Origin of the sequence: Enterobacter cloacae complex sp. 370H10, assembly GCF_050031535.1 — a bacterium.
Lineage (GTDB): Bacteria > Pseudomonadota > Gammaproteobacteria > Enterobacterales > Enterobacteriaceae > Enterobacter > Enterobacter intestinihominis.
In genome coordinates, this window is sequence record NZ_JBLGWG010000001.1 from 2,724,837 (window position 1) to 3,177,882 (window position 453,046).

The window sequence follows — 453,046 nt, forward strand, 5'->3', positions numbered from 1 at the left end:
CCTAGCGTGGATTTTTTTATTGGGGGGTCAAAACACATTGTCTAAAAGTTCTGCCTTCATACTGGGTTCGAAGGGAATGATTTCGGCAGTCGCAAGCTTCAACGCCTGAAAGGGATCCTCGCGCAAGCGCTCTTCGAGAGAGACCAGACTCTCGCTTTTAGCGAGTATGACTCCACCGGTTCTTGGGATCCGTCTACCCGATGCCAGAAATATCCCCTCTGCATACCCCTTTTTTAGCCACTCCACATGAGCAGGTATCGCTGCGTCAACCTCTTCAAGGGGTTTGATATAGGTCAATATGACAATGTAAACCGTACTCATCCTTTGCCTCTTAGCTCTGTTTTAAACCGCTTGTTGGAACTGCTTATTCGGCCCTCTTTGGCTACCGGTTATTGTTATCGTTTTTTGGCGCTTTTGATGTTAATACGCTGGGCCCAATTGAGACAAAGCATTACGCTTCATATCCCAGGAATAAAACCACTCATGCCAGCCGTTTTGCTTTTCCGCATAGCTACAGACCACAACCACTTCCTTTGACAGGTTGAAAGTTAAGTAATAGAAAAATGCGCCTTCAGGAGGTGCAGACCAAAATAGTTTTTCGCCCTGCGCATTGAAGATGGTCAAAACGGTTGGTAATGGCTTTGGCTCGCTTAACGTAAAGACTAACTGGCGAGTTGAGTCGACCATTGCATAGTCTAAAAACGGCATACTAACCAGTATGTTACTTGCACCACATACCCATTGAACCAAGTAATTTTCTTTAATAAAAATGAGATTTTCAATCATTGGTAAACCTCAACGTTTAAAGTTTGATCTGTTTCAAATCACCTTCAAAAAGCCCCACAAGATATACCCGGTATCGGGCTGGCTGCACTTCTTTATACGTTAATACAGTAGAAAATTCTTTTAAACAATTTGAACATGCTTTTTTCGAAATGTGTAATTGGCTTTCATCATAGCTAAATTCATTATGATCGCTAACAAGCTTCACTCCTCTCATTTTCTTAACCAAAAAGTATTTTACCTCTTCAGAGAGCGAGTCAAACTCATATGAGTTTACGATGGAATAGACTATTACACCCTCGCATTCAGGGCATGCTATTTTTGCGCCATAATCTATAAAGTCATTATCAATGCCATCAAGGACTAATATCTTCTTTTTCAGTCGATTAGTTATTTTCATTTTTTTAGATTTTAACTTTATTAATAAAAAAGTAAGGCGAGAAGAAAATGAGGGGTTTTATTAATTAATAACATTGTTTAATCAAACATTCCATTCGATATAAATACCACAATCGAAGCTTTTTTCATTAGACTGTACAACAATACTTCCCCATTCATGCTCCCATTGAATTCCATATGGGGGGGTTGTAATTTTAAGTTTAGGCTTTGAGGTTATTTCACTCTCAACCCAGGCTGTCAAGCGTTGCTGCTCATCCGATAAATTACTCAGACTAGCCCTTTTATCCCAATCCTCTAGCGTTTTATAAAAATTTCCATCCTTACTAGTAAGGAATAATGATGGAGTAAAAGAAAATGCTGAGGGCCTCAGTTCCAAAATGAAAATTTGATCTTTCCATTTAATATTATCGATAGCGAAATAAAAAGGACCTATTTTAGCCAATGGCGAGAAGAACTTGTAAAATGCGGAATTTTTAAAAGTATCAACATCTTTTAATTCGATTGGGTAGTTGTTAATTGCTACAAATCCAGTATGAACATCAAGTTTCATTTCTAACATATCTAAACAACCTTGTCTGGAAGTGACTACGTTATATTCCAAACTATATATATCCCATGATTAAACGACTTTGTCTCATATGAGACTGAAACCCGCCCCCACGCAAAGTTCCACCTAATGATGTCTGTTTCCATGGTATCAGGCGTGTCCAGGTTTAGTGATTCTTTCAGCCAATCAGACAAACTTTTTACTGATTCATTTAGTATGTGAATATTAGTTCGAGCATTCCAATCATTTAATGCTTTATAGTATTGACTGTTTTTATCAACAAGATGAAGCATAAAAGGAAAACCATAGCACACTGGGCGTATAGTAACTTGAAATTCTTTATCGGAAAACACTGCTGAGTCAACAAGGTAGTGATTCGGCATGGTTTTCTTAACGGCTTTGTGCTTTACTAATTCGCGGTATAAATCACACTTACAAAAGCCTTCTTCAGTATCAATTTCCAAAGGCAGATCATCAAGATTTAGTTCACCTGTAATCGGTTTAAAATTTAATTCAATCATTTTGTCCTGATTTACTTTTTATTGTCTGACAAGATCTTAATAATATAATCGACTCAACATGAGAACATCCATATGAGGAGCATTTTCCGCGTACAAATTATATTTATTATAACCATTTACAATGACACCCGCATAACAATAAAGTCTTATTACCAGTGGTGCAATAAGTCAATCCACATTTCTTTTTCCTCAGCGTTAATTTTTATGCCATCTCTACTTTGTTTTACATACTGCATGTACGTTTCATAAATTGCTCTTATTATCACCGTTTTTTCAGTGCGAGATCCTTCAATCAAAGTCATTAGTTTTTCTAAATAAATTGATGAATCCACTCTTTCGTTGAAAAAAAACCTGAGATAATCGAGTACTTCATTATATGAATCGTAATTCATGATAGGCATCCCTAATTTCATACACTGGTTTGTTTGGCACATCCAATTCTGGAGATACTCGGATATCTGCGTCTCGCTTTCCAGCAGTAGCTTACGCAGGCTCCGTTCGCCCCTTCCCAGCGCTTCTGCCCTTCGATATCCATTATCCGCTCTGGCGTGCCGTTGGGCTGGCAGTGGAACCAGAAGATCTCTGGGGCATTAACGTCGTCAGCATGTGCCAACGGGTCATCACTGTCTGGTCGCAGTATACTTAGGTCATCGGCACGTCCCCGTGCACCTCCTGCAGCAGGTGGTTATGGGTAATTTTCTCAATCGCCCTTCGAACGGATTATCATCAGCGGCGAACAGGTTTTGAATAAAGTTAAAAGAAGGAAATCAGCATAATGCGTGATATATAAAATAAAATCTGTAATTAATATATTTCTAATGTCCCTCATAGGGGAGGGTAAGGATTGGGACGAGTCAAGAGTCATTTACCCTTCCCCATGCATCAACCTACTCACCTCCCATAAAAAAACAAACATAATAAACAACCTGAAAAAATCAATTCCCCGTATAACTATTAGTTAGCAAAAATAAAAGTAAATATCACGTATCAAATCTCCATCCGCTTCATCAACGGTTCTTGTTTTGACTTTATTAAAGTCAGCTAAAATACCTTTCACTGGCACATCAGGCTTTGATATGTCATCATAAAATGCTTCCTGTTGACTTTCCCGAACATATTTTTTTATTAAAAAAAAAGATTCTTTCGTAACTTTTCCACTGTCATTCATTTTACTCCTGAATTTTAATAACACATTCGAAAAAAACAGATTACCTCCTGACACCGATGGTAATAGCATAACCTTAGCAAAATAATACGGGATATTAAGTAAAAACCCATCCAGCCATTTTTATTTAATATTTTACTGCCATATATTGAACAACTGTTTCCATATCTCCTGTTCCTCATGAGTAGGGACTCTATAATCTTGAGTCTTTCGCCTATATTCCATAAAACATGAGTCTATAGCTCGAATAGCCACCATTTTTTCTTTTCGACAATCATCTAAAATAGATTGCATATCCTGCAAACAATTAGAATCAAGAATATATTTTTGAAAAAACAGCTCCAGGAAATCTAACACTTCATTATAAGATTGTAAATTTATCATGGTTCCTCTGGCAGAATATCAATCTTGTCGAAATTAATAACTCTATTTTCAGCATGCAGCTGTTGAACATTACCTTGGCCGTATTCAGGGTATGCCTTAGTAAACGGTTCAAGTGGCGCTCCTGGTCTATCGCCGAACATTCTCGGGGTTCGCACTTGCGGAACACCATTTTCATATAATTGAAGCGTATCAAACTCAGCTCTAAGACGTCCATCACTCCATGATTTATCCAAAGGGTCAAGTGGATTCAATTTATCTGCTCCTTTGATCTGGAATGCATCTCTTACTGTGCGGCCGGAGTCTAATTTATCAAAACCAAAATAAGTGACTGGTGCGGATTTGGATTCAAATGTTTTAGGCACCCATGCATTAATAGTACCGTCATCCTCAAGATACCTCATATAGCGATAGGCTGTAGAAGGCATTGTAGCGCTTGGCCCCGCTGGACCGACGTAGAAATCAGGTTTCGTTTTACCGCTACACTCACGGCTTAACCCCCACGGATCCACCCACCCCAGCGCATTCGGCGCATACTGGTAAAGGTTTATCCCCCCCGCCAGCCCTATTGGGTCCTGCTGCGTAAACCGTCCGCAGTCCGGGTCATAATACCGGAACAGATTGTAGTGCAGCCCTGTCTCACGGTCCAGGTATTGGCCCTGCATGCGCAGGTTCTGGGAATATCCTGATACCTTCGTCTCGCTTTCCCGCAGCAGTTTGCCCCAGGCGCTGTTAACGCCTTCCCAGCGCACCTGCCCTTCGCTATCCGTCATCCGCTCCGGCGTACCGTTGGGCTGACAGTGGAACCAGAAGATTTCCGGGGCATCAACGCCGTCAATACGCGCCAGCGGGTCGTAGCTGTCCTGATCGCTGTAGACGTAGGTCAGCGGCACTTCTCCGTGCACTTCCTGCAACAGGCGGAACCCTTCCCAGACAAACCGCGTGGTGACAGGCTTACCGGTTGGCTGGCCGCCCAGCATCTGGCGACGCGTTTTGCTGATGCGTCGTCCGAGTGGGTCATAGCGGAAGCTGACCTGCGTCTGCGGTCTGTTGCGGTCCCGCGGCTGGCTGATGACCTCCGTCAGGCGGTGCTCGCCGTCGTAGCGGTAGTGCCAGCGGGTCTGGCCGTTATCTTTCTCCACGGTGCGTCCGAGGACGTCATAGCGCCAGCGAATGCCGTTGAGCTGCGTCAGACGGTTGTGCGTGACTTTCTCAGCAGCCCCCTCAAGCGGGTTACCGGCCGCATCCCAGCGCCACTGCTCCTGGCCGGGCAGCGTGCCGTCCTGAACGAGTAGGCGCCCTGCGCTGTCGTACTGCCAGCGGTACCAGCTGAACGGGTTATCGTCCCGCTCTTCGCGGACAAGATTATTGCGATAGTCGTAATCCCAGCGGCGGGACCAGCGGCGCGGCGACGGGCGCTGGGCATTGCCGGTAAAGACGTCCCGGCGATGCAGTCGGCCAAGGCGGTCATATTCGCTGCGGGTGGTCAGCAGCCCCTGCGTACGGCTGGTTTCACGATGGAGTTCGTCGCGGGTAAAGTCGGAGACCGACAGCTTATCAAGGGCAATGCTGAGCAGATGTCCGCTGCCGTAGTAGAACTGCTTCAGCTCGCGGCCATCCGGCAGCGTAACGGAGGTGCGGTTGCCAAGGGCGTCATACTGCCACGCCAGCTCTCCGTGTTCGCCCGTTTCGCGCGTGACGCGTCCAAGCGCGTCATACTCAAACACAAGCTCCTGCTCGGCTTCGGCGCTCCAGGCATCGGCTGAAAGCGCGGGATGCAGCCCAATCCGGCTCAGAAGGCCGGACGGGGTGTAGTGGTAGCGGGTCTGCCCTTCCGGCGTGGTGCGGGCGACCAGCTGGCCGCTCGCGCTCCAGGCAAAAGCATGGGTAATGGCCTCCGGATGTCCGGCGGCAAAGGTGCGCGCTATCGTACGCCCGCAGGCGTCGTAGCGATACTGCGAGGCCACGCCATCCAGTCCCACCTCTTCCAGCAGCAGCGAGTCCGCACCCCAGCGGAACTGATACGCTTCGCCGTTTTCGTTTTCCAGGGCAATCAGACGCCCGCGGCTGTCCCAGCGGCGACGCACCTCTTCACCCTGCGTATTACGGGTGGCGGTTAAGCGCCCTGCCTCGTCGTATCTGAACTCGCTCTCTTTCCCGTCGGCGCCCGCATGCTTCACCGGCAGGCCACGTTCGTTCCATTTGAGAGATTCCGTCCAGCCTTCCGGGCGATCGAGTTGTACCGGACGCCCTGCGGCGTCGTAGCGGTAACGCGTCTCTTCGCCGTCGGCGCTTATCTCAGCCACCAGCCAGCCCAGCGGATGATAACGGTATTGTGTCACACGGCCCGAACAGTCCGTAACACGCACCATCTGCCCGGCCTCGTTGTACTCCTTGTAGCGGCTGTTGCCGGCGGCATCAACTTCTTCCACGACCTGACCAAACTCGTCCCGACGAAGCAGCGTGGTCTGCCCCATCGGATCCACCACGCACTTCAGCCCGTGATGTTCGTCATACAGGAAACGGGTGGCGCTACCGTCGGCTTCGATGATGGAGGCCGGAAGCGCACGGTGCTCCAGCCAGGTGGTGGTGCGGGTATTGCCGTCGGCGTCGATCTCCTGCACCCGGTTACCCATGTCGTCATAGACGAAGGTAACGGCATTACCGAGCGGATCGATGCGGCGCGTGAGGAGTTCGTTGTCATCCCACTCGTAGCGCCAGTTCTCACCGCGCTCGTCAACGTAGCGAACAATCAGGTTTTGCGCGTTCCAGTAATGCTTTCGCGTCTTACCGTCGTAGTGATCGACGGTCGTCAGCCCGGCGGCTAGATCATAGCTAAAGCGACAGCCGTCGCCGGTGCTGGTGCGGTTTTCCACCACGCGCCAGTGGTCGAATTTTTGCCAGCGGTATTCACTCTCCAGACCGCCCGGCAGACGGTGCCAGACCATCAGGCCATCATCGTTATAACGGTATTCACGGGTTACCACGCCGGAGGCATCCGTTGCGCTGGCCAGCTGGCCGCGCACGTCGTACCCCCACTGCATCATCGGCCATGTCTGGTTGCCGTCAAAATGGCTCGCCGAGGTAACGCGCTGCGGGAAACGTTCATTTTCATAACGCAGAGTGACGTCGATCGCCCGCGGCTCATCGTGCAGACCGACCAGCCGCCCGTGTTCATCCCACGCCGTCAGCAACGCGTTGCCGTACTCGTCGCTGAGGGAGGCCAGGCGCAGGATGGCTGGGTTAGCGCGGGTCGGTTTATACAGACGCCACACCGCGCCGTCATCGTCGGCAATCGCAACGTCGCCGCTCTCATTGCGGCGGATGATAATGCCTTCGCTGATGCTGTAAAACGCGCGGTCGACCGGCGGCAGTTCAAAGCTCAGCTCGCGCCCGGTTTCATCGAACCAGGTGGCGTTGTTTTCTTCCAGCGTCAGATAGCTGTCAAAGGTGGTAGCCCAGCCCAGACCAAACAGCCCTTCGCGGGTGGTCAGGCTGTTGTAGCTGCGTTGCCAGCGTAGCGGAAAGCGCCCCGGCAGCGAGAAATCGAGTTCGTCGTCGTCATTCAGCACCTTCACGCCGGTAGCGGCGTGAACCGGGTGCGAGGAGCCGAACACGGCGTTGACGGCCATATCAGCCAGCATCCCGCCACCGGCAGCAGCCAGCGCGCAGGGCATGTTTTTCAGGATCTTGCCCGGACGCCCGCGCAGCAGGGAGAGCGCAATCATCCCCAGCGCCAGGCCCGGCGTTTTGCCGCTTTTAATATCGCGAACCGTGAGGGTGTCGCCGCCGATGATCACGTTCGGGGAGACGTCGTCGGAAACGGTGCCTTCGCAGGTGGTGCGATCTTTTGCACGCACCGCGGGCTGCCCGTTGATAAAGACGCTTTTCGAGCCTTCCGCCAGATACTGCGGCCCGGAGTGTTTCTCGCACGCCACCTTGTCTTCTTCCAGCGGCGAGGTCCCGGCAGCGGCAGAGGCCACGCTCGGCTGCCACATTTCGCTGCCGAACTGTCCGGCAGCGGCAAGCAGCATGCCCGCGTAGTCGGCAAAGCTGCCCGGAGACTGCGGCTCAGGGGAAGGAGTATCGGCAGGCGTCAAGGTCCCGGCTGCGCGTGCAGCGGGGATCGCATTGGTAAGAACGTTGCTGGAACCGGTAGTGATCTTACCCGCAGGCGACGGCGGGAAAAGCGCGTTGCCCAGCCCTTCAGCGGCGTTGCTGATATCGTCGGTGATCCCCGCAACGTTCGCCAGGACACCCCCAATAATGCCGCTCAGCAGACAGCTGGATCCGATCGCCGCCACGCCTGCGGCTGCCGCCCCGGCTCCCAGCAGTGGCGCCGCCACGGTAGCTGCTGCCCCCACCGCCGCGCCAATCACCGCATAGGCGGCACCTTCCGCCACAATGCTGGTTATATCAGCAAAAATGCTGGAGTGAATAATCTCGTCGCCCTTACGGGCCGCGTTGTTATCGCTCATGCCTTACACATTCCGGTTGTCGTTTAGCGTCAGACTTTGCTTCAGTGCGCTCCAGCGCGCCTCGTCCTCTTCCGTAAAGGCTTTTAAGGCCGAGAGGGTAAAAATCATCAGTACCGGTTTGTCCGGCGTCTGCACGGCAAGCTGTTTTTGCCACAGGCGCTGGCCGTTACGGTCAAAGGTGGTCTCAACTTCCAGTCCGCTAATGTTTCCGTCTGGCCCGGCTTTTACGTGCTGAAATTCGCTCTGGGCGATCTCCCCCATCTGAGGGCGCAGAACTTCCCACTGACGGTGGAACTCTTGTTCGTAATCGCTACCATCCGGGATGACGCCGCGGCTGACCACTACAGATAACCCGCTTTCATCATCGCGAATAATGTTCATGCTGTTATCCTGCCAGGCAGCAGGGAAAAGGGAAAACGAACCTTCCTGGAGGGTGTATTTCATAAGTGAACTCGGGATGATTAATATTGTGAGAAACAAAAGAGGCCAATCCGTGCTGGCCTTTTGGCTGGCTGTATAGTTATTTAAGCCACTGGCCTGACTGTTCGACTAAAACATGACTGCCTTTGCTGACAACCAATTTCACAGGTGCATACGTTACGGTGTAAACGGTCTCGCCATTCTTGTACGTTGAGCCGATTATTTTACCTGCGGAGTCGTGCAACGTTTTTCCCCTTAAGGAGATCGTACTGTTATCGCTTTTGCGCACGCCGAGATAGACCATCTGGTCACATTCGCTATCAAAATGACCGCACTTATTTATAAGAGAAATAGCGAACCTTTCGGTGTCCAGTTTTCTGGTTTCAGCGTTTTGAACCGAAGCGGCTTTACGTAACGTATAACGCTGCGGAGCATAATAATTTCCTTTTTGAGGAGGAGTAACTAAACGCCATTCCATCTCACTCCCCTTTATTTCCAGAACAGCCCGACCGCCTACGCCGCCAAATGATGAGTTGAACTCAACGTTGACACGATTGCCAGCGATCGTACCGCTAAGATTTTGCTCATCATCTTCAGGGCAATCTATGCGGTTTCCTCTCTGGGAGATATAGCAATAAGAGCCGGTGATCCGGTTGCCTGATTCAGCTAACCGCAGTGTTAACGTCGAGTCGTTCTCGAATTCGCCAGCCCAGTCCCCGTCAAACGCGAGACCTGCCTGGATGTTCGTTGCAAAATGCAAAGCATTGAATCTGGCAGCCCATTGCTGAATATCGGCATGAATAACCGGGCTATTATCAGAAGACTGGTAATGAATGACGTCCGACTCCGGAACCACCCAGGCCGCAAAGATTTTGCCGTCAGGATCGATGACCAGCGCTGACGCATTCTCCTGGTAGAGATCCTTTAGCCAGCCTTCGACAAACAATCCTCCACCTGTGGTGGTATGCGGTTCACCGAAGACATCAAAGTTATCAATAAAGGTCTGGTAATGATTTCCCAGCGTCTTCCTGAGATTGTCTGTCACTTCACTGTCGTTAACGATGTGACTAACCGTATTGAGGTTATTGTATTGCGATAATTCAAGCGCAGATGACGTTTCAACTACGCCTGCCCATAAAGCAGTGAACAATACGACTGCCAGAAATTTCTTAGTCATAAATCACTCTAATGAATCATTATCGTAATTCATTGTTATTTTTACAACCTTACTGTCTTTAACCTCAAAAGAGAGTAATTTCTTACCCAATTCATAGGAAACCCACTGCTCCCCGGAATCATTTTCGACCTGGCCACCACCATATGCTTTATTAAGTTCATTTAATGTTGAACCAATATGGATCCCGCGAGCTGTTTTGCCATCCGTAGCAGTTAGCGTAATCTGCGCCACAATATAATCGTCAACACTTCGCTCGGTTTTATCCCACCAGAGATTGGAACTGAATATTTTTAACCCAGTCTTCTGATGCTGGTAGAATTTATAGCTCGTTCCGTCAAAAGGAACCTCACCGACAAAACTACCTTCCACAGAAACTGCAATTTTACGCGCAACCTCAGGAGTCCACCTATCGCCCAGTGCCACAATCTGGTCTTTTATCTGTAGAGAAAAATCCTTTTTAGCCAGACTGGGCGGCATAGTGTGAGCTACTACTTCATAACTGCTCAGAAAGGTAGACATGAGGATAAAAAAAAGAGAGACAGAAAGGCGTTTTTTCACGTTAATCGTCATTTGCTGGATAAATATTATGCTACTCACCACTCTAAAAAGCGGTGAGTAATGAAATAAGCATTTTTAGTCAGCGCTAATAGCGACCCCACCCAAGCAGTCAGTTTTTTTTACTGTGAAACTGAAGCTTACTTTTTGTCCATTCATATCCTTTGGCGCTGTATAACTGGTCACTTCGTTCTCCGAACGGCCTCGTGGATAATCAGTTAACGTCAGTTGCGGATAATGTTTTTTAACCGTGTCGAGAGTGATGCACTGGCCGGACGGTGAAAAATTCAGTAACGGTGCCATACCTTCACTTTCTTTGCTTAAACGTAAATCAATTGCAGTAATGTTCGTTCCATCCGCCAGTTGGATATCGTCGGCATTGTAGAAATTGATATATTCATTCTGTTTCGTTAGCTTGAATGACAACGGAGCGTTATCCAGACTGTTAACGGACAACGTTTTGAGTGATGCGCTCATTTCTGCAATGAACTGCCAAAGATCCTGTTTTTGCATGTTACCTCCTGCCATTCCCGTCGTTAATAAAGCCGCAAGCACCGCACCCGTTTTTATACTATGGATAATTTTTATCATACCAACCGCCATAATAATCTTCGTAATATTGCCCTGTGGTAGACGTTTGTTCGCCTTTGCCAAAGATACGGCCTATCTGCGTACGCGCTTCACTTTCCTTTATAGCCCCGCGTTCGAGAGAATCGTAGATTCGATTATATTGTGACTGATTTGCCGGATTGCCTGCAATACCTATATCCCCTCCCTTATTGGCCAGGATTTCACGCTGCACCCGGATATTATTCAGTGTTGCAGCGCCTTCATCACTAAGTGCACTGTTCAGGTAGGCATCGCGCGATGAAACATCAATGTTAGGTTCATATAACGCGTGGCCACTTTCATGCGACAGAGACTGAACAACAGCCTTCGGATTACCAAGCTCATTTTTATCAACGGTAATAACTCGCGTTTGACGATTAGCAAACGTTCCCTTGCCTGCTTCACCCTCTTCGAATGTCCAGCCTCGTTTCTTTAAAGTCGCAAAGTCATTTTTCATGGTTGGTGATTTGTCTACAAGACCATCCACATCCTTACCATATCCGCTTGAAGGCACACCTGATGATGGGGGTGTTGCAGTTTTAGAGGTTTCGGCAGGCGCGCTTGCAGCCGCACCTGCCTTACTCTCCTTTCCCGGCGCAAACTTCTCCTGCACCGCCGCATCAATATCCCCTTTATGCCCCGATCCCGGTGCCGTTGTGCCCGGCTTGGTTCCCGAGGTATTCAGATGCAGCTTACCACCCGTGGTGATATAACCATCCCCTTCCACGAAAAAGTTAAACTCTTTGCCAATCAGGTTAATTTTGCCGTTAGCGTTAAGCTCAATAGCACTCTCACCCGAGACCAGCCGCAGCTTGGTCCCGGAAGCAATGACATACTGCTCTACCGCTGCATCCAGCTTGCCTTTTCCCGTCAGGATCTCGGTTCCGCCTTTCACGGCCTGGATCTGGTTCGCTTCAACACGATGCAGCTCATTTTTCTTCACGTAATGGCTGCGTGCGCCCCCGACGCTGTGCGTTTCATCATTTTTAACGCTGGTGTCCATATTACGCTCAGCCTGGATCCACACCTGCTCTGCGCCCGCCTTGTCCTCAAAGCGCAGGGCGTTGGCGTTGTCCACTGAACCGTCTTTCGTGCGGCTCATAAAGCCCATCTGCGTTGCCGCAGCCGGCAGCGCCCACGGCGGCATGCTGGCTTCGTTATACACGCGGCCGGTGATAATCGGTCGGTCCGGGTCACCGTTGATAAAGTCCACCACCACCTCATCGCCCACGCGCGGGATTTGCACCCCGCCGTAGCCCTGGCCCGCCCAGGCGCTGGAGACACGCACCCAGCAGGAACTGGTGTCGTCACCCTTCGCCAGACGGTCCCAGTGGAACTTCACCTTCACGCGGCCATATTTGTCCGTCCAGATACTCTCCCCCTGCGGCCCCACGACTTTCGCCGTCTGCGGGCCGTAGGTCCGCGGCCACGCCGTGCTCTGCGCCGGACGGTACGACACCGACGCCGGGATAACGGTGAAATCGGTGCGGTGAATGGTTTCACCTTCGCCGCTGGCGTAGCGGTTCTCCTCGAAGTGATACCCCGCCGCCGTCACCAGATACTCGCCGTTATCGCTGAAGAATGGCGCGTTGGTCAGGGTAAAGATGTGGCCCGGCGCAATGCCCGCCGCCGTGGCCGTCGCCTGAATCTGCTGATGCTCCACCTGCCAGCGCTCCTGACGGATACGGGCGTAGAACTCCGCATGGCCTGTCTCCACAAAGCGGCCCGGCCAGTCATACACGTTGATGCTGCCCGGTTTCGGTGACGCCGGGTTCTGCTGGGCCTGGAACAGCCACGCGTTCGGCTTGCGGAAGTCGTAGTCGTCGAGGCTGTAAATCCCCGGCGTCACGCTGTCCTCCAGCGCCCACTGGCTGATGCCCTCTTCATCCGTACTGCCGCCGGACGGCGTCTGATGGTAAGGAATGACCTCATAGCCGCTGAACGGCTGATGCTGCGTCGCGGCGTCGGTCAGTACCAGGGTGTGCTTGTCCGCCTCGTGGCTGAAGTGATACGCAATCCCCTCCAGCTCCATCAGGCGGCTGATGAAGTCCAGGCTCGACTCCTGATACTGCACGCAGTAGTCCCACACCCGGTAGCTGCCGGTGAGTTTGTCTTCGAGGTTAACCTGATGCTCACCCAGCAGGGTTTTCACAATCTGCGGTACCGTCTGGCCCTGGAAAATCCGCAGGTTACGGTCGCGCTTCATCGGCCACAGGTCCGGCTCTACAGTCAGCTGGTAGACCGCATAGCGGGTGCCCGTCAGCTCCACGGCGCTCACCGCCACGCGCGTCACCTTGCCGTTGATATAGCGGGGGGTAAGCAGGTTCTGGGTGGGGATGGTCACCGTGACCGGCTGACCGAGCAGCCTGCTGCGGTCAATGCGCGCATCCGTGCCGAGCAGGGTCAGCGTCAGCGCGAACGACTCCGACATCGCCTCACGGCCGGAGAGTTTCCAGAAAAGCAGCCCCTCAACCGGGAGCTGAACGGTAATTCGGTTGAGCATAATCTTTATTCCGTAATGGTTTATGCTGAGAGTATTTTTAACGAAATGCTTTTTTAAACGTGAATGTTCTGGTTGTTGGCCGTCTTACTCTTTAACTGGGGGCCTTTCCCCTTCATATTTATAAATGCACAGGGAATAGATTTTCAGAAACTCTGACAAAAAGAACAAAAAGCCATTTAGCCAGACATTCATCACGCCCGTGAAACTTAACACCAGGGGAAAAAGGGAAACTGAGTAGCGAAATCCAACCAGACGCAGTATTTCCTGGCAGAGTGCCAGTCTGCTCGCGTATAAATTCCGGGCGAAGAAGCACCATGCTGAGGCAATAAAAGAGAGCAACAACAAGAAATCGAGAATAAAGAAAAGAATAACCAGAGCGCTATACCCACCAGCAGACAGCGTGTTCACAACCGTACTGAAGGCGTGTATATCGGAAATAAAAGGGATCCTGTCATGTCGCACGGACTGGGCACAATAGAGCACAATGGCCAGGGCATCCATGCATCCCCAGAAAATGAAAACCTTATCTCTGACTTTCATGGCCGTTAAGCAATTACTTAACGGGCTGAGGTGGCCATTCGCCCCCCTTCTGGATGAGCTTCTCTTTAATTTCGTTTAATTTCTCGTATTGCTCACTGCCTCGGTCAAGTCCATTCAGCGCGTCCGCGAGCGCATTGCTCATCGACCAGCCATTTTTGGCCTTAATTGACGGATCCGCTCCCCGATCGAGCAGCAACAAGACATGATCGTAAGCCTGGTTATCCAGCGCATCAAACACCAGCGTTTTACCCAGTGAGTTGGTTGAGTTGACGTCAGCACCGCGATCGAGCATGGCTTCCAGCGTCTCTGTATTTTTCGCTTTAAGCGACTGGAAGACGATCGGTTCGTGGAAAACCTTATCTTTCACGTTGGGTGAGAGGCCACCGTCCAACATCGCGTCGATCCAGTCCGCACTGTCTCCCTTTAGGGCAAATTCAGCAGGACTGCTTTTTCCCTGCGGTCGAGGCTGGAGCGGATCTGCGCCATCCTTAACTAGCAACGTAATCACCTTTAAATGGCTCGACGTTTTTTTATCATTAATTGCGTTGCCAAGGGCCCAGAAAAGGAGGGTCATATCCTGCTTTCCTGGTTGATTAAGGTCGCTGTCTGGCGCAAGCGTCTTCACCGCATCGACGTCGCCTTCCTCAATCGCTTTCGCCAGTTCAAGCTGCTGGCCGCTGAAGTAGTCCTGTGGATTAAGGTCCATATCCTGCTTACACCCCTGAATCATGAATAAAAAACATAACGCGACAAAAGCCATCAACCCTTTTTTCACAATCGACTCCCGATTATCGAAATATCCTCATCCTTCTGTTGCTCTATGCAATCAATCGCTTGATTAATTCCGTGGCGGTCCAGCGCGCTTCCGGTTCCACCGGGAAGATCATGGGGTATTCCGGCAGCATTAGGGCTCAGCGCAGAGATTTCCTCTTTGAGGATCCACGAAGGGACATGCCCTTTCATCGTTTTCAGATCTTCCCAGGGGTTAACTTCCTGAATCTTCGTCAGCAGTTCACCTTCAACCCGATACGCCTGGATATTATCCGTACTGCCTAATATCTTACCGCCGTATTTTTCTACGGTTCCGGCATTGAGGCCGGCGGCGTTAAACGTCCACCCCGCTTTCCCGCTGCCCATAGAGGTTGCAGAGGCGAGACCACCGCCAAGGGAATGACCGGCAATATCAATATTCTGCCCTGACCTTGCCAGCTCCTTACCGATACTCACGGCCTTTTTATAATAATCTGAAGCCATACCCATGCCCTGTGAGAAGTTATTCGACCAGTCAGCCCCGTTTACCACCGGCGCCAGTTCCCCTTTGGTCAGTAGAGAGGAGACATTCTCAGACAGAGAGGCGAAACCAGGCTCGCGCGATCCCCTGAATACCAGCGTGGGGTTCATATCTGCACCAAACACTTCCGGCTTCGGTTGATAGACGCGCGCCAGAAAATTGGGGGACGTATCATCGTCAAAGAGCATGGATTTGTTCAGCCCGAACTTTCCTAACAGCGCATCGTCATTACTGATATCTGTCCATCCCTCCGGCACGCCCGGTGTGGTTTCCAGCGGGTTCACGGTCTTATAAATATTTTCCGCAAGCTTCGCTTTTTCCACCGCGATATTATTCGCTGCCAGACGTTTCGCGGCGATCTGGGCATCCGGATAAAGGCTATTGCTCCCCTTCGCAATCAGATCCTTACGCGCCTGCCAGCGTTCTGCTTTGGTCATCTTCTGAAGCTGCCCGGCATAGGTTTTACCGTCCTTGCCGGGAGTAGGTTCATCCGGCACCTGTGCCGTTTTAGATTTCACTACCTGTTTTGGCAGTACCGTTGGCGCAGGGCGAGATCCGTACGTTCTCACCATGGTTTCGTAGCGGTCAACAATCGTACTCACCGGATACCAGCCCAGGCCGACCAGCGAGGCAGCCTGGAGTTGCCCTTTGGCGTTGATATAAAAAATTTCCGTTACTGATGACCAGTCACGAAAACTTTCGTCAATGGCAACCACTCTGCCCATCTCTAAATCCTGCGCGATCAGCGTGCGGGTATTGCGCCCGGACTGATAAGGATTCGCACCGGTGATCGTGCGCAGCAGATCGTAGCGCGTGAAGAGCGAGCGCAGCGAATGGTCGGGAACCGACATAATCCACTGTCCGGCAACGGACGGGCGGATTATTTTCGCAAACAGCGCTGGCGAGACGTTCTCGTGGAACAGATAGACAAACTTGATGTTATACATTCGCTCCGTCCTGTTACCCGCAGGCTTACGGATTCACCAGCCAGGTGCCTGGCTTCGCAATATCCAGCGTCTGGGTACGCGTTCTTCCATTGCCTTCCAGTTCAATGCGGGTCTCGCCCGCAGGCAGTTTCAGCGATGCGTAACCGTTATTCCCCGGACGCAGCGCTTTCGGCTCGCCGTTCACCTTCAGCGTCTCGCCATCAAGCATGCGGATATAGACCAGCGCGACCGGGCTGGCGTCGACAGGCGACGCACTCTGCTGCGCCGTAGCAGGTGGCGCTACCGGCTCGCTCACGTCGGCCGTTGCTGGTCTGGTTTCCGCTGCGGCGGAGGTTTCAGCCGGAGGGCTCACGGCAGGGGTTTGCGCCGTCTGCGCTGGCGTTTCGTGGCTGCCGCCGCCGAACAGCATCGCACCGGCAACCACCCCAACCAGCACGCCCGCGGCCACCAGCCCCGGAAGCTTGTAACGTCGCCAGTCCAGCGCGGAAGCAGATGTCTCCTCTTCCACCGGCACCAGCATTGTGCCGGTCTTCTTCGCGGTCAGCACCTCGTCGATACCGGCGACGGGCATCTCGATCAGCGCCGCAAACTCTTCGATGGATTGCGGACGGTCTTCCATATGCAGCGCCAGCGCCTTGTCGATGGCCTGAAGCAGCGGAATGGAATACCCCTGCGGCACCAGTTCCACCAGTGGTTTGCAGGTGTCCTGAATCGAACGCACCACGCTGACCGGCGGCGGAGAGCCGACGATGAGGGTGCGCAATACGGCGCCGAGCGCGTAGATATCCGTCCACGGCCCCTGCTCGCTTTCATTGTCGTCGGTATACTGCTCGATAGGCGCAAAACCCGGACGCAGCATGGTTTCCGTCTCATCCGAGAGATTACCGATGGTGCGGCGCGCCGATCCGAAATCGAGCAGCACCGGCAGGCCGTTATCCTGAATCTGAATGTTATCCAGCGAGATGTCGCGGTGCAGGTAGCCCTCATCGTGGATCGTTTTGATGGCGCCGAAGAGCATTGGCAGCATGCGGCGGATCCACGCCTCGTTAATCAGCTCCGGTTTCTCTTCGCGCAGACGCGATAGCGTGGTGCCGCTGTAAAACAGCGTCCCCATATAGGCCGTGTCGTTTTGCACCCAGAAGCGCAGCACGTGCAGCAGGTTCGGGTGGTTAAAGCGCGCCAGCAGGCGGGCTTCCTGGATGAAGCTGTTCAGACCGGCAGAAAACGCTTTGCCGAAGCGCTCGCTGCGCAGCACCAGCGTCATATCCTCGCCGCGCACGGCGAGGGAGGAAGGCATAAACTCTTTGATAGCGATAGTGCGTTCGAGCTGGTGATCCCAGGCGCGATAGACGATGCCGAATCCGCCGCCGCCAATCACCTCTTTTATCTCAAACTCATTGAAACGGTACCCGACCGGGAGCGCGTTTGGGACAGTCCGATTGTTATCATTATCCGTCATCTTTTACAGTTCTCTTGATGATTATTACGCGGCAAACTGACAGTGGAACTCGCCCTGCTCGCAGGTGACATGCAGACGTCGGTATTGCTCGTCGCTGCGGCTGGCGGTAAGTAAAATCTGGCTCATCTGAGGCAGCAACGTATTGGTCAGAATCGCATCCACCATACGCCCGCCCGACTCAACCTCGGTACAGCGCTGAACAATCTGTTCGACCACGCTGTCGTCAAATTCAGAAATAATATTGTGATTCTCTTCCAGACGACGCTGAATGCGCCTGAGCTGAAGACGCACAATCTGCCCCAGCATCTCGTCGCTCAGAGGGTAATACGGCACCACCAGCAGGCGGCCCAGCAGCGCAGGTGGGAACACCTCCAGCAGCGGCTGGCGCAGGGCGCCGCTTAACGCGACAGGATCCGGCATCAGTTCCGGGTCGGCACACATGGCTGCGATCAGCTCGGTACCGACATTAGAGGTCAGAATAATAATGGTGTTACGGAAATCAATGTGACGCCCTTCGCCGTCCTCCATCCAGCCCTTGTCGAAGACCTGGAAGAAGATCTCGTGCACGTCCGGGTGCGCTTTTTCAATTTCGTCCAGCAGCACCACGCTGTAGGGACGGCGGCGCACGGCCTCGGTTAAGACGCCGCCTTCACCATAGCCCACATAGCCCGGAGGCGCACCTTTTAACGTCGAAACGGTGTGCGCTTCCTGGAATTCACTCATGTTGATGGTAATGACGTTCTGCTCGCCGCCGTAAAGCGACTCCGCCAGCGCCAGCGCGGTTTCGGTTTTGCCCACGCCGGACGGCCCGCAGAGCATAAATACGCCGACCGGTTTGTTCGGATCGTCAAGCTTCGCCCGCGAGGTTTTTACCCGACGGGCAATCAGATCCAGACCGTGACGCTGACCAATAACCCGCTGGTTCAGCGTATCAGCCAGGTTCAGCACCGCGTCGATCTCATTTTTCACCATCCGGCCCAGCGGGATCCCGGTCCAGTCCGAAACCACCGCAGCCACCACGTTTTCATCGACCGCGGCAAACAGCAGCGGTTCGTCACCCTGTAAGGTCTTCAGCGCCTGCTGCTGTTCTGTCAGCTGGCCGCGCAGTTCAGCCGTATCCTCATCACTCGCCGCAAACAGTGCGGCACGCAGACGGATAATTTCCTGCACCCGCGTGCGCTCTTCTTCCCAGCGACGAGCCAGGGCCTCGCGTTGGGTTTCGAATGCGTCACGTTCGGCGCTTAATGTCGCCACGCGCGCCGGATCGCCCGCCCCCACGCGCGCTTCACGTTCGGCAATCTCCAGCTCCACGTCCAGGGCCGCCAGATGACGCAGGCAGTCTTCCAGCTGGGCAGGCGGCGCGCTCTGGCTGACGGCCACGCGCGCGCAGGCGGTATCCAGCAGCGCCACCGCTTTATCCGGCAGCTGACGCGCAGGAATATAGCGATGCGACAGTTTCACCGCCGCGCTGACCGCTTCGTCGAGGAGTAAAACCTGATGATGAGTTTCCAGCGGCGACACGGTGCTGCGCAGCATCAATACAGCTTTCGCTTCATCCGGCTCGTGAACCTGTACGGTCTGGAAACGGCGGGTCAGCGCCGGATCTTTCTCAATGTATTTTTTGTATTCCGCCCAGGTGGTCGCGCCGATGGTGCGCAGTTGCCCACGCGCCAGGGCAGGCTTGAGCAGGTTAGCGGCATCACCGGTACCCTGCTGGCCGCCAGCGCCAATCAGGGTGTGGATCTCATCGATAAACAGAATAATCGGCGTGGCGCTGGACTGCACCTCGTTAATCAGCGCCTGGAGGCGCGCCTCAAATTCCCCTTTCATGCCCGCTCCGGCCTGAAGCATGCCGATATCCAGCAGCCACAGCTGAACGTTTTGCAGCGGCTCAGGCACGTCGCCGTCAGCGATACGCAGCGCCAGCCCTTCCACCACCGCCGTTTTCCCGACGCCAGCTTCCCCGGTCAGCAGGGGGTTGTTCTGGCGACGACGCATCAGAATATCGACCATCTGGCGGATCTCTTCATCGCGCCCCACCACCGGGTCAATTTTCCCATCCCGGGCGCGCGCCGTCAGATCCTGACCATACTGCGCCAGCGTGCCCTGCGCAGCCGGTACTGCCCCGGCAGCTGCGTCCGCAGCGGCGGCGGCCTGCTGGCTCTCTTTGCTGCTGGCGCAAATAGCGTCGAACTGCTCGATCAGCACCTCGACGTTAAGACGGGTGAACTGCGCCGAAATACTTTTCAGCACGTTAGCCAGATTCCACGTTTTCAGTATGCCGATCAACAAATGGCCGCCGCGGATGCGGCTGACGCCAAACTTCAGCGAGCCGTAGACCCAGGCGCGCTCGACGGCGCTGTCGATATGCTCGGAAAGATCAGAGACGGAACTCGCGCCACGCGGCAGGGCATCCAGAGCCGCCACGATATCGCGCGTCAGCTGCTGTTCATCAAGGGCGAAGTGACGGATGACCTGTTGCAGATCGCCATCCTGCTGCTGCATCAGCTGATGCAGCCAGTGCACCAGCTCAACGTACGGGTTGCCGCGCAGCTTACAGAAGGCAGTCGCGCTTTCCAGAGAGGTAAATAACAGCGTATCCAGTTTGCCGAAAAGCACGGCACGGCTAATTTCTGACATGTTAGTTTCCATTAACAATGATTCGGTATACGGAAGGATTATCGCTCTGCGCGATACACCAGATCGCCACGCGGAACAGGCTGAGGCTGAAGGCCCAGCCAGGTGTTGTACCCTAATCGCCCGGCGCTGCCGAGCGTGGTGCCCTGCACCGCATCGGCGCGCAGGATCACCCGTGTTTCCCATTCAAATTCCACTCCGGCGTACTGTCGCACCCAGTCGCGCAGCTCGGTGACCCACCCTTCGCCCGGCAGAAAACGGTTGTATTCGTCAGCGCTCAACGGGCCAATCTCAAGACGAAATTTATGCTGCACGTCGCGTACCGCAATGCCAAGAAAAGCGGACTCCCCCATGCGCGGCAGGCGACGCCCCTCACCCAGCTGTGCCTGCTCCCGCGTTGAGAGCGGCATCCACTGCGGTACATTGGCCACCAACCTGACCGGAATGTTGAAATAGTTGCGCAGGATCTTCTCCAGCCCTTCCGGGTCCCGCCCGTGGCGGGTCAGGTGCCCGGCGTGAGTAAAGCGGGCATGCGGGCTCAGGCTGCCTTTCGACATCTGGCCGGGCTGACCCATGCCAATCAGCGATGCAAGATACCCTTCGAAGCGCCTGTTGTCGTCGCGATCCAGTGAAACGGCAGGCTGCGCGTCCGCCCAGGCGCGGTAAAACAGCAGCGTCAGGCGGTGGTGAAAGAGGTCGGCAAACGCGCTGAGGCTGTGATCCTGATGATGATGAATACGCTCGCGGGCATACTCGGTCATGTGTACCGGCAGCGGGCCGTTAGGACCAAACAGGCCGAAGCTCAGAATGGAAACCTCATGCAGTCCGTTCTCTTCCCGCTGCCGGACCTCGGCAACCGTTGACGGCGCAAACCCCATTGAAGGCTGCTGACCAATACGCAGCGGCTCAAATTTAGGCAGCGGCGCGCGCCCCAGCGGGTAACGTTCACCGCCCTGGGCATCAATACGTCTTAACAGCTGAAACAGATCGTAGCGCCACGGCGTCTCGAACACTCCGCGCCAGAACGCATCGGGCAGCGGCGTCAGGCGATGCACGCGCAGCGTTGCAGGGGCAACTTCACTCATACCAGCGCCCTTTTACCCATGCGCGGCGCCCAGTAGCCGATTTCGCCGCGCTGCTGGCTCTTGAGCGTGAACTCCGTAAAGCTGTTGATGGAGACCAGGCGGGCAAAAAGGCGTTCCAGCACGCTGCCGAAAAGCCACGGGCTGGCACCGGAAAAGGCGCGTTCGTCCACCGTCAGGGTGATGCCGATCCCGCGGGCGAACACCACCGGGCCGGGTTCCGGCACGCGGCGGTGCACCGGCTCCAGCACGCAGTGACGAACGCCATCCACCTGACGGGCAACCGGCGTCTCGGCGAGGTTAGCGTACAGCCCTAACAGCTGACGCAGCGCGGCAGCGCCCTCTTCGTTTTCGCTGTCCATCAGGCTGAGGTAGTTCATTTGCAGCTGGCTGATGAGCCGCCAGGTACTGAACCCTTCCGCCAGCGCCGGACGCGGCGGCGTCGGGCCTTTACGCAGGGTTAACGCCTTCACCGGCATGGAGTCGGCCATAATAAACTGCCCAAGCTCCTGCTGGAGCATCAGCGGCACGTCGCGGCTGGTACACAGCACCTCGGCGGAAATGTAGCGCAAATTCTCCTGCCACGGCGCGTGCTGCGCATCCACCAGCGAGACGAAGACCTCCGAGCCGATATAGCCCGTACGGGTGCCGTAGCGCAGCGCGTGTTCAGAGAGGACGCGCTGTTCACGGCGCAGGGAAAAATAGGCGCCGTAGTTGCCCGCGTCTCCGCTCCAGGTACTCCAGAACGGACGAAACGTCTGGTCGTCCCGCTGACCATCCGCACTGGCATAGATTTTTTTCACAGCATAAATTTCATAATCCAGCGGGCGGATGTTATCCACCACCAGATGGTATTCATGCTGGCTTTCGCTCAGCTTCTGCCGGGCCGCCACTTTCGGGAACAGGTTGATCACCGGGGTACAGTGCAGCGCCATGTGGCTGGCATCCACCACGCGCTCCAGCTGAGCGTCGCTCTTGTCGAGCAGAATGAAGATATCAAACGCTTTTTCGTCTTCGCAGCGCTGGATCAGCTTGCCCAGCCCGCTCAGGCTGATGAAGCGAAAACGCGCCGGGAACGCAAAGTACTCCTGCAACAGGCGATAGCCGTCGAAGTTACGCAGATCGTCCGGGAGCAGCGCTTGATCCGCATCAAAGCCTTCCTGACGCAGGGCGTCAGACGACAGCAGCTGGCGCTGGGGCTGCTTGCTGACCGTCTGGCAGACAATACCCGCGTGGTGCTCCATCACCAGCTCCAGCAGCTTCAGCGCCTCGATGTCCGGGCCGCTTAAGAAGAACTCCAGGCGGTCAAAATCCAGGTGCCCAAGATGCTGCGGGCCATCGCAGGCAATGCGGATCCGTAAGGCGCTGCTGATCCCCCGCTGGCTCAGGCCGAGCTGGGCCAGCGGCAGATCGGCGGGAACGCCGCCCAGCTCGATCCGCTCAATTTTTAACGGCAGCAGGTTGACCTCGTGCGCCGTGGTATAGCTGCACGTAACGCCGGTTTTTTTCAGCGCCAGGCTGTCCATCATGGTGCCGCGCGGCACAATAAAGCCTTTGCTCAGGTCGCCCCGGCTGCTGTCGGGCTGAATTTCAGCGATCGCCATCGACGGCGTAGGCGCCAGATAATTTGGCGCAATCATCTCCAGCATACGCTGTGAAAAGCGTGGAAATTCGGCGTCCATTTTCATCTGCACGCGGGAGGTCAGGAAGGCGAAACCTTCCATCAGGCGCTCAATGTACGGATCCGCCACTTCGATGCCGCGCATGCCGAGCCGCCCCGCCACTTTTGGGTAGCGTTCGGCGAACTCCGCGCCCATCTCGCGCAGATAGGCCAGTTCACGGTTGTAATATTCGAGCAGTTTGCTTTCCATAATTACCCCGCATCCTTCAGTTCAAAATGGCCGTTCTCAAGATCGACGTCGGTGCGAAAGAGAAACTCCAGCGGATACGGTACGCACCACAGGCGGCCTTTGATTTCGATAGACAGCACGTTGTGCAGATCTAATGAGGAGGTATCGGACACGCAGCGAACCTGAAGCCCCTGCGGCAGGATCCGCGGTTCAAAGTTAATAATCGCTTCGGTGAGCTTGCGCTGAATGTCGTGCCATTCGATATCGGACATTCTTTTCCCCGCCAGCGGCGCCACGCCAAAGTTAACGACGGAACGGCTCACCTGCGTCAGACCACTCAGATCGCTGGAGGCATCGTGGTTAATGGTGTTAAACAACCACTGTAAATCCCGCAGGACGTTACGACGCAGCGCGGCGTGGGTAATCAGATTACTGTTGGCGGACTCGCGTTTTTTTTCCGGATCGTTATCCGTCAGGCGATCCAGCAGTGACGACTGCATTTTGTCGCGCGCCCCCACTTTCTCCTGCCTGCTGCGGGCCTGCCAGCCGCTGCGCAGCAGATCGCCTTCGCCAGCGGGATTACTCATCCGCGCCATCCGCGGCGAACGTCACCAGGCTCAGGGTGAGCAGCGGGCTTTCGCTTTGCTCGCTCAGCCAGGCTTTCTGCCCCATGCCTTCATACAGGGTGCCGTCATCGTCGAGTGGAAGCCACTCGGTGGTGCGCCCCAGCTTAACGCTGTCTGGCGCTCCGTCATCAAACGGATAACGCGCCGGGATCTGACACACCTGCTCGGTGCCGTCCGTGAGGCGGACCAGCGCATGACTCCACACCAGATCGGTCACGCTGGCCGGAGCCTGAAAACGGATCGTGTCGATGGCGCAGAACGGCACCCAGAAATAGCGGCCGTTGACCAGGGTTTCACACACCGGCCCCAGACGGGCATCGCCGTCCATCAGCCATTCAAAGGTGTGGCTCTCTTCATTCTCCAGCGTGACCTGCCCGCGGCTTGCCGGGGCCTGTTCGAGTGCCGCCAGGCGCAGCGTTTGCGCATGCCCTGCGCTTTCGCTCAGCGCCTGGGCTAACGTCGTCAGCCACGGCCACTGCGCCTCGGGCATTGCCGGTCGTACCTCTCCCGCGAACGCGCGCGCCCGCTGCTGTTCACCCTGAATGGCCTGCTCCAGCAGCGTTACGGTTGGTTTTGCCTGCGGCTTCAGCGCCAGCCAGCTTTTCAGCTGGGTCAGGGCGCGCGCCCAGTTGCCGCTGAGGATCAGAAACTGCACAAACGCGGCGCGCAGATCGGCATCCGCCGGACGAGCTTTGATTTCGGCTTCCAGGCGAAGCAGCGCGTCGCTAATCGACTCACCCGCCAGACGTTGATAAAGCGTATTCATAGCCCCTCCTTAATTCGCCGCGCGCCAGGCGCCCACAGCCGGATCGCGTAGCTGCGGACGCAGCGTGTCAATCAGAACAACATTCAGCTCCGCGCCCGGTGCAACCCATGCGCTCCAGATCTTCTTCACCTCTGCGATACGCGCCTGGAGTCTGGCGTCGTCGCTGGCGATCTCACGGGTGATTTCCACCGCCACCGTGCCGTTGCTCTTCCAGCCGTTCAGGGTGCTGTCGTACGGCAGGATCATCCAGCTCTGATCGCTGTTCGGGGTGCTGAAGACCATGCGCTCTTTGTTGACGGAGGTAATCAGCGCCTTTTCAGGATCGACCGCGTTGTTCAGTCCCATCACCGGGAAGCCGTGAATGTAGGTGACCGGAATCGCTTTCTGCGTCCCGTTACGATTCTGCGTCACCACGGTGTGGCCGCTGAGCCAGCTGCCGTTGCCGCAGCGAGTGGTGTCGGAATCGGGAATAAACAGCGCTGGCGCGGAGGAACCGCCCTCCCAGAAGGTGCGCAGGTGGCAACCGTCCTGAAGGGTGAACTCCTGCCATGGCGTACGATCTGCCGCCACGGTGTGCGTCTCCGGATTCTGGTCAGGCGGTAGCAGCGCGCCTGAGGTGGTGGTCGTTGCCGCCGCCGTTTCCTGCTGTTTCACCACCAGCGCCCAGTCCTGCGCTTTAGCCGCTGTGCCCCGGGCAAGCGTCGTGCCTTCCGGATCGTTAAGCGTCCAGTTCAGGGTATTCAGTTTGCTACACTGGTGCTCCAGCAGCGAGCCAAGGCGCGGCACGAAGTTTTCCAGCACCGAAACCTCTTTCTTGCCGTTCGCCACGATACGCAGCGCCACGTCCGCCTTACACCAACTTTGCGGGGTATTGTCTTTAATGTTGTCGATCCAGATATCCAGCTTCTGCGCAGGAGACTGCACGATGCGGAAGTTTTCAGCCTGTGCGGTGGTCGCCACCGTCAGAAGAGCCAAACCCGATAGCCAAAGTTTCATATCAATCCTTGTGTGTCTAATCAGTTCCGCAGGGAAGAAATTGTGCTGCGTCAGAGAGCGTATGCAGCAAAGTGGTGTCCTGAGGGTTGCCCATCCACACCGCCACGGCGGTATAGTTATCCTGAGCTTTGCCCTCCTGTTCAGCATTCTTTTGAATGATTTGGTTCATCAAGGTCAGCCACTCCTGTGGCGTATTGACCATGTGCAGCGACTGTTTCATCTGCTCTTCGCTGACGCCGTGCCAGAAACCGTCGGTGCAGAGTAAAAACGCATCACCGTCTTCAACCTGCACGACATCGCTGTAGCTCGCTTCCGGTCCGCCATTCTCAATACCCAGCGCCAGATACAGCAGGTTGCTGTTGAGATCGTCGGTCTGATGCCCGGCATCTTTCATCTGCTGCACCAGGCTGTGGTCGGTGGTGACGTGCCACAGCCAGCCGCGGCGAAACAGGTACAGGCGGCTGTCTCCAGCGTGCGCCCAGTAAGCCAGACGGTAATCCCTGTCGATAAACAGGCTGACCAGCGTGGTACCCATCCGGCGATAGTCCTGCACGGCCTGTTGTTCGCTGAGGATGGTGCGGTTCGCCGTTTGGACGTAGTCACGAATATGCTGCGCATTCAGGTGCTTGTCGCCATCAAAGCGGGAAATAATGCTATTGCGGGCCAGCTCAGCGGCCACTTCGCCGCCCGGCAGGCCCGCAATGCCGTCACAGACGACAAAGCAGGCTGAACGTTCCCCGATGGTTTCTCCCGTCTGATCCTGGTTGCTGGCGCGCGTCCCCTGGCGGGAGAGAGAAGCCGTTGCGATATTCATTTTTCTTCCGATCCGCTTTGTGAGTCTTTGTACTGATTGACCTCCATGTCATAGGCATGGAGGAAGGCTTCGCCAAACAGGGTATGGAAGTCGTCCTCGATCTCGCCCGCCGTCTCGCCATAGCTGCGAACAAAATAATCCCACAGCGCGGCTTTACGGCTGCCCGGCAGCGCCAGGCGTGACGTCATTCCGTTCTGTTTCGCCTGCTCTTCCAGCTGTTCCGGGTTAAAGGATTGCAGCATGGCGGCGATAATGGCGCGGATACCGGAGATCATCCCCAACTGGTGCGCCTGCAGATCGATCAGCGCATCACGCACCGATTTGGTCGGCGGCATAAAGCCCGGCATCGGCGTGCCGAACATCTGGATCAGGACCGTTTTACCGGTTGGCAGCAGCTTGAACGGGTTGTTGGCATCGTCAAGCACCATGGTCATATCGGCCTTCACCCCGCGCTTGAGAATGGAGCGCGAGGAGAGCAGCGCCACGGTTCCCTGCGAGAACATGCCCAGGATCTGCCCCAACTGACGCATATTTTCCCGGTCAAACTGCGGCACCGGCTGCATTTCGCTCAGGCCCATGCCCTCCAGCAGCGCCTCCAGCAGTTCGCCCTGAAGCACCTCGCCCCGCTCGCCGGTCTGCGCTGAGGCAGCAGGCGATGCAGCGTTTTTAACCGGGTCGATACGCAGGCGGCCTTTCGGTGCCTGCGCGTTGCTGCGCGCCACGGCCTGCGGCGTTGGCATGGTGAAGCCAGCGTAATCGGGACGCGCGGGCTCTTCTTCCGCGCGCGGCGCGTCCTGTGGTTCAGTCGGTTCCGGATCGAACAGCGGTGAACTGGCCAGCGCATCCTCTTCCTGTGCGGCTTGCGCTTCAGGCTTTGGCTCCGGCTTATCAGCCACGATTTCATCCGGATGGGTTAACGGCGCGCCGCCCATCAGGCCAAGGGGGTCATCGTGACGCGCGGCAGGCGCGCTCGCCGACCCGCCAAACAGGGCTAACGGATCGAGTTCATCCGACGCCTCTTCCTTTGGCTGGGCAGGTTTGCTTTCGTCCGGCTGTACCAGCGTTGAAGGGGTGACATCGTCAAAGATGCTCTCTTTTTTAAACAACGCTTCATCGCTGAACAGCGTGTCCGGGTCCACGTTTTTACGTTCAAGCGACGGATCGGCATCGTTGAACATCGCCAGCGGGTCTTCGGCATTCCGCTCCGGGGCCGCAGGCTGGGAGAACGGGTCGTGGGAGGCCGCGGGCTGTGGCTTTGCCCGATTGCTGGAGATGCTGTCGGAGATGGAGAACTCCTGCATCAGGCTGTCCCAGATTTCCGACGGCACGGCCGTAGGTTCAGCTTTTCCGCGAGGCGCGGCGCTGGCCGGTTTCGGTTGTGCCGCCGGAGCAGGTGTCGCCGCTGGGCGCGCCTGCTGCATGCTGGCCGCCATGCGGCTTACGGGCTGGGTGTCATGAATGAGTTCGCTGACTTCAATGCGATAATCATCAATACCGAGAATATCCCCATCCTGAAGCTCAACCTGACGCCCACGCTCCAGCGGAATATCATTCAATACCACGCGGGTGACGCTGCCGCGGTTCGTGACGCGACATTCGCCGCTGGCGTCGACGTGAACGATGGCCTGCAAACGCGAGATAGTGCGGTCATTGTCCGGCAGCACCAGATTGTTATCCGTACCGCGCCCAATGGTGCCGCCCGGGGCATAAAAATCACAGCTGCTTTGCGGCGGCTGATGACCGGGTTTCGTAGAAATAATCGTGAATCGCATGGCGTATTCCTGCTGGTATGATTAGCGCTCAAACGCTGCCGCTCTCGGGGGTGAAAACGGCGGGGTTTGGGGGTTAATTCAGAAAGGCATCATTTAAATTTCAGAATAGGATTACATATTATTAACGATGGAAAGAATTAACAGCACTAAAAATATAATAGTGGCAATAATGATTTTTCTTCTGTACGACTTAACCCATGATAACTCAAAGGCAGACAAAATTTCATTGCACGACTGTGGCTCAAGCCAACGACACTCAGTGAGTCTCACACGCTTACCCTGTAAGATCCGTGATAAAATTGTGGTGAGAAAACCAAACCCCCAGAATCCAAGATTTTGCCAGGTTTGATAATCTTCTTTTTTGAGCAACTGTTGATTTGTGAATATCGAATATATTTGGTTAACCTGGCGATGTTTTTTCCGATAGTCTATATAAAATGAAATAACCAGGATTATAAAGGCAGCAAAAAGACATATAATAACAGCAGAGTAAATATTATTAAAAATCACTTTATTCTCCGCTAAAAATTAAGTTATTGAGCTGTTCTCCTGCAAACCCACCGATTTGTGTTCCACCCGCAGCCCCGACTGCACCAACCACTAAACCACAGATGAGTGTTCCTGTCCCCGCTGTGGGTACACCTAATGCAAGACAAATGGGAGCCGCCAGGGATGAGCCTAATGCAGCACCAGCGACACCACCTCCAAATTTGCTATATTCAGTCACTGCAATCCTGCTGCACTCATTTTCTCTTCCAGTGGTGCAGGCATGATAAACTTCGTTAGACGTGTTCACAAAAGAAAAACCTAAAGCAACCCATCCGCCTGCTTTCAGATAAGAGGTGATTTTGGCAGTTCTGTCAATATATGTTGAGTAACCTGGGATTGCGCCAATCCCAACAGTACTCCATTCATGGACAATTGATTTCGTGGAAAGCCCTAATGCTCTCTTAAGATCCGCATAATCTTTAAACTTAAGCTGTTTTTTAGTTATTTTATTTAACAAGGGTTTCAATTGTGCGAAAAGCGCATTGCGCTCAGCATAAAACTGTTGGCCGAAAAGCGCACCTTGTGTTCTGTACTGATTTTGATAGGTAGCTTCAATTTTAATTAAAATATTTTCTATTTGCTTAAAATATGACTCACCAGCACCACTCACACCACCGACGATTGTATCGCCCCAGCCTGTTATGGCTTTTATATTATCATAATTATTTTTCAAAAATTCAGCAGTGTCCACGTCCAAAGTCGCAAGCGCGTTGGTTACCTTCTTTTTCGCAATGGCTAAACTATTAATCTGCTGTGTTTGATTATCGCTACGTGGATCAGCGACAATTAATATTTGTCCAGGCTTGAGCCACGCAGTGTCTTTATTCAATTGCATAAAATACTCGGATTTTTCATTGCGCACATTGCCAAATAGCTGTCTTGCCTGAAAATCCAGAGTGCCGGGTTGCTGAACAACACAGTAACCTGGAGCAACGTTTGACGGACTTGCCATGGAAACTCCTTGTATTCTTTTTAATTTTTAGCTTTTGCAGAAGATTTATTTTTGCACACTGAGTTGGCGAATCGCATCGCTATGGGAAATTAGGCTGCACTTTAAAACCTCATAGTTTACCGGTGCTGTACCACCTAGCTTCTGTTTCAGTAAGGTGTTAATAACCTCGTCGGCCTTTTCGAAATTCTCGGCAGGCAGGTTACTGGCTTCCAGCCATGCTGCGGCGCTTGCCTTTGCATCATTTTTCAGTGTCGTACTATCCGCAATCTTTCCGATACAGCGATTTTGCACCCAGTTTTCAAAAATCTGTTGCTGAGAAAAGGTATTAACGTCCGGCAGAGTTTGGGCGAAGGTATATGAGGTATTCAACGCCAGCACGAAAGCGAGTAAATGTTTCATTTCAGGCTCCAGAGCGTAGCGCTGCCGGGAATAAACGAACCATTACCGGGAGAACCCAGAAAATGGCAATCATCGGAGCAAATATTCCCATTCCAGAGCGTGACATGTCCAGTGGCATCGCTCCAGCCATGACCGGTAAAGATGATAATGCCTTGCTTACCTGCAAATTGGCCTGGTGTTGGAGACGTCACCGTCAGATCTGCATTACCCAGTACAGTTGGCAGAAAAGCAATCATATCCTTTACGCGATACATGTAACGTTTTTTATCACTCCCCGTAACCGTCGCATATCTACTGTTGGCGGGAATTGGAACTCCACAATAATTTAAAACGTAGCTCATACGAATGGGGCATGCATTTTGAAAAATTCCGGCTTCGATATTGTGCTGGACTTTTCCACCCAATAATTTACCCACCGTCTCGACATTGACATTAACTTCTCTGAATCTGTTCCAGGCGGCACCAAAAGCAGGACGCATAAGTATTTTCCCTTTTAAAAAGCACAGGATAAAGTGAGCCCTTTCGGGCCCACTCCTGTTATGCTTCTTTGTTTTCTTTGATGTTCCAGCCAGCGCTGCTTTCAGCACCTTTACCACCGGCAGTGGTCTGCTCCCAGTACTGCTGTTTCACTTTCGCAGCCTGGAATGCATAGGTCACGCCAACGGTATCGCCGTTGTCGGCACCGGTGTACTGAACGGAAGTCACGAGAACGTCTTCCAGGGTGATGCGGGTATATTCAACCTGCTGACCACCCGCTTTGCAGACGGACAGTTCAACTTTGGTCAGGTGCTTACCGCTTGCGCAGTGTTTCAGGATTGCTGTAGTGGATTTGTCGATCAGAGCGTTAACGTGCAGATCGTTAAAGTTAACCTTACCGGCACCGCCGCCGCCACCAACGCTCATATTACCCGGCTGGGACGCGCCCCAGGAGAAGGAGGTAATATCAGTCCAGCCGGTGTGGTTAGAATCTTTAGATTCGCCCGTAACACCCTCGACCTTCAGAAACATATCAATAGCCATAATATCTACTCTTCGTGGATGAACAATATTGCTTTCGAAAAAGCCCTTATATGGCAAACAGGAAAGCATGGGGCTGAATAAAACCGTCCATATTTTACCTCTGCCTCATATCAAACGACCCGTGTCATTTGACAGTCTTACATTCCCCCTGAATGAACGGAAAGAATGTGAAGTCTTTTACTACGGCGGATTATCCTGAATCCAGGTACGATCAGGATCGCCAATGATGAGCTGCGGAACCAGTTTATTCAGTTCGTCGCTATGATAAAGACGTAGACAATTTAAGGTTACGCCTTTTACATCAGGTTTGCGCTCCGAGTGGAAACCATTAATTTGGTTTTTATACTTCCCAATAATGGCGTTAACTTTGTCAGTACCGTTTTCAGCATCAAACGGCATCCACTCAATAAATGCACTCGCACTGCGGGCCGCATCAGCAGAAAATTGACTGCCTTTATCTGCAACCTGCGCAAGGCAGCGCGCCAGGACCAAATCTTTTACCACCTGCCGGTATGTTTGCTGCTGATAAAAATCAACGTAAGGGTTGTCACCGCGAGCAGAAAAAGATAAGCAAGTGAGCAAAAGAAATGCGGTCTTTAGAAACCGGAATATAATTATTTTAATTCCCAAAACCAGATTTCCTGACAGTACGGAAAGCAATCGGAGTTACATATAAACGAATTATTACTCAGAGGCTCGATAAGGTCGATATGACCACCCCCATACCCATCAATTTTATTGAAGAAAACAACACCTTTTCGGCCCAACATTGAGCGTGCACCAGCCTCGCGGTCTTTAAAGATTTCTGCCTTGCCAAACACATGGGATTTATAAAGCTGATCGGCAAGTAATTTTGCGCCAGGCTCGATTGTTTTTCCCTTATAGGGACCGGTCTTTATGGGTAAACGCCCTGTAAATTCAACATTGCATTTTAACAATGCCAGGCTCATTCTTACCGCACAGGTATTTTCGTATGCCGGTTGTTGCTTGATAATCGTCGAATAATCGTAGCCAATTTCTGAAAAAACCTGTTCACCCGAGGCAAAACCCGCGCGTGTGTGATTTGAAGAGTGATGCTGACGTTTAAGTTGTTCGTATAATGGTCTCATCTGTCACTCTCCTTTTTTGCACGGGCGTAATTCTTTCATGCCGTCAATGATGATTTTTGAAGCGCGTTCCTCGCCTTGCTGTTTCGATAAGTCCGCAAAACGAGAATAGAGAAACTCATGTATTGTATTTGGCAAAAAAGGCCTGCCCTTGCACCATGCAGTGCCCTCAGAAGCGTCGACTACGCCGAGAAGATACATATTTGCCTTAATGCGTTCACGTTCATTCGTTTTCGACAGCCAGGCTTTAGCAAAACGCTCTGCACTCAGATTTAAATCGTACCCTGTCAACAGCGTCGGATCGCGTTGGAAGTTTGATGTGTCATCCTGAGGCAATGCTTCCGCTTGAGGGTATTTGTAATTTCCTGCGTCCGCGCTTGCGAGAGTAGAAACTGCCAGCAAACTGGTCGCGATCAAAAGTATATTTTTCACCGTCTATCCTTATTCACTGACAGAAACAAACTAAGCTCTTCCGCTCAAATTGCCGGCCCCTTCGGGCCGGCAATCATCATTACGCGTCCTTCGTCTTCAGCGACGGCAGTTTAGATACCAGACGCAGGGAAACGGTCAGGCCTTCCAGCTGGTAGTGTGGACGCAGGAAGAACTTCGCGGCGTAGTAGCCCGGGTTGTCTTCAATTTCCTGCACCTGCACTTCCGCAGCCGCCAGCGGTTTGCGAGACTTGGTTTCCTGGGAGGAGTTAGCCGGGTCGCCGTCCACGTAGTTCATCACCCAGTCGTTCAGCCAGCGTTCCATCTCTTCGCGCTCGCGGAAGGAGCCGATTTTGTCGCGCACGATGCACTTCAGGTAGTGAGCAAAACGACAGCAGGCAAACAGGTAAGGCAGACGGGAGGCCAGGCGCGCGTTAGCGGTGGCATCCGGGTCGTGATACTCGGCCGGTTTTTGCAGGGACTGCGCGCCGATGAAGGCGGCGAAGTCGGAGTTTTTACGGTGAACCAGCGGCATAAAGCCGTTTTTCGCCAGCTCGGCTTCACGACGATCGCTGATGGCGATCTCGGTCGGGCATTTCATGTCCACGCCGCCGTCATCGCTCGGGAAGGTGTGGCACGGCAGGTTTTCCACCGCCCCGCCGGACTCCACGCCGCGAATCGAGGTGCACCAGCCGTACTCTTTGAAGGAACGGTTGATGTTGGCGGCCATCGCGTAAGCCGCGTTCGCCCAGGAGTAGCTGTTGTGGTTTGCGCCGTCGGTCTGCTCTTCAAAGTCAAAGCTGTCGACCGGATTGGTGCGAATGCCGTACGGCAGACGCGACAGGAAGCGCGGCATGACCAGGCCCAGATAACGGGCATCTTCCGATTCACGCAGTGAACGCCAGGCGGCGTATTCGGTGTTCTGAAAGATTTTTGTCAGGTCGCGCGGGTTAGCCAGCTCCTGCCAGGACTCCATCTGCATCACGCCCGGCGCGGTGCCGGTAATGAACGGACAGTGGGCCGCAGAGCCGATGCGCGCCATCTCGCCCAGCAGCTCAACGTCCTGCGGGCTGTGGTCGAAGTAGTAGTCGCCTACGATGCAGCCAAACGGCTCGCCACCGAACTGGCCGTACTCCTGCTCGTAGATTTTTTTGAAGATCGGGCTCTGGTCCCAGCCCACGCCCTTGTAGCGCTTCAGGGTGCGGCCCAGCTCCTGCTTGGAGATGCTCATAAAGCGGATCTTCAGCATCTCGTCGGTTTCGGTGTTGTTCACCAGATAGCTCAGCCCGCGCCAGGCGCTCTCCAGCTTCTGGAACTCCTCGTGGTGAATGATCTGGTTCACCTGCTGTGAAAGCTGCTCGTCAATACCGGCAATCAGGTTCTGAATGGTGCGGTAGGTATCGTTTGAAAAGGTCACAGTGTTTTCCAGCGCCTGCTGCGCCAGGGTTTTTACCGCGCTTTCTACGGCAGAGCGCGCCTGATCGGTTTTCGGGCGGAACTCTTTATTCAGCAGCGCGCTGAACTCGTCCTGGCTGAAGGCCTGGCCCGCCTGCTGATCGTGTTGTTGAGTCTGGTTGCTCATCGATTATTCCTCGCTACCTTTCGCACTTTCGTCATTTTTTGGCATCTGGCTCAGGGATTTGAGCAGCGTCGGATCCTGAAGGATTTTTGCAATCAGCTCTTCCGCGCCGTTTTTGCCGTCCATGTAGGTCAGCAGGTTAGAGAGCTGGGTGCGCGCTTCCAGCAGCTTGTTCAGCGGCTCAACCTTGCGGGCCACCGCGTCCGGCAGGAAGTCGTCCATGCTGTCAAAGGTCAGATCGACGTTGAGCTTACCTTCGCCGGTCAGGGTGTTATCCACCTGGAACGCCACGCGCGGCTTCAGCGCCTTCATGCGTTCGTCGAAGTTGTCGATGTCGATTTCAAGGAACTTACGCTCGTCGACGGCTGGCAGGTTTTCCACCGGCTTGCCAACCAGATCGGCCATAACGCCCATCACAAACGGCAGCTGAATTTTGCGTTCTGCGCCGTAGATCTCTACGTCGTACTCGATCTGCACGCGGGGAGCACGGTTGCGTGCGATGAATTTCTGTCCACTGTTACTCATTGCCATGATGTTCTCCATCAAAGATGCGCGGTGAAGGTGAAACGGCAGACTCCATGCCTGTCGTCATAATGCCAGGACGCGTCATTCGCGGCGTCCAAAGATGTTTTCCAGTTGGTTAACGCCGTCTGGCGCCAGGTCGCGAATAATGTCCATAAAGTTGAGTTCAGACAGCCGCTGCACCCGTTCAATCATCAGCGGTGCGGGGTGGCTGGGTTCGTACTGCGCAAAATACTGTTTCGCTTTTTCCAACATCAGCTGCGCGTCGGCGCGGCTGGTCACCTGCACGCTGCGCCAGTCCGTCACCTGCTGAACGGGCGACGCGGTCACCGGCTGCGGCTCGGCGTGCTGCTCAGCCTGCGCGTCACGGTTCGGCAGCAACTTGCTGATATCGGTCACCTGACAGGCGCTCGAAACCAGCCCGACGGTTTTCAGCAGCTGTTCCATCTCCGGTACGCCACTTTCCCCGAGATAGTCGGTAAGCAGTTCGCGGATGGCGAGCAGGCGTTCGTTGATCACGATTACCGCTTCGGTGCCTGGCTGATCGCCCCGGGCCAGCTCATCGATCAGTCGTGGACGACCGCCCGGATAATCCGGACACTCTGTTTTAATGCCGTCAAGCAGCGCCTGGGCGTCACGGAGCGAAATCTCATCGCCGTTAGAGCGGAGCAGTGAGGCGTTACGCACCGCGACCGTCAGGTCAGATTTATCGCTCAGCCCGGCGAGGGCGTTAATGCGGTAGAACGGATCGGTTTCGCCATACTCTTCCAGCAGCGGGTAAAGTTGCTCCCAGTAACGGGACAGGGCTTCCTGCACCAGCAGTAGCCCGTCGGCGTAACCTGCCAGCCCGCGACGACGCGTCCAGGCATGGGTTAACGCCAGCATGACGCGAAGATCTTTGGTGCGGCCCAGCAGGCTGGTGGCGAGTTTTTCCACCGTGTTCCAGTCGGCAGGCTCTGCCGGAATGATGGTGTCGCCAAACTGCTGTTCGGCTTTGCCCTGACTGGCCTGCCCCATGGCCTGGAAATCAGCGTCGTACTCCAGGTTTTCACCGCAGGGGTTATCGGGGCTTATCGGCGCGAGAAATTCATCGATATTCATAAGATCCCTGCTTATTCAAACATAGGCGGGTAAAGACCGTGGCGGCCCGGACGGGCGCCGCCTGCCGGATCGAACAACAGCGTAAAGAGCTGCCCGGTGAAGTTTCCGCTGTGGACGTGGGTGTAAAGCGGATAGCCGTCGCAGCGGTTTGTCCACCAGTAGCTGGTCTGGCGCAGCGGATCAAAACACTCCGCCGCCTGCGGCCAGCCCAGCGTGCTCTGACCCTCGTCGTCATAGCCAATCACGTCGAGAATGTCGGAACGCTTTTGCGGCTCAACCGGCTGGGGCGCCGGGATGGTCATCAGCATTTCATCCAGCTGGGAGGCAGAATAGCTGTTACGCACCGCGTGCAGCCCCAGACGGCCAAGCTGCTGGTACCAGCTTTCAGCCTGCCCGAGCAGACGGGATGACCACTCGGCCGGGGTGAAGCTCAGTTGCAGGCATACCGGATAGTGACGGCCTACGCTGTCACGGCCCGGTAGCAGGCAGCCCATCTGAATCATCTGGCTACCAAGCATCGGCGGGACGACAAAGTTCCACACCGGGGCTTTAGAAAACGGGCGCTCACCGCTGCGCTGCTCTTCCTGTTGCCAGGCCAGCAGGCCGACCTGAAACCAGTGCGACCACTGGCGTTGCAGGGTATCCGGAAAGCGACGCTGCAAAAAATCTCCGGCGCTGGGTAATTTGCCATACCAGCTATAACGGTTCATCGCAGGGGTATTCGTCATACGGCTGTCCTTGCGGTTATGGGCATGAGAAACGGGGAAGCTGGAACGGGTTACGGATGCTGTTCGGGGCAAACTCCAGCGTGACCTGATGTCCGTCGACGTTGAAGGTGGCCTGACGGCTCAGGCTACCCGCGCCAGGGCTGGTGCGCGCCTTGTCGAAAAAGCGGTTCAGCGCCCAGGAACCGTTAGTCACCAGCGTTGCGGTGCTGCCATTGGCCAGACCGAGCTGCATACGCACCTGGTTCGTCCCGCCCGGCCCCGGCCAGGTCATGATCTGCATCGCCTGCGGACCGTGGCTGTAGCGCAGCAGTTGGCCGTCCACGTCCAGCGTCAGGTTCAGAATGGTATTGTCCATACGCACGGTGCGCACCGTCACCTTGAAGGATGGCGTGGTCGCGCCGTTTGCGAAGAAGGCATCGCGGACAGACTGCGCCTGCTGGAACGGACGCAGCAGCCCTTCACTGCCCGGCAGCGTTTTACCGTCGATGCCCGGCATAAAGCGCCAGTTCGCCTGGGTGGTGTCCACCTTGTTGGTCAGGTTGTCGCGGAAAAAGGTGTCCATCAGTCCGGTGCCCGGCGCGAACATGCGGGCGAGATCGTCCGGCGTCACCTCGGTGCTGGCGCTGCGCACCAGCGGATAACGCCCGGCAATCGCCTGACGGCAGAACCCACCCACTTCCACGTTAATGCGCTTACGCACGTTCTCCAGATCGCGACGCTGAGTGTCGCTGCTGGCGCCGACGGCCATATTGCTGAACATGGTTTGCAGCCCGCCCGGCAGACGTCCCGCGCTGGCTTGCAGGCGGCTGATTGCATCGCCGCCCGGCGCGGGCATACCGCTGTTGGCTGCATCCTGAACGGCGGTCAGGTAGCGATAAAGCTCGTCAACCTGCTTAAGAAAATCATCAAAGACGATGGTCTTGCCGCCCTTCTCCAGCGGCTGCGCCAGCTCAATCATCGGCGCATAGTGGTCGGTCACCAGTTGCTCAGGCGCCTGCGTCACAACCGCGCCCTGCGTCGGGGCATTGTCACCGTTGCTGAACAGCGCTTCCAGCGTGCGGGTGGCGCGGTTGCTTTGGTCTTCCGCTTTCTGCGCATCTTCCGGCGCAGGCGCAGTGCGCGACAGGGTCAGCACCTTGCTCAGGTTAAGTACCAGACGGCGCAGCGGCGAATTGGTGCCTGAAAGCAGGCGCGCGGTGTTGATACGCTGGGAAAGATCGGCGCTGTTGTTGAGCTGAATATCAGCGAGAAAGCGATCCCAGTTAACGATAAAGTCGCGCATGTAGAGCTGACGCACGGCGTTGTCGATCTGCTGTTTATCTTCCTGGGCAGTGGTCGCTCCCAGTACCCAGGCATCGTCCTCGTGCAGGGCAGTGGTCACGCTGTCGATCTGGTCGTTGAAGCTTTTCCAGTAGCCGTCCGGCGTGTAGAGGCCCGGTACGCCCTCACTCACCGGCTTGCCGCTTTTGCGCGAAAACACCAGCTCGCTCTGCGGGCCGCCGAGATCAGAAAGCGAAACCGGCTTCAGGTTCTCATCATGCTCCAGCAGACGTTTCAGGCGCCCATATACGCGTGTTGAGAGCGGCTGCTGGTTGATCAGCGCCCTCTCGCGGGCCACCAGATCCTCATCCTGCGCATACGGTGAAGCCTGAATTTTTGGCTCCAGCAGTTGCGTCAGGTGCCATTCCAGCTCCTGAAGCTGCGCCTGCGTCACGTTCTGCGGCAGGTTGCGTTGCAGGTTGAGCATCACCCACGAGTGCAGGAATTTACCGTCATAATGCTTAGGCTGGTAGAGCATCTGATAGGCTTTCAGCGCCTCATAGCTGTACTCCACGTCGCTGCCGTTGTCGTTGCGCAGCCAGGTGGTAATGTGCATCGCCACGGCAGGCAGCAGCATCTGATCCAGCGCCTTCTGATACAGAGACTGCGAGGCATCGCTGACGTCATCCCCGCGATAAAGCCCCATGCGGCGGGAAACCGGCGGGTTGTTAACGTCGAAGGCATCGCTTTTCGGCAGATCCACCAGGCTGTTAAGCAGCGGCAGAAGCGCAAACAGATCTCGCTGGGGCTGGTTTTGCAGCGCCTTGCTCTGCTGCTCCAGCATCGGCACTTTTGCATCTACCTCTTCCAGATAAGCTTTATTTTTGGCGTAGCTGGTCAGCCACAGACCACCCAGGATCACCAGCAGGGCCAGCAGCGCCGCGTAGCCGGACCACATCACGGCGCGGTTGCGCAGCTCCCACCAGCGGTTTTCCCCGGCGATGCCCGCTTCCTGGAAAATCACGTTTTGCAGCAGATTTTTAATGAAGAAGCTTTGGCCCTTCGCGCCCGGGATCGGCGCCTCTTTGCTTACCGAATCCCAGCGCGTGCTTTCCTCCCCTTCAGGTAAGGAGAGCGCGCGGTTCAGCTCGCCCATCACGCGGTCAAACGGCATCCCTTCCTGGGTGCCGCTGGCAAAGTAGATGCCGCGCGGCGAAAATTCGGTTTCGAAGTTTGAGCGGGCAAAGACCGTGCTCAGGTAGTCTGCCAGCAGCGGACGCAGCGCGGCGAACTCCTGCGGGAAGAGATAGGCTTCCGCACGGGTTTTGGCGTCATGCTCTTTAAGCATGGTTTCCGGCAGGCCAGCATCCAGACGCTGTTGCAGCAGTGAAAATTCCTGCTGGAAGTTGCCCATCAGGTCGTAATCGGCGTGTTTGGTCTGCTCCCACGGCAGCGTAAAGCCCCAGATCTGATCGCGCTGGGCTTTGTCGTAATCCGCAAACCAGGCGCGGAAGCCTTTAAGCAGATCCGCTTTGGTCACCATCACATACACCGGGAAGCGAATACCCAGCTGTTCATGCAGCTCGGAGAGACGCTGGCGCAGGTTGACCGCCTGCTGGCGGGAGGCCTCAGCGGACTGCGAAAGCAGGTCGGAAATGCTGATGGTGATAATCACGCCGTTGATGGGCTGGCGACGGCGGTATTTACGCAGCAGGTTGATAAATTCCAGCCACTCCCCGGCGTCCTGAACCTGCTCGCTCTCCTGAGTGGTGTAGCGCCCCGCGGTATCCAGCAGAACCGCCTCGTTGGTAAACCACCAGTCACAGTTGCGCGTGCCGCCAATGCCGCGCAGCGCGGTTTTACCGAAGCGGTCCGCCAGCGGGAATTGCAGCCCGGAGTTGGCCAGCGCGGTGGTTTTACCTGAACCCGGCGCGCCAATAATGACGTACCACGGCAGCTGATAGAGGTACTGCGTACTGAAGCGCTGCGTCCACTGCGCGCCATGTCCCGCTTTGCTGAAGTGGGCTTTTTTCAGCATCTGGGCGGCTTCATCGAAACGCCCGGCAAGGATCTGCTCCTCGCTGTTCAGACGTTTCTGCGGATCGGCCGCCTCCGGGCTGGTGGTATTTTCGTTAAGCTTGTCCATCAGCTTACGGTTCAGCCAGGCGTTATACAGCCGCGGCAGAATGTGGCTCTGGGCCCAAATCAGGTAGACCACCGCAATGCTGATGACGCGGTTCTGCTCTGATTCAAGGGGCCGGGTGTCCACGATGGACAACAGCGGGCCAATCATCCAGATGACCGCCGCGAGTGCCGTTACGCCCAGGAAGCTCCACAGAATGCGATTGGTCAGTATAGAAAGTAGAGTAGTCAGCATCCTTAGTTTCCTTGCGGCAATCCGTTCAGCTCGGCCTGGGTATTGTCAGGCGATACCAGCAGCGTAATCTCCACGCGGCGGTTACGGGCGCGATTTTCAGGCGTCGTGTTAGGCGCTACCGGGTTGATCTCGCCCCGCCCTTCGGCTTTGACGCGCTCAGGCTGCGAGAGGCTACCCTGGAGCTGTTTTTGCACCGAACGGGCGCGCTCAAGCGAGAGTTCATAGTTAGAGGCGAAGCGTGCGCTGCGGATCGGCACGTTGTCGCTGTACCCCACCACCAGAATTTTGCCGCTGACGTTATTCATCGCCTGGGCGATGCGGTCGATGACCGGCTCATAGCGATCGCGCACCACCGTTGAGGCCGAGGCAAAGAGTCCGTCCCCTTTCAGGATCACCACGCTGCGATCCGCCTCATCCTTAACGGCCACCAGACCGGCATCAATTTCCGGTTTCAGGAAGCCGCGCAGGTTCAGTACCGCCGGCAGCTGGCGCGCAGGTTGCTGGATCGTGGTTTCCGGCAGTTGGGACTGGTAAATTTTCGCCAGCACCGGGCTGGTGTTATCACCGAGACGCCAGTTCAGCACGATATAGAATAGGCAGGCGATAAAGCCGACCAGCGCCACGCACGCCCAGAGTGGAATCATCGGCCGCCAGAGCTTGCGCAGAACGGGGCGATCTTCCGGGTGCGGCGAGAGCGGCGGCGGGTAACTGCCGCGAACGCCACGGATCATCTGCCACAGGCGCTGTTTGATGGTTTCAAGCTGGGTCCGGCCATTGTCCAGCACGCGGTAGCGGCCTTCAAAGCCGAGCAGCAAACAGTAGTTGATCATCTCCAGCAGCAGAATGTGTTCGCGCGGATTCTGCGAAAGACGTGCCAGCAGCTGGAAAAACTTCTCGCCACCCCAGGTTTCGTTATGAAACGTCACCAGCAGACCATTGCTTGACCAGACGCCGCTGCTTCCCCAGGGGGTCAGAGCGGCGGCTTCGTCCAGCGCCGTGCAGAGGCAGTAGCGCGCGCCGACAATCACTTCATATGGTAAGCCCGCCTGCTGGCATCGCACCTCGAAACGGCGAATTTCGTCAATCAGGCGCTGGCGCAGCCCGACCTGATCGTCGTGGGAAACCGAATGACGGATTTGCGGAATCGCATTGAGCAGCGGATTGGCGGCCGCCACCAGCTGATTGTTCCCACTGGCTCCGGTAAACAGGGCATCACTGCCGGTATCCTGTCGTTCCTGCATATTAAGCGCTCGCTTTATTATTCTGTCGGGCTACGGATGGCCCAGAACTCCATATCGAGACCCGGGAATTCCCCTGCGAGATGCAGCGCGAATGCCCCAGACTTGTCCATCTCGTGCCACAGTTCGCTGCCCCTCTCGAGCTCGAAATAGCTGTAGCCTGCATGCCACGGGATCTGCGGCGGCGCGACGGGCATTGCCCGAAGCATGATGCCCGGCAGTTGGAGCTGAACCAGATCGCGAATTTTCGAGACTGGCGCAACCTTCATCTGGGCAGGGAAATGGGTTTGCAGGTGTTCGCCGGGGACATTGGCTTTTACCGCCAGCACGAAGCCAAATTCGCGGACCATGCTGGTCTCCGGTACGGTGGCGATGTTCAGTCCGTGAGAGCGTTCGTGCAGCGGCAGCTGGATGGCATGATCTTCCATGACCAGCGACAGCCCCTGACGCAGCATCAGCATCAGTTTGCCGAAGCAAAGGGCGAGATCGTCATGGTCGTATACCGGCAGTATGCTCTCTGCGGTACGCTGCGGCGTCCAGGTGGCGAGTTCCGTGGCAAACGGCAGCCAGCTTCGCCAGAGCGCTTCAGGGTGAAGCAGCGGCAGCGTTTTTAAATGTGAGATGTCGCCAAGGTGGCGGTTGATCAGCGAAAGAAGCGTGAACTCAACCATCTCGGACGTATTGAAACGCCCCGGCTGGCGCAGGCGGCCGCCGATCTGCTGGCTACGCTGCACCAGCAAGCCGTGCAGGTCATTGATCATGCCGTACAGCTGCGGGCTGTTATTGGCGTTCAGCATTGGCGGGATGTAGCTGTTATCCAGCCGCACGTGGTTGTCGTTGCGCTTTTCAGCGACGCACGCCACGCCGATGGCGGTCCATTCTGCCGTCAGATCTTTCTCCAGCATCAGGGTCAGACGCAGGCGGCCAAACTGAACCGTCGCTTCCCCGACCGACATGGCGTTGTCGTCTTCTACCTCTTGTTCAAACGTAATAAAACGCGCCAGAGAAGAGTGCTCCTCGCTGAAAATCACCTCTTCACGTCCACCGCGACGAACCGGCAGCGCAAGCACCACCTTTTCATTGGTAAGATTATCGGGGATTTTTAGCGGGGCCGGACCGTTGCGGTCGCTGCGCACCTGGAAAAAGGTGCCGTCAGGGAGCAAACCGCTACAGTAGCTCAGGGCAATACAGCCCTGGCGAAGCATCGCTTCATCCAGCTCAAGGTCGAGAAAGCCCCAGAGATACGAACGCTGCAAGGCCCCCCACTCACGAACGTGGTTGAGGAGGTAACTTTCTGTCCGCTGAAAATGGTGGGGACGCAGGAACATGCCCTCGGTCCAGACGACCTTTTCTGCTTTCGTCATGATGATCTCTTTCCTGTTATGAAGGGCGTTACTGGCTGATGACCCGGATACCATTTACGTCAAGGAAGACGCTGGCCTGGAGTTCATCTGCGGACCATTTCCAGAACTGGTAAATCGCGTTTTCGCCGGGAAGAGGCAAAGGAAGTGAGACGCGCCATTTTTTGCCGTCCAGTGCCTGGTATTCCGCCATTACGCCGATATAGCGCGCTTCCGGTGAGCTTTGACCGCTCAGGGTTTTCGAAAGCTGGCCCGGCATCAGGAAGAACACATCGCTGTTCAGCAGATTCGCGCCAAGCGTGGCTGACGCGTTGTTCTGTAAGGAGTAGAAGTCGCTGGACATGAAATCCGCATCGGATTTCAGCAGCAATACTCTGACCTTAAGCGGTGCAGAATCATTGATTTGAGGATGAGCCTGAAACTGAAGATTATAGCGGGAGGGGTCGCTGTGTGAAGACGACGTACAACCACCGATCAGCGCGAGAATCAACGCAAAAAAAGGGAACCACATCCGATGGAAATTTTTATTATTCATAAAAATATGCTCGTGAAACCCGTTTAGTTCAGGATCCAGGTACCGTTCGCGCTGTCTTTGCAGGCTTTGCTGTTGCCATCGACATCAACACAGGTGGTTTTCTTGCGCGCTTTAGGGCGCAGTGCCTGTTTACGCACGGTGGCTTCGTACTGGTCGGCCTTGATCACGGCACGCATCGGCACGTAACCAATCAGCTGTTCACTCCCATCATCGGCCAGCGCCATCCAGAAATGTTCAACCTGCCCAAGCACGACGTAAGTTTTTCCGGTCTCAAGCGTACGGATCACTTTTCCACCGTAGTCAGGACGGCTCATCAGGGATGCCGGGTACATAGCACGATACGGTTCATTCACCTGAGTGAACTCCGCCGGAGGGGTAACAGCGTGACGGTGCGTCAGCGTGATGCCATTAACCTGGCTGGTCACAATCGTATCATCGGTGATCGCTGGTTTTTGCGGCGCCTTACAGCCCGCCACCGCCATAACAAACAGAAGTGATAACAATACACGCAGTTTCATATGCTTTTCCGTAGCGATATTTAGAGGATGAAGAGAGGGGATAAAATTTGACTTAGGTGCTATTGTTAAAAATAGTCAGGTTTTTCCGGGGCGTTACTATTATTTGGGCATAGCTACCGCACGAGCCTTCGAGAATAAGGCCCAGCGTAATCCTGACATATTTTGACAAACGGTAAACAAGTTTACATGAGCTTATCACCTTTTCAATATTTCCTTTTTCGCTACTGCTGATTCATGAGGCATTCGCCTCACTCTGAGATTAATCTGAAAAATAGATAAATCACGCAATTAACTGATTTAAAGACAAAAAAATCCAAAAGAGAACCATTATCACTAACGTAATACCACTATTCCTGCCACTACCATAATTAGTAGAACGGAGAATTTTTCAGTTGCATATGAATATATCTCACACGAATTATTTGTTGTATCGATAGCAAATCGTCAATACTCAGGACGATGTCCCATCAAATTAAGAAAACACAGTAAGGATGAAAAAATTAATTTCACGCCGCAAATTAACTTTATGCTCTCCCCCTTCTTAAGATAATTTTCTTTCGTCTGGGCCGTATGAATAATTAAGCCTGACTACAATCTTGCTCGCCAAAGCATTGCTCAAAATATAACCCACCCTTTCCAGGTAATGAATAAAGACGCTGCTTTCGACAGGCGAACTTCATTTGGCATTTTACCGTCACTACACTATTGCTTGCTTTCCACCACTCCGACGATTTATTACAAACATGATGAAAATTTGTTATGAGTTCTTTGCTTTCCCGCACCATAGCTTACAGGCCGAGCGGTAAAAACAGGTTAAGTGGGTATCAAAATATGTGCCGTTGCCGGCATCGGGGTTGACCATAACCGTGCTCGGTAACTGTCAACGTCCTCCACTTGACTTATATTGTAAGAAAGGTACTTTTCAGGACATGAAGAAGATCCTGATAATTGTTCCTGATGGTGGCATGTTGTTTGAAGCCGCCGGTATAGCCGACATTCTGATGCAGGCCAACCGTCTGCACCCGGACGGTCTGGCGCAGCCCCGCTACCGCATCATTATTGCCACTACCCAGCCTCACCTGGTGATCCATGGCCAATCCGGCTTAAATCTGCTGGCGGACTATCGCCTGCCGGAGCTGGATCCGCGCGAGCCGCTGGACACGATTATCATCACCGGCCGTGGCATGAATGAGCAGGAAAGCACTGCGGTGGTGGACTGGCTGCACCTGGCCGCGCCGCATGCGCGACGCGTCGCCTCTGTCTGCGGCGGGGCCCTGCTGCTGGCACAGGCCGGACTTCTCGATGGGCGCCGGGCAACGACCCACTGGCGGCTTCTGGAAACGTTGAAAACCCGCTATCCTGCGGTCAACGTTGAGGGCGGCCCGCTCTATGTTCAGGATGGTCCCGTCTGGACATCCGGCGGCGTCAGTTCCGGGTTTGATCTGACGCTGGCGCTGGTGGAGGATGATTACGGCTTCACCCTCGCCCGCAACGTGGCGCAGGATATGGTGATGTACCTGCGCCGGCCTGGCGGCCAACTACAGTTCAGCCGCTATAATCTGGAGCAGTCCGGCGCGACCGGACCGGTTAGCGAACTGCAAAGCTGGATCCTGCAAAACCTCACCGCAGATTTGTGCGTCGAAAGGCTGGCCGAACGGGTCGCCATGAGTCCGCGCAATTTCACCCGCGTGTTCACGCGTGACGTCGGTGTACCTCCGGCCCGTTATGTCACCGAAGCCCGCCTGGCCGCCGCACGACAGCTTCTGGAGCAGACCCCGTATCCGCTTGAGGTCATTGCCGAAAAAAGCGGGTTTGGGACCAGCATCAACCTGCGCCGCGTTTTTGAAAAGCAGCTTCATCTCACGCCGGGCGAATATCGCCAGCGTTTCCACTGCCGCAGAATGGCGTGATCTGATCCTTTTTTGTCATTTACGCCAACCGACCTGACACCTACAGTAACTCCAGACAACACAGATAAGGAGTGCATCATGGTTAAGGTCGGTATTAACGGTTTCGGCCGTATCGGACGTAATGTCCTGCGCGCGGCGCTGGGCAATCCGGATCTCCAGATTGTGGCCATTAACGATCTGACGGACAGTAAAACCCTCGCCCATCTGCTGAAATATGACTCTCTGCTCGGCACGCTACCGGTACCTGTGGAAGCGGCGGACGGCGCGCTACAGGTTGACGGGCAACGCATCACCGTATTCAGTGAACGCGACCCGGCAAACATTCCGTGGAAAGACGCTGACGTTGAGGTGGTAATCGAAGCCACCGGTTTCTTCACCGAACGTGATAAAGCGGCGGTGCATATCACGAGCGGCGGCGCAAAACGCGTTATTATTTCCGCCCCGGCTAAAAATGATGATCTTACGGTGGTAATGGGCGTGAACCACACGCTGTACGATCCGGCCCAGCATTTTGTGGTCAGTAACGGGAGTTGCACCACTAACGGTCTGGCGCCAGCGGCGCAGGTGCTGCACCAGCAGTTTGGCATTGAACACGGGCTGATGAACACCACGCATGCCTACACCAACAGCCAGGCGCTGCATGACCAGCCAGAAAAAGATCTGCGCGGCGCGCGTGCGGCAGCATTATCGATTGTGCCTTATTCCAGCGGCGCGGCAAAAGCGCTCGGGAAAGTAATCCCCGAACTGGACGGTAAACTCACCGGGTATTCCCTGCGCGTGCCGGTGCCAGTGGTGTCGATTGTCGATCTGACGGTGACGCTGAGCCGCAACGTGACCGCCGAAGAGGTGAATGACGCGTTCCGTCAGGCTGCCGGTAGCGGGCCGCTGAAAGGCATCCTGGGCTACAGCGATGAACCGCTTGTCTCCAGTGATTATCAGGGCGACCCGCGCTCATCCATTATCGACGGGCTTTCAACGCTGGTGATTGGCGGGAATATGGTGAAGATCCTGTCGTGGTATGACAACGAGTGGGGCTTCTCAAACCGTCTGGTGGATTTGGCGGTGCTGATGGATAAAAAAGGGTTGTAGGGCTTAAGCCGGGTGGCATGAAGCTTACCCGGCCTTTCCGTGGTGTGGTTAAAAATTAAGTAATCCAACCCTGGTGTAGTGAAAGCGCACCCGAATTATCTGGTTATGCGAAAAATGGGACATTCAACACGCGAAGTTATCGATATTCGTCTAAGGTTTTCAGGTAATTGACAACAGCGGTCACGCTGCTCAGTGAAGACAGGAGACGAACCGATGATAAGACCTCGCGCACGACGCCCCGCTTTTTTACCCCTTGCGTTGGCAGGCGCACTACTCGGTGTTACCGCATTTGGTTATGCTGAAGACCAGCCAACGAGCCAGCAAAGCTCACCTGATATTCTTCTTGGCCCCCTCTTTAATGACGTTCAGAGCGCCAAACTGTTCCCGGATCAGAAAACCTTCGCGGATGCCGTTCCCAAAAGCGACCCGCTGATGATCCTGGCGGATTACCGGATGCAGCATACCCAGTCCGGTTTTGACCTGCGTCACTTCGTGGAGATGAACTTTATCCTGCCGAAGGAGGGTGAGAAATATGTTCCCCCTGAGGGCCAGAGCCTGCGCGAACACATAGACGATCTGTGGCCTGTGCTGACCCGCACCACCGACAAAGCGAACAAATGGGACTCCCTCCTGCCTCTGCCAAAACCCTATGTCGTGCCGGGAGGACGCTTCCGCGAAGTCTATTACTGGGACAGCTATTTCACCATGCTGGGGCTGGCCGAGAGCGGCCACTGGGATAAGATCGGCGACATGGTGGACAACTTCGCATACGAGCTTGATACCTGGGGCCATATCCCTAACGGTAACCGCAGTTACTACCTGAGCCGCTCTCAGCCGCCTTTCTTTTCTTTGATGGTGGAACTGTTGGCCACGCATGACAGCGACGCGTTGAAGAAATACCGTCCGCAGATGGAGAAGGAGTATGCCTACTGGATGGAGGGGGCTGATGGGCTCCAGCCTGGTCAGGCAAACAAACGCGTAGTGAAGCTGGATGACGGCTCCCTCCTCAACCGCTACTGGGACGATCTGGACACGCCACGCCCTGAGTCGTGGCTGGATGACGTGACCACCGCCAAAAATAACCCTAACCGTCCGGCCACCGAGATTTACCGTGATCTGCGCTCTGCCGCGGCCTCGGGCTGGGATTTCAGCTCCCGCTGGATGGACGATCCCCAGAAGCTGGGTACCATCCGCACCACCAGCATCGTGCCGGTGGATCTGAATGCGCTGATGTTTAAGATGGAAAAACTGCTGGCCCGTGCCAGCCAGGAAGACGGGGATACCGCAAGCGCAAGTAAATATGACGCGCTGGCCTCCGCACGTCAGAAAGCCATGGAGAGCCACCTGTGGAACGATAAAGAGGGCTGGTATGCGGATTACGATCTGAAAACCAGGAAGGTGCGTAATCAGCTGACTGCCGCGGCCCTCTTCCCGCTGTATGTGAAGGCCGCATCACAGGATCGCGCCGATAAAGTGGCCGCAGCCGCATCGTCGCGCCTGCTGAAACCGGGCGGTATTTCTACCACCACCCTCAACAGCGGGCAGCAGTGGGATGCGCCGAACGGCTGGGCGCCGTTGCAGTGGGTAGCGGTGGAAGGGTTGCAGAACTATGGTCAGCAGAAAGTGGCGATGGACGTGACCTGGCGTTTCCTGAAAAACGTTCAGCATACCTACGATCGCGAGAAGAAACTGGTTGAGAAGTACGATGTCTCTTCGACAGGTACCGGCGGTGGCGGCGGTGAGTATCCGTTGCAGGACGGTTTCGGCTGGAGTAACGGTGTGACGCTCAGGATGCTGGACATGGTCTGCCCGAAAGAGAAGCCGTGCGACAGCGTACCGGAGAATCAGTCTGCGGCAAACGATGATGTTGCACCTGCTAAACAGGCGGCGCAGTAGCGCCCCTCACCCTAACCCTCTCCCCAAAGGGGCGAGGGGACTGTTCAGTGCGGTAACGCCACCGGGCTTTTTTCAGAAGCTGTAGCTCGCCCCGACCTGGAAGGTGCGGTCGCGGCCTATCCAGCAGTTGGTCGCGTCATAGCAGGTGAGCGTCTCTTTGTTGGTGACGTTCTGCGCGCTCGCTTTCAGCGTCAGCCCCTCCAGCGATGGCGCCAGTTCGCCCATGCGGTAAGATGCCGCCAGATCGTACTGCGTCGTACCGCCCAGCTTGCCTGCATCATTGGCTGGCGAGATCTCCATCGGCCCGGTGTAGCGTGCACCAGCCCCCAGCGTTAACCCTCTCAGCGGCGTGCTGTCAAAGGTGTAATCTCCCCACAGATTAAAGGCGTTCTCAGGGACCTGCGTCGGTCGTTTGCCCTGGTACTTGTCATCTTCGGTATTGATGGCGTGGGTGTAGGCATAATTGGCAATCAGCGTCAGGTTATCCGTTGGACGACTAATAGCGGAAAGCTCCGCGCCTTTCGATTCCACTTCCCCGGTCTGTCGGTAGTTGAGGAAACCCGGATCGCTGGTCACCACATTTTTCTGACGAATGTTAAACACCGAGGCGGTGAAGGTAGTTGCATATTCCGCCAGCAGATATTTCACCCCACCCTCCACCTGCTTACTGGTGGTGGGCTTAACGTCTTTCGCGGTCAGCGTACCCTGCGGCGATACCGGTGCGAAGCCTTCCGAATAGCTGATAAACGGCGAGAGACCATTGTCGAAGGCATAAAGCGCCCCCAGTCGTTTGGTGAGGCGATCCTGCGATACCCAGGCTTTGTCACCGTTTTGCAGATAGTTGGTGGTGACGGAACGGTAGTCGTCAAAGCGCAGGCTGGCCAGCACGTTAAGCCCGCCAAACGCAATCTGATCCTGAAGGTAATAGCCATTCTGCTGATAGCCGAGACGGTTTTTCTGCGCTGTTTCAAGCCCCAGCGCATCGTTATCGATCTGCGAGTGATCCGGATTGCGCATATCGATACCCGGTGTGGACGAGGCGTAACGATAATGGAAGTGAGAGTTCAGCTTCTGGTAGTCAAAGCCCGCCAGCAGATGATGTTGCCAGTCCCCCAGCGCGACGGTTCGGGTAACCTGGTTATCAATGTTGAAGCTCTGCAAATCTTCATCCGTGGTATAGGCGAAGCGGTTAAGCTGGTAGACCTCGCTGCCCGTCCCGGTGGAATAGGCGCTGCGCTGGTGGGTATCCACGTCAAAGTAGCGCGCTTTCTGGTTAAAGCCCCAGCCACTGTCAAACTCATGCTCAAAGCTGTAGCCCAGCATCCACTGGCGCTGTTTGAAGCCGCTCCACTCATCCCCGGCATAGTCACGACGATCGGCGTATTTAGACCGCAGATAGCTTAGCGGCATCGGATCAGACGGCGTCAGGCTCGGCGTATTTTGCGCCAGCGCGTCAATGGTCAGGCGCGTTTTGTCATCCGGCTGCCAGGTCACGGAGGGGGCCACCAGATAGTTTTCATACCGCGTGGTGTGCGCCTGTTCGTCACTTTCCGTCGCTTTGCCCAGCAGACGATAGTTCCAGTCGCTGTTCGCAATCTGCCCCGTGGAATCCAGGTACCCCTCTTTCAGATTGCGGTTTCCGGTATTAAAGCCCAGTTCCGTTTTCGCCTCTTTCTGCGGCTTTTTACTCTGAATATTGACCAGCCCGCCCGGGGAGCCGCCGCCATACAGCACGGATGACGGCCCCTTCAGGATATCGACGCTCTCAATCAGCAGCGGATCGATTCGCGCTTTGGTGTTCCCGGTGACGTTATAGGGAAGTTGCAGGCCGTTGTAGAACTCCTGATCAACGTTGAACCCGCGGATTTTGTACTCGCTCATGTAAGAGGTGCTCCCGCGCACCTCCGTGGAAACGCCCGGCGCATAGCGCAGGATCTCGTTTACCGAACTGGCGTGCCGCTGCTCAATCTCTTTAGAGGCGATGGTGTTGATCACCTGCGGCGTTTTACTTTCCGCGACGGCTGATTTCGTGGCGCTATTGGTCCAGGCAGGGAGCGCGCTGCCCTGCTCTGTACCGGTTACCACGATGGTGGGTTCTTCTGCGAAAGCCTGTGTCTGCAATGCCAGCGTAACGGCGCCTGCCAACGCGCATAACGCAAAACGTGAGGTGCTCATAGTGTCGTCTTATTATTAGATAATATTGGGAACGACAATTATTATCATTTTTATTACCGAATCAATATCAGCGGAGAAAAACAGATCGTTTGTATTAAGTTTCATGCCAGCGTGCCGATAACCCAGAGACAGTCTGTCATCTATCGAGGAGCCATCTGGCGTGAGTAGCTACAGTGAGCAGTTCCTGAAACAAAATCCGCTGGCTGTATTAGGGGTGTTACGCGACCTGAAAAAGGGCGAGGTGCCGCTGCGCATCAACTGGTCAACCAGCCAGTTTATCAGCAAGATCCTGGACGTGACGGCAGAACACCTGATCGTGGATCTGGGTAGCCAGAGCGATGAAAACCGTGCCGCGCTACAGGCAGAAAACCTCTCGGTGATGGCCGAAACGCAGGGGGCTAAAGTTGAGTTTATACTGCCTCACCTGACCACGATCGTGTACCAGGGTTTGCCTGCGTTTATCACCCCCCTGCCCGCTAATCTCTGGTTCGTGCAGCGCCGCGAGTATTTTCGCATCAGCGCCCCGCTTCACCCGGCCTACTTCTGTAAGGCAAAAATGCCGGACAAAAAAGAGATCCGCTTTCGTCTCTTCGACCTGTCGCTGGGCGGCATGGGAGCGTTGATGGATATGCCGAAGCCGGAAGGGCTGGTGGAAGGTATGCGTTTTAGTCAGATCGAGCTGGATATGGGCGGATGGGGACGCTTCTGGTTTGACGCCCAGCTGATTGCCATCAGCGAGCGCAAGGTGGTGGACGGCAAAAACGAAACCATTACCACGCCGCGACTGAGTTTTCGCTTTCTGAATGTCGGGCCAGGCGCCGAGCGCGAATTACAGCGCATCATTTTTTCACTGGAGCGTGAAGCGCGGGAACGCGCGAATAAAGTGCGCTGAAAGGCGTCGGGCAGCGTGCTGCCGCCCGACAAAGACGTTACATGGCGTCCATTGCTTTCTGTACTTTCCAGATATAACGTGGAGCCTGTGCTGACGGATGATTCTTCACAACGTGTTCGAAGAATTCATCTTTATCCATATCGTTAATCTCTTCTATCGCCTCTTTGCGATCGGATGAGAAGGTTCGGAGCAGCGCGCCAGCTCCGTTAACGTACGACACCACCAGCGCATATTGCATCACTTCCGGATCGTCAATCCCCTTCAGAATGCCATGCTCCAGAATGCTCAGGTAAGCGGTTCCCATAGAGATATTACGTTCCGGGTTTTTCAGCTCGCTGGTGGATGGCTGTCCCTTCCAGCCCATGTAGCGATAGACCTCTCTTCCCGCCGTAGAGGCTTTTAACTGCATCAGCCCCACCGCATTCGATTTACTCACCAGCGTCGGGTTCCCGCCGGACTCCACGGCGATGATCGCGGTGATCAGGCGCGGGCTCACGCCCCAGGCCTTCCCGGCTTGTTCGCTGATCGGCATCCACTGCATGGCCCGCTTTACCGGGACTTCAGGATTCCAGGGGGGATTTTTATAATCATGTTTTGAACTACAGCCAGCGAGCAACACAATCAAAAAAGCAAACCATCTCAATTTCACGTCATCTATCCTTATAGCCGGTCATCGCGGTACGTCGCCCCTTGAAGCAGGCGGCGTATAAGCGGCATGATATAGACAATTAGATTCTCATTCAGCAAGGAATTGCCATGCCTCAGTTTCATCTCATTGCACCGTCGGGCTACTGCATCAACCAGGAGGCGGCACAGCGGGGCGTTCAGCGCCTGCTGGAAATGGGCCATCAGGTAAAAAATCAGACAATTATCCCCCGCCGCATGCAGCGTTTTGCCGGTACGGAGGCGCAGAGACTGAGCGATATCAACAGCCTGGCAACGCTGGAAGGTGAAAACACCATTGTGCTGGCCGTGCGCGGCGGCTATGGCGCAAGCCGGCTGCTGGAGAGCATCGACTGGGCCGGGCTGGCCGCACGCCAGCAGCAGGATCCGCTGTTAATCTGCGGACACAGCGATTTCACGGCGATCCAGCTCGGGCTGCTGGCGTTGCATAACGTCATTACCTTTAGCGGCCCGATGCTGGCCGGCAACTTTGGTGCGCCGGAGCTGGATGCGTTTACGCAGGACCATTTCTGGCGCGCCCTGCAAAACCCGACGTTTACCGTCGAGTGGCAAGGCAACGGACCGCACTGGGAATGTGAAGGGCAGCTGTGGGGCGGAAACCTCGCGATGCTGGTATCGCTGATTGGGACACCGTGGCTGCCGCAGATCGAGGACGGCATTCTGGTGCTGGAAGATATCAACGAACACCCGTTCCGCGTCGAACGCATGCTGTTACAGCTTTATCACGCCGGGATCCTGGATCGGCAGTCGGCCATTGTGCTGGGCAGTTTCAGCGGGTCAGCCCCCAACGATTACGACGCGGGCTACACGCTGGAGACGATGGTCGATTTCATTCGTTCCCGGCTGGATATTCCGGTGATCGCCGGTCTGAATTTCGGCCATGAGCAGCAAACCGTTACCTTGCCACTGGGTGCCCGGGCGCACCTTGCACACGGTAATTCAGGCAGTCGGTTAACAATCAGCGGTCATCCGGTCTTAAAGGCATAAAAAAGCCGTTATTCCCCCTCAATAAAACGCAGATACAGTTGTTAATATGTTAGGGTTTTAATAACAGCGTTCACATTGAGGTGGGAGTAAGACGACATTGAGTGCCACAGCGATAATCAGTCTTTTCATTCTGGGTTCCATCCTGGTAACCTTCAGCATTTTATTAAGTTCATTTTCATCGCGCCTTGGCATACCTATTCTTGTCATTTTCCTGGCTATCGGCATGCTGGCGGGGGTTGACGGAATCGGCGGTATCCCCTTCGATAATTACCCTTTCGCCTATATGGTAAGTAACCTCGCGCTGGCGGTGATCTTGCTGGACGGCGGCATGCGCACCCAGGCAAGTTCGTTTCGCGTTGCCTTAGGCCCGGCGCTGTCTCTGGCTACCGTCGGCGTGCTAATCACCTCCGGCCTGACCGGTATGATGGCAGCCTGGCTGTTTAACCTCGATATGATGGAAGGCCTGCTTATTGGCGCGATTGTCGGCTCTACCGATGCGGCGGCGGTGTTCTCGCTGCTCGGCGGCAAGGGGCTGAACGAGCGCGTTGGCTCCACGCTTGAGATTGAATCCGGCAGCAACGATCCGATGGCGGTGTTCCTGACCATCACCCTGATTGAGATGATCCAGCAGCACGAAACTGGCCTGAGCTGGTTGTTCGCCTGGCACATCCTCCAGCAGTTTGGCCTCGGGATTATCATTGGTCTCGGCGGCGGTTACCTGTTACAGCAGACAATCAACCGTATTACGCTGCCTTCCGGCCTTTACCCGCTGCTGGCCCTGAGCGGCGGGATCCTGATCTTTGCCGTCACCACCGCGCTGGACGGCAGCGGTATTCTGGCGGTTTACCTCTGTGGATTCCTGCTGGGCAACCGACCGATTCGTAACCGTTATGCGATACTGCAAAACTTTGACGGGCTGGCCTGGCTGGCACAGATCGCTATGTTCCTGGTGCTGGGCCTGCTGGTGACGCCTTCCGACCTGCTGCCTATCGTCGTGCCAGCGCTGCTTTTGTCGGCCTGGATGATCTTCATCGCCCGTCCGCTGTCGGTGTTTGCCGGGCTGCTGCCGTTCCGCGGGTTTAACCTGCGTGAGCGGATATTTATCAGTTGGGTGGGGCTGCGCGGCGCGGTGCCGATTATCCTGGCGGTTTTCCCGATGATGGCCGGGCTGGACAACGCTCGTCTGTTCTTCAACGTCGCCTTCTTCGTGGTGCTGGTATCGCTGCTGTTCCAGGGGACGTCGCTGGGCTGGGCGGCGAAAAAAGCCAAAGTGGTGGTACCGCCCGTTGGCTGGCCGGTCTCCCGCGTGGGGCTGGATATTCACCCAGACAACCCGTGGGAACAGTTTGTCTATCAGCTAAGCGCGGATAAGTGGTGCGTGGGTGCTTCGCTACGCGATCTGCATATGCCCGCTGAAACGCGCATTGCCGCCCTGTTCCGGGATAACGCCCTGCTTCACCCGACCGGCAGCACGCGGCTGCGAGAGAACGATATCCTCTGCGTGATTGGCCGCGAGCGCGACCTGCCTGCCCTTGGCAAGCTGTTCAGCCAGTCGCCCCCGGTGGCGCTGGATCAGCGTTTCTTCGGCGATTTTATCCTCGAAGCCAGTGCCCGCTTTGCGGATGTGGCGCTGATTTATGGGCTGGAGGGAGGACTGGAGAATCGCGATAACCAGCAAACACTGGGCGAGATTATTCAGCAATTATTAGGGGCTGCACCGGTCGTCGGTGACCAGGTGGAGTTTGCCGGGATGGTCTGGACGGTGGCCGAGAAAGAGGATAACGCGGTGCGCAAAGTCGGCGTAAGGCCGATGGAGGAGGAGGCGGCGGAGTAGCTGCTTTTTTGCCGGGTGGCGCTAACGCTTACCCGGCCTACGTTCGGGCTTTTGTAGGCCGGGTAAGGCGAAGCCGCCACCCGGCACACACATGTTACACCGTCACAACAGGCACTCTTGACGCCAGCGCGCACATCAGTTCATACCCGACAGTGCCCGCCGCAGCGGCCACATCATCAATTTTAACCTCGTTGCCCCACAGCTCAACCGGTGAGCCGATCCCCGCCTGAGGACATGGCGTCAAATCAATAGCCAACATGTCCATTGAGACGGTGCCTACCGTGCCCGTACGCACGCCATCGACCCACACCGGCGTGCCGCTCGGGGCGATGCGCGGATAACCATCTGCATAGCCCCCCGCCACGATACCGATACGCTGTTCGCCCGCTGCCCGATAGCGGCTGCCATAGCCCACCGTATCGCCCGCTTTCAGGGTTTGCACGCCGATAATTTCGCTTCGTAACGTCATCACCGGCTTCAGGCCGCTGTTGGCGATATCCTGCCACTGACCTGAGGGTGACGCGCCGTACAGAACGATCCCCGGGCGCACCCAGTTGTAATGCGCCTCGGGATGCCAGAGCGTTGCCGCTGAGTTCGACAGCGAGCGCGGACAGTCCAGCCCTTCTGCCGCCTGCTCAATGCGGACCATACCATCGGCAATGCCGTCCGGCTTTTCCGCATCGGCAAAATGCGCCATCAGCGTCATCTCACCGACGTTTTTCAGCGCACGAAGCTGCTGCCAGACCGTGTGCACACGTTCAGGCTGGAAGCCCAGACGATTCATACCGCTGTTCACTTTGAGATAGATATCCAGCGGGGCATGCAGCTTCGCGTCCTGAATGGCCTTGATCTGCCAGTTACTGTGAACGCTGGTCGTCAGGCGGTACTTATCCAGCAGAGGCAGATCTTGCAGATGGAAGAATCCTTCCAGCAGCAGGATCGGTCCTTTCCAGCCGCGCTCACGCAGCAGGATGGCCTCTTCCAGATTCAGCAAGGCAAAACCGTCGGTGGAGCCGAGCGCACTCCAGATACGGTCGATACCATGACCGTAGGCGTTGGCTTTCACCACCGACCAGACACGAGAACCCGGCGCAGCACGACGAACAATTTGCAGGTTATCCTTCAGCGCCTGCAAATCCAGCTGGGCCAGAATGGGACGGGACATGACGACTCCTTAATTATGCGCGCCGTGCAGGTGTTGTGGACGCGAGGGGGTAAACCCTGATTGATAGCGTGCGGCGCTTAAATCGTCAAACGGAATTGCCGGCGTCCGCCCGGAAATCAGGTCGCTAAGCAGCTGGCCCGAACCGCAGGCCATGGTCCAGCCAAGCGTACCGTGGCCGGTATTTGTCCACAGATTTTTGTAAGGCGTACGGCCCACAATCGGCGTGCCGTCCGGGGTCATTGGACGCAGGCCGGTCCAGAACGTCGCCTGCTCAATGAAACCGCCGCGCGGGAAGAGATCGCCGACGACCATCTCCAGCGTTTCACGACGTGGTTTGAGCAGTTCGGTATTGAAGCCCACGATTTCCGCCATGCCCCCGACGCGGATCCGGTTATCGAAGCGGGTGATGGCGATTTTGTAGGTTTCATCAAGAATGGTTGATACTGGCGCGCCGCTGTCCTCTTTCACGGGAATGGTCAGGGAGTAGCCTTTCAGCGGATAGACCGGGATATCCAGGATCCCTTTCAGCATCGCGGTAGAATAGGATCCGAACGCCATCACGTAAGCATCGGCTTTGATGACCTCTTCTCCACACTTCACGCCGTAAATCTTCTCCCCTTCCGACAGCAGCTTGTCGACAGAGGTGTTGAAGCGGAATTTCACCCCGGCCTGCTCACACATGCGCGCCAGACGCTGGGTGAAAAGCTGGCAGTCGCCAGTTTCATCGTTCGGTAAACGCAGGCCGCCCGTCAGCTTGTGCGCGACCTCGGCAAGTGCTGGCTCCACCTGGGCAAGTTGGCTGGCTTCCAGCAGCTGATAGGGTACGCCCGCATCTTCAAGCACGGCGATATCGCGGGTCGCGTTTTCATACTGTTGCGCGGTACGGAACAGCTGAAGTGTGCCGCCCTGGCGCCCTTCATATTCGATCCCCGTTGAGGAACGCAGCGCTTTCAGGCAATCGCGGCTGTATTCTGCGAGGCGCACCATGCGCCCTTTGTTTTCCATGTAGTGGCGGGTGTCGCAGTTGCGCAGCATCTGCCACATCCACTTAAGCTGGAACTGTGTGCCGTCAAGGCTTATCGCCAGCGGCGCATGTCGCTGAAACATCCATTTGATCGCCTTCAGCGGAACGCCCGGGGCCGCCCACGGCGCAGCGTAGCCCGGGGAGATCTGCCCCGCATTCGCCGCACTGGTTTCCAGCGCCGGACCGGATTCGCGATCGATAACGGTAACCTCATGTCCCGCCTGACTTAAATACCAGGCGCTGGTTACGCCAACGACACCACTTCCCAGTATGACAACACGCATAGCCACTCCATTATGAGCAAAAGAACAATCATCTAATTACAGATTGATAACCTAGCTGAAAATATTATTCAACATATGACTTTTTTATGGTGACTCAACTCACATATCCCGCTGTATCAGGGGATAGCGCTTATTTGGGATCTCCTGCTGCGCGTTATTTTTAACCAGTAGAAAATTCTGCGAGCACCGCTTTTTTTGCCGTATCGAAAACGGGAAATCGCAAAGAAAAAATTTCTGCGCCCCGCGTATTTGAATGGGGTGATCTATGCTTGAAAGGAGGCTCTCCAGTCAGAGAGAGCGACCAACAACGAGGGCGCGCTAATGGCTACACTAGATTCCATGTCAAGGGACAGCACCCGTCTGAGCGATGGACCCGACTGGACCTTCGAATTGCTGGATGTCTACCTGGCGGAGATCGACCGGGTGGCCAAACTCTATCGTCTGGATACCTACCCCCATCAGATTGAAGTCATCACCTCGGAACAGATGATGGACGCTTACTCCAGCGTCGGGATGCCGATTAACTATCCGCACTGGTCGTTTGGTAAAAAATTCATTGAGACAGAGCGGCTGTATAAGCACGGGCAGCAGGGATTGGCGTATGAAATCGTTATTAACTCTAACCCGTGTATTGCCTATCTGATGGAGGAGAACACCATTACCATGCAGGCGCTGGTGATGGCGCACGCCTGCTATGGACATAACTCGTTCTTCAAAAATAACTATCTGTTCCGCAGCTGGACGGACGCCAGCTCCATCGTCGATTACCTGATCTTCGCCCGCAAATACATTACCGACTGCGAAGAGCGCTACGGCGTGGACGAGGTAGAGAAGCTACTGGACTCCTGCCACGCGCTGATGAATTACGGCGTTGACCGCTATAAGCGTCCGCAGAAGATCTCATTGCAGGAAGAGAAAGCCCGGCAGAAGAGCCGCGAGGAGTATCTGCAAAGCCAGGTGAATATGCTGTGGCGCACCCTGCCGAAACGTGAGGAGGAGAAAACCGTCGCCGAGGCGCGTCGTTACCCTTCCGAGCCGCAGGAAAACCTGCTCTACTTTATGGAGAAGAACGCCCCACTGCTGGAGCCGTGGCAGCGTGAGATCTTGCGCATCGTGCGCAAGGTGAGCCAGTATTTCTATCCTCAGAAGCAGACCCAGGTGATGAACGAAGGCTGGGCGACCTTCTGGCACTACACCATTCTTAACCACCTGTATGACGAAGGAAAAGTCACCGAGCGGTTTATGATGGAGTTTTTGCACAGCCACACCAACGTGGTATTCCAGCCAGCGTATAACAGCCCGTGGTACAGCGGCATTAACCCTTACGCACTCGGCTTTGCCATGTTCCAGGATATCAAGCGTATCTGCCAGTCGCCCACCGAAGAGGACAAATACTGGTTCCCGGATATTGCCGGTTCTGACTGGCTGGAAACGCTGCACTTCGCGATGCGTGATTTTAAGGATGAGAGCTTTATCAGCCAGTTCATGTCGCCGAAGATCATGCGTGATTTCCGCTTCTTCACCGTACTGGATGATGACCGCAACAACTACCTGGAGATCTCTGCGATCCACAACGAAGAGGGCTATCGTGAGATCCGTTCGCGCCTGTCGTCTCAGTACAACCTGAGCAATCTTGAACCGAACATTCAGGTCTGGAATGTGGATCTGCGCGGTGACCGCTCTTTGACGCTGCGCTATATCCCTCACAACCGCGCACCGCTGGATAAGGGGCGTAAGGAAGTGCTGAAGCATGTGCATCGCCTGTGGGGATTTGACGTGTCGCTGGAGCAGCAGAATGAAGATGGCAGCGTGGAGCTGCTGGAGCGGTGCCCGGCGCGGTTGAATACGTTGTAGTTTTTTTACCCGGTAAGCGAAGCGCCTCCGGGCGAAAAAAACCTCTCAATCGAGAGGTTTTTTATTTCAGCGACTCTGAATCGCTAAATCACCCGGCAGGGTTTTCTGCATTCGGTGCCAGATTTCACCGGAGTCGTGGCCATAACGACGCACCGTTTCATAGACCTGATCGTGCAGCCCTTCGGTGCAGAGCTTGCTCAGTTTATGGTAGAAGCCGAGCGCCAGGCTGCGGGCTTCAGGGTTGGCAAAGTAGTGACGACCAATGCGTGTATATAACCCTTTCATTCCATTCAGGATCAGACCGTAAACCGGATTGCCGGAAGCAAACGCCAGACCGCGGAACACGTTGTAGTCGAGGGTCGCAAAGGCGTCCGCGTGGTCTTCCACCTCATTGGCGGTGGCAAGCACCTTCAGCGCATCTTCAGGATGCTGACGAAACGCGGTGCGGATGAAAATGGTAGCGATGTTGGTGCGCACCGAAAGCAGATTGTCAATCAGCTGCGGTACGCTTTCGTGATCGAGACGCGCCAGCGTTTCCAGAATATTCAGCCCGGACGTTTCCCAGAAGTTATTCACCTTAGTGGGTTTGCCATGCTGTATCGTCAACCAGCCATCGCGCGCCAGACGCTGGAGCACTTCTCGCAGCGTGGTACGGGTGACGCCAATCAGTTCAGAGAGTTCGCGTTCAGCAGGTAGAATTGATCCCGCAGGGAAACGATTATTCCAGATGCTTTCAATGATGTACTCTTCCGCGAAACCCGCCGGGCTCTGCGCCTTAATGACCATAGTGAGATTTCCATTACACAGCTTTAGCAAATTGCACTCATCATACCAGAGGCGCGCAGAGGCAGATAGCGCAGCAGAGACAGAAAAGAGGGATCGCCGTTTCATTTTTATGAAATTTACAAAATGGCTTTATCCCCCTCTCCGCCGCCGTTTTTGCGTATACTGATGTCTTGTCTTATTTGACGGGGAAAGGACGTCTGTCGTGGAAATTTCATTTGGGCGCGCGCTGTGGCGCAACTTTTTAGGTCAGTCACCTGACTGGTACAAACTCACTCTACTGGTATTCCTGGTCGTTAATCCCGTTATATTTTTGCTGGATCCCTTCGTTGCCGGGTGGATGTTGGTCGCCGAGTTTATCTTTACCCTGGCGATGGCATTGAAGTGCTATCCGCTGTTGCCCGGCGGGCTGCTGGCGCTGGAAGCCGTGGTCATTGGAATGACCAGCGCGGAGCATGTTAAAAACGAGATTGCGTCGAATCTTGAAGTCCTGCTACTGCTGATCTTCATGGTGGCGGGGATCTACTTTATGAAGCAGCTTCTGCTGTTTATCTTCACCCGTCTGCTGCTGAGCATTCCGTCGAAAACGCTGCTCTCGCTGGCGTTTTGCCTCGCCGCGGCTTTCCTCTCTGCCTTCCTGGATGCGCTGACGGTTGTGGCGGTGGTGATCAGCGTCGCCGTCGGCTTTTACGGTATTTACCACCGGGTCGCTTCGTCTCGTCCTGGCGATAACTTGCAGGACGACAGCCACGTTGAGGCGCACAACCGCGATGTGCTCGAGCAGTTCCGCGCGTTTCTGCGCAGCCTGATGATGCATGCGGGCGTGGGGACGGCGCTGGGCGGCGTGATGACAATGGTTGGAGAGCCGCAAAACCTGATTATCGCCAAAGCGGCTGAGTGGCATTTTGGCGAATTTTTCCTGCGCATGGCGCCGGTCAGCGTGCCCGTTTTGATCTGCGGCTTAGCGACCTGCGTGCTGGTCGAAAAATTCAACCTTTTTGGGTATGGCGCGAAGTTGCCCGATCAGGTCCGTCAGGAGCTGCATAAGTTTGACGAGCAGAGCCGCAAACAACGCACGCGCCAGGAGACGCTGCGCCTGATTGCACAGGGCATCATCGGCGTGTGGCTTATCGCTGCGCTGGCCTTCCACCTTGCCGAGGTGGGGCTGATTGGTCTGTCGGTAATTATTCTGGCAACCAGCCTGAGCGGCGTCACGGACGAACATGCTATCGGAAAAGCCTTTACCGAAGCGCTGCCGTTTACCGCCCTGCTGGCGGTGTTTTTCGCCGTCGTGGCGGTGATTATTGACCAACATCTGTTCGCGCCAATCATCGCGTTTGTGCTTCAGGCCACGCCAGATTCGCAGCTAACGCTGTTCTATTTGTTTAACGGTCTGTTGTCTTCTATATCCGATAACGTCTTTGTCGGGACGGTATACATCAATGAGGCCAAAGCCGCGATGGAGCAAGGGATTGTCAGCAGTGAACAGTTCGAGCTGCTGGCGGTGGCGATCAACACTGGAACCAACCTCCCCTCCGTGGCAACCCCGAACGGTCAGGCGGCCTTCCTCTTCCTGCTGACCTCGGCGCTGGCGCCACTCATACGACTTTCTTATGGAAGAATGGTCTGGATGGCGCTGCCGTACACGCTGGTGCTTACCCTTGTTGGTTTGCTGTGCATCAAAATTACTCTCGTCCCCTGTACGCAATGGTTGTTGCAAGCAGGTATACTTGCGGCGCATTAAAATTCGTTTACACTGCGCTGTCTAAGCATGTTCCAGGGAAATGATTATGTTGCGATTTTTGAACCAGTGCTCACGCGGTCGCGGAGCGTGGTTGTTGATGGCCCTGACCGCCTTTGCGCTGGAAATGGTCGCGCTGTGGTTTCAGCATGTGATGGGGCTGAAACCTTGCGTCCTGTGTATTTATGAGCGTTGTGCGCTGTTCGGCATTATGGGCGCAGGTCTGGTAGGTGCGATTGCACCTAAAACACCGTTACGCTATGCCGCAATTGCCATCTGGCTGTACAGCGCCGGGAAAGGGATTGCGCTTGCCTGGGAGCACACCCAGATGCAGCTTCACCCGTCGCCGTTTATGACCTGCGACTTTGCCGCCCGCTTCCCGAGCTGGCTGCCGCTGGATAAATGGCTGCCGCAGGTGTTTGTGGCCTCCGGTGACTGCTCTGTACGCCAGTGGGAGTTTCTGACGCTGGAGATGCCGCAGTGGCTGGTGGGCATTTTTGTCGCCTACTTCGTGGTAGCGCTGCTGGTGCTGATTGCCCAGCCGTTCAAGCCAAAGAAACGCGATCTTTTTGGAAGGTAAAAGCAAAACGGCAACGTCAGTTTTGTAGGTCGGGTAAGCGCAGCGCCACCCGACAAAATTGCGCACAATAAAAAACCCGCCTCGGCGGGTTTTTTATTATCACCGATTAGGGTGATTCATAATGTGGTCTTCCCAGTCCTGCACCTCGGACTCTTTCACCGCAATGTGGCGCACGGAAATACGCTCGCCGTGCATCGCCGCTTTCGACCCCGTCAACAGCGGATGCCATGTGGGCAGATCTTTACCTTCCGCCAGCAGGCGATACGCGCAGGTATGCGGCAGCCACTCAAAGGTCGGCAGATTTTCACGGGTTAACTTGATGCAGTCCGGCTCATAGTCGAAACGGCGCTCGTAGTTGCGGCACTGGCAGGTTTTGATGTTTAACTGCTTGCAGGCTACGTTGGTGAAATAGATCTCATCCGAATCTTCATCCATCAGCTTATGCAGGCAGCACTGCCCACAGCCGTCACACAACGATTCCCACTCCGCGTCGGTCATGTCGTCGAGAGTTTTGCTTTGCCAGAAAGGAATGTCGTTCATCGGGATGTCCACACGTCAAAATAGAGCGCACCTTATAACGAGTCTGGCACGTTGATGCAAGTTTTGCCGCCCTTTTCAGGCGGCAAGGTGCTTTTACAGCACGCGGGTTTTCAGCGACAGGCCGTTAAAACTGACGTCCAGCTCGTCGCCACTGTGCAGCGGCCCCACACCTTCCGGAGTGCCGGTAAGGATCACGTCGCCGGGTTTCAGGGTGAAGAAGCGGCTCATGTAGGCAATCAGCGGAACGATCTTATGGATCATGTCAGCGGTCGTCCCCTGCTGGCGAATCTCGCCGTTGACCTTCAGGCTGAGGGGCGTATTCTGCGGGTCGTCGGTAAATTCACTCACCGGAACGAAACCGGAAATCGGGCATGAATTGTCAAAGCCCTTGGCTTTTTCCCACGGCTGCCCCGCTTTCTTCATTTTGCTCTGGACGTCGCGCAGGGTCAGGTCGAGCGCGACACCGTAACCCGCAATCGCTTTCTCTACATGCTCTTCGGTCGCCTGGCGCAGCGTCGCGCCGATCAGCACCGCTAGCTCCACTTCATGATGCACCGAGCCCAGCCCCTGCGGCAGAACCAGCGGCTGGCGAATATCGCACAGTGCGGTTTCTGGCTTAATAAACAGAACCGGCTCATCCGGCACGGCACTGCCCATCTCCTGAATATGTTTTGCATAGTTGCTGCCCACGCAGATCACTTTGCTGACGGGATAATCCAGTAATGCACCTTGCCAGTTATGATGTTGATACATGGTCGACCCCTAATCGGTTGATGAGTTGTTCCCGGAGTAACCCGGGCTTATTTCTTTCCGCTCACCTCAAGATGCTGTTTTAATAAATTCTCCGGTGGCGGCGGAAGCTGTAAATAATAGCCCTGCTCGGTTAACGCCTTTTTGACTTTCTCCAGATCGGCGTTCACCAGCTTCTTACGGCCGTCCAGCGGCAGCAGCATCGCCAGTTGCGGTCGGCCAAAGCTTTTCATTAATTCCTCAGGCACGCGGGAAAAATCGTCTTTCTTTTCGACATAAAGGTAGGTCTGGTCGCGGCTGGTACTTCTGTAGATCACACAAAACATGTTTTTACTCTGAATTAATGGGTGGTTGCTTGCCTCAATATACTCCTGACTATAACATGCCTGATACTCTTCGGAATATCGCGGCGATGTGTTGCGGTTAATAGCAAATTGAGTAAGGCCAGGATGTCAAATACGCCCATCGAGCTTAAAGGCAGTAGCTTCACCTTATCAGTGGTTCATTTGCATGATGCAAAACCCGAGGTTATTCGTCAGGCGTTAGAAGACAAAATCGCGCAGGCTCCCGCTTTTCTTAAGCATGCTCCTGTTGTCGTTAATGTAAGCGACCTTGAGGGGCCGGTTAACTGGAAGCGACTCCAGCAGGCCGTCGTCTCCACGGGGTTGCGCATCGTGGGTATAAGCGGCTGTAAAGACGCAGAGTTAAAAGCCGAAATTGAACGCGCGGGTTTGCCCTTGTTAAACGAGGGTAGAGAAAAATCCCCGCGTGCAACGCCTGCAACCGTTCCCGCTCCCCCGCCTCCGGCGCAAAATGTAGCCCCAGTCACAAAAACGCGATTGATTGATCTGCCGGTTCGTTCCGGTCAGCGCATTTATGCGCCAAACTGTGATCTGATTGTTACAAGCCACGTCAGTGCGGGCGCAGAACTGATTGCAGACGGCAATATTCACGTTTACGGTATGATGCGTGGGCGTGCGCTTGCGGGTGCCAGCGGCGATCGAGAAGCACAAATTTTTTGTACTCACCTGACGGCAGAACTGGTGTCTATCGCAGGTGAATATTGGCTGAGCGATAAAATCCCAGCCGAATTTTATGGCAAAGCGGCTCGTCTGCAGCTGGCAGATAACGCTTTGACCGTTCAACCGTTAAATTGATCCCTTTTAACAAGGAATTTCTATGGCACGCATTATTGTTGTGACTTCGGGTAAAGGAGGCGTTGGCAAGACCACCTCCAGCGCGGCCATCGCTACTGGTTTGGCCCAGAAGGGAAAGAAAACCGTCGTAATCGACTTCGATATCGGTCTGCGTAACCTGGACCTGATCATGGGTTGCGAGCGTCGCGTGGTGTATGACTTCGTGAACGTCATTCAGGGCGATGCCACGCTTAACCAGGCGCTAATTAAAGATAAGCGTACCGAGAACCTCTACATTCTCCCGGCGTCCCAGACCCGTGATAAAGACGCGCTGACCCGTGAAGGCGTGGAAAAGGTCCTCGACGATCTGAAAAAGATGGAGTTCGACTTCGTGGTCTGCGACTCCCCGGCCGGTATCGAAACCGGCGCGCTGATGGCGCTCTACTTCGCGGATGAAGCCATCATCACTACTAACCCGGAAGTCTCGTCAGTACGTGACTCCGACCGTATTCTCGGCATTCTGGCCTCGAAATCTCGTCGCGCGGAAAATGGCCAGGAGCCGATCAAAGAGCACCTTCTGCTGACCCGCTACAACCCGGGTCGGGTGAACAAAGGTGACATGCTGAGCATGGAAGACGTGCTGGAGATCCTGCGCATCAAACTGGTTGGCGTGATCCCGGAAGATCAGTCCGTATTGCGCGCCTCTAACCAGGGTGAGCCCGTGATCCTGGATACACAGGCAGACGCGGGTAAAGCGTATGCGGATACCGTTGACCGTCTGCTGGGAGAAGAACGTCCTTTCCGCTTCATTGAAGAAGAGAAGAAAGGTTTCCTCAAACGCCTGTTCGGAGGATAAGTTATGGCATTACTGGACTTTTTTCTCTCGCGGAAAAAAAGCACCGCCAACATCGCAAAAGAACGTCTGCAAATCATTGTGGCGGAACGTCGTCGTAGCGACGCCGAACCGCACTACCTGCCGCAGCTGCGCAAAGACATTCTGGAAGTGATCTGCAAATACGTGCAGATTGACCCGGAAATGGTCACCGTTCAGCTGGAGCAAAAAGACGGGGATATTTCGATTCTGGAGCTGAACGTGACGCTTCCGGAAGCGGAAGAGTCGCGTTAATCCGTTTGTGGTTTTGTAGGCCGGGCAAGCATCGTACCGCCCGGCAATTTCCCCGGTGGCGCGGCGCTTACCGGGGCTACAATTCTTTAGCGCGGATACCCTTCCAGCAGGGTATTCAGGCGTTCAGCCATCAGTTCCCCCCGCCATCCGGCGACCAGTTCAGGTAAACCATTTTGCGGTTTCAACTTCCAGTGCCAGTTCAGCAGCTGGTTAATCTGACGACGTGAAGCCAGCAGTTCGGCGCTCAGTTTGCTTTCCCCCGCCACCGTCTGCACCAGCGCTTTGATATCTTTGAACGCCTTGCGGTAGCCCGGCATATCCATCAGGTTAAGCAGTGGTTCTGGCAGTGCGTCCTCCGGCAGCTGCTGAGCTTTCTCTACCAGCGCGAGCAGCGTTTTACCGTGGAAACGGATCTCACTCCCGGAAAGGCCAATGCTGTCCAGTTCGCCAAGGCTACCCGGCATATAGCGCGCTACCGCCCACAGGTGTTCTTCACGCACCACGAAGTTTACCGCCAGATCGCGCTCACGCGCTTTACGCAGCCGCCAGTCAGCCAGCAGTTGCAGACAGGCCAGTTGACGGGTGCGCAGCTGCCAGGCGTTAGTGATGTCACGCCAGGCCTCTTTCGGATCAACCACTTCCTGACGACGCTGCTGCGTCATGCGGCACTCGTCCAGGGCGGCAGACAGCCAACCGGACGCCTCAGCCTCTTTCATAAGCTGGCCAGCAATCGGCAGCAGGTAGAATACATCTGCCGCGGCGTATTCAAGCTGACGCGCCGTCAGCGGGCGCGCGAGCCAGTCGGTACGCGATTCGCTCTTATCCAGCGTCAGACCGGTGTACTCTTCCACCATCGCCGCGAAGCCCCAGGAGAGCGGACGACCGCTGAACGCCGCGAGGATCTGGGTATCAATCAGCGGCTGCGGCATGATGCCAAAGGTGTTGAGAAAGACTTCCAGATCTTCACTGCCGGCGTGCAGATATTTGGTCACGGCGGTATCAAGCAACAGCTCGCGCATTGGCGCCCAGTCGGTAATGCCGAGGGGGTCAATCAACGACACGTGTTTGCCGTCATACATTTGGATCAGGCCCAGCTGCGGGTAGTACGTGCGGGTACGGACAAATTCCGTATCCAGGGCGATAGCGGGGAAATCACGCGTCACCTCGCACAGCGAAGCCAGCTCGTCGTTGGTAGTGATCATCTGGTAATTCAAATCGGACTCTCTTTTGTTTGCGCCCATAAAAAACGCCGGCTTAACCGGCGTCTGGGCGATTAACGTGAAGCTCAGGCCTTATTGTCCACTTTGGCACGGGCTTCGTCACGTAATTCTCGTCGTAATATCTTCCCGACGTTGGATTTCGGCAGCTCATCGCGGAATTCCACCAGCTTCGGCACTTTATAGCCCGTCAGCTGCCGGCGACAAAACGTTATCAGCGCTTCCTCGGTAAGAGAAGGATCTTTCTTGACCACAAATATCTTCACCGCTTCACCACTGCTGCCGGATGGAACCCCCACCGCTGCCACTTCCAGCACGCCGCTGTGCTGCATCACCACGTCTTCGATTTCGTTCGGATAGACGTTGAAACCGGAAACGAGGATCATGTCTTTCTTGCGATCGACGATACGCAGAAAACCTTCGTCATCCATCACCGCGATGTCGCCGGTGTACAGCCAGCCGTCTTTGATGATCTCATCCGTGGCATCTGGGCGCTGCCAGTAGCCCAGCATCACCTGCGGCCCTCTGACGCACAGCTCGCCCGGTTCGCCGTGAGGCACTTCGTTACCCTCATCGTCCACCAGTTTAGCTTCCGTCGACGGGACCGGCAGACCGATACTGCCGCTGTGGTAGTCGATGTCATGCGGGTTGACGCTGACCAGCGGGGCGCACTCCGTCAGACCATAGCCTTCCAGCAGATACTGTCCGGTGAGTTTTACCCAGCGCTCGGCAACCGCCTGCTGAACCGGCATCCCGCCGCCCGCAGAAAGATGCAGCGTGGAGAAATCGAGCTGCTGGAACTCTTTATTGTTAAGCAGCGCGTTAAACAGGGTGTTCACGCCGGTCATGGCGGTGAACGGGTATTTCGCCAGCTCTTTAACCAGCCCCGGAATGTCGCGCGGGTTGGTGATCAATACGTTTTGACCGCCAAGCTCGATAAACAGCAGGCAGTTCATGGTCAGCGCAAAAATGTGATACAGCGGAAGCGCGGTGATCACCAGCTCCTTGCCCGGGTGCAGTAGCGGCCCGTAGGTGGCGTTCACCTGTTCAAGGTTCGCCAGCATATTACGATGGGTCAGCATCGCCCCTTTAGCCACGCCGGTGGTACCGCCGGTGTATTGCAGGAACGCCAGATCTTCTGACACGATCTCCGGCTTAACGTACTGCATCCGATAGCCCGCATGCAGCGCACGGCGGAAAGAGATGGCATCCGGCAGGTGGTATTTCGGCACCAGCCGCTTAACGTATTTCACGACAAAGTTGACCAGCGTACCTTTCGCGGTAGAGAGCTGGTCGCCCATGCGCGTCAGAATGACGTGCTTAACCTGAGTTCTTTCAACGACTTTTTCCAGCGTGTGGGCAAAGTTGGAGACAATCACAATCGCCGCCGCACCGCTGTCATTCAACTGATGTTCCAGCTCGCGCGGGGTATAGAGCGGGTTAACGTTAACCACGATCATCCCCGCCCTGAGGATCCCGAACAGCGCCACCGGGTATTGCAGCAGGTTTGGCATCATCAGCGCGACGCGATCCCCTTTCTGCAAGCCCAACCCTTCCTGTAAATAGGCCGCAAACGCCCGGCTGCGCTCTTCCAGCTTACGGAAAGTCATCACTTCGCCCATATTCACAAATGCGGGCTGGTCAGCGTAGCGCCGTACCGAGTGTTCAAATAATTCAATCAGGGATTGATAACGGTCAGGATTGATCTCCGCAGGGACATCCGCGGGATAACGGTTAAGCCAAACCTTTTTCAATGCATCACCTCTGAAATGAGTGTTCGTCGTCATCACAGCCCCGATAATAAACAGTTTGTTAACATTATATTAACTCAGCGTACCAGTTTATTAATTGCTCAGATTGCAGGTTGCGAAGCGCGTCACTCTTTTTTTTCGTTTTGTCCGTAAAAAAACAGAGACAGCGGCTGAGCCGCTGTCTCTTTCCTAACAATAACAGTAAGTTACTCAGTTACGATTGTTTGAACCTGTGCAGGGCCTGGATTGTACCAACCCCAGCCACCGTAGCCGTAACGATACGGATGTGGACCCCACATCCACGGATCGATTGGCTGTGGCGGCATCACCACCTGCTGGGCGATACGCCAGCGTTTGTAGCCGTTCACCTGCATGGTCATAAATTTGTATGGCGTATTGCCGATTTTCCCCGCCACCGAACCGGTAATCGGCCCGACGACGGTCACCAGCTGCCCGCGGAAATCTACCGGATCGAGGAAGCCGCTGACGTCAGCGTAGATCCGCCCGCGCGAGGCTTCACCCAGAACAGGCCGTGCGCCGCTGTCCAGTGGAACGGTGGCAATCTCCAGCCGGGTTTTCCCCTGCTGGTTTAGCACTTCAACCACCTTGCCGCCAAAGCGCGCTTCCTGCCCGACATACAGCTCCGGAGCATTCATCACGCGTACCAGATCCTGCTGTGGCGTCGGGCTGGTGCCCTTGATCGCATCAGGAACGGTGACGCACCCGCTCAGTGCTATGGCAACCGCGCCTGCCATAAAAAAGCGTACAACTTTAGTCTGAACCGCCATGATGCGACTCCTTTTTCTCAGTTCCTGTTACTGAGATTCACTCGCGGCCAGGAAGTTTCTTCCATGCGACGGTGTTTCGTAAATAAACCGGCTCGGCGTGTTCAACGGCCACGGTTTTTCCTGCGGCAAGCTGCTGACAGGCAACAGGCAACATATCTTCGGCGGCAGGCAGGAGCATGTTACCGTCCACCAGCGTAAGGCCGGTGTCCTTCGCCATCTCAGGCCATGCCGGCCAGCCGGTTCCGACCGTCGCCCACTCACCGGTGAGCTGTTTCAGGCGCTCGGTGACGGCTTCAGGTTTAAGCACGGCTTCCGACTCTTCGCCGTGCCAGACGCCGTTTTCGTCACGGGTGTACTCCGCCCAGTAGACTTCACCCATGCGGGCATCAATCGCGGCCAGCACGCGGCTGGCACCGGTCATGCGCCAGGCACCCTGAGCCATAGTCGCAAGCGTTGAAACGCCGATCATCGGCAGGTCAGCGCCCAGCGCCAGCCCCTGCGCAATGCCAATCCCGATACGTACGCCCGTAAAGCTGCCCGGGCCACGGCCATAGGCCAGCGCGTCGAGGTCAGTCAGGGCGGTGTTGCCCTCGGTTAAAATGGTTTTTACCAGGGGCAGAATACGTTGGGTGTGTTCCCGTGGGCACTCTTCGAAATGAGCAAAAGTCGTACCGTCGTTCCACAGGGCAACGGAACAGGCCTCTGTCGCGGTATCAATAGCCAGAATTCGCATCAGTCGTCGCGCTCTCGCAATGGTCAGTCACAAAATGGCGCGCATCTTAACACACTCCGGGAAGAATTACTCCGCCGTCGGGTTCGCCAGGAAGCGGACCGCGCGTTTAATATCCCGTGTGCGCGGCGCAGGCGGCAGGCTGGCGAGGAAGGTGGCGCCGTAGGGACGCATCACCAGGCGATTGTCGCAGATCACCAGCACTCCGCGGTCGGTGACGTCGCGTATCAGTCGCCCTACCCCCTGTTTAAGCGTGATAACCGCGTCCGGCAACTGGACGTCGTCGAACGGATCGCCCCCGCGCAGACGGCAGTCCTCCATGCGTGCTTTCAGGAGCGGATCGTCCGGCGATGTGAACGGCAGCTTATCGATAATCACCAGCGAGAGCGTATCGCCGCGCACGTCCACCCCTTCCCAGAAGCTGCTGGTCGCCACCAGCAGGGCATTACCGGCGCTGACAAACTGCTGGAGCAGCTGGCCTTTGCTGGTTTCCCCCTGCAACAGCACCGGCAACGTCATGGTCGCGCGGAACTGCTCGGCCAGATCGCGCATCATGGCGTGAGAGGTGCAGAGCATAAAGCAGCGTCCGTTGTTGGCCTCAATCATCGGCTTTAGCATGGCCGCCAGATGGCGCGCCGCCCCTGGCTGGTTAGGCAGCGGCAGATTGCGTGGCACGCACAGCAGCGCCTGTTTCTCATAGTCGAACGGGCTTGGGAGGAGTAAGGATTCAGCCTGCTCAATGCCGAGACGCTCGGTAAAGTGGTGCAGATCGTCGTTGACCGACAGCGTGGCCGAGGTAAAGACCCAGGTGCCGGGCTTTTGCGCCATCACCTCTTTGAATTTATCGGCAACGGTCAGCGGCGTGAGCGCCAGGGTGAAGTGGCGCGAGGTACATTCATACCAGTAGCTGTAGCCCGGCTGGTTGATCTCTTTCAGCCGCTTCAGCCGCCCACGGTAGAGCGTGGCCCGCTCGAAGGCGGCGTCCAGCAGCGCTGAACGTCCGAGGGATAGCTTCGCCACGTCGTAACAGAGTTCAAGGGCATCATCGAGCAGCAGCAGCGCGCGCTGGATATTTTTGTCCGCGAGCAGCTCGCGCAGGTTGCCGCGATAGCCCGGCTCGCCAAGCTGTAAGCGGAAATCCTGTGCGCATTGCGCCAGGCGGTCCGCGCACTTCTGCAACTGCTGGGTATCTTTGAGCTCGGTGCGATAGGCAATGGTAATATCTTTCGCCAGATCCTGAAGCTGACGGCTGGAGAGCGACTGGCCAAAATACTGGCTGGCGATGTCCGGTAGCTGATGGGCTTCATCGAAGATCATCACCTCCGCCTCCGGGATTAGCTCGCCGAAACCACTGTCCTTGACCACCATATCCGCAAGAAACAGGTGATGGTTCACCACCACCACGTCGGCGTCCATCGCCGTTTTACGCGCTTTCACCACAAAGCAGTCTTTATACAGCGGGCAGTCGCTGCCGAGGCAGTTGTCGTTGGTGCTGGTCACCAGCGGCCAGGCCGGGGAGTCTTCCGGCACGCTCGCGCAGGTGCTGATGTCCCCCTCCTCCGTCTGGTTGGCCCAGGCGCGCAGGACGATCACATCGCTGAGTGTTTGTACCGGCAGGTCACCGCCCGCCAGTGCCTGCTGTTCGAGACGCTCCAGACACAGATAGTTAGAACGCCCTTTCAGCAAGGCCAGACGCCCTTTGTATTTCAGCGCTTTCGCCACCGTGGGTAAATCGCGGCTGTAGAGCTGATCCTGGAGCGCTTTTGATCCCGTAGAGATGATCACCTTTTTTTTCGCCCGCAGCGCAGGAGCGAGGTAAGCGTAGGTTTTCCCCGTACCGGTGCCGGCCTCCACAACCAGCGGCTGCGCCTTGTCGATGGCGTGCGCGACGGCATGCGCCATCTGACGTTGAGGTTCGCGCGGTTTAAAACCGGGAATTGCCTGTGCTAACTGACCTTCAGGGGAAAAATCGTCTGCCACGGTGTTCTCTCACTGTATTTTTGCACAGGGATTATGTCAGCCCCTTCTCTCCGGTGCCACCCCAAATAGTGACGACGGCGGAACAATATGGCAGTCTTGCCGCCTGACGATGAAAGATAACGAGGATACGTTTATGACAATTACGCGCATTGATGCCGAAGCCCGCTGGTCTGATGTGGTGATCCACAACCAGACGCTGTACTACACCGGTGTCCCTGCCAATCTGGACGCCGACGCCTTCGAGCAAACCGCTAACACCCTGGCGCAGATCGACGCCGTACTGGAAAAACAGGGCAGCGATAAATCCCGCATTCTGGACGCGACGATTTTCCTGGCGAATAAAGACGACTTCGCGGAGATGAATAAAGCCTGGGATGCGTGGGTAGTGGCGGGTCACGCGCCTGTACGCTGCACCGTACAGGCCACGCTGATGAAACCGGAGTATAAGGTGGAGATTAAGATTATCGCGGCAGTTTAAGCCCGGTTATTCATCTTCATCTTCAAATCGCGCCACAATCCGTTCGCCGGTATGACTGGCGCGAATTTCCTGAGCGACGACGGTGATCGCTTCTCCGCTGCTCATACCCTGGCCCATCAGTTCCTGAATCCGCTCTACCGCTTTCTGCTGTTGGTCATGACTGAGAGAAGGTAAACCTGCAAACATCGTTAACTCCTGCTAAATTATTCGCGCTAATTATTTCACGCTACCCGGTAGTATGCCATACATGAACATGCGCTTCCCCACTGTTATGACCTTACCCTGGCGTGCAGACGCCGCCGAGTTCTGGTTTGCCCGTCTGAGCCACCTTCCTTTTGCCATGCTGCTGCACTCCGGGCATGCGGATCACCCCTACAGCCGCTTTGATATTCTGGTGGCCGACCCGGTTAAAACGCTGACGACCGATGCGCTGTCACCCACGGACGATCCGCTGATGCGGCTTCAGAACGAGATCCATGCTCTGGGCTTATCTGCCACACCGGATCCGGATCTGCCTTTCCAGGGGGGCGCGCTGGGCCTGTTTGGTTACGATCTGGGTCGCCGTTTCGAAAAGCTGCCCGAGCATGCGCAGGCGGATATTTCCCTGCCGGATATGGCGGTCGGGCTGTATGACTGGGCGCTAATCGTGGATCACCGTAAGCAGACGGTTTCCCTGCTTAGCCACCGAGACGTGCAGGCGCGTCTGGCCTGGCTTGAGGCGCAACGGCCCGCCACAGCGGAACACTTTATGCTGACCTCTGGCTGGCACTCGAACATGAGCGCGGCGGAATATGCGGAAAAATTCTCTCGCGTGCAGGCGTATCTTCACAGCGGCGACTGTTATCAGGTCAACCTTGCCCAGCGTTTCCAGGCGGCGTACCGGGGAGACGAATGGCAGGCATTTACCCGCCTCAATGCCAGCAATAAGGCCCCGTTTAGCGCATTTTTACGCCTTGAACACGGCGCCATCCTCAGCCTTTCGCCTGAGCGTTTTATTCATCTGGCTGACGGTATTATTCAGACCCGCCCGATCAAGGGCACCCTGCCGCGCCTTGCCGATGCTAACGCCGACCGCCAGCAGGCGAAGACGCTGGCGGCCTCGCCGAAAGATCGCGCTGAAAACCTGATGATTGTCGATCTGATGCGCAATGATATTGGCCGCGTCGCCGAGCCGGGCAGCGTGCGCGTGCCGGAGCTGTTCGTTGTGGAGCCTTTCCCGGCGGTACATCATCTGGTCAGTACTATCACTGCACGCCTGCCGGCCTCGCGGACCGCCTGCGATCTGCTCCGCGCCGCGTTTCCGGGCGGCTCCATCACCGGCGCGCCGAAGGTCCGCGCGATGGAGATTATCGACGAACTGGAACCGCATCGCCGCAACGCCTGGTGCGGCAGCATCGGCTATGTGAGCCTGTGCGGAACCATGGATACCAGCATCACTATTCGCACCCTGACGGCCTGCGACGGTAACCTTTACTGTTCCGCAGGCGGCGGCATTGTAGCCGACAGCCAGGCCGGGGCGGAATATCAGGAAACCTTTGATAAAGTGAATCGTATCCTGAAACAACTGGAGAACTCACGGTGAAGAAAGACAACCTGACGCTGGATGATTTTCTGTCGCGCTTTCAGCTTCTGCGGCCCCAGGTTAACCGCGCCGCGCTGAATCAACGTCAGGCGGCGGTACTGATCCCGGTCGTGCGTCGTGAACAGCCGGGTCTGTTGCTTACCCAGCGCTCACCGCATATGCGAAAACACGCCGGTCAGGTTGCGTTTCCGGGCGGCGCGGTGGACAGCACCGATGCTTCCCTGATTGCCGCCGCGCTGCGCGAAGCGCATGAGGAGGTGGCGATCCCCCCGGAGGCGGTCGAGGTAATTGGCGTGCTGCCGCCAGTGGACAGCGTAACCGGTTTTCAGGTCACGCCGGTCGTCGGCATTATTCCGCCCGATCTTCAGTATCACGCCAGCGTCGATGAAGTTTCAGCGGTGTTCGAAATGCCGCTTGAAGAGGCCCTTCGTCTGGGCCGCTATCATCCTCTGGATATTCACCGCCGCGGGCACGATCATCGGGTCTGGCTGTCGTGGTATCAGCATTATTTTGTCTGGGGCATGACGGCAGGCATCATTCGTGAGCTTGCGCTACAAATCGGCCTGAAGCCTTGACTATACTTTACATTCCACCCTTTTCTGGCAGGTTTGCGATCGGCGTCGCGCTATTAGCTAAACCATCGTTAACCATTAGTTTAATTCATGTGAATAGTTAAGCCGAGGTTAGTGTTCCCTCTTACACTATGCGCAGTTATAACATCGTTACTGGAACCCCAGTAACCCTGTCAGGAGTGTGAAAGTGATTAGTATATTCGACATGTTCAAAGTGGGGATTGGTCCATCTTCTTCCCACACTGTAGGGCCGATGAAGGCCGGTAAACAGTTCGTCGATGATCTGGTCGAAAAAGGATTACTGGAAAGCGTTACCCGTGTCGCCGTAGACGTTTACGGTTCACTGTCATTAACGGGTAAAGGCCACCACACCGATATCGCCATTATTATGGGTCTGGCGGGCAATATGCCGGACACAGTTGATATTGATGCCATTCCGGCATTTATCCGCGACGTGGAAACGCGCGGTCGTCTGCTGCTGGCTAACGGTCAGCACGAAGTGGACTTCCCGCAGGATGACGGGATGCGTTTTCGTAGCGACAACCTGCCGCTGCATGAAAACGGTATGACCATCCACGCCTGGAGCGGCGAAAAAGAGATCTACAGTAAAACCTACTACTCCATCGGCGGCGGCTTTATCGTTGACGAAGAACACTTTGGCAAAGAGAGCGCGGGCGATGTGAATGTGCCCTATCCGTTTAAATCTGCCACCGAGATGTTGGCCTATTGCAAAGAGACCGGTCTCTCCCTCTCCGGCATGGTGATGCAGAACGAACTGGCGCTGCACAGCAAGAAAGAGATCGAAGACTATTTTGCTAACGTGTGGCAAACCATGCGCGCCTGTATTGACCGCGGGATGAACACCGAGGGGGTTCTGCCTGGGCCACTGCGTGTGCCACGTCGTGCCTCTGCGCTTCGCCGTATGCTGGTCACCACCGACAAATTCTCCAATGATCCAATGAATGTGGTTGACTGGGTGAACATGTTTGCGCTGGCGGTTAACGAAGAGAACGCAGCGGGTGGTCGCGTGGTGACGGCGCCAACCAACGGCGCGTGCGGTATCGTTCCGGCGGTGCTGGCCTACTACGATCACTTTATTGAGCCCGTGACACCGGAGATCTATATCCGTTATTTCCTCGCGGCAGGCGCTATCGGCGCGCTGTACAAGATGAATGCCTCCATCTCCGGTGCCGAAGTAGGCTGTCAGGGTGAAGTGGGCGTGGCCTGCTCTATGGCGGCGGCCGGTCTGGCGGAACTGCTGGGCGCAAGCCCTGAGCAGGTGTGCGTGGCGGCGGAAATCGGCATGGAGCACAACCTCGGTCTGACCTGTGACCCGGTTGCCGGCCAGGTGCAAGTACCGTGCATTGAGCGTAACGCCATCGCCTCCGTCAAAGCGATCAACGCCTCGCGTATGGCGATGCGCCGTACCAGCGAGCCACGCGTGTCACTGGATAAGGTTATTGAAACCATGTACGAAACCGGCAAGGACATGAACGCGAAGTACCGTGAGACTTCGCGCGGCGGTCTGGCCATTAAGGTGCAGTGCGACTAAACCTTCCTTTTCGCCCATCTGCAACAGATGGGCGAATTTTCCCACCGCCTCTCGTCGCTTCACGTATTCCCCACTACACTGTCACTGTTGCGTCTGGCTTTTCCGGCCGGTGCTTATCAGGCGACCGTTCATGCAAACTGCACAAACGATCATTAAAGACTATCGCCGAAAACGCGTTATCGTCTGTGTTACGGTTGCGCTCGTTACGCTCGTCCTGACGCTGGGCATTCGCTTTATTTCACAGCGCAACATTAATCAGGATCGGATCCACGACTTTACTCACCACACCGTGCGTGCGCTTGATAAGGTGCTTCTTGCGTTAGAAACCCAGCGTGAAACTCTACGTTTTCTGGTTGATATGCCCTGCGCTGAAGCGAATCCGATTCTGCGAAAACAGGCGGCGATCCTCCAGACCGTGCGCTCCATCGCCCTCGTCAAAGACGGAATACTGTATTGCTCGAGCGTATTTGGCAGCCGAAATATGCCCGTCAGTGACATTGAGCCGATGCTTCCGTCCAGTGAACCCAGGCTGATCTTGTTGACCGATCGGTGGCTGTTAAAGGGCAGTCCGGTACTGATTCAGTGGTCACCCCTTGCGGGCGACGGCAGTGACGGGTTGATGGAGGTAGTGAATATCGATCTCATCACCAAAATGATTCTGGAGCCACAGCGGCCACAAATCACCGACGTGGTCCTGAGAGTAGGCGATAATTTTCTCCGCGACGGGCAGCAGGTGACGAATACGCCGACCTTCGATGAACACGCCTCCCTGCTGGAACAGTCTTCACAGCACTACCCTTTCAGCGTCACGGTCAGCGGCCCGGGGGCAGGCCAAATGGCATTGAAAAATCTGCCTACCCAGCTACCGCTGGCGTTGATGCTCAGTTTACTGATGGGCTATATCGCCTGGCTTGCCACGGCGCGACGCATAAGTTTCACCTGGGAAATTAATATGGGGATTGCTGCCCGGGAGTTTGAACTCTTCTGCCAGCCGCTGGTAAACGCCCGCACCCGGGAATGCGTTGGCGTCGAGATCCTCCTGCGCTGGAACAACCCGCGTCAGGGCTGGATTTCTCCCGATGTCTTTATCCCCCTGGCTGAAGAACATAGCCTGATTGTTCCGCTTACCCGCTACGTCATCAGCGAAACGGTGCGGCAGATAGGCTTTTTCCCGGCCTCACGGGATTTCCATATTGGCATCAACGTGGCCGCCAGCCATTTTCGCCGCGCTGCGCTGATCCGGGATCTCAACCGCATCTGGTTTAAGGCGAACCCTGTTCAAAAGTTGATTGTAGAGTTAACCGAGCGCGATGCGTTGCTCGATGTGGATTACCGCATCGTGCGAGAGCTGCACCGCAAAGGGGTGAAGCTTGCGATTGATGATTTTGGTACGGGCAATAGTTCTCTTTCGTGGCTTGAAAAACTTCACCCGGACGTGCTGAAAATTGATAAATCCTTCACCACCGCGATCGGCACCGACGCCGTGAACTCAACGGTAACGGATATTATTATTGCGCTGGGCCAGAGGTTGAATATTGAACTGGTTGCAGAAGGGGTTGAAACCGAGGAGCAGTCACGCTATTTGCGCCGCCACAGCGTACATATTTTGCAGGGGTACTTGTATGCGCGGCCGATGCCGCTGCGGGAGTTTCCGAAATGGCTGGCGGAAAGTAACCCTCCGCCAGCCCGTCACAACGGACACATCGTGCCTTTATTGCCGTTACGCTAGATAGCGTTACTCTTCTTCGTCGTGTACAGAGTGCTCTTTAACAATACGAACCATATCAACGCGATAGTCGTTGGCTTCAACGATGGTAATTTGCAGCGGCGGCAGCTCAAGCACATCACCGATACGCGGGATCTGCCCGTTAACGGCAATCACCAGCCCCGCTACCGTGGCGATGTCTTCATCGTCATTGACCACGTTTTCGACGCCCAGCGTGTGCGAGAGCGCGTGCAGGTCGGTGGTGCCTTTCACCAGCCAGCCGTCACCGTCGGCAACGATTTCTGGCGTTTCATCCGCATCAGGGAATTCACCGGCAATGGCTTCCAGCACGTCCAGCGGCGTTACCAGACCTTGTACCACACCAAATTCGTTGGTGACGATAACAAAGCTCCCGCGAGCACGACGCAACACGCCCAGCAGGTTAATCGGATCCAGCGTCTCCGGCACCACGATGGCAGGCGACGCGGCCGCTACGGCCTCGACGTTGACGCCCTCTTCCAGCGCCACGAGCATCTCTTTCGCGCGCACCACACCGATGATCTCATCCAGCTCGCCCCGACAGACCGGGAACAGGCTGTGCGGCGAGGAGAGCAGCTGCTGGCGAATTTCGTCGACGCTCAGGTTGGCGTCCACCCAGCTGATTTCACCGCGCGGCGTCATAATGCCGCGCAGGGAGCGGGAGGCCAGCGAAAGCACGCCGTTGATCATGTAGCGTTCTTCTTCCACAAACGCGCCTTCCGGCACCGGAACCGGGTTACGGTTCTCGTTATCCGCCTGCACGTTCACCTGACGACGCCCGCCCATCAGGCGCAGGATCGCATCGGCGGTACGCGCGCGCAGCGGCTGATTCGACTGCTGCTTAATGAAGTTACGGCGCGCAATCTGGTTAAACAGCTCGATCAGAATCGAGAAGCCAATCGCGGCGTACAGGTAGCCTTTCGGTATATGGAAACCAAAACCTTCTGCCACCAGGCTCAGACCAATCATCAACAGGAAACTCAGACACAGCACGACGACCGTCGGATGTTGGTTGACGAAACGCGTCAGCGGTTTCGACGCCAGCAGCATTACCGCCATCGCAATCACAACAGCCGCCATCATCACCGGCAGATGGTTCACCATGCCAACCGCTGTAATCACCGCATCCAGTGAGAAGACCGCATCAAGCACCACAATCTGCAGGACCACCACCCAGAAGCTGGCATACCCCTTACCGTGGCCATCATCATGCTGCCGGTTCTCCAGCCGTTCATGCAGCTCTGTTGTAGCTTTGAACAGCAGGAAAAGCCCCCCCACCAGCATGATTAAATCACGGCCGGAGAAGGTGAAATCCATGACGGTGAACAGAGGCTTAGTCAGCGTAACCATCCACGAGATCACGGACAGCAGGCCCAGTCGCATGATCAGTGCCAGCGAGAGGCCGATCAGACGGGCTTTATCACGCTGTTTCGGCGGCAGCTTATCCGCAAGGATGGCAATAAACACCAGGTTATCAATACCGAGAACGATCTCCAGCACGACCAGCGTAAGCAAGCCTACCCAGATTGACGGGTCCATTAAGAATTCCATGACACGCTCCTGCTAAAGGAATGACAAAACGGTGCCCCGCTAATTTCGGGCATTTCAAAGGGAATGGGGGTCGATGCGTGGCGAAGGTCGCCGGTGAATAAGGCGCGGAATGGCCTGGAAGATGACTGACGTCGGTGACGGTCCATATAGTGGGCTGTAGCCCTATACTCCTGAATAATTAAACGGACGCTAAACATATCAGAGACAATGGGTTTTTAGCAAAGATTTACGTTCCTTTGCAAACTTCTGTAACACACGTGGTTTATCTTACAGAAAAATCTGTAAGGCGTAGCTAAATTACGGATCTTCATCACATAAATTATTTTTTCACTATCTAAAATAATTCGCGGAAGTCTTGGTTTTTTAGAACTCTAACCCTTATCTGAATCGATTCGGTTCGCCAATACGATTCTCAGTACGCCTGCCTGGCAGACGTATAAATGATAATAATAGGAGGTAGCAAGTGACCATTGCTATTGTCATAGGCACACATGGTTGGGCTGCGGAGCAGTTACTCAAAACGGCAGAAATGCTGTTGGGCGAGCAGGAAAACGTTGGCTGGATCGATTTCGTTCCCGGTGAAAACGCCGAGACGCTGATTGAAAAGTACACTGCTCAGCTTGAGAAGCTGGATACCAGCAAAGGCGTGCTGTTTCTCGTGGATACATGGGGCGGCAGCCCGTTCAACGCTGCCAGCCGCATTGTCGTCGATAAAGAGCATTATGAAGTCGTCGCCGGGGTAAATATCCCAATGTTGGTGGAAACCTTCATGGCGCGTGACGACAACCCAGGCTTTGACGAGCTGGTGGCGCTGGCGGTGGAAACCGGTCGCGAAGGCGTGAAGGCGCTGAAAGCACAGCCGGTTGAAAAACCTGCCCCTGCCCCTGCTGCACCAAAAGCCGCGGCACCGGCGAAGCCAATGGGTCCGAACGATTACATGGTTATCGGCCTTGCGCGTATTGATGACCGTCTGATCCACGGCCAGGTGGCGACGCGCTGGACCAAAGAGACCAACGTACAACGCATCATCGTGGTCAGTGACGAAGTGGCCGCCGACACTGTCCGTAAAACACTTCTTACCCAGGTTGCACCGCCGGGCGTCACCGCGCACGTCGTGGATGTCGCCAAAATGATCCGCGTTTACAACAACCCGAAATATGCGGGCGAACGCGTGATGCTTCTGTTCACCAACCCGACAGACGTTGAACGCATTGTTGAAGGCGGCGTGAAAATCACCTCCGTTAACATTGGCGGTATGGCTTTCCGTCAGGGCAAAACGCAGGTCAACAACGCGATTTCAGTGGATGCGAAAGATATCGAGGCCTTCAACAAGCTGAATGCACGCGGTATCGAGCTGGAAGCCCGTAAGGTTTCCACGGATCAGAAACTGAAAATGATGGATTTGATCGGCAAAGTGGGGAAATAAGCCCGGGCCGGTTTTTCATATAGAGCTTATGTAATAGGAGAAGTGCAATGGAGATTACTACTCTTCAGATTGTGCTGGTGTTCATCGTCGCGTGTATTGCGGGTATGGAGTCCGTACTTGATGAATTTCAGTTCCACCGCCCTCTGGTGGCCTGTACGTTGATTGGCGCCGTTCTCGGTGACATGAAAACCGGTATCATCATCGGTGGTACCCTGGAAATGATCGCCCTCGGCTGGATGAACATCGGTGCGGCAGTTGCGCCAGATGCCGCGCTGGCGTCCATTATTTCGACCGTTCTGGTCATCGCCGGTCATCAGAGTATCGGTGCCGGTATCGCGCTGGCCATTCCACTGGCCGCGGCAGGCCAGGTGCTGACCATCATTGTTCGTACCATCACCGTTGCCTTCCAGCACGCGGCGGATAAGGCGGCCGATAACGGCAACCTGACAGCGCTCTCCTGGATCCACGTCTCGTCCCTGTTCCTGCAGGCGATGCGTATCGCTATTCCGGCCGTTATCGTGGCGATTTCCGTTGGGACCAGTGAAGTTCAAAGTATGCTGAACGCCATACCAGAAGTGGTCACCGGCGGTCTGAATATCGCGGGCGGTATGATTGTGGTCGTAGGTTACGCGATGGTCATCAACATGATGCGCGCAGGCTATCTGATGCCGTTCTTCTACCTTGGCTTCGTTACCGCTGCATTCACCAACTTCAACCTGGTTGCGCTGGGTGTGATTGGTGCGGTGATGGCGATTCTTTATATCCAGCTCAGCCCGAAATACAACCGTGTCGCGGGTGCCCCTGCGCAGGCTGCTGGTAACAACGATCTCGATAACGAACTGGACTAACAGGTGAGCGAAATGGTTGATATGACAAAAACTACCACTGAGAAAAAACTCACTCCGGGTGATATTCGTGGCGTGTTCATCCGTTCTAACCTGTTTCAGGGTTCATGGAACTTCGAACGTATGCAGGCGCTCGGCTTCTGCTTCTCCATGGTGCCGGCAATCAAACGCCTGTATCCGGAAAACAACGAAGCACGCCGTCAGGCAATTAAGCGTCACCTGGAATTCTTCAACACTCACCCTTACGTAGCGGCGCCTGTTCTGGGCGTAACGCTGGCGATGGAAGAGCAGCGTGCAAACGGGGCTGAGATCGACGATGGTGCTATCAACGGTATTAAAGTCGGTCTGATGGGGCCGCTGGCAGGCGTGGGCGACCCGATCTTCTGGGGTACCGTGCGTCCGGTCTTTGCGGCACTGGGCGCCGGGATCGCCATGAGCGGCAGTCTGCTTGGTCCCCTGCTGTTCTTTATCCTGTTCAACGCGGTGCGTCTGCTGACCCGCTACTACGGCGTGGCGTATGGTTACCGTAAAGGGGTGGATATCGTTAAGGATATGGGCGGCGGCTTCCTGCAAAAACTGACTGAGGGGGCGTCAATCCTCGGCCTGTTTGTAATGGGGGCTTTGGTTAACAAGTGGACGCACGTGAACATCCCGCTGGTGGTATCGACGATCACCGGTCAGGATGGTCAGACGCGCGTCACCACCGTGCAGACTATTCTGGACCAGCTGATGCCTGGCCTGGTACCGCTGCTGTTAACCTTCGCCTGTATGTGGCTGCTGCGTAAGAAAGTGAACCCGCTTTGGATCATCGTTGGCTTCTTCGTCATCGGTATCGCGGGCTACGCCGTCGGCCTGCTGGGTCTGTAATAAAATGCGTTACCGACCGGGGGCTTGCCCCCGGTCTTTTTATCTGGAGGATGAATGACTGTCACGGACACCGTACTGGTTTTATTTATTGTTGCCCTTCTGGCTTACGCGATCTATGACGAGTTCATTATGCCTCGCCGCCACGGCGAGACGCTGCTGACCCTTCCCCTCTTACGCCGTGGGCGCATTGATGCGTTTATCTTCGCCGGTCTGGTAGTCATCCTGATTTACAATAATGTGACCAGCCACGGCGCAATATTAACCACATGGTTATTATGTGCGCTGGCATTAATGGCGATTTACCTGTTCTGGATCCGCTCGCCAAAACTCATTTTTAAAAAACACGGATTCTTCTTCGCCAATGTCTGGATAGAATATAACCGCATTAAAGAGATGAATTTATCCGAAGACGGAGTTCTGGTGATGCAATTAGAGCAACGCCGCCTGCTCATTCGGGTCAAAAATATTGACGACCTGGAAAAAATCTACAAATTACTCCTTAAAACTCAATGAATTAATTTTATAGCATCGGCTATGTATTGTATTATACTCATACCAGAAATATAGCCGATGCTATATCTCCCCTGCGAATTAACTTATATTTATTAACGATACTTTTACGCATAAACCTAAATGAAAATCGTTATCAACATAGTGGCTTTATAAAGCCATCTTCGTTGTTGTTTTATATTCTCAAAATATGTTAAGGTTGCGCCCGTCGTTGGGGAGTAGCCGATTTCCTGCCTGCGGGAAATGTACGTGTCAACATACTCGTTGCAAAACGTGGCGCGTACGGATCGTATTCAGCACACTTACTGTGCCAAAAGCGATCAGGCGAGACCATAGATACATCAACTGCTGTTTACTGGGGGCAGTGATGTGTCATATGGATATCCCCGGTCTGGACGCACTTATGAATATCTCCGCTACGATCCTTCTGGCTTTTGGCATGTCCATGGACGCATTTGCCGCCTCTATCGGTAAAGGTGCCACCCTCCATAAACCTAAATTTTCCGAAGCCCTGCGCACCGGTCTCATCTTTGGCGCAATCGAAACGCTGACGCCGCTTATTGGCTGGGGTCTGGGGATGCTCGCCAGCCAGTTTGTGCTGGAGTGGAACCACTGGATCGCCTTCGTGCTGCTGGTGTTCCTCGGCGGACGCATGGTAATTGAAGGTTTTCGTGGCAACAGCGATGAAGATGATGCGCCGCTGCAACGCCACGGCTTCTGGCTTCTGGTGACAACCGCTATCGCAACCAGCCTGGACGCAATGGCCGTCGGTGTCGGTCTGGCGTTTTTGCAGGTCAATATTATCGCCACCGCGCTGGCGATTGGCTGCGCCACGCTGATTATGTCAACGCTGGGGATGATGGTGGGGCGGTTCATTGGCCCGCTGTTAGGCAAACGCGCCGAAATTCTGGGCGGTATCGTGTTGATCGGGATTGGTGCCCAAATACTCTGGGCACACTTCGCGGGTTAATCTTCGCGCTGCCAGCAATGGATGCTGAAATCCGTCTGGCAGCGAAATTCTGTCTGTGCTGCCAGCGTTTCCCACACCTCTGGTTTTGCCCGCCACGCAAACGGCGTCATTTGCAGTAACGCCACCGCTTCACTTCCCTGCAACGTCATCTCATACGCCACTGACTGCGCCTGCTTTAACGCGAAGCCCGCCAGCTGTTCAGAGTGCGGCGCATGCAGGTGAACTTCATCATAGATCAGCCCTTTTAGCTCCAGCAGATGACGCGGTCCCGGCGTAACGGTGATAACCCACCCGCCGGGCTTAACGACGCGCGCCAGCTCCTCTGCCTTGCACGGGGCATAGATACGCACCACGGCGTCCATACTCGCTTCCTCAAACGGCAGGCGGTGGCTGGAGGCCACGCAGAACGTTACCGCTGAGTAGCGTTTTGCAGCTGCACGGATAGCCACTTTCGACACGTCCAGCCCGTAAGTTTCGGCGCCCTTCCCAGCCGCGACGTCAGCAAACGTGGCGGTGTAGTAGCCCTCGCCGCAGCCGATATCCAGCATGGCGGATGCGCCTTCTGTCAGATATTGACGGAGTAAGTCGACAACGGTATCCCTGAGCGGTTGATAGTGCCCGGCGTCAAGAAACGCCCGGCGCGCCTGCATCATCTCCGCGCTGTCACCCGGATCCCGGGAGCGCTTGTGCTGTACCGGCAGAAGATTGACATAGCCCTCTTTAGCCCGGTCAAACTGATGTCCCAGTGGACAGATGAACGTTTTCTCCGCGCGCGTCAGCGGCGCGTGGCAAAGGGGACAACTGAAAGACATGACAGCTCCAGGGCGAAAACCAAAAGGCGAAGTGTACCGCTATTCGCCAGGGTTATAAACGGCTGGGTGATGCATCACGATCAGATGGTCAGAATCTGCCGGCAGTCCGTCTGGCTTCACGTTTTCCAGGCGCAAGACGTTACCCATAATTTCGCTGAACACGGGCGCGGAAACGGCCCCGCCGTAGTAGGCTCCGTTTTTCGGATCGTTGATCACCACCACCAGTGCAAAACGGGGATCGCTGGCGGGCGCAACGCCTGCTGTGTAGGCGACGTATTTATCCACATACTTACCGTGTTCATCGATTTTTTTGGCCGTCCCGGTTTTAATCGCCACACGATAGTTACGCACCGCCGCTTTGATCCCGCCACCGCCGGGTAACGCGACGCTCTCCATCATGTGTTCCACCTCGTGAACAATCTCCCCGGGCATCACCCGTTTGCCAATCACGGGGGGATCGATACGGGTGATGGACAGAGGCCGTTCAATGCCATAGCTACCGATGGTGGCATACACATGCGCCAGTTGAAGGGGGGTAACCATCAGGCCATACCCAAAGGCAAAGGTCGCCCTGTCTAACTGACTCCAGAATTTTCGCTGCGGCAGTAAACCTGAGCTTTCTCCCGTTAAGCCAAGCCCGGTACTCTCGCCAAAACCAAAGTTTTTATAGGTATCAAGTAACCGTTGCACGGGCATCGCGAGAGAAAGACGGGATACGCCCGTGTCGCTGGATTTTTGCAGGATCCCGGTCATGGTCAGCTCGGGGTAGTAGCCCACATCGCGAATACGATGGCCATCAATGGTGTAGGGATGCGTGTCTATCACGCTGTCAGGCTGCACCAGCCCCTGCTGTAGCGCCGTCATCAGCACCAGAGGTTTAACGGTCGAACCCGGTTCAAAGGTGTCGCTGATCGCGCGATTACGAAAGTCATCCAGTGTTGCCCCTTCCCGATTGTTGGGGTTGAAGTCAGGGAAGCTCGCCATCGCCAGAATTTCGCCCGTCTGGATATTAATCAGCACCGACGCGCCTGACTCGGCTTTATTCCACGCCACGGCATTATCCAGCGCGTCTTCGGTGATAGTTTGCAGGCGTTCATCGATACTAAGCTGGATATTATGTGCCGGTACGGGCGCCACCTCCGTGAGGTTCTCAACCACATGCCCGTATCGATCTTTCCTGACCAGCCGCACGCCTGCCTTCCCGGTGAGCTGCGTGTTAAAGCTTTTCTCGACGCCCTCAATACCCTGACCATCAATATTAGTGAAGCCAATCAGGTTTGCCGCCACGTGTCCGGCAGGATAAAAGCGACGGGACTCATCGCGTAGGTTGATACCGGGAAGACGCAGCTTATCAATCCACTTTGCCTGGGAGGGATCAACCTGACGAGCTAGATAAATGAATCGCCCGTGCGGATTGCTGTTTATTCGCGATGCGAGCGTGCTCAGAGAAAGGTGTAAAGCATTTGCCAGGGCCTGCCAGCGCGAATCAAAGCCGATCCCCCCTTTATCAAGCACAGTTTTGGGATCGGCCCAGACGGCCTGGACAGGTACGCTTACCGCAAGGGGACGCCCTTCACGGTCAACAATCATCCCACGCGGGGCGTCTATCGCCACTTCGCGCAGGGAACGCATATCCTCCTGCTTCACCAGATTATCCGGTTTGATAATTTGTAGCCATGCCACGCGGCCTAACAGAAAAGCAAGGCTACAAAAGATGGCGAGACACAGAAGTGCAAAACGTGCCGGTGTAAAGTTTCCGTTGGCCGTTATTGTCTTTTTTTTCACTTTAACCCCAGGGCTGTTAATCAACGCCCTGATTTAACGGGAAAAAGGGATAATAAGGCGTGAAAACAATGCTAATAATTTCGCGGGTTTGCAACAAGATAATAACAGAGGAGGAATACGTAACATTTTGAAAAATAAGTGAATAAAAAAGCCCCGCATCGGCGAGGCTTATGTCTGAGATCGAAGCGCTAAGCGCTTCAGTCAGCAGTGATTCGATCAGATAGCAGTTACGTTAACCGCAGCTGGGCCTTTCTGGCCGTCCTGAATTTCGAACTCAACGTTCTGGCCTTCAGCCAGAGTTTTGAAGCCGTTACCCTGGATTGCAGAGAAGTGTACGAACACGTCTTTGCTGCCGTCAGCAGGAGTAATGAAACCAAAACCTTTAGACTCGTTGAACCACTTAACTTGACCTTTAATCTTTGCCATTTGCAAAATTCCTTAGAGTGTTTTCTTAGCCCGCAGGCTTTAACATAGATAAAACTGAGACATTACTGCTTGAGGCACTAATATAAGGTTCGGCAGAGAAGCGGTATTCAACGACAACGTGTTTACTCAGGACTTCTTTACTGAAAATGCCACACATAAACAGAACTGTACCTCGTTTGACCCAAAACGTGTTATCACACACAACGTTTAATATGGCAAGCCATTTTTAAACGTGTCTCGATCCGCCGCACAAATTCAGGCGTTACTCCATAACAATCTGCACAGTTATGCGAATTGTCAAATGAAGCGCCACCTGACCTCACCGCCCACAGGGTGCGCTGGCGCGCCCTGTAATCAAAGACTTTTTAAACATAGCTCAATCATTTCAAAGCGTCCATCCCAATCCCTGATTTTCTTTAAAGGAATGACTGAGTTAGAACATTTTGTGAAAAGTTATGCTGAAAACATCGCAATGCACCAGAGTGTGACAGTGAATAAACGATGTTAAATACATTTTGCTAACTGTATTAAAATCCACCATTTAATAAGCGTTATTCTGCACCAAAATAATGAAATTTTTATGACTCTGCCTCAAAACAAGGCAAGCAAAACGTTTCGATAAAAATAAAACACTTCAGGAAAGTTAAAGCTCACAATTTATTCAACGAAACGGTACGACTTGTATAAGGATAAATATTCGCCAGTTTTCAGTATACTGAAACAGTAGTTAACTGCTGCTTAATTATATGTTGGGATGTTATGGGTTACATTTGATAAGGGAGGAGATTTACGCCGTACGTCAGGCCACCTCCCCGTTCCGGGCAGACTATCGTTCGGCCACCAGGCGAATGAACTCTTCCTCGTCTTGTTTTTGAGCATCAGCTTCCTTCGGCACCGCTTTCTCCTCCGGCTCGTTGGCTTCGCACAGACGACGCAGCAACGCAGTCTGCCGTTTCTGCTGATCGAGCAATGCTTCCAGCAGCTCAATCTGCTCGTTTGTGCGGGAGCTGGCGCGATTAACGAAGAACCACAGCACCAGTCCAACGACCAGCACCACTAAAGACATTACCAGGGATGCAATGCTCAGCAGCCCCGAATTCATTAACTCACCCATTTCACCACCTCAGTAAAAACAGTCATTTTACCACTGCAGCCACGTAAGGAAATCGCTCAGTGCAAAAATAGCCACTACCAGGGGATAAACTTATTGATTGAACAAATGCCGCTAAAGAACTGTACATCCTGATCGCACATCACATTTATAGTCTGCGTCCACAGCACCACGCATGCTATCAGCACTATAATCAGAATTACCCAGCGTATTTTTTTCACTCCACACTCCGTCTTATGACCTGATGTAGCCAGGTTATCACGGCTATCTTAAACAGGGGCTAACTGTACCTTCAACAGACGCTTTTCGGAATCGTGCACTTGTTTCACTGCGTAAACCCGTTACGCTTACTCCATGACAACAAAGAAAAAAGAGGCATCGATGCGTTTACTCGTTCGTACGATAATTGTACTGGCACTTGTGTGGATCGGCCTGCTGTTAAGTGGGTATGGCGTATTAATGGGAAGCAAAGAGAATGCCGCGGGTTTGGGTATTCAGTGTAAATATCTCACCGCCCAGGGGGTAAGCACGGCTCAGTACATCCATTCCGACAGCGGGATCATCGGGTTAACCAACTGTCCTGTGCTGCGTAAATCATCTGTTGTGGTTGATAACGGCTAATCAGAGCTAAATTTCGCTTACAAAAACGCCGCAAGAGTGCGGCGTTTTTATTGGAGGCATTGATCAGAACGGGTATTCGTTATAGCCCATCTGCTCTGAAATTTTGCGCGCTGCGGTATGCAGAATTGCCACATACTCATGAAGACGCTCTTCGGAGAAACGCAGCGTTGGGAAAGAGATGCTCAGTCCCGCAATGACAACGCCGAAGCGGTCAAACACCGGCACACCGATGCAGCGCAACCCTTCTTCCTGCTCTTCGTTATCTTCCCCATAACCCTGCTCACGCACTTTATCCAGCACGCTCAGTAGTTCATCCGTACTGGTAATCGTGCGATCGGTGCTGCGTTTGTATTCCACACCGTCAAGGATTTGCTTAACCTCTTCACGATCGCGCCAGGCCAGCAGGACTTTACCAATTGCGGTACTGTACAGCGGGTTACGACGACCGATGCGTGAATACATGCGCAGGTTGTACATGGAGTCAATTTTGTGGATGTAAACGATGCTGTCTTCATCCAGTGCGCCGAGGTGAATTGTCTCTTTCGTCAACCGCGAAAGTTCACGCATCTGAATGTCAGCGCTGCGGATCAGATCCACGTTCTGCAAGGCGCGGGCGCCCAATTCAAACAGTTTCAGGGTCAGAGAATATTTTTCTGATTCTCCTTCCTGCGCGACATAACCCAATGATTTCATCGTCTGCAAAAAGCGATAAACGGTGCTTTTCGACATCATCACACGCTGCGACAACTCTGTAATACCAATTTCACGCTCTTCTCCGAGCGCCTGCAAGATGCCAAACACCTTCAGCACGGAAGAAACAGAATCTGGCTGCTTATCCAAATCTGCGATTGCCATTTATCACCTCATGGAGAGTGTTTTATAAAAATCAGAACCGGTTTTTATTATAAATTCGTGTGATGCGCGCTGCAATCTATCTGGGTTTACTTCGTTACAAATCTGCGACATAAAACCGAAATAACGATGCTAAAATAGTTACTCTGAAAATAATTTCACACTGAGTCATTCTTTTCCCATGCAAAAAAACGTTTCTGATGGCCTGCCCTTACCACAGCGGTACGGGGCAATTGCCACTATTGTCATCGGCATTTCGATGGCTGTCCTTGACGGTGCGATTGCCAATGTGGCTCTTCCTACCATTGCCAAAGACCTTAATGCTTCTCCGGCAAGCTCCATCTGGATTGTGAACGCGTACCAGATAGCGATTGTGATTTCCCTTTTGTCACTCTCTTTCCTGGGCGATATGTTTGGTTATCGCCGGGTTTATCAGTGCGGGCTGGTGGTCTTTACTCTCACCTCGCTCTTCTGTGCCCTTTCCGATTCACTGCACACCCTTACGCTTGCGCGTATCGCACAGGGTTTTGGCGGTGCCGCGCTAATGAGCGTGAACACGGCCCTGATACGGCTTATCTATCCTCATCGCCATCTGGGGCGCGGCATGGGCATTAACTCCTTTATTGTGGCCGTGTCGTCCGCCGCCGGGCCGACGATTGCCGCCGCCATTCTGTCCGTTGCCTCGTGGCAGTGGCTGTTTGCCATTAACGTGCCGCTGGGCATTGTGGCGATATTCTTCGCCCTGCGCTATCTTCCGGAAAATGGTCCGAAAAACACCATGCCACGTTTTGACCTGCCCAGCGCTGTGATGAACGCGCTGACCTTTGGCCTGCTGATTACTGCGCTGAGCGGATTTGCGCAGGGACAGTCTTTGTCGCTCATTGCCGCAGAAATCGTTGCCCTGCTTATCATCGGCTTTTTCTTTGTACGACGCCAGCTGGCGCTGCCCGTGCCGTTACTGCCGGTCGATTTGCTGCGTATTCCGCTGTTTTCGCTATCAATTTGTACCTCCATTTGCTCGTTCTGCGCCCAGATGCTGGCGCTGGTTGCGCTGCCATTCTTTTTGCAGAGCGTGCTTGGCCGTTCGGAAGTGGAAACAGGCTTGTTGCTCACACCCTGGCCTTTGGCAACCATGGTGATGGCCCCGCTGGCCGGGTACCTTATTGAGCGCGTTCATGCCGGACTGCTGGGGGCTATCGGGCTGATCGTCATGGCAGCAGGACTGTTTGCGCTGTCGCTCCTGCCCTCCTCGCCGGGGGATCTGGATATTATCTGGCGCATGATCCTGTGCGGGGCAGGTTTTGGTCTGTTCCAGTCACCTAACAACCACACAATTATCACCTCTGCCCCACGTCATCGCAGCGGTGGTGCCAGCGGGATGCTGGGTACGGCAAGACTGTTAGGGCAAAGCACCGGGGCCGCAATGGTGGCGTTGATGTTTAACCTTGCCGGGCAAAATGCGACACACGTTGCGCTGATTACCGCAGGGACACTGGCGACCCTCGCGGCTATCATTAGCGGCCTTCGTGTGACCCAGCCAAAGGCGCAGGCATAAAAAAACCGGGCGGAGATTGTCTCCTGCCCGGTTTTTTTCATCCGGCGGGTATTACTTCAGGTACTCGCCGCTTCGCAGCGCTTCAATACGTTTATCCAGCGGCGGGTGTGACATAAACAGCTCGCTCAGCGACTTTGATTTACCATTGATGCAGAAGGCCATCATGCTGTTTGCTTCCTGCGGCTCGTAGCTGGTTTTCAGACGTTGCAGCGCAGCAATCATCTTCTCACGACCCACCAGTTTCGCAGAACCGGCATCCGCGTGGAACTCACGATGACGGGAGAACCACATGGTAATGATGCTTGCCAGGATACCGAACACCAGCTCCAGCACCATTGAAACAGCAAAATAGATCAGCGGGTTACCGTTGCTCTCTTCACCCTCATCACGGTTGCCACCCATAAATCCGGCAGCAATCTGCGCCAGAATACGGGAAATAAAGATAACGAAGGTGTTCACCACGCCCTGGATCAAGGTCATGGTGACCATATCGCCGTTAGCGATGTGGCTGATCTCGTGAGCAATAACCGCTTCCGCTTCGTCACGGCTCATGTTTTGCAGCAGACCGGTACTGACGGCCACCAGGGACGCGTCACGACGCGCACCGGTAGCAAACGCGTTGATATCCGGCGCGTGGTAGATCGCCACCTGCGGCATGGCTATGCCCGCCTGCTTTGACTGCTGAGCAACCGTGCTCATCAACCACTGTTCCATATCGTTACGCGGCTGCTCAATAACTTCACCGCCCACGGATTTCAGTGCCATCCACTTCGACATCAGCAGTGAAATGAAAGAGCCGCCGAAACCAAACAGCAGCGCCATAATCAACAGACCCTGAACGCTGCTCGACTGAATTCCCGTCAGGCTTAGCACCAGCCCGAATACCACCATCACCGCCAGGTTGGTGAGCAGGAAGAGCGCGATTCGCATCATAATATTCTTTTAACCTCAGTTTAACAAAACGCACTATGCGATTACCCACATCGTATGGGTATTGCGGCTATTTTCAAGCATCCAGACGGCGTAAGTCACCAGAAAGACACAACTTTACACAATTGGAAATCTGCCTGACGGAAGGATGAGGAACCAAAAGAAACAGGCACAATTTCTTGTGCCTGTTGGGGGATTATTTTGTCGGAGCAGGTTGTACGGCAGGTTTCTCTTTTTCCAGCTTCGCGAGATCAAGCGCGATATGCACCGTCTCGTCCAGATACGGATCGGGCTCCTGGTAATCCTTAGGCAGATCGTCCAGTTTTTTGAGCAGAGGCTTGCCTTCACGTTTGAAGCGATCGTTGATACGCGCCAGACGTGTCGCGTCATCTTCATTGTTCTCTTTCTCACGCTGGGCGTAGTTCAGAGAGACAATGTTCCGTTTCGCTTTCAGAGCGTTGAAACGCGCGATGTCCTTCATGATGTACTGGAATTCCGGATCCTTCCCGATGCGGTCGTTGTGATTTTTCAGCAGTTCCGGACCGAACTGATTCATATCACCCGATTTCACGAATGTCGCGGCATCAATGCTATCCCACGGCAGCGCGTTATCTTCAAACTTCTCGCCCGTTTCCGTCTCTTCGGTACCTGTCGGCATCATGATGTCCGGCGTCACGCCTTTGCGCTGCGTACTGCCGCCGTTAACACGGTAAAACTTCTGAATGGTGTACTGTACTGAGCCCAGCGCCGGCCATTCAGGACGCAGCATCTGGTCGTAAATACGGTTCAGAGAGCGGTACTGCTGAACGGTGCCCTTGCCAAACGTCGGTTCGCCGACGATTAACGCCCGGCCGTAATCCTGCATGGCAGCAGCGAAGATTTCCGATGCAGAGGCGCTGAAGCGATCGACCAGCACCACCAGCGGACCCTTATAGTAGACCACGCCATCGGTATCGGCATCTTCACGCACTTTACCGTTGTTATCGCGCACCTGAACCACCGGGCCAGACGGGATAAACAGCCCGGAGAGCGAGACGGCCTCGGTCAATGCCCCGCCGCCGTTGCTGCGCAGGTCGATGATCACACTGCTGACATTCTGCTTTTCAAGCTTCTGGAGCTGCACTTTTACATCATCGGTCAGGCCAACGTAGAAGCCAGGGATATCCAGAACGCCAACCTTCTCTTTACCCACGGTTTTCACCGACATTTTCACCGCGCGATCTTCCAGACGGATACGCTCACGGGTCAGAGTAACGATACGGGTTTTGGTCCCCTTTCCGGCAGGCAGGATATCCAGGCGAACTTTGCTGCCCTTCGGCCCTTTGATCAGCGCAACTACGTCATCAAGTCGCCAGCCAATCACGTCCACCATGCTCTTTCCGGTTTGACCTACACCGACAATACGGTCGCCTACGCTGATCGCTTTGCTTTTCGACGCAGGGCCACCGGCCACCATGGAGTTGATAACGGTGTAGTCATCATCCATCTGAAGCACAGCACCGATACCTTCCAGAGACAGGCTCATTTCGGTATTGAACTGTTCGGTGTTACGTGGAGAGAGATAATTAGTGTGCGGATCAATTTCGTGCGCAAACGCGGTCATCGCCAGCGAGAAAACATCTTCACTGTTGGTCTGCGCCAGACGACGAATTGCGAATTTGTAGCGACGGTTTAACGTCTCACGGATCTCTTTCTCGTCTTTGCCTGTGAGCTTGAGGCTCAGTTCGTCATATTTGACTTTTCCGTCCCACAGCGCATTCAGTTCAGCCTCATCTTTCGGCCATGGCGCTTTGCTGCGGTCCAGATTAAAGGTGTCGTTGCCGGTGAAGTCCATCGGACGTTCCAGCACTTTCAGCGCGTATTGATAACGCTCAAAACGGCGCTTTTGCGATAAGTTGTACAGATCGTAGAAAAGATCCAGCTTTCCGGAGCGCAGCTCATCACCCACTTCGGATTTGCGTTTAGCGAACTGTTCGACATCGCTGGCCAGCAGTACGTTATGGCTGTAATCCAGCAAGTTCAGATAACGGTCAAAGATTTTGGCCGAAAAGGCCTGATCGAGATCGAACTGACGATAGTGCGAACGAGTAAAGCGCGACGTCACGCGCTCACTCACCGTCGCGTGCTGAGTTTCTTCCTTAAGAACCGGAATTTGATCAACACGCGTAATATCGTCCACAGCGAAAGCGTGGCCTGTTATAGCAAACAGGCCAGCCAGCGCGGTGAGCTTAAAAAAAGTGTTCATGCCAGGCTCGGCCTCCGTTTCAGAACAACAAGTGTTCTGCGCGTACAATCATTGACATACCAGAAGTCAGCTGTACACGAACGCCATCTTTGGTGATTTCCAGTACGGTGGCATCCATCGCATTGTTACCCGCTTTAACCTTCAGAGACTGACCTACGCTCAGGGCGTTGATGTCCGAAACTGGGGTGTGGCGCGGCTCTTCGCGCGGCGCACGTGGGGCTTTAGCTGCTGGTTTGTCAGCACGCGGTTTGCGATCGTTATTTTCAGTACGACGCGGTGCCGGACGCGGTTTACGCTCGCGACGAGGGGCGTCTTCCTGACCGTTTGCCGCTGCGGCTTCGCGTTTTTTGGCCTGCTGTTCAGCACGCTGTGCCTGAACGCGAGCTTTGGCTTCTTCAAGCTGCTTACGCGCATGTTCTACGTGCTGCTCGTCCATCTCACCACACGGGTTGCCGTCAAGGTCGACACGGGTCGCACCCGGCTTGATACCGTACAGGTAACGCCAGCTCGAGGTATAAAGGCGCAAGGCAGAACGAAGCTGCGTTTTGCTGAGGTTCATCTCCCCCTCAACGCGCGCGACCAGATCCTGAAAGATACCGACTTTCAGAGGACGCGCTTCACCTTCAGCGCTGAAGCACTGCGGGAAACGCTCGGCCAGAAATGCGATAACTTCTTTACTGCTATTCAACTTAGGTTGATTTTCCATGAAATTTCCTGATTACAACGGACGTTGCCAACAAGCGCAGGCATGAACAGGCGACATTATAATGACGCTATCAGTAAATGCTACGTTATCCGTTGATTATCCTGCGACGCTCGCAAAGAATTTATGATAATCGGTCTCTGCCAGAACATTTTCCAGGTTTGCGGCCAACGCGCGCAGCCCCTGCTCATCCTCGGCAGTAAAGCGGCTGAAGACCGTGCTGTCGATATCCAGAACGCCAATAATCTGATTTTTAACCACCAGCGGCAGTACGATTTCAGAATTGCTGCTGGCATCGCAGGCAATGTGGCCGTCAAACGCATGTACATCTTCGACACGCTGAACCTGACGGGTCGCCACTGCGGTACCGCACACGCCGCGCCCTACCGGAATGCGCACGCAGGCGAGTTTCCCCTGGAAAGGCCCCAGCACCAGCGTGTCGCCTTCCAGCAGATAAAAGCCCGCCCAGTTCACGTCAGAAAGGCGTTCGAACAGTAACGCACTGGTATTTGCCAGAGTGGCTAAGAAACTGGTTTCCCCTGCCATTAATGCCTTAAAATCGCGATTCAGATCCGCGTAGAATTCTGTTTTGTTCATTATTCAATCACTTAGTTATCTTACATAATTACCGCATAGCCTATTAAAATAAGCATTAAATGCGCTCATGCTCAAGATGAATCCGTTCATGAGTTATTATAACTTTCAACAATACTTATCTGTGTGCGACTGATGGCCCTAAAAACACCCCAAATTACGCCGACAAGAAAGATCGTTGTCCGTACGGTAAGCCAGGCTCTGCCTCGTGCACATTATCAGCGTTGTCCCCAGTGCGATACGCTTTTTATGTTGCCGAAGATGAAATCGCACCAAAGTGCTTTTTGCCCTTGCTGCGATGCCAAAATTCGCGATGGCCGGGACTGGTCATTGACGCGTCTGGCGGCAATGGCGGTTACCATGCTGCTGCTGATGCCGTTCGCCTGGACCGAGCCGCTGTTAAAGCTCTACCTGCTTGGCGTGCGTATTGACGCTAACGTATTGCAGGGGATCTGGCAGATGACGCGCGAGGGCGATCCGCTCACCGGCGCTATGGTGCTGTTCTGCGTCGTCGGCGCGCCGCTGGTGCTGGTCGCGGCAATTGCCTACCTGTGGTTTGGCAACATTCTGGGGATGAACCTGCGCCCTGTCCTGCTCATGCTAGAAAAGCTCAAGGAGTGGGTGATGCTGGACATCTATCTGGTGGGCGTCGGCGTGGCCTCCATTAAGGTGCAGGATTATGCGTTTTTACAACCCGGCATTGGCCTTTTTGCGTTTATTTCACTGGTCCTGCTGAGTATTTTGACCCTGATTCATCTGAATGTTGAACAGCTTTGGGAGCGATTTTACCCTCAGCGTCCCGCGACCCGGCCTGATGAAAACCTGCGCGTCTGCCTGGGGTGCCATTACACCGGTTTTCCGGATAAACGCGGGAGGTGTCCTCGCTGCCACATTCCGTTAAGATTGCGGCGCAACAACAGCCTGCAAAAATGCTGGGCGGCGCTTATCGCCTCACTGATATTTTTATTCCCGGCCAATATGCTGCCGATCTCCGTAATTTATGTGAACGGCGCCCGACAGGAAGATACTATCCTTTCGGGGATTATCTCTCTGGCGCACAGTAACGTGGGGGTTGCCGCCATTGTGTTCATCGCCAGTATTCTGGTGCCCTTTACCAAAGTGGTGGTGATGTTTACGCTGCTTATCAGCATTCACTTTAAATGCGAACAAGGACTACGCACCCGTATCCTGCTTCTGCGATTCGTGACCTGGATTGGTCGCTGGTCGATGTTGGATCTGTTCGTGATTTCGCTGATGATGTCGCTCATCAATCGCGATCAGTTACTTGCTTTTACCATGGGACCCGCAGCTTTTTATTTCGGCTCTGCGGTGATATTGACTATTCTTGCAGTGGAATGGCTGGACAGCCGCTTACTTTGGGACGCACATGAGTCAGGAAACGCCCGCTTCGCCGACTGAAGCGAGAATTAAAACAAAACGCCGCATTTCGCCATTCTGGTTGCTGCCTGTCATCGCGCTGATGATCGCAGGCTGGCTTATCTGGACGAGCTATGAAGATCGCGGAAGTACCATCACGATTGATTTCCAGTCTGCGGACGGCATTGTCGCCGGACGTACCCCCGTTCGCTTCCAGGGGGTGGAAGTGGGTACCGTGCAGGATATTTCCCTCGGCAAAGGGCTGAACAAAATCCAGGTCCGGGCAAGCATTAAGTCTGACATGCAGGATGCCCTGCGCGCCGAAACGCAGTTCTGGCTGGTCACGCCTAAAGCCTCCCTGGCTGGCGTTTCCGGGCTGGATGCGCTTGTGGGCGGTAACTATATCGGCATGATGCCTGGCAAAGGTGAGCCACAGGATCACTTTGTTGCGCTGGATACCCAGCCGAAATATCGGCTGAATAACGGCGATCTGATGATCCACCTCCGCGCGCCGGATTTGGGCTCGCTGAACAGTGGTTCTCTGGTCTATTTCCGCAAAATTCCGGTTGGCCGCGTTTACGACTACGCCATTAACCCGAACAAAGATGGCGTGACCATTGATGTACTGATCGATCGCCGTTTTACCAACCTGGTAAAAAAAGGCAGCCGCTTCTGGAACGTCTCCGGCGTCGATGCTGACCTGAGCTTAAGCGGTGCGAAAGTGAAGCTTGAGAGCCTGGCGGCGCTGGTGAATGGCGCTATCGCCTTCGACTCACCTGCTGACTCCAGCCCTGCCGCCGCAGAGGATACCTTTGGTCTGTACGCCGACCTGGCGCACAGCCAGCGCGGTGTCATCGTCAAGTTGACCCTGCCGGATGCCAAAGGCCTGAAAGCCGGTTCGACCCCGCTGATGTACCAGGGTTTAGAGGTCGGGCAACTGACAAAATTAACCCTCAACGCGGGCGGCTCCGTTACCGGCGAAATGACGGTGGATCCGAGCGTTGTGGACCTCCTGCGGGAAAAAACACGCATCGAGCTGCGTAATCCGAAGCTCTCCCTCAGCGACGCTAGCATCAGTTCCCTGCTGACGGGAAGCACCTTTGAGCTGATCCCCGGTGAAGGTGCGCCGAATAAAAACTTTGTCATCGCGCCGGCGGATAAAGCTCTGCTGCAAAAACCGGGCGTGTTGACGGTTAAGCTGAATGCGCCGGAAAGCTATGGTATCGAAGCCGGTCAACCGCTAATCCTGCACGGTGTGCAGGTGGGTCAGGTTCTGGAACGAAAGCTGACGGAAAAAGGGGTCTCCTTCTCCGCCGCCATCGATCCGCAGTACGGCAACCTTGTGCACGGCGACAGTAAATTTGTGGTGAACAGCCGGGTCGACGTGAAGGTGGGTCTGGACGGCGTTGAGTTCCTCGGCGCCAGCGCCAGCGAGTGGGTTAACGGCGGGATCCGCATTCTGCCGGGCAGCAAAGGCGCGCTGCGTGAGAGCTATCCACTGTTCGCCAATCTGGACAAAGCCATTGAAAACAGCCTCGGCGACCTGCCGACCACCACGCTGACCTTAAGCGCTGAAACGCTGCCGGATGTCCAGGCAGGCTCCGTCGTGCTTTATCGTAAGTTTGAGGTCGGAGAAGTGATCACCGTTCGTCCTCGTGCGGACGCGTTTGATATCGAACTGCATATCAAGCCGGAGTATCGCAAGCTGCTCACGCCAAACAGCGTGTTCTGGGCTGAAGGCGGCGCGAAAGTGCAGCTCAATGGCAACGGGCTGACCGTACAGGCGTCTCCCCTCTCCCGTGCCCTGCGCGGTGCGATCAGCTTCGATAACCTGAGCGGCGCGGGCGGCAACATGCGTAAAGGTGACAAGCGGATCCTCTTCCCGTCTGAAACCGCGGCGCGCGCCGTCGGGGGACAGATTACCCTGCACACCTTTGATGCCGGTAAACTGGCAGAAGGCATGCCTATCCGCTATCTCGGAATTGATATCGGGCAGGTTCAGAAGCTGACGCTGATCACCGCGCGCAATGAAGTTCAGGCTACCGCCGTGCTTTATCCGGAATATGTACAGACGTTCGCCCGGGCAGGCTCGCGCTTCTCGGTGGTTACGCCGCAAATTTCTGCCGCAGGGGTTGAGCATCTCGACACCATACTTCAGCCGTACATTAACGTTGAACCGGGTCGGGGCAACGCGCGTCGTGAGTTTGAGTTGCAGGAGGCGACCATCACCGATTCCCGTTATCTGGACGGTCTGAGCATTGTGGTTGAAGTACCGGAAGCCGGTTCGCTGGGCATCGGTACGCCGGTCCTGTTCCGCGGTATTGAAGTGGGGACAGTAACAAGCCTGACGCTGGGTAATCTGTCCGATCGCGTGATGGTTGGCCTGCGCATCAGCCAGCGTTATCAGCATCTGGTTCGCAACAACTCAGTGTTCTGGCTCGCTTCAGGCTACTCGCTGGACTTCGGCCTGACCGGTGGCGTGGTCAAAACGGGGACCTTTAACCAGTTCATTCGCGGCGGCATTGCCTTCGCGACGCCGCCTGGCACGCCTCTGGCGCCTAAGGCGCAGGCAGGAAAACACTTCCTGCTGCTGGAAAGTGAACCGAAAGAGTGGCGCGAATGGGGAACGGCGCTGCCGCGTTAATCTCGCAGGCTCCGGTGTCAACGCGCCGGAGCCTTTATGTTACACTGCGCGCCTGAATGTTTCCCTGTGGTGTGCCCGTGGCTCAAAACTCCGTATTTCTTCCTGAACAATTCCTCGCACAGATGCGCGAGGCGCTTCCTGCTCATCTCTCTTTCGACGATTTCGTCGCCGCCTGCCAGCGCCCTTTGCGTCGAAGTATTCGCGTCAATACGCTGAAAATCAGCGTCGGAGCGTTTCTGGATCTCGTCTCCTCCTACGGCTGGCAGCTGACGCCGGTGCCGTGGTGTGAGGAAGGGTTCTGGATCGAGCGGGATGACGAGGAGAGCCTGCCGCTCGGCAGCACCGCCGAGCACCTGAGCGGGCTGTTTTATATTCAGGAGGCCAGCTCCATGCTGCCGGTTGCCGCGCTGTTTGCCGACGGAAACCAGCCTGAGCGGGTGATGGATGTCGCGGCGGCACCGGGCTCTAAAACCACGCAAATTGCCGCCCGGATGAACAACCGCGGCGCGATCCTCGCCAACGAATTTTCCGCCAGCCGCGTCAAAGTCCTGCACGCCAATATCAGCCGCTGCGGGATCCACAACGTCGCGTTAACACACTTCGACGGTCGCGTGTTTGGCGCTGCCTTGCCGGAAGCTTTTGATGCCATCCTGCTCGACGCGCCCTGCTCCGGCGAAGGCGTAGTGCGTAAAGATCCTGATGCGTTAAAAAACTGGTCCGTTGAAAGCAACCTGGAGATCGCCGCCACGCAGCGTGAACTGATCGACAGTGCGTTTCATGCCCTGCGCCCCGGTGGAACGCTGGTTTACTCCACCTGCACGCTGAACCGCGATGAAAACGAGGACGTCTGCCTGTGGCTCAGGCAACGCTATGCGGATGCCGTCGAGTTTCTGCCGCTAGACACCCTCTTCGATTCGGCCAGTCACGCGGCCACCCCTGAAGGCTTCCTGCACGTCTTCCCGCAGATTTACGATTGCGAGGGGTTCTTTGTCGCACGACTGCGTAAAACCCGCGCCGTCGATCCGCTGCCTGTCCCTAAGTTTAAGGTCGGCAACTTCCCGTTCACGCCGGTCAAAGGCCGTGAGGCGGCACAGGCGCAAGCGGCTGCCAGCAAAGTGGGACTGCACTGGGATGAGAGCCTGCGCCTCTGGATGCGTGACAAAGAGCTGTGGCTGTTCCCGGTCAACATCGAACCGCTGATTGGTAAGGTGCGTTTCTCCCGCCTCGGTATTCGCCTGGCGGAGATCCACAACAAAGGCTATCGCTGGCAGCACGAAGCGGTCATTGCGCTGGCAGGCAATGAGAACACCTTCGCCCTGACGCATCATGAAGCGGAAGAGTGGTATCGCGGTCGTGACGTTTACCCGGAAGACGGCCCGTCACAGGATGAAGTCATCGTGACGTATCAGGGCTATCCGCTCGGGCTGGCGAAAAAAGTCGGCTCGCGGCTGAAAAACAGCTATCCGCGTGAACTGGTACGCGATGGTCGCCTGTTTACCGGTAACAGCCGCACTGACTGAAAAAACGCATTTTTTTACTGGCGATTTCTCTCTCCTTGTCTAGGATCAAAAATGGATGACTGCACTGGTCATACCAGATTTTGGGCAACAAACCGGAGAGCATTATGACGAAAACCAGCGTACGCATTGGCGCTTTTGAAATCGACGACGCTGAATTGCGCGGCGAAGCACAAGGCGAACGAACGTTAAGTATTCCCTGCAAATCCGATCCGGATTTGTGCATGCAACTGGACGCCTGGGATGCAGATACCAGCGTCCCGGCGATCCTTGATGGGGAACATTCCGTTCTGTACCGTGAACATTACGACAGTAAAACCGATGCCTGGGTCTTGCGTCTTGCATAACCCAAAGAGAACCCGCCCGAAGGCGGGTTATTTATTACTGAAGCTGCGCCAGCGTCAGAAAGCCCCCGAACACCGCTCCCGTATCAATGTAGTGCAGATTGTTGAAATCGTAGCGCTTGTCCACAGGCGTATGTCCGAACCAGAAGTGATCCGCGCCGCTAATGCCCTGCCCTCTACCCACCATAAAGCCCATTAACCGGTCGCGATCCCACAGCACCCGCTGGGCATCTACCGGCTTATGCCAGGCATATTCGGCGGCGGGATAATCCGCATGAGCAATCACGTTCAGCCCGTTTTTGCAGGTTATTTCAATAATGTGTGGTAAGTCCCGACACGCGTCGAGTAAATCCTTCGCCTGCTTTTGTTGAGCGACCGTAAGCCCGGTAAACCAGTTACCGCCATTTATCTTCCAGAGACTAAAATCATTATTTTCAAGCGCATCTAACGCCATTTGCTCGTGATTACCGCGTACCGCATAAAACCACTTTTCCTGCATCAACTGTAAACATTTCACGCTGTCGGGACCGCGGTCGATAATATCCCCCACCGAGATAAGCAGATCCGCAGCAGGATTAAAATGCCGTCGTTTAAGCTCATCCATAAGCCACTGATAGCAACCATGAATATCGCTGACAACCCAGACATGACGCCAGTGTTCTCCCTCTATTTTCTGATACATAACGCCTCCTGTAAGAAGTATAGCTGCCACAGAAAATGTCATGCGCTGGCGTTGGATATCGCGAATCCAAACAAACCATAAACCAGCCGGAAATAAAGATCGCTGCGCTATTAATCCCTTATTCCCTGGCCTTTAAAATAATGCGGAATAAAAAGAGGGATTTTCACGTGTCAAACATACACCTGCAAAACGATGTTTTTTATCCGCATCGCACAAATATTATTTCTGAACTGGTGAGAGGGAAACGCGTTCCCGGCCCAATCTGGCACAAACGTGATTACCGGTTAAAGTTCCTTCTGCGCTCGCTTTTATTCTGGTCCTCCACCCATCGCATGCTGGAGGCGCTATCCGGGCGCGATGATTTCGACAGGCTGCTCACCTCTCAAATTACCTTGCCGAGCAAAACTCACCGCCAGTATCTGATGCGTGGCCTGAACTCAAACGACCGGGCCGATGCTATCGTCAGCCACTATCAGTGGATTGATAGTCTGACAAATACCGCCCTCGCCCACGCGCTGACCAATCCGCAAGAGGTGCCGGTTGTCCGGTTCGAGGCAAAAAACGGCCAAATCTATACCGTCCACGCCTCGTCCGCAGGTAAGGCTGAACGTGAAGGCGAAAGCACGCTTTGGCTGCATGACAATGAGAACACGCTGCTTGCCAGCCTGACGTTCTGTGTCGCACGCAGTAACGGCCGTATGGTGCTGGTGATCGGCGGCCTCCAGGGTCCACGTCGTCATGTTTCACGGGAGGTGATTAAGCAGGCTACCCGTGCCTGCCATGGGCTTTTCCCGAAACGCGTGCTGATGGAGGTGATCTTCCAGCTTGCCTCACGCTCGAACATCAGCGCGATTTTTGCCGTCAGCGATGAAGGCCATGTTTTCCGCGCGCTGCGCTACCGTCTGAGCAAAGGGCGTCATTTTCACGCCAGCTACGACGAGTTCTGGGAAGGCCTGAACGGAAAGAAACTCTCCCCCTTCTGCTGGCAGTTGCCGCTCCAGATGGAGCGTAAAGCACTGGAGGAGATTGCCAGCAAAAAACGCGCCGAATACCGTCGCCGCTTTGCGTTACTTGATGATATTGCGGCTTCCGTACATGCGCGCATTGATCCCGCAGTCGTCTCAGGCAAAATACAAACAAAAATTTAACAAAACAGCCAAAAAGGACTGGACTTACGCCTGCCGGGTTGTGGTATGTTTGAAGCAGGCGCACAGGAAGTGAACCTTCTGCTGAGACGAAAACCGGATTTTATCGTTTATTTTCATGCAGATAAAAAGAGACCGAATACGATTCCTGTTTCCGCTACAACCAGCCCTTTTTTATATAATTCATGAAGTTACATGTCAGAAACCCGTTAAATACGGGTTTCAATGCTTACCAATAGATCCATTCAAGATCAAACCGTTGCCATCTTATTCGAGTGAGCGACGAGTGAACTTCGGGATCGCTCTGATCCGAAAACTTCCCCTCTTTTGCGTAGCTCCTTCCAGTTTCGCAACACGTCGCTTTACGCATTTCATCCCCATCAGCATAATCGCCCCGAATCCGTTTGTAAGACTTAACCAGCGCGCGCTACTTTTTCTCCCTGCCCTATACTTTCAGTCTGACTGACTGGAGGTTTCTATGTGTGGACGTTTTGCACAAGCCCAAACCCGTGAAGAATATCTTGCCTATTTGGCCGATGAAGCCGATCGCGATATTGCCTATGATCCTGAACCTATTAGCCGGTACAACGTCGCACCCGGCACCAAAGTTCTGCTGCTGAGCGAACGCGATGAGCTGTTGCACCTCGACCCGGTGTTCTGGGGTTACGCACCAGGGTGGTGGGATAAAGCACCTCTGATAAACGCACGCGTCGAAACCGCGGCAACGAGCCGCATGTTCAAACCTCTCTGGCAGCATGGCCGGGCAATCTGCTTCGCCGACGGTTGGTTCGAATGGAAAAAGGAAGGCGACAAGAAACAACCCTACTTCATCCACCGGGCCGATGGTCAGCCAATATTCATGGCGGCGATTGGCAGCACGCCGTTCGAACGCGGTGACGAAGCGGAAGGCTTCCTGATTGTCACGTCTGCAGCAGATAAAGGCCTGGTCGACATTCACGACCGCCGGCCTTTGGTTCTGTCGCCAGAAGCGGCCCGGGAATGGATGCGTCAGGACATAGGCGGGAAAGAAGCTGAAGAGATAGCTGCAGACGGCGCCGTGCCAGCCGACAAGTTTATCTGGCACGCCGTGACGCCCGCCGTGGGGAATGTGAAAAATCAACAAAAGGACTTATTAGAGAAATTTTATTAAATGCTTTAAATAAAGGCAGGTACAATATTTAGATATTTTAAGCCATTTCACTGCCGTGGCTTTATTATTGCTTGGAGCAACAAAACAATAGAGTGCTTTTATTTCCTTAATCTAAATCCATTAACATTATCAACTATATCATAAACTGAATCATAAAAACCTTTTCTAATAACTTTATATTTATTTTTCTTGGATATCTCAAGCCACTCTTTCATTTCTTTGCTAGGATAAGGGTCAACAATAAAAACCGAACAATTGCTCTTCTCCATACACTCCCAAATATGTTTGTCATGAGGAACATAATTAGCACCCACCACAACTACCAAATTAGACTTCCGTATCGCACTTTGATAATCTCTTTGAATTACATCAACTATACTTCTAGATATAACCACTCTCTTCTTAGCTTCATACATTGCAATTGCCGGAGCTAAACTAAAGTTATTACCATCATTAAACCAATTTTCTATTTTTTCTTGTGTGATCAGAGCATGTGTTTGTAAACCTTCTATAAAAACATCAAAATTGTATGCACTCCCGCCAATTGTCACACCCCTTGGAAATTGTGGCAAAAAGTTACAAGAGCCATGTACTTTTAAAACTTTCACTCCTTCAACACCATCACTCCATGTTGGATTTATACCGCATAGGACAAGAGATCTTTCTATTAGCAAGTCATAATTCAAAGTGGCAATTGTTATATCTTTTAATTTCTTTTTTAGGTCTCTAAAAAGCAAATAGTATGCATTATTAGTAGTAGAGTGGAAGCGACTTAAATACAAAGCCATCTCTCTAAGCAATGGAATAATGATTTTGCTATCATTGGGTATCAATGCCATTCCGGCTTCGAATCCATCTCTCCGGAAAATGTCCTTAACACTATCTTCAATTGAGTGAAAACTACCCTTGATTTTTTCCAACTCATCGAAGAGTTGTTTGCCTTGAGGAGGGCAATTTGGGGTGCATTCTCCAGACCCAAAACTTGCACCAGCACCAAATAAAAAAGTAATCATTCAAATCACCATGTATCTTTTTTCATTTTATATAATGATATTATATTTCCATACTATAAAAAACAAACCATCCATTTGAAAAAACTACTTAACTATGAGCAGATCAGAGTATCTCGTCGTGTACCGCGGTGACAACATTTCTCGCTTCATCTGCCATTGCTGCTGAATGCCCTGCCCGGCAAAATAGAGTGTGCCTTTTCCATCTTTAGCGTTCAGGTGATCGAGAACTTCCATCAACCTTTCGCTGCTGGCCCGCGGCGCGTTCTCATCGAAAAGATTCAACTGAGCCACACCTTGACTGAAGAAGTCCCCGAGCATAATGCCGGCTTTCTGGTACCGGTGACCATCCTTCCAGATTTTGTCCAGGCACTTTACCGCAGCGTTGATGATGTCGCGGGAATCCTGAGTGGGGGTGAGAAGCTTCATGGACGCACTGTTACCGTAATACGGCTCATTAAGCGCAAAGGGAGAGGTTTTCACGAATGCAGAGATAAAGCGGCAGTACTGATGCTCGCCGCGAAGCTTTTCGGCCCCACGCGCTGCATAGCTGCAGATAGCCTGCCGCATCTGTTCGTACTCAGTAACGCGTTCGCCAAATGACCGGCTGCACACGATTTCTTGCTTTGCTGGCGCGAACTCCTCCAGATCAAGACAAGGCTCGCCGCGCAGCTCACGCACTGTTCTTTCCAGCACGACGTTGAAGTGTTTGCGGATAATCCAAGTGCTTTGTTCTGAGAGATCCAGAGCTGTTTTAATGCCCATGGCGTTAAGCTTCTTACTGATGCGCCTGCCTACGCCCCATACATCCTCTACTGGCACCAGGGCAAGGAGTCGGCGCTGGCGATCGATATTGGACAGGTCCACTACCCCGCCCGTCTGCCGCTGCCATTTCTTGGCGGCATGATTTGCCAGCTTAGCGAGTGTTTTTGTCTGCGCAATGCCAACCCCGACCGTCAGATGCGTCCGCTTCAGAACCGTAGCGCGGATCTCTTTTCCAAAGTCAGTCAGGTCCCGGCAGTTGCGAACGCCAGTCAGGTCGCAAAAAGCTTCGTCGATGCTGTAAATTTCAACGCGAGGGCTCATTTCCTCCAGCGTCGTCATTACCCGGTTCGACATGTCGGCATACAACTCATAGTTGCTGCTGAAGCAGACAACGCCAGCGCGCCGGAATAGCTCTTTCTGTTTGAAGAATGGCTCGCCCATCGTTATGCCTACCGCTTTGGCTTCCGCGCTGCGCGCGATTACGCACCCATCATTGTTTGACAGAACGACCACCGGCCGCCCTCTCAGGTCGGGTCTGAACACGGTCTCGCATGATGCGTAGAACGAATTCACATCACAGAGCGCAAACATATTCAGCTCGCCGATTTGACGATGAAAGTCACGACACCGAAAACGTCGAGAGTGTCCTCGCTACCGACAATAATCGGTGAGTAAGCGCTGTTCATGGGATTGAGTTGCACAGTAGGGCGCAGCTGCAGGCGTTTAACAGTGAACTCCCCTTCCACCGCGGCGATGACGATATCTCCATGCTCAGCAGTCCGGGAGCTATCAACCACCAGCAGATCGCCGTCGCTGATCCCGGCCTCAATCATCGAGTCGCCGGCAGCTTTTACGAAATACGTAGAGCTGGGATGGGACACCAGCAACTCATTGAGATCAATACGCTGCTCAACGTAATCAGCAGCCGGGCTGGGGAACCCGCATTGCACCAAATCGCTGAAAAGCGGGATAGCAATAATTTCGCGTAACTCTGCCGGTCTGAAGAACTCCATGATGCATACCTCAAATACTGTTTTTATATACAGTAGTTTTAACTGAGGTACTGATCAAGATGCCCGTTCGTTTCTGTGCGGCTACTTCCTAGCCGCTTCGTTTCTAAGCCTGTAACGCTATTAGCTTTTTGATATTTGTAAATTTCAGCAGGAAGAGTGTCGATTGCTCACTTTGGGTACTACATGAAGGGGTTTTCGTCTGAGGAAACCGGGTAAATGGTATGCGTAACTACACCAACCAGGCGAACATCATCAAGCGCATCGCCTTCGATGGCCTCACCGTCATCAGTGATGAGCGCGTCACCAGCCCAATATGCATGCTGCTGGCGACCACAAAACCAGATGAGCAATGTGTCTTCACGCTTAAACAGGATTCTACTTTCAATGACATCATAGCCTTCAGACGTTTCGACAATACGTGCAGAAGGATGAGCGAATGGCTCTGCGGCCGCAAAAAAGTCGGCGTGCATGTCTACTGTGCTTGGCATGATCACCTCACATATCAACTGTACATAAACACAGTATTATTAATGTTGGTAGGTAGGTCAATGTTCAAACCAAAGAGAATGATCGGATTACTCTTAGCTGTTAAAATCACTCGCCTTTTAACAGACAAGAAAGTTGATGATGATTGCCAACATTCAGTATTTGCGGTTTCTGGCCGCCTTCCTCGTGATTTATGCTCACGCAAATCTTGCCGTTTATGGCATTACCCCACAGATAACAAACCTTGGTGGTGTTGGTGTTGACATATTTTTCATCATCAGCGGTTTTATCATGCCGTACATCATTTACGGCGGGCTGTATAAGGATGGCATGACGCCAAAATTAACGCCGCTGGGCTTCATAAAGCGCCGCATAACTCGCATATGGCCTTTGTACCTTGTGGCAACACTAGTCGTTGTGTTCATATCATGGCTGGTTGATTCTGGTGCTATATCCAAACCTACTGCAGATTTTGCATATATCTTCAACGGCTCGCGGCTAGACCTCATGTGGATCATCAAAACGATGACGTTCATGAACTTCGACAAGCCACCAATTCTTGGAATCGGCTGGACTTTGCAGTTTGAATTCCTGTTCTATTTCTTGCTTGCGGGTCTTCTTGCGATTGGCATTAAAAAAGCCAACTCACTCGAGTTTTATTCAGTCTGCGCCCTGGTAATTTTCGGCGCAGGTAACGCCCTGGCTCACGGTGAAAGCAAAGTTCTGGTAACTCTGTCCAGCCAGATGTTTATCGAATTCATCCTCGGTATGTATCTTTACCGCATGTACTCAGCAGGATGCGTCCTGCCGAAGTGGCTGGCGTGGGTAGGAATTGCTTCTTTCTTCCCGCTTTTTGCTTTCGCTAACTCGGGTGTTTTTGCTTATAACGATTATTCCCGACTGCTGACATGGGGCATCCCGGCGTTCGTGATTGTCTGGTCGGCTCTGAGCCTTGAAGGGGTTATTCCTCACAACCGCACTTTCTTGCTGCTTGGCGACTCATCTTACAGCCTGTATCTGTCTCACGGTATCTCAGCGCCGGTATTTCTGTTTATCTGGACGCAACTTGGCCTCGATAAGACAGTGAGCATAGTTCCTTATGTTATCGTCTATTACATCTACTGCCAGGTTATCGCCCTTGCCTGCTATAAGTTTATTGAAAAGCCTGTTAATGGCTGGATAAAGAAAAAAGCATACGGAAAAGCTAAATGAAAAAATTAATTATTGCTTCACTATTGTCTGTGTCATTTTGTGCCGCAGCTGAAATACCAGCTGCACCTGATGACTACACGACGTGCACGGATGTAAAGTGCAGCAACTACATTGTGAATAAGTTTAATATTCACCCTTCTTTCTTTGGTGGGAAATTCGTTTATTCGGATACTATTTACGCATCTGAGGATTTTAAACGCGAAAGACTACTGTTCAGGCCTACCGGCCCGGTCATGATGTTCAATCAGACTACCGGTGAGCTCTATCATAACGGTACCGATTTCAGGGTATCAGGCGACAAAATAGCAATCCCTGATGGCTCTGCTATCCCGGTAGCTAAATCAGGATTTAAAAAGCCGCTGAAAGAAGATGAAAACTTTAACATCAACGTTACGACTGAATACCAGAAATATCAGATTTCGGCGTCTTACAAGAAGGCAGATCGCCTTTACCTGAAAATGAGTGGCGGGGTTACAGACTTACGTAATTACGTTAAAAGCCTGCAGGAAATGAAGGTGACGTATTACGGGGATAGCATTACTTTCGGAGCGAATGCCAGCGACATATACTCAGAACCACATCAGCCACCATATGTCGGACTGGTGTCTGCTTACATGTCTATGATGAAGGGCGGCAAATATCATTACTACAACCCATCGGTGCCGGGATGGACCTCTAATAACGCCTACTACAGCACTGACGGAAGACTCACGAAGCTTGATTCTGATGTTTATATCATTTCTTTCGGTATGAACGATTCGAATGATCTACCGCCAAAAGAATACTATTTCAGCATCGATGCCCTGATAAAAAATATCAAAAGCAAAAATAAGCATGCGCGAATCGTACTGCTTTCTTCTACCCTTCCGAATCCTGAGTGGGTGCTGCCGAAGAAAGAGTATTTCCCGCTATACAGCGAAGAGTTGAAAAAGTTATCTCTGAAATATAATCATGTGACATTTGTCGATATAACAAACGTCTGGGTTCAGATGCTTCAGCGCAAAAACATCTACGCTATTACAGGTAATGGCGCTAACCACCCTGCCGATTTTGGTCACAGGGTGATCGCAGAAGCGCTGCTCACAGCCTTCCTTGGCGATGACTTCTCTTAAACAACAATTTTCAGGAAGTTTGAAGCATCTTTATAGATGGTGCCCGCAGGGGCACCGGATATTTCATCAAGTGTTTTAACATTTTTCAAAGCCACCATTCCATCAGCTGATAGTTCAATGCTCTGCGCTCCGTTGTTCATGTTGATCTTCAAGGTTCCTACCGCGCTCCCTCCATTAGTGCTGGTCCATTCAAGAGAGGCTATGTCGAGCCCTGTATCAGTGTTAGATGTTCCCTGAAGCTTTATTTTTGCACCGCCACTTCCAGTGATTCTGAAAGCGGCGTTAGTGCCGTTGGGCATCGCAACATCCAATGGCTCTTTTGGGTCTAACGTATGAACGCCAACAAACGGCATATCAGTAACACCACCACCTGCCGCCTTTGCCGTTATCGCAGGCACGACAGAATTGGCAAAGATTGCCACGGATTTAGTGCTTGAGTTTACAGCTTGGTTGCCGGAGTTAATGCCAGATCCGATGACAATAGCACCGCCGTATGCCTGAGCATAACGACCAACGGCAAACGCACCATCACCCGCTGCTCTCGTTGAGTGACCCAGCGCTGTTGCGCCAATTCCATCGCTTGCCACCCCTCCCGGGTCAGTAGTGAATCCCGCCCTGGCCTGAGTAAAGTACCCTGCTGCAAATGCAGCGCGCGAGTTGGCTTCCGTTTCTTCGCAGAGCGCTGCAGACTTTGCGCCAAGGGCAATGACATTTTTCCCGAATGCAAAAGAACAGTACCCTTCAGCATTTGGTGAGGTGATGTCATCCGGGTTACCTGTCGCGCTGCCAGCACCGCCAGCCAAGGAAGCCACCCCATAGGTCACACAGTCATGACCAAATGTTGCGGTATAAACTGCAAAAGATGCCCCATTTCGGCCAAATGAAACAGAATAGTCACCTATGTTTGCAGGATCACCCCATGAGTTTTTAGAGGGCAGTCCGCGCCAAAAGTCTTTTTCGTCGTCAAGTGGTTCGAGATCAGATCCGCCTACGCGTAACCAGCCCTTAATCTTATCAAACGCCCAGATCAGCCCCCGCGTTAAACTCGAACCGGAAGGAATTCCATAGTTAACCTTTTGACCGGTGAGCTTCAAACCATCGCTTTCTGCAAGGTCTGAGCGCAGAGTAGCATCTCCTACACTGAGCCACTTTCCTACCCCTACGCCACCAGCAGAATCTGGCGTTGAACCAGCAGGAACGTCTTTTGGAAATGCACCATCCCAGCGGTAGTATTCGCCTGTCGCCTCAAGGCGAAGAACCTGGTTAGGGAGGGTGAGCGTATTTCCATCTTCAAAGCTATCCAGAGTGATGTAGCCAAATGCGGCAATAGCCTGCTGCGCAAGCCAGCGCATGCCTTCAATGGTGTAATGCTGCACACCGAATCGGTCGGTGTATGTCCACCCCATCGATGTAACGAATTCGTCAATTTTCCCCGCGTTGAATTTCAGGTCGCGAGGTGATTCACTTGGTACAGCATCTTGCGTCGGTTGCGTAGCCATATTGATTCCATAAAAAAACCCGGCGCAGTGGCCGGGTTGAGGTGATCGGGATAGGTCTTATTGGTAAATCAGATCGCTGTACTCAGCGAGGGTTAACGCAGTGCTGCCCTTTCCGTCTGGCTGTTTTGCAGTAATCGTCCATCTGCCTGCATCGAGTTCTTCTGATGTCGCGATGGCGTACCTGGATGGTGATTGAACATCTACCCCATCAAACAGGTTGAGCTCGATATTCGGGATAGCTGCCGTAAAGCCGAACGCAGTATCAGCACGCGGAGAAGCCGGGTATCGCGCAGTAGTGGCGCCGGATGAATCCGTGACCTGCACAAACATGGTTCCGGAGAAGTTGATTCGTTCACTCGTCTCGAAGTCATTCCCGACCCGCGACACGATATAACCGGCCTGCTGGTTGGTGTCGTATGTGTCCGGCACCTGCACCATATCGCCGATGTTCACCCATTCTCCGTCTGCCATAGCTGTGATCTGCATGGTCATACGAGAGTAGATGAGTCTCTTACATTCCCGAAGCGCTCGTTCATCGGCCTGGAAGCGATTCCTGACGTACAGCATTTCGAACTTCTTCGCTTTGGCCGGCGATCCTTCAATGATTGAATTGCCGGATATCCGGTACCTGACAAAGTCCTGCTTATTGGTGTCCGGGTTACGATACTGCACCTCCACTCCATCATAGCCGCCAGGCAGTGTCATGTCGTAGGAGAGCGAGTAGCCATCAGGCCTGGTGTTCGAGCGGTTGAATATGGTGGCCGCAGACGTCTTTTTGCTATCTCGGGTGAATGACAGCACGCCGTTGTCGTCGTAAACCGAGACGCTGGCAGCGTCACAGATGGTCTCCATGCGCGAACCGAGCGACACATCCTCATCGTCAAACGTATAGTCGAAATACCCGAGTCGCGGGTCGATAGCATCAATTTCAGCCTGGATCTGGTACAGACCGTAAATATCAATGCTCAACTCCGGCTGCTGCCCGACGACCAGCCAGTTAAACAGCGCAATATCTGCAAACTTGCGCGATGGCCTGAGCGTGTAGTCGACCTGCTGCGTCGTCATGTTGTAGCTGATGACGTGGCGGGTGATTAGCGCGTTGTACTTCCTGTCTCGCCCGCTTGTGGCGTTCTCTGTGGCCCGGACCTTGACCATCACCAGTGAATCTTCAGCGTGAACGACGTTCGTCCTGACGTTTACCGCATGAATCTCTTCGACCTGCAACTTGCTCGCGTCGCTGCTGTTATCGGTCCTCTGGAAGGTAATAGCATAGCGCCCAAACCCGCCAGCCGGGGTAAGTTTGTCGGTCCGGTTAAACGTCTCCGACATGTAGTCGTGCGGCGTTGTCTGCCGGTAGGTGAACGTCTGTTCAGTTCCGGGGATCAGGTTGTTGTCATTGTCCACTTTCCAGATGTTGACCACCCAGTTCGTTTCGCTGTTCCCGCCGAGCCCGGACTGCGTATGCAGCCACAGCTGACTTGAGGGTATCGGCGAGAAAAACGGACCGACGATCAGCGCGGCGTTATCGTTCAGGATGAACTTGGTTGTGTTGATTGTTGCGTCCTGGATTGGGATTGACGGGCCATTCAGGTTGTCGAAAGTGAATGTGTAATAGTAAACAGGGCTGACTACTGACCCATCGTTAGTCTCCGCGAAGCTGATGAGCCTGCCGGAAAGCGTTACGTCTTCCGTGCGCGTCCCGCCGGTGATTGGGTACGTCACGTTGATAGTGAACGTGACCGGGTGCGGGAAAGTCAGGTCAGCGAAGTAGTCAAAGTCTGCCTGTTTAACGATTTTCATCGCTATCTGGCCGCCAGCATACACGCCACTGATGACTGTGTTTGCTGTTGCAGTCTCGATCGGGAAATCGTCGCTCTCGTTTAGTCCTGGCACCTCCTGCCCGTCGACATCGTCGAACTGGTAGCCCTCATTCACAATCGGAATGACATCTCCCGGCTGGTAAATTGTGTAGCTGGCGCCGGCCATAGAACCAAGATTCGATTCTGAGAAACGCACAGACGTTACATCGTATTTCCCCAGACCGAATACCATCAGCTCAGTGATGTATTTCAGGTTGCTGATATATTCGAATAGCGACTCCTGAGCCAGATCCGGAAAGGAACGAACCTGGCCGAAATTGTCCGGCTTCGCCTCGCCATTGCGCGCTATGTTCGTCTGCCCTTTCAGGCTGTTGTTCGGAGAGGTTTTGCTGTTCCCGCTGGCTGCGTTGGTGTTTGGCTTCGGCATCAGCGAAGACAGCACCTTCTGGGTGAACTTTATCGGGTTGAAATGCTCAAGCGGGTTTAGCAGCGTGCCGACAAGACCGCCACTTTTCGGCTGGTCGAAAATGATTACCCGGTCGTCGTCCTGAAGTGCAAACTCCATCTCATCATCAGGCTGCAGTTCTTTGCCGTTAACGTTGATGCGGATATCGCAGTGAAAACTTTCCTGCTCCAGCCACTCCGAAAATACGGTGCCGGATTTAACTACCGCCCGGTCCTTCGGCATCCCCGGAACGCGCTGAATCTCGATTACCGGCATAGGTGTAAAACTCCACTCTGGTGAATAACTTCTGAATGGTCCTGATTGCGTCGAACCGGACGTGTCCATTTTCCCCGCGGCTGTGCAGCGCGCGACCGTCGACAATCAGACCAACATGCACCGGCTTACTGCCAACCCAGGCAACGAAGATCCCGCCTTCGATGAACGTGGCTGCAGGCTGCCAGAAAACGACATCAGCGTCATAGCACGTCATGAAGTCGCGCCCGGATTCGTAATCTGGTGACTGATGAACCTCGATCCCCAGAACGTGGCGGTAATAGAGGACCACCAGACCCCAGCAGTCAGCAGCGTCAAAGCTGCAGGCTCGGTTACTCCATGGGATGCCCTCAACCCGCGAGATGAAGTCGTCTTTAAGCATTCTGGAGCCCCGGATATTCTTCGACGGTGTACAGCCGCCCGACGTTACGATTGAGCGGGTTGACGCGCGTCAGGTTGCAGGTAACGTCCTTGTCGTCCATCGAGCAGTCACTGACGTAGAGCGTCCACGACTTGATGGCCGTGGACATATCTGCTGCGTCAAATTGCTGGTATGTCGCCGAGATAGGCGTGATGCGCGAATAGGCTTTCCACTGTTTGAGCTGTTGCTTGAAGTCCTGCGCCAGGCGGCCAAATTTGACGGTGCTGTCGAGGATGGGCGTGTTGCTCTGCTGGCTTTCTGTTAACTCCATTCTGCATGGTGTGTAGACCTGACCGCCGAGCGTTTTGGGGAAAATCTGGTTATTAACGAGCCTGATATAGCCAAAGACCGGGCTGTAAAACGTGATGGTTTCGTACAGGATTCGGTTTGGCCTTCGGCTCTGGAATTCTCTGAGCGTCGGCATTATGGCACCTTCGGTAAACTCTCCTGGTCGCGCCCGTCAGGATAGCCCGTGACAATGATATCCAGCCATGAGGCCCATGGTGGCGGCAGCTCAATGATGATGTCGTCAAACTCGTCATCAGAGTTAACCAGCTCGCGCGCAACGACATCACCGCTCCACGTGAAAATGGAACCGGACTGCGACCATGACGGCCAGGAGAGAAAGTGTAATTCCTGCACCTCTACGCCTGTGTCTCCGGTCCCGGTGCCAAGCGGCATCGTGAACCACTGATTGCAGTTGTCGAGGTAGTTTGGGCTGCGCAACCACTGCATGAATGCCCGGTGCTGGTCCTGTGTGAAGATCCACGTCAACGAGAAGGAGGTCTTCAGGTCGTCGGTTAATTTCTGGAATACCGGCGCGCCGACCGTCGGCTGGTCGACGCGAAATCCGGTATCGGTGGTTGGCGATTTCCCTTTCTGTGCCAGTGGCAACCAGTCAGGGTACGGAATTGGCATGTTATCCCCTTGCTTTGCGTGGTGCCTGATGGTTTTGCTGGATGGCCTGACTCACTCGACCGCCGTTATTGATATCAGCCACAATCATATCGATGGTCACCCCATTGCCGTCCTGCGTGGCCTGGGCATCAACAGTCGCGCCGGTATAGTTCTGAATGTTGATAGTGACAGGAACAGAACTACCGCCAGCACCAGCATTCATTTGCTTGTTGCTGATGACATTGCCGTTGTCGCCAGGGATCATGTACTGGCTGCCATTGCTGGCCCGGTAGATTTCAGGCATACCGCCCTCACCCACCTGGTACATAGAGCCAGCCGATACCGGTCCGCCGTTCTTGCGCTTGCCTGCAATACCGCCAGCCATCGCCATAGCAGCAATCAGGGCAGCAATACCGATCGCCGCCGCACCGCCAAAAGAACCGATTGATGCGACAGCTGCAGCTGGCGTCCATACTGCCATTGTCGTCGTGGCCGCCGCGGTGCTTGCCGCAGTGGTTGTAGCTAAACCAGCAGTTTGCGCCGCAGTGGTTGTGGCAATCGCAGAGGTTTGCGCAGCAGCACCCATGACGGCAGATTTCACCCAGTCGACGCCCATCTGGACGAAGCCGTTAATCAGGCTATTCAGTGCATTGCTGGCGAGAGATTGCATTGCCTCCTGAGCCGACATGCTGCCAGTCAGGATCCCGGTAAAGGCATTTGATGCATTGCCTGCGAGAGAGTCAAAGCTCGCTGCCAGCAACTCATTACCCATACTCTGGTTGCGGAAAATCTCCCACTGTGCGGCGATGCGCGCCTGCTCATACTGTGTGTCAGTTGCAGCACGCAATGCCATGGCGTTCTGGTGAGTAATAAGCCCCTGTTGCTCGTATGCCTGAATAAGCGCGAGTTTCTTGGCGTTCTCGTTAGCCAGCTGCTGAACAGGGTCAACTCCGCCGACCGCTTCCTGCTGTGGCGTCACAGCCTGTTGAGACTGGATTTTCGCGAGGTTAGCCTGGTGCGTTGCCGCCAGTCGTTCTGAGGTCTGGTTGTGCTGTTCCTGGCTGATTTTCTTCGCAGCCAGCGCCGTATTCAGATCCTCAACATCCTGTTTGTAACTGGCGTTCTCAGCCGCTTCAGGGAGAAGCTTCTGTGCTGCAGCTTCAGCTTTGATGGCGTTGGCTGTATCCCATTTTTTTGCCGCATACTGACCTGCCAGCGCTATCTGCTCTTTAGTAGCTCCTTTCCCGAGCGACTGCTGCGCAGTCAGGATGGCCTGCTCGCGACTCAGCTTGTTCGTTGAGTCGGCGGCAAGTTCTGACTGCTGTTTCAGGTTCGCTAGCTTCTGAGCAATAGACTCGGCCTGTGATGCGCCTTTTTTCTGCTCGGACTGAAGCGTCTTCTGCGCCTGCGTATTTTTGTACGTAGCGGCAGCATCATCTTCCATCTGCTTGGCGTGCGGATCATCCTTCGCAAACCCGGCATCTTCGGCGGCGTATTGCGCCTGCAGCCGCGCGCGGGCCTCGCCCTGTAGTTTCGACAGAGCAAGGTTTCGCTCAGACTGCTTGATGAGGTTTTTCTGGCCGGAGGTCAGGTTGTCGACCTCTTTTTTCATTCCAGAAAGATTGATCTGTGCTTCACCAGCAACGCGTACGAGTTCGGTTAGTGGCCCAAGGAAAGTCCTGATTGCATCGGCACCGGATTTAGTCGAGCTTTCGGTGCTCTGGAGTTCAAGGACCAGTCTCTGAAGTGCTTCGGGCGTTGGGTTGTTCGCAACCTCGGAGAGTTGCTTGCTCAACTCGAATGCGCGCTGCTCAGATACGCCAAATTTATCTGCGAGCGTTGTTACTGTGTTCTGAATGGCGTTTGCATTGACGGTGAATTTCGCCCCTGCATTCCTTGCCTGCTCCATAGCTTTCGAATAGGTGTCTGCAGTTACGCCGACGGTCGAAAGGTTTTTATTGAATTCGTCAATCGACGCGATACCGCCTACGAATGAAGTTTTCAGCTTATCGGTGAAGCCAACAATAGAGTTTGACGCATCGTTGATTGATTTAGGGATTTTCGCAATGGCAGCGTTGTATTCAATCATTGCCTGATTTCTCAGGATGGTTGCTGCCTCTGCGTTAGTTCTTGCCAGGTTCGCGTACTTATCAGACAGAGCGGCTACGCCATTTTGGGAAATGGTGATCACCTTATCCATCGCTTCGGCTGCATCTTTCAGCGCGTCCATGGCGTTCTTTCCACCATTAAGCGATGTAATCAGCACGCCAGCGATGACAGAGCTCAGCGCGATCACTGCGCCAACTACCGCGCCGCCTGGACCAAACGCACCAGCGAGTTGCGAGCCCTGCTGGGCGAATGCTACCAATGCAGACTGCCCACCCTGCACCTGCACGATGAAGTCCTGAACCTGGTACCCGGCCTGCTGCATGCTGGACTTCCAGCCCTTGTTGCTGCCCATCGATGTGTCAGCAGCGCCTTTCATGTCGAACAGTCGCCCGGTCAATTCGCCGATCTTCTGCTTTTCTTCGTCTGTCGCTTTCGACCCGGCGCGCAACTGCGCAGCCAGAACTGCGGCACTTCGCGCGCCATTTTCCTGCGCCTCGTCAAGCACAGCCAGCTGGTTACCCAGCGCCTCGATGATGGATTCGGCACGGCTGAATTCACTGCTCGCGCCGCCTGTGCCGCTGCGGGCCTCTTCCATAGCGCGGGCAATGCCACTCACGTTGGTGTTAAGCTTGCGCAGCTGGTTGTCCATGGAGTTGGCATATCCAGCCAGTTCTGTAAACGCGGCCCCGGTTTGTGAGGTGCTCTCGTCGAGGTTATCCATGCCCTTTCCGGACTGCTGGGCCGCAGCATCCAGTTTATCCAGAGCATCAATGGCCTGTTTCCCGCCCTGCAGCAGCGGCTCAACGTCGGCGCTGATTTCATAAACGATGCTACCGGCGTTCTTCTCACCTGCCATGTCATTCTCCGGTTATTGCTTTGCTTTTGCCCTGCGTGCGGCCTGTTTAGCCAGGTACTCGTCGGCGATGCTGTCGTACTCTTCGCGAGTAAAGCCCTTCTGGTCAGGGTATTTCGCAGCCAGCAGCATCTGGAATTCGGTCATTGTTAACTGAGAGGCTTCGGCGCGGTTCATCTCAAAGTGGCTACGCGCCGCGCTGATGTAATCGAAGGCTTTAAATTCGTTCGTTCGCGCGCCCGTTTCGTGGCGCTGTAACTGCCGGACCTTGGCTTTTCCCACGACACCGTGCTGCATGAGGTGCTGCGCCAGCACGATGATGTCATTCTTCGGCATCTGGCCCTGGCGGTAGACGACGCAGTGTCGCCACCCTTTCCACTCGCCGATCATTGGAGTCAGGTCTTCCTCGCAGCACGCCTGCAGCACCAGCATGCATGTTGATAGCAGCTTCTCAGCGGCGCGATTGAATGATGGAGATAACCAGGCGGGGAAGTACCCCAGCGCGCCTGCGCACACCTCCATGAGCTGAGCGACATCATTGCCGTGGATGGTGGCGTACGCCTGCACAATCTCTTCGGGAGTGCCGATCCTGGTCATGGCCTCGAATGAAGGCCGTAGCAGGTAATCCTTCCCGCCTTCGCGGCTGTCGCTGATAGATAGTTCGCCAATATCGGTTAAAGCGGTCATAGGCCTTCCAGTAAACGGTCATTATCAAGGGCAGCACGCCGCCCTTTGGAATGTCCGTTAGGTAACGGTAACCGTATGCACGGCCACAAAGTTGCCGTCTTCGGTGTTGATGATGATTTGCGCGCTGCCAGTGGCGACACGCGTCACGGTAACGGTATTGCCTGAGGCGGTAGCCGTTGCCTTGGTCGCATCGGTAGTCGCTACAGTGAAGTCTTTGTTGGTAGCGCCGGTTGGTGCGATATTCACCGTGAAGGTGCTGGTACCACCTGCCGTGCCGGTGCTGGTTGCCGGGGTTACCGTCACGCCAGTCACCGCTACCGCAGTGATTTCGTTCACTTCGATAGTGCTCGCGTCACCGACTTTGAACTCAGTAGAGAACGTGACGATGTCGTTGGTGCCACCGTCAGAGCTCAGCGCCGTGATGTTCATGTAGCCGATGAATTCTACCGGGCCGTAGTCCATGCGCACCCACATACCCGGCTGGCGTTTGGCCTTCAGTTCGTCAGCGAAATACTTAATGAACTTGCCAACCCCGTACTGATCCAGTTTGTCCTTCTTGCGCACTTCGCCTTCAAAGCTCAGGGTGAAGTCACTGTTGGTGATGATGGTCTCGACATAGCCGCCGCCGTCATCCGCATCAGAGGTAACCGAGTTCGGGTTGAAGTCGAAGCCCTTCGACGTACCAGCGGCCAGCGCCTTCCACTCTGATTCGAGTGGTTTGACATCCGGGCATCCATCGGCGACTTCCAGCACGACCGCACCGCCGAACAGGCGCTCGTTCGAGTTCTGGCAATTAGCCATGTGAAACTCCTCTTTGACGTATAAAAGAAAACCCGCCGGAGCGGGTTATTTGGTTGGGATGGCTATTCGCCGTAAGTGCAGGCGAACTGGAGTCGGAAGACTATTCGCCCTTCTTCTGTGAGCACCGGCGCGGGAATTGCGCCCATGTTCTGGATGTAGCCGACGCACTCATCAGCCATGGGGTTGGCCTGGACGTAGTCGACGATGCGCTGCACGGCATTGAGCGCGTCTTTGCGCTTATCTTTCGCGCCGACAACGTCGACCAGGACGTGATACTCAGAGCCTAGGTCAGTTCGAATATTCGACCCGCCGTTTGGCCTGAAGACCATGATCGCCTTCGACAGGTCGCCAGGGTCGTCGTACATCAACTGCTGCACCGTGAATCCGGTCGTTAGCCCGGCGTCGCCGAACATGTTGCGCACCCGCTCGTGCATCATGGGTGTCATAGCGAAAGCTCCTTGCGCATCACCGCGTCAACGTTATCGCGCTCATCATTCGCGCCTTTGGTCAGGAATTGCGGCTCGCCATGCGGATCCCAGTAGTTGCCCGTTCCGGTCCCGCCTCCGAACTGCTGCCCGGAACGGGTCGTACCAAAGTGCGCGCGCGGCTGGCCTTTCAGCTTGCCTGACGCCTCATGGACGTACGCAGCATAGTTGGCTGAGTAACCTATGCGCCCGGTAATGAATACGCCGCCAGCGTCGATTTCCCGGAACTGGCTGTTAATCAGCGTAGAGGTGTCGATCGGAGTGTAATAGGCTGCCCGCGCACCGATGAGAATCATCGCCGACTGCAGCGCGCGAATAACCTTTCGCCCCTTAACGTCGTTGATGACATCATTCAGGTGCTTCTTCGCCTGGCTGATGCCCTTCACTTTGATGCCCATGGCTACACTCCGGTCAGGATGGCGTAATCATCCGCCAGTCGTTCAAACGTGTCGGCATAGCGAATAACTTGCCTCACCTCGTCGGCACCGGCCACAACCGGGTCCGCTTCGGTAGAAATGCCAATCAGCAGGTAATCACCGGCGGACGCCAGCGCGAACTCTGTCCAGACGGTGTTCTTAACGACGATTTCAGCGCCCATGCTGGCTAACTTCTTGCTGAGCCCGCCTTCGTAATCACAGAGGATTTGCTCAGGTTCGGCATAACCCAGCGGGTCGCCGTATTCGTCATTGCCTTCCAGCTTGCGCCATATGGTTGCAGTGGCGGTATAACTCCAGTTCGCTACCGATGACATCAGCCCTCCTTCCAGCGCAGCACCTTCGCTCCAGTAGCCCGGATGCGCTCACAGTTGATATGCCACTCGCCATCCGATTTCACGTAGCCGGTAGTCTCCCGCCCGGTGTCGGTCTCGACCCATACGCGGGTGAGCGGATTAGGCTTACTTTCCGACACTGATTTGTATTTCATCGGCAGCCCCCGACCACCATAAACAGGCCCACACTGTTGCCGGCACTGATCGGTAGTTCACTGGTGCAGCCGCTGGTATCCAGTTTCGCCAGCGAGTCGCGCAGCCAGGTGATACCGTCATCTCCATAATCGAACGAGCGCGACGCTCCTGATGGCGCCCCCTGCGATTTGATTCGCCGGGCACCGGAAGACGTCGCCATGAGCGCAGCGGCATACATCAGGATGAGTTTTGCGCTGCAGTCGTCATACCCCGCGCCGTCAAGGCACGGGATAATCTTGTTCACCATGCATAGAATCGGGTCCAGCAGCGCGCCGGGAATGGCATAACCCAATTCACCGAGGAACGCCTGCACGTCTGCCGCTGTGATTGGGTCAGCCATGGTTATTTACCCTTCTTCGATTTAGCGGTGGTCTCCGGCTGCTCCGGCTGCTCCGGCTGCTCCGGCTGCTCCGGCTGCTCTTCAGCATCAGAGCCAGGAGAGGCGACTTCAAGTACGCGATCTTCATCAACGATGATTTCAACCAACCCTGCACTCTTCCACCGATGCGCAGTGCTTCGGTCAACCTCTACTTCTGAACCAACCTCCAACTTGCGGAGATTGGCACCAGAGAACAGGTTATTGCCTGTTACTTTTACCAGTGCCATTCACTTTCTCCTTAGCTGCTCGCAAAGAGCACGCCGTGTTTCAGGTTGATGTCCTGCTTAACCATCAGACCCATTGCGCCCCAGGTACGCCAGATGAAGTCGCTGTTATAGAACTGACGCGGGTCCGCGACCGTACCAACGGCCTGTCCGGTGACTGGAGCGATCACCCCTGCAGCCAGAGGAACAACCAAAATCTGGTTTCCAGTCAATTCAGCGTCTTCTTTCACAGCGGCGATGCCGGAAAGTCTCAGGATTTCATCCAGGACTGTACGGGTCTTGTTCTGGGTATCGAAGTACTGCTCCCAGTTCGACATGATTTCACTGGATACATACCAGGTCTGCTGGCCATACTGATGGTTCTGCAGTTTCAGCACATCGCGAAGAGCGATCGCCCCCTTTCGCATGGCGTCAGGATCTGTGCTGGTTGCAAAGTTGATGTTCAGGCCTGCTGCGCCGAGATCGACCAGACCAACACGCTCATCAGCCTTTAAACCTTTCCAGGTCTTGCCATCGAAGGTTACGAAGTTGCCTTCTGAATCACGGAAACCGTTAAACATGTAATCCACGATTTTACGACGCACGTCATCAACAGAACCGCGCTGCGCATCAGACAGGGAAGCCAGGGCAGAACCTTTATTGAAGATCGGGTCACGCCAGTGGAACTTGAAACCAGAATCGTGCACCGGCACCATCGTGCCGTCGAAGCTGTACGCGCGTGCGTCAAGTGCCGCACCAATCTGTCCTGACATTGATGTGTGCGCCCAGCCACGACCGCCAGTACGAGCGTATTCATACACGGACTCTTCCAGGCGGACCGAGCGAGACAGCGGCATTAAGTCATTAAACAAGGTGAACTCGGTATTTGGCTCGAATTGAGCAAGAACGGTCTGGTCGTACGCACGGTACATGCGGCGAATATCGTCTACCGCATTCACCGCATCCAGATGGCCTTGCTCACCAAAGCGAGCGCGGGCGATGAAGTCAGCCACGGCCTGGGCGCTCATGTTGCGCGCCATCTCCAGCTCACGGAACTGTGCCTGGTTGACTTCTAGGTTACCGGTGCGTTCACCGATAGAGCGTGAAAATACAAGCATTCAGTTGCTCCTTACTTGATAACGACGCGCAGCAGATCGCCTGCAGCAACGGTGTACGCCGTGTCTTCTTCGACAAATGCGCGAATTGATTCATCGGTGCCTGCGGTTTTAACCTGGCCATTTGCGATGGAAAGCGGCTGTCCTTTTTTGTACGTGCCTGCAGCGGCGCGTACGTTGAGGAACATGCCCTGCATTGGATGAATGCCAACCACCAACTCATTCACCGGAATGGAGTCATCAACCGTCTGGCAGCGTAGATAATCAAAGTCAGCGATATAGAGGATCGCCTCTTCGTTACCATCAACAGACGCTGTGAACTTCCCAGCAGAGAAGAAGCCAACGGTACCTGGTTTAGTGGCGGCCGCCGCGGCACCTTCACGGTTAAGCAGCGGATTAGGGAATACGCCACCGGCGTGAATTACGTGTTTTCCGTCTTTAGCCATTTTTTACTCCGGCATTTCGCTGACTGATTGGGTGTTGGTAGCCTGATTGCGGAATGCACCGTTCAGGCCGAAAGATGTCTGGCACTTTGCATACATGGCGTCGAGCGCCTTACCGTCCAGATCTGCGACTTCTTCATCGCTCATGTTCATCGCCAGCTTCACAGCCGCGCGCTTTTCGCCCTTCTCTTTGTCGGCGTTCGCGTTCAGGCTGTTGAAAACGACGTCCACGCGATCGGCGAGCGTTTTCGCCCACGCTGGCATCTCTTCGTTATTGGCGGCCTGCTCTTTTTTCTTGGGCTTGCCGGTTTCCTGGTCGATTTCTTCATCGCCTTTTTTCTTGGCGGTGGCTTCTTCGACCTTCATCTGGTTGTATGCGTCCATCAGCTCGGCGTCGGACTTGCCTTCAGTCGGCTTACCAGCGGCTTGCAGCGCATTGATAATCAGTTCTTTCATCGGATCGTTCTCTCCGTTGGTTTTAATCTCGTACTCAGTGGGTTTGCGCACGACTTCTACAGGTTCGCCGACGAACACGGCCTTGCCGTCGTCATCGATGAGGTACTTCTGCTTCAGGTATTTGGTGTCATTGCGGTAGATGAAGCTGTCCGGCCACACCGTTTCAGGCCAAAGCCACTTATCTTCGGTGTCAACCTCGCGCAGCTTGTCGCTGATAGCGCGGGAGATGTCGTCGAAAGAGAAGTTGGAGGCATTGGTGAAGAAAAATTTGGTCTTGTTGAGCAACCCGTCGCGGGTGCAGTCGATTCCATCAGCCAGGCGGGCAACTTCGATCTGCTGCTCATCACCTTCTGAGTTAACGAAGATGCCGACCCCCTCCTCCGGCGTTCCGGCGCCAGGCTCATCAAGCAGCACAGCCACATGGTCAAACATCATGTTGGTGGCGATCTCGTTGTACTTTTTGCCCTTCGACTCACCATTGGCAGCGATACCGGAATACAGCAGGCCGGTGGAGATGTGGATCGGGTCTGAGTTGGTACCGGCCAGCATCTCATCCAGGCGGTTAATCAGGCGCTTGCCCTTCTCGCTGGATTCGGCGTACTGCCGGTTAACGTACATGTCGCCAGTCACCTTGCCGTCTTTGTGGCTCACGTTCTGCAGCCAGGCCCCAACGTGATACTCGTTCACCGCCCGGACATCACGCGCCGACACATGCTTGCCGTCCACTTTCGGATGGCCCAGCGGCATCGGGTTACGCTCAAGTGTGTTGTAGGCCTTTTCGATTTCTGCTGCCGGGTACAACTTCCGGTTCATCACAATATCGTCCACGACAGGCGTGATGCCGCGAACCACGATATGTGGCTTGCCGTCGATGGTTTCAGTTGTGATGTTTGAAGCGGAGTTGACGACGGTCAGCACGTTAACGCGGTTGCGTTTCATGCTGGGTCCTCACTGGTGGATTTCAGGCAATAAAAAAGGCCGCCGTGGCGACCTGTTGTGGGATTCAATAGCTATTTAAATTTCAGTTCGAACTCAGCATCTAAAACTATTGCATCAATGAGTTTTTGTGTGGTTTTAGCCATTTCATGATACGCAATGAAGTCTGGATAACCTTCCTCATGAACGCTGTGTTGTGCCGCTGCGTCATCTTGAAAGAATTTATTCAAAAACTCCCTCGTTAAGGGGCTTAGAGAAATTGGAGCAAGTACATAAAATCGATGAAGTTGAGCGTTTAACTCACGAAACCTTACCCAGTCAACTTTCCCGTCGGGCAGTGGCTGTAGGCGACGCCCCCTTTCTGCGACTGCCTCATAATAATCTGAGGCATAGTCATACATCGCTTTAATTTCGAAAAGGATGTCAATTAGCTGGTTGTAGGCCGCATGCTTTTTCTCCCACCATTTCTCATGGTAGAAACGACTTAAAGCAAATTTGGCAGTAAACCAAGCAGCGGCGACCCCTGTCGTTATTGGCACAACAAGTGTTAGAAAAAACGAACCAACTTCCTGAGGTGTAATGCTCATCGATATAATGTCATGAATATTATGATGAACCTATTTAGCACTAATCAGCATCAGGTTTCCACTGCTTACGCTCTTTCTTCAACTTATCTGCCAGCCCCTCATTGAAGATACTGCCATCGTCATTAAGCAGCACCGGAATCTGGCTGCAGTAGCAGTTGTACCTGTTGCCGTTCTCGGCGTAGAAGTCCCGCACCTCTTCGGTGGTGTAGACCTTGCCGTGACGGCTGGCGTGCCAGGTTCGCGTCGTCGGCTTGAGCGCCGACAGCCACAGAAGGCCGGTATTTAGCCCCAGCCGGTCAGCAGCCCAGTCGGTTTCGTTCCATTGCGCCTGCCGCAGCGCGCCTACCTGCTCAGTCTGAGCGATGGTCTTTGCCTTCGACATCGACACATCGAGGCGCTTGCTGATGACGCTGGCCGTTTCGCGAGGATTCACGCCGCGCGCAACCGCGTCAGTGATGATGTTGGTTAAATCGCCACGGGCGGTGTCGCTGATGACCTTCCAGTCACTGAACGTTGTCAGCCTGGCAGCCGCTATCTGGTTCAGATAACCCGGACTGCTTAAAATCTGCTGTAGCGTCGTCTGACTGGCGTACACCTGCGACTGCTGCGAGAGGTTGTTGAACGCCTCCAGCGTGCCGCGCTGTGCTTCTGCGACGACGTAATCCATCGCCCACAGGTTTTGCTCGCCACCATCCAGCAGGTAATCGTCGAGAATGGCCTGCACCGCTTCCAGCAGGTCTGCCAGTTCCTGCGCCGACATGTCGTAGATAAACTTGCCGGCGTTGACCTGGTAGAGCCGCACATCCTCGCCTTGGTCGTGGCAAAGGAAATGCCAGTTATGGCTGTTCACCTCACGCTCTCGCCCGGTCAGGCGCTGGTCAAACAGAGCTTTCAGCGCGCGCTTGATGCCGAGATACCGCTCCTCGATATCCCGGAACATCGCGGTTACCTGCTTTGCCGATCGGGTCGGGTCAACCTTGCTGCGCGGAACTATCGGCAGGCCCACCTTTGCCGTCTGTTCGAGTGTCGTCGGCCAGTGGATCATCTGTTGTCACCTTATCGTCCGGGTTAGGAGGTTCTTTTGGCTCCGGCAGCGGGTCAAGCCCAACAACTTCGCGCAGCTCATTGGCTGTAATAGGCGGCTCACCGCCATAGAAACCAGTGGTTTTCTGCACGATGTCAGACAACTTAGATGCGTTCTCGATCTTCTCTTTCTCGCCTGGCGCCAGCAGGTCGCTCCACGAAATGGTGACCTCGCCTTTGGTCGGTGGGTCAATAATGCCCAGCGTCCAGAAGCGTTCAAGCAGCGCGGTAATCCGATCTGTCAGGAAACCATTGCGCCGCGTGTTGCGACGGATAGCCCAGTCAGTTTTGTCCTCGTCGCTCGCCAGTCGCCCGGTCTGCTGACCGAACAGGATGGTGAACGGGATCTGTACGGAGGCGGCCAGTTCGTTCGCGGTGACTTCCCAGGTCGGCCCCGGGTCGCCGGGCGTAACGCTTAGAACGTGCATCTGCCCGGCCTGCATCACGGCTGCCGCATCGGTACCTCGGTTTAGCTTGTTGACCTTGTCGCCCATCGCTTCGCCGAGATCGGCATAGCCAGCCTTCTTAGCCTGGTCTGCCAGCGTGTTCATGTCGGTTTCTTTGCTGAATTCGACGGCAATCTGACGGCTGGCGTTCTTCAGGAAGCCCTCGGCGCCCCCACCAGATACTTTCTCAAGGTCGAGGCCCTTGTTGTATCCAGCTTCCAGCAGCGGGATGCCGGAAAGGACGTTGTCGTCTTCAGAACCTTCGCAGAACAGGATAACGCGGCTCGGGTGTACCGGCTCTCCGCGCATCGGACCGACAAAAGGTTCATCACCTACCGGCTGCTCGTTGAAGTTGAACATCTTCGGCTGGCCGAACGATTCTGACTGACGGTCGTTATCCCATTCGGCGACAGTTAACTGCGGCTCCCATACCGGGATGAGTTTTACCAGCGCTGACTCGCCGAGTCGTTTTACTAAAGCCTTGTCGACTTCCTGATCCCAGTTCCGATTGTCTTTCACCTGTAGCAGGAGCGCTGAGTAACGCCCAACCATATTGCGGCGGTCGGCATCCTTCACCTTCGGCCACAGCTTCTTCATGAGCTTGGTGACTTTCTTTTCCCAGGCGTTTGTATTCTTCGCCTCCTGAGCTTCATCACCGTCAACAATGACCGGATAGTCTTGCCAGCAACCATCCAGCAGGCGATGCACCACAGCGAAGCCAGCAGCGTTGCGGCGGTACATGTTGTAGAAGTCGTTGAAGGTGATTGTGCGCGGGTAGCCAAATTCCTGGTAAAGCGTCGGTCGCTTCGTGTTGCCGCCACCGATGCCGATGGCATTCAGGTAATTCGCTCGCCTCATTTCAGTGGCGAGGTTATTCACAGCCAGTTGAAGGCCGTTATCTTGTTCGCTCACTGGCGATGCTCCTTAGAAGAATACTGTGCCAACCTGCTTGCGGTTGTTCTTCGTCACAGCGAAGTAACGGAAGCTATCGGCACCGTGCGAAGTGGCGTCATGGAGAGGTTTGTCTTTCCAGCAGCCGCGCTTGTCGTCCCACTCCTTCCGGTAGCCCTCAAGGTGAGAGATACCTTCCGAGCATTTCTCCTCATCGAATACGCATTTCGGGAGGATTTCACGCGCCGACTCAATGCCGGTATCGATGCCAGCTTTCGGCACCACTTTGAAATTCAGTGAGTACATCTGACCGTCGATTTCGTACCCTTCGCGCGCCAGCTCTTTGCGTGACTTCGCATCAGCTGCGAACTCTCGGTTCTCGATATCGTGCGGCCCCCAGTGCTCGCCATACTCATAGCCGCGGTCTTTCAGCACCTTCATGTAGTGCCTCAGCCCCTCGCCGGAGTTTTCGTAGTAATCGATGATGTGGAACTCTTCGCCAACCTCGCGAACGAACCAGATCGCCGTGGAGTCGCCCACGCCGATATCCCAGAACGTGTGTACCGGGAGGTGGGAGTTATCCGGTAATTGGCCGATTCGCTTGTTGGTATAGAGCCAGCGGAACTGTTTGGCGTAATACGCGCCCTCGACCGACTGCTGGAATGCCTCGGCCGGAATGGTCGGGTATTCGCGCTTCATGTCGTCGCCGAGTGTTTTCTCTTTGGCGTAGTACCAGGCTTTCTGGCTCTCGTTGACTGCTACTCCGTGCTTCGACTCCATCTCAGCGAAGTATTCCAGCAGGCGCACCGGCAGAGACTCTACCGGGTCGATTGCGTACTGCGGGTTCTTCCACCAGGAGAAGAAGAAAAACTTCCAGTCCAGCGCGGAAAGTGGCTTACCCTGCAGCAGCGCCTTTTCTGCTGTCTGGCAGTAATCGAAGAAGTAACCCGCCCGCCCCTCGGCTGTACTCTCGATAGTAGCGAAGCATCCAGTCGATACCGCCTCAAACGCACCAGTGACGATTTCACGGGCTTTGTCTGGATACTTGGCGCATATCTTCCCGAACTCGGAAACGTGCAGGTAGCGCAGCGTACCACCACGAAACGACGTGCTGACGTATAGCGAGCCGCCCTTCTTAAAGACGAGCTCGCCAGACGAATCATTGCTCGCCGGGTTGGCAGCCTTTATCTCTGCCGGCAGCTTGTCGTATGCGTACTTCACCTTTTCACGGAACAGGCGCTTTGCGTCATTCAGCGTGTGGGCTATCAGCGCGCACTTCGCCGACTCGAACAGGGCCGCGTCGAGCTGGATGATGCACACCTCGGTAGTGAATCCGAGCTGGCGTGCTTTCAGGATTATGTTGCGGGTGTGGATCCCCTCGAAGTATTCCCGCTGCTCAGGCGTCATCCTGAAGCGCGTGGGCTTACCCTCTTTGTCGGTGATCCAGTAAAGATTGTTCAGCCGCCAGTCTTTATCCGACAGCAGCTTGATGTGCTCAGGTTTCATTACGCCCCCTGAGACAGTGAATCCATCAGGTTAGACAGGTCATCAACCGTCTTATTGCCTTCCTCGGTGTCGAGGTTGTACGCCTTGCGCTCAGCGTTTATCACTTTGATTTGAGCATCAACACCGGCAGTGATCGAGCGAGACATTGAGGCGTGGTTTTCTTCCGTGATATCTGCATCTTCGAGGAAGTCGCGCAACTTATTAGTGATGCCGCGCCATGCCGCCAGACTTTCTCGATGAGCCATGACTACAGCGGCAGCCTCATCGGAGGCCTGGTCAATAATCTGCTCATCAGTAACCACTGGTGACTGGTTACCGTCTTTGGTTACCGACTTGGTTACCTTGGCCTTGGTTGCCGCCCTGACCTTTTCTGTCAGGTCGCGCTGCCATCCTTCTTTGTTTGCTCTCTTCAGGATGGTGGCATGGTTAACGCCATGCTTTTCGCCGATGGCCCTTACTGACAATGAACCAGCCCGGTAAGCCGATTCAATGGCCTCCCAATCTGGTTTGCTCATTCGTTACTCCGTTGTTTGTTCGACCTGGCTCTTGGCCTTCAGGTAATCAAAGGTCATATCGAGCAATAGAGTGCGCAGCGCGTCATCCTCTGAAATTCGAGGGCTAAGCTCACTCACCCGACGTTGCAATTCTTCAAGCACTTCGCGTGAACGCGCAACATGCCATCTCATATCAAGAGTTACGGTAATGGGTCCTATTTTCGCTGTCATGATGCACTTTCCTCGGTTTCGCCCTCTGCCGGAACTGGCGTGAACTCCACACGCTTCACATCGGCAGGAGCGAAGTAAAGCCACTGGCCTGTTTCGGTTGCCAGCGGCACAAAGCCGTTTACCAACTCAGGCTGACGTCGTGACATCTTGCCCGTGAAGGTTTCGCCTGTTTGGGTGGTTAGCGTGATTTGGTAGATGTCGGACATGATTACCTCTTTGCCTTGTCGCAGCTGTTGCCCTGCTTCTCAGAAGTGCTTAGCCACTTACGGCTTACCCGTCAGCAAGATGATGATCACCGCCTTATTGGGGTTGAGCATTCTTTCCTTGTCGGGAGGATTCGATTTTGCGGATTGCCGCCTTATCCAGATTGCACTGCCCCAGCGCCGTATAGAGCTGAGCGTTTAACTCCAGACTTGCCTGCCACGTGAACGGAACCACCATTCCGGGGATCGGTGTGTCTGCGGTCAGGTCAGCGCTTATCGGCACCACCGGGGCCGGAACGTAAACTGTCTGCGTATTCCCGCAGGCTGTCAGCAGCGGCAGAAGGAACAAGCTGGTTAGCACACGGATCGCCTTCAAGTGCCTGCCTGATGTAGACAATGCGCGTCTCGCCTTTATGGGCCAGTTCGTTCTTTGCATTCTGGGTAGCCTGTGAGATGTCACGGATAAGGTTCATCGTGGTGATCACGTTGTTGGTGATCGCTTCCGATGTGTCTGCCCTGACCGTCGCCTTGTCGCGCTGGTATTTGTAGGTGATGGCATTGTCGCGGTAGTGATTCACCTTCCACGACAGCACGGCAAATACAAACAGGATGACAACTGGAAGCCAAAGTTTTTTCAACAACGAGATGATGGCCGTGTTCATGATGCAGGCTCGTTAACTTTGCCTCCGGCAGCCTTGAACTTTGCAATCAGAGCATCAACTTTATGTTCGAACTGACCGTAACCAGCGCCGGGAAGTGATGCCCAGATATTGCTGCAACGATCGATAGCCTGGCGAATGTCGCCACGGTCGATCAGAGGTAGCGCCCCGCGCTCTTTAATCTGCTGGAGAGCAACAGCGTCCTGGTTAGCTGGAGAGAAATCATTCAGCCCAAGCTGCTTGCGATATGCATCCCAGTAACGCGCCAGTAGTTGATAGCGCCCCGCAGCAGTAGATTTAAGTCTCGGATTCAGCGTAATCAGTTTGCGCGGGTGATCGGAGTAATCAGTAAACAGCGATCCGCCAACAATTACGTCGTAACCGTGGTTTTGGGTCGGCTGCCGTCCGTTGTCAGTGCCTTCTGACCATGCCAGCATGTCGAGAAACGCTTTGCGCTGAGGGTTAATTGTTTGCATTCTTCATCCCCGTCAGGCGTTCCCAGAAGTACGTCAGCGCCACGGAGCCCATCGCCCCGCTAATGCCCGACGTAACCAGAATCATGTAAAGGCTCAGCCCACTTTCAACGCTGATCAGGCCACCAATAAGACCGGTAAAGCCGGACACTGCAATTTGCGCCAGCGCGTTGATCCAGCTCCAGGTGGCTTTGTTCTGCTTAACGTCAATAAGGTATCGGACCAGGCCGCCCCAGCATGACAGAGCAAGGACTATCAACCATGACACTCCGGCAATGCTTTCTTTATCTTGCATACGTTTAGCCATATCACCTCCGAAAGAACGGGGTGCTGTTTGTGTAGTGGGGAAAGGCCGTCAGACACGATTGCTACGTGGCATCTGGAATTGATTGTCTGCGGCCTGAATAAAAAACCCGGCGACAGGCCGGGAAGATGAGGGTAAGGCAATGTCGGCTCTCTGGCCGTAAATACCCTGGCTGGGTTTGGCTCGCCTGGCTGGATTCGATCCAGCGACCAACCGCTTAGAAGGCGGCTGCTCTTTCCTCTGAGCTACAGGCAAATTTGGTGGGCCGTGAAGGATTCGAACCTGTCTACCCTTCCCTTATGAGGGGACTGCTCATACCAAATGAGCTTCCGGCCCTGAAACGAAAAAGCCCCGCACGATGGCGGGGCTTGGAATTTATTCATGTTACACACAACAATGGCAAAATATACGAATTAGTTTGCTCATTTGTTCATTAAATTGCAAGCACGTTGTGTGATTTATTTGCAACTTTCCTCACATTTTCGCGATCGTTAAACGCATTTTGAAGCGGTTGGTATAAACAGAACAATGAAGCATTGATGATTTGCTTCACCTCTCTACGGATTGTCGAGATGCTTGGGTGTTTGTACTGATTTCCGCCACGCGTCTTCATAAGGCGAGGCTTACTTACTGCATGCTGCCATGATGCAATTCGGATCTCGCTGGAGTTGCAGACATAGTAGGCGAAGATAACCCGCCAGGCATTTTCATCCACATTCTTCAGGTAGTGGCGAATGACAGCATCAATGAGCATTCCGTCATCATCACTACATACCGGCCGTGATGCTTGCTGGGGCTCGACGGTAGCCATGAATCTGGCAATCATGTTGATCATCGCTTTATCAATCTTGCCGGTCTGGCACCATGCGCCCCACAACTGGAGCCACTGGTCTACCCATTGATGCTGGTCGTTGGTTAATTCCAGTTTCATTATGCGGCTTCCTTATGTGGCTGATTGGTTTTGGTCTGGCTGTGCTTTGCTACTGGCGGCATGCTGGCGCGCTTAACGCTTTCTGCCTGGTAACGAAGGAAGTCGGTATGGTTCATGCGGCCTCCCGCTGTTTCAGTTCTTTGAGTTTGGCGCGGTATTCATCCCGGATCCGGATGAAGTCTTCCCGGCGGTAGTTGGTCATTGCGTGGGGGCCATTGAGCCAGTCGACGTAATCCTGCCCGTAACGAGCAACCAGGCCAGCTTCGTATTGCTGCGCGACTGTCGCCTCCTTGGCGGTGTACTTTCCGGCTCCGGCATTACAGGATTTGCACTGCTTATGGGCGTTGCGCTCTTCAAAGCGCAATTCAGGGTTAGCGCCGACCGTTTTGAAGTGGCCGCAGTCCCACTGACCGCCATGCAGATCAGGCGGATTGGTCTCTCCGCAGCTGATGCATGGCAAACCAGCATCACGCGCGCGGATGTAGGCGTTGAATGCTTGCTGAGCCTGCGCCTTGTAGTAACCGGCAGGCCGTAGCTCTGCCAGGCGTTCCTTGCGGCGTTTGCGCCCGGCCTTCTCTGCCTCTTTCTGCTCCTTGATGCGCTTGGCCGCGGCTTTCACCTTCTCCTTTTCACGTTCTTCCATCGCGAGGATTGCGCCGTGCTCCGGACAGCACCAGCGGATCCGGATGTCATGGAATTTCGGCACGAAGTATTCACCGCATACTTTGCACTTACGGCGGGATGGTTTACGCATGATTCCTCCGTGCCGCGAGACGCAGCCATTTCTGATCCACCAGGCGGGCGGTGTAGTCTTTCAGTGTCGGGATGTCGGAAGGCTTAACCTCGGCCTTACGCTTGCGCCGCGCAGGAACGCGGAAGATTTCGTTTGAGATGACGCGTGCGATAGGGCTGTTCATGCAACCCTCCCGAAATAGTCCAGCGAATAGCGCACTTCGCGGAGCTGAACGCCATTGCCTGCGGCAAAGGCCTGCGTGTACTCAATCAGGCTGTTCATGCGCTTAATGCCCATCTTCGAGGTGCTTTCTCGGATGGCGCAGAACTCTCCCTCAATACCCGGCACAACTTCACCGGGTTTGCCAGTTGCGACCGCATGCCCGGAGACAAACAGAACCTTCCATTCCGAGAGGTTCCGGCGCTTCCCTGCCCATTGCAGTTGCTTTGACACGTCGCCACATAACGCGTGGAAGAGTGAGTTTTGTGGCAATGTCCGGTCAGGGTCTGAGAAAGAAACGACGAGAGGAAACTCAGCATTCAGCGGCTGTTGATTGATGTAATCGATGAGGTTTTGGCGGATGCGCTGGTCGCGCAGCAGGAATTTTACAGCCACGCTTCACCTCCGAAGAGGTCAAACGCAGAATACAGGAAATCGCAGGTGCATTTCTGCATCTGTGACAAGGTGAGGAGTTCAGATTGTGGTCGCATTTAAGTCCCCTTAAATGCGCAGAAGTCACCGGAGTTGTTCAGGCTCCGATGACATGATTATGGCTGCTTGATTCCAGAAAATCAAAGGTTACTAAACCGTGGATGATTTCTTTGGGTGATATTTGCGAATTGCAGCATCAACACGATCGCGAGATGGTAAAACATCACATGCTATGTTGTAGTATTCACCATCATACGCTTGCTGCCTGACAACATTAAATTCTTTGAACTGGGTCATTTGGTAAGCTACCGGCTCACTGGAATTTGTTGAACGCATTACCGCTTTTGTTACCACGTTTATTTTATCAAGTCCCGCTTCATCGTTCTGGATATCACCTTCATGACCTAAACCAAAAACCAGATAATCTTCCATTTCAAGCTCCTATTGAACCTCATGAAATTCGCATTGGCTTTTTAACTATTTACTAACATTCTTAGGTAAAAAGATTTTTTCACACTTCGCCATTGATGGCTCTCTACCTGATATTTCATAGTACTGGGCATGATCTAGCATGATTTTCTTCATGCTTTCTTCGCAGTCTTTCCTGCTGTAAAAAACATTCACCGGTTCTTTTTCAATGTTCAAGTTCACCACTTCCAAAGAACAACCTGACATATTGCTGAGGCTTGCACAGGTACTCAAAACCAGCACAAATAGTTCGTGCATAAATGACTCCCTAATTACTATGCTGGTTATATTGCCCAAACTTTAGCAGAAATTACGACTATTTTTTAACGGCGGCGAGCATCGCCTTATAGCGATCCGGAAATCGCGGGCTCTCCCATTGCAGACCCATCGCCTCGCACATCTGATAAGTCGGCTCAATCGGCACCAGCACCCAACCATCCGGAATCACCGGAGAGTTGAGAGCATCGCGCTCAGCCAGAATCTTCTCACCGTCAATTGCTATGCCGGAGTTGCGAATGGCATCCACCGCATCGCGCAACTTGCAAGCCGTCGTTACAGATTCAACCATATTGTTGGAGTCACCGGAATGGTCAACCATAGCGAGCTTATCCTCGGTATGGTTGGTTATCGCTTCCTGAAAGCGTTCAAGCTCCACGTACTCCTGGCATGACCAACCGCCATCAATGAAATCACGAGCTTCAACAGCGTCGAAAGTGAATGATGTTTCGCTGCCAGTTGGTGAGGTTAAGCCGTACAGGTCTGCTACCGGCTTAAACTGTGTGGCTGGAATATTTTCAGGAATATTTTGTTGTCGATTTTGTTGTTCGGCACCCTGAAGCATGGCTGCTCGATAGGCGTTCCAGCCGACAGCTTTTCCGTGTTCAAACGCGCTGTCAAAGTCATCATCCATTTCCATCGCAGCGGGCACAGATACCGGCGCTGGCGGGGCGGCGCGATACAGAAGCACATCACCCATCTCTGTTCTGGATGCTGGCCATACGTCTGCATCGGAGCCAGATTTGAGATAATCAAGATTGGACTGGTCTATGACGCACACAGGCTCCGCTTCGAGCGATGCCAGCGCCAGCTTCATCGCCTCAAGCGCCATCACCGCATCTTCGTTTACTGCGCCGGGCACAGCATCTCGCTCTTCTTCAAGCGCAGCGATTGTCTTCAGGAGCCAGTCTTTGGTTAATGTCATGGGTTAGTAGCTCCTAAAACCGTTGCAACAGCGAAGAAATTCGACGATATAACTCTTCATTTTTTCTTGCTCGCTGCCAGACCAACCATCCGGTGGTGTCCATTCCTCGACAATCTTTGCCATCTTTTTCGCTTTGGCTGGCGTCACATCAAGCGGGTCATTGGTATGCTGATTGTTGATAAGCTTTCCCATGCCTGGAATATCCAGAACTGCAAACCACGTCCCATTAGCGAGTCCGAGGCCGGGAATACGTTGCCCACTACGGCGTTTATCTTCGAGTTCAACTGACATGCTCACTCTCCTTTACCGGCTGCGGCGACGTTGACTCCAGCATCGTGCAGTGCCTCAAGCACCTGATGCTGCTTGTAAACCATTTCCGTGTGATACGGCTCATCGAAATCGACGCGATGCAACATGCTATAGCGCTGTGGAAGTACAACCTCCCGCGCCTCCAGCTCAGCAATCCTCTTTTCTTTGGCTTCCAGCTCATCCAGCAGTGCCAGAATTTTCTTTGCATGCATTTCGATAACGTTTACCGGACACAAGCCAGTTAACGCCTGATATTCGAGAGGACACCCACGAAGAGAATGAGCCTGCTGCTCAACTTTCGCATAGAACTCTTTCTGTGGGCGTTTGTCGATGTTGCTCATTGGGCGGCTCCTTCAAATTGGTAAGAAATTTTAATTCCCAGCCTTTTAGCCATGGCATGCTCAGCGACGGCACCTTCCGACTCTTGCCACCCATGCAGCATGTGAATGGCGTCGGCGCAGCGAAGCATCGCCAGGCAGATGTCCATATACTCACGCTGAGATAAACCATCCGGGAGCGTGGCCGGATTTAATGCCATATGACCACCTGATAACATCTGCTGTGCTACTGCGTTAAACATCGGACGGTTGTAGTTTTCGTAACCCGTCATTGGTCCTGCGATGTAAATTTTCATACCCATGCCCTCCCGTACTTGTCTGATAACTCGCCAATTTGCCTGTGGATTTCCGCAAGGTCACACCCTGCGCACCCCAGAGCTTCGGCTATGAGTTCTTCCTGTTCTTTGGATGGCCCGGTTTGGAGAATCTGATTAAGTTTCCTGTTCGATACGCCGCAGTGCCTGGCGATGCTGATGAGCGTTACACCGTTACCCTTCGCCATGGTCCTAACCATCCAGCGATAATCACTCCATTCGCTCATACCCCTACCCTCCCCCAAACCATCAATACTCGCTTCATCGCCGGGCTTTTCCGGCACTCCTGAAATATTCCGTTTGTGCAGCTGCGCGCGGTACCATCCTGCTCTTCCGGCGTCGCCAGGCGATAAGTCACCGTTCGCCAGACCTTGCTCACCCGGACAATCTTGCGGGCCCGCTCCAGATCGATAGCGTTCTTCGTGATGCAGTTGATGGTCATGCCGCACTCTGTGGCCACATCCTTCGCGGTGAAGGTCCGGTGCGTTTCGAGATAACGCAGAATTGCCTGTTTGCCTTTCATCGTCTTAGCACTCATAGTCAGCCTCCTGTTGCATCTGGCTGCTGTAGGTGAAATCTACCGGGTCCAGGCCTGAGTAGCGGCTGCTGAAGTGGTAGGTCTTTTCTGCCCCCGGCGCATGGCGGGACTTCACACAGATGATTTCGGTGATGCCTTTCAGTTCGGTGTTTTCGTTGTACTTCTCATCCCGATACACCATGAAGATCACATCTGCTTCCTGCTCAATGACGCCAGACTCTCGCAGGTCTGCGGCAACGGGACGCTTATTAGCGCGCTGTTCAAGGTTTCGGTTCAGTTGGGCCAGAGCGATGACCGGGCAACGCAATTCTTTCGCCAGGTTCTTCAGGCCAGTGGCGATCTCCCCTACGCTACGGTTCATGTTCTCCGGGTCTGACATCCGCATCTTCTGGAGATAATCGACGATTACCACGCCCAGTCCGCCCAACTTCTTACTCATACGCCGCGCTTCCGCACGCACCTGGTGAACGCTTAGGGATGGCTTGTCATTGATGTAGATCGGAGAGTCGATGAACTCCTTCATGCAGTGACTAACCTTCCCCCATGCCTCGTCCATTTTCCCGCTAACTTTGCTCAGCAGATCTTCTTTGCTTACCCGCGACCGGTGGAAAGCGACTCGCTCAGAGATTTGTTCCACTGGCATTTCGAGACTGAAGAACAGCACCGGCTTTTTGTTTTTCAGGCCTACGGTTTCTGTCACTGTGGTGCTAAACATGGTTTTCCCCATGCCAGGGCGCCCGCCAACGACGATAAAATCCGTATTGTTGAATCCTCCGAAAGCGCTATCGATGGTCGACATGCCGAGCTCTGTTTTGTATTTCCAGATGTCGCCATTAATGATCGCCTGGATGGTTTCCAGCGACATATCGATGCCAGTGGTGATGTGTTCAGTTCCGTAGTCAGCGCTGTGCTCAATTCCAGAGATGTCGGCCTGAATGTTGCCGATGATGTCTGCGATACCCTCGGTAGTTGGTTCGGACAGCTTCTGGATCCCAACCTGTAACGCCAGGGTCATACGGCGACCAAGGTACATTTCACGAAGCTTTTCGCAGTAGGCTGCAAGGTTTGCGAAAGACGGAGTGTTTTTGCTGCATTCAGCCAGGTAAGCGAACCCACCCGCACTCTCAAGAACCCCGAGTTGTTCAAGATCGCTGGTCAGCGTAAGCAGGTCTATCTTCGAACCGGATTCGTTGAGTCGCTTATAGGACCGCAGAGCCACTTTATGGGGCGTTGCTGTGAAGTGGTCCTCAGTCAGGCCCTCAATCGCATCGGTAGCCATGTCGGCGCCATCTGCGCGACCTGCTGCAAGCATTATTCCGCCAATGACGGCCTGCTCAACGTATAAATCAATAAAACGGCTCATGCTTTGACTCCCTTGCGCTCACGGTGCTCGTTGATGGCCTGCTCGTAGACAGATCCCCAGTTCTTCGGATTCAGGATCCAGTCGAGTGTCAGCCATGGCTGATCGCCTCTGGTGCCGAACAGGGAAGACTTGCTAATCAGCTCGAAGGCCATTCCCATGTGCTTCAGTTCTCGCCAGTTGCCCTGGGTGGTTTTGCCGTTCCACACAGCTTCCAGGTCTCGATAGGCCGGACGGCGGCGGTTCCACTCATGCAGTGAAACGGCCTTCGAAGGGAATTTTTCATTCCAGAGCTTGATGATCTCTTCGTGCGGACAGGCTGCCGGATTGCTTCCCTGGCCATCAGCCCATATCAGGGCGTCTGACAGGTATCCATCAAAGCGGGTCATACGGCACAGGTTCTCTGGCTTGAAGCTGTGACCCCAGTTCACATGGGCCCAGCGGATAACCAGCTTCAGCTCTTCAGCGGTGTAGCACTGGTCTTTGCTCTTCACCGTGGAGAGAGCTTTCTCAAAAGGTGCCAGCGCAGCACAACGACTACCCGTTAGCTCGTTGAAGTAATCCATCACTTCCTGAGCGAGTGAGTTTTCCCCCTGGGGGGATTTAGGGGGATCTTTTCTTTCTTTCTTTTGAATAGTTTCTTTTGTGTTTAGCTGAGTTGGCTTATGGGTATTAGCTGACTTGGCTAATGTTTCATTAGCTGTTTCGGCTAATGATTTGCTATTTTGGCTAATGCTAAAATTCCAGTCAGAAATCACCTTATTCACCCCGATCGCCAGGCCGTTGGTAACGATGATGTTCATTGCAATCATCTCGTTCTTGGCCTTGCAGACATGCGTATGGTGAATGCCGGTCATTGCTGCAATCTGGGTATTTGTAATGCGGTCAAACTTTTTCCCGAACCCGTAAGTTTTGCGGATCACCGCCAGAACGACCTTCAGCTGGCGAGCCGTTAAATCAGCAGCCATAACCGCTTCCAGCAGCTCGTTAGCGATGCGGGTATACCCATCATCGATATCTGCCACCTGACGCTCCACGACCGTTACAGACGGTCTGAAAGGTATTACTTTTGCGAGGCTACCCACGGCCACTCTCCTTACGTTTCAGCTCTTCCAGGATGGCGCGCATCTTCTCTGCCACAATCGGATTAACCGAGCGGATGAAGCGGTCGCGGGTTATGTTTTTATGTACAGCGGTATGGTAATAGCGTGGATTTTTTGCCATTATTCCTCCTGCAACTACTGTCGTTTTTGCACCAGAAAGTCGGTTCTGTTCGCGCAGACCGGCTTTCGCCATTTCTGTAGTTCTCACATGACCCCCAGCATCGATGTAACCATCGTCATCAGCGGCCCTACCTGCTCAGGCATGAGGCGGAACAGCGACGCTATACCTTCGCTTACCTCTTTCAGCTTCTGATGCTCTGGGGCGTCCAGCAGCACGGCTTGCTTAGCCTCGGCACACTCTTTCATCGCAGAGGCGATCAGCGACATCGTGTCGTTCTGCGGCGCCAGGCGGTTGCGGTACTCCAGCGGCAGGACGGCCATGATTGCCGGCGTCAGCTGGCGTATGTTGTTGGCGGCGTATTCGGTGTCGCCATCAATCCAGCGAAACACTTTCTGCATCTGGCGGTGCGAGTCAGTCGGGATATCCAGACCGGTGCCGCCAGTGGCTCGCCACTCCTCAACAATCAGCGCTGCGACAAATTCACGGCTGCGGCAATCAGCTGCCCAGGCGCGGACAGCTGCGCGGATCCCATCGATGTTTAACGCCGTGGAATCAGGTTCCCGGCGATTCTGGTAAATCATCGCCGCTGGCGAAAATTTGTTACCTTGTTGATACGCAAGTGAATGCATTGCTTTCCCTTTCGTGGTTAGGGCCGCCGTTAAGCGGCTTTTGGTTTACTGATTTCAAGAATCTGGCTCTCGGTAAACTGTCCACCAGATACAGCTGCGATTTTGGATGCATAGCCTGTTTCACCGGTGTAATCGGTACGCGGCAGGCAACCGCTGTTAATCCATTTGTAGATAGCGCGGGGAGTGCGCCCGCAAGCCTTCGCCACCACCGGTACACGGATTTGCTTGATGATGTCGCCAAGGTTTTTAGGTTGCATTTGGTAACCCTCAAATTGAACTGTAAGTACATATTATGTCGGAACTGATAGTTCACGCAAGTGATATTATGATTGAACCCATGGTTCAAGAAGAAAGAGCGCGTAAAGAGTTCTCCCAACGGCTAGCGCTGGCCTGCGATAAAGCTGGTTTACCTGCACATGGTCGTCAGACTGAGTTGGCAAAACTCATGAAGCTGACACCTAAAGCGGTAAGCAAGTGGTTCAATGGGGAGGCTATTCCAAGACGTGGGAAGTTGCAGGAATTGGCGGCTATACTTGGCACATCCTCCTCTTTCCTGTTGGGCGATAGCGCTGCCGATGGCATATCTGAAGGGCATATGGCGATGAGGGATGATTCTTTCCGTGTAGACGTTTTTGACATTCAGGCTAGTGCTGGGCAGGGAGTTCTCGTGCGAGATGAATTCATTGAAACCATCAGATCCATTGAGTATTCAACTGAAGAGGCTCGCGCCGTCTTTGGAGGCCGCCCGGCTGATCACATAAAAATGATTGCCGTTAATGGCGATTCGATGTCTGGCACGTTCGAGCCGCGAGACCAGATCTTCGTCGACGTCAGCATCGACTGCTTTGACGGTGACGGCATATACATTTTCGTTCTGGACAATGATCTCTACATCAAACGGCTTCAAAAGCAGCACAAAAAATTAGCTGTGATTTCAGACAATAAAAAATATGAAACCTGGTACATCGAAGATGGTGATTTTTCTTCTCTCCGCATATGCGCGAAAGTGCTGGTAAGCCAGTCAAGGGCATACAGATTTCATAGCTGAGGAAGTTAAGCGTGGAAGCAAATAAGGTTACTGATCTGAGTGATGGAAGCGTCTTGTACGAGCTTGGCGATCACCTCATCACCTGCAAATTAAGCCAGGATAGGCAGTGGCAGCTAGGGGCTTTTAAACGTGACGAAAGTAACCTGAGAGATGACACGCTTGCGGTTTTGAAGAATGAAAAATTCATGTTTATGGTTAAGCTCGGAGGACAGCTCTCTCCCAAGCCTCAATGCATAGCTGTTAACGGGCGATTTTTATTTTCTGTCCATACCGGCAAAGACAACAACATGGCTGCAACCATAGTCATGGATAAAACCGGGAAAGAGTTATTCAAGGTAGAAACTTCCACTCACCTCATCAGTTCGGCCATATCTGAATTTGGCCGCTACATCGCCCTATCGTTTGCCGGCAGCAAAAATAAGGATGATTTTTACGCGAACCGGCTTGAGGTCATAAACATTGATACCGGAGAAGTGTTGATGTCCGTTATCAAAACAGACTTCCTTCGATACGCTGAACTTTCAGTTGTTGAGCCAGACGGCGGACTTTTCGCAACTTTCAATGGTCGCACAAGGCTTGTCGATGTGACGAACCTCTAATAAATCAAACCAGCCCCAACCCTTCTCGCCTCAATCAATAAAAAACAAAAAAATATTTCTCCTTAAAGTTCATAAAGATAATCGGATATGAACTTTCCATTCATATAAAATGTACTTTTGGTACTTTACATGAATGAACTATTGGTACATTATCAATCCATCGAAACGAAACATCGACAGCTGAGCGAAGTTAGCCAGCGGCGGACAGCAAGTCGCCTGCTCATTAAGAATTCAGTCAAGCAGCAAATCACCCGGAGCGCTCCTGGCAAATTGAAATGGCGCCCAATGGGATTGAGGCAGGTGTGTAACGCGTGGCGGGTATAGCACACGAAGAGGACTCCGCACCGGAATGGTTTGCTGCTCAGTTCCCGAACATCGGGGAAGCTTTACCAGCAGCTCTTTGCGAGGGGCTGACGGTAAGTCAAATGTCGCCATCAAGTTGATGGCTTAAACCAAGAGGGTAGTCAAATGTTCGGACTGTTTAAGAAAAAAGCACGCAAAGCAATCGTCGAAGTGAAGAAGATGGAAAACCGCGATGCAGTTGAAGCAACGGTGTGGGGCTGTTACTCGATCGCTTATGCAGACGGGACTTGTGATGCGTCAGAAATTGCAACGCTGGAGAAAACCATTCAGGCAAAACCTGCTTTCTCTGCCTTCGCAGGTGAGATCGCCAGTATGAGCAGCAACATTCGCGCACAGTACGAAGCATCTCCTCGCTCTGCTAATGCCCAGGCAATGCGTGAACTGGCTGATGTGGCCGGTACGCCAGACGCAGTTGATGTGCTCTGCCTGTGCCTTGACGTAGCTGATAACGACGGCATCGGCGAAGACGAAGAAAAACAGCTGAAGAAAATCGCTCAGGCGCTTCAGTTATCACTCGACGCTTATATCTGATGGATAAATTGCGCTGGTTGATTATCGGCGTCCTCCTCTTCCTGGTGATTGCTGTCGATTTCACCGGGAAGTTGATGTCGATGCTGGCTGACGGGGTGTTAGTGGCAGGTGTAGTTGCCCTGGCATATCCAATGATAAAGCGAAACACATAGCCCTCTCCGGAGGGCTTTTTAATACCCCAGCAACTTCACAGAGGTTGCTTAGCTATGAAACGTGCGGCCATCCACCGTAACTGAAAAGTATGCGCATGCGCAGAAGTCTTGTATTAACCGTTCCGTTCGCCGCGATAAGGCCAAGAGGATTTATGAGCAACCCAATCACAGTAGGTTTTTCAGGCCTGACGAAGCGAATTTTCGCGGGTCGTTCAAAGCCGAGCAAATTGGCGCCCGGCGTTCGCGAGTTCACCGGTGAGAAATTTGATGTCACAGACGAGGCGCTATTTGCAGTGGCCCATCTTCTCGCGGTTCGTGATGACATCCTGATATTCCCGACAGCTGATGGGAAAGAGATTCACCTCCGCGCCGATATCAAAGAAAAGCGGGAGGCATCATGACAGTCACCCATAACGGCAAGCAGTACACAGCCAAAAAGCTCAACGATAACGAGTGGCAGCTGACGTCGGTATCTGCACCGCGCGACAAGCTGACGCTTAACCGCTGGCAGATGCATATCGCTGGCCTCCTGAAACAGGTTGAGGTGAAGGTATGAGCATCCCCTCTCACTATCGACAAAAAAACGTGAATAAAAACCGCCGATCAAAGCTTAAAGAAAGATTGAAGAATCTGATAGATAAATCAGATGCAAGCAACGGCAATAAGGTTTTCCTGAAACAAAACATAGCTTCATTAATGCAAGAGTATGCAGAGCTATGGGAATGCAGAAACGGCAATGGAGAGAGCTCATGAACGGAATGCATTACGGCACCACCCCGCTCATTCGCCAGTGCGTCACGCCCGGCATGATGGCATTGCATGAAGGCCGCACCTATCGCGTCTCAGCAGTCATTCAGGAGCGCAAATGGGTATACCTGCACACTGATGCAGAAATCATACGCCTCAGTGACTGCGTGATTGACGTCCTTCTGGACGGTCACGGCAACCCTATCCAGCACTAACCACCCTATTCAACCGATCGGCCTGGCAATACGCGGGCGGGATCTGCACATCCAAATTTCAGGAGTTCAGCCATGAACGCATACCTCACTTACGACCGAATCGAAGATCGGCGCTGGGCTGAACAGCAGCTCACCGACGAGAAAGAGAAGTGGATCGACGACCGGGCGCAGCAAATCATCGACATGATGCCAAGTGAGCCGTCCGGCCTCTTCCACTTCACGATCCCAATTGACTCCAGCCCATACGAAGGACTTCGCAGCGATAAAGCTGGCGAGGCCTACAACGATTTCATTTCGGCAGTTGCTTACGCCCAGGCGGAATACGACTGGGAACACCGTACCGGCTGCCCGTTTTAATTTTTGAGGGGATTAACGATGGCAAACGAATTAACAATCACAGCGGCGTCGCTTCAGGAGATAGGCGTCGACGTCTCCACCTGGAGCGCGCTGAAGAACAGCATCTACCCTGGCGCCAAAGACGAATCGGTAATGATGGCGCTTGATTACTGCCGAGCCCGCCAGCTGGATCCGTTGCTCAAACCTGTTCACCTTGTTCCGATGTACGTCAAAGACTCGAAAACAGGTAAAGGTGATTGGCGCGACGTGGTCATGCCGGGCATCGGGCTTTACCGCATTCAGGCAGACCGATCCGGAGATTATGCCGGGGCCCGTGAGCCTGAGTTCGGTCCCGACGTAACTCAGACGCTTACTGGTGTCGAGGTGACCTTCCCTCAGTGGTGCAAATACACCGTTTTCAAGCGCATGCCCAGCGGCGAGATCGTCGAGTTCAGCGCCAAAGAATACTGGATAGAAAACTACGCCACCGGAGGCCGCGACACCACTGCGCCGAACGCGATGTGGAAAAAGCGCCCATATGGCCAGCTGGCGAAATGCGCAGAAGCCCAGGCTTTGCGTAAGGCATGGCCTGAGATTGGACAGCAGCCTACCGCCGAAGAAATGGAAGGAAAATCACTGGACGTTGATATCCGTGACGTCACGCCGCGCAGCACCACAGAAGCGCTTCCACCAGCCGCAAGCGAAGAAACCATCCAGTCCATTACCAATCTTTTGAAAGAGCTTGGTAAGGACATGGAGCAAGACTTTCTTCCTCTTTGCAGCGACATCTTCAAGCGGCAAATCCTTGAGGCGTCAGAACTCACTGAAGAAGAGGCGCAGAAAGGGTATGGCTTCCTTCAGAAAAGAGCTAAGGCGGCAGCATGACACCAGAAATTATCCTGGCCCGGACCGGTATTGACGTAACAACCATCCAACAGGGCGATGAGGCGTGGCACCGGCTGCGCCTCGGCGTCATCACCGCCTCCGAAGTGCATAACGTCATTGCAAAGCCAAGATCTGGGAAGAAGTGGACAGACATGAAAATGTCCTACTTCCACACGCTGCTCGCCGAGGTATGCACCGGCGTCGCGCCAGAGGTTAACGCAAAGGCGCTGGCCTGGGGTAAGCAGTACGAGGAAGACGCCCGCACCCTCTTCGAGTTCACTACTGACGTGAAAGTCACGGAGTCTCCGATCTTGTTCCGTGACGAGAGCATGCGCACTGCGTGCTCCCCTGACGGCCTGTGCAGTAACGGGTTCGGCCTTGAGCTTAAATGCCCTTTCACCTCCCGCGACTTCATGAAATTCCGCCTTGGGGGTTTCGAAGCCATCAAGTCTGCGTACATGGCCCAGGTGCAGTACAGCATGTGGGTGACCGGAAAAGACGCCTGGTTCTTTGCCAACTACGACCCGCGCATGAAGCGCGAAGGTATTCACCACGTCGTAGTTGAGCGGGATCCGCAGTACATGACCGATTTCAACGAAATGGTGCCTGAGTTCATCGAGAAGATGGACGAGGCGCTGGCGGAGATCGGATTCACGTTCGGGGAACAGTGGAAATGAAACGTACACCCTTCTACCGCAGGCCCGGGCGAACAGGGCAATTCTCCGGCCTCCGTGAGCGCGTTATCTGGATGATTCAGACGCGCGGTCGCCCGGTCACCGGTAGTGAAATCGCTGAGAAGTTTGGCGTAACGCTCATCGAGTTTAACCGGGTTGCCAACGGCATTACCCGCAGCTCCGGACAGATTGCGCAGATCGTTGAGTCGGAAAAATGGCTCAACGAAGACGGCATCTGCGACCGGACATTCGACCTGGTCACGAAGCCAAAGGTCGTAACACCACAGGGCAAATCACGGCTGTTCACCCGGCGCGCAATAGAGCAGTCGCAGGAAGGTAGACGGCAGGAATGCATTGAACGTGCAGCACGCCGTCGCCGCCTGATTGCTCAGGGCCTCTACATCGACGAAATGGAGTCCATCCTATGACTCACGCTCACACGACATCAGGGTTGGCACTGTGTGCCTTCCCTTCATTGGTAACGGCTGGCTAATGCCATGGGGTGAAGTGGTCAGCAATCCATTAAAGGCGCAGCGGATCGCTGAGGAATATCGGGAAAGGCAGGAGGCGGCATGATTCATTTTCACGGCGGCCCTATTACTCCGGACACATGCGCCCTGAAGGCATGGAAAGGCAGGCACGCTTTCATCTCCTTCGCCAACCCCGGCCAATTAGCCCTGGCCAGCGAAGTCACCCAGTCTTTCGCGCTGGATAACGGCGCATTCAGCTTCTGGACGAAAAAGCGCGTTGTTAACTGGAATGACTACTACGCGTTTGTAGGTCGCTGGATGAATCACCCTCGCTTTGCTTTTGCTGTTATCCCTGACGTGATCGGCGGGACAAGTGAAGAGAATGACGCGTTAATCACGGAATGGCCGCACGGCAAAGTAGTAGGCGCGCCTGTTTATCATTTCAACGAACCAGAATCTCGCTTCATTCGTTTGTGTCATGAATTCCCGCGAGTATGCATCGGATCAATGGGCGAATATGACGCTAAAAGACCAAAAGACTGCGCCGCAAAATTGCGCGACATGATTCGCCATGTCGTTGATGAAAATGGATATCCAATAACGAAATTGCATGGACTGCGCATGCTGAATAAGGACCTCTTTATGGAGGTGCCTCTGTCGTCAGCTGATAGCACCAACGTTGCAAGGAATATAGGGATTAACAAAGCGTGGGATAAATCAGCCTATGCGCCGGCAAGCAAAGAAACCCGCGCAGCTGTACTAGTAGAGCGCATAGAAGCATACAACTCTGCATGTTCGCTCAACTATGACGAAGCCCGCGACATATTCATGCCACAACTGGCTTTTGAGGTGTAATTCCATGACCGGAAAATATGTCAGCGAGCTTGAGTTGGGGAAATGCGGAGAATATTACGCAATTTTTAAGCTGGCCAAGCAGGGTTTTGTTTGTTTTCCATCAGACCAGGGGTTGCCATACGACATTGTGGTTGAAGCCAACGGTAGGCTCCTTAAGGGGCAGGTTCGCTCGACGCTGAAAATGCGCGATTACGGTAAATCAAAAAGTGTCTACCGGTTCGGAACGAGGGTTGGAAAAGGCTACAAACGCGTTGCATCGCGGAAGACATGTGACTTCTACGCCTTCGTTGTCATCGATGAAGAGAAGATAGCCTTCATGTCTACGGATGAACTGGCCAGCGCAAAAAACCCAGGAACGCTTATCCAGACGATGGAGTTTAGATCTTCGAGCGGCATTTATCCGGGGAGAATTTATTCCAACGGCACGCAAAGGATGCTTGATTATTCACGGAATATTGAGAGCTACGAAGATTTCAACCGCGTCGTTTCTCTGATGGGAGGAAGAAGATGCAGAATCAAAAATACAGCTTAATAATGGCTGACCCACCCTGGTCTTACGGCAACACCATCAGCAACGGCGCTGCCGCCGATCACTACTCAACCATGAAGCTAATCGACATTAAGCGCCTGCCGGTGTGGGAGCTTGCCGCCGAAAACGCGGTGCTGGCGATGTGGTACACCGGAACGCATAACCAAGAGGTTATCGAACTGGCAGAGGCCTGGGGCTTTACCGTTCGCACGATGAAGGGCTTTACCTGGGTGAAGCTGAATCAGAATGCCGAGCTGCGCATCAATAAGGCGCTGGCCGAGGGTGAAGTAACCGACTTTTACGACTTCCTCAACCTGCTAAACGCCGAGACGCGCATGAACGGCGGCAATCACACCCGAGCCAATACCGAAGACCTGTTGATTGCTACCCGCGGCGCCGGGCTGGAGCGAAAGCACGCCGGGATTAAGCAGGTGGTCTACAGCCCGCTTGGCGCGCACAGCGAAAAGCCGTGGGAAGTGCGCAACCGGCTGGAGCTGCTTTACGGCGATGTGCCGCGCATCGAGCTGTTTAGCCGCAGCGCGGCGCCGGGCTGGGATCACTGGGGCAATCAGTGCGACACCGCCGCGGTAGAACTGCTGCCCGGCTGCGCCATCGACGTTGTGAAAACGGAGGCCGCATGACGCCAGCAAATGAAAGCGCCGTACGCGCCGCTTGCCGACGCTGCACCGAAGAAATCCAGCAGGCCATGCGCAAGAAGCCAAAGCCTAACTGGAACGAAACGGTGCCTCCCATCATCAATAAGCATCACAAGAAAATTGAAGCTCTGGGAGTTAGCCTCCTGGAATTCGTCGTATACACAGGGCGGCTTAATCGCCGTTTCGGAGTGGAATCGTGAAGGTTGAAAAAAGCGATGTTCTGGCGTTTACCATTTCAGATGTTGAACGCCTCGACCCTGTCAGGGTGATGATTGAAAACTATGAGCCAGGCAAGGGTCGCATCACCATCACCTGCTTCGGTAAGGCGTGGACCGGGGCTTGGTTAGCTATGGGCGGTGACACTGTGCAGGATTTCATTAAACGCGTCAGCAATGACTACCTGATCGGATGTTTAGCCCCCCGTCTTGAAAGCACCATTGATGACGACAATGAGGCAAACCTCAACTTCGTTAAGCAACAAATAATCAAACTCCGTCAGGAGCGTGAAATTGAAGCATATGAAGCCCGCGAAATGTGGATCGAGGCCGAAAATGCAGATGATGTTAAAGCTAATTGCTGTGACTTCCTGGCCGGTGACAAGCTTTTAAATCTTTTTGGCGATGATCCATGGTACGCAAAATGGCCTTCAGTGCCGAACCATCATTATCAGTACCTTGAACGCATCATCGACGCGGTGCGCGGCGGGCTCGCAGAACTGGAGCGTGCAACATGAACAGAGCCTCACCAGTTGATTTAAGGAAAAGCCTCGAAATCGCCAACCACCTGGCGCATATCGGGATTCGCTTTGTGCCGATTCCGGTGGCGACCGAGGAAGAATTCCAGACGCTGGCCGCCGAGTTATCGCGACGACTTGAGCAGATGGCAGTCGAAGCTGAGAAGAATGATGGCGGTGCAGCATGAAGGCGCTATTCACTAGGTCGCTATCACGGCCTTTTTTATTGCTGGCATTCACCTTCAACCGAATTAACCGACAGTTCCGGGAGCATTGACTATGGCCGATATCATCGACACCGCAGCAGAGATTGAAGAGCTTCAGCGTAACGCTGCCCTTTCCGCTCATCGCCTCAACCGCAACTCCGTATCAGCTGAGCGTTGTGAAGAATGCGACGAACCAATTCCCGAGCCGCGGCGAGCAGCCGTTCCCGGCTGCCAGACCTGCGCCAGTTGCCAGGAAGAGATCGAGCTTAAGAATAAGCAAAGGGGGAGCCAGTGAAAGAAATGATGACGAATCGCGAGCTAGTCGATGCCGCTATTGAGTTGGCTGGCGAGTTTTATGCGATGCAGGGTTATTCACATCGCCCAGGGTTTGAGTACTGGAAATCACCCCACCCACATGAACGACTGTGCTTTGAAATGGCGTGCCGCGCTTTTGACCTGATTCGCGGTTCAGACGTTATGGATGCTTTATCCGATCTGGAGGACGATGAATGAAGGACTACACTGCGCTAACCGACGACGAAATCAATGAGTTGGTAATAAAGCAACTTATCCTCACTGGCTTTTACACCGACGATCCGCAGGAAGTTAGCCACCGCCAATACGTAAGCGATGGGTGGTGCTGGGGCCGAGGTACTGAAACCGGACTGCGCAACAAAGACGGCTCTGTTTTCGTTACTCACCAGAACGGACATCGCCTTGATTTTTGCAATGATGCCGATGTGGCCTGGCAGCTGATCGCCAAGCACAGAATCTCCATCGAGTTTGACGGTGACCACAGCACAGAGCCACAAACTACCTGGTGCCATACGCGAAACCTGGACCGGACGTGCGGTACTGATTACCAGAAGAACCCCCTGCGCGCCGCGATGATTACCTTCCTCTTAATGCAGGAGCTTCCAAATGTTCCAGCTAATTCAGCGGGGTCAGATTTACGCTGACCAGCACGGTTGGCCCGTCATCATCCACAGTTGCACATCTCAGATAGTCCGCTACTGGCGACAGGGCCGGATCTGCACCGCTTCAATCGACCGTTTTAACAATGATTTTGAGCACCTCGATCACCGTGAGGCGGCACAGATACGCGCCGAACTGGAGACGAGTGAGCACATTAAATCGCTGCGCGCCCAGCGTGCGGCATGAGGAGTAATTATGGCAACAATGAAACAACTCATTGAGTCAGAAATAAGTGACTTCTTTGCTATTTTTGGCAGCCCCGGCGAGCCGGTGACTATTGAGGAGGCGCAGAAAACGCTTATCTCACGAATTTCCCCTTTGCTCAGCACCGATATGGCATGGATCAAATGCGCCGAACGTCTTCCAGAAACACATGAACAGGTTTTGGTTAACGATCTCAATGGTGAGGGCGTGCTTATTGCCTGGCGGGCTGAATGGCAGAGCGTTTCCGGCCCCACAGGAAAGTGGCAGTGGATTTTCCAGATCGAAGGCATTGAGCATGAAGACGTTCGAATCGAAGAGTGGCTCCCATACCCAACCCCTGCTGCCTGACGCAACTGATAGCCAGTTATGAGCTGGCTATTGGGTGCGAAAGCACTGCTCCGTTATTCCTTTTGCCCGGCCCCGCGCCGGGCTTCTTTTTGCCTGATTTCGATTAATCAACACGTCAACACAGCCTCGCCTATAATGCCAGGCGGCTAAGGAGTTCTCATGGCTAAGCTTCTCAACTTGCAGGAATGGGCTGCTGAGGTCTACACGACTCCCCCTCCCTTTCTACTCTGCGTCGATGGACGCGGGAGGGGCGAATTTATCCCGCGCCAGAGCTGCACGGAAAGGAATATAAGGTTCAGCCTGACGCTATCTACGTTGATCCGCGCAAGAAGAATCTGCGCGCCAAACCGAAACACACTAAACTGCCGTCCGGCGGCACCTTACTGGAGAGACTGACTCATGGCGAAAAGGCCAGTACGTTACGACGCTAACCTGCCCCGTAACCTGACCTATCGTAAAAGAGACAGACTTTACAGTTGGCGCAATCCGGTGACCGGGCAGGAGATTTCTCTTGGCCGGGTTGATCGCAAGGACGCTGTTGCCCAGGCCATTGAGGCCAACAACTACATCGACCAGAATTACCTACCCTCTTCTCTACTGGATCGCATAAAAGACGTGCCCACTTTCACAGTGGCTGCATGGCTGGAGCGTTACGAGGTAATTCTCGAGCGGCGCGAGCTGAAACCAAACACGATGAAGGTCAGGCGAAACCAGATCGCCACCATAAAGGAAGAGTTCGGCAAAATACCCCTCGCCTCTGTCACGACCAAGGACATCGCCTCATTTCTTGAAACGTACATTCTCTGCGATAAAAAGAGCATGGCTTCCGGGCTGCGGTCTGTTCTGATGGACATATTCAGGGAGGCGATCGTAGAAGGACATGTCGACAGGAACCCGGCCGAGCCGACGCGAACGCCGACACCGAAAGTTAAGCGAGAGCGCCTGTTGCTCGAACAATTCACCGTCATCCGCCAGGCCGCGTTAACTCATTCTGACTGGGCGCCTAACGCATGCGATCTGGCACTGGTCACCGGCCAGCGTCGTGAGGATATTTCACTGTTCAGGTTTAGTGACATTAAAGACGGGAGGCTTTTCGTTACGCAGGAGAAAACAGGTCACAAACTGGCGCTTCCCCTTGATTTGAGGCTGGACGTCGCTGGGCTTGTGTTGCAGGATGTCATTGATCGATGCCGGGTTAACAACCCTTCCGACTTCATGCTTTACTCTCCGGTCCGCCGCGGGGGAAGAAAGCCGGGGCCGCTGACTCCTGACGGACTCACCCAGGCCTTTGCAGAGATAAGGGATTCGACCGGGTTAAAATTCGGACCTAACCCACCTCCTTTCCATGAGATCAGAAGCCTGGCGAGCAGGCTCTACGAAAAGGAGCGCGGAGAAGAATTTGCTCAGCGTTTACTCGGCCACAAAAATTTAACAATGACCAAGAAATACCTGGACGCACGCGGTGCAGAGTATGTTATGGTTTAGACAGGATATGGAATATTCGAGTAATTTTCGGGGGATTTCGTGTTAAGACCGAAAAAACCTTTGAAAAACAAATAGATAAAAAGAGACCGAATACGATTCCTGTATTCGGTCCAGGGAAATGGCTCTTGGGAGAGAGCCGTGCGCTAAAAGTTGGCATTAATGCAGGCTCAATCGCCTTGCCCTTTAAGAATAGATGACGACGTCAGGTTTTCCAGTCCACAGTAAAAGTGGTCTGAAAAAAAGCGTCAGAACATCACTAAATGTGAAAAACCGCAGAGCTTTTACAAGCACCTGCGGTTTTTTTTTACTGGAAACCTGACGGCTAGCAGAGCTTTTTAGCGCGCTCAATAAACGGTGCCAGACTCTTCTTCTGCCCGGGGTTTGCCGGGTCATCCACCTGGATCACGCTGACAGGCTGTCCGTTACTTTTCCCGCTGGCAACCTGCTGCTCCGCTACGTCATTTAACGGATACTGCACGAGCGTACTGGGATTGATGACATACAGCGCGTTACCGGGACGGCAGGTGAGCATGACCTCTTCACGATTAAATGCCCAGTTGTCCTTACCCACTTCAAACCGGCTGACGGTGATGACCTGCGGCGCGGCCAGCGCACTGCTGGCACAGGTGAGAAGTAAAAGAGAAAGCAGTGTCTTTTTCATAAGTTATTAAACCTTGTCAGAAGGGTTCCCAGGTCGCGAACAGGCTGACGGCCGCCAGTACCAGCGCGCCCAGCACCACTTCTGCCTGTGTCATCCTGATAAAAATCTGTTGTTCCCGCCCGGCATCAGGGCGAAAGCGTGGCACAAGAAAATACCGATTCGCCAGCGCAATTGCCACCATCATGATGACCAGCGCACATTTGAACAACAACAGCCGTACATAAGGCGCTTCCCACGGCACGTCTATGCCCACAATAAAGAGCGTATTGATTATCCCGGTCAGCAGCACGCCCGCCACGGCGTAATGCCCCACACGGGAGAAGCGCATCATGGTAAAGATAGCGGCTAGCTGCCAGCGGCCTTTCGCCAGCCGCATACAGAACAGCAGCGGCAGTAGACCGCCCACCCAGGTGGCGGCGCAGAGCAGGTGAAGCGCATGGTTCAGACGATGCAACGCACCCGGCGCGCCACCGTTCATCGCGGCATGTCCCACGCCCGCCAGCAGCACCAGTTGCCCCATCGCGAGCAGTAACAGCCGTGAGCCCTTTTGCGGGGTAAGCCATGCAGCGCCCGCGGTCACAGCGGCCAGCACCATTTGCCACAGCCAGACGCCACCAAACTGCGTGCCCAGCACGCTGCGCCAGACCGCCGGGCGAATGACATCACCCCAGCCGTTACCCATTAACCCACTTTGCAGGCCGAACATCAGCAGAGCAGCCATCAGGCTGATTAAGGCCGCGATATTCTGCTGGCGCTGGAAACGCTGCGTCATGAGGCGCTGCAACGAAGACGGTGCAAACCAGACACTGTATAGCGCGTTGCCGAAAAGTAGTATCAGCGCAACAAAATGGATAAAGCGAAACGCTACGTAGCTCAGGGCCAGCATACTATTTCACGCTAAAGTGATAGCTGCCCTTGGTTTTGTGGCCGTCCACGGAGACCACATGCCAGTCCACCGTATAGGTGCCGGTCGTCAACGGTTTCTCAAGAGGAACAATCAGCTTTGCGTTATCCTTCTCGTCACGCTTCACCGCGCCGGTCTGGATTTTGTGCTGCTGCGCGTCCGTCACCACGACGCCGCTGAAGGCAGGTTCAATGCCTTCCGAGAAATTCAGGGTAATGACGTCGGGTGCCGTCGCGACGGTATTTTCCTGCGGGGATTGTTGCTTAAGGTGCGCATGGGCCAGAGCTGATGGCGCGATTGCCGAAGAGAGCAGAAACACCAGCGCACACGCGACGCGGGAAGGGGTAAATTGCATCACAATCATTCCTTTTCGTTATGCCTGAATGCTAAAGAATAACTCTGTATAATTAACGAGTCGAGGAACATCCTTTGCTCCCTTGTCATCGTTGAACAATCGCGGTAACGTTGCCGCCGCAGAAAAAGGAGAAGGAAATGAACGTTAACCTGGCCGCCCTTCCTCAGGACGAGATGGACAAAGTGAATGTCGATCTCGCCGCCGCGGGGGTCGCATTCAAAGAGCGTTACAACATGCCCGTCGTGGCTGAAGTGGTAGAGCGTGAACAACCCGCGCATCTGCGCGACTGGTTCCGCGAACGTCTTATTGCGCATCGCCTCGCCTCCGTTAATCTCTCGCGCCTGCCGTACGAACCTAAAGTTAAATAAGCTTAACGTCCCGTTACACTTCCTTACGCGTTATGTGGCAGGATAAGAAAACCCTGATAAATTTAGGTGTAATCTTAAAATCCCAGCGACTTAGTGTATAAGGAAGTCACGATGTCACGATGGACTATTGCCGCGGCTCAGTATGCTCCGCGGCACAACTGTGTTGATGAGCACGTAAAACATCACCTGCACTTTATTGCCGAGGCTGCCTCGCATGGGTGCGATTTAGTCGTCTTTCCGGAGCTTTCGCTTACCGGCCCTGGCGGAACAACCTTACCTCCACCCCCTGACGATTTGCAGCTTGCCCCCCTCCTTCACGCGGCGCAGTCACGTTTCATCACGGTGATTGCCGGTATTACTCTCCAGCAACAGAGAGGACTCGCGCTTTTCACCCCTAACCTGTCGACCATCCGGCGCTATCCGCAGGGTAACGGTGCGGGTGTTATTCCTGGCAATAAACGGTTAACCATCGTTGATAATCAGGCTGACGCCCCGGAACTGGACCCAGAGGCAACGCTGTTCACCAGCAGCCTGGCGGTGGGTGAGCAACGCTGGCGGCAATCCATCAGTTCGTTACAACGCTTCGCGCATAAGTACGCCATCGCGGTATTAATGGCGAACGCGCGCAGCGGTAGCGCGTTATGGGATGAAAAAGGTCAGCTGGTCGTGCGTGCCGATAAGGGAGAGTTGCTGTTAACCGGTTCTTTGGGCCGACAGGGTTGGCAAGGGGATATCATTCCATTAGGCTAGGCATTTTAGGATCAGGAGCGATCAATGCTGCGCGTTATCGATACCGAAACCTGCGATTTGCAGGGTGGAATTGTGGAAGTCGCCTCTGTCGACGTGGTTGACGGAAAGATAGTCAATCCAATGAGCCACCTGGTGCGCCCGGACCGTCCTATCAGTGCGCAGGCGATGGCAATTCATCGCATTACGGAATCGATGGTGGCGGATAAGCCGTGGATTGAAGAGATCATCCCTCTTTACCACGGTAGCCAGTGGTATGTCGCCCATAACGCCAGCTTTGACCGCCGCGTGCTGCCGGAGATGCCCGGTGAATGGATTTGCACCATGAAGCTGGCGCGCCGTCTGTGGCCGGGGATCAAATACAGCAATATGGCGCTGTATAAGTCGCGCAAACTAAGCGTGCGAACGCCGGAAGGGCTGCATCATCACCGCGCCCTCTATGACTGCTACATCACCGCAGCGCTCCTGATTGATATCATGAATACTTCCGGCTGGACGCCGGACGATATGGCGACCATTACCGGCCGCCCCGCCCTACTGACCACCTTCACGTTCGGTAAATATCGTGGAAAACCGGTATCGGAAGTGGCGTACAACGATCCGGGCTATCTGCGCTGGCTGTACAACAACCTCGACAGAATGAGCCCGGAACTGCGCCTGACGCTGAAGCATTATTTAGGCGAAGCCTGAGTTCCCGCGCGGCCTGGCAGCGTATCCTGCGCCAGGCCAATCAAAAAGGCGTACTCCAGCGCCACCCCTTCATAGGATTTAAATCGCCCTGATTTCCCTCCGTGCCCCGAGTCCATATCGGTACACAGCAGCAGCAGATTATCGTCAGTTTTTAGCTCACGCAGCTTCGCCACCCATTTCACGGGCTCCCAGTACTGCACCTGGGAATCGTGCAGGCCGGTGGTCACCAGCATATGCGGATAGGCTTTCGCCTCGACGTTATCGTACGGGCTGTACTCTTTCATGTAGCGGTAATAGGTTTCATCCTGCGGGTTCCCCCACTCCTCAAACTCCCCGGTGGTCAGCGGAATGGTTTCGTCCAGCATGGTCGTCACCACGTCCACAAACGGCACCTGAGCGATAACGCCTTTAAACAGTTCAGGCCGCTGGTTTACCACGGCTCCCATTAACATGCCTCCGGCGCTGCCCCCCATGCCAAAGCAGAGTTGCGGATCGCCATAACCCTGCGCGATCAGCGCATCGCAGACATCAAGGTAGTCATTGAAGGTATTTTTCTTTTTGAGAAATTTTCCGTCTTCATACCAGTGCTGACCCAGCTCGCCGCCGCCGCGAATATGGGCAATCGCATAAACAAAACCGCGGTCGAGCAGGCTCAGCCTGCTGCTGCTGAAATCGGCGTCCATGCTGGATCCGTAGGAGCCGTAACCGTAGACGAGGATGGGGTTTTTACCTTTGTTGAAGTGATCCTTGTGGTAGACGAGAGACACGGGGACTTCAACGCCGTCGCGCGCGGTCACCCACAGGTGTTCACTGCGATAATTTTCCGACTCAAATCCCCGGACCTCAGCCTGTTTAATCACCTGACGCTGCCCGGTGTCCATATCCAGCTCAAACAACGTGTCCGGGGTAGTCATTGACGAATAGCCGTACCGCAGGCGGGACGATTCCGGTTCCGGGTTAAAGCCGATCCACGTCACGTAAGCCGGGTCATCGAACGCAATGCCCACCACTTCGCGGGTTTTGCGGTTGATTTGGCGGATACTGGTCAGTCCGCGCTGACGCTCTTCCACCACCAGCCAGTCGGTAAACAAGGTGAACCCCTCCAGCATCACCTGATCGCGCGCAGGAATTAACACTTCCCACTTCCGTTCATCGCGCACTTTGGTTTTATAAAGGCCAAAGTTTTTGCCCTCGCGGTTCGAACGCAGGTAAAAGCTGTGCTGGAAGTGATCCAGACTGTACTCATGATCTTTACGGCGCGGCAGGAAGCATAACGGCTGGGCATCCGGCAGTTCGGCATCCAGCAGCAGCACCTCAGAGGTGGTGGCGCTGGCAAGGAAGATAATCACGTAGTGGCGAGACGAGGTTTTATGCAGGCTGACGTAGAACGTCTCGTCTTTTTCTTCATACACAAGCTCATCGTCGGCGGAATCGGTCCCCACCGTATGACGCCAGACCTGATAAGGCAGCAGCGTTGAGGCATGCTTTTTAACGTAGTAGACCGTTTCTGAATCGTTACCCCAGACGAAATCGGGGGAGACATTATCCAGCATTTCGGGATACCAGTTTCCCGTTTCAAGATTGCGGAAGCGCAAACCGTACTGGCGGCGGGAGAGGTAATCCTCAGCCAGCGCCATAATGGCGTTATCGGGGGAAATGGACATGCCGCCCAGCGTATAAAACTCACTGTGGGCAGCACGTTTGTTAGCATCCAGCAGGATCTCCCATTCGTCCCACTCGGCGCTCAGCACAGACTGGCGCTGGTAGATGGGATATTCGTTTCCCGGCTCATAAATATGGCGATAGCGATAACCGTTTTTGCACCACGGGGCAGAGACATCACGCTGGGGGATACGCTGCACCATTTCGTTCAGGAGCTGATCCTGAAGCGCCTGCTGGCTGGCCATGACCTGGCGGCCATAGTCGTTTTCCTCGTGCAGATAGTCGAGCACCTCTGGCCGGGAACGAGAATCGTCCCGCAGCCAGTAGTAGTTATCGATACGCGTATCGCCATGCGTGGTGATCGCATAAGGAGTACGTCGGGCTTTTGGAGGCATGGCATTCTTACTTTTTCGTTTTACATCCTATAAGGTTGGCAAAACACGCGTATGATGCAAGCGAAACATGGCCTTCTAGCCCGCGAGGGTCTGCTTCTGCTGCTGAATATCCTGCTCAATTCCCTCACGAACGTCCTGTGGGATCTTCAGCGCATCACCCAGGGCGTTCAGGTAGCTGCGCTCCATAAAGTGATCGATATCGATGGCAGCACAGCTCAGAAAATAGAGTTCCAGTGCCTCTTCTTCGTTTTTCACGCTTTGCGCCAGACGCTGCGGATCGAGCGGCTGTTCGATGGCCTGCGCCACCAGCGCCCTGCCCTGCTCCTCAACGCCCGCTTCCCGCATCTGCTGTTCAATTGCGGCACGTTCACTGGCATCAATATGCCCGTCGCTCTTGGCTGCAAAGACCAGGGCGAGGATCAGACGCTCGGTGCGTAAATCTAACGGCGATACCTGCTTCCCGTACTGCGGTTCATCCTGATGCGCGTTGCGCACCTTGTCTTTGTATTTGTTCCATAAGACGGAGCCTGCAATAGCCCCTCCGCCCGCCAGCAGCGCGCCGGTACCGTATTTGGTAAGCAGTTTCCGCGATGATTTATTGGCAACCAGCAAACCGGCCAGCCCGCCGAGCGCACCCGGCACAAGCAGCTTGCTCAGACCCTGCTCGCCGGACGACGAGCCTTTTTGTCCCAACAGGGATTGCAGTTGATTCATCCAGCCTGACATATTTTTCCTCACGTAACAGTGCGTAACCTTCACAGCCTAAGCGAGCGGGTGTCAGGAAATGTCTGTCAGTGCTAAAGAAGCGCAAATTTCTCCCCTGTCCGGGTTATCCCTATACAAGACAGACGCAAACGTTTTCGTTTATACTGCCTGCATCTTTTTCAGGGGGATTTTTATGACTCGTTTAGGAACTGCGCTGCGTCCTGCCGCGACGCGCGTCATGCTGTTGGGATCGGGTGAACTGGGTAAAGAAGTGGCCATTGAATGCCAGCGTTTGGGTGTGGAAGTGATTGCGGTGGACCGTTATGCGAATGCGCCCGCCATGCACGTCGCGCATCGCTCGCACGTCATCGATATGCTTGACGGTAATGCCCTGCGGGCGTTAATTGCCGACGAAAAACCGGATTTCGTGGTACCTGAAATTGAGGCCATTGCCACTGAGATGTTGGTTGCCCTTGAACAGGAAGGCCAGCGCGTGGTGCCCTGTGCCACAGCGGCAAAACTGACCATGAACCGGGAAGGCATTCGTCGCCTGGCGGCAGAAGAATTACAGCTCCCGACCTCCAGCTACCGTTTTGCCGGGGATAAAGCTGCGTTTCTCCAGGCCGTAGAGGAGATTGGCTACCCGTGCATCATTAAGCCGGTAATGAGCTCCTCTGGCAAAGGGCAGAGCTTTATCCGCGACAGCAGCACGCTGGACAAAGCCTGGGACTATGCCCAGCAGGGCGGCCGTGCCGGTGCCGGGCGCGTCATCGTAGAAGGCGTGGTGAAATTTGATTTTGAAATTACCCTGCTCACCGTCAGCGCCGTGGATGGCGTTTATTTCTGCGACCCGATTGGTCATCGCCAGGAAGACGGCGATTATCGCGAATCCTGGCAGCCGCAGCAGATGAGCGCGCTGGCGCTGGCACGCGCGCAGGAGATCGCCCGCAAAACGGTGCTGGCGCTGGGCGGCTACGGCCTGTTCGGCGTGGAATTGTTTGTTTGCGGCGACGAGGTGATCTTCAGCGAAGTCTCCCCTCGCCCGCACGATACCGGGATGGTCACACTGATTTCGCAGGATCTCTCTGAGTTCGCGCTGCACGTACGTGCTTTCCTCGGCCTGCCGGTTGGCGGCATCCGTCAGTACGGCCCGGCAGCCTCGGCGGTGATCCTGCCGCAACTGACCAGCCAGAATGTCACCTTTGATAACGTCGAAGGTGCGGTTGGTGCAGGCTTACAGGTCAGACTGTTCGGCAAACCGGAGATCGACGGAAGCCGTCGTCTGGGCGTGGCATTAGCAACCGGGGAAAACGTGGACGAAGCCGTCGCGAGAGCGAAAATAGCGGCCACTGCGGTAAAAGTGACAGGGTAAATAACTAAAGGCTGGTCAACTAAGCGACCAGCCACATAGCATGATTAACGTTGTTTCGTTTCTATCGCTTCCATTCGTATTCCATGTCCTCGTAGGCTTCATTCGTTTTCGAGATGAAAACAAAACTACCGAGGCCTATAAAAATAACGAAGGGAATGATGGTAATGACTCCAACTTACTGATAGTGTTTTATGTTCAGATAATGCCCGATGACCTTGTCATGCAGCTCCACCGATTTTGAGAACGACAGTGACTTCCGTCCCAGCCTTGCCAGATGTTGTCTCAGATTCAGGTTATGTCGCTCAATGCGCTGAGTGTAACGCTTGCTGATAACGTGCAGCTTTCCCTTCAGGCGGGGTTCATACAGCGGCCAGCCATCCGTCATCCATACCACGACCTCAAAGGCCGACAGCAGGCTCAGAAGACGCTCCAGTGTGGCCAGAGTGCGTTCACCGAAGACGTGCGCCACAACCGTCCTCCGTATCCTGTCATACGCGTAAAACAGCCAGCGCTGACGTGATTTAGCACCGACGTAGCCCCACTGTTCGTCCATTTCAGCGCAGACAATCACATCACTGCCCGGTTGTATGCGCGAGGTTACCGACTGCGGCCTGAGTTTTTTAAGTGACGTAAAACCGTGTTGAGGCCAACGCCCATAATGCGTGCACTGGCGCGACATCCGACGCCATTCATGGCCATATCAATGATTTTCTGGTGCGTACCGGGCTGAGAGGCGGTGTAAGTGAACTGTAGTTGCCATGTTTTACGGCAATGAGAGCAGAGATAGCGCTGATGTCCGGCAGTGCTTTTGCCGTTACGCACCACGCCTTCAGTAGTGGAGCAGGAAGGACATCTGATGGAAATGGAAGCCACGCAAGCACCTTAAAATCACCATCATACACTAAATCAGTAAGTTGGCAGCATTACCAGGGATTATTCAATAATGAAGAATGATACGCCTGGGGGTTAGGGATATTAAAAATGTTTGTGGGGAGAAGAAGAAGAACTCATACATGCTGGTCACATAAAGTGACCAGCATCAGGCCAGAGGGCCTGCTTTATGCATTGAGCATTTGTTACTGTTTCGCGCCTTCTACCGCTTCGCGAGCCAGTTTAGTAATGCGATCCCAGTCGCCTGCTTCCAGCGCATCCGCCGGAACCAGCCAGGAGCCACCGATGCACAGCACGCTTTTCAGCGCCAGGTAGTCGCGGTAGTTGGCCGGAGAGATGCCACCCGTTGGGCAGAAACGCACCTGGGAGAATGGGCCTGCAATCGCCTGCAACGCTTTGGTGCCGCCGTTCGCTTCAGCCGGGAAGAATTTAAACTCTTTCAGGCCGTAGTCCATGCCCAGCATCAGTTCAGAAACGGTGCTGATACCCGGGATCAGCGGAATAGTACCTTCGGTTGCGGCTTTCAGCAGCGGCTCGGTCAGGCCCGGGCTGATGGCAAACTGTGCGCCCGCTTCGGTCACTTCCGCCAGCTGCTGCGCATTCAGAACCGTACCAGCACCGATGATCGCTTCCGGCACTTCTTTGGCGATAGCGCGAATCGCATCCATCGCACAGGCAGTACGCAGGGTCACTTCCAGAACACGAACGCCACCCGCAACCAGCGCCTTCGCCATTGGGACAGCGTGCTCCAGTTTGTTTACCACAATAACCGGCACGACAGGGCCAGTAGTCAGGATTGCTTCTGCACTTGTTTTCCAGTTTTTCATCAGAGTTTTCTCTCGCCAGATCGTTAAAATCAAGTCGTCTTAAAACGTAATACAGGTTGCGCCCTGCTCCGCACCGGAGAGTTTCTCACGCAACGCACCAAACATTTCGCGTCCGGTACCCACGCGGGATGCGCTCAGGTCAGGAATATGTGGCTGACGCGCCGCCAGCTCTGCTTCGTCCACCAGCAGGGTTAACTCGCCTGTCTGACCGTTAACGCGGATCATGTCTCCATCATGGACTTTCGCCAGCAGGCCGCCGTCGTAGGCTTCCGGGGTGACATGAATCGCTGAAGGCACTTTACCGGATGCCCCCGAGAGGCGTCCATCGGTCACCAGCGCAATTTTGAAACGGCGGTCCAATAATACACCAAGCGGCGGCATAAGTTTATGTAATTCTGGCATCCCGTTCGCTTTTGGTCCCTGATGACGCACCACGACTACGCAGTCTTTATCAAGCAGACCCGCGTCGAAGGCAGGTAAAACGTCGTGCTGGCTTTCAAACACCACCGCCGGGGCTTCGATAACCTGATTCTCTTCCGGCACGGCAGAAGTTTTCATTACGGCACGCCCAAGGTTACCGCTCAGCACTTTGGTGCCGCCGTGAGGAGAGAACGGCTGTTCGAAGGTCGCGATAACCTGAGGATCGAGCGAGTTGCTCGCCCCCTCGCGCCAGTCCAGCTCACCGTTGTTCAGCCACGGCTCAAGGGTATAGCGATGCAGGCCAAAGCCCGCCACCGTGTTGACATCCTCATGCAGCAGGCCGCCTTTCAGCAGCTCGCGCATCAGCACCGGCACGCCGCCCGCGGCCTGGAAGTGGTTAATGTCCGCCGGACCGTTCGGGTACAGACGCGCCATCAGCGGTACCACGGAGGAGATCTCGGAGAAGTCATCCCAGTTGATCAGAATGCCCGCCGCGCGCGCCATCGCGACAAGGTGCATGGTATGGTTGGTTGAACCGCCGGTCGCCAGCAGGGCGACAATCCCGTTGACGATGACTTTTTCATCGACCATTTTGCCCATTGGCATCCACTCGTTGCCGTTACCGGTCAGACGCGTCACCTGACGGGCTGCGGCTTCGGTCAGCGCTTTACGCAGTGGCGCATCCGGCTGGATGAACGACGAGCCCGGCAGTTGCATCCCCATAAACTCCACCACCATCTGGTTGGTGTTGGCCGTACCGTAGAACGTACAGGTGCCCGGCGCGTGATAGGACGCGGCTTCCGCTTCCAGCAGCGCCTGACGGTCCGCTTTTCCTTCGGCATACAGCTGGCGGATACGGACTTTTTCCTTGTTTGGCAGACCGCTTGCCATCGGGCCTGACGGCACAAAAATCGCTGGCAGATGGCCAAACGACAGCGCGGCCATCACCAGCCCCGGGACGATTTTGTCGCATACGCCCAGGTAGAGCGCGCCATCAAACATATTGTGAGAGAGGCCCACTGCCGCCGACATGGCGATCACTTCGCGGCTCAACAGAGACAGCTCCATACCGTCCTGTCCCTGAGTCACGCCATCACACATGGCCGGCACGCCGCCTGCAACCTGGCCCACCGCGTTCACGCTGTGCAGCGCATTGCGGATGATAGACGGGTAAACCTCATACGGCTGGTGGGCTGAAAGCATGTCGTTATAGGAGGTAATGATGGCGATATTGTTACGCAGCATGCTTTTCAGCGCGTCCTTATCACCAGGCTGGCAGGCGGCAAAGCCGTGGGCCAGATTCCCGCAGGCCAGCTGAGAGCGATGGACCGTTTCACTCTTCGCCTGTTCGATGCGGGCAAGGTAGGCAGCACGGGTCTCTTTCGAGCGTTCAACGATGCGTTGTGTTACGCGTAACAATGTCGGATTCATAAAAGCTCCTCTAATTTATCTGTCCAGGCTCGGGAGTTTACACAGTTTCTGACGGTTGTTAACAACGCTGAAACGCCTGATATCCGGAGCACAGGGGCAAAATGTCTGAAGGGAGTGTAATAAAAAAAGCTCCGCGGGTGAATCCACGCGGAGCTTAAAAGATTAAAAATTATGCCACTTGCTGTGTTAGATCATGTTACCGGTAAAATAACACCTTTGGGCTAGAGATGGGGGTTATTCAAACTCGTTCCAGGAGCGGCCATCACGGGTGATCATCGCAACGGAGGCGACAGGTCCCCATGTTCCCGCCTGATACGGTTTTGGCGCGTCCTGGTCGGCTGCCCACGCTTCGGTGATTGAGTCCACCCACTTCCACGCCTCTTCCACTTCATCGCGGCGGACGAACAGCGCCTGGATACCACGCATGGTTTCCAGCAGCAGACGCTCGTAAGCATCGGCCAGATGCGTCTGGTTGAAAGTTTCAGAGTAGCTCAGGTCGAGCTTGGTGGTTTGCAGGTTGTGTTTGTGATCAAGACCCGGCACTTTGTTCAGGATCTGAATATCCACACCCTCATCCGGTTGCAGACGAATAGTCAGTTTGTTCTGCGGCAGTTCCTGCCAGGATTCTTTGAACAGGTTCAGTTCCGGATTTTTGAAGTAGACCACCACTTCGGAGCATTTTGCCGGCAGACGTTTCCCCGTACGCAGGTAGAACGGCACGCCGGCCCAGCGCCAGTCGTCGATATCCACGCGGATCGCCACAAACGTTTCGGTGTTGCTGGACTTGTTCGCGCCCTCTTCTTCCAGATAGCCAGGGACTTTTTTCCCCTGGGCAAAACCTGCGGTGTACTGGCCGCGCACGGTTTTCTCACGCACGTTGGAGCGGTCAATACGGCGCAGTGATTTCAGCACTTTCACTTTGGCGTCACGAATGCTGTCGGCCGTCAGATCTGACGGTGGAGACATGGCAATCATGCACAGAATTTGCAGCAGGTGGTTCTGGATCATGTCACGCATCTGGCCGGCCTGGTCGAAGTAGCCCCAGCGGCCTTCGATGCCCACTTCTTCCGCCACGGTAATTTCCACGTGGTCGATAGTGCGGTTGTCCCAGTTGTTCACAAACAAGGAGTTGGCAAAACGCAGCGCCAGCAGGTTCAGAACCGTCTCTTTACCCAGATAGTGGTCAATACGGTAAACCTGACACTCCTCAAAGAACTCGCCCACCTGGTCGTTGATTTCACGCGAGGTTGCCAGCGACGTACCCAGCGGCTTCTCCATCACCACGCGCGCCGGTTTGGCGTTCAGCTTCGCTTCGCCCAGACCTTTGCAGATGGCGCCGAAGGTGCTTGGCGGCATGGCGAAATAGTTAATGGTGACGCGATTTTCCTGGTCCAGCATTTCACCCAGACGGGTAAAGGCGCTTACATCGTTGACGTCCAGATTGCAGAAATCGAGACGCCCGCTCAGCTTATCCCAAAGGCTTTCATCGATTTTCTCTTTCATGAAGGTTTCGAGCGCCTCGCGCACGACTTTGGTATAAGCCTCCTTATCCCAGTCGGCGCGCCCTACCCCAAGGATTCGGGTATCGGGATGGATCTGGCCCGCTTTTTCGAGCTGATACAGGGAAGGCAGCAATTTTCGGCGTGCAAGATCGCCTTTCGCGCCGAAAATGACCAGGTCACATGCCTGGGCTGTTTGCGTTACCGCCATGTCATTCTCCTCAGTTAGATCTCCTGGTACTCTGCCAGGTATCGTTGTAATTTTATTACAATGCACTGTACTGCTTTTACGCGTTTCCTGAAACCATTAGCGCTTAACGACGCGTGCGATACGGTGATTTTTCGTCGCGCGGGCCATTACGCCCGTCTGGTGACGCAACAAACGTCGATTCTTTGCGCAACAGGGGCAGAGCAAAACCCGACGTCGATCAAGTAATGAAAAAAAACAACAACATTTCTTGTCGACGATTACCCTTTCGGGTGTCCCGGGGGTAATATCGGCTAAATCGAATCTAGGTTTCATCTCTATGAAATCGTTATGCCCTCATGAGCGTCTTGTTAACAATGAACATGCTGGAAAAAATCCAGTTTCAACTGGAACACCTTAGCAAATCCGAGCGCAAAGTGGCCGAAGTTATTCTCGCCGCGCCCGCTCAGGCGATTCATTCAAGCATCGCCGCTCTGGCACAGGAATCGGGCGTCAGCGAACCGACGGTCAATCGATTCTGTCGTAGTCTGGACACCCGCGGCTTTCCTGATTTTAAACTGCATCTGGCACAAAGTCTGGCAAACGGTACCCCGTATGTTAATCGCAATGTAGATGAAGACGACAGCGTTGATGCTTACACCGCAAAAATATTTGAATCGGCAATGGCCACGCTCGACCATGTTCGCCAGTCTCTGGACATGAGTTCAGTGAATCGCGCGGTCGATCTTCTCACGCAGGCCAAACGGATCGCCTTCTTTGGCCTTGGCTCGTCCGCCGCCGTGGCGCATGACGCCATGAATAAGTTCTTTCGCTTTAACGTGCCGGTGATTTACTCCGATGACATTGTGCTGCAACGCATGAGCTGTATGAATTGTAGCGAAGATGATGTCGTGGTACTCATCTCCCATACGGGCCGCACCAAGAGCCAGGTGGAGCTGGCGCAACTCGCGCGTGACAACGATGCGATGGTCATCGCCCTGACGACGGCAGGTACGCCGCTGGCCCGGGAAGCAACGCTCGCCATTACCCTGGACGTACCGGAAGACACCGACATGTACATGCCGATGGTCTCCCGCCTGGCGCAGCTGACGGTCATCGACGTGCTGGCGACCGGTTTTACTTTACGCCGGGGCGCAAAATTCCGGGATAACTTGAAGCGGGTCAAGGAAGCCCTGAAAGAATCGCGTTTTGATAAAGAATTGCTTATAAAGAGCGATGTTCCCTAATAACGACGATGTACGATTTACGGCATTCGGTCCCCTCGCTACTGCCTTGCGATAGATGAAGGCCGATTCTATGTTCACGCAACACCAAAGTTGTTTCAGTCAACGGAGTATTACATGTCCAGAAGGCTTCGCAGAACCAAGATCGTCACCACCCTAGGCCCGGCCACCGACCGCGATAATAACCTCGAAAAGATTATCGCCGCGGGTGCCAACGTGGTGCGCATGAACTTCTCTCACGGTACGCCAGAAGACCATAAATTACGTGCCGACAAAGTGCGTGAAATCGCAGCTAAACTGGGCCGCCATGTTGCTATCCTCGGTGACCTGCAAGGTCCAAAAATCCGCGTATCGACCTTTAAAGAAGGCAAAGTCTTCCTCAACATCGGCGATAAATTCCTGCTGGATGCCAACCTGAGCAAAGGCGAAGGCGATAAGGAAAAAGTGGGTATCGACTACAAAGGTCTGCCTGCTGACGTTGTGCCTGGCGACATCCTGCTGCTGGACGACGGACGCGTACAGCTGAAAGTGCTGGAAGTTCAGGGTATGAAGGTGTTCACCGAAGTGACCGTCGGCGGCCCGCTCTCCAACAACAAAGGCATCAACAAACTCGGCGGTGGCCTGTCTGCCGAAGCGCTGACCGATAAAGACAAAGCGGATATCGTGACCGCAGCGCAGATCGGCGTGGATTATCTGGCCGTCTCCTTCCCCCGCTGCGGCGAAGATCTGAACTATGCTCGCCGCCTGGCGCGTGATGCAGGCTGCGATGCGAAAATCGTTGCGAAAGTGGAACGCGCTGAAGCGGTCTGCGATCAGGACGCGATGGACGACGTGATCCTGGCGTCTGACGTGGTGATGGTTGCCCGTGGTGATCTGGGCGTGGAAATTGGCGACCCTGAACTGGTCGGTATCCAGAAAGCGCTGATCCGTCGCGCGCGTCAGCTGAACCGCGCGGTGATCACCGCCACCCAGATGATGGAATCCATGATCACCAACCCAATGCCAACCCGTGCGGAAGTCATGGACGTGGCGAACGCCGTGCTGGATGGTACTGACGCGGTGATGCTGTCAGCCGAAACCGCTGCGGGTCAGTATCCGGCGGAAACCGTGGCCGCCATGGCGCGCGTCTGCCTGGGTGCGGAGAAGATCCCAAGCATTAACGTCTCCAAGCACCGCCTGGATATCCAGTTCGACAATGTGGAAGAAGCGATTGCGATGTCCGCGATGTACGCAGCCAACCACCTGAAAGGGGTCACGGCGATCATCACCATGACCGAATCTGGCCGTACCGCGCTAATGACGTCTCGCATCAGCTCCGGTCTGCCGATCTTCGCCATGTCCCGTCACGAGCGTACGCTGAACCTGACGGCGCTGTATCGCGGCGTGACGCCAGTCTACTTCGACAGCACCAATGACGGTGTGGCCGCCGCGCACGATGCCGTGAATCTGCTGCGCGACAAAGGTTATCTGGTATCCGGTGATATCGTTATCGTGACGCAGGGTGACGTGATGAGCACCATCGGCTCAACCAATACCACCCGCGTACTGACCGTAGAGTAAGCTCCGATCCTCTCTCCCCTAAGGGGAGAGGGGTGAAGGTTTCCTATTTCTTCGGGAAAAGCTCTTTACGCTTGTACGGCTCTGTTTCGCCAGGTTTACGCGTTTTGAGCAACTTCAGGATCCACGTATATTGCTCCTTATGTGGCCCCACCAGCACTTCCACCTCTTCATTCATGCGGCGTGCAATGGTGCGATCGTCCGCGGTCAGCAGATCGTCCATCGGCGGACGTACCTCAATGCTCAGGCGATGCGTTTTACCGTCATAAACCGGGAACAGCGGGATCACGCGGGCGCGGCAGACTTTCATCAGGCGACCAATCGCGGGTAGCGTAGCTTTATAGGTCGCGAAGAAATCGACAAACTCGCTGTGCTCAGGACCGTGATCCTGATCGGGCAGATAGTAGCCCCAGTAACCCTGACGTACGGACTGAATGAAAGGCTTAATGCCATCGTTACGGGCGTGCAGGCGTCCGCCAAAGCGACGGCGCACGGTATTCCAGACGAAATCGTAGATTTTGTTTCCCTGATTATGGAACATCGCCGCCATTTTCTGGCCCTGCGATGCCATTAACATTGCCGGAATGTCGACCCCCCAACCGTGCGGCACCAGGAAAATCACTTTTTCATCATTGCGACGCATCTCGTCGATGATTTCCAGCCCTTTCCAGTCAACGCGGTCGACGATCTTTTCCGGCCCTTTCAGCGCCAGTTCCGCCATCATCGCCATGGCCTGTGGCGCGGTGGTATACATGTCATCAATGATTGCTTCGCGTTCGACGTCGGTTTTATCCGGGAAGCAGTACAGAAGGTTTATTTGCGCCCGGCGGCGTGCGCTTTTACCTAAGCGCCCTGCCAGGCACCCCACTTTTTCGAGAACCGGATCGCGGAGGGAAGCAGGTAGTAACGCCATGCCAGCAAACGCGTATACGCCAAGCCAGGCGCCCCAGTTACGCGGGTGGCGAAAGGATTTTTCAAACTCGGGAATGTACTCAATATTGTTTTTTTTGGTTTCCATGCGGGTTCCAGGGTCTGGTGACGCAAAAATATATTCAGATAGTGTAGCGAGGCAGCCGTCCGCGTACAAAAGAAAAAGCCGGCGCACACTGACGCCGGCTTATTTTTGAGGGTGTTAGCTTAGTCGAAGCGCAGCTGTGGCATCACCTCTTTCACCTGCGCCAGGTAATCTTTGCGATCTTTCCCGGTCAGCCCTTCGGTGCGCGGCAGTTTCGCCGTCAGCGGGTTAACCGCCTGCTGGTTGATCCACACTTCGTAGTGCAGGTGCGGGCCCGTCGACCGGCCGGTGTTACCAGACAGCGCGATGCGATCGCCACGTTTCACCTTCTGGCCCGGTTTGACCAGCAGTTTACGCAGGTGCATGTAGCGGGTGGTGTACGTGCGACCGTGACGAATAGCAACGTAATAGCCAGCAGCACCGCTGCGTTTCGCCATGACCACTTCACCATCCCCTACCGCCAGCACTGGCGTGCCCTGCGGCATGGCGAAGTCAACGCCACGGTGCGGCGCTACGCGACCCGTTACCGGGTTCAGACGACGCGGGTTAAAGTTGGAGGAGACACGGAACTGTTTCGCCGTTGGGAAACGCAGGAAGCCTTTTGCCAGGCCCGTACCGCTGCGGTCATAGAACTTACCGTCTTCCGCGCGAATGGCGTAGTAGTCTTTGCCGTCTGAACGCAAGCGAACACCCACCAGCTGGCTCTGCTCGCGCTTACCGTCCAGCATTTCGCGGGACATCAGGACAGAGAACTGATCGCCTTTTTTCAGTTTGCGGAAATCCATCTGCCACTGCATGGCTTTGATCACCGAGCTGATTTCAGCGCTGGTCAGGCCAGCATCGCGGGCACTGGAAACAAAGCTGCCGCCGACGGTCCCTTTCATCACGCTGTTAACCCAGTCGCCCTGCTGCATTTCACTGGTCATTTTGAAACCGTTTGCGGTGCGATCGTAGGTGCGGGTTTCGCGACGGGACATCTCCCAGGTCAAACGTTGCAGATCGCCGTCGGGCGTTAAGGTCCAGGAAAGCTGCTGACCAATTTTCAGGTTACGCAGCTCTTTATCGGATGCGGCAAGCTGGCTAATGTTGCCCATGTCGATACCGTACTGGTTCAGGACGCTGCTCAGCGTATCGCCAGTAGAAACAACATATTCATGAATGCCGGTTTCATTCTGGATCTTGTCATCCAGCTCATCCTGGGGAATAGCTTCATCTTCCTGTGCGGCCTGATCGATAGGCTCGCTGGCCTCAGGCAGCAGAGAGCGGATCTCGCTCTTCTCCAGTTCGATGGTTTTAATAATAGGGGCAGAACTCGGGTGGTAAACATAGGGCCGCCAGACGGCGACCGCTAACGTGAGAACTGTAAGCGACCCCAGCATAACGCGGTGGGGTCGAGGCAGATTGTTAAATGCCAGGGCGACAGAGCGGGCTATCTGTTGCACGTATTCACTTCCTCGTTAATCTCCTTTCAGGCAGCTCGCATACTGATTCGCCAGTTGACTGAGGAACTGCGAATAGCTCGCTTTGCTCAACTGGATGTTCGTACCTAGCGGGTCAAGGGTTCCCATGCGCACGGATGTTCCCCTGGCCACGGCTTCTACGACCGCTGGCCTGAACTGTGGCTCAGCAAAAACGCATGTCGCTTTTTGCTCAACCAACTGTGTTCTGATTTCATGTAAACGCTGCGCACCAGGCTGAATTTCAGGGTTGACGGTAAAATGCCCCAATGGGGTCAGACCGTAATGTTTCTCGTAATACCCGTAGGCATCATGAAAAACGAAGTACCCTTTTCCTTTAAGCGGTGCGAGCTCGTTACCTACCTGTTTGTCGGTTGCGGCTAATTGAGCCTCAAAATCCTTCAGGTTGGCGTCGAGTTTGATTCGACTTTGCGGCATAAGTTCCACTAATTTGTCGTGGATTGCAACCGCTGTAAGCCGCGCTATCTCTGGGGAGAGCCAGAGATGCATGTTGTATTCACCGTGATGGTGATGGTCGTCACCTTTTTCGCCATGAGCATGGTCGTGGTCGTGTTCGTCGCCCTCGTCCTCAGCCCCTTTCATCAGCAACGGTTTCACAGCGGACATCTCACCAATCGTCACCTGTTTCTCCGCAGGGACCTGTTTAGCGGATTTCTGCATGAACGCTTCCATCTCAGGACCAATCCAGACGACTAAGTCCGCGTTCTGTAAGCGTTTTACATCAGACGGACGCAGAGAATAATCATGCTCGGAGGCCCCGTCAGGCAGAAGTACCTCTGTGTCCGTCACACCGTCGGCGATGGCAGCGGCGATAAAGCCAAGTGGTTTAAGCGAAGCGACAACGGCAGCGTTAACATCTTGTGCTGTTGTCCCCCAAAGAGCAGCGGATAAAGCTGCGAAAAGAAGCGTATTTTTCTGTAACATAATGCGACTAATCATCGTAATGAATGCGTGGAATGTGATATTATAACATTCGATGACTTCTGCAAGCTTAAATTGACATGACGACTTTAGTTTCTCTTGAAAATGTTTCGGTCTCATTCGGCCAGCGCCGCGTCCTTTCTGACGTGTCGCTGAATCTGAAGCCCGGCAAAATACTCACGCTGCTCGGCCCTAACGGTGCAGGCAAATCGACGCTGGTGCGCGTCGTATTAGGCCTGGTAGCCCCTGACGCAGGTGTTATCGTCCGCGAGGACAAATTGCGTATCGGCTATGTGCCGCAAAAATTACATCTTGATGCCACCCTGCCCCTGACGGTGAGCCGCTTCCTGCGTCTCCGTCCCGGTACGCGTAAAGCGGATATCCTACCGGCGCTAAAACGCGTTCAGGCGGGACATCTTGTTGAGGCGCCTTTGCAAAAGCTGTCGGGCGGTGAAACCCAGCGCGTATTGCTTGCCCGCGCCCTGCTCAGCAGCCCTCAGCTGCTGGTCCTGGACGAGCCGACGCAGGGTGTCGACGTCAACGGTCAGGTTGCGCTGTACGATCTTATCGACCAGCTCCGTCGGGAGCTTAACTGCGCGGTGCTGATGGTCTCCCACGATCTGCATCTGGTAATGGCCAAAACCGACGAAGTGCTGTGCCTGAACCATCACATCTGTTGTTCCGGCACGCCGGAAGTGGTGTCAATGCATCCCGAATTTATCTCCATGTTTGGCCATCGTGGCGCCGAACAGCTGGGCATCTATCGCCATAATCACAATCACCGCCATGATTTACAGGGACGAATTGTCCTGCGTCGGGGAAATGGACACTCATGATTGAACTGTTACTGCCCGGCTGGCTGGCCGGGATTATGCTTGCCTGCGCCGCGGGTCCACTCGGCTCGTTTGTCGTCTGGCGCAGAATGTCCTATTTCGGCGATACGCTGGCCCATGCGTCATTGCTGGGTGTCGCGTTTGGTTTGTTGCTGGACGTGAACCCTTTTTATGCGGTGATTGTCGTCACGCTGCTGCTGGCCGCCGGTCTGGTCTGGCTGGAAAAACGCCCTCACCTGGCCATTGATACCCTGCTCGGCATTATGGCGCACAGCGCCCTGTCGCTGGGCCTGGTGGTGGTGAGCCTGATGTCAAACATCCGCGTGGACCTGATGGCTTATCTGTTCGGCGATCTGCTGGCCGTCACGCCCGAAGATCTGATTTCCATTGCCATTGGCGTGGTGGTGGTGCTCGGGATCCTGCTGTGGCAGTGGCGGAATTTACTGGCAATGACCGTCAGCCCCGATCTGGCCTTTGTCGACGGCGTGAAGCTTCAGCGCGTGAAGCTGCTCTTGATGCTGGTGACGGCGTTAACCATCGGGGTGGCGATGAAATTTGTTGGCGCGCTGATCATCACGTCGCTGTTGATAATCCCTGCCGCCACGGCGCGTCGTTTTGCGCGTACGCCGGAGCAAATGGCCGGTATCGCGGTGATAATCGGGATGATCGCAGTGACGGGCGGATTAACCTTCTCGGCGTTTTATGACACGCCAGCAGGGCCGTCGGTGGTATTGTGCGCGGCGGTGTTGTTTATTTTCAGTATGATGAAAAAAACCGCGCAGTAGTCAGCATGTCCCCGGTGGCGCTTCGCTTACCGGGGCTACCATTAATCGCTACTTACGGCATCGCGGGCGGCGTAATGCCGAAATGATTCCACGCCCGCACCGTCGCCATACGACCACGCGGGGTACGCTGCAAGAAGCCCTGCTGGATTAGATACGGCTCCAGCACGTCCTCGATAGTCTCACGCTCTTCGCCAATTGCCGCCGCCAGGTTATCCAACCCCACCGGCCCGCCAAAGAACTTATCCAGCACCGCCAGCAGCAGCTTACGGTCCATATAGTCAAAGCCTTCGGCATCAACGTTCAGCATATCCAGCGCCTGCGCAGCAATGTCAGCCGAAATGGTGCCATCGTGCTTCACCTCGGCAAAATCACGCACGCGACGCAGCAGGCGGTTGGCGATACGCGGCGTACCGCGGGAACGTTTTGCCACTTCAAACGCTCCCTCTTCGCTCATATCCAGTCCCATGTAGCGCGCGCTGCGCCCCACAATATGCTGAAGGTCGGGCACCTGATAAAACTCCAGACGCTGCACGATACCAAAACGGTCGCGTAGCGGTGAGGTCAGCGAGCCGGCGCGGGTCGTGGCACCAATCAGGGTAAACGGTGGCAGATCGATTTTGATCGAGCGCGCGGCCGGGCCTTCGCCGATCATGATATCCAGCTGGTAATCCTCCATCGCCGGATAGAGCACTTCCTCCACCACCGGGGACAGGCGGTGGATTTCATCGATAAACAGCACGTCATGCGGTTCGAGGTTGGTCAGCATCGCCGCCAGGTCCCCTGCTTTCTCCAGCACCGGGCCGGAGGTGGTACGCAGGTTAACGCCCATTTCGTTGGCGACGATATTCGCCAGAGTGGTTTTACCTAACCCCGGCGGACCAAAAATCAACAGGTGATCGAGCGCATCGCCGCGCAGCTTTGCCGCCTGGATGAAAATCTCCATCTGAGAACGAACCTGCGGCTGGCCGATGTACTCATCCAGCAGTTTGGGACGGATCGCGCGATCCACCACGTCATCTGGCTGAATGGTGCCTGCCGATACCAGGCGGTCTGCTTCAATCATCCTTTACCTCACAATGCAGCGCGCAGCGCTTCACGAATCAGAGTTTCACTGCTGGCATCCGGTTTGGCAACTTTACTCACCATACGGCTGGCCTCCTGAGGTTTATAGCCCAGCGCCACCAGCGCGGCAACCGCTTCCTGCTCGGCATCATCATCCGTCGCTGGCCCGCCCGGTGAAGTCAGCACCAGATCGGCTGCCGGAGTGAACAGATCGCCATGCAGACCTTTAAAGCGGTCCTTCATCTCGACAATCAGGCGCTCGGCGGTTTTCTTGCCGATGCCCGGAAGTTTAATTAACGCAGCCGGATCTTCGCGCTCAACGGCATTCACAAACTGTGGCGCTGACATACCGGACAGAATCGCCAGCGCCAGCTTGGGCCCGACGCCGTTGGTTTTAATTAATTCGCGGAACAGGGTGCGTTCCTGTTTGTTATTGAATCCGTACAGCAGCTGAGCGTCCTCACGCACCACAAACTGGGTAAAGACAACCGCCTCTTTGCCCGCCTCCGGCAACTCGTAGAAGCAGGTCATCGGCATATGGACTTCATAGCCCACGCCACCCACTTCCAGCAGCACTAACGGGGGTTGTTTTTCAATGATGATGCCTCTGAGTCTGCCTATCACGTGACGCTCCTGCGTTCTGGATGAAATTAACTGCCGACATAATAAAAAAAGGCTGGATAAACATCCAGCCTGATTTGTCATTATCGTAATCTGCCTCGCGCCAGATTGAGCCTCGACTCGCTCATTTGCATCGCGTTCTGGCTGACGTGGCAGTGGGTAATCGCAATGGCCAGCGCATCGGCGGCGTCGGCCTGCGGGTTCGCCGGGAGCTTCAGCAGGGTACGCACCATGTGCTGCACCTGGCTTTTCTCCGCGCTACCTATGCCCACCACCGTCTGCTTAACCTGACGGGCCGCGTATTCAAACACTGGCAGGTCCTGGTTCACGGCGGCAACTATCGCCACGCCGCGCGCCTGCCCGAGCTTTAACGCCGAGTCAGCGTTCTTCGCCATAAAGACCTGCTCGATGGCGAAAAAGTCCGGCTGAAACTGGGTGATGATCTCCGACACGCCCGCATAAATGAGCTTCAGGCGCGACGGCAGATCGTCCACTTTGGTACGAATACAGCCGCTGCCGAGGTAGGTTAGCTGGCGTCCCACCTGACGGATAACGCCATAACCGGTGACGCGTGAGCCGGGGTCAATCCCGAGGATAATCGACATCACGCGTCTCCCGTAAACGGTTTACAGGCTCTCATCAGAGAGTCGCTGCAACCTCATCAGAGATTTCACCGTTGTGATACACTTCCTGCACGTCGTCGCAGTCTTCGAGCATGTCGATCAGACGCAGCAGTTTCGGTGCGGTTTCTGCATCCATGTCCGCTTTTGTGGAAGGGATCATGGACACTTCAGCGTTATCCGCTTTCAGACCTGCCGCTTCCAGCGCATCGCGCACGGCACCCATCTCTTCCCATGCGGTGTAGACATCGATAGCGCCGTCGTCGTAGGTCACTACGTCTTCCGCACCGGCTTCCAGCGCCGCTTCCATGATCGCATCTTCGTCGCCTTTCTCGAAGGAGATGACGCCTTTTTTGCTGAACAGGTAAGCAACGGAACCGTCAGTGCCCAGGTTACCACCGGTTTTGGTGAACGCGTGGCGCACTTCCGCAACGGTACGGTTACGGTTGTCGGACAAGCACTCTACCATCACCGCCGTACCGCCAGGACCGTAACCTTCATAAATGATGGTTTCCATGTTCGCGTCTTCATCACCGCCCACGCCACGTGCGATTGCACGGTTCAGGGTGTCTCGCGTCATGTTGTTGGACAGGGCTTTATCCACCGCCGCGCGCAGACGTGGGTTAGAGGCCGGATCGCCGCCACCCAGACGCGCCGCTGTTACCAGCTCACGAATGATTTTGGTAAAGATTTTACCGCGTTTGGCATCCTGTGCCGCTTTACGGTGTTTGGTGTTGGCCCACTTACTATGACCTGCCATAAAAAGTTCTCCAAAAATCGCGCCTTCTCAGGCAGCGTTAATTACAAATTCTTCTATCGCCTGCCGGTTGCTCCATGACTTGGTCAGTGCGGCGGCATCCGCCGCATCCACCCAGCGGTAGGTCAGGTGTTCCGTGAACACGATCTCCCGCTCATGGGGAAGCGCAAGGCAGAACCACGATTCCGTATTGCGCTCAATTCCCGGTGCATAGCGATGACGTAAATGGCTAAAAATTTCAAACTCCACCGTGCGCTGACAGTCCTTCAGGGTCAGTTGCTCGCGAGCAACGTCAATGGCGACCTCTTCCTTTACTTCACGCGCGGCGGCCTGCGGCGCGGACTCCCCCTCTTCCAGACTGCCGGTAACCGACTGCCAGAAATCAGGATCGTCGCGCCGCTGCAACATCAGCACCCGCTTCGAGTCTTCTGCATAAATGACCACCAGAACCGAAACGGGACGCTTATATGCCATATCAGTTTTTCTCTTCCTTCTTCACCACCTCAATGCCCAGCTCAGCCAGCGCGGCCGGGTTGGCAAAGCTTGGCGCTTCAGTCATCAGACACGCCGCTGCGGTGGTTTTCGGGAAGGCGATAACATCACGGATGTTGTCGGTGCCGGTCAGCAGCATGGTCAGACGGTCAAGACCAAAGGCCAGACCCGCGTGCGGAGGCGTACCGTATTTCAGGGCGTCCAGCAGGAAGCCAAACTTCTCGCGCTGCTCCTGCTCGTTAATGCCCAGAATGCCGAACACGGTCTGCTGCATTTCACCGCTGTGAATACGCACGGAGCCTCCGCCCACTTCGTAGCCGTTGATAACCATATCGTAGGCATTCGCTACCGCATCTTCCGGTGCAGCCTTCAGTTCCGCCGCCGTCATGTCTTTTGGCGAGGTGAACGGGTGGTGCATCGCGGTCAGGCCGCCTTCACCGTCGTCTTCAAACATCGGGAAGTCGATCACCCACAGCGGCGCCCATTTGCTTTCATCGGTCAGGTTCAGGTCTTTGCCGAGCTTCAGACGCAGCGCGCCCATCGCATCCGCAACGACTTTCTTGTTGTCTGCGCCGAAGAAGATCATGTCGCCGTCCTGCGCGCCGGTGCGCTCCAGAATAGCTTCCACGATGTCCGCATTCAGGAATTTCGCAACAGGGCTGGTAATGCCTTCCAGACCTTTAGCACGCTCGGTTACTTTAATATAGGCCAGACCTTTCGCACCGTAGATCTTGATGAAGTTGCCGTAGTCGTCAATCTGCTTACGGCTCAGGGCAGCACCGCCCGGTACGCGCAGGGCAGCCACGCGGCCTTTCGGATCGTTAGCCGGACCAGCAAAGACCGCAAACTCAACGGCTTTCACCAGGTCTGCCACGTCCACCAGCTCCATCGGGTTACGCAGGTCTGGTTTGTCGGAGCCGTAGCGACGCTCGGCTTCCGCGAAGGTCATGATTGGGAAATCGCCCAGCTCAACGCCTTTCACGTCGTTCCACAGGCTACGCACCAGGGCTTCCATCACCTCACGCACCTGCTCGGCGGTCATGAAGGAGGTTTCCACATCGATCTGGGTAAATTCTGGCTGACGATCTGCACGCAGATCTTCATCGCGGAAGCATTTCACGATCTGATAGTAGCGGTCGAAGCCTGACATCATCAGCAGCTGTTTGAACAGCTGTGGTGACTGCGGCAGCGCATAGAATTTGCCTTTATGGACGCGGGATGGCACCAGGTAATCGCGCGCGCCTTCCGGCGTGGCTTTGGTCAGCATCGGGGTTTCGATATCGAGGAAACCGTGGTCATCCATAAAGCGACGCACCAGGCTGGTGATTTTCGCACGGGTTTTCAGGCGCTGAGCCATCTCCGGGCGACGCAGATCCAGGTAGCGGTATTTAAGACGCGCTTCTTCTGTGTTGACGTGGTTGGAGTCCAGCGGCAACGCTTCTGCGCGATTGATAATCACCAGATCGGACGCCAGCACTTCGATAGCACCGGTCGCCATATCGGCGTTGATGTTTTTCTCGTCACGCGCACGCACGGTGCCCGTCACCTGAATGCAGAACTCATTACGCAGCTCAGAGGCCAGCTTCAACGCATCAGCGCGATCCGGATCGAAGAACACCTGAACGATACCTTCGCGGTCACGCATATCAATAAAGATAAGGCTACCAAGATCGCGACGACGATTGACCCAACCACACAGGGTGACCTGCTGCCCGACGTGGGACTGACGCAGCTGCCCGCAATATTCTGTACGCATGAGATATCCCTTAATTAGCCGCAGGCTGATTGTCGCCTGTCTTACAGGCTACGATGTCGCAGCTTTCTGTATGTCACAACTGGATGAAAAAAGGCGGCTATTATACTGGAAATTCTGCCGCACGATAAGAGCGAAGCACGGCCTGACGCGTGTTTGCTGTGCTCTTATTGTCTATTCTCACAAAAATTAACAAAATTATCCGACCGATAACAGGCCATCCCGTCGTAAGGTGTAAAAAAGCAATTAATTTTACTGGAGTGACAATGTTAACGCTTGATGCCACCAAAACCGCCCTTGTGGTCATTGATTTACAGGAAGGGATCCTGCCTTTTGCCGGTGGTCCACACACCGCTGACGATGTTGTAAGCCGTGCTGCGCGTCTGGCGGAAAAATGCCGGGCCAGCGGTGCGCCTGTCGTCATGGTGCGCGTCGGCTGGTCCACTGATTTCGCCGAAGCGCTAAAGCAGCCAGTTGATGCTCAGGCCCCGGCGCATGCGCTGCCGGACAACTGGTGGACATACCCGGTCTCGCTCGGTAAACGCGACAGCGATGTAGAAGTCACCAAACGCCAGTGGGGCGCATTCTATGGCACTGACCTGGAGCTCCAGCTGCGCCGTCGCGGGATAGACACTATTATTCTGTGCGGGATCTCCACCAACATCGGTGTGGAATCCACCGCCCGTAACGCCTGGGAGCTGGGCTTTAATCTGGTGATAGCGGAAGATGCGTGCAGCGCAGCCTCTGCGGATCAGCATCAGGGCAGCATGACCCATATCTTCCCGCGTATTGGTCGCGTGCGCAGCACGGATGAGATCCTCAGCGCGCTATGATGTACGTGGGTTTGCCCCAGTGGTCGCACCCGAAATGGGTGCGCCTGGGTATTACTGGCCTTGAAGAGTATGCCCGACACTTTAACTGCGTGGAGGGCAATACCACGCTGTACGCTCTGCCACGCAAGGAGATCGTCGAGCGCTGGCGCGAGCAAACCACCGACGATTTCCGCTTTTGCTTCAAATTTCCGGCAACCATCTCCCACAACGCCGCACTACGAAACTGCGATGATTTAACCCACGAGTTTTTCACCCGGATGTCGCCCCTGGCAAACCGTGTTGGCCAGTACTGGCTCCAGCTTCCCGCCACGTTCGGCCCGCGCGATCTACAAGCCCTCTGGCAGTTTCTCGACGCCCTGCCCCACGATTTCACGTACGGTGTGGAGGTGAGGCATCCAGATTTCTTTGCCAAAGGCGACGCGGAGAAAGCGCTGAATCGCGGCCTGCATGAACGATCGGTCAACCGCGTGATCCTCGACAGCCGCCCCGTGCACAGCGCAATCCCGCACAGCGAAGCCGTTGTTGATGCCCAGCGCAAAAAACCGAAAGTACCGGTTCACGCCATTGTTACCGCGCAGAACCCGATGGTCCGGTTTATCGGCAGCGATAACATGCAACAGAATGAGGAGATGTTCGCCGTCTGGCTGCAAACGCTCGCGAAATGGGAGCAAACCACCACTCCGTACCTGTTTTTACATACGCCGGATATTGCCCAGGCACCTGAACTGGTCGATGCTCTCTGGCAGGCCTTGCAGCAGGCGGTTCCGTCGGTTGGCCCCGCGCCGTCCATCCCACAACAATCTTCTCTTTTCTGAAATCACCCCCTATCATAGAGACGTGCCATCTGCCAAAAACAGGGAGTTAGTATGGTCAGCGCGCTGTATGCGGTGTTAGGTGCATTACTGCTGATTAAATTTTCATTTGATGTTGTGCGCCTGAGAATGCAGTACCGCGTCTCCTACGGTGACGGGGGCTTTTCTGAGCTGCAAAGCGCAATCCGGATCCACGGCAACGCGGTCGAGTACATTCCCGTCGCGTTAATTTTACTGCTGTTAATGGAGATGGATGGCGCTGAAACCTGGATGGTGCACGTCTGTGGGCTGCTGCTGATTGCAGGTCGTTTGATGCATTATTATGGTTTTCACCACCGCCTGATCCGCTGGCGTCGTTCCGGCATGAGCGCGACCTGGTGCTCGCTTTTGCTGATGGTGCTGGCTAACCTTTGGTATATGCCGTGGGAGTTGGTTTTCTCCTTCCATTAGCGCACAATATGCCCCTTTATTTTTCCCGGATTTTTACGTTATGTCAGATCGCGACACGCTTTTTTCCGCGCCTATCGCCAGCCTGGGCGACTGGACCTTTGATGAACGGGTAGCCGAAGTCTTCCCGGATATGATCCAGCGCTCTGTTCCCGGTTATTCCAATATCATCTCCATGATCGGCATGCTGGCGGAGCGTTTCGTTCAACCCGGCACGCAGGTCTATGACCTGGGCTGTTCGCTGGGAGCGGCAACGCTGTCCATTCGTCGTAACGTTCATCACGAAGGCTGCAAGATTGTGGCTGTCGATAACTCACCGGCCATGGTTGAACGCTGCCGTCGCCACATTGACGCGTATAAAGCCCCTACGCCTGTGGAGGTGGTGGAAGGCGATATCCGCGATATCGACATCCAGAACGCCTCGATGGTGGTCCTGAACTTTACCCTTCAGTTCCTGGTGCCGGACGATCGTCAGCGGTTGCTGGATAAAATTTATCAGGGCCTCAACCCGGGCGGCGCGCTGGTGTTGTCTGAGAAATTCAGCTTTGAAGACGCCAGCGTGGGCGAACTGCTGTTCAATATGCACCATGATTTCAAGCGTGCAAACGGCTACAGCGAGCTGGAGATCAGCCAGAAGCGCAGCATGCTTGAAAACGTCATGCTGACGGATTCCGTTGAAACACACAAAGCGCGCCTGCGCAAAGCTGGATTCGAACACAGCGAACTGTGGTTCCAGTGCTTTAATTTTGGTTCTCTGGTGGCGCTGAAAGCCGGAGACACAGCATGATCGAGTTCGGTAATTTCTATCAGCTGATTGCCAAAAACCACCTTTCCCACTGGCTGGAAACCCTGCCTGCGCAAATTGCCACCTGGCAGCGCGATCAGCAGCATGGTCTGTTGAAGCAGTGGTCCAACGCCGTGGAGTTTCTGCCTGAACTGACGCCTCATCGTCTGGATTTACTGCACAGCGTGACGGCGGAGAGCGAAGAGCCGCTCCCGGCCGGGCAGATCAACCGCATCGAAACGCTGATGCGGAACCTGATGCCGTGGCGCAAAGGGCCGTTCTCGCTGTACGGCGTGAACATCAATACCGAATGGCGCTCAGACTGGAAGTGGGATCGCGTTCTGCCGCATTTATCCGACCTGACCGGGCGCACCATTCTGGACGTGGGCTGCGGTAGCGGCTATCACATGTGGCGCATGATCGGCGCAGGCGCGCATCTGGCCGTCGGTATCGATCCGATGCAGCTGTTCCTGTGCCAGTTTGAAGCGGTGCGAAAGCTGCTGGGTAACGACCAGCGCGCGCACCTGCTGCCGCTGGGTATCGAGCAACTCCCTGCCCTGAAAGCGTTTGATACCGTGTTCTCGATGGGCGTGCTGTACCACCGTCGTTCCCCGCTGGAGCATCTCTGGCAACTGAAAGATCAGCTGGTCAGCGGCGGTGAGCTGGTGCTGGAAACGCTGGTCATCGAAGGGGATGAACATGCCGTTCTGGTGCCAGGCGATCGCTATGCGCAGATGCGCAACGTTTACTTCATCCCTTCCGCGCTGGCGCTGAAGAACTGGCTGGAGAAATGTGGGTTTGTCGATGTACGCATCGCCGATGTGTGCGTGACGTCGGTTGAGGAACAGCGCCGCACCGACTGGATGATCACCGAATCGCTGGAGCAGTTCCTCGACCCGGACGATCACAGTAAAACCATCGAAGGCTATCCGGCCCCGATGCGTGCGGTATTGATTGCGACCAAGCCGTAGTATTTATCCCCTCACCCCGGCCCTCTCCCCAAAGGGGCGAGGGTGAAAAGACCGCACCGTGCAGTTCCCTCTCCCCTGTGGGGAGAGGGTTAGGGTGAGGGGCAAGAATAAAAAAAGGCCCCTGTTGAAATTGCAGGGGCCTGGTACAAGCAAGCATCATATTGGGCGACATGATGCGCGGTAAAAATCGGTACGTTGCTACACGTGATGACGTTCAATCAGCGATTTCATTTCCGCAACCGACTCTCCATCCACACCGTAGCGCGAGTACTCATCCGCTTCAGCATCCGTCGACATTGACAACCCTGTATTGCGATAACGCATGGGTGAAGGTATCCATTTACCCGCCGAGCTGTGTAGCTCTTCCACCCCTGCGTTTAAAAACAGTTCCAGATTGCTGGCGCGTACTCCTGCGCCCGCCATGATTATTGGAACACCGGAATGTGCTTTTAGTTCCGTAATTAATTTCAGTCCTTTTTCAGCCGAGGGCTGCTGACCCGACGTCAGAACGCGCGCCACGCCCAGTTCTGCCAGCGTATCAAAGGCTTGTATCGGATCCTGACACATATCGAACGCACGATGAAAAGTGACCGCCATTCCCTGGGCTGCGCGCATGACCTGGCGCATACGCGAAAGATCGATGTTTCCGTCTTCGTCCAGCACACCGATCACCAGCCCCGGAAAACCGGAATCACGGACGAGGGCGATATCCTCAAGCATGGCACTGAACTCACCCGCCGTATAACAAAAATCACCGCCGCGCGGGCGAATAATCGGGTGCACCGGAATGGTGATGGCCTGACGGGCTGATTTCAACACGCCAAAGGACGGGGTCAATCCCCCTTCTTTCGGTGCCGCGCAAAGCTCGATGCGATCGGCCCCCTGCCGTTGCGCAGTGACGGCACACTCCACGCTGTAACAACAAATTTCCAGCAGCGCCATGTCATCCTCCTCAAATTTTACTCAACGTACCATCGTGGCACGTTGCCCGATTCGTGTCTGGATCGACGCTCACAGTGCTTACGCTTCGCTGGCGACGATCTGCTCAATAGTCCAGGGATGGAATTTCACCGTCACGCTGCCGTCCGTTACGGCAAGCGTAGGGTTCGGTAAGCGTTCGCGCTCACCTTTTGGCGAGCTGGTTTTGACGAAAATACCCGGCTGGCTTAACCCCTCGTCGGAAAGCAGCGCCAGCGCACGGGCGTTCAGCGTCTCGGGCTCCCCAGGCAGAACAATTTCGATATGCTCCCAGCCTTCGTGCGGATAACGCTTCTCTCCTGGCCAGGGCAGTTCCACAACGGTGAATTGCCAGTGCGCCACCGTAACCGGCGCGTGAAGTTTGAACAGGCAAATCGGGCGACCGTTAATGATATTCTCTGACAGCAGTTCACCGCACTGTTCAAAGCCACGCCGCCAGCGTTCTGCGGTGGCATTCTGATGGCAGCGCAAAGAGATGTGATCTGCCTCAAGCGGCGCGATATCCAGCCCGAGACGGGTGGCAAGTTCTGTGAACGCCTGGGTGAAGCGCGGTAAATCTGCGGAAATATCATGCAGTTCGTCAATGGTGTGCCAGTTCGCCATAGGTCAGTCTCGTTTCGTGTCGCAAAGCCGCTAATTTACTCTGTTGCCCTCTGTCGACCAACCGCATAATCACGGTTTTTTCGACTGCATGATTATGCATACCGTCTTCGCCTGGATTCTGAGCGATCTTCGCCCCCCGCAGGGCTGACGCCCGAGGCCATTTGCAGTATACTCCCGCCCTAAATTCTTAAACTGGCGTGGGTGTTTTTTACCCGCATCAAAAACGTAAGGTATCCAGGTGAATATTCAGGCTCTTCTCTCAGAAAAAGTCAGTCAGGCACTGATTGCCGCAGGTGCGCCTGCGGATTGCGAACCACAGGTTCGTCAGTCAGCGAAAGTACAGTTTGGCGACTATCAGGCTAATGGCGTGATGGCAGTGGCTAAAAAACTGGGCATGCCGCCGCGACAGCTCGCTGAGCAGGTACTGACGCATCTGGATCTCAACGGCATCGCCAGCAAAACCGAAATCGCCGGTCCGGGCTTTATCAACATTTTCCTTGAGCCTGCGTTCCTGGCAAGCCACGTTGACGCGGCGCTGAAATCTGACCGTCTTGGCGTGGCTCAGCCAGAAGCGCAGACTGTGGTGGTTGACTACTCCGCGCCAAACGTGGCGAAGGAGATGCACGTCGGTCACCTGCGCTCCACCATTATCGGTGATGCGGCCGTGCGTACCCTGGAGTTCCTCGGTCACAAGGTGATCCGCGCTAACCACGTAGGCGACTGGGGCACGCAGTTCGGTATGCTGATCGCATATCTGGAAAAACAGCAGCAGGAAAACGCAGGCGAAATGGCGCTGGCAGACCTGGAAGGTTTCTACCGTGAAGCCAAAAAACACTACGACGAAGACGAAGCCTTTGCCGAGCGCGCGCGCAGCTACGTGGTGAAACTTCAAGGCGGCGATCCGTACTTCCTCGAGATGTGGCGCAAGCTGGTGGACATCACCATGTCCCAGAACCAGCTTACCTATAACCGTCTGAACGTGACCCTGACCCGCGACGACGTAATGGGTGAAAGCCTGTATAACCCGATGCTGCCGGGCATTGTGGCGGACCTGAAAGCCAAAAACCTGGCGGTGGAAAGCGAAGGCGCAACGGTAGTATTCCTTGATGAGTATAAAAACAAGGAAGGCGAACCGATGGGCGTGATCGTCCAGAAAAAGGATGGCGGCTATCTCTACACCACCACCGATATCGCCTGTGCGAAATACCGTTACGAAACCCTGCATGCGGACCGCGTGCTGTATTACATCGACTCCCGTCAGCACCAGCACCTGATGCAGGCGTGGACTATCGTGCGTAAAGCGGGTTATGTACCTGAATCCGTGCCGCTGGAACACCACATGTTCGGCATGATGCTGGGTAAAGACGGTAAGCCGTTCAAAACCCGTGCGGGCGGCACCGTGAAGCTCTCCGATCTGCTGGATGAAGCGCTGGAGCGCGCCCGTCGCCTGGTGGCCGAGAAGAACCCGGATATGCCTGCTGACGAGCTGGAGAAACTGGCTAACGCGGTTGGGATCGGTGCGGTAAAATACGCGGATCTCTCCAAGAACCGTACCACCGACTATATCTTCGACTGGGACAACATGCTGGCGTTTGAAGGCAACACGGCGCCGTACATGCAGTACGCTTACACCCGCGTACTCTCCGTCTTCCGTAAAGCCAGTATTGACGAAAGCGTGCTGGCGAACGCCACGGTGACCCTTACCGAAGACCGTGAAGCACAGCTGGCTGCCCGCCTGCTTCAGTTCGAAGAGACGCTCTCTGTGGTCGCGCGCGACGGTACGCCGCACGTTATGTGTGCATACCTTTACGATCTGGCCGGTCTGTTCTCTGGCTTCTACGAACACTGCCCTATCCTGACCGCCGAGAGCGAAGCGGTGCGTAACAGCCGCCTGAAGCTGGCGCAGCTGACGGCGAAGACCCTGAAACTGGGTCTGGATACCCTGGGTATCGAAACCATAGAACGTATGTAAAAAAGAAACCCGGCGGTTGCCGGGTTTTTTTATAAATGAACGCCATCAGTCGTGAACGAGTACCTGGAAGGTATCTAATTCATACTCTCTGCCGTTATAGCCGATGCAGCAACCTCTGCTGAGGTGACTTCCAGCTTTACCCACAAAGAGACCGTTATCGAATTTTGCACGGGCAACGTAGAGCTTAGTGCCATTGGCTTCATGTCCCGCCTCAACCATATTCGGTGGGAAATGTTTATCCTTAACGTCTACCCATTTTAAAGCGCCCACGTAAACTTCAAATTCATTACAAAAGTGCTCTCTTCCTCCCCATGGGACCCATGCCGTATTGCCGAACACCCATTTCCCCGGATGAATCCCACCATTCACTTTTGCGCGAATAATAAACAATGGAGATGGTCCTTTGATACCAGGAACACCTATTTCATAACCTGCTACAGGCGCGTCCAATGGGATAAACTCATCTCTTTTCGCTGATTTCCACATAATGATGTCCTTTTCAGTCTAAATAATTATCCGTAGTTAAAATCATTAAAACTCAGAAATTGAATGAATGGCAAAGTCATTATTCAGGCTTTGAAAAATAATCACCTTAACCAGTGATTTTTCCGGGCCTTCCGCATGGATAAAACGGCGAAGCGCAATAAAGGTATGGAACTGGCCAGCCACAAGCTGGCTTCCGACATACAGTAGTGGGAAATAACCCGCACCATCAATATCCTTGAAAACCGTGTCGAACATATTGATATGTTCTTCAGACATTTTATCAGCATGCATATTTACAGCAGGGTTAACGATAATACCGCCCATTGTATTTTCCATTGCATCACTCCTTGTATGAATATTAGAAGAATCTTAACGCAGATAAAAAATAGGATAAATACGGATTGTGTTTTGTGAAGAAAATCACGATTTAATACTAAGCGCAACGTATTTCCAGCCTAGTATTCACCCCATCAATATAACCCGCCTGATATTGATAGCGTAAGGTATTTTCCCGGTACCATTATTAAAAAAGCCTCTTCTAAAAGAGGCTTTGCAGTAATGAGATTATTATTCAGGTATTAAAAATATTTCCGTAAATATTCCGTCAGGCACAAAATCGCCATTGCCTGTCCATACGGCATCGAGGTCAGCGGTATCTGGCGGTAAAACGCCAGATCGCTGCCCATCCCCGTCCCGAAGGACGTTTGCAGCAGTTCCCCTTCCGGCGAGATGTTTTGCACGATACCGCGGATCGCTTTCTCCGCCACCTCTGCATACTCTGCGCCGACATACCGCTTGCGCACGGCTTTCAGAATGCCGTAGGCAAACCCTGCCGTGGCCGACGCCTCCAGATAAGAATCAGGATCGTCCAGCAGCGTATGCCACAATCCACTCTCATCCTGACATTTTGCCAGTGCGGCGATCTGCGCATTTAGCACCTGCACCAGATAGCGACGAACGGCGTTGTTTTCTGGCAGATCCACCAGTTCGAGGAAATCCGGGATCACGATGGTCAGCCAGCTGTTGCCGCGCGCCCAGCGGGCCCGGGCAAAGTTGTGATTGCCGTCGTAATTCCAGCCGTGGAACCACAGCCCCGTCTCACGATCCATCAGGTTCTGTACGTGGAGCAGGAATTGATAGATCGCCTCCTCGACGTACTCCGGCTTGTTAAGCAGTTTGCCGATTTTCGCCAGCGGCAGCACCGTCATCATCAGCGTGTCATCCCACATCTGCTGATGGTTCTCTTCCGCCAGTGTGATGTGCTGCATGCCGCCATGTTCGGTGCGCGGCATCTCATTCATCGCCCATTCCGCCCAGCTTTCCAGCCACGGCAGCCAGGCCGGGTTTTTGGTCTCTTCGTAGCGATACGCCAGCGTCAGGAACGGCGACATGGTATTCACGTTTTTGGTGGTTGCGCCTTCTGCGAAACGGTCATTAAACCAGCTGTCGATAATCTCGCGCATGCCTGCGTCACCGGTCTGGCAGTAATACTGCCAGATACCGTACAAACCAACGCCGTGCGTCCATTCCCATCCGGCCCAGCCTTTGGTGTCGATCACGCGCCCGTCGTCCAGCCGCAGCAAAAACTCACCCGTTTTGTCGTGGATATTGACCAGATTATGCGTCACCTTTTGAATCAGCGATTTCAGTTCATCCCTGGCGATAAAGCGCTCAGGCTGACGCAGTAACGGGCTATGTTTGACAGGCCAAACTTTCATCATCTTAACCTCTGTTGTATGTCGAATTCAGTACCGCACGATCCTTCAGCGAAGGGGCCGCCGGCTTGTTGCGATTCAGGTAACCGATATTGTTGTTGCCCCACAGGGATTCATACGGCATACCGGCCAGCATCTCCACGGTGGCGCGGGCCTGCGGGGTCGCCGCCTCCGGCATCGCATGGCCGGACTCGCGCATTTTCGCGGTCTCTTCACGCAGGGTGCTGTGGGTCTGCAAATTGAGTTTGAAGCGCAGGGAGACCAGGAAGCCGCAGAACAGTACCAGAATGGTGCCGACGCTCAGGATCATCAGGATAGTGTGGCTCACTTCCGCAGGCTGCACTTTTTGACCGCTGACAAAGCCAGACATCTGCATCACGATCCCCACCAGCATTACCGCACCGGCCTGGGACGCTTTACGGGTCAGCGTCATGATGCCCGCGAAGATCCCTTCGCGACGCTGACCGGTGATCACTTCGTCCACGTCAGCAATATAGGTGTAGGTATTCCACGGTACGTAGTTGATACCCCCGCGGCCAAGACCGGCAACCGCAGAGATCAGCAGCAGCAGAGCGTAAACGTCGCTCAGGCCCGCGTAATAAAGCACCGCGTAAGAGAGCGAGGCCAGGCCAAACAGCACGACCACCATGCGGTAAGACGGCGCAGGTCCGAAGCGAATGCACAGCGGGATCATGCCAATCACGGCGAGGAACTGGAAGATGGCCATCGTGCCCAGCAGGTTGGACGCCATGGATGCTTCCTGCATCAGCACAAACACCACGTAATAGGTGAATACGGCGTTGAACACATCCTGGGCAATATAGCCGCCGAGATACATGCCCAGATGCTGGCGGAAAATCTTGATACGCAGCGTCGAACTTAATTCGACAAAAAGACGGTTCAGGCTCTGTCCCAGGGTCAGCTTTTTCTTCTCTTCTTCAGCGCGCAGGGCTGCTTCAGACCACTCTTCCCGCGGACGCTCCCAGGTGAAGAACCAGACGAAAGTAAGCATCAGCGCGCAGAGTACAGAGAAGACCAGGCTTGCATAGAAGAAGGAGATCGCGTTGTCTTTGCCGAAATGCGTGAGCAGGATCCCCGGCAGGAAGGAGGCCAGAATGGCGGACATCTGGGCCATGGAGATACGCGCCCCGGAGAATTTGGTTTTTTGTTTGAAATCGTCAGTCATTTCCGGCACCAGCGTTTCATACGGCACCAGAATCATGGTGTAAACAATATCAAAGATCAGATACGTCAGGAGGTAATACCAGAAACTCATGTCCCCTACCCACATCAGCGAGTAGCTGAAAACGCAGGGAATACCGAGCAGGATGAAGAACTTACGCCGGCCAAAACGCTTACCCAGCCAGGTGGTACCAAAATTATCGGTTAAAAAGCCCATTAACGGACTGACAACCGCATCCAGCACCCTTGCGGCTGCGAAGATAAAGGTTGCTTCAATCGGTGTGAGTCCACAGAAGGTCGTATAAAAATACAAAAGCCAGGCGGCCGTCAGGGCGGTAGTCCCCGCGCCGAGGAAGTCCCCTGAACCGTAAGCAAGATAATTTGCGAGTCCAATTTTACGTGTTTTCATTGCCGTCAACCCTAATCAGTTTTGGGAGACTCCCTGTAAGCAAACCTCGTCCGGGAGCTTTTACACGGCTACAGTAAAAGTATCGACCTGGTGAAACCTTTCTGTTTCTGCCATCACAGGGTGGTGAATGGCAAAAATGCAAAGAGTGTCAATACGCGTGTCACTGATTTATAAAACAGCGTTTCTTTTGTATCAAAAGGGAAGGTCAATTTTGCGAGCCAGCCTTCAGAAATGCCTGAAGACTGGCGAAAAGGCGGGCAGTTAGCGGTAGTTGACGAGCACCTCGTTGCGCTGAACCTTCAGCGCCGGGATCAGGCGTCCGCCGCCTGGCACTTCCCAGATAAAGCGTAAAGGTTCCTGAGCAGACACCCCGTTGAAGGCCTGGGTGATGCCACTTTGGCCCTCGATTTCCGCGCAGCGGGTCAGCGAGCACAGCCGCACCCGCAACCCGGCCGGTGTGGGTCCCGTCAGGGTGTAATTCCAGGCCACCAGCGTCATCTGCCCGGAGACGGTCTCAGAGGCTGACAGCGGACGGGAGGAGATCGACTCCCCCCGATGGTTGAGCGTTAAGCCGATACTGCTGGCCTGCCATGCCCCCTCGCCTGCGGCCTGCACCGCCAGCGGGAAAAATAAGATCCACAGCCACTTACGCATTATTTCCCTCCTATGGTCGCCGTCATGCGAATATTGCGGTTATCGGATAGCTCCATATTCGACAGCACCACCAGCTGGTTCAGGCTCCGGCGCAGGAAGCGCGACAGCAGCGGACGCAGCGCATGATTCACCAGCAGCACCGGCGGCGCGCCCAGCATCTCCTGACGCGCCAGCGCCTCCTGGGTTTGCGCCAGCAATCTGTCCGCCAGACCCGGCTCCAGCCCGCCACCGCCCTGTAGGGCCTGAAGCAGCAGACGTTCCAGCGGCGTGTCCAGGCCAATCACCTGCACTTCGCCTGTTCCCGGGAACCATTGCTGGGTTATGGCGCGCCCGAGCGCCACGCGCACCACCGCCGTCAGCTCATGTGGATCGCTCTGGAGCGGCGCATGCTCGGCCAGTGTTTCCAGAATGGTGCGCATATCGCGGATCGGCACCTTCTCATCAAGCAGATTTTGCAGCACTTTGTGCAGGGTGGTTAAGGTAAGCACGCCCGGCACCAAATCTTCGGTTAGCTTTGGCATCTCCTGCGTTACGCGGTCAAGCAGCTGCTGCGCCTCCTGACGTCCAAACAGTTCCGCGGAGAACTGGCCAATCAGATGGTTGAGGTGCGTCGCGACCACGGTACTGGCCTCAACAACCGTGTAACCCTGGATCTGCGCCTGCTCTTTCAGGGCGCTCTCAATCCAGATGGCCGCCAGACCAAAGGCCGGGTCGGTCGTCTGCTCACCCGGCAACGTGCCAGCGGCCGTGCCAGGGTTAATCGCCAGCCAGCGGCCGGGGTACGCATCACCGCTGCCGATTTCCACCCCTTTCATCAGGATGCGGTAGCGTGCGGGCGGGAGATCCATATTGTCCCGGATATGCACCACCGGCGGCAGGAAGCCCATGTCCTGGGCGAATTTTTTACGAATGCTGCGGATACGGCCAAGCAGTTCGCCATCCTGCTGGAAGTCCACCATCGGGATAAGGCGGTACCCCACTTCCATCCCCAGCGAATCTTCGAGCTGAACGTCGTTCCAGGTGGCTTCCACCGCCTGGGTGTTCTCAGGCATTTTGACCGGCGCTGGCTCTGCCTTAGGCTGAGTTTCGCGGCCACGCATCCACCAGGCAAGGCCCAGCAGCGCGGCAGTGAACAGCAGGAATACCAGGTTTGGCATGCCCGGCACCATACCGAGCAGGCCCAGTACCGCCGCGGAGAGCAGCATAACGCGCGGGTTGCTGAACAACTGCCCCACCATCTGCTCGCCTACATCCTGATCGGTGCTGACGCGGGTCACAATTACGCCCGCCGCGGTGGAGATCACCAGTGCCGGGATCTGCGCCACCAGACCATCACCAATGGTCAGCAGCGTATAGCTTTCCGCTGCGTGGCCCATGTCCATGCCGTGTTGCAGCACGCCGACGAGCAGGCCGCCGACGACGTTAATCACCATGATCAGAATGCCCGCGATGGCGTCACCGCGCACAAACTTACTCGCACCGTCCATGGAGCCGTAGAAATCTGCCTCCTGGGTCACTTCGGCACGGCGTTTTTTTGCTTCATCTTCCGCAATCAGCCCGGCATTCAGGTCGGCGTCGATTGCCATCTGCTTGCCCGGCATCCCGTCGAGCACGAAGCGCGCGCCCACTTCTGCGATACGCCCCGCCCCTTTAGTGATAACCATGAAGTTGATAATCACCAGAATGACGAACACCACGATACCGATGGCGAAGTTGCCGCCCACCAGGAAGTGACCGAAGGCTTCGACCACCTTGCCCGCCGCCGCCGCGCCGGTGTGCCCTTCCATCAGGATGATACGCGTGGAGGCAACGTTCAGCGCGAGGCGCAGCAGCGTGGTGAACAGCAGGATCGTCGGAAACGCGGCGAACTCCAGCGTGCGCTGGGTGAACATCGCCACCAGCAGCACCATGATGGACAACGCAATGTTGAAGGTGAAAAGCAGGTCGAGGATAAATGCCGGTAACGGCAGCACCATCATCGACAGAATTAGCAGGATCAGAATCGGTCCGGCAAGGATCTGCCATTGCGTCGATTTCAGGTTGCCGGGCAGGCGCAACATTGCCACCAGATTAGCCATCAGTGTCCTTCTCGTTCAAAAAATCCAGTGCTTCAGGCACCGGAAGGTTCTCAGGTTTTACAGGTCGTTGACCGCCCGCTAAACGCCAGCGTTTCAGTTGCCACACCCAGGCCAGCACCTCTGCGACAGCGGCGTAGAGCTGGCCCGGGATCTGTTGTCCAATTTCCGCGTGGCGATACAGCGCACGGGCTAATGGCGGTGCTTCAAGGATCGGTACGCGGTTTTCCGTCGCGATTTCACGAATGCGCAGCGCAATCAGCCCGGCCCCTTTCGCCACCACTTTCGGTGCGCTCATTTTGTTTTCGTCGTACTGAAGCGCCACGGAGTAGTGGGTCGGGTTAGTGACAATCACATCGGCTTTCGGCACATCTTCCATCATGCGACGACGCGCGGCAGCACGTTGCATCTGGCGGATACGGCCCTTGACGTGCGGGTCGCCTTCCATCTGTTTATATTCATCGCGAATATCCTGACGCGACATTCGCAGCTTCTTGATATGGGAAAAGATCTGGAAGATAACGTCGAACGCCACCATCGGAATAATGCTGAGAACCACCAGCAGCGAGCCTAATCCGACCAGGTTCAGGGCATTCTTCATCGCCGTCATGGGGGATTCACTGATCAGACGCATCATCTCCGGCCAGTGGTGCCACAGAAAAACCCCGGCAGCACTGCCCATAAGAAGCGATTTCAGGATCGCTTTAAGAAGCTCAGCCCCGGTTTGAGCTGAAAACATTTTCGCAATACCGGGTAGCGGGTTGAGCTTGGAGAATTTCGGTTGCAGCGATTTACCGCTGAACACCAGGCCACCGAGCATGACCGGCGAAACAAGAGCCACGATGACCACCCCGGCAATCAACGGCAGCAGAGCGATCATGGCGCTTTTAACCAGGTTGATGATCTGAATGAGGATCAGATTGGGGTCATTGACCATGCTGTGATCAAAACGTAAGCCAGCAGAGAGCATTCCCGCCAGTCTGCGGGCAAGCATCTCCCCGCCCCACCAGATTATGCAGACGCCCACCACCAGGATCAGCAGGGAGGTCAGCTCTCGGGATCGGGGGATCTGCCCATCCTCACGGGCTTTTTCAAGTCGGTGGGGTGTGGGGGCTTCTGTTTTGTCGTCGTTCTCTTCTGCCACTGTGCCTGCTCGCAGCCCATTAATTCACGGGTATCATGCCAGCGCAGAGAAAATCCAATGGCGGGAAAAGCCCGTTTATTCGGGCTCTTTTCGCTGTTTTTGTTCTGAACAACCTCAGGCCGCGTTCACAGCCTGAGGCAGAAGGGCAATCAGAAACCAAGACTGTCCAGCAGATCGTCCACCTGATCCTGGCTTGCCACCACGCCCGCTTTACTGGTGTCAAGCTGTGGACCATTGAGCAGGCTTTCGTTCTCGCGTTTCGGACGGGCAGCCGGTTCCGGAATATTTTCCAGCAGCACCATCAACAGCTGACGTTCAATCTCCTGAATCACATCCATCATGCGCTTGATCACCTGGCCGGTGAGGTCCTGGAAATCCTGCGCCATCATGATGTCCAGCAGTTGCGCATTGGTGAAGCTGGTGTGCCCTGGCACATCGCCCAGGAACTGACGGGTGTCCGTTACCAGTTCGCGGGCATCCGCCAGCTCAATGGGGTTCTCAAACCACTCATCCCAGCGTTGGGTCAGCGCTTTCGCCCCCTTCTCCATCGCATCCTGGTGCGGCTGTGACGCCTCAACGCTGTTCAGCGCTCGCTCGGCCGCCTGCGCGGTCATCTGCACCACGTAGTCCAGACGGTCGCGCGCGTCGGGGATGGCTTCCGCCGCTTCGGCGATAGCCTGGTCCAGCCCCAGCTCACGGAGGCTGTCGCGCAGCATGCGGGTCAGGCTACCAATACGGGCAATAATGTCGCTCGGCGAATGTTCTTCAACGGGTTTCATAGCAGGTTGCAACATTTCCATCACCTCACATGCCGAGTTTCTCGAAGATCTTCCCGAGCTTCTCTTCCAGAGTCGCCGCGGTGAATGGCTTCACCACGTAGCCGCTTGCGCCCGCCTGTGCAGCGGCAATAATGTTCTCTTTCTTCGCTTCTGCGGTCACCATCAGCACCGGCAGAGAGGCCATGCCTGCATCCGCGCGGATGGTTTTCAGCAGTTCGAGACCGTCCATGTTCGGCATGTTCCAGTCGGAAATCACAAAACCAAACCCGCCAGCCTGGAGTTTGTTCAGCGCATCCACCCCGTCTTCTGCTTCTTCAACGTTGTTGAAGCCTAGCTCTTTTAGCAGGTTGCGCACAATGCGACGCATGGTGGAAAAGTCATCCACAACCAAAAACTTAAGCTCTTTATCCGCCATAAAATAATACTCCTGAGTCAAATACGTATTGCCTGTCCGGCACTGATTTTCGCCAGCATCTGCTGGCTTACCTGGCTAAGATCGACCACTTCGCTTACGCCACCCATATTGATGGCCTCGCGCGGCATGCCGAACACCACACAACTTGCTTCATTCTGCGCAATCGTCCAGGCGCCAGCCTGGTGCATCGCGAGCATTCCGGCGGCGCCGTCGTTGCCCATCCCCGTCAGGATCACCCCCACGGCGTTGCGCCCCGCATGTTTCGCCACCGAATGAAACAGCACATCCACCGACGGACGGTGCCGGTTAACCGGCGGCCCGTCATGAATTTTGATTTGATAGTTCGCCCCGCTGCGCGCCAGCTCCATATGTTTGTCACCCGGGGCGATATACGCGTGACCTGGCAGCACGCGCTCGCCGTCTTCCGCCTCTTTCACGCTGATCTGGCACAGCTTATTCAGGCGCTCCGCGAATGAGCGGGTAAACCCCGGCGGCATATGTTGCGTAATCAGGATACCCGGGCTTGAGAGCGGCAATGGCTGGAGTACATGGCGAATTGCCTCTGTTCCTCCGGTTGACGCCCCAATGACCAGCAGTTTTTCCGAGCTGAGTAACGGTCCGGCCTTCAGGGTTGCCGGCGCGGCCATCGGCTTGTGGGCCGCCAGTTTTGCGCGCGACGCGGTACGGATTTTCTCGGCGATCATCTCGCTGTACGCCAGCATCCCCTCGCGAATGCCGAGCTGCGGCTTGGTGACAAAATCCACCGCCCCCAGCTCCAGCGCGCGCAGGGTGATTTCTGAACCTTTACCGGTCAGAGATGACACCATCACCACCGGCATCGGGCGCAGGCGCATTAATTTTTCCAGGAAATCGATGCCATCCATGCGTGGCATTTCGACATCCAGCGTCAGCACGTCGGGGTTATATTTTTTGATTAAATCCCGCGCGACCAGCGGATCGGGCGCTGTTGCCACCATCTCCATATCGCTGTGGCTATTGATGATTTCGGTCATGATCTGACGCATCAGCGCAGAATCATCGACAGACAATACCCTGATTTTACTCATGCTTTTTCCTTACTCAGCGCATAAACCGTTTGCCCACGCAGGCTAAACTCACGCACGAGGTTGCTGAAGTTTTCCGAGTGCCCGGCAAACAGTAAACCGTCAGGCTTGAGCAACGGAACAAAGCGACGCAGAATGTCCTGTTGCGTCGTTTTATCAAAATAGATCATCACGTTACGGCAAAAAATGGCGTCGAATGGCCCCGGCACGTTGTACTGCTTATCCAGTAAATTAACGGGAGCAAATTCCACGCAGTTCGCCAGCTCCTGGCGTACGCGCACCAGTCCTTCATGCGGGCCGGTACCGCGCATGAAGTAACGCTGTAGCTGCTGAGGAGACAGCGTTTTTAGTTCATCCTGGCGATAAACGCCGTTACGGGCTTTTTCCAGCACTTCGGTGTCGATGTCGCTTGCGTACACTTTCCAGCGGCCCGGCGCCATTCCCAGGGTGTCTGCAAGGGTGATGGCCAGCGAGTACGGCTCTTCCCCGGTAGAGGCTGCCGCGCTCCAGACGCGATACTCTCCGCTACGGCGACGGGCGTGTTCCGCCAGCACCGGGAAGTGATGCGCCTCGCGGAAAAACGCGGTCAGGTTGGTGGTTAATGAGTTGATAAATGCCTGCCATTCGGCGCTGTTCTGGTTCGCTTCGAGCATGCTCAGATAGCGGCCAAAATCATCCAGCCCCAGCGTGCGCAAGCGCCGCACCAGCCGGTTGTAGACCATGTCTCGCTTATGGTCCGCAAGCACGATCCCCGCACGCTGGTAGATTAACTGACATATCCGACGAAAATGCGCGTCGGACAGCGCGAGGCGCTGTGTCATCTGCAACAATAATGACGTTTGCCCTGAGGGCATGGGTGATGTCATAGCGCCTTCTCAATCACATTCAGGATACAACGGGTACGGCCTGTGACCGTCCGACTTCTGTTACTGCTTCAACGTGCTCTTTCACATTAAATACGGCGACCAACCCGGTAAGGTGATCCGCCTGGTTTGCCAGCTGATCGGTAGCCGCCGCCGCCTCTTCCACCAGTGAGGCGTTCTGCTGCGTAACCTGATCCATCTGTGTAACGGCCTGCGCCACCTGCTCAATACCACGGCGTTGTTCATCAGACGCCGAGGCAATCTCGCCCATAATGTCGTTAACCCGCGTCACGGAGGTGACAATCTCGTGCATGGTCTGCGCGGCGGTATCCACCAGCGCGGAGCCCTGCTGAACGCGGGAGACCGACTCTTCTATCAGCCCTTTGATCTCTTTCGCCGCGTTGGCGCTGCGACTGGCGAGGTTTCGGACTTCACCGGCAACCACCGCGAACCCGCGCCCCTGCTCTCCGGCACGCGCCGCTTCAACGGCCGCGTTCAGCGCCAGAATATTGGTCTGGAACGCGATACCGTCGATGACGCTGATAATGTCGCCAATTTTCTGCGAGCTGGCGGCAATCTGCTGCATCGTGCTGGCGACGTGAGAAGCCTGGTCGCCCCCACGTTTCGCCGTCATCGCCGCCTGTTTTGACAAGTCGGACGCCTGACGCGCGTTATCGGCGTTCTGGCTTACCGTCGCGGTCAGTTGCTCCATGCTGGCCGCAGTCTGCGCCAGCGATGCCGCCTGCTGTTCGGTGCGGGATGAGAGATCGTTATTGCCTGCCGCAATCTCTGAGATCCCGGTATGCATGGCGTAACTGCCCTGACGAACGTTGCTTACCGTTTCCCGCAGCGAACTCTGCATCGCCTTCAGGCTGGCGAAAATCGCTGATATTTCATTCCTGCCATACACGGCCACCGGACGCGCCAGGTCGCCCTTCGCCATACTGTCGAAGTGGCTGCTGACGATCGCCAGCGGCTGGACGATCATTTTGCGCGACCACCACAGCGAGCCGCCGGTCAGCAGGGCGGCCAGGATCACCATGGTCAGGAAAATCACCCCTGACATGCGGTAGCTGGTACGGCTGTCCGCACCGGCACGCGCCACAAACTGGTTAATATCCTGCTGCCATGCGTTAAAGCTGTCGTCAAATGCCGCCTGAGACGCCTGCACCGGCGCGGTCAGGAAGTCAGAGAGCTGGTTGTTCTCCAGCCACGTCGCCTGATGGTCGAGATCGCCGTACCACACATCAAAGGTCTTTTTCATGGCGACTTTCAGCGTTTTCTCTTTCTCACTCACCGCCTCCTGCGCCGTAAACGTCTTAAACTGCGCGTCGGCCTGCTTCAGGCTGCTGCGGGCCACGACCATCAGCGCCTTAATATCATCCGGCGGATAGCTCAGCGCGGTTAACGTCCCTGCTTTGTTCAGCGCAGTGCTTGCCTGCAACAGCACGGCACGCGTTTGTGCCAGTGCGGAGCGCTGCTGATTACTCGTCTCAACTTCCTGCAAATTCTGATAGCCATCGCGAAACGCCCAGAAAGACAACCCGTTACTGCCAACCTGCAAAACCCCACACAGGATCAGAATCAAAAACAGTGTGGTCGAGATACGAATACGATTTAACATCCACGCTCCCATCAAGCGGCAAGCAGCCGCGGTTTAATTGTCAGTCAAAATGTTTCCCAGTTTTCATCTTGTCCGGTCACCGCTGCGCGCGTAGGTGTTGTCACGGGCGCCGGGGTTGCTTCGCTGTACGCTGACCGCGAGCTGACCGTATTTGTTGTTTTTGAAGTAAGACGGAACGCCGAGACGGCCATTTTCAGGCGGCTCGCCTGATCCTCAAGCGCAGCGGCCGCGGCAGCGGACTCCTGCACCAGGGCGGCGTTTTGCTGCGTCACACGATCCATTTCCGATACCGCCAGAGCGACCTGGTCAATACCATGACTCTGCTCATCCGATGCAGAGGCGATTTCACCCATGATGTCCGTCACGCGCGTCACGGCATTCACGATGTCATTCATGGTTTCACCCGCACTTTCCACCAGCACCGAGCCGGTATCCACGCGTGAAACAGAGTCTTCAATCAGGGCTTTGATCTCTTTCGCCGCATTGGCGCTGCGGCTGGCGAGGTTACGTACTTCGCCAGCGACCACGGCAAACCCACGTCCCTGCTCGCCCGCACGCGCCGCTTCAACGGCCGCGTTCAGCGCGAGAATGTTGGTCTGGAAGGCGATGCCGTCGATAACGCTGATGATATCGGCGATTTTCTTCGAGCTGTCGGCAATGTCATGCATGGTTTTCACCACGCCGTCGACCACCCGACCGCCGCGCTGGGCGGTGTCGGACGCGCTTTCTGCAAGCTGCGACGCCTGACGGGCGTTGTCGGCATTCTGCTTCACGGTCGCGGTGAGCTGCTCCATGCTGGCCGCCGTCTCTTCCAGAGCGGACGCCTGCTGTTCGGTACGGGACGAGAGATCGTTGTTGCCCATCGCGATTTCACTCGTGCCGGTATAGATGGCATCCGCCCCCTCGCGCACGTTGGCGACGGTATCAATCAGCGAACGCTGCATATGGTCGACGCTGGTCGCCAGCTCGGTGATCTCGTTGCGACCAGAAACGGTCAGCGTTTTTGTGAGATCGCCCCGGCCAATATCGCGGATATGGGCAATGACGCGGCCAAGCGGATTAAGAAGGATATGACGAATGCCGTACCACACGGCCACCAGCACGATGACCAGCGCGAGGGCGAGCACCGCCATCTGCCATTTCGCGAAACGGTAGTCGTTCTGGCTTTGCGTAAAGGCGGAGTGATAAAGCTCGCCGCTGGCTTTGGCGTACTCGCCGAGCGCCGCGCCGAGTGCGTTCTGCATGCCCTGGGTCGGCTGCGCGAAATAGGCGTCCATATTGCCCTTCTCCAGGAACTGCACCAGCTCCGTGAGGCCGGCGAAGTAGGCCTGATATTTTTCATCTATGTTCGCGCTCGCCTGCGCCATTGCGGGTTGAGGGGCGATTTTTTTGAAAGCCTCGTAATGTTTCGCCGCGTCTGCCAGGGTGGCGCGCGCATTCTTCAGCAGTTCCGTTTTTGCGCTGCTCTGCTGGTTGTTCGGATCCATCATCATGCGGGCAGACGAGCGGCTCAGATTGATACGCGTCTGCAACATCAGATCCCAGGTTGTGGTCAGTTCGCTTTGCTGCATCCGCAAATCGTTCGAGGCCGCGAAGCTGTCCTGGTTCTGTTTTAACGAGGAGAAAAAGAGGCCGCCAGAAATAAGCTGAAGAAGTGCGAAAATGACCAGCACCATCATAAGCATTGTGACAACGCGGATACGGTTCAACATACAACACCTTCTCATCGATTGATTAACGGTGTTATCGGCAGGGGCCACGGGAACTTTACATTTGCGAAAGGGAAAAGCGCGGGGAGTCAGAACGCGACGTCAACGATCAGCGTGTCGGTGTAGGTTCCGGCAGGCGGCGTGGCCTGGCTGGTCAGGACCTTAGCGCTGTAGTTATAGGTGCGTAAAAGCCCGTCGGTACTGACCTGGGATGAGCTGGCGCTGGCCCAGCGCTCGCTGCCACTGCCGCCCCAGCGGTTGCTGGTCGCCTCTTTATAGATGTCGTAACTCATAAAATTGCTGCCGCTAACCATACGACGAACGTTGTTCAGGGCGTTTGCTCCATTATTAATGCCTATGGTGTAGGTGCTGCCCTTGGTGCAGGTGACGGCGATCGACTGCGAAACGGTGGGAAAATTTTGCACCAGCGGCGCGCTGTTAAAATTCACGTCCGGCGTGGTCATCGTGCTGCAATCGTTGGTGACGGTCATGTTGAGGAGAATGGAGGTAGTTGCCGTGCCGGTTTGCGGGGTCAGGCATAGCCCGCCCGCGCCAACGGCGCACACGTTGTAGTTGATGCTGAACGTTAACAACACCTGGTACGGCCCGGCCGTGACGTTCTGCCCCGGCACAGTACGGAAATAAAGCGGAATGTTGTAGCGCCTTGACCCCAGCAGCCCGAGCAGGGTGTTGCCATTCCAGGTATAGGTTTTGCTGATTTGTACTTCACTGTTTCCGCCGCAGCCAGTGGCACCGCACAGGCGCGTGGGGATAACGTCCGCGATGGCCGCATTATCGGTACGTTTCATGGTGGCGCGGCTGTTGGCGGCTATCGACGCCGAGGTGTAGGTCAGCGTCACCGAGTCGTTGGTTAGCAGGTTGAGAACAGTATCGCAGGACACCACCAGCGTGCCGGTGGTTTGCACCTCCCCCGTACTGCTCAGGGCGAATGAGGTGACGCTGCCAAACGAGGCGTTCACCGTACTGACGGTGCAGGCCGCCCAGCCGCTGCCCGAGAACAGCAACAGTATGGCTATCAACAGGCGTTTCACGGCGCCTCCCGGCAGGTCAGCGGACCGTAGGTTTGCAGCTTATGCTCGGGATTTGCGCCCACGTTCAACGTTGCGATACAGCGTTTACCGTCCGGGGTGATGACCTCCAGAGGATTCACATCGTTGAGGTTTTCCAGCCAGGCGAGGCCGTCGTAGCCAACAACCGCGCTACTGCGGGACGCGCGTTTGACCTGGCTTCCCACCGGGATCGCATTGCCCTGCGCGTCATGCAGGATCACGCTGGCAACCCGCTCCTGCTCCATAGGGAAATCCACCAGATAACCGTTATGCCGACGAATCGCCACCCGACGCTCGGTCTCTTTCAGCCGGGTATCCGCAGGTAAGTTCAGGGTATCAATGCGGTAGCTTGCCGGGTAATAGGCGGAAACGCCGCTGACCAGCAGATAACCTTTATTATTGGTTTTACCAACCGGCTGGTTCTCGTAGCTGACGGGTACGTCCGGATGTCCGTCGGTGCTGATCACCACAAACGCATCGTTGATTTTGTTCGCCGCAAACAGCTCACCGTCCATCAGGACGACTGAGCCCATCGCCTCGCCCCACCAGGTCATCATCCCCTTCTCACCGTAGCCGCCGCCCTGAAGCTCAACATTGTTATTCCGCCAGCCGAGCGTGGCCTGTTGATAGTTACTCGACCGCGACTGGTTGGCCCAGGCCATGTTCCAGCTAAAGCCGCCGTCAGACGGCATCGAGTGGTTGTAGTTAATGCGTTGAGTGCTGCCTGCGTCAGGCGTGTTTTCAAAGGTAACGGCGGCGCTGTCACGTTCGCCCAGAGGGACCTGCAACGACAGCGCAACCGTCCAGTCATCCCGCTGCTGGTCACGGCTGGCCGCCAGGTAAATACTGCTTGAGCGCCACAGATTTCGGCTCCAGGAGAGGTTGAGCAGCTCGGTTTTCCGGCTGTCAAAACTCTCCACGCCGATCCACGCCGCACCGATATTGCCGTAATCACCGAGGTTAAAGGTTAAGGAGTACTGGTCGGTATTGCGGCTCAGGCTGGCAACGGGGTTATCATATTCATCATAAACGGTGGGCTGATCGTACAGGGCGAGGTTGCCGAAGCCGCGGTCGCGTCGGGTATGCTGGGTCGCTACGCTAAACTCGCTGGTGCTGTACTGATAGCCCCAGTTCATCTGGCCCCCTTCGTCGCCGCGCATCCGGCTTTGGGTATAAGACGTATTCACCACGCCAAAACGCCCGAGCTTCAGCACCGTGCCCGCGCCGCCGAGCGCCAGCGACTCCGCCCCTTCCGCATGCCCCTCCAGCGTCAGCCAGTCGGTCACCCCGTAGCGATACGATCCGCTGCCCGCCGCCGGGCCATAGTCAAAATTCTCTATACCGTAGTTGCGCCGCAGGCTGCCCAGCGTCACGGCGCCGTCGCTTAACCCCTGCTTCAGCAGATCGCTGCTGACATAAAACGGCAGCGTGGTGCTCACCTGACGTCCCAGCGCGTCGGTGGTGACCAGTACCGCATCCCCTGCGCCGTTGATGTACGGCAGATTAGTGAGGGTAAACGGCCCCGGCTGAAGGCGGGTGGAGCCGGAACGGTAGCCATTAATAAAGAGATCGACCGAGGTCGGGACGGCCGCCTCACCGGAAAACGCCGGCAGCGGCCAGGTCACCAGATCCGGACGCAGGGAGAAGTCGCGCCCATAGCTGATCCCGCCCATCCGCACGCTGGTGCTCCAGCTCAGCGCATCGCTGATGACGTCCCCAACGGTCCAGGTGGTGGCATCCTCCTCGTTGGTGATCAGCAGGGTTGAGTCATAGCGCACGTATCCTTCCTGCTGCCCGCTGCTTCCGGCGAAATTCTGTCGGGCGTACCCTGTCGAAGAAAACGAATAGTCTTCGTTGAAATAGCGGAACTCATGCCACACCGACGCCTGGCCGCCCGTGTGTTCGGTATGGTTGGTATAAACGTCGTAGTTGAGCAGCGCGCCCCGGCCATAATGCGGCTTGCTTTGCGCGCTCTGACCGCTAAACGACGTGATCCGCGCCGCAACCCAGTCCCGGGGGACCGTCAGCATGAGCCGCTGGGCGCTGCTGTCATACTCTACGCGTACCGATGAGAGCGTTGAAAGGTTCACCTCTCCGGCAGGCACATGCTCCTGCGGCAGTCCGGCGCGAAGCAAATCCGCTCCTGAAATAAACCAGGCGCCCTCGCGCTGCGTCACCGGCACCACCAGACCCGTGTCATAGTGGTTCAGCACCAGGGCGAGCTGGAATACAGCTTCGCCGTTCATCGTCCGCGCGTCCGGCGGCGGCGGTAAACTGTCGTCGCCGGTTTCGGCAAATGCGCTGGTACTGACGCAAAGCAGGATCATCATCGCCGGTTTCAGTTGACGGGCGTCGATTGCCATTGCGTATCCCTGGCATTAATTTGCGCGCTCATCCGATTCGGCTGATAAATCCCTGCCGGAAGCGGCCAGCTTCGGGTGCTGCCTGGCAGCACATAACCCAGCAGCCCCTCGGCAACCGTGCGTTTTTGCCCGCCCTGCTCAACCGCAACCTGGCTGAGCCTGACGTGAACGTTCCCCTGATTGCGGACCTCAAGCGCGGGTTTCCCCTCCTCCTGAATGACCCGCCAGTTGAGCTGCTGAGTGTTCGCCAGCGCGTGATGCTCTCCTTCGTTGAGGGTGGGGATCCCCTGTCCATAAACAAATAAGGGAATGGAATAGCGCATTTGCAGTTTGAGGCCCATAGACGGTTCCGCTTTGGCATCCGGCTGGGGAATCTCATCCACAATGATGCGGTAGGCTTGCTCGACGCCGGACGGGATCGTCCCCTGCTTAATCAGGCGAATAAGCTGTTTACTGCCCTTAGCGATAGTCACGATCGGCGGGCTGGCGACCACATCCTGCTGGGCGGTGTAACGCTCATATCCGCCCTCCTGTTTCCAGCGCACAATGCGTATCTGCATTGTCGTGGCGCTGTTGCCCTGATTTTGGATCCACAATTCAGTTGCTCTGGCGTCTGCCGAAAGCCACGGATCGATAGGCCAAAGAAGAATGGTTGCGGCTGCTTGCGCCTTAACCGCTGTAAGGGCCGTTATCCCCAACAGACTCAACAGGCCTGACCGCCTGAAAAATGGCTTCATCAATGCTCTCCCTTTCCTACCATGACAAGGTCACGGTGAGTTGATCTGAATACGTTCCTGACGGGCTAAACCCGGTCAAAAGCGCGACGCCAAAAAGAGGCAGCGCGATGTTATTGCTGTTGGTATAGGTAATCGGTATTGCCTGGTTAACCCCAATTTCACTGTTTGCGGCCAGAGAGCTGCTGCTGTAGAGCCGGTAACCGACCACTTCAGTCCCGCCTGAACGCGTCATCCGCCGCACAGAGCTATAATTCTGACCGCCGTTAATGCTCATACTTAGCGCCACACCCGGTGTGCAGGCGATGGACAACGCGCCGTCGGCAACAAAGCTGGTGCTGACCGGTGCGCTCTCCACGCCGCTGCGGGTCCCGAAATTCAGCGTACCGAAACGCCCGCCGGTGCCGGTGCTCACCGAGCATCCAGGCACAACCGTCGCGCTCACCCTGAATGACTGAGACGTCACCGCCCCGGCGTCTGGGATCAACATCAGCCCGACGAACAGGGTCAAAAAAGGGTGCACGACGCCCTCTGCGCTGTCGCGCAGACATAACAATGCCTTCATGGCTGAATCAGTAGGTGACGCTGACGTTAATCGTGTCGGTATAGGTTCCCGGTACGACCGTCACGCTATTGCCGCCGCCCGTAATGCGTGCGTAGAGGGTGTAGCTATCCACCCCACCCGCAGTAGAGGCGACCGGCAACGCGGCATTGTTCGCAACCACGTTGTTGTAACCGCTATCGCTGAACAGGCTGTAGGCAACGCCCTGCGCCGCATTGGCAGTGTTGACCAGATAGCGGCCCGGCGTACCTGGGGTGCCGACAACGGTTCCGGGTGCGGTAGCGTTAGTGTTGCCGGTGATCGCCACCGTGTAACTGGCAGTGGTACATTGAATGGTAAAGGTGTTTCCTCCGCTGGCACCGGTTAACTGGGTTGTCAGGGTGGAGAATGTTGCAGGATGAGTGCCGAAATCGAGCGTCCCGAAGTTAATGCCGTTTTGCGTTGGCGAGCCGTTGATCAAGCAGCCGTTGGTCAGCGTCAACGTCGCGCCGATAGTGCCGCTACTGGTGACCGCGAGAGCCTGACCGACCGTTGCCGCCGTCAGCAGCGTGCCCGCGCAGATAAAAAGAAGTTTTCTTTTCATTTACCACCCTCCAGAAGAAATATAGGTTCGCTTGCCATATTTTATTCATACTGTTCAGTATGTTAGCCCCGCTTAAACATTCCCCGGCGCGGTTACTGAGAATTTAGTTTATGGTTAGCACTTCAACCACTTTCATCAAAAAGAGGGCAACCCCGCTCGAATTAACAGGTTATTAACAAACATTACAAAGGGTTAGCAAAAAAAAATGGGCATTATTCTTGCTTAACTTGAGGATATATCGCCTGTAGTGTGATCTGAGTCACAATATATCGTCATGATAAAAACAACGAATTTCATAAAAATTAAAAACAAGTTGTAACTCACGCAGCTTTACTTCAATTTATGCCCCGAATATTTTCCTGCGCTTAAATAAAAATTTTGTATGCATTGACGCAGGAAACTCTTTTAGCGCATAGAGGATCTTTTTGTGGCAAGTGCAAACAAACTCACGCTCTTCATCGTGATTTTCATGCTGGCGGGCATTCTTTCCGGTGCGGCGATCCATGAGTATGCTTCGCCCGACGCGATACAGGCCTGGTCGGAGAACATCACCCTGCTGACCGATATTTTCCTGCGGCTGATCAAGATGGTGATAGCCCCGCTGGTGTTCAGCACCCTGACGGTGGGCATTATGAGGCTGGGTGAAACGTCTACGATTGGGCGCGTCGGGGGTAAAGCGATGGTGTGGTTTATCAGCTCATCCGTACTTTCCATTCTGGTGGGGCTGTTTATTGTTACCCTTGAACAACCCGGCAGCGGTCTGAACCTGAGCATTCCGACAGAGACGGTTGATACCGGCCTGGCCGTGAGCGGGATGTCGCTGAAAGCCTTCCTGTCACACACCATTCCAACCAGCATTGCCGGCGCGATGGCGAACAATGAGATCCTGCAAATTGTGGTCTTCTCGATGTTCTTCGGCATTGGCGGCGCGTCACTGGGCCAAAAATTCAACGCCCCGCTGGTCGCGGCGCTGGATGTGGTATCCCACATTATGCTGAAGGTGACGGGCTACGTGATGTACGTTGCGCCGCTGGCCATTTTCGCGGCGATTTCGTCCGTCATTGCCACCCAGGGGCTGGGCATTTTGCTGAACTATGCCTCGTTTATTGGCGGTTATTATGTGGCGATCCTCCTGACCTGTCTGGTATTGCTGGCCGTGGGTTACATGGTACTGAAGAAAGAGATTTTCCGTCTGGTGGCGATGCTGAAAGATCCGGTGCTGGTGGCGTTTACCACCAGCAGCTCTGAAGCGGCATACCCAAAAACGCTGGAGCAGTTAGCGCGCTTTGGCTGTTCACGTAATATCGCCTCTTTCGTCCTGCCGATCGGCTACTCGTTTAACCTGGTCGGCTCCATGGTGTACTGCTCGTTCGCCTCAATGTTTATTGCCCAGGCGTACAACATTCACCTGAGTTTTACCGAGGTGACGGTGCTGATGTTAACGCTGATGCTGGCCTCGAAGGGCATTGCGGGCGTACCGCGCTCGTCGCTGGTGGTGCTGGCGGCAACCATTCCAGGCTTTAACATTCCGGTAGCCGGGATCCTGCTGCTGATGGGGATTGACCATTTCCTGGATATGGGGAGATCGGCCATTAACGTGCTGGGGAACGGGATTGCGACGGCGATGCTGTCGCAGAATGAAGGGGCGCGGGAAGCGGAGGCAGAGCTGGTGGAGCAGGAGGCGTAAAGATACAAAAGAGCCGGGTGGCGCTGACGCGTACCCGGCCTACGTGTTCGAGCCATTTGTAGGCCGGGTAAGGCGAAGCCGCCACCCGGCATTATTTTATGCCACGTGATTCGCCGCAATATCCAGCAGCGCCATCTCTTCGCTGTTCAGCAGCTTCTCAATATTCACCAGAATCAGCATACGCTCGCCGAGCGCACCCAGCCCTGTCAGGTATTCCGTCGACAGCGTGACCGCAAACTCCGGCGCAGGACGGATTTGATCGGCGGTCAGCGACAGCACATCTGACACGCCGTCCACCACAATCCCCACCACACGCTGCCCCAGATTCAGAACAATCACCACCGTGTTATCGTTGTACTCCACATCGCCCTGGCTGAACTTCACGCGCAGATCCACGATAGGCACAATCACACCGCGCAGGTTGGTCACACCCTTGATAAACGCTGGCGTGTTCGCGATGCGCGTTACCTGATCGTACCCGCGAATTTCCTGCACTTTCAGGATGTCGATACCGTACTCTTCATCACCTAAAGTGAAAACCAGGAATTCCTGCCCAGATGGCTCGCCCGCCAGTTTCGTTACGTTACTCATACCGGTCATGTTATTACCTTTTACTTAATCAGGCGGCTGTGTTCGCCACACGTTGTTCACGATTTAATCCCTGAAGTGCCGATACATCGACGATCAGCGCGACGCTACCATCACCCAGGATGGTGGCAGCAGAGATCCCCGGCACTTTGCGGTAGTTACTTTCCAGGTTCTTAACCACCACCTGATGCTGACCAATCAGCTGATCGACCAGCAGCGCGTAGCGGCGTCCGGCGCTTTGCAGGATCACAACGATACCCTGCGTGGCCTCGGTTTTTGCCCCGTCCACTTCGAACACTTTCCACAGTTCCACCAGCGGCAGGTACTCGCCGCGCACTTCGAGCACGCGCTCGCCGCCCGCCAGCGGATGCAGATCTTCTTCGCGCGGCTGGAGGGATTCCATCACCGCGTTCAGCGGCAGAATAAAGACTTCATCCGCCACTTTAACGGACATGCCGTCAAGAATGGCCAGCGTCAGCGGCAACAGGATACGGATCGTGGTGCCCGCGCCCTGCTTAGACTGGATCTCAACGTGACCGCCCATCTCCTGAATGTTACGTTTCACCACGTCCATGCCCACGCCGCGGCCGGAAACGTCGGTGACCTGCTCTGCGGTTGAGAAGCCTGGGGCAAAAATCAGCATGCCCACTTCTTCATCAGTCATGTTTTCGTTGACCGCCATGCCCTGCGAAATCGCCTTCGCCAGAATACGCTCGCGGTTCAGGCCCGCGCCGTCATCGGTCACTTCGATGCAGATGTTGCCGCCCTGATGTTCTGCTGACAGGATCAGGTTGCCCACTGGCGATTTTCCGGCTGCCACGCGGTTTTCCGGCAGCTCAATGCCGTGGTCGAGGCTGTTACGCACCAGGTGCGTTAACGGGTCGATAATGCGTTCAATCAGGCTCTTATCCAGCTCGGTGGAGCTGCCCATCAGCGTGAGTTCGATCTGTTTGTTGAGCTTGCTGGCCAGGTCGCGCACCAGGCGCGGGAAGCGGCTGAAGACATATTCCATCGGCATCATGCGGATGGACATCACCGATTCCTGCAAATCGCGGGCGTTACGTTGTAACTGGCCCATGCTGGTGATGAGATCGCCGTGGGTCACCGGGTCCAGCTCGTTGGAGCGCTGGGCCAGCATCGACTGGGTGATCACCAGTTCACCCACCAGGTTGATCAGCTGATCCACTTTCTCCACCGCCACGCGAATGCTCGTTGACTCGCTGGAGCGCGCCGCCGGTTTTTCACCGCGGGCCGGGGCGGCCGTCTCTTTGGGCACGGCTTTCAGTGCAGGGGCAGCGGCAACTACCGCAGGGGCAATTTCTGCCGGCGCGGGCACTTCAACGGCCGCCGCCTCGGTTTCAAACGCAATTTGATCCGCTTCAATCACGAAGCACAGCACCGCCACAATGTCATCCTGACCGATCCCGCCGTCGAGCGTCGCGGCCAGGCTGTCTTTACCCTTCACCACGTTGCTGAGCGTCGCCAGGTTACCCAGCTCCTCTTCCAGCAGGTTGACCTCGTTCTCTTTCAGCCGTGACAGCACTACGCGCAATTTTCCTGCGGGCGCATCAGGCGCACTGTCTGGTTTGGCCGCGGCGTCAACAACGCTCAGTTTTGCCGCAGGGACAACGGGCGCAGACGCCTCACCTTTGGCTTCCAGCGCTAACTGACGCAGCGCGTTGCAGATGTATTCAAAGCTGGCGGCATCAGGCTCTGCCGAACTTTTATAGGCGTCGAGCTGTTCCTGCATAATATCTTTCGTTTCCAAAAACAGGTTGATAATGTCGGTATTGAGCTGCATCTCACCGCGTCGTGCTTCATCCAGCAGGTTTTCCATTAAATGGGTCGTTTCCTGCAAAATGGTAAATCCAAACGTTCCGGCTCCGCCTTTAATGGAATGCGCCGCACGGAAGATGGCGTTGAGCTGTTCTGAGTCCGGTGCCTCGGGCACCAGATCCAGCAAATGTTGCTCCATATCGGCCAACAATTCGTCGGCTTCATCAAAAAATGTCTGGTAAAAATCGGTAATATCCATGCTCACGCTATCACCTCGGATTGGCTGGTGGCGATGTTGGAACGGCAGCCGAAGGGACGGCCCCAGGCTGTTTTAAATCGTCCAGTGACTCATTCTGACTTTCGGCGTTTTCATGCAGGATGGCCTGCTCCGCCTGCTGGTTCAGCACTAAAAGACTGATACGACGGTTGATGGCGTCATCCGGTCCGCGGTCGGTCAGGCGCATGGTTGCAGCCATGCCGACCACGCGCAGGACCTTGCCATCATCAAGCCCACCCGCCACCAGCTCGCGACGCGAGGCGTTGGCGCGATCGGCAGAAAGCTCCCAGTTGCTGTATCCCTTCTCTCCCGTGGCGTACGGGAAATCATCCGTGTGACCGGAGAGGCTAACGCGGTTCGGAATGCCGTTCAGCACCGGTGCAATCGCACGCAGAATATCGCGCATGTAGGGCTCCACGTCGGCACTGCCGGTTTTGAACATCGGTCGGTTCTGGCTGTCGATGATCTGAATACGCAGCCCTTCCTGCACCAGGTCAATTTTCAGATGCGGACGCAGCGCGCGCAGTTTAGGGTCCGCCTCAATCAGCTGATCCAGGTCACCGCGCAGTTTTTTCAGGCGCGCCTGCTCCATCCGTTTTTTCAGCTCGTCGATGTTAGGCTGTTTTTTCACTTCGCCCTGCTGCTGGGTGTAATCGTCACCGCCGCCGGGGATCGGGCTGTCGCTGTTCGAAATGCGCGGCCCGCCGGTGACCGCCGTCGCCAGCGGCGTTCTGAAATATTCCGCAATCTGAATAAGCTCTTTTGGGCTGGAGATGGAGATCAGCCACATCACCAGAAAGAAGGCCATCATGGCGGTCATAAAATCGGCGTACGCGATCTTCCATGAGCCGTGAGAACCGTGCCCGTGCCCCTTATGCTTGCGTTTTTTTACGATGACGATCGGATGGGACTGGTTTTTCATGCGTCCTCAGTTGTCGTCTGTTGGTTGGGGTTTTTCACCGCGCGCACATGCTCTTCCAGTTCGATAAACGACGGACGTTCGCTGGAGTAGAGCGTCTTACGGCCAAATTCGACGGCGATCGGTGGCGCATAACCGTTGAGGTTTGAGAGCAGCGTAATTTTCACGCACTGCATCATTTTGGTGGTTTCAGCGCTCTTCTGGCGCAGCACGCTCGCCAGCGGGGAGATAAAGCCGTATGCCAGTAAAATACCGAGGAACGTCCCCACCATTGCGTGGGCAATCAGGGCGCCCAGTTCAGCCGCCGGGCGATCCGCCGAGGCCAGGGCATGAACGACGCCCATGACCGCCGCCACGATACCGAACGCCGGAAGCGAGTCGCCCACCAGCGCCAGGCTGTTGGCCGGCACTTCGGATTCGCTCTCGTGGGTTTCGATCTCTTCGTCCATCAGGGCTTCAATTTCGAAGGTGTTCATGTTGCCGCTGATGATCAGTCGCAGGTAATCGACGATAAAATCGAGCATCATCGCGTCAGCCAAAATACGCGGGTAGCTGGCGAAAATTTCGCTCTCTTTCGGGTTTTCAATGTCCCGCTCCAGCGAGAACATTCCTTGCTGACGTGACTTCGCCATCAGGCGATAGAGCAGCGCCAGAAGATCCATATACATGCTTTTGGTGTATTTCGAGCGACGAAACAGCAGCGGAATCGCCTTCAGCGTGCCCTTGATCGATTTACCGTTGTTACCAACGATAAAAGCCCCTACCCCTGCACCGCCGATGATGACAAGTTCAGCCGGTTGATAGAGTGCTCCAAGGTGCCCGCCGGTCATCATGTAACCGCCGAAAACTGTACCGAGAACTACCAGGTAACCTAATAAGATAAGCACGACATCATCCTTCCGCTAGTGACTATGGCAGGACGTTCATTTCGAGCGCGTGACCTGAACGCAGGGTAAAAAAAAGCAGCGGTAATCGCTTACCGCTGCTGGAATCTTGCCCACAGGTTCGGGTTAAACAGCGTGTTCGATCTGTTCATCCAGCAGTTGTGGAATAATATCGGCAGCATCCCGGGAAAGTTTACGTCTTTTTACGGCTCGGGATGGAGGCTGGCATAAACTACAGGCGAAGCTGCCCGCAGGCTGGTGCGCGTGGGTAATAAAATTGCCGTCACAGCAGTTGCAGCGCGACAATTCAAGCATTCCGCTTTCAACAAAACGCACCAGCGTCCAGGCGCGGGTCAGCGCCAGCAGGGGTCCTTGTTCCTGCTGCGGGCATTGCTCAAGGTAAAGTTTGTAGGCTTTAATCACGGCATCCACGCCGCTGCATAAGCCCGTTTTAAGCAGGTACTGCCAGGCGTTACAGAACATGGAAGCATGGATGTTCTGCTCCCAGGTCATGAACCAGTCAGTCGAAAACGGCAGCATGCCTTTTGGCGGTGGGCTACCACGCAATTCTTTATACAGCTTGATCAAACGACCACGGCTCAGTTGCGTCTCGCTTTCCAGCATTTGTAAACGCGCACCCAGCGTGATGAGTTCCATTGCCAGCTGGATATCACGGGCTTCCTGAACAATGCTTTTTTCGCTCATTGTTAAGCCCTTTTCTTCCGGGCTACGTCGTCAGGCTGGCTGATTTCGTTGAGCAGGCGGGTGGAGAGAAGAATACCGGTGTGGATCTGTTGCAGATCGTCCACGCGGGATTCCTGAGTCAGACGCGTAATGGTCTGCGGGTTATCGAAACGGAACTGGCAGACAAGCTGATTGGTTTCAGCCAGCTTGACCATCTGCGGAAGTGTTAATCCCCCCAGCATGGTTGCCATCTCTTCGTTAACACCCAGACGAAACATCGCTGACGGTTTGTCCTGACTAATCAAACGCTGCGCGAGCAATAAATACGACAAATTGATGTCGTAAATATGTTTTAGCAACTCGGATGTATGCATTTTTCCCATCCCGAATAACCAACTATTATTTTTATGCGGAAAGACCGCACCCCGTGATGTCGCCGGGAAATCACCCGGTATAAAAAGAAAAGGCCAAATGCATAGTTGAATTTAGGTTTGTACGTCGTAAAGCGCGTGACCGGTTAACATGGCCAAAATGTCGGTTACACATTTTATCTTTTCTTACAAATAACTAAGATTTTTCCTAATTCGACGCAAACTCTACTCGTCAGTTTTGACACATACAATGCAGCCCCCCCTGGAATTTAAAAAAAATGTGATCTGCGTCACATAATTTACGCGAATGTAACCTATAAATCCATCAGCGTGACTTGTAATTTGGGTGTTTTTTATCCAACCCAAGCTTGTTTATATTCTTCAGGAACGAATACTCATGCATCCGGACGGGGGAATTGGGTCTGGGAAATGTAAAGACAGGGCAAATCCGCATTGATCTGCTACGGGGAAAACTTCACGTTGAAACTACCATTAATTAATAAAGTAAAAACAGGAGGTTAACGCTGGCAACACAAAAATCAGTTTCGTTGCGTAACGATCTACGCCGGGTTGATGATGAGTTAAGGCGAGTTAACCACCCGGAAGGGAAAATGTGTAATTTACGTTAAGCTGTTAATTTTTTTCATTTAGGCCATCTTTTCAGTTATTCTTCTTATAAGAATAATTAATGAATAATTATGATAAGCTTCACACTAATGACGCATTCACCTCTTGCAGTAATGGCAGTTTCGCGGTAAAGCTGGGGAAACTTGTCATTCTGACATCAAAGGAGTGCGTGATGAGTTACTCCCATCTGCTTGTTTCAGTTGCTGTTTCTCCCGAAAGCCACCAGCTTGTCGCCCGAGCCGTATCCATCGCCCGCCCCGCCAATGCCCGCATCAGCCTGATCACGCTGGCTGCAGAACCCGAAATGTATAATCAGCTGGCTGCGCCGATGCTGGAAGATATACGTGAGGTATTGCAGGAGGAAACGCACCAATTCCTGCAAGAGTTGGTGGAGAGGGCAGACTATCCGATTCATCAGACCGTTATCGCGACCGGTGAATTAAGCGCGCATATACTCGACATCTGTCAGAAAGAGAATATTGACCTGGTTATTTGCGGAAATCATAACCAGAGTTTTTTTTCTCGTGCGGCATGCTCGGCAAAATCTATCGTTTCGTCAAGCCAGGTTGATGTCCTGCTGGTGCCTCTTGGGGGCAATTAATGCCCCCGGAGAAAATCAGGCGAGTTTAGGGAAGGTCGCGATCTTTTTTTGCAGATCACCTTCCTGACTTTGCGGCTGGATCGCGCGCAAATCGTCAATAAAACGCGCCTGCCAGCGGTTAATATCATTCTTCATGATGGTCTCCATCATTTCCGAATGGCGTGAAATACGTTCCGCAAGCGGCATAGTTAACGCACGGTTCAGGGCATTTGCCACGTCATCGCGATCGTAAGGGTTTACAATCAGCGCTGAGGTTAACTCGTTTGCCGCACCGGCAAATTGAGACAGCACCAGCACACCCGGGTCAGCAGGATCTTGTGCTGCAACATACTCTTTTGCCACCAGATTCATCCCGTCGCGCAGGGGCGTGACTAGCCCGACGTCCGCATAGCGGAACACTTTCATCAGAATTTTGCGCTCAAAGTGCTGATTCAAATAGAAAAGTGGTGTCCAGCCAAGCTGCCCGTAGCGCCCGTTGATGCGCCCTGCTTCGGTCTCAAGCTGGTGACGGATATCCTGATAGGCCTGAACCTCACCGCGTGAGGTCGGCGCTATCTGGGTATAACGAATCTTGCCGTGATGCTGCGGGAATTTTTCCAGCAGGGTTTCGTACGCGAGGAATCGCTCCGGCAACCCTTTGGAATAATCAAGTCGTTCAACCGAAAAGATATTCTTAACGTGCTTGAGTTCATCCTTAAGCTGGGCAAGCTTCGGAGGCAATGGACCGGAGGCCTGCTCGGCAATTTCGTCTGGCTCAATACCAATCGGGTAGACCTCGGTATGGAAATGACGTCCCCACGCGGTGTGAGATTTGCCGCCGTGAGTGACCAGTCGGGTTTTACCGGACACGCTGTCGAGGAAGGCCAGCCTGTCGTTTTCCGTCTGGAAACCGAGCAGGTCGTAATCGGACAGCGCCTCAAGGATCTCTTCATGCTGCGGCAGTGCCGTGAAAATCTCCGGCGTCGGGAAAGGAATGTGCAGGAAAAAACCGATTCGGTTATTCACACCACGTTTTCGCAGCTCTCTGGCGAAAGGCAGCAGATGGTAGTCGTGGATCCATAAAATATCGTCTTCTTCGATCAGCGGCAGCAGTTTATCTGCCAGCAGCGCATTAACGCGCATATAGCCTTCATAGGATTCACGCTGGAATTTCACCAGGTCCAGACGATAGTGAAACGCTGGCCACAGCACGGCGTTTGAGAACTCGGAATAATATTCATCATAGTCCTTCTCACTGAGTGCGAAGGAAGCCCACGTGATATTGCCCCGTGACACCTTTTTAAGCGGTTTCTCATCATTACTGATTTCCCCGCTCCAGCCAAACCAGAGACCACCCGCGGCTTTGAGGGCACCTAATACCCCGACCGCCAGGCCACCGGCACTGGCTTTTTTATCATCCGGCGGTGCGATGCGATTAGAGACGACGACTAAGCGACCCATAATGATTTCTCCCGTTGTTTTGCGCTATTTGTTGTTGTTGCTGGTTAGCGACATCAGATATCCACTGCCAGACGCTGGCGACGTTTTCCAGCCGCCATCCGGCAACGGTTTCACCCGGCCCTACCTTGACAGACATGCCACTGGCCTGGTTTACCACGCTGAACCCGGCCTCATCGGTCAGGTCATCCCCAAAAAATACTGGCGTACGCCCTTTAAACGGCGCTTCCGCCATAAACGCTGCAATGGCAGCGCCTTTATTAATTCCTGCTGGTTTAATCTCGACCACACATTTACCGGGCTGTAACGCCAGCTCCGGATGGGCTTCCGCCACGCTTCTTGCTACCGAAAAGATCGCCGCCTCATGGTGAGGCGCCTGACGGTAGTGCAGCGCAAAGGCCATGCCTTTGGCTTCCAGTTCCGTACCGGGAAGCAGTTCCAGAGCAGAAGAGAGTTGCGCATGCAGCGCCTGAACCAGCGTATCGGGGAGTGAAACTATATGCAGTTGATCATGGATATCGCGGCGCTCCGCTCCGTGCACACCGGCCAGCGGAAAGTGATAAGGACTGGCGAGCACATCCAGCTCGGCCATTGAGCGCCCTGAAATCAATGCCAGTGCCCCCTCGTTCTGTCGGGAGAGCTGCTGCAAATTCTCTAACACCAGATCCGGTACAACGACGTCGTCAGGATGCGGTTCAATCCCGGCGAGCGTCCCGTCGAGGTCAAAAAAGAAAGCAAATTTTCCGGGCAGTACAGGCGGTGCGGTTAACAAGTCAGCCACCCTAATCCTCCTTACAGTGAACAAAACAGCCATGTAAGTATAGACAGTGTGACGGCGCTCGCCATTTAGCAACCGGCCCGTCAGCATAACTGGCGGGCCGGTCAGGGAGTCAACTATGGTTAATAGTTGAGCAGATAAGTGGCTAAAAATAAATCAGACGGTACGCTTAGCTTTTTGCTTGTAACGGTCGAAGATCACTGCTGCCAGCAGGATCAGGCCGCGTACGACGTACTGAGAGAACGGAGAAATATTAAGCAGGTTCATGGCGTTCTCCACGGTCCCCAGAATCAGGATCCCCGCCACCACATATGAGATTTTTCCGATGCCGCCCTTGAGGGATACGCCCCCCAATACGCAGGCTGAAATGACAATTAGCTCATAACCGATAGAGGTCATTGGCTGGCCGCTGGTCATACGCGACGCCAGAATAATCCCCGCCGCTGCCGACACCAGCCCGGAAAGCACAAAGATAATGATCTTGGTCCGTACGACCGGGACACCCGCCAGACGCGCCGCTTCCTCGTTCCCGCCAATCGCCAGGGTGTTACGTCCAAAGGTGGTGCGGTTAAGCAGGAAACCAAACAGGATCAGACAGGCTACCGTCAGCCAGATAGGCGCAGGCAAGCCCAGCCAGTTGGCATAGCCCAGCGTAAAGAAGCGCTCGTCTTCAATCCCCACCGCCTTACCGTCGGAGATGATATAGGCCAGACCGCGCACGATTTGCATGGTCGCAAGCGTCGTGATCAGGGCGTTAATCTTCAGGCGCGCAATCACAAAGCCGTTCACCAGCCCGCTCAGCACGCCGAGCATCAGCCCCGCCAGCACGCCGATCCACAGGCTTTCGGTCATATTGATCACCACGGCAGTGGTGACCCCGGCACAGGCAATCACCGAGGCGACCGACAGGTCAAAATCGCCGGAGGCCAGGCAGAATAGCATTCCGCAGGCCACCATGCCGGACATGGAGATGGCCAGCCCCAGCCCCTTCATGTTGATGAAGGTCGCGAAGTTTGGCACAAAAATCGCGCACGCAACGAACAGGGCGGCAAAAACCACCAACATGCCGTACTGGTCCCAGATGCGGCCAAAACTGAAAGCCGACTTCGGCGCTCCGGATGTAGTAACAGAGGACATCATTGACTCCTTACTCAGGCGACAGCCTGGCTAACTTTAGGCATGGCGAGACTCAACGCCTGTTGTTCATTCGCCTGTTCATGCAGCAATTCACCGGCAATTTCGCCTTCACGCATCACTACAATGCGGTCGGCGACGCCCAGCACCTCGGGCAGATCGCTGGAGGCGAACAGCACCGCCACGCCGCGTTTTGCCAGCTCATAGATGACGTTATAGATTTCGTGTTTCGCCCCCACGTCGATACCGCGCGTTGGTTCATCCAGCAAAATGACCTTCATGTCTTCCGACAGCCAGCGCCCCAGAATGGCTTTTTGCTGATTGCCGCCGGACAGGTTCATGATCAGCTGTTCAGCCCCGGGGGTTTTGATGTTCAGCGAACGGATATGGTGATCCGCGTTGCTCGCCTCCCAGCCGTCGTTAATCAGACATCCCGCGCGGATAAACTTGCGCCGGGCAGAGATGTTGATGTTGTCGCGCACCGAGTGCACTGGAATAATGCCTTCGGCCTTTCGATCCTCCGGACAGAGCATGATGCCCGCGTTAATCGCCTGCGCAGGCTTCTGTATATCGACCTTTTTCCCGTCGACGAAGACCTGGCCCTGGGTAATGCGCGTCCCGCCAAACAGCCCTTTCATCAGCTCGCTGCGCCCTGCCCCCACAAGGCCAAACAGCCCGACGATTTCGCCGCTGCGCACCGAGAGTGAAATAGGTGTGCGCACGCCTGGGGCTTTAACGCTATCCAGACGCAGACGCTCCGGGCCATACTCGCGCGGTTTCCAGTGGTAAATATCCCCCAGATCGCGCCCGACCATCGCCTGCACCAGCTGGTCATGATTGACCTGCTGCATATCGGTGAAGGTGCGCACGTAGCGGCCATCCTTAAACACGGTGATGGCATCGCTTAAGGCAAAAATCTCTTCCATACGGTGGGAGACGTACAGAATGATGCGGCCCTCTTTGCGCAGCTCGCGGATCACGCGAAAGAGGTTTTCAATTTCACGCGCCGAGAGCGAGCTGGTTGGCTCGTCAAAAGCGATGATCTTGGCGTTACGCGCCAGCGCTTTGGCAATTTCCACCATCTGCCACTGGCCGATGGAGAGATACTTAAGGGGCGTTTGCGGATCGACATCCAGCCCAAGGTGCCTGAGCTGCAAGCCCGCTTCATAGTTGAGCAGCGAGCGGTTGACCACGCCGCTTTTATGCGGAAGCTGGCCCAGGTAGATGTTCTCCGCCACGGTCATTTCAGGAATGAGATGCAGCTCCTGATAGATGATGGCGACGCCCGCGTTTAACGCTGCCGTGGTATCGGCAAAGGCCACCTCTTCGCCGCGAATGGCCAGCGTGCCGGTGGTGGGCGTGTAGTTGCCGCTGAGAATTTTTAGCAGCGTGGATTTTCCCGCGCCGTTCTCCCCCATCAGGGCATGAACCTGACCGGCATAGCAGTCGAAGCTGATATCGGTCAGCGCGTTTACGCCGGGGAATGTTTTACCGATGCCGCGGAAAGAGAGATACGGATCAGACTGTTGCATAACGACTCCGTGATTCCTGTAGTGTGTACCTCAGGCCCCTCACGGGGTGTGAGGGGCGCAATCACAGCGTATTACTTACCGCCCAGTCCTTTTTTCGCCAGCTCCTCTTTGAAATTATCGCGGGTGATCAGCACCACATCGGTCACTTCGGTGAATTTCGGCGGCTCAACCCCTTTGGTCACCCAGTTGTAAAGCATTTCGCTGGATTTATAGCCGTGGACATCCGGGCTTGGCAGCAGAGAGCCGTAGAAGCCGGTCGCCTGCGCTTTAGACAGTTCGCTCACGGCGTCCACGCCGTTGATGCCGATCCCGATAATGTCCGGTGCTTTAAAGCCCTGGCCTTCCGTTGCACGCACGCCGCCCAGCACGGTGTTATCGTTCATCCCCACCACCAGCCAGTGTTTCACCTCCGGATGCTGAACGAGCATAGAGTTCGCCGCATCAAAGGCGCCCGGGATATCGTTGGATTTGGTCGGGACTTTGTAGATTTGTTTTTCCGGGAAGCCAGCCGCTTTTAGGGCGTCCATGGAGCCCGTGGTACGACGACGGGCGGTATCCAGCTCGTCAGCGGTAATCGCCATCACGGCGGTCTCTTTTACATCCCAGCCGCGTTTTTGCATCTCTTTATAGAGCTCCTGGCCCTGACGCTCGCCGATTTTGGTGGCCGCCATCATCACCAGCGGAACGGTATCCATCGGTTTGCCTTTGGCATTCACGAACTGATCGTCCACCGCAATCACTTTCATGTCATAACCGCGCGCTTTCGCGGCAATCGCTGAACCCAGCTTTGGATCCGGCGTACAGATAACGAAACCTTTCGCGCCGCTCGCCGCCAGGCTATCAATGGCGTTAAGCGTTTTCTCGCCGTCAGGTACGGCGATTTTAATTACCTCAAATCCCAAATCTTTTCCGGCTTTATCAGCAAATTTCCATTCGGTCTGGAACCACGGTTCTTCCGGCTGTTTAACCAGAAAACCGAGCTTTAAATTTTCAGCGATAGCGGATTGTGACATAACGGCAGCCAGGCCGATGGCCGCCAGCGCTTTAGTAAATTTGTGCATGGTAAACTCCAGCTTTAGCATTCTTATCTGTAGGGAATAATGGCGAACAATTTATTTAATCGGACTTAAAACAAGGCATTAGCGCTTACCTCGTCATAAGCGTTATTGCTGGTGATAGTTTTAGCGGGAAATTAATCATCCATAAGAGAGCGACATCACACCGCAGAATTACAGTAATTGCGTACATAAATTCAGCGAAAAATGACATAAAAAAGGACGTAATTGTCCTACAAATGGAAAGGAGTTAAGCAGGATTATCCATAAGGTCAGCTAAGAAATCCCTGTAACCCGGACGCCTTAGCGTCCGGCAGAAAATTTACCAGCGGTAATAGATGTGTTCAGCATGATCGCGCACGGGGGCATCGTCGCCCAACAGACGCGCAGAGAGCGTCAGCGCAAAGTCAAAAGCGTGCCCCAGCCCCTTGCCGCTGATGAGGTTGTTATCCTCCACCACCGGCGCATCCACATATACTCCATCATCAACGGTCTGCCAAAGATCGCCGGAACAGACGTAGCGCCGCCCCTTCAGTAGCCCGTTTGCGCCCAGCACCCGCGCAGCCGCAGAGCAGATCGGGCAGATGAGTTTGCCGTGCTCGTCATGCGCGGAAACAAAGCGGATCACCTCCTGGTTAGCCGCAAGATTGATACTCCCCTGCGGCCCACCGGGTAACACGACCGCGTCATACAGCGTATTAATACGTTCCGTTAATGTACTGTCAGCCACCATGGGGATATTGTGGTAACTCACTACCGCACGGGACTCCGCGCAGGCCAGCATTTCCACCTCGATCTGCAAGCGACGCAGGATATCCACTGTGATAATCGCTTCTGCTTCTTCAAAACCAGGTGCCAGCAGCACCGCAACTTTTGTCATCATAAACCTCTACGGGTGAAAAGATATAAAACATCGTTTCATTTTCCAGATTTGTTAGATAACAATCTTACGACGCGATCACAGAACCGTATATTGCGGGAAAATTGATTTAGCTCAAATTTGCTACAGCAGGATATATTTGCAGTTATTATTTCTGATTTAACACTTTCACAGAATTTCCCGCCACAGAAGGTTTCCTGAAACGATAAAAATGGGAAGAAATGATTTTAATATCATTAAAATCATATAGATAAAAAATATTATATCTCGTCACCTGTTTTCTGTTCTGCGCTATATTTAAATTTGTAATGTATGGTAAACACAGCCCAACTAAGAGTTTTCTTAATTCCAAGAGAAGCGTATGCTTATTTAAATCGAACACAGGACGTGAATTTTCGAGTTTGTTTACCTTGCAGAAATCTTTTTCTGTTATTCAATCGTCAGTACCTGCCGGGTCAGGTTTAGTAGCGGACATCAAGTCCCACAGTCAATAAGGATATGAGTATGACTACCCAAACGATGATGCAAAAACTGAATGCCCAGATGAACCTGGAGTTTTATGCTTCAAATCTGCATCTGCATTTGAGCGCCTGGTGTTCCAGAAAAAGCCTCAACGGCACTGCCACCTTCTTTCGTACTCAGGCGCAAAGTAACGTCACGCACATGATGCGTGTCTTTAACTTTTTGAAAGCCATCGGCGCCAATCCCACAGTCAAAGAGCTTGAAACGATTGAAGATAATTACTCTTCTCTGGAGGAACTGTTCCAGAAAACGCTTGAAGAGTATGAGCAACGCTGTACAAAGCTGAACAAGCTGGCCGATGAAGCCAAAGCGCAACAGGACATCATTACCCTCAAGTTTTTACGTGATATGGACAGAGAGCAGCAGCAGGATGGCATGCTGCTGAAAACGCTCGCAGACGAAATCCGCAACGCGAAACGCGCGGGGATCTGTCTGGAGCAGACGGACCGCCATCTTCTCGACATAGCTACCGTGCAACACCACTAAGTCCTTCACCCGCTCCCGTCAGAGCTGAGAGTTCCCCACAAAATAATGCCTGCACAGACGGCCCCCTCTCCCTTGAGGGAGAGGGCTGGGGTGAGGGGGAACATACGGCTCTGGTGGTCATTCCGTTCACTTTATGTTCCTTGCTACTCTGTCACGGCATAACCGGTGAACGTGCCAGGGTGGCTCAGTCGCCACCACCCTGGCGACCCGGGCTTCCGGCGGAAAATCGCCGCTTCGCTGTACCTTCGGCTTATTCCTTCCGGCTTATCGGGGACGGGCGGAGGTAACATCCCTGTAAAGCCCGCCCTCTCGGCGCATCCCTGCGCCTCGCCCCGGCCTACAGGAAACGCCTCAGCGATTTACAGCCGGACCGAGGCATCGCTGAAAGCCTTCAGTTATTCTGAAGGCAACGTTATCGCTTTTGCTTTCAAATTACTGGGGATCCCTCAGCCCGTCAGGGAGTGGGTGCCAACTCCCTGCTTTTGCTGACATTTAACAAATCAGATCTTGCTCCCAATGAATAACCACACATCGTGTAATGATTTGTTTAATTACATTCATTAACGAGGGAGCATCATGATCACCATTGAGTTTATTGTCATTATCCTCTGCCTGCTGGTAGGTACCCGCTTCGGCGGGATGGGCCTGGGGCTGATAAGCGGCATCGGCCTGTTTATTTTGAGTTTTGTCTTTGGTCTGCAACCCGGTAAACCGCCGGTTGACGTGATGCTCACGATCCTCGCCGTCATCGGCTGCGCGGCAACACTACAGACCGCCGGTGGCCTGAACGTGATGATGCAATTCGCAGAGCGCCTGCTGCGAAAACATCCCCAGCACATCACCCTTCTCGCGCCGTTTACCACCTGGATGTTGACCTTTCTCTGCGGGACCGGCCACGTCGTCTACACTATGTTTCCCATTATCGCGGATATCGCCCTGAAAAAAGGCATTCGCCCGGAACGACCGATGGCGGTTGCCTCGGTGGCCTCTCAGATGGCGATCACCGCCTCCCCCGTTTCCGTGGCCGTCGTTTCGCTGGTCTCAATTCTGGGTGCGCAGCACGGTATCGGCCACGCGTGGGGGATCCTCGAAATACTCGCCGTTTCCGTACCGGCCTCACTGTCAGGCGTCGCCATTGCGGCACTGTGGAGCCTGCGCCGGGGGAAAAACCTCGCAGACGATCCTGAATTTCAGGAAAAGCTGAAAGATCCGAAACAGCGGGAGTTTATCTATGGGGGAACGGAGACGTTGATGGATCAGCGTTTCCCTAAACAGGCCTACTGGTCAACGTGGATCTTCTTCGCCGGGATTGCCGTTGTGGTCCTGCTGGGTGCGTTGCCCGAGTTGCGTCCGGCGTTTGAGATCAAAGGCAAAATGACGGCCCTGTCGATGAACCTTGTCATTCAAATGATGATGCTTATTGCCGGGGCCATCATGCTGATGACCTGTAAGGTTAATGCGTCGGCCATTTCAAACGGAGCGGTATTTAAGGCGGGGATGGTCGCCATCTTCTCGGTGTTTGGCGTGGCATGGATGAGCGATACCTTTTTCCAGGCGCATCTCGACGAACTGAAAATGGCACTGGAGGGGGTAGTGAAGAGTCATCCCTGGACGTATGCCATCGTGTTGTTTCTGGTGTCGAAACTGGTCAACAGCCAGGCCGCGGCCTTGACCGCGGTCGCCCCGATGGGGTTGATGTTAGGCATCGATCCGAAAATGCTGGTGGCCTTCTTCCCGGCCTCCTACGGCTACTTTGTGCTGCCCACCTATCCGAGCGATCTGGCCTGTATTGGATTCGATCGCTCCGGCACCACCCGCATCGGTAAATTCATCATCAACCACAGCTTTATTCTGCCGGGTCTGATTGGCGTCAGCTGTGCCTGCGTGGTGAGCTATCTGCTGGTGCAGACGTTCTTTTGAGCCTTCTGTGGGCGACAGACTCTGTCGCCCTTCGACGTAAAATCAGAAAACGGTTTCTAATTTTAAAACATCGGTTTATTTTAATGTGACTCACCCTGCGGCGTGAAGCGCAGTTCAATCAGCGCGATCGCTTTCTGGATCGCGCGGAGCGTAACCGGGTCCGCCGCAGCAGGATGATTGGTGAAATCGATGTTTTTTAGCTGGGTCGACATCTTTTCGCGTACCTCAACCGGCGCGATAACGTCAATCACATCAATGATTTGTTTGATAACCAGCTGGCAGGCGACGACGTCAGATACCAGTTCCTGATCGGCGCTCAGGTTTTGTGACATGGGGTTCTCCTTATTCAAAGGCAGCCATAGTAGCAAAACAGACGCCCTTCCATCTCCCTCTCGTCGTCCGCAGACATAAAAAAACCTGCCGAAGCAGGTTTTTTTATCAGAACATCGCACCCGGTGGGACGTCTTTAAACGTTGTGCAGTAGTTAGCCCACATGCTTTTCAGGATTTTGCGCAGTTTCATTATGTTGCTCCAGTAACGTGTTATGCAGGTGTTATTATCAATACGCTTATAATATGACCGTCATCACAAAAATCAACCATTTTGTGACCTGCATCACGGTTAACAAACCCTCAGTGCTGCCGGTTTGTTAAAAAAAGGCACGATAAATCCGCACGTTACAGACTTATAAATTCCAGTAAATTTTTATAAAATTTTTTGAGCGGGCAGGAAGAGAATGAGTGAAAACGTATCCGGCAAAGAGAGCCGTGGATTATCGCCTGCGGCACTGCTGGTGGCCGGTGCTTTCTTTATGGAGTTTCTGGACGGGACGGTGATCGCCACCGCATTGCCGGATATGTCAAAAAGCTTCGGCGTACAGGCCGTGGATCTGAATATCGGCATTAGCGCCTACCTGATCACCCTTGCCGTGCTGATCCCCGCCAGCGGCTGGATCGCCGACCGCTTCGGCGCGCGAAAAGTATTTGCCCTCGCGCTGGCGATCTTCACGCTGGCCTCGGTATTTTGCGGCCTGTCCACCACGCTCGAGGAGTTTGTCGCAATGCGCGTCTTCCAGGGCATGGGTGGCGCGCTGATGGTGCCCGTGGGTCGCCTGGCCGTGTTACGTACAACGCCAAAGCATCAGCTCATCACGGCAATCGCCACCCTGACGTGGCCTGCGCTGGTCGCGCCGATCATCGGCCCGCCGCTGGGCGGGTTCATTACAAGCTATGCCGACTGGCGCTGGATCTTCTTTATTAATGTGCCGCTGGGGATAATCGCCATTTTGCTGGCACTGCGAATCATTCCGGACCTGCATGAAGATACGCGCCGACCGTTTGACTTGCCGGGTTTTGTGGTCACCACCCTTGCCATGGTGAGCCTGGTTTATGCGATGGAGTTGATGGGCGCAGAGCCTCTGCGGACAGAATTAACCGCCACGCTGTTTATCGTCGGTGTCGTCGCGTTGAGCCTGGCGCTTCGCCACTTTAAGCGGGCAACCTGGCCGATGATCAGGCTCGATGCGATGCAAGTGCCGACGTTTCGCGTCACCCTGTACGGCGGATCGCTGTTTCGCGCCTCCATCAGCGCGGTTCCGTTCCTGTTACCGCTGATGTTCCAGGTCGGCTTTGGCATGGACGCGTTCCATTCTGGCCTGCTGGTGCTGGCCGTTTTCGTAGGCAATCTCACCATTAAACCGGCAACGACGCCCCTGATCCGCAGCCTGGGGTTTAAGCGGCTGTTGCTGATTAACGGTTCACTGAATGTCCTGGCGCTGCTGGCCTGCGCCTTTCTTACGCCGCAGACTCCTGTGTGGCTCGTCATGCTGATCCTCTATCTGGGTGGCGTTTTTCGTTCGATCCAGTTTACAGCCATCAGTACGCTGGCCTTTGCGGATGTACCCTCGGCGCAGATGAGCTATGCCAATACGCTGTTTTCAACCGCAACGCAGCTTGCCGTGGGACTTGGGATCACGCTCGGGGCAATTGGTATTCGTATCGGGGAAAAAGTCAGTGAGACGATGGGGATTGCCGGCATGCCGGGAATGAGCTTCCGGCTGGCATTTGTGGCGATCGCGCTGATCTGCCTGGTGGGAATGGTTGACACGCTGCGTCTGACCAAAAATGCAGGCAGCGCGGTATCATCGAAAAAGTAAGGCTCTGTGCCGGGCGGCAACGCACCGCCCGGCAAAGGAAATCAGCCAACAATACCGCGCACGAAGGCTTCGATCTCTTTGTCCTGGCAGTTCTCGAAGAAGCACTGCTGGAAGCGCTGGCCTGAGACGGCGGTTTTAACCAGCTCAGGATCGATTGCACGCAGGGTATCCAGATAGTTTTCTTTTACCACCGCCGCTTTCACCTGGTTCAGAATACCGGCGTTACGCACCTGCGGCTCCTTACGCTCTGGTGGATAGCCTTCGCCATTGCGTCCGGTAAACGCTTTCTCAAAGATAAAGCGTACGTTCAGTTCTGCCCCCCAGCCGAAGCCCTTCGCAAACGGCAGAGAAAGCGCGTTACCGTTGTTGATTTGCGCGAACAGGAAAGCATCCGCAGGATCGATGCAGTAACCGCAAATCACACCCGGATGGATGTTCAGGGACATTAACGCGCCCTGCCCGGTACCGCAGCCGGTGACAACAAAATCAACGGCTTTTGCGTTAAGCAGAATGCTCGCCATGATGCCCAGGTGAATATAAGTGAGATGATGATCGTTCTCATCACTCATACCGACGTTATAGACCGGGAAACCTTTCTCATCAGCAACGGCTTTCAGCTCATTAAGGATGATGGGATTCTTAGCGGCCTGGCTGTTTTCCATCATCAGTGCAATTTTCATCTTGTCTCTCCTGAATGCATGGCGGGCGATCCCGCTGTGGATACCTTTTCAACTTAACCTTACTATCAAACAAACGCACTTTCAAATTAAGTGAAAACTTGTTTTAAAAAACAAAGATGCGCTCACAATTTCGCGCGGTGGCCCAGCTCGTTGTACAGTGAAAGGGCAGATCCTCCGGCTATTCCGGCCATTGCGTCCCGTCGCGTTGGTTACAATGGCGTATTTCCCGTCACGCAGAGTGAAACATGAAACGTGTAATCATAGCCGGAACGATCCTGTTGCTCGCCGGGTGCAGCATCAACCGTCAGGCAGAAGTCAGTAGTACGGATGCCCCAAACGGAATTGTGCGCCTCGACTATGGCCAGACCATGCTGCAAAACGCCTGGTCTGATGACTATGTTAATAACGGTACGGCAACAAAGGCCTGCCAACGCATGGGCTACGCCTCCGCGTCAGCCTACGGGCAGCCGATTAAAACCTGCACCCTGATCAGCGGTTCACTCTGTCTGAACGAAAGTGTGACCATTCAGTATAAATGTCAGGGATATGCCGTTACCTCTTCCAGCCAGAATCCGTGGTATTAACCGCGACTGCCAGTCACGCTGGCAGTTTATTTAATAAGAACAAAAACAATTCTCATTAATAAATACAAATGGCGGCAATGCGTTTTATTCCCATTCGTATTTTTAATAAATAAATATTTATTTTACTTTTTGCAAATAATTAAATAACAAATTATAGTGTCGCTCATCGTGAACCAGAATTAATAAACCGGAGCTGCACCATGTTAAAAACTGAAATGATCGACAAGCTCAATGCGCAAATGAATCTTGAGCTATTTTCTTCCCTGCTTTATCAGCAGATGAGCGCCTGGTGCAGCTATCACAGCTTTGAAGGGGCTGCCGCCTTCCTGCGTCGTCATGCCCAGGAAGAGATGACGCACATGCAGCGTCTGTTTGATTACCTGACGGACACCGGCAGCCTGCCGCGCATTGATAACGTGGTATCGCCTTTCGCCGAGTACGGCTCTCTTGATGAACTGTTCCGTGCCACCTATGAGCACGAACAGCTGATCACCCAGAAAATTAATGAACTGGCTCATGCCGCCATGACCAGTCAGGATTATCCAACCTTTAATTTTCTTCAGTGGTATGTGGCTGAACAGCACGAAGAAGAGAAGCTGTTTAAATCCGTGCTGGATAAATTATCTCTGGCAGGTAAATCCGGGGAAGGCCTGTACTTCATTGATAAAGAGCTGTCGACGCTCGACACGCAGAATTAATAGAAAAGCGGTGCTGAGTTTTCAGCACCGCTTTATTCAATGACGGCAAATTTTACTTTCGTGCGTGGAAAATCCGTCTGCTGCCGGAATGAATTTTCCGCGCGTCGCCAGAAACGCCACCAGCTCCGCGGCTGTCATTTCCGAAGCTGAACAGGTATGGAAACGCGCCGCTTCGCCAAAGCGGGCATGTATCGCCTCAACCAGACTCTCCTTCGTATAACGCTCACCTGACTCAATCATCATATTCAGCACGTCGTGTCCGTGAATTGACATCATTACCTCTCGCAAATAAAAAGCAGACTAAATGCTCCCTCCACGACACGCTTTGCGCTGGCGCAGGTTCCCCATTTCTTTTTGTAAATTAATCATTACACCCTATGTAACGGTGATTTGACGAGATGGTGCTTTTCCCTTACTCTGCGCCGCAGAATGAGTCGCGGTATGGAAGCGTTGTAGAGGAAAGCGTGAAGAACAGAACTCTGGGAAGTATTTTTATCGTCGCCGGAACGACAATTGGCGCAGGAATGTTGGCCATGCCGTTGGCTGCCGCCGGCGTCGGGTTTGGGGTTACCGTAGTGCTGCTGGGCGGTCTTTGGGCCCTGATGTGTTACACCGCGCTATTATTGCTGGAGGTTTATCAACATGTCCCTGCCGATACGGGCTTAGGCTCCCTGGCTGCACGCTATCTTGGACGCTACGGGCAGTGGATCACCGGTTTCAGCATGATGTTCCTGATGTACGCGCTGACCGCCGCCTACATCAGCGGCGCCGGGGAGCTGATTGCGTCAAGTATCAATGACGGCTTCGGTGCGTCGCTTTCACCGGAAACAGGCGCCATTGTCTTTACGCTGATCGGTGGCGGCGTAGTTTGCGCGGGCACATCGCTGGTCGATCTGTTTAACCGTTTTTTGTTCAGCGCCAAAATTCTCTTCCTTGTTGTGATGCTGGTGCTGCTGGCACCGCATGTGCACAAGGTTAACCTGCTCTCCCTCCCGCTGGAGAAAGGTCTGGCGCTTTCGGCCATCCCGGTTATCTTTACCTCCTTCGGTTTTCATGGCAGCGTGCCGAGCATCGTGAGCTATATGAACGGGGATATTCGCAAGCTGCGCCGCGTCTTTGTGATCGGCAGCGCCATTCCGTTGATTGCTTACCTGTTCTGGCAGATGGTGACGCTGGGCAGTATTGGTTCCACCACCTTTATCGGCCTGATGGCAGAGCATTCTGGTCTGAATGGATTCCTGGTTGCCCTGCGTAACGTGGTGGCCTCTTCACACGTGGAGCTGGCGGTACATCTGTTTGCAGACCTGGCGCTGGCAACCTCCTTCCTTGGCGTGGCGCTTGGCCTGTTTGACTATATGGCGGATCTGTTCCAGCGTCGCAATACCGTTGCCGGACGCTTACAGACGGGGGCGATGACCTTCCTGCCGCCGCTGGCCTTTGCGCTCTTTTATCCGCGCGGGTTTGTGATGGCGCTAGGGTATGCTGGCGTGGCGTTATCGGTACTGGCCCTGCTGCTGCCTTCCCTGCTGGCGTGGAAGAGCCGCCAGCAACAGCCGCAGCAAGGATACCGCGTGGCGGGTGGTAAGCCGCTGCTGTGCGTGGTGTTTGGTTGTGGGGTGGTGATTATTCTGGTGCAGGTGCTGATTGCAGCGGGAATGCTGCCAGAAGTGGGATAAAAAAAGGGGCTATGAATAGCCCCTTTTTTCAGTGCAGACAGCAACTCTTAAACTTCTTACCGCTCCCGCACGGACACGGATCGTTACGTCCCACCTTCGACCCGTTCACGATCGGCTTTTTCGCTTCCGACTGCTGCGGATTAGCCACCCAGTAGTTGTACAAACGCAGCGCCGCAGGCTGAATGCTCTCGATGCTGGCCATATACTCCTCTTCGGTCAGCGCATCCAGCTTCTCGCTGTTCTCTTCCGTTCCGTGCAGGGCAATCACCGCCAGATCCGCTTCCAGCGCTTCCGGCAAGGATGTCCAGTCCGTCAGCGCCACGCCGCGCATGTAGCCATAGCACCACTCTTCCACTACGGTATAGCTCTGACCGTCAACGTCGTTATAGCCAAACAGCGGTTCAAACTGATCCGGGTATTCGCTCAGGCGCTCGGCAATATCGTTCATGTGCTTAAAGCAGAGATCGATAAAACGGTTCATCTCACGATCGTTTTTCCAGCGTGGAATATACTTCTCACCACCCCATACCGCCACCAGCCAGGTGTCGGGCTCCACCACAACGGGACCGGAAAGTACTGCGGTAAGCATGCCGTCCAGTTCGGACACGTCAATCACGGATGCATCGTCGTGTCCGTAAGAGATTAATGTCTCTTCCAGCCACGCCATCTCGCTTTCATTTAATGGGCCTTCAGCCATTGCTGATACTCCTGATAAAAAAAACGATCCTGACATATATCGCCGCGCATGCCTATCTGAAGTTTAGGTCTTTATTGCTGCAAAAACGTGCAAATCGTGACCGTTGCACAACTTATGGGCTTTGTTGTTAAGGAGATGTGATCTCCGCTGTAAATTCATCTCATCCCGCAAAGGCGCATAAAACGGCGCTCTATACTCAACGTGTTGTGACCCGGTCAAGGGATTAACCATTCTGGCAACCTTTTTGCTTAATGTTCTGCGCGCTTCGCGGTGCGTGGGATCCTCGCCGTATTAAGCACGAGATTGCTTCTAAAGTGCATTTTGTTCTCGCTCTTGTTTTTGGATTTACGATGCCATCAGGCGTTCGGGTTTATACCTGGTGCAAAAACCTCTTTGCTAAGGAACATAATAATGTCGCTGAAATTTACCAAAACTCCCCTCTCCCTGTTGCTGGCCGGTTGTCTGGTGACGGCCTTTTCTGCACAGGCCGATATCGTGATCGGCGTGGCCGGGCCGTTCACAGGCCCGAACGCAACCTATGGCGATCAATACTGGCATGGCGCTACGCAGGCGGCGGAAGACATTAACGCCGCTGGCGGGATCAACGGTGAGAAAATCAAACTGGTTCAGGGCGATGACGCCTGCGAACCCAAACAGGCCGTTGCCGTCGCCAACCGCTTAGTCGATCAGGATAAAGTGAAAGCGGTCGTCGGCCACTTCTGCTCCTCGTCGACCATGCCCGCCTCCGAGGTCTATAGCGATGCCGGGATCCTCTCCATCACCCCCGGCTCAACGAACCCGCTTATTACCGAGCGGGGCATGAGCGATATGTTCCGCATGTGCGGACGTGACGACCAGCAGGGCCAGGTCGCCAGCGATTTTATTCTTGATAAGCTTAAAGCCAAACGGGTCGTCATCATCCACGATAAAGACACCTACGGTCAGGGGCTGGCGGACGCCACTAAAGCGGCGCTGGCGAAACGCGGCGTTAAGGAAGTGATGTACGAAGGGTTGTCCCGCGGGGAGAAAGACTTTAACGCGCTGGTGACCAAAATTGGCGCACAAAAACCAGACGTGGTGTTCTTCGGGGGCTGTCACCCGGAAGCGGGCCCGCTGGTTCGCCAGATGCGTGAACAGGGCGTGCAGGCGAAGTTCTTCTCGGGAGACTGTATCGTCAATGAAGAGATGGTCACCGCCGCCGGTGGGGCGCAGTACACCAACGGTATTTACATGACCTTCGGTAAAGACCCGCGCCTGATCCCGGACGGAAAAGCCGTCATCGAGAAATTCCGCGCCGGTAAATTTGAACCAGAAGGATACACCCTCTACGCCTATGCGTCTGTGCAGGCTATCGCAGCGGCATTCAAGGCCACGAAAGGGACGGATTCCGCAAAAGCCAGCGAGTGGCTGAAGGCCAACCCTGTCGACACGGTGATGGGTAAAAAAGCCTGGGACAGCAAAGGTGACCTCAAAGTGTCTGACTACGTGGTCTACCAGTGGGACGACAAAGGCAAATATAAAGAAGTGCCATAACGGGACGGAATCTGCTCAACGCCGGCAGGTCTGACTGTCGGCGTAACCCTTTATTCAGGTGCGCGACCATGAGTACATTCTTCCTGCAACAATTAATTAATGGCTTAACGCTGGGTTCGGTCTATGGTCTTATCGCCATCGGCTACACCATGGTGTACGGCATCATCGGTATGATCAATTTCGCCCACGGCGAAGTGTATATGATCTCCGCCTATCTCTCGGCCATTGGCCTGGCCCTGCTGGCGTTTTTTGGACTCCACTCCTTTCCGCTGCTGATCCTGGGAACCCTGGTTTTCACCATCGTGGTCACCGGCGTTTATGGCTGGACGATTGAGCGCATCGCCTATAAGCCGCTACGCAATTCGACGCGTCTGGCGCCGCTGATTTCGGCCATCGGGATGTCGTTGATACTGCAAAACTACGTCCAGCTCAGTCAGGGCCCGCGGCAGCAGGGCGTACCGACCATGCTGGATGGCGTGCTGCGTTTTCACCTCGGCGAAGGGTTTGTCCAGATAACCTATACCAAAGTCTTTATTCTCATCGCCTCGTTCACGGGCATGCTGGTGCTGACCTGGATTATCAACCGTACCCGCTTAGGGCGCATGTGCCGTGCGGTGCAGCAGGATCGTAAGATGGCCTCCATTTTGGGTATCAACACCGACAGAATTATTTCGCTGGTGTTTGTTATCGGCGCAGCCATGGCCGGGCTGGCGGGCGTGCTGATCACCATGAATTACGGCACCTTTGATTTTTACGTCGGGTTCGTTATCGGCATCAAGGCCTTTACGGCAGCGGTGCTGGGCGGCATCGGCTCTCTGCCCGGTGCGATGCTTGGCGGGCTGATTCTGGGCGTCGCAGAAGCGCAATTCTCCGGGATGGTGAACTCGGATTATAAAGACGTGTTCTCGTTTGGATTGCTGGTATTAATCCTGATCTTCCGTCCTCAGGGGCTGCTGGGCCGCCCTGTCGTGGCTAAAGTGTAAGGAACAACGCGATGACCTCTGACGGCTTTTCCCTGAAGCGCTGCATTCTGGACGCGATTTTTTCCGGAATGATCGCCCTGATTATTTTCGGCCCGATTGCGGGCGTCATACTGGATGGTTACAGCTTTACCTTTGACGGCCAGCGGCTGGCGTGGATTGTAGGCACGGTGATGCTGGGACGCTTTTTGCTGAGCGCCTTTTCAGCTACGGCGGCCGGAAGACGTTTACAGGCGCGGTTTGAATCCGACAATGCGGGGGTGTATGTCCGGCCACCGGCGTATAAAAGCCGCATGCGCTGGATCATTCCGCTGATTGTCACGCTGGCGATCTGCTTCCCGTTTGTGGCCACAAAATACGTTCTGACGGTCGCTATACTCGGACTGATCTACGTCCTGCTCGGTCTTGGGCTGAACATTGTCGTTGGCCTGGCAGGGCTGCTGGATCTGGGTTATGTCGCCTTCTATGCCATCGGCGCTTACGGGCTGGCGCTCGGGTATCAGTATCTGGGGCTTGGGTTCTGGAGCATGCTGCCGCTGGCGGCGCTAATGGCTGCGGGCGCGGGCGCCCTGCTCGGCTTTCCGGTGTTACGCATGCACGGGGATTATCTCGCCATCGTCACGCTCGGGTTTGGCGAGATCATCCGTCTGGTGCTGAACAACTGGCTTACCTTCACCGGCGGGCCTAACGGCGTTTCAGCCCCTGCCCCGACCTTTTTTGGCCTGGAGTTTGGCCGACGCGCCAAAGAAGGCGGCGTCCCTTTCCACGAGTTCTTCGGCCTGAACTATAACCCCAACATGAAGTTTATCTTCATCTATGCGGTGCTTTTCCTGGTAGTCATGCTGGTGCTGTACATTAAACACCGGCTGACCCGAATGCCCATTGGACGGGCGTGGGAAGCGCTCCGTGAGGATGAGATTGCCTGCCGTTCCATGGGGCTCAACCACGTTCTGGTCAAACTCTCGGCCTTCACCCTGGGCGCATCGACGGCAGGTATCGCCGGGGTGTTTTTTGCCACCTGGCAGGGGTTTGTTAACCCCACCTCTTTCACCTTTTTTGAATCGGCTCTCATCCTCGCGATTGTGGTCCTGGGCGGGATGGGCTCCACCGTCGGCGTCGTACTGGCCGCCTTTGTGCTGACCGTCACGCCGGAACTGCTGCGCAGCTTTGCGGAATACCGCGTGCTGCTGTTTGGCATGCTGATGGTGGTGATGATGATCTGGCGTCCTCGCGGTCTGATCCGCATCAACCGCAGCGGATTTGCCGTGCGTAAAGGAGTGGCGCCATGAACGCAACGATTTTGCGTGTAGAACATCTGATGATGCACTTCGGCGGGATCAAGGCCTTAAACGACGTCAATCTTGAGGTGCAGCGCGGCTCTATTACTGCACTCATTGGGCCTAACGGCGCGGGAAAAACAACCGTCTTTAACTGCCTGACCGGTTTCTACCGGGCCTCCGGCGGCAACATTCTGTTCAATGCACGAAATAAAACCACCAATGTCATTCAGGTGCTCGGCCAGAAACTCCAGCCGGGCGACTGGCTCAGCCCGGCGCAGCTTGGTCAACGCCTGTTCTATAAGATGTTTGGCGGCACGCATCTGGTGAACCGCGCGGGTCTTGCGCGCACGTTTCAGAACATCCGCCTGTTCCGCGAGATGTCCGTTGTGGAAAACCTGCTGGTGGCACAGCACATGCGCGTCAACCGCAATCTGCTGGCGGGGGTGCTGAACACCCCTGCGTATCGTCGGGCAGAGAACGAGGCGCTGGACCGGGCGTTTTACTGGCTGGAGGTGGTGGATCTGGTAGATTGCGCGAACCGTCTGGCCGGGGAAATGTCCTATGGCCAGCAACGACGCCTCGAAATCGCCCGCGCCATGTGCACCGGCCCGGAGATGATTTGTCTCGATGAACCTGCTGCCGGCCTGAACCCGGTGGAGACGCACAAGCTGAGCGAGATCATCCGGTTCCTGCGCGACCACCACGACATCACGGTTTTGCTGATCGAGCATGATATGGGGATGGTGATGGGCATTTCAGATGACATCATTGTGCTCGATCACGGCGATGTGATTGCCAGAGGTAAACCGGCTGAGATCCAGCACAATGAAAAAGTGATTGCCGCGTATCTGGGCACCGACGAAAGCGAGGTAAATCTGTGAGCGCACCGATGCTTCAATTTCATAATGTGGACGTTTTTTACGGGGTGATCCAGGCGTTGAAGCAGGTTTCACTTGAGGTAAACAAAGGGGAAACCGTGGCCCTGATTGGCGCTAACGGCGCGGGGAAGTCAACATTACTGATGTCTGTCTTTGGTCAGCCCCGGATCCGCAACGGGCAGATCCTCTTCTGCGGCGAGGATATCAGCCACAAATCCACCCACTATGTTGCCACCGGCGGCATAGCGCAGGCACCTGAGGGACGACGCATTTTCCCGGATATGTCTGTAGAAGAGAACCTGCTGATGGGGACAATCCCCGTCGGCAATCAGCATGCAGCTGAAGATATGCAAAGTATGTTCGACCTCTTCCCTCGCCTCAAGGAGCGGCGTAACCAGCGGGCGATGACGCTTTCCGGCGGTGAACAGCAGATGCTGGCTATTGCCCGGGCACTGATGAGCCGTCCTAAACTTCTGCTGCTGGATGAACCCAGCCTCGGCCTCGCACCAATCGTGGTTAAACAGATCTTCCAGACGCTGCGCGAACTGGCCCGTAACGGAATGACGATTTTTCTGGTCGAGCAGAATGCCCACCACGCGCTGAAGTTGTCCGACCGCGGCTATGTGATGGTTAACGGGCAGATTCGGTTAAGCGGCAGCGGCGAGGCGTTGCTAAAGGATCCGGAGGTGAGGAAGGCGTACCTGGGCGGCGTGTGAAGCCTGGAGGTTATAGTGAGAAAAACTCACAATGATTGCCATTATTAATCGTTTTTCTGATGCGACCGCATTCAAATATCATCTTTACGACCCGCCTTTGCGCGGGTCGATAAAACGTTCAGCCGCAAACTGAATAATAATGATAAGAGGATCCGGGGCAAATATGACACTTGATGCGTTATATCAGTTAATGAAAACTGTATTACCACCTGACACCGATTCAGCCGATGATTTACAGGATTTTATGGCCATGCTTATGGCTAAGAAACATCACTCAGAGGTTCTGTCACCGTTTTCGCAGCGCGTATACATGCTGTCCGTTGCCCATCGCGACCCTAAGCAAGCGGCTGCGCTGATTTCAGCCTGTCATCCTGAAGCAGGAAAGCCCCTTCCGCTGCTCGACTTCTCCGGCTGGCCGCACGTGCGCTACGCCACGTCGGGTGAATTACAGACGCCTGAGACTGAAGAATATTTTCACAGGATTTCGTCTGCCGCCACGATATTACGCGGTGCAATTATTGACGCTGAGCAGCAGAAAAACACGCCAGCATTTTATATTCTGGATAAGGTACTCAGCCTGAACAGCGCTTTGCCAGAACGCTATAAAAAGATGGCAAACATCTCTTACTCATAACGGTATTAATAAACCCGGCTTTCATCGTATTCCAGGTAATCGATATCCATAGCCGGAACGACCGGGGTATGGTTTTGCAGCCAGCCCAGAAGGTGCTGGATGCTCTCTCTTTTGAGCGAATTTTTTGGCCAGACGAGGTAGTAACCATCTCCCGTCGCGATAGCTTCCCTGAACGGCAGGCCCAGCAGGCCGCTTTTCAGGGCATCAAGCGTGAGATGCAGGTCGGCGATAGCGATGCCGTGCCCGTTCATCGCGGCGATACTTCCCTGTTCAAGGGTATCAAACACCATGCCGCTGCTCATATCGAGCCCCGGAAACAATCCTGTTCTTCGCAGCCAGCGCCGCCAGTCACGTCTGTCCGGTGAAGGATGGATCAAATCGCATTGCGAAAGCTGCTGCCGGGCCGGTTCGCTAAGCGATGGGGTGCAAACCGGGATAAGCCATTCATGAAAAAGCAGCTGGCTTTCCGTTGTCTCACCAAAACTGCCATTACCGAGAAGGATGGCGCAGTCGTATGGCTCAAGATTGAAATCAACGGTGTCAATGTCCATCCAGACGCTGGCAATCTCCACCTGCGGTTTTGGATGGTTGTTGCGAAAAGATCGCAGCACGTCGAGAAGCCATCTCATGGTCAGGGTGCTGGGTGTTTTTAACCGCAGCAGATGGTTTTCACTGCGAAATGCCCGGCAGGCCCATTCAATGCTCGTGAAGCTTTCGTTCAGCTGTCCGGCAAGCACTCGCCCGGCTTCAGTGACCTCCACGCGAGGACCTTGCCTTTTGAAAAGCTCGCAGTCGAACCACAGTTCAAGGGTACGGACATGTCTGCTGACCGCGCCCGGCGTAATATTGAGCGTTTCAGCGGCTTTACTGAAGGAGTTCAACCGCGCAGCAACTTCAAACGCACGCAGTGCATACAATGGCGGTAAAGACATAGCGTCCCTTAAATGAAAATTTCATTATGCTAAAACTTGTTCCGGAGCAACGCCAGCAAGTAAATTATGGAGAAAAACAATGATCCCCAATATACCGAGTCATAGCGATAGCGGTCAAAATCTATATGCAAAAAGCTGCTGACAAACTCGTAGCCATTGGCAAAGATGTTTATCTGAACGGCTGCAATAGCGATTACAAACACCCTATACGCGATAAATAGCGGGTATTTATGCAGCCTGTTAACTTTTAGTTTGCCGAGATAAAGCAAGAGAAAAATTGCAATAGATACAATGAAATAGGCCACGGCAGGCCAAACAGGTGGATGAAGCGAAAATTCTAACTCTTGAGACATAATCAATTCTCTTTTGCTATCTGGTACATCTGCCACCCCGTAATGCTCCCACTGGTCAAATCCAGCGCCATTGCGGTTTTAAAAGCCTCTTGCCAACCTCTGATATAATCGTGGAATAAACTCCAGGACCTCTCTCTGGGACCCAAAACTTATGCCCGCACCATATGCCGATAAAGAGAGATCAACGACGCCATAGACTAAGTCAGCCTGGTTATTACCATAACCTAACTTCGTAGCAGCAAATCTAAAGGGATATCGGATCTGGAAGGAACGCTTAACGAAAAACAGGGAATCGCTGGTCATAAAAACGCGTCACAGACAGCACGTTATGATAGAAAAATTCCTATAGTTCCGGTAGTCGGAGGGCAGTAATGCCCTCTTTTTATGGTGAAGCCGAATGGCGAAAGAATGGCGAATGGCGAATGGCGAAAATTAGGCAATAAAAAACCACCTTTCGGTGGTTTACACGACACTGCTTATCATTGATTTTATTCAACTTTTCCCATGGTAGCCGGAGTGGGACTTGAACCCACACAGCGCGAACGCCGAGGGATTTTAAATCCCTTGTGTCTACCGATTCCACCATCCGGCCAGGGAAGAAAGTGGAGGCGCGTTCCGGAGTCGAACCGGACTAGACGGATTTGCAATCCGCTACATAACCGCTTTGCTAACGCGCCTTAAATCTTTTGTCTTTCGACCTGCACCCGCAAACTGCCGATGCATTAATCTGGAGCGGGAAACGAGACTCGAACTCGCGACCCCGACCTTGGCAAGGTCGTGCTCTACCAACTGAGCTATTCCCGCATGTTATCAAGTAACTATTTAACGCCTTGCTAAGCACTTGATTTCATTATCGTCCGGCTTACTGTGCCGCCGTTCGATGCGTTGCATTCTACTGATATGACGTTATGAGTCAACGTTATTTTTTGCATCTCAGGATCGTTTGCTGAAAATTAAGCCGAAACGATCACTGTTCAAGCAAATCACCGCGCGCAGCGTTCAAATATTGCAGCATTGACCACAATGTCAGCACCGCCGCAACCCACAGCAGACCAATGCCGGCCCACTCTACCCAGACATTCGGACGCCACAGCATCCACACCAGCGCCGCCATCTGCGCAGTGGTTTTAACTTTACCGATCCAGGACACCGCCACGCTGCTGCGTTTACCCAGCTCCGCCATCCACTCGCGCAGGGCAGAGATAATAATCTCACGGCCAATCATGGTCGCGGCAGGCAGCGTCACCCACCAGGTATGATAATGTTCCGCCACCAGCACCATCGCGATTGCCACCATCACCTTATCCGCAACCGGATCGAGGAACGCGCCAAAGCGGGTACTCTGGTTCCAGCGACGCGCCAGATAACCGTCAAACCAGTCCGTCACGGCGGCAATCAGGAAAATAAGCGCACAGGCAAAAGGCGCCCAGACGACCGGCAGGTAAAATGCCAGGACGAAGAACGGAATGAGCACAACGCGAAAGAGAGTAAGCAACGTAGGGATATTAAATCGCATGATGACGGTAACTGTCTGTTGTCAGTAAAATTTAGCTCTATGTTGCTACAGAGCCCTCAATGTTTCAACGAGTAGTAGATCTTTTCTGCCAGCCCTTGCGAAATACCCGGCACTTTTGCAATTTCTTCCATACTGGCGTTGAGTAATCCTTGCAATCCGCCCATATACTTCAACAGCATCTGGCGACGTTTTGGCCCGACGCCTTCAATCGTCTCAAGGGTACTGGTATTTTTCACTTTCGCCCGTTTTTTGCGGTGTCCGCTAATGGCATGATCGTGCGACTCATCTCGGATGTGCTGGATCACGTGCAGTGCAGGGGAATCTGGCGGCAGGCTAAAGCCCTCGCCTTCCGGCTCAAAGAACAGCGTTTCCAGGCCAGCCTTACGATCTGCCCCTTTCGCTACCCCTAGCAGCAACGGATGGTTCTTATCCCACTCCACGTCGAGCGATTCGAATACCGCCTTCGCCTGCCCCAACTGCCCTTTCCCGCCGTCGATAAGGATAACGTCCGGGATTTTACTCTCTTCAATCGCTTTACCATAGCGACGGCGCAGCACCTGGTTCATGGCGGCATAATCGTCACCGGGCGTTATACCGGTGATGTTATAGCGACGATACTCTGCCCGCAGTGGGCCATTGGCATCAAAGACCACACACGACGCCACGGTCTGCTCACCCATCGTATGGCTGATGTCGAAGCATTCCATGCGTTTCACTTCCGGCAGCTTGAGCAGCGCAGCAAGCGCGGTTAAACGTTGGCTGACGGTCGATTGCTGGGAAAGTTTGGTGGTCAGCGCCGTGGCGGCATTGGTTCGCGCCAGCTTCAGATAACGCGCACGATCGCCGCGCGGTTTCGTCTGGACATTCACCCGGCGACCTGCCAGCTCTGAAAGTGAGTCCGCCAGCAGGGTTTTATCGTCCAGCGTGAAGTCGAGCAGGATCTCCGAGGGCAGCGTACGCATCTGGCTGCCCTGCAAATAAAACTGGCCGACAAATGTCTCCACCACTTCACCCATCTCAGTCCCGCCCGGCACTTTCGGGAAGTAACTGCGGCTGCCGAGCACTTTGCCCTGACGAATAAACAGCACGTGAACGCAGGCCAGGCCGGCGTCAAAGGCAACGCCGATGACATCGAGGTCGTCGCCCGTATTGGAAACAAACTGCTTCTCGGTCACCCTGCGCACCGCCTGGATCTGGTCGCGGATGCGTGCGGCCTCCTCAAATTCCAGCGCCGCGCTGGCTTTTTCCATGCGGGTAATCAGTTGCGTCAGCACCTGATCGTCTTTCCCGGCTAAAAACAGGCGGACATATTCCACCTGCTGCGCGTACTCTTCTTCGCTCACCAGCCCTGCAACGCATGGTCCCAGGCAGCGGCCAATCTGATATTGCAGGCATGGCCGGGAGCGGTTGCGATAGACGCTGTTTTCGCACTGGCGAACAGGGAAGATTTTTTGCAAAAGCGCCAGCGTTTCCCGCACGGCATAACCATTCGGGAAGGGGCCGAAATATTCACCTTTCGCATGCTTTGCGCCACGATGCATCGCCAGCCGCGGGTGCGTGTCGCCGCTCAGGAAGATAAACGGATAGGACTTGTCATCACGCAGCAGAACGTTGTAGCGCGGCTGATACAACTTAATGTAGTTGTGCTCAAGGAGCAGCGCTTCCGTTTCCGTGTGCGTTACGGTGACATCAATGTTGTGTATAAGTGCGACCAGCGCTTCGGTTTTACGGGAGGCAAGGTTGCTGCGGAAATAACTTGAAAGGCGTTTCTTCAGATCTTTCGCCTTACCGACATAGATAACCGTACCGCCAGCATCGTACATCCGGTAGACGCCTGGCTGGCTGGTGACGGTTTTCAGAAATGCTTTTGAATCGAACGCTTCACTCACTGACTTATTAACGACTCCGCATTGCACAAACCATGGCGAATGGCCAGGTGAGTCAGTTCGACATCACCGTGAATGTTCAGTTTACTGAACATCCGATAGCGATAGCTGTTGACCGTTTTCGGGCTGAGATTCAACTGCTCAGAAATCTCATTCACCTTCTGACCTTTAGTGATCATCAGCATAATCTGCAATTCGCGCTCAGACAAACTGGCAAACGGAGATTCCGTTTTTTCCGGTTCAATCTGACTCAACGCCATCTGCTGAGCAATATCAGTAGCGATATAGCGCTGCCCTGCGTGAACGGTGCGGATCGCATTGACGACTTCCTGCGGTGCAGCACCTTTACTGAGATACCCCGCAGCCCCCGCCTGCATGACCCTGGCGGGCAGCGGATTTTCGGTATGGACGGTCAGCATGATGACTTTGGTATCAACGAACATGCGCGCGATTTTGCGCGTGGCTTCAAGCCCGCCAATACCGGGCATGTTCATATCCATCAGCACCACGTCTGCGGAGTTCGCGCGACACCATTTGACGGCATCTTCGCCACAGCACGCCTCGCCGGCAACTTTAATACCCTTTATATCTTCAAGAATGCGTCGTATCCCTGCGCGCACCAGTTCGTGGTCATCAACAAGAAGGACGTTGATCAAAGGAAATGTCTCCAGAATAGGGATAACGCTACTGACTGCTAATTGGGTTTATATTAACGGTTTTCCATGCAAGATTAAAACGCTAAAAAATCGGCTATACGATTCGGGTCTCGTTTTTGGAAATTAGGCTGTACAGTAAGTGGAAAGAAAACCCATGTGTACTGGGCTTTACCGCTATTTTTTAGCACCAGCATTCAAAAAGCCACCAAAACATTTGTTAACGTAAACTAAAAAATGCTCTCATTTTTTTGTAACAACAATTAACGGATGGCGTACCGGCGATAAACATTTAATTGTCGCTAACATATTGGGCAGATTACCTTCATAATCCGCACCGGCCAATAATCAATACGCGTAAAAGTATAAAAAACAACCACTGCATTTTTTGCCGCAGCTTGTGGTATACTCCGCCGCCTTAACTTTCATCGTCGCGCTCATGCGCTGTTTTATAATGAGGAAAATAAATGAGCACACCTGAATTTGCCACTGCCGAGAATAACCAGGAACTGGCACAGGAAGTAAACTGCCTGAAGTCGCTGCTGACGCTTATGCTACAGGCGATGGGCCAGGCTGATGCTGGACGTGTGATCATTAAAATGGAAAAACAGATCGCGCAGATGGAAGATCAGGCGGAATCCGCTGTTTTTGCCAATACAGTTAAGCAAATTAAACAAGCCTACCGCCAGTAACAAAAAAGGCTGGATGCAGTGCATTCAGCCTTTTCCTCGTCTGACACGCAGAACGTGATATCAGTCAAATAAGCCCAGTCGCCGCGGCATAACACGCTATCTGGATCTTATTCGGCGCGTTGAATTTCTTCTGCATATTCTTCTGATGGAAGTTGACGGTATTTTCCGAGATGGAAAGAATGATGGCAATTTCTGCCGACGTCTTCCCTTCTGCGGTCCACTTCAGAATTTCCCGTTCACGCTTGCTGAATTTCATTTCCGGCGGCATCACCGTCTCATGTTCAAAGCGCAACAGTGTAGTGAGCGCCATCTGAACCAGCATTTGTAAACGCAGCTCAATTTCTTCACTGGATATCGAGTGTGCCTGTAAGCTAGTACATGACACGGAGAGGAAGCCGAGCGCATGATTTGGCAGCATCAGACACTGGGTTATTCCCTTACGTAAACCGTGGTCCCGCGCGCCGTCCCATAATTGCTGGGCATCCGTGAATAATTCATCCGTCCAGGGCAAATGACCCTGAATGAAATTCTCCGGCTTCAGTACCGGGTCAATGGCGAAATAATTCTCGGATTGATATTGCGCCATCCATTGTTGCGGATAACTGGAATGGACGGATGTTCGCGGGCGGGTAAATGGCACAGGGTGTCGAACACAAAGCGCATAATAATCGAATTCAAGCGCCTGCGTTTGTCGCTGAAGTTCCTGATATACCTCGTCAGCACAGGTCATTTCCTGAAACCGGAGGACGCATTCCCGTCGCCAGGTGAAAAAGTCTATATCCCTCATACTTGCCGAATGAAGCCTCTGATAAAGATAATCATTATTATGGTGAATATAACCTAACACATAAAGCAGGATTATTTATATAAAATATCGACCACAGACGGATTATCTTTAATTTAGCGATGGCTTATCCACATCGGGTGGAATAAAAAATCACCAAAACTGAATTTATGGGAGGATAATTTGCTCCAGAAGCGACATCTGGAGCAAATTGAGCGTGAAAATGCTACTGCATTAAGAATTTTTCAAGGAACTGGCGGGTTCGAGGCTGCTGAGGATTGGCAAACAGCGCCTTAGCTGGCCCCTGCTCTACTATTCGCCCCTGATCCATGAAAATTGCCCGATCGGCAACGTCGCGAGCGAAGCTCATTTCATGCGTCACAATCACCATCGTGCGTTTTTCCTGCGCCAGCTGTCGGATAGTGTTAAGCACTTCCCCGACCAGCTCAGGATCGAGTGCGGATGTGGGTTCGTCGAACAGGATCACATCCGGGCGCATCGCCAGCGCGCGCGCAATGGCGACACGCTGCTGCTGCCCGCCAGATAACCGACGCGGATAGCTCGTCTCCTTCCCGGCCAGGCCAACCTTCGCCAGCAGCTCGCGGGCGCGGGCCGTCGCGTCTTCCTTTGGTTCACCCTTTACGATGACCGGACCTTCGATAATATTTTCCAGCACCGTACGGTGCGGAAAGAGATTAAAGCTCTGGAATACGAAGCCAACATGCTGACGCAGGCGGCGAATCAGCCCTTTTTGCTGGCTGATGGGTTTCCCGGTATCAATGGTGATATCGCCCACGCGGATCGTCCCGCCTTCAGGCTGCTCAAGCAAATTAATGCTGCGCAACAGCGTGGTTTTCCCTGACCCACTCGGGCCGATAATTGCCACCACTTCGCCCTGCTCAACCTCAAGGTCGATGCCGTGCAGCACCGTTTGCCCGTGGAATTTTTTCACCAGGTTTTTGACGTCAATTGCACTCATTTTGGATCTCGCTCCTGGCGGTTAAGCTGGTTTTCAAAATAGTTTTGCAGGGCGGACAGCACCGTCGCCATCACCCAGTAAATCAGCGAGGCCGCCAGATACATGGTAAACACTTCCAGCGTGCGCGAGGTGATCAGCTGCGCCTGACGGAACAGCTCCGGCACCTGAATGGTCGCCGCAAGCGAGGTGTCTTTCACCAGGCTGATAAAGCTGTTGCTCAGCGGAGGTAGCGCCACGCGCGCCGCCTGGGGCAGGATCGCCCGGCGCAGCGTCTGCCACGGGGTCATCCCGATACTGGCCGCCGCTTCCCACTGTCCTTTATCGATGGACGAGATCGCCGCACGCAGCGTTTCAGAGGTGTACGCCGCCGTATTCAGCGACAGGCCAATCATCGCCGCCGGGATCGGATCCAGCTCGATACCGAACTGGGGCAGCCCGTAGTAAATCATAAACAGCTGGGCGATAAGCGGCGTTCCGCGAAACACGGAGATGTAAAACCGCGCCAGCCACCGCACCGGCCAGACGTTCGACATGCGCATCAGTGCCAGCACAAACCCGAGCACCAGCCCGAAGAACATCCCGCCGATACTGAGCTGTAAAGTAAACACCGCGCCCTTAAGCAAGAACGGCAGCGAATCAATAACCAGTTGAATACTTTCTTGCATTATTATTTTTCTACCTGATTTTTAGACATGGGGATGATAGGCAAACAGCGCAGGCGCCCCGCCAGTATGAACAAACAAAATGGGTCCTTCATCCTTAAAGCGCTTGCGGGCGATACCGTCGATAAGGCCCGCCATCGCCTTACCGGTATAGACAGGGTCAAGCAGAATACCTTCGAGGCGGGCCAGCAGCTTAACGGCCTCCATCCCTTCATCATTGGGGGTGCCATAACCCGGCGCGAAGTAGTCATCCCACAGCAATATTTCCGCCTTCGCCTGAAGCGCAAGCTGTTCTGCCACCGCCTGTTGCAGGGTGACGACTTTCGGCTTTTGATCCGCAACGCTTCTGGAGACCGTCACGCCAATCAACTCTACGTCCGGCATCAGTTGCTCAAGCCCGACCGCTAAACCGGCATGGGTCCCCGCGCTGCCGGACGCCACTACCACCGAGGACAAACTCACCGCGCCTTCGCACTGCTGGGCGATTTCCAGCGCGCTCTCAACATAGCCGAGAGCACCCAGCGCATTCGAGCCGCCAACCGGGATGACGTACGGACGAAAGCCCTGCGCTTCCAGGCGCGTCGCCAGTTCATCAAGCTGTGCAGCCGGGTCGGTCAACGCGTCAACCATTTCAACCTGCACGTTGAACAGATCCAGCATCAGGCGGTTACCGTTAGTCAGGTAATTCTCTGCCTGCGTGCCAATCGGGTTCTCCAGCAGGGCTACGCAGTGAAGGCCCAGCTTCGCCGCCACTGCCGCCGTCTGGCGAACGTGGTTAGACTGAATTGCCCCGGCGGTGATCAGCGTATCCGCGCCCTCGCGCAGGGCATCGGCGGCGAGAAATTCCAGCTTGCGCAGCTTATTCCCGCCCATCGCCATGGGCGTCACATCGTCACGCTTAATGAAAATATCGCGCCCCAGATAGTCAGAAAATCGCGGCAGATACTCCAGCGGCGTGGGTGCGCCGATAAATTCCAGACGGGGAAAGCGCGTTAAATTCTGTAGTGACATGGTTCCTCCGGTCACGCAAACAATTGTTATTTCATTATGCACGCAGACGCGCGAGAAATAAAAAAGGCGCTTTTAAAAGCGCCTTTTTTTGTCGGTCAGAGACTTATTTCGTCACGTCTGCGCCGAACCACTTCTCAGAAAGCGCCTTCAGGCTGCCGTCTTTCTGCATTTCAGCAATGGCAACATCAATGGCTTTCAGCAGATCTTCGTTACCTTTACGCACCGCTACGCCGGACTCCTGACGGGAGAACGCATCGCCCGCGACGGCCAGGGTATTGTTGGTTTTCTTCACCAGATCCAGCGCTGCCAGGCGGTCAACCAGAATGGCGTCGATACGGCCTACGCGCAGATCCTGGTATTTCGTCGGGTCATCATCATAGGTGCGGATGTCCACGCCCTGCACGTTCTGGCGCAGCCACTCTTCGTAGTTGGTGCCCAGACCGACGCCGACTTTCTTACCTTTCAGATCCGCGGCGGATTTGATGCTGCCTTCGTTACCTTTCTTCACCAGCGCCTGGATACCGGACACGGTGTACGGCGTGGAGAAGTCATACTTCTTCTTACGCTCGTCAGAAATGGTCACCTGGTTAATCACCACGTCGATACGTTTGGAATCCAGTGACGCCAGCATACCATCCCATTTGGTCGGTTTCAGGGAGGCTTTGACGCCGAGATGCTTGGCCAGCTCCTGCGCAAACTCCACTTCAAAACCGGTCAGCTTACCGTCGTCGCCCTGGAAGCTGAACGGAGGATAGGTTCCTTCCAGCCCAACCAGCAGCGTGCCGCGCTCTTTGACTTTGTTGAGCAGATTATCTGCCGCGAACGTTTTCACGCTCATCCCCGCGACCAGCGCAACGGCCATCATCCCCATCAGCGCCTGACGACCCAGAAGTGCTAATTTCATAAGTACCCCGATACAGTGGAATTTTTGAGTAGTGTAGAGAAATCGCCTGCAACGTCAAAGGCGGCTGCGCTACATCTTATTCTTTTTTAATATATATCAGAAGTTGTTCCGGCGTGGACTTTCTGCTTTATGACGCCCGGCATCTGGACTTTATATTGCGCGTACTTTCGCAGCGCGATGCGGTAATTGTTGGTACTGGTGGCGGGCAGCCAAGGCTCCAGATTTTCATCCAGGTATCCGGTCGTCAGCAGATCGCGGGAGATATTTTGCATGGTCAAATGCTGACCCAGGCGGCGCAGGCGAACCACGTATTCACGCACAGTGCCGTGACTCATCTCCGTTTGTTCAAACAGGAATTGCTTGAAGCCGATAATATCGAAGAAGTCGCTTTGCTCTTTGCAATGGAGATCGCCACAGAAACGGCAAAGCGCTACCCACTCTTTTTGCTCTTCAAGCCAGGCGGCTTCATCCATCAGCGTGTCGAGGCGGGAAATCGCAATCTTATTCACGATTTCACCGCGACGAACCAACGTGATGCGGTCGAGTAATTTTTTACAGTGGGCGCAATGCGTCTGGCTGTGTTTAAAGTCTTTCAGGTAGCGGCTTAAAGGCCGTCTTTTAGATTGCTGCACCGTCATGATAACTCCTGGTTGTCAATACGTTGTGCGGCATTTCCAAGGCGAATAACTCACCTATAACTTACCCAGTTTTGTGCGCAGGCGTTTAATGGCCTGGCTGTGCAGCTGGCTCACCCGTGACTCGCCCACCTCCAGCACGGCGCCAATCTCTTTGAGATTGAGCTCTTCCTGGTAATAGAGGGTTAACACCAGTTGCTCACGTTCCGGTAAAGCTTCAATCGCTTCCATCACGCGCTGGCGTAAATTCCCTTCCAGTAAATGGTGTAACGGGTTTTCTTGCTGGTGTTCATCGGTCACCAGCTCGATGCTATCGCCATGCTCTTCGCGCCACTCATCATAAGAGAAGAGTTGGCTGTTATTGGTATCGAGCAACATCTGGCGATACTCTTCAACAGGAATGCCCAGACGCTCCGCTACTTCGGTTTCCGTCGCGTTGCGCCCCAGCTCCTGTTCCAGCTGCCCCATCGCATGCGCCACTTCGCGCGCGTTGCGGCGAACGCTGCGCGGCACCCAGTCGCGGCTGCGCAGCTCGTCCAGCATCGCACCACGAATACGCTGCACTGCGTAAGTCGTAAATGCCGTTCCTTGCAGAGCGTCGTACCGGTCAACTGCATTCAATAACCCGATACCGCCCGCCTGTAGCAGATCGTCCAGTTCCACGCTCGCCGGCAAACGCACCTGGAGGCGCAATGCTTCGTGACGCACCAGCGGAACATAACGCTGCCACAGCGAGTGTTTATCCATTACACCTTCAGCGGTATAGAGTGAATTCACGATAAACAGCCCTGCGTTAGTTGAGTTATCGGCATGATTATCCGATTCTGGAGGGGTTTTAATCGGGTGAATAGTGGGTGAAATGAGGGGTTATTTGGGGGGTTACGCGTAAATGCGGACAGAAAAAACCCCGCCGAAGCGGGGTTTGAGCGTAATCAGGCGATTAGCCTTGCAGCAGAGACAGAACCTGCTGAGGAACCTGGTTAGCTTTGGACAGCACGGAGTTACCGGCCTGCTGAACGATCTGCGCTTTAGACATGTTGGACACTTCGGTCGCATAGTCGGCGTCCTGAATACGGGACTGCGCTTCAGACAGGTTGGTGGTGGTGTTGTTCAGGTTGGTTACGGCAGAGCTCAGACGGTTCTGAACCGCACCCAGTGAAGAACGGAATTTGTCTACGGACGCGATAGCTTTGTCCAGCAGAGCCAGTGGATCGTTCGTAGCAGTGCCAGCAAATTCAGCTGTAGCAGAAGTGGCTGGGAACTGTGGGTTTGCAGCTGTACCAGTGCCAATCACTGCAGCTTTATCACTGAGTTGAAGCGTTACTTTATTAGTAGTCGCAGCGGTACCTTGTGCTGCTGTAGTTGCATCCCCTGTATCAACAAGTGAAGCTGCTTTTGCCGCGTAATTCTTACCTTGGAAAGTAACAAAGGCCGTTGCGTTTCCATCTTTATCAGCTGAAACTTTAACAAACTGACCTGCTTGTGTAGCAGCAGTAGTAAGACCATTTGCAGGATCTGTATACTCAACATCGGCCTTGTTAAGCGCAACTTTACCAGTTGCACGGTCTACAGACGCTGCGAAGTAATCGTTTCCTGACTTCACAACATAGTTTTTGGTTGCGTTACCGTCTTTGTCTAAAACGTTACTCAACGTTAAGGACGACGCATCAACGCCTAAATCTGTAGCTACAGCGCTGAGGTCAACCTTCAGAGGTGCGGTATTTGCGGCGTTATTAATTTGAGTAACAGGCTCGCTAACATTCAACGAGTTTTTAGATACCGACAAACCATTAAGACCTAAGGTTGAGGAATCAATCTTCTGTAGATCAATGGCAATTGTCTGACCATCATTAGCACCTACTTGAATTTTCATGGTGCCGTTTTTAGCCAGCACGTTCACGCCGTTGAACTGAGTCTGACCGGATACGCGGTCGATTTCGTCCAGACGGGATTTGATTTCGTCCTGGATTGAAGACAGGTCAGAATCAGAGTTAGTACCGGTCGTTGCCTGAACGGTCAGTTCACGAACACGCTGAAGGTTGTTGTTGATTTCAGACAGTGCGCCTTCAGTGGTCTGCGCCAGAGAGATACCGTCGTTAGCGTTACGTGCAGCCTGAGTCAGGCCTTTGATGTTAGAGGTGAAGCGGTTAGCGATAGCCTGGCCCGCAGCGTCATCTTTCGCGCTGTTGATACGCAGACCAGAAGACAGACGCTCGATAGAAGAAGACAGAGCGGACTGGTTCTTGTTGATGTTGTTCTGAGTGATCAGCGAGAGGCTGTTGGTATTAATGACTTGTGCCATGATTTCGATTCCTGTTGTTCATCAAATCTGTTTGGTTAGATTTGGGTTTCCACCCTTCGGCTTCATCGCCGTCAAAGGTGTTATCGTCTGGTCCAAAACAACCTTTAGATTTTTTTTCAGGATCGCGTTAATTTTTTTAGCCACGGAAAAGCTCTTCTCTATTAGCGTTATTCCCGCCATTAAAAAAAAGAAATTAACCGTAAACTTTCCCCCATTGAGGCCGATAACCCCACTATTCGTTCTACGTGTCGATAGATTAAGGAATAAATATGGCAAGTATTTCATCATTGGGGATTGGTTCGGGTCTTAAGTTAGCAGACATTCTGGATAGTCTGACCACGGCCGAAAAAGCACAGCTGACGCCAATTTCCAAACAACAGACATCGTATACCGCCAAGCTGAGCGCTTACGGCACGTTGAAAAGTTCACTGGAAGCGTTTCAGACCGCCAACACCGCGCTGAATAAAGCCGACCTGTTTACAGCGACCAGCACGTCGAGCAGTACCACGGCATTCAGCGCCACCACTACCGGCAGCGCGATTGCCGGTAAATACACCATCAGCGTGTCGCAGCTGGCGCAGGCGCAAACCCTGACGACCAAAAACGCGCAGCCGGATACCAAAACGGCCATTGCCACGGCTGACAGCAAGATCACCTTTACCGCCGGTAACGGTAAAGATCCGGTGACCGTCGATATCAGCGCGGCAAACTCCTCGCTGACCGGCATTCGCGATGCGATTAACAAAGCTGACGCCGGCGTGACCGCCAGTATTATTAACGTCGGTAATGGTCAGTATCGTCTGTCCATCACCTCCACCGAAACCGGGGCGGACAACGCGGTCAGCATCAGCGTGAGCGGCGATAGCGCCCTGCAATCCTTTATGGGTTACAACGGCACCAGCACCGACGCCAGCAACGGCATGACGGAAAGCGTCACCGCGCAGAACGCCAAGCTGAAGGTGAATAACGTCGATATCGAAAACAGCAGCAACACCATCAGCGATGCGCTGGAAGATATCACCCTGAACCTGAACGACGTCACCACCGGTAACCAGACGCTGACGATCGCTAAAGATACGTCGAAAGCGGAAACGGCGATGAAAGCCTGGGTGGATGCCTACAACACCCTTCAGGACAGTTTTGCATCATTAACCAAATATACGGCGGTTGATGCGGGTACAGATGCGCAGGACTCCAGCAACGGCGCCCTGCTCGGGGACAGCACGCTGCGTACTATTCAGACGCAGCTGAAAACCATGCTGAGCAACACCGTCGGCGGAACCGCCTATAAAACGCTGTCTCAGGTCGGCATTACCTCCGATCCAAGCACGGGCAAGCTGGAGCTGGACAGCGACAAGCTGAAAAAAGCGCTGACGGATAACCCGTCTGCCGTGAAAGATTTGGTTGTGGGTGACGGTAAAACCACCGGGATCACTACCACCATGGCCACCCATCTGACTGACTGGCTTTCCAGTAAAGGCATTATCCAGGCGGCCAAAGATGGCGTCAGCAAAACGCTGAACAAGCTGACGGATCAATATAACGCCGTGAGCGAACGTATTGACGCGAGAGTGGCGCAGTACAAAGCCCAGTTTACCCAGCTGGACGTACTGATGACCTCGCTGAACAACACCAGCAGCTACCTGACGCAGCAGTTCGAAAATACGTCCAGCAACAAGTAGTAAACGCTAATCAGACCCGAGGGGGATAACATGTACGGCGCAAAAGGCACGCAGGCCTACGCAAAGATAGAAGTTGAAAGCGCGGTGATGAGCGCCAGCCAGCAGCAGCTGGTAATCATGCTATTTGATGGAGCCCTCAGCGCGCTGGTACGCGCGCGTCTGTTCCTGGCAGACGGTAATATTCCTGCTAAAGGGCTGGCGCTCTCAAAAGCCATCAACATTATCGAAAACGGGCTGAAGGTTGGCCTGGTGGAAAATAACGGTGATGAGCTTACGCAAAACCTGATTGCCCTTTATGCCTATATGGTACGTCGCCTCCTGCACGCCAACGTGAATAACGACGCCAGCGCCATCGAAGAGGTGGAAAACCTGCTGCGCAATATCGCTGACGGGTGGAAGGAGGTTGCCGGTACGCCACAACTGATGCAGGACGCCGTCTAATGAGTAACGCACCGCAACTTTATGCCCTTTATCAGCAACTCCTTGAGCAGAGCCAGTTGATGTTGCGACTGGCGCGGCAGGGACTATGGGATGATCTGATCATCTGTGAAACCGACTATGTTAATGCGGTGCACTCACTGGCTCGTCTCACTCAGGAAAGTGAACCTTCGATGCAGATTCAGGAGCAGCTTCGCCCGACGCTGCGGGTGATCCTGGACAACGAAGGCCAGGTAAAAACATTGCTGCAAGCCAGAATGGATGAGCTAGCGAAGCTGGTTGGGCAATCCTCCATCCAGAAAACCGTTCTCTCCACCTACGGTAACCAGGGCGGTCATGTCCTTGTTCCGCAAAGTAATAGCGATATTAATTAGCCATTTAACTGGCGGGCAAGCGTTAACCGTTTCGTTCGCCAGGCATTTCTGCCAAACCTGCTCCATACTTGAGTTTCGCGACCTCATGGAGATGGTGCATGCGCAACCCAACACTTTTACAATGTTTTCACTGGTACTACCCCACCGGCGGTGAATTGTGGCAAGAAGTCACGGCATTAGCCCCCAACCTGAACGAAATCGGCATCAATATGGTCTGGTTACCCCCGGCCTACAAAGGCGCATCCGGCGGCTATTCCGTCGGGTATGACTCTTATGACCTTTTCGACCTCGGTGAGTTTGACCAGAAAGGCAGCGTCGCCACCAAATACGGCGATAAAGCCCAGCTGCTGGAGGCCATCAACGCCTTAAAAAGCAACCAGATTGCGGTGCTTCTGGACGTGGTGGTCAACCATAAAATGGGGGCCGATGAAAAGGAACCCGTCCGCGTGCAACGCGTGGATGCTCAGGATCGCACCCAAATCAGCGATGAGATCATCGAATGTGAAGCCTGGACGCGCTACACCTTCCCCGTTCGGGCCGGGCAGTATTCGCAGTTCATCTGGGATTACAAATGCTTTAGCGGTATCGACCACATTGAAAATCCCAGTGAGGACGGTATCTTCAAAATCGTTAACGACTACACCGGCGAAGGCTGGAACGATCAGGTCGACGACGAGATGGGCAATTTCGATTACCTGATGGGTGAAAATATTGATTTTCGCAACCACGCGGTGACGGAGGAGATCAAATACTGGGCGCGCTGGGTGATGGAGCAAACCCACTGCGACGGCTTCCGCCTGGACGCGGTAAAACACATTCCGGCCTGGTTCTATAAAGAGTGGATTGAACATGTCCAGGAGGTGGCCCCGCAGCCGCTATTTATTGTGGCGGAATACTGGTCTCACGAAGTGGATAAATTGCAGCAATACATCAATCAGGTGGACGGCAAAACCATGTTGTTTGACGCGCCGCTGCAAATGAAATTTCACGAAGCGTCACGCCAGGGACGCGACTACGATATGAGCCAGATTTTCACCGGTACGCTGGTGGAAGCCGATCCGTTCCATGCCGTAACGCTGGTGGCCAACCATGACACCCAGCCCTTGCAGGCGCTGGAAGCCCCGGTTGAAGCCTGGTTCAAACCGCTGGCCTACGCGCTCATCCTGCTGCGTGAAAACGGCGTGCCGAGCGTGTTCTACCCGGATCTTTTTGGCGCCAGCTATGACGACACTGGCGGGGATGGTGAGACGTATCACATTGATATGCCGGTGATTGAACAGCTCCACGAGCTGATCCTCGCCCGGCAGCGTTTTGCCCACGGCGTGCAAACCCTTTTTTTCGATCATCCAAACTGCATTGCGTTTAGCCGCAGCGGGACAGAGGAGCACCCGGGCTGTGTGGTGGTGCTGTCGAATGGTGATGACGGTGAGAAGACGATCTGCCTCGGCGAGAATTACGGCAATAAGACCTGGCGTGATTTTTTAGGCAACCGCGAGGAAACCGTGACCACGGCGGCGGATGGCGAAGGGACGTTCTTCTGTAACGGGGGAAGCGTCAGCGTTTGGGTGATTGAAGACGCGCTGTAGTACGGGAAAGGTGCGGCCTGATGCCCTCACCCCGACCCTCTCCCACAGGGAGAGATATCCCCAGTAATTTGAAAGCAGAAGCAATAACGTTGCCTTCATAATAACTGAGGACTTTCAGCAATGCCCTGGTCCGGCTGTAAATCGCCGAAGCGTTTCCGTAAGGCCGGGGCGAGGCGCAGGGAAGCGCCGAGAGGGCGTGGCCTGCATGGATGCAGGCTCATGCCCGACCCGATAGCCTGAAGGAAAAAGCTGAGGGTACCGCGAAGCGGCGATTTTCCGCCGGGAGCCCGGGTCGCCAGGGTGGTGGCGACTGAGCCACCCTGGCACGTTCACCGCTCATGTCGCTACAGAGTAGCAAGGAACATAAAGTGAACGGAATGACCACCAGAGCCGTATGTTCCCCCTCACCCCAGCCCTCTCCCTCCAGGGAGAGGGGGCCGACGGTGAAGGCATTATTTTGTGGAGATCCCTCAGACCACGGGTAGAGGGCGCAAACTCCAAAACGGTTACGGAAGCTTACTCTCCAGCGGATTCTTGCTCAGGTAATCTGCGCATTCCACCGTTGGGCGGTCAACCTTGTACAGTTCCATGCCGTCATACTCCAGCGCCGCCCCATCACGATCGAGCGGATAGACGTCTCGTTTTTCGGTCACGTTATAATAATCATCTGAACGCAGCATGATCTTACCCGGCACCGCGATAACGCGCTGCCACTGACGGCAGTCCAGGGTATCACCCTCTGGCGTCACCACCAGCGTGGCAATCGCCTCCGGACTCACCATCGCGCTCTGCGGCCCTTTCGACTGCCAGTAACCTGCCAGATGCGAAGGTGCCGGATGCTTAACCACTTCCTGATAGTTTTCGACCTGAACGCATCCCGCTAACGTCAGCATTGCAGCCACAATTGCTACTTTTTTCATCATCTTTCCTGCATGCGAAGAAAAAAATATTGTGGCATTAAAGCCATCAGGCTGCCAGCGTAAGATAGGTATTGATTAAACCTGCATCCCCATGACTTCCTGATACGCCGACACCAGCTTGTTACGCACCTGCAACCCCATCTGCAATGACACCGACGCTTTTTGCAGATCGGCCATCACATCGTTGAGCGCCACGCCGGGTTCACCGAGGGTAAATCTCTCAGCCTGGGTACGGGCCGCGTTTTGCTTATCGCTGATCCGGTCCAGCGCCGCATGCAGTTGACCGGCGAAGCTAATGCCCTGCGGCTGGTCAGTTACGCTCTGATTACGGGCGGTCATCGCCGTCGCCTGTAACTGACTGAGTACCCCTTCAATGCCCTGTATAGCCATGACTCTCCCCTGGATGGTTTTTTACGAGGTCAAGACTAACAGCTTGTCAATCAGATAATGGCGGTAAATAGCGTTAAAAAACCAGGTTATTTGACGCATAGAAAATCCCGATTCATCAAATAATGGCAGGGCCATCAGTATGGAACTTTTGTCGTGTTTGCCGACCCGGGAGTCAGTTTTGTTTCTCTACACGAATAACGTAAACCACCAGGATTTAAGAGGTGCGCAATGAGTGCGACAGCAGCATCGACAGCGCCGCAGAATAAATCACTCGAGTGGATGAACCGCCTTCGCGCCAACCCTAAGATCCCGTTGATTGTGGCAGGCGCTGCCGCCATTGCGATCGTTGTCGCGATGGTCTTATGGGCAAAAAGCCCGGATTACCGCACGCTCTACAGCAACCTTTCCGACCAGGATGGCGGTGCCATCGTCACCCAGTTGACCCAGATGAACATCCCGTATCGCTTTGCCGATAACGGCGGTGCGCTTGAAGTGCCGGCAGATAAAGTGCACGAGCTTCGCCTGCGTCTCGCCCAGCAGGGGCTGCCGAAAGGCGGCGCGGTTGGGTTTGAACTGCTGGATCAGGAAAAATTCGGCATCAGCCAGTTCAGCGAGCAGGTTAACTACCAGCGCGCGCTGGAAGGTGAGCTGGCCCGTACGATTGAAACCTTAGGCCCGGTGAAAAGTGCCCGCGTGCACCTGGCGATGCCTAAGCCGTCCCTGTTTGTCCGCGAACAAAAGTCCCCTTCTGCCTCTGTGACGGTTAACCTCGAACCCGGTCGTGCGCTGGATGAAGGGCAGATCAGCGCCGTCACGCACCTGGTCTCCAGTGCAGTAGCCGGTCTGCCGCCGGGTAACGTTACGCTGGTGGATCAGAGCGGTCACCTGCTGACGCAGTCCAACACCGCCGGGCGCGATCTCAACGACGCCCAGCTGAAATACGCCGCCGACGTGGAAGGCCGTCTCCAGCGTCGCATCGAAGCGATTCTGGGCCCGGTGGTGGGCAACAGCAACGTGCATGCGCAGGTCACCGCGCAGATTGATTTCTCGAATAAAGAACAGACCGAAGAGCAGTACGCCCCGAACGGGGATGCTTCTCGCGCCGTGTTACGCTCGCGTCAGATCAATGAGACGGAACAGGTCGGTGGCCAGTATCCTGGCGGTGTGCCGGGTGCGCTCTCTAACCAGCCTGCGCCTGCCAACGCCGCGCCAATCTCCACGCCGCCGGCCAACCCGCAGAACGGTCAGCAAACGAATCAGCAGACGACCTCGACCGCGAACAGTGCCGGCCCGCGTAACAGCAGCCGTAACGAAACGACCAACTACGAAGTCGACCGGACTATCCGCCATACCAAACTGAACACGGGCGATATTCAGCGTCTCTCTGTTGCCGTGGTGGTGAACTACAAAACGCTGCCGGACGGTAAACCGCTGCCGCTCACGGCAGAGCAGATGAAGCAGATCGAAGATTTGACCCGCGAAGCGATGGGCTTCTCTGAAAAACGTGGCGATACCCTCAACGTTGTGAACTCACCGTTCAACCCGGTGGATGAGACGGGTGGCGAACTGCCGTTCTGGCAACAGCAGGCGTTCTTCGATCAGCTGATGTCCGCAGGCCGCTGGCTGCTGGTGCTGATTGTCGCGTGGCTGCTGTGGCGTAAGGGTGTCCGTCCTCAGCTTCAGCGTCGCGCTGAAGCCGAAAAAGCTGCGCTGGAACAGAAGAACGCGCGTCCGGACGAGGAAGAAGCGGTTGAAGTTCGTCTCAGCAAAGATGAACAGATGCAGCAGCGTCGTGCTAACCAGCGTATGGGCGCAGAGGTGATGAGCCAGCGCATTCGCGAAATGTCAGATAACGATCCGCGCGTCGTCGCGCTGGTCATCCGCGGTTGGATGGGTAACGAACATGAGTAATACGCTTACAGGCACCGATAAGAGCGTCATCCTGCTGATGACCATTGGCGAAGATCGCGCGGCGGAGGTGTTTAAACACCTCTCTCAGCGAGAAGTGCAGATCCTCAGCGCGGCGATGGCCAACGTGCGCCAGATCTCCAACAAGCAACTGACCGAAGTGCTGGCGGAGTTTGAGCAGGAAGCCGAGCAGTTTGCTGCGCTCAACGTCAACGCCAACGAATACCTGCGCTCCGTGCTGGTTAAGGCGCTGGGCGAAGAGCGCGCCGCCAGCCTGCTGGAAGATATTCTCGAAACGCGCGACACCGCCAGCGGGATCGAAACGCTCAACTTTATGGAACCGCAAAGCGCCGCCGATCTTATTCGCGACGAGCACCCGCAGATTATCGCCACCATTCTGGTCCACCTCAAACGGGGCCAGGCGGCCGATATTCTGGCGCTGTTCGACGAGCGCCTGCGCCACGACGTGATGCTGCGTATCGCCACCTTCGGCGGCGTCCAGCCAGCCGCGCTGGCGGAGCTGACCGAAGTGCTGAACAACCTGCTCGACGGCCAGAACCTCAAGCGCAGCAAAATGGGCGGCGTGAGAACGGCAGCGGAAATCATCAACCTGATGAAAACGCAGCAGGAAGAGGCGGTTATTACGGCGGTGCGCGAGTTCGACGGCGAACTGGCGCAGAAAATTATCGACGAGATGTTCCTGTTCGAAAACCTGGTCGAAGTGGACGATCGCAGCATCCAGCGCCTGCTTCAGGAAGTGGATTCGGAGTCCCTGCTTATCGCCCTCAAAGGCGCCGAGCAGCCGCTGCGCGAGAAGTTCCTGCGCAACATGTCCCAGCGTGCGGCCGATATCCTGCGCGACGACCTGGCCAACCGTGGCCCGGTGCGTTTGTCTCAGGTGGAGAACGAACAGAAAGCGATCCTGCTTATTGTTCGTCGTCTGGCAGAAACCGGCGAGATGGTGATTGGCAGCGGAGACGACACCTATGTCTGATGAACTGTCGTGGAAGCGCTGGACGCCTGACGACCTCTCCCCTCCCACCGCAGAGTTCACCCCTGCCATAGTGTCGTCCGATGAGGGCGACGCCGGGGCGGGCGTGCCCGAGCTGAGTGAAGAGGAACAGCGCGCCCAGATGCTGGCCCAGATGCAAATGCAGGCGCACGAGCAGGGCTTCAACGCCGGGATGAACGAAGGCCGTCAGACCGGGCACGCACAGGGTTATCAGGAAGGGCTGGCGAAAGGTTTAGAGCAGGGCATTGAGCAGGCGCGCCAGCAGCAGGCGCCGCTACATGCCCGCATGCAGCAGCTGGTGAGCGAGTTTCAGCACACGCTGGATGCGCTGGACAGCGTGATTGCCTCGCGCCTGATGCAGATGGCGCTGGAGGCGGCCCGTCAGGTGATCGGCCAGACGCCGGTCGTGGATAACGCCGCGCTGATTAAGCAAATCCAGGGGCTGCTCCAGCAGGAGCCGCTGTTCAGCGGCAAACCGCAGCTGCGCGTGCATCCTGATGATTTGCAGCGCGTGGAAGAGAGCCTCGGCGCGACGCTGAGCCTGCACGGCTGGCGGCTGCGCGGCGATCCGTCGCTCCATCACGGAGGCTGTAAGGTCTCGGCGGATGAGGGCGATCTGGATGCCAGCGTCGCGACCCGCTGGCAGGAACTGTGCCGCCTGGCGGCACCGGGAGTCGTCTGATGACCGCTCGCCTTACGCGCTGGCTTAACACGCTCGATAATTTTGAAACGAAGATGGCGCAGCTGCCATCCGTTCGTCGTTATGGACGCCTGACGCGTGCCACCGGTCTGGTCCTGGAAGCCACAGGTCTGCAACTTCCGCTCGGCGCCACCTGCGTGATTGAGCGTCAGGACGGGAGTGAGACGCGTGAAGTGGAAAGTGAAGTGGTCGGGTTTAACGGCCAGCGACTGTTTCTGATGCCCCTTGAGGAAGTGGAAGGGATTTTGCCCGGCGCCCGCGTCTACGCGAAAAACATCAGCGGTGACGGCCTGCAAAGCGGCAAACAGCTCCCGCTCGGTCCGGCGCTGCTGGGCCGCGTGCTGGACGGGAGCGGCAAACCGCTCGATGGCCTGCCCTCCCCTGATACCACCGAAACCGGCGCGCTGATCACCCAACCCTTTAACCCGCTGCAACGCACGCCAATCGAGCACGTACTGGATACCGGCGTGCGGCCGATTAACGCCCTGCTCACCGTGGGACGCGGCCAGCGTATGGGGCTGTTTGCCGGCTCCGGCGTGGGTAAATCGGTCCTGCTCGGCATGATGGCGCGTTATACCCAGGCGGACGTTATCGTCGTCGGCCTGATTGGTGAGCGTGGTCGCGAAGTCAAAGATTTCATCGAAAACATTCTTGGTGCGGAGGGTCGCGCCCGCTCGGTGGTGATCGCCGCCCCGGCGGACGTGTCACCGCTGCTGCGTATGCAGGGTGCCGCCTACGCCACGCGTATCGCGGAAGATTTCCGCGACCGGGGCCAGCACGTGCTGCTGATTATGGACTCCCTGACCCGCTACGCGATGGCGCAGCGTGAGATTGCGCTGGCCATCGGCGAGCCGCCCGCCACCAAAGGTTACCCGCCGTCGGTCTTCGCCAAACTCCCGGCGTTGGTTGAGCGTGCGGGGAACGGCATCAGCGGCGGAGGCTCCATCACCGCGTTCTATACGGTACTGACCGAAGGCGATGACCAGCAGGACCCGATTGCCGACTCCGCGCGCGCGATCCTCGACGGCCATATCGTGCTGTCGCGCCGTCTGGCCGAAGCCGGACACTACCCGGCGATTGATATTGAAGCCTCGATCAGCCGTGCGATGACGGCCCTGATCACCGAGCAACACTACGCCCGCGTGCGTAACTTCAAACAACTGCTCTCCAGCTTCCAGCGCAACCGCGATCTGGTAAGCGTCGGGGCGTACGCTAAAGGCAGCGACCCGATGCTCGATAAAGCGATTGCCCTCTGGCCGCAGCTGGAGGCATTTCTGCAACAGGGTATTTTTGAACGCGCCGACTGGGAAGATTCCCTCCAGGCACTGGAGCTGATTTTCCCGCAGGTGTAACACAGGTGGAGGGCGAAGGTCATGGCGCAGAACAGCGCGTTATCAACGCTGAAAGATCTGGCTGAAAAAGAAGTTGATGATGCCGCATTGCAACTTGGCGCAATGCGACGCGGGTGCCAACAGGCTGAAGAACAGTTGAAGATGTTAATCGACTATCAGCATGAATATCGCACCAACCTTAACACCGACATGACGCAGGGCATTGGTAGCCAGCGCTGGATTAACTATCAGCAGTTTATCCAGACGCTGGAAAAGGCGATTGAGCAGCATCGCCAGCAGCTTAACCAGTGGACGCAAAAAGTCGATACCGCGCTGAATTTCTGGCGCGAGAAAAAACAGCGGTTGCAGGCCTGGCAAACCTTACAGGACCGGCAGATTGCAGCCTCGACCCTGGCGGAAAACCGTCTGGATCAGAAAAAAATGGATGAGTTTGCCCAGCGCGCATCAATGAGGAAACCAGAATGATCACACTGCAACAACTGCTGATGACCGACAGCGACCCGTCCGGCGGCACGCTGACCGGAAAAGGCGCTGAGGGCGCGCAAGATTTTCTCTCTCTGCTGGCGGGCGCGCTGACCGAGACCACCGGCAAAGGCAAAGATGCTCCGCTGACGCTGGCCGATCTGAAAGCGGCGGGCAGCAAGCTGTCGACAGCGGCACAGGAAAAAAACGGTGATACCACGCTCCAGGCCAAAATCGCCGAGCTGCTCTCCCGCCAGGAGACCCTGACTGATGAAGATACCGCCGTCTCCCTGCAAAGCCTCGTCTCCGGCCTGAAACCCGCAGCGAATACGGATGCGCTGAAGGCGCTGACCCGGACGGACGCGAAAGCAAACAGCGAGACCACGACTGAAGAAGAGGAGCTGGCCGGGTTAAGCGCGCTGATGGCGATGTTACCGCACCAGCAGACTACCACCCCAATGGCGACGCAGCCAGCAAGCACCGGGGAGGTCGCCCCCCGTGCCGCCCTCCCCTCTGCGCTAGCCCAGACGGACAACGGCCAGCATCAGCCGCTTAGCCATGCGTTAACGGGTCAGGAAAAAACGTCGGTTCAGGACAGCGACACGTCGCTGCCCGCCACGGCAGCCGTTACGCCAGCTGTTGCCGCCGTCGCGGAGAAGCAGGACGTAGTGAGCACGGCGTCGTCTGCCGCCAGCCCAACCGCGACGCTGGCACCGATCATCAGTCACCTGGCAACCCCCCAGTCTGCCGCTACCGTTGCGACCGCGCCGGTGTTAAGCCAGCCGCTGGGCACGCACGAATGGCAGCAGAATCTAAGCCAGCACATCACCCTGTTCACCAGACAGGGCCAACAGACCGCAGAGCTACGCCTGCACCCGGAAGATCTGGGTCAGGTGCAAATTTCGCTTAAGCTGGATGACAACCAGGCGCAGTTGCAGATGGTTTCGCCCCACAGCCACGTTCGTGCGGCGCTGGAAGCGGCCCTGCCGATCCTGCGCACGCAGCTTGCGGAAAACGGCATTCAGCTTTCCCAAAGCAGCGTCAGCAGCGAAGGCTTTGCCGGGCAGCAGCAATCTTCATCCGGGCAACAACAGCATGCTTCGCGTTCAGGCCAGCATGGCGGGTTTAACGAGGAGAGCGAAGAGTTATTGCCAACCCCTGCCGCCCTGCAATCCGCCGCGCGCGGCAGCCGTGCCGTAGACATCTTTGCCTAAACGCCAGAGGTAACGTGATTATCCCCGTCTTTTCCACGCTTTGACCTAAGCCGGACACGGGATAATCACCGTATTAAGCTGTACCGAAACAGGAAGCTCGTATCAGATGACAGACTCCGCTATCACCAAAAAAAGCAAGCGTTCCATCTGGATCCCGCTGCTGGTGTTGATTACCCTCGCGGCCTGCGCCACCGCAGGCTACAGTTACTGGCGTATGCAGCAGGAACCCTCAAGCGCAGCCGCCAAAGCTGAAGCGCCGCCTCCACCGGCGCCGGTCTTCTACCCGCTGGATACGTTCACCGTGAACCTCGGCGATGCGGATCGCGTGCTTTACGTGGGCATTACGCTGCGTCTGAAAGATGAAGCGACCCGTGCACGTCTGAACGACTACCTGCCAGAAGTGCGTAGCCGTCTGCTGTTGCTGTTTTCTCGTCAGGATGCCTCCGCGCTCGCCACCGATGTGGGCAAGCAAAAGCTGGTCGATGCGATCAAACAGACGCTGGCGACCCCGCTGGTCAACGGCCAACCTAAGCAGGAAGTCACTGACGTTCTGTATACAGCCTTCATTCTGCGGTAACGACATGGGCGACAGTATTCTTTCTCAGGCAGAAATCGATGCGCTGCTCAATGGCGACAGCGATAAGAGTGACGATCCGAAGCCGGGTCTGACCGGCGACGATAATATTCGTCCCTACGATCCCAATACCCAGCGTCGCGTGGTGCGCGAGCGTTTACAGGCGCTGGAGATCATCAACGAACGTTTCGCACGTCAGTTCCGAATGGGGCTGTTTAACCTGCTGCGTCGTAGCCCGGATATCACCGTCGGTGCGATCCGCATTCAGCCGTATCATGAGTTTGCCCGCAACCTGCCGGTGCCAACCAACCTTAACCTGATCCATCTGAAACCACTGCGCGGTACCGGCCTGGTGGTGTTCTCGCCAAGCCTGGTGTTCATCGCGGTGGATAACCTGTTCGGTGGCGATGGCCGTTTCCCGACCAAAGTGGAAGGCCGCGAGTTTACCCATACCGAACAGCGCGTTATCAACCGCATGCTGAAGCTGGCGCTGGAATCCTACAGCGACGCGTGGAAAGCGATTAACCCGCTGGAAGTGGAGTACGTGCGTTCCGAGATGCAGGTGAAGTTTACCAACATCACCACCTCACCGAATGACATCGTGGTGAACACCCCGTTCCACGTCGAGATCGGCAACCTGACGGGCGAGTTCAACATCTGCCTGCCGTTCAGCATGATTGAACCGCTGCGCGAACTGCTGGTGAACCCGCCGCTGGAGAACTCACGCCATGAAGATCAGAACTGGCGTGAGAACCTGGTGCGCCAGGTTCAGCACTCGCAGCTGGAGCTGGTGGCTAACTTTGCCGACATCTCCATGCGGTTATCGCAGATCCTGAAATTACAACCCGGCGACGTTTTGCCGATAGATAAACCCGACCGCATTATTGCCCATGTGGATGGCGTACCCGTGCTGACAAGCCAGTACGGCACGATTAACGGCCAGTATGCGTTACGCGTTGAGCACTTGATCAACCCGATTTTGAATTCGCTGAATGAGGAACAGCCCAAATGAGTGACATGAACAATCCGTCCGATGAAAACAGCGGAGCACTGGACGATCTGTGGGCTGACGCGTTAAACGAGCAAAAAACGACGCCGACGAAAAGCGCGGCAGACGCGGTCTTCCAGCAGTTAGGCGGCGGCGACGTCAGCGGGACGTTACAGGACATCGACCTGATTATGGACATTCCGGTCAAGCTGACCGTTGAGCTGGGCCGCACCCGCATGACTATTAAAGAGCTGCTGCGCCTGACGCAGGGTTCCGTGGTGGCGCTTGACGGTTTAGCGGGTGAGCCGCTGGATATTCTGATCAACGGCTACCTGATTGCACAGGGCGAAGTAGTGGTGGTGGCCGATAAATACGGCGTACGTATCACCGACATCATTACCCCTTCCGAACGTATGCGTCGCCTGAGCCGTTAAGTATGAAAACCCAGGCAACACTGTCCGCGCCCTCCGCCGTACCCGGCTCCCCGCTGCTTCAGGTGAGCGGCGCGCTGTTCGGTATTATTGCCTTTATCCTTATCGCCGCCTGGCTGGCAAAGCGTTTCGGGCTGGCGGGGAAAACGGCCGGCACGCGCGGATTGAAGGTCAGCGCCAGCACCACACTCGGCCCACGCGAGCGCGTGGTCATTGTGGAAGTGGAAGATGCGCGACTGGTGCTGGGCGTGACCGCCTCCAGCATTAACGTTCTTCACACGCTGCCCCCTGCGCCTGTCACGGTGGAGGCTAACGCCCAGGCCCCTGCGGATTTTCAGTCCGTTATGAAGAGTTTGCTCAAGCGTTCCGGGAGATCCTGATGCGCCGTTTGTTATTGCTTACGCTGGCAGGTCTGGGCCTGTTCGCGCCTTCTGTGTATGCGCAGCTGCCGGGGCTGGTTTCCACGCCGCTGGCGAACGGGGGACAAAGCTGGTCCCTCTCCGTGCAGACGCTGGTGTTCATCACCTCACTGACCTTTATCCCGGCGATCCTGCTGATGATGACCAGTTTCACCCGCATCATCATTGTGTTTGGTCTGCTGCGAAATGCGCTCGGCACGCCGTCCGCGCCGCCCAATCAGGTGCTGCTGGGTTTAGCCCTGTTCCTGACCTTTTTCATTATGTCGCCGGTGATCGACAAGATTTACACCGAGGCGTACCAGCCGTTCAGCGAAGATAAAATTTCCATGCAGGTTGCCCTGGAAAAGGGGGCTCAGCCATTACGTGAATTTATGCTTCGCCAGACGCGCGAAGCGGATTTGGCCCTGTTTGCCCGTCTCGCTAACACGGGCGAGTTACAGGGACCGGAAGCGGTGCCGATGCGCATTCTGCTGCCAGCGTATGTGACCAGTGAGCTGAAAACGGCGTTCCAGATTGGCTTCACCATTTTCATTCCGTTCCTGATTATTGACCTGGTGATCGCCAGCGTCCTGATGGCGCTCGGGATGATGATGGTCCCGCCCGCAACCATTGCCCTGCCCTTTAAGATCATGCTGTTCGTGCTGGTCGACGGCTGGCAGCTGCTGGTCAGCTCGCTGGCGCAGAGTTTCTACAGTTGAGGAGCGCGCAATGACGCCTGAGTCGGTAATGATGATGGGCACGGAAGCGATGAAAGTCGCGATTGCCGTCGCCGCGCCCCTGCTTCTGGTTGCGCTGGTAACCGGTCTGATTATCAGTATTCTTCAGGCCGCCACGCAGATTAACGAAATGACCCTGTCGTTCATCCCGAAGATCATCGCCGTCTTCGTGGCGATTATCGTTGCCGGGCCCTGGATGCTCAATTTGCTGCTGGACTACATGCGCAACCTGTTCACCAATCTGCCTTACATCATCGGCTGACGGACGATGCTGCAATTCACCAGCGATCAGTTTGTTCAGTGGCTCGGGATCTATTTCTGGCCGATGCTGCGCATCATGGCGCTGATCTCCACCGCCCCCATACTCAGTGAAAAGTCGGTGCCTAAACGCATCAAAATTGGGTTGGGCATGGTTATCACCATTATCGTTGCCCCTTCCCTGCCGGCGGTGGATATCCCGATTTTTTCCCCGAATGCGATATGGATTGCCCTGCAACAGGTGATGATTGGCGTGGCGGTCGGGTTTACGATGCAGCTCGCCTTCGCCGCGGTACGAACGGCGGGCGAACTGATCGGTTTGCAGATGGGTCTGTCTTTCGCGACGTTCGTTGACCCGGGCAGCCATCTGAATATGCCCGTGCTGGCGCGTATTATCGACCTGTTGGCGATGTTGTTGTTTCTCTCGTTCAACGGCCACCTGTGGCTCATCTCTATGCTGGTGGACACCTTCCACACGCTGCCGATTGGCGACAACCCGGTGAACAGTAACGCTTTTCTGGCGCTGGTGCGGGCTGCCGGGCTGATCTTCCTCAACGGGCTGATGCTGGCGCTGCCTGTCATAACCCTGTTGCTCACCGTTAACCTCGCATTGGGTTTACTCAACCGAATGGCCCCGCAGCTGTCGGTATTCGTCATCGGCTTTCCGGTGACGTTGACGGTTGGCCTTTTATTAATGTCATTATTGATGCCACTTATCGCCCCCTTCTGCGAGCATTTATTCAGCGAGATATTCAATCTCTTAGCGGATATTGTCAGCGAACTTCCACGCAAATAATAACCCGCAGTGTTTGCAATGTCTTTCTGAGGATATTCCTAAAAATAATCTTGAAAAACATCTACCAGGATATATCTGACGCGGTTTAAATGTTTCTAACCACCTCACAATACTTAATATTTACTTTACTTTAAGATGATTCCTGGCAAATTATACGTAACTTTACGGGATAGTGAGTTCGCCTGAAAGTCTTTGTCATGCTCACAGGTTTTATTAGATTTTTTCCATCCCGTATGGCTGTTTATGAGCTCTCAGGCAGGTGGTGAATTATCGTTACGCATTGAGTGAGGGTATGCCATGTCAACGATCATTATGGATTTATGCAGCTACACCCGGCTAGGGTTAACCGGGTACTTAGCAAGCAGAGGGGTAAGAAAGAGAGACATCAACGATGCACACACCGTTGAAGAACTCGCAGCCGCTTGTGAGACTCACAAGCCCGGCGTGGTGTTTATTAATGAGGACTGTTTCATTCACGACCCCGCTAACAGTCAGCACATTAAGCAGATCATTAATCAGCATCCCAGAACCCTGTTTATTGTTTTTATGGCGATCGCTAATATTCATTTCGATGAGTATTTGTTGGTGCGTAAAAACTTATTAATCAGTTCGAAATCGATTAAACCAGAGTCGCTTGATGACATTCTGGGCGATTATTTGAATAAAGAAGTTAAGAATGTAGGGGCGGTTAACTTACCCACCCTATCATTAAGCAGAACTGAATCAAGTATGCTAAGAATGTGGATGGCTGGACAAGGGACAATTCAGATCTCAGACCAGATGAATATCAAGGCAAAAACAGTATCGTCACACAAAGGAAATATTAAAAGGAAAATTAAAACGCATAATAAGCAAGTGATATACCATGTCGTACGCCTGACAGATAATGTGACGAATGGGATTTTCGTTAATATGCGCTAATTTGCACGGCCATGTTGTACCCTACCTTGATCTCTGGCCTGGCCAGAGATTTTGCTTTTCAGCAGCCGGGCCGGGGAGAAGACGCCCCCGACGCCGACCTATTCCGCCGTTTCCACAAAGATCCCATCCGGGTGCCCCAGTTCGTTGAAGAACCAGATGCCGAGCGGGTAATCTTCCAGCGACACCAGATACATTGTGCCTTCATTAAACTCTTCTATTGCCAGCACCACGCCCGGGCGGCGCGGCCCACCGTCCGTTTTGACGGTTACCCGATCGTTGACCTTCATACATTCCTCCTGTGGTTTTGAGCCAGTGTAGAACAAATTACCCTGGCTGGCATCGCCGCCTGACGCGAATGGCGTTTTTGTGTGCGGTCTATACTTAGCTGTTGAGACGGTTAAATGAGGAGCCCGCCATGAAGACTGACAAAGAGTACAGCGACACCATTAAGCGTGAGGTGGAAGTGGATGTCGATGCCCTGCTTGCCGCCATTAATGAAATCAGTGAGTGCGAAGTTCATCGCGCGGAGGATAATTCAGACCGTGTCGTGGTCAATGGTCGTGATTACCATACCTACCGTGAACTGGCTGAAGCATTCGAGCTGGATATCCATGACTTTAGCGTCTCGGAAACGAACCGCTAAGGCGAAAAAAATCCCGGTCATGGGGATGACCGGGATCAAACTTGCTTATGCAAGAAGCACTTGTAAATTCGTTACACCAGGAAATCTGATGCAGGTAAGACATTATCCCCAACAGATTTGTCTTACAAGCATATATTCTCTTAGCGAATATTATATTTTATACATGTGAATTTTGGTTATGAGTATAAACATGCGCTGCGTGTGGGTTTATCGGGATCGTTTCCACTTCAACGGGACATCAATGCTGGATTTTTTTAAGACTTTTCTTAGATGAACATCATTATTCAGGAGACGTTATGCCTTCGCTAAAGGAGACTCTGCTCGTCTTTACCGATCTCGACGGTACGCTGCTGGATTTTCACACTCTCGACTGGCAGCCTGCCGCTTCCTGGCTGAAGAGATTACAGGATGAACAGGTACCAGTCATTCTGTGCAGCAGCAAAACCGCGTCCGAAATGCGTGACATCCAGCAGGAACTTGGCCTTGGCGGGCTGCCCTACATTGCGGAAAACGGCGCGGTGATCCAGCCTGACGTACGGTGGGAAAACGCCGCACGGTTCATCTCAGAAAAGAAGCATGACGATATCTGGCAGTTTATTGCCCGGGTACGCCACGAGATGCATCTGAAATTCACCACCTTCGACGATGTGGATGAGCGCGTGGTCGCCGAATGGACCGGGCTAAGCCGTCCCCGTGCGGCGCTTGCACGTAAACACGAGGCTTCCGTGACGCTGATCTGGCGTGACAGTGATGAACAAATGAAACGCTTCGCAGCCGAACTGGCCCGGCAGGGGCTGAAGATCGTCCCGGGTGCTCGCTTCTGGCATATTCTGGACACGAGCTGTGGCAAAGACGTGGCGGTGCACTGGCTTGTGGAACAGTATCGCCTGCACGACGGATTTGACCCGACAACGCTGGGCCTGGGCGACGGCCCCAATGATGCCCCTCTGCTGGACAGCGTAGCCTTCGCCGTGGTGGTGAAAGGCTTCAACCGGGAGGGGGTCAGCCTTAAGAACAACGATCCCACACGGGTTTATCGCACTCAGCACACCGGACCGGCCGGCTGGCGCGAGGGGCTTGATTACTTTTTAACGTGATCCTGCCAGATGACCCGGTTACGCCCGCGCTGTTTCGCCTCATACAGACGCGCATCGGCGGTGGATTGCAGATTTTCGAAGTGATAATTGCCCTTCTCCTGCGCGCCAGAGACGCCAAACGACGCGCTCACGCGCAGGGTAGTACTTTTCTTAATCAGGATCTCTTTGCTGTCGATACGCTCACGGATCTGCTCTGCAACTTCCGCCGCCTCTTCAAGCGTCATGCCGGGCAGTACCACACAGAACTCTTCGCCGCCGACGCGCCCGGCAATATCTTTAGTGCGCAGGGTACTGGCAATCAGCCCCGCAGCATGGGACAACACCTTATCACCCGCCTGGTGCCCGAACCGGTCATTAATGCTCTTAAAGCAGTCAAGATCGATCTGGATGACAGAGAAAGGCAGCGCCTGCTGTTCACACTGCTTCGCCAGTATTTTCGCCCGCTCAAACAGCGACCCACGATTATTCAACCGGGTCAGAGGGTCGTGCCAGGCCTGCCATTGCAGCGAATTCTGCAACGAATACATATTACTGACCATGCGCCGGATCACCAGCCATGAGATGAGCAGCATCGCGGTGAACAGCGCCCAAAGCAATGCCAGCACAATACTGATGCTGCCGAAATCGCCGCGCACCCCTTCTTCCAGGGTGTGCACGCGCAGGACGATGCCATCAAAGTGGTCGAGACGCTCCCAGCTGACAAAACGACTCCCCAGGCGAATGCCGCCTTCGGAATCCGATTCTAATGCGTGCGCTATCTGCGCTAGTTCGGGCGCGTCAAAATGATTAACGTCCGCAGCAGATGATCCAGACGTCGCAAGCAGGGTGAGACGACTGTCATACAGCTGGTATTCCCCTTCCGGGTTATCGCCTACGGCCTCCACCAGCAGACGACGCAGGGTGGCAAAGGTGAAATCCATCGCCACCACGCCATACCAGACGTGATTGTAATAAACAGGCACACTGGCGGTGATCAGCGGTTTTTTGCCCACAAAGGAGGAAGGAGGCGAGATAAACCAGCGCACGGCACGCGCACGGTTCTCACGCTCGGACTGTTGGGTAAACCAGGGCTGAGTGACCAGATAGTAGTAACGCTGCACGATATCGCTGGCATTTTCCGGCGTATCCGTTTCCAGAAAGAATCCGGCGCGAGAGACATAAATCACGCGCTCTTCGTTGCCGGAAGAACTGGATGCCAGACGCAATAAATACCCCACTTCAAGCGCGGCGGACAGTTCATTATCAAGAAACTCATCATCGCGATTCAGAAGGGTGGTCTTTTCAACGAAGGCATCAGACACACCGTTGATCGGCAATGTGCGCTGTTTATCAACCTCAATTTGCCAGGTGGGGGATGCGCGCAAACGGGCAAAACGCTTTACCGCATCATGTAGCACGCCAAACGCCAGCGGCGTTTCCAGCGCATCACGCATGCTGTGGCGAAAAAACAGCATTTTATCGACGCTGAACTGGAGTTGTCTGTCCAGCGCACTGGCAACCGTTTCCAGATGGTTACGCTGACTGGAGATATAGGCATCTTCCAGTACCACAACTTCGCGCCAGGTCAGGAGGGTGGAAAAGATCAGGACAACGATAAAACAGAGGTTAACAACCAAACGGGGATTGCTACGCTTATGCAGCCACTGCAAAAAAGATTGTTTTACAACAAAGGTATTGTGCTGCACACGCACTCCCTGAGTGTCGCTCACCATCCGATATGATAAGTCTTCTGCCAGTAAAAACGCCCGGCAAGGCCGGGCGTTGTGTGATTAAGCCTTATCGCGTTTTTGCCTTTTATCACCAGGCTGAAGCTCATCTTCACGAAAAGCCTCCCGCTTAATGCCGTATCCGTCATGCCACCGACACTCCACCATTCCACTGGAATAACCGGTGACAATCATGCATGGACCACCATTCTTTGGCTTAACTTCATCACTGACCAAAAAGACCATACCTGCCTCCTGTATCAGGGTGAAACGTTTTCAATTTAGACGAGGAATGGTCTTTTTGCATCCGGGGTCAGCAAAAATTAATGCGATTTTCCGCGTACTTTTTCTACCAGCTTGACCACTGCCACCACAATGACACCTACGATAAAGCCCAACACAAGGTTAAGCAGCGTCGGCAGAATGGCGGCGATCACCGAACCATGTCCCGACGCCAGATGTTCAATTGCATGATGCAGCGAAGCAACGCCGTGCACGATAATACCGCCGCCGACCAGGAACATCGCCAGAGTTCCCACTATCGACAAACTTTTCATCAGCCACGGCGCCAGCACCAGCAGGCTTTTGCCGATAACGCGGGCAATGGCGCTGGATTTTTTTTCCAGCCAGAAGCCGATATCATCCAGCTTGACGATCAGACCGACCAGCCCATACACCCCAACCGTTACAAGAATGGCAATCAACGAAAGCACCATGACCTGATTCATCAGCGGTGCTTCGGATACGATCCCAAGCGTAATCGCCACAATCTCGGCCGAAAGGATGAAGTCAGTACGGATCGCACCTTTGACCTTATCGCGCTCGAACGTTTTTGGATCCTGCGCGGCCAGCGCTTCCAGACGCTGCTGGCGCATTTCCGGGGTGTCTTTCTCTTTGCGTGCGGCAAACATATGCAACACTTTTTCGGCACCCTCGAAGCACAGGAACGCCCCGCCAATCATCAGCAATGGCGTAATGGCCCAGGGTATAAAGGCGCTAATGAGAAGCGCCAGCGGAACAAGGATCACCTTGTTAATAAAGGACCCTTTCGCTACGCCCCACACCACCGGCAGCTCACGGTTCGCCCGCACGCCGCTGACCTGCTGCGCGTTAAGTGACAAGTCATCCCCCAGTACCCCGGCGGTTTTTTTCGCTGCCAGTTTCCCCATGACTGAAATGTCATCCAGCAAGGTGGCGATATCGTCCAGTAATGTTAATAAGCTACTTCCTGCCAAAATCTCTATCCTTCTTTTTTTGCTAATTAAGTGAATAGTATGGAACAAAACTCACCGCCCGGAAACAGGCACCTCACGTCAACAAAAATTTCACATTAACAACACAATTAAAGCACTCGCCAGCCCGATAGTTTTGGCGTTAACTATGAGCGAACTTTTTATTTCGTCGTGAGGGACTATGCGTTTTCGGCCTTTATTACCGCTCATTGGAGCACTTTTTTCCCTGTATATCATCTGGGGATCCACCTACTTTGTCATTCGTATTGGCGTGGAAAGCTGGCCCCCGCTGATGATGGCCGGTATTCGTTTCCTTATGGCTGGCGTGCTGCTGATGGCGTTTTTATTGCTGCGCGGTCACAGGCTACCGCCGCTGCGTCCCTTGCTTAACGCCGCCCTGATTGGCCTGCTGCTGCTGGCGGTGGGCAATGGCGCAGTAACCGTCGCCGAACACCAGAACGTGCCGTCGGGCATCGCCGCCGTGGTCGTCGCGACCGTGCCGCTGTTTACGCTCTGCTTTAGTCGTCTGTTCGGGATCCGCACCCGTAAGCTCGAATGGCTGGGCATCGCGATTGGGCTTGTGGGTATTATCATGCTGAACAGCGGCGGTAACCTGAGCGGAAACCCCTGGGCTGCCGTTATGATCATGATCGGCTCGATGAGCTGGGCGTTCGGCTCGGTCTACGGCTCCCGCATTGAGCTGCCCTCCGGGATGATGGCGGGTGCCATTGAAATGCTCGCGGCAGGCATCGTGCTGCTGATTGCCTCGGCGTTGACGGGTGAAAAACTGACGGCAATGCCAGATCTCTCAGGTTTCCTGGCCGTCGGGTATCTGGCGCTGTTTGGCTCGATTATTGCCATCAACGCCTATATGTACCTGATCCGCAACGTCTCACCGGCGGTTGCCACCAGCTACGCCTACGTTAATCCGGTGGTTGCCGTGCTGCTGGGTACCGGTTTTGCGGGTGAAGTGCTGTCGACGATTGAATGGCTGGCGCTGGGCGTGATTGTCTTTGCCGTGGTGCTGGTCACGCTGGGTAAATATTTGCTGCCAGCAAAACCGATTGTCACGAGGTGTGAGGTGGAGAAACCGTGATCGGGTGAATGCCCTGGGTATCGATCTGCGCGGCCTGACCACCGCCGCAGATCCACTCTTCCAGCCGCTCCGTCAGTTCCACGTCATTCAGCTTCATTCTTCCGCGCAGTGCGCACTCCCAGACAATCAGCACCCGCCAGCCCTGGGCGTAAAGCTGCGAAACATCGCGTTTATCACGCTCGACGTTCCTGCCAATCTTCTCCAGCCAGAAGTCGGTGCGTGTCGCCGGGACTTTAAACAGATAGCAGTCGTGATGATGCCAGAAACAGCCGTGGGTAAAGATGATGCATTGATACGCATCGATCACGAAATCAGGACGCCCGGCAAGCGTGGCATCCTGAACCCTGAATTCAAACCCGATGGAGGTAAGGAGGCCAGCGATCCGTTTTTCGATCGCGGTATCACGCGTGCCGATGGCACGCATGTTTTTACTCCGCGTGGCCTTATTGTGAACGTCCGCCATTGACGGCCTCACTCTGACGCAGCTGAACGGCCTTGCTGATGCGTGAGGCCAGCAGTTTTGCGACGGCGGCAAAGGCTGGCACCACCACCGAGTTGCCAAACTGACGATAGGCCTGGGTATCCGACACCGGAATGCGAAAACTGTAGCCCTGCGGCGCCTCAAAGCCCATTAAGCGGGCGCACTCGCGCGGCGTTAAGCGCCGCGGTCGGTGCTGTTGATTCTGAGGGTCGTCGAAATCTTTTTCGCCCAGCGCCTTATCCCAGCCCCGATCGATAAGAATTTCCGCGCCATCTTTGTAATAGCGCGCCGACAGCGTACGCGTCACGCTGTCAGGATTAAGCGGATTGACCATGCCAAACCCAAAGCCATTGCCTTTGGCCTGATGCTTTTTGGCATAGCGATAGAGGTATTTCCACAGCACTGGCGTCAGAATGAATTTCGCATCGACGGCGGGCTCCAGCAGATCGGCCACTGTCGGACGGCGCACCGGATACAGCGAGGGCAAATCGCGCAGCGTAAAATCGCCTTTCAGATTGAGATCGCGGCGGAATCCCACCAGCACGATGCGTTCGCGGTGCTGTGGCAGGAAGTGTTTGCCGTCGATAATTTTCGGATCGTCAGGCCCCATGTCCTCTGCATCCGCCACGTCGTAACCCAGTTCATCCAGCGTTTGCATGATAATGCGGAAGGTTTTGCCGCCGTCATGGCTCTTTAAATTCTTGACGTTCTCCAGCACAAAAATTGCCGGGCGGCGGGCATCAATAATCCGGGCAACATCAAAGAACAGTGTGCCCTGCGTATCACAGGCAAAGCCGTGTGCGCGTCCCAGCGCGTTCTTTTTCGACACGCCAGCCAGTGAGAACGGCTGACACGGAAAGCCTGCCAGCAGCACATCGTGCGCCGGAATGGTGTTGCGAATGTGCTCAGCGGCTTCTTCGTCGCTGACGCCGGTTATGTGGCTCAGGGTGACGTCGCGGATGTCGGCATTAAACTGGTGCTCGTCGGGGTCGCAGTACCAGTTCGCCTTATAGGTGCGGACGGCATGTTTGTTCCATTCACTGGTGAACACGCACTGCCCGCCAATAGCTTCAAAGCCATGGCGAATGCCGCCAATACCGGCAAAGAGATCGATAAAGCGAAAGGCATAATTCGGATGCGCAGCAGGCGGGTGCGGCAGCAGGTTACGCAGATAACAGAACTCGCCGTCGCTCAGGCGGTGCCCTGCCCTGTCGCTTATCAGCAGCCGCTTGAGTATTGCCGGGCTCCAGTGGCTCTCGCCATGTGCCACCAGCTGGTTTGCCAGCGTTTTAGCATCATACATTTCCAGCAGCTGACGCAGGAGTGCCTGCACGGCTGCCGTTGATTTCTCAACCCGCTCAGGCGCGGGCACAGTCACTGATCGATTTTCCTGCATTCTCTTAACCGGACAATAAAGACAGAAAACAGAGTACCACAGTTCAGGATCGCACACTGCGACGGAAATGGGTCAATATCTGGCTGTCGGTTCCGAGGTAATCGCCCTGTAATTCGGCACTCAGCTTCGCCATAAACTGGATCAGGAAATCGGCATTGTGACGCGCAAGTTCGCGTCCCCGTGCGGTTTGCATGGTGTCCGGCAGGCGCAGGAGTTTGGTCTGAAAGTGATCGAGCGCGAAAGCTTTATCATCCAGCGCACGCGCCCCGGCAAACGGGTCGTCGGCATCAAACAACGCGGTGCCCAGCGCACCGGACACGGCAAAGACGCGCGCAAGGCCGATGGCGCCTAACGCCTCCAGCCGGTCGGCATCCTGGACCGTTTTGGCCTCCGGGCTTTGCGGCGCGATACCGGCACTGAAGCTGTGTGCTTCAATGGCATGCTCAACGGCCGCATACCGATCGGGCGGAAAATCAGGAAAATCGCGGCTCAGGATCTGGCGCGTTTCTCGCGCTGCCAGCCGCGAGGAGTGACTACGCTGCGGGTGATTTTTCGGCAGGCTGACAATGTCATGGAAGTAGCATGCGGTCAGCACAACCAGCGGATCGCAATCCCCGTCAGCCATAATGGCCTGCGCCGTCATCCAGACGCGGCGAAAATGGGCGATATCGTGCGCCGCATCATCAGTAAAATGATTTTCGTCGAGCCAGCGCTCAAAACGGTGCTGCCACTGCGCAAGTTCCATCATCCCATCCCGTTGCTCAAAAGAGAGTGAATTATAATACACCCGAATCAAAATCCTTAATAAATAGAATTTCGAAATACTTAATAATAATTACCCACTATATTTTCAATGAATTAATTCATGCGAAAAATAAAGAGATAAAAAGAAATATTTTGTAATGTTTTTACCACTTTAATTACATTTATTTTTGAACCTAAATAATAATCCATAGAATAGTATCAGCCATGTAGTTACGGAGGGTAATTACATATATTCAGAAAATTTATATTTAAAGGGAATATATAATGAAAAGAAAAGTTCTGGCAATTCTCGTACCCGCGTTATTAATGGCTGGCGCAGCAAATGCGGCGGAAATGTATAACAAAGACGGCAACAAAGTTGACCTGTACGGTAAAGTTGATGCACGTCATACCTTCTCCGACAACCCAGGCGACGACGGCGATGAAACCTATGTCCAGATTGGTTTCAAAGGCGAAACACAAATTAATAACGATCTTATTGGTTACGGCCAGTGGGAATATAAAACCTACGCTAACGATACCGAGGGCGCAGGCGACACCTCTTTTAACCGTCTGGCCTTTGCTGGCCTGAAATACGGCGAATATGGCTCATTCGATTATGGCCGTAATTACGGCGTCGTGTATGACGTTGAAGCCTGGACCGATATGCTGCCAGTATTTGGTGGTGACTCCTATACCTGGACCGACAACTATATGGTTGGCCGTACTAACGGTGTGGCGACCTACCGTAATAATGACTTCTTCGGTCTGGTTAACGGCCTGAACTTTGCACTGCAATATCAGGGTGCTAATGAAGGTGCTAACGCAAACGAAAATCAGGAAGGCACCAAAAACGGCCATGATGATGTTCGTTTCCAGAACGGCGACGGCTTCGGTATGTCAACTACCTATGACTTCGATTTCGGTCTGTCGCTGGGTGCCGCTTATTCATCGTCTGACCGTACCAACGACCAGGTTGCTTACGGCGCAGGTACCTATAATCGCTTCAGCAAATATGCCGGCGGTGAACGTGCGGAAGCGTGGACAATCGGTGCAAAATACGATGCGAATGATGTCTACCTGGCAATGATGTATGCGGAAACCCGCAACATGACTCCGTACGGCAACGATGGCATCGCCAACAAAACTCAGAACTTTGAAGCCGTAGCGCAGTACCAGTTTGACTTCGGTCTGCGTCCATCCCTGGCGTGGGTCTATTCAAAAGGCATCGATTTGGGTGGTAACGATTATCATCCAGGCAATGGTTATGACTATGTAGACCAGGATCTGGTTAACTACATCGACGTGGGCATGACCTACAGCTTCAACAAGAACTTCTCCACCTACGTTGATTATAAAATCAACCTGCTGGACGAAGATGATGCCTTCTACAGTGACAACGGTATTGCAACCGATGACATCGTTGGCATCGGTATGATCTACCAGTTCTGATCCCCATAAATAGCAAAGCCCGCAACGCGGGCTTTTTTTATTTGACGCTGAAATATTACGGCGCTTCCTGCAAGGCCAGGCGAACAAACCCGTTATTCTGTGCCAGTAATTCATGCGCTTTCCAGGCATCCATACCCGTCAGCACCATTAGCACCGCCGTTTTACACTGATGGTTACAGCTTTCCAGCGCCGCCTTCGCCTGCGCCCGGGAGCATCCCCCCGCTTCCATTACAATGGCAATTTGTCGCTCGGCCCATCTGGTATTGCTTGCCTCCAGATCAACACGCAGGTTGCTGTACACCCGTCCTGTCCGTATCGCCAGACCGGTGGTGACCATATGCATTATCATGCTTTGCGCAATGCCCGCTTTGGCGTTGGTATACCCGGCAACCACATCCGCGCCCAGATCGGGGGCAATAACCATGCTCGCCAGCTGCGCCGCTTCACTTTGCGCATCCTCCGTAATGAGCGCGACCGTTGAGCCCAGAGACCACGCATGACGCATCGCGCCCCAAACCCATGGCGTTTTGCCGCTGACGGACAGCGCCAGCATCATGTCGTGCTCGCCGAATTTTATCGTCTGAAGGTCGGCAACGCCGCGCGCGTAGCTTCCGGCGTTATCGCCTGCTGTCATCGCAATGACCGGATGTTTTCCCGGCGCGAACGCTTCTGCCGCCTGCTTCGCCACGCCTCCGGACGCGCCTGCGCCGATCAGCACCAGACGTCCGCCGTGACTAAGCGTCGCCGCCGCGTTATCCACCACGCGAGCCAGCATACTTAAGTGAGGGGTAAGTGCAGAAGAGATTTGTGCGTCATCCTGGTGTATGACATTAAGCATATCCAGCGTAGATAATCTGTCGATGTTCATCGTGCTGGCGTGCCGTCTTTCCCTGGCCGTACCGGTAAGCATAATGCTCATAAACTGCCTCCTTATTATGAGTACCCCCACACTATAAAGTGTTTTATACAGGTCACATGAGAGAAGGCTCACGAAACGCCTCTCTTTACATGGCTTTATGAAATGCCCGTCATCAGCGATAATTAGCCCTTTCTTTTTCATCGCGGAGTGTTAATGAGCGATTTGCAGCCCTTCCCCCCGACGCGCAAGCGCCCTATGAAGCTGAATACGCTGGTTACGCTGATGGTGTGCGCCATTATCGGTTCTGTGCTGCTGGTGGTCTTCGCGCTGTACTCTGTGCAGATCACCCGTGCCACGCGCGATGACGTGAAAGATACCGCGCTGGGTATCGCCCGAACGCTGGCCGACAGCCCGGAGATCAAGCGTGGCCTGATGGAATCGCCGCAGGCCGGCATCATCCAGCCGATTGCCCAGGCGGTGACGAAGCGCAACGACCTGCTGTTTACCGTGGTTACCGACCTGCGTGGGATCCGCTATTCCCATCCAAACGAAGCGCTGTTAGGTTTGCATTTTATTGGCGACGATCTGACGCCCGCCCTCGAAGGGAAAGAGAATGTCTCCGTGAACCGCGGCGCACTCGCGGAAGCACTGCGCGTCTTTACGCCCGTTTATGACGATCGGCACGACCAGATCGGCGTGGTCGTGGTGGGTATTTCGCTGAATAAAGTTGAAGATCAGATTGCCCGCGGTCGGCTCAATGCCGTGTGGACCATCTTATTCAGCGTTCTGATGAGCTCAGTGGCGATATGGGGTCTGGTCCGGGTTCTGAAACGTATTCTCTTCGGGCTTGAGCCTTACGAGATCTCCGCCCTCTTTGAGCAGCGCCAGGCCATGTTGCAGTCCCTGCGCGAAGGCGTGATGGCTGTAGATATGCACGGGCGCGTGACGATGATTAACCACACCGCCAGAGAAATTTTGCTCCTGAGCTCGGGTGAGCACTCCGAGAGCAGCGGCGAACCACTGCTGGTCAGCCTGCGGGAAGTGGCGAAAACCGGCATTGCTCGTCAGGATCAAGAGATCGGCTGTAACGGACGGCTACTGCTGTGCAACATGGTCCCCGTGAAAAGCCAGAATCAGGTCATCGGGGCAATCAGCACCTTCCGCGATAAGACCGAAATCAGCCAGTTAATGCAGCGTATCGATGGTATGGTCAACTATGTTGATGCCCTGCGCTCACATACGCATGAGTTTATGAACAAGCTACACGTGATCCTCGGCCTGCTGCACATGAAGCGCTACGATAAGCTGGAAGAGTACATCATCCAGACCGCACAGAATTATCAGACGGATATCGGCGCGATACAGCGCAAGGTTAAATCGCCGGTCATTGCGGGTTTCCTGCTGGGTAAAATCAACCGCGCCAAAGAGGCGGGAGTGACCCTGACGCTGGCGGAGGAGAGTCAGCTTCCTGACACAAGCAATGAAGAGCAGGTTGCGGTTCTGATCACCGTGCTGGGCAATTTAATCGAAAATGCCCTGGATGCGATGGAAGGTCAGCCGGAAGGCGAGATCGGCCTGCTGCTGCATTATCAGAACGGCTGGCTGAGCAGTGAGGTCAGCGATGACGGTCCCGGCATTGATCCCGAGCGGCTGGAGGCTATTTTTACAAAGGGCTACTCAACAAAAGGTGAAAACCGTGGCGTTGGGCTGTTCCTTGCACGTCAGCAGATCCAGAACCTGGGCGGAGATATTACCGTCGAGTCGGAGCCTGGCGTATTTACCCAATTTTTTGTTCAGATCCCCTGGGATAGCGAGAGGAATATCGCGTGATAAATGTATTAATTGTCGATGATGACGCCATGGTAGCCGACCTCAACCGTCTGTATGTTAACCGCGTTGAGGGTTTTAACTGCTGCGGCGTCGCTTCCACGCTCAACCAGGCCGAAGCATTGATCGCAAACCCAGGCCAGCCGATCGATCTGGTGCTGCTGGATGTCTATATGCAGCAGGATAACGGGCTGGATCTATTGCCCATCATCCGGGCATCGGGCCGCCCGATTGACGTTATCATGATTTCGTCAGCATCCGACGCCGCAACGATCCAGACGTCGATACACTATGGCGTGGTGGATTACCTGATTAAACCGTTCCAGTTCCCGCGTTTTGAAGAGGCGCTGAACGGCTGGAAGGCAAAGCGCAGTCTGATGGGCTCGCATCAGTATTATGAACAGGCCGACGTCGACAGGCTGATCCACGGCGGCGCGCCGGAGCTGGCCGACAGCAAAAAATTACCGAAAGGCTTAACGCCGCAGACGCTGCGCACCATTTGCCAGTGGATCGACAGCCATCCGGAGATAGAATTTTCCACCGACGATCTGGCGAATGCAGTCAACATTTCCCGCGTCTCCTGCCGCAAATACCTGATCTGGCTGGCGCAAATCAATATCCTGTTCACCAGCATTCACTACGGCGCCACCGGTCGACCGGTATATCGCTACCGTTTGCAGCCGGAACAGGTCGGCCTGCTCAAACAGTACTGCCAGTAATTCGGTAGCTGTCGTCAAGAAGGGTAAAACGGAAGTGGTGCATCGAGGAGATCACCACTTCTTTTGTTTTGGTGACAAAAATGGCTTCAATATCGGGGCGCGAACGCAGCGCGGCGCAGCCCTGCTCCACGCCCATGCCGTAGATCAGCGTGGTCCAGATATCGCCGTCGAGGGAGTCTTGCGAAATAATCGTCACGCTGTCCAGTTCGTTATCCAGCGGGTAGCCGGTACGCGGGTCAAGTATGTGATGATAACGTTTGCCGTTCTGCTCGAAGTAGCGCTCATAGGTGCCTGACGTCACAACCGACCGGTTTTCTACCGTTATGGCGCCAATCAGCGCATCACCGGCGAACGGTTTTTTCAGGCCGACGTGCCAGCCGTCCTCCGGCGAGCCTAACGTCTGGACGTTGCCGCCAAGGTTGATCAACCCGAGTTCGGCGCCCTCTTTATGCAAGTAATCCCGCACCCTGTCGGCGATATAACCTTTGGCGATAGCCCCCAGATCGATCTCCATTCCCTGGCGTGTAAGAAACACGCTGCTGTTGGCGTCATCCAGTACCACGTTCGCAGGATCCGTGATACTCAGCAAGGCGGCGATCTCGTCCGCGGGCGGTACAGCGTCCCCCTTAAAGCCAATTTTCCAGCGTTTGACCAGCGGACCTATCGCCAGGTTGAACGCACTGTCTGTAGGCAGGCTGGCCGCTTTCGCGCAGCGGATCAGGTCAAACACCGGGCGACTGACGACAACCGGATGCTGACCGGCAGCATGGTTGACATCCATCACCTGCGAATCCGCACGGTTGACGGTGAGGAGATCTTCGTACTGTTTGATCAGGCGAAACACGCGGGACGCGAGGGCTTCGTCATGGGAGAAGAGTTTCAGGAGGATGGGCGAGCCCATCAGAACGGCGTTGTAACTGTAAACGCGATGGCTATCAGGCATTGCATAAGTCCTCAGATGTAGCCCCGGCAAGCACCGCGCCGCCGGGGAAACAGGAGCCTTACCGTGTTTTCGAACGCATAGCCGCCTGATGTCCGGCAAGCGTACCAAAAATAATGATATCTGCCACCGCATTACCACCGATGCGGTTACCGCCGTGGATACCCCCGACAACCTCACCCGCAGCAAACGCTCCCGGTAATACGTTGTGGTTGCTGTCCAGCACGCAGGTTTCTGTATTGATGGTCACACCGCCCATGGTGTGGTGCACGCCCGGCGCAATCTGAATGGCATAGAACGGCCCTTCGTTGATAGGCGCACGCAGCGCGGTGGTGCGGCCAAAATCATCGTCATGCTGTTTTTCCACAAAGCCGTTGTAGCGTTCCAGCGTTGCCAGGAACTGGTGGTGATCCATCCCCAGCGCTTCCGCCAGGGCTTTTGGCGAGCTGGCGCTGGTGACAAACCCTTTCGCGATGTACTCATCCGCGGCTTTGTTTTTGGCGCGAACATGCTCGTCAAAGACGATGTAAGCGTATTTCTCCGGCAGCGCGATGATTTGTGCCGAGACTTTGTCGCGGGTCGACATTTCGTTATAGAAGCGGTTGCCCTGCTGGTTTACCAGAATCGCCCCGCCGCCGCGGATGGATTCGGAAATCAGGTACGACGTTTTCTGCTCAACGGTTGGGTGGATCTGGATTTCGCCCATATCGACGGTGCCTGCGCCAATACGCTCCAGCAGCGCGATACCGCCGCCGGTTGCGCCTTTGTGGTTAGTCGTCACGAACCCTTCCAGGTCCGGACGGTATTTCACCACCATCTGGCTGTTGGCGCTGAAGCCGCCCGTCGCGACAATTACGCTTTTGGTTGCCACGGTGAGGGTTTCGTTCTCTTCGGTGGTCAGACGCACGCCGGTCACTTCGCCGTTTTCGAAGATGATGTCGCTCACGGAGGTATCCAGCATCACCTCGATGTTGCGTTTGTTGACATTGCGCACCAGGCCGCTAATCAGATATCCGCCCACCGCGGAACCATCTTTCGGACGGTGCGTACGGTCGATGCTCATCCCGCCGGTGGTGGTGATGTCGTTGAGCATAATGCCGCGCGTTGCCAGCCATTCTATGGCCTCCGGCGCGTTCTCGACAAAGCGACGCAGCAGTTCAGGGTTGTTCTTATTGCCACCGCCTTTCAGGCTTTCCTGGTAGAACAGCTCTTTGCTGTCCTGAATGCCCTTCACGCGCTGGAAGCGGGTCTCAGCCGCGTTCATACCGGCAGAGGCTTTAATGGTGTTCCCGCCAATAGTCGGCATTTTCTCAACGATCAGCACGCTCGCGCCTTCGTCATGCGCCTGAATCGCCGCCGCCAGACCGGCACCGCCGCTGCCGACCACCACCACGTCCACGCTTTTAGTCTCATTCGGGTCAGCGCCCTCTTCTGCCGCCAGCGCTTTGCTGGATTTCAGCATCGCCTTCGAGACCGCTTTTTTCACCGCCTCGCTCTGGCTGGTTGCGCCGGTGATAGCATCCACGTGCGGGGTATTGGCATCCAGAATTCGGGTACGGATCTCTTCGAAGCTGGTGACAAACTCGACGTCTTCACTCGGGCCGGAGGCCAGTTCGATATCGGCAATACGATCGGTTTCGAGGCTGACGTTAATCACCAGTTCGTTAGCATCGTCCTGCACTTTTTCAATAAAGGTGCCCGGTTTGAATTTAGATTCGCCCATGCTCATGTCGCGGATCATCGCTTCCACCAGCGAGAAGCGCCACAGCGGTTCCGGGATGCTCAGTTCTTCGCGTCGGGTACTGTCCATAAACAGCTCCAGGCTTTCGGCCGCCGCGATGCGATCGGTCCAGTCCGGATAGGCGATGGTAGCGCGACCAACGGCTATCAGGTCGTAACCGTGATCCAGCGCTTCATTCACATCCGTGGCATTCACCACGCCGCCAACGCCCATCACCGGTACCTGCGCCAGCGTGTCAGAGCGCATGGCGCAGTATTTTTCGATAAGTGGCGTCGGGTCCTGAGTATCGACGATAGAAGGACGCAGGGTGGCGCCAAGGGAGAAGTGCAGATAATCCACCCCACGAGCGGCCAGTTTTTCCAGCAGATACAGGGTGTCTTCGAAGCGAATGCCGGGGACTTCCAGCTCTTCCGGTGAGAAGCGGTAGCCAATGATAAACGCGTCGTCCGCATACTGGCGCACCATCTTGTGGGTAATGTCCAGCACCGCCAGCGGGAATTTCGCGCGGTTATCGCGGCTGCCACCCCACTCGTCGTCGCGCTGATTAGAGTTCGGGGAGTAGAACTGCTGGATCAGATAGGTATTCGCCCCGTGGATTTCGACGCCATCGAAGCCGGCCTGAATTGCGCGGCGTACGGCTTCGCCGAACTTGCCGATCATGCCTTCCACTTCTTCTGAAGTCAGAGCAACCGGCGTCGCGGCACCGTCACGCGGCGCGGCAACCGCGCTTGGGCCAACCGGCGTGCGGCCGCCGATCAGTTTTGGGTCGACCATACGGCCGCCGTGGTAAATTTGCAGAAGGGCTTTGGAACCTTTGGACTTAATGGCGTCAGCGATTTTTGCCAGTCCGGCGATTTTTTCGTCGTTATCAATACCAATTGCGCCCGGGAACGCAAGGCCGAGATCGTCAACAAAACAGCATTCAACGATAATGGTGCCGATGCTGCCAGCGCGGGCACGGTAGTACTCCACCAGCTCGCTGGTCACGGTGCCATCGTAATACCCCGTACAGGTTGTCATCGGGGCCATTAACAAACGGTTTTTCAGTTCAGTACCATTCGGTAATGTGAAGGGGCTTAAAATACGTTCGTTAGTGCTCATAATAGAAACTCCAAACTTTAAAAATTAAGAATTCGTTATCGGTATGGATTTTTTATTTCGTGTTTTTGCCGATGTCATGACATTAATATAAAGCTTTTTTTAGTTTCTAAAGCCATTACGTTAGTTAATAAACTATTTAATCCCTGCGATAACATTAATAACACATTGGTGTTAGCGTGAATGTTTTATATGTTCACATTAATTTAAAAAAAGTTAAATAAACAATGGTAAAGCCAATACACCAAGCACATAAAAAACCCTTTAAAATCAAAACTTAAAACACATCCCAAATTAATAATGTTATAAAATTGATAAATAAAATGCTTAAAAATAGCGAATAACCACACTACTCAGAGTGGTTATTATAGAAAGTATAAAATTACGTCCTCAATTCTGTTTTTTTGATCGCGATCAATAGTAATGGCATCCAAAGGCGCAATATAAAAACATCATCATTTTTTATTTAGCGCAAACAATAATGCGTTAAATCGCTATTACTGAAAACACAAAAACGCACCTTAAATAACTAAAAAAAGCAAAACGAATAAAGCAATCGAATTTGTGTTTTCGCTGTACGACGAATTTTTGACAACTTAAGACGTGAAACTATGAAAACAAAAACTGCTGTAACGCCTCCTGCGGCGAATCTGGCATCAAATGGAACAGCAAAACGCCTGCTGATGATGGCCCTGCCCGTCATTGTCGCCGTCCTGCTGTTGTTTGTCCCCGTTCCGGAAGGTCTACCGCCTTATGCGTGGCACTACTTCGCCATCTTTGTTGGCGTCATCGTCGGGTTGATTTTCGAACCTCTGCCGGGCGCCGTAATCGGCCTCACCGGCGTGGTGGCGATTGCGCTGTGCAGCCAGTGGGTGCTCTTTAGCCCCGAACAGCTGGCTGACCCGAAATTCAAGCTGGCGGGCGCCTCCTTTAAATGGGCGGTGAGCGGGTTTGGTAACTCCACCGTCTGGCTGATTTTCGGTGCCTTTATGTTCGCCGCAGGCTACGACAAAACCCGCTTCGGCCGCCGTCTGGCACTGATTCTGGTGAAGTACCTGGGCCGTCGCAGCCTGACGCTCGGTTACGCCATTACGTTTGCGGACCTGCTGCTGGCCCCGTTCACCCCGTCCAACACCGCGCGCAGCGGCGGGACCATCTACCCGATTATCGCTAACCTGCCGCCGTTGTACGGTTCAAAACCCAACGACCCAAGCGCGCGCAAAATCGGTTCCTATCTGATGTGGGTGGCAATCACCGCGGCTTGTATCACCAGCTCGATGTTCCTTTCCGCTCTGGCACCTAACCTGCTGGCACTGGCGCTGGTGAAAAGCACCGTTGGAATTGATATCTCCTGGGGGACCTGGTTCCTCGCCTTCCTGCCGCTGGGTATCCTGCTGATCCTGACCATGCCGCTGCTGGCCTACTGGTTCTACCCGCCAGAAGTGAAGGTAAACAATGAAGTACCACTGTGGGCGACCCGCGAACTGGAAAAACTGGGCAAACTGTCGCGCAATGAGATCCTGCTGCTGGTGTTCGTGTGCTGCGCGCTTCTGATGTGGATCTTCGCCGCGGCGTGGATTGAACCGGCCATGGCTGCCCTGCTGATCGTTGGCCTGATGCTGTGGACCGGCGTGCTGGAGTGGAACGACATCACCGGCAACAGAGCCGCGTGGAATACCTTCGTCTGGTTCGCCACCCTGGTGGCACTGGCGGATGGTCTCTCCTCCACCGGCTTTATCAGCTGGCTGGGTAAAGAAGGCGGCATGCTGATGAGCGGTATCTCTCCGGGTGTCGCCACCATCGTCCTGCTGCTGGCGTTCTACCTGCTGCACTACCTGTTTGCCAGCACCACCGCGCACACTACCGCGCTACTGCCAGCGATGCTGACGATTGCCTCCACCATTCCGGGCATGAATATGGAAGTGTTCGTCCTGCTGATGGTGACCTCGCTGGGCGTGATGGGGATCATCACCCCGTACGGTACTGGCCCAAGCCCGATTTACTACGGTAGCGGCTACCTGCCAACCAAAGACTACTGGCGCCTCGGCACCATCTTCGGTGCCATTTTCCTGGCAGCTCTGCTGCTGATTGGTTACCCGTGGATGTCCATGATGTTCTGATTTCTGACCGCCGGACATTTCCTCCGGCGGTTAAATTTTTGTGGAGCAAGCTATGTCAAACAAACCCTTTATCTACCAGAACCCCTTCCCACTCGCGCATGACGACACCGAATATTATCTGCTGACCAAAGAGCACGTTTCCGTTGCCGAGTTCGACGGTCAGGAATTGCTGAAAGTCGAACCAGAGGCGTTGACCCTGCTGGCCCAGCAGGCCTTCCACGACGCGGCGTTTATGCTGCGCACCTCTCACCAGAAGCAGGTTGCGGCTATTCTGAGCGACCCGGAAGCCAGCGAGAACGATAAGTACGTCGCCCTGCAATTCCTGCGCAATTCCGAGATTGCGGCGAAAGGCGTGCTGCCGACCTGCCAGGATACCGGCACCGCGATTATTATGGGTAAGAAAGGCCAGCGCGTCTGGACCGGCGGCGGTGACGAAGCAGCGCTGAGCCAGGGCGTGTATAACACCTATATTGAAGACAACCTGCGCTACTCGCAGAATGCGGCGCTGGATATGTATAAAGAGGTGAATACTGGCACCAACCTGCCCGCGCAGATCGACCTCTACAGCGTGGATGGTGACGAGTACAAATTCCTCTGCATGGCGAAAGGCGGCGGTTCCGCCAACAAAACTTATCTGTATCAGGAAACCAAAGCGCTGATCACCCCGGCGAAGCTGAAAAATTATCTGGTTGAGAAGATGCGGACCCTCGGCACCGCGGCCTGCCCGCCTTACCATATCGCCTTCGTTATCGGCGGCACCTCAGCGGAAGCCACGCTGAAAACCGTCAAGCTCGCCTCTGCGCGCTACTACGATAGCCTGCCAACCGAAGGCAACGCGCACGGCCAGGCGTTCCGCGACGTCCAGCTCGAGCAGGAACTGCTTCAGGAAGCGCAAAACCTCGGCCTTGGCGCGCAGTTTGGCGGGAAATACTTCGCCCACGATATTCGCGTGATCCGTCTGCCGCGCCACGGTGCCTCCTGCCCGATCGGCATGGGTGTTTCGTGCTCCGCCGACCGCAACATCAAGGCGAAGATTAACCGCGAGGGGATCTGGATTGAGAAGCTGGAGCACAATCCGGGCCAGTATATTCCTGAATCCCTGCGCCAGCAGGGAGAAGGCGACGTGGTAAGCATTGATCTGAACAAGCCGATGCCCGATATTCTGGCGCAGCTTTCCGCGCACCCGGTCTCCACCCGCCTGTCGCTGAATGGCACCATTATTGTGGCGCGCGACATCGCCCATGCGAAGCTGAAAGAACTGCTCGATAACGGCGAAGCCCTGCCGCAGTACGTCAAAGATCACCCGATTTACTATGCAGGCCCGGCCAAAACGCCAGAAGGCTACGCGTCTGGCTCCTTAGGTCCAACCACCGCCGGGCGTATGGACTCCTACGTGGACTTATTGCAATCCCACGGTGCGAGCATGATCATGCTGGCGAAAGGTAACCGCAGCCAGCAGGTGACGGACGCCTGCCATAAACACGGCGGCTTCTACCTCGGCAGCATTGGCGGCCCGGCGGCGGTGCTGGCGCAAAACAGCATCAAGAGTCTGGAGTGCGTGGCGTATCCGGAGCTGGGTATGGAAGCGATCTGGAAAATTGAAGTGGAGAACTTCCCGGCGTTTATCCTGGTGGATGACAAAGGCAACGATTTCTTCCAGCAGATCCAGAATAAACAGTGCAAAGGGTGTTCACAGCGCTGAGCGTTTCCATAACGCCGGAAGCTGCGAGAGCGTATCGTTGATTAGCCCGCGCTTGTCGCTGCCCGGCTTCCAGATGGTGACTATCGTCTGGCTTATCCCCTGGCTGCCCACTTCGGTGGGCAGCCTTTTTACATTTTTCCACTGCGTTGCGTGAAGATGGGTCGGCAAAAACCCCCAGCCGCACCCTTTCTCCAGCAGGCCGCGCAGCATCTCCAGTTCGTTAGTGAAAAGCGTGTGCCCTGAAATTTGCAGGCGACGGGCAACCGGCTCGTCTGACGCGGCATGCATAATCACCTGCGGAACCAGAGAGAGATCGAGCAGCGACACCGGCGACGCAACCTCCGCAAAAAGCGTCGTTGCGGCGTAAAAATCCATTTCGATCGCCCCCAGCGCCCGCCACTCCATCTCATTGCCCACGCTGCGGTTGCGCGCCTGGCAGATCCCCAGATCGGCCTGACCGTTCGCCAGCATGGCTTCCGCCTCATCGCGCGATGCGCTGGTCAGGCTCAGGCGGATCTTTTTCGCCGCCAGTGTGGCAATCAGCGCCTGTAAAAAAGCTCTGGGGGTGAACGGATCGTAAACGAGTGCAATGTCCTGCGTGGCGCTGTCCGGCACCGATCGGGCAAACGCCTCAAATGCTTTGACCTGCCGCATCAGCAGGTGCGCCTGCCGCTGAAGCTGCTCCCCCTCCGGCGTCAGGCGCAGGCTGCGCCCCTCCCGCAGGAACAGAGCGTAGCCCAGCCCATCCTCAAGAAAATCGATCAGATCCCGCAAGGTTGTACGATCTTTGCCGAGTTTACTGGCCGCCTTCATCAGGCTGCCGTGCTCAGCGACGGCGGTGAACGCCTCAAGTTGGGCAAAGGAATAGATCAGGGATGCCACGTCATTCTCCACGCGATTTTTCCGGGGGATTTTCCCCCATAACGCGTTTTTTATTATAGGCCGCAGGTTCTTAAACTGAAGTCCTTCCTGAGCCAAACGAGATAAATATGAAAATCAAAACAAACCGCACGCTGCTCGCGGCGCTGGTTGTCAGCAGCCTGCTCTCGCCCGCCGTCATGGCGGCCTGCAACGGTACCGACCTCACGACCTGTCCGACGCCTTTCGATGCCAGACTCCCGGACGCACATACCATGCTCACCTGGAGCCAGGCCGATCGCGTGGTGGGCTTTCGCAATGACTACCGCAACTACGCAGGCGATGTGTTCCGCCACGGCAACGCAACGCCGCTGCTGCCCGCAGAAAAACCGCTCACCGATGCCCGCTATCAGGTGAAGGGTAAGATTTACAATCTTCAGGATTACCTGAAACGCCAGAACGTCAGCGGCATGCTGGTGCTGAAAAATGGCAAAGTGGCCTATAAATACCTGGGAGAAGGCAATACCAACTCAACGCTCTGGACGTCGCGTTCCGTGGGCAAATCGGTGGTTTCCGCGCTGGTGGGCGTTGCGATAAAAGAGGGTAAAATCCACTCACTGGACGACCTCATCACCCAGTACGAACCGGATTTAAAAGGCACCGCCTGGGAGGGCGTAACGCTGAAACAGCTCATCACCCACACCTCGGGCGTGGCGTGGAACGAAGATTACACTAACCCGCAGTCAGACTTCGCCCGGCTTACCGAATGCGAAGCGAAACCGGGCACCTACGACTGCGTGCGCACCCTGGTGAAAGGATTACACCGTGAACACCCGGCGGGTGAAAACTGGTCCTATTCCTCGGGTGGCGCCTGGCTGTTAGGCGATGTGCTTGAGCGCGCCACCGGCATGACGCTCGCGGCGTATCTGGAGAAAAGCATCTGGCAGCCGTACGGCATGGCGAGCGACGGCGTGTGGCATGCCTACAGCAAAGGCCAGCACGACGTGGGTGCGCATGGATTTAACGCCACGCTGGAAGACTGGGGGCGTTTCGGGGAGTTTATACTGCATAACGGTACACTGCCGGACGGAAAGCAGATCCTCCCCGAGGGCTGGGTGAAGCAGTCCTCAGCCTGGACACAGGCCAAAGGATCGGTGTCCGAGGCGCATCCGAAGGGGTTGTACGGCTACCAGTGGTGGAACAACGAAGTGCCGGCCACCGCCACTAACGTGGAGCCGAAAGTCGAAAATTCGCTGAAGGATTCCCTGTGGGCGCTGGGTATTTTTGGTCAGATGATCGTGGTTAATCAGAAAGAAAAACTGGTTATCGTCCAGTGGTCCACCTGGCCGCAGGCAGAACCGTCATTCAGCGCCCAGCCGCTGGAAGCGTCGCTGATGTTTAGCGCGATTGCGAACGCGCTGCGCTGATAATCCCAAGCCAGGCCCCGCCTGGCTTCTCACCTGCGCGGTGTCACAAAACTGATATATCAGCAACTTAGCGAAATGTGGTAAATAAAAGATCACCGAAATGTTAAGTTATTGTTGAATATGTAAATACTGGTCAACGCTTTGTCATTAATGCACCACACGCATCAGTCCATGCGCGATTTGCGCTTATCAATTTCCACTTCCTGATCCAGTTTTCAGAAACAGACGAGCATAACGTCACTATAAAACTGGAGATAATCATGGTTTCCTCAACCTCACCTGCAACGGTTCGTTCGAAAGCGGGCGCGATTTTCCGCGTCACGTCGGGCAACTTTCTTGAGCAATTCGACTTCTTTCTGTTCGGCTTTTATGCCACCTACATCGCCCACACGTTCTTCCCGGCAAGCAGTGAATTTGCGTCGCTGATGATGACCTTCGCCGTCTTTGGCGCGGGCTTTCTGATGCGTCCGATCGGGGCCATTGTGCTGGGGGCTTACATTGATAAAGTGGGTCGCCGTAAAGGGCTGATCGTCACCCTGTCGATTATGGCCGCCGGAACCTTTCTGATTGTGCTGATCCCTTCTTATCAGAGCATTGGCCTTTGGGCGCCGCTACTGGTGCTGACTGGCCGCCTGTTGCAGGGCTTTTCGGCAGGCGCCGAGCTGGGCGGGGTTTCGGTTTATCTGGCGGAGATCGCCACGCCGGGCCGCAAGGGTTTCTACACCAGCTGGCAGTCGGGTAGCCAGCAGGTCGCCATTATGATCGCGGCGGCGATGGGCTTTGCGCTGAATATGGTGCTGGAAGAGAGTGCCATTCGCGAATGGGGGTGGCGTATTCCGTTCCTGTTTGGCTGTCTGATTGTGCCGTTCATCTTTTTCCTGCGCCGCAAGCTCGAAGAGACCGAGGAATTCAGCGCCCGTCGTCGCCATCTGGCGATGCGTCAGGTCTTCACAACGCTGCTCGCCAACTGGCCAGTAGTCATCGCGGGCATGCTGATGGTAGCGATGACCACCACCGCGTTTTACCTGATCACCGTTTACGCGCCGACCTTCGGTAAAAAAGTCCTGATGCTCAGCGCCTCGGACAGTCTTTTGGTCACGCTGCTGGTAGCCATTTCTAACTTCATCTGGCTACCGATAGGCGGTGCGTTGTCGGACCGCTTCGGACGCAAACCGGTGCTGATCGCCATGACGCTGCTGGCGCTGGCGACCAGTTATCCGGCACTGACGATGCTGGCGGCAGCCCCGAGTTTCTCAATGATGCTGACCGTGCTGCTGTGGCTCTCTTTCCTCTACGGCCTGTATAACGGCGCGATGATCCCGGCCCTGACGGAGATCATGCCAGCAGAGGTGCGTGTGGCGGGCTTCTCGCTGGCTTATAGCCTCGCAACGGCGGTCTTTGGCGGTTTCACGCCGGTGATTTCTACCGCCTTAATTGAGTACACCGGCGATAAAGCCTCACCGGGGTACTGGATGAGCTTTGCCGCCGTTTGCGCCCTGCTGGCAACGCTTTATCTCTATCGTCGTCGCACGTTAATTCTGCAAACCACCGTTAAGGAGTGATCCCTCATGCTTACATTCAGAACGGTGATTGCCGCCCTGACCTTCGCCACCCTCAGCGCGGGCGCGCTTGCGCAGGATGTAACGGTGATGATTTCTGGCGGCTTCAAAGCGGCGCTGGAGAAGCTGACGCCGCAGTACGAAGCGCAAAGCGGCGACAGGCTCATTGTGGTCTCCGGCCCGTCGATGGGCAAAACACCGCAGGCCATTCCGGCCCGGCTCGCCCGGGGCGAAAAAGCGGACGTGGTGATTATGGTGGGCGATGCGCTGGCGAAACTGGAACAGGATCGCAGGACGGCGGCGGGCTCCCGCGTGGAGCTGGCGGATTCGCCCGTCGGGATGGTCGTCAAAGCGGGCGCGCCGGTGCCGGATATCAGTACGGTACCCGCCCTGCGGCAAACGCTGCTGAAGGCGCATTCCATGGCTTATTCCGACAGCGCCAGCGGCCGGTATGTTGAGAGCCAGTTGTTCCGTAAGCTGGGCATCGACGGCCAGGTCCAAAATAAAGCGCACCGGGTTGAGCGCATCCCGGTGGCGTCTGAAGTGGCAAAAGGGAAATACGATCTCGGCTTTCAGCAGGTGAGCGAGCTTCTGCCGGTCCCGGGCGTGACGTTTGTGGGTAAGTTGCCTGACGACATACAGTACATTACCCGTTTCGCCGGAGCCGTAACGCAGAAGGCCGACCATCCTGAGCAGGGAAAAGCGCTGCTGGCCTTTCTCTCCTCGCCACAGGCGGCCAGCGTCATTACGGCAACGGGCTTAACGCCCGTCAGTGCACCTCGCGATACTGCTCGGTGATCAGCGTTTCGAGTTCGGCAGCAATGTAGGACTGGATCCGCCCGCGGCGGCGAATCAGCCCCACGGTTCGCCTGACCTCTGGCTCGGTTAAAGGCACCGACGTCAGCAGCGAATGCTCTGCACGGGGCATTGACATGGCGGGAACGGCCGCAATGCCGATCCCGGCTTCAACCATCCCGAGCATAGTCGTCACGTGCCGCGTTTCGCAGATGCTGGGGCGCTCAGGCCGAATATGTCCGACCCGCTGGTCGAGAAGATTGCGGTTGCCGGAGGTCTTATCCAGACCGATATAATCCTGCTGATAAAAAGCCTGCCACGTCAGGCTTTTTCTTTTTGCAAGCGGGCTGTCTCGTCGGCAGGCGGCCACGTAGACGTCCTCCACCAGCGGGACAAACTCGATATCGGGCTGTAAACTCCGGGCAAAGCAGATACCAAAATCCGCCTGTCCGCGGGTGACGGCCTCGATAACATTTCCGGCGCTGCTGTCGATAAGTTTAATGCGCACGCGGGGGTAACGGGACTGAAAGCGGCGGATCACATCCGGCATAAAGTAACAGGCGGCTGACGGCACCGTCGCCACGGTGATCAATCCCGTGCGCTCCTCGCTGGCCTTATCGATATCCGAAAGCATGGACTCCACGTCGACAAGCAGTTGCCCGCACCGGTCGGCAAAGGTCTGTCCATACAGGGTCAGCGTGACGCGCCGGGTAGTTCTGTCGAACAGTTTTGTCCCCAGTGCCGCCTCCAGCTTTTCAATTCTGCGACTCAACGCCGACTGGGAAAGGCAGATAGACTCCGCCGCAAGACGGAAATTGCCGTATTCCAGTAAAGCGCGAAAGGCGTAGAGATCGTTGAGGTCAAAATTGACGGGCATACTGACGGGATCCTTAAGCACGGTAGGGTAAGAAGAGATTTATCATAGCCGCGTACGACATACTTCACAAAATGAAGGGGATACCCCTAAAGCGCTATCAACCTTACGGCACATAGTGATAGTTTATGCGGGCTGGATTCCTCTTAAACAGGCTGCCAGTCTGCATGCCGCCGAAGAGGAGTGTCATACTGCTTAACAGAGTATGTTGGCATGCTAACAGCCCCTGACCTTTCCATTTTGTTCACGTGCGAGTAACGAGCAAAGCGATGATTAAGTGGCCCTGGAAAACGAACGAAGCTGGTCGAAATATGGCGCTGCCCTGGGATGAGGCTCTGGCGATCCCCGTGCTGGCGAATCTCTTGCCTGAAGAGCAATCAAAGCTGATTCAGCTGGCCGAGCGTTTTTTACAGCAAAAACGGCTGGTGCCGCTACAGGGCTTCGAACTGGATCCGCTTAAAAATTCGCGCATCGCCCTGCTCTTCTGCTTACCGGTACTGGAGCTGGGTATCGAATGGCTGGATGGCTTCCACGAAGTGCTGATCTACCCGGCGCCGTTTATCGTCGATGATGAGTGGGAGGATGACATCGGGCTGGTGCACAACCAGCGTATGGTGCAGTCCGGGCAGAGCTGGCAGCAAGGGCCGATCATCCTCAACTGGCTGGATATTCAGGACTCGTTCGATGCCTCGGGCTTCAACCTGATCATTCACGAAGTAGCGCATAAGCTGGATACCCGCAACGGCGATCGCGCCAGCGGCGTGCCGCTGATCCCGCTGCGTGAAGTCGCGGGATGGGAGCACGACCTGCACGCGGCGATGGAAAACATTCAGGATGAGATAGACCTGGTGGGTGAAAGCGCGGCCAGCATTGATGCCTATGCCGCGACCGATCCCGCCGAGTGCTTCGCGGTGCTGTCCGAGTATTTCTTTAGCGCACCTGAGCTTTTCGCCCCACGCTTCCCGGCGCTGTGGCAGCGTTTCTGCCAGTTTTACCAGCAGGATCCGCTCCAGCGTCTGCGGCAAAGTGAGGACGCAGCCAGCACCTCCTCTCATCCGTTCCACTAATGTTCAGCAGGGGTACGATCGGTCGATCGTACCCACACGCTCACCGCGAGAAACAGCAGCGCCATTCCCCATGCGGCAGTAATCAAAAACTGCTCACCGTAAAAGCGCGTCACCACGGGTACCAGCAGCGCACTGGCCCCGTACCCCAGCGTATGGCTGGTGGCGATCACCCCTGCCCCTTTGCCCGTCGTCAGCCGATCGTTGAGCAAAAGCTGGTATCCCGGCGTGGCCATGGCGGCACCCAGCGAGGTGATGACAATGCCCACGTAGAACAGGGCTAAACTGGCGAGACACATCAGCCCAAGCCCCGCCACCATCAAGACCGCGGCAATTAAGAGTAAAACCCTCGGGCTAAAATGCTGCGGGCGTACCACCAGAAACTGCGCCGCCAGGGTCGCCAGCGCGGCCAGGCTCAGCAGCAGGGCGACATGATGGCTGATTTGCACGGCATCGCCATTAAATAACGGATGAAGATGCGGCGATAAACCAAGCTGCATCAGGCTGACCAGCGCCGCCAGCAGCAGCGCCAGCAGCAGGAAAGGCATCATAGAGGCCTGTAACCGCGTCGACTGGTGCGCCACCGGCGGCAGCGGGGGATCGGCGGCTTCGCGCAGCACCAGAAGCAGCGCGATAAACGGCGCCAGCGCCATCAGCCAGAGCGGTGCGACCGGGCTGACGCTGAGCATCAGCGCGGCCAGAGGCGGTCCCAGCAGACGCCCGCAGCTAAGGCCAGAGCTTATCGTTGCCAGCGCCGCCATCCTTTTATCCAGCCCCGCGCGTTGAATGGCCCACGTCTGGGCCGCAGGCACCAGCCCCGATACCGTCAGGCCGTACAGCATGCGCGACAGAACCAGGCCCGCCATTCCCCAGAGGGCATTCAGCGCGCCGTTGGCCATCGCCCAGACCACCAGCGCCATCAGGACGAAGCTCGCCAGATAGCCGCCTAACGAGGCCAGCATCACGACCTTACAGCCGTGCCGCTCGCTCTGGCGTCCCCACCAGGGCGATGCGGGTAAAAAGAGCATCGAGCCGAACATCAGCAGCCCGGCCCAGACGGAGAGCGACAGTCCGGTCAGGGAGACCAGCTGCGGCAGCATGACCAGCAAACCGTTTTGTCCGATACCCAATAAACCGGCGCCCAGTGCAAGGGGCCAGTTTGCCTTCGGGGCCATATTGTCTGTGATGTTCTCAGTACAGGTGCGCATAGAATTGTGAAGATAATGTCAATAAATGTGTGGAAATTATGAAGTTTATGAAAACAAATATTGCAAAAATAGTTGCGGCTGTAAACAGAATGAATATCATAACGAGAATTATTATCAGTCATGGAATGAGGTACATCTATGCGTGCTCTGCCCCGCTCCGCCGGTACAGATGTTGCGGCCCAGTGTTTTTTGAACGCGCTGCTGCGCGAAACGAAGGACTGGCACTATCTTCCCGCAACCCGTGCGGATGAGTTATCGCAGATACATATCCCGCTCTCACCAACCCAGGCCATCCGGGTTCCGGTACGCTATTTCTCCCCCACGCAGCATCACCAGTATTGTTTCCCGGCCACGCTGATTCAGGCCGACAGCGACGGCGGTGACACGGTCACATTCCATCAACTGATTGATTTCATACTTGAAAAAGAGACAGTAAAAGGCGCTCTGGACGCCGATACGCTGGCGCGCTTTAAGCAGCGCGTCCTGGAGAGCCATACGCACACCTGGCAAGCCATTGATTTACGCCACAACTGGGCAAACCTGCGCGATAAGCCGCTGACCTTTGCCGAAGCGGAACAGGCGCTGCTGGTCGGCCATGCTTTTCATCCTGCCCCAAAATCGCACGAGCCGTTTAACGAGGCCGAGGCGCGCCGCTATCTGCCGGATTTCGCCTCGCGCTTCCCGCTGCGCTGGTTTGCGGTTGAGCATGAACTGATTGCCGGGGACAGTCTGAACGTCTCCCTGCGTGAACGTCTGCTGCGCTTCGCGGCCCAGAGTGCGCCGGATCTTCTCGGCCACTTCACCGACACCCGCTGGCTGCTGCCGATGCATCCGTGGCAGGCTGCCTATTTGCTGGAGCAGCCGTGGTGCCAGCGTCTGGTTGAAAAAGGCGCCCTGCGGGATCTTGGCGAGGCGGGCGCACAGTGGCTGCCTACCAGCTCTTCCCGCTCGCTGTACAGCGAAACCAATAGCGACATGATTAAGTTTTCCCTCAGCGTGCGGCTGACCAACTCCGTGCGCACGCTGTCGGTCAAAGAAGTTAAGCGCGGCATGCGCCTGGCGCGGCTGGCGAAAACGGCACGCTGGCAGGAACTCCAGGCGCGCTACCCGACCATGCGCGTGATGCAGGAAGACGGCTGGGCCGGGCTGCGCGATGAAAGCGGCGTCATTCAGGAAGAGAGCCTGATGGCCCTGCGCGTCAACCTGCTGTTTGATACGCCAGATACCCAAACCAACGTGCTGGTGAGCCTGACCCAGGCGGCACCGGACGGCGGCGACAGCCTGCTGGCGGCGGCGGTGCGCCGTCTGAGCCAGCGTCTGGATCTCCCGCTCGCCCAGGCCGCGCGCTGCTGGCTGGACGCCTACTGCGACCGCGTATTGCTTCCGCTGTTCAGCGCCGAGGCGGACTACGGTCTGGTCCTGCTGGCGCACCAGCAAAACATCCTCGTTGAGATGCAGCAGGATTTCCCCGTTGGGCTGATCTACCGCGATTGTCAGGGCAGCGCCTGGACCGAAGGGGCCGACGCGTGGCTGAAAGAGGCAGGCGAAACCGAGGTGGAAAACCGCTTCGGTGAGAGCCAGCTGCTGCGCTACTTCCCTTATTACCTGCTGCTGAACTCTACCCTTGCCGTCACCGCCGCGCTCGCCGCTGCCGGCTTCGACAGCGAAGAGAACCTGATGCCCCGCGTGCGTGACGCGCTGGCCAAACTGCGCACGACGGCGAAGCAGACCCGCTGCCTTGATTATGTGCTCGACAGCCCGACCTGGAACTGCAAAGGCAACTTCTTCTGCTACCTGCACGATCGCAACGAAAACACCATCGTCGATCCGGCGGTGATCTATTTCGACTTTAGCAACCCGTTTTATAAGGAGAAGGCGTGATGGCAAACGCGAACATCGTCCATTCCGGCTACGGCTTTCGCTGTACGGCCACGGAACAAAACCTGCCGCTGACGCTGGGTCTTGACGGCAGCGCGGTCCTTGCGCGTCTGGCCGGGCTCCCGGACGGCTGGCTGGTGGACGCCCTCGACCAGCTGTTTGTAGCCTCCCCCGCCCTGACCGGCATTACCCTGCCGTGGGCCGCCTGGCAGGATGAACCTCAGGCGCAGGCGCTGTTTAGCCTCGCAAACGGGGATTATCTGGCGCGCGAAATATTCTGGCAGCTGCCGCTGTGGCTGAAAGGCGAACGTCCGCAGGTGAGCGGCGGAATGCAGTTTGATGAAAGCCGTCAGCTGTACTTCCCGCTGCGCCCTCATCGTCCGCAGGGCGAAGTGTATCGCCGTTACGATCCGCAGATTAAGCGCACCCTGAGCTTCCGCGTGGCGGACGTGGCGCTGGACGGCGAGCGTTTTACCCGCTGGATGAACACCCCACGCGTGAACGCCTTCTGGGAGATGGCGGGCCCGCAGGCCGAGCAGGAAAACTACCTGCGCCGTCAGCTCGACTCGACCTATTGCTACCCGGTGATCGGCTGCTTTGACGACCAGCCGTTCGGCTATTTTGAACTTTACTGGGCGGCGGAAGACCGCATTGGCCGCCACTATCGCTGGCAGCCCTATGATCGCGGACTGCACATGCTGGTGGGCGAAGAGAACTGGCGCGGGGCGCAGTATATCCGCAGCTGGCTGCGTGGCCTCAGCCACTATCTGTATCTCGATGAACCGCGTACGGCGCGCATTGTGGCGGAACCGCGCTTCGACAACCAGCGTCTGTTCCGCCATCTGGCGTCTGCCGGTTTTGACACGGTGAAAGAGTTCGACTTCCCGCACAAACGCTCCCGTCTCATCATGAGCGAGCGTCACCGCTTCTTCCATGAGGTGGAACTGTGAACGCGCTCTGGCAGAAAGTGAACCGCGAGATGGTGGCGAAGATCCTCGCTGAACTGGAATATGAACGCACCCTGCGCGCCGAGCCGGTTTCGGCGGACTACTGGCGCATCAGTATGGGCAACGCGACCTGGCAGTTTAGCGCCACGCGTGGGATCTGGGGCTGGCTGCATATTGACCCTGATACCCTGACCACCGCCAGCGGCGCGGCGGTCGAAGCGGAAAACGCGCTGCTGCAACTGGCCACCGTGCTGGAGATGAGCGACGCGCAAACGGCGGAGCACATGGAAGATCTCTACGCCACGCTGCGGGGCGACATGCAGCTGTTGCAGGCGCGTGACACGCTGGATGCCGATGCGCTGATCCACCTCGACCCGGACGAACTACAGTGCCTGATGCGCGGTCACCCGAAGTTTATTTTCAACAAGGGACGCCGCGGCTGGGGGCTGGATGCCCTGCGCCTTTACGCGCCGGAATATCGCGGGCGTTTTCGTCTGTACTGGGTCGCCGTGCAACGCGATCGTCTGGTCTGGAGCAGTGACGCCGATTGCGATATCAACACCCTGCTCGCCAGCGCCATGGACGATGCCGAGCGCAACCGATTCGACGCCCGCTGGCAGGAACTGGATCTGGACGACAGCTGGCTGCCGGTGCCGCTGCATCCGTGGCAGTGGCAGCAAAAAATTGCCATTCATTTCCTGGCACAGCTCGCGCGCGGTGAGATGGTGGAGCTGGGAGAGTTCGGCGATGAGTATCTGGCGCAGCAGTCCCTGCGCACGCTGACCAACGCCAGACGTCGCGCGCCCTATGACATCAAGCTGCCGCTGACCATCTACAACACTTCCTGCTACCGCGGTATTCCGGGCAAGTATATTGCCGCCGGTCCGCTGGCCTCGCGCTGGCTACAGCAGCAGTTCGCCAGCGATGCCACGCTGATTCACTCCGGGGCGCAGGTGCTTGGCGAACCCGCAGCCGGATATCTGTCGCATCCGGGTTATGCCGCATTGCCTGAGGCGCCGTACCGCTATCAGGAGATGCTGGGGGTGATCTGGCGCGAGAACCCATCCTGCTATTTACAGGATGGCGAACAGGCGGTGCTGATGGCCGCGCTGATGGAAACCGATAACGACGGGCGCCCGCTGATTGACGCATGGATCAAACGCTCGGGGTTAACCGCAGACGCATGGCTGGAAAAGCTGTTTGAGGCGACGGTGATCCCCTTCTATCACCTGCTCTGCCGCTACGGGGTGGCGCTCATCGCCCACGGCCAGAACGTCACGCTGGTGATGAAAGATTACGTCCCACAGCGCATTCTGCTGAAGGATTTCCAGGGCGACATGCGCCTGGTGGACGAGGATTTCCCGCAGGCGCAGAGCCTGCCGGAGCAGGTAAAAGCCGTCACCGCACGCCTCAGTGCGGATTACATCATCCACGACCTGCAAACCGGCAACTTTGTCACGGTGCTGCGCTTTATTTCCCGTCTCACTCTGCAATGCGGCGTGAGCGAAACCCGCTTCTATCAGATCCTGGCGCAGGTGTTACGTCGCTATATGGCCGCCCATCCGGATCTTGCGGCGCGCTTCGCGAAGTTCGACCTGTTTAAGCCGCAGATTATTCGCGTGATCCTCAACCCGGTCAAACTGACCTTCTCTGAACACGACGGCGGCAGCCGCATGCTGCCGAACTACGTCTGCGATCTTGATAACCCTCTTTTTCTGGTCTCCCAGGAGTCAGCGCAATGAAAACCTATGATTTCATCGGCATTGGTATCGGTCCGTTCAACCTCAGTATTGCCGCGCTAGCAGAGGGGCTGGACGGTTTTAGCTCGCTGTTTCTTGAACGCAAGCCGCACTTCTCCTGGCACCCGGGAATGATGGTACCGGACTGCCACATGCAGACCAGCTTCCTTAAGGATCTGGTCAGCGCCGTGGAGCCAACCAACCGCCACAGCTTCCTGAACTACCTGGTACAGCGCAAAAAGTTCTACCGTTTCCTCACTACCGAGCAGCGCACCGTCTCGCGCGAGGAGTTTGCCGACTACCTGTGCTGGGCGGCGGATAACCTGACTAATCTGGCCTTCAGCCAGCAGGTGCAGCAGGTCAGCTTTGATGAGCAAAACGGTCTGTTTGAGGTCGTGACCCAGCGGGATCGCTTCCTGGCGCGCCACGTCTGCGTGGGGATTGGGAAGCAGATCAATCTGCCAGACTGCGTCACCGCGCAGGACGACACCTGCTTCCACGCCAGCGAAATGATGCTGCGCACGCCGGATTTAGCAGGCAAGCGCGTCACCGTCGTCGGCGGCGGCCAGAGCGGTGCGGATCTGTTTCTGAATATCTTCCGTGGGGAATGGGGCCAGCCGCTGAGCCTCAACTGGATCTCGCGTCGCAACAACTACAACGCGCTGGATGAAGCCGCGTTTGCTAACGAGTATTTCACGCCGGAGTATGTGGACAGCTTCTCCACCCTCGGTGACGACGCCCGTCGCCAGATGTTGCAGGAGCAGAAGATGACCTCCGACGGGATCACCACGGAGTCGCTGCTGGCCATCTATCGTGCTATGTATCACCGCTTCGAAGTGCTGCGGGAAAAACCCTGGGCGCACCTGATGCCGTCCCGCTCGGTGACGGCGCTGACGCGCCAGGAGAACGGGCAGCGCCTGAGCATCCAGCATCACCTGGATGGCGGGCGCGAACAGCTGGAGAGCGACGTGGTGATTTTCGCCACCGGCTACCGCGCCGTACAGCCCGCGTTTCTCGCCCCGCTCTCATCCCGACTGCGTCTGGATGAGGATGAAGCCTTCTGCATCAACAACGATTTCACCCTTGAATGGGACGGCCCGCAGAGCAACCGCCTGTTTGCCGTCAATGCCGGGATGCACCGTCTCGGTATTGCCGAACCCCAGCTCAGCCTGATGGCCTGGCGCGCGGCGCGAATTCTGAATCGCGCTCACGATGACGAGCCGTTTGAACTGGCAACCACCCCCGGCGTGATCCACTGGCGGAGCACCACCAGCCCGGAGAGCAGCCAGGTTTTTAAATCATTAATGAAGACCACCGAGTACTGACACACACATTCAGGATCAACATAACAATGAAACGTTCTCATCTTTGGGTTTTAAATCCGTGCTTACTTGCCATGCTTTCTACCTCTGCGTGGGCGGAAGAACAAAAGGAAGAAGATATTGTGGTCTCTGCCAGCCGGGCTCATCGCAGCGTGGCAGAGATGGCGCAAACCACCTGGGTTATAGAGCGGGCGGAAATTGAGCAGCAGGTTCAGGGCGGGAAAGAGATTAAAGAGGTGCTGGCCCAGCTGATCCCCGGCATGGACGTCAGCAGCCAGGGACGTACCAACTACGGCATGAACCTGCGCGGTCGCTCCATGATGGTGATGGTGGACGGCGTACGTCTGAACTCGTCCCGCAGCGACAGCCGCCAGCTCGACTCTATCGATCCGTTCAACATTGACCGTATCGAAGTCATTTCCGGCGCCACCTCGCTGTACGGCGGCGGCAGTACCGGCGGTCTGGTGAACATCGTCACCAAAAAAGGCCAGCCGGAGACCGAAGTGGAGTTCCAGACCGGGGCAAAAAGCGGATTTAACAGCCATAACGACCATGATGAGAACGTCTCAGCAGCCGTGAGCGGCGGCAACGACAATGCCTCTGGACGTCTGTCGGTCTCCTATCAGCGCTACGGCGGCTGGTATGACGGCAACGGCGACGAGGTGATTATCGATAACACCCAGACCGGCTTACAGTATTCCGACCGTATCGACGTGATGGGAACGGGCACCATTAACATCGACGATCATCAGCAGCTCCAGTTAACCACCCAGTACTACAAGAGCGAATCCGACGGCAAGCACGGCCTGTTCCTCGGAGAGAATTTCGCTGCGGTCACGGGCGATGCCAAAGCCTATAACAAAGATAACCTGGACTCTGACCGTATCCCGGGCACAGAGCGTCACCTGATCAACCTGCAGTACTCGAACACCGACTTCTGGGGGCAAGATCTGGTTGCGCAGATTTACTACCGTGATGAGAGCCTGACCTACTACCCGTTCCCGACGCTGAGCAAAGGCGCGGTGACCAGCATTGGCGCGTCCCAGCAGAAAACCGATTTTTACGGCGGCAAGCTGACGCTGAACAGCAAGCCGATGGATGACCTGACCCTCACCTGGGGTGTGGATGCCGATCACGAAACGTTCGACGCCAACCAGCAGTTCTTCGACTTAAGCAAAGCAGCGGCGAGCGGCGGCATGGAGCTGGACAACGCCTACAACGTGGGCCGTTACCCGGGATACAGCATTACCAACCTCGCGCCGTTCCTGCAAGCCAGCTATGACATTGACGCTATCACCCTGAGCGGCGGCGTGCGCTACCAGTACACCGAAAACAAGGTGGACGATTTTGTCGGTTACGCCCAGCAGCAGGCAATCGCCACGGGCAAAGCCACCTCCGCTGACGCGGTGCCGGGCGGGAAAACCGACTACAACAACTTCCTGTTTAACGCCGGGATCCTTGGACGTCTGACCGAACAGCAACAGCTGTGGTTTAACTTCTCCCAGGGCTTCGAAATTCCGGACCTGGCGAAGTACTACGGCTCCGGCACCTATCAGCTGGTCGATGGTCACTATCGCCTGCAAAACAGCGTGAACGTGAACGACTCAACGCTGGACGGTATTAAGGTCAATGCTTACGAGCTGGGCTGGCGCTTCACCGGCGATAACCTGCGTACCCAGGTGGCGGCCTACTACTCGCTCTCGGATAAAACCATCACCATCAACAAGAGCGACATGACCATCAACCTGGAAGACGACAAACGTCGTATCTACGGGATTGAAGGCCAGGTGGATTATTTCTTCACCGACAGCGACTGGAGCACCGGGGCGAACTTTAACGCCATCAAGTCCGAAACGCGTGAAAACGGGAAATGGGAGAAGCTGACGGTCGACAGCGCCAGCCCGTCGAAAGCCAGCGCATGGGTGAACTGGGCGCCGGGCGACTGGGCCCTGCGCGTGCAGAGCACACAAACCTTCGACGTGTCTGACGCCGACGGTAAGAAGATCGATGGCTATAACACCGTTGATTTCCTGGGCAGCTACGCCCTGCCGGTGGGCAAAGTCAGCTTCAGCGTGGAGAACCTGCTGGACAAAGACTACACCACCGCCTGGGGCCAGCGCGCACCGGGGCTGTATAGTCCAACCTACGGTGCACCGGGTCTTTATACTTATAAAGGCCGTGGCCGTACGTTTGGTCTGAACTACTCCGTTCTGTTCTGATCCTGCGCGCCGCCTGTCTGCGGGCGGCGCGATTTGCTGTGCAATTTGAAAGCAAATTTGCTATTAAATCATCGGTTTGCTGAAATTGTCGGCAAACGAACAAAAACGGTGTTTTCCCCTTTGACAAGGCGCACGCAGGTCGATAATATGCGCCTCGTTCACACGATTCCTCTGTAGTTCAGTCGGTAGAACGGCGGACTGTTAATCCGTATGTCACTGGTTCGAGTCCAGTCAGAGGAGCCAAATTTGAAAAGCCTGCTTTTAAAGCAGGCTTTTTGCTTTTGTGGGTTACAACACAAACTCGTAATGAGAACCATCGGGCAGTTCTACATCCAGCCGTAGCTTCCCTCCGGCGGCCTCAACGTAGCGTTTCAAAGAAGAAAGCTTAATATCGCGTCCTGCCTTTTCCATGACGGCGACAGTAGGTTGTTTAATACCCAACGCCCTGGCCATATCTACCTGCGTTTTTTGCACTTTTTCACGTAACTCGGCCAGATGGATATTGAGCAAAATATCCGTTGCCATTGCCTGTGCGCTGGCAACAACCTCAGGTTTTTCATCTGCAATAAGCTGCTCCAGGGTTCTGCCCATCGCGTTAATTCCTCTCTTTTAATGTGTTCAGCCAGCGAGTGTATTCCCGATCCGCAACGAGGAGCATCTCATCTTAAAATCGCCTTTCATTACCGACCTTATTGCCCGCACACAGTACAATACCCGTACGGTTCGGATCGAAAGCGAAAAATGCACTCAGCGGATCACCCTTACTCTGGATACGCAACTCTTTCATGTTGCTGTGGCGGTAGCCCTTCAGCGTATCGGCATACGGTCTGGACAGACCCGGTCCCTTCTCCCGCAAGACAAGTAGCGCAGCCAGTACACTGGCTCTCTCGCTATCGTTTAATGAGGTGAACCAGTCGTCACACCTGTCCGTAGTTTTAATCGCCCACACGGGACCTCCTTGTGCAACATAGATCAAAAACTATATAGATGCAAAACTATAGTGCCGATTATGCAGACAGATTGGCTGGTATGCAGGTTAAGGATGCAAAATATGGAAGCCGTCTTCAGAAATAAAGGAGAAACAGGGTGAAGGGGGAATACAAGCCCGGAAAACGCAACCGGGCAGACGCGTAGTTAAATCTGATAATCAATCGCCACCTCTTCCGGCTCCATCACCTGGCGTTTGATCTCATCCACGGACAGCCCTGCATTGCACAACTCGATAAATCGCCACACGTAGTTGCGCTGAAGCTGCCCGCGCTTTAGCCCCAGCCAGACGGTATTCGCGTCGAAAAGATGACGCGTATCCAGGCGCACCAGATTTCCGGCTTCATATTCTCCGCCAGACTGCTCGGCCACCAGGCCAATCCCCAGCCCTAACTCGACGTAGGTTTTGATCACGTCGGAATCCTGCGCGCTCAGCACCACGTCCGGTGTGAGCCCTTTACGCTTGAACGCTTCATCAATGCGCGAGCGTCCGGTAATGCCCTGCCGGTAGGTAATCAGCGGCCATTTGACGATCTCTTCCAGCGTCAACGGCGAAACCTGATTCAGGGGGTGATCGGCGGGTAACAGCAGGCTGTGATGCCAGCGGAACCACGGGAACGCCACCAGCAGCGGGTCGTTGCTCAGCCGTTCACTGGCGATACCAATATCTGCCCCACCGTTATGCAGCAGCACTTCGATTTCCTGCGGCGTGCCCTGGATCAGTTCCAGACGTACATCCGGGAAAATCTCACGAAATGCTTTGATAACGGTCGGAAGACTGTAGCGCGCCTGCGTATGGGTGGTGGCGATTGTCAGCACACCTGACGCGTCGTTGGTAAAGAGATCTGCCAGCCGACGAACGTTGCTGGCCTCGTTGAGAATGCGCTCAGCGATGGTCAGCAATGCCTTGCCTGGCTCCGTCATGCCCAGCAGGCGCTTGCCGCGACGGATAAAAATCTCAATGCCTAACTCCTCCTCAAGCTCGCGGATATGTCGGCTGACGCCTGACTGGGAGGTGTAAAGCATGTTGGCGACCTCGGTCAGGTTGTAATCCCGCCTGGCCGCCTCACGAATAATTTTAAGTTGCTGGAAATTCACGATTCACTCCGGCGCATCTGACATAAGGCTATTGTTAGAGTCAGCCGGGCTGAAGAACAAATAATAAAAACCAGCATCTTATGCTTATTTGGAATATCAGCTGACCAGTTGCAGCTCGCGATTTTCCAGCGACGGCTTACTGACCAGAGACATTAGGATCTCTTTCACCGCCTGCGCCTGCGGTGACAGGGAGCCGCGCGCGGACATATTCAACGACAGCGGTAAGCTCATGGATGGCGTGGTGATGCGGGCCATCCAGCCATTCGCCGCGCTGCACAGTGAACGTGCGGCAGACTCGGGCAGTACCGTTACCCCCATGCCGCTGGCAATGGCGGCAGTCAGCGTGGAGATGGAATCAATCTCACCGATAATCTTCGCCGTCAGACGGCGCAGCGAGAACGCTTCGTCAACGCGAACGCGCACGGCGCTGTAGTCGCGCGGCAGGAACAGGTTCATCTCTGCCACGGCGGTTAAATCAATGCTCTGGCCGGGGCAATCACGGGTCCCGACCAGATAAAGATCTTCCTTAAGCAGCGGCTGGCTGGTGATCCCGGCAACCGGTGAGCGATCGTACAGCACCGCCATATCCAGCTGACCGTTGAGCAGTTTGTCATTGAGCACGGAACCACTGTTCTCATGCAGATAAACCAGCACTTCTGGTAGCTCCGCGCGCACCGCCTGAAGCAGCGGCATGGTTACCGACGATGCGGCCGTTCCTGGCGCCAGGCCGATGGAGACATTCCCGCTGAGGGTCTGACCCACGTTGTGCACGGCCAGCTGCGCCTGTTCGCACTGACGCAGGATCGTACGGGCATGGGTATATAAAATTTTTCCCGCTTCGGTAGGCGTTACGCCGCGCTTGGTGCGGATCAACAGTTGCTGGTCCATTTCGCCTTCCAGAGTCGCGACCTGCTGGCTCAGCGCAGGCTGCGCGATATGCAGCACTTCAGCCGCCTGGGTCAGGCTGCCGATATCGACGATTTTTACGAAGTATTTCAGTCGTCTTAAGTTCATGTTGCCCCCTGTTCGAAAATAGCGTGCCGGTAACGGCTGTGTTGTTAAACAGGTTTTGCAATATGGATGCCAGGTTTTGGCAGCGAATAAATATCTTTGCTAAGCGGCTGAAAATAAGGAAAGCCAATCGCTGGTGCCTGTTTTCAGACAGTGACAACGGATTCCGATCTGCCCCATTCGGGGTATATCTGCACAATAATGGTGCATTCCGTTGGCAAAAACGTCAGTTTGCTGTTTTTGTCAGCAAACAGTCTAAAGTCGGCGATCCATCCTTTGACAAGGCGTACGCAGGTCGATAATATGCGCCCCGTTCACACGATTCCTCTGTAGTTCAGTCGGTAGAACGGCGGACTGTTAATCCGTATGTCACTGGTTCGAGTCCAGTCAGAGGAGCCAAATTTGAAAAGCCTGCTTTTAAAGCAGGCTTTTTGCTTTTCTGCGTTTGGTAAGTTTGTCGGGTGGCGCTCCGCTTATCCGACCTACGGTCCTGTAGGCCCGGTAAGCGCAACGCCACCGGGCATTGCAAGCCTCACCGGCATCCCCGACCGCCGTTCCAGCTCAGTGCCCGCCCCTTCACTTATCAGCTGCGTCCTTTGCGCGGCCGAAATGGGCAGCGGCACTTTTCGGGTTGATTCAAATTCCGCGCGATTGCGTGAAAGCGGCTCGTGAACCTCTAGCCAGCGGCTACCATCCGGCTCGGTGGTCATTTTTACGGGCTGATCGATAAGCTGTACCCGCGTCCCCACCGAAACGTTATCGAACAGGTATTTGATATCGTTATTACGCAGGCGAATGCAGCCCTGGCTGACGCGCAGGCCAATGCCGAAATTTGAGTTAGTACCGTGGATCGCGTACAGCCTGCCGATATAAAGGGCATACAGCCCCATCGGGTTATCCGGCCCGGCGGGCACGAACGCGGGCAACGTTTTCCCCTCCTTCGCGTAAGCACGTCGCGTATTTGGCGTGGGTGACCAGGTTGGGCCTTCCTGTTTGCGCTCAACGGCGGTTACCCAGTTACGCGGCGTTTCGCGCCCGGCCTGACCAATGCCAATAGGCAGCACCTCAACCGTGTTGCTGCCGGGTGGATAATAGTAAAGACGCATTTCCGCGACGTTCACCACAATCCCTTCACGCACGGTTGGCGGCAGAATAAGCTGCTGCGGCACCACCAGCGCTGTACCGGCACGTGGTAAAAACGGATCTACCCCCGGGTTAGCTTCCAGCATATTGCTTAACCCTTGCCCGTGCTGCGCTGCAAACGCTTCGAGCGGCAGGGTATTGCCTTCAGGTACGGTGACAGTTATCGGCGCTCCCACCAGGCGGCTCCCCTCGGGTGGGAGTGGGTAGGTTACAGCAGATGCAGCGGGAACCAGTATACAAAGCGTAAAAACAAACGCGGCAAATCGAATCATAGTGTTCTGTACTCGGTCAAAGAGAAAGCCTGCCGGTGGGCAGGCTTAGCCTACTCATTCAGTTAACCTTTCGTCGTGCGCCATCTCCGGGTAAGGACTTTTTCCGCTTCCACAATCATGAACATTGCGAACCCGATCAGGAAGGTAATGATCCAGTAGCGGAACGGCAGCGCTTCGGTACCGAACAACATCTGCATAAACGGCGCATAGACGATCAGAAGCTGAAGGGCCAGAAGTACGCCGCTCACGATCCATATGCCCTTGTTAGCCAGCAGACCTTTACTCAGGGAGAAGCCGTCGGTGACGCGGCAGTTGAGCATGTAAAACCACTGGGCAGTGACCAGCGTTTGCAGCAACACGGTGCGGATGAACTCCGCCGAGTAACCGCGCGGTTGCAGCCAGGCCTCCAGCACAAAGGCGCTGATGGCAATCATCAGGCCGACAAACACCACACGCCAGATGGCGTAACCGTCCATCACGTGCAGGTTAGACTTACGCGGCGGCCGGTTCATGATGTCCTTCTCACCCGCTTCAAACGCCAGACCAAACGACAGCGTTGCCGAGGTTGCCATGTTCATCCACAGGATCAGTACCGGTGTTAACGGGATAAGGTTCCCCGCCAGCAGGGCAATAATGATCAGCAGGGCCTGGGCGATGTTGCTCGGGATAACGAACAGAATGGTCTTTTTCAGGTTGTCGTAGACCCGACGCCCTTCATGGACCGCCCGGGCAATGGTGGCAAAGTTATCATCCGTTAACACCATATCGGCGGCTTCTTTGGTGACTTCAGTACCTTTGATCCCCATCGCGATGCCGACATCCGCCCGCTTCAGCGCAGGCGCATCGTTCACGCCGTCCCCGGTCATCCCGACCACTTCCTGCTTACTTTGCAGCGCCTGCACCAGACGGAATTTATCTTCCGGGCTGGTTCGGGCAAAGATATCGTATTTTTGCGCCGCCTCGCTCAGCTGGTGGTCGTCCATCGCCTCCAGTTCACGCCCGGTAATGGCGCTCGCCGCGTTGCCAATACCCAGCATCTGACCAATGCTCATCGCCGTTTGTGGATGATCCCCGGTAATCATTTTCACGCGAATGCCCGCCTGCAAGCAGTCGGCAATGGCCGAAATGGCTTCCGGGCGCGGGGGATCCATCATGCCCGCAATGCCGAGCAGTATGACCCCCTCTTGCAGATCCGCATGCGTCAGCTCGCGCTGCCCGCTGGCGGCCGGTTTCCATGCCGCAGCCACCATGCGCAATCCTTCGCGCGCATACTCTTCAATCTTCTCTTCCCAATAGTGCAGGTTGAACGGCTCCAGCCCGTTTTGGGTCTGCTGGTGCTGGCAAAGACGGAAAAGGACGTCCGGCGCACCGGTGATTAACATCACCTCTTCGTCGCCCAGGCGATAAAGGGTGGACATGTATTTATATTGCGAATCGAATGGGATTTTACTGCGCAATTCGGCGTCAATTGGCGGAAGCGGGATTTTTGCCGCCAGCACCTTCAGCGCGCCTTCGGTAGGCCCGCCGGTGATTTTCCACAGCCCCTGCTCATCTTTGATCAACTGACTGTCATTACAGAGATCGACGGTGCGCAGATAGCGCTCCAGCACAGACCCCTGGGTCACGGTTACCGGTGTTGGATCGTCAACAGGGTGAATATTGCCCACCGGCTCGTAGCTGTCTCCCTCCACGCGGTAGGTGGTGTCCGCGGTAATCACCGCTTTTACCGTCATCTCATTCATGGTCAGGGTGCCGGTTTTATCCGAGCAGATCACCGTCATCGCCCCCAGCGTTTCCACGGTAGGCAGCTTGCGAATAATCGCCTTGCGACGCGCCATCGCCTGCACGCCCAGCGAGAGGATGATAGAGATAATGGCCGGTAAACCTTCCGGCACCGCCGCCACCGCAAGGCTAATCAGCGACAGCACCAGCTCTGATACGGGCATATCACGGAAGATAAGACTGAAAACGAACAGCGCCAGCATCATCACCAGAATGGTGATAAAAATGGTCTTGCCGAGCTTGTCCATTTGCACCATCAACGGGGTACGGTGTTTTTCAATGTCTGACATCATCTGGTTGATATGGCCGAGTTCGGTCTCCCCCCCGGTCGCCACCACCAGCCCTTTTCCCCCGCCGGAGCTGACGGTGGTGCCAGAATAAAGCAGGTTGTAACGGTCGCCTAACGGCAACTCCCCGTGGAGCGCATCGCTGCTTTTCTCCACTACCGTGGATTCGCCGGTAAGAATAGCTTCTTCCACCCGCAGGTTGTGCGCCTCTATTACGCGAAGGTCGGCAGGAATGCGATCCCCGGCGCGTATCACCACGATATCTCCCGGCACCAGCGCTGTCGTCGGGATAGTTTCATGGTTGCCCTGCCGGATGACCACAGCCTCGCTGGAGAGCATATTACGAATGCTTTGCAGCGATTTCTCCGCATTGCTCTCCTGAATATGTCCAATCAGGGCGTTGATGATGGCCACCCCAAGAATGACAAACATATCCACCCAGTGTCCCATTATCAGCTTCAGCAGCGCCGCCGCCAGTAGGACGTAAATAAGGACATCGTTGAAATGGGCCAGAAAGCGCAGCCAGCCAGGTTTACCCGGTTTTTGCGGTAAGGCATTTTCACCGTATTTTTCCAGTCTGGCGGTGGCTTCTGCACTGGTAAGTCCGTCCAGGCTGGATTGGATATTTGTCAGGGTTTCATCAACGGTCTGTTGATAATACGGATGGTGAGGCTTTTCTGTTATCATCGTTCCTTCCTCGGGTTCTTTTCAGAAATCACCTTGCTTTCATGTCATTAACGAATAACGAAAACAGGAACATGTGCATAACGAACGATACTCGCCGCCTCTGACCCTAATAAATGGGTTTGAATATTGGGATTGCGCGACCCCACAATAATCGCGCCGACGTTAAGTTCATCCGCCAGTTTGATTACCTCATCACGTATATTCCCGCTGCGAACATGTAGATGGACATTTGCTTCCGGCAGGCTGATTTTTTTTACCAGCGCGGCCAGTTTTTCTTTAGCATTATTAATCATATATTCATCCATCTTTCTCGCGTCTGCAATAAAACCGCGGGTCAGTTCCGCCGAGAACTTTGGCATAACGTACAGCAGATGGACATTACCCGATGCGCTTTGCGCCAGGAATTGGGCATGCTGTAGCGCTTTATCAGACAACGCTGTTTCGTATACATCCACCGGCACCAGAATCGTTTTATACATATCAAGCATCCTTTTTATAACCAACACAACAGTGAGTGAATCAGGAGAGATCGCATCAAACCCATGGGTACAGGCGTGAATGCCTTTTACGGAAAAAAGGAATGGATGCTATTAAACGTAGCACAGGAATATCAGGATGTTATTCAAAGGGGATACGCTATCGTATCGCTTGTTTCGCCTGAGTATGTCACGCCACTAATAATGGTTATTTAACATTTATTTATTCACCGACTATGCTCATAGTCAGACATGCAACATGTTCATTCTCATTATCCCGCGCCACCTTCAACCTCATGGAGGAATGCATGTACGGTTTGAGCCTGATTCGCCTTGGTTTGTTTATTGCGCTTGCCATTATCGCCAGCACAGCAATCGGTTTATTTACCTATGTGGTCGTCTCGGCCCTGGCGGAATAGTGCCACCCCAGCATTGATGACGAAATAAATAAAACAATTATTATCAGGGGAATACTGTGAAGCGCTACCTCTCTCTTCTGCCTGCTGTTTTATTGCTGCTGACGGCGTGCGACCCCAAACCCGACCGCGCCGCGCCCCTGCCAAAAATGGTAAAAGTCGCAGAGGTGGTGAAGGCCGGCAACGCGCAGCAGCGCGTATTTCCCGCGCGTATCGAATCCGGCGACGCCACCGATCTCGCGTTCAAACGTGCCGGGCAGATTGAGACTCTGGACATTCGCCAGGGTGCCGTTGTCAAACAGGGACAACGGCTCGCCAGTCTTAACGATCGCGAAGCCCGGCAGCGTCTGAACGACAGGCAAACGGCGGCGACCCTGGCTCAGCGGCAATTCGACCGCTTCCAGACCCTGGCAGGACGCCAGGCCGTGTCGAAGGCCGAGATGGATGTCCAGCGCGCAAACCGCGATTCTGCAAACGCCGCGCTACAGATTGCTCGCGAGGAATTAAGCCAGATGACGCTCGTCGCCCCCTTTAGCGGGACAGCGGCCAGCGTACATGTGCGAAATCATCAGGTCGTCTCAGCCGGCCAGCCCGTCGTCACCCTGACCCGTACCGACCTGCTGGACGTGGTGTTCAGCCTTCCAGAGAACCTGTTTAACACCTTCGATATCCGCAATGCGCAGTACAGACCGGTAGTGAGGATCAACGCCCTGCCCGGTCGCGAGTTTACCGCTGTGTACAAAGAGCACTCAGGCAGTAGCGACAGCAACACATTGACCTGGCAGGTGATTTTAACCATGCCCCGCCCGGATGATTTTCCCGTCGTGGGCGGCGTCAGCGGAACGGTCACCATCAATTTAACCAACCTACCGGCGGGCGTGGGCAGTGAGGCGCTGGTGGTGCCGGTTGAAGCGGTCTTTAACCCGGATAACCGCCCGCGCAATGAGCCACACGTCTGGGTGGTGACGGGCGAAGGCGATACGTTGCACCTGGAAGATCGTAAGGTCAGCGTCGGGCAAGTCAGCGCTGAGGGGGTCGTCATCGTCGGTGGGCTTAAGGCGGGTGAACGCGTGGTGGCCGCAGGCGTTGGGGAGTTACATCCCAACCAGCCGGTACGTATCTGGACGCGTGAACGGGGACTGTAATGGATATCTCTCGTCAGTTTATCAGCAACCCGGTTCGCGTCTGGCTGACTATTCTGCTGCTGGGCGTAGGTGGCATTATTGCCCTGTTGAACATCGGCAGACTGGAAGATCCGGCGTTTACCATCAAAACGGCGGTGGTAATCACTCATTATCCGGGCGCGTCGGCGCAGCAGGTTGAGGAAGAGGTCACCCTGCCGCTGGAAAACGCGCTTCAGCAGTTACCTTACCTGGATAACGTCAGCTCCATCTCCTCCAGCGGCCTGTCGCAGATCACGGTCAATATAGCCTCGCGCTACCACTCAAATGCGCTGCCGCAAATCTGGGATGAACTGCGTCGCCGGGTGGGAGATGCCGCCCGACAGTTTCCACCGGGGGTAGTGACCCCGTTTGTGAATGACGATTTTGGCGATGTGTTCGGCTTTTTCTTTGCCATTTCCGGCGATGAATTCAGCAATCCGGAACTGGTGCGGTATGCCGAGCAGCTGCGCCGGGAGTTGGTCCTCGTGCCGGGCGTGGGCAAAGTGGCCATCGGCGGAGCCCTCACCCAGCAGATTAACGTGGACATTTCTCTGAGCAAAATGGCCGCGCGCGGGATTACGCTTAACCAGCTTTCTGCCCAGCTCAGCAGGCTGAACGTGGTTTCCAGCGCAGGAGAGATCCCCTCCGGTACTGAGTCAATTCGTCTGCATCCTACAGGTGAATTCGAAAGTATTGACGAGCTGGCCGATCTCATAGTGACCCCGCCCGGCGTTGGGGCGGCTACCCGCTTACGGGATATTGCCACCCTGTCACGTGGGCTGGATGCGTCCCCTGCCAGCATCTACCATGCCAACGGCAGAAAAGCCGTCACCATGGGCGTCTCCTTTATCCCCGGCGTTAACGTGATCGACGTGGGACATGCCCTGGAGGCGAAGCTTGAGCAGATGTCAGCCGAGAAACCGGCAGGTATCCATATCGACCTGTTTTACGATCAGGCGGCGGAGGTCGGGCATTCCGTCAACGGATTTATCATTAATTTCCTGATGGCGCTGGCGATTGTCGTCGGTGTGTTGCTGATCTTTATGGGCTTACGCAGCGGGCTCATTATCGCCTTTTCCCTCGCGCTCAACGTGCTGGGCACGCTGCTGATCATGTATCTCTGGGGCATAGAACTACAGCGTATTTCACTGGGGGCGCTGATCATCGCCCTCAGTATGCTGGTCGATAACGCCATCGTGGTTGTCGAAGGGGTACTGATAGCCCGGCAGCAGGGCTCGCCCCTGCTTAACGCCATTAACGCTATAATTCGCCGCTCTGCGCTGCCGCTGCTGGGTGCGACGGTCATCGCCATCCTGGCTTTTGCGCCCGTCGGGCTGTCACAGGATTCCACCGGCGAATACTGTAAGTCGCTGTTCCAGGTGTTGCTGATTTCGCTGATGCTGAGCTGGTTCTCAGCCCTCACCATTACGCCGGTGCTGATTAAATGGTGGCTGTTTAAACATGACGCTGCACCGCCAGACGCCGACGAAACGGATCCCTACGACAAACGCATCTATCGGATCTATCAGGCGGTGCTCAACGCGCTGTTACGGCGTAAAGCGCCAACGCTGATGGTGATGGCCGCGCTGCTGGCTGCCGCCATCTGGGGCTTTGGCTCGGTGCGGCAGAACTTCTTCCCCTCATCCAGTACGCCAATTTTCTTTGTCGATCTCTGGCTCCCTTACGGGACCGACATTAACTGGACCGAGAAGATGACCGGCGATATCGAGAAAACCATTAACGGCCAGCCTGGCGTGGAAACTACGGTCTCGACGATTGGTCAGGGAAGTATGCGATTTATTTTGACCTACAGCGGACAGCGGCAGTACAGCAACTATGCACAAATCATGGTGAGAATGGACGACCAGCGTAACATCCCCGCCCTGACCCGCCACGTTGATGAGTACATCGCACGGAACTACCCGCAGGTTAACGCCAGCACGAAACGGGTGATGTTTGGCCCCTCCGGTGACAGCGCCATTGAAATACGTATTAAGGGCCCCGATCCGGACAGGCTGCGTCTGATCGCCAGCCAGGTAGACAGTATTCTTACGCGCGATCCGGCGACGGACACCGTCAGGAACGACTGGCAAAACCGCAGCAAAGTGATCCGCCCGCAGTACGTCACCGCGCTGGGACGTGAGCTTGGCGTGGATAAGCAGGACGTCGATAACGCCCTGGAGATGAATTTCTCCGGCAGCCGGGCGGGACTGTACAGAGAAGGAAGCGACCTGTTACCCGTGGTGGTGCGCCCGCCGGAAAGTGAGCGGCTGGACGCCAATCACCTGAATAACGTCCTGGTATGGAGCCAGACCCGTCAGCAGTATATTCCGCTGAGCAACGTCGTCAGCGGCTTCGCGCTGGAGTGGGAAGATCCGCTGATCCTGCGTCGCGACCGCTCGCGCGTGCTTACCGTGCAGACCGACCCTGACCCGCTAAGCCAGCAAACGTCCGGCGATATTCTCGCCCGCGTGAAGCCGCAAATAGATGCCCTGCCTCTGCCTCACGGCTACAGCATCGAATGGGGCGGGGACGCGGAGAACTCCAGCGAAGCGCAGCAGGGGCTATTTACCACGCTGCCGCTCGGGTATCTGGTGATGTTTGTGATCACGGTGCTGATGTTCAGTTCGGTGAAAAACGCCGTCGCTATCTGGCTGACCGTGCCGCTGGCGCTGATCGGCGTTACGCCCGGTTTTTTACTTACCGGGATCCCCTTTGGCTTTATGGCACTGATTGGCCTGCTGAGCCTGAGCGGGATGCTGATCCGCAACGGCATTGTGCTGGTGGAAGAGATTGAGCAGCAGAAAGCGCAGCAGGATCAGCACAGTGCGATCGTTTACGCCGCCACGTCGCGCCTGCGTCCCATCCTGCTCACCGCCTTTACGACCGTGCTTGGCCTCGCCCCCCTGCTGCTGGATGTGTTCTTCCAGAGCATGGCCGTTGTGATTATGTTTGGGCTTGGGTTTGCTACAATCCTGACGCTGCTGGTACTCCCCGTAATTTACGCGTGTTTTTATCGTAAGGACGAAGCTGAACAACAATGAATGCGACAGGGCTGAACATCATCAAGACGCTGGGCTGTATGACGGCGGTCACCTTCTTCACCATCTACAACACCTGGGACCATTACGATTATGACTATCACTGGATCCTCGGTTTTTTAACCTTCATTTCGACCATCGCCACGCCGTTGTTTTTTGTGGTTGCAGGGTATCTGGATGGGCAATCCCGACACGGCACGCGCTGGCAGCTGGATAAGATCAAAAGCCTGGTGATCGTCTTTCTGTTCTGGGTAACCATTTACTACCTGTGGGAGCCCTATCAGCGCGGATATCTGATCCAGCCCTGGTTCGTGTTCGCGTTTGTCGTGATTTACACTTTTCATCCGGCGGTGGAGTGGCTCAGCCAGCGGCGAACGCTGTTTTGCGGGGTGATTGCCACACTGCTGCTTTTCTCATACGGGTACGATTTGCTGTCAGCCCTCTATCCTGATGTCCACGTGCTTTCATTGTCGCCGCAGTATCGCCTGTGGACGTGGCTGCTGTTTTATCTGACGGGGCAGCTCTTTTGCGATCCGCAGATTGCGGCGTGGATCGGCCGCAAAAATGTGGTCAGGGCAGCGGTGATTGCCATACCGTTTATCTATCTCTTCACGTGGTTTTACGAACGGCATTTCTTTTTTGCGCTATTTAAAGCGGACAGAAACGCCTTTATCCTCACCGGATCGCAAATCTACATCCTGATTATTGCCCTGGTGATTGCGGCCAACGGCGTACGTTTTCGCCGCAATGCGGAGTTTAAAGAGTCCGTGCTGGCCGCCATTAGCAAAACGATGACCGGGGTCTATATCATGCACTACTCGGTGTTTCACCTGCTGACGGCGCTCATTCCGGTAACGTCCCTGAGCACCAAACTTGCTCTGATTGTGCTCACCTTTGTTACGTCGGTCCTGTTTTCGCTGCTGATCCTGTCCAACGCAGTGGCCAAAAAAGTGATCACTCTTTAAAAGCCCAGGCGCAGCCAGGCAAACAGCACGTTGCCGTTGTTGTAGGTTCCGGGAATATAGGTGAACTGGACGGTGACGCGCTTATATCCGGCAGAGAAAAGCGGGAAAATAAATGGCAGCGGGACATAGTTGGCAAAGTCGTCGCGCGCGGTGATCCCCGCGGCGGCCCCCAGCCCCAGACGGAAATCTTTTGCGTTATCCAGATACCAGCCCTTTTCCCAGCCGTAGCCCATCGCGGGCTGCCACTCGCTATGTGAATCTTTAAACATCATGGCAAAGAGTGCGCTCCAGTTGCCCTCGTCGTTGTAGCGAGAAACGCCCAGTCCGCCGCCCCACGGCATTTCGTTGTAGTTATCCGTTTTCTCTTTGTCATACATAAAGCGGGCATGCCAGCTCAGAAACGGCAGGTAGAGATCGTAACGATCCGGCTGCTCCCAGGTCTGGGAAATATCGTCTGTTACCGCATCCCACCAGCGGTGGATGCGCTGTTCGCCGTAGACTTTTGGCTCCGCATGCAGCGGCGAAGCCACCAAAAACAGGACTACCCAGAGTGCAGGAAAGAGGCGTTGCATCGTTATTCCCTCAGCTTACGTCACACAGCGATCATTATTACTGTAAACCATTCAGCCCTAACCGGAGCCAAACAGGCTGATTTATATTGGGACCCGATAAGATGAAATTTATTGATTCTGCGCTTTCAGGAAAGATAAAAACGTTTTCTCAGGCCGTCTGTCGCGGTAGTCTCATACGTTCCGTCAATATGACGGCTGCAACGTGAGTGACCTTTTCTTATACCAATAATTAAAAATCAGTACAGACAGGACAACTATGGACTCCACCCTCATCTCCGCTCGCCGCAACGAGGAGACACCTTCGCTTAACCGCGCCCGCCGCGCCGCTTTAGGTAGCTTCGCAGGCGCCGTCGTCGACTGCTATGACTTTCTGCTCTACGGTATTACCGCTGCGCTGGTCTTTAACCGTGAATTCTTTCCTCAGATCAGCCCCGCCATGGGCACGCTTGCTGCGTTTGCCACCTTCGGCGTCGGTTTTCTGTTTCGTCCGCTGGGCGGGATAATTTTCGGCCACTTCGGCGATCGCCTTGGCCGTAAGCGCATGCTGATGCTCACCGTCTGGATGATGGGCATTGCCACCGCGTTGATCGGTATTTTGCCCTCCTTTGCATCGATTGGCTGGTGGGCCCCGGTGTTGCTGGTGACGCTTCGCGCCATTCAGGGCTTTGCCGTCGGCGGCGAATGGGGCGGCGCGGCACTGCTGTCCGTGGAAAGCGCGCCGAAGAATAAGAAAGCGTTCTACAGCAGCGGCGTGCAGGTAGGTTATGGCGTGGGTCTGCTGCTCTCCACGGGCCTGGTGTCGCTCATAAGCCAGCTCACGACAGACGAGCAGTTCCTAAGCTGGGGCTGGCGTATTCCGTTTATCTTCAGCATTGTGCTGGTCGTGGTGGCCCTGTGGATCCGTAACGGCATGGAAGAGTCGGCTGAGTTTGAGCGGCAGCAACGCGAAAAACTGGTCGCGAAAAAACGGCTGCCGGTGATGGAAGCGCTGGTGCAGCACCCTGGCGCTTTTCTGAAAATTATCGCCCTGCGCCTGTGCGAACTGCTGACGATGTATATCGTCACCGCCTTCGCCCTCAACTACTCCACGCAAAACCTAGGCCTGCCGCGGGAATTGTTCCTGAATATTGGCCTGGTGGTGGGTGGGATCAGCTGTCTGACCATCCCCTGCTTCGCCTGGCTGGCGGATCGCTATGGGCGTCGACGGGTATACATCACGGGCGCGCTCATCGGCACACTCAGCGCCTGGCCGTTCTTTATGGCGCTGGAGGCCCAGTCGGTCTTCTGGATTGTCTTCTTCGCGATCATGCTCGCGAACATCGCTCACGATATGGTGGTCTGCGTGCAGCAGCCGATGTTTACCGAGCTATTTGGCGCAAGCTACCGCTACAGCGGCGCGGGCGTGGGATATCAGGTGGCGAGCGTGGTCGGCGGCGGGTTTACGCCGTTTATCGCCGCCGCGCTGGTGACGTTCTCCGGCGGGAACTGGCATAGCGTGGCGATTTATCTGCTGGCAGGTTGCCTGCTTTCTGCTGCCACCGCCCTGTTGATGAAGGAAACCGCGCACAGCTGATCTCCTCACTTTTGTTTCACAGGCGTGTGACATACTATCGGTTATAGCCGCACACCTGTGGAACAAGGAGACAGACATGAATAATAAGGGCTCCAGCCTGACCCCGACTCAGGCGCTGGAAAAACTCGACGCGCTGTATGAACAGTCCGTCAATGCACTGCGCAGCGCCATCAGTGACTATATCGAAACAGGGAAACTTCCCGATGAAAAGGCCAGAACCCAGGGCCTTTTTGTTTATCCATCGCTCTCTGTCACCTGGGACGGCAGCGCCAGCAGCAATCCGAAAACCCGCGCCTATGCGCGTTTCACCCACTCCGGCTGTTACAGCACGACCATCACGCGTCCTGCGCTGTTCCGCCCCTACCTGGAAGAGCAGCTTACCCTGCTGTATCAGGATTACGGCGCGCATATCAGCGTTGAACCGTCCCTGCACGAGATCCCTTACCCGTACGTGATAGACGGCTCAGCGCTGACGCTGGATCGCTCCATGAGCGCGGGGCTGACCCGCCATTTCCCGACCACTGAGCTGTCGCAGATTGGCGATGAGACGGCGGACGGGATCTATCACCCGGCAGAGTTTTCACCGCTGTCGCACTTTGATGCCCGCCGTGTCGATTTTTCGCTGGCACGCCTGCGCCACTACACCGGCACCCCAGCCGAACATTTCCAGCCGTTCGTACTGTTTACCAACTACACCCGCTATGTAGACGAATTTGTCCGCTGGGGCTGTAGCCAGATCCTTGACCCGGACAGCCCTTACATCGCTCTCTCCTGCGCGGGCGGGATCTGGATCACTGCCGAAACCGAAGCACCGGAAGAGGCCATCTCCGACCTGGCGTGGAAAAAGCACCAGATGCCCGCCTGGCACCTGGTCACCGCCGACGGTCAGGGCATTACGTTGATTAACATCGGCGTTGGCCCGTCGAATGCGAAAACCATCTGCGACCATCTGGCGGTTCTGCGCCCGGACGTCTGGCTGATGATCGGCCACTGCGGCGGCCTGCGTGAAAGCCAGCTGATTGGTGATTATGTCCTCGCCCACGCTTATCTGCGTGACGACCATGTCCTTGACGCGGTTCTGCCGCCGGACATTCCTATCCCGAGTATCGCTGAAGTACAGCGCGCCCTGTACGACGCCACCAAAGAGGTGAGCGGCATGCCGGGTGAAGAGGTGAAGCAGCGCCTGCGTACCGGTACGGTCGTCACCACCGACGATCGTAACTGGGAGCTTCGCTATTCCGCCTCCGCCCTGCGTTTCAATCTCAGCCGTGCGGTCGCGATCGATATGGAAAGCGCCACCATTGCTGCGCAGGGCTACCGCTTCCGCGTCCCGTACGGCACGCTGCTGTGCGTGTCCGATAAACCGCTGCACGGCGAGATCAAACTGCCGGGTCAGGCGAACCGTTTCTACGAAGGGGCGATCTCAGAGCACCTTCAGATTGGAATTCGCGCCATCGATTTACTGCGTGCAGAGGGCGACAAACTGCATTCCCGTAAGCTGCGCACCTTCAATGAGCCACCGTTTAGGTGATAACAAGGACATTTCACGCACACCGCTTACCCGGCCTGAGATTCTGTAGGTCGGGTAAGCGGAGCGCCACCCGACAATTTTACTGAACGCAGAAAAGCAAAAAGCCTGCTTAAAAGCAGGCTTTTCAAATTTGGCTCCTCTGACTGGACTCGAACCAGTGACATACGGATTAACAGTCCGCCGTTCTACCGACTGAACTACAGAGGAATCGTGTGAACGGGGCGCATATTATCGATGCGCCCTGAGGATGTCAAAGGGTGAATGCAGATTTTCAATCGTTTGCCGATTTATTCTCCACTTCGCACATTTGTCAGGCACTTGCCGTTTCCGAAACCTCCTGCTCCGGTTTTTTTCGCGGATATTTCCACAGCCAGCGTCCGCTCACCATGCGCCAGTAGAACAGCGCCCCGCGCACGGCCCAGTCAAGGAACATCCCCAGCCAGACGCCGACAACGCCCATACCTAACATTACCCCCAGCGTGTAGCCCGCCACGACGCGGCAGCCCCACATGCCGAGCATGGAGACCCACATCGCAAACCGGGCATCGCGCGCCCCTTTCAGCCCGGCAGGAAGTACCCAGGACGCGGCCCAAATTGGCATAAACGCCGCGTTGAGCCAAATCAGCACCTTCACGACCTCTTTCACGTCATTTTCGTGCGTATAGAACGAGGCCATTAGCCCGGCTAAAGGCGCAGTTCCCCACGCAATCGCCGTCAGTCCAATGGTTGAAAGCCAGAAGACATGCCGAAGCTGCCGTTCCGCCTGCCCTATCTGCCCCTTTCCGAGGCGTCTGCCGGTGATGATCGTCGACGCCGATCCCAGTGCGTTTCCGGGCAGGTTAATGAGCGAGGCGATGGAGAAGGCAATAAAGTTGCCGGCGATGACGTCTGTTCCCATCCCGGCAACAAACATCTGCGTCAGCAGTTTCCCACCGTTAAACAACACGGATTCGATGCTGGCCGGAATACCGATCCCCATCACTTCCCAGATAATGGCGAAGTTAAGCGGACGGAAATAGCTTTTAAGCGTCAGGCGCAGCGATGGCGTAATTCCCGCCATCAGCACGCCGATTATCGCCGCCGCACCAATATAACGGGAAATGGTCAGCCCTAATCCCGCGCCGACAAAGCCCAGCCCCTCCCAGGAAAAGACACCGTAAATCAAAACACTGCTGATAATGATGTTCAGGATGTTCATGCCGCCATTTATTAGCAGCGGAATTTTGGTATTCCCTGCGCCACGAAGCGCACCGCTACCAATCAGCGCGATGGCAGCCGCCGGATAGCTCAGCACCGTCATTTCCAGATAGGTGAGCGCCAGATCCTTCACTTCACCTGTCGCTTCACCCGCGACGATGTCGATAATTTCTTTGCCGTAATAATGGATAACCGCCGCCAGGATGATCGAAAAGAGGGTCATGATCATCAGCGACTGTCTGGCCGCCTCCCGGGCGCGTTTTGGATCAAGTTTCCCAAGACTAAACGCCACCACTACCGTTGTACCGAGATCGATAGCGGCAAAGAAGGACATCACAACCATGTTGAAACTGTCCGCCAGCCCTACCCCGGCCATGGCTTCTTTACCGAGCCAGCTCACCAGGAAGGTGCTTAACACCCCCATCAACAGGACGCAGGTATTCTCCAGGAAAATAGGCACAGCAAGGGGGGTGATTTCACGCCAAAACAGAACTCGATAACTCTTACGTTTTGCATACCAGGGCGTGCGCATAATCGCCTGGCGCAGGGGTGCGGTGACGTTCAAAATGGGCCTTAACGAGAAAGTTGAAACTCCATTTCAAATGATGGGGCAGAAATGCGTATCCTGCAAAGTATTTTCCATAAAATTATGTTTGGATTTACAACAAAATGACGACAGAATCATCAAACAATCACTTTTGCCTGAGATCAGGTTTGACAAAAGTTTTTTCGCCGCTAAGATAAGCCTCCACAACGATTCCTCTGTAGTTCAGTCGGTAGAACGGCGGACTGTTAATCCGTATGTCACTGGTTCGAGTCCAGTCAGAGGAGCCAAATTAAAAAAGCCTGCTTTTAGAGCAGGCTTTTTGCTTTTTTGCGTTCGTGAAATTGTCGGGTGGCGGCTTCACCTTACCCGACCTACGTGATAACAGTACTGTAGGCCCGGTAAGCGCAGCGCCACCGGGCAACAGAGTGTGCGATTACTCGCCTTTAGCGTCGACGTTTTTGATTTCGCCCATCACTTTCAGCTTTTTGGAGATGTCGCGACGCTCTTTGGACAGCTCAGCGTTTTTGATGATGTAGTCATCAACGCGATCTTCATAATCGCTCTTCATGCTGGCGATGATGCCCTGAATGGCTTCAACGCTCATACCTGGCTTGATGTAGTCGCTCAGGTTGTCCAGCAGCAGGACACGTTTCTGGTTGTCACGGATCTTCTTCTCTACGTCCTGGATTTCGCGCTGTAGCTTGTTTTTGCGGCGGAACAGGCGGACGAACTCCAGAACATCCTGGAACGAAGGCTTGGTAGTTTCCATTTTTACACCCCTGATAATGTGAGATTCGGATTCGTTAAAGCAACCGTTTTAACAGACAGCGGCTGCGAATGACAATGAGTATATCGTTTAAAACCATCATAACCCTAATTGTTGCTGAATCGAAGCAGCAGGCATCACATACGCTTTTTATTTGCGCAGTGCCCGGCAAATCAGCTGCGATAACAACTCCAGCTGTCGCGCCAGCTCCATACTCAGCCAGACATAGCCGTGGATGGGCGTTTCAGACACATTGTCGCCCTGACGCTCATTCATCAGCTGTTTGAGCTCGATGACGATGTCATTCAGCCGCTCGCTGTTCGCCCGTATCGGCTGTGGGTTACCTTCGTAAAGTGCATGAGCGATGGTTAGCAGGGTCTGTTGCGTCATCTGCTGCGTCTCTTTCAGCGTATGCGCGTTGAGCATCAGAAGATGGCTGGGGCGTGAGGCCCAGTGGGCATTGATTTGCAGTTCAAGCATACAGACCAGATTACGGCTGACCGTTTGAATGGCTTCAAAAATGGCTTTCTGGATATGCGTCTCTTTGCTTGCCGGGGTAATTAACCCGCGCATTTTGACCACATCATTAAGGATTTTTTGCAGGTGCTTTTCCAGCCGCGGACGCTCAATCAGATTCGGCGAAAACCCGGCCTGGTAAACCCGGTTAAATGCCGTGACGTAGTTTGCCATCTGAATGCGCCAGTGCAGGAAGGCGCGCTGCGGCCAGATGCCGGTAAACAGCATGGCGAGCAACGAGCCGAGGATTACGTCCCCGCTTCGCCACAATGCGGTGGTCATATCGCCCGCCGGTGCGCCGACCACAACGGCGAGCGTAATGCCAATCAGCAGCGCCTGATACGGTTTCTTGCCGAGGGCCAGCCATCCGCAAAGAAACATCGCCACCGCGCACCACAGCAACATGAACGGAAATGAAATTAGCTCCAGCTTCAGGGCGATAAGCCCAAGCGCCGAGCCTAAAACGGTACCGCCTATGCGTTCGAAAGCGCGAGGGACCACGTTCCCCCAGAATGAGATCGGCCCCATCACCACCACCAGCGTGATCAGCGGCCACGTTCCTTCCGGGATATCCAGCAAACGAACCAGTACGAAGGTCAGCACAAACGCCAGCGCAATGCGGCAACCGTGCACCACGCGATAATGTTTGTATAACCGAATTTCAAAAGGGGTTAATGACTTGTCGGGGCGCACACCCGTCTCCAGCTCTACGGCAAACCACAATTGTACTGTGTTTTCAGCCGGGTGGATCGCGCCCGGCTGAAAAACCCTGCGTTTCGCAGGATTATCCCACTTTGTGCTCTACCGGTACAAACATCTCAATATCCCAGTAGCCGTCAGCATTGCCATCGTTCAGATAGCGTTCGAAGCAGGGTTTTGGCGCAATCTGGAATTTGCTGTCTTCCAGCAGGGAGTTGAAGAACTGATACCACGGGGTGGCGAAATCATGATTTTCGACGCGCGCGGCAGCAATAGCATACTCTCCGGCAGCAATTTCGGTCAGCATTACCCCTTCGCTGTTATCAGGGATAGTGAAATCGTCCGCTACCGTTACGGCGGTAACGCAGCGAAGCTTTTCTGCCGGCACGTCATCCGGATTGTCATAATAAACGGCCACCCACTCCTGCGGCTGAATATGACGTCCATCTACCCACATAACCAGCTGTTCAAATCCCTGCTTGACCGTCTTTTCCCACGGCCCCACGAGATGAAAGCCAGCGATCGTACGTTTCTGTTGCTGCCTGATGCTGTAGTCCATGCTGCCTCCGTTTATTACTGTATATATATACACTATAAAGCAGAATCGAGATTATCGGCAAACCAGGAGTGTTTATTATGTGAGCAGACTCGCAACACTGCCAGTCTGCCCGAAAAGGTTAGAGTTTATGATGCAGATAATCGCCGAGGCGGGAGAAAAGGCCGCCCTTTTCAACGCGCTCCAGCGTAACTAATGGCCAGTGCGCTACCACCTTGTCACGATCGTACAGCTGGATCTCCCCTACCCGCTGATGCGCGGCGATCGGCGCTTCCAGCTCTTTTTTATCCATTACATATTTCGCCTTGATGTTCGGCACTTCCGTTTTGGGTAATGCCAGCCAGAAATCCTGATCCGTGCCCAGCGCGATCTGCTCTTTATCGCCATACCAGATGCGTTCGGTTCCCACTTTTTTGCCGTTATGCAGGATCTGCACCGTATCGAAATTTTGCTGTCCCCAGTGGAGCAGCTTGCGCGCCTGATCTTCACGTCCTTTCGGGCTGTCTGCCCCCATCACCACCGCAATCAGTCGACGCTGACCATCCACTGCGGAGGCGATCAGGTTAAAGCCCGCGCCCGAGGTGTGTCCCGTTTTCAGACCATCCACGTTCATGGTCTTATCCCACAGCAGGCCGTTGCGGTTCTGCTGAGTGATGCCGTTCCAGGTCAGACTCTTCTCGCTGTACATGTGGTAGAACTCAGGCTCGCCGTGGATGATGGCCCGGGAAAGCACGGCGAGATCGTAAGCGGAGCTGTGCTGACCGGGTGCATCCAGCCCGTGTACGGTTTCGAAGTGGGTATCGCGCAGGTTCAGCTTTTCAACGTAGTCATTCATCATCCTGACGAACTGCGGCTGACCGCCCGCCACGTGATCCGCCAGCGCCACGCAGGCGTCATTGCCGGAATCAACAATCAGGCCGCGGCTGAGATCGCGCACAGAAACCCGATCGCCCTGCTTCAGAAACATCAGAGACGAACCGTCAAAGACCGGATTGCCTTTTGCCCAGGCGTCACGTCCGACCGTCACAATGTCATCGGGGCTGATGCGGTGGCTATCAATGGCACGATCGACAACGTACCCCGTCATCAGTTTGGTCAGGCTCGCCGGATTACGCTGCTGATGTTCGTTGCCCGCCGTTAAGATTTGACCCGTGGTGTAATCCATCAATACCCAGGATCCTGCCTGGATGGCAGGCGGCTGAGGTGAAAAATCCAGCGGCTCGGCAGCCAGCGCGGATGAAATACTCGAAGCGAGTAAAGAAACAGCAATAAACAGACGGCGTTTCAACGGTATATCCTCAGGTCAGTAAAAATCGATGACCTTTTTACGGGAGTTCTGATGTCGTTACCTGCCTTAATTGCAAAAAAATGTGACAGCACGCAGATTTTTTCGGAACAAATCTCGCAAATTTCTTGCCTGAAGGTGCTTTTTATTCGGACTGCTCACCCCAATCGTTTACCATAGAGACGTCAATTTTTAACAGGATGAGATTACTGGTGTCTGACTCTGCCGCGCGCCCGACTTTTTTGTTCCACGATTACGAAACCTTTGGCACCCATCCGGCGCTGGACCGACCGGCGCAGTTTGCGGCTATCCGAACCGATGACGAATTTAACGTCATCGGCGAACCCGAGGTGTTTTACTGTAAACCCGCCGATGACTATCTGCCGCAGCCGGGCGCGGTGATGGTGACGGGCATCACCCCTCAGGAAGCGCGGGATAAAGGCGTTAGCGAAGCAGAATTTGCCCGTCGCATCCACGACCTGTTCACGGTGCCCAATACCTGCGTGGTGGGTTACAACAACATCCGTTTTGACGATGAAGTGACGCGCAATATCTTCTACCGCAACTTCTACGATCCGTATGCCTGGAGCTGGCAGAACCGCAATTCGCGCTGGGATTTGCTGGATATTATGCGCGCCTGCTATGCGCTGCGCCCGGAGGGAATTAACTGGCCGGAGAACGACGACGGCTTGCCGAGCTTCAGGCTCGAGCACCTGACGCGGGCCAACGGCATCGAGCACAGCAACGCCCACGACGCGATGGCAGACGTCTACGCGACCATCGCTATGGCGAAGCTCGTAAAAACCGCGCAGCCGCGCCTGTTTGAGTATCTGCTGAGCCATCGCAGCAAGCAAAAGCTGATGACGCTGATTGACGTGCCGCAGATGAAACCGCTGGTGCACATTTCAGGGATGTTTGGCGCGTGGCGCGGGAACACAAGCTGGGTGGCGCCGCTTGCCTGGCATCCAGACAACCGTAACGCCGTCATCATGGTGGATCTTGCCGGGGATATCTCGCCGCTGCTTGAGCTCGACAGCGACACCTTACGTGAACGGCTTTATACGCCGAAAGAGGCGCTGGGTGACCTGCCAGCCGTACCCGTAAAACTGGTGCACATCAATAAATGCCCGGTGCTTGCGCAGGCCAACACGCTGCGCCCGGAAGACGCCGACCGGCTGGGGATTAACCGTCAGCACTGCCTCGATAACCTGAAAGTGCTGCGCGACAACCCGCAGGTGCGCGAGAAAGTCGTCGCCATTTTTGCCGAAGCAGAGCCGTTCGTGCCGTCTGAGAATGTGGATGCGCAGCTTTATAACGGCTTCTTTAGCGATGCCGATCGCGCGGCGATGAACATCGTGCTGCAAACCGACCCGCGTAATTTGCCCGCGCTGGATATCACCTTTGCGGACACGCGTATTGAGAAGCTGATGTTTAACTACCGTGCGCGCAACTATCCAGGCTCGCTGGATGAAGCAGAGCAGGAGCGCTGGTTACAGCATCGGCGCAACGTGTTTACGCCTGAGTTTCTTAATAGCTACGCCCAGGAGCTGGAGATGCTTTACGGCCAGTATGAAGGGAATGCTGAGAAACAGGCGCTGCTGAAAGCGCTGTTCCAGTACGCGCAAGAAATTGTCTGAGTAGCGGGTACAAAAAAGCCGGAGGCGATGTCTCCGGCTTTTTTTTTGCCCGGTGGCGCTTCGCTTACGCGGGCCTACGGTGTAGAAGTCCGTAGGTCGGGTAAGGCGAAGCCGCCACCCGACACAGTCTTACGCGACGTCTTCGTACTGAGGAACCGGGTTGCGGAAGCTCTTCGTTACGCAAGCCAGGTAAATCAGACCGATTGCACCCCAGATCAGACCCAGAACCATTGAGCTCTCTTCCAGGTTGATCCACAGGGCGCCCACCGTCAGGGCACCACACACTGGCAGCACCAGATAGTTGATGTGGTCCTTCAGCGTCTTGTTGCGCTTCTCACGGATCCAGAACTGCGAAATCACGGAGAGGTTAACGAAGGTGAACGCCACCAGCGCACCAAAGTTAATCAGCGCAGTGGCCGTTACCAGGTCGAACTTGATCGCCAGCAGGGCAATTGCGCCCACCAGCAGCACGTTCCACGCCGGTGTACGCCATTTCGGATGCACGTAACCAAAGAAGCGAGTTGGGAACACACCGTCACGGCCCATCACGTACATCAGACGAGAAACGCCCGCGTGCGCTGCCATACCGGATGCCAGTACGGTGACGCTGGAGAAGATCAGCACGCCCCACTGGAAGGTTTTACCCGCCACGTACAGCATGATTTCAGGCTGCGATGCATCCGGATCTTTAAAGCGAGAGATATCCGGGAAATACAGCTGTAAGAAATAAGACGCACCGATGAAGATCAGGCCGCCAATCAGCGCGGTCAGGAAAATCGCTTTCGGGATCACGCGCTCGGCATCTTTGGTCTCTTCAGACAGAGAAGAGATACCGTCGAAGCCCAGGAACGAGAAGCACAGGATAGTCGCCCCGGTGATCATCGGCACAACGTGCGCACCTTCAGACCAGAACGGACGGGTGCTGGTCAGCGTACCTGCGCCTTCACCGTGGGAAACGCCGTAGATGATCAGCCCAACGATAACCGCAACAATCCCCATCTGAAGGATCACGATCAGGGTGTTGAAGTTAGCCACGGTCTTGATGCTGCGCAGGTTAGAGATGGTCATAAAGGCCACCAGCGCCACAACGAAGATCCACGACGGTACGGAAGGTACCAGCGCTTCGAAGTAAATTTTTGCCAGCAGAATGTTGATCATCGGCATGAACAGGTAGTCCAGCAGTGATGACCAGCCCACCATAAAGCCAACAGCCGGGCTAATGGATTTCTGAGCATAGGTGTACGCAGAGCCTGCGGACGGGAAACGGCGAACCACTTTACCGTAGCTCAGCGCTGTAAAGAGAATGGCGACCAGTGCAAAGGCGTACGCCGTTGCAACGTGACCGTCAGTGAGGCCTGATACGATACCGAATGTATCGAACAGCGTCATCGGTTGCATATAGGCAAGGCCCATCATAACAACCGGAATCAACGTAAGCGTTTTACGTAATTCCACGCGAGAGGTGTTTGGAGTTGCGTTATGCGACATAGTTATTCTCCTTTACGGTGATAACCGCCACGTAAGCGAAAAATTGCCCCATTTCTTTCTTCCTCAGCGACAACAACTGTCGGATTTTAGTAAATATCTATCCGGTACGAAGCCCGGCCTCTTGGTTTTTAGTTTCGTTTCGTACATGCAAAAAAAAATAACCGACGCCTTTTATATCGTCGATTATTCATTTGTTTGCAGCGGCGGCATTTTGCCCTATTCCAGATACAAAAGGCAATACATTGAGAAACCTGCCCATAAATTAATTTTACTAACTGGTTGATTTCCCATCATCTGCCTGAGTGTAAACTGTCGCGATAGCACTATTTGCTAAAATTTCGTCTCGCCACCAGGCGCTGGCAAGCCCGGCGGTCTGTTCATTCCAGCCCACCCATACCGATTCGTTACTGCTCTGCGCTAAAACCTGTTTTTCCACCAGCGCGCCGCTTTCAATAAAGCGCTGTGCTAAATAACGGGGAAGGTAGCCGCACCCCAGGCCGCTTATTTGCAGTTCCAGCTTGGTTTTAAAATCAAAAACGGTGATGGCCTCCTGCTCATCCAGAAGCTGCGATGAAATGCCGCACTCGGGGCGGGAGCTGTCTCCCACCACAATGGCGCGATGGTTTTTAATGACGCGTCTTGAAACAGGCTCCGGTTCATTCGCCAGCGGGTGGTGAGGCGCAACGGCAAAGATCTGCTCCAGAACGCCCAGCCGGGCGAAACCAAATTCACTCAGCTGAGGAGGCTCATGCAGCGCTCCAACGATGATATCCGCCCTGCCCTGCGTTAAGGCGACCCACGAGCTGCCCAGCACGCCGTTGATAAAAACCAGCCGCGTGACGCTATGGCGCTGATAGAACGCCTCAATAAGCGGGGTAAGCAGCGAAAAAGGGAAAGTATCATCAACCCCAATCACCAGCTCATTTTCCCAGCCCTGATGAAGTTTGACGGCCTGTTTTTCCAGCTCGCGAACCGTATGCAGCACGTCACGCCCTTTTTCCAGCAGCATCTGCCCAGTACGGGTGAAACGCGCGCGATGGCCAGTGCGGTCAAGGATTTGAATATTAAGATCGCTCTCGAGCTTTTGCACGGTGTAGCTCAGAGCCGAAGGGGTTTTATAGAGCTTCGCCGAGGCGGCGGCAAAGCTCCCCTCTTTTTCCAGCGCATCCAGAATAACAAGAACATCCAGCAGCGGTTTCATCTTCGCCCCCTTGCGGTGTGCGATGGCCTCCGCCGGCGCAATTATTCCATAGGCATAACCAGCGGATCGGGATACTGATATTCAAATCCCAGTTCATGGCAAATACGATTGCCATCAATAATTTTGCCTTTGCGTTCCCCCTGCGCCTCGCTGAATACCGGCGGCGCCAGACCCAGCTGGCGCGCCATCAGCGGATAAAAGGTACTGCGCGGCGGATGCGAAGGCGCACATATATTATAGATGTGCCCCCCTTTCGGAGCCTGCAAAAGCAGCTCTATCGCACCGATAACATCTTCAAGGTGTACAAGGTTAACGCCGTGCTGACCATCCGGCGCGGATTTACCGGCAAAGAAGCGTCCCGGATGACGCCCCGGCCCCACCAGCCCGGCGAGGCGTAAAATATCCACCTGCGTGCCAGGCAGATTGTGCAGCCAGTCTTCCAGCTCTTTCAGTACCCGTCCGCTGGCGGTTACGGGACGGCGCTCGGTGTTTTCTTTCGCCGTACCGTCGATATCGCCATAGACGGAGGTCGAGCTGGTGAAAATGATACGCGGAATATGGTGCGCCAGGGCGCTGTCGACAATCTCCTGCACCGCCTGCAGGTAAAACGTCTCGCCCGGCCCACTGCGCCGCGCTGGTAAGGTAATGACCAGCGCGTCCACATTCATCAGTTCATCCAGCTCGTCGGTATCGCAGATAAGCTCGGGTTCGAGACGCAGCTCGACACCATCAATGCCGCACATGCGCGCCGCCTCAACCCCGTCCCGCGTGGTCTTACTCCCTGTCACCTGCCAGCCTTTCGCGGCTAATGACATCGCCAGTGGCATTCCTAACCACCCTAATCCGACAATCGCGACCTTTTTCATGACATTCTCCGCTTAACGACGCCTGTTATAAGGCTACGCCAGCCTTATGGAACGCACAATTCATACCATCAATATGAAATGAATTAATGATCAAAAAAAGCCCTTGCTTTATGGCGTACAACTGGTTTAGGTTAAAAGACATCAAATGCATAAGCATTCAACGAGAATTTATATGACACGCGTTCCTTTTAAAAACCACCATCATCACCATCATCCTGACTAGTCTTTCAGGCGATGTGTGCTGGAAGACGTTTGGATCTTCCAGTGGTGCATGAACGCATGAAAAAGCCCCCGGAAGATCTTCTTCCGGGGGCTTTTTTTTGGACCGCATTCAGACAGGTTAAAACAGGTTAACGAGGAACACAGAATGTTAGATAACTCACGTTTACGCATAGCTATTCAAAAATCAGGCCGTTTAAGCGATGATTCACGCGAACTGCTGGCCCGCTGCGGGATTAAAATCAACCTGCACACCCAGCGCCTGATCGCCCTGGCTGAAAATATGCCGATCGACATTCTGCGCGTACGTGATGACGATATTCCGGGCCTGGTCATGGATGGCGTCGTTGACCTCGGCATCATCGGCGAAAACGTACTGGAAGAAGAGTTATTAACCCGCCGCGCGCAGGGCGAAGATCCACGCTACTTTACCCTGCGTCGTCTGGACTTCGGCGGCTGCCGCCTGTCGCTGGCCACGCCGGTTGATGAAGCCTGGGATGGCCCGGCCGCGCTGAACGGCAAACGTATCGCCACCTCTTACCCTCACCTGCTGAAGCGTTACCTCGATCAAAAAGGCGTGCAGTTTAAATCTTGTCTGCTGAATGGCTCTGTTGAAGTGGCGCCACGCGCGGGCCTGGCCGATGCCATCTGTGACCTCGTCTCCACGGGCGCCACGCTCGAAGCGAACGGCCTGCGCGAAGTGGAGGTGATCTACCGCTCCAAAGCGTGCCTTATCCAGCGCGACGGCGAGATGGCCGATGCCAAACAGCAGCTCATCGACAAACTGCTGACCCGCATTCAGGGCGTGATTCAGGCGCGTGAATCCAAATACATCATGATGCATGCGCCGACCGAGCGCCTGGACGAAGTGATTGCCCTGCTGCCAGGTGCTGAGCGTCCAACCATTCTGCCGCTGGCAGGCGACCAGCAGCGCGTGGCGATGCACATGGTGAGCAGCGAAACCCTGTTCTGGGAAACGATGGAAAAACTGAAGGCGCTGGGCGCGAGTTCTATTCTGGTGCTGCCAATTGAGAAGATGATGGAGTAACGACCATGAGCTTTAACACAATCATCGACTGGAATACCTGTAGCGACGCGCAACAGCGCGAGCTGCTGATGCGCCCGGCAATTTCAGCCTCAGAGAGCATCACCCGCACCGTGGCGGAGATCCTCGATAACGTCAAAGCCCGCGGAGACGACGCGCTGCGCGAGTACAGCGCGAAGTTTGATAAAACTGAGGTCGACGCGTTACAGGTCACCGCGCAGGAGATCGCCGGGGCGGAAAGCCGCCTTGGGGATGAGATCAAACAGGCGATGGCCGTCGCAGTGAAAAATATTGATACCTTCCACACCGCGCAGAAATTGCAGGCGGTGGATGTGGAAACCCTGCCCGGCGTGCGCTGCCAGCAGGTGACGCGCCCGGTGGCATCCGTTGGCCTCTATATTCCTGGCGGCTCTGCCCCGCTGTTTTCGACCGTCCTGATGCTGGCCACTCCGGCACGTATTGCCGGTTGTCAGAAGGTGGTGCTCTGCTCTCCGCCACCGATCGCCGATGAGATCCTGTATGCGGCGAAGCTGTGCGGCGTGCAGGCGATCTATAAAGTGGGCGGTGCGCAGGCGATTTCCGCCCTGGCGTTCGGGACGGAGTCTGTTCCCAAAGTCGACAAAATCTTTGGCCCGGGTAACGCATACGTTACCGAAGCGAAGCGCCAGGTCAGTCAGCGTCTGGACGGTGCGGCGATTGATATGCCTGCCGGTCCGTCTGAAGTGCTGGTGATTGCCGACAGCGGCGCTACACCGGATTTCGTGGCCTCTGACCTGCTCTCGCAGGCCGAGCACGGCCCTGACTCGCAGGTGATTTTACTGACGCCAGATGCCGACATGGCAAAACGCGTGGGCGAGGCCATTGAGCGTCAGCTGGCCGACCTGCCGCGTGCGGAAACGGCGCGTCAGGCGCTATCGGCCAGCCGACTGATTGTGGCTCGCGATATCGACCAGTGCATCGCCATCTCCAATCAGTACGGGCCGGAGCACCTGATCATTCAGACCCGCAACGCGCGCGATCTGGTCGACAGCATAATCAGCGCAGGCTCGGTGTTCCTCGGGGACTGGTCACCGGAATCCGCCGGGGATTACGCCTCCGGCACCAACCACGTGCTGCCCACGTATGGCTATACCTCAACCTGCTCCAGCCTGGGGCTGGCGGATTTCCAGAAGCGCATGACCGTGCAGGAACTCTCCCGCGAGGGATTTGCCTCGCTGGCGTCGACCATCGAAACCCTGGCCGCCGCCGAGCGCCTGACTGCCCACAAAAATGCCGTGACGCTGCGCGTTGCCGCCCTGAAGGAGCAAGCATGAACATCGAAGAATTAGCCCGCGAAAATGTCCGTCGCCTGACGCCCTATCAGTCTGCGCGTCGTCTGGGCGGGAACGGCGACGTCTGGCTGAATGCCAACGAATACCCCACGGCGGTGGCCTTTGAGCTCTCGCAGCAGACGCTGAACCGCTACCCGGAGTGTCAGCCGAAAGCGGTGATCGAGAACTATGCGCAGTATGCAGGCGTGAAGCCTGAGCAGGTGCTGGTCAGCCGCGGGGCGGATGAGGGGATTGAGCTGCTGATCCGCGCCTTCTGCGAGCCGGGTAAAAACGCGGTGATGTACTGCCAGCCCACCTACGGGATGTACAGCGTCAGCGCCGAAACCTTTGGCGTGGCCTGCCGCAACGTACAGGCGCTCGACAACTGGCAGCTGGATTTGCAGGGCATCGCCGATAACCTCGACGGCGTGAAGGTGGTGTTTGTCTGTAGCCCGAACAACCCGACCGGGCAGATTATCAATCCGCAGGATATCCGTTCCCTGCTGGAAATGACGCGCGGCAAAGCGCTGGTTGTGGCCGACGAAGCCTACATTGAGTTCTGCCCGCAGGCGACGCTGGCAGGCTGGATTGAAGAGTATCCACATCTCGTCGTGCTGCGTACCCTGTCGAAAGCCTTCGCTCTCGCCGGTCTTCGCTGCGGTTTTACGCTGGCAAATAAAGCGGTTATCGACCTGCTGCTTAAAGTGATCGCCCCGTATCCGCTCTCAACGCCGGTTGCCGATATTGCAGCACAGGCGCTGGGCCCGCAGGGCATCAGCGCGATGCGCGAGCGTGTGGCGCAGATCCTGGAGGAGCGTCAGTATCTAGTCGATGCCCTGAAAACGATTCCGTGCGTGGAGCAGGTGTTCGACTCGGAGACCAACTACATCCTGGTGCGCTTCACCGCCTCAAGCGCGATATTTAAATCGTTGTGGGATCAGGGCATTATCTTACGAGACCAGAATAAACAACCTACCCTGAGCGGCTGCCTGCGTATTACCGTCGGCACCCGTGCAGAGAGCCAGCGCGTGATTGACGCCCTGAAAGCGGAGAAAGTATGAGTCAGAAGTATCTCTTTATCGATCGTGACGGCACCATCATCTCGGAGCCACCCAGCGATTTTCAGGTCGATCGTTTCGACAAGCTGGCGTTTGAACCCGACGTGGTCCCGGTGCTGCTGAAGCTTCAGAAAGCAGGCTATAAGCTGGTGATGATCACCAACCAGGACGGTCTGGGCACCGACAGCTTCCCGCAGGTAGACTTTGACGGCCCGCACAACCTGATGATGCAGGTGCTGACCTCGCAGGGCATCGCCTTCGACGAAGTGCTGATCTGCCCGCATATGCCTGCCGACGAGTGCGACTGCCGCAAGCCAAAAGTGAAGCTTGTTGAACGTTATCTGGCGGAAGAGGCGCTGGATAAAGCCAACAGCTATGTGATTGGCGATCGCGTCACGGATATCACGCTGGCGGACAACATGGGCATTGCGGGCCTGCGCTATAACCGCGACACGCTAAACTGGGCGATGATTGGCGAGCAGCTCACCCGACGCGACCGCTATTCCCACGTTGAACGCAACACCAAAGAGACGCAGATCGACGTGAAGGTCTGGCTCGACCGCGAAGGCGGCAGCAAGATCCACACTGGCGTCGGTTTCTTTGACCACATGCTGGATCAAATCGCCACTCACGGCGGCTTCCGTATGGAGATCACCGTTAAGGGCGACCTGTATATCGACGATCACCACACCGTGGAAGATACCGGCCTGGCGCTGGGCGAAGCCCTGAAGCTGGCGCTTGGCGACAAGCGCGGCATCAACCGCTTCGGCTTTGTTCTGCCGATGGACGAGTGCCTGGCGCGCTGCGCGATGGATATCTCCGGGCGTCCGCACCTGGAATATAAAGCCGACTTCACCTACCAGCGCGTGGGCGATCTCAGCACCGAGATGGTGGAACACTTCTTCCGCTCACTTTCTTACACCATGGGCCTGACGCTGCACCTGAAAACCAAAGGCAAAAACGATCACCACCGCGTCGAGAGCCTGTTCAAAGCCTTTGGCCGTACCCTGCGCCAGGCGATCCGCGTGGAAGGTGACGCCCTGCCCTCGTCGAAAGGAGTGCTGTAATGAACGTGGTGATTCTGGACACCGGATGCGCCAACCTGAACTCCGTACAGTCGGCGATTATGCGCCACGGCTACGAGCCGGTGGTGAGCCGCGACCCGGACGTGGTGCTGCGCGCGGATAAACTCTTTCTGCCGGGCGTAGGCACCGCCCAGGCGGCGATGGATCAGATCCACGAGCGCGAGCTGGTGGATCTCATCAAAGCCTGTACTCAACCGGTGCTGGGCATTTGCCTCGGCATGCAGCTGCTTGGCCGCCGCAGCGAAGAGAGCAACGGCGTCGATCTGCTGGGCATTATAGAAGTAGACGTGCCGAAAATGACCTACCACGGCCTGCCGCTGCCGCATATGGGCTGGAACCGCGTTTATCCGAAGGCGGGCAACAGGCTGTTCCAGGGAATCGAAGACGGCGCGTACTTCTACTTCGTCCACAGCTACGCCATGCCCGTGAATACCTACACCATCGCCCAGTGCAATTACGGCGAGGCGTTCACCGCCGCAGTGCAGAAAGATAACTTTTACGGCGTGCAGTTTCACCCGGAACGCTCCGGCGCCGCCGGCGCGCAACTGCTGAAAAATTTCCTGGAGATGTGATGATAATTCCCGCTTTAGATTTGATTGACGGCACGGTTGTTCGTCTCCACCAGGGTGATTACGGGCAGCAGCGCGACTACGGCAACGACCCGCTGCCGCGGTTACAGGCTTACGCCGCGGAGGGCGCTGAGGTGTTGCACCTGGTCGATCTGACCGGCGCGAAAGATCCGGCGAAGCGCCAGATCCCGCTGCTTAAAACACTGGTGGCTGGCGTGGACGTCCCGGTGCAGGTGGGCGGCGGCGTGCGTACGGAAGCCGATGTTGCCGCCTTACTGGACGCAGGCGTGGCGCGCGTGGTAGTCGGTTCGACCGCTGTGAAAGATCCTGAGACGGTCAAGGGCTGGTTCCGCCGCTTCGGCGCGGATGCGCTGGTGCTGGCGCTGGATGTGCGCATTGACGAACAGGGTAACAAGCAGGTCGCGGTCAGCGGCTGGCAGGAAAACTCCGGCGTGACGCTGGAAGAGCTGGTTGAGATGTATCTCCCCGTGGGGCTAAAGCATGTGCTATGCACGGATATTTCACGCGATGGTACGCTCGCAGGCTCTAACGTCTCGCTGTATGAAGAGGTTTGCGCGCGTTATCCGCAGGTGGCGTTTCAGTCCTCTGGTGGTATCGGCGACCTGGCGGATATCGCCGCTCTGCGCGGAACCGGAGTACGCGGCGTGATCGTGGGTCGCGCGCTGCTGGAAGGCAAATTTACGGTGAAGGAGGCGATTCAATGCTGGCAAAACGGATAATTCCCTGCCTGGACGTGCGTGATGGTCAGGTTGTAAAAGGCGTGCAGTTCCGCAACCACGAGATCATTGGCGATATCGTTCCCCTGGCTAAACGCTATGCCGAAGAAGGCGCAGACGAACTGGTATTTTACGATATCACCGCCTCCAGCGATGGCCGCGTGGTGGACAAAAGCTGGGTGGCGCGCGTGGCAGAGGTGATTGATATTCCCTTCTGCGTGGCGGGCGGGATTAAATCTGCTGACGATGCGGCGAAGATTCTCTCTTTCGGTGCGGACAAAATTTCGATTAACTCCCCTGCGCTCGCAGATCCGGAGCTGATTACGCGTCTGGCGGATCGCTTTGGCGTGCAGTGCATTGTCGTGGGGATCGACACCTGGTTTGATGCCGCAACGGGCAAATATCACGTTAACCAGTACACCGGCGACGAAAGCCGCACGCGCGTCACCCAATGGGAGACGCTGGACTGGGTGCGGGAAGTGCAAAAACGCGGTGCGGGTGAAATCGTTCTGAACATGATGAACCAGGACGGCGTTCGTAACGGTTACGACCTGGAGCAGCTGAAAAAAGTGCGCGCGGTCTGCCAGGTTCCGCTGATTGCCTCCGGCGGCGCGGGCACCATGGAACACTTCCTTGAAGCCTTCCGCGATGCGAACGTTGACGGCGCGCTGGCCGCTTCCGTGTTCCACAAACAGATTATCAATATTGGTGAGTTAAAAACGTACCTGGCCGACCAGGGCGTGGAGATCAGGGTATGTTAACAGAGCAACAACAGGCGCAGCTGGACTGGGAAAAAACTGACGGATTACTGCCGGTGGTTGTACAGCATGCCGTTTCAGGCGAAGTGCTGATGCTGGGATACATGAACCAGGAGGCACTGGCAAAAACGATCGACAGCGGCAAGGTGACGTTTTTCTCGCGCACCAAGCAGCGTCTGTGGACGAAAGGGGAAACCTCGGGTCACTTCCTGAATGTGGTCAGCATTACGCCTGACTGCGACAACGACACCCTGCTGGTGCTGGTCAACCCGATTGGGCCGACCTGCCACAAAGGCACCAGTAGCTGCTTCGGCGAGGCGAGCCATCAGTGGCTGTTCCTCTATCAGCTGGAACAATTGCTGGCAGAGCGTAAATCAGCGGATCCCGAGAGCTCATACACGGCGAAGCTGTACGCCAGCGGCACCAAACGTATTGCGCAGAAAGTGGGTGAAGAAGGCGTTGAAACGGCGCTGGCGGCCACCGTGCATGATCGGGAGGAGCTGACGAACGAAGCGTCGGATTTGATGTATCACCTGCTGGTGCTGCTTCAGGATCAGGAGCTGGATTTAACGACGGTGATTGAGAATCTGCGGAAACGACATAAATAAAAAAAGACCGGGGAGACCCTAATGCTGGTCACTTAAGGTGACCAGCAGTTTTTTTATCCGGGTAATTCCTGCCCTTCACCCTGAGCTCTCTCGGGTAACTACGCTCCCGTCTTCCCGGTAATACCAGCCATCTCGCCTGTTCGTACGGTGACGGTACAGCTCGCTCACCGCACCCGCCGGATAACGACAGGGGTCTTCCAGAGACGTGAGGACTTTTCTACTCCTTTCCGTCCACTTTCCGGCTCAGAAGTCTGGCAGTGACCTCTTCCGGCAGTCCCGGCCATTGATTCCGGGCCAGCGGGCTCGTTTTCAGCTTCACCCGCTCGTCACCCCTCCCCAGACGGCACACGACTTCATACTGGGTATTCTTTATCAGGGGCAGCAGCCAGTGCCGGTTCTCTCCGGCGTGCTGCCAGTGATGCAGCAGCCCCGGGGAGTAATATCCCCTGTCGAACAGGGTGATACTGTTATCCGGTACCCGGTCCGTTAACTGTGCCGCCAGACGCATTTCGCTGACGCTCTCACTGTCGAAAGCGCTGGCGTTAATCAGATGGCTGCTGAGTTCCATTAGACAGACCATGCGCACCTGCGGATAGTTGCCTTCGCTGTGCTGGTTGCCGTGTTTGCTGAACGCTTCGCTGTTCTCCCGCGTATCAGACGTTCTCCAGACCACACCATCCATCGCAAACAGGTACAGTCCGTGCCATTGCGGGTGTGACACCTGCTGGTTCCAGTATTGCTGCGTGATATCAAAAAGCTCCCGGACAGCCCCCTCGCCGAGCTTTTTGCGGCGCTGGATAACGGCGCTTCGTGCGGTGAATGGCGCGCCCGAACGGTCAGTGATATCCATGAGATTAACAATATCGGTCATCGGCCTGTCACAGAAAACAGACATGCCGACAACAAGCCATGCAATTGATTCAATGGGAGTTTACGTTTACGGAGCGTCACAGTATCGGTCAGCCTGAAGGCTTCCCGGATAAGGTCTGCGTGGATGAGTTCGGAAAGGGAACAGGCACGTTCCGGTGCGGTGAGATGTATATTACCGGGAGCCTGAGAAAGTTCCATTTTAAAAGGGTCCATGAAGAGACTTGAACCCTTTTTACTCCAGCCACTGGATCGGTCAACCGATCCTTAAAAGATCGGCATTAGGGGCGACCCGGCCTTTTTGGTTTGTAAATCAGGCTCTTGGTTTGTAGCTTCTCAGCGCATTGCGGCCAAGGACGACAGCAGAACCGATAATTCCGCCGAGCAGTACGGCAAGGATGAGGGTAATAGCAATTTTCGGGCTGTCGCGTCGGATAGGCAGGTTCGGCTTCATGACGTAACGATAGACGTGAATAGTGTCTGGGTTAACGTTGAGGTTCTGAATATCCAGTAAATTTTGTTTGGTTTGGTAGTAAGCGCCTGAGAAGACCAGCGGACGTGACGCTTCGTTATCAATCATTGACTTGAGCGCTACGGTACCCAGCAGGAACATGGTTTCCTGAGTGACATCCTGAGTCTGTTGAAGTTGCGGAGTGATAATCTTCGCGGCTTCTGCGTTCTTCAGCGCCTCAGTAATCTGCTTGATGCGTAAATCTTTCTGCTCCTGAGCGACCTTCTCCTGATTCTGGAGGGAGTCGTTCAAGGTTGTAATCTGCTGCTTGAGGTTATCTCTGAGGTCAAGCGATAGTTCTTTTGCCGTCTGCTCGTCAACCTGCTGAATATACTGAGCTAATTGCTTTTGAGCTGCTTCAGCGGATTCGCCCTGATAGCTTACGGTTAAAGGCAAACTTTGTCCTTTAACCGTAGGCTCTATAGTCAGTTTTTCCGGTTCTTCCTGATTCTCCAGCGCCTGAGCTAATGCCGAGAAGGAGGAATTGAAACGTCCAATAGCACGATTCTGAATGTCCAACATGGAAGGAGCTGCCCCGCCATAGAGTATATTCAATGCATTGGAATAGGTGGCAATTTGTGCCGCATCAGGCTGGGCTATGATGGCAGATGACGTCCATTTCTCTTTGGCTACAGTGATGTAAACGCCAGCAAGAACGATGAAAGCAGCAATAAAAGCCCCTATCACCCACTTACCACGCCACAGCTGTAACATTACATCAAGTAAATCAATTTGCTCCGGGTCATTGTTACGTGCGACCAGGTTATGGTTGTTTTGCGTCATACAATCCCTAACAGATGAAAAAGGGCAAAAATAATCTTGTTTCCATAGTGTATCTCTTGTTGTAGAAAATTCTATAAGAATCCGATGAGTTATATCGGAAAGATGGGTTATGTATGTGAAGAGCAACGCGCTATCATAGACGGATTCTGATGTCCTGGGACATCAACAAGAACACTGTGAATGAGGGAAGCTATGAAATTTCTGGTAACGGGCGCGGCGGGCTTTATCGGTTCTCATGTCAGCAAGCGCCTGCTTGATGCAGGGCATGAAGTTGTTGGGATTGATAATCTGAATGATTACTATGACCCTAACCTCAAGCTCGCTCGCCTCGAACTGCTCAAATCCGGGAGTTTCACCTTCCACAAGCTGGACTTAGCGGACCGCGAGGGCATGGCTGCGCTCTTCGCCAATGAGAACTTTGACCGCGTGATCCATCTTGCCGCACAGGCGGGCGTGCGTTACTCGCTGGAAAACCCGCATGCCTACGCAGATGCGAACCTGGTAGGTCACCTGAACGTGCTGGAAGGCTGTCGCCACAACAAGGTTCAGCATCTTCTGTATGCTTCATCCAGTTCCGTTTATGGCCTCAACCGTAAGATGCCATTTTCTACTGACGACTCCGTGGACCATCCGGTATCCCTGTATGCGGCAACAAAAAAAGCCAATGAGCTGATGTCGCATACCTATTCGCATCTGTACAACCTGCCAACCACTGGTCTGCGTTTCTTCACCGTATATGGTCCGTGGGGACGCCCGGACATGGCGCTGTTCAAATTCACCAAAGCTATGATTGCAGGTAACAGCATCGACGTATACAACTACGGCAAGATGAAACGTGACTTCACCTATATTGATGATATTGCCGAGGCGATTATTCGCCTGCAGAACGTCATTCCCGAGGCCAATGCCGACTGGACGGTCGAAGCGGGTTCACCTGCTACCAGCTCTGCCCCGTATCGCGTATACAACATCGGCAACAGCTCTCCGGTAGAGCTGATGGACTACATCACAGCGCTGGAAGAGGCTCTGGGCAAAGAAGCGGTAAAAAATATGATGCCAATCCAGCCGGGTGACGTGCTGGAGACCAGTGCAGACACCAGGGCGCTTTATGACGTCATTGGGTTTAAACCGCAGACCTCCGTCAAGGAGGGCGTGAAAAACTTCGTCGACTGGTACCGTAGTTTCTATAAGGTTTAAAAACAGAAAACCCGGCAAGATGCCGGGTTTTTTATGCGCGACAGTTAGCAATCAGTCACTACCGAATAGGTCACGGGTATAGACTTTATCTTTCACGTCCGCCAGCTCTTCCGCCATACGGTTGGAGATAATTACGTCCGCTTCTTTCTTAAATGCATCCAGATCGCGGATCACACGTGAATGGAAGAACTCGTCTTCCTGCATGGCCGGTTCATAAATAATGACCTGCACGCCCTTCGCCTTAATACGCTTCATGATCCCCTGAATGGAAGAAGCGCGGAAGTTATCGGAACCGCTCTTCATGATCAGGCGATACACGCCCACCACTTTCGGCTGACGCGCGAGAATAGAATCCGATATGAAGTCTTTACGCGTGCGGTTGGCATCCACAATTGCGGAAATCAGGTTGTTCGGCACCGCCTGATAGTTAGCCAGCAGCTGCTTGGTGTCTTTTGGCAGACAGTAGCCGCCGTAACCGAATGACGGGTTATTGTAGTGGTTGCCGATACGCGGGTCGAGGCACACGCCTTCAATGATCTGACGGGTGTTCAGGCCTAAGCTCTCTGCATAGCTGTCCAGCTCGTTGAAGTAAGCCACGCGCATTGCCAGATAGGTGTTAGCGAAAAGCTTAATCGCCTCCGCTTCAGTGGAGTCGGTGAACAGAACCGGAATATCTTGCTTGATGGCGCCTTCCTGAAGCAGCGCCGCAAAACGCTCCGCACGCTCGGAACGCTCACCGATCACGATGCGTGATGGATGCAGGTTATCGTATAACGCCCTGCCCTCGCGGAGAAACTCAGGCGAGAAGAAGACATTATCAATACCCAACTCTTCTTTAATAGATTTGGTGAAGCCTACTGGAATGGTCGATTTGATAACCATCACGGCGTTAGGATTGATCGCTACAACGTCTTTAATAACTGCCTCAACGGTAGAGGTGTTGAAGTAGTTGGTTTTCGGATCGTAGTCGGTTGGCGTGGCGATGATGACGTAATCCGCATCACGATACGCATCTTCTTTGTCGGTAGTAGCACGGAAATTAAGTGATTTATTCGAAAGATAATCCTGAATCTCTTTGTCAACAATAGGAGACTGCTTCTGGTTCAGCATGTCCACTTTGGCCTGAACGACATCCAGCGCAACCACTTCATGATTCTGGGCGATCAATATACCGTTTGAGAGGCCAACGTAACCAGTTCCGGAGATAGTTATTTTCATTCGCTTATGACTTCTTTGAGTTAATTGTAGAGATGATCGTCAGACCATCGCGAAATAGACTGTTGGGCTTTGTACCTTCAGCCTGACAGAACTGTCAAGGCAAACCAGGACTAATCCCCGCGAGCGGGCCGACATTCAGACAACTTCGAAAAAAAACGTCATTTTTTAACGTAAAAAAACCCGGAGATATCTCCGGGTTATGTTCACCGCAGCTGTATTAACTCAATCCAGCCATTCGGTGTGGAACACACCTTCTTTATCCGTACGCTTATAGGTATGCGCACCGAAGTAGTCACGCTGTGCCTGAATCAGGTTCGCTGGCAGAACGGCAGCACGATAGCTGTCGTAGTATGCCACCGCAGCGGAGAAGGTTGGAACCGGAATACCATTCTGTACTGCGTAGGCAACCACGTCACGCAGCGCCTGCTGGTACTCGTCTGCAATCTTCTTAAAGTACGGTGCCAGCAAAAGGTTAGCGATACCTGCGTTTTCAGCATAGGCATCGGTGATTTTCTGCAGGAACTGCGCACGAATGATGCAACCCGCGCGGAAAATCTTCGCGATCTCGCCGTAGTTCAGGTCCCAGTTATTCTCGTCTGACGCCGCACGCAGCTGAGAGAAGCCCTGCGCGTAGGAGACGATTTTACCCAGGTACAGGGCGCGACGAACTTTCTCGACGAACTCAGCTTTGTCACCGGCTGGTTTAGCCTGTGGGCCTGACAGCACTTTAGAAGCCGCAACGCGCTGCTCTTTCAGAGAAGAGATATAACGCGCAAAGACGGATTCGGTGATCAGAGACAGCGGCTCGCCCAGATCCAGAGAGCTCTGGCTGGTCCATTTACCGGTACCTTTGTTCGCTGCTTCATCCAGAATCACATCAACCAGGTATTTACCCTCTTCATCTTTTTTCATGAAGATATCTTTGGTGATGTCGATCAGGTAGCTGTTCAGCTCGCCTTTGTTCCACTCGGTAAAGGTTTCAGCCAGCTCTTCATTAGAGAGATTCAGGCCGCCTTTCAGCAGGGAGTATGCTTCTGCGATCAGCTGCATATCGCCGTATTCGATGCCGTTGTGCACCATTTTTACATAGTGACCCGCACCGTCCGGACCGATATAAGTCACACACGGCTCGCCATCTTCCGCAACAGCAGCGATTTTAGTCAGAATAGGCGCAACCAGTTCGTACGCTTCTTTCTGGCCACCAGGCATGATAGATGGGCCTTTCAGCGCGCCCTCTTCACCACCGGAAACACCGGTACCGATGAAGTTGAAGCCTTCAGCGGACAATTCACGGTTACGACGAATGGTGTCCTGGAAGAAGGTGTTACCGCCATCAATGATGATGTCGCCTTTTTCGAGGTAAGGCTTCAGGGAGTCGATAGCTGCATCGGTACCTGCGCCCGCTTTCACCATTAGCAGGATTCGACGAGGCGTTTCCAGAGACTCAACGAACTCTTTCACCGTATAGAAAGGAACCAGCTTCTTGCCTGGGTTCTCGGCAATCACTTCTTCAGTCTTATCACGGGAGCGGTTGAAAACGGAGACGGTATAACCACGGCTTTCGATGTTGAGCGCCAGGTTGCGCCCCATCACTGCCATACCGACAACGCCGATCTGTTGCTTGGACATTACATACTCCTGTCAGGTGTGGTCCCACCAGGTACTTCCCGGTGGATATATTATCTAATAATCTTAACTCAGAAATCGAGAGCAGAGGTAGGTAATTATGGTCATTAATACACTTTAGCCATAACAAAAGCATGGCTTTATCAAGTGGTCATTTTTGCGTCGTTGAAATACATTGCTTTTTATATTCTTTAATAGTTTTCTGGTAAATATAATAGCTTAACTTAGGTATACGTTTCAAATTCTTATCATCGAAATCGACACCAATTATTCCAAATCTATTTTTGTAACCCCATAACCACTCGAAATTATCGAGCAAGCTCCAAAATAGATAGCCCTGAATATCCAATCCTTCCTTTTTTGCATTCATAACGGCAGTAACATGTCTCTTGAGATAGTCTGCTCTCAACTTATCAGAAATGACCCCTTCCTTAAGTTGTTCATCAGCTAAACCAAAACCTGCACCATTCTCAGTAATAATGAAGGTAGGATGAGCATATTCGGCATCAATCTTTTTCATCATTGTAACCAACGCCTCAGGAGAAACAGGTCCGTTGACGGATGGTTTTTTATCTGGGTTAGGGACATTACCTATTTCAAACGGTTCAGATTTATCATGCCTAACCAATGTTGGACCATAATAATTTACGCCGATGAAATCAGGTTTTCCTTGGGTAATCAATTGCATATCTTGAGATGTGGGCTTAAATTTAGGATATGCTGATTGATACATTTTCAATACTGAATCTGGATATTTTCCCTTATATAGAGCATCGAGAATCCAGTTGTTGTGGAGATCGTTACATAACTGCTCAGTAGTACTATTTGGATGTCCATTATCGATGCAAGGAGATAAGTTTAACGCAATGCCAATACGTCCATCATATTTAGCCTTATGGTAATTACGTACCACCATCGCATTTGCAATCAAAAGGTTGTGTAATGCTACCGCTTGTTTTCCACGAGACGCTACGGACAAAACGTCACGGTATCCGTCTGGTTTTTTTTCAATGAGATTTGCTGCAAGGGGTTCAAGAGTAAAAACATAGCCTTCAGGCTCATTAAAGGTAATAAAATTATGACTTTTATTACCAAAATTCTCGAAAATTACTTGCGCAAATTTTTCGAACCACACTGGTGATTCAGGGTTAGACCAACTACCTTTTTTATAAAGCGCTAATGGCATGTCCCAGTGGTAAAGTGTAATCACCGGCTCAATATTAGCTTCTTTTAAGTCAGCAATAAGTTGGTTGTAATATTCTAATCCCTTTTTATTTACCGTTACACCGTCAGGCATGACCCTGGACCAGGATATGGAGAAGCGGTACGAATTGACACCTAATTCTTTCATGAGTTGTATATCTTTTAGATAGACATCCCGAGAAATTTGATTGGCTGCAACATCTCCATTTTCAACGGTACCAATAGTATATTTTGTTACTTCATTATGAGTAAAATAATCCCAGTTTGAAGGACCCTTTCCACTCTCATTCCAGCCACCTTCAACCTGGTAAGATGAGGATGCCGTGCCCCAGAGAAAATCACATTGCTGTTTTTCACCAGAGAATGCAGGAGGTAAAAGAAGCGCAGAGGTAAGGAAAAAATATTTTGCTTTCATTTTATAATCAAAACCTGATAGCTATTAAGGGTATGATATTGTTAATTATATGAATCGCTATTTGCTATTTTTTATTAAATTGAGCAAATACTGACCGTAATTGGTCTTGCTCATTTCATTCCCGTAGGTCAGGACCTCACTCTCAGTGAGCCAACCGTTACGGTAAGCAATTTCCTCCAGGCAGGCGATTTTGAACCCTTGTCGTTTCTCAATAGTATGAATAAATTGTGATGCTTCGATTAAACTGTCATGGGTACCGGTATCGAGCCATGCAAAACCTCGTCCCAGTAATTCTACCTGAAGATTTCCCTGTTCGAGATACATCTCATTCAGCGTAGTAATTTCAAGTTCACCGCGTGCTGATGGTTTAACGCGTTTTGCCATATCAACCACGTTTGCATCATAAAAATATAGGCCAGTAACAGCCCAGTTGGATTTAGGTGCAGCTGGTTTTTCTTCTATACTTAATGCCTTGAAGTTTTCATCAAACTCTACAACACCAAAACGCTCTGGATCCATTACCTGGTAGCCAAAAACAGTAGCCCCGGCATTACCTGAAACAACCGATTCAAGTTTCCTACCAAAACTCTGCCCGAAGAAAATATTATCACCTAATACTAAGGCACATTTATCACCAGAGATAAACTCTTCACCAATAATGAATGCTTGCGCAAGGCCATCAGGAGACGGCTGAATTTCATAGGACAAATTAATTCCGAAACGACTACCATCTCCTAACAAACGTTTAAAAGAAGGCAGATCTTCAGGTGTTGTGATTAAGAGAATATCACGGATACCCGCAAGCATAAGCACCGACATTGGATAATAAACCATAGGTTTATCATAAATGGGTAAAAGTTGTTTAGAGACTCCACGTGTAATTGGGTGTAAACGTGTTCCTGAACCGCCAGCAAGAATAATACCCTTCATTCTACTACCTCAATACTCTTAAGCTAAATTAGAATTAATATCTTTCAATTAAACAACATCTTTTCTGATATCAGTTGAGCACAATGTTTTTACCCATGAGTCTACGCTATAACGCGAAATTGCATCCGTATGCTTTTCATCATACGGGATATCAAAAAAAGCAGAGTCTATATAAATATTTTTGCGGTCTATAAAATAAAAATTTTCAGATGCATAAAAGTCGTAGTCCTTAACTCTGCTATTAGTTGTTATGAACTTCCTCTTTAGAGGTAAGCATTCTATTGTTCTCATCGTCAAACCTGTCTGCCGGGGATGCTGGATGTCAAGCACAGCATCAGCACCAGAGAAGAATGACGCAATCTGTTTTTTATTTCTAGAGCGAAGTGTAAAACTAAAGAGTCTGTATTTAATGACATCTTTTATATTGGTAAGAATAAAACCAGCCAATACAACAATAGAAGGAAAATAAAGCACAAACCTTAAATCATATTCATTTTTATATTTCTCATAAATTTCCCCTAATAGCTTGTATCTGTCACTATGTACGGTACCGAGGAATGCAATACTTGGCTTAACGTTCTTTGCTGTTTTTCTTGTCGCTGTGCTTACAAAATCAGGGGAATAAAACAATGGCAAATGATCCATAAAATCATATTCTCGAGCATCATTATCATCAAAGGTAAACACTCGGTCAAATAAGTTTAGATACTCCTGAATATGAGGGTAATTTTTAATAGAATCCCACGCGTAGTAAATGAATTGAGCACTCTTATATTTATTTTTGAATTTAAGTAGATTTTTTCTATCGAGAGACTCACCTTTAAGCACTATAACATAGTCGTAATCATCTCTTGTTTGAAGCAATATCCTCTCAAAATACGCGTCTGAAATGCGTTTAAGGAAATTATTATCTTTCCAGAGCCTAAGTAAAATTTTAAAAAAGACGTTATTAAATGGCTTTTCATCGAAATAATCAACGGTGGCACCGGCTCGCCTTAATCCATCAGATATTTCGGTCTCATAATTAAAAAAGCGAGGACATAAAAACAGCACTTTCATTTTAAATACTCTTCTTCACAATGGCCGGAATGCCTACAAGTAGCACATTGTCATCACAGGAATGCATTACAACAGCGTTAGCCGCGACAATAACATTGTCACCAATTCGAATACCACCAAGAACCTTAGCCCCTGATGCAATTACTACATTATCACCTAAAACAGGGCGATTAGCGTGATTGAATGGAATATCGATATTTGTCGCACCCAGCGTAACTTGCTGGTAGATTGTTGCGTTAACACCAATTTTAGATGCGCCAATAACAATACCCTGCGAGTGTGGTATAAAAAAACCACCACCTATTTCGCAGTTTGACGCAATTTCAACCCCAAAAACAATAAAATTTATTAGCGAAAAAATCTTTCCTAAAACAGGGATTCTTTTCTTATAGCAAAAATGACTCATGCGGTATAAAATAACTGGAGTCATTTTCATTCCGATAAAAGCTGAAATTATACCTAAAAGAGAAACTTTTGATTTATTACGCCCACTCAGTTTGTAATATCTCCGTACATCTTCCTTAACTAACTCAAACATTAGGATGACTCCCTGTAAATATTTTAATTCTCACAAGAACAAGAGTTACAATGAAAAGTAAGAAATATGTCTGAATAAAAAATAAATTATAAAAGCCACTAAATATTGCGCACTGCATTGCAATCGCATAAGGAAATAAACTAAAACGATATGACTTTAGCAAATTCTTGTAGGCAATACTGAAAAGCAGAAGTAAGCATGTAACCACAATTAGGGAGCCCGCGATGCCAAGATCGGGCATTAGCTTTTCAAACATTGTTGAAACGTTGGCATTATCATCTACTAATGCCATGGTATCGTGGAATCCTAAATCACTATAAATGAGATTTCGGATAACACTGGGGAAAAGATCCTGGAAGCTTGTAAAATCGTATACCGGCACTATATCCGCAAAGTTATAGGCGAGATTTGCAAGACCCGCAGTAACATAGACATAAAACCATGTAAATCCTGAAGGCAGACTCGACAAAAATTGGCCTTGTGGTGACAACAAATATTGATACGGATTTTCTGCGCCCCTGATATCTCCTACTGCTCCAAAAACTAGAACTATTGTCACAACTGACAATACAGTATAAACAAACATCTTTTTCGTGAATTTTTTATAAATAAAGAATAAAAAGAATATTTCTACGAGACCAGACATCAGAATACCACGTCTGAAGACCAGCATTTCCCAGATGCTCATTAACAGAATTACCAGAAGTATACTTTTCCGTTTTGATAAAAGAAAATGATAATATAGTGACGGAAAAACAAAAAGGAATAGCATATTAACTATGCCATGATATGTTGGTATTCCGAACTCGGTATAGTTATAGCCGCCCCTAAATTGCATAATCATTGGGATCCCACCAGCAACAACCACATCAGGTATTATTGCAAAGCACCAAATGATGAGCCATATTTTAGTCGCCCGCCAAGATGGCATAATATCTTTAAGACGAACATGATTAATACTGCCAGGAGTGATAAATGGAAGTGAAAAAATCAACCCCAGAACAACATTGATTGACAAAAACACCATCATCTCACTTGAGAGAGGGCTAATATTAGTCGTCAGTCCAAGCGAATATAAGAAAATTGTAAACAACCAAATTGAAGCATATACAAACCCTGGGGACAATAAAAAAATACTCATCCTACATCCTCAGCTGTCGAAGTCTTCCACCTTCAATATATGAAAGTGCCAATACGACTTTATATACAAAATCGGGTATTTTAATCGTTTTTGAATCTAACTTATCACACAAGCAGAGCAGAATTTTTCGTGTCGTTGTTATTGGAAGAATATGTATAGCCTTTATGAGTAGTTTACTAAGGACTTTTGTATCTTCCAACATCACTTCGTAAGATGAAAAGAGACTGTCCTTCACGCATTCCGGATGTTTTTCTTTCAAAACAGGGAACGATTTTGATGCATATACAACCATTCTTTCCGAAGCTCTGCGCAAAGTTGGGGTATCACTGTCTTCTGCTCTTGCATCGGGTAAAAAATAAAAGTCATACTTTGCTTTTGAAACTCGGATGCCAAGTTCCTCATCTTCACAGCCGTAATGATAGAAAGTTTCATCAAAACCGCCAATTGTGTCAATTATATCTCGCGTCAGGATAATGCCGTCACTTGCGAAGAAACGAGTGCTTATAATTCCTTCAGGCATGTTACGCGCCCCCAAATAACGACTGTCAAAATAGCGGAGATAATTGCTGGTGTTGAGTCTGGCGGGATCGATTCGTATGTTAATTCTGGCTGCTGTATAGCTCTTGTCATGGAAAAAAGAAACGATCTTTTTTAATGCGTTAGGTTCAAGCAGGTTGTCGATATCAATAAACATTATCAACGAATTTGTCGCGAGCGAAATACCCACGTTACGGGAAATTGCCCTGCCAGAATTTATTTGGTTCCTGTGGAATAAAAAATTTATCTTATCTTTAAACGCTTCCGCATACGAGTCTGCGATTTCTGCAAGTGAAATCGGACTACAATCGTCAATAAGAATTAATTCGACAAGGTTGTTTGGATAATCAATATTCAGTATAGCATCCATGAAGCCCTTAACTTTCCATGGTTCACAGTAAGCAGGGACCACTATTGAAATCTTATCATTGTACTGCACTAATGCACCTCGTAGAATAAATTATATTAAAGGCGTAGACTACTGCTAAACCGATGACGATGTTACTCACCCCCATATAATGGAAAATGGCAGGAACAATAGCCACTACCAGGCAGAAGGCTATCAACCACTTAATAGCTAATTTTTTTAACTGCTTCATTCTAATTAGAACCATACTGAGCAACTGATCTATAGCTAATATTGGTGTTAACCAGACAAATGTTTTTAAATAACTATATGCGTAAACGAGTTTTGCACCATAAAGGACGTGAATAATCATGTCGGCAAGAATTGTTGTAAACAGTGCGCCAGCACAGGTTACTGAAAGCGTAGCGAAAATACAGAACGGCAATTTTCTTTTTATTGTTGTAATATCAATAAATTTAAATATAAAAATTGGTGCGATTGCCTGAACAAACAGAATACATATTGCATACCAGTTATCGACTAACTGAAGTGCTGCTGCATAGTTCGAATACGTTTCTCCAGAAATTTTTCCTTCGAGATATACTCGATCAAATTTCATGGTGACCTGCTGCATAATCAAACAAAACCATACGGCGACACCAATCTTAAAATACGAAAAAATCTCAGAATCAACCTTCACGAATTTAAATCCTGTAGCTTTTCTGAAAGTATAAAAGATAAAGCCACAAGGTAAAAGTGATTCAATAACCCATGCCACCCAAAGATAATTTATTGGCAATTGATTCCTTACACCAATATAAATGACAATGAGTTTAATTATTGCAGCGAACATAAGCACGAGGCAAGGTAACTTGAGACGAGCCTGGCTTTGGTACCATGTTAAACCTACAATAAAAGTTTCTCGTAATGCAACAGATATGGCCAAACCAATAATAAACTGTCTGGACAGTCCACTGGCAGCAAAGATTCCCCATGCCACCATGCACAATGCAACGAAAACTCCTGCCGCTAGACGCAATAAAATCACGTTGCTCATAGTGGAGTTTATTTTTGATGGTGCATCCAGCAATTTAGGAATAACCACCTCAGCCCCACAGATCCATGTGCCTGTCATGAATATAGCCAGAATAACGAGAGAATATTGCCAGCTACTGAAATCACCAAAATTATAATGATTTATCAATAATCTGTTAATAATAATAATGATAACGAGTTGAGTGATTCTCTCGAGGCTAAGATAAAAAAAGTTCACAAAGACTTTTCTTTTATCTTCATCCGCCACATTTTTTTTAATGGCTGATAAGAAAAAATTAGACATCTGTCATATTCTTTATAAAGTTATCGATCATTATTTCTATATCAGACAATACATTTTTATAGACATGGCCGAACTCATTTATAGTTCTGGTATTATCCGTAGGAGGGAAATACTCACCTTTGAAACCTTCATGCCATTTGATCGTACAGCCAGTTTTACTTGCAATTAAATCTGCAATATCAGATGCTTTGGTATTTACACCAGAAGCAATGTTATAGATGTGATGTTCATTCTTACGGCTGATGAGGTAAATCATTTCTGCAACATCCGTAACTGAAACATAATCTTTTGCATATGCAGGCGCAACATACATATCAATATGTTTATTCGAAATTGCATTTCTTATTATGCTTGGCAGGAATAACTTACTTTTTAATGCCAAACCGTAAACGTTACTAGGTCTGACAATAATCGTATCTCGACTGCTTTTAAGGCATAACTCTTCACTTACCAGTTTAGTAAGGTTAAAAAGTCTTCGGTTATCGCTGCTGCATACCGTAAGATTATCATTTTCCGACGCGCTATCTTGTTCCATATATACGCGCGTTGATGAAATATAGATTAATTTCGAGAACTCAGCGCGTTCCAAAATTGATGCCAGCAACTCGGTGTTTGATTTATATACATCAAATGGTGTGTTTGCACAATCACCATTGCCAGCAGCATAGATGACAATGCCCAGATCTCTATCAAAAAGAGTCTCATCATCGCGTGGCGGGACTTCAACTTTTTCGCCCTTAGCCAGAAGGTTTTCCACGATTTCACTACCAATGAAACCACGTCCACCGATCACTGTATAATGTGCTTTCATAACGTTTTCTTATACTCAGCGAGTGTAATTAATTTGATGTCTTTTTCAGAGAGGAGTGGTGATGTTATCGGCCAGTCAATGGCAATATCCGGATCATTCCAGATAATCCCACCTTCATCCTTTGGATCGTAAAAATCAGTACACTTATAGTGGAAATCGGCATAATCGCTTAATACGCAGAATCCATGGGCAAACCCAGGAGGAACGTACAACTGGTTATTCTTCTCGCCTGAAAGAAGTACACCAACATATTGGCCAAATGTATCAGAATCTTGGCGAAGATCCACTGCAACATCATAAACTTCACCGCTGATTACGCTAACTAATTTACCCTGAGGCTTCGTTTTCTGGAAATGCAGTCCACGTAGAACATTTCGACTCGAACGTGAGCGATTATCCTGTACAAAAGTACCTTTAATTCCTGCATCTTCATATTTTTCTTTATGCCAGGCTTCAAGAAAAAAACCGCGAGAATCACCAAAAACCTCAGGCTCAATGATCACACAATCTTTTAAAGGTGTTTGAATTACGTTCATTATAAATCCTTCGGTGGGAAAGAATCTCTTTCCCATCTACTTTGTGAGTTAATTTCAGATTTTGGTACTGACTTAAAATACTTAACTGTTGTTTTCTTTCCAGAGTAAGTCACAGATGTCATCAGTAGGATTAAATGCAGTAGGTGCATTTAGCAATATTTTGCGCACCCGTTCATAATCAAAGTTGCGACATGAGATATCTAATTCTGCAAGAATATTTTTCATTTCACTCCACGGAAGCATGACTTCATTAGCCGTTTTAATTCGTGGATGTTGTGTTATAGAGACGTTATCGCCTATTAAAAGCTCTTCATAAAGCTTCTCTCCAGGCCGCAGTCCCGTCGTTTTGATAGCAATATCACCATAAGGATTTTTATCATCGCGGACGGAAAGTCCCTGCAATGCAATCATGCGGTGGGCGAGATCAATAATTTTAACCGGGTCGCCCATATCCAGCACAAAAACATCTCCCCCACTACCCATTGCTCCAGCCTGGATCACAAGCTGCGCTGCTTCAGGAATGGTCATGAAATAACGGGTGATATCAGGGTGCGTTAATGTTACCGGGCCACCAGCAGCGATTTGTTTTTCAAATAGGGGCACAACCGAACCGGACGAACCTAACACATTCCCGAACCTGACCATGCTGAAGCAGGTTTTACGCGATTCTGATGCCAGGGCCTGCAGAATCAGCTCCGCCATACGCTTTGTCGCACCCATTGTGTTTGTTGGCCGCACAGCTTTATCTGTAGAGATAAGAACAAAACTTTCGACGCCACAATTTTCGGCAGCTTGAGCGCAGCACAAAGTTCCAAAGATATTGTTACGGACACCGTCAATAACATTGAATTCAACTAGCGGAACATGCTTATAGGCTGCCGCATGGTATATAGTCTCAACGTTAAATGCCTTGATTAGCCTTTCAAGATGTTCCATATCCTGAACATTACCTAAAATTGGGTAAATCTTAGTATTCAAGGATTGTGTCAGAATTAAATTTCTTAGCTCAGAATCGATAGAATAAAGTGAGTATTCTGATAACTCGAAAAGAATTAGTTGTGAAGGTTTATTTTTGATTATTTGTCGGCATAGTTCAGAACCAATAGATCCTCCTGCGCCAGTGACCATGACCGTTTTATCAAGAATATTCTTTGAGACTAATTCAGGGATCGGTGAAACAGGGTCGCGACCTAACAGATCGGTAATTACTACTTTACGTAAAGCATCGATTCTCGCTTTTCCTTCAACCAAGTCAACCATTCCCGGAATCGAAAGCACCTCACAAGGTAGTCCTTCGAGGGTAGAAATCACCTCATTTTTTCTCGCACGGCTGGCACTTGGCATCGCCAGCAGAATTTTCTTAGCCTCATACTTCTCGATTAGCCATGCCAATTTTTCTGGCGAAAACACACTTACACCATGGATAACCTGCCCCTGTAATGAGCGATTGTCGTCAACAAACGCAACGGGATAGTATTCATCCATCTGACTCAACGCGGGAAGTAACTGTCGTCCTGAAGCTCCGGCCCCATATATGATGACGCGTGTTCCCAATTTTAAGCCACGATTAACTAGCATTCTCATTCCAAGGCGCGAGCCCGCCACAAGCAATACCCCGAACGAGAAATAAATAAAGGGGATGGTTCTTGGAAGATAGAGGTTTGTGTAAAAAGCGGCAATAATCAGGAGTAACGACGAAATTAGCATTCCAAGAGAAACAACAAGCAGTATTTTCGCGGTTATGTAACGTATTACAGCTCTATAAAGTCCAAGTTTTACAAAGATGGCAAGAGTAATTACTATTATTGATGTGAGCAGTAACCAGTGGGATACGCTAGTTAACGGTGTCATAGAATCAATACGAACCCAAAATGCAAACCAAAATGCACACGTTAACAAAACAACATCAATGGAGAGTGTAATAATCCGTTTTATTGGTCTTGGCAAAGAAATTAAATAAGTTAGCATACTAAAAACTAGTCGCCTCGTTAAAGCTTGCTATTAATTTATAAAATAGTACCGGGAGGGCATATGGCATGCTCATCCACTGTTGCACTATATCCACCCACTGTTCCCGCTTGCAGAAAAGCCGATCTCCCAATATTCGCACCACCGGCAAGATGCACGCCAACCCCTAAGTGGGCAAAATCACCAAGAGTCGAATCATGATCCACCGTCGAATGACTATTAACTATCGTACCTGCTCCTAAGGTTGAGTTTGCGCCAATAACTGCACCGGCTAAAACTACGCTCCCGCTCCCCAAGGTAGCGGACGGACTCACAAATGCAAAGGGGTGTACCAGCGTTGTAGGAGTAATACTTAAACTTTGAAGCTGATGGTGGAATACTTCTCTTAGCTTATTATTGCCAATGCCTATAGCAATATGTTTGGCAGTGTCCGCATAGAGATTAAGATCTGATGTTTTCCCAATAACATGAATCTCTGAAGTATTTAAGCACGATTCATTATCATCGAGGAATACAATATTTTCATATCCCAAAAGTCTAGCAGTTTCGTACAGCGTACGTCCATGCCCTCCAGCTCCTATAATGATCAGATCATTCATTTATGCATTCTCTTTGTCTTTGACTCCAGCCCCACATTTGAAAGCGATAAATATCAATGGTAGCCACGCGATGATGATGCCAACAATTCCATCAATTTTTGCAGAAATGATTAAGTATGCAATTGGGAACAACCACACAATATTTATTGCAATCGCCGCCAATGTTACCGGAACATGGCTCTTATATTTGCGGGCAAGAATTTGATAGCAATGGCTTGCATGTGCTTCATAAACTTTTTTACCAGCCAGTAATCTTCTAAGCAAGGTAGTAGTTGCATCCACAATAAAAATGCCAAGCAGACAAAGTTCAGCGAACAAGACATGTGAATCTAGCTTTGCAAAATAAAGAATCATCAGGCCAATAGTAATACCTAAAAAACCACTTCCAGCATCCCCCATGAAGATCCTTGCCACAGGGAAGTTCCACACAATGAATCCTGCGGCAGCCCCAGCGAGAACCAGTGCAATCATCGTCATCGCATCAGGAGAACCAGCGTTTTGGCTAAGCGTTATTATAACGACACTGCACAGAGAAAAAGTAATGGCTTGAGAGCTTGCAAGACCATTAATGCCATCCATAAAGTTATATAGATTCAACATCCACACAAGATAGACGCTTCCTATGATTATTCCAAACCATGACAAAGATACGACATAGCCAAATATATCAATATCCGGAAACGTTCCTAAGAAATAGAGACCTATTGCTGCTGCTAAGAAATGCATCAGCAAACGCCAGCGCGCAGCAATGTGTCCATGATCATCGAGAAAACCGATAACCGCAATCAATAAGCCCGGCACGAAGAAGCCTAAAAATGTCTCATGAGAGATATGTTTCGTCAGTACCAACCATAGTAATGCAGCTAATAATGTTAATACTATAGCAACCCCTCCACCGCGCGGCGTCGGCACATTATGTGAGCTTCTTTGGTTTGGCTGATCAATCACATTATTCTTGATGGCGTACAACCTTAAACCCCAGGTCATCGCGCATGAGATAAAGAATGCAAAAACGACAATCCCCAGATACAACATTATTTTTTACCTTCAATAAAATTCTTCGCTGTTTTTACCATCGTTTCCTGCAACGTAACGGGTGGAGTCCATTGAAGCTGTTCCCTTGATTTCGTTGAGTCGACTTCCAGATCGCCATACAGTTGGTCATATATACTTTTTTTCCTCATTGCTGAAAGAAAAATTTTAAGTAATACCCGAGGGAAATAAACAATCCGCGCTGTCATGCCCATCCCGGTAGAAAATGCCGTAATCATTTCTTCAGTTGAAGGATGCTCCTGGTCAGCCAAAAGATAAAGTTCATTTTTTGACTTTTCATTTGTTGTACATTCGCTTATAAAGCTCACAACATTGTCCAGTGAAACAAGGGCGCGCTTATTTTTTACTGACTTAAAAGGCAGAGGCAGGTTTTTAGACACTAACTTTAATAAGCGTTGAATATTACCCGGAGCATTTGGACCACAGATTAAAGCCGGACGAACGATTGTTATTGCCATATTACTTCCTGAAAATGCCTTGAGAAGGCTTTCCTCGGCTTCCAGCTTGGAAATAGCATAATCTGACGTTGGTCTGGCAGGTGTCGATTCACTGAAAGGGATTCCCGATGTGGAATTACCATTTACTCCAATTGAACTGACGAAGATGAAATGTTTTACGCCACAGTTTGCAGCGTCATTAGCTAATTTCATTGTCGCATCATGGTTGACACGACGAAATTCTGTCAGCGCATCTTCAGCATCATCTTTAAGGATATGAGCTCTTCCTGCGGTATGAATGACAGTATCACAACCTTGTAAAAGCGTAGTCCAATTCGTTTGAGCCGAAATATCGCCAAGATTATACTTTCCCTGTTCAATATTTTCTTCTCGACGCGTAGTGAAAATTACCTGGTGACCTGCTGATCTTAACGTTTTGACTAAAGCAGTACCGAGAAATCCAGTTCCCCCAGTCACTAAAATTTTCATTGTCGTCCCCTATCAGCTAATTAACCATATAAATATCGAGGCGGATAGCCCTTAACGATTTTGATAATTTTGTACAATCCAGGTCTTATAATTCCCGCTTTTAACGTTTTCTACCCATGTTGTGTTTGCCAAATACCATTCAACTGTTTTACGAATCCCACTTTCAAATGTTTCCGCAGGCTTCCAGCCAAGCTCAAGTCCAATTTTCTCAGCATCAATCGCATAGCGGCGGTCATGGCCCGGACGGTCAGCAACATAGGTAATCTGATCGCGATACGACCCCTCTTTAGGCACAATCTCATCCAGCAGATCGCAAATCGTATGCACCACATCCAGGTTTTGCTTTTGGTTATGTCCACCAATGTTGTACGTCTCCCCCGGTTTCCCTTGGGTGACCACGGTATAGAGTGCACGCGCATGGTCTTCAACATAGAGCCAGTCGCGGATTTGATCGCCCTTGCCGTAAATAGGCAGCGCTTTGCCGTCCAATGCATTCAGGATAACCAGCGGAATCAGTTTTTCCGGGAAATGGTAAGGGCCATAGTTATTTGAACAGTTGGTGACGATGGTCGGGAAACCGTAGGTACGCATCCAGGCACGAACGAGATGATCGCTGGAGGCTTTTGACGCTGAATACGGACTGCTGGGCGCATACGCGGTAGTTTCAGTAAAGAGTGGCAGCTCAGTTGATGCAGGATGCTCATCAGGATGCGGCAAATCTCCATACACTTCGTCGGTAGAGATGTGATGGAAACGAAACGCTTTCTTCGCCTGCTCATCCAGCGTAGACCAGTACGCACGGGCGGCTTCCAGAAGCACATAAGTGCCGACAATATTGGTTTCGATAAACGCTGCCGGGCCCGTAATAGAACGGTCAACGTGGCTTTCAGCAGCCAGATGCATTACCGCATCAGGCTTATGCTTTGCAAAGATGCGATCCATGGCGTCTTTGTCGCAAATATCGGCATGTTCAAAAGCATATCGGTTGCTATCACTAACTTCTGTTAGCGACTCCAGATTACCGGCATAGGTGAGCTTATCTATATTGACGACATCGTCTTGGGTATTTTTAATAATATGTCGCACAACCGCTGAGCCGATAAAACCAGCCCCGCCCGTCACAAGAATTTTCACGTTATCTGTTCCGTCTAGTGTATATGTCTGGATACTGGGGTTCTGAAACCTGAGTGTTTAATAACGGTTTCAGAGATTGAGCACGCTACCGCCCCTGGCTTAACAGCTACCAGTGCACTGAGCGATGTTTGATTGAATGATTCTATTTGTCTGGTTACAGACAAAAACTGGCGTTAATTGTCGTCCTAAACGTCCTCAGAAACAAGCACAAATCGCTACAAAGCTGCTGAGATTTGAATCATATAACCCTATGTAATCATTAAAATTAATAACAAAAAAACGGCAGTTGTCATTTTGGTTATGTCTTAACATCCCAAAATGATAACTGCCGTTGTTCAGGCCGTGGCAGGACTATCAGTCGTTAGCCAGCAACTTCTCAATCCGGCTTCTGAACTTCGCCCCTTCCTTCAGGTTACGCAGGCCATAGTTCACAAACGCCTGCATATACCCCATTTTCTTACCGCAGTCATAGCTGTCACCGGTCATCAGCATGGCATCAACCGACTGCTTCTTCGCCAGCTCAGCAATCGCATCGGTCAGCTGGATACGATCCCAGGCACCCGGCTCGGTTTTTTCCAGCTCAGCCCAGATATCAGCATTCAGCACATAACGGCCGACTGCCATCAGGTCGGAGTCCAGGGTCTGCGGCTGATCGGGTTTTTCAATAAACTCAACAATACGGCTCACCTGCCCTTCCGACTCCAGCGGCTCTTTAGTCTGAATAACAGAGTACTCAGAGAGATCACCCTTCATACGTTTCGCCAGCACCTGGCTGCGACCCGTTTCGTTAAAGCGTGCCACCATTGCCGCCAGGTTGTAACGCAGCGGATCGGCAGAAGCGGTATCAATGATGATATCGGGCAGTACCACGATAAACGGGTTATCGCCTACGACCGGATGCGCGCACAGGATCGAGTGGCCCAGACCCAGCGGCTGCGCCTGACGCACGTTCATGATGGTCACGCCAGGAGGGCAGATAGACTGAACTTCCGCCAGAAGCTGACGCTTAACGCGCTGCTCAAGCAACGCTTCGAGTTCATAAGAGGTGTCGAAGTGGTTCTCTACCGCATTCTTCGAAGAGTGCGTCACCAGAACGATTTCTTTGATCCCTGCAGCAACAATCTCGTCGACGATGTACTGAATCATCGGCTTGTCAACGATCGGCAGCATCTCTTTAGGAATTGCCTTCGTGGCTGGCAACATATGCATGCCCAGACCCGCTACCGGTATGACTGCTTTCAAATTAATCATTATTTCTTCCACCTTAAAATGGTTGACGAATTATAGCTTTTAAACCTGTTTTCGCCAGCATGTTTTGCCGTAAATATGAAGTAATCCTAGGTCACCCCACCACAAATTACAGTAGTTGTAATCTGAATAGATCGCGATTTCGTTCCAGGAATTGTCGCAAAATAGTCTGGATGATTACCTGTGCGGCAGCGCAAAATTCAACCGTTCCGTATTCACCACGTGTTGATCAACGCGATCAATATCCACCGAGCTCTGCCCCTTTTCATTAACCGCTTTTATGTTCGCAAGCGACAGCAACGTCTCGTTTTTAGCCATAAACTTCCCGCGCACGTCTTTGCGCAAATCGAAGTTCATCTTCAGGGCCGGTCCCGTTGTTGACTCCTGCATCACGTTGATATTACGTAAGAAAAGGTGTTGGGGTTTGTTATGCAGCTCAAGCGTTGCCCGCTGCATCTCCACGTTGGTGATGGCAACAAACGACGTGCCATTGCCGGAGGAAATCTGTATCCCGCGCAGCTTATAGGCAAGCTGTCGGTTATCCAGGCGAATATCGTTAAGTTTGAAGTTCTGCGGTATCGACAGATAATCGCCCTTGATCACGCCATAGCCAATTAGCATTCCGGCGCTGTTGACCATATCGACATTATCAATAACGAAATTATCACAGCCATAAATAGCTACTGTCGCGTTATCAATTCCGGCCTTTTTACTGAAGTCAGGGGTAATATTGCTGGCCTTGATATTACGGATCACAAAGTGTTTACCGTTTTCGACATGGACCAGCTGCCGACAGTTGCTGCCGGTGATATTCGCCACCACGAAGTTTTTAACGGTCTGCTGTTCCGGATAATCATTGTCGTACGTACTGCCGGCCAGCCCGATGCCTATGCCCCAGTTGATCTTGCCGTTGGTGCAGTTGATGTTATCGATCACGTGGTCCGAGATCAGGATGTTACGGTCGTTAATCGCCACGTTCCACTCAATCGCGTCACCCTGCAAGTGGCTGAATTTACTATTGGTAATGCGCGCACCGTCCACCTGATTGTGGAACCCCTGACGCAGGATCGCGTAGTTGGCCTGCGTCACGGTGATGTTATCGATGAGCAGGTTGCGCATCACTCGCCGCTTTTTACCGCCGATGTAGATCTGGGTGACGGGGCCGAAGCCGCTCATCGCCAGCCCTTTAATGACACAGTCGGAGCCACGCACGTCCAGCGTGATGTTATGCGTACGACCCTCACCTTCCCCAATGACCTTGCAGCCTTCCTGGAGTACAAATCGTCCGCGGCCGTTGCCCTTCAGCGCACCGCGGATCAGCAGGGTTTTGCCATCAGGAATGAAAATGCCGGTATTGATGTTTTCACAGGTTAACCCGGCGGGAACAACAACGGTATCGCCCTCGGCAAATGCCTGCCTGAAGGCGGCGATCCAGTCGTTATTGTTGTAGCGATCGACAGAAACCGTCTTCCCGGTTGCCGCCCGCGCAGCGCGGGGCGACAACAGCGGCATAGCAGCCAGGACGGATAAAGAAGAGACAAATCGGCGTCGGGTAATCTTTTTCAGCATACAACCTCAGCGTTACAGCGTTTGCAGCAGGCTCGCTAACTGGCGATTAATCACCTGCTGATTGAATTCTGCTTCAACTTTTTGCCGCGCATTTTGCAGCACAGGGATCAGCGTCTGCTGATCGATATCACTGAACGCGGCCAGACGATCCGCCAGCGCCAGCGCATTGTTTTCAGGGACCAGCCAGCCGGAGTGTTCAGAGGTGATCAGCTCCGGGATCCCGCTGTGTAACGTCGAGACCACCGGAATGCCGACGGCCATCGCCTCCATCAGCGCCACGGGAATGCCTTCCATATCGCCGTCAGCGCCGGTTACGGAAGGCAGCAGGAACACATCCGCCTCGTCGAGCATGGCCTTCACTTCGTGGCTCGGCTTGAAGCCCGGCATCTCGACCACGTCTTCCAGCTGATACTGTTCGATCAGCGTGCGCAGGCGACGCTCCCACGGCCCGATACCCAGGATGCGGTAGTGGAAGCCCACACCGCGTGCCTTCAGCTGCCGACAGGCTTCGATGGCTACGTGCAGCCCTTTCTTTTCGGTCAGGCGGGCAACAGAGATAATTTGCAGCGGCTTGCCCGGCACCTTGACAGGTCGCTGGGTGAAGCGTTCCATATCCACGCCCATGCGTGAAACGGTGATTTTCTCGCTCGGGCACCCCATGGTTTTCAGGCGCCCGGCCCACAGGTCGCTTATCGGCAGCATCATGTCACCACGGCGAAACAGCTGCTGATATTCCGGCGTGTAGTGGTTCAGCACTTCACGGCTGGAGATATCGATACCGTGGAAAATGGTGGCGATTTTGCCGTCAATCACCCCCAGCTCACGCAGTTTTGCCGCCGTGACGCCAGCCGGGCCAAAGTGAGCGATAAAGACATCGGCCCGGTACGGCTGGGCCGTTTGCCCGCAAATGGCGGATAAGATCAGGTTGCGGGCCTCCGCCCCATAGCGCGACATATTCAGCGCCCGCCACGTCGAGGCGCGATGCAGGCCGCGCAGCGTCTGTCCGGCGCGATGGCGCAGTTTGTTCATCCGTCCGGCGGGTTCGTCCTGCAACCAGCGGGTTTTCGCCTCCAGCCCATACTGGGTATACGCCGCATGGGTGTTTTGCGTATCGCCCTTTTGCAGGGCGATAATCTCCACGTCATACCCCATATCGATAAACGCGGTGATTTGGTTCAGCACAAAAGTTTCAGACGACAGCGGAAATTTCAGTAAGAAGAAACCAACCTTCATTTCCCCTCCCGGACGCGGTCGAGGACGGATTTCACCATGCCAATACCTTTTTCGCGTTCGGCTTTCACCGCCACCGCCAGACGTTCGTTGATCGCAGGCAGCTGGCCGAGCGTGTCGCCCACCATCGCACCCAGAGATCCGTCCAGCAGATGACGAATATCGACGGCCATTTCCGGCATACCGAGCTGCTGCATAATGCCCGCGGACTTGTGTTCGTAGTTAATGGCGATGGCTGGCGTGCCGAAGTTCATCGAGATAATAGCCGAGTGCAGACGCGTGCCCACGGTCAGGTCGCAGGCGGAGAGCAGCTTGCCCATCTCAAGGTCGTTCAGCTCGTCCATCACCACGTGATAGCGGGACGGATCGTTCACCAGGTTGCGCAAGTTGAGCGCCACCATACGGTCATCTTTGTTGTAGCTGTCGATACCGGTACAGGTGGAAAGCGCCAGCACCTGGTAACCGCTGTCCAGCACGCGGTTCACCACCTCGGCAAAGGCTTTTTCATACGCCGCCTGAGTCGTGCCGAGGCGTTTATCGAAGGGAGCAAGTTCACGCAGGGTAATGGCGACGGTTTTCTGTTTTGCCGCCACGTCCAGCCAGTGCTGTACCGCGTAGCTGGCCTGGAAGCTGTCATCCTGATGATCCACCAGCCAGGCGGTGTCTACGCCGTGCTCCACTTTGGTGGTGTCGATTTCGTTGCGCTTCATCATGTCGAGGCTGACCGATTCACGCAGGATCAGCGCGTCACAGTGGCCGAAGACATAGTTCGCCAGCTGGTTGAACTGCGGATCCTGGAACGGCCCGACGCTGTGGCCGATCATAAACAGCGGTTTTTTCGCCATAAAGGTGCAGAGTGCATGCTCAAACTGCGGCACGCCGTACAGGTCGACGAAGAACGAACCGCCCACCTGAATAATGGCGTCATAGCCGGACAGCAGACGCACGAAATCGGTAAAGCCCTGCGCGATGGCGATGTTGCGCAGCTTGCCGGTGTCGGTTACGCGAGAAAGCAGCACCTGATGCTGGTAGCGGCGACGCAGTACTTTCTTCACGCGCCCCATCACGCCCGCAGCGTTGTTGTGCTGTTTCATCTGGCTGTAGAGCGGGTCGCCCATCACCGGGCGGTTCAGTAACCAGGATGAGCTGACCGGATAACGGCTCATCACATCCACTTCTGTCTCAGGCTTAAGGGTGTTAATTGCATCCAATAAACCGCGCAGGATGGCGCTGTCGCCACGGTTGCCGCAGGTATGGTTGCCAAGAATAAGTAATTTCATAATGGCCTCGTAAAATTAGCCTGCGCGAAGCAGCGTTTTCATTTTTTCGTTACGGCAAAACTGGCGCTTTATCTCAACCACCAGCGCATTGCGTGACAGTACAATCATCACGCCGAATGCCAGCGCGCCTGCCGCGACCTGCACCGCAAGCAGCGCCGCCAGCGGCAGATGCCCGTTGAGCACCACGCCCAGGCCGTAGCTCACCGCCAGAGTCGGTAAGGAGAGATAAAACGGCAGCCACAGGCTGAGAATGTACTGACGGTAGCTGGAGCCCAGCACCGGTTTGATCATCACGAAGTAGCTCAGCACGGTATTGACGATCTGCACCAGCAGGAAGCCGAGCGTCACGCCAATGGCGCCCGCCATGTGACCGCCCACAATAATTGCCGGAATAAACAGGAAGGTTTTAAACACGTTGAACTTGAAGCTGATATCCACGCGCGCCTTCGCCATCAGCAGAGAACCAATCGGATTCCCCACCGAGCGCAGCAGCCCAACAACGCACAGCAGTTGCAGGATCGGGATGATGCTGTTCCACTTCTCGCCAAACACCAGCGGTACGAAATTGCTGGCGACCACCATCAGCCCCAGCAGTACCGGGAAGTTGATGATCCCCACCACGGAGAGCAGCTTGTAAAAGTTCACGCGCAGCTTCTCTGTATCGTCCTGAATTTTGGCGAACGCCGGGAACAGCACGCGGGTAATGATTGGGTTGAGCTTCATCGGCGGGACAACCGCGACGTTATACGCCAGGTTGTAGCCACCCGCGACGCTCGCGCCCAGAATGCGCGCCAGCACCAGCGTAGAGAGGTTAGTATTCACATAGTTGATAATGCTGTCTGCCGTCAGCCACGCACCGAAGCGCAGGTTGGATGAAACAGACGCCAGCGAAAAATGCAGTCCCGGGCGATAAATCTTACGGCCGAAGAAGCCAAACAGCAGCGTGCGCACGGCAGAGTTAACGAGGTAGCCGAGAATGGCGGTCATCGCCAGCGGCCAGAAATGGGCGCTGACCACGGTGAAGGTAAAGCCCGCCAGCACGGCGCTGGTTTCAATCATGCCGATCTTGTTGAACTCCAGCTCTTTCTGCATCAGCGCGCGGAACTGCTGCCCGTGCGGGATCACCACGAAAGCAAACGACAGGGTGCGCATCAGCGGCGCCAGGTCCGGGTTATGCAGCACGCTGGCAATCACATCGCTCAGCAGGAACACCAGCACAAAGACGAAGATACCCAGCCCGACGTTAAGCCAGTAGAGAGTGGTCAGCTCAAGATGGCTGATCTCTTTGCGCTGGATAATGGAGTTGGCGATACCAAAGTCCGACAGCGTATCGGCCAGGGCGATAATCACCAGCGAGACGGTCAGCAGACCAAACTGGTGGTTATCGATAATGCGCGCCAGCACCGTCATCTGCACCAGGCCGAGGCCAATGATGACGATGGTGGCCATGGCTGACCATTTTGCGCCGCTGATGGTTTTTTCTCGTAAGCTCATCTTAGTACGCCGCTTTGTTCACGAAGCCTTTGAAAATGGTCAGAAAAACAATCTTGATATCGAACCAGAGGCTCCACTCGCGGATGTACTCCAGATCGAACTCGATGCGTTTTTCCATTTTTTCCAGCGTGTCGGTCTCGCCGCGCCAGCCGTTGATCTGCGCCCAGCCGGTGATGCCTGGCTTCACCTTATGGCGCAGCATGTAGCCTTCAATCAGGGTACGGTACTGCTCGTTATGGGCCACGGCGTGAGGACGAGGCCCGACGATGGACATCCCGCCGGTGAACACGTTGATGAACTGCGGCAGCTCATCGAGCGAGGTACGGCGCAGGAAGTTACCCACGCGGGTGACGCGCGGATCGTTCTGCGTCGCCTGGGTCACCACCTTGTCGTTCTCCATCACCTTCATGGAGCGGAATTTCCAAACCATGATCGGCTTACCGTCCATGCCGTAGCGGGTCTGACGGAAGATGATCGGCCCCGGAGAGCTGAGCTTCACCGCCAGCGCAATGCAGCACAGCACCGGGGAGATGAGCAGCAGGATCAGGGACGAAAGTACGATATCCTCCACGCGCTTCAGCACGCGGTTAATCCCCGACAGCGGCGTGTCGTACAACGGAACAACCGGTACCCCGTTCACCTCTTCAATACGGGAGTGGAGAATATTGAAGGTAAACACGTCAGGGATGAGGATCACCGAGCAGGTGGTATCGGCAAGCTCGCGCATCAGTGTCTTGATGCGGGATTCATCTTTCATCTGCATGGCGATGTAGACGTTGTGAATTTTGCCGGCTTTCGCGTCTTCTATCAGCTGTTCGTAGCTGCCCGCCCAGTCAGATGGTACGCCGCCGGGCTTCGCGTCGTGATAAACCCCCACCACTTCAAAACCTAACCACGGCTCTTTGCGGAAGCTGTCGAGCAACACCTGTCCCACCGGCAGGTCGCCCGCCACGGCAACAAAGCGACGGTTATACCCACGGTTGCGCAGCCAGCCCGCGCCAAAGCGGATCAGCGAGCGGCAGACCACCATGCCAACGCTGGTTAACAGATACCAGCAGAGATAGGTCACAAGCCGATTATCAAAATCATGGCTGAACGCCACCAGGCCTGCGCTGAAAATCAGGCTTAAGGTCCAGTTCTGGAGCAGCAGCATCAGTTCGGTGGTCATTTTGACGCCACGCCATGAACGATAGAAATCGGTCATGCCGCCGATCATCTGAAACACCACCAGCGCAATCAACGCCATCAGCAAGTGCATGTATAAGAACGACTGCCCGCTGACCCAACACACCGCCCACAGTCCGCCGACCATGATGGTGATATCAGAAAAACGCTGCACCATAGAGATTAACGATGCATTCGTTCTCGCTCGTTCGCGCTTTTTTAGATTTGTCATCGTTGTTCCTTTAGTTCTAAACCTTTCCCCTCGCCCCTCACCCCGGCCCTCTCCCCAAAGGGGAGAGGGTGTTCAAGTTCCCTCTCCCCTTTGGGGAGAGGGTTAGGGTGAGGGGTAAGGTTTTCTTTTTACTGATTCAACAGCGCCAGAATGTCCTTCGTTCGGGCTTCCATCAGCGCGGTATCGGCGCGGGACTCAACGTTCAGGCGCACCACCGGCTCGGTGTTGGAAGAGCGCAGGTTGAAGCGCCACTGCGGGAACGCCATGCTGATACCATCCGTACGGTCAATTTCCAGCGCATGAATGGCAAAGTGCTGTTCGACGCGGGCGATGGCCTCAGCGGGCTGTGCCAGTTTGCTGTTGATCTCCCCGCTCGCCGGGAAGGCCGCCATGCGGTCGCGCACCAGTTCGCCCAGGCTCTGTCCTTTCAGGCACAGCAGCTCAGTCACCAGCAGCCACGGGATCATCCCGCTGTCGCAGTAGGCAAAATCACGGAAATAGTGGTGGGCGCTCATCTCGCCGCCGTAGATGGCGTCTTCCTCGCGCATACGCTCTTTGATAAACGCGTGGCCGGTTTTGGACATTACCGGCTCGCCGCCCGCGGCCTTCACCACGTCGACGGTGTTCCAGGAGAGGCGCGGATCGTGAATGATCTTCGCCCCCGGATTTTTCTCAAGGAACGCTTCCGCCAGCAGGCCAACGATGTAGTAGCCTTCGATAAACTGCCCTTTCTCGTCGAACAGGAAGCAGCGGTCGAAATCGCCGTCAAAGGCAATACCCATATCGGCGCCGTGCTCAATCACCGCGTTGCGGGTGTCGTCGCGGCACTCCGGCAGCAGCGGGTTAGGAATACCGTTCGGGAAGTTGCCGTCAGGCGTGTTGTGCACTTTGACGAAGGTCACCGGCACGTTCAGCGCCTTAAAGCGGGCTTCAAGTGCATCGACAACCGGGCCTGCCGCGCCGTTGCCGGAGTTAATCACCAGCTTCAGCGGTTTGAGGTTCGCCACGTTGATGTAGCCCAGCAGGTGGTCGATGTACTCTTTTTGCAGGTTGATCTGCTTATAGCTGCCGCGCTTCGCTTCGTTCACCGGCGGGAAGTCGTTGGCCTCGGCCAGACGCTGCACATCGCGCAGACCGGTGTCGCCGCTGATAGGACGCGCGCCCTTGCGCACCAGCTTCATGCCGTTGTAGTCCATCGGGTTATGGCTGGCCGTCACTTCGATACCGCCGTCCACGCCCAGGTGGAAGGTGGCAAAATAGATCTCTTCGGTACCGGAAAGGCCAATGTCCAGCACGTCGACGCCCGCGTCCTGTAGCCCTCTCGCCAGCGCCAGCTTCAGGGATTCGCTGGTGAGACGCACGTCGCCACCCAGCACGATAGTTTGTGGTTTCAGGTATTCGCCGTACGCGCGGCCGATGCGCCACGCAATGTCTTCGTTCAGCTCTTCGCCCAGCTTGCCGCGAATATCGTAGGCTTTAAAACAGGTTAATTTTTCCATGATGACCCCTTTTTCAGGCAACAGTTGGCCCGCCCGTTAACAGGCTTAATTGTTTTTTATTCATTCGTAGGCCGGATAAGCGAAGCGCCATCCGGCGTTAAGACGGCGCTACACCCGCCCGTAGCGGTCCTGGAAGCGCACGATATCGTCCTCTTCCAGATACGAACCGGAACGCACCTCAATTAAGTCGAGTGGAATTTTCCCCGGGTTTTCCAGGCAGTGCGTGGCACCCAGCGGAATATAAATGGACTCGTTTTCACCGAGCAGCTTCACTTCACCGTTGATGGTCACTTTGGCGGTTCCCGCCACCACTACCCAGTGTTCGGCGCGGTGATGGTGCATCTGCACCGACAGCCCTTCACCCGGCTTCACGGTGATGCGTTTCACCTGGTAACGCTCGCCAGCGTCGATGGAGTCATATTTGCCCCACGGGCGGTAGACTTCGCGGTGAATATGGTGTTCGTGGCGGCCATCGGCCTTGATCTTCTCCACCACTTTTTTAACGTCCTGCACGGCATTACGGTCGGCAATCAGCACCGCGTCTTTGGTCTGCACGACCACCAGATCTTTCACCCCTACCGTGGTGACAAGGCCAGATTCGGCGTAGACGTAGCTGTTTTCCGTTTTGTGGCTGATCACATCACCGTGATGGACGTTACCCTCCGGGGTATGCGCGCTAATCTCCCACAGTGACGACCAGGAGCCAACGTCGCTCCAGCCCGCATCCATCGGCACCACTACCGCATCTGCCGTACGTTCCATCACCGCATAGTCAATGGACTCTTCCGGACAGGCGAGGAAGGCTTCTTCGTCCACGCGGATAAAATCGAGATCCGGATCCACCACCGCCATCGCTTTTTCGCAGGCATTTAAGATATCCGGGCGATATTTTTCCAGCTCTTCCAGATAGCGACCGGCGCGGAACAGGAACATACCGCTGTTCCAGTAGTATTCACCGCTGGCCACGTAGGCCTGGGCGGTTTCCAGATTCGGTTTTTCGACAAACTGCGCCACATCAAAGGCCACGCTGTCGCCTTCACCAGGCGTAACGCTGCCGCGGCGAATGTAGCCATAGCCGGTTTCCGGAAGATCCGGCACGATGCCGAAGGTCACCAGCTTGCCGTTCTCAGCGTAAGGAATCGCCGCGCGAACCGCGTCGCGGAAGGCGTCTTCCTGCTGAATAACGTGGTCAGCCGCCAGCACCAGCATCAGCGGGTCGCAGTCCGGGCTGCTGCGTTTTGCCGCCAGCGCCGCAAGAGCAATAGCAGGCGCGGTGTTGCGTCCGGCAGGCTCCAGAATGATATTTTCGGTCAGTTTATTCAGCTGGCGCAGCTGCTCGGCAACGATAAAGCGGTGCTGCTCGTTACAGATCACCACCGGGCTTTCACACTCCACGCCGTGCAGACGGTTAACCGTCGTTTGCAGCATGGTGAGGTCGCCCTTCAGGCACAGAAATTGTTTTGGATAAAGCACGCGGGACAGTGGCCACAACCGGCTCCCGGATCCACCCGCCATTACGACCGGATACAAAGTGGTTTGACTCATGATTTATCCCCGTATATCTGCAATAAATTGGCTCAGCACGTTCTCTTTCTCGAGCGTGCGTTCGGCATATTCACGTGCCACCGTGTTCTCTTTTGGCATGGCGAGTGCCTGCTCAATTCCGGTCACCAGCGCAGGAACCGATTCTGGCTCTACGCAAACGGCAATGCCCGGGTAGCTGTTGCACAGCTGGCCTAATTCTGTTGCGGCTTCTGCCGTAATCACCGCATTTCCGCCCACTGCCAGAATGTTGGTCAGCTTGGACGGCAGCACCGCATCCGCCGCGCCGCGTTTTTGCACCACCAGATGGCAATCCGCCATTTTCAGCAGCGCGGGCAGCGCGTCATAAGACTGAAGCGGGAAGAAGCGGATGTTGGTCAGTCCGCGCTCGCTGGCCATTTTTTCCAGCCGCGCTTTACCCCCGCCCTGCCCGACTATCACGAACATCCACGGGTGTTCGCTCAGCTGAAGCGCGGCGTCAATCACGCTCTCCAGCCCCTGTTTTTCGCCGATGTTGCCTGAGTAAAGAATGATTTTTTGATCTTCAGGCAAACCGAGCTGCGCGCGTAACGCCTGCGCATCCTGGTCTGTCACATCGCGGAAACGCGCCACTTCGGACCAGTTCGGAAAGAAGATCACCTTCTCCGCCGGGACACCCTTCTCCTGCGCCTTATTCATCATTGAGCGCGAAATGGTCGAGACGTAATCCACGTTGTGCAGGCCGCTGCGCTCAAAGGCGCTGGCGAGCTTCGCCACCTTGCCGCCCTTGCCTTTCCCGGCCATCCCCAGTCCGAGCATGGCGTCCACTTCATAATCCTGAATGTGCAGCAGGGTGCGCGCGCCGGAGAGTTTGCCCAGCAGGCGCATGCCTGGCGTGCAGAACAGCGTCGGCACCACGCCGATGATGCGATCCGGCTTCCAGCGACGTTGCGCCATCAGCGGGAAAAAACTGCTCAGGGCAAAGCTGCCCAGATGAATTAAACGTTTCAGCGTCGAGGGCTGTTTCGGCACGTAGAGCGGGCAGCGCCAGACGGTCGCAGCCCCCTCTTCGCGGCGGTAGCGCCAGCTGGAATAGCGTTCGCCTACCTTCCACTCCGGGTAATACGGCGGGGCGGTAATCACCCGCACGTCATGTCCCTGGCTCGCCATCCACTCGACCATCTCGCCGGTGTATTTCCCGATACCGGTAAGCTCCGGCGAGTAGTTAATTCCGTAGACGAGGATTTTCATAGGCCTGGCACCTCGGCCTGACGTTCCGCAAGGAAGTACGCCCGACTGTTGTCATGGACGTTGTCGCTTGCCAGCAGCGCCTCTGGCGTTAACCAGCGGTAATCGTCATGCTGAGAATCAGGCAGACGCAGGTCTGCCTCACTCACCTTCAGGCGGAACCCCAGCACGACATAGTGCGTGGTGAACCCGGTGCCCGAAAAGTTATCGTCATAGAAGTGCTGCCAGACCCCGTAAAACTGGCCCGCTGCCATCGGCAGTTGCAGGCCCAGTTCCGCCAGAGTGAGACGCTCAAACGCATCGCTTAGCGTCTCATCCTTCTGCACGCGCCCGCCGGGCACGAACCAGAAGCCCTGTGCAGGACGATTGGTTCGTTTCCCCAGCAAGAACTCGCCGCGTTCGTTCTCCACGATCAAATCAATTGAGATGAGCGGAGTGGAACGCACCACCGTGGCAAAATCTTCCTGACTTAAAAACATCATTACCCCCGGAAGCGGTGCTGGTTTTCCAGGAACCACTGGTAGGTGCTGGCCAGCCCCTGCTCCAGTGAGACCTCGTGATACCAGCCAAGCTGATGCAGACGGGTCACGTCCAGCAGCTTGCGCGGCGTGCCGTCCGGTTTGGTGGCATCAAACACCACGCGTCCTTTGTAGCCCACCACCTGCGCGATGGTCTGCGCCAGCTCGCGAATGGTGCAGTCCACGCCGGTCCCGACGTTAATGTGCGACAGCATCGGCTCGGTGTTTTCCTGCCACACCTCGCGATCCAGCTCCATGACGTGAATGCTGGCTGCCGCCATATCGTCCACGTGCAGGAACTCGCGCATTGGCGTGCCGCTGCCCCACACCACCACGTCCGGGGCGTTTTCGGCAGTCGCCTCGTGGAAACGACGCAGCAGCGCCGGGATCACGTGCGAATTGCTCGGGTGGAAGTTGTCGTGCGGTCCGTACAGGTTGGTCGGCATCACCGAGCGATAGTCGCGGTTATACTGACGGTTGTACGATTCACACAGCTTTATCCCGGCAATTTTGGCAATCGCGTACGGCTCGTTGGTGGCTTCCAGCGTGCCCTGCAACAGTTCGCTCTCGGCGATCGGCTGTTTCGCCATTTTTGGGTAGATACAGGATGAACCGAGGAACAGCAGCTTGTTCACGTTGTGCAGATGCGCCGCGTGAATGATGTTGCTCTCAATCATCATGTTCTCGTAGATGAAATCCGCCGGGTAGGTGTTGTTAGCGACAATACCGCCCACCTTCGCCGCCGCCAGATACACCTGGTCGATACGTTCGCTGGCGAAGAAGTCCTGCACCGCTTTGCTGTCAAGCAGGTTCAGCTCGTCACGCGTGCGAACAATCACCTCAACGTCGCCGCGCTGTTCAAGCTGGCGGACAATCGCGGAACCCACCATTCCGCGATGACCGGCGACAAAAATACGTTGTTTTGTCATTCTCAGGACTCCAGCGCGATGGCAACCTCGTAGCCATGGGACTTGAGCAGGGAGTGTTTTTTCGCTGCTTCAAGATCTTTGGCCACCATCTCGGATACCATTTCTTGCAGGGTGGTTTCTGGTTTCCAGCCCAGCTTCTCGTGCGCTTTGGTTGGGTCGCCCAGCAGGGTTTCCACTTCAGCAGGACGGAAGTAACGCGGATCCACCTGAACAATCACGTCGCCTGGCTTCACGCCCGGTGCGTCGTGGCCGGTCACGGAAACAACGATACCCTTCTCTTCCACGCCAGTGCCTTCGAAGCGCAGCTTGATGCCCAGCTGTGCCGCAGCCATCTCAACGAACTGACGTACGGAGTACTGCACGCCGGTCGCGATCACGAAGTCTTCTGGCTGTTCCTGCTGCAGCATCATCCACTGCATTTTCACGTAGTCTTTCGCATGGCCCCAGTCACGCAGGGAGTCCATGTTGCCGAGGTGCAGGCAGGATTCCAGACCCTGAGCGATGTTGGCGATAGCGCGGGTGATTTTACGGGTCACGAAGGTTTCGCCACGACGTGGGGATTCGTGGTTGAACAGAATGCCGTTACAGGCGTACATGCCGTAGGATTCACGGTAGTTCACAGTGATCCAGTAAGCGTACAGTTTCGCTACCGCGTACGGAGAACGTGGGTAGAACGGCGTAGTCTCTTTCTGTGGAATTTCCTGCACCAGACCATACAGCTCAGAGGTAGATGCCTGATAGAAACGGGTTTTCTTCTCAAGACCCAGGAAGCGAATCGCTTCCAGCAGACGCAGCGTACCCATGGCGTCCACGTCAGCGGTGTATTCCGGGGATTCGAAGGAAACCGCAACGTGGCTCATCGCGCCCAGGTTGTAGACTTCATCCGGCTGTACTTCCTGCAGGATGCGGGTCAGGTTGGAGGTATCGGTCAGGTCGCCGTAGTGCAGGTGGAATTTCGGGTTCGCCGCGTGAGGATCCTGATAAATATGATCGACACGTTCGGTGTTAAATGAAGACGCACGACGTTTAATACCGTGTACTTCATACCCTTTTTCCAGCAGTAACTCTGCCAGGTAAGAACCATCCTGCCCGGTAACGCCGGTGATGAGAGCGACTTTAGACATGTTTATATTCCTCTACTTATGAATTTAATCAGTTTCAACGCGTTCGCGTATCACCACTGCGGGGTTGCCACGGCAAATTTTATTTGCCGGTAGCGATTTAAAAACGCTGCTGCGGGCACCGACTACCGTGCCATCGCCAACAGAAACACCGGGTGCAACAAAGACGTCTGTTGCCAGCCAGCATTTTTCACCGACCACAACAGGCGAAGCGGTAATATCAAAATGCGGGCTCATAAAATCGTGGCTGCCGGTGCACAAATAACACTTCTGTGAAACCACCGAATTTGCGCCAATCGTAATCTCGCCAAGGGTATATAACACCGCGTCATCCCCTACCCAGGCGTAATCCCCAAGCGTTAATTTCCAGGGATAAGTAATTTTCACCGAAGGACGAATGACTACGTTTTTTCCTATTTTTGCGCCAAACAGACGCAGTAAAAATGCGCGCCAGCGGTACAGTATTTGCGGCGACCAGGCAAATAACGTTGCCTGTACAGCCCACCACAGTTGAACTTTAATACCGCTCCCGCCCCGAAAACCTTTCGGCACGGAGAATCCATTTAATTCCTGCATTACGTTTCCTTATATCTCAGGCTTTGTTATATAAGGCTTTCGCTTTACCCGTCGTTTTCAGACGTAAGAAATAAGATAATTCCGCCCAGAACCCCGGTACGCGTAATATTTTACGCTGCACGTTTTTGGCATCCTGGCACAATTCCAGATTATTCGAGGTTGACACGCCGCCCATTGAAAATTCGGATACCAGTCCTTTAATTCGACGGAACGGGTAGCCAGATTTGTACAGGCTGGCGGCCAGGGCATAATCTGATGACACTTTATATTGCAAATCGTAAGGCTGCTTTTTCAGGCCACTCATCGGGAAGAAAATAGCCTGATGGCTTGCCGGCAGGCTGTGGTAGATATACCAGCCTGGTTTCGCGCCGCGCAGCACTTTTTTCCCCTCGCCGAAATCAAGCAGCGCATCACCGATAAACATGGCATCTTCTTTCTGGTGCGCCAGCTGGCGTGCAAACAGCGCCACATCTTCATGGAACACGTCGCCGGAATTGAGGAAGATGGCGTAGCGCCCCTGCGCCATGTTGATGCCTTTATTCATGGCATCATAAATGCCTTTATCTTTCTCGCTGATGTAACGTAAGTTGAACTCACCGTTAAGTTTTTCCAGGAACTCCGCCGTGCCGTCGTTCGAGCCGCCATCGACCACGATCCACTCAAAGGTGAGGCTCGGATCGCGCGCCAGGTTGCGCAGCGAGCGCCAGGTTTTTACCACCCCTTCGTGGTTACGAAAGGCGACAGTAATGACGCTAAGAAACATAAATCACCTCATTTCGTCATACGCTCGTAATATTCAACGCTTTGCGCAAAATAAACGGACATACAATTAAGAATGCATATTCCGGGCTAAATATTGACCCGGTAAAAAACAACGACACCGGTGTGAACAGATAAAGTTGCACGCGAAAGTTCTGGTTATCACCAAACGCGTTAATCATCATTTTGAAAACTTTAAACAGATACCACAGTGTCAACAGTACGGCGAACCAGGAAAAATAGATAATTAACAGATACAGACCATTGTCTATGGTTTTACCGACATCCGCACCGTTAAAGATTCCGAATGATGCAACATATTCGTAAAGTGAGCCGAATCTTACTACGCCATCAATATGGGTTAAGGAATAACCCACCATCACCAGTGGACCAATGATGCGATAATAGGACGACGAACCTTCCGTTCCCAAATCACCCAGACGTTCAGAAATGTACGGAAATGCGAATATTACGCCCACTAAAAATACCGTCAGAGAAATGATCGCCAGCGGCAGTTTTTTCTTAATCGCCTCTTTGTTTAGGTACTGGAACGCCCACTCCAGCAGGTAAAACAGAATAAACGTCATTACCCCTGAGAACGACCCTGACAGAACGATTCCTGCAAGAATCATAGCATCGGTCTTGGGGGTTTTGATACCGAACTGTTTGATGCTGAGCCAAATTGAGATTAATGCCAGAGCAAAAAACGCCGGTTCAAAATAGAGCGCAGTGGTACGCTTGCCACCAAACTTAATGAAGTTCAGTACATAGCTGTTACTGTATATAAGATATTTCGAAATTATTTCCATCAGGCTACTGCCGCCTGTGAGAATAATTTGCGCCATCTCCAATGCCGCAAGCATAACAATCAGCCCGACGACAATATAAAAGAACCTGAGGATTTTCCTATAATTGTGCGGAGAGATAGTTTTAAAACGAATACTCCACACCATGCCAATAATGATAACGATATAAACAAACAGCATGGTGGAGGTGACATATTTGCTGGCGTCCAGCGACTGACCAAAGATGTAGTTAAACGCCGTCAGACCAAACCCGATCCCCAGCGCAATCATCAGCTTTTTGAGGTTAAGCTTATCAACGTATAGCAACAGCAGAACCGGCAGGAAGGTGACGATGGTGATTGGGAAGCTTTCACCGAGCTGGGCAATCTTGACGTTGACCAGCAGGTAGATCAGCGGCAGCAGCAGATAACTACAGATTCTGATAGAACGAGACATACTCCTCCAGCATCTGTTGTCCACTGTACGCTTTACGGCTGCGGTTGCGGAACGATTCCAGGTCCGTGCCAAAAACAGCCTGCGCGATATCGGCCTTCGACAGCTGCACCAGCGGCAGCACCTCGTTCTCACTGAAGGTTTTACCGCCCGATTTCTCCAGCACTTCGCGCGCCGCGTCGCTGTGGGTGGCAATGACCGGCACGCCAATGGAGAGCGCTTCGCACAGGATCAGCGGGTAGTTGTCCACGCGGGAGCTGAACACCAGCGCGTCCATACCGTTGAGCGCGCTCATCAATTTGCGCTTGTCGGTTTCAAACCCGTGATTCACCACGTTAGCGCCTTCGAACGGCGAGAATTTGCCGAAAGTATGCAGTTCAATTTTGTCGCCGAGCGCCATCATGTCGCGCACCAGCTGTTGGTTGGTTTTGCCGTCGTAGCGCAGGTCATGGGCGACGACAGCGATTTTCGGCTTGCCCGTGGTAATGGCTACGGGCGTCAGTTCGGCCAGGATCTCTTCCGTCGCCACATCAATACCGTTGTTGATAATCTGGCAGCGCCCTGCTCCGTACAGGCTATTAAAAGCATCTGCCACGTGCTGGCTTGGAGAGATAAAGGTGCAGCCGAGCGAGAGCATGTCGCGGAACAGCTGACGCTTGCCCTCAACCAGCTGATGCGCGCGATCGACCTTCACCGGCGGATAGTTACTGAGCGTAGGGCATTTCTGGCAGTTATCTTTCCAGCCTTCGCAGCCGTCGGTAAAGGCGCAGCGTCCGGTCACGCTCCAGTGGTCGTGTAGCGTCCAGACGAAACGGGTGTCCGGCTTGTGCGCCTTCACTTTGCCACAAAACGCTACCACCTCTTCCAGATTCAGCCAGTAGCTGTGTAGCACGTGGAAGTGCAGCACAACCGGCCCGCGGGTGCGGGTGACGGTGCGGTAGAGATTATTCAGGTTGCCGAACAGGTCGCGGTTAAACAGGCGGAACAGCGCAATATTGGCGATGGAGGTCAGACGTGGCGTCTGCTTCAGCACCTGCGGATAGTTATCATGGCTGACGCTTTTCTTGCCGCCCTTGCCGTAACCGTAAACAAAGCGCGACTGTAATCCTTTTTGCAGCGCGCGCTGGTGCAGATCCAGCGCTACGCCTGCCGCCCCGCCCTCTGCGAGGCGTACGTTAAATTGCAGAATGTTCATTTAATCACCTTCACGCGGGCTTTCTCGCCCACCACCAGCGCATTGTCCGGAATGCTGTCCAGCACTACGCTACCTGCGCCAACCGTCACGTTATTGCCCACGGTAATCTCCCCGATCATCACCACGTTGGCGCCCAGCTCGACGTTATTGCCAATCACCGGGCAGGCCAGGCTGTCTGGCCCACGGTTGCCGATTGTCACCCCGTGGCGAATGGTGAAATCATCACCCGCGACGACGAACTTGTTGATGACGACCGCATAGCCGTGATGAATGGTAAAGCGGCGGCCAATGGTGGCAGCGGCCTGAATTTCATAGCCAAAAAAGCATTCGGTGATGATGCGGTACAGCACCAGCACCGGCGCGGCCCAGATATTGTTCAGCACATTTTTTTTGCGCCACACCGAGCAAAAGTGCGCAATACGGTAGGCCAGAACCATGCAGCACGGGCGCAGGCTCCAGCTGTTAGCGCGGCAATCTTCCAGAAACATTATTTCCCCCGAAGCCCGTCAGCCAGACGCTTGCCGTTACGCACCGACAGCAGCGTCAGCAGCGTGCGCCAGTTCATGCGCTTGTTACGGATCTGATACAGGGTAAAGAGCTGATACTTCCGACTGGCACGGTCAAACTTGTCCTTGTGCTTGCGGTAAAAATGGAAGTAGCCCGAGAATTTTTTCGGTGACGAGGTGATCTGCATCTCCCCGTGGTTGATGTGCAGGATCTGCGTGGCCTCTTCCACCTTCCACGGCTCGCCGTACTCCACCACCATCCGCAGGAAAATGTCGTAATCCTGTGCGGCCTTCAGCTCGGTATCGAACAGACACTCCTTAAAGCGCCAGGCCCAGGTAAATACCTGATTGCCAATGATGTTGCGCTTGTAGAACAGGCGGCGGGAATACGGTGATTTCGGATACAGCGGCAGGCTGGCCGGCTGCGAATAGACCTCGCCCTGACAGACATAGTCGTTGGCATACAGAAACGCGTGGGTCACCAGCTGCGCTTTGTGCGACAGGAAGATCGACAGACGGTTTGGCGTCCATTCGTCATCATCGTCGATACCGGTCAGATACTGCCCTTTCGCCTGCATAATCGCCTGATTGCGCACCGCGCACGCCCCGGAGTTGATGGCGTTATGCGTGTACACCACGCGCGGGTCGTTCAGGTCTTCGACAAACTTTTGCAGCTGTTCGTAAGAGGAGGAACAGTCATCCACGATAATCAGTTCCCAGTTATCGTAATCCTGACGCAGGACCGATTTAATCGCGCGGATCGCCAGCTGCTGACGATTCCATGTCGGCATATAGATAGAAATCAAAGGGCGTTGTGTGCTCATGTATTCCTCCTGCCCCTCACCCCGGCCCTCTCCCCGGAGGGGAGAGGGTGAAAGACCGCACCAGGCAGTCCCCTCTCCCCTCAGGGGAGAGGGTTAGGGTGAGGGGTGTGGGGTGTGTTTTGTTATTTAGAGTCAGACTTGTATTCGTACTCGTAGTAGCCGTAATCCTGATAACCCGTCGCACGGCGGAAGATGGAGTTCAGAATGACCCCTTTCACCTCAATACCGTTCTGCTCAAAGCGGCTCAGGCTGGTTTCCACTTCCTTCAGGGTGTTCACCGCATAGCGTGCAACCATCAGCGTGGTGCCCGCATGACGCCCTACCACGGCGGCGTCGGTGACCGCCAGAATTGGTGGGGTATCGATCAGCACCAGGTCATAGTTTTTGCTTGCCCACTCGATCAGCTGCGTGAAGCGCTCGCTCATCAGCAGTTCAGACGGGTTCGGCGGTACCTGGCCACGCGGGATCAGGTCAAATTTCGGAATCGAGGTCGGCTTGGCGCTCTCGCTGATCTCCCCTTTACCCAGCAGGATTTCCGACAGGCCGTTAACGTTGTTGGTGCCCAGCAGCTCATGGGTGTAGCCCTTACGCATGTCGCAGTCGATCAGCAGCACGCGCTTGTTGGTCTGGCTCACCACCGCCGCCAGGTTGGCACAGACGAAGGTCTTACCAATTGACGGGCTGACACCGGTCATCATCAGGACGTTGTTTTTGGCCTGCATCATGGCGAAGTGGAGGCTGGTACGCAGGCTACGCACCGCTTCAATCGCCAGGTCGGTCGGGTTACCCACGGCCAGCAGCTGGCTCTGTTTGTAACGCTTGACGCCCTTAACGGTTTTGACGCTGTCACGGGACTTCTGCCACTCCGAAAGCGGGATGCTGGCGTACACGCTGATCCCGTTCTCTTCCAGCACCTGCGGGCTTTCGATACCGCGGTTGAACAGCGAGCGCAGCAGCACGCCGACGATAGAGAGCATCAGGCCGAGAATAATGCTGCCGAGGATAATCAGCGCTTTCTTCGGCTTCAGCACGCCCGGCTGGGTAATCGCCGGGTCAACGATACGCACGTCGCCCACGGTGCTGGCTTCGGTGATTTTCAGCTCCTGCTGCTTGTTCAGCAGTTGCATGTAAACCTGCTGGCCGGATTCCACATCACGCGTCAGGCGTACGATTTCCTGCTGCGTCTTCGGCATCGCGGTCACGCGGTCATTCAGCTTCGCCTTCTCTTCTTCCAGGGTACGACGTTTCTCGAGCAGCGTGCGGTACGCCGGGTGACGTTTGGTATAGAGCTTGGAAATTTCCGCCTCTTTAAAGGTCAGCTCGTTTAGCTGCGCATCAATATTGACCATGGAGTCGAGAACCGATTTCGCCTCCAGCGGCAGGTCGACGGAGTCTTTATCCTGACGGTATGCGTTCAGCTTGTTCTCGGCGTCATCCAGACGGGCGCGCACCTCCGGCAACTGTTTACTGAGGAACGCGAGGCTTTTAGCGGCTTCCGCTGACTTGCGCTCAACGTTCTGCTCAAGGTAGTTACGGGTGATGCTGTTCAGGATGTCGCGGATTTGATCCTTGTCTTCACCGGTGAAGGTCATGCTCAGGACGCCGGTGTCCTTTCCGTTTTCGGTAACGGTCAGGTTGTTTTGCAGATTGTTGATCATTCCGAGCGTCGAGAATTTGGTGACCGTAAACTCACCGCCCTCGTGCGCCTGGATGGCACCAACCCTGATGCTCACGCCATCTTTGGTCAGCATCTGCCCCACTTCGCCGCGCGCGCTGAAGCCTGCGTCGCTGGTCAGCTGATACTGTTTTGGTCCCAGCACGGTCAGGGTAAAGGTTTGGTCCCCTGCCCCTTTTGGAATCACGAAGTCGGTCACTTTTACCGTATCGTTACTGCGCCCCATCAGGCGATCCCAGCCTGCGCCAAACACCGGGAAGGTGTTTTTGGTGACCGCGATATCCAGCCCCAGATCGTGAACCGTTTTGCCCAATACCAGGCGCGACTGGATCAGCTGAATTTCAGCCTCCGATGCCGGCGGCTTGTTGGCCAGCGCAGAGCCGATATCCTGAACCAGCGAGTTTCCGGTATTTTGTTCGATCTGCACCAGCGCGTCGGCGCTGTAAATAGGCGTCGCGAACAGCGTATAAACGATCGCCGCCACGGCAAAGATGGCGGTTATACCCAGCACCCACCATTTCGCTTCAATAACGGTCCCGACCAGGCGACCGATATCGATTTCATCACTGCCCGACGTCGGGGCGGCAGAAGGTCTTGTTTTTTCTGTCATTGTTATCCCTGCTGAGCTTTCAGTGCCTGCGCCCACTGGCGGGCAGACTGGTCTAGTAAGGTGTATACCGCCTCAAAGGCCTCGCGGCTCTTGCGATACGGATCGGGAATTTCGCGCTCACCATCCCAGTGACCAAACAGCATCACCTTGCCGCGCATCTCCGGTGCAATATCGCACAGCGCGTGAATGTGGCGTTTTTCCATCGCGAGGATCAGGTCATATTCCCGGCACATTCGGCCAGAGACCTGACGGGCAACGTGCCCGTCGAGTGAGAGGTTATGCTCAAGGGCGACGCTTGCGGCACGTTCGTCGGCACCTTTTCCGACCAGCGCGCCCAGCCCTGCGGAGTCGACCGTTAACGCAGGCTGGTAATTTTTCAACAGCCTTTCAGCCGTGGGGGAACGGCAAATGTTCCCCACACACACCACCAGAATTTTGTTAAACATCGCGGCTTACCAGGTATGAATGTCGCTCGCCGTATCCGTCATGTAGCGAACGCCACTGATGGTAGGCAGCAACTGGTTGATCAGACGGTTCCAGCGGGCAACCGGCGCGGTGGTGACATAGACCACATCGTATGGCTGGAGACGGAACGACGTTGCCATGACCAGCGACGTCGCGTCGGACATGTCCAGCTGGTAGATGTTGGCAATCTTGCCTTTCGCGTTTTCGCCTTTGATCGGACGGATCACAAAGATACCGCTGGCGTTGGAGGCGGTCAGATCGATACCTTCCGCGTTGCCCAGGGCTTCGGTCAGGGTCATACCGCTGAAGTCCATCTTGAGGGTGCTCTGTTTCTTCACTTCACCCATCACGAACACTTTCAGATCGTCGTTGCGCGGCACGTAAAGAATATCGCCCGGATAGAGGAGACGGTTCTGGGTCAGGTCACCGTTTTGCATCAGCGCCTGAAGCGAAATGCGCTGCTCTTTGCCGTTGTGGGTCAGCACCACGTTGCGCCAGTCAGCACCGTCGGTTAAGCCGCCTGCGGCATTGATCGCATCAAGAACGGTGAGCGGGACGTTAGTGATAGCCTGCTGGCCGGATTTGTTGACCTGGCCTGAGATATAGGCTTTCTGGGATCGGAACGCGGCGATATTAACGTCCACCTGCGGGTCAGCAATGTACTGCGCCAGGCGGCCGGTAATATCACTACGGATCTCAGCAAGCGTTTTGCCCGCGACGTGCACTTTGCCAATGTAGGGATAGAACATGGTGCCATCGGACTGTACCCAGTTACCGGTGTCGCTTGAGCTACGGTACTGGCCCGCAGGTGTGGTCAGTTCCGGGTGATCCCAGACGGTCACGTTAATGACGTCACCCGGACCAACGCGATACTGGTAAGAGGCAATTTCCTGGTCCAGAGACATATTTGGCTGAGCAACATTCGGACGTGGGCGTAATTGTTCTACCAGACGTGGGGTTAATGGGTAAACATTCACCATTTTGTCGAGATCAAAATCAGCATCCTGCTGTTTAATCACATCCTTGCCCATTGTTGACATATTGCTGCCGGGAAAGACCGTGCAACCACTCATCAAGGTCACAGACACCAATAATGGCATCAATTTCATTTTGGATTTCATCATTGATTATTTATCACTTTGGCAGAGTAATTATCCTGTGCAATTAAAATAAGCGCGGGTCGTGGTGACAATCAGAATGCAGTTAATCATTTAGCAATATAACTGGCATCAGTCCTAAAAAAAGCTTATTCATCCATTGGCTATTGACAGAATAATTGAGGCTGATTCACACGCTTTCAGGCACGCTACCGCCCTTGGCTTTCAGTTACCAATCCACTGACTAAACAATGCGTTATGGTTAGACACCCTCTTGGATCAGGCCTTTTGAGAAATATATCCGCCACCTTAAACGGGTGATTGATAATGTATAACCTTCACCAAAGACTGAAACAAAAATAGCAACAAGGAGATTTAACATTTGATGCTGGAAGAATTGTTGCAGCTAACCTAATAGCAGGCAAGGAGACAACCGTCCTAATATTCGTTTTTAAGATTAATATTAAGAGCAAAGTTTTGAGGTTTTCGGATTTTCTTTATATTGACAAAATAGAGCGCCAGACCATTTATTGCGATATATCCTAAATATCGTCTTTTGTAATTAAATCTTCGCATTTAACTTATTTACACAGCCCCGCAAATGGGTTTTACCTGAGTGTAGCATTAAGAGAAATCTCACCCCGGCATTGCAATTTCCGTCTGCTTTATCCATGATCGAAGTGTGACATTAGTCATATAACAGAAGGTATTGCATTTACTATGGAATGGATTGCCGATCCATCAATCTGGGCCGGGCTGGTGACGCTGGTCGTCATCGAATTAGTGCTCGGCATTGATAACCTGGTGTTTATCGCCATCCTTGCCGATAAATTACCCCCTTCACAACGCGACCGCGCCCGCGTGACGGGTCTTCTGCTCGCCATGGTGATGCGTCTGCTGTTACTGGCCTCAATATCATGGCTGGTCACGCTCACCAAACCCTTATTCAGCGTGCAGGGTCTGAGCTTTAGCGCCCGCGACCTGATCATGCTTTTCGGCGGATTGTTCCTGCTGTTCAAAGCCACGGTTGAGCTTAATGAGCGGCTGGAAGGAAAAGACAGTGAAAACCCCACCCAGCGGCGCGGCGCTAAATTCTGGCCGGTGGTCGCGCAGATAGTGGTGCTGGATGCCGTCTTTTCTCTCGACTCCGTGATTACTGCCGTCGGGATGGTTGACCATCTGGCGGTGATGATGGCCGCCGTGATCATTGCCATCACCCTGATGGTGCTCGCCAGTAAAGCCCTGACGCGCTTCGTGAACAGTCACCCGACTATCGTCATTCTCTGTCTGAGCTTCCTGCTGATGATTGGCTTTAGCCTGGTGGCGGATGGTTTTGGCTTCCATATCCCGAAAGGATATCTGTACGCAGCCATTGGTTTCTCGGTGCTTATTGAGTTTCTTAACCAACTGGCCATTTTCAACCGCCGCCGTTTTCTTTCCGCGAACCAGACATTACGACAGCGCACCGCAGATACGGTGATGCGCCTGCTGAGCGGCAAAAAAGAGGATGCCGAGCTGGATGCTGAATCCGCTGCGATGCTAGCCGACCACAGCGACGGGCAGATCTTCAACCCGCAGGAACGCCGGATGATAGAGCGCGTGCTTAACCTCAACCAGCGCTCGGTCAGCAGTATCATGACCTCCCGCCACGACATTGAGCATATTGACCTGACGGCACCGGAAGAGCAGATCCGTGCCCTTCTGGATAAAAACCAGCACACCCGCGTGGTGGTGACCGGCGGAGAAGAGGAAGAAGAGCTGCTGGGCGTGGTACACGTGATTGACCTGCTGCAACAGCAGCTTCACGGTGAGCCGCTCAACCTGCGCGCGCTGGTGCGCCAGCCGCTGGTCTTCCCGGAAGCGCTGCCGCTGCTCTCCGCGCTGGAGCAGTTCCGCAACGCGCGTACTCACTTCGCGTTTGTCGTTGATGAGTTTGGTTCTGTGGAAGGGCTGGTGACGCTCAGCGACGTGATGGAAACCATCGCCGGTAATCTGCCTAATGAGGTGGATGAGATCGATGCACGCCACGATATTCAGAAAAACGCAGACGGCAGCTGGACCGCCAACGGCCATATGCCGCTCGAAGATCTGGTGCAGTTCGTTCCGCTTCCGCTGGACGAGAAGCGCGAATACCACACCATCGCCGGTTTGCTGATGGAATATCTGCAACGTATTCCGCAGCCGGGCGAAGAGGTCCAGGTGGGGAATTACATGATCAAAACCTTGCAGGTAGAGAGCCATCGCGTGCAGAAGGTGCAGCTGATACCGCTGCGCGGTGAAGATGAGATGGATTTTGAGGTGTAAAAAAGCCGGGTGGCGCTTCGCTTACCCGGCCTACGGTGTCTGGCTTTTGTAGGCCGGGTAAGGCGAAGCCGCCACCCGGCACAACAGGCATCAGAGCTTATCGAGCAACTTTTTCACGTCCTTACCAGACTGAGACTCTTTATTGCGGTCCGCCCAGTCATTCAGCCGACGTTTCGCTTCATCCTGAAGGTGCTTACGCAGGATCTGATCGACCTGCAAACTGTAATTCAGTTCCTGCCATTTTCCGTACACGCGCAGCGGTATCGGCGTCTCTTTCAGGAACTCGACAAGCTGGCCTTCCCCTTCCCAGCCGGCCTTCACGCGGACGTTGAAGCGGGTGTCAACCGTCTCTTTCACCAGATCCAGCGCGCCGTTTCCGGTCAGCGCCAGCAGGGACGAGATTCCCTGCATCTCGTCGAGCGAGAGCTGACCGTTGTCGAGGGCAAGCTCGCTGGTAAAGCTGTCGAGACGGGTTGCGCTGTCGTAGTTTTCATTCGCCTTCACGCTGCTGCTGCGCTCTACCGCCTGCTGCACCAGTTGCGGGAAGTTCAGCCCTTCCATGCGCGAATCTTTTAGCTCAACGTGCGCCTGCCCCTTCCAGCTACGACGGAAGGCGTCCGCATCAATCTTCGTGCCGGAGAAATCCCCGGCCAGCGACAGCTGCCCCGTGAGGGAAATCGGGTAATTAAAGGCTTTCAGGATGGTGCCAATCTCAACGTTTTCCAGACGCGGCTGGAACGCGGCGCTGGCAACGTCTTTACGTACGTCCAGCGTGCCCGGCAGGGAGAGATTTCCTGCCCCCATTTTTCCGCTGAGCTCAGAGATGACCAGCAGGCCGTTGTGGTTGAACATCTGGCTGTTGACGTCAGTAAAATCAATCCCACGCCAGCGCACGCTGTTCGCTTTAAGCAGAATGTCGGCGGTAAATCCGCGCAGACCATTGTAGTCAGGCAGATCGAGACTGGAGGAGATCACCGGACGCGACTGCGTGACCTGGCTTTGCCCTACCTGCGCGACACCCTCATCGGTCGCATTCACCGTTTGGGCCGCGAGCAGGTTCTCAAGGTTCAGCTTGTCGAATTGCAGATCCAACACCCACTTGGGTTTCTCATCAAGCGTGACGCTCGCCTGCCCCTTCAGGGAACTGTCGTTGGCCTGGAGGTTGAGCGCGTTCAGTTCGAGCTGTTTGCGCTCTTCGTGCCACACCGCCTGCATCGTGCCCTGGCCGGCGATCCCCTTCGCGGGTAAATCCGCGCCGGTCAGCTGCCAGTTGACCTGCTGAACGTCCGCCGTCAGCTGGTGCGGGTAGTCAGAGGCGTTCACGTTCGCATTCATCGACAGGTTGAGATCGCGCTGATTACGGTTGATCCGCCCGGAGAACTCCATGGTCGCGTGATGGTTGGCGTCCTGCTCCATCTTGAGGTTGATATTACGGACGGTGATCTGTTCGTCATCCTCATGCTGGAAAACCAGCACGCTGTCAGCAACTTTCAGATTACCAATATCGAAAGACCAGCCGGTGTCAGACGGAACGTCAGGCAAAGTATTTTCACGCGGTGCGACCGGAGCATTCGCCTGACGAACGGCTTCGGTTTGTGGCGTAAGTTGAATCACCGCCCCTTTCAGCATCACCTGTTCAACCTGGAGCTGATGGGATAAGAGCGGGATGAGCGCGACATCAAGACGCATGTTATCCGCCGTAACAAGCGGCTGCGCGGCGCCCGGCGCGGTGAGCGACATACGTCCGGAGAGAATGCTGAGCTGCGGCCAGACGTGCCAGCGCAGCGGCCCGTCCAGCTTGAGTTCATACCCGCTGCGCGCTTCAACCTGCCGCACCATATAGGCCCGGAAGTCATTCGGGTTAACCAGCAGCACCAACGCTGAAAGGCCAGCCACCAGCACCACCAGCAAAATCATCAGCGTTGTCAGAACTCTTCTCATGGCTTCCTCAGTGAACTCACAGATCAGTCTTTATCGATACGGCTGGCAACCGCACCCTGCTGGTCGCGATATTTTGCGTCCTGACGGCGGTTATAAGGACGGTCTGCCGGGCCGGTCAGCGGTTCGAAGCTCAACGCACCGATCATCATTCCCGGGCGAAGCGCCAGCGGCAGTTTACCGGCGTTAAAGAACTCCAGCACGATACGGCCAGACCAGCCCGGATCGATACGGTGCGCGGTGACGTGCACCATCAGGCCCAGACGCGCCAGAGAAGAGCGTCCGTCAAGCCAGCCGACCAGATCCGCAGGCAGCGTGACCGATTCAAAGGTCACCGCCAGCGCCAGTTCGCCAGGATGGAGATAAAACGCCTCTCCTTCTTCGATGACGATTTCGTCACTCATGACGCGATCCAGCGCCGCACTGACTTCGTCTTTCGGCCCGCTGAGGTCGATAAACGGTGCCGTGTGGCCGCTGAAGGTGCGGAACTTATTCCCCAGACGTACATCGACGGTCACGCCGTTAATACGCTCAACCGGCGGACGCGGGGTGATAGACAGGCGGCCTTCATCCAGCCAGGCTTCTATATCGCGGTCACAAAGACGCATGGCACTTTCTCCTTTCGTGCATCGCGCCCTGAATCCTTACGGCGTCAGGGCAAAACCAGGTTATCTCTGAACGGTACACAATTCACACGGCTTATTCAAAAAACTGACTGATTTTCGCTTTTAAGATATCAATGGCAATACGGTTTTTACCGCCGCGAGGCACAATAATATCGGCGTATTGTTTAGAAGGCTCAATAAATTGCAGGAACATCGGGCGAACGGTTTTCTGATACTGCGCCATCACGGAGTCCATGGAGCGACCGCGTTCGTTAACGTCGCGTTTAATACGCCGCATCAGGCAGATATCCAGCGGGGTATCGACGAAAATCGAGAAGTTCATTGATTCGCGCAGACGGGCGTCGGTGAGCAGCAAAATCCCTTCAAGAATAATCACCTTCTTGGGCTCAATGCGGATCGTTTCCTGGGTGCGGGTATGTTCCACGTAACTGTAGACGGGCAGCTCAATCGCCTCGCCGCGCTTCAGCGCTTCCAGATGCTGGAACAGCAGGCTGTGATCCATCGCACTGGGGTGGTCGTAGTTGGTTTTTACGCGCTCTTCCATCGAAAGATGGGATTGATCTTTGTAATAGCTATCTTCGGGAATAACACCGATATGCTCATCACCCACTTGTTCACGCAGTTCGCGATAAAGCGTACTGGCAATAAGACTTTTACCTGAAGCCGATGCGCCGGCGATGCCTATGATGACGCACTGATGAGACTTATCAGTCATAAATTTAGCGACCTGATTAACCTGGATGTAAGGAAGGACGACGCCGGAGCGTCAAACGCGGCAATTATAGGGATTTCGGGGGCGTGATACCAGTCGAATGCGCAGGTTATGCGAGGCGGGCTGAAAAGCGCCGTTTCACGCCTTTAGCGAAATTTTTACGCACGGATTTTCACCATTTCATCCCCCTTCTTCGCAGAGTAACTATTTTATAAGTCTATGAAGTCAAAATCTGAGCACTCAGCATATGAATTGTAAAATGTTTGTACTAGCATAAACCAAATTAATGATTTCACGCGTCCGGAGCTGGCTCCTGACAACACGGCGTCCCTGGATAGAGCGGTAATGAATAAACAATACCAGCGGGTTTTGGTTACTACCCCACATCCTTTACTGCGGCTTGTCTGTCTGGGTCTGGTCACGTTCATCTTCACCTTATTTTCCCTTGAGCTGACTCGCTTCGGTACGCTGCTGGCGCCATTGTGGTTCCCGACCTCCATTATGATGGTGTCGTTTTACCGCCATGCGGGAAAAATGTGGCCCGGCATCGCCCTCGCCTGCTCCTTTGGCAATATTTTTGCCTCGTGGATGCTCTTTTCATGGGAATCAATCAACTTAACCTACACAGCAATCAATATTATTGAGGCCTGTGTTGGTGCGGTGTTGCTGCGTAAGCTGCTCCCCTGGTTTAACCCGCTGCAAAACCTCAACGACTGGATACGCCTTGCCCTCGGCAGCGCCCTGGTGCCGCCGCTGGTGGGCGGCATTCTGGTTCATTTTCTGGTGCCAGGCGCGGAGCCGCTGCGTAATTTTCTGTTTTGGGTACTTTCAGAAGCCATTGGCGCGCTGGCGCTTGTACCGTTAGGTCTGCTGTTTAAACCGCATTACCTGCTGCGCCACCGCAACCCGAGACTGCTGCTGGAAACGCTGGTGACCCTGGTCGTTACGCTGGTTCTTAGCTGGACGGCAATCACCTGGCTGCCGTGGCCGTTCACCTGCATCATCGTTTTGCTGATGTGGAGCGCGGTACGCCTGCCGCGAATGGAAGCATTCCTGATTTTTTTATTCACCATCATGATGGTGTCCTTGATGATGGCGCGAAACCCGCCCTCCATGACACCTTCAAACATGATGGTGACCTTCAACGCGCCATGGCTTCCCTTTCTGATGATGCTGCTCCCCGCCAACATTATGACGATGGTGATGTATGCCTTCCGGGCCGAGCGTAAACATATTACTGAAAGCGAAGAACGTTTTCGTAATGCGATGGAATATTCCGCCATTGGTATGGCGCTGGTGGGCATTGAGGGCCAGTGGCTTCAGGCCAACAAGGCGCTGTGCAATTTCCTCGGTTACAGTCAGTCTGAGCTTCAGTCGCTCACGTTCCAGCAGTTAACCTGGCCGGAAGATTTAAATACCGACCTGGAGCAGTTGCAACAGCTGATTAACGGGGAGATCAACAGCTACAGCCTCGAAAAACGCTACTACACCCGCAGCGGCGAGGTGGTGTGGGCGCTGCTGGCCGTTTCCGTTGTGCGCCATGCAGACGGCACGCCGCTCTACTTTATTGCCCAGATTGAAGATATCAACGACCTGAAACAGACCGAGTGGGTGAATAAGCGTCTGATGGAGCGTATCACCCTCGCGAACGAAGCCGGCGGCATCGGGATCTGGGAGTGGGATCTCGAGCCGGACGTGATCAGCTGGGATAAACGGATGTTTGAGCTGTACGAGATCCCCCCGCACATTAAACCCACCTGGCAGCTCTGGCATGCGGCCATGGTGCCTGAAGATCGTGCGCACGCCGAACAGGTACTGCGTGAGTCACTCCAGGCCAGGGTGCCTTTCAAGCTGGAATTTCGCATTCGCGTCAAGGATGGCATTCGCCACATTCGTTCGCTGGCGAACCGGGTGCTGAACAAACAGGGCGAAGTGGAGCGGCTGTTAGGGATCAACATGGATATGACCGAGGTGAAGCAGTTGAACGAGGCGCTGTTCCAGGAAAAAGAGCGCCTGCATATCACCCTCGACTCCATCGGCGAAGCGGTGCTGTGCACCGATATCGACATGAACATCACCTTTATGAACCCGGTCGCCGAGAAGATGAGCGGCTGGTCGCAAAGCGAAGCGCTGGGTCAGCCCGTTCTGAAGGTGCTGCACATTACCTTCGGCGAGAACGGCCCGTTAATGGAAAACATCCACAGCGGCGATATGTCCCGTACCGATATCGAACAGGATGTGGTGCTTAACTGCCGGAATGGAGGCAGTTTCGACATTCATTACAGCATTACCCCGCTCAGCACCCTGGAGGGGCACGCTATCGGCTCGGTGCTGGTGATTCAGGATGTCACCGAGTCGCGCAAAATGCTGCGCCAGCTGAGCTACAGCGCTTCCCATGACGCCCTTACCCACCTGGCGAACCGCGTCAGTTTTGAAAACCATCTTAAGCGCCTGTTGCAGACGGTACAGGAGACCCATCAGCGTCACGCGCTGGTCTTTATCGATCTTGACCGTTTTAAGGCGGTGAACGATACCGCAGGCCACGCGGCGGGCGACGCGCTCCTGCGCGAACTCTCTTCGCTGATGCTGACCATGCTGCGCTCCAGCGACGTGCTGGCGCGTCTGGGCGGCGACGAGTTTGGCCTGCTGCTGCCGGACTGCAACGTCGAAAGCGCACGCTATATTGCGGGCCGGTTGATCGACGCCATCAACAACTATCATTTTTCCTGGGAAGGACGCCTGCACCGCATCGGCGCCAGCGCGGGGATCACATTGATTGACGACGCTAATTATCAGACAGCGGAAGTGATGTCTCAGGCCGATATCGCCTGTTACGCCTCGAAAAACAGCGGGCGCGGTGTGGTCACCGTCTATGAACCCCAGCAGGAGCGGATCCACAGCACGCGCAGCATGATGTCGCTGGATGAGCAGTGGCACATGATCAAAGATAATCATCTGCTGATGATCGCCCGCAGCGTCGCCTCACCGCGCATTCCCGAGAGCAGTAGCTTCTGGCTGATTTCCCTGCGGTTGTGGACCAGCCAGGGGGAAGTGCTGGAAGAGCATGCCTTCCGCGCCGGGCTGGCGGAGCCGGAGCTGCTGCACGCCCTTGACCGACGTATATTCAGCGAATTTTTCCGTACCTATGCCGCACAGGTGGCGGCCAAAGGGATGGGCGTCGCGCTGCCGCTCTCAGAAGCGGGTTTAGCCAGCGTCACGCTGGTGGATGAGCTGCTCGACCTGATCACCAGAAGTCCGCTGCCGGCGCGGCTGCTGCATCTGGCGATCGCCGTTGATGTGCTGAGCAATACGGATGAAAACGTGCAGCAGGGTCTGCAAAAGCTTCGTCAGGCTGGCTGTCGCGTGGTGCTGACCCGGGTTGGACGCGATATGAACGTCTTCAGCCAGCTCAGCGCCAACACCGCTGATTATCTGCTGCTGGATGCAGACGTGGTGACCAACGTCCACGGCAATCTGATGGATGAGATGATGGTGACCATCATTCAGGGCCACGCCCAGCGTCTGGGCATAAAAACCATTGCCGGGCCATGCCATCAGTCGATCATGATGAATACGCAGTCGGGCATCGGCATTGACTTTATTTACGGCGATACCATCGGGGAAGCGCAGCCGCTCGATCTACTGCTGAATACCAGCTATTTCGCCATCAACTGACGGCGACCAGCCGTCGGTGTACCAGATATGTAACAGCGCATACGAGCGCCACGGCTGCCAGCGCTCGGCATAGCGACGGATCTGCGCGGGCGTCATACCGGCAAAGCGCTGTTTAATGAGATAATCATCCGGCAGGAAAACATCCTTCGCCTGCCAGCCGCGCAAGGCTAGATAATTTGCGGTCCAGCGCCCGATGCCGGGGCGCTGCTGTAGCGCCTTCATCCCGGCCTCGACGTTCGCAGGCGGGAACAGCGGGAATTCACCCTCCACCACCGACTGCGCCAGATGAATCAACGACTCCGCACGCTTGAGCGGCATCCCAAGGGCTTTCAACGCCAGCGGATCCACCGCGGCCAGTACCTCTGGCGGAGGAAAACAGAGGTAGCCCGGCGCGTCCTGGATGGGTTCACCGCACAGCGCCACCACTCTTGACGCCAGTTTTGCCGCCATCGCCACGCTCACCAGTTGCCCGAGAATGGCGCGCACGCCCTGCTCGTAGGCATCCATCGCGCCCGGCAAACGTAACCCCGGCCGCGCCGCGCCGAGATCGCCCAGGGTCTGCGCAATTCTTAGCGGGTCGCAATCAAGATCGAACAGGCGGGCAATGCGGTCCAGGCAAATATCCGCCACCGGGATCAGGCCAGGGCTGAGCGACACCGCCAGCGTATGGGTTGCGCTGTCTGGCGTAACCCGTAAAACGCCCTGGTGCCCCGCATAGCCAAAACTGCGTTCGTAGTAATCCTCCGTAACGGTCTCAACCCCTGTGACCGCACGCGCGGCAAGAAAGCCAAACATCCACTGCCAGTCGTAGGGCGGTTGCCAGTTCAGGGTGTACATCGTCTCTCCTTTTGTATTTACCTCAGCATAAACCGAAAGATCGCGTTGCGCCTTGCTTTCATATTCCTGTTGTCGCCTGGCAGACATTTCGCTAAAGTCTCGCCCCTTCTCATCGGCATGGGGATTTATTGTGTTTATTGGATTCGACTACGGCACCGCAAACTGCTCGGTTGCGATAATGCAAAACGGACAACCACAGCTCCTGAAAATGGAAAACGGCAGTACGCTGTTGCCGTCAATGCTCTGTGCGCCCACGCGTGAAGCGGTGAGCGAGTGGCTGTTCCGCCATCATCAGGTTCCGGCCACGGCGGCGGAGACCCAGGCGCTGCTGCGCCGTGCGGTCAGCTTTAACCGCGAGGAAGATATCGACGTTACCCCTTCCAGCGTGCAGTTCGGCCTCTCTTCCCTCGGGCAGTACATTGAAGACCCGGAAGAGGTCTACTTCGTTAAATCGCCGAAATCCTTCCTTGGCGCCAGCGGACTGAAGCCACAGCAGGTGGCGATGTTTGAAGATCTGGTCTGCGCGATGATGCTGCACATCCGCAATCAGGCGCAATCCCAGGTGCCGGATGCCATCACCCAGGCGGTGATTGGCCGTCCGATCAACTTCCAGGGGCTGGGCGGCGACGAAGCCAACCAGCAGGCGCAGGGGATCCTTGAGCGTGCAGCGCACCGGGCTGGCTTCCGTGACGTGGTGTTCCAGTATGAGCCGGTTGCGGCGGGGCTGGATTTTGAAGCCACGCTGACGGAAGAGAAACGGGTGCTGGTGGTGGACATCGGCGGTGGTACGACGGACTGTTCATTACTGCTGATGGGTCCGCAGTGGCATCATCGTCGCGATCGTGAAAACAGCCTGCTGGGGCACAGCGGCTGCCGCGTGGGCGGTAACGATCTGGATATCGCCCTGGCATTCAAGAGCCTGATGCCGCTGCTCGGCATGGGCGGTCAAACCGAGAAAGGCATCGCCCTGCCGATCCTGCCATGGTGGAATGCGATTGCCATCAACGACGTCCCTGCCCAGAGTGATTTTTACAGCACCGCGAATGGGCGTTTCCTTAACGATCTGGTGCGTGATGCGCAGGATGCAGAGAAGGTCGCGCTGCTGTATAAGGTGTGGCGTCAGCGTCTGAGCTACCGGGTGGTGCGCACCGCCGAAGAGAGCAAAATCGCCCTTTCCGATCGTCCTGAGCATGCGGTTACGCTGCCGTTTATCAGGGACGATCTGGCTACGGCTATCACCCAGGAAGGGCTGGAAATGGCGCTGGCTCAGCCGCTACAGCGTATTCTGGAGCAGGTGCAGCTGGCGCTTGAGAATGGCAAAGAGAAACCGGACGTGATTTACCTGACCGGCGGTAGCGCCCGTTCCCCGCTGATCAAGAAAGCGCTGGCGGAACAGCTGCCGGGGATCCCGATTGCCGGCGGCGATGACTTTGGCTCCGTTACGGCAGGGCTGGCGCGCTGGGCGCAGGTGGTGTTTAGCTAATGGAGTTGTGCCGGGTGGCGCTGCGCTTACCCGGCCTACGGTTCGAGGATCTTGTAGGCCGGGTAAGGCGAAGCCGCCACCCGGCGAAACAACGCACCACACTCAGACCATTCCTGACAGTCTTCCATATTTCCTCCATTTTTCCGCTGTGTTACCTGACTAAACTAGTATCATTCCCCGAAAGTGTTTCAGGACGAGAACGTATAACGATGAAAGGCAGTAACAAATCCCGCTGGGCAATCGCCGTTGGTCTGATTGTGGTGGTCCTGGCCGCCTGGTACTGGCACAGCCAGTCCGCGAACTCCACGGCACCTGCTGGCGCCAATAGCCCCTCACAACGTCCAACGGGCGGCGGGCGCCACGGTATGCGCGGCGCGGCGCTGGCACCGGTGCAGGCGGCAACGGCGGTGAATAAAGCGGTGCCTCGTTATCTCTCCGGGCTGGGAACCATCACCGCCGCCAACACCGTGACGGTACGTAGCCGCGTGGATGGTCAGCTGATGGCCATCCACTTCCAGGAAGGCCAGCAGGTGAAAGCCGGCGATCTGCTGGCGGAAATCGACCCAAGCCAGTTTAAGGTGGCCCTGGCGCAGGCGCAGGGGCAGCTCGCGAAAGACAAAGCCACCCTCGCCAATGCCCGCCGCGATTTAGCCCGCTATCAGCAGCTGGTAAAAACCAACCTCGTGTCGCGTCAGGAGCTGGACACCCAGCAGTCTCTGGTCAGTGAATCTCAGGGCACCATCAAGGCCGACGAAGCCGCGGTCGCCAGCGCCCAGCTCCAGCTCGACTGGAGCCGGATCACCGCGCCGATTGACGGCCGCGTGGGCCTGAAACAGGTTGATATCGGCAACCAAATCTCCAGCGGCGATACCACGGGCATCGTGGTGATCACCCAGACGCACCCTATCGATCTCGTCTTTACCCTGCCGGAAAGCGACATTGCGACGGTGATACAGGCGCAGAAGGCCGGAAAAGCGCTGGTGGTTGAAGCCTGGGATCGCACCAACAAGCAGAAGCTGAGCGAAGGTTCGCTGTTGAGCCTGGATAACCAGATCGATACCACCACCGGCACCATCAAGCTTAAAGCACGCTTCAACAATCAGGACGATGCCCTGTTCCCGAATCAGTTCGTCAATGCGCGAATGCTGGTCGCGACCGAAGAAAACGCCGTGGTTATCCCGACGGCGGCCCTGCAAATGGGCAGTGAAGGCAACTTTGTCTGGGTGCTGAACAGCGAAAACAAGGTTAGCAAACATCTGGTGAAAACCGGGATCCAGGACAGTCAGACGGTGGTGATCAGTGCCGGGCTGTCCGCTGGCGACCGCGTCGTAACCGACGGTATTGACCGTCTGACCGAAGGGGCGCAGGTCGAGGTGGTGGAAGCGCAGAATACAGGAGCAAAAGCCTGATGCAGGTGATGCCGCCGAGCTCTACAGGTGGGCCATCACGCCTGTTTATCTTACGTCCGGTTGCGACGACCCTGTTGATGGTGGCGATCCTGCTGGCCGGGATCATTGGCTACCGTTTTCTGCCCGTGTCGGCGCTGCCGGAAGTGGACTACCCGACCATTCAGGTTGTCACCCTCTATCCGGGCGCCAGTCCGGATGTGGTGACGTCCGCCATCACCGCCCCGCTGGAGCGTCAGTTTGGCCAGATGTCTGGCCTGAAGCAGATGTCCTCCCAGAGCTCCGGCGGCGCCTCGGTCGTCACGCTTCAGTTCCAGCTCACGCTGTCGCTGGACGTCGCCGAGCAGGAGGTGCAGGCCGCGATTAACGCCGCCACTAACCTGCTGCCGTCTGACCTGCCGAATCCACCGGTTTACAGCAAGGTCAACCCGGCAGACCCGCCGATCATGACCCTTGCCGTCACCTCCTCCGCCATGCCGATGACGCAGGTGGAAGACATGGTTGAAACCCGCGTGGCGCAGAAGATTTCGCAGGTCACCGGCGTGGGACTGGTGACGCTGGCGGGCGGTCAACGCCCCGCTGTGCGCGTTAAGCTCAATGCCCAGGCCATTGCCGCGCTGGGGTTAACCAGCGAAACCATTCGCACCGCCATCAGCAGCGCCAACGTTAACTCAGCGAAGGGCTCGCTGGACGGCCCAACCCGTGCGGTCACGCTCTCTGCCAACGACCAGATGCAGTCCGCCGATGAATACCGCCAGCTGATTGTGGCCTATCAAAACGGCGCGCCGATCCGCCTCGGCGACGTGGCAACCGTCGAACAAGGCGCGGAAAACAGCTGGCTCGGGGCGTGGGCCAATAAGCAGCAGGCGATTGTCATGAACGTTCAGCGCCAGCCGGGCGCGAACATTATTGATACCGCCGACAGCATTCGCACCATGCTGCCGCAGCTGGTGGAAAGCCTGCCAAAATCGGTGAGCGTGAAAGTGCTTTCTGACCGCACCACGAATATTCGCGCCTCGGTGTCAGACACCCAGTTCGAGCTGATGCTGGCGATTGCGCTGGTGGTGATGATCATCTACCTGTTCCTGCGCAACGTTCCGGCAACCATCATTCCCGCCGTCGCCGTGCCGCTCTCGCTGGTCGGGACGTTTGCGGTGATGGTGTTCCTCGACTTTTCGATTAATAACCTGACGCTGATGGCGCTCACCATCGCCACCGGGTTCGTGGTGGACGATGCCATCGTGGTCATCGAGAACATCTCGCGCTATATCGAAAAAGGTGAAAAGCCCTTAGCCGCCGCGCTGAAGGGCGCAGGAGAAATTGGCTTTACCATCATCTCGCTCACCTTCTCGCTGATTGCGGTGCTGATCCCGCTGCTGTTTATGGGCGATATCGTCGGGCGGCTGTTCCGCGAGTTTGCCGTGACGCTGGCGGTCGCCATTCTGATCTCTGCCGTGGTGTCGCTGACGCTGACGCCGATGATGTGCGCCCGCATGCTGAGCCACGAATCTTTGCGCAAGCAAAACCGCTTCTCGCGCGCCTCCGAGCGGATGTTCGAGCGCATTATCGCCGCCTACGGCCGCGTGCTGGCGAAAGTCCTGAATCATCCCTGGGCGACGCTCGGCGTGGCGCTCGGCACCCTGGCGCTCAGCGTGATGCTGTGGATTTTCATTCCGAAAGGCTTCTTCCCGATTCAGGACAACGGCATTATTCAGGGCACGCTTCAGGCGCCGCAGACGGTCTCCTTCGCCAACATGGCGCAGCGCCAGCAGCAGGTGTCTGAGATCATCATGGAAGATCCGGCGGTGGAAAGCCTGACTGCCTACGTGGGCGTGGATGGCACCAACCCGTCGCTCAACAGCGCGCGCCTGCAAATTAACCTTAAACCGCTCGATGACCGCGACGATCGCGTCAACGCGGTAATTGAGCGACTGCAAAGCGCGGTGGCGCGCGTGCCGGGCATTGAGCTGTATCTGCAACCGATCCAGGATTTAACCATTGATACGCAGGTGAGCCGCACGCAGTACCAGTTTACGCTCCAGGCCACCTCGCTTGATGCACTCAGCACCTGGGTGCCGCAGCTGGTGGATAAGCTGAAAGCACTGCCGCAGGTTTCGGACGTCAGCAGCGACTGGCAGGATAAAGGGCTGGCGGCGTACGTGAACGTCAACCGCGACACCGCCAGCCGTCTGGGCATTACCATGTCCGACGTGGATAACGCCCTGTATAACGCCTTTGGTCAGCGACTGATCTCCACCATTTACACCCAGGCCAACCAATATCGCGTGGTGCTGGAACATAACACCGAGAACACGCCCGGGCTTGCCGCGCTGGACTCGATACGCCTGACCAGCAAAGACGGCGGGATTGTGCCGCTCAGCGCCATTGCCAGCGTGGAAGAGCGCCACACCCCGCTGTCGATTAACCATCTCGATCAGTTCCCGTCCACCACCATTTCGTTCAACGTGCCGGATGGGTATTCGCTGGGCGAAGCGGTGGAGGCCATTCTGGGCGCGGAGAAAGAACTCAGTTTCCCGTCCGATATTCAGACCCAGTTCCAGGGCAGTACGCTGGCGTTCCAGGCCGCGCTGGGCAGCACCGTCTGGCTGATTGTCGCGGCGGTGGTGGCGATGTATATCGTGCTTGGCGTGCTGTATGAGAGTTTCATCCACCCGATCACCATCCTCTCCACCCTGCCGACGGCGGGCGTGGGGGCGCTGCTGGCGCTGATGCTGGCGGGGAGCGAACTGGACGTGATTGCGATAATTGGCATCATCCTGCTTATCGGCATCGTGAAGAAAAACGCCATCATGATGATCGACTTTGCGTTGGCCGCCGAGCGCGAGCAGGGTATGGCGCCGCGCGAGGCCATTTACCAGGCCTGCCTGCTGCGTTTTCGCCCGATCCTGATGACCACTCTCGCCGCCCTGTTGGGCGCCCTGCCGCTGATGCTGAGCACCGGCGTGGGGGCCGAACTGCGCCGTCCGCTGGGCATCGGCATGGTCGGCGGTCTGCTGGTGAGCCAGGTGCTGACACTGTTTACCACGCCGGTTATCTACCTGCTGTTTGACCGTCTGGCCCTGTGGACAAAAAGCCGCTTCCCGAAACGTGAAGAGGAGGCGTAAGTGAAGTTTTTCGCCCTCTTCATTTACCGTCCTGTGGCGACGATTTTACTCTCCGTCGCTATCACCCTGTGCGGCGTGCTCGGCTTCCGGCTGCTGCCGGTGGCCCCGCTACCGCAGGTCGATTTCCCGGTGATCATGGTCAGCGCCTCGCTGCCGGGCGCATCGCCGGAAACCATGGCCTCATCGGTGGCGACGCCGCTTGAGCGATCGCTTGGGCGGATTGCCGGGGTTAACGAGATGACCTCCAGCAGTTCGCTGGGCAGCACGCGCATCATTCTGGAATTTAACTTCGACCGGGATCTCAACGGTGCGGCGCGCGACGTTCAGGCCGCGATTAACGCCGCCCAAAGCCTGCTGCCGAGCGGCATGCCGAGCCGTCCAACCTACCGCAAGGCCAACCCGTCCGATGCGCCGATCATGATCCTGACGCTTACGTCAGAGACCTACTCCCAGGGCGAGCTGTACGATTTTGCCTCCACCCAGCTGGCGCAAACCATCGCCCAGATTGACGGCGTGGGTGACGTGGATGTCGGCGGCAGCTCCTTGCCCGCCGTGCGCGTGGGGCTGAATCCGCAGGCGCTGTTTAATCAGGGCGTGTCGCTGGACGACGTGCGTTCCGCCATCAGCAACGCCAACGTGCGTAAGCCGCAGGGTGCGATTGAGGACAGCAGCCACCGCTGGCAGATCCAGACCAACGACGAGCTGAAAACCGCCGCCGAGTATCAGCCGTTGATTATTCACTACAACAACGGCGCGGCGGTGCGCCTGAGCGACGTCGCCAGCGTCACCGATTCGGTGCAGGACGTGCGTAACGCCGGGATGACCAATGCCAAACCGGCGATTTTGCTGATGATCCGCAAGCTGCCGGAAGCCAACATCATTCAGACGGTGAACAGCATCCGCGCGCGGCTGCCGGAGCTTCAGGAAACCATTCCGGCGGCCATCGATCTCCAGATTGCGCAGGACCGCTCCCCCACCATCCGCGCCTCGCTTGAAGAGGTAGAGCAAACGCTGATCATCTCCGTCGCGCTGGTAATTCTGGTGGTGTTCCTGTTCCTGCGCTCGGGGCGCGCCACGCTGATCCCGGCGGTGGCGGTCCCGGTATCGCTGATAGGCACCTTTGCCGCCATGTACCTGTGCGGGTTTAGCCTTAACAACCTGTCGCTGATGGCGCTGACGATTGCTACCGGGTTTGTGGTGGATGATGCCATCGTGGTGCTGGAGAATATCTCGCGTCATCTGGAAGCGGGCATGAAGCCGCTCCAGGCGGCGCTTCAGGGGACGCGCGAAGTGGGCTTCACGGTCCTGTCCATGAGCCTGTCGCTGGTGGCGGTGTTCCTGCCGCTGCTGCTGATGGGTGGCCTGCCGGGGCGACTGCTGCGTGAATTTGCCGTCACGCTCTCCGTCGCCATTGGTATCTCACTGGTGATTTCGCTGACGCTAACGCCGATGATGTGCGGCTGGATGCTAAAGCGCAGCCAACCACACTCACAGCCGCGCAGGAAAGGCTTTGGCCACGTCCTGATGGCGATGCAGTCCGGCTACGGCAAATCGCTGAAATGGGTGCTGAACCACACGCGTATTGTCGGGCTGGTGCTTATCGCCACCATCGGGCTCAACGTCTGGATGTATATCACCATCCCGAAAACCTTCTTCCCGGAGCAGGATACCGGCGTGCTGATGGGCGGTATTCAGGCAGACCAGAGCATTTCGTTCCAGGCAATGCGCGGCAAGCTTCAGGACTTTATGAAAATCATCCGGGAAGATCCGGCCGTAGACAACGTTACCGGCTTTACCGGCGGCTCGCGCGTTAACAGCGGGATGATGTTTATTACCCTTAAGCCGCGCGGTGAACGTCACGAAACGGCGCAGCAGATCATTGATCGCTTGCGGGTGAAGCTCGCCAAAGAGCCGGGGGCGAACCTGTTTTTGATGGCCGTTCAGGATATCCGCGTCGGCGGACGACAGGCTAACGCCAGCTATCAGTACACCCTGCTCTCGGATGACTTAGCCGCCCTGCGCGAGTGGGAGCCGAAGATCCGTAAAGCGCTGGCCGCGCTGCCGCAGCTGGCGGACGTGAACTCCGACAGCCAGAACAACGGCGCGGAGATGGCGCTCACCTACGATCGTGAAACTATGGCCCGCCTGGGCATTAACGTGGAGGCGGCCAACAGCCTGCTTAACAACGCCTTCGGGCAGCGTGAAGTCTCCACCATCTATCAGCCGATGAACCAGTACAAGGTGGTAATGGAAGTTGATCCGCGCTACACCCAGGACATCAGCGCGCTGGACAAGATGTTTGTGATCAATGATGACGGCAAGGCGATCCCGCTGTCGTACTTCGCCAGCTGGCAGCCGTCGAACGCACCGCTGTCGGTGAACCACCAGGGGCTTTCCGCCGCCTCGACCGTCTCGTTTAACCTGCCAACCGGCTCGTCGCTGTCTGAGGCCAGCGATGCCATCAACCGCGCCATGACCCAGCTTGGGGTGCCCTCCTCCGTGCGCGGCAGCTTTGCCGGTACGGCGCAGGTGTTCCAGGACACCATGAACTCGCAGGTCATTTTGATCCTGGCGGCCATTGCCACGGTGTACATCGTGCTGGGCGTGCTGTACGAAAGCTACGTGCATCCGTTGACCATTCTCTCCACGCTTCCCTCTGCGGGCGTGGGGGCGCTGCTGGCGCTGGAGCTGTTCGGTGCTCCATTCAGCCTCATCGCGCTCATTGGGATCATGCTATTAATAGGTATTGTGAAGAAAAACGCGATAATGATGGTCGACTTTGCCCTGGACGCCCAGCGCAACGGCAACCTGACGCCGGACGAGGCGATATTCCAGGCCTGTCTGCTGCGTTTTCGCCCGATCATGATGACTACGCTGGCCGCGCTGTTCGGCGCACTGCCGCTGGTCATATCCGGCGGTGACGGCTCTGAACTGCGCCAGCCGCTGGGGATCACGATCGTTGGCGGCCTGGTGATGAGCCAGCTGCTGACGCTCTACACCACGCCGGTAGTCTATCTGTTCTTTGACCGCCTGCGGCTGCGTTTTTCGCGTAAAAAGAGAACCACGGTGACCGAGTAAATGACCGACCTACCCAGTAACGTTCGCTGGCAATTGTGGATCGTCGCGTTCGGCTTCTTTATGCAGTCGCTGGACACGACCATCGTGAACACAGCCCTCCCCTCAATGGCGAAAAGCCTGGGGGAGAGCCCGCTGCACATGCATATGGTGATTGTCGCCTACGTGCTGACGGTCGCCGTGATGCTGCCCGCCAGCGGCTGGCTGGCGGATAAAGTCGGCGTGCGGAACATCTTCTTCACCGCCATTGTGCTGTTTACCACCGGGTCGCTGTTTTGCGCCCAGGCCAATACCCTCGACCAGCTGGTGATGGCGCGCGTGCTACAGGGCGTCGGCGGTGCGATGATGGTGCCCGTCGGGCGGTTAACGGTGATGAAAATTGTTCCGCGCGCGCAGTATATGGCGGCGATGACCTTCGTCACCCTGCCCGGTCAAGTCGGCCCGCTGCTGGGCCCGGCGCTGGGCGGTATTCTGGTGGAGTATGCCTCCTGGCACTGGATCTTCCTGATCAACCTGCCGGTCGGTATTATCGGCGCGATTGCCACCCTGACGCTGATGCCGAACTATAAAATGCAGACCCGGCGCTTTGATTTCTTTGGCTTCATCCTGCTGGCAGCTGGCATGGCGACGCTCACCCTGGCGCTCGACGGGCAAAAAGGGCTGGGGATCTCCTCCCTGTCGCTCGCCCTGCTGGTAGCGCTGGGTGTCACCGCCATTCTCTGGTATCTGTGGCATGCCAGAGGCAACGCTAACGCGCTGTTTAGCCTGAACCTGTTCAAGAATCCCACCTACCGTCTTGGTCTGTTCGGCAGCTTTGCCGGACGCATCGGCAGCGGCATGTTGCCGTTTATGACGCCGGTATTTTTACAGATTGGGATGGGCTTCTCGCCGTTCCATGCCGGGCTGATGATGATCCCGATGGTGCTCGGCAGCATGGGGATGAAGCGTATTGTGGTGCAGGTGGTAAACCGCTTTGGCTATCGCCGGGTGCTGGTGGCCGCCACGCTCGGGCTGGCGCTGGTTAGTCTGCTGTTTATGACCGTGGCGCTGCTGGGCTGGTACTACATCCTGCCGCTGGTGCTGTTCTGCCAGGGGATCATCAACTCCATGCGCTTCTCGTCGATGAACACCCTGACGCTGAAAGATCTGCCGGACGAACTGGCGAGCAGTGGTAACAGCCTGCTGTCGATGATCATGCAGCTCTCCATGAGCGTGGGGGTCACGGTCGCCGGATTGCTGCTCGGCATGTACGGTCAGCACCATCTCAGCGCCGACACCCCCGTCGCGCATCAGGTCTTTTTATACACTTACCTCAGCATGGCGGTAATTATCGCCCTGCCCGCTTTTATCTTTGCCAGAGTACCGAATGACACGACCAAAAACGTTGTGATCCGACGCGGCAAAAGGAGTGCACCATGAAATTCTGGCGTCCGGGGATCACCGGTAAGCTTTTTGTAGCGATTTTCGCCACCTGTATCGTCCTGCTGATTACCATGCACTGGGCGGTGCGGGTCAGCTTTGAGCGCGGCTTTATTGACTACATCAAGCACGGTAACGAACAGCGTTTACAGGGCTTAAGCGACGCGCTGGGGGAACAGTATAGCCTGCACGGTAACTGGCGTTTTCTGCGCAATAACGATCGTTTTATATTTCAAATTCTGCGCTCGCTGGAGCACGATAATGACGATGACCGCCCGGGGCCGGGCATGCCGCCGCACGGCTGGCGCACCCAGTTCTGGGTGATCGATCAGGAGATGCGCGTGCTCGTTGGCCCACGCTCGCCGGTACCGCCGGACGGTACAAAGCGCGCCATCACCTCGAACGGCGCCACGGTGGGCTGGGTTATTGCCTCGCCGGTCGAGCGGCTGACGCGCAACACCGACATCAACTTTGATCGCCAGCAGCGCCAGACCAGCTGGCTGATTGTCGCGCTTTCTACCCTGCTTGCGGCGCTCGCCACCTTCCCGCTGGCGCGCGGCCTGCTGGCGCCGGTTAAACGCCTGGTGGAAGGCACGCATAAGCTGGCGGCGGGTGATTTCTCGACCCGCGTGGACACCCGCAGTCAGGATGAACTGGGCAAGCTGGCGCAGGACTTCAACCAGCTCGCCAGCACGCTGGAGAAAAACCAGCAGATGCGCCGCGACTTTATGGCCGACATTTCGCACGAGCTGCGCACCCCACTGGCGGTGCTGCGCGGCGAGCTGGAGGCGATTCAGGACGGCTTGCGGCAGTTCACCCCCGAATCCGTGGCCTCGCTACAGGCGGAAGTCGGCACGCTGACCAAGCTGGTGGACGATCTGCATCAGCTTTCCATGTCCGATGAAGGCGCCCTGGCCTACCAGAAAGCCCCAATCGACGTGATCAATATCCTTGAAGTCGTGACCGGCGCGTTCCGCGAACGCTTCGCCAGCCGTGACCTGAAAATCAACCTCTCGCTGCCTGACAGCGCGGTGGTATTCGGCGACAGAGATCGCCTGATGCAGCTGTTCAATAATCTGCTGGAGAACAGCCTCCGCTACACCGACGGCGGCGGCGGGTTGCATATCTCCGGCAAGCAGGAGAACGGGCGCTTTGCCCTGACCTTTGCGGACTCCGCCCCTGGCGTGAAGGATGCGCAGCTGGAAAAACTGTTCGAGCGCTTCTATCGCACCGAAGGTTCACGCAACCGCGCCAGCGGGGGCTCCGGCCTTGGGCTGGCGATTTGCGTAAACATTGTGGAGGCGCATGGTGGCACCATCCGCGCCGCCCATTCGCCTTTTGGCGGGGTTAGCATTACAGTAGAGTTACCTCTGGAACGGGATTTATCGAGGGAAGCATGACCGAGTTACCGATTGACGACAACACACCGCGTATTTTGATCGTGGAAGACGAGCCTAAACTTGGGCAACTGCTGATCGACTATTTACGTGCCGCGAGCTATGCGCCAACGCTTATCAGCCACGGCGACCAGGTGCTGCCCTACGTGCGCCAGACGCCGCCGGATCTGATCCTGCTGGATCTGATGCTGCCGGGTACTGACGGCCTGACCCTGTGCCGGGAAATTCGTCGTTTCTCCGATGTGCCCATCGTGATGGTGACGGCCAAAATCGAAGAGATCGACCGTCTGCTGGGGCTCGAAATCGGCGCTGACGATTACATCTGCAAGCCTTACAGCCCGCGGGAGGTGGTCGCTCGCGTGAAAACCATCCTCCGCCGCTGCAAGCCGCAGCGTGAATTGCAGGTGCTGGATGCACAAAGCCCGCTGATCGTCGACGAAAGCCGCTTCCAGGCGAGCTGGCGCAGCAAACTATTGGATCTCACCCCAGCGGAGTTCCGCCTGCTGAAAACCCTCTCCCACGAGCCGGGAAAAGTGTTTTCCCGCGAGCAGCTGCTCAACCATCTGTATGACGATTACCGCGTGGTGACCGACCGCACCATCGACAGCCACATCAAAAACCTGCGCCGCAAGCTGGAGGCGCTGGACGCCGACCAGTCGTTTATTCGCGCGGTGTACGGCGTGGGGTATCGCTGGGAAGCGGATGCGTGCAGGATTGCCTGACAACATTCTCCCCTCACCCTGCCCTCTCCCCAGGGGGGAGAGGGTGTTTTAGTCCCCTCTCCCCCCTGGGGAGAGGGTTAGGGTGAGGGGTCCGGGCTTTACCTCCCCGCCCCGCAGCGCTACAATGCCCGCCCTTAAAGTGGGGGATCTCCCCTTACCGCTGCACCTGGTGCACGCGGATCTGACCTGTCATCAGAACGAGAACAAACATGTTTAAACCGGAACTCCTTTCCCCGGCGGGAACGCTGCAAAATATGCGTTACGCTTTCGCCTATGGCGCCGACGCCGTCTACGCGGGCCAGCCGCGCTATTCGCTGCGCGTGCGTAACAACGAATTCAACCACGAGAATCTTCAGCTCGGCATCAATGAAGCGCATGCCCTGGGCAAAAAATTCTACGTGGTGGTGAACATCGCGCCGCACAACGCCAAGCTGAAAACGTTCATTCGTGACCTGAAGCCGGTCGTGGAGATGGGGCCGGACGCGCTGATCATGTCAGACCCGGGTTTAATCATGCTGGTTCGGGAGAACTTCCCGGAGATGGACATTCACCTCTCGGTGCAGGCTAACGCCGTCAACTGGGCAACGGTGAAATTCTGGAAACAGATGGGGCTGACCCGCGTCATTCTGTCTCGCGAGCTGTCCCTAGAAGAGATCGAAGAGATCCGCACCCAGGTGCCGGATATGGAAATCGAAATCTTCGTCCACGGCGCGCTGTGCATGGCCTACTCCGGCCGCTGCCTGCTCTCTGGCTACATCAACAAGCGTGACCCGAACCAGGGCACCTGCACCAACGCCTGCCGCTGGGAATATAACGTTCAGGAAGGCAAAGAGGATGACATCGGTAACATCGTGCATAAACACGAGCCGATCCCGGTCACCAACGTTGAGCCAACGCTGGGTATCGGCGCGCCTACCGACAGCGTGTTTATGATCGAAGAAGCCAAACGTCCGGGTGAGTACATGACCGCCTTCGAAGACGAGCACGGCACCTACATCATGAACTCGAAGGATCTGCGCGCCATCGCGCACGTGGAGCGTTTAACCCAGATGGGCGTGCACTCCCTGAAAATCGAAGGCCGCACCAAGTCCTATTACTACTGCGCTCGTACCGCGCAGGTGTATCGCAAAGCCATCGACGATGCCGCCGCCGGTAAACCGTTCGACACCAGCCTGCTGGAAACGCTGGAAGGCCTGGCGCATCGCGGTTATACCGAAGGTTTCCTGCGTCGACATACCCACGACGACTACCAGAACTACGAGCATGGCTATTCGATTTCCGAACGCCAGCAGTTTGTAGGCGACTTCACCGGCGAGCGTAAAGGCCCGCTGGCCGCCGTCGCCGTAAAAAACAAATTCACTAAAGGCGACAGCCTGGAGCTGATGACACCGCAGGGCAACATGAACTTCCGCCTGGAGCATCTGGAAAACAAAAAAGGTGAGGCGATTGAGGTCGCACCTGGCGATGGCCATGTGGTCTGGCTGCCGGTTCCTGAAGAAGTAGAGCTGGAGTTTGCGCTGCTGATGCGCAATTTTGAAGGTGAAAATACCCGAAATCCGCACGGCAAATAGTCAATCAACGGGATTTTTTCACGCTGGGATAATTCTTAGAATCGGATCACATACCGCTTCGTTCAATACGGGTATTATCCCCCCGCTGAAAAACATAACCCATAAATGCTAGCTGTACCAGGAACCACCTCCTTAGCCTGCGTAATCTCCCTTACGCGGGCTTATTTTTTTGTTAACTCCTGAAATTTTTCCCCCTGATAAATATGGCGTTGCATTGACCCGGGAAAGGTTTGTGTCAGCATTAGGCGTATCATCTAAGCAAGTCGAACGAACAAAGGATCCTAATCACATTTTTAATGGATTTGAGAGGGATGAACACTATTCGGAACATTCCTAATTTTAAGTGTTAACAGGACCTTTACTCTTGATTTATTAACAATCAACGTTTCACACGGACGGAGAGATGAAGTGACATTCACAGGACAACTTTCAAAGGATCTTCCAGATTACGAACTCGCACGCAGTCTTGGTCTTGCCTCTGGCGGCGATATAAATTTCACAGCACTTGCAGGTCAACTGGACTGCAGCAGAAATTTTAGCCAGGCCGGGATTATCTACTCAGACGGTACACGTCAGTGGCTAGTACGGCCATCAAGAAGGATTGCGACACCAAACGAAAGCTCGGTTAGTCATGTAGTCATAACCAAAGTAAATGCCTCACAAGTTAACCCCGTTCACGCAACAACGGCTACGATTCAGTCCCCTTCCCTGGCGACTGAAATTGGTTCAACGGCAATTTCCTGCGGAGCCGCAATTCTTACTGTTGTACTTGCGGCAGGGGCCGGTATGGCTATACCTCTCACTGCAGGGTCTTCCGGTGCTATAGCCGCTGTGATTTTAGCCGGTGGTGTAGCAACTGGAATTCAATGTGCAAATGGGCTTGGCCGACTATCGTTGATTGCTATGAATCACGATGACTACGTTGCGTGGATGGACTCCCAGGAGTGGTATACAGCAACCAACACAGCCCTGGATGCGATTTCTCTTGCCGGGGCTGCTGCGGGTTTAAAAAGCGCTGCATTAACATATCGCCTTCTTAACCGTTCATCGTCTGAGAGTTTGCTCTCCTTATTACAAAAAATGAGCCGGGCCGACCGTACGCGATTAACAGAGGAGATTATTCGTATCCGCAATCCCGGCATCTCGAATTCAGGTGTAAAAGCAGCAATGAAGGCAGGCGTGTATCCCAAACGTTATCCGTCAGAAGCGTTGCAGTTGCTCTTACAGCGTGAGTTGCTGAATACCATTTCAAATTCTTCTGCCTTCGTTGGAAGTGCCATCTCAGGAAATATCAGAAATCCACAGAATGTTGCACAAACGGGTAAATACATTTTTGGTTTAATTCAGTCTTTTTCATTTACAGGAAGTTATTGACCCGTCCATGATGAAATACATTAAAGATAGCCTTGCATTAAGTGCTTTGGTTAAAAGTAAAATGGCGACCGATGATCTCAACCAGCTTGAAACATTAAAAGAACAGTTAAAAGATCGGTTCGGCGTTCCTGTGGGCGTCCATATGACAGGAATTCCTTTGGCAGTGAGCACGTTACTGGCTATTTTTTGCTACGCCATGCTGCAAGTGTCCCTCTGGTTGTTGCTGTTTCGCTGGCTCGGCTTACCCGAATTTAAGGTTATGATGGGAGTATTCATTGCAGCGATTGTGTATTGTCTGGTAGTGATGAGCACGATGTTTCTGACTACACGAGGTTCTTTACCTGGATATAAACTGCATATTTTCGTCATTACGCTGACAGGCATAATGAGCATCATTTATTTCATTTGGACGGGGATTTCGCTTTTATTCGGCCCAGTTGAGAACTACACACCGCAAATAACCTCTTTGCTGGGGCTGGGATGTTTCTTTTTGAACATTATGTGGATGAATTCATCGATTTTTTACCGCTCCATTGCGCTAACGCTACATAATCGGGTCTGGCGTAAGCAGCTCAAAATCGAGGCAAGGCCAATGTCACACCTCAAACGTTGACCACAATAGTCAATTGAGCGGCAGTAGTATGCACTGTAAGCGCTACGGGGTTCTTTAGTCGATTTCAAAGCCCTTACGCGGGCTTATTTTTTGCCTTTCATCCTGTTCTTACCCGCTTTTTCCCTCTCTGGGATACACTCTTTCTATAGCTAAAAAAGGGAGCAACCCGGATGGCAACCTATCCAGACAGTTTATTAATTCTTAACGGCAAGAGTGCAGGCAACGATCTGCTGCGCCAGGCGATTACCGAATTGCGTGAAGACGGAGCATGCATACACGTGCGGGTAACGTTTGAAAAAGGCGATGCGGCGCGCTACATCGACGAGGGCATCAGGTTAGGTGTTCAGACCATCATTTCCGGCGGCGGCGACGGAACGATCAACGAGATCGCCGGTGCGCTCATTGACCTCAACGCCGCAGCTCGCCCGGCGATGGGGATTTTACCGCTCGGTACCGCCAACGATTTTGCCACCAGCGCCGGTATTCCGGAGGATTTAGGCAAAGCGCTACAGCTGGCCATTCTCGGTAAGGCTACCGCCGTCGATATTGCTCAGGTGAATGAAAGAACCTGCTTTATCAATATGGCGACGGGCGGTTTCGGCACCCGCATTACCAGCGAAACGCCGGAAAAACTGAAGGCCGCGCTGGGCGGCGTTTCGTATCTCATCCATGGTCTGATGCGCATGGACACGCTCAGGCCCGACAGCTGTGAGATCCAAGGTGAAAACTTCCACTGGCAGGGCGACGCGCTGGTGATTGGTATCGGCAACGGGCGGCAGGCGGGGGGCGGTCAGCAGCTTTGCCCGGAAGCATTGATCAACGACGGTCAATTACAGCTGCGTATTTTTACCGGCGACGGGCTGCTGCCTGCGCTGTTTACGACGCTGACGCAGCCAGAGGAGAGCCCCAATATCATCGACGGGAAATCCGCGTGGTTTGAAGTGATCGCCCCACACGGCATGACCTTTAACCTTGACGGAGAGCCGCTCAGCGGCGAGCGATTCCGCATTGAGGTGTTGCCCGGGGCGTTGCAGTGCCGGTTGCCGCCGGACTGTCAGCTTTTGCGCTGATGTGTTGCCGGGTGGCGGCCCTCTTCCCGTATGCACTGAACAGTCCCCTCTCCCCGTTGGGGAGAGGGTTAGGGTGAGGGGAAAAGACTTAAGCGATCGTGACCTTACTGTCCAGATAGACGTCCTGAACCGCGTTGATCAGCTTCACGCCGTCGGCCATAGATTTTTTGAACGCCTTACGGCCGAGGATCAGCCCCATGCCGCCAGCGCGTTTGTTAATCACCGCCGTGCGCACCGCGTCGGTCAGATCGGTTTCACCGCCTGCCGCACCGCCGGAGTTAATCAGCCCGGCGCGGCCCATATAGCAGTTCGCCAGCTGGTAGCGCACCAGATCGATCGGGTTGTCGCTGGTCAGCTTGCTGTAGACGCGGTCGTCGGTATAGCCAAAGTTCACCGCTTTATAGCCGCCGTTATTCTCGGCCATTTTCTGCTTCACGATGTCCGCGCCGATGGTCGCCGCAAGGTGGTTTGCCTGACCGGTCAGATCCGCAGACACGTGGTAATCCACTCCGTCTTTTTTGAACGAGCCGTTACGCAGATAGGCCCACAGCACGGTTACCATGCCCAGCTCGTGGGCGCGCTCGAACGCCGCGGAGATCTCTTCTATCTGACGACGCGACTGTTCAGAACCGAAATAGATGGTTGCCCCGACCGCCACCGCACCCATATTGAACGCCTGCTCGACGCTGGCGTAGAGCGTCTGGTCGTATTCGGTTGGGTAGCTCAGGGTTTCGTTGTGGTTCAACTTAACGAGGAACGGAATGCGGTGGGCATAGCGACGCGACACGGAGGCCAGCACGCCGTAGGTGGAGGCCACGCAGTTACAGCCCGCCTCAATCGCCAGCTCGACGATATTTTTCGGATCAAAATAGAGCGGGTTCGCGGCAAACGATGCCCCCGCAGAGTGTTCAACGCCCTGGTCAACGGGCAGAATAGAGAGGTACCCGGTTCCGCCCAGGCGGCCGGTATTATAAAGCGTCTGCATGTTTCGCAGTACGGCAGGAGGACGGTTGTTGTCGACCATGACGCGGTCTACGTAATCATGGCCAGGCAGATAAAGCTGGTCGGCTGGAATGGTCATACAACGATGCTGTAAAAGGCTGTCGGCGTCTTTGCCAAGCAGCTGCGCAATATCAGTCATAGTGATGCTCCCGTATGTCCGACATGATGTCGGAGCGTGTGATCCAAGCCCACGTTTTTGCAGGCAGACTAAGCCTGGTACCGTCTTAACCTATTTTCCACCATTTGCAACTTTTTTAAGCACAATCTGCTGGCTCGTTTCATGTACAACATTTTTGTTACACTGATCAAACAATCGCCTTAAAGGTATTTAAAAGGTATTATCACATGGTATGTTACATGCGTACCTCTGACATGCAGGATTAAAAAATGAAAACGAAAGTCCAACTGTCATTCATGATGTTTGTTGAATGGTTTATCTGGGGCGCGTGGTTTGTGCCGCTGTGGCTGTGGCTGAGCAAGAGCGGGTTTACCGCCGGGGAAATTGGCTGGTCCTATGCCTGTACCGCTATTGCCGCGATCCTCTCTCCCATCCTGGTCGGCTCGCTGACCGACCGTTTCTTCGCCGCCCAGAAAGTGCTGGCCGTGCTGATGTTCGCTGGCGCGATTCTGATGTATTTCGCAGCACAGCAAACCCAGTTCAGCACCTTCTTCCCGCTGCTGCTGGCCTACTCCCTGACCTATATGCCGACCATCGCGCTGACGAACAGCATCGCTTTTGCGAACGTCGATGACGTGGAGGCTGATTTCCCGCGCATCCGCGTGATGGGCACCATCGGCTGGATTGCATCCGGCCTGGCGTGCGGCTTCCTGCCGCAGATGATGGGCTATAGCGACATCTCTGACACCAATATCCCGCTGCTGATGACCGCTGCCAGCTCCCTTCTGCTCGGCGTCTTCGCACTTTTCCTGCCGAATACCCCGCCGAAGAGCACCGGCAAGCTGGATATCAAAGTGATGCTGGGGCTGGATGCGCTGATCCTGCTGCGCGATAAAAACTTCCTGGTGTTCTTCTTCTGCTCATTCCTGTTCGCCATGCCGCTGGCTTTCTACTACATCTTTGCCAACGGCTATCTCACCGAAGTGGGGATGAAAAACGCCACCGGCTGGATGACCCTCGGCCAGTTCTCTGAAATCTTCTTCATGCTCGCTCTGCCGTTCTTTACCAAACGCTTTGGTATTAAGAAGGTCTTGCTGCTGGGCCTGATCACCGCCGCCATTCGCTACGGCTTCTTTGTTTACGGCGGTGCCGAACAATACTTCACCTACGCCCTGCTGTTCCTCGGCATTCTGCTGCACGGCGTAAGCTATGACTTCTATTACGTCACCGCGTACATCTACGTGGATAAAAAAGCGCCCGTGCATATGCGCAACGCGGCGCAGGGCTTGATCACGCTGTGCTGTCAGGGCTTTGGTAGCCTGCTGGGTTACCGTCTCGGCGGCGTGATGATGGAAAAAATGTTCGCCTATAAAGAGCCGGTGAATGGGCTGACCTTCAACTGGGCCGGAATGTGGACGTTTGGTGCAATCATGATTGTAGTGATTGCCGTGCTGTTTATGCTGTTTTTCCGCGAATCGGATAAAGAGATCACCGCAATTGAGGTGGTTGATGGCGATACCGCGCTGACACGAGGGGAAGTTAAATGAAACAAGACCGTATTCTCGGTGCTCTTTACGGGCAGGCGTTAGGGGATGCGATGGGGATGCCGTCTGAACTGTGGCCGCGCAAGCGGGTGAAAGCGCACTTCGGCTGGATCGACCGTTTCTTACCCGGCCCGGCTGAGAATAATGCCGCCTGCTACTTTAATCAGGCCGAATTTACGGATGATACGTCGATGGCGCTGTGCTTGGCCGACGCGATTATCGAATGCGACGGGGAAATTAATCCTGACGTTATCGGTAAGCATATTCTGGACTGGGCGCTGGATTTTGACGCGTTCAATAAGAATGTGCTCGGCCCGACCTCCAAAATTGCCCTGAACGCCATCCGTGACGGCAAGCCGGTGAGCGAGCTGGAAAATAACGGCGTCACCAACGGGGCGGCGATGCGCGCCTCCCCGCTGGGATGCCTGCTACCGGCCACGCGTCTGGCACATTTTGTTGAACAGGTTGCGTTAGCCTCCAGCCCGACCCATAAATCGGATCTCGCCATCGCCGGTGCGGTGGTGATCGCGTGGGCGGTTTCACGCGCTATCGACGGCGAGCGCTGGCAGAACATCGCCGATGCCCTGCCGGGTATTGCCCGTGCGGCGCAGGAGGCGAACACGACCACTTTCAGCGCATCGCTTTCCGCTCGTATTGAGCTGGCCCTGAAAACCGTGCGCGAAGCCAACGGTACGGAGACCGCCAGCGAGCAGATCTATCAGCTTATTGGCGCGGGCACGAGCACACTGGAGTCCGTTCCGGCGGCGATTGCGATGGTCGAACTCGCGGGCACCGATCCGAACCGCTGCGCGGTGTTATGCGCCAACCTGGGCGGTGACACGGACACTATCGGCGCGATGGCAACGGCCATCTGTGGCGCGCTGCACGGTGTACAGGCCATTGATCCGGCGCTTAAAAGCGAACTTGATGCCGTAAACCAGCTTGATTTCGGACGCTACTGCGAAAAACTGCTGCACTTCCGGGAGCAAAGGGAGGGCGTATGAGTGCTTTTGCCCGCCGTCTCGAAACCCTTCACGCTACGCGCCCTGTAACGGTGCTCGGCGCGGCGGTCATCGACGTGATTGCCGACGCCTACGCCCTGCCCTGGCGCGGGTGTGATATCGAGCTTAAGCAACAGGGAGTGAATATTGGCGGCTGCGCGCTGAATATCGCCATCGCCCTCAAGCGGCTCGGCATTGCAGCGCAAAACGCGCTTCCCGTTGGCCACGGCGTGTGGGCCGATATTATCCGTAATGCCATGGCGAAGCAGGATCTGCACAGCGCCGTGGAAGCGGAAACGGGCGATAACGGCTGGTGCCTGGCGCTGGTGGAGCCTGACGGTGAACGGACCTTCATGTCGTTTAGCGGTGTGGAGAATCAGTGGCAGCAACGCTGGCTGGACGGGTTAAGCGTGCCAGAGAAAAGCCTGATCTATTTGTCCGGCTACCAGCTGGCGTCGCCCAGCGGCGAGCTGCTGACGGCCTGGGTGGAACGTCTTCAGGATGTGACGCTCTTTATCGATTTCGGTCCGCGCATCGCGGATATTCCCGACCCGCTGATGGCGCGGATTATGGCCCGTAAACCGGTTGTCTCGCTCAATCGGCAGGAGGCGGAACTTGCCGCCGAATGGCTTGGCGTGAACGTGGAACAGCTCGGCACTCAGTGGCAGCAACGGTTTGGCGCTGCGCTAATCGTACGCCATGATAAAGACGGGGCGGTCTGGTACGACGGTGACGCTTCCGGACACGTTCCGGCATTTCCTGCTACCGTCGTCGATACCATCGGCGCCGGTGACAGCCATGCGGGAGGTACCCTTGCCGGGCTGGCTGCGGGATGGTCACTGCCAGAGTCGGTGCAGCTTGGCAATGCCGTGGCCGCCTGGGTAGTCAGCCATCGCGGTGGAGACTGCGCCCCCACGCGCGAGGCCCTACTCCTCGCACACAAAGACGTATAGGTCGCTGCGGCAGTAGCTGATGCTGTACTCAATTGGTCGCTGCTGTTGATCGAGCGCGACTTGCTTGATCACCAGCACCGGTATCTTATCGTCCATCTTGATATGCGCCTGAAACTCGCTGTCCGGCATCCGGGCGCTGACGCGGGAACGGGTGCGCTGCGGAAAGATATTCTGGCTGCGGAAGTAATCATAAAGCGAGACGCCAATGTCGTCCGGGTTGGGAATTAATCCTACCGGTACCCAGGACTCCTCTATCGATACCGCATCGTCATCCACGTAACGGATGCGCTTAAGCAAAAACACATCGCTTTCCGGCGCAAGGGAAAGATGGCGGGCGATCTCTTCCGGGCACTTCACGATGCGTTTATTGACCCACAGGGTGTTGGGCGTTTTGCCACGCAGCACCACCTGCTGAGAAAAGCCGCGCGCCTCTTTCAGCGAATATTCAAAGATATTGTTGATTTGCGTCCCGTATCCACGCGCGCGGGTAACGACGCCAGCCTCTTCCAGCGCCTGCATGGCTTTACGCACCGTAATACGCGACACACCGGCCAGCTGGCTCAGATCGCGCTCGCCGGGCAAAATATTACCGTGCGCGAGCACACCGCTGCGCACCGCGTTCTTGACCGTTTCGGCAAATTTCAGATACAGCGGCGTGTTGTCCGGTGCGGCAATTCGTTCCTTGAGTTGAGCAATTAACCGGGTATGCGCTTGTTCCATCTCTGTTTTTCTCTGGCATGAGTTTCATGCCAGTATACGGCTTACCACCATGCATGAAAATGGTGAACCGGACCAATACCGTGACCCACTTCCAGAGAATCGGCTTTTGCCAGCGCGCCCGAGAGCCAGACCTTCGCCTCCTGCACCGTATCCGCCCATGTGGCGTGACGAGGACGCAGCGCCGCCAGCGCCGCCGAGAGCGTACAGCCCGTGCCGTGGGTGTTTTTGGTCTGGACACGTGGCGCGGTGAAACGTTGCGTGCCATCGTGGGTGAAAAGCCAGTCCGGGCTTTCTGCATCATCAAGATGGCCGCCTTTCATCAGCACCGCGCGACACCCCATCGCCAGCAGCGCATTCCCCTGCTCTTTCATCTCACGTTCGTTTTGCGCGTGTGGCGCATCCAGCAGCGCGGCGGCTTCAGGCAGGTTTGGCGTGATCAGCGCAACCTGCGGCAGCAGCTTTTTACGCAGAGTGTCGACAGCCGAGGCGGAGAGCAGCGGATCGCCGCTTTTGGCCAGCATCACGGTATCAAGCACCACGTTTTTTATCTGGTAGTGTTTGAGACGTTCAGCGACCGCTTCAACAATGTCCGCCTCTGCCAGCATGCCGATCTTGGTGGTGTCGATACGTACGTCGCTGAATACCGAATCCAGCTGCGCGGCGACAAAATCCGGGTCAATGCGATACACCGACTGTACGCCGCGCGTGTTTTGCGCAACCAGCGCGGTGATAACCGAGCACCCATATGCGCCGAGCGCAGAGAAGGTTTTCAGGTCTGCCTGGATCCCCGCTCCGCCGCTGGGATCGGTACCCGCAATAGTCAGGGCATTAATGCGCGTCATACCTGTTCCTCCAGCGCGTAAAGCGCGTCCAGAAACGCGGAGACAAAGCTGCCGGGCCCCCGGCTTTGAGTCAGGGCAACTGACCCTGCGCGCTTCATAAAGCCGCAGGCTGCCGCCGCGTTATCAAGCCTGTCGCCAGGCAGCGAGCAGCAGGCGGCGACGACCGCCGAGAGCGCACAGCCAGTTCCTACCACGCGGGTCATCAGCGGGTCGCCGCCCGCGACCGTACGGGTTCGCTGGCCGTCGGTGATGTGATCCACTTCCCCTGTGACGACTACAACGGCGTGGGTCTGGCGGGCAAGCGCCTGCGCAGCGGTCAACGCGCTCGCTGCCGTATCGGTGGAATCGACCCCACGTCCGCCCGCACTCATTCCGGCAAGGGCGAGGATTTCGGAGGCGTTGCCACGAATGGCCGCAGGTTTAAGGGATAATATTTGCTGGCAAAAACGGGTGCGGAACGCCAGCGCGCCAACCGCGACGGGGTCCAGAACCCAGGGTGTGCCCGCGGCTACCGCGCTCTCAATAGCCCGACGCATCGACTGGGCGCGCGGCGCGGTGAGCGTGCCAACGTTGACGAGCAGGGCATCGGCAAGCGCGGCAAACTGTTCCGCTTCCTCGGCTTCGATCACCATTGCCGGGGAAGCACCGAGCGCGAGCAGAACGTTGGCGGTGAAGGTCTGCACGACATCGTTGGTCATACAGTGCGTGAGCGGGGAACGGGTTCGGAATTGATGTAAAACGTGTGAGTCGAGCAGGTCAGGCTGCATGGTTTCGCTCCTGCCGTGCGGAAAGAAGCGATGACCGGGTAGGCATCTGACTTCCCTACGCTGGCATTATCCAGATCAGGTAATACGGGTATTTCTCAGCCTTCACAAGGAAGGGCACCCCGAGTCAAATAAAACAAAATCAAAATCTTGCGATTAATGCTCCTCATTAATCCCTGGTCAGGATAGTAATGCCAGCGGGAAGACTTGTAAACGGCAAAAGCGGCCCTTTAGAGCCGTGAGTGACAGGATGAGTGACAGTTTGTGTGACACAAGTATCCATCCATTTCTTAGACTCAAGCCGTCTCGAGTATAAGAATATGCAGGTACACTGAGGATCGCAGGAAGTGCAGCCCCGGTATTACTGACTAATGCTATTTGCCACTATTACGGAATACCGGTTTAAGGTACAAAAAAGCCGGGATGCACGTAAAATGACCAGACACATTTTGGGAAGGAGTCTTCAATGGATATCGCGCTGCTCGACAGGGGCTGGAACAGAACATGGTCAGATACAATGGTGAATCTGGAAGCCCGTAAACTCGTCGAAACAGCAAACCGGCTGTCAGCATTCTATTTGCAAAATGGTCTTACACGTATCAAGTTTGTCGAAGAGATAAGGCAGGTCGTAGAGAAAGAATTTGAAACTGCACGACGGGCCAAAACCGATGAAGAATGCATTGCATGCATCAAAAATCTGCGTGCCGAAAGAGATAATCTACAAGAACAAGAACGCCTGTTAAGAACCAGAGCCGCACAACTTTATGCAAAGGTCGAGTTTGTCAAGGAAAATAACAAGATAGTCGGGTATGTGATTTCGGCTGTGAATGTGGTGCTTTCAGGGATGGTTTTCTACGGCGGAATGATCATGATCTCGACGATGACCCCTATTGGAGTCCTCGCTGGTGCACTCTTAGTTGCAGATGGCGCTAACGGTATAACTAAAGAAGTGAATAAATTTTTATCTGAAGGACAATCTAACTCTGAAGGTGTGGTCGCTGACAAAGTGATTAATATTGCTCAGTTTATGGGGTTTAAGGCTGAATCTGGTCTGGCTTTTTATAACACTCTAACACTAAGCGCAAACATGAGTCTGTACATAAATTTGTGTAATTGCCTGATTTTGATATGTTCAATCCAACATCAAAAGCAGGTTAATTTATGGACGAAAAACAGTTGCAGGCTCTGGCTAACGAACTGGCCAAAAATCTCAAAACCCCTGACGATCTCAACCAGTTCGATCGCCTGCTGAAGAAAATCAGCGTTGAGGCGGCTCTCAACGCCGAAATGTCCCACCATCTGGGCTACGATAAAAATCAGCCCAAACTGGGGGCTAATTCCCGTAACGGCTATTCCACAAAGACCGTTACCACCGGCGATGGCCCTCTGGAACTACGTACCCCACGCGATCGTGATGGCTCCTTCGAACCCCAACTGGTGAAGAAAAACCAGACCCGCATTACCGGCATGGATAACCAGATTTTATCGTTGTATGCCAAAGGGATGACCACACGCGAGATCGCCGCCGCGTTCAAAGAGTTGTATGACGCGGATGTCTCACCCGCGCTGGTCTCAAAGGTCACCGATGCGGTCATGGAGCAGGTTGTCGAATGGCAAAATCGTCCGCTGGATGCAGTCTATCCCATTGTTTATCTTGACTGTATCGTCCTGAAAGTCCGACAGGATAGTCGTGTCATCAATAAATCAGTGTTCCTGGCGCTGGGCATTAATATCGAAGGCCAGAAAGAGTTGCTGGGGATGTGGCTGGCCGAAAATGAAGGGGCGAAGTTCTGGCTGAATGTGCTGACAGAATTGAAGAATCGTGGCCTGAACGATATCCTCATTGCCTGCGTTGACGGCCTGAAAGGTTTCCCGGACGCCATCAACGCGGTGTATCCGGAGGCCCGCATCCAGCTGTGCATCGTGCATATGGTGCGCAACAGCCTGCGGTTCGTCTCCTGGAAGGACTACAAAGCCGTCACCCGCGACCTGAAAGCGATTTACCAGGCACCGACGGAAGAAGCAGGCCAGCAGGCGCTGGAAGCGTTCGCCGCAGCCTGGGACAGCCGCTATCCGCAGATAAGCCGAAGCTGGCAGGCAAACTGGGCCAACCTGGCGACGTTCTTCGCTTACCCGGCAGACATCCGCAAAGTCATCTACACCACCAACGCCATAGAATCACTGAACAGCGTGATCCGGCATGCTATCAAAAAGCGTAAGGTGTTCCCGACGGACGACGCGGTGAAAAAGGTGGTGTGGCTGGCAATCCAGGCGGCCTCACAGAAATGGACGATGCCGCTGAGGGACTGGCGTATGGCAATGAGCCGCTTTATTATCGAGTTCGGTGACCGCCTGGACGGTCACTTCTGAGAAAAGGCATTTACACAGAATCGTGTACAGGGTCGCAAACATCTACAGCATTGTTGGATTAGCGCGAAAAGCAGGTGCCTGGCGATTGTTCCGTTGGCTTCCCCACGATTACTACCGTCAAGTCAACACAATGAGCCGCCCCAAGTTAACTATGAAAATAGTAGGCTACGGTATCAAGGCTAAGGTTATTTTTGACCTGCTTTCCACCGAATCACCGAATCATTAGCCCCTGTATTTTCTCCAGAACCGCCAGGATTTGTAAGAAAGGACTGGCGGTTGAACAAAAACAGCAATCAGCATTGCTATGAATAAACCGATCCCGGTTGATATGATATATTCTATTTCATTTGAAATAATTACCCAGAGAAACATTGCTGTGAAAGCGCAAAAGATCCAAAGAATTATCCTGAATCGATTAGCTAGATCCTGAATCGCCTCTCCCAACGTGCCGCCATAGCTTTCAACGTTGTTTTTTATCTTCTGTACATCAGATTGAGTAAAGCCAGAACGTAGTAAGGCGTCTTCTGTAACATCCATATTATCTCTCAGCATTTCTTAACTGGCGATGGTATACACAATCATACTGATGAACTTTACAGCAATCCAGCCGAAACTTTGCGGCAGACTCTACCGCCCTTTCCTTAGTCCTGGTAATACCAAGACGTTACAACCAAGCCAAACCATCTATCACGTAACAAACTGATCATAACGGAAAGGTGTGCAAATAGCGTCTGGTAATACCAGGCCGCTCTTCTCATGACCGACCATCTGTTGCAGATGTGCCAAGTTACCCACCCAGCCAGCTAAACAGGTTGAAATCATGGTGTGCCGGACACTGTGAACTAGCCGCCGCTGTCCATAATCATCACGGTACGGAATACCAAGCTGATCGCGGACTTCGGCTAAAATTTTGCCGATCTTCGGCATATTCTTGCCAGACACAGGCGAGAAAATCTTCTCTTTCCATTGATGATTTACAAAATCGAGGAACCCCCACTCGATCAGTTTGGGATGGATCGGCACCTGCCTTGTAACGTTCTCGGTTTTACCCTGTCCTCCTTCAGCGATCAGGAGATAGTGCCGCTGGCTAACTTCATCAAATTTGATTTGTGATTTCTCCAGCTTGACGATCTCCCCTCTTCTGGCTCCCGTGTACGCCAACAGCAAGGTGATCCACTTCTGCCACCCGTCAGGCTGCTTGAGCGCCCACCCTACAAACTTTCTCATTTCCGCTGCACTGTAAGCTCCAAACCTCGCTTTCGACGGTGCGGCGACTACTCCATCTGTCGGAGACTTCTCCAGAATATCTTTATTATCAGTCAGGAAGGTTTTGAAGAGCGATTTATAAATCTTCAAATGCTTGTGGATAGACTCAGCGACAACCAAATCTTCAGGCGGGACATCATCACACTCGATCAGTTGCTGAACAGTCATTGACCGATAAGGCTGCACTACACGCTTAGGCAAGTTTTCAACAACTTCCATAAAGCGCTCATTGGCCTGTGAAATTGCCTTCATCCAGTTTTGGGCTTTCTCTTTTTTGTACATATTCTAGGCGCCAGCCAGTGTTAACACATCCTTTGACTGTGCTTCTGTTTGTTCTTCCTCATCTTCTGAAGGCGCAACAACCTCGCGGTATTCCTGGACAACTATCGGCTGAAGAGTGCGACATTCTTCACTGAGAAATTGGTGCGCCAGCCATTGTTCATTCTGCTGCTTCAGGCTAGTGCCATACTCGGAAAGACGTTTACCGAAGTGATCCGGTTGGATGGTTCCACGTTGAACCAGTGGAATTACAGGAGAAGCAAAAGACATGAGCAACTGCGCCTGGGTGTGGCTGTCAGTCTCTAACGACTTACGGAAAAACTTATTATCAGGCAGGCGAAAACGAACGTAATAAACCCCGTTACGTTTAATGGTGTAGCGTATGGTCTGGTGTCCCATTTCGTGAGCCTCGATGTGATCGGCTAAACAAAACGGTTCGAAAATCACAGATAAGTCTTTGATTTTATCTTGGATAATTGCCAGGACTACGCTGGCATTATCCAGATCAGGTAATACGGGTATTTCTCAGCCTTCACAAAGAAGGGCACCCCGAGTCAAATCATCTATAAAACAAAAGCTTAAACAATACTTTGTTATTTAGTGTACCCGCGGTTGAGCCTGCTGACAACCATTTTCCCTTTATCTCACTGCCTCAGAAGGTACAGACGGGTTCAGGTTACACAAAAAATGAGAAATTCTATTGTTCATTTTCCGGTATTATTTGTACTGATTAAATAACTAACATTCAATTCACATTACAAATATCTTTATTTAATGTTTACATTGGAAATCTTACGGAAGAATATCATGCCCTTTATTTAAATACACCCGCTCGATAATGTTTACTTTCAGCTTTAAAGGTTGTGATTTTCATTTGAAAACCTCCGTGTAAACCTTAATTTCCATCACTTAAATAAAAACCGCATAAGTGTTAAAATAAAATCTCATAAAAATCATAAGGTTAAATTAAGACAGTTCACAAGCGCATCACAACAACTTGATTTTAAAGAAGAAACAATGCAAGAGCATTATTTCTCATCATTCTTATCATTAATAAGAAACATGATCAAAATCAATATTTCTCGCCGCGAAATATCTATAGTTTCGCTCCGTTACCAACATAAATATTAAATACAACTATAAAATTCGACACACTTAAACTTACCCATTCAGCTCTGCTTAAACAAACGTTAGCAATATCGCTAGCGTATATTTTATCTGCCAAACACTGTGAGTCATTTCAAATGAAACCTGTTAGTAAAACCGTCATCGCTGTCGCTATTATCGGTGCTCTTTTTGCTGGTTCAATGAACGTAGCTAAAGCTGCTGATGTAAATGTAAATCTTAACGATAATGTTACCAATTCAGGTGCTTTTATTCAGGTTCAAGGGACTAACAACACCGCATATAACCTTGATAACATCAAGGTTAGCAACACTCAACAAGACGGACAAATCTATAATCTGCAAGGGGATGTTGAGAAGGCAAACATTGCTATCAATAATGCGCAAGATACTGCTAACACTGCTGTAAATAAAGCTGATGCTGCTCAAGCTGGTGTTAATGCTAATGCACAATTTAACTCTACTTTAAATCAGAAAGTAGATGATAACAAAGCTGATCAGATCTCCACCGACAACAAACAAAATATTTTGATTAATGACATTAACAACAAAGCAGACACTGCTTTACAAGGTGTTGTTAACAATGGTTCCGATATTAAATCATTGCAAGATGAAAGCGCGTTACAAGGTTCTGTATTGATTAACCATGATCAACGGATCACCGCTTTAGAGAACCAAACACCACCTAAAGACGGTGTTAATGGTAAAGATGGTGTTGACGGTAAAGACGGGGCAACGGGTGCTACAGGCGCTGCAGGTGCAACTGGTGCGCAAGGTTTAAAAGGTGATACAGGCGCACAAGGTATAGCTGGGAAAGATGGTGCTCCAGGTGTTAAGGGTGAGAAAGGAGATAAAGGAGATTCCATCAAAGGTGATAAGGGCGACACTGGCGCTAAAGGTGATAAAGGGGATGCAGGTAAAGCTGGCTCTAACGGAATCACAACTACCATCACTAAGAAAGAAGTTGATACTAAAACTATCAATCTGGTTAAGTCACTCAATACCCAAACTACAGCACAAGCTAAAGATCTGAAAGCTGCTCAACAAGTGTTCGCACAAGCGCAAGCTAACACTAACTCTCAATTCAAGAGCCTGAAAGATGAAGTTGATAGCAATAAGAAAGAAGCCCGATCAGGTGCTGCTAGCGCTGTAGCTATCGCCTCTATGCCTCAAGTAGAGAAAGATCAGGCTGTCATGTTCTCTGCTGGTGTAGGTAGCTTTAAAGACGAGCAAGCTGTTAGTGTGGGTGCATCCTTCCACGTTGGTAGCAACACCATCGTTAAAGCTGGCGTAAGCGATTCTACAAATAATGATCTTGCTATGGGCGCAGGCATCGGGATTGGCTTTTAAGAAAAACACGTAACTCGACTACATTCATAATAGAGGAAGCTTTTCAGGGCGACAGTACTTCGCTGATGGAAAGTATGATGATGGCCAATAACATGCTCAAACACATTTTTATTTCAGCTGCCCTGTATCTATTGCTTATTTCGGTCGGGGTCTGGATCGGCATTATGTACGTTTCTTATTATTTGTGTCGTTTTTAAGGTGATAAAATGAAAAAATCAATGATGCTAGTGTTAAGCGCTGCCGTACTTGCTGGGTGTATTTCGCCTGCACACGCTATTAGCGCACACTATCGTGCTCAGTTAGAGCGCTCGGGATGCACGCAAATTAGCGCTGGCGATGGATCTTGCGATATCAGCAAAACCAAAGCGGAAAACGCGGCACAACACGAACCAACGGCATCCGTTCACGATCCCCTTCGCGAAGCCTCGTTCTCGTCGGATACGGTTAACGCTACCCTTTCTAACGGCTTTTTTAGCGCTACCGTGAACGGCAAAAAAGCCAGCGTTAAACGTCTGAATGCGAATTTCTATGAGATCCATGGTAACGGTTTTGTGATATCGATAAGCCTGGATGAAAACGGTATTACGGACGCGTCATGGAATAAAACAAAGGGACGTGAACACGGCGTTTTACGCGTTACCCAAAAATAAACAGTCTAAGGAGGCTCTCCGCCTCCTTTTAGCCTGCCAGGCGCACAATTTGCCACACTCTTTCATCTGATTTTACAATGCTGACAATCCATATATAAATCACTGTTTTTATTGAGAATAAACTGCATATTTTTGCCGGAAAATGAGGTTATCCCCTCCCCTGTGCCCTGTGTCACAAAACAGTAAACAAATTAACCATTGAGCCCGGTGACAAAAGGCTCTATATTGGCGGCGTTTTTTTCAGGCCCCATCTGTTTTTTAACTTTTTATTCAATCGTTGCTCATAACGAAGCGGCGGTTGTAGGAGTGATATGATGACGGATAAAGTCCGTATTGACACCGTAGATGCCCACAAAAGCAACGAAACCTATCTGGCCCGTCAGGCCGAGTTTGAATCTAACGTCAGGAGTTATCCGCGCAAACTGCCTTTAGCGATCACGAAAGCAGAAGGCGTGTGGATCACCGATGCAGATAATAAAGAATACCTTGACTGTTTAGCAGGCGCAGGCACCCTCGCGCTTGGCCACAATCATCCTGATGTGCTGAAAAGCATCCAAAATGTCATTACCAGCGGCTTGCCGTTACATACCCTGGATCTGACTACGCCGTTGAAAGACGCGTTTTCAGAATACCTCCTCTCTCTGTTGCCTGGTCAGGGCAAAGAGTACTGTCTGCAATTCACTGGCCCGTCCGGGGCTGACGCCGTTGAAGCGGCGCTGAAGCTGGCGAAAAAAGTAACCGGTCGCAGCGGTATCATCAGTTTCTCTGGTGGTTACCACGGTATGACCCACGGTGCACTGTCCGTCACCGGTAACCTGTCTCCGAAAGAAGCGGTTGACGGTATGATGCCAGAAGTCCAGTTCATGCCATACCCACACGAGTACCGCTGCCCACTGGGTATCGGTGGTGAAGCGGGCGTGAAGGCGCTGACCTACTACTTCGATAACCTGATCAACGACGTTGAAAGCGGCGTGCGTAAACCTGCCGCGGTGATCCTGGAAGCTGTTCAGGGCGAAGGCGGCGTGAACCCGGCTCCGGCTGAGTGGTTGCAGCGCATCCGTAAAGTGACTCAGGAACACGGCATTCTGCTGATCCTCGACGAAGTTCAGGCTGGCTTTGCCCGTACCGGTAAATTCTTTGCCTTCGAACACGCAGGCATTGAGCCTGACATCATCGTGATGTCCAAAGCAGTTGGCGGCGGTCTGCCACTGGCTGTGCTCGGTATCAAGAAGCAGTTCGATGCGTGGGCGCCTGGTCACCACACCGGTACCTTCCGCGGCAACCAGCTGGCGATGGCAACCGGTCTGACGACGCTGAAGATCCTGAAAGACCAGAATATCGCGGGCAAAGTTGCCGCACAGGGCGAATGGCTGAAAGGCCAGCTGAAAGAGATGGCGAAACGCTATCCGGTTATCGGCCACGTTCGCGGTCTGGGCATGATGATCGGTATTGAAATCGTTAAGCCACATGAAGCCGCCGACCACATGGGTTGCTTCCCGGGCGATGGCGAGCTGTCTGCACTGATCCAGAAGAAGTGCTTCGAAGCAGGCCTGATTCTGGAGCGTGGCGGCCGTAACGGTATCGTTCTGCGTCTGCTGCCGTCACTGCTGATCAGCGATGACGAGCTGAAAGTCTTCCTGGATAAATTCGAGCAGGCACTGCTTGCTGCGGGCGTTCGCCCGGCGTAACCGGAGTTGTTGATTACGATGTCTGATTCAAACCCAATTTTGTTCTCCTCTGCCCAGAGCATTGAAGCTTACCAGCAGGCGATTGAACAAAGCACTCAGGCTGTGATGCAGTGGCTGAAACAGCCTGAGATGTACCAGGGCAAAACGGTCGCGGAGCTGCGCGACCGTATTAAGCTGGATTTCAACCCGAAAGGGCTGGGCAACGAAGCGGCGATTGAACGCGCCGTGGAGTTCTTCCTGAAAGACAGTTTGTCCGTTCATCACCCGCAGTGCGTGGCGCACCTGCACTGCCCAAGCCTGGTCGTAAGCCAGGCGGCGGAAGTGCTGATTAACGCCACCAACCAGAGTATGGACTCCTGGGATCAAAGCCCGTCCGCAACCATTATTGAGATCAAGCTGATCGAATGGCTGCGTACCCGCGTGGGTTATCAGGCTGGCGACGCAGGCGTCTTCACCAGCGGCGGTACCCAGAGTAACCTGATGGGCCTGATGCTGGCGCGTGATGCGTTCTTCGCGCGTCAGGGCCACTCGGTACAGCAGGACGGTCTGGTGGGCGATCTGCGCAAAATTCGCGTGCTGTGCTCTGAAAACGCCCACTTCTCCGTGCAGAAAAACATGGCGCTGATGGGTCTGGGCTACCAGTCCGTGGTGCAGGTGAAAACTGATGAATTCTCCCGCATGGATCTCACCGATCTGGCGGCGAAAATCGAACAGTGCAACGCGAACGGCGAACAGATCCTGGCGATTGTGGCCACGGCCGGCACAACGGATGCGGGTGCTATCGATCCGCTGCGTGCCATTGCTGAGCTGGCTGCGAAACAGAATATCTGGGTACACGTTGATGCGGCCTGGGGCGGCGCGCTGCTGATGTCTGAGCAGTATCGTCACTATCTGGACGGCATTGAACTTGTGGACTCCGTAACGCTGGACTTCCACAAGCAGTTCTTCCAGACCATCAGCTGCGGTGCGTTTCTGCTGAAAGAAGCGCGTCATTATGAGCTGATGCGCTATCAGGCAGCTTATCTGAACTCCGAGTTCGATGAAGAAGCGGGTGTGCCTAACCTGGTTTCCAAATCTCTGCAAACCACCCGTCGTTTCGATGCGCTGAAACTGTGGATGAGCCTGGAAGCGCTGGGTCAGGAGCAATATGCGGCAATTATCGATCACGGCGTGACGCTGGCACAGCAGGTTGCGGCTTACGTAAAAGAGCAGTCTGCTCTGGAACTGGTTATGCAACCCCAGCTGGCAAGCGTGCTGTTCCGCTTCCGTCCGCAGACCCAGATGGCTGACGCCGGTATCGCCCTGCTGAACCAGAAAATTGGCGATGCGCTGCTGGAATCCGGCCGCGCAAACGTCGGGGTGACCGAGCATAACGGCGTCACCTGCCTGAAGCTGACCCTGCTGAACCCAACCGTGACGCTGGAGGACGTTAAAGTCCTGCTGTCTCTGGTTGAGCGTACCGCGCAGGAAGTGATGGCGAAGTAATGCTTTTCCCTCTCCCATCCGGGAGAGGGTTTATTTTCCCGTCCTGACGCCCCTATCCTTTTTTCCTCGAAGCATAACCGTAGTCATACTGGCTGTACCCCGAGCTGTAAAACAGCGCTGCGGATTTAACAATATCGTTGAGGATTGTGCCGCTGACCTTCACGCCAACGTGCTGTAGACGTTTAACGGTATTCTCCATCTCTTTCACGCTTGTTTTATCGTAACGGGCAACCATTAGCGTTGTTCCGGCTGCTCTGGCAACCAGCGCGGCATCATTGACGGCAAGAACTGGGGGTGTATCGATGATGACAATGTCATAGTGCTCGTTAACCCAGGACATGATGTCAATGAACCGTTCGCTTAACAGCATTTCTAACGGACGCAGGGGTTCCGGGCCGCAGGTGATGACGTCAATTCCCCCTTTTTCAGCATGCTGAATGACCTCCCCAAAGTCGCGCTTCCCTTCCAGCAGGCAGGATAATCCGTGGCGGTTCTCCAGGCCAAAAATATTATGCACATAACCCTGGCGCATATCCGCATCAATAAACAGCGTCCGCTGACCGCTCTGCCCGGCAATGGCCGCCAGGTTCGTCGCCACCAGTGTTTTTCCGCAGTCCTGCGTGGGGCCAGAAATCATCACAATGCGATTCTCAGCCTCCATCATGGTGAAATGCAGACTGGTTCGCAGCCCGCGTACCGCTTCAACAAACATATCAGCAGGTCGATCGACTGGCAGGAAAGGTACATCCGAGGTTTTGTGTGTCCAGCGACGAGAAAACGGATTTTTTCTGCGCAAATGCGTTTTACTCCACAGCCACTGTGAACGTGGTAACGTCGCCAGAACCGGCATCCCCTGCGCTTCCAGCTGTTCGGAAAGCGTGATCCCACGTTTGAACGCTTGACGTACCAGTACGGTCCCCATTGAAAGGATGAGCCCGAACAGCGCGCCAAGCGCAATGATTAGCGCTTTACGCGGTTTTATCGGATCCGGGAGTGTAACCGCCTCATCAATGATCCTCACGTTCCCGACAGCGCTGGAGCGGGAAATATTCAGCTCCTGCTGACGCGTCAAAAGCTGTAAATAAATCGTGCGGCCCGACTCAACATCGCGGCTCAGGCGTAAAATCTCCTGCTGCGTGGAGGGCATAGAGGACACACGGTTATTAAGACGATCCCGTTCCCGCACAAGGGTTTGTCTTTTTTCTTGCAATGCACGGTAAGTAGGGTGACTCTTTTTAAAGAGCTGGGAAATTTCTGCCTCCCGGAACGTCAGCTCATTTAGCTGATTCTCAACGTTCACAACCTGATCCAGGACGGATTTTGCCTCTAAAGACAGATCCACAGAGTCGCGCTGCGCCCGGTAGGCATTCAGCCGCGCTTCAGCCTGATCCAGGTCCGCTCTGATTTTCGGTAACTGCTCCTGTAAAAAATCCAGACTACGCGAATCCTGAGCCTCCTGGCGCGCGATATTTTGCTGTAGATAATTTTCAGCAATCGCATTCAGCACCCGGGCGATTTTGTCAGGATCTTCACCCGTCAGGGTTAAGGTCACAATACCGCTCTGTTTCTCCGATTCCACGACCGTCAGACGCTTCTTCAGTGCATTGATCGTCTCCAGGCGCGTCAACGACTTAAGCGAAAACTGTGTGCCTGGCGTCGCCTCAATCGAGGTCACCCGCAGCACGATCCCTTGCGTAACCAGCGTTTTACCAACCTGGCCGTCTGCCTCAATGTTTTCGCCCGTCAGGTGATACCTTCCCGCTTCCTGTACGGTCAGCGTGAGTTCTTGCGCTTTGCCCTCCACCTGCGGGATCTGGAGTTCGCCTAACGTTATGTTGCCCTGGCCACGCCCTTGCAGACGCTGCCAGAGACGCCCCACCACAGGCAAAACGCGCTGCTTTGCCTGATACGTCAGATCTAATTTGTCGACGGTCTCGCCGAGGATCATGCGAGATTTCAACAGTAAAATTTCAGGGGCAACATCCGGCGAAATATCGGTGCCCAGCTGGCTCAAGCCTTTGAGCAGGCCGTTATCCTGTTTGCTTTCTATTTGCACCATAGCATCCGCCTGATAAACAGGTGGCGTAACCCAGGCATAGAGGCCCGCGCATAAAGTGAAAAGGAAAGTCACGCACAATATCATCGTGCGGTGGTCGATCATTTCGCCGAGCAAACGAACGAGATCGATTTCATTTTGTTCGGGTGCCCCTGCACCATAACTGTCTGTTGTGTAAGACGACATTAATGCTTCATTCCTTTCTGTCCTAAACGACGTGCCCATTCCTGGCTGGCTTTACCCAATAGCCCGAACACATATTCAAACGCTTCACGGCTTTTACGATAGGGATCTGGGATATCCTGCGGCTCCAGCCACTGCCCAAAAAGCAGCGACTTCCCCCTGTTTTCCGGTGCCATGGCTGCAATGAAGCGAAGATGTTCCGGCTCCATAACCAGGATGAGATCGGATCCCTGCATCAGCCTGCGTGTCAGCCTGCGCGCCACATGACCGTCGAGGGAGATCCCATGCCGCCAGGCCACGTCCTGGGCGCACTCATCCGCCGGATACCCCTCAAGGCCGAGTATTCCCGCCGAGGTGATGTGTCTGTCGGGCAAGTGCTGGCGCAAAAGCCGTTCTCCAATCGGAGAACGGCAGACATTTCCGGTACATACCACGAGTATTGATTCGAACATTATTGCGGCCACGATCTGATATAACGAACCGTTTCGGTGAGGTCATGCACCCCGCTGATTGTCGGAACAAGCTGTGTTATTACGCGATTCCAGCGGGAGAGTGGAGCAGTGGTGACATAGACAATGTCGTAAGGCTCAAGCTGAAACTCGGTGCCCAGCACCATGGCCGAAGCGTCTTTTGCATTCAGTTGATAGATATTCGCAATTTTCCCGGACTCGCGTACCGAGCGGATAACAAAAATACCCGTCGCATCAGCCATATTCTGGTCCAGGCCACCGGCATTGCCGAGCGCTTCGGCCAACGTCATGCCGCTGCGATCCATCTTCAGCGTGCTCTGTTTAACAACTTCGCCCATCACGAATACTTTCAGCGCATCGTTGCGGGGAATAAACAAGATGTCGCCAGGGTTGAGCAGCTTATTCTGGGTTAAATCGCCATGCTGCATCAGGGCATAAAGGGAAATTCGGGAATCCTGACCGTTGTGAGTCAGCACCACGTTCCGCCAGTCCGCATCAGCAGTAAGCCCACCTGCGGCATTAACGGCATCCATAACCGTCAGCGGAATGTTGGTGATGGCCTGCTGGCCAGATTTCGCCACTTCTCCCGTAACGTAGGCTTTTTGCGAACGGAAAGCGGCAACGCTGACGTCGACCTGGGGGCTTTCAATGACGTTATCCAGCCGCGCGGTGATCTCCTCGCGCACTCTGGAAACCGTTTTTCCCGCCACGTGCAGTTTACCCACGTAAGGATAAAAGAGCGTGCCATCGGCATTGACCCAGTTTCCCGTATCGCTTGCGCTACGATACTGTCCCGCGGGCGTAGTCAGCTCCGGGTGATCCCAGACGGTGACCGTCAGGATGTCACCGATTCCAATACGGTATTCCCAGTTTTTGACCTGCTCATCAAGATTAGGATTTGCCTGAGATTTAGCTGCTGCGGGACGTAGTTTCTCAATTAATCCGGGCGTAAGTGGATAAATTTCGATTTGTTTATCTAAACTATTATTGAGATCAGCCGGCGCAATTATTTTTTTGCCTGCGGAACTTAACGTTTGGCCGGGAGAAATTACGCACCCCGCCAACTGACTTATTGCTAAGAATATTACAGATAATGCTGTTGTGTTTTTCATTTATATATACTTATCATCCCTGCTCGTAGCGAACGCCCGACGGGGCGCAGCCCTGCGCTAACCCACGCTTGAAATAAGTTTCTTTTCAACGGAATACTAAAACGTAATCTAAAAGTGAAGACACGAATTGCCCGATCTGTGACGGGCAATTAATTAAAATATAATCTTCCTGAAAATCTTAAAGCCTGTGGCAAAAAAAAGCACGATCTACAGTTTATAAAATTACGGCAACAATGTATTTTCAGAATTAATTCAGCAAAACGATAGTTACAATGAATTATTCCCGTCAGCACGCATTCATATCAAAAATACTCACAACCGCTGGCACTACACAAAACCGTTCACTTTTGTTACATTTTTTTTCAAACACACCCTGTTTTGATACTTAAAATGGGCTGTCTGCCGCACTGTCCCCCGCAGACAAGCGTATCCGTAACGATATCACTGGAGAAAAAATGGCTAAGCGTAAATTGGTGCTTCTGGGTGTATTACTGTCTCTGGCGGGCTCCGCATTCGCAGCCCCGCAAACGGCCGCCGCGCCTTCCGGCATTAAGGCTTATGAAGAGCAGGAGTTCATCGCCGACTTCACCAAATTTAAGATTGGCGATACCGCGCCCGCGCAGTATCAGACGCCAGAGTACACCATCAAACAGTACCAGCTACGTAACCTTCCCGCGCCCGATGCCGGTACGCACTGGACCTACATGGGTGAAAATTACGTTCTGATTGGCGATGCTGATGGCAAAATCTACAAAGCCTATAACGGAGATATTTTCTATCACCGCTGATACGATGATCCGGCCCTGGCAGGAGGACGACCGGCCATTTCTGCGCACGCTGTACCTGCATGCACGACGCGTGGCCTGGCCATGGCTGGACAATTCTGAATGGCAGCTTGAGGATTTTGACGCCGCAACGCGTGACGAGCAGATCTGGGTTGCGATTCACGACGGTCACCGGGTAGGGTTTGCCTCCGTCTGGGAAAATGATAACTTTTTGCACAATCTGTTTGTCGACCCGCAGTATCAGCGTCTGGGAGTTGGCCGTTTGTTACTGGAACAAGTACAGAGGACGTTTACCAGTACAGGCGCGCTGAAGTGTCTGGTGAAGAATGAGCGGGCGGTTGCGTTTTACCAGCGCCACGGCTGGCACATTGAGGCGACGGGGGATTCTCCGGAAGGAGAGTATTATTTGATGCACTATCGGCTTGGGTAAAGTCAGGTGGCGCTACGCTTACCTGACCTACAAAATCGAGGTAGGCCGGGTAAGGCGAAGCCGCCACCCGGCACTGACGCGCAGAGGCGTTACACCGCGCGGAAGGCGATCTCGCTCGGGATCACTTCCCCCTGCCAGTACAGTTGCGCCGCAACGCGCCCCGCCAGCTGACGATAGATTTCCGTGAATTCGCTATCAGGACGGCTGACCACCGTCGGCTTACCGCTATCCAGATCTTCACGCAGTGTGATATGCAGCGGCAGTTGCCCCAGCAGCTGGGTGTGATATTGCGCCGCCAGCTTCTCCGCACCGCCGGTACCGAAGATCGGCTCATGGTGTCCACAGTTGCTGCAAATGTGCATGCTCATATTTTCGACGATGCCGAGTACCGGCACCTCCACCTTCTCGAACATCACGATGCCTTTTTTGGCGTCGATCAGCGCGATATCCTGCGGCGTGGTGACCACGACGGCGCCGGTGACCGGAATGTTCTGCGCCAGCGTCAGCTGGATATCACCGGTGCCCGGCGGCATGTCCAGCACCAGATAATCGAGGTCAGGCCACATTGTCTCCTGCAACATTTGCAGCAACGCTTTGCTGGCCATCGGGCCGCGCCAGACCATTGCGTTATCGTCCGTGACCAGGTAACCAATGGAGTTGGTCGCCAGACCGTGCGCCACGATCGGCGCCATGTGGGTACCGTCCGGCGAAGTTGGACGCTGGTTTTCAGCACCCAGCATGTTCGGAATGGACGGGCCATAAATATCAGCATCCAGAATGCCGACTTTCGCCCCTTCTGCCGCCAGCGCAAGCGCCAGGTTCACGGCGGTCGACGATTTACCCACCCCACCCTTGCCAGAACTGACGGCGATGATGTTCTTCACGCCGTTAACGCCCGGCTGATTTTTCACGCGCTTGAGCGTGGCGATGCTGTGGCTTAGCTTCCAGTCAATTGCTTTTGCGCCAGTAATGCGCAGCAGCTCAGAGCTGGTTTGCTCTTTCAGGGCATCAAAGGCGCTGGTCCAGACGAACGGCATCTGCAGCTCAATGTGCAGCGTATCGTCCAGCCATGCGACATGATGAAGCGCTTTCAGCGTCGTGAGATTGTGCTTCAGGGTTGGATGCTGAAAATTAGCCAGCGTCCCGGCGACCATTGCTCGTAAGGCTTCCGGTGATTTGGCCTGGGATTGAGAACTCATCCCGACTCCTTTGTTCTTGTGAATAAGACCTTAGATGAACAAGTTTACCTGAAAGGCCGTGGTTTGTGCTTACTTAATAATGCCCCTTTTGGTAATATCGAAAACCCTTTTCACAGTTAAAAGAAGTAATGCCTACTATGACTCAAGTCGCGAAAAAAATTCTGGTAACGTGCGCCCTGCCGTACGCCAACGGCTCAATCCACCTCGGCCACATGCTGGAGCATATCCAGGCTGATGTCTGGGTCCGTTACCAGCGAATGCGCGGCCACGAGGTGAACTTCATCTGTGCGGACGATGCCCACGGCACCCCAATCATGCTGAAAGCGCAGCAGCTGGGAATTTCCCCGGAACAGATGATCGCCGAAATGAGTCAGGAGCATCAGACCGATTTTGCTGGCTTTGACATCAGCTATGACAACTATCACTCCACGCACAGCGACGAGAACCGCGAGCTGTCAGAGCTGATCTACACCCGTCTGAAAGAGAACGGTTTCATTAAAAACCGCACCATCTCTCAGCTGTACGATCCGGAAAAAGGCATGTTCCTGCCGGACCGTTTCGTCAAAGGCACCTGTCCGAAATGTAAATCCCCGGACCAGTACGGCGATAACTGCGAAGTGTGTGGCGCGACCTACAGCCCGACCGAGCTTATCGAGCCGAAATCCGTGGTTTCCGGCGCCACGCCGGTGATGCGTGACTCCGAGCACTTCTTCTTCGACCTGCCGTCGTTCAGCGAAATGCTGCAGGCGTGGACCCGCAGTGGCGCGCTGCAGGAGCAGGTGGCGAACAAGATGCAGGAGTGGTTTGAATCCGGTCTGCAGCAGTGGGATATCTCCCGCGATGCGCCATACTTCGGCTTCGAAATCCCGAACGCGCCGGGCAAATATTTCTACGTCTGGCTGGATGCGCCAATCGGCTACATGGGCTCCTTCAAGAACCTGTGTGACAAGCGCGGCGATACCCTAAGCTTCGACGAGTACTGGAAGAAAGATTCCACCGCCGAGCTGTACCACTTCATCGGTAAAGACATCGTTTACTTCCACAGCCTGTTCTGGCCAGCGATGCTTGAAGGCAGCAATTTCCGCAAGCCGACTAACCTGTTCGTACACGGCTACGTAACGGTCAACGGCGCGAAGATGTCCAAATCTCGCGGGACGTTTATTAAGGCCAGCACCTGGCTGAACCACTTCGATGCGGATAGCCTGCGCTACTACTACACCGCGAAGCTCTCTTCCCGCATCGACGATATCGACCTGAATCTGGAAGATTTCGTGCAGCGCGTGAACGCGGACATCGTCAACAAGGTGGTGAACCTGGCGTCCCGTAACGCAGGTTTTATCGCTAAACGCTTTGACGGCGTGCTCTCTGCCGAACTGGCCGATCCTGAGCTGTATAAAACCTTCACCGACGCCGCCGCTGCGGTTGGCGAAGCCTGGGAAAGTCGTGAATTTGGTAAAGCCATTCGCGAAATCATGGCGCTGGCAGACGTGGCCAACCGATATGTCGACGAGCAGGCACCATGGGTGGTGGCGAAACAGGAAGGCCGCGACGCCGACTTGCAGGCGATCTGCACCATGGGTCTGAACATGTTCCGCGTGCTGATGACCTGGCTGAAGCCGGTTCTGCCGCAGCTGGCAGCCCACGCGGAAGCATTCCTGAACACCGAACTGACCTGGGATGCCATCCAGCAGCCGCTGCTCGGCCACAAGGTGAACACCTTCAAGGCGCTGTATAACCGCATCGAGATGAAACAGGTTGACGCGCTGGTGGAAGCATCAAAAGAAGAGGTGAAAGCGGCTGCCGCGCCGGTGACCGGCCCGCTGGCGGACGATCCGATTCAGGAGACCATCACCTTTGATGATTTCGCCAAAGTCGACCTGCGCGTGGCGCTGATCGAAAACGCGGAGTTCGTGGAAGGTTCTGACAAACTGCTGCGTCTGACGCTGGATCTGGGCGGCGAGAAACGTAACGTCTTCTCCGGCATTCGTTCCGCGTACCCTGATCCGCAGGTGCTGATCGGTCGTCAGACCGTGATGGTGGCAAACCTGGCGCCGCGTAAAATGCGCTTCGGCATCTCTGAAGGGATGGTGATGGCCGCAGGCCCGGGCGGAAAAGACATCTTCCTGTTAAGCCCTGACGAAGGCGCGAAGCCGGGTCAGCAGGTGAAGTAATAAATAAGCCGGATGAGAATCCGGCTTTTTTTTGCCCGGCGGCGCTACGCTTGCACGGGCCAACGAGTTTTTAGCCGGGTAAGGCGAGGCCGCCACCCGGCTAAAAATCACCCCTTCTGGTTATGCACCCGCTGCGTCAACCCACGCAGGAAATAACGCAGAAACTGATCCCCACACTCGCGGTAATTTTTATGATCCGGCGCGCGCATCATGGCGGTGATTTCCGGCATCGACACGCGAAATTTCTGCTCGGTCATGATCGCCAGAATGTCGTCAGTTTTCAGGGAGAACGCAATACGCAGCTTTTTCAGCACCGTGTTGTTATTCACCCGACGCTCCAGCGCCAGCTCAGGCGCAGATTCATCTTTGCCGCGCTTGTCGTAGATCAGGCCGTTCAGGAAGCCCGACAGAATGATGTCCGGGCAGCGAACAAAACCCTCTTCATCTTCTTTAGTCATCCAGGTGTCGAACCCGGCGGACGTGGATTCCATGTCGGAGAGCGCAAGAATGCGCACCATGTCATTATTGTTCGCTTTCAGGGTGTAGCGCAGGCTACGAAGAATATCGTTACTTAGCATAGAGCCTTCGAATGTCGATGATGCAATGGCGCGCAGTGTACCAGTTTTACAGCCCTATCGCCTCTTTCAAACTTTTCAGGTAGCGACGACTGACGGGAACGGTTTGCCCGGCACGTAACACCAGCTCGGCCTGGCCGTTATCCTCCAGACGGATCTCTTTCAGGTGCGCCATGTTCACCAGATACTGTCGATGACAGCGAATCAGCGGCGTGCGGCTCTCCAGCGTGCGTAACGTAAGCTCGGTAAAGCCTTCGTTGCCTTCAGCGCTGGTGACGTATACCCCGCTCAGACGACTGCTGACAAAGGCAACGTCGTCCATTTGCAGGAGGTAAATCCGGCTGTGCCCGGTACAGGGGATAAACTTCAGGGGCTGCTGATGCTCCGGCAGCAGCGTCACGTCCTGCGCGGTACGCTCCTGGCGCAGACGGGTCAGGGTCTTTTCAAGGCGTTTCTCTTCAATCGGTTTCAGCAGATAATCAAACGCGTGCTCTTCAAACGCCTTTACCGCGTACTCATCAAAGGCCGTCAGAAAGACGATATAGGGGCGGTGCTCCGGGTCGAGCATGCCGACCATCTCCAGACCGCTGATGCGCGGCATCTGAATATCGAGGAACAGCACGTCCGGGCGCAGTTTATGCACAGCCCCGATGCCTTCAATGGCATTGGCGCATTCCCCCACGACCTCAATATCACTCTGCTCCTGCAACAGGACACGCAGGTTTTCCCGTGCTAACGGCTCATCATCAACAATCAGCACTCTTAACATGCGTTCTCCTCCAGCGGCAATCGTAAGGTAATTCGGGTATAGCGGTCTGGCTCACAGGCGACGGTGATACCGCAGTCATCACCAAAATGTGCGCGCAGGCGCTTATCCACCAGGCTCATGCCCAGACCGCCTGACGCGGAGGCTTCATACAGCCCCGCGTTATCTTCAATATCCAGCACCAGATGGTGGTTAAAACGGGAAGCGGAAATCATGATTTCTCCGGTTCCCAGCAGCTGCGACGTCCCGTGCTTAATGGCGTTCTCCACAATCGGTTGCAGGGTAAAGGCCGGAAGATGCTGATACGCCAGCTCATCCGGGACGGATAACGACACCTGTAATCGTGACTGGAAGCGCGCTTTTTCAATTTGCAGATAGGCGTTTACATGCTCAATCTCGTCCGCGAGGGTGACGATCTCCGAGGGACGCTTCAGGTTTTTGCGGAAAAATGTCGACAGAAATTGTACCAGCTGCGCGGCTTGATCGCTGTCGCGGCGGATCACCGCCTTCAGCGTGTTGAGCGCGTTAAACAGGAAATGCGGATTCACCTGAGCGTGCAGGAGCTTAATTTCTGACTGCGTCAGCAGCGCTTTTTGCCGTTCATACTGCCCCGCCAGGATTTGCGCCGAAAGCAGCTGGGCGATCCCCTCCCCCAGCGTGCGGTTGATGGAGCTGAACAGGCGATTTTTGGCTTCGTAAAGCTTAATGGTGCCCATGACGCGCTGGTTTTCGCCCCGCAGGGGAATGACCAGCGTAGAGCCAAGTTTGCACTGCGGATGCAGGGAACAGCGGTACGGCACTTCATTCCCGTCGGCATACACCACTTCACCCGTTTCAATAGCGCGCAAAGTGTAGGCCGAGGAGATCGGCTTACCTGGAAGATGGTGGTCGTCCCCGGTACCGGTAAACGCCAGCAACTTTTCGCGATCGGTAATCGCCACGGCCCCGATATCCAGCTCTTTATACAGCACCTGCGCCACCTTCATGCTGTTCTCCTCGTTGAATCCCTGCCGCAGGATCCCTTCCGTCGACGCCGCAACTTTCAATGCGGTGGCAGAAAATGCCGAGGTGTATTTTTCGAACATGGCGCGTTTGTCGAGCAGAATGCGCATAAACAGCGCCGCACCAACGGTATTGGTGACCATCATCGGTGCGGCAATGCTGCTGACCAGATGTAACGCATCGTCAAACGGGCGCGCGATCAGCAGGATGATCGCCATCTGCGCCATTTCCGCCACGAAGGTGATCGCCCCGGCGGTAAGGGGACTGAACACTTTATCCGGCCGTCCGCGCTTAATCATATAGCTGTGGACGAGACCACCGAGCAGCCCTTCGACAATGGTGGAGATCATGCAGCTTAGTGCCGTCATACCGCCCATCGAATAGCGGTGCAGGCCGCCGGTTAACCCCACCAGACCGCCCACGACCGGGCCTCCGAGCAGCCCGCCCATTACCGCGCCAATGGCGCGCGTATTGGCGATGGAATCTTCAATATGGAGACCAAACCAGGTCCCCATAATGCAGAATATGGAAAATACGACGTAGCAGAGGAATTTGTGCGGCAGACGGACGGTGACCTGCATCAGCGGAATGAACAGGCGCGTTTTGCTCATCAACCAGGCGATGACAAGAAACACGCACATCTGCTGAAGCAACAGCAGCACCAGATTAAACTCGTACATACTCACAAACCGCACATTCTAAAAACGCGTAACATACACTGATGGCGGTTAACTTTCTTTGAAACGTGCCAAAAAAGCGATAAATCGTGTCCGTCATCACACCTTTTGCCGGAGATAACCTGTCTTTCGTATAATTTGTACAAAAAAGAATCAAATCTTCCTGGTTCCGCAAAGTGGGTCTACAGTTAAGCTGGGGACGCGCAAGCCTGGGGGCGAAAATGGCGCTTTACACGATAGGTGAAGTGGCACTCCTGTGTGATATCAATCCCGTTACGCTACGGGCGTGGCAGCGACGGTATGGATTGCTTAAGCCGCAAAGAACGGACGGCGGGCACCGCCTGTTTAACGATGCGGATATTGACCGGATACGCGAGATCAAAAGCTGGATCGACAATGGCGTACAGGTAGGCAAGGTGAAGTCGCTTCTGAGCCAGGACGATCCTGATACGCAGCATCTCTGGCGCGAGCAGCAGGAAACGCTGCTGAGGCTGTTGCAGACCGGCAATTTGCAGCGTCTGCGCGGCTGGATCAAAGAACAGGGTCGAGACTACCCCGCGCAAACCCTGATCACCCATCTTTTTATTCCCCTACGGCGTCGGCTTCAGTGTCAGCAAACCACCTTACAGGCACTGCTCAGTATGCTTGATGGCGTGCTGATTAACTATATTTCCGTCTGTCTTGCCTCAGCGCGGAATAAAAACAGCAAAGATGCGCTGGTGATCGGCTGGAACGTCCACGATACCACCCGGCTGTGGCTCGAAGCCTGGATTGCCACCCAGCAGGGCTGGCGCGTTGACGTGCTTGCACACTCCCTGGCACAGCTCAGGCCGGAACTGTTTGAGGGGCAGACGCTGCTGGTCTGGTGTGGCGAAGTCCCCTCCGCTTCCCAGCAGCAGCTCCTGACGGAATGGCGCGAACATGGTTATCCCGTTTACTCGCTGGGGCCAAATGCGTTGTAACGGCATTTAATGGTTCATTAACAGCTGCGCTTCACCGTATAATTGTTCCGTTAACAACAGGAGCACATGATGAAGGCAACGAAACTGGCCGTAATTACCCTTTTTGCACTGATGGCCGTCAGCGGTATCGGTGGCGTTATGCTTGCAGGTTACTCGTTTATTGTTCGCGGCGGTGTTGGCTGAGGTATCCGGCCATGCGTTCAAACAGGCGATCCACCACAATCGCCGCCAGCGCAACCAGAACCGCCCCCTGAATAATATAAGCCGTGTTAAACCCGCTTAACCCAATAATGATTGGCGTCCCCAGCGTATTGACCCCGACCGTCGACGCGATGGTTGCCGTACCAATGTTGATGATCACGGACGTCCGCACACCGGCAATAATCACCGGTGCGGCCAGCGGCAGTTCAACCTTCAGTAGCCGCTGCCAGGCGCTCATCCCCATCCCTTCCGCTACGCTCAGCACCGATGCAGGCACCGCCGCAATCCCCGCCAGCGTCCCTTGCAGAATGGGCAACACGCCGTACAAAATCAGCGCAATGATGGCAGGCTCCTGCCCAAAACCGATCGCCGGCACGGCAATCGCCAGCACGGCCACCGGCGGGAAGGTCTGCCCCGTTGCGGCGATGGTCTCCACCAGCGGACGGAACTCCCTGCCCGCAGGCCGCGTCACCGCAATACCGGCACCTGTGCCCAGCACGATGGCAATCACGCTTGACGCCGCTACCAGCCAGAAGTGCGCCAGGGTGAGATTAACAAAGCTCTCCTGCTGGTACACCGGGCGCGGCAGCCCGGGAATAAGCGCATTAAACAGCGCCGCGCTGTGCGGCATCAGGTAGAGTAAGGCGATAAACAGCCCTGTCAGCCAGAGTAACGGATCACGGACCCACTTCACGCGTCACCTCCCCCGCCAGCAGATCGCGAAAATGGATCGTCCCGCATGGTGTCCCCTGCCCGTCCGCAACGGGTAACACCTCACACTGCCGGGCGACAAACGCCGAAAGGGCATCGCGCAGGCTCATCCCGTCATGCAGCGGTTCACCACCGATTTGCGCATCCTGCGGACGCAGATAGTCCCTGACGGTGCGCAGCGAGAGCAGCCTGACACCCAGCTCGCTGCGGCCAAAGAACTCACGCACAAAATCGTTTGCCGGCGACGTTAACAGCTCAAGCGGCGTACCCTGCTGGACGACTTCGCCGTGATCCATCAGTACCAGACGATCGGCCAGCCGCAGTGCTTCGTCGATATCATGCGTCACCAGCACGATGGTGCGCCCGAGAATACGGTGGATGCGGCTCATCTCGGCCTGAAGTGCGCCGCGGGTGACCGGATCCAGCGCGCCGAAGGGCTCATCCATCAGCAGTACCTGCGGGTTAGCGGCCAGCGCGCGCGCCACCCCGACCCGCTGCTGTTGTCCGCCGGAAAGCTGGTGCGGGTAGCGGTCGCGAAGCGACGCGTCCAGGCCCAGCAGCGCCATCAACTCGTCGACACGCTCATTGATCTTCCCCCGGGACCATTTTTCCAGCTGTGGCACGGTGGCAATGTTCTGCGCCACCGTCCAGTGGGGAAACAGGCCGATGGACTGAATGGCGTAGCCCATACGCCGCCGCAGCTCCAGCACCGGCAGGCTGCGGATCTCCTCTCCGGCAAAGCGAATCGTCCCGCTGTCGTGCTCCACCAGCCGATTGATCATCTTCAGCGTCGTCGATTTTCCCGACCCCGACGTCCCGATCAATACCGAGAACGCCCCCTCGGCAAAATGCAGATTGAGATGGCTTGCCGCCGGACGGCCCGCAAAGGTTTTACTCACATCATGAAATTCAATCATTGGCTCTTCTCCTGAGCAGCGCGAGCCACAGGGCAAACAGGGCATCCAGCACGACCGCCAGCGCAATCGTGGGAACAACGCCCAGCAACACCAGATCCAGCGCGCTGCTGAGCAGCCCCTGGAACACCAGCGCCCCAAAGCCGCCCGCCCCGATCAGCGCGGCAATCACCGCCATCCCCACGGTTTGCACCGTCACCACCCGCAGGCTGCGAACCAGCAGCGGAAGCGCAAGCGGCAGCTGTATTTTCCAGAAACACTGGCGCGCACTCATCCCCATCGCATGGGCGCTTTCCAGCACGTCGGGCGGAACCTGGCTTAACCCAGCCACCACGCCGCGCACCAGTGGCAGCAGCGCATACAACACAAGGGCAATCAGCGCCGGGGTCAGCCCGGTTCCGGCAATGCCTGCCGCGGCCAACGCAGGGAAGGATTTAACCAGACCGGCGAGGGGGGCAATCAGCAGGCCAAACAGGGCAACGGAGGGGATGGTCTGAATAACGTTGAGCACGGTAAAGACGGCACCCTGGCGGCTGGGATGTCGGTAGCACCACATGCCCAGCGGCACGCCCAGCAGCAGCGCCGGGACCAGCGTCCCGAACAGGATCGTCAGATGTTGCGCCAGCGCGTTGTCAAACACCTCCTGACGGTTGACGTACTCTTTTAACAGCGAGAGTTGATTCAGCTCGCCGCTGAAGAGGATCAGCAGGGGGATAACCCAGAATTGCGCGTTCAGCAGCCAGCGCCACACAGGTATCGGCGTCAGGCGGCGAATGGCATCGCTACAGGCCAGCAGGCAGAGTGCCAGCCACAGCCACAGGCCGCTGCCAATCGACGTGCGCGCCAGCGGGCTTTCAACCGAGGCCATCTGCGTTGCCGCCTGTCCTGCGCTCCAGAACAGTACGATAAACAGCGCTTCGCTGAGCAGAAGCGTCAGCCACAGCGCGTTTCGCCCCGGCCAGAAGGCTAAGACTACGGTACTCGCCAGCGCCGCGCCCAGCAGCAGCGGCGTAAATGCCCAGATCTGCCACAGCGCGCGCGGTTCGCCCGACACCAGACGGTTTGGCGCGACATTCACAAAAGGTAACGCGACCGCCGCGATGGCCACACAGGCCAACAGCAGCAGAACGCGGTTATGGCATTTTATTGGCACAGCCTTGTCCCGTTACTTCACAAGCCCTTGTTGTTTGAGGAAGTCGGCAGCCACTTTTTTGGCATCCAGCCCCTCTACGGCAATGCTGGCATTCAGCTGTTGCAGCGTTTTCGCATCCAGTTTTTCAAACACCGGTTTGAGCCAATCGTCGATATCCGGGTAGGCTTTCAGCACCGCCTCGCGCACGACCGGGGTTGGGGCGTAAATTGGCTGAACGCCTTTCGGGTCGGTCAGGGTTTGCAGACCAAGCGCCGCGACCGGGCCGTCGGTGCCGTAAGCCATCGCCGCGTTGACGCCGGAGGTTTTCTGCGCCGCCGCCTTAATGGTCACCGCCGTGTCGCCGCCCGCCAGAGAAAGTAGCTGTGCCTGATCGAGCTTGAAATCATAAGCTTTTTCAAACGCTGGCAGGGCATCAGCGCGCTCGATAAACTCTGCCGAGGCCGCGAGCTTAAACTCGCCCTTCTCTTTCAGGTAGCGGCTGAGATCGTCAAGCGAGGTGAGCTTGCCTTTCTCGGCGATATCTTTGCGCACCGCGATGGTCCAGGTGTTGTTGGCCGGTGCCGGTGTAAGCCAGACCAGCTTATTTTTTTCCGCGTCCAGCTTTTTGACTTTTTCGTACCCGGCTTTGGCATTTTTCCAGGCCGGATCGTTTTCATCCTTGAAGAAGAATGCCCCGTTGCCGGTGTATTCCGGGTAGATATCCAGCTCGCCGGAAGTGATTGCACCGCGCACGACAGGCGTGGTGCCAAGCTGCACTTTATTGACCGTTTTCACGCCGTGGCTTTCGAGTACCTGCAAAATGATATTGCCGAGCAACGCGCCCTCGGTATCAATTTTGGAACCCACCTTAACCGGCTCTGCGGCCTGTAACGGCAGGCTCAGCGCCGCCAGTAGCACCGCCGACCCTGTTATCCCCTTAATAATCGTCATTCTACTTTCCTCATTATTTTGTGGCCTTTTTCATAGGCTTGAGAGAAAAGCGTAGCTTAAAACAGTGAATTTAACCGTTTTTCGTACCAGATGAGAGGAATCCCCCGCCAGGCGGGGGATGGGGAGGAAGGTAAGATTATTGGAGTTCGAACTCGGCTTTGTTCACGCGGGCGGAATCCACGCCGATGAAGACGTTGAATTTGCCAGGCTCGGCATCGTATTTCATCTGCTGATTCCAGAACTTCAGCGCATTTACGTCAATCGGGAAGCTGACCGTTTTGGTTTCGCCCGGTTTCAGGTTGACCTTTTCGAAGCCGCGCAGCTGTTTCACCGGACGGCTCATGGAGGCCGTGACGTCCTGAACGTACATCTGGATCACCGTCGCGCCTTCGCGTTTGCCGCTGTTGGTCACTTCCACGCTGGCGGTCACTTTGCCGTCACGCTTCAGGGTCGGCGCCGACATTTTCACGTCAGAGACCTTAAACGTGGTGTAGCTCAGGCCATAGCCAAACGGATAGAGCGGGCCGTTAGCCTCGTCGAAGTAACGGGACGTGTACTTGTTCGGCTTGTCGGCGTTGTACGGACGACCGGTGTTCAGGTGGCTGTAGTAAACCGGGATCTGCCCGACGGAGCGCGGGAAGGACATCGGCAGCTTGCCGGACGGGTTGTAATCGCCAAACAGCACGTCGGCAATGGCGTTACCGCCTTCGGTACCGGCAAACCAGGTTTCCAGAATGGCGTCAGCCTGCTGGTCTTCTTTCACCAGCGCCAGCGGACGCCCGTTCATCAGCACCAGCACCAGCGGCTTGCCGGTGGCTTTCAGGGCCGCGATCAGGTCACGCTGGCTTTGCGGGATAGTGATGTCGGTCCGGCTGGAGGCTTCGTGCGCCATCCCCTGCGCTTCACCCACCACGGCGACCACCACGTCGGACTGCTTCGCGGCGTTAACCGCTTCGTCGATCATCTCTTTCGGCGTGCGTGGATCCACCTTCACCGCTTCCTCGTACTGGTTGAGGAAGGTCACGATGTCTTTATCGTCGGTGACGTTTGCGCCTTTGGCGTAAACCACTTTTGCATTATCACCCACAGCGCTCTTAATGCCTGTCAGCACGGTAACGGACTGATCCGCCACGCCTGCGGCGGACCAGCTGCCCATGACGTCACGCTTGCTGTCGGCCAGCGGACCAACCACGGCAATGGTGCCGGATTTTTTCAGCGGCAGCGTGTCGAGACGGTTTTTCAGCAGCACCAGGCTTTCGCGCGCCACTTCGCGGGCTTCTTTGCGGTGCAGGCGGCTTTCAGCATTGGTGTCCGCCGGATCAGACTCCTTCGGCCCCAGATGGCTGTAAGGATCGTTAAACAGCCCCATGTCATATTTCACGTTCAGCACGTGGCGAGCGGCATCGTCCAGCTCCGCCATCGTCACCTTGCCGCTCTTCACCAGCCCCGGCAGGTATTTGCTGTAGTATTCGTCGCTCATGCTCATGTTGATGCCGGACTTGAGTGCCACGCGTACCGCATCTTCCGGGTCAGACGCTGTGCCGTGCTTGATCAGCTCTTTAATCGCCCCGTGATCCGAAACGGTGATGCCCTTGAAGCCCCACTGGTCGCGCAGCACATCTTTCAGCAGCCACGAATCGGAGGTGGCAGGCGTGCCGTTGAGAGAGTTCAACGCCACCATCACCGCGCCGCTACCCGCGTCCAGCCCCGCTTTGTACGGCGGCATATAGTCGTTAAACAGGCGCTGCGGGCTCATGTCCACGGTGTTGTACTCTTTGCCGCCTTCCACCGCGCCATAGGCGGCGAAGTGCTTGACGCTGGTCATCACCGAGTAACGATCTGCCGGACTTTTGCCCTGCATCGCTTCCACCATGGTTTTGCCCATCGTGGCGGTTAAATAAGTATCTTCCCCAAAGCCCTCCGAAGCACGGCCCCAGCGCGGATCGCGGGAGACGTCTACCATCGGCGCCCAGGTCATGTTCAGGCCGTCGTCTGCGGCTTCATATGCCGATACGCGCCCGACGGTTTTCACCGCATCGAGGTTAAAGGAGGAGGCTAAGCCGAGGCTAATCGGGAAGACGGTACGCTGGCCGTGCACCACGTCGTAGGCGAAGAACAGCGGAATTTTCAGGCGGCTCAGTTCCATCACCTGATCCTGCATTTTGCGGATATCCTGGCGGGTAACGGTGTTAAAAATGGCTCCTACCTGCCCGTCTTTGATCATCTCGCGAATGGCTTCTTTCGGGTTCTCCGGGCCGACGCTGATCAGGCGCAGCTGGCCGATTTTCTCATCGACCGTCATCTTTTTGAGTAAATCCGTGACAAAGGCGTCGCGGGCTTCAGGCGTGAGCGGGTGATTACCAAACAAATCCTCTGCCAGCGCAGGTTGCAGCGCCAGGCTGACGGCGACACCTACAGAACATAGCCATTTCATGTTGTTATTCTCTCTCATCAATAACCGCGGGAAGCACCCGGCCAGACCGTGCGAAAAGCGCAGTGTGCCACAAAGCCTGAAAACCTTGCAGGGTTATTCTCTGATTTTTCTCATGAATACCCGACCGCTCAACGGCTAATCGCGCTATGCTTTACAGCGAGAAATTTGCCCCACCACAAGGAGTGGAAGATGTCTTCTGTTCGAACTAACGATAACACTACTTTTATTAACGAACTGTCGCGCCTGGTTGGTCACTCTCACCTGCTTACCGACCCGGCCAAAACCGCCCGCTACCGTAAGGGCTTTCGCTCCGGCCAGGGCGACGCGCTGGCGGTGGTCTTCCCCGGTACGTTGCTCGAACTGTGGCGCGTGCTCAGCGCCTGTGTTGCGGCAGACAAGATTATTTTAATGCAGGCTGCTAACACCGGCCTGACTGAAGGCTCCACGCCGAACGGCAACGATTACGATCGTGACATCGTGATTATCAGCACCCTGCGCCTCGACAAACTGCACCTGCTGGACAAGGGCGAACAGGTGCTCGCCTTCCCCGGCACCACGCTCTACTCGCTGGAAAAGGCGCTTAAGCCGCTGGGTCGCGAACCGCACTCGGTGATCGGCTCTTCGTGCATTGGTGCCTCGGTGATCGGCGGGATCTGCAATAACTCCGGCGGCTCGCTGGTGCAGCGCGGCCCGGCCTACACGGAGATGTCGCTGTTTGCCCGTATCGATGAAAACGGCAAGCTGACGCTGGTTAACCATCTGGGGATCGATCTGGGTGTAACGCCAGAGCAGATCCTCAGCAAACTTGACGATGACCGCGTGAAGGACGAAGACGTTCAGCACGATGGCCGTCACGCGCATGACCACGATTACATCACCCGCGTGCGCGATATCAATGCCGATACGCCAGCGCGCTATAACGCCGATCCGGATCGCCTGTTTGAATCCTCCGGCTGCGCGGGCAAGCTGGCCGTTTTTGCGGTGCGCCTCGATACCTTCCCGGCAGAGAAAAAGCAGCAGGTGTTTTACATTGGCACCAATCAGCCGGAGGTGCTGACGGAGATCCGCCGTCATATTCTGGCCGAGTTCACTCACCTGCCGGTGGCGGGCGAGTATATGCACCGGGACATTTATGACATCGCTGAGCGCTACGGCAAAGATACCTTCCTGATGATCGACAAGCTCGGCACCGACAAAATGCCGTTCTTCTTCACCATGAAGGGCCGCACCGACGCGATGCTGGAGAAAGTATCGCTGTTCAAACCGCACTTCACCGACCGCTTTATGCAGAAACTGGGCAACGCCTTCCCGGCGCATTTACCGGGGCGGATGAAGACCTGGCGCGATAAATATGAGCACCACCTGCTGCTGAAAATGGCCGGGGACGGAATTGCCGAAGCGCAGAGCTGGCTCACCGAGTTCTTCAAAACTGCCGACGGGGATTTCTTCGCCTGCACGCCGGAAGAAGGCAGTAAAGCCTTCCTGCACCGCTTCGCCGCGGCGGGTGCGGCTATCCGTTATCAGGCTGTGCATTCCGAAGAGGTAGAGGATATTCTGGCGCTGGATATTGCCCTGCGTCGCAACGATACCGAGTGGTTTGAACATCTGCCGCCGGAGATTGACAGCAAGCTGGTGCACAAGCTCTATTACGGCCACTTCATGTGCTATGTCTTCCACCAGGATTACATCGTCAAAAAAGGGGTGGATGCGCATGCGTTGAAAGAGCAGATGCTGGCGTTGCTGCACGAGCGTGGCGCGCAATATCCTGCCGAGCATAACGTGGGGCATTTGTACAAAGCGCCGGAGACGCTTAAACAGTTTTATCGCAAAAATGACCCTACAAACAGTATGAACCCCGGCATTGGTAAGACAACGCGGAAGAAATACTGGAAAGAGAGTGCCGAAACAGAGAAGCAAAATACGCAAGCCTCTGATGAACGCCTATAGCCAAATTTAAGAGATTGTTAAGCTCTCCTCAATCGTACTAGAGTATCTGCCTGTTGCCAGAGAAACGTTTCTCTGGCTTTCCAAACAAGGAGCGGGCAGAACATGTCGGCTGTAGAGATTTTACCCGAAACTGAAATCGAGGTGCGCGACGCCCTTCCTGACGATGCACATGCCATCTCGGCGATATACGCCTGGCATGTGCTCCATGGCCGTGCGTCGTTCGAGGAAGTTCCCCCCACCGTCGATGAGATGCGTCAGCGGATGAAGAGTGTGACCGACAGCGGTTTACCGTGGCTGGTTGCGCTGTATCGCGGCATTGTCGTCGGCTATTGCTACGCCACGTTTTATCGTCCACGCCAGGCCTACCGGTACACCCTTGAGGAATCCATCTATGTGGATGCCAGCACCACCGGGCGCGGGTTTGGTACGGCGCTGATGGATGCCCTGATTGCACGGTGTGAGCAAGGTCCCTGGCGGCAGATGATTGCTGTGGTCGGTGACGGAAACAATAATGCGGGATCGTTACGGCTGCATAAAAAACATGGCTTCGAGGTTGTCGGTCAAATGCGCAGCGTGGGGTATAAGAAGGGCGACTGGCGGGATACGTTGATCATGCAGCGTCCACTCAACGATGGTGACTGGACGCTGCCGGAGTAGGCGCTTTCGCCCGGTGGCGCTCCGCTTACCGGGCCTACGTATCGGGGCCGCTTTAGGACCGTAGGCCGGGTAAGGCGAAGCCGCCACCCGGCACAGACAGGCGACTCAGTCGTTCTGCGCTGTCGCCATCTGTTCCGCTTTCTGCTTTTTATACGCCAGCGCTGAAGCCGGCACCGGCTGCACTTTCCCGGTTTCAATCCAGGTGCGCAGGCGGCTGGCATCCGCAAAGTGGGTATATTTGCCGAAGGCATCCATCACCACCAGCGCCACTGGTTTACCGTTAAACACGGTACGCATCACCAGGCAGTGCCCTGCCGCATTGGTAAATCCGGTCTTGGTTAACTGAATATTCCAGTTATCGCGATACACCAGATGGTTAGTGTTGCGGAACGGCAGCGTATACGCCGGGTTCGAGAATGTCGCCATCTCCTCACGCGTGGTGCTGAGCTGACCAATCAGCGGGTATTGCTTACTGGCGATCAGCAGCTTGGTTAAATCACGCGCCGTCGAGACGTTATGGATCGACAGACCGGTTGGCTCCACGAAATGGGTATTTTTCATCCCCAGCGCTTTGGCTTTGGCATTCATCGCGCGGATAAACGCGTCGTAACCGCCAGGATAATGGTGGGCAAGGCTCGCCGCCGCCCGGTTCTCTGAGGACATCAGCGCCAACAGCAGCATATTTTTACGGCTGATTTCACTGTTTAGACGCACGCGAGAGTAGATCCCTTTCATCTCTGGCGTGTGGCTGATATCCACTTTTAGCTTTTCATCCAGCGGCAGTCGTGCATCAAGCACCACCATCGCGGTCATGACTTTGGTTATGGAAGCGATCGGGCGCACCAGATCCGGGTGACTGGCGTAGATCACCTTGTTGGTATTCAGGTCAACGATCATCGCGCTGCCGGACGCAATCTGGGGTTGCGCAGCAGCGGTGGCAACTGCGGGCGTTTTGGCGATGGCTGGCGCGGTAGCGGAGACGCCCAACAGTAGCGCAAGACTAAGGAGTGACACTCGAAATTTCAGCATGATGAGACTTCTGATAATGATTCACGCACGTTATGACGTACACCGCCTGTGTCGACGGATAAACACAGGCTGGCTTCGGCATCATAGCGGTCACCGTGCGTTGTCGCCAGCGGAGAATCATAACCAGATGCTGCATTGCTGGCATTTACGCCAGCAATGCAGGGGACTTAAAAGAGACGGTATCCATAACCCCAAAGAATAACTGTCAGGGCCAGTAGCGCCTCAAGGACCAGCACGCCGATGGCAAGCGTAGAGCTGGAGAAGCTCAGGCCCTCTTCTTTATTGATGTTGAGGAAGGTTGGCACTCCTACATACAGCAGATAACCGGTGTAAAAGAGGGCAACCGTACCGATCAGCGCGCACAGCCAGACCAGTGGATAGAGCGCAACAATACCGCTTAAGAACAGCGGGGTCGCGACGTATCCGGCGAAGACCATACAGTGTGCCAGCGACGGGCGCTGCGGATAGTTGCGCGCCATCCAGTGGATGACCCGCCCCATTACCGCCACCCCGGCCAGCATCAGGCCATAAAACAGAATGGCCAGGTACAGTCCGGTAAACCAGGAAAGCTGAAACACGGTGCCGTCACCAAAGTTCCAGCCTATTTGCGTAGTACCAATAAACGCGCAGACCACCGGCACCGCTGCCATCAGCAGGACGTGGTGGGTGTAGTGATGCGCGACCGTTTCGTTCTCGTTACGGATGACCTGCATTTCACGATCGGGATGGGAGAAAAGTCCCCAGACATGGTTCATAACGCCCCCTTGTTGTCGGCCCGTCAGCGATAGCTAAAGTATAATGCAGGCTTTAGATTATTTTATGTACAATGGGAAATTTCCGTTGATTGCCGCGTGGTTGATGGATGGGGTATATGATTAACGCAGGCACAGTAAGGGAGACGACATTTACTTAATGGATATCAACGGTCTTATTGAACAATATGGATACGCCGCGCTGGTCATCGGCAGCGTGGCAGAGGGTGAAACCATCACGCTGCTGGGCGGAGTGGCCGCACATCAGGGATTGCTGAAATTCCCGCTGGTGGTCGCCGCCGTCGCACTGGGCGGTATGATTGGCGACCAGCTGCTCTACTTTCTGGGTCTGCGCTTTGGTCCGACGCTTTTACAACGTTTTGCTAAGCATCAAAAGAAAATTCGTCGTGCTCAGCTGCTTATCCAGCGGCATCCCTATATGTTTGTGATTGGCACCCGCTTTATGTATGGCTTTCGCATCATTGGGCCAATACTGATTGGCGCGAGCCGCTTACCGCCGAAAATTTTCCTGCCGCTGAACATTATCGGGGCGATTGCCTGGGCGCTGATTTTTACCACGCTTGGCTACGTGGGTGGCGAAGTGATAGGCCCGTGGCTGCATAATCTCGATCAGCATCTTAAACACTGGGCCTGGCTGATCCTGGTTGTTGCGGTGGTGATTGGGGTACGGCTGTGGCTCAAGCATCGTGAAAAGCGGCGGGATGAAGAGTGAGTGCGGCCTGCTGCCCCTCACCCTACCCCTCTCCCCAAAGGGGAGAGGGAACTCTATACACCCTCTCCCCTTTGGGGAGAGGGCTGGGGTGAGGGGAATGTTTATTCTGCTGGCTTAAACTGCGGATTCGCCAGCATAAAACCGCCGTCGACGATAAACGACTGCCCGGTGGTGTAGCTGGCGTCGCTGTCACACAGCCACGCCACCAGGCTGGCTATTTCTTTGGTATGCCCTGGCCGTGCCAGCGGGATTTCCGGCATTGAGCCTTCTTTCACTTCGCTGTCGTCCATATCATTCATCGGCGTGGCGATCGCACCAGGCGCAACGGCGTTCACCAGAATCTTATGTTTAACCAGCTCCAGCGCCATCGACTTTGTTAACCCGCCCAGGGCATGTT

443 protein-coding genes, 9 tRNA genes, 11 pseudogenes, 1 riboswitch and 1 other annotated feature (1 of these 465 running past the window's edge) are annotated in these 453,046 nt (G+C 54.6%); of the genes and pseudogenes, 174 read left to right on the forward strand and 289 right to left on the reverse strand.

The annotated features are described in order from the left end of the window. Window positions 1-27 precede the first annotated feature (27 nt). From ACQG2Q_RS13405 to ACQG2Q_RS13605, 41 genes are all read right to left on the reverse strand, one after another. Window positions 28-321 carry a YciI family protein gene (locus ACQG2Q_RS13405; protein ID WP_063849127.1) on the reverse strand — a complete coding sequence of 98 codons (294 nt, stop codon included), beginning with the start codon at window positions 319-321 and terminating at the stop codon, window positions 28-30. Between the two features lie 99 nt (window positions 322-420). After that, window positions 421-786, reverse strand: a complete 366-nt coding sequence (locus ACQG2Q_RS13410; RefSeq protein ID WP_096217053.1) for a hypothetical protein — start codon at window positions 784-786, stop codon at window positions 421-423. Between the two features lie 16 nt (window positions 787-802). Beyond that, a complete protein-coding gene (locus ACQG2Q_RS13415; protein WP_103791399.1) occupies window positions 803-1,183 on the reverse strand; it encodes a hypothetical protein in 381 nt (126 codons plus the stop codon). Window positions 1,184-1,264: 81 nt separating this feature from the next. After that, window positions 1,265-1,741, reverse strand: a complete 477-nt coding sequence (locus ACQG2Q_RS13420; RefSeq protein ID WP_038416205.1) for a hypothetical protein — start codon at window positions 1,739-1,741, stop codon at window positions 1,265-1,267. Between the two features lie 26 nt (window positions 1,742-1,767). Then, window positions 1,768-2,250 carry a hypothetical protein gene (locus ACQG2Q_RS13425; RefSeq protein ID WP_063849130.1) on the reverse strand — a complete coding sequence of 161 codons (483 nt, stop codon included), beginning with the start codon at window positions 2,248-2,250 and terminating at the stop codon, window positions 1,768-1,770. A gap of 149 nt (window positions 2,251-2,399) precedes the next feature. Continuing rightward, window positions 2,400-2,642 (reverse strand): hypothetical protein, encoded by a 243-nt coding sequence (locus tag ACQG2Q_RS13430; RefSeq protein WP_063849131.1) that lies wholly within the window; start codon window positions 2,640-2,642, stop codon window positions 2,400-2,402. Window positions 2,643-3,208: 566 nt separating this feature from the next. Continuing rightward, complete coding sequence (locus ACQG2Q_RS13435) at window positions 3,209-3,418, reverse strand: hypothetical protein (protein ID WP_063849132.1); 210 nt, start codon at window positions 3,416-3,418, stop codon at window positions 3,209-3,211. A gap of 377 nt (window positions 3,419-3,795) precedes the next feature. Beyond that, window positions 3,796-8,274 (reverse strand): RHS repeat-associated core domain-containing protein, encoded by a 4,479-nt coding sequence (locus ACQG2Q_RS13440; protein ID WP_426759200.1) that lies wholly within the window; start codon window positions 8,272-8,274, stop codon window positions 3,796-3,798. A 3-nt stretch (window positions 8,275-8,277) separates the two neighbouring features. Beyond that, a complete protein-coding gene (locus tag ACQG2Q_RS13445) occupies window positions 8,278-8,718 on the reverse strand; it encodes a DcrB-related protein (RefSeq protein ID WP_063199312.1) in 441 nt (146 codons plus the stop codon). A 76-nt stretch (window positions 8,719-8,794) separates the two neighbouring features. Then, the gene (locus ACQG2Q_RS13450; RefSeq protein WP_046619509.1) at window positions 8,795-9,871 is read right to left on the reverse strand and encodes a hypothetical protein; all 1,077 of its coding nucleotides are present in this window, start codon (window positions 9,869-9,871) and stop codon (window positions 8,795-8,797) included. A gap of 3 nt (window positions 9,872-9,874) precedes the next feature. Beyond that, the gene (locus ACQG2Q_RS13455; protein WP_074169586.1) at window positions 9,875-10,429 is read right to left on the reverse strand and encodes a hypothetical protein; all 555 of its coding nucleotides are present in this window, start codon (window positions 10,427-10,429) and stop codon (window positions 9,875-9,877) included. Between the two features lie 75 nt (window positions 10,430-10,504). Further along, window positions 10,505-11,017 (reverse strand): hypothetical protein, encoded by a 513-nt coding sequence (locus ACQG2Q_RS13460; protein WP_046619505.1) that lies wholly within the window; start codon window positions 11,015-11,017, stop codon window positions 10,505-10,507. Next, complete coding sequence (locus ACQG2Q_RS13465; protein WP_063849136.1) at window positions 10,998-13,538, reverse strand: type VI secretion system Vgr family protein; 2,541 nt, start codon at window positions 13,536-13,538, stop codon at window positions 10,998-11,000. The genes ACQG2Q_RS13460 and ACQG2Q_RS13465 overlap by 20 nt, the downstream gene beginning before the upstream one ends. An 84-nt stretch (window positions 13,539-13,622) precedes the next feature. Then, on the reverse strand, window positions 13,623-14,039 hold the full coding sequence (locus tag ACQG2Q_RS13470) for a hypothetical protein (protein ID WP_233156191.1): 417 nt from the start codon (window positions 14,037-14,039) through the stop codon (window positions 13,623-13,625). A 52-nt stretch (window positions 14,040-14,091) separates the two neighbouring features. Beyond that, window positions 14,092-14,853, reverse strand: coding sequence for an ankyrin repeat domain-containing protein (locus ACQG2Q_RS13475; protein WP_074169579.1), 762 nt, complete (start codon window positions 14,851-14,853; stop codon window positions 14,092-14,094). Further along, a complete protein-coding gene (locus tag ACQG2Q_RS13480) occupies window positions 14,850-16,316 on the reverse strand; it encodes a hypothetical protein (protein ID WP_038416227.1) in 1,467 nt (488 codons plus the stop codon). The genes ACQG2Q_RS13475 and ACQG2Q_RS13480 overlap by 4 nt, the downstream gene beginning before the upstream one ends. A gap of 25 nt (window positions 16,317-16,341) precedes the next feature. Then, window positions 16,342-17,775: a serine/threonine protein kinase gene (locus ACQG2Q_RS13485; RefSeq protein WP_063849138.1), complete on the reverse strand. Its 1,434-nt coding sequence runs from the start codon at window positions 17,773-17,775 to the stop codon at window positions 16,342-16,344. A gap of 24 nt (window positions 17,776-17,799) precedes the next feature. Continuing rightward, window positions 17,800-20,415 carry a type VI secretion system ATPase TssH gene (gene tssH / locus ACQG2Q_RS13490; RefSeq protein ID WP_063849139.1) on the reverse strand — a complete coding sequence of 872 codons (2,616 nt, stop codon included), beginning with the start codon at window positions 20,413-20,415 and terminating at the stop codon, window positions 17,800-17,802. A 38-nt stretch (window positions 20,416-20,453) separates the two neighbouring features. Next, window positions 20,454-21,497, reverse strand: a complete 1,044-nt coding sequence (tssG, locus tag ACQG2Q_RS13495; protein WP_426759204.1) for a type VI secretion system baseplate subunit TssG — start codon at window positions 21,495-21,497, stop codon at window positions 20,454-20,456. Then, a complete protein-coding gene (gene tssF, locus ACQG2Q_RS13500) occupies window positions 21,494-23,365 on the reverse strand; it encodes a type VI secretion system baseplate subunit TssF (protein WP_426759206.1) in 1,872 nt (623 codons plus the stop codon). The genes tssG and tssF overlap by 4 nt, the downstream gene beginning before the upstream one ends. A gap of 2 nt (window positions 23,366-23,367) precedes the next feature. Further along, entirely contained in the window at window positions 23,368-23,931 is a 564-nt protein-coding gene (tssE, locus tag ACQG2Q_RS13505; protein WP_063849141.1) for a type VI secretion system baseplate subunit TssE, read from the reverse strand. Then, window positions 23,924-24,736, reverse strand: a complete 813-nt coding sequence (locus ACQG2Q_RS13510; RefSeq protein ID WP_063849142.1) for a type VI secretion system accessory protein TagJ — start codon at window positions 24,734-24,736, stop codon at window positions 23,924-23,926. The genes tssE and ACQG2Q_RS13510 overlap by 8 nt, the downstream gene beginning before the upstream one ends. A 9-nt stretch (window positions 24,737-24,745) precedes the next feature. Then, the gene (locus ACQG2Q_RS13515) at window positions 24,746-25,732 is read right to left on the reverse strand and encodes a hypothetical protein (protein WP_022651409.1); all 987 of its coding nucleotides are present in this window, start codon (window positions 25,730-25,732) and stop codon (window positions 24,746-24,748) included. A gap of 16 nt (window positions 25,733-25,748) precedes the next feature. Then, the gene (locus ACQG2Q_RS13520; RefSeq protein WP_022648406.1) at window positions 25,749-26,546 is read right to left on the reverse strand and encodes a PP2C family protein-serine/threonine phosphatase; all 798 of its coding nucleotides are present in this window, start codon (window positions 26,544-26,546) and stop codon (window positions 25,749-25,751) included. Then, window positions 26,543-28,318, reverse strand: coding sequence for a type VI secretion system-associated FHA domain protein TagH (tagH, locus tag ACQG2Q_RS13525; RefSeq protein WP_032624080.1), 1,776 nt, complete (start codon window positions 28,316-28,318; stop codon window positions 26,543-26,545). The genes ACQG2Q_RS13520 and tagH overlap by 4 nt, the downstream gene beginning before the upstream one ends. 511 nt (window positions 28,319-28,829) lie before the next feature. Continuing rightward, window positions 28,830-29,819 (reverse strand): hypothetical protein, encoded by a 990-nt coding sequence (locus ACQG2Q_RS13530; protein WP_063849143.1) that lies wholly within the window; start codon window positions 29,817-29,819, stop codon window positions 28,830-28,832. Window positions 29,820-29,864: 45 nt separating this feature from the next. Then, complete coding sequence (locus tag ACQG2Q_RS13535; protein ID WP_038416232.1) at window positions 29,865-30,218, reverse strand: T6SS amidase immunity protein Tai4 family protein; 354 nt, start codon at window positions 30,216-30,218, stop codon at window positions 29,865-29,867. Then, window positions 30,215-30,697 carry a type VI secretion system amidase effector protein Tae4 gene (locus ACQG2Q_RS13540; RefSeq protein WP_023300327.1) on the reverse strand — a complete coding sequence of 161 codons (483 nt, stop codon included), beginning with the start codon at window positions 30,695-30,697 and terminating at the stop codon, window positions 30,215-30,217. Before ACQG2Q_RS13540 ends, ACQG2Q_RS13535 begins: the two co-directional genes overlap by 4 nt. 58 nt (window positions 30,698-30,755) lie before the next feature. Further along, entirely contained in the window at window positions 30,756-31,238 is a 483-nt protein-coding gene (locus ACQG2Q_RS13545) for an Hcp family type VI secretion system effector (RefSeq protein ID WP_014884229.1), read from the reverse strand. A 180-nt stretch (window positions 31,239-31,418) separates the two neighbouring features. Next, window positions 31,419-31,868, reverse strand: a complete 450-nt coding sequence (locus ACQG2Q_RS13550; RefSeq protein ID WP_052952468.1) for a T6SS amidase immunity protein Tai4 family protein — start codon at window positions 31,866-31,868, stop codon at window positions 31,419-31,421. Further along, complete coding sequence (locus tag ACQG2Q_RS13555) at window positions 31,853-32,347, reverse strand: T6SS effector amidase Tae4 family protein (protein ID WP_058646894.1); 495 nt, start codon at window positions 32,345-32,347, stop codon at window positions 31,853-31,855. The genes ACQG2Q_RS13550 and ACQG2Q_RS13555 overlap by 16 nt, the downstream gene beginning before the upstream one ends. Before the next feature lie 3 nt (window positions 32,348-32,350). Continuing rightward, entirely contained in the window at window positions 32,351-32,776 is a 426-nt protein-coding gene (locus ACQG2Q_RS13560; protein WP_063849144.1) for a Rap1a/Tai family immunity protein, read from the reverse strand. A 79-nt stretch (window positions 32,777-32,855) separates the two neighbouring features. Next, window positions 32,856-34,355: a type VI secretion system contractile sheath large subunit gene (tssC, locus tag ACQG2Q_RS13565; RefSeq protein WP_006810956.1), complete on the reverse strand. Its 1,500-nt coding sequence runs from the start codon at window positions 34,353-34,355 to the stop codon at window positions 32,856-32,858. A gap of 3 nt (window positions 34,356-34,358) precedes the next feature. After that, a complete protein-coding gene (tssB, locus tag ACQG2Q_RS13570) occupies window positions 34,359-34,883 on the reverse strand; it encodes a type VI secretion system contractile sheath small subunit (protein WP_022648413.1) in 525 nt (174 codons plus the stop codon). A gap of 75 nt (window positions 34,884-34,958) precedes the next feature. Beyond that, window positions 34,959-35,975 carry a type VI secretion system protein TssA gene (gene tssA / locus ACQG2Q_RS13575; RefSeq protein ID WP_063849145.1) on the reverse strand — a complete coding sequence of 339 codons (1,017 nt, stop codon included), beginning with the start codon at window positions 35,973-35,975 and terminating at the stop codon, window positions 34,959-34,961. Between the two features lie 11 nt (window positions 35,976-35,986). Then, a complete protein-coding gene (tagF, locus tag ACQG2Q_RS13580) occupies window positions 35,987-36,703 on the reverse strand; it encodes a type VI secretion system-associated protein TagF (protein WP_006810959.1) in 717 nt (238 codons plus the stop codon). Between the two features lie 16 nt (window positions 36,704-36,719). Then, a complete protein-coding gene (gene tssM, locus ACQG2Q_RS13585) occupies window positions 36,720-40,340 on the reverse strand; it encodes a type VI secretion system membrane subunit TssM (RefSeq protein WP_426759211.1) in 3,621 nt (1,206 codons plus the stop codon). Between the two features lie 2 nt (window positions 40,341-40,342). Beyond that, on the reverse strand, window positions 40,343-41,581 hold the full coding sequence (locus ACQG2Q_RS13590) for a DotU family type VI secretion system protein (RefSeq protein ID WP_023300334.1): 1,239 nt from the start codon (window positions 41,579-41,581) through the stop codon (window positions 40,343-40,345). Window positions 41,582-41,598: 17 nt separating this feature from the next. Continuing rightward, window positions 41,599-42,942, reverse strand: coding sequence for a type VI secretion system baseplate subunit TssK (gene tssK, locus ACQG2Q_RS13595; protein ID WP_063849146.1), 1,344 nt, complete (start codon window positions 42,940-42,942; stop codon window positions 41,599-41,601). Between the two features lie 28 nt (window positions 42,943-42,970). Then, window positions 42,971-43,474, reverse strand: a complete 504-nt coding sequence (gene tssJ, locus ACQG2Q_RS13600) for a type VI secretion system lipoprotein TssJ (protein ID WP_063849147.1) — start codon at window positions 43,472-43,474, stop codon at window positions 42,971-42,973. Between the two features lie 23 nt (window positions 43,475-43,497). Beyond that, window positions 43,498-43,992 carry a hypothetical protein gene (locus ACQG2Q_RS13605; protein WP_023300336.1) on the reverse strand — a complete coding sequence of 165 codons (495 nt, stop codon included), beginning with the start codon at window positions 43,990-43,992 and terminating at the stop codon, window positions 43,498-43,500. A gap of 929 nt (window positions 43,993-44,921) precedes the next feature. Here ACQG2Q_RS13605 and ACQG2Q_RS13610 point away from each other — a divergent pair. The 3 genes from ACQG2Q_RS13610 to ACQG2Q_RS13620 all read left to right on the forward strand — a co-directional run bounded on the left by ACQG2Q_RS13610 (window position 44,922) and on the right by ACQG2Q_RS13620 (window position 48,887). Beyond that, a complete protein-coding gene (locus tag ACQG2Q_RS13610; RefSeq protein ID WP_023300337.1) occupies window positions 44,922-45,902 on the forward strand; it encodes a GlxA family transcriptional regulator in 981 nt (326 codons plus the stop codon). Window positions 45,903-45,980: 78 nt separating this feature from the next. Beyond that, the gene (gene gap, locus ACQG2Q_RS13615; RefSeq protein ID WP_023306461.1) at window positions 45,981-46,991 is read left to right on the forward strand and encodes a type I glyceraldehyde-3-phosphate dehydrogenase; all 1,011 of its coding nucleotides are present in this window, start codon (window positions 45,981-45,983) and stop codon (window positions 46,989-46,991) included. A gap of 213 nt (window positions 46,992-47,204) precedes the next feature. Continuing rightward, window positions 47,205-48,887 (forward strand): alpha,alpha-trehalase, encoded by a 1,683-nt coding sequence (locus ACQG2Q_RS13620; protein ID WP_426759215.1) that lies wholly within the window; start codon window positions 47,205-47,207, stop codon window positions 48,885-48,887. Window positions 48,888-48,959: 72 nt separating this feature from the next. On the opposite strand, the gene ACQG2Q_RS13625 is transcribed toward ACQG2Q_RS13620, so the two are convergent. Next, window positions 48,960-51,062: a TonB-dependent siderophore receptor gene (locus ACQG2Q_RS13625; RefSeq protein WP_063849148.1), complete on the reverse strand. Its 2,103-nt coding sequence runs from the start codon at window positions 51,060-51,062 to the stop codon at window positions 48,960-48,962. A 160-nt stretch (window positions 51,063-51,222) separates the two neighbouring features. Here ACQG2Q_RS13625 and ycgR point away from each other — a divergent pair, with 160 nt between their 5' ends. Next, window positions 51,223-51,954 (forward strand): flagellar brake protein YcgR, encoded by a 732-nt coding sequence (ycgR, locus tag ACQG2Q_RS13630; RefSeq protein ID WP_063849149.1) that lies wholly within the window; start codon window positions 51,223-51,225, stop codon window positions 51,952-51,954. A gap of 37 nt (window positions 51,955-51,991) precedes the next feature. Here ycgR and emtA read toward each other — a convergent pair whose 3' ends face one another. After that, window positions 51,992-52,603, reverse strand: a complete 612-nt coding sequence (emtA, locus tag ACQG2Q_RS13635) for a membrane-bound lytic murein transglycosylase EmtA (RefSeq protein ID WP_022648424.1) — start codon at window positions 52,601-52,603, stop codon at window positions 51,992-51,994. 107 nt (window positions 52,604-52,710) lie between these two features. Here emtA and ldcA point away from each other — a divergent pair, with 107 nt between their 5' ends. Together ldcA and ACQG2Q_RS13645 are read left to right on the forward strand one after the other, a co-directional pair. Beyond that, entirely contained in the window at window positions 52,711-53,625 is a 915-nt protein-coding gene (ldcA, locus tag ACQG2Q_RS13640) for a muramoyltetrapeptide carboxypeptidase (protein WP_063849150.1), read from the forward strand. A gap of 97 nt (window positions 53,626-53,722) precedes the next feature. Next, window positions 53,723-55,390: pseudogene (locus ACQG2Q_RS13645) on the forward strand (potassium/proton antiporter); the annotation flags it as partial. A gap of 163 nt (window positions 55,391-55,553) precedes the next feature. Here the strand turns inward: ACQG2Q_RS13645 and dadX are convergent. Together dadX and ACQG2Q_RS13655 are read right to left on the reverse strand one after the other, a co-directional pair. Continuing rightward, window positions 55,554-56,624: a catabolic alanine racemase DadX gene (gene dadX / locus ACQG2Q_RS13650; RefSeq protein ID WP_063849151.1), complete on the reverse strand. Its 1,071-nt coding sequence runs from the start codon at window positions 56,622-56,624 to the stop codon at window positions 55,554-55,556. Between the two features lie 9 nt (window positions 56,625-56,633). Then, complete coding sequence (locus ACQG2Q_RS13655; RefSeq protein ID WP_022648428.1) at window positions 56,634-57,932, reverse strand: D-amino acid dehydrogenase; 1,299 nt, start codon at window positions 57,930-57,932, stop codon at window positions 56,634-56,636. 321 nt (window positions 57,933-58,253) lie between these two features. On the opposite strand from ACQG2Q_RS13655, the gene ACQG2Q_RS13660 reads away from it, so the two are divergent. Continuing rightward, the gene (locus ACQG2Q_RS13660) at window positions 58,254-59,786 is read left to right on the forward strand and encodes a SpoVR family protein (RefSeq protein ID WP_022648429.1); all 1,533 of its coding nucleotides are present in this window, start codon (window positions 58,254-58,256) and stop codon (window positions 59,784-59,786) included. Between the two features lie 66 nt (window positions 59,787-59,852). On the opposite strand, the gene fadR is transcribed toward ACQG2Q_RS13660, so the two are convergent. After that, window positions 59,853-60,572 (reverse strand): fatty acid metabolism transcriptional regulator FadR, encoded by a 720-nt coding sequence (gene fadR / locus ACQG2Q_RS13665; RefSeq protein WP_015570315.1) that lies wholly within the window; start codon window positions 60,570-60,572, stop codon window positions 59,853-59,855. 202 nt (window positions 60,573-60,774) lie between these two features. Here fadR and nhaB point away from each other — a divergent pair, with 202 nt between their 5' ends. Further along, window positions 60,775-62,313, forward strand: coding sequence for a Na(+)/H(+) antiporter NhaB (gene nhaB / locus ACQG2Q_RS13670; protein ID WP_045308313.1), 1,539 nt, complete (start codon window positions 60,775-60,777; stop codon window positions 62,311-62,313). 46 nt (window positions 62,314-62,359) lie between these two features. After that, window positions 62,360-62,890, forward strand: a complete 531-nt coding sequence (dsbB, locus tag ACQG2Q_RS13675) for a disulfide bond formation protein DsbB (protein WP_032622423.1) — start codon at window positions 62,360-62,362, stop codon at window positions 62,888-62,890. A gap of 99 nt (window positions 62,891-62,989) precedes the next feature. Here dsbB and ACQG2Q_RS13680 read toward each other — a convergent pair whose 3' ends face one another. The 3 genes from ACQG2Q_RS13680 to ACQG2Q_RS13690 all read right to left on the reverse strand — a co-directional run bounded on the left by ACQG2Q_RS13680 (window position 62,990) and on the right by ACQG2Q_RS13690 (window position 64,506). Next, window positions 62,990-63,430 carry a YcgN family cysteine cluster protein gene (locus ACQG2Q_RS13680; RefSeq protein ID WP_022648432.1) on the reverse strand — a complete coding sequence of 147 codons (441 nt, stop codon included), beginning with the start codon at window positions 63,428-63,430 and terminating at the stop codon, window positions 62,990-62,992. Window positions 63,431-63,523: 93 nt separating this feature from the next. Further along, window positions 63,524-64,183 (reverse strand): fumarylacetoacetate hydrolase family protein, encoded by a 660-nt coding sequence (locus ACQG2Q_RS13685; protein WP_022648433.1) that lies wholly within the window; start codon window positions 64,181-64,183, stop codon window positions 63,524-63,526. Between the two features lie 47 nt (window positions 64,184-64,230). After that, window positions 64,231-64,506: a YcgL domain-containing protein gene (locus tag ACQG2Q_RS13690; RefSeq protein WP_006810982.1), complete on the reverse strand. Its 276-nt coding sequence runs from the start codon at window positions 64,504-64,506 to the stop codon at window positions 64,231-64,233. Window positions 64,507-64,629: 123 nt separating this feature from the next. Here ACQG2Q_RS13690 and minC point away from each other — a divergent pair, with 123 nt between their 5' ends. Genes minC through minE form a run of 3 tightly spaced genes read left to right on the forward strand, consistent with a single transcriptional unit; the run spans window position 64,630 to window position 66,442 of the window. Next, on the forward strand, window positions 64,630-65,337 hold the full coding sequence (gene minC / locus ACQG2Q_RS13695; RefSeq protein ID WP_063853545.1) for a septum site-determining protein MinC: 708 nt from the start codon (window positions 64,630-64,632) through the stop codon (window positions 65,335-65,337). A 22-nt stretch (window positions 65,338-65,359) separates the two neighbouring features. Beyond that, the gene (gene minD / locus ACQG2Q_RS13700; protein WP_003859938.1) at window positions 65,360-66,172 is read left to right on the forward strand and encodes a septum site-determining protein MinD; all 813 of its coding nucleotides are present in this window, start codon (window positions 65,360-65,362) and stop codon (window positions 66,170-66,172) included. A gap of 3 nt (window positions 66,173-66,175) precedes the next feature. After that, complete coding sequence (gene minE, locus ACQG2Q_RS13705) at window positions 66,176-66,442, forward strand: cell division topological specificity factor MinE (protein ID WP_003859937.1); 267 nt, start codon at window positions 66,176-66,178, stop codon at window positions 66,440-66,442. Between the two features lie 86 nt (window positions 66,443-66,528). On the opposite strand, the gene rnd is transcribed toward minE, so the two are convergent. The 5 genes from rnd to ACQG2Q_RS13730 form a co-directional block, all read right to left on the reverse strand. Next, a complete protein-coding gene (gene rnd, locus ACQG2Q_RS13710) occupies window positions 66,529-67,644 on the reverse strand; it encodes a ribonuclease D (RefSeq protein ID WP_123059168.1) in 1,116 nt (371 codons plus the stop codon). An 83-nt stretch (window positions 67,645-67,727) separates the two neighbouring features. Then, complete coding sequence (gene fadD / locus ACQG2Q_RS13715; RefSeq protein ID WP_072201026.1) at window positions 67,728-69,413, reverse strand: long-chain-fatty-acid--CoA ligase FadD; 1,686 nt, start codon at window positions 69,411-69,413, stop codon at window positions 67,728-67,730. A 203-nt stretch (window positions 69,414-69,616) separates the two neighbouring features. Next, window positions 69,617-70,198: a Slp family lipoprotein gene (locus ACQG2Q_RS13720; RefSeq protein WP_023300347.1), complete on the reverse strand. Its 582-nt coding sequence runs from the start codon at window positions 70,196-70,198 to the stop codon at window positions 69,617-69,619. Window positions 70,199-70,235: 37 nt separating this feature from the next. Beyond that, a complete protein-coding gene (gene tsaB / locus ACQG2Q_RS13725; RefSeq protein ID WP_023300348.1) occupies window positions 70,236-70,931 on the reverse strand; it encodes a tRNA (adenosine(37)-N6)-threonylcarbamoyltransferase complex dimerization subunit type 1 TsaB in 696 nt (231 codons plus the stop codon). Window positions 70,932-70,997: 66 nt separating this feature from the next. Next, a complete protein-coding gene (locus ACQG2Q_RS13730; RefSeq protein WP_023303884.1) occupies window positions 70,998-72,908 on the reverse strand; it encodes an ATP-dependent DNA helicase in 1,911 nt (636 codons plus the stop codon). A gap of 133 nt (window positions 72,909-73,041) precedes the next feature. Here ACQG2Q_RS13730 and ACQG2Q_RS13735 point away from each other — a divergent pair, with 133 nt between their 5' ends. Further along, on the forward strand, window positions 73,042-73,386 hold the full coding sequence (locus tag ACQG2Q_RS13735) for a RidA family protein (RefSeq protein ID WP_022648440.1): 345 nt from the start codon (window positions 73,042-73,044) through the stop codon (window positions 73,384-73,386). A 6-nt stretch (window positions 73,387-73,392) separates the two neighbouring features. Here the strand turns inward: ACQG2Q_RS13735 and ACQG2Q_RS13740 are convergent, their stop codons facing one another. Beyond that, complete coding sequence (locus ACQG2Q_RS13740; protein ID WP_022648441.1) at window positions 73,393-73,572, reverse strand: YoaH family protein; 180 nt, start codon at window positions 73,570-73,572, stop codon at window positions 73,393-73,395. Window positions 73,573-73,633: 61 nt separating this feature from the next. Between ACQG2Q_RS13740 and pabB the strand changes: the two genes are divergently transcribed. The 4 genes from pabB to ACQG2Q_RS13760 all read left to right on the forward strand — a co-directional run bounded on the left by pabB (window position 73,634) and on the right by ACQG2Q_RS13760 (window position 78,821). Continuing rightward, on the forward strand, window positions 73,634-74,968 hold the full coding sequence (gene pabB, locus ACQG2Q_RS13745) for an aminodeoxychorismate synthase component 1 (RefSeq protein WP_063849155.1): 1,335 nt from the start codon (window positions 73,634-73,636) through the stop codon (window positions 74,966-74,968). Continuing rightward, window positions 74,965-75,543 (forward strand): CoA pyrophosphatase, encoded by a 579-nt coding sequence (locus ACQG2Q_RS13750; protein WP_022648443.1) that lies wholly within the window; start codon window positions 74,965-74,967, stop codon window positions 75,541-75,543. The genes pabB and ACQG2Q_RS13750 overlap by 4 nt, the downstream gene beginning before the upstream one ends. Window positions 75,544-75,727: 184 nt before the next feature. After that, a complete protein-coding gene (gene sdaA / locus ACQG2Q_RS13755) occupies window positions 75,728-77,092 on the forward strand; it encodes an L-serine ammonia-lyase (RefSeq protein WP_022648444.1) in 1,365 nt (454 codons plus the stop codon). 130 nt (window positions 77,093-77,222) lie between these two features. Further along, window positions 77,223-78,821, forward strand: a complete 1,599-nt coding sequence (locus ACQG2Q_RS13760) for an EAL domain-containing protein (RefSeq protein WP_023300353.1) — start codon at window positions 77,223-77,225, stop codon at window positions 78,819-78,821. Between the two features lie 6 nt (window positions 78,822-78,827). Here the strand turns inward: ACQG2Q_RS13760 and yoaE are convergent, their stop codons facing one another. Beyond that, the gene (gene yoaE, locus ACQG2Q_RS13765) at window positions 78,828-80,387 is read right to left on the reverse strand and encodes a CNNM family cation transport protein YoaE (RefSeq protein WP_023300354.1); all 1,560 of its coding nucleotides are present in this window, start codon (window positions 80,385-80,387) and stop codon (window positions 78,828-78,830) included. 463 nt (window positions 80,388-80,850) lie between these two features. On the opposite strand from yoaE, the gene manX reads away from it, so the two are divergent. From manX to mntP, 5 genes are all read left to right on the forward strand, one after another. Beyond that, a complete protein-coding gene (gene manX / locus ACQG2Q_RS13770) occupies window positions 80,851-81,813 on the forward strand; it encodes a PTS mannose transporter subunit IIAB (RefSeq protein ID WP_022651434.1) in 963 nt (320 codons plus the stop codon). Window positions 81,814-81,860: 47 nt separating this feature from the next. Then, window positions 81,861-82,661, forward strand: coding sequence for a PTS mannose transporter subunit IIC (manY, locus tag ACQG2Q_RS13775; RefSeq protein WP_022648448.1), 801 nt, complete (start codon window positions 81,861-81,863; stop codon window positions 82,659-82,661). A 12-nt stretch (window positions 82,662-82,673) separates the two neighbouring features. After that, the gene (locus ACQG2Q_RS13780) at window positions 82,674-83,525 is read left to right on the forward strand and encodes a PTS mannose transporter subunit IID (RefSeq protein ID WP_006810994.1); all 852 of its coding nucleotides are present in this window, start codon (window positions 82,674-82,676) and stop codon (window positions 83,523-83,525) included. A 54-nt stretch (window positions 83,526-83,579) separates the two neighbouring features. Further along, window positions 83,580-84,038, forward strand: coding sequence for a DUF986 family protein (locus tag ACQG2Q_RS13785; RefSeq protein WP_022648449.1), 459 nt, complete (start codon window positions 83,580-83,582; stop codon window positions 84,036-84,038). 400 nt (window positions 84,039-84,438) lie between these two features. Continuing rightward, window positions 84,439-85,005: a manganese efflux pump MntP gene (gene mntP / locus ACQG2Q_RS13790; RefSeq protein ID WP_032622454.1), complete on the forward strand. Its 567-nt coding sequence runs from the start codon at window positions 84,439-84,441 to the stop codon at window positions 85,003-85,005. Here the strand turns inward: mntP and rlmA are convergent. The 6 genes and pseudogenes from rlmA to mgrB all read right to left on the reverse strand — a co-directional run bounded on the left by rlmA (window position 85,002) and on the right by mgrB (window position 89,360). Beyond that, entirely contained in the window at window positions 85,002-85,817 is an 816-nt protein-coding gene (gene rlmA, locus ACQG2Q_RS13795) for a 23S rRNA (guanine(745)-N(1))-methyltransferase (protein WP_063162947.1), read from the reverse strand. The genes mntP and rlmA overlap by 4 nt on opposite strands. Before the next feature lie 39 nt (window positions 85,818-85,856). After that, window positions 85,857-87,602 (reverse strand): peptidoglycan glycosyltransferase FtsI, encoded by a 1,746-nt coding sequence (gene ftsI / locus ACQG2Q_RS13800; RefSeq protein ID WP_096216947.1) that lies wholly within the window; start codon window positions 87,600-87,602, stop codon window positions 85,857-85,859. A gap of 216 nt (window positions 87,603-87,818) precedes the next feature. After that, window positions 87,819-88,028: a transcription antiterminator/RNA stability regulator CspE gene (gene cspE, locus ACQG2Q_RS13805; RefSeq protein WP_001062678.1), complete on the reverse strand. Its 210-nt coding sequence runs from the start codon at window positions 88,026-88,028 to the stop codon at window positions 87,819-87,821. 12 nt (window positions 88,029-88,040) lie between these two features. Next, window positions 88,041-88,185, reverse strand: a pseudogene (locus tag ACQG2Q_RS13810) (DUF2627 domain-containing protein). Between the two features lie 669 nt (window positions 88,186-88,854). After that, entirely contained in the window at window positions 88,855-89,142 is a 288-nt protein-coding gene (locus ACQG2Q_RS13815; protein WP_023300358.1) for a YebO family protein, read from the reverse strand. 74 nt (window positions 89,143-89,216) lie between these two features. Continuing rightward, window positions 89,217-89,360, reverse strand: a complete 144-nt coding sequence (gene mgrB / locus ACQG2Q_RS13820) for a PhoP/PhoQ regulator MgrB (protein ID WP_003859906.1) — start codon at window positions 89,358-89,360, stop codon at window positions 89,217-89,219. Window positions 89,361-89,520: 160 nt separating this feature from the next. Between mgrB and ACQG2Q_RS13825 the strand changes: the two genes are divergently transcribed. After that, window positions 89,521-89,760 carry a YobH family protein gene (locus tag ACQG2Q_RS13825; RefSeq protein ID WP_022648454.1) on the forward strand — a complete coding sequence of 80 codons (240 nt, stop codon included), beginning with the start codon at window positions 89,521-89,523 and terminating at the stop codon, window positions 89,758-89,760. Between the two features lie 63 nt (window positions 89,761-89,823). Here ACQG2Q_RS13825 and kdgR read toward each other — a convergent pair whose 3' ends face one another. Next, window positions 89,824-90,615, reverse strand: coding sequence for a DNA-binding transcriptional regulator KdgR (gene kdgR, locus ACQG2Q_RS13830; RefSeq protein WP_022648455.1), 792 nt, complete (start codon window positions 90,613-90,615; stop codon window positions 89,824-89,826). 178 nt (window positions 90,616-90,793) lie between these two features. Between kdgR and ACQG2Q_RS13835 the strand changes: the two genes are divergently transcribed. Continuing rightward, the gene (locus tag ACQG2Q_RS13835; RefSeq protein WP_022648456.1) at window positions 90,794-92,167 is read left to right on the forward strand and encodes an MFS transporter; all 1,374 of its coding nucleotides are present in this window, start codon (window positions 90,794-90,796) and stop codon (window positions 92,165-92,167) included. 51 nt (window positions 92,168-92,218) lie between these two features. On the opposite strand, the gene htpX is transcribed toward ACQG2Q_RS13835, so the two are convergent. The 4 genes from htpX to ACQG2Q_RS13855 form a co-directional block, all read right to left on the reverse strand. After that, complete coding sequence (gene htpX, locus ACQG2Q_RS13840) at window positions 92,219-93,100, reverse strand: protease HtpX (protein WP_003859899.1); 882 nt, start codon at window positions 93,098-93,100, stop codon at window positions 92,219-92,221. 193 nt (window positions 93,101-93,293) lie between these two features. Continuing rightward, on the reverse strand, window positions 93,294-95,342 hold the full coding sequence (gene prc, locus ACQG2Q_RS13845) for a carboxy terminal-processing peptidase (RefSeq protein WP_426759222.1): 2,049 nt from the start codon (window positions 95,340-95,342) through the stop codon (window positions 93,294-93,296). 19 nt (window positions 95,343-95,361) lie between these two features. Then, window positions 95,362-96,048 (reverse strand): RNA chaperone ProQ, encoded by a 687-nt coding sequence (proQ, locus tag ACQG2Q_RS13850; protein ID WP_063849158.1) that lies wholly within the window; start codon window positions 96,046-96,048, stop codon window positions 95,362-95,364. A gap of 96 nt (window positions 96,049-96,144) precedes the next feature. After that, complete coding sequence (locus ACQG2Q_RS13855) at window positions 96,145-96,642, reverse strand: GAF domain-containing protein (RefSeq protein ID WP_006811006.1); 498 nt, start codon at window positions 96,640-96,642, stop codon at window positions 96,145-96,147. 132 nt (window positions 96,643-96,774) lie between these two features. Here ACQG2Q_RS13855 and yebS point away from each other — a divergent pair, with 132 nt between their 5' ends. The 4 genes from yebS to ACQG2Q_RS13875 all read left to right on the forward strand — a co-directional run bounded on the left by yebS (window position 96,775) and on the right by ACQG2Q_RS13875 (window position 102,524). After that, window positions 96,775-98,058 carry a membrane integrity lipid transport subunit YebS gene (gene yebS, locus ACQG2Q_RS13860; protein WP_022648459.1) on the forward strand — a complete coding sequence of 428 codons (1,284 nt, stop codon included), beginning with the start codon at window positions 96,775-96,777 and terminating at the stop codon, window positions 98,056-98,058. Next, on the forward strand, window positions 98,027-100,660 hold the full coding sequence (locus tag ACQG2Q_RS13865; RefSeq protein WP_022648460.1) for a PqiB family protein: 2,634 nt from the start codon (window positions 98,027-98,029) through the stop codon (window positions 100,658-100,660). The genes yebS and ACQG2Q_RS13865 overlap by 32 nt, the downstream gene beginning before the upstream one ends. Window positions 100,661-100,716: 56 nt before the next feature. Beyond that, complete coding sequence (gene rsmF, locus ACQG2Q_RS13870; RefSeq protein ID WP_063849159.1) at window positions 100,717-102,180, forward strand: 16S rRNA (cytosine(1407)-C(5))-methyltransferase RsmF; 1,464 nt, start codon at window positions 100,717-100,719, stop codon at window positions 102,178-102,180. Window positions 102,181-102,284: 104 nt separating this feature from the next. Continuing rightward, window positions 102,285-102,524, forward strand: a complete 240-nt coding sequence (locus ACQG2Q_RS13875; RefSeq protein WP_006811010.1) for a YebV family protein — start codon at window positions 102,285-102,287, stop codon at window positions 102,522-102,524. A 34-nt stretch (window positions 102,525-102,558) separates the two neighbouring features. Here the strand turns inward: ACQG2Q_RS13875 and pphA are convergent, their stop codons facing one another. Beyond that, window positions 102,559-103,203 (reverse strand): protein-serine/threonine phosphatase, encoded by a 645-nt coding sequence (gene pphA, locus ACQG2Q_RS13880; protein ID WP_063849160.1) that lies wholly within the window; start codon window positions 103,201-103,203, stop codon window positions 102,559-102,561. A gap of 167 nt (window positions 103,204-103,370) precedes the next feature. Between pphA and ACQG2Q_RS13885 the strand changes: the two genes are divergently transcribed. Both ACQG2Q_RS13885 and ACQG2Q_RS13890 read left to right on the forward strand, forming a co-directional pair. After that, the gene (locus ACQG2Q_RS13885; protein ID WP_063849161.1) at window positions 103,371-104,351 is read left to right on the forward strand and encodes a VirK/YbjX family protein; all 981 of its coding nucleotides are present in this window, start codon (window positions 103,371-103,373) and stop codon (window positions 104,349-104,351) included. Window positions 104,352-104,826: 475 nt separating this feature from the next. After that, window positions 104,827-105,498 (forward strand): SOS response-associated peptidase, encoded by a 672-nt coding sequence (locus ACQG2Q_RS13890; RefSeq protein ID WP_199004860.1) that lies wholly within the window; start codon window positions 104,827-104,829, stop codon window positions 105,496-105,498. Between the two features lie 98 nt (window positions 105,499-105,596). On the opposite strand, the gene ACQG2Q_RS13895 is transcribed toward ACQG2Q_RS13890, so the two are convergent. The 4 genes from ACQG2Q_RS13895 to ACQG2Q_RS13910 form a co-directional block, all read right to left on the reverse strand. Then, window positions 105,597-106,511, reverse strand: coding sequence for a hypothetical protein (locus tag ACQG2Q_RS13895; RefSeq protein WP_271079880.1), 915 nt, complete (start codon window positions 106,509-106,511; stop codon window positions 105,597-105,599). Window positions 106,512-106,595: 84 nt separating this feature from the next. After that, window positions 106,596-107,864 (reverse strand): Y-family DNA polymerase, encoded by a 1,269-nt coding sequence (locus tag ACQG2Q_RS13900; RefSeq protein WP_271079879.1) that lies wholly within the window; start codon window positions 107,862-107,864, stop codon window positions 106,596-106,598. 2 nt (window positions 107,865-107,866) lie between these two features. After that, window positions 107,867-108,286, reverse strand: coding sequence for a translesion error-prone DNA polymerase V autoproteolytic subunit (locus ACQG2Q_RS13905; protein WP_032657156.1), 420 nt, complete (start codon window positions 108,284-108,286; stop codon window positions 107,867-107,869). A 179-nt stretch (window positions 108,287-108,465) separates the two neighbouring features. Continuing rightward, entirely contained in the window at window positions 108,466-108,774 is a 309-nt protein-coding gene (locus tag ACQG2Q_RS13910; RefSeq protein WP_142977116.1) for a hypothetical protein, read from the reverse strand. A 136-nt stretch (window positions 108,775-108,910) separates the two neighbouring features. Here ACQG2Q_RS13910 and ACQG2Q_RS13915 point away from each other — a divergent pair, with 136 nt between their 5' ends. Further along, window positions 108,911-109,984, forward strand: a complete 1,074-nt coding sequence (locus ACQG2Q_RS13915; RefSeq protein ID WP_096216747.1) for an acyltransferase family protein — start codon at window positions 108,911-108,913, stop codon at window positions 109,982-109,984. Then, window positions 109,981-111,096 carry an SGNH/GDSL hydrolase family protein gene (locus ACQG2Q_RS13920; RefSeq protein WP_199004918.1) on the forward strand — a complete coding sequence of 372 codons (1,116 nt, stop codon included), beginning with the start codon at window positions 109,981-109,983 and terminating at the stop codon, window positions 111,094-111,096. Before ACQG2Q_RS13915 ends, ACQG2Q_RS13920 begins: the two co-directional genes overlap by 4 nt. Before the next feature lie 1,079 nt (window positions 111,097-112,175). Here the strand turns inward: ACQG2Q_RS13920 and ACQG2Q_RS13925 are convergent. The 48 genes and pseudogenes from ACQG2Q_RS13925 to ACQG2Q_RS14160 all read right to left on the reverse strand — a co-directional run. After that, window positions 112,176-112,595 (reverse strand): annotated as a pseudogene (locus ACQG2Q_RS13925) (hypothetical protein); the annotation flags it as partial. A 57-nt stretch (window positions 112,596-112,652) separates the two neighbouring features. Then, complete coding sequence (locus tag ACQG2Q_RS13930; protein WP_096216896.1) at window positions 112,653-115,136, reverse strand: host specificity factor TipJ family phage tail protein; 2,484 nt, start codon at window positions 115,134-115,136, stop codon at window positions 112,653-112,655. Beyond that, on the reverse strand, window positions 115,078-115,515 hold the full coding sequence (locus ACQG2Q_RS13935; protein ID WP_096216895.1) for an NlpC/P60 family protein: 438 nt from the start codon (window positions 115,513-115,515) through the stop codon (window positions 115,078-115,080). The genes ACQG2Q_RS13930 and ACQG2Q_RS13935 overlap by 59 nt, the downstream gene beginning before the upstream one ends. Next, on the reverse strand, window positions 115,508-115,978 hold the full coding sequence (locus ACQG2Q_RS13940; protein ID WP_426759223.1) for a hypothetical protein: 471 nt from the start codon (window positions 115,976-115,978) through the stop codon (window positions 115,508-115,510). Before ACQG2Q_RS13940 ends, ACQG2Q_RS13935 begins: the two co-directional genes overlap by 8 nt. After that, window positions 115,978-116,472 (reverse strand): hypothetical protein, encoded by a 495-nt coding sequence (locus ACQG2Q_RS13945; protein WP_096216894.1) that lies wholly within the window; start codon window positions 116,470-116,472, stop codon window positions 115,978-115,980. The genes ACQG2Q_RS13940 and ACQG2Q_RS13945 overlap by 1 nt, the downstream gene beginning before the upstream one ends. 1 nt (window position 116,473) lies before the next feature. After that, on the reverse strand, window positions 116,474-119,416 hold the full coding sequence (locus ACQG2Q_RS13950) for a tail protein (tape measure) (protein ID WP_271079878.1): 2,943 nt from the start codon (window positions 119,414-119,416) through the stop codon (window positions 116,474-116,476). Between the two features lie 12 nt (window positions 119,417-119,428). Then, complete coding sequence (locus ACQG2Q_RS13955; RefSeq protein WP_096216892.1) at window positions 119,429-120,100, reverse strand: DUF6246 family protein; 672 nt, start codon at window positions 120,098-120,100, stop codon at window positions 119,429-119,431. Window positions 120,101-120,157: 57 nt separating this feature from the next. Continuing rightward, window positions 120,158-120,901, reverse strand: coding sequence for an Ig-like domain-containing protein (locus tag ACQG2Q_RS13960; RefSeq protein WP_096216891.1), 744 nt, complete (start codon window positions 120,899-120,901; stop codon window positions 120,158-120,160). A gap of 62 nt (window positions 120,902-120,963) precedes the next feature. Then, window positions 120,964-121,347 (reverse strand): phage tail termination protein, encoded by a 384-nt coding sequence (locus ACQG2Q_RS13965; RefSeq protein ID WP_032608745.1) that lies wholly within the window; start codon window positions 121,345-121,347, stop codon window positions 120,964-120,966. Beyond that, window positions 121,344-121,784 carry a hypothetical protein gene (locus ACQG2Q_RS13970; protein WP_032646322.1) on the reverse strand — a complete coding sequence of 147 codons (441 nt, stop codon included), beginning with the start codon at window positions 121,782-121,784 and terminating at the stop codon, window positions 121,344-121,346. The genes ACQG2Q_RS13965 and ACQG2Q_RS13970 overlap by 4 nt, the downstream gene beginning before the upstream one ends. Window positions 121,785-121,786: 2 nt before the next feature. Beyond that, entirely contained in the window at window positions 121,787-122,137 is a 351-nt protein-coding gene (locus ACQG2Q_RS13975; RefSeq protein ID WP_096216890.1) for a hypothetical protein, read from the reverse strand. Continuing rightward, window positions 122,137-122,310 carry a 50S ribosomal protein L13 gene (locus ACQG2Q_RS13980; protein WP_096216889.1) on the reverse strand — a complete coding sequence of 58 codons (174 nt, stop codon included), beginning with the start codon at window positions 122,308-122,310 and terminating at the stop codon, window positions 122,137-122,139. Before ACQG2Q_RS13980 ends, ACQG2Q_RS13975 begins: the two co-directional genes overlap by 1 nt. Continuing rightward, entirely contained in the window at window positions 122,307-122,690 is a 384-nt protein-coding gene (locus tag ACQG2Q_RS13985; protein ID WP_426759224.1) for a DUF7370 family protein, read from the reverse strand. Before ACQG2Q_RS13985 ends, ACQG2Q_RS13980 begins: the two co-directional genes overlap by 4 nt. A gap of 2 nt (window positions 122,691-122,692) precedes the next feature. After that, window positions 122,693-122,956, reverse strand: a complete 264-nt coding sequence (locus ACQG2Q_RS13990) for a hypothetical protein (protein WP_096216830.1) — start codon at window positions 122,954-122,956, stop codon at window positions 122,693-122,695. Window positions 122,957-122,967: 11 nt separating this feature from the next. After that, window positions 122,968-124,050: a major capsid protein gene (locus ACQG2Q_RS13995; RefSeq protein WP_045363924.1), complete on the reverse strand. Its 1,083-nt coding sequence runs from the start codon at window positions 124,048-124,050 to the stop codon at window positions 122,968-122,970. Between the two features lie 11 nt (window positions 124,051-124,061). Continuing rightward, the gene (locus ACQG2Q_RS14000; RefSeq protein WP_096216829.1) at window positions 124,062-124,493 is read right to left on the reverse strand and encodes a hypothetical protein; all 432 of its coding nucleotides are present in this window, start codon (window positions 124,491-124,493) and stop codon (window positions 124,062-124,064) included. Window positions 124,494-124,496: 3 nt separating this feature from the next. Further along, window positions 124,497-125,885, reverse strand: coding sequence for a DUF2213 domain-containing protein (locus tag ACQG2Q_RS14005; protein ID WP_096216828.1), 1,389 nt, complete (start codon window positions 125,883-125,885; stop codon window positions 124,497-124,499). A gap of 71 nt (window positions 125,886-125,956) precedes the next feature. After that, on the reverse strand, window positions 125,957-126,469 hold the full coding sequence (locus ACQG2Q_RS14010) for a hypothetical protein (protein ID WP_096216827.1): 513 nt from the start codon (window positions 126,467-126,469) through the stop codon (window positions 125,957-125,959). Between the two features lie 40 nt (window positions 126,470-126,509). Next, window positions 126,510-127,514, reverse strand: coding sequence for a phage minor head protein (locus ACQG2Q_RS14015; RefSeq protein ID WP_096216826.1), 1,005 nt, complete (start codon window positions 127,512-127,514; stop codon window positions 126,510-126,512). Next, complete coding sequence (locus ACQG2Q_RS14020) at window positions 127,441-128,910, reverse strand: DUF1073 domain-containing protein (protein ID WP_096216825.1); 1,470 nt, start codon at window positions 128,908-128,910, stop codon at window positions 127,441-127,443. The genes ACQG2Q_RS14015 and ACQG2Q_RS14020 overlap by 74 nt, the downstream gene beginning before the upstream one ends. Window positions 128,911-128,922: 12 nt before the next feature. After that, window positions 128,923-130,395: a terminase gene (locus tag ACQG2Q_RS14025; protein WP_426759085.1), complete on the reverse strand. Its 1,473-nt coding sequence runs from the start codon at window positions 130,393-130,395 to the stop codon at window positions 128,923-128,925. Continuing rightward, a complete protein-coding gene (locus ACQG2Q_RS14030) occupies window positions 130,395-130,910 on the reverse strand; it encodes a hypothetical protein (protein WP_039025437.1) in 516 nt (171 codons plus the stop codon). The genes ACQG2Q_RS14025 and ACQG2Q_RS14030 overlap by 1 nt, the downstream gene beginning before the upstream one ends. 3 nt (window positions 130,911-130,913) lie before the next feature. Beyond that, entirely contained in the window at window positions 130,914-131,120 is a 207-nt protein-coding gene (locus ACQG2Q_RS14035; RefSeq protein WP_006808962.1) for a hypothetical protein, read from the reverse strand. Then, window positions 131,117-131,326 carry a hypothetical protein gene (locus ACQG2Q_RS14040; protein WP_006808963.1) on the reverse strand — a complete coding sequence of 70 codons (210 nt, stop codon included), beginning with the start codon at window positions 131,324-131,326 and terminating at the stop codon, window positions 131,117-131,119. Before ACQG2Q_RS14040 ends, ACQG2Q_RS14035 begins: the two co-directional genes overlap by 4 nt. A 94-nt stretch (window positions 131,327-131,420) precedes the next feature. Then, the gene (gene lysC / locus ACQG2Q_RS14045; protein ID WP_420259559.1) at window positions 131,421-131,684 is read right to left on the reverse strand and encodes an Rz1-like lysis system protein LysC; all 264 of its coding nucleotides are present in this window, start codon (window positions 131,682-131,684) and stop codon (window positions 131,421-131,423) included. Continuing rightward, window positions 131,590-131,985 carry a DUF2570 domain-containing protein gene (locus ACQG2Q_RS14050; protein ID WP_096216937.1) on the reverse strand — a complete coding sequence of 132 codons (396 nt, stop codon included), beginning with the start codon at window positions 131,983-131,985 and terminating at the stop codon, window positions 131,590-131,592. The genes lysC and ACQG2Q_RS14050 overlap by 95 nt, the downstream gene beginning before the upstream one ends. Further along, window positions 131,982-132,458 carry a glycoside hydrolase family 24 protein gene (locus ACQG2Q_RS14055; RefSeq protein WP_045348743.1) on the reverse strand — a complete coding sequence of 159 codons (477 nt, stop codon included), beginning with the start codon at window positions 132,456-132,458 and terminating at the stop codon, window positions 131,982-131,984. Before ACQG2Q_RS14055 ends, ACQG2Q_RS14050 begins: the two co-directional genes overlap by 4 nt. After that, window positions 132,445-132,750, reverse strand: coding sequence for a phage holin family protein (locus ACQG2Q_RS14060; protein ID WP_026080593.1), 306 nt, complete (start codon window positions 132,748-132,750; stop codon window positions 132,445-132,447). Before ACQG2Q_RS14060 ends, ACQG2Q_RS14055 begins: the two co-directional genes overlap by 14 nt. A gap of 188 nt (window positions 132,751-132,938) precedes the next feature. Beyond that, a tRNA-Arg gene (locus ACQG2Q_RS14065) sits at window positions 132,939-133,014 on the reverse strand. A 3-nt stretch (window positions 133,015-133,017) separates the two neighbouring features. After that, window positions 133,018-133,095, reverse strand: a tRNA-Met gene (locus tag ACQG2Q_RS14070). A 97-nt stretch (window positions 133,096-133,192) separates the two neighbouring features. Continuing rightward, window positions 133,193-133,690: an antiterminator Q family protein gene (locus ACQG2Q_RS14075; RefSeq protein ID WP_016042193.1), complete on the reverse strand. Its 498-nt coding sequence runs from the start codon at window positions 133,688-133,690 to the stop codon at window positions 133,193-133,195. Between the two features lie 112 nt (window positions 133,691-133,802). After that, on the reverse strand, window positions 133,803-134,444 hold the full coding sequence (locus ACQG2Q_RS14080; protein WP_096216939.1) for a recombination protein NinG: 642 nt from the start codon (window positions 134,442-134,444) through the stop codon (window positions 133,803-133,805). Further along, window positions 134,437-134,607, reverse strand: a complete 171-nt coding sequence (locus ACQG2Q_RS14085) for a NinE family protein (protein ID WP_063938397.1) — start codon at window positions 134,605-134,607, stop codon at window positions 134,437-134,439. The genes ACQG2Q_RS14080 and ACQG2Q_RS14085 overlap by 8 nt, the downstream gene beginning before the upstream one ends. Then, window positions 134,604-135,038: a recombination protein NinB gene (locus ACQG2Q_RS14090; protein ID WP_048962418.1), complete on the reverse strand. Its 435-nt coding sequence runs from the start codon at window positions 135,036-135,038 to the stop codon at window positions 134,604-134,606. The genes ACQG2Q_RS14085 and ACQG2Q_RS14090 overlap by 4 nt, the downstream gene beginning before the upstream one ends. Continuing rightward, complete coding sequence (locus ACQG2Q_RS14095; RefSeq protein ID WP_226883151.1) at window positions 135,029-135,133, reverse strand: hypothetical protein; 105 nt, start codon at window positions 135,131-135,133, stop codon at window positions 135,029-135,031. The genes ACQG2Q_RS14090 and ACQG2Q_RS14095 overlap by 10 nt, the downstream gene beginning before the upstream one ends. A 91-nt stretch (window positions 135,134-135,224) precedes the next feature. Further along, window positions 135,225-135,506 (reverse strand): hypothetical protein, encoded by a 282-nt coding sequence (locus ACQG2Q_RS14100; protein ID WP_063619183.1) that lies wholly within the window; start codon window positions 135,504-135,506, stop codon window positions 135,225-135,227. 45 nt (window positions 135,507-135,551) lie between these two features. Next, on the reverse strand, window positions 135,552-135,800 hold the full coding sequence (locus ACQG2Q_RS14105) for a hypothetical protein (protein ID WP_226883150.1): 249 nt from the start codon (window positions 135,798-135,800) through the stop codon (window positions 135,552-135,554). Between the two features lie 58 nt (window positions 135,801-135,858). After that, entirely contained in the window at window positions 135,859-136,743 is an 885-nt protein-coding gene (locus ACQG2Q_RS14110) for a hypothetical protein (protein ID WP_233156235.1), read from the reverse strand. Between the two features lie 3 nt (window positions 136,744-136,746). Then, window positions 136,747-137,034 carry a hypothetical protein gene (locus ACQG2Q_RS14115; protein ID WP_096216940.1) on the reverse strand — a complete coding sequence of 96 codons (288 nt, stop codon included), beginning with the start codon at window positions 137,032-137,034 and terminating at the stop codon, window positions 136,747-136,749. A gap of 2 nt (window positions 137,035-137,036) precedes the next feature. Further along, entirely contained in the window at window positions 137,037-137,393 is a 357-nt protein-coding gene (locus tag ACQG2Q_RS14120) for an ead/Ea22-like family protein (protein WP_233156236.1), read from the reverse strand. Beyond that, window positions 137,390-137,686, reverse strand: a complete 297-nt coding sequence (locus tag ACQG2Q_RS14125) for a DUF4406 domain-containing protein (RefSeq protein WP_096216946.1) — start codon at window positions 137,684-137,686, stop codon at window positions 137,390-137,392. The genes ACQG2Q_RS14120 and ACQG2Q_RS14125 overlap by 4 nt, the downstream gene beginning before the upstream one ends. A gap of 241 nt (window positions 137,687-137,927) precedes the next feature. Continuing rightward, entirely contained in the window at window positions 137,928-138,227 is a 300-nt protein-coding gene (locus ACQG2Q_RS14130; RefSeq protein WP_176486867.1) for a protein ren, read from the reverse strand. Window positions 138,228-138,231: 4 nt separating this feature from the next. Next, a complete protein-coding gene (locus tag ACQG2Q_RS14135) occupies window positions 138,232-139,605 on the reverse strand; it encodes a replicative DNA helicase (protein ID WP_096216943.1) in 1,374 nt (457 codons plus the stop codon). Beyond that, window positions 139,602-140,627 (reverse strand): replication protein, encoded by a 1,026-nt coding sequence (locus tag ACQG2Q_RS14140; RefSeq protein WP_255248684.1) that lies wholly within the window; start codon window positions 140,625-140,627, stop codon window positions 139,602-139,604. Before ACQG2Q_RS14140 ends, ACQG2Q_RS14135 begins: the two co-directional genes overlap by 4 nt. 52 nt (window positions 140,628-140,679) lie before the next feature. After that, window positions 140,680-140,826: a hypothetical protein gene (locus tag ACQG2Q_RS14145; protein ID WP_015571544.1), complete on the reverse strand. Its 147-nt coding sequence runs from the start codon at window positions 140,824-140,826 to the stop codon at window positions 140,680-140,682. Beyond that, window positions 140,821-140,898: pseudogene (locus tag ACQG2Q_RS14150) on the reverse strand (replication protein); the annotation flags it as partial. The pseudogene ACQG2Q_RS14150 and the gene ACQG2Q_RS14145, both read right to left, overlap by 6 nt. An 11-nt stretch (window positions 140,899-140,909) precedes the next feature. Further along, window positions 140,910-141,455 carry a toxin YdaT family protein gene (locus ACQG2Q_RS14155; protein ID WP_096216945.1) on the reverse strand — a complete coding sequence of 182 codons (546 nt, stop codon included), beginning with the start codon at window positions 141,453-141,455 and terminating at the stop codon, window positions 140,910-140,912. 29 nt (window positions 141,456-141,484) lie between these two features. Further along, window positions 141,485-141,712, reverse strand: a complete 228-nt coding sequence (locus tag ACQG2Q_RS14160; RefSeq protein ID WP_045338826.1) for a hypothetical protein — start codon at window positions 141,710-141,712, stop codon at window positions 141,485-141,487. A 68-nt stretch (window positions 141,713-141,780) separates the two neighbouring features. On the opposite strand from ACQG2Q_RS14160, the gene ACQG2Q_RS14165 reads away from it, so the two are divergent. The 26 genes from ACQG2Q_RS14165 to ACQG2Q_RS14290 all read left to right on the forward strand — a co-directional run bounded on the left by ACQG2Q_RS14165 (window position 141,781) and on the right by ACQG2Q_RS14290 (window position 153,466). Then, entirely contained in the window at window positions 141,781-142,503 is a 723-nt protein-coding gene (locus ACQG2Q_RS14165; RefSeq protein ID WP_229289426.1) for an XRE family transcriptional regulator, read from the forward strand. 11 nt (window positions 142,504-142,514) lie between these two features. Further along, a complete protein-coding gene (locus tag ACQG2Q_RS14170) occupies window positions 142,515-143,102 on the forward strand; it encodes a hypothetical protein (RefSeq protein WP_045330129.1) in 588 nt (195 codons plus the stop codon). Window positions 143,103-143,570: 468 nt separating this feature from the next. Continuing rightward, complete coding sequence (locus tag ACQG2Q_RS14175; RefSeq protein WP_000467318.1) at window positions 143,571-143,996, forward strand: tellurite resistance TerB family protein; 426 nt, start codon at window positions 143,571-143,573, stop codon at window positions 143,994-143,996. Further along, complete coding sequence (locus tag ACQG2Q_RS14180; RefSeq protein ID WP_141114168.1) at window positions 143,996-144,148, forward strand: DUF3927 family protein; 153 nt, start codon at window positions 143,996-143,998, stop codon at window positions 144,146-144,148. Before ACQG2Q_RS14175 ends, ACQG2Q_RS14180 begins: the two co-directional genes overlap by 1 nt. 152 nt (window positions 144,149-144,300) lie before the next feature. Continuing rightward, the gene (locus ACQG2Q_RS14185; RefSeq protein ID WP_022651079.1) at window positions 144,301-144,549 is read left to right on the forward strand and encodes a DUF7446 family protein; all 249 of its coding nucleotides are present in this window, start codon (window positions 144,301-144,303) and stop codon (window positions 144,547-144,549) included. Then, window positions 144,546-144,704: a hypothetical protein gene (locus tag ACQG2Q_RS14190; RefSeq protein ID WP_047727208.1), complete on the forward strand. Its 159-nt coding sequence runs from the start codon at window positions 144,546-144,548 to the stop codon at window positions 144,702-144,704. Before ACQG2Q_RS14185 ends, ACQG2Q_RS14190 begins: the two co-directional genes overlap by 4 nt. Next, complete coding sequence (locus tag ACQG2Q_RS14195; RefSeq protein ID WP_199004950.1) at window positions 144,701-144,901, forward strand: hypothetical protein; 201 nt, start codon at window positions 144,701-144,703, stop codon at window positions 144,899-144,901. Before ACQG2Q_RS14190 ends, ACQG2Q_RS14195 begins: the two co-directional genes overlap by 4 nt. Next, window positions 144,898-145,110 carry a cell division protein FtsZ gene (locus ACQG2Q_RS14200; RefSeq protein ID WP_199004952.1) on the forward strand — a complete coding sequence of 71 codons (213 nt, stop codon included), beginning with the start codon at window positions 144,898-144,900 and terminating at the stop codon, window positions 145,108-145,110. The genes ACQG2Q_RS14195 and ACQG2Q_RS14200 overlap by 4 nt, the downstream gene beginning before the upstream one ends. 72 nt (window positions 145,111-145,182) lie before the next feature. Next, window positions 145,183-145,467, forward strand: coding sequence for a host nuclease inhibitor GamL (gamL, locus tag ACQG2Q_RS14205; RefSeq protein ID WP_199004955.1), 285 nt, complete (start codon window positions 145,183-145,185; stop codon window positions 145,465-145,467). A gap of 18 nt (window positions 145,468-145,485) precedes the next feature. Further along, entirely contained in the window at window positions 145,486-146,331 is an 846-nt protein-coding gene (gene bet / locus ACQG2Q_RS14210; protein ID WP_057059818.1) for a phage recombination protein Bet, read from the forward strand. Further along, window positions 146,328-147,008 (forward strand): lambda exonuclease family protein, encoded by a 681-nt coding sequence (locus tag ACQG2Q_RS14215; RefSeq protein ID WP_024198026.1) that lies wholly within the window; start codon window positions 146,328-146,330, stop codon window positions 147,006-147,008. The genes bet and ACQG2Q_RS14215 overlap by 4 nt, the downstream gene beginning before the upstream one ends. Then, on the forward strand, window positions 147,005-147,433 hold the full coding sequence (locus ACQG2Q_RS14220; RefSeq protein WP_199004957.1) for a regulator: 429 nt from the start codon (window positions 147,005-147,007) through the stop codon (window positions 147,431-147,433). The genes ACQG2Q_RS14215 and ACQG2Q_RS14220 overlap by 4 nt, the downstream gene beginning before the upstream one ends. 64 nt (window positions 147,434-147,497) lie before the next feature. Then, a complete protein-coding gene (locus tag ACQG2Q_RS14225) occupies window positions 147,498-147,581 on the forward strand; it encodes a DUF1317 family protein (protein ID WP_426759281.1) in 84 nt (27 codons plus the stop codon). Continuing rightward, window positions 147,578-148,330 (forward strand): hypothetical protein, encoded by a 753-nt coding sequence (locus tag ACQG2Q_RS14230; RefSeq protein ID WP_148742085.1) that lies wholly within the window; start codon window positions 147,578-147,580, stop codon window positions 148,328-148,330. Before ACQG2Q_RS14225 ends, ACQG2Q_RS14230 begins: the two co-directional genes overlap by 4 nt. 4 nt (window positions 148,331-148,334) lie before the next feature. Beyond that, complete coding sequence (locus tag ACQG2Q_RS14235; protein ID WP_148742087.1) at window positions 148,335-148,862, forward strand: group I intron-associated PD-(D/E)XK endonuclease; 528 nt, start codon at window positions 148,335-148,337, stop codon at window positions 148,860-148,862. Next, window positions 148,838-149,500, forward strand: a complete 663-nt coding sequence (locus tag ACQG2Q_RS14240; RefSeq protein WP_096217073.1) for an MT-A70 family methyltransferase — start codon at window positions 148,838-148,840, stop codon at window positions 149,498-149,500. Before ACQG2Q_RS14235 ends, ACQG2Q_RS14240 begins: the two co-directional genes overlap by 25 nt. Then, on the forward strand, window positions 149,497-149,715 hold the full coding sequence (locus ACQG2Q_RS14245) for a hypothetical protein (RefSeq protein WP_199004960.1): 219 nt from the start codon (window positions 149,497-149,499) through the stop codon (window positions 149,713-149,715). The genes ACQG2Q_RS14240 and ACQG2Q_RS14245 overlap by 4 nt, the downstream gene beginning before the upstream one ends. After that, window positions 149,712-150,248: a hypothetical protein gene (locus tag ACQG2Q_RS14250; RefSeq protein ID WP_426759225.1), complete on the forward strand. Its 537-nt coding sequence runs from the start codon at window positions 149,712-149,714 to the stop codon at window positions 150,246-150,248. Before ACQG2Q_RS14245 ends, ACQG2Q_RS14250 begins: the two co-directional genes overlap by 4 nt. Then, entirely contained in the window at window positions 150,245-150,436 is a 192-nt protein-coding gene (locus ACQG2Q_RS14255; RefSeq protein WP_096216705.1) for a DUF1382 family protein, read from the forward strand. The genes ACQG2Q_RS14250 and ACQG2Q_RS14255 overlap by 4 nt, the downstream gene beginning before the upstream one ends. Window positions 150,437-150,527: 91 nt before the next feature. Next, window positions 150,528-150,749, forward strand: coding sequence for a TraR/DksA family transcriptional regulator (locus ACQG2Q_RS14260; protein ID WP_426759226.1), 222 nt, complete (start codon window positions 150,528-150,530; stop codon window positions 150,747-150,749). An 8-nt stretch (window positions 150,750-150,757) separates the two neighbouring features. After that, window positions 150,758-150,967 (forward strand): hypothetical protein, encoded by a 210-nt coding sequence (locus ACQG2Q_RS14265; RefSeq protein ID WP_032677372.1) that lies wholly within the window; start codon window positions 150,758-150,760, stop codon window positions 150,965-150,967. Beyond that, window positions 150,964-151,413 (forward strand): phage protein NinX family protein, encoded by a 450-nt coding sequence (locus ACQG2Q_RS14270; protein WP_096216910.1) that lies wholly within the window; start codon window positions 150,964-150,966, stop codon window positions 151,411-151,413. The genes ACQG2Q_RS14265 and ACQG2Q_RS14270 overlap by 4 nt, the downstream gene beginning before the upstream one ends. After that, complete coding sequence (locus ACQG2Q_RS14275; RefSeq protein WP_023300428.1) at window positions 151,376-151,615, forward strand: DUF4222 domain-containing protein; 240 nt, start codon at window positions 151,376-151,378, stop codon at window positions 151,613-151,615. Before ACQG2Q_RS14270 ends, ACQG2Q_RS14275 begins: the two co-directional genes overlap by 38 nt. A gap of 9 nt (window positions 151,616-151,624) precedes the next feature. Beyond that, the gene (locus ACQG2Q_RS14280; RefSeq protein ID WP_096216911.1) at window positions 151,625-151,981 is read left to right on the forward strand and encodes a DUF551 domain-containing protein; all 357 of its coding nucleotides are present in this window, start codon (window positions 151,625-151,627) and stop codon (window positions 151,979-151,981) included. Between the two features lie 254 nt (window positions 151,982-152,235). Next, on the forward strand, window positions 152,236-152,412 hold the full coding sequence (locus ACQG2Q_RS14285; RefSeq protein WP_255248678.1) for an excisionase: 177 nt from the start codon (window positions 152,236-152,238) through the stop codon (window positions 152,410-152,412). Continuing rightward, window positions 152,381-153,466: a tyrosine-type recombinase/integrase gene (locus tag ACQG2Q_RS14290; RefSeq protein ID WP_096216912.1), complete on the forward strand. Its 1,086-nt coding sequence runs from the start codon at window positions 152,381-152,383 to the stop codon at window positions 153,464-153,466. The genes ACQG2Q_RS14285 and ACQG2Q_RS14290 overlap by 32 nt, the downstream gene beginning before the upstream one ends. Before the next feature lie 322 nt (window positions 153,467-153,788). Here the strand turns inward: ACQG2Q_RS14290 and ACQG2Q_RS14295 are convergent, their stop codons facing one another. From ACQG2Q_RS14295 to yobA, 3 genes are read right to left on the reverse strand one after another with little or no spacing between them, the layout of a single operon-like run. Next, complete coding sequence (locus ACQG2Q_RS14295; protein WP_022648464.1) at window positions 153,789-154,127, reverse strand: YebY family protein; 339 nt, start codon at window positions 154,125-154,127, stop codon at window positions 153,789-153,791. A gap of 16 nt (window positions 154,128-154,143) precedes the next feature. Further along, window positions 154,144-155,013 (reverse strand): copper homeostasis membrane protein CopD, encoded by an 870-nt coding sequence (gene copD, locus ACQG2Q_RS14300; protein WP_063849167.1) that lies wholly within the window; start codon window positions 155,011-155,013, stop codon window positions 154,144-154,146. Between the two features lies 1 nt (window position 155,014). Beyond that, a complete protein-coding gene (gene yobA, locus ACQG2Q_RS14305) occupies window positions 155,015-155,386 on the reverse strand; it encodes a CopC domain-containing protein YobA (protein WP_063849168.1) in 372 nt (123 codons plus the stop codon). Between the two features lie 137 nt (window positions 155,387-155,523). Here yobA and ACQG2Q_RS14310 point away from each other — a divergent pair, with 137 nt between their 5' ends. The 3 genes from ACQG2Q_RS14310 (at window position 155,524) to exoX (ending at window position 157,191) form a co-directional block, all read left to right on the forward strand. After that, window positions 155,524-155,754 (forward strand): DNA polymerase III subunit theta, encoded by a 231-nt coding sequence (locus ACQG2Q_RS14310; protein ID WP_003859784.1) that lies wholly within the window; start codon window positions 155,524-155,526, stop codon window positions 155,752-155,754. A 111-nt stretch (window positions 155,755-155,865) separates the two neighbouring features. Beyond that, window positions 155,866-156,504 (forward strand): nitrilase-related carbon-nitrogen hydrolase, encoded by a 639-nt coding sequence (locus tag ACQG2Q_RS14315; RefSeq protein WP_063849169.1) that lies wholly within the window; start codon window positions 155,866-155,868, stop codon window positions 156,502-156,504. Window positions 156,505-156,528: 24 nt separating this feature from the next. After that, window positions 156,529-157,191: an exodeoxyribonuclease X gene (exoX, locus tag ACQG2Q_RS14320; protein WP_096216913.1), complete on the forward strand. Its 663-nt coding sequence runs from the start codon at window positions 156,529-156,531 to the stop codon at window positions 157,189-157,191. Here the strand turns inward: exoX and ptrB are convergent. Together ptrB and ACQG2Q_RS14330 are read right to left on the reverse strand one after the other, a co-directional pair. After that, the gene (gene ptrB, locus ACQG2Q_RS14325) at window positions 157,173-159,248 is read right to left on the reverse strand and encodes an oligopeptidase B (protein ID WP_096216914.1); all 2,076 of its coding nucleotides are present in this window, start codon (window positions 159,246-159,248) and stop codon (window positions 157,173-157,175) included. The two genes, exoX and ptrB, sit on opposite strands and share 19 nt — an antisense overlap. 75 nt (window positions 159,249-159,323) lie before the next feature. Further along, on the reverse strand, window positions 159,324-159,974 hold the full coding sequence (locus tag ACQG2Q_RS14330; protein WP_022648470.1) for a tellurite resistance TerB family protein: 651 nt from the start codon (window positions 159,972-159,974) through the stop codon (window positions 159,324-159,326). 172 nt (window positions 159,975-160,146) lie between these two features. On the opposite strand from ACQG2Q_RS14330, the gene purT reads away from it, so the two are divergent. After that, a complete protein-coding gene (gene purT, locus ACQG2Q_RS14335; RefSeq protein ID WP_063162943.1) occupies window positions 160,147-161,325 on the forward strand; it encodes a formate-dependent phosphoribosylglycinamide formyltransferase in 1,179 nt (392 codons plus the stop codon). Between the two features lie 175 nt (window positions 161,326-161,500). Here purT and ACQG2Q_RS14340 read toward each other — a convergent pair. From ACQG2Q_RS14340 to zwf, 4 genes are all read right to left on the reverse strand, one after another. Next, window positions 161,501-162,198 (reverse strand): IS1 family transposase gene (locus ACQG2Q_RS14340; protein ID WP_223866332.1). Its coding sequence is split into 2 segments (ribosomal slippage): window positions 161,501-161,949 and window positions 161,949-162,198, totalling 699 coding nucleotides; the frame shifts between segments, so codons are not numbered across the junction. A 203-nt stretch (window positions 162,199-162,401) separates the two neighbouring features. Beyond that, window positions 162,402-163,043 carry a bifunctional 4-hydroxy-2-oxoglutarate aldolase/2-dehydro-3-deoxy-phosphogluconate aldolase gene (gene kdgA / locus ACQG2Q_RS14345; RefSeq protein ID WP_023300441.1) on the reverse strand — a complete coding sequence of 214 codons (642 nt, stop codon included), beginning with the start codon at window positions 163,041-163,043 and terminating at the stop codon, window positions 162,402-162,404. 39 nt (window positions 163,044-163,082) lie between these two features. Beyond that, entirely contained in the window at window positions 163,083-164,894 is a 1,812-nt protein-coding gene (edd, locus tag ACQG2Q_RS14350; RefSeq protein ID WP_023300442.1) for a phosphogluconate dehydratase, read from the reverse strand. Between the two features lie 234 nt (window positions 164,895-165,128). Continuing rightward, the gene (gene zwf / locus ACQG2Q_RS14355) at window positions 165,129-166,604 is read right to left on the reverse strand and encodes a glucose-6-phosphate dehydrogenase (protein ID WP_022648481.1); all 1,476 of its coding nucleotides are present in this window, start codon (window positions 166,602-166,604) and stop codon (window positions 165,129-165,131) included. A 353-nt stretch (window positions 166,605-166,957) separates the two neighbouring features. Here zwf and ACQG2Q_RS14360 point away from each other — a divergent pair, with 353 nt between their 5' ends. Together ACQG2Q_RS14360 and pyk are read left to right on the forward strand one after the other, a co-directional pair. Then, on the forward strand, window positions 166,958-167,827 hold the full coding sequence (locus ACQG2Q_RS14360) for a MurR/RpiR family transcriptional regulator (RefSeq protein ID WP_003859769.1): 870 nt from the start codon (window positions 166,958-166,960) through the stop codon (window positions 167,825-167,827). Window positions 167,828-167,941: 114 nt separating this feature from the next. Beyond that, on the forward strand, window positions 167,942-169,384 hold the full coding sequence (gene pyk, locus ACQG2Q_RS14365; RefSeq protein ID WP_003859767.1) for a pyruvate kinase: 1,443 nt from the start codon (window positions 167,942-167,944) through the stop codon (window positions 169,382-169,384). Window positions 169,385-169,427: 43 nt separating this feature from the next. Here pyk and lpxM read toward each other — a convergent pair whose 3' ends face one another. The 3 genes from lpxM to znuA all read right to left on the reverse strand — a co-directional run bounded on the left by lpxM (window position 169,428) and on the right by znuA (window position 172,798). Further along, a complete protein-coding gene (gene lpxM / locus ACQG2Q_RS14370; protein ID WP_426759227.1) occupies window positions 169,428-170,399 on the reverse strand; it encodes a lauroyl-Kdo(2)-lipid IV(A) myristoyltransferase in 972 nt (323 codons plus the stop codon). A gap of 119 nt (window positions 170,400-170,518) precedes the next feature. Then, the gene (mepM, locus tag ACQG2Q_RS14375) at window positions 170,519-171,838 is read right to left on the reverse strand and encodes a murein DD-endopeptidase MepM (protein WP_022648483.1); all 1,320 of its coding nucleotides are present in this window, start codon (window positions 171,836-171,838) and stop codon (window positions 170,519-170,521) included. Between the two features lie 15 nt (window positions 171,839-171,853). Beyond that, on the reverse strand, window positions 171,854-172,798 hold the full coding sequence (gene znuA / locus ACQG2Q_RS14380) for a zinc ABC transporter substrate-binding protein ZnuA (protein ID WP_063849218.1): 945 nt from the start codon (window positions 172,796-172,798) through the stop codon (window positions 171,854-171,856). 77 nt (window positions 172,799-172,875) lie between these two features. On the opposite strand from znuA, the gene znuC reads away from it, so the two are divergent. Next, window positions 172,876-173,631 (forward strand): zinc ABC transporter ATP-binding protein ZnuC, encoded by a 756-nt coding sequence (gene znuC, locus ACQG2Q_RS14385; RefSeq protein ID WP_003859757.1) that lies wholly within the window; start codon window positions 172,876-172,878, stop codon window positions 173,629-173,631. Beyond that, a complete protein-coding gene (gene znuB / locus ACQG2Q_RS14390) occupies window positions 173,628-174,413 on the forward strand; it encodes a zinc ABC transporter permease subunit ZnuB (protein ID WP_022648485.1) in 786 nt (261 codons plus the stop codon). Before znuC ends, znuB begins: the two co-directional genes overlap by 4 nt. 52 nt (window positions 174,414-174,465) lie before the next feature. Here the strand turns inward: znuB and ruvB are convergent, their stop codons facing one another. The 6 genes from ruvB to aspS all read right to left on the reverse strand — a co-directional run bounded on the left by ruvB (window position 174,466) and on the right by aspS (window position 179,721). After that, window positions 174,466-175,476, reverse strand: a complete 1,011-nt coding sequence (gene ruvB / locus ACQG2Q_RS14395) for a Holliday junction branch migration DNA helicase RuvB (RefSeq protein ID WP_006811035.1) — start codon at window positions 175,474-175,476, stop codon at window positions 174,466-174,468. Window positions 175,477-175,484: 8 nt separating this feature from the next. Beyond that, window positions 175,485-176,099, reverse strand: coding sequence for a Holliday junction branch migration protein RuvA (ruvA, locus tag ACQG2Q_RS14400; protein WP_022648487.1), 615 nt, complete (start codon window positions 176,097-176,099; stop codon window positions 175,485-175,487). An 80-nt stretch (window positions 176,100-176,179) separates the two neighbouring features. Continuing rightward, complete coding sequence (gene ruvC, locus ACQG2Q_RS14405) at window positions 176,180-176,701, reverse strand: crossover junction endodeoxyribonuclease RuvC (RefSeq protein ID WP_014884319.1); 522 nt, start codon at window positions 176,699-176,701, stop codon at window positions 176,180-176,182. A gap of 34 nt (window positions 176,702-176,735) precedes the next feature. Further along, complete coding sequence (locus tag ACQG2Q_RS14410; RefSeq protein ID WP_003859747.1) at window positions 176,736-177,476, reverse strand: YebC/PmpR family DNA-binding transcriptional regulator; 741 nt, start codon at window positions 177,474-177,476, stop codon at window positions 176,736-176,738. 27 nt (window positions 177,477-177,503) lie between these two features. Continuing rightward, window positions 177,504-177,947: a dihydroneopterin triphosphate diphosphatase gene (nudB, locus tag ACQG2Q_RS14415; RefSeq protein ID WP_023300445.1), complete on the reverse strand. Its 444-nt coding sequence runs from the start codon at window positions 177,945-177,947 to the stop codon at window positions 177,504-177,506. Between the two features lies 1 nt (window position 177,948). After that, complete coding sequence (aspS, locus tag ACQG2Q_RS14420) at window positions 177,949-179,721, reverse strand: aspartate--tRNA ligase (RefSeq protein ID WP_023300446.1); 1,773 nt, start codon at window positions 179,719-179,721, stop codon at window positions 177,949-177,951. A 263-nt stretch (window positions 179,722-179,984) separates the two neighbouring features. On the opposite strand from aspS, the gene ACQG2Q_RS14425 reads away from it, so the two are divergent. Genes ACQG2Q_RS14425 through cmoB form a run of 5 tightly spaced genes read left to right on the forward strand, consistent with a single transcriptional unit; the run spans window position 179,985 to window position 183,565 of the window. After that, window positions 179,985-180,551, forward strand: coding sequence for a hydrolase (locus ACQG2Q_RS14425; protein ID WP_023300447.1), 567 nt, complete (start codon window positions 179,985-179,987; stop codon window positions 180,549-180,551). Beyond that, complete coding sequence (locus tag ACQG2Q_RS14430) at window positions 180,548-181,366, forward strand: DUF72 domain-containing protein (protein ID WP_063849176.1); 819 nt, start codon at window positions 180,548-180,550, stop codon at window positions 181,364-181,366. The genes ACQG2Q_RS14425 and ACQG2Q_RS14430 overlap by 4 nt, the downstream gene beginning before the upstream one ends. Window positions 181,367-181,417: 51 nt before the next feature. Then, window positions 181,418-181,813, forward strand: coding sequence for an MAPEG family protein (locus tag ACQG2Q_RS14435; RefSeq protein WP_003859737.1), 396 nt, complete (start codon window positions 181,418-181,420; stop codon window positions 181,811-181,813). 40 nt (window positions 181,814-181,853) lie between these two features. Then, window positions 181,854-182,597, forward strand: a complete 744-nt coding sequence (cmoA, locus tag ACQG2Q_RS14440; RefSeq protein ID WP_038416270.1) for a carboxy-S-adenosyl-L-methionine synthase CmoA — start codon at window positions 181,854-181,856, stop codon at window positions 182,595-182,597. Continuing rightward, on the forward strand, window positions 182,594-183,565 hold the full coding sequence (cmoB, locus tag ACQG2Q_RS14445) for a tRNA 5-methoxyuridine(34)/uridine 5-oxyacetic acid(34) synthase CmoB (RefSeq protein ID WP_015570275.1): 972 nt from the start codon (window positions 182,594-182,596) through the stop codon (window positions 183,563-183,565). Before cmoA ends, cmoB begins: the two co-directional genes overlap by 4 nt. A 198-nt stretch (window positions 183,566-183,763) precedes the next feature. Here cmoB and cutC read toward each other — a convergent pair whose 3' ends face one another. Next, a complete protein-coding gene (gene cutC / locus ACQG2Q_RS14450) occupies window positions 183,764-184,507 on the reverse strand; it encodes a copper homeostasis protein CutC (protein WP_023300450.1) in 744 nt (247 codons plus the stop codon). Between the two features lie 78 nt (window positions 184,508-184,585). Continuing rightward, window positions 184,586-185,146 carry a VOC family protein gene (locus ACQG2Q_RS14455; protein ID WP_023306486.1) on the reverse strand — a complete coding sequence of 187 codons (561 nt, stop codon included), beginning with the start codon at window positions 185,144-185,146 and terminating at the stop codon, window positions 184,586-184,588. A gap of 238 nt (window positions 185,147-185,384) precedes the next feature. Between ACQG2Q_RS14455 and argS the strand changes: the two genes are divergently transcribed. Further along, window positions 185,385-187,118, forward strand: coding sequence for an arginine--tRNA ligase (gene argS / locus ACQG2Q_RS14460; protein ID WP_023300452.1), 1,734 nt, complete (start codon window positions 185,385-185,387; stop codon window positions 187,116-187,118). A gap of 45 nt (window positions 187,119-187,163) precedes the next feature. On the opposite strand, the gene ACQG2Q_RS14465 is transcribed toward argS, so the two are convergent. The 18 genes from ACQG2Q_RS14465 to ACQG2Q_RS14550 all read right to left on the reverse strand — a co-directional run bounded on the left by ACQG2Q_RS14465 (window position 187,164) and on the right by ACQG2Q_RS14550 (window position 206,549). After that, window positions 187,164-187,604, reverse strand: coding sequence for a DUF3421 domain-containing protein (locus tag ACQG2Q_RS14465; protein ID WP_022648495.1), 441 nt, complete (start codon window positions 187,602-187,604; stop codon window positions 187,164-187,166). 45 nt (window positions 187,605-187,649) lie between these two features. Then, window positions 187,650-187,940, reverse strand: coding sequence for a hypothetical protein (locus tag ACQG2Q_RS14470; protein ID WP_032624037.1), 291 nt, complete (start codon window positions 187,938-187,940; stop codon window positions 187,650-187,652). Between the two features lie 242 nt (window positions 187,941-188,182). Further along, window positions 188,183-189,322 carry a glycoside hydrolase family 88/105 protein gene (locus ACQG2Q_RS14475; protein WP_032622451.1) on the reverse strand — a complete coding sequence of 380 codons (1,140 nt, stop codon included), beginning with the start codon at window positions 189,320-189,322 and terminating at the stop codon, window positions 188,183-188,185. Window positions 189,323-189,326: 4 nt separating this feature from the next. Continuing rightward, the gene (locus tag ACQG2Q_RS14480) at window positions 189,327-190,910 is read right to left on the reverse strand and encodes an MFS transporter (protein WP_022648498.1); all 1,584 of its coding nucleotides are present in this window, start codon (window positions 190,908-190,910) and stop codon (window positions 189,327-189,329) included. A 261-nt stretch (window positions 190,911-191,171) separates the two neighbouring features. Beyond that, window positions 191,172-191,564: a flagellar protein FlhE gene (gene flhE, locus ACQG2Q_RS14485; RefSeq protein WP_045308578.1), complete on the reverse strand. Its 393-nt coding sequence runs from the start codon at window positions 191,562-191,564 to the stop codon at window positions 191,172-191,174. Beyond that, on the reverse strand, window positions 191,564-193,642 hold the full coding sequence (gene flhA, locus ACQG2Q_RS14490; protein ID WP_003859723.1) for a flagellar biosynthesis protein FlhA: 2,079 nt from the start codon (window positions 193,640-193,642) through the stop codon (window positions 191,564-191,566). The genes flhE and flhA overlap by 1 nt, the downstream gene beginning before the upstream one ends. Further along, window positions 193,635-194,783, reverse strand: a complete 1,149-nt coding sequence (gene flhB, locus ACQG2Q_RS14495; RefSeq protein WP_063849177.1) for a flagellar biosynthesis protein FlhB — start codon at window positions 194,781-194,783, stop codon at window positions 193,635-193,637. The genes flhA and flhB overlap by 8 nt, the downstream gene beginning before the upstream one ends. Before the next feature lie 149 nt (window positions 194,784-194,932). Beyond that, window positions 194,933-195,577 (reverse strand): protein phosphatase CheZ, encoded by a 645-nt coding sequence (gene cheZ / locus ACQG2Q_RS14500; RefSeq protein WP_022648501.1) that lies wholly within the window; start codon window positions 195,575-195,577, stop codon window positions 194,933-194,935. A 10-nt stretch (window positions 195,578-195,587) separates the two neighbouring features. Continuing rightward, window positions 195,588-195,977, reverse strand: a complete 390-nt coding sequence (gene cheY, locus ACQG2Q_RS14505; protein ID WP_000763862.1) for a chemotaxis response regulator CheY — start codon at window positions 195,975-195,977, stop codon at window positions 195,588-195,590. A 17-nt stretch (window positions 195,978-195,994) separates the two neighbouring features. Then, window positions 195,995-197,044 (reverse strand): protein-glutamate methylesterase/protein-glutamine glutaminase, encoded by a 1,050-nt coding sequence (locus ACQG2Q_RS14510; RefSeq protein ID WP_014884341.1) that lies wholly within the window; start codon window positions 197,042-197,044, stop codon window positions 195,995-195,997. Further along, complete coding sequence (gene cheR / locus ACQG2Q_RS14515; RefSeq protein WP_017384409.1) at window positions 197,041-197,907, reverse strand: protein-glutamate O-methyltransferase CheR; 867 nt, start codon at window positions 197,905-197,907, stop codon at window positions 197,041-197,043. Before cheR ends, ACQG2Q_RS14510 begins: the two co-directional genes overlap by 4 nt. A gap of 19 nt (window positions 197,908-197,926) precedes the next feature. Further along, entirely contained in the window at window positions 197,927-199,528 is a 1,602-nt protein-coding gene (gene tap / locus ACQG2Q_RS14520) for a methyl-accepting chemotaxis protein IV (protein ID WP_038416276.1), read from the reverse strand. Between the two features lie 44 nt (window positions 199,529-199,572). Beyond that, window positions 199,573-201,240, reverse strand: coding sequence for a methyl-accepting chemotaxis protein II (gene tar, locus ACQG2Q_RS14525; RefSeq protein ID WP_063849178.1), 1,668 nt, complete (start codon window positions 201,238-201,240; stop codon window positions 199,573-199,575). Window positions 201,241-201,326: 86 nt separating this feature from the next. Beyond that, entirely contained in the window at window positions 201,327-202,289 is a 963-nt protein-coding gene (locus ACQG2Q_RS14530) for a Csu type fimbrial protein (protein ID WP_023300457.1), read from the reverse strand. Beyond that, entirely contained in the window at window positions 202,286-204,670 is a 2,385-nt protein-coding gene (locus tag ACQG2Q_RS14535) for a fimbria/pilus outer membrane usher protein (protein ID WP_023300458.1), read from the reverse strand. Before ACQG2Q_RS14535 ends, ACQG2Q_RS14530 begins: the two co-directional genes overlap by 4 nt. After that, window positions 204,646-205,407, reverse strand: a complete 762-nt coding sequence (locus ACQG2Q_RS14540; RefSeq protein WP_023300459.1) for a fimbrial biogenesis chaperone — start codon at window positions 205,405-205,407, stop codon at window positions 204,646-204,648. The genes ACQG2Q_RS14535 and ACQG2Q_RS14540 overlap by 25 nt, the downstream gene beginning before the upstream one ends. A 16-nt stretch (window positions 205,408-205,423) precedes the next feature. Continuing rightward, the gene (locus tag ACQG2Q_RS14545; RefSeq protein WP_063849179.1) at window positions 205,424-205,969 is read right to left on the reverse strand and encodes a Csu type fimbrial protein; all 546 of its coding nucleotides are present in this window, start codon (window positions 205,967-205,969) and stop codon (window positions 205,424-205,426) included. A gap of 7 nt (window positions 205,970-205,976) precedes the next feature. Next, on the reverse strand, window positions 205,977-206,549 hold the full coding sequence (locus tag ACQG2Q_RS14550) for a spore coat protein U domain-containing protein (RefSeq protein WP_022648508.1): 573 nt from the start codon (window positions 206,547-206,549) through the stop codon (window positions 205,977-205,979). A gap of 427 nt (window positions 206,550-206,976) precedes the next feature. Here ACQG2Q_RS14550 and ACQG2Q_RS14555 point away from each other — a divergent pair, with 427 nt between their 5' ends. Further along, a complete protein-coding gene (locus tag ACQG2Q_RS14555) occupies window positions 206,977-208,236 on the forward strand; it encodes a dicarboxylate/amino acid:cation symporter (RefSeq protein WP_063162933.1) in 1,260 nt (419 codons plus the stop codon). Between the two features lie 96 nt (window positions 208,237-208,332). Here ACQG2Q_RS14555 and cheW read toward each other — a convergent pair whose 3' ends face one another. The 6 genes from cheW to flhD form a co-directional block, all read right to left on the reverse strand. Then, the gene (gene cheW, locus ACQG2Q_RS14560; protein ID WP_003859699.1) at window positions 208,333-208,836 is read right to left on the reverse strand and encodes a chemotaxis protein CheW; all 504 of its coding nucleotides are present in this window, start codon (window positions 208,834-208,836) and stop codon (window positions 208,333-208,335) included. A 19-nt stretch (window positions 208,837-208,855) separates the two neighbouring features. Then, complete coding sequence (cheA, locus tag ACQG2Q_RS14565; RefSeq protein ID WP_022648510.1) at window positions 208,856-210,865, reverse strand: chemotaxis protein CheA; 2,010 nt, start codon at window positions 210,863-210,865, stop codon at window positions 208,856-208,858. A gap of 4 nt (window positions 210,866-210,869) precedes the next feature. Next, complete coding sequence (gene motB, locus ACQG2Q_RS14570) at window positions 210,870-211,799, reverse strand: flagellar motor protein MotB (RefSeq protein ID WP_022648511.1); 930 nt, start codon at window positions 211,797-211,799, stop codon at window positions 210,870-210,872. After that, window positions 211,796-212,683, reverse strand: a complete 888-nt coding sequence (motA, locus tag ACQG2Q_RS14575) for a flagellar motor stator protein MotA (RefSeq protein ID WP_003859696.1) — start codon at window positions 212,681-212,683, stop codon at window positions 211,796-211,798. Before motA ends, motB begins: the two co-directional genes overlap by 4 nt. A 123-nt stretch (window positions 212,684-212,806) precedes the next feature. After that, complete coding sequence (flhC, locus tag ACQG2Q_RS14580) at window positions 212,807-213,385, reverse strand: flagellar transcriptional regulator FlhC (RefSeq protein WP_022648512.1); 579 nt, start codon at window positions 213,383-213,385, stop codon at window positions 212,807-212,809. Between the two features lie 2 nt (window positions 213,386-213,387). Then, on the reverse strand, window positions 213,388-213,738 hold the full coding sequence (gene flhD, locus ACQG2Q_RS14585; protein WP_003859693.1) for a flagellar transcriptional regulator FlhD: 351 nt from the start codon (window positions 213,736-213,738) through the stop codon (window positions 213,388-213,390). A gap of 796 nt (window positions 213,739-214,534) precedes the next feature. Between flhD and uspC the strand changes: the two genes are divergently transcribed. Further along, entirely contained in the window at window positions 214,535-214,963 is a 429-nt protein-coding gene (uspC, locus tag ACQG2Q_RS14590; RefSeq protein WP_022648513.1) for a universal stress protein UspC, read from the forward strand. Between the two features lie 15 nt (window positions 214,964-214,978). On the opposite strand, the gene otsA is transcribed toward uspC, so the two are convergent. The 6 genes from otsA to ACQG2Q_RS14620 form a co-directional block, all read right to left on the reverse strand. Further along, complete coding sequence (gene otsA / locus ACQG2Q_RS14595) at window positions 214,979-216,403, reverse strand: alpha,alpha-trehalose-phosphate synthase (RefSeq protein ID WP_058677595.1); 1,425 nt, start codon at window positions 216,401-216,403, stop codon at window positions 214,979-214,981. Continuing rightward, entirely contained in the window at window positions 216,378-217,181 is an 804-nt protein-coding gene (otsB, locus tag ACQG2Q_RS14600) for a trehalose-phosphatase (RefSeq protein ID WP_022648515.1), read from the reverse strand. The genes otsA and otsB overlap by 26 nt, the downstream gene beginning before the upstream one ends. Window positions 217,182-217,334: 153 nt before the next feature. Beyond that, window positions 217,335-218,315: an arabinose ABC transporter permease AraH gene (gene araH / locus ACQG2Q_RS14605; RefSeq protein ID WP_022648516.1), complete on the reverse strand. Its 981-nt coding sequence runs from the start codon at window positions 218,313-218,315 to the stop codon at window positions 217,335-217,337. Between the two features lie 14 nt (window positions 218,316-218,329). After that, window positions 218,330-219,844 carry an L-arabinose ABC transporter ATP-binding protein AraG gene (araG, locus tag ACQG2Q_RS14610; protein WP_023306497.1) on the reverse strand — a complete coding sequence of 505 codons (1,515 nt, stop codon included), beginning with the start codon at window positions 219,842-219,844 and terminating at the stop codon, window positions 218,330-218,332. A gap of 71 nt (window positions 219,845-219,915) precedes the next feature. Then, window positions 219,916-220,905 (reverse strand): arabinose ABC transporter substrate-binding protein AraF, encoded by a 990-nt coding sequence (araF, locus tag ACQG2Q_RS14615; protein WP_023300466.1) that lies wholly within the window; start codon window positions 220,903-220,905, stop codon window positions 219,916-219,918. A 316-nt stretch (window positions 220,906-221,221) separates the two neighbouring features. After that, window positions 221,222-221,779 carry a DJ-1 family glyoxalase III gene (locus ACQG2Q_RS14620; protein WP_032622413.1) on the reverse strand — a complete coding sequence of 186 codons (558 nt, stop codon included), beginning with the start codon at window positions 221,777-221,779 and terminating at the stop codon, window positions 221,222-221,224. Between the two features lie 504 nt (window positions 221,780-222,283). Between ACQG2Q_RS14620 and ACQG2Q_RS14625 the strand changes: the two genes are divergently transcribed. Continuing rightward, window positions 222,284-222,787, forward strand: a complete 504-nt coding sequence (locus tag ACQG2Q_RS14625) for a non-heme ferritin-like protein (RefSeq protein WP_022648520.1) — start codon at window positions 222,284-222,286, stop codon at window positions 222,785-222,787. 576 nt (window positions 222,788-223,363) lie between these two features. Further along, the gene (locus tag ACQG2Q_RS14630) at window positions 223,364-224,707 is read left to right on the forward strand and encodes an anaerobic C4-dicarboxylate transporter (RefSeq protein WP_022648521.1); all 1,344 of its coding nucleotides are present in this window, start codon (window positions 223,364-223,366) and stop codon (window positions 224,705-224,707) included. An 80-nt stretch (window positions 224,708-224,787) separates the two neighbouring features. Here the strand turns inward: ACQG2Q_RS14630 and ACQG2Q_RS14635 are convergent, their stop codons facing one another. Then, a complete protein-coding gene (locus ACQG2Q_RS14635) occupies window positions 224,788-225,039 on the reverse strand; it encodes a DUF2766 family protein (protein WP_063849181.1) in 252 nt (83 codons plus the stop codon). Between the two features lie 106 nt (window positions 225,040-225,145). Next, on the reverse strand, window positions 225,146-225,229 hold the full coding sequence (gene azuC, locus ACQG2Q_RS14640; RefSeq protein WP_003859682.1) for a stress response protein AzuC: 84 nt from the start codon (window positions 225,227-225,229) through the stop codon (window positions 225,146-225,148). 214 nt (window positions 225,230-225,443) lie between these two features. Between azuC and ACQG2Q_RS14645 the strand changes: the two genes are divergently transcribed. After that, complete coding sequence (locus ACQG2Q_RS14645) at window positions 225,444-226,862, forward strand: MFS transporter (protein ID WP_063162931.1); 1,419 nt, start codon at window positions 225,444-225,446, stop codon at window positions 226,860-226,862. A gap of 41 nt (window positions 226,863-226,903) precedes the next feature. Here the strand turns inward: ACQG2Q_RS14645 and ACQG2Q_RS14650 are convergent, their stop codons facing one another. Further along, window positions 226,904-227,542 carry an RpiB/LacA/LacB family sugar-phosphate isomerase gene (locus ACQG2Q_RS14650; RefSeq protein WP_003859680.1) on the reverse strand — a complete coding sequence of 213 codons (639 nt, stop codon included), beginning with the start codon at window positions 227,540-227,542 and terminating at the stop codon, window positions 226,904-226,906. A gap of 245 nt (window positions 227,543-227,787) precedes the next feature. Between ACQG2Q_RS14650 and yecR the strand changes: the two genes are divergently transcribed. Further along, window positions 227,788-228,126 carry a YecR family lipoprotein gene (yecR, locus tag ACQG2Q_RS14655; protein ID WP_022648524.1) on the forward strand — a complete coding sequence of 113 codons (339 nt, stop codon included), beginning with the start codon at window positions 227,788-227,790 and terminating at the stop codon, window positions 228,124-228,126. A 200-nt stretch (window positions 228,127-228,326) separates the two neighbouring features. After that, window positions 228,327-228,824: a non-heme ferritin gene (gene ftnA, locus ACQG2Q_RS14660; protein ID WP_022648525.1), complete on the forward strand. Its 498-nt coding sequence runs from the start codon at window positions 228,327-228,329 to the stop codon at window positions 228,822-228,824. Window positions 228,825-228,860: 36 nt separating this feature from the next. Here ftnA and ACQG2Q_RS14665 read toward each other — a convergent pair whose 3' ends face one another. Continuing rightward, window positions 228,861-229,100, reverse strand: coding sequence for a YecH family metal-binding protein (locus tag ACQG2Q_RS14665; protein ID WP_063151899.1), 240 nt, complete (start codon window positions 229,098-229,100; stop codon window positions 228,861-228,863). A gap of 188 nt (window positions 229,101-229,288) precedes the next feature. On the opposite strand from ACQG2Q_RS14665, the gene tyrP reads away from it, so the two are divergent. After that, window positions 229,289-230,500: a tyrosine transporter TyrP gene (gene tyrP, locus ACQG2Q_RS14670; RefSeq protein ID WP_063849219.1), complete on the forward strand. Its 1,212-nt coding sequence runs from the start codon at window positions 229,289-229,291 to the stop codon at window positions 230,498-230,500. Window positions 230,501-230,528: 28 nt separating this feature from the next. On the opposite strand, the gene ACQG2Q_RS14675 is transcribed toward tyrP, so the two are convergent. After that, window positions 230,529-231,197 carry a YecA family protein gene (locus ACQG2Q_RS14675; RefSeq protein WP_063199226.1) on the reverse strand — a complete coding sequence of 223 codons (669 nt, stop codon included), beginning with the start codon at window positions 231,195-231,197 and terminating at the stop codon, window positions 230,529-230,531. 411 nt (window positions 231,198-231,608) lie between these two features. On the opposite strand from ACQG2Q_RS14675, the gene ACQG2Q_RS14680 reads away from it, so the two are divergent. The 6 genes from ACQG2Q_RS14680 (at window position 231,609) to ACQG2Q_RS14705 (ending at window position 237,218) form a co-directional block, all read left to right on the forward strand. Further along, complete coding sequence (locus tag ACQG2Q_RS14680; protein ID WP_023300472.1) at window positions 231,609-232,730, forward strand: branched-chain amino acid ABC transporter substrate-binding protein; 1,122 nt, start codon at window positions 231,609-231,611, stop codon at window positions 232,728-232,730. Between the two features lie 68 nt (window positions 232,731-232,798). Next, entirely contained in the window at window positions 232,799-233,713 is a 915-nt protein-coding gene (locus ACQG2Q_RS14685; RefSeq protein WP_062937921.1) for an ABC transporter permease subunit, read from the forward strand. A gap of 11 nt (window positions 233,714-233,724) precedes the next feature. Then, window positions 233,725-234,999 carry a high-affinity branched-chain amino acid ABC transporter permease LivM gene (gene livM / locus ACQG2Q_RS14690; RefSeq protein WP_022648530.1) on the forward strand — a complete coding sequence of 425 codons (1,275 nt, stop codon included), beginning with the start codon at window positions 233,725-233,727 and terminating at the stop codon, window positions 234,997-234,999. After that, window positions 234,996-235,871, forward strand: a complete 876-nt coding sequence (locus ACQG2Q_RS14695) for an ATP-binding cassette domain-containing protein (RefSeq protein WP_023306508.1) — start codon at window positions 234,996-234,998, stop codon at window positions 235,869-235,871. The genes livM and ACQG2Q_RS14695 overlap by 4 nt, the downstream gene beginning before the upstream one ends. After that, the gene (locus ACQG2Q_RS14700) at window positions 235,868-236,584 is read left to right on the forward strand and encodes an ABC transporter ATP-binding protein (RefSeq protein ID WP_032622411.1); all 717 of its coding nucleotides are present in this window, start codon (window positions 235,868-235,870) and stop codon (window positions 236,582-236,584) included. Before ACQG2Q_RS14695 ends, ACQG2Q_RS14700 begins: the two co-directional genes overlap by 4 nt. 163 nt (window positions 236,585-236,747) lie before the next feature. Next, window positions 236,748-237,218: a hypothetical protein gene (locus ACQG2Q_RS14705; RefSeq protein WP_063849182.1), complete on the forward strand. Its 471-nt coding sequence runs from the start codon at window positions 236,748-236,750 to the stop codon at window positions 237,216-237,218. Window positions 237,219-237,223: 5 nt separating this feature from the next. Here ACQG2Q_RS14705 and ACQG2Q_RS14710 read toward each other — a convergent pair whose 3' ends face one another. The 3 genes from ACQG2Q_RS14710 to ACQG2Q_RS14720 all read right to left on the reverse strand — a co-directional run bounded on the left by ACQG2Q_RS14710 (window position 237,224) and on the right by ACQG2Q_RS14720 (window position 238,806). Continuing rightward, window positions 237,224-238,150, reverse strand: coding sequence for a LysR substrate-binding domain-containing protein (locus tag ACQG2Q_RS14710; protein ID WP_063849183.1), 927 nt, complete (start codon window positions 238,148-238,150; stop codon window positions 237,224-237,226). A 29-nt stretch (window positions 238,151-238,179) separates the two neighbouring features. Further along, window positions 238,180-238,503: a hypothetical protein gene (locus ACQG2Q_RS14715; protein ID WP_063849184.1), complete on the reverse strand. Its 324-nt coding sequence runs from the start codon at window positions 238,501-238,503 to the stop codon at window positions 238,180-238,182. A 78-nt stretch (window positions 238,504-238,581) separates the two neighbouring features. After that, window positions 238,582-238,806 carry a DUF4225 domain-containing protein gene (locus ACQG2Q_RS14720; protein WP_233156008.1) on the reverse strand — a complete coding sequence of 75 codons (225 nt, stop codon included), beginning with the start codon at window positions 238,804-238,806 and terminating at the stop codon, window positions 238,582-238,584. On the opposite strand from ACQG2Q_RS14720, the pseudogene ACQG2Q_RS14725 reads away from it, so the two are divergent. Continuing rightward, window positions 238,744-238,875: pseudogene (locus tag ACQG2Q_RS14725) on the forward strand (integrase); the annotation flags it as partial. The gene ACQG2Q_RS14720 and the pseudogene ACQG2Q_RS14725 overlap by 63 nt on opposite strands. A 133-nt stretch (window positions 238,876-239,008) precedes the next feature. On the opposite strand, the gene ACQG2Q_RS14730 reads toward ACQG2Q_RS14725, so the two are convergent. The 6 genes from ACQG2Q_RS14730 to uvrY all read right to left on the reverse strand — a co-directional run bounded on the left by ACQG2Q_RS14730 (window position 239,009) and on the right by uvrY (window position 242,561). Next, window positions 239,009-239,095, reverse strand: a tRNA-Leu gene (locus ACQG2Q_RS14730). Window positions 239,096-239,106: 11 nt separating this feature from the next. Next, window positions 239,107-239,180, reverse strand: a tRNA-Cys gene (locus ACQG2Q_RS14735). A 51-nt stretch (window positions 239,181-239,231) separates the two neighbouring features. Then, a tRNA-Gly gene (locus tag ACQG2Q_RS14740) sits at window positions 239,232-239,307 on the reverse strand. A gap of 163 nt (window positions 239,308-239,470) precedes the next feature. Continuing rightward, window positions 239,471-240,019, reverse strand: coding sequence for a CDP-diacylglycerol--glycerol-3-phosphate 3-phosphatidyltransferase (pgsA, locus tag ACQG2Q_RS14745; protein ID WP_063849624.1), 549 nt, complete (start codon window positions 240,017-240,019; stop codon window positions 239,471-239,473). A gap of 56 nt (window positions 240,020-240,075) precedes the next feature. Continuing rightward, the gene (gene uvrC, locus ACQG2Q_RS14750; protein ID WP_063849625.1) at window positions 240,076-241,908 is read right to left on the reverse strand and encodes an excinuclease ABC subunit UvrC; all 1,833 of its coding nucleotides are present in this window, start codon (window positions 241,906-241,908) and stop codon (window positions 240,076-240,078) included. Beyond that, entirely contained in the window at window positions 241,905-242,561 is a 657-nt protein-coding gene (gene uvrY, locus ACQG2Q_RS14755) for a UvrY/SirA/GacA family response regulator transcription factor (RefSeq protein ID WP_063849627.1), read from the reverse strand. The genes uvrC and uvrY overlap by 4 nt, the downstream gene beginning before the upstream one ends. A gap of 397 nt (window positions 242,562-242,958) precedes the next feature. Between uvrY and ACQG2Q_RS14760 the strand changes: the two genes are divergently transcribed. Further along, a complete protein-coding gene (locus ACQG2Q_RS14760) occupies window positions 242,959-243,039 on the forward strand; it encodes a hypothetical protein (protein WP_418235935.1) in 81 nt (26 codons plus the stop codon). Next, the gene (locus ACQG2Q_RS14765; RefSeq protein ID WP_003859644.1) at window positions 243,026-243,250 is read left to right on the forward strand and encodes a DUF2594 family protein; all 225 of its coding nucleotides are present in this window, start codon (window positions 243,026-243,028) and stop codon (window positions 243,248-243,250) included. The genes ACQG2Q_RS14760 and ACQG2Q_RS14765 overlap by 14 nt, the downstream gene beginning before the upstream one ends. A 64-nt stretch (window positions 243,251-243,314) precedes the next feature. Here ACQG2Q_RS14765 and sdiA read toward each other — a convergent pair whose 3' ends face one another. From sdiA to ACQG2Q_RS14805, 8 genes are all read right to left on the reverse strand, one after another. Then, complete coding sequence (gene sdiA, locus ACQG2Q_RS14770; RefSeq protein WP_032622448.1) at window positions 243,315-244,037, reverse strand: transcriptional regulator SdiA; 723 nt, start codon at window positions 244,035-244,037, stop codon at window positions 243,315-243,317. A gap of 223 nt (window positions 244,038-244,260) precedes the next feature. Beyond that, window positions 244,261-245,013 carry an L-cystine ABC transporter ATP-binding protein TcyN gene (tcyN, locus tag ACQG2Q_RS14775; protein WP_023306513.1) on the reverse strand — a complete coding sequence of 251 codons (753 nt, stop codon included), beginning with the start codon at window positions 245,011-245,013 and terminating at the stop codon, window positions 244,261-244,263. Then, window positions 245,010-245,678: a cystine ABC transporter permease gene (gene tcyL, locus ACQG2Q_RS14780; RefSeq protein ID WP_022648540.1), complete on the reverse strand. Its 669-nt coding sequence runs from the start codon at window positions 245,676-245,678 to the stop codon at window positions 245,010-245,012. Before tcyL ends, tcyN begins: the two co-directional genes overlap by 4 nt. Window positions 245,679-245,699: 21 nt before the next feature. Beyond that, the gene (gene dcyD / locus ACQG2Q_RS14785) at window positions 245,700-246,686 is read right to left on the reverse strand and encodes a D-cysteine desulfhydrase (protein WP_022648541.1); all 987 of its coding nucleotides are present in this window, start codon (window positions 246,684-246,686) and stop codon (window positions 245,700-245,702) included. A 103-nt stretch (window positions 246,687-246,789) separates the two neighbouring features. Then, complete coding sequence (gene tcyJ / locus ACQG2Q_RS14790; protein ID WP_096216759.1) at window positions 246,790-247,590, reverse strand: cystine ABC transporter substrate-binding protein; 801 nt, start codon at window positions 247,588-247,590, stop codon at window positions 246,790-246,792. Between the two features lie 86 nt (window positions 247,591-247,676). Then, complete coding sequence (gene fliZ / locus ACQG2Q_RS14795; protein ID WP_023300482.1) at window positions 247,677-248,228, reverse strand: flagella biosynthesis regulatory protein FliZ; 552 nt, start codon at window positions 248,226-248,228, stop codon at window positions 247,677-247,679. 54 nt (window positions 248,229-248,282) lie between these two features. Continuing rightward, on the reverse strand, window positions 248,283-249,002 hold the full coding sequence (locus tag ACQG2Q_RS14800; protein ID WP_003859623.1) for an RNA polymerase sigma factor FliA: 720 nt from the start codon (window positions 249,000-249,002) through the stop codon (window positions 248,283-248,285). A 163-nt stretch (window positions 249,003-249,165) separates the two neighbouring features. Continuing rightward, window positions 249,166-250,527 carry a flagellin gene (locus tag ACQG2Q_RS14805; protein WP_032624022.1) on the reverse strand — a complete coding sequence of 454 codons (1,362 nt, stop codon included), beginning with the start codon at window positions 250,525-250,527 and terminating at the stop codon, window positions 249,166-249,168. Window positions 250,528-250,796: 269 nt separating this feature from the next. Between ACQG2Q_RS14805 and fliD the strand changes: the two genes are divergently transcribed. From fliD to amyA, 4 genes are all read left to right on the forward strand, one after another. Further along, window positions 250,797-252,209, forward strand: a complete 1,413-nt coding sequence (fliD, locus tag ACQG2Q_RS14810) for a flagellar filament capping protein FliD (RefSeq protein ID WP_063162927.1) — start codon at window positions 250,797-250,799, stop codon at window positions 252,207-252,209. A 30-nt stretch (window positions 252,210-252,239) separates the two neighbouring features. After that, on the forward strand, window positions 252,240-252,650 hold the full coding sequence (fliS, locus tag ACQG2Q_RS14815; RefSeq protein WP_003859616.1) for a flagellar export chaperone FliS: 411 nt from the start codon (window positions 252,240-252,242) through the stop codon (window positions 252,648-252,650). After that, complete coding sequence (gene fliT, locus ACQG2Q_RS14820) at window positions 252,650-253,021, forward strand: flagella biosynthesis regulatory protein FliT (protein WP_006811148.1); 372 nt, start codon at window positions 252,650-252,652, stop codon at window positions 253,019-253,021. The genes fliS and fliT overlap by 1 nt, the downstream gene beginning before the upstream one ends. A 98-nt stretch (window positions 253,022-253,119) precedes the next feature. Further along, complete coding sequence (amyA, locus tag ACQG2Q_RS14825; protein WP_023300485.1) at window positions 253,120-254,607, forward strand: alpha-amylase; 1,488 nt, start codon at window positions 253,120-253,122, stop codon at window positions 254,605-254,607. A 506-nt stretch (window positions 254,608-255,113) separates the two neighbouring features. Here amyA and yedD read toward each other — a convergent pair. After that, window positions 255,114-255,527, reverse strand: coding sequence for a lipoprotein YedD (yedD, locus tag ACQG2Q_RS14830; RefSeq protein WP_022648547.1), 414 nt, complete (start codon window positions 255,525-255,527; stop codon window positions 255,114-255,116). 75 nt (window positions 255,528-255,602) lie between these two features. Further along, complete coding sequence (gene fliE / locus ACQG2Q_RS14835) at window positions 255,603-255,917, reverse strand: flagellar hook-basal body complex protein FliE (RefSeq protein WP_038416322.1); 315 nt, start codon at window positions 255,915-255,917, stop codon at window positions 255,603-255,605. A gap of 228 nt (window positions 255,918-256,145) precedes the next feature. On the opposite strand from fliE, the gene fliF reads away from it, so the two are divergent. The 14 genes and pseudogenes from fliF to rcsA all read left to right on the forward strand — a co-directional run bounded on the left by fliF (window position 256,146) and on the right by rcsA (window position 267,668). Then, entirely contained in the window at window positions 256,146-257,828 is a 1,683-nt protein-coding gene (gene fliF, locus ACQG2Q_RS14840; protein ID WP_022648549.1) for a flagellar basal-body MS-ring/collar protein FliF, read from the forward strand. Continuing rightward, window positions 257,821-258,819 (forward strand): flagellar motor switch protein FliG, encoded by a 999-nt coding sequence (fliG, locus tag ACQG2Q_RS14845; protein ID WP_003859608.1) that lies wholly within the window; start codon window positions 257,821-257,823, stop codon window positions 258,817-258,819. The genes fliF and fliG overlap by 8 nt, the downstream gene beginning before the upstream one ends. Further along, window positions 258,812-259,519, forward strand: a complete 708-nt coding sequence (fliH, locus tag ACQG2Q_RS14850) for a flagellar assembly protein FliH (RefSeq protein WP_022648550.1) — start codon at window positions 258,812-258,814, stop codon at window positions 259,517-259,519. Before fliG ends, fliH begins: the two co-directional genes overlap by 8 nt. Continuing rightward, complete coding sequence (gene fliI / locus ACQG2Q_RS14855; RefSeq protein WP_032624018.1) at window positions 259,519-260,889, forward strand: flagellar protein export ATPase FliI; 1,371 nt, start codon at window positions 259,519-259,521, stop codon at window positions 260,887-260,889. The genes fliH and fliI overlap by 1 nt, the downstream gene beginning before the upstream one ends. Window positions 260,890-260,910: 21 nt before the next feature. After that, window positions 260,911-261,354 carry a flagellar export protein FliJ gene (gene fliJ, locus ACQG2Q_RS14860; protein ID WP_006811155.1) on the forward strand — a complete coding sequence of 148 codons (444 nt, stop codon included), beginning with the start codon at window positions 260,911-260,913 and terminating at the stop codon, window positions 261,352-261,354. Next, entirely contained in the window at window positions 261,351-262,565 is a 1,215-nt protein-coding gene (gene fliK, locus ACQG2Q_RS14865) for a flagellar hook length control protein FliK (protein ID WP_096216760.1), read from the forward strand. Before fliJ ends, fliK begins: the two co-directional genes overlap by 4 nt. A 106-nt stretch (window positions 262,566-262,671) precedes the next feature. Then, entirely contained in the window at window positions 262,672-263,142 is a 471-nt protein-coding gene (gene fliL, locus ACQG2Q_RS14870; RefSeq protein ID WP_003859598.1) for a flagellar basal body-associated protein FliL, read from the forward strand. Window positions 263,143-263,146: 4 nt separating this feature from the next. Further along, the gene (gene fliM, locus ACQG2Q_RS14875) at window positions 263,147-264,151 is read left to right on the forward strand and encodes a flagellar motor switch protein FliM (RefSeq protein WP_006811158.1); all 1,005 of its coding nucleotides are present in this window, start codon (window positions 263,147-263,149) and stop codon (window positions 264,149-264,151) included. Next, on the forward strand, window positions 264,148-264,561 hold the full coding sequence (gene fliN / locus ACQG2Q_RS14880; RefSeq protein WP_003859592.1) for a flagellar motor switch protein FliN: 414 nt from the start codon (window positions 264,148-264,150) through the stop codon (window positions 264,559-264,561). Before fliM ends, fliN begins: the two co-directional genes overlap by 4 nt. Window positions 264,562-264,563: 2 nt before the next feature. Next, window positions 264,564-264,938 (forward strand): flagellar biosynthetic protein FliO, encoded by a 375-nt coding sequence (fliO, locus tag ACQG2Q_RS14885; protein ID WP_022648553.1) that lies wholly within the window; start codon window positions 264,564-264,566, stop codon window positions 264,936-264,938. Next, on the forward strand, window positions 264,938-265,675 hold the full coding sequence (gene fliP, locus ACQG2Q_RS14890) for a flagellar type III secretion system pore protein FliP (RefSeq protein WP_022648554.1): 738 nt from the start codon (window positions 264,938-264,940) through the stop codon (window positions 265,673-265,675). The genes fliO and fliP overlap by 1 nt, the downstream gene beginning before the upstream one ends. A 10-nt stretch (window positions 265,676-265,685) precedes the next feature. Further along, window positions 265,686-265,955, forward strand: a complete 270-nt coding sequence (gene fliQ / locus ACQG2Q_RS14895) for a flagellar biosynthesis protein FliQ (RefSeq protein WP_003859587.1) — start codon at window positions 265,686-265,688, stop codon at window positions 265,953-265,955. A 6-nt stretch (window positions 265,956-265,961) separates the two neighbouring features. Then, window positions 265,962-266,754 (forward strand): annotated as a pseudogene (fliR, locus tag ACQG2Q_RS14900) (flagellar biosynthetic protein FliR); the annotation flags it as partial. Window positions 266,755-267,044: 290 nt separating this feature from the next. Next, on the forward strand, window positions 267,045-267,668 hold the full coding sequence (gene rcsA, locus ACQG2Q_RS14905; protein ID WP_022648556.1) for a transcriptional regulator RcsA: 624 nt from the start codon (window positions 267,045-267,047) through the stop codon (window positions 267,666-267,668). A gap of 98 nt (window positions 267,669-267,766) precedes the next feature. On the opposite strand, the gene dsrB is transcribed toward rcsA, so the two are convergent. Then, a complete protein-coding gene (gene dsrB, locus ACQG2Q_RS14910) occupies window positions 267,767-267,955 on the reverse strand; it encodes a protein DsrB (protein ID WP_003859583.1) in 189 nt (62 codons plus the stop codon). Between the two features lie 128 nt (window positions 267,956-268,083). On the opposite strand from dsrB, the gene yodD reads away from it, so the two are divergent. Continuing rightward, window positions 268,084-268,311, forward strand: a complete 228-nt coding sequence (gene yodD, locus ACQG2Q_RS14915) for a YodD family peroxide/acid resistance protein (protein ID WP_063849634.1) — start codon at window positions 268,084-268,086, stop codon at window positions 268,309-268,311. A gap of 296 nt (window positions 268,312-268,607) precedes the next feature. Then, a complete protein-coding gene (locus ACQG2Q_RS14920; protein WP_096216959.1) occupies window positions 268,608-269,408 on the forward strand; it encodes a mannosyl-3-phosphoglycerate phosphatase-related protein in 801 nt (266 codons plus the stop codon). On the opposite strand, the gene dgcQ is transcribed toward ACQG2Q_RS14920, so the two are convergent. The 3 genes from dgcQ to ACQG2Q_RS14935 form a co-directional block, all read right to left on the reverse strand. Then, window positions 269,393-271,093, reverse strand: a complete 1,701-nt coding sequence (gene dgcQ, locus ACQG2Q_RS14925; RefSeq protein ID WP_063849638.1) for a cellulose biosynthesis regulator diguanylate cyclase DgcQ — start codon at window positions 271,091-271,093, stop codon at window positions 269,393-269,395. The two genes, ACQG2Q_RS14920 and dgcQ, sit on opposite strands and share 16 nt — an antisense overlap. Before the next feature lie 84 nt (window positions 271,094-271,177). Beyond that, entirely contained in the window at window positions 271,178-271,360 is a 183-nt protein-coding gene (locus ACQG2Q_RS14930; protein WP_022648559.1) for a YodC family protein, read from the reverse strand. Between the two features lie 77 nt (window positions 271,361-271,437). Continuing rightward, window positions 271,438-272,352 (reverse strand): DUF808 family protein, encoded by a 915-nt coding sequence (locus ACQG2Q_RS14935; RefSeq protein ID WP_169441341.1) that lies wholly within the window; start codon window positions 272,350-272,352, stop codon window positions 271,438-271,440. 175 nt (window positions 272,353-272,527) lie between these two features. Here ACQG2Q_RS14935 and yedA point away from each other — a divergent pair, with 175 nt between their 5' ends. Then, entirely contained in the window at window positions 272,528-273,442 is a 915-nt protein-coding gene (gene yedA, locus ACQG2Q_RS14940) for a drug/metabolite exporter YedA (protein WP_063849640.1), read from the forward strand. On the opposite strand, the gene ACQG2Q_RS14945 is transcribed toward yedA, so the two are convergent. From ACQG2Q_RS14945 to ACQG2Q_RS14955, 3 genes are read right to left on the reverse strand one after another with little or no spacing between them, the layout of a single operon-like run. Continuing rightward, on the reverse strand, window positions 273,414-273,905 hold the full coding sequence (locus ACQG2Q_RS14945; protein ID WP_063849642.1) for a very short patch repair endonuclease: 492 nt from the start codon (window positions 273,903-273,905) through the stop codon (window positions 273,414-273,416). The two genes, yedA and ACQG2Q_RS14945, sit on opposite strands and share 29 nt — an antisense overlap. After that, entirely contained in the window at window positions 273,886-275,319 is a 1,434-nt protein-coding gene (locus ACQG2Q_RS14950; RefSeq protein WP_096216958.1) for a DNA cytosine methyltransferase, read from the reverse strand. The genes ACQG2Q_RS14945 and ACQG2Q_RS14950 overlap by 20 nt, the downstream gene beginning before the upstream one ends. Window positions 275,320-275,362: 43 nt before the next feature. After that, entirely contained in the window at window positions 275,363-276,064 is a 702-nt protein-coding gene (locus ACQG2Q_RS14955) for a phosphohydrolase (RefSeq protein ID WP_022648564.1), read from the reverse strand. A 284-nt stretch (window positions 276,065-276,348) separates the two neighbouring features. On the opposite strand from ACQG2Q_RS14955, the gene ompC reads away from it, so the two are divergent. Beyond that, window positions 276,349-277,515 (forward strand): porin OmpC, encoded by a 1,167-nt coding sequence (gene ompC / locus ACQG2Q_RS14960; protein WP_023300494.1) that lies wholly within the window; start codon window positions 276,349-276,351, stop codon window positions 277,513-277,515. A gap of 55 nt (window positions 277,516-277,570) precedes the next feature. Here ompC and ACQG2Q_RS14965 read toward each other — a convergent pair whose 3' ends face one another. After that, the gene (locus ACQG2Q_RS14965; protein WP_023300495.1) at window positions 277,571-278,434 is read right to left on the reverse strand and encodes an N-acetylmuramic acid 6-phosphate etherase; all 864 of its coding nucleotides are present in this window, start codon (window positions 278,432-278,434) and stop codon (window positions 277,571-277,573) included. A 153-nt stretch (window positions 278,435-278,587) separates the two neighbouring features. On the opposite strand from ACQG2Q_RS14965, the gene ACQG2Q_RS14970 reads away from it, so the two are divergent. Beyond that, window positions 278,588-280,204 (forward strand): sensor histidine kinase, encoded by a 1,617-nt coding sequence (locus ACQG2Q_RS14970; RefSeq protein WP_063849646.1) that lies wholly within the window; start codon window positions 278,588-278,590, stop codon window positions 280,202-280,204. Further along, on the forward strand, window positions 280,201-280,920 hold the full coding sequence (gene dcuR / locus ACQG2Q_RS14975; RefSeq protein WP_022648568.1) for a two-component system response regulator DcuR: 720 nt from the start codon (window positions 280,201-280,203) through the stop codon (window positions 280,918-280,920). Before ACQG2Q_RS14970 ends, dcuR begins: the two co-directional genes overlap by 4 nt. Here dcuR and ACQG2Q_RS14980 read toward each other — a convergent pair. Next, window positions 280,901-281,863, reverse strand: coding sequence for an FAD:protein FMN transferase (locus ACQG2Q_RS14980; RefSeq protein WP_032624009.1), 963 nt, complete (start codon window positions 281,861-281,863; stop codon window positions 280,901-280,903). The two genes, dcuR and ACQG2Q_RS14980, sit on opposite strands and share 20 nt — an antisense overlap. Window positions 281,864-281,921: 58 nt before the next feature. Then, window positions 281,922-284,702, reverse strand: a complete 2,781-nt coding sequence (locus ACQG2Q_RS14985; RefSeq protein ID WP_063849648.1) for a flavocytochrome c — start codon at window positions 284,700-284,702, stop codon at window positions 281,922-281,924. Window positions 284,703-285,310: 608 nt separating this feature from the next. Here ACQG2Q_RS14985 and ACQG2Q_RS14990 point away from each other — a divergent pair. Beyond that, window positions 285,311-286,819: an anion permease gene (locus tag ACQG2Q_RS14990; RefSeq protein ID WP_074169620.1), complete on the forward strand. Its 1,509-nt coding sequence runs from the start codon at window positions 285,311-285,313 to the stop codon at window positions 286,817-286,819. Between the two features lie 52 nt (window positions 286,820-286,871). Next, window positions 286,872-288,521: a class I fumarate hydratase FumA gene (fumA, locus tag ACQG2Q_RS14995; protein ID WP_063849650.1), complete on the forward strand. Its 1,650-nt coding sequence runs from the start codon at window positions 286,872-286,874 to the stop codon at window positions 288,519-288,521. On the opposite strand, the gene ACQG2Q_RS15000 is transcribed toward fumA, so the two are convergent. Next, window positions 288,510-289,415 (reverse strand): LysR family transcriptional regulator, encoded by a 906-nt coding sequence (locus ACQG2Q_RS15000; protein ID WP_063849652.1) that lies wholly within the window; start codon window positions 289,413-289,415, stop codon window positions 288,510-288,512. The two genes, fumA and ACQG2Q_RS15000, sit on opposite strands and share 12 nt — an antisense overlap. Before the next feature lie 95 nt (window positions 289,416-289,510). Here ACQG2Q_RS15000 and ACQG2Q_RS15005 point away from each other — a divergent pair, with 95 nt between their 5' ends. The 3 genes from ACQG2Q_RS15005 (at window position 289,511) to ACQG2Q_RS15015 (ending at window position 293,163) form a co-directional block, all read left to right on the forward strand. After that, window positions 289,511-290,806, forward strand: coding sequence for a serine hydrolase domain-containing protein (locus ACQG2Q_RS15005; RefSeq protein WP_063849654.1), 1,296 nt, complete (start codon window positions 289,511-289,513; stop codon window positions 290,804-290,806). 260 nt (window positions 290,807-291,066) lie between these two features. Then, window positions 291,067-292,368, forward strand: a complete 1,302-nt coding sequence (locus ACQG2Q_RS15010) for an MFS transporter (RefSeq protein ID WP_063849656.1) — start codon at window positions 291,067-291,069, stop codon at window positions 292,366-292,368. A 6-nt stretch (window positions 292,369-292,374) separates the two neighbouring features. Further along, window positions 292,375-293,163, forward strand: coding sequence for a substrate-binding domain-containing protein (locus ACQG2Q_RS15015; protein ID WP_063849658.1), 789 nt, complete (start codon window positions 292,375-292,377; stop codon window positions 293,161-293,163). Here the strand turns inward: ACQG2Q_RS15015 and ACQG2Q_RS15020 are convergent. Then, window positions 293,135-294,037 carry a LysR family transcriptional regulator gene (locus ACQG2Q_RS15020; RefSeq protein ID WP_023300505.1) on the reverse strand — a complete coding sequence of 301 codons (903 nt, stop codon included), beginning with the start codon at window positions 294,035-294,037 and terminating at the stop codon, window positions 293,135-293,137. The two genes, ACQG2Q_RS15015 and ACQG2Q_RS15020, sit on opposite strands and share 29 nt — an antisense overlap. A gap of 266 nt (window positions 294,038-294,303) precedes the next feature. Here ACQG2Q_RS15020 and mtfA point away from each other — a divergent pair, with 266 nt between their 5' ends. After that, window positions 294,304-295,101 carry a DgsA anti-repressor MtfA gene (gene mtfA / locus ACQG2Q_RS15025; RefSeq protein ID WP_022648578.1) on the forward strand — a complete coding sequence of 266 codons (798 nt, stop codon included), beginning with the start codon at window positions 294,304-294,306 and terminating at the stop codon, window positions 295,099-295,101. Here mtfA and ACQG2Q_RS15030 read toward each other — a convergent pair. Continuing rightward, window positions 295,098-296,306 (reverse strand): MFS transporter, encoded by a 1,209-nt coding sequence (locus tag ACQG2Q_RS15030; RefSeq protein ID WP_022648579.1) that lies wholly within the window; start codon window positions 296,304-296,306, stop codon window positions 295,098-295,100. The two genes, mtfA and ACQG2Q_RS15030, sit on opposite strands and share 4 nt — an antisense overlap. 138 nt (window positions 296,307-296,444) lie before the next feature. Between ACQG2Q_RS15030 and ACQG2Q_RS15035 the strand changes: the two genes are divergently transcribed. The 6 genes from ACQG2Q_RS15035 (at window position 296,445) to ACQG2Q_RS15060 (ending at window position 304,654) form a co-directional block, all read left to right on the forward strand. Next, window positions 296,445-298,187 (forward strand): IucA/IucC family protein, encoded by a 1,743-nt coding sequence (locus ACQG2Q_RS15035; RefSeq protein ID WP_063151880.1) that lies wholly within the window; start codon window positions 296,445-296,447, stop codon window positions 298,185-298,187. Then, window positions 298,187-299,134: a GNAT family N-acetyltransferase gene (locus ACQG2Q_RS15040; protein ID WP_063150051.1), complete on the forward strand. Its 948-nt coding sequence runs from the start codon at window positions 298,187-298,189 to the stop codon at window positions 299,132-299,134. The genes ACQG2Q_RS15035 and ACQG2Q_RS15040 overlap by 1 nt, the downstream gene beginning before the upstream one ends. Continuing rightward, a complete protein-coding gene (iucC, locus tag ACQG2Q_RS15045; protein WP_038416340.1) occupies window positions 299,131-300,873 on the forward strand; it encodes an IucA/IucC family protein in 1,743 nt (580 codons plus the stop codon). The genes ACQG2Q_RS15040 and iucC overlap by 4 nt, the downstream gene beginning before the upstream one ends. Further along, window positions 300,870-302,195: a lysine N(6)-hydroxylase/L-ornithine N(5)-oxygenase family protein gene (locus ACQG2Q_RS15050; RefSeq protein WP_023306541.1), complete on the forward strand. Its 1,326-nt coding sequence runs from the start codon at window positions 300,870-300,872 to the stop codon at window positions 302,193-302,195. Before iucC ends, ACQG2Q_RS15050 begins: the two co-directional genes overlap by 4 nt. A 26-nt stretch (window positions 302,196-302,221) precedes the next feature. Further along, window positions 302,222-304,411, forward strand: coding sequence for a TonB-dependent siderophore receptor (locus tag ACQG2Q_RS15055; RefSeq protein ID WP_048966154.1), 2,190 nt, complete (start codon window positions 302,222-302,224; stop codon window positions 304,409-304,411). Between the two features lie 167 nt (window positions 304,412-304,578). Further along, a tRNA-Asn gene (locus ACQG2Q_RS15060) sits at window positions 304,579-304,654 on the forward strand. Between the two features lie 45 nt (window positions 304,655-304,699). Here ACQG2Q_RS15060 and ACQG2Q_RS15065 read toward each other — a convergent pair. From ACQG2Q_RS15065 to nac, 4 genes and pseudogenes are all read right to left on the reverse strand, one after another. Next, window positions 304,700-305,002, reverse strand: coding sequence for a helix-turn-helix domain-containing protein (locus ACQG2Q_RS15065; protein WP_017383313.1), 303 nt, complete (start codon window positions 305,000-305,002; stop codon window positions 304,700-304,702). A gap of 4 nt (window positions 305,003-305,006) precedes the next feature. Continuing rightward, window positions 305,007-305,360 (reverse strand): annotated as a pseudogene (locus ACQG2Q_RS15070) (type II toxin-antitoxin system RelE/ParE family toxin). Between the two features lie 185 nt (window positions 305,361-305,545). After that, on the reverse strand, window positions 305,546-306,496 hold the full coding sequence (gene cbl, locus ACQG2Q_RS15075; protein WP_003859532.1) for an HTH-type transcriptional regulator Cbl: 951 nt from the start codon (window positions 306,494-306,496) through the stop codon (window positions 305,546-305,548). 96 nt (window positions 306,497-306,592) lie between these two features. Further along, window positions 306,593-307,510: a nitrogen assimilation transcriptional regulator NAC gene (gene nac / locus ACQG2Q_RS15080; protein ID WP_022648585.1), complete on the reverse strand. Its 918-nt coding sequence runs from the start codon at window positions 307,508-307,510 to the stop codon at window positions 306,593-306,595. 320 nt (window positions 307,511-307,830) lie between these two features. Between nac and ACQG2Q_RS15085 the strand changes: the two genes are divergently transcribed. Further along, a tRNA-Asn gene (locus tag ACQG2Q_RS15085) sits at window positions 307,831-307,906 on the forward strand. A gap of 83 nt (window positions 307,907-307,989) precedes the next feature. On the opposite strand, the gene ldtA is transcribed toward ACQG2Q_RS15085, so the two are convergent. The 3 genes from ldtA to ACQG2Q_RS15100 all read right to left on the reverse strand — a co-directional run bounded on the left by ldtA (window position 307,990) and on the right by ACQG2Q_RS15100 (window position 312,157). Beyond that, the gene (gene ldtA, locus ACQG2Q_RS15090) at window positions 307,990-308,922 is read right to left on the reverse strand and encodes a L,D-transpeptidase (protein ID WP_032622405.1); all 933 of its coding nucleotides are present in this window, start codon (window positions 308,920-308,922) and stop codon (window positions 307,990-307,992) included. Window positions 308,923-308,984: 62 nt separating this feature from the next. Next, window positions 308,985-311,678 (reverse strand): cation-transporting P-type ATPase, encoded by a 2,694-nt coding sequence (locus ACQG2Q_RS15095; protein ID WP_038416342.1) that lies wholly within the window; start codon window positions 311,676-311,678, stop codon window positions 308,985-308,987. 47 nt (window positions 311,679-311,725) lie between these two features. Continuing rightward, a complete protein-coding gene (locus ACQG2Q_RS15100; RefSeq protein WP_023300514.1) occupies window positions 311,726-312,157 on the reverse strand; it encodes a universal stress protein in 432 nt (143 codons plus the stop codon). Between the two features lie 472 nt (window positions 312,158-312,629). Between ACQG2Q_RS15100 and ACQG2Q_RS15105 the strand changes: the two genes are divergently transcribed. Genes ACQG2Q_RS15105 through ACQG2Q_RS15115 form a run of 3 tightly spaced genes read left to right on the forward strand, consistent with a single transcriptional unit; the run spans window position 312,630 to window position 317,739 of the window. After that, window positions 312,630-313,715 (forward strand): efflux RND transporter periplasmic adaptor subunit, encoded by a 1,086-nt coding sequence (locus tag ACQG2Q_RS15105; RefSeq protein WP_046619217.1) that lies wholly within the window; start codon window positions 312,630-312,632, stop codon window positions 313,713-313,715. After that, on the forward strand, window positions 313,715-316,777 hold the full coding sequence (locus tag ACQG2Q_RS15110; protein ID WP_063849661.1) for an efflux RND transporter permease subunit: 3,063 nt from the start codon (window positions 313,715-313,717) through the stop codon (window positions 316,775-316,777). Before ACQG2Q_RS15105 ends, ACQG2Q_RS15110 begins: the two co-directional genes overlap by 1 nt. 38 nt (window positions 316,778-316,815) lie before the next feature. Beyond that, window positions 316,816-317,739 (forward strand): acyltransferase, encoded by a 924-nt coding sequence (locus tag ACQG2Q_RS15115; RefSeq protein WP_161956935.1) that lies wholly within the window; start codon window positions 316,816-316,818, stop codon window positions 317,737-317,739. Here ACQG2Q_RS15115 and pagP read toward each other — a convergent pair. Then, a complete protein-coding gene (pagP, locus tag ACQG2Q_RS15120; RefSeq protein ID WP_032623990.1) occupies window positions 317,736-318,311 on the reverse strand; it encodes a lipid IV(A) palmitoyltransferase PagP in 576 nt (191 codons plus the stop codon). The genes ACQG2Q_RS15115 and pagP overlap by 4 nt on opposite strands. A gap of 256 nt (window positions 318,312-318,567) precedes the next feature. Here pagP and shiA point away from each other — a divergent pair, with 256 nt between their 5' ends. Then, window positions 318,568-319,884, forward strand: coding sequence for a shikimate transporter (shiA, locus tag ACQG2Q_RS15125; RefSeq protein WP_063849662.1), 1,317 nt, complete (start codon window positions 318,568-318,570; stop codon window positions 319,882-319,884). Between the two features lie 76 nt (window positions 319,885-319,960). After that, window positions 319,961-321,415 (forward strand): AMP nucleosidase, encoded by a 1,455-nt coding sequence (locus ACQG2Q_RS15130; RefSeq protein WP_063849665.1) that lies wholly within the window; start codon window positions 319,961-319,963, stop codon window positions 321,413-321,415. Between the two features lie 131 nt (window positions 321,416-321,546). Here the strand turns inward: ACQG2Q_RS15130 and ACQG2Q_RS15135 are convergent. After that, window positions 321,547-321,622: transfer RNA gene (locus ACQG2Q_RS15135), tRNA-Asn, on the reverse strand. A gap of 103 nt (window positions 321,623-321,725) precedes the next feature. Next, a pseudogene (gene emmdR / locus ACQG2Q_RS15140) lies at window positions 321,726-323,209 on the reverse strand (multidrug efflux MATE transporter EmmdR). A gap of 161 nt (window positions 323,210-323,370) precedes the next feature. On the opposite strand from emmdR, the gene ACQG2Q_RS15145 reads away from it, so the two are divergent. Next, window positions 323,371-323,446 (forward strand) — tRNA-Asn (locus ACQG2Q_RS15145). Between the two features lie 146 nt (window positions 323,447-323,592). Here the strand turns inward: ACQG2Q_RS15145 and ACQG2Q_RS15150 are convergent. From ACQG2Q_RS15150 to dacD, 4 genes are all read right to left on the reverse strand, one after another. Continuing rightward, window positions 323,593-323,928: a DUF496 family protein gene (locus tag ACQG2Q_RS15150; protein WP_000450410.1), complete on the reverse strand. Its 336-nt coding sequence runs from the start codon at window positions 323,926-323,928 to the stop codon at window positions 323,593-323,595. 147 nt (window positions 323,929-324,075) lie between these two features. Next, window positions 324,076-325,134 (reverse strand): FUSC family protein, encoded by a 1,059-nt coding sequence (locus ACQG2Q_RS15155; protein WP_022648598.1) that lies wholly within the window; start codon window positions 325,132-325,134, stop codon window positions 324,076-324,078. A gap of 91 nt (window positions 325,135-325,225) precedes the next feature. Next, complete coding sequence (sbmC, locus tag ACQG2Q_RS15160) at window positions 325,226-325,699, reverse strand: DNA gyrase inhibitor SbmC (protein ID WP_022648599.1); 474 nt, start codon at window positions 325,697-325,699, stop codon at window positions 325,226-325,228. Between the two features lie 118 nt (window positions 325,700-325,817). After that, a complete protein-coding gene (gene dacD, locus ACQG2Q_RS15165) occupies window positions 325,818-326,990 on the reverse strand; it encodes a serine-type D-Ala-D-Ala carboxypeptidase DacD (protein ID WP_139153368.1) in 1,173 nt (390 codons plus the stop codon). Window positions 326,991-327,181: 191 nt separating this feature from the next. On the opposite strand from dacD, the gene sbcB reads away from it, so the two are divergent. Further along, window positions 327,182-328,618 (forward strand): exodeoxyribonuclease I, encoded by a 1,437-nt coding sequence (gene sbcB, locus ACQG2Q_RS15170; RefSeq protein ID WP_400182190.1) that lies wholly within the window; start codon window positions 327,182-327,184, stop codon window positions 328,616-328,618. A gap of 129 nt (window positions 328,619-328,747) precedes the next feature. On the opposite strand, the gene ACQG2Q_RS15175 is transcribed toward sbcB, so the two are convergent. The 4 genes from ACQG2Q_RS15175 to ACQG2Q_RS15190 all read right to left on the reverse strand — a co-directional run bounded on the left by ACQG2Q_RS15175 (window position 328,748) and on the right by ACQG2Q_RS15190 (window position 332,173). Then, window positions 328,748-330,106 carry an APC family permease gene (locus ACQG2Q_RS15175; RefSeq protein WP_426759228.1) on the reverse strand — a complete coding sequence of 453 codons (1,359 nt, stop codon included), beginning with the start codon at window positions 330,104-330,106 and terminating at the stop codon, window positions 328,748-328,750. Then, the gene (gene yoeI, locus ACQG2Q_RS15180; protein ID WP_099458931.1) at window positions 330,096-330,158 is read right to left on the reverse strand and encodes a membrane protein YoeI; all 63 of its coding nucleotides are present in this window, start codon (window positions 330,156-330,158) and stop codon (window positions 330,096-330,098) included. The genes ACQG2Q_RS15175 and yoeI overlap by 11 nt, the downstream gene beginning before the upstream one ends. Before the next feature lie 219 nt (window positions 330,159-330,377). Beyond that, window positions 330,378-331,307, reverse strand: a complete 930-nt coding sequence (locus tag ACQG2Q_RS15185; RefSeq protein WP_096216729.1) for a LysR substrate-binding domain-containing protein — start codon at window positions 331,305-331,307, stop codon at window positions 330,378-330,380. A 41-nt stretch (window positions 331,308-331,348) separates the two neighbouring features. Next, window positions 331,349-332,173, reverse strand: a complete 825-nt coding sequence (locus tag ACQG2Q_RS15190) for an SDR family oxidoreductase (RefSeq protein WP_006811206.1) — start codon at window positions 332,171-332,173, stop codon at window positions 331,349-331,351. A gap of 172 nt (window positions 332,174-332,345) precedes the next feature. On the opposite strand from ACQG2Q_RS15190, the gene hisL reads away from it, so the two are divergent. The 9 genes from hisL (at window position 332,346) to hisIE (ending at window position 339,562) form a co-directional block, all read left to right on the forward strand. Further along, the gene (gene hisL / locus ACQG2Q_RS15195) at window positions 332,346-332,396 is read left to right on the forward strand and encodes a his operon leader peptide (RefSeq protein WP_099516347.1); all 51 of its coding nucleotides are present in this window, start codon (window positions 332,346-332,348) and stop codon (window positions 332,394-332,396) included. Further along, window positions 332,372-332,495: a sequence feature (His leader region), on the forward strand. It overlaps the preceding gene by 25 nt. A gap of 45 nt (window positions 332,496-332,540) precedes the next feature. Further along, window positions 332,541-333,440, forward strand: a complete 900-nt coding sequence (gene hisG, locus ACQG2Q_RS15200) for an ATP phosphoribosyltransferase (RefSeq protein WP_000886595.1) — start codon at window positions 332,541-332,543, stop codon at window positions 333,438-333,440. Between the two features lie 5 nt (window positions 333,441-333,445). Continuing rightward, the gene (gene hisD, locus ACQG2Q_RS15205) at window positions 333,446-334,750 is read left to right on the forward strand and encodes a histidinol dehydrogenase (RefSeq protein ID WP_063849671.1); all 1,305 of its coding nucleotides are present in this window, start codon (window positions 333,446-333,448) and stop codon (window positions 334,748-334,750) included. Next, complete coding sequence (hisC, locus tag ACQG2Q_RS15210) at window positions 334,747-335,808, forward strand: histidinol-phosphate transaminase (RefSeq protein ID WP_063849673.1); 1,062 nt, start codon at window positions 334,747-334,749, stop codon at window positions 335,806-335,808. The genes hisD and hisC overlap by 4 nt, the downstream gene beginning before the upstream one ends. Next, on the forward strand, window positions 335,805-336,872 hold the full coding sequence (gene hisB / locus ACQG2Q_RS15215) for a bifunctional histidinol-phosphatase/imidazoleglycerol-phosphate dehydratase HisB (RefSeq protein ID WP_062937947.1): 1,068 nt from the start codon (window positions 335,805-335,807) through the stop codon (window positions 336,870-336,872). The genes hisC and hisB overlap by 4 nt, the downstream gene beginning before the upstream one ends. Next, window positions 336,872-337,462 carry an imidazole glycerol phosphate synthase subunit HisH gene (hisH, locus tag ACQG2Q_RS15220; protein ID WP_426759229.1) on the forward strand — a complete coding sequence of 197 codons (591 nt, stop codon included), beginning with the start codon at window positions 336,872-336,874 and terminating at the stop codon, window positions 337,460-337,462. Before hisB ends, hisH begins: the two co-directional genes overlap by 1 nt. Further along, on the forward strand, window positions 337,462-338,199 hold the full coding sequence (gene hisA, locus ACQG2Q_RS15225; protein WP_023300528.1) for a 1-(5-phosphoribosyl)-5-[(5-phosphoribosylamino)methylideneamino]imidazole-4-carboxamide isomerase: 738 nt from the start codon (window positions 337,462-337,464) through the stop codon (window positions 338,197-338,199). The genes hisH and hisA overlap by 1 nt, the downstream gene beginning before the upstream one ends. Then, the gene (gene hisF, locus ACQG2Q_RS15230; RefSeq protein ID WP_063849677.1) at window positions 338,181-338,957 is read left to right on the forward strand and encodes an imidazole glycerol phosphate synthase subunit HisF; all 777 of its coding nucleotides are present in this window, start codon (window positions 338,181-338,183) and stop codon (window positions 338,955-338,957) included. Before hisA ends, hisF begins: the two co-directional genes overlap by 19 nt. Continuing rightward, complete coding sequence (gene hisIE, locus ACQG2Q_RS15235) at window positions 338,951-339,562, forward strand: bifunctional phosphoribosyl-AMP cyclohydrolase/phosphoribosyl-ATP diphosphatase HisIE (RefSeq protein WP_017693103.1); 612 nt, start codon at window positions 338,951-338,953, stop codon at window positions 339,560-339,562. The genes hisF and hisIE overlap by 7 nt, the downstream gene beginning before the upstream one ends. 111 nt (window positions 339,563-339,673) lie before the next feature. Here hisIE and ACQG2Q_RS15240 read toward each other — a convergent pair. Both ACQG2Q_RS15240 and wzzB read right to left on the reverse strand, forming a co-directional pair. After that, window positions 339,674-340,630: pseudogene (locus tag ACQG2Q_RS15240) on the reverse strand (IS4 family transposase); the annotation flags it as partial. Between the two features lie 112 nt (window positions 340,631-340,742). After that, window positions 340,743-341,723: an LPS O-antigen chain length determinant protein WzzB gene (wzzB, locus tag ACQG2Q_RS15245; protein ID WP_063849681.1), complete on the reverse strand. Its 981-nt coding sequence runs from the start codon at window positions 341,721-341,723 to the stop codon at window positions 340,743-340,745. Between the two features lie 192 nt (window positions 341,724-341,915). Between wzzB and ACQG2Q_RS15250 the strand changes: the two genes are divergently transcribed. Continuing rightward, on the forward strand, window positions 341,916-342,920 hold the full coding sequence (locus ACQG2Q_RS15250; RefSeq protein WP_063849682.1) for an NAD-dependent epimerase: 1,005 nt from the start codon (window positions 341,916-341,918) through the stop codon (window positions 342,918-342,920). 51 nt (window positions 342,921-342,971) lie between these two features. Here the strand turns inward: ACQG2Q_RS15250 and ugd are convergent, their stop codons facing one another. From ugd to ACQG2Q_RS15435, 37 genes are all read right to left on the reverse strand, one after another. After that, window positions 342,972-344,138: a UDP-glucose 6-dehydrogenase gene (gene ugd / locus ACQG2Q_RS15255; protein ID WP_063849683.1), complete on the reverse strand. Its 1,167-nt coding sequence runs from the start codon at window positions 344,136-344,138 to the stop codon at window positions 342,972-342,974. A 222-nt stretch (window positions 344,139-344,360) separates the two neighbouring features. Then, window positions 344,361-345,767 carry an NADP-dependent phosphogluconate dehydrogenase gene (gene gndA, locus ACQG2Q_RS15260; protein ID WP_063849684.1) on the reverse strand — a complete coding sequence of 469 codons (1,407 nt, stop codon included), beginning with the start codon at window positions 345,765-345,767 and terminating at the stop codon, window positions 344,361-344,363. Between the two features lie 148 nt (window positions 345,768-345,915). Beyond that, window positions 345,916-347,382 (reverse strand): glycoside hydrolase family 1 protein, encoded by a 1,467-nt coding sequence (locus tag ACQG2Q_RS15265; protein WP_047363185.1) that lies wholly within the window; start codon window positions 347,380-347,382, stop codon window positions 345,916-345,918. Between the two features lie 57 nt (window positions 347,383-347,439). Continuing rightward, window positions 347,440-348,312 carry a glucose-1-phosphate thymidylyltransferase RfbA gene (rfbA, locus tag ACQG2Q_RS15270; protein ID WP_028013773.1) on the reverse strand — a complete coding sequence of 291 codons (873 nt, stop codon included), beginning with the start codon at window positions 348,310-348,312 and terminating at the stop codon, window positions 347,440-347,442. A 48-nt stretch (window positions 348,313-348,360) separates the two neighbouring features. Then, window positions 348,361-349,371: a hypothetical protein gene (locus tag ACQG2Q_RS15275; protein ID WP_049137382.1), complete on the reverse strand. Its 1,011-nt coding sequence runs from the start codon at window positions 349,369-349,371 to the stop codon at window positions 348,361-348,363. A 1-nt stretch (window position 349,372) separates the two neighbouring features. Beyond that, on the reverse strand, window positions 349,373-349,909 hold the full coding sequence (locus tag ACQG2Q_RS15280; RefSeq protein ID WP_180237904.1) for a serine O-acetyltransferase: 537 nt from the start codon (window positions 349,907-349,909) through the stop codon (window positions 349,373-349,375). After that, the gene (locus ACQG2Q_RS15285) at window positions 349,902-351,050 is read right to left on the reverse strand and encodes an O-antigen polymerase (RefSeq protein WP_063199147.1); all 1,149 of its coding nucleotides are present in this window, start codon (window positions 351,048-351,050) and stop codon (window positions 349,902-349,904) included. Before ACQG2Q_RS15285 ends, ACQG2Q_RS15280 begins: the two co-directional genes overlap by 8 nt. Before the next feature lies 1 nt (window position 351,051). Continuing rightward, the gene (locus tag ACQG2Q_RS15290; protein ID WP_063849687.1) at window positions 351,052-352,026 is read right to left on the reverse strand and encodes a glycosyltransferase; all 975 of its coding nucleotides are present in this window, start codon (window positions 352,024-352,026) and stop codon (window positions 351,052-351,054) included. Further along, the gene (wzx, locus tag ACQG2Q_RS15295; RefSeq protein ID WP_047367922.1) at window positions 352,013-353,272 is read right to left on the reverse strand and encodes an O45 family O-antigen flippase; all 1,260 of its coding nucleotides are present in this window, start codon (window positions 353,270-353,272) and stop codon (window positions 352,013-352,015) included. Before wzx ends, ACQG2Q_RS15290 begins: the two co-directional genes overlap by 14 nt. Next, complete coding sequence (locus ACQG2Q_RS15300) at window positions 353,265-354,083, reverse strand: NAD-dependent epimerase/dehydratase family protein (protein ID WP_063849688.1); 819 nt, start codon at window positions 354,081-354,083, stop codon at window positions 353,265-353,267. The genes wzx and ACQG2Q_RS15300 overlap by 8 nt, the downstream gene beginning before the upstream one ends. Beyond that, entirely contained in the window at window positions 354,080-354,619 is a 540-nt protein-coding gene (gene rfbC / locus ACQG2Q_RS15305) for a dTDP-4-dehydrorhamnose 3,5-epimerase (protein WP_063199136.1), read from the reverse strand. The genes ACQG2Q_RS15300 and rfbC overlap by 4 nt, the downstream gene beginning before the upstream one ends. Window positions 354,620-354,700: 81 nt before the next feature. Beyond that, a complete protein-coding gene (locus ACQG2Q_RS15310) occupies window positions 354,701-356,587 on the reverse strand; it encodes a nucleoside-diphosphate sugar epimerase/dehydratase (protein WP_063849689.1) in 1,887 nt (628 codons plus the stop codon). A gap of 38 nt (window positions 356,588-356,625) precedes the next feature. Next, window positions 356,626-357,186: a sugar O-acyltransferase gene (locus ACQG2Q_RS15315; protein WP_063849690.1), complete on the reverse strand. Its 561-nt coding sequence runs from the start codon at window positions 357,184-357,186 to the stop codon at window positions 356,626-356,628. Continuing rightward, window positions 357,187-358,221, reverse strand: coding sequence for an MraY family glycosyltransferase (locus ACQG2Q_RS15320; protein ID WP_063849691.1), 1,035 nt, complete (start codon window positions 358,219-358,221; stop codon window positions 357,187-357,189). Next, window positions 358,221-359,165 (reverse strand): NAD-dependent epimerase/dehydratase family protein, encoded by a 945-nt coding sequence (locus ACQG2Q_RS15325; protein WP_063199128.1) that lies wholly within the window; start codon window positions 359,163-359,165, stop codon window positions 358,221-358,223. The genes ACQG2Q_RS15320 and ACQG2Q_RS15325 overlap by 1 nt, the downstream gene beginning before the upstream one ends. A gap of 51 nt (window positions 359,166-359,216) precedes the next feature. Next, on the reverse strand, window positions 359,217-360,299 hold the full coding sequence (gene rfbB / locus ACQG2Q_RS15330; RefSeq protein ID WP_063849692.1) for a dTDP-glucose 4,6-dehydratase: 1,083 nt from the start codon (window positions 360,297-360,299) through the stop codon (window positions 359,217-359,219). Between the two features lie 354 nt (window positions 360,300-360,653). Continuing rightward, window positions 360,654-361,550 (reverse strand): GalU regulator GalF, encoded by an 897-nt coding sequence (gene galF, locus ACQG2Q_RS15335; RefSeq protein ID WP_063849693.1) that lies wholly within the window; start codon window positions 361,548-361,550, stop codon window positions 360,654-360,656. Window positions 361,551-361,724: 174 nt separating this feature from the next. Further along, complete coding sequence (gene wcaM, locus ACQG2Q_RS15340; protein ID WP_096216813.1) at window positions 361,725-363,116, reverse strand: colanic acid biosynthesis protein WcaM; 1,392 nt, start codon at window positions 363,114-363,116, stop codon at window positions 361,725-361,727. A 12-nt stretch (window positions 363,117-363,128) separates the two neighbouring features. Beyond that, window positions 363,129-364,349: a colanic acid biosynthesis glycosyltransferase WcaL gene (wcaL, locus tag ACQG2Q_RS15345; protein ID WP_063849695.1), complete on the reverse strand. Its 1,221-nt coding sequence runs from the start codon at window positions 364,347-364,349 to the stop codon at window positions 363,129-363,131. After that, window positions 364,346-365,626 (reverse strand): colanic acid biosynthesis pyruvyl transferase WcaK, encoded by a 1,281-nt coding sequence (wcaK, locus tag ACQG2Q_RS15350; protein WP_063849696.1) that lies wholly within the window; start codon window positions 365,624-365,626, stop codon window positions 364,346-364,348. The genes wcaL and wcaK overlap by 4 nt, the downstream gene beginning before the upstream one ends. Window positions 365,627-365,641: 15 nt before the next feature. Further along, a complete protein-coding gene (gene wzxC / locus ACQG2Q_RS15355) occupies window positions 365,642-367,120 on the reverse strand; it encodes a colanic acid undecaprenyl disphosphate flippase WzxC (protein WP_063841326.1) in 1,479 nt (492 codons plus the stop codon). Between the two features lies 1 nt (window position 367,121). Beyond that, entirely contained in the window at window positions 367,122-368,516 is a 1,395-nt protein-coding gene (wcaJ, locus tag ACQG2Q_RS15360; RefSeq protein WP_038416372.1) for an undecaprenyl-phosphate glucose phosphotransferase, read from the reverse strand. A gap of 128 nt (window positions 368,517-368,644) precedes the next feature. Beyond that, window positions 368,645-370,015 (reverse strand): colanic acid biosynthesis phosphomannomutase CpsG, encoded by a 1,371-nt coding sequence (gene cpsG / locus ACQG2Q_RS15365; protein ID WP_063849697.1) that lies wholly within the window; start codon window positions 370,013-370,015, stop codon window positions 368,645-368,647. A gap of 108 nt (window positions 370,016-370,123) precedes the next feature. Beyond that, entirely contained in the window at window positions 370,124-371,560 is a 1,437-nt protein-coding gene (gene cpsB / locus ACQG2Q_RS15370) for a mannose-1-phosphate guanyltransferase (RefSeq protein WP_023300545.1), read from the reverse strand. Window positions 371,561-371,563: 3 nt separating this feature from the next. Further along, the gene (gene wcaI / locus ACQG2Q_RS15375; protein ID WP_022648633.1) at window positions 371,564-372,787 is read right to left on the reverse strand and encodes a colanic acid biosynthesis fucosyltransferase WcaI; all 1,224 of its coding nucleotides are present in this window, start codon (window positions 372,785-372,787) and stop codon (window positions 371,564-371,566) included. Beyond that, window positions 372,784-373,263, reverse strand: coding sequence for a GDP-mannose mannosyl hydrolase (locus ACQG2Q_RS15380; protein ID WP_072201098.1), 480 nt, complete (start codon window positions 373,261-373,263; stop codon window positions 372,784-372,786). Before ACQG2Q_RS15380 ends, wcaI begins: the two co-directional genes overlap by 4 nt. Window positions 373,264-373,265: 2 nt before the next feature. After that, complete coding sequence (gene fcl / locus ACQG2Q_RS15385; protein ID WP_015572377.1) at window positions 373,266-374,231, reverse strand: GDP-L-fucose synthase; 966 nt, start codon at window positions 374,229-374,231, stop codon at window positions 373,266-373,268. Between the two features lie 2 nt (window positions 374,232-374,233). Then, a complete protein-coding gene (gene gmd / locus ACQG2Q_RS15390; RefSeq protein WP_003863514.1) occupies window positions 374,234-375,355 on the reverse strand; it encodes a GDP-mannose 4,6-dehydratase in 1,122 nt (373 codons plus the stop codon). Between the two features lie 24 nt (window positions 375,356-375,379). Beyond that, window positions 375,380-375,928 (reverse strand): colanic acid biosynthesis acetyltransferase WcaF, encoded by a 549-nt coding sequence (wcaF, locus tag ACQG2Q_RS15395; protein ID WP_426759230.1) that lies wholly within the window; start codon window positions 375,926-375,928, stop codon window positions 375,380-375,382. A gap of 16 nt (window positions 375,929-375,944) precedes the next feature. Next, the gene (gene wcaE / locus ACQG2Q_RS15400; protein WP_426759231.1) at window positions 375,945-376,691 is read right to left on the reverse strand and encodes a colanic acid biosynthesis glycosyltransferase WcaE; all 747 of its coding nucleotides are present in this window, start codon (window positions 376,689-376,691) and stop codon (window positions 375,945-375,947) included. A gap of 16 nt (window positions 376,692-376,707) precedes the next feature. Then, window positions 376,708-377,928 carry a colanic acid polymerase WcaD gene (gene wcaD / locus ACQG2Q_RS15405; protein WP_022648637.1) on the reverse strand — a complete coding sequence of 407 codons (1,221 nt, stop codon included), beginning with the start codon at window positions 377,926-377,928 and terminating at the stop codon, window positions 376,708-376,710. Then, window positions 377,903-379,120, reverse strand: coding sequence for a colanic acid biosynthesis glycosyltransferase WcaC (wcaC, locus tag ACQG2Q_RS15410; RefSeq protein ID WP_023300547.1), 1,218 nt, complete (start codon window positions 379,118-379,120; stop codon window positions 377,903-377,905). The genes wcaD and wcaC overlap by 26 nt, the downstream gene beginning before the upstream one ends. Continuing rightward, complete coding sequence (gene wcaB, locus ACQG2Q_RS15415) at window positions 379,117-379,608, reverse strand: colanic acid biosynthesis acetyltransferase WcaB (protein WP_023300548.1); 492 nt, start codon at window positions 379,606-379,608, stop codon at window positions 379,117-379,119. Before wcaB ends, wcaC begins: the two co-directional genes overlap by 4 nt. Then, a complete protein-coding gene (gene wcaA, locus ACQG2Q_RS15420) occupies window positions 379,608-380,450 on the reverse strand; it encodes a colanic acid biosynthesis glycosyltransferase WcaA (RefSeq protein WP_006811246.1) in 843 nt (280 codons plus the stop codon). Before wcaA ends, wcaB begins: the two co-directional genes overlap by 1 nt. A 122-nt stretch (window positions 380,451-380,572) precedes the next feature. Further along, entirely contained in the window at window positions 380,573-382,735 is a 2,163-nt protein-coding gene (gene wzc / locus ACQG2Q_RS15425; protein ID WP_022648640.1) for a tyrosine-protein kinase Wzc, read from the reverse strand. Between the two features lie 2 nt (window positions 382,736-382,737). Next, complete coding sequence (gene wzb / locus ACQG2Q_RS15430) at window positions 382,738-383,181, reverse strand: low molecular weight protein-tyrosine-phosphatase Wzb (protein WP_003862078.1); 444 nt, start codon at window positions 383,179-383,181, stop codon at window positions 382,738-382,740. Between the two features lie 6 nt (window positions 383,182-383,187). Further along, complete coding sequence (locus tag ACQG2Q_RS15435) at window positions 383,188-384,324, reverse strand: polysaccharide export protein (RefSeq protein WP_022648641.1); 1,137 nt, start codon at window positions 384,322-384,324, stop codon at window positions 383,188-383,190. 693 nt (window positions 384,325-385,017) lie between these two features. Here ACQG2Q_RS15435 and ACQG2Q_RS15440 point away from each other — a divergent pair. Further along, on the forward strand, window positions 385,018-386,601 hold the full coding sequence (locus tag ACQG2Q_RS15440) for a TerC family protein (protein ID WP_023306574.1): 1,584 nt from the start codon (window positions 385,018-385,020) through the stop codon (window positions 386,599-386,601). Window positions 386,602-386,691: 90 nt separating this feature from the next. Here ACQG2Q_RS15440 and asmA read toward each other — a convergent pair whose 3' ends face one another. From asmA to udk, 3 genes are all read right to left on the reverse strand, one after another. Further along, complete coding sequence (gene asmA / locus ACQG2Q_RS15445) at window positions 386,692-388,542, reverse strand: outer membrane assembly protein AsmA (protein WP_426759232.1); 1,851 nt, start codon at window positions 388,540-388,542, stop codon at window positions 386,692-386,694. A gap of 23 nt (window positions 388,543-388,565) precedes the next feature. Next, a complete protein-coding gene (gene dcd, locus ACQG2Q_RS15450) occupies window positions 388,566-389,147 on the reverse strand; it encodes a dCTP deaminase (RefSeq protein WP_006811250.1) in 582 nt (193 codons plus the stop codon). Window positions 389,148-389,238: 91 nt separating this feature from the next. Then, window positions 389,239-389,880 carry a uridine kinase gene (udk, locus tag ACQG2Q_RS15455; RefSeq protein ID WP_000130320.1) on the reverse strand — a complete coding sequence of 214 codons (642 nt, stop codon included), beginning with the start codon at window positions 389,878-389,880 and terminating at the stop codon, window positions 389,239-389,241. A gap of 342 nt (window positions 389,881-390,222) precedes the next feature. Between udk and ACQG2Q_RS15460 the strand changes: the two genes are divergently transcribed. After that, entirely contained in the window at window positions 390,223-393,552 is a 3,330-nt protein-coding gene (locus ACQG2Q_RS15460) for a diguanylate cyclase (protein WP_426759233.1), read from the forward strand. Here the strand turns inward: ACQG2Q_RS15460 and alkA are convergent. Beyond that, the gene (alkA, locus tag ACQG2Q_RS15465) at window positions 393,517-394,389 is read right to left on the reverse strand and encodes a DNA-3-methyladenine glycosylase 2 (protein ID WP_063146243.1); all 873 of its coding nucleotides are present in this window, start codon (window positions 394,387-394,389) and stop codon (window positions 393,517-393,519) included. The two genes, ACQG2Q_RS15460 and alkA, sit on opposite strands and share 36 nt — an antisense overlap. A 130-nt stretch (window positions 394,390-394,519) precedes the next feature. On the opposite strand from alkA, the gene yegD reads away from it, so the two are divergent. From yegD to yegS, 11 genes are all read left to right on the forward strand, one after another. Next, complete coding sequence (gene yegD, locus ACQG2Q_RS15470) at window positions 394,520-395,872, forward strand: molecular chaperone (RefSeq protein ID WP_023306578.1); 1,353 nt, start codon at window positions 394,520-394,522, stop codon at window positions 395,870-395,872. A 209-nt stretch (window positions 395,873-396,081) separates the two neighbouring features. Next, window positions 396,082-397,281, forward strand: coding sequence for an MdtA/MuxA family multidrug efflux RND transporter periplasmic adaptor subunit (locus ACQG2Q_RS15475; RefSeq protein ID WP_063146242.1), 1,200 nt, complete (start codon window positions 396,082-396,084; stop codon window positions 397,279-397,281). Continuing rightward, on the forward strand, window positions 397,281-400,403 hold the full coding sequence (locus tag ACQG2Q_RS15480; RefSeq protein WP_046619156.1) for an MdtB/MuxB family multidrug efflux RND transporter permease subunit: 3,123 nt from the start codon (window positions 397,281-397,283) through the stop codon (window positions 400,401-400,403). Before ACQG2Q_RS15475 ends, ACQG2Q_RS15480 begins: the two co-directional genes overlap by 1 nt. Next, window positions 400,404-403,481 carry a multidrug efflux RND transporter permease subunit MdtC gene (gene mdtC, locus ACQG2Q_RS15485; protein ID WP_063849699.1) on the forward strand — a complete coding sequence of 1,026 codons (3,078 nt, stop codon included), beginning with the start codon at window positions 400,404-400,406 and terminating at the stop codon, window positions 403,479-403,481. Then, a complete protein-coding gene (locus ACQG2Q_RS15490) occupies window positions 403,482-404,897 on the forward strand; it encodes an MFS transporter (protein WP_032623937.1) in 1,416 nt (471 codons plus the stop codon). It abuts the gene before it with no gap. Then, window positions 404,894-406,297, forward strand: a complete 1,404-nt coding sequence (gene baeS, locus ACQG2Q_RS15495) for a two-component system sensor histidine kinase BaeS (RefSeq protein ID WP_022648650.1) — start codon at window positions 404,894-404,896, stop codon at window positions 406,295-406,297. The genes ACQG2Q_RS15490 and baeS overlap by 4 nt, the downstream gene beginning before the upstream one ends. Then, entirely contained in the window at window positions 406,294-407,016 is a 723-nt protein-coding gene (gene baeR, locus ACQG2Q_RS15500) for a two-component system response regulator BaeR (RefSeq protein ID WP_015572364.1), read from the forward strand. The genes baeS and baeR overlap by 4 nt, the downstream gene beginning before the upstream one ends. Window positions 407,017-407,225: 209 nt before the next feature. Beyond that, entirely contained in the window at window positions 407,226-408,587 is a 1,362-nt protein-coding gene (gene yegQ / locus ACQG2Q_RS15505; protein ID WP_017383261.1) for a tRNA 5-hydroxyuridine modification protein YegQ, read from the forward strand. 408 nt (window positions 408,588-408,995) lie between these two features. After that, window positions 408,996-409,961 carry a hypothetical protein gene (locus ACQG2Q_RS15510; RefSeq protein WP_023300559.1) on the forward strand — a complete coding sequence of 322 codons (966 nt, stop codon included), beginning with the start codon at window positions 408,996-408,998 and terminating at the stop codon, window positions 409,959-409,961. Between the two features lie 7 nt (window positions 409,962-409,968). Further along, a complete protein-coding gene (locus ACQG2Q_RS15515) occupies window positions 409,969-410,574 on the forward strand; it encodes a hypothetical protein (RefSeq protein WP_022651497.1) in 606 nt (201 codons plus the stop codon). Between the two features lie 170 nt (window positions 410,575-410,744). Next, window positions 410,745-411,644: a lipid kinase YegS gene (gene yegS / locus ACQG2Q_RS15520; protein WP_023300561.1), complete on the forward strand. Its 900-nt coding sequence runs from the start codon at window positions 410,745-410,747 to the stop codon at window positions 411,642-411,644. An 88-nt stretch (window positions 411,645-411,732) separates the two neighbouring features. On the opposite strand, the gene fbaB is transcribed toward yegS, so the two are convergent. Further along, window positions 411,733-412,785: a class I fructose-bisphosphate aldolase gene (fbaB, locus tag ACQG2Q_RS15525; protein ID WP_022648654.1), complete on the reverse strand. Its 1,053-nt coding sequence runs from the start codon at window positions 412,783-412,785 to the stop codon at window positions 411,733-411,735. 248 nt (window positions 412,786-413,033) lie between these two features. Here fbaB and ACQG2Q_RS15530 point away from each other — a divergent pair, with 248 nt between their 5' ends. Genes ACQG2Q_RS15530 through ACQG2Q_RS15540 form a run of 3 tightly spaced genes read left to right on the forward strand, consistent with a single transcriptional unit; the run spans window position 413,034 to window position 416,262 of the window. After that, window positions 413,034-414,311 carry a nucleoside permease gene (locus tag ACQG2Q_RS15530; RefSeq protein WP_022648655.1) on the forward strand — a complete coding sequence of 426 codons (1,278 nt, stop codon included), beginning with the start codon at window positions 413,034-413,036 and terminating at the stop codon, window positions 414,309-414,311. After that, the gene (locus ACQG2Q_RS15535; protein WP_022648656.1) at window positions 414,308-415,312 is read left to right on the forward strand and encodes an ADP-ribosylglycohydrolase family protein; all 1,005 of its coding nucleotides are present in this window, start codon (window positions 414,308-414,310) and stop codon (window positions 415,310-415,312) included. Before ACQG2Q_RS15530 ends, ACQG2Q_RS15535 begins: the two co-directional genes overlap by 4 nt. Then, on the forward strand, window positions 415,309-416,262 hold the full coding sequence (locus ACQG2Q_RS15540) for a PfkB family carbohydrate kinase (RefSeq protein WP_023306586.1): 954 nt from the start codon (window positions 415,309-415,311) through the stop codon (window positions 416,260-416,262). Before ACQG2Q_RS15535 ends, ACQG2Q_RS15540 begins: the two co-directional genes overlap by 4 nt. Here the strand turns inward: ACQG2Q_RS15540 and ACQG2Q_RS15545 are convergent. Genes ACQG2Q_RS15545 through thiM form a run of 3 tightly spaced genes read right to left on the reverse strand, consistent with a single transcriptional unit; the run spans window position 416,236 to window position 418,591 of the window. Next, window positions 416,236-416,982, reverse strand: a complete 747-nt coding sequence (locus ACQG2Q_RS15545) for a GntR family transcriptional regulator (RefSeq protein WP_022648658.1) — start codon at window positions 416,980-416,982, stop codon at window positions 416,236-416,238. The two genes, ACQG2Q_RS15540 and ACQG2Q_RS15545, sit on opposite strands and share 27 nt — an antisense overlap. 41 nt (window positions 416,983-417,023) lie before the next feature. Next, window positions 417,024-417,824 (reverse strand): bifunctional hydroxymethylpyrimidine kinase/phosphomethylpyrimidine kinase, encoded by an 801-nt coding sequence (gene thiD / locus ACQG2Q_RS15550; protein ID WP_023300565.1) that lies wholly within the window; start codon window positions 417,822-417,824, stop codon window positions 417,024-417,026. Beyond that, window positions 417,821-418,591 carry a hydroxyethylthiazole kinase gene (gene thiM / locus ACQG2Q_RS15555; protein ID WP_023306588.1) on the reverse strand — a complete coding sequence of 257 codons (771 nt, stop codon included), beginning with the start codon at window positions 418,589-418,591 and terminating at the stop codon, window positions 417,821-417,823. The genes thiD and thiM overlap by 4 nt, the downstream gene beginning before the upstream one ends. A gap of 35 nt (window positions 418,592-418,626) precedes the next feature. Beyond that, a riboswitch (TPP riboswitch) is annotated at window positions 418,627-418,723 on the reverse strand. Window positions 418,724-419,054: 331 nt separating this feature from the next. On the opposite strand from thiM, the gene ACQG2Q_RS15560 reads away from it, so the two are divergent. The 3 genes and pseudogenes from ACQG2Q_RS15560 to ACQG2Q_RS15570 form a co-directional block, all read left to right on the forward strand. After that, window positions 419,055-419,840, forward strand: a complete 786-nt coding sequence (locus tag ACQG2Q_RS15560; protein ID WP_426759234.1) for a DUF4225 domain-containing protein — start codon at window positions 419,055-419,057, stop codon at window positions 419,838-419,840. Further along, window positions 419,750-420,958: an IS256 family transposase gene (locus ACQG2Q_RS15565; RefSeq protein WP_015386429.1), complete on the forward strand. Its 1,209-nt coding sequence runs from the start codon at window positions 419,750-419,752 to the stop codon at window positions 420,956-420,958. The genes ACQG2Q_RS15560 and ACQG2Q_RS15565 overlap by 91 nt, the downstream gene beginning before the upstream one ends. Before the next feature lie 34 nt (window positions 420,959-420,992). Continuing rightward, window positions 420,993-421,184, forward strand: a pseudogene (locus ACQG2Q_RS15570) (DUF4225 domain-containing protein); the annotation flags it as partial. Here the strand turns inward: ACQG2Q_RS15570 and ACQG2Q_RS15575 are convergent. Together ACQG2Q_RS15575 and ACQG2Q_RS15580 are read right to left on the reverse strand one after the other, a co-directional pair. Next, a complete protein-coding gene (locus ACQG2Q_RS15575) occupies window positions 421,181-421,495 on the reverse strand; it encodes a hypothetical protein (protein WP_063849701.1) in 315 nt (104 codons plus the stop codon). The pseudogene ACQG2Q_RS15570 and the gene ACQG2Q_RS15575 overlap by 4 nt on opposite strands. A 166-nt stretch (window positions 421,496-421,661) precedes the next feature. Further along, window positions 421,662-422,902, reverse strand: a pseudogene (locus ACQG2Q_RS15580) (tyrosine-type recombinase/integrase). Between the two features lie 845 nt (window positions 422,903-423,747). Here ACQG2Q_RS15580 and ACQG2Q_RS15585 point away from each other — a divergent pair. From ACQG2Q_RS15585 to ACQG2Q_RS15600, 4 genes are all read left to right on the forward strand, one after another. Continuing rightward, entirely contained in the window at window positions 423,748-424,977 is a 1,230-nt protein-coding gene (locus ACQG2Q_RS15585; RefSeq protein ID WP_080470154.1) for a YadA C-terminal domain-containing protein, read from the forward strand. A gap of 206 nt (window positions 424,978-425,183) precedes the next feature. Then, window positions 425,184-425,627 carry a hypothetical protein gene (locus ACQG2Q_RS15590; protein WP_022648666.1) on the forward strand — a complete coding sequence of 148 codons (444 nt, stop codon included), beginning with the start codon at window positions 425,184-425,186 and terminating at the stop codon, window positions 425,625-425,627. A gap of 311 nt (window positions 425,628-425,938) precedes the next feature. Beyond that, window positions 425,939-427,315, forward strand: a complete 1,377-nt coding sequence (locus ACQG2Q_RS15595) for a diaminobutyrate--2-oxoglutarate transaminase (protein ID WP_032623920.1) — start codon at window positions 425,939-425,941, stop codon at window positions 427,313-427,315. A gap of 18 nt (window positions 427,316-427,333) precedes the next feature. After that, window positions 427,334-428,800: a pyridoxal phosphate-dependent decarboxylase family protein gene (locus ACQG2Q_RS15600; protein WP_022648668.1), complete on the forward strand. Its 1,467-nt coding sequence runs from the start codon at window positions 427,334-427,336 to the stop codon at window positions 428,798-428,800. 52 nt (window positions 428,801-428,852) lie between these two features. Here the strand turns inward: ACQG2Q_RS15600 and ACQG2Q_RS15605 are convergent, their stop codons facing one another. The 3 genes from ACQG2Q_RS15605 to ACQG2Q_RS15615 are packed head-to-tail and all read right to left on the reverse strand — an operon-like array spanning window position 428,853 to window position 432,621. Then, the gene (locus tag ACQG2Q_RS15605) at window positions 428,853-431,042 is read right to left on the reverse strand and encodes a polysaccharide biosynthesis tyrosine autokinase (RefSeq protein WP_063849702.1); all 2,190 of its coding nucleotides are present in this window, start codon (window positions 431,040-431,042) and stop codon (window positions 428,853-428,855) included. Further along, complete coding sequence (locus ACQG2Q_RS15610; RefSeq protein WP_096216917.1) at window positions 431,042-431,491, reverse strand: protein tyrosine phosphatase; 450 nt, start codon at window positions 431,489-431,491, stop codon at window positions 431,042-431,044. Before ACQG2Q_RS15610 ends, ACQG2Q_RS15605 begins: the two co-directional genes overlap by 1 nt. Then, window positions 431,491-432,621 (reverse strand): polysaccharide export protein, encoded by a 1,131-nt coding sequence (locus ACQG2Q_RS15615; protein ID WP_022648671.1) that lies wholly within the window; start codon window positions 432,619-432,621, stop codon window positions 431,491-431,493. Before ACQG2Q_RS15615 ends, ACQG2Q_RS15610 begins: the two co-directional genes overlap by 1 nt. Window positions 432,622-433,076: 455 nt before the next feature. On the opposite strand from ACQG2Q_RS15615, the gene ACQG2Q_RS15620 reads away from it, so the two are divergent. Both ACQG2Q_RS15620 and ACQG2Q_RS15625 read left to right on the forward strand, forming a co-directional pair. Next, window positions 433,077-433,409, forward strand: a complete 333-nt coding sequence (locus ACQG2Q_RS15620; protein WP_022648672.1) for an RcnB family protein — start codon at window positions 433,077-433,079, stop codon at window positions 433,407-433,409. After that, window positions 433,360-433,836, forward strand: a complete 477-nt coding sequence (locus ACQG2Q_RS15625; protein ID WP_032622520.1) for a GNAT family N-acetyltransferase — start codon at window positions 433,360-433,362, stop codon at window positions 433,834-433,836. Before ACQG2Q_RS15620 ends, ACQG2Q_RS15625 begins: the two co-directional genes overlap by 50 nt. Window positions 433,837-433,925: 89 nt before the next feature. Here ACQG2Q_RS15625 and apbC read toward each other — a convergent pair whose 3' ends face one another. Next, complete coding sequence (gene apbC, locus ACQG2Q_RS15630; RefSeq protein ID WP_022648674.1) at window positions 433,926-435,035, reverse strand: iron-sulfur cluster carrier protein ApbC; 1,110 nt, start codon at window positions 435,033-435,035, stop codon at window positions 433,926-433,928. Window positions 435,036-435,172: 137 nt separating this feature from the next. Between apbC and metG the strand changes: the two genes are divergently transcribed. Continuing rightward, on the forward strand, window positions 435,173-437,206 hold the full coding sequence (gene metG, locus ACQG2Q_RS15635) for a methionine--tRNA ligase (RefSeq protein ID WP_426759235.1): 2,034 nt from the start codon (window positions 435,173-435,175) through the stop codon (window positions 437,204-437,206). Between the two features lie 107 nt (window positions 437,207-437,313). On the opposite strand, the gene ACQG2Q_RS15640 is transcribed toward metG, so the two are convergent. From ACQG2Q_RS15640 to ACQG2Q_RS15650, 3 genes are read right to left on the reverse strand one after another with little or no spacing between them, the layout of a single operon-like run. Next, complete coding sequence (locus ACQG2Q_RS15640) at window positions 437,314-437,784, reverse strand: DUF1456 family protein (RefSeq protein ID WP_015572337.1); 471 nt, start codon at window positions 437,782-437,784, stop codon at window positions 437,314-437,316. 46 nt (window positions 437,785-437,830) lie between these two features. Continuing rightward, window positions 437,831-438,550, reverse strand: a complete 720-nt coding sequence (gene btsR / locus ACQG2Q_RS15645) for a two-component system response regulator BtsR (RefSeq protein WP_022648676.1) — start codon at window positions 438,548-438,550, stop codon at window positions 437,831-437,833. Next, the gene (locus ACQG2Q_RS15650; RefSeq protein WP_003859271.1) at window positions 438,544-440,229 is read right to left on the reverse strand and encodes a sensor histidine kinase; all 1,686 of its coding nucleotides are present in this window, start codon (window positions 440,227-440,229) and stop codon (window positions 438,544-438,546) included. The genes btsR and ACQG2Q_RS15650 overlap by 7 nt, the downstream gene beginning before the upstream one ends. A gap of 218 nt (window positions 440,230-440,447) precedes the next feature. Between ACQG2Q_RS15650 and mlrA the strand changes: the two genes are divergently transcribed. After that, window positions 440,448-441,188, forward strand: coding sequence for an HTH-type transcriptional regulator MlrA (gene mlrA, locus ACQG2Q_RS15655; protein WP_022648677.1), 741 nt, complete (start codon window positions 440,448-440,450; stop codon window positions 441,186-441,188). A gap of 69 nt (window positions 441,189-441,257) precedes the next feature. Then, window positions 441,258-441,371, forward strand: a complete 114-nt coding sequence (locus tag ACQG2Q_RS15660; RefSeq protein ID WP_022648678.1) for a protein YohO — start codon at window positions 441,258-441,260, stop codon at window positions 441,369-441,371. On the opposite strand, the gene ACQG2Q_RS15665 is transcribed toward ACQG2Q_RS15660, so the two are convergent. From ACQG2Q_RS15665 to bglX, 5 genes are all read right to left on the reverse strand, one after another. Next, window positions 441,346-442,083: an ABC transporter permease gene (locus tag ACQG2Q_RS15665; RefSeq protein ID WP_063849704.1), complete on the reverse strand. Its 738-nt coding sequence runs from the start codon at window positions 442,081-442,083 to the stop codon at window positions 441,346-441,348. The genes ACQG2Q_RS15660 and ACQG2Q_RS15665 overlap by 26 nt on opposite strands. Beyond that, the gene (locus tag ACQG2Q_RS15670; RefSeq protein ID WP_022648680.1) at window positions 442,067-443,017 is read right to left on the reverse strand and encodes an ABC transporter ATP-binding protein; all 951 of its coding nucleotides are present in this window, start codon (window positions 443,015-443,017) and stop codon (window positions 442,067-442,069) included. The genes ACQG2Q_RS15665 and ACQG2Q_RS15670 overlap by 17 nt, the downstream gene beginning before the upstream one ends. Then, window positions 443,010-444,167 carry an ABC transporter permease gene (locus tag ACQG2Q_RS15675; protein ID WP_063147711.1) on the reverse strand — a complete coding sequence of 386 codons (1,158 nt, stop codon included), beginning with the start codon at window positions 444,165-444,167 and terminating at the stop codon, window positions 443,010-443,012. Before ACQG2Q_RS15675 ends, ACQG2Q_RS15670 begins: the two co-directional genes overlap by 8 nt. A 12-nt stretch (window positions 444,168-444,179) precedes the next feature. After that, window positions 444,180-445,097: a glycine betaine ABC transporter substrate-binding protein OsmF gene (gene osmF, locus ACQG2Q_RS15680; RefSeq protein ID WP_022648682.1), complete on the reverse strand. Its 918-nt coding sequence runs from the start codon at window positions 445,095-445,097 to the stop codon at window positions 444,180-444,182. Window positions 445,098-445,233: 136 nt separating this feature from the next. Next, window positions 445,234-447,531 carry a beta-glucosidase BglX gene (gene bglX / locus ACQG2Q_RS15685; protein ID WP_023300580.1) on the reverse strand — a complete coding sequence of 766 codons (2,298 nt, stop codon included), beginning with the start codon at window positions 447,529-447,531 and terminating at the stop codon, window positions 445,234-445,236. 189 nt (window positions 447,532-447,720) lie between these two features. On the opposite strand from bglX, the gene dld reads away from it, so the two are divergent. Both dld and ACQG2Q_RS15695 read left to right on the forward strand, forming a co-directional pair. Further along, window positions 447,721-449,478 carry a D-lactate dehydrogenase gene (dld, locus tag ACQG2Q_RS15690; RefSeq protein ID WP_426759236.1) on the forward strand — a complete coding sequence of 586 codons (1,758 nt, stop codon included), beginning with the start codon at window positions 447,721-447,723 and terminating at the stop codon, window positions 449,476-449,478. A gap of 102 nt (window positions 449,479-449,580) precedes the next feature. Next, complete coding sequence (locus ACQG2Q_RS15695; protein ID WP_046619133.1) at window positions 449,581-450,135, forward strand: GNAT family N-acetyltransferase; 555 nt, start codon at window positions 449,581-449,583, stop codon at window positions 450,133-450,135. 105 nt (window positions 450,136-450,240) lie between these two features. Here the strand turns inward: ACQG2Q_RS15695 and pbpG are convergent, their stop codons facing one another. Together pbpG and ACQG2Q_RS15705 are read right to left on the reverse strand one after the other, a co-directional pair. Continuing rightward, window positions 450,241-451,164: a D-alanyl-D-alanine endopeptidase gene (pbpG, locus tag ACQG2Q_RS15700; protein WP_006811291.1), complete on the reverse strand. Its 924-nt coding sequence runs from the start codon at window positions 451,162-451,164 to the stop codon at window positions 450,241-450,243. Between the two features lie 167 nt (window positions 451,165-451,331). Beyond that, on the reverse strand, window positions 451,332-451,919 hold the full coding sequence (locus ACQG2Q_RS15705; RefSeq protein ID WP_046619131.1) for a Yip1 family protein: 588 nt from the start codon (window positions 451,917-451,919) through the stop codon (window positions 451,332-451,334). Window positions 451,920-452,076: 157 nt separating this feature from the next. Between ACQG2Q_RS15705 and ACQG2Q_RS15710 the strand changes: the two genes are divergently transcribed. After that, on the forward strand, window positions 452,077-452,649 hold the full coding sequence (locus ACQG2Q_RS15710; protein WP_046619129.1) for a DedA family protein: 573 nt from the start codon (window positions 452,077-452,079) through the stop codon (window positions 452,647-452,649). 101 nt (window positions 452,650-452,750) lie between these two features. Here the strand turns inward: ACQG2Q_RS15710 and ACQG2Q_RS15715 are convergent, their stop codons facing one another. After that, on the reverse strand, window positions 452,751-453,046 hold the 3' portion of the coding sequence (locus tag ACQG2Q_RS15715) for an SDR family oxidoreductase (RefSeq protein ID WP_063849706.1). The gene runs 469 nt beyond the window's last position; 296 of the gene's 765 nt are visible here — the last part of the coding sequence; the start codon falls outside the window, past its right edge; the stop codon is at window positions 452,751-452,753.

What these genes read in the sequence shown, in the direction of transcription:
- ACQG2Q_RS13405 (WP_063849127.1), bottom strand. Translation starts at nt 321, where the DNA reads ATGAGTACGGTTTACATTGTCATATTGACCTATATCAAACCCCTTGAA.
- ACQG2Q_RS13410 (WP_096217053.1), bottom strand. Translation starts at nt 786, where the DNA reads ATGATTGAAAATCTCATTTTTATTAAAGAAAATTACTTGGTTCAATGG.
- ACQG2Q_RS13415 (WP_103791399.1), bottom strand. Translation starts at nt 1,183, where the DNA reads ATGAAAATAACTAATCGACTGAAAAAGAAGATATTAGTCCTTGATGGC.
- ACQG2Q_RS13420 (WP_038416205.1), bottom strand. Translation starts at nt 1,741, where the DNA reads ATGTTAGAAATGAAACTTGATGTTCATACTGGATTTGTAGCAATTAAC.
- ACQG2Q_RS13425 (WP_063849130.1), bottom strand. Translation starts at nt 2,250, where the DNA reads ATGATTGAATTAAATTTTAAACCGATTACAGGTGAACTAAATCTTGAT.
- ACQG2Q_RS13430 (WP_063849131.1), bottom strand. Translation starts at nt 2,642, where the DNA reads ATGAATTACGATTCATATAATGAAGTACTCGATTATCTCAGGTTTTTT.
- ACQG2Q_RS13435 (WP_063849132.1), bottom strand. Translation starts at nt 3,418, where the DNA reads ATGAATGACAGTGGAAAAGTTACGAAAGAATCTTTTTTTTTAATAAAA.
- ACQG2Q_RS13440 (WP_426759200.1), bottom strand. Translation starts at nt 8,274, where the DNA reads ATGAGCGATAACAACGCGGCCCGTAAGGGCGACGAGATTATTCACTCC.
- ACQG2Q_RS13445 (WP_063199312.1), bottom strand. Translation starts at nt 8,718, where the DNA reads ATGAAATACACCCTCCAGGAAGGTTCGTTTTCCCTTTTCCCTGCTGCC.
- ACQG2Q_RS13450 (WP_046619509.1), bottom strand. Translation starts at nt 9,871, where the DNA reads ATGACTAAGAAATTTCTGGCAGTCGTATTGTTCACTGCTTTATGGGCA.
- ACQG2Q_RS13460 (WP_046619505.1), bottom strand. Translation starts at nt 11,017, where the DNA reads ATGATAAAAATTATCCATAGTATAAAAACGGGTGCGGTGCTTGCGGCT.
- ACQG2Q_RS13465 (WP_063849136.1), bottom strand. Translation starts at nt 13,538, where the DNA reads ATGCTCAACCGAATTACCGTTCAGCTCCCGGTTGAGGGGCTGCTTTTC.
- ACQG2Q_RS13470 (WP_233156191.1), bottom strand. Translation starts at nt 14,039, where the DNA reads ATGGATGCCCTGGCCATTGTGCTCTATTGTGCCCAGTCCGTGCGACAT.
- ACQG2Q_RS13480 (WP_038416227.1), bottom strand. Translation starts at nt 16,316, where the DNA reads ATGTATAACATCAAGTTTGTCTATCTGTTCCACGAGAACGTCTCGCCA.
- ACQG2Q_RS13485 (WP_063849138.1), bottom strand. Translation starts at nt 17,775, where the DNA reads ATGACGGATAATGATAACAATCGGACTGTCCCAAACGCGCTCCCGGTC.
- tssH (WP_063849139.1), bottom strand. Translation starts at nt 20,415, where the DNA reads ATGTCAGAAATTAGCCGTGCCGTGCTTTTCGGCAAACTGGATACGCTG.
- tssG (WP_426759204.1), bottom strand. Translation starts at nt 21,497, where the DNA reads ATGAGTGAAGTTGCCCCTGCAACGCTGCGCGTGCATCGCCTGACGCCG.
- tssF (WP_426759206.1), bottom strand. Translation starts at nt 23,365, where the DNA reads ATGGAAAGCAAACTGCTCGAATATTACAACCGTGAACTGGCCTATCTG.
- tssE (WP_063849141.1), bottom strand. Translation starts at nt 23,931, where the DNA reads ATGAGTAATCCCGCTGGCGAAGGCGATCTGCTGCGCAGCGGCTGGCAG.
- ACQG2Q_RS13510 (WP_063849142.1), bottom strand. Translation starts at nt 24,736, where the DNA reads ATGAATACGCTTTATCAACGTCTGGCGGGTGAGTCGATTAGCGACGCG.
- ACQG2Q_RS13515 (WP_022651409.1), bottom strand. Translation starts at nt 25,732, where the DNA reads ATGAAACTTTGGCTATCGGGTTTGGCTCTTCTGACGGTGGCGACCACC.
- ACQG2Q_RS13520 (WP_022648406.1), bottom strand. Translation starts at nt 26,546, where the DNA reads ATGAATATCGCAACGGCTTCTCTCTCCCGCCAGGGGACGCGCGCCAGC.
- tagH (WP_032624080.1), bottom strand. Translation starts at nt 28,318, where the DNA reads ATGCGATTCACGATTATTTCTACGAAACCCGGTCATCAGCCGCCGCAA.
- ACQG2Q_RS13530 (WP_063849143.1), bottom strand. Translation starts at nt 29,819, where the DNA reads ATGGCAAGTCCGTCAAACGTTGCTCCAGGTTACTGTGTTGTTCAGCAA.
- ACQG2Q_RS13535 (WP_038416232.1), bottom strand. Translation starts at nt 30,218, where the DNA reads ATGAAACATTTACTCGCTTTCGTGCTGGCGTTGAATACCTCATATACC.
- ACQG2Q_RS13540 (WP_023300327.1), bottom strand. Translation starts at nt 30,697, where the DNA reads ATGCGTCCTGCTTTTGGTGCCGCCTGGAACAGATTCAGAGAAGTTAAT.
- ACQG2Q_RS13545 (WP_014884229.1), bottom strand. Translation starts at nt 31,238, where the DNA reads ATGGCTATTGATATGTTTCTGAAGGTCGAGGGTGTTACGGGCGAATCT.
- ACQG2Q_RS13555 (WP_058646894.1), bottom strand. Translation starts at nt 32,347, where the DNA reads ATGAGACCATTATACGAACAACTTAAACGTCAGCATCACTCTTCAAAT.
- tssC (WP_006810956.1), bottom strand. Translation starts at nt 34,355, where the DNA reads ATGAGCAACCAGACTCAACAACACGATCAGCAGGCGGGCCAGGCCTTC.
- tssB (WP_022648413.1), bottom strand. Translation starts at nt 34,883, where the DNA reads ATGGCAATGAGTAACAGTGGACAGAAATTCATCGCACGCAACCGTGCT.
- tssA (WP_063849145.1), bottom strand. Translation starts at nt 35,975, where the DNA reads ATGAATATCGATGAATTTCTCGCGCCGATAAGCCCCGATAACCCCTGC.
- tagF (WP_006810959.1), bottom strand. Translation starts at nt 36,703, where the DNA reads ATGACGAATACCCCTGCGATGAACCGTTATAGCTGGTATGGCAAATTA.
- tssM (WP_426759211.1), bottom strand. Translation starts at nt 40,340, where the DNA reads ATGCTGACTACTCTACTTTCTATACTGACCAATCGCATTCTGTGGAGC.
- ACQG2Q_RS13590 (WP_023300334.1), bottom strand. Translation starts at nt 41,581, where the DNA reads ATGCAGGAACGACAGGATACCGGCAGTGATGCCCTGTTTACCGGAGCC.
- tssK (WP_063849146.1), bottom strand. Translation starts at nt 42,942, where the DNA reads ATGACGAAAGCAGAAAAGGTCGTCTGGACCGAGGGCATGTTCCTGCGT.
- tssJ (WP_063849147.1), bottom strand. Translation starts at nt 43,474, where the DNA reads ATGAATAATAAAAATTTCCATCGGATGTGGTTCCCTTTTTTTGCGTTG.
- ACQG2Q_RS13605 (WP_023300336.1), bottom strand. Translation starts at nt 43,992, where the DNA reads ATGAAACTGCGTGTATTGTTATCACTTCTGTTTGTTATGGCGGTGGCG.
- ACQG2Q_RS13610 (WP_023300337.1), top strand. Translation starts at nt 44,922, where the DNA reads ATGAAGAAGATCCTGATAATTGTTCCTGATGGTGGCATGTTGTTTGAA.
- gap (WP_023306461.1), top strand. Translation starts at nt 45,981, where the DNA reads ATGGTTAAGGTCGGTATTAACGGTTTCGGCCGTATCGGACGTAATGTC.
- ACQG2Q_RS13620 (WP_426759215.1), top strand. Translation starts at nt 47,205, where the DNA reads ATGATAAGACCTCGCGCACGACGCCCCGCTTTTTTACCCCTTGCGTTG.
- ACQG2Q_RS13625 (WP_063849148.1), bottom strand. Translation starts at nt 51,062, where the DNA reads ATGAGCACCTCACGTTTTGCGTTATGCGCGTTGGCAGGCGCCGTTACG.
- ldcA (WP_063849150.1), top strand. Translation starts at nt 52,711, where the DNA reads ATGCCTCAGTTTCATCTCATTGCACCGTCGGGCTACTGCATCAACCAG.
- dadX (WP_063849151.1), bottom strand. Translation starts at nt 56,624, where the DNA reads ATGTCCCGTCCCATTCTGGCCCAGCTGGATTTGCAGGCGCTGAAGGAT.
- ACQG2Q_RS13655 (WP_022648428.1), bottom strand. Translation starts at nt 57,932, where the DNA reads ATGCGTGTTGTCATACTGGGAAGTGGTGTCGTTGGCGTAACCAGCGCC.
- ACQG2Q_RS13660 (WP_022648429.1), top strand. Translation starts at nt 58,254, where the DNA reads ATGGCTACACTAGATTCCATGTCAAGGGACAGCACCCGTCTGAGCGAT.
- fadR (WP_015570315.1), bottom strand. Translation starts at nt 60,572, where the DNA reads ATGGTCATTAAGGCGCAGAGCCCGGCGGGTTTCGCGGAAGAGTACATC.
- dsbB (WP_032622423.1), top strand. Translation starts at nt 62,360, where the DNA reads ATGTTGCGATTTTTGAACCAGTGCTCACGCGGTCGCGGAGCGTGGTTG.
- ACQG2Q_RS13680 (WP_022648432.1), bottom strand. Translation starts at nt 63,430, where the DNA reads ATGAACGACATTCCTTTCTGGCAAAGCAAAACTCTCGACGACATGACC.
- ACQG2Q_RS13685 (WP_022648433.1), bottom strand. Translation starts at nt 64,183, where the DNA reads ATGTATCAACATCATAACTGGCAAGGTGCATTACTGGATTATCCCGTC.
- ACQG2Q_RS13690 (WP_006810982.1), bottom strand. Translation starts at nt 64,506, where the DNA reads ATGTTTTGTGTGATCTACAGAAGTACCAGCCGCGACCAGACCTACCTT.
- minC (WP_063853545.1), top strand. Translation starts at nt 64,630, where the DNA reads ATGTCAAATACGCCCATCGAGCTTAAAGGCAGTAGCTTCACCTTATCA.
- minD (WP_003859938.1), top strand. Translation starts at nt 65,360, where the DNA reads ATGGCACGCATTATTGTTGTGACTTCGGGTAAAGGAGGCGTTGGCAAG.
- minE (WP_003859937.1), top strand. Translation starts at nt 66,176, where the DNA reads ATGGCATTACTGGACTTTTTTCTCTCGCGGAAAAAAAGCACCGCCAAC.
- rnd (WP_123059168.1), bottom strand. Translation starts at nt 67,644, where the DNA reads ATGATCACTACCAACGACGAGCTGGCTTCGCTGTGCGAGGTGACGCGT.
- ACQG2Q_RS13720 (WP_023300347.1), bottom strand. Translation starts at nt 70,198, where the DNA reads ATGGCGGTTCAGACTAAAGTTGTACGCTTTTTTATGGCAGGCGCGGTT.
- tsaB (WP_023300348.1), bottom strand. Translation starts at nt 70,931, where the DNA reads ATGCGAATTCTGGCTATTGATACCGCGACAGAGGCCTGTTCCGTTGCC.
- ACQG2Q_RS13735 (WP_022648440.1), top strand. Translation starts at nt 73,042, where the DNA reads ATGACAATTACGCGCATTGATGCCGAAGCCCGCTGGTCTGATGTGGTG.
- ACQG2Q_RS13740 (WP_022648441.1), bottom strand. Translation starts at nt 73,572, where the DNA reads ATGTTTGCAGGTTTACCTTCTCTCAGTCATGACCAACAGCAGAAAGCG.
- pabB (WP_063849155.1), top strand. Translation starts at nt 73,634, where the DNA reads ATGAACATGCGCTTCCCCACTGTTATGACCTTACCCTGGCGTGCAGAC.
- ACQG2Q_RS13760 (WP_023300353.1), top strand. Translation starts at nt 77,223, where the DNA reads ATGCAAACTGCACAAACGATCATTAAAGACTATCGCCGAAAACGCGTT.
- yoaE (WP_023300354.1), bottom strand. Translation starts at nt 80,387, where the DNA reads ATGGAATTCTTAATGGACCCGTCAATCTGGGTAGGCTTGCTTACGCTG.
- manY (WP_022648448.1), top strand. Translation starts at nt 81,861, where the DNA reads ATGGAGATTACTACTCTTCAGATTGTGCTGGTGTTCATCGTCGCGTGT.
- ACQG2Q_RS13780 (WP_006810994.1), top strand. Translation starts at nt 82,674, where the DNA reads ATGGTTGATATGACAAAAACTACCACTGAGAAAAAACTCACTCCGGGT.
- ACQG2Q_RS13785 (WP_022648449.1), top strand. Translation starts at nt 83,580, where the DNA reads ATGACTGTCACGGACACCGTACTGGTTTTATTTATTGTTGCCCTTCTG.
- mntP (WP_032622454.1), top strand. Translation starts at nt 84,439, where the DNA reads ATGAATATCTCCGCTACGATCCTTCTGGCTTTTGGCATGTCCATGGAC.
- rlmA (WP_063162947.1), bottom strand. Translation starts at nt 85,817, where the DNA reads ATGTCTTTCAGTTGTCCCCTTTGCCACGCGCCGCTGACGCGCGCGGAG.
- cspE (WP_001062678.1), bottom strand. Translation starts at nt 88,028, where the DNA reads ATGGCAAAGATTAAAGGTCAAGTTAAGTGGTTCAACGAGTCTAAAGGT.
- ACQG2Q_RS13815 (WP_023300358.1), bottom strand. Translation starts at nt 89,142, where the DNA reads ATGGGTGAGTTAATGAATTCGGGGCTGCTGAGCATTGCATCCCTGGTA.
- ACQG2Q_RS13825 (WP_022648454.1), top strand. Translation starts at nt 89,521, where the DNA reads ATGCGTTTACTCGTTCGTACGATAATTGTACTGGCACTTGTGTGGATC.
- kdgR (WP_022648455.1), bottom strand. Translation starts at nt 90,615, where the DNA reads ATGGCAATCGCAGATTTGGATAAGCAGCCAGATTCTGTTTCTTCCGTG.
- ACQG2Q_RS13835 (WP_022648456.1), top strand. Translation starts at nt 90,794, where the DNA reads ATGCAAAAAAACGTTTCTGATGGCCTGCCCTTACCACAGCGGTACGGG.
- htpX (WP_003859899.1), bottom strand. Translation starts at nt 93,100, where the DNA reads ATGATGCGAATCGCGCTCTTCCTGCTCACCAACCTGGCGGTGATGGTG.
- prc (WP_426759222.1), bottom strand. Translation starts at nt 95,342, where the DNA reads ATGAACACTTTTTTTAAGCTCACCGCGCTGGCTGGCCTGTTTGCTATA.
- proQ (WP_063849158.1), bottom strand. Translation starts at nt 96,048, where the DNA reads ATGGAAAATCAACCTAAGTTGAATAGCAGTAAAGAAGTTATCGCATTT.
- ACQG2Q_RS13855 (WP_006811006.1), bottom strand. Translation starts at nt 96,642, where the DNA reads ATGAACAAAACAGAATTCTACGCGGATCTGAATCGCGATTTTAAGGCA.
- yebS (WP_022648459.1), top strand. Translation starts at nt 96,775, where the DNA reads ATGGCCCTAAAAACACCCCAAATTACGCCGACAAGAAAGATCGTTGTC.
- ACQG2Q_RS13865 (WP_022648460.1), top strand. Translation starts at nt 98,027, where the DNA reads ATGAGTCAGGAAACGCCCGCTTCGCCGACTGAAGCGAGAATTAAAACA.
- rsmF (WP_063849159.1), top strand. Translation starts at nt 100,717, where the DNA reads ATGTTTCCCTGTGGTGTGCCCGTGGCTCAAAACTCCGTATTTCTTCCT.
- ACQG2Q_RS13875 (WP_006811010.1), top strand. Translation starts at nt 102,285, where the DNA reads ATGACGAAAACCAGCGTACGCATTGGCGCTTTTGAAATCGACGACGCT.
- pphA (WP_063849160.1), bottom strand. Translation starts at nt 103,203, where the DNA reads ATGTATCAGAAAATAGAGGGAGAACACTGGCGTCATGTCTGGGTTGTC.
- ACQG2Q_RS13890 (WP_199004860.1), top strand. Translation starts at nt 104,827, where the DNA reads ATGTGTGGACGTTTTGCACAAGCCCAAACCCGTGAAGAATATCTTGCC.
- ACQG2Q_RS13895 (WP_271079880.1), bottom strand. Translation starts at nt 106,511, where the DNA reads ATGATTACTTTTTTATTTGGTGCTGGTGCAAGTTTTGGGTCTGGAGAA.
- ACQG2Q_RS13900 (WP_271079879.1), bottom strand. Translation starts at nt 107,864, where the DNA reads ATGTTTGCGCTCTGTGATGTGAATTCGTTCTACGCATCATGCGAGACC.
- ACQG2Q_RS13905 (WP_032657156.1), bottom strand. Translation starts at nt 108,286, where the DNA reads ATGGAGTTCTTCAGACCGGCAGAGTTACGCGAAATTATTGCTATCCCG.
- ACQG2Q_RS13910 (WP_142977116.1), bottom strand. Translation starts at nt 108,774, where the DNA reads ATGCCAAGCACAGTAGACATGCACGCCGACTTTTTTGCGGCCGCAGAG.
- ACQG2Q_RS13915 (WP_096216747.1), top strand. Translation starts at nt 108,911, where the DNA reads ATGATGATTGCCAACATTCAGTATTTGCGGTTTCTGGCCGCCTTCCTC.
- ACQG2Q_RS13920 (WP_199004918.1), top strand. Translation starts at nt 109,981, where the DNA reads ATGAAAAAATTAATTATTGCTTCACTATTGTCTGTGTCATTTTGTGCC.
- ACQG2Q_RS13930 (WP_096216896.1), bottom strand. Translation starts at nt 115,136, where the DNA reads ATGCCGGTAATCGAGATTCAGCGCGTTCCGGGGATGCCGAAGGACCGG.
- ACQG2Q_RS13935 (WP_096216895.1), bottom strand. Translation starts at nt 115,515, where the DNA reads ATGCTTAAAGACGACTTCATCTCGCGGGTTGAGGGCATCCCATGGAGT.
- ACQG2Q_RS13940 (WP_426759223.1), bottom strand. Translation starts at nt 115,978, where the DNA reads ATGCCGACGCTCAGAGAATTCCAGAGCCGAAGGCCAAACCGAATCCTG.
- ACQG2Q_RS13945 (WP_096216894.1), bottom strand. Translation starts at nt 116,472, where the DNA reads ATGCCAATTCCGTACCCTGACTGGTTGCCACTGGCACAGAAAGGGAAA.
- ACQG2Q_RS13950 (WP_271079878.1), bottom strand. Translation starts at nt 119,416, where the DNA reads ATGGCAGGTGAGAAGAACGCCGGTAGCATCGTTTATGAAATCAGCGCC.
- ACQG2Q_RS13955 (WP_096216892.1), bottom strand. Translation starts at nt 120,100, where the DNA reads ATGACCGCTTTAACCGATATTGGCGAACTATCTATCAGCGACAGCCGC.
- ACQG2Q_RS13960 (WP_096216891.1), bottom strand. Translation starts at nt 120,901, where the DNA reads ATGGCTAATTGCCAGAACTCGAACGAGCGCCTGTTCGGCGGTGCGGTC.
- ACQG2Q_RS13965 (WP_032608745.1), bottom strand. Translation starts at nt 121,347, where the DNA reads ATGACACCCATGATGCACGAGCGGGTGCGCAACATGTTCGGCGACGCC.
- ACQG2Q_RS13970 (WP_032646322.1), bottom strand. Translation starts at nt 121,784, where the DNA reads ATGGGCATCAAAGTGAAGGGCATCAGCCAGGCGAAGAAGCACCTGAAT.
- ACQG2Q_RS13975 (WP_096216890.1), bottom strand. Translation starts at nt 122,137, where the DNA reads ATGTCATCGGTAGCGAACTGGAGTTATACCGCCACTGCAACCATATGG.
- ACQG2Q_RS13980 (WP_096216889.1), bottom strand. Translation starts at nt 122,310, where the DNA reads ATGAAATACAAATCAGTGTCGGAAAGTAAGCCTAATCCGCTCACCCGC.
- ACQG2Q_RS13985 (WP_426759224.1), bottom strand. Translation starts at nt 122,690, where the DNA reads ATGGCTGACCCAATCACAGCGGCAGACGTGCAGGCGTTCCTCGGTGAA.
- ACQG2Q_RS13990 (WP_096216830.1), bottom strand. Translation starts at nt 122,956, where the DNA reads ATGGCACTGGTAAAAGTAACAGGCAATAACCTGTTCTCTGGTGCCAAT.
- ACQG2Q_RS13995 (WP_045363924.1), bottom strand. Translation starts at nt 124,050, where the DNA reads ATGCTTGTATTTTCACGCTCTATCGGTGAACGCACCGGTAACCTAGAA.
- ACQG2Q_RS14000 (WP_096216829.1), bottom strand. Translation starts at nt 124,493, where the DNA reads ATGGCTAAAGACGGAAAACACGTAATTCACGCCGGTGGCGTATTCCCT.
- ACQG2Q_RS14005 (WP_096216828.1), bottom strand. Translation starts at nt 125,885, where the DNA reads ATGAAACGCAACCGCGTTAACGTGCTGACCGTCGTCAACTCCGCTTCA.
- ACQG2Q_RS14010 (WP_096216827.1), bottom strand. Translation starts at nt 126,469, where the DNA reads ATGAGCATTACACCTCAGGAAGTTGGTTCGTTTTTTCTAACACTTGTT.
- ACQG2Q_RS14015 (WP_096216826.1), bottom strand. Translation starts at nt 127,514, where the DNA reads ATGATCCACTGGCCGACGACACTCGAACAGACGGCAAAGGTGGGCCTG.
- ACQG2Q_RS14025 (WP_426759085.1), bottom strand. Translation starts at nt 130,395, where the DNA reads ATGAAACCTGAGCACATCAAGCTGCTGTCGGATAAAGACTGGCGGCTG.
- ACQG2Q_RS14030 (WP_039025437.1), bottom strand. Translation starts at nt 130,910, where the DNA reads ATGAGCAAACCAGATTGGGAGGCCATTGAATCGGCTTACCGGGCTGGT.
- ACQG2Q_RS14035 (WP_006808962.1), bottom strand. Translation starts at nt 131,120, where the DNA reads ATGACAGCGAAAATAGGACCCATTACCGTAACTCTTGATATGAGATGG.
- ACQG2Q_RS14040 (WP_006808963.1), bottom strand. Translation starts at nt 131,326, where the DNA reads ATGTCCGACATCTACCAAATCACGCTAACCACCCAAACAGGCGAAACC.
- ACQG2Q_RS14050 (WP_096216937.1), bottom strand. Translation starts at nt 131,985, where the DNA reads ATGAACACGGCCATCATCTCGTTGTTGAAAAAACTTTGGCTTCCAGTT.
- ACQG2Q_RS14055 (WP_045348743.1), bottom strand. Translation starts at nt 132,458, where the DNA reads ATGCAAACAATTAACCCTCAGCGCAAAGCGTTTCTCGACATGCTGGCA.
- ACQG2Q_RS14060 (WP_026080593.1), bottom strand. Translation starts at nt 132,750, where the DNA reads ATGCAAGATAAAGAAAGCATTGCCGGAGTGTCATGGTTGATAGTCCTT.
- ACQG2Q_RS14075 (WP_016042193.1), bottom strand. Translation starts at nt 133,690, where the DNA reads ATGAAACTGGAATTAACCAACGACCAGCATCAATGGGTAGACCAGTGG.
- ACQG2Q_RS14080 (WP_096216939.1), bottom strand. Translation starts at nt 134,444, where the DNA reads ATGCGTAAACCATCCCGCCGTAAGTGCAAAGTATGCGGTGAATACTTC.
- ACQG2Q_RS14085 (WP_063938397.1), bottom strand. Translation starts at nt 134,607, where the DNA reads ATGAACAGCCCTATCGCACGCGTCATCTCAAACGAAATCTTCCGCGTT.
- ACQG2Q_RS14095 (WP_226883151.1), bottom strand. Translation starts at nt 135,133, where the DNA reads ATGCGACCACAATCTGAACTCCTCACCTTGTCACAGATGCAGAAATGC.
- ACQG2Q_RS14100 (WP_063619183.1), bottom strand. Translation starts at nt 135,506, where the DNA reads ATGGAAGATTATCTGGTTTTTGGTTTAGGTCATGAAGGTGATATCCAG.
- ACQG2Q_RS14105 (WP_226883150.1), bottom strand. Translation starts at nt 135,800, where the DNA reads ATGCACGAACTATTTGTGCTGGTTTTGAGTACCTGTGCAAGCCTCAGC.
- ACQG2Q_RS14110 (WP_233156235.1), bottom strand. Translation starts at nt 136,743, where the DNA reads ATGACATTAACCAAAGACTGGCTCCTGAAGACAATCGCTGCGCTTGAA.
- ACQG2Q_RS14115 (WP_096216940.1), bottom strand. Translation starts at nt 137,034, where the DNA reads ATGTCAGTTGAACTCGAAGATAAACGCCGTAGTGGGCAACGTATTCCC.
- ACQG2Q_RS14120 (WP_233156236.1), bottom strand. Translation starts at nt 137,393, where the DNA reads ATGAGCAACATCGACAAACGCCCACAGAAAGAGTTCTATGCGAAAGTT.
- ACQG2Q_RS14125 (WP_096216946.1), bottom strand. Translation starts at nt 137,686, where the DNA reads ATGAAAATTTACATCGCAGGACCAATGACGGGTTACGAAAACTACAAC.
- ACQG2Q_RS14130 (WP_176486867.1), bottom strand. Translation starts at nt 138,227, where the DNA reads ATGAAAGGCAAACAGGCAATTCTGCGTTATCTCGAAACGCACCGGACC.
- ACQG2Q_RS14135 (WP_096216943.1), bottom strand. Translation starts at nt 139,605, where the DNA reads ATGAGCCGTTTTATTGATTTATACGTTGAGCAGGCCGTCATTGGCGGA.
- ACQG2Q_RS14145 (WP_015571544.1), bottom strand. Translation starts at nt 140,826, where the DNA reads ATGGCAAAAAATCCACGCTATTACCATACCGCTGTACATAAAAACATA.
- ACQG2Q_RS14155 (WP_096216945.1), bottom strand. Translation starts at nt 141,455, where the DNA reads ATGCATTCACTTGCGTATCAACAAGGTAACAAATTTTCGCCAGCGGCG.
- ACQG2Q_RS14160 (WP_045338826.1), bottom strand. Translation starts at nt 141,712, where the DNA reads ATGCAACCTAAAAACCTTGGCGACATCATCAAGCAAATCCGTGTACCG.
- ACQG2Q_RS14165 (WP_229289426.1), top strand. Translation starts at nt 141,781, where the DNA reads ATGATTGAACCCATGGTTCAAGAAGAAAGAGCGCGTAAAGAGTTCTCC.
- ACQG2Q_RS14175 (WP_000467318.1), top strand. Translation starts at nt 143,571, where the DNA reads ATGTTCGGACTGTTTAAGAAAAAAGCACGCAAAGCAATCGTCGAAGTG.
- ACQG2Q_RS14180 (WP_141114168.1), top strand. Translation starts at nt 143,996, where the DNA reads ATGGATAAATTGCGCTGGTTGATTATCGGCGTCCTCCTCTTCCTGGTG.
- ACQG2Q_RS14185 (WP_022651079.1), top strand. Translation starts at nt 144,301, where the DNA reads ATGAGCAACCCAATCACAGTAGGTTTTTCAGGCCTGACGAAGCGAATT.
- ACQG2Q_RS14190 (WP_047727208.1), top strand. Translation starts at nt 144,546, where the DNA reads ATGACAGTCACCCATAACGGCAAGCAGTACACAGCCAAAAAGCTCAAC.
- ACQG2Q_RS14195 (WP_199004950.1), top strand. Translation starts at nt 144,701, where the DNA reads ATGAGCATCCCCTCTCACTATCGACAAAAAAACGTGAATAAAAACCGC.
- ACQG2Q_RS14200 (WP_199004952.1), top strand. Translation starts at nt 144,898, where the DNA reads ATGAACGGAATGCATTACGGCACCACCCCGCTCATTCGCCAGTGCGTC.
- gamL (WP_199004955.1), top strand. Translation starts at nt 145,183, where the DNA reads ATGAACGCATACCTCACTTACGACCGAATCGAAGATCGGCGCTGGGCT.
- bet (WP_057059818.1), top strand. Translation starts at nt 145,486, where the DNA reads ATGGCAAACGAATTAACAATCACAGCGGCGTCGCTTCAGGAGATAGGC.
- ACQG2Q_RS14215 (WP_024198026.1), top strand. Translation starts at nt 146,328, where the DNA reads ATGACACCAGAAATTATCCTGGCCCGGACCGGTATTGACGTAACAACC.
- ACQG2Q_RS14220 (WP_199004957.1), top strand. Translation starts at nt 147,005, where the DNA reads ATGAAACGTACACCCTTCTACCGCAGGCCCGGGCGAACAGGGCAATTC.
- ACQG2Q_RS14225 (WP_426759281.1), top strand. Translation starts at nt 147,498, where the DNA reads ATGCCATGGGGTGAAGTGGTCAGCAATCCATTAAAGGCGCAGCGGATC.
- ACQG2Q_RS14230 (WP_148742085.1), top strand. Translation starts at nt 147,578, where the DNA reads ATGATTCATTTTCACGGCGGCCCTATTACTCCGGACACATGCGCCCTG.
- ACQG2Q_RS14235 (WP_148742087.1), top strand. Translation starts at nt 148,335, where the DNA reads ATGACCGGAAAATATGTCAGCGAGCTTGAGTTGGGGAAATGCGGAGAA.
- ACQG2Q_RS14240 (WP_096217073.1), top strand. Translation starts at nt 148,838, where the DNA reads ATGCAGAATCAAAAATACAGCTTAATAATGGCTGACCCACCCTGGTCT.
- ACQG2Q_RS14245 (WP_199004960.1), top strand. Translation starts at nt 149,497, where the DNA reads ATGACGCCAGCAAATGAAAGCGCCGTACGCGCCGCTTGCCGACGCTGC.
- ACQG2Q_RS14255 (WP_096216705.1), top strand. Translation starts at nt 150,245, where the DNA reads ATGAACAGAGCCTCACCAGTTGATTTAAGGAAAAGCCTCGAAATCGCC.
- ACQG2Q_RS14260 (WP_426759226.1), top strand. Translation starts at nt 150,528, where the DNA reads ATGGCCGATATCATCGACACCGCAGCAGAGATTGAAGAGCTTCAGCGT.
- ACQG2Q_RS14265 (WP_032677372.1), top strand. Translation starts at nt 150,758, where the DNA reads ATGACGAATCGCGAGCTAGTCGATGCCGCTATTGAGTTGGCTGGCGAG.
- ACQG2Q_RS14270 (WP_096216910.1), top strand. Translation starts at nt 150,964, where the DNA reads ATGAAGGACTACACTGCGCTAACCGACGACGAAATCAATGAGTTGGTA.
- ACQG2Q_RS14275 (WP_023300428.1), top strand. Translation starts at nt 151,376, where the DNA reads ATGTTCCAGCTAATTCAGCGGGGTCAGATTTACGCTGACCAGCACGGT.
- ACQG2Q_RS14280 (WP_096216911.1), top strand. Translation starts at nt 151,625, where the DNA reads ATGGCAACAATGAAACAACTCATTGAGTCAGAAATAAGTGACTTCTTT.
- ACQG2Q_RS14290 (WP_096216912.1), top strand. Translation starts at nt 152,381, where the DNA reads ATGGCGAAAAGGCCAGTACGTTACGACGCTAACCTGCCCCGTAACCTG.
- ACQG2Q_RS14295 (WP_022648464.1), bottom strand. Translation starts at nt 154,127, where the DNA reads ATGAAAAAGACACTGCTTTCTCTTTTACTTCTCACCTGTGCCAGCAGT.
- copD (WP_063849167.1), bottom strand. Translation starts at nt 155,013, where the DNA reads ATGCTGGCCCTGAGCTACGTAGCGTTTCGCTTTATCCATTTTGTTGCG.
- yobA (WP_063849168.1), bottom strand. Translation starts at nt 155,386, where the DNA reads ATGCAATTTACCCCTTCCCGCGTCGCGTGTGCGCTGGTGTTTCTGCTC.
- ACQG2Q_RS14310 (WP_003859784.1), top strand. Translation starts at nt 155,524, where the DNA reads ATGAACGTTAACCTGGCCGCCCTTCCTCAGGACGAGATGGACAAAGTG.
- ACQG2Q_RS14315 (WP_063849169.1), top strand. Translation starts at nt 155,866, where the DNA reads ATGTCACGATGGACTATTGCCGCGGCTCAGTATGCTCCGCGGCACAAC.
- exoX (WP_096216913.1), top strand. Translation starts at nt 156,529, where the DNA reads ATGCTGCGCGTTATCGATACCGAAACCTGCGATTTGCAGGGTGGAATT.
- ptrB (WP_096216914.1), bottom strand. Translation starts at nt 159,248, where the DNA reads ATGCCTCCAAAAGCCCGACGTACTCCTTATGCGATCACCACGCATGGC.
- ACQG2Q_RS14330 (WP_022648470.1), bottom strand. Translation starts at nt 159,974, where the DNA reads ATGTCAGGCTGGATGAATCAACTGCAATCCCTGTTGGGACAAAAAGGC.
- purT (WP_063162943.1), top strand. Translation starts at nt 160,147, where the DNA reads ATGACTCGTTTAGGAACTGCGCTGCGTCCTGCCGCGACGCGCGTCATG.
- kdgA (WP_023300441.1), bottom strand. Translation starts at nt 163,043, where the DNA reads ATGAAAAACTGGAAAACAAGTGCAGAAGCAATCCTGACTACTGGCCCT.
- edd (WP_023300442.1), bottom strand. Translation starts at nt 164,894, where the DNA reads ATGAATCCGACATTGTTACGCGTAACACAACGCATCGTTGAACGCTCG.
- zwf (WP_022648481.1), bottom strand. Translation starts at nt 166,604, where the DNA reads ATGGCGGTAACGCAAACAGCCCAGGCATGTGACCTGGTCATTTTCGGC.
- ACQG2Q_RS14360 (WP_003859769.1), top strand. Translation starts at nt 166,958, where the DNA reads ATGAACATGCTGGAAAAAATCCAGTTTCAACTGGAACACCTTAGCAAA.
- pyk (WP_003859767.1), top strand. Translation starts at nt 167,942, where the DNA reads ATGTCCAGAAGGCTTCGCAGAACCAAGATCGTCACCACCCTAGGCCCG.
- lpxM (WP_426759227.1), bottom strand. Translation starts at nt 170,399, where the DNA reads ATGGAAACCAAAAAAAACAATATTGAGTACATTCCCGAGTTTGAAAAA.
- znuA (WP_063849218.1), bottom strand. Translation starts at nt 172,798, where the DNA reads ATGTTACAGAAAAATACGCTTCTTTTCGCAGCTTTATCCGCTGCTCTT.
- znuC (WP_003859757.1), top strand. Translation starts at nt 172,876, where the DNA reads ATGACGACTTTAGTTTCTCTTGAAAATGTTTCGGTCTCATTCGGCCAG.
- znuB (WP_022648485.1), top strand. Translation starts at nt 173,628, where the DNA reads ATGATTGAACTGTTACTGCCCGGCTGGCTGGCCGGGATTATGCTTGCC.
- ruvB (WP_006811035.1), bottom strand. Translation starts at nt 175,476, where the DNA reads ATGATTGAAGCAGACCGCCTGGTATCGGCAGGCACCATTCAGCCAGAT.
- ruvC (WP_014884319.1), bottom strand. Translation starts at nt 176,701, where the DNA reads ATGTCGATTATCCTCGGGATTGACCCCGGCTCACGCGTCACCGGTTAT.
- ACQG2Q_RS14410 (WP_003859747.1), bottom strand. Translation starts at nt 177,476, where the DNA reads ATGGCAGGTCATAGTAAGTGGGCCAACACCAAACACCGTAAAGCGGCA.
- nudB (WP_023300445.1), bottom strand. Translation starts at nt 177,947, where the DNA reads ATGGCATATAAGCGTCCCGTTTCGGTTCTGGTGGTCATTTATGCAGAA.
- aspS (WP_023300446.1), bottom strand. Translation starts at nt 179,721, where the DNA reads ATGCGTACAGAATATTGCGGGCAGCTGCGTCAGTCCCACGTCGGGCAG.
- ACQG2Q_RS14425 (WP_023300447.1), top strand. Translation starts at nt 179,985, where the DNA reads ATGTTAACGCTTGATGCCACCAAAACCGCCCTTGTGGTCATTGATTTA.
- ACQG2Q_RS14430 (WP_063849176.1), top strand. Translation starts at nt 180,548, where the DNA reads ATGATGTACGTGGGTTTGCCCCAGTGGTCGCACCCGAAATGGGTGCGC.
- ACQG2Q_RS14435 (WP_003859737.1), top strand. Translation starts at nt 181,418, where the DNA reads ATGGTCAGCGCGCTGTATGCGGTGTTAGGTGCATTACTGCTGATTAAA.
- cmoA (WP_038416270.1), top strand. Translation starts at nt 181,854, where the DNA reads ATGTCAGATCGCGACACGCTTTTTTCCGCGCCTATCGCCAGCCTGGGC.
- cmoB (WP_015570275.1), top strand. Translation starts at nt 182,594, where the DNA reads ATGATCGAGTTCGGTAATTTCTATCAGCTGATTGCCAAAAACCACCTT.
- cutC (WP_023300450.1), bottom strand. Translation starts at nt 184,507, where the DNA reads ATGGCGCTGCTGGAAATTTGTTGTTACAGCGTGGAGTGTGCCGTCACT.
- ACQG2Q_RS14455 (WP_023306486.1), bottom strand. Translation starts at nt 185,146, where the DNA reads ATGGCGAACTGGCACACCATTGACGAACTGCATGATATTTCCGCAGAT.
- ACQG2Q_RS14465 (WP_022648495.1), bottom strand. Translation starts at nt 187,604, where the DNA reads ATGTGGAAATCAGCGAAAAGAGATGAGTTTATCCCATTGGACGCGCCT.
- ACQG2Q_RS14470 (WP_032624037.1), bottom strand. Translation starts at nt 187,940, where the DNA reads ATGGAAAATACAATGGGCGGTATTATCGTTAACCCTGCTGTAAATATG.
- ACQG2Q_RS14475 (WP_032622451.1), bottom strand. Translation starts at nt 189,322, where the DNA reads ATGAAAGTTTGGCCTGTCAAACATAGCCCGTTACTGCGTCAGCCTGAG.
- ACQG2Q_RS14480 (WP_022648498.1), bottom strand. Translation starts at nt 190,910, where the DNA reads ATGAAAACACGTAAAATTGGACTCGCAAATTATCTTGCTTACGGTTCA.
- flhE (WP_045308578.1), bottom strand. Translation starts at nt 191,564, where the DNA reads ATGCGTAAGTGGCTGTGGATCTTATTTTTCCCGCTGGCGGTGCAGGCC.
- flhA (WP_003859723.1), bottom strand. Translation starts at nt 193,642, where the DNA reads ATGGCTAATCTGGTGGCAATGTTGCGCCTGCCCGGCAACCTGAAATCG.
- cheZ (WP_022648501.1), bottom strand. Translation starts at nt 195,577, where the DNA reads ATGTTGCAACCTGCTATGAAACCCGTTGAAGAACATTCGCCGAGCGAC.
- cheY (WP_000763862.1), bottom strand. Translation starts at nt 195,977, where the DNA reads ATGGCGGATAAAGAGCTTAAGTTTTTGGTTGTGGATGACTTTTCCACC.
- ACQG2Q_RS14510 (WP_014884341.1), bottom strand. Translation starts at nt 197,044, where the DNA reads ATGAGTAAAATCAGGGTATTGTCTGTCGATGATTCTGCGCTGATGCGT.
- cheR (WP_017384409.1), bottom strand. Translation starts at nt 197,907, where the DNA reads ATGACATCACCCATGCCCTCAGGGCAAACGTCATTATTGTTGCAGATG.
- tap (WP_038416276.1), bottom strand. Translation starts at nt 199,528, where the DNA reads ATGTTAAATCGTATTCGTATCTCGACCACACTGTTTTTGATTCTGATC.
- tar (WP_063849178.1), bottom strand. Translation starts at nt 201,240, where the DNA reads ATGTTGAACCGTATCCGCGTTGTCACAATGCTTATGATGGTGCTGGTC.
- ACQG2Q_RS14535 (WP_023300458.1), bottom strand. Translation starts at nt 204,670, where the DNA reads ATGGCAATCGACGCCCGTCAACTGAAACCGGCGATGATGATCCTGCTT.
- ACQG2Q_RS14540 (WP_023300459.1), bottom strand. Translation starts at nt 205,407, where the DNA reads ATGAAGCCATTTTTCAGGCGGTCAGGCCTGTTGAGTCTGTTGGGGATA.
- ACQG2Q_RS14545 (WP_063849179.1), bottom strand. Translation starts at nt 205,969, where the DNA reads ATGAAGGCATTGTTATGTCTGCGCGACAGCGCAGAGGGCGTCGTGCAC.
- ACQG2Q_RS14550 (WP_022648508.1), bottom strand. Translation starts at nt 206,549, where the DNA reads ATGAAAAGAAAACTTCTTTTTATCTGCGCGGGCACGCTGCTGACGGCG.
- cheW (WP_003859699.1), bottom strand. Translation starts at nt 208,836, where the DNA reads ATGACCGGTATGAGTAACGTAACGAAACTGGCGGGCGAGCCATCTGGG.
- motB (WP_022648511.1), bottom strand. Translation starts at nt 211,799, where the DNA reads ATGAAAAACCAGTCCCATCCGATCGTCATCGTAAAAAAACGCAAGCAT.
- flhC (WP_022648512.1), bottom strand. Translation starts at nt 213,385, where the DNA reads ATGAGCGAAAAAAGCATTGTTCAGGAAGCCCGTGATATCCAGCTGGCA.
- flhD (WP_003859693.1), bottom strand. Translation starts at nt 213,738, where the DNA reads ATGCATACATCCGAGTTGCTAAAACATATTTACGACATCAATTTGTCG.
- uspC (WP_022648513.1), top strand. Translation starts at nt 214,535, where the DNA reads ATGAGTTACTCCCATCTGCTTGTTTCAGTTGCTGTTTCTCCCGAAAGC.
- otsA (WP_058677595.1), bottom strand. Translation starts at nt 216,403, where the DNA reads ATGGGTCGCTTAGTCGTCGTCTCTAATCGCATCGCACCGCCGGATGAT.
- araH (WP_022648516.1), bottom strand. Translation starts at nt 218,315, where the DNA reads ATGTCCTCTGTTACTACATCCGGAGCGCCGAAGTCGGCTTTCAGTTTT.
- araG (WP_023306497.1), bottom strand. Translation starts at nt 219,844, where the DNA reads ATGCAACAGTCTGATCCGTATCTCTCTTTCCGCGGCATCGGTAAAACA.
- araF (WP_023300466.1), bottom strand. Translation starts at nt 220,905, where the DNA reads ATGCACAAATTTACTAAAGCGCTGGCGGCCATCGGCCTGGCTGCCGTT.
- ACQG2Q_RS14620 (WP_032622413.1), bottom strand. Translation starts at nt 221,779, where the DNA reads ATGACAAAAGTTGCGGTGCTGCTGGCACCTGGTTTTGAAGAAGCAGAA.
- ACQG2Q_RS14625 (WP_022648520.1), top strand. Translation starts at nt 222,284, where the DNA reads ATGACTACCCAAACGATGATGCAAAAACTGAATGCCCAGATGAACCTG.
- ACQG2Q_RS14630 (WP_022648521.1), top strand. Translation starts at nt 223,364, where the DNA reads ATGATCACCATTGAGTTTATTGTCATTATCCTCTGCCTGCTGGTAGGT.
- ACQG2Q_RS14635 (WP_063849181.1), bottom strand. Translation starts at nt 225,039, where the DNA reads ATGTCACAAAACCTGAGCGCCGATCAGGAACTGGTATCTGACGTCGTC.
- azuC (WP_003859682.1), bottom strand. Translation starts at nt 225,229, where the DNA reads ATGAAACTGCGCAAAATCCTGAAAAGCATGTGGGCTAACTACTGCACA.
- ACQG2Q_RS14645 (WP_063162931.1), top strand. Translation starts at nt 225,444, where the DNA reads ATGAGTGAAAACGTATCCGGCAAAGAGAGCCGTGGATTATCGCCTGCG.
- ACQG2Q_RS14650 (WP_003859680.1), bottom strand. Translation starts at nt 227,542, where the DNA reads ATGAAAATTGCACTGATGATGGAAAACAGCCAGGCCGCTAAGAATCCC.
- yecR (WP_022648524.1), top strand. Translation starts at nt 227,788, where the DNA reads ATGAAACGTGTAATCATAGCCGGAACGATCCTGTTGCTCGCCGGGTGC.
- ftnA (WP_022648525.1), top strand. Translation starts at nt 228,327, where the DNA reads ATGTTAAAAACTGAAATGATCGACAAGCTCAATGCGCAAATGAATCTT.
- ACQG2Q_RS14665 (WP_063151899.1), bottom strand. Translation starts at nt 229,100, where the DNA reads ATGATGTCAATTCACGGACACGACGTGCTGAATATGATGATTGAGTCA.
- ACQG2Q_RS14675 (WP_063199226.1), bottom strand. Translation starts at nt 231,197, where the DNA reads ATGGCTGAAGGCCCATTAAATGAAAGCGAGATGGCGTGGCTGGAAGAG.
- ACQG2Q_RS14680 (WP_023300472.1), top strand. Translation starts at nt 231,609, where the DNA reads ATGTCGCTGAAATTTACCAAAACTCCCCTCTCCCTGTTGCTGGCCGGT.
- ACQG2Q_RS14685 (WP_062937921.1), top strand. Translation starts at nt 232,799, where the DNA reads ATGAGTACATTCTTCCTGCAACAATTAATTAATGGCTTAACGCTGGGT.
- livM (WP_022648530.1), top strand. Translation starts at nt 233,725, where the DNA reads ATGACCTCTGACGGCTTTTCCCTGAAGCGCTGCATTCTGGACGCGATT.
- ACQG2Q_RS14695 (WP_023306508.1), top strand. Translation starts at nt 234,996, where the DNA reads ATGAACGCAACGATTTTGCGTGTAGAACATCTGATGATGCACTTCGGC.
- ACQG2Q_RS14705 (WP_063849182.1), top strand. Translation starts at nt 236,748, where the DNA reads ATGACACTTGATGCGTTATATCAGTTAATGAAAACTGTATTACCACCT.
- ACQG2Q_RS14710 (WP_063849183.1), bottom strand. Translation starts at nt 238,150, where the DNA reads ATGTCTTTACCGCCATTGTATGCACTGCGTGCGTTTGAAGTTGCTGCG.
- ACQG2Q_RS14715 (WP_063849184.1), bottom strand. Translation starts at nt 238,503, where the DNA reads ATGTCTCAAGAGTTAGAATTTTCGCTTCATCCACCTGTTTGGCCTGCC.
- ACQG2Q_RS14720 (WP_233156008.1), bottom strand. Translation starts at nt 238,806, where the DNA reads ATGACCAGCGATTCCCTGTTTTTCGTTAAGCGTTCCTTCCAGATCCGA.
- pgsA (WP_063849624.1), bottom strand. Translation starts at nt 240,019, where the DNA reads ATGCGATTTAATATCCCTACGTTGCTTACTCTCTTTCGCGTTGTGCTC.
- ACQG2Q_RS14765 (WP_003859644.1), top strand. Translation starts at nt 243,026, where the DNA reads ATGAGCACACCTGAATTTGCCACTGCCGAGAATAACCAGGAACTGGCA.
- sdiA (WP_032622448.1), bottom strand. Translation starts at nt 244,037, where the DNA reads ATGAGGGATATAGACTTTTTCACCTGGCGACGGGAATGCGTCCTCCGG.
- tcyN (WP_023306513.1), bottom strand. Translation starts at nt 245,013, where the DNA reads ATGAGTGCAATTGACGTCAAAAACCTGGTGAAAAAATTCCACGGGCAA.
- tcyL (WP_022648540.1), bottom strand. Translation starts at nt 245,678, where the DNA reads ATGCAAGAAAGTATTCAACTGGTTATTGATTCGCTGCCGTTCTTGCTT.
- dcyD (WP_022648541.1), bottom strand. Translation starts at nt 246,686, where the DNA reads ATGTCACTACAGAATTTAACGCGCTTTCCCCGTCTGGAATTTATCGGC.
- tcyJ (WP_096216759.1), bottom strand. Translation starts at nt 247,590, where the DNA reads ATGAAATTAGCACTTCTGGGTCGTCAGGCGCTGATGGGGATGATGGCC.
- fliZ (WP_023300482.1), bottom strand. Translation starts at nt 248,228, where the DNA reads ATGACGGTGCAGCAATCTAAAAGACGGCCTTTAAGCCGCTACCTGAAA.
- ACQG2Q_RS14805 (WP_032624022.1), bottom strand. Translation starts at nt 250,527, where the DNA reads ATGGCACAAGTCATTAATACCAACAGCCTCTCGCTGATCACTCAGAAC.
- fliD (WP_063162927.1), top strand. Translation starts at nt 250,797, where the DNA reads ATGGCAAGTATTTCATCATTGGGGATTGGTTCGGGTCTTAAGTTAGCA.
- fliS (WP_003859616.1), top strand. Translation starts at nt 252,240, where the DNA reads ATGTACGGCGCAAAAGGCACGCAGGCCTACGCAAAGATAGAAGTTGAA.
- fliT (WP_006811148.1), top strand. Translation starts at nt 252,650, where the DNA reads ATGAGTAACGCACCGCAACTTTATGCCCTTTATCAGCAACTCCTTGAG.
- amyA (WP_023300485.1), top strand. Translation starts at nt 253,120, where the DNA reads ATGCGCAACCCAACACTTTTACAATGTTTTCACTGGTACTACCCCACC.
- yedD (WP_022648547.1), bottom strand. Translation starts at nt 255,527, where the DNA reads ATGAAAAAAGTAGCAATTGTGGCTGCAATGCTGACGTTAGCGGGATGC.
- fliE (WP_038416322.1), bottom strand. Translation starts at nt 255,917, where the DNA reads ATGGCTATACAGGGCATTGAAGGGGTACTCAGTCAGTTACAGGCGACG.
- fliF (WP_022648549.1), top strand. Translation starts at nt 256,146, where the DNA reads ATGAGTGCGACAGCAGCATCGACAGCGCCGCAGAATAAATCACTCGAG.
- fliG (WP_003859608.1), top strand. Translation starts at nt 257,821, where the DNA reads ATGAGTAATACGCTTACAGGCACCGATAAGAGCGTCATCCTGCTGATG.
- fliH (WP_022648550.1), top strand. Translation starts at nt 258,812, where the DNA reads ATGTCTGATGAACTGTCGTGGAAGCGCTGGACGCCTGACGACCTCTCC.
- fliI (WP_032624018.1), top strand. Translation starts at nt 259,519, where the DNA reads ATGACCGCTCGCCTTACGCGCTGGCTTAACACGCTCGATAATTTTGAA.
- fliJ (WP_006811155.1), top strand. Translation starts at nt 260,911, where the DNA reads ATGGCGCAGAACAGCGCGTTATCAACGCTGAAAGATCTGGCTGAAAAA.
- fliK (WP_096216760.1), top strand. Translation starts at nt 261,351, where the DNA reads ATGATCACACTGCAACAACTGCTGATGACCGACAGCGACCCGTCCGGC.
- fliL (WP_003859598.1), top strand. Translation starts at nt 262,672, where the DNA reads ATGACAGACTCCGCTATCACCAAAAAAAGCAAGCGTTCCATCTGGATC.
- fliM (WP_006811158.1), top strand. Translation starts at nt 263,147, where the DNA reads ATGGGCGACAGTATTCTTTCTCAGGCAGAAATCGATGCGCTGCTCAAT.
- fliN (WP_003859592.1), top strand. Translation starts at nt 264,148, where the DNA reads ATGAGTGACATGAACAATCCGTCCGATGAAAACAGCGGAGCACTGGAC.
- fliO (WP_022648553.1), top strand. Translation starts at nt 264,564, where the DNA reads ATGAAAACCCAGGCAACACTGTCCGCGCCCTCCGCCGTACCCGGCTCC.
- fliP (WP_022648554.1), top strand. Translation starts at nt 264,938, where the DNA reads ATGCGCCGTTTGTTATTGCTTACGCTGGCAGGTCTGGGCCTGTTCGCG.
- fliQ (WP_003859587.1), top strand. Translation starts at nt 265,686, where the DNA reads ATGACGCCTGAGTCGGTAATGATGATGGGCACGGAAGCGATGAAAGTC.
- rcsA (WP_022648556.1), top strand. Translation starts at nt 267,045, where the DNA reads ATGTCAACGATCATTATGGATTTATGCAGCTACACCCGGCTAGGGTTA.
- dsrB (WP_003859583.1), bottom strand. Translation starts at nt 267,955, where the DNA reads ATGAAGGTCAACGATCGGGTAACCGTCAAAACGGACGGTGGGCCGCGC.
- yodD (WP_063849634.1), top strand. Translation starts at nt 268,084, where the DNA reads ATGAAGACTGACAAAGAGTACAGCGACACCATTAAGCGTGAGGTGGAA.
- ACQG2Q_RS14920 (WP_096216959.1), top strand. Translation starts at nt 268,608, where the DNA reads ATGCCTTCGCTAAAGGAGACTCTGCTCGTCTTTACCGATCTCGACGGT.
- ACQG2Q_RS14930 (WP_022648559.1), bottom strand. Translation starts at nt 271,360, where the DNA reads ATGGTCTTTTTGGTCAGTGATGAAGTTAAGCCAAAGAATGGTGGTCCA.
- yedA (WP_063849640.1), top strand. Translation starts at nt 272,528, where the DNA reads ATGCGTTTTCGGCCTTTATTACCGCTCATTGGAGCACTTTTTTCCCTG.
- ACQG2Q_RS14945 (WP_063849642.1), bottom strand. Translation starts at nt 273,905, where the DNA reads ATGGCGGACGTTCACAATAAGGCCACGCGGAGTAAAAACATGCGTGCC.
- ACQG2Q_RS14950 (WP_096216958.1), bottom strand. Translation starts at nt 275,319, where the DNA reads ATGCAGGAAAATCGATCAGTGACTGTGCCCGCGCCTGAGCGGGTTGAG.
- ACQG2Q_RS14955 (WP_022648564.1), bottom strand. Translation starts at nt 276,064, where the DNA reads ATGGAACTTGCGCAGTGGCAGCACCGTTTTGAGCGCTGGCTCGACGAA.
- ompC (WP_023300494.1), top strand. Translation starts at nt 276,349, where the DNA reads ATGAAAAGAAAAGTTCTGGCAATTCTCGTACCCGCGTTATTAATGGCT.
- ACQG2Q_RS14965 (WP_023300495.1), bottom strand. Translation starts at nt 278,434, where the DNA reads ATGAGCATTATGCTTACCGGTACGGCCAGGGAAAGACGGCACGCCAGC.
- ACQG2Q_RS14970 (WP_063849646.1), top strand. Translation starts at nt 278,588, where the DNA reads ATGAGCGATTTGCAGCCCTTCCCCCCGACGCGCAAGCGCCCTATGAAG.
- ACQG2Q_RS14980 (WP_032624009.1), bottom strand. Translation starts at nt 281,863, where the DNA reads ATGCCTGATAGCCATCGCGTTTACAGTTACAACGCCGTTCTGATGGGC.
- ACQG2Q_RS14985 (WP_063849648.1), bottom strand. Translation starts at nt 284,702, where the DNA reads ATGAGCACTAACGAACGTATTTTAAGCCCCTTCACATTACCGAATGGT.
- ACQG2Q_RS14990 (WP_074169620.1), top strand. Translation starts at nt 285,311, where the DNA reads ATGAAAACAAAAACTGCTGTAACGCCTCCTGCGGCGAATCTGGCATCA.
- fumA (WP_063849650.1), top strand. Translation starts at nt 286,872, where the DNA reads ATGTCAAACAAACCCTTTATCTACCAGAACCCCTTCCCACTCGCGCAT.
- ACQG2Q_RS15005 (WP_063849654.1), top strand. Translation starts at nt 289,511, where the DNA reads ATGAAAATCAAAACAAACCGCACGCTGCTCGCGGCGCTGGTTGTCAGC.
- ACQG2Q_RS15010 (WP_063849656.1), top strand. Translation starts at nt 291,067, where the DNA reads ATGGTTTCCTCAACCTCACCTGCAACGGTTCGTTCGAAAGCGGGCGCG.
- ACQG2Q_RS15015 (WP_063849658.1), top strand. Translation starts at nt 292,375, where the DNA reads ATGCTTACATTCAGAACGGTGATTGCCGCCCTGACCTTCGCCACCCTC.
- ACQG2Q_RS15020 (WP_023300505.1), bottom strand. Translation starts at nt 294,037, where the DNA reads ATGCCCGTCAATTTTGACCTCAACGATCTCTACGCCTTTCGCGCTTTA.
- mtfA (WP_022648578.1), top strand. Translation starts at nt 294,304, where the DNA reads ATGATTAAGTGGCCCTGGAAAACGAACGAAGCTGGTCGAAATATGGCG.
- ACQG2Q_RS15030 (WP_022648579.1), bottom strand. Translation starts at nt 296,306, where the DNA reads ATGCGCACCTGTACTGAGAACATCACAGACAATATGGCCCCGAAGGCA.
- ACQG2Q_RS15035 (WP_063151880.1), top strand. Translation starts at nt 296,445, where the DNA reads ATGCGTGCTCTGCCCCGCTCCGCCGGTACAGATGTTGCGGCCCAGTGT.
- ACQG2Q_RS15040 (WP_063150051.1), top strand. Translation starts at nt 298,187, where the DNA reads ATGGCAAACGCGAACATCGTCCATTCCGGCTACGGCTTTCGCTGTACG.
- ACQG2Q_RS15050 (WP_023306541.1), top strand. Translation starts at nt 300,870, where the DNA reads ATGAAAACCTATGATTTCATCGGCATTGGTATCGGTCCGTTCAACCTC.
- ACQG2Q_RS15055 (WP_048966154.1), top strand. Translation starts at nt 302,222, where the DNA reads ATGAAACGTTCTCATCTTTGGGTTTTAAATCCGTGCTTACTTGCCATG.
- ACQG2Q_RS15065 (WP_017383313.1), bottom strand. Translation starts at nt 305,002, where the DNA reads ATGGGCAGAACCCTGGAGCAGCTTATTGCAGATGAAAAACCTGAGGTT.
- nac (WP_022648585.1), bottom strand. Translation starts at nt 307,510, where the DNA reads ATGAACTTAAGACGACTGAAATACTTCGTAAAAATCGTCGATATCGGC.
- ldtA (WP_032622405.1), bottom strand. Translation starts at nt 308,922, where the DNA reads ATGATTCGATTTGCCGCGTTTGTTTTTACGCTTTGTATACTGGTTCCC.
- ACQG2Q_RS15095 (WP_038416342.1), bottom strand. Translation starts at nt 311,678, where the DNA reads ATGATAACAGAAAAGCCTCACCATCCGTATTATCAACAGACCGTTGAT.
- ACQG2Q_RS15100 (WP_023300514.1), bottom strand. Translation starts at nt 312,157, where the DNA reads ATGTATAAAACGATTCTGGTGCCGGTGGATGTATACGAAACAGCGTTG.
- ACQG2Q_RS15110 (WP_063849661.1), top strand. Translation starts at nt 313,715, where the DNA reads ATGGATATCTCTCGTCAGTTTATCAGCAACCCGGTTCGCGTCTGGCTG.
- ACQG2Q_RS15115 (WP_161956935.1), top strand. Translation starts at nt 316,816, where the DNA reads ATGACGGCGGTCACCTTCTTCACCATCTACAACACCTGGGACCATTAC.
- pagP (WP_032623990.1), bottom strand. Translation starts at nt 318,311, where the DNA reads ATGCAACGCCTCTTTCCTGCACTCTGGGTAGTCCTGTTTTTGGTGGCT.
- shiA (WP_063849662.1), top strand. Translation starts at nt 318,568, where the DNA reads ATGGACTCCACCCTCATCTCCGCTCGCCGCAACGAGGAGACACCTTCG.
- ACQG2Q_RS15130 (WP_063849665.1), top strand. Translation starts at nt 319,961, where the DNA reads ATGAATAATAAGGGCTCCAGCCTGACCCCGACTCAGGCGCTGGAAAAA.
- ACQG2Q_RS15150 (WP_000450410.1), bottom strand. Translation starts at nt 323,928, where the DNA reads ATGGAAACTACCAAGCCTTCGTTCCAGGATGTTCTGGAGTTCGTCCGC.
- sbmC (WP_022648599.1), bottom strand. Translation starts at nt 325,699, where the DNA reads ATGGACTACAGCATCAGGCAGCAACAGAAACGTACGATCGCTGGCTTT.
- sbcB (WP_400182190.1), top strand. Translation starts at nt 327,182, where the DNA reads ATGAGATTACTGGTGTCTGACTCTGCCGCGCGCCCGACTTTTTTGTTC.
- ACQG2Q_RS15175 (WP_426759228.1), bottom strand. Translation starts at nt 330,106, where the DNA reads ATGTCGCATAACGCAACTCCAAACACCTCTCGCGTGGAATTACGTAAA.
- ACQG2Q_RS15185 (WP_096216729.1), bottom strand. Translation starts at nt 331,307, where the DNA reads ATGAAACCGCTGCTGGATGTTCTTGTTATTCTGGATGCGCTGGAAAAA.
- ACQG2Q_RS15190 (WP_006811206.1), bottom strand. Translation starts at nt 332,173, where the DNA reads ATGAAAAAGGTCGCGATTGTCGGATTAGGGTGGTTAGGAATGCCACTG.
- hisG (WP_000886595.1), top strand. Translation starts at nt 332,541, where the DNA reads ATGTTAGATAACTCACGTTTACGCATAGCTATTCAAAAATCAGGCCGT.
- hisD (WP_063849671.1), top strand. Translation starts at nt 333,446, where the DNA reads ATGAGCTTTAACACAATCATCGACTGGAATACCTGTAGCGACGCGCAA.
- hisC (WP_063849673.1), top strand. Translation starts at nt 334,747, where the DNA reads ATGAACATCGAAGAATTAGCCCGCGAAAATGTCCGTCGCCTGACGCCC.
- hisB (WP_062937947.1), top strand. Translation starts at nt 335,805, where the DNA reads ATGAGTCAGAAGTATCTCTTTATCGATCGTGACGGCACCATCATCTCG.
- hisH (WP_426759229.1), top strand. Translation starts at nt 336,872, where the DNA reads ATGAACGTGGTGATTCTGGACACCGGATGCGCCAACCTGAACTCCGTA.
- hisA (WP_023300528.1), top strand. Translation starts at nt 337,462, where the DNA reads ATGATAATTCCCGCTTTAGATTTGATTGACGGCACGGTTGTTCGTCTC.
- hisF (WP_063849677.1), top strand. Translation starts at nt 338,181, where the DNA reads ATGCTGGCAAAACGGATAATTCCCTGCCTGGACGTGCGTGATGGTCAG.
- hisIE (WP_017693103.1), top strand. Translation starts at nt 338,951, where the DNA reads ATGTTAACAGAGCAACAACAGGCGCAGCTGGACTGGGAAAAAACTGAC.
- wzzB (WP_063849681.1), bottom strand. Translation starts at nt 341,723, where the DNA reads ATGACGCAAAACAACCATAACCTGGTCGCACGTAACAATGACCCGGAG.
- ACQG2Q_RS15250 (WP_063849682.1), top strand. Translation starts at nt 341,916, where the DNA reads ATGAAATTTCTGGTAACGGGCGCGGCGGGCTTTATCGGTTCTCATGTC.
- ugd (WP_063849683.1), bottom strand. Translation starts at nt 344,138, where the DNA reads ATGAAAATAACTATCTCCGGAACTGGTTACGTTGGCCTCTCAAACGGT.
- gndA (WP_063849684.1), bottom strand. Translation starts at nt 345,767, where the DNA reads ATGTCCAAGCAACAGATCGGCGTTGTCGGTATGGCAGTGATGGGGCGC.
- ACQG2Q_RS15265 (WP_047363185.1), bottom strand. Translation starts at nt 347,382, where the DNA reads ATGAAAGCAAAATATTTTTTCCTTACCTCTGCGCTTCTTTTACCTCCT.
- rfbA (WP_028013773.1), bottom strand. Translation starts at nt 348,312, where the DNA reads ATGAAGGGTATTATTCTTGCTGGCGGTTCAGGAACACGTTTACACCCA.
- ACQG2Q_RS15275 (WP_049137382.1), bottom strand. Translation starts at nt 349,371, where the DNA reads ATGAAAGTGCTGTTTTTATGTCCTCGCTTTTTTAATTATGAGACCGAA.
- ACQG2Q_RS15280 (WP_180237904.1), bottom strand. Translation starts at nt 349,909, where the DNA reads ATGTTTGAGTTAGTTAAGGAAGATGTACGGAGATATTACAAACTGAGT.
- ACQG2Q_RS15285 (WP_063199147.1), bottom strand. Translation starts at nt 351,050, where the DNA reads ATGAGTATTTTTTTATTGTCCCCAGGGTTTGTATATGCTTCAATTTGG.
- wzx (WP_047367922.1), bottom strand. Translation starts at nt 353,272, where the DNA reads ATGTCTAATTTTTTCTTATCAGCCATTAAAAAAAATGTGGCGGATGAA.
- ACQG2Q_RS15300 (WP_063849688.1), bottom strand. Translation starts at nt 354,083, where the DNA reads ATGAAAGCACATTATACAGTGATCGGTGGACGTGGTTTCATTGGTAGT.
- rfbC (WP_063199136.1), bottom strand. Translation starts at nt 354,619, where the DNA reads ATGAACGTAATTCAAACACCTTTAAAAGATTGTGTGATCATTGAGCCT.
- ACQG2Q_RS15310 (WP_063849689.1), bottom strand. Translation starts at nt 356,587, where the DNA reads ATGCTAACTTATTTAATTTCTTTGCCAAGACCAATAAAACGGATTATT.
- ACQG2Q_RS15315 (WP_063849690.1), bottom strand. Translation starts at nt 357,186, where the DNA reads ATGAATGATCTGATCATTATAGGAGCTGGAGGGCATGGACGTACGCTG.
- ACQG2Q_RS15320 (WP_063849691.1), bottom strand. Translation starts at nt 358,221, where the DNA reads ATGTTGTATCTGGGGATTGTCGTTTTTGCATTCTTTATCTCATGCGCG.
- ACQG2Q_RS15325 (WP_063199128.1), bottom strand. Translation starts at nt 359,165, where the DNA reads ATGAAAATTTTAGTGACTGGGGGAACTGGATTTCTCGGTACTGCTTTA.
- galF (WP_063849693.1), bottom strand. Translation starts at nt 361,550, where the DNA reads ATGATTAATTTGAAAGCAGTCATACCGGTAGCGGGTCTGGGCATGCAT.
- wcaM (WP_096216813.1), bottom strand. Translation starts at nt 363,116, where the DNA reads ATGCTGAAAAAGATTACCCGACGCCGATTTGTCTCTTCTTTATCCGTC.
- wcaL (WP_063849695.1), bottom strand. Translation starts at nt 364,349, where the DNA reads ATGAAGGTTGGTTTCTTCTTACTGAAATTTCCGCTGTCGTCTGAAACT.
- wcaK (WP_063849696.1), bottom strand. Translation starts at nt 365,626, where the DNA reads ATGAAATTACTTATTCTTGGCAACCATACCTGCGGCAACCGTGGCGAC.
- wzxC (WP_063841326.1), bottom strand. Translation starts at nt 367,120, where the DNA reads ATGAGCTTACGAGAAAAAACCATCAGCGGCGCAAAATGGTCAGCCATG.
- wcaJ (WP_038416372.1), bottom strand. Translation starts at nt 368,516, where the DNA reads ATGACAAATCTAAAAAAGCGCGAACGAGCGAGAACGAATGCATCGTTA.
- cpsG (WP_063849697.1), bottom strand. Translation starts at nt 370,015, where the DNA reads ATGGAAAAATTAACCTGTTTTAAAGCCTACGATATTCGCGGCAAGCTG.
- cpsB (WP_023300545.1), bottom strand. Translation starts at nt 371,560, where the DNA reads ATGAGTCAAACCACTTTGTATCCGGTCGTAATGGCGGGTGGATCCGGG.
- wcaI (WP_022648633.1), bottom strand. Translation starts at nt 372,787, where the DNA reads ATGAAAATCCTCGTCTACGGAATTAACTACTCGCCGGAGCTTACCGGT.
- ACQG2Q_RS15380 (WP_072201098.1), bottom strand. Translation starts at nt 373,263, where the DNA reads ATGTTTTTAAGTCAGGAAGATTTTGCCACGGTGGTGCGTTCCACTCCG.
- fcl (WP_015572377.1), bottom strand. Translation starts at nt 374,231, where the DNA reads ATGACAAAACAACGTATTTTTGTCGCCGGTCATCGCGGAATGGTGGGT.
- gmd (WP_003863514.1), bottom strand. Translation starts at nt 375,355, where the DNA reads ATGTCTAAAGTCGCTCTCATCACCGGCGTTACCGGGCAGGATGGTTCT.
- wcaF (WP_426759230.1), bottom strand. Translation starts at nt 375,928, where the DNA reads ATGCAGGAATTAAATGGATTCTCCGTGCCGAAAGGTTTTCGGGGCGGG.
- wcaE (WP_426759231.1), bottom strand. Translation starts at nt 376,691, where the DNA reads ATGTTTCTTAGCGTCATTACTGTCGCCTTTCGTAACCACGAAGGGGTG.
- wcaD (WP_022648637.1), bottom strand. Translation starts at nt 377,928, where the DNA reads ATGTCTCGTTCTATCAGAATCTGTAGTTATCTGCTGCTGCCGCTGATC.
- wcaC (WP_023300547.1), bottom strand. Translation starts at nt 379,120, where the DNA reads ATGAACATTCTGCAATTTAACGTACGCCTCGCAGAGGGCGGGGCGGCA.
- wcaB (WP_023300548.1), bottom strand. Translation starts at nt 379,608, where the DNA reads ATGTTTCTGGAAGATTGCCGCGCTAACAGCTGGAGCCTGCGCCCGTGC.
- wcaA (WP_006811246.1), bottom strand. Translation starts at nt 380,450, where the DNA reads ATGAGCACACAACGCCCTTTGATTTCTATCTATATGCCGACATGGAAT.
- wzc (WP_022648640.1), bottom strand. Translation starts at nt 382,735, where the DNA reads ATGACAGAAAAAACAAGACCTTCTGCCGCCCCGACGTCGGGCAGTGAT.
- wzb (WP_003862078.1), bottom strand. Translation starts at nt 383,181, where the DNA reads ATGTTTAACAAAATTCTGGTGGTGTGTGTGGGGAACATTTGCCGTTCC.
- ACQG2Q_RS15435 (WP_022648641.1), bottom strand. Translation starts at nt 384,324, where the DNA reads ATGATGAAATCCAAAATGAAATTGATGCCATTATTGGTGTCTGTGACC.
- ACQG2Q_RS15440 (WP_023306574.1), top strand. Translation starts at nt 385,018, where the DNA reads ATGGAATGGATTGCCGATCCATCAATCTGGGCCGGGCTGGTGACGCTG.
- asmA (WP_426759232.1), bottom strand. Translation starts at nt 388,542, where the DNA reads ATGAGAAGAGTTCTGACAACGCTGATGATTTTGCTGGTGGTGCTGGTG.
- dcd (WP_006811250.1), bottom strand. Translation starts at nt 389,147, where the DNA reads ATGCGTCTTTGTGACCGCGATATAGAAGCCTGGCTGGATGAAGGCCGC.
- udk (WP_000130320.1), bottom strand. Translation starts at nt 389,880, where the DNA reads ATGACTGATAAGTCTCATCAGTGCGTCATCATAGGCATCGCCGGCGCA.
- ACQG2Q_RS15460 (WP_426759233.1), top strand. Translation starts at nt 390,223, where the DNA reads ATGAATAAACAATACCAGCGGGTTTTGGTTACTACCCCACATCCTTTA.
- alkA (WP_063146243.1), bottom strand. Translation starts at nt 394,389, where the DNA reads ATGTACACCCTGAACTGGCAACCGCCCTACGACTGGCAGTGGATGTTT.
- ACQG2Q_RS15475 (WP_063146242.1), top strand. Translation starts at nt 396,082, where the DNA reads ATGAAAGGCAGTAACAAATCCCGCTGGGCAATCGCCGTTGGTCTGATT.
- ACQG2Q_RS15480 (WP_046619156.1), top strand. Translation starts at nt 397,281, where the DNA reads ATGCAGGTGATGCCGCCGAGCTCTACAGGTGGGCCATCACGCCTGTTT.
- ACQG2Q_RS15490 (WP_032623937.1), top strand. Translation starts at nt 403,482, where the DNA reads ATGACCGACCTACCCAGTAACGTTCGCTGGCAATTGTGGATCGTCGCG.
- baeS (WP_022648650.1), top strand. Translation starts at nt 404,894, where the DNA reads ATGAAATTCTGGCGTCCGGGGATCACCGGTAAGCTTTTTGTAGCGATT.
- baeR (WP_015572364.1), top strand. Translation starts at nt 406,294, where the DNA reads ATGACCGAGTTACCGATTGACGACAACACACCGCGTATTTTGATCGTG.
- yegQ (WP_017383261.1), top strand. Translation starts at nt 407,226, where the DNA reads ATGTTTAAACCGGAACTCCTTTCCCCGGCGGGAACGCTGCAAAATATG.
- ACQG2Q_RS15515 (WP_022651497.1), top strand. Translation starts at nt 409,969, where the DNA reads ATGATGAAATACATTAAAGATAGCCTTGCATTAAGTGCTTTGGTTAAA.
- yegS (WP_023300561.1), top strand. Translation starts at nt 410,745, where the DNA reads ATGGCAACCTATCCAGACAGTTTATTAATTCTTAACGGCAAGAGTGCA.
- fbaB (WP_022648654.1), bottom strand. Translation starts at nt 412,785, where the DNA reads ATGACTGATATTGCGCAGCTGCTTGGCAAAGACGCCGACAGCCTTTTA.
- ACQG2Q_RS15530 (WP_022648655.1), top strand. Translation starts at nt 413,034, where the DNA reads ATGAAAACGAAAGTCCAACTGTCATTCATGATGTTTGTTGAATGGTTT.
- ACQG2Q_RS15535 (WP_022648656.1), top strand. Translation starts at nt 414,308, where the DNA reads ATGAAACAAGACCGTATTCTCGGTGCTCTTTACGGGCAGGCGTTAGGG.
- ACQG2Q_RS15540 (WP_023306586.1), top strand. Translation starts at nt 415,309, where the DNA reads ATGAGTGCTTTTGCCCGCCGTCTCGAAACCCTTCACGCTACGCGCCCT.
- ACQG2Q_RS15545 (WP_022648658.1), bottom strand. Translation starts at nt 416,982, where the DNA reads ATGGAACAAGCGCATACCCGGTTAATTGCTCAACTCAAGGAACGAATT.
- thiD (WP_023300565.1), bottom strand. Translation starts at nt 417,824, where the DNA reads ATGACGCGCATTAATGCCCTGACTATTGCGGGTACCGATCCCAGCGGC.
- thiM (WP_023306588.1), bottom strand. Translation starts at nt 418,591, where the DNA reads ATGCAGCCTGACCTGCTCGACTCACACGTTTTACATCAATTCCGAACC.
- ACQG2Q_RS15560 (WP_426759234.1), top strand. Translation starts at nt 419,055, where the DNA reads ATGGATATCGCGCTGCTCGACAGGGGCTGGAACAGAACATGGTCAGAT.
- ACQG2Q_RS15565 (WP_015386429.1), top strand. Translation starts at nt 419,750, where the DNA reads ATGGACGAAAAACAGTTGCAGGCTCTGGCTAACGAACTGGCCAAAAAT.
- ACQG2Q_RS15575 (WP_063849701.1), bottom strand. Translation starts at nt 421,495, where the DNA reads ATGGATGTTACAGAAGACGCCTTACTACGTTCTGGCTTTACTCAATCT.
- ACQG2Q_RS15585 (WP_080470154.1), top strand. Translation starts at nt 423,748, where the DNA reads ATGAAACCTGTTAGTAAAACCGTCATCGCTGTCGCTATTATCGGTGCT.
- ACQG2Q_RS15590 (WP_022648666.1), top strand. Translation starts at nt 425,184, where the DNA reads ATGAAAAAATCAATGATGCTAGTGTTAAGCGCTGCCGTACTTGCTGGG.
- ACQG2Q_RS15595 (WP_032623920.1), top strand. Translation starts at nt 425,939, where the DNA reads ATGATGACGGATAAAGTCCGTATTGACACCGTAGATGCCCACAAAAGC.
- ACQG2Q_RS15600 (WP_022648668.1), top strand. Translation starts at nt 427,334, where the DNA reads ATGTCTGATTCAAACCCAATTTTGTTCTCCTCTGCCCAGAGCATTGAA.
- ACQG2Q_RS15605 (WP_063849702.1), bottom strand. Translation starts at nt 431,042, where the DNA reads ATGTCGTCTTACACAACAGACAGTTATGGTGCAGGGGCACCCGAACAA.
- ACQG2Q_RS15610 (WP_096216917.1), bottom strand. Translation starts at nt 431,491, where the DNA reads ATGTTCGAATCAATACTCGTGGTATGTACCGGAAATGTCTGCCGTTCT.
- ACQG2Q_RS15615 (WP_022648671.1), bottom strand. Translation starts at nt 432,621, where the DNA reads ATGAAAAACACAACAGCATTATCTGTAATATTCTTAGCAATAAGTCAG.
- ACQG2Q_RS15620 (WP_022648672.1), top strand. Translation starts at nt 433,077, where the DNA reads ATGGCTAAGCGTAAATTGGTGCTTCTGGGTGTATTACTGTCTCTGGCG.
- ACQG2Q_RS15625 (WP_032622520.1), top strand. Translation starts at nt 433,360, where the DNA reads ATGGCAAAATCTACAAAGCCTATAACGGAGATATTTTCTATCACCGCT.
- apbC (WP_022648674.1), bottom strand. Translation starts at nt 435,035, where the DNA reads ATGAGTTCTCAATCCCAGGCCAAATCACCGGAAGCCTTACGAGCAATG.
- metG (WP_426759235.1), top strand. Translation starts at nt 435,173, where the DNA reads ATGACTCAAGTCGCGAAAAAAATTCTGGTAACGTGCGCCCTGCCGTAC.
- ACQG2Q_RS15640 (WP_015572337.1), bottom strand. Translation starts at nt 437,784, where the DNA reads ATGCTAAGTAACGATATTCTTCGTAGCCTGCGCTACACCCTGAAAGCG.
- btsR (WP_022648676.1), bottom strand. Translation starts at nt 438,550, where the DNA reads ATGTTAAGAGTGCTGATTGTTGATGATGAGCCGTTAGCACGGGAAAAC.
- ACQG2Q_RS15650 (WP_003859271.1), bottom strand. Translation starts at nt 440,229, where the DNA reads ATGTACGAGTTTAATCTGGTGCTGCTGTTGCTTCAGCAGATGTGCGTG.
- mlrA (WP_022648677.1), top strand. Translation starts at nt 440,448, where the DNA reads ATGGCGCTTTACACGATAGGTGAAGTGGCACTCCTGTGTGATATCAAT.
- ACQG2Q_RS15660 (WP_022648678.1), top strand. Translation starts at nt 441,258, where the DNA reads ATGAAGGCAACGAAACTGGCCGTAATTACCCTTTTTGCACTGATGGCC.
- ACQG2Q_RS15670 (WP_022648680.1), bottom strand. Translation starts at nt 443,017, where the DNA reads ATGATTGAATTTCATGATGTGAGTAAAACCTTTGCGGGCCGTCCGGCG.
- osmF (WP_022648682.1), bottom strand. Translation starts at nt 445,097, where the DNA reads ATGACGATTATTAAGGGGATAACAGGGTCGGCGGTGCTACTGGCGGCG.
- bglX (WP_023300580.1), bottom strand. Translation starts at nt 447,531, where the DNA reads ATGAAATGGCTATGTTCTGTAGGTGTCGCCGTCAGCCTGGCGCTGCAA.
- dld (WP_426759236.1), top strand. Translation starts at nt 447,721, where the DNA reads ATGTCTTCTGTTCGAACTAACGATAACACTACTTTTATTAACGAACTG.
- ACQG2Q_RS15695 (WP_046619133.1), top strand. Translation starts at nt 449,581, where the DNA reads ATGTCGGCTGTAGAGATTTTACCCGAAACTGAAATCGAGGTGCGCGAC.
- pbpG (WP_006811291.1), bottom strand. Translation starts at nt 451,164, where the DNA reads ATGCTGAAATTTCGAGTGTCACTCCTTAGTCTTGCGCTACTGTTGGGC.
- ACQG2Q_RS15705 (WP_046619131.1), bottom strand. Translation starts at nt 451,919, where the DNA reads ATGAACCATGTCTGGGGACTTTTCTCCCATCCCGATCGTGAAATGCAG.
- ACQG2Q_RS15710 (WP_046619129.1), top strand. Translation starts at nt 452,077, where the DNA reads ATGGATATCAACGGTCTTATTGAACAATATGGATACGCCGCGCTGGTC.